We start from the raw sequence: 456609 nt of genomic DNA, 5'->3' as shown, positions 1-456609 counted from the left end.
CTGCACGCGGCGGTCCCACTCGGGCGCGCTCTCGACGATGCGCGCGAGCTCCTCGCGCAGCGGCGCGAGCGGCATCCGGTAATCGACGAACAGGAACACGGTGCCGATGATCTGCGAGCTGCTGCGCGTCCAGTTCGAGAACGGGTTTTCGATAAACCATTGCAGCGGCACGATCAGCCGGCGTTGATCCCACAACCGCACCGACACATAAGTGCCGGTAATTTCTTCGATACGCCCCCACTCGTTCTGGATCACGACGACGTCGTCGAGGCGGATCGGTTGCGACAGCGCGATCTGCAAACCGGCGATCAGATTGCCGAGCACCGGCCGCGCCGCGATACCGGCAACCAGACCAGCGACACCAGCTGACGCCAGCAGGCTTGCGCCGATCTGACGCACGTTCGGCAAGGTCATCAGCGCGCCGCCCACACCGATGAAGACGATCACGATCATCACTGAGCGCGCGAGCACGCGCGCCTGCGTATGGATGCGGCGCGCATGCAGGTTGTCGACGGTATCGAGCGGATGGGCGCGGACGATCGCTTCGCCGATCCCGGCGGCGACGCGCACCGACAGCCACGTGAGCGCAGCGATCAGCGCGATGCCGGTGACGTCGCGCACCTGTTCGATGAAGTTGAGGGTATCGGGCGCCTCGGACCAGACCCACGCGAACACGAGGTTCACGAGCGCGAACAGCGACGGTTTGTCGATGTAGCGCAGTACGACGCTCGTCAGCGGATGCGGCTGCGCGAGGCGCATCACGATCCGCGCGCCGAAGCGGTGAATGCCGATGGCCACGATCGTCACGATTGCCGTCACGATCAGCGCGCCGATCCATGTATGCAGCGGCGCGGCCGCCACACGGTAGAAGTCGTCGATAGTAGGCATAACGGGCATCTTCCTCCGGGCTCGATGAGCGGCGGCGCGCCTGCGGGACTACTGACAACCGGGGTCATCGCCCCCGACGGAAGCGATGACCCCGACACCCGGCGCACACGATGGCGCGAGAGCGTTACAACGGGTTCTTCGATGCCCGGCGGTTATCGATCAGTCACCGCTCTTGCAGGGAAACGCCTTGCCGAGTCCCAGCGAAATCGCCGTGCTCGCGTTGTAGCCTGCGGCATTCGGGTTCTCGGCGATGTACTTGCGCACCGCATCGGTCAGTTGCGCCGAGCGTGCATCCGGCGGCAGGCAGAAGTACTGGCCGACGCGCGGGCCGGTGGTGCCGCCGATCGCATCGATCGTGTTGAAAATACCGTCGGCCGCGCCTTCGATGTAGGCCGCGCAGGCGCTACGCGAAGCCACGTCCGTCTTGGTGCACAGCTTGTTGAGGTCGCCCCCCGTAAACGCGGCTGCCGAAAGCGGCAAGGCAAGCGCGCCGGCGAAAATCAAAGCCCGCAGCATGGTGTTCCTTTCCAGGGTTGTTTATCAAGCGGTCTTTTTGCCGCATCCGGACGGCGCGCCGCGCGGCGCGCCAAAGTCGTCATTCTGCACTGTTTTACGCGGCAGCAGGCCGGCTGCCGACAGCGTTACTGCTTCTGTTGTTGGGTCTGCTGCATGCGCGCCGTGAGCCCTTCGACGACGTCCGGCTCCTTGTAGGTCTTCGCGAAATCGAGCGCGGTCATGCCGATCTGGTTTTTCACCGTCAGGTCCGCGCCGTTGTCGAGCAGCAGCTTGACGGTCGACACGTGGCCGCCGCGCGCGGCCATCATCAGCGGCGTGGTGCCGTTGGGTGAGCCCGCGTCGACGTAGGCCGAGTGGTCGAGCAGCACCTTGACGATGTCGTCGTGGCCGTTCGCGGCCGCATAGTGCAGCGGCGCCCAGCCCTTCTTGTTGACCTCGGCGTCCTTCGCGATCAGCAGGTTCACGAAGTCCAGGTCGCCCATCAGCGACGCCATCATCAGCGCGTTTTCGCCGGCCTTGTCCTGAATCTCGATATCGGTCTTCGGATTGGCCAGCAGCGCGGCGGCGACCTTGTCCGATTTCTCGCGCGCGGCGATCACGAGCAGCGGCATGCCCTGATTGTCGACGCTGTTCGGATCCATGCCCTTCGCGAGCAGCTTGTTGACGCCGGACACGTCGTCGAACTTGACCGCCTTGATCAGCGAGTCGATCGGAGCCGCATGGGCGGGCAGCGCGACGAGCGCGGCGCATGCGAGCGCGGCGGCGCACGCAAGGCGGCGTGCAGGTGCCAGCGCGCGGGCGGCCGGACCAGTGCAAGCCGGTTGGAAAGCAGCGTTCGACGTCGAAAGTTGTCTCATATAGTACTTTAGGAAACGTCCCTATCCATTTGATGTTACTAAGTTTTCTAAATCAGGCATCGGCTGGCGCGGCAATCCCGAACAGCCTGAAGAAGTTTTGCGTGGTCGCGGCGGCGAGCGCCTCGTCCGGCATCTCGCGCTGCTGCGCGATGAAGCGTCCGACATAACTGACGTACGCGGGTTCATTCGATTTGCCGCGGTACGGCACCGGCGCCAGATACGGCGAGTCGGTTTCGATCAGCAAGCGGTCGAGCGGCACCCGACGCGCGACGTCCTGCACGTCGGTCGCGTTCTTGAACGTGACGATACCCGACAGCGAAATGTAAAAATTCTGCGCGAGCGCCTGCTCGGCGATGGCCCAAGGCTCGGTGAAGCAATGCATCACGCCCCCTGGCACGCCCGCGCGCTCCTCCGCCATGATGCGCAAGGTGTCTTCCGACGACGAGCGCGTGTGGATGATCAGCGGCTTGTTCGTCGCGTGCGCGGCGCGGATGTGGGTGCGAAAGCGCTCGCGCTGCCACTCCATGTCGGCGATCGAGCGGCCTTCGAGGCGGTAGTAGTCGAGCCCGGTCTCGCCGATCGCGACGACCTTCGGGTGCCCAGCCAGCTCGACCAGCTCGGCCACGCTCGGCTCGCGCATGTGCTCATGATCGGGATGCACGCCGACCGACGCATACACGTTGTCATAGCGGCTGGCGATGTCCAGCACCGACGGCAGTGTTTCGAGATCCACCGACACGCACAGCGCGTGCGAGACCGAATGGCTGCGCATGTTTTCGAGCACTTGCGGCAGACGGTCCGCGAGTCCTTCGAAGTTGATATGGCAGTGCGAATCGACAAACATGATCAGGTCCTGCGAAAAGTGGGCCGGCGCTCGGGCCGTTCCGTGCCCGAGGCCGCTTGGGACAGCTTGCTCAACTGGCGTGCGCGAGGCGCTTGCCGAGAATCACCAGATCGCGCTCGACGCCGTCCAGCACCGCGACGCGCGGCAACGTGCCCCATGCATCGAAGCCGAAGCCGCGGAACAGTCGCACGCTCGGTTCATTGTGACCGAACACGAAGCCGAGCACCGTGTCGATGCCAAGGCCGGGTGCCGCCGCGAGCGCCTCGGCCAGCAGTTGCTTGCCGAGGCCCTGGCCACGCGCGCTTTCGTCCAGATAGATGCTGACTTCGGCGGTGCGCTGATAGGCCGGACGGCCATAAAAATCGGAAAAGCTGACCCATGCGATGACGCGACCCGCCTGCTGCGGATCCTCGACGACCCACAGCGGCCGCTTCTGCGGGCCGTGCGCATGAAACCACGCATGCCGGCTCTCGACGCTGACCGGCTCGAGGTCAGCGGTGACCTGGCGCGACGCAACGGTCGAATTGTAGATGGCGACGATCGCGGGCAGATCGTCGAGCGTGGCGTCGCGGTAGGAAAGGCTCATGGTGGCTTCGCTTGAATGAAAAAAGACGGAATTCGTTACGGCCGGCTCACGCAAACAGCGAGCGATAGCCGATAAACAGTTCCTCGAACACGAGCCGCGCGTTCAACGGATGGTTCTCGACGGCGCGCTGACGGGTGACGGTGCGCAGAAAGCGCGCGAAAGCATTGGCGTCGGCCTGCGCGGCGCAGCGCGTGAGCGCGGCCGACGCCTGCGGGAAATATCGCGGCGAGCCTGCGGTGCGCTGTGCGAGCAGATCGTACATCCAGCGCTGCAGCCAGCCGAGCACGAGCGGCACCGGCAGCTTCTGCAGCGCCTCGCCGCACGCGAATGCGTCGCACCCGGCACCGGCCGCGAGCTGCTTGAGCGTCCAGTCGCGCAGCGTGCGGTTTTCGTCGCTGGCGAGCGCGAGCGCGGCGAGCGGCGCGCCGCCCGCTTCGGCGAGCAGCGCGGGCGCGTCTTTGACGCCTTGCGCGGTGAGCCATTGCGCGGCGGCGTCCGACGCGGGCACGCTCATCGGCCACTGACGGCAGCGGCTGATGATGGTCGGCAGCAAACGGTCGATACGCGCCGACACCATCAGGAACACGACGCCCGCGGGCGGTTCTTCGAGCGTCTTCAGTAGCGCATTGGCGGCCGCGACGTTGAGCGCCTCGGCCGGATACAGCACGACCACGCGTGCGCCACCGCGATGCGAACCGACGCCGACGAAGTCGAGTAGACCGCGAACCTGTTCGATCTTGATTTCCTTGCTCGGCGTGCGGGTCTTCTTGCCTTCGTCGCCATCGGCCTTGTCGGTTTTTTCGGCCTTGTCGTCGGCGCCGTTCGTGGCGTTCGCGGGACCGACTTCGGCAGCGAGCACCTCCGGCACGACGACGCGGTAGTCGGGATGATTGCCCTGCATGAACCAGTTGCAGGCCACGCACGCACCGCACGGCTCGCCGTTCGGCTGCGACGCCTCGCACAGAAGACCCTGCGCGAGGTGCTGCGCGAAGCGCAGCTTGCCGATGCCCGCCTGGCCATGCAGCAACAACGCGTGCGGCCAGTGGCCGCGCAGTTGCTGCAGGCGGTTCCAGTCATCGGCTTGCCACGGATAGATCATCGTTTATCTTTTTTGAATCAATAAGTTGTAAGCACTACTTCACGTGTTCTGTGAATATCGCGCACCACCATAATGAAAAATTATATTGCCTTAAAATCAAAGCATTGCAATCAATTCTTCAAGTTTCTTCTGGATTCGAGCTATGCTTTGCGAAGAGTCGATGATAGCGAATCGATGCGGCGCTTCTTCCGCGCGGCGCATGTATTCGGCGCGCGTGCGCTCGAAAAACGCCGCCGACTCGCTCTCGAAGCGATCCGGATTGCGCGCGGCGCTGCGCCGCTCGTTCGCGACGGCGGGCGGCAGATCGAACAACACCGTCAAATCCGGCTGGAAGCCGCCCTGCACCCAGCGCTCGAGCGCCTCCAGCTTGTCGCGCGGCAAGCCGCGGCCGCCGCCCTGGTACGCAAAGGTCGCGTCGGTGAATCGGTCCGACAGCACCCAGTCGCCGCGCGCGAGCGCCGGCTCGATCACCTCGGCCAGATGCTGGCGGCGCAGCGCGAACATCAGCAACGCCTCGGTTTCGAGGTCCATCTTCTGATGCAACACGATCTCGCGGATCTGCTCACCGAGCGGCGTGCCGCCCGGCTCGCGCGTCATCACCACCGCGCGGCCGCTCGGCGCGAGCTTCGCCTCGAGCCGTTCGCGGAACCAGCCCAGATGGGTGGTCTTGCCCGCGCCGTCGATGCCTTCAAACGTGATGAACTTGCCGCGCGCCATCATTGCCCTCGAATGTATTTGTCCACGGCCTTGTTGTGTTCGCCGAGGGTGTCAGAAAAGATGCTGCTGCCGTCGCCGCGCGACACGAAGTACAGCGCGCTGCTTTGCGCCGGGTTCATCGCCGCCTGCAGCGACGCGACGCCAGGCAGCGAGATCGGCGTCGGCGGCAGGCCCGTCCGGGTGTAGGTATTGTAGGGAGTGTCGGTCTGGAGATCTTTCTTCCTGATGCGGCCAGCGTAGTCGTCACCCATCCCGTAGATCACGGTCGGGTCGGTCTGCAGCGGCATGCCCGCGCGCAGACGGTTGGCGAACACCGCGGCGACGAGCGGCCGGTCGGACGGCTTGCCGGTTTCCTTTTCGATGATCGACGCCATCGTCAGCGCGTCGTACGGCGTTTTGTACGGCAGGTTCGGCGCGCGCGCGAGCCACGCCTCGTCCAGACGCACGCGCATCAGATGGTACGCGCGGCGGTAGATGTCGAGGTCGCTCGTGTCCTTGTCGAACAGATAGGTATCCGGGAAGAACAGCCCCTCGCCGTTGCCGATCGACGCCTCCGGCGCGCCGATCGCGCTCATCAGATCGGCGTCGCTCATGCCGAGCGTGTCGTGCTTCAGCGCGGGATTCGCGTCGAGTTCGGCGCGCATATGCTTGAAGGTCCAGCCCTCGATGACCGTCGCCACGTATTCGTTGACGTCGCCGCGCGCGATTTTCTGCAGCACCTCGTACGGCGTAATGCCGCTTTTAAACTCGTAGTTGCCGGATTTCAGCTCGCTTTGCAGGCCCAGTAGCCGCGTCATCGCGATGAACAGCTCGAGCTCGACCGGCACGCCGCCGCGATTGAGCTGCTGCGCGACGCTGCGCAGGCTGCTGTGCGGTTTGACGGTGACGTCGAGTTGCGCCGGGGTCAATTCGAGCGGACGGGTGGCCCAGTAATATCCGGCGGCGATGGCCGCCGCGGCCAGCACAACGACAAGTGCGCCGGCGACGAAACATTTCTTCAGGAGGGTCACGACGGGAAAGAATTAGCGTTTAGATTGCAACAGACTGATTTTTAACGGAAAAGTCTCGCACCGATCAGCTTTGGGGCTTTGCCCATTTGCAGGTTTTTAGACCCTTTCCGCCCCGTATTGTATAGATGTGGGCACGCTTTGGTCACAAGCCCTCCGCCCGCTCGCGCAGATCGCCGCCCTTGGCATCGGGATCCGCCAGCTGACCACCGAAATCGCCCTTGGCTTCGACATCGAGCCGCTCGACCTCATGCGCGGCGAGGTAGGCGTCCACAGCCGGCACAAGCGGCACAGGAAGCAATGGGCCTACCAGATCAGACCCTCACGAGCATCAAAGCCGACAGACCGGCCTCGATTCGGCGTGTGAGTGTCGGCGTTAGGTGCCAGGTGCTTTCGGCGACCGCACCATCTTTGACATCGGAATCATCCACCGCCCATTTCCCATACCGTCGCTGCCTGCTAGCCTTGCGACCGGTCTAATAGCTAATGGCGTGGAGTCGGGATGCGGTTCAGCCGGAATTTCATGGACATAAAGGAGGCGTGGGGATTCCGCATTGCCTCATGGTGGCGCGGGGTGGGTGGGCAGCTTTCGCGCGAGGAGCACGACGAATTGCAGGAGGCCTTGCAGGCCGCTCGCGATGACTTCCTGAGGTGGGCGAGACCGGAGTCGTGGACCTCGGACGCCGTGGAAATGGATAACCTGCGTAGACTGCTTGGGAGGACGAATGATGCAGGGCGTCCCCCCATCTACAGGATGAACAACCTGCAGGTTGCTCGGGCAATCTGCCGCGAGATCGAAAGGGGTAGTCTGATTTTCGTGCCTTCGCGGAAGGACGTCGAGCGCTATATCGAGGAAGAGCGGAAACGGCGCAGGTACACTGCGCGAGCGAATGACTCTCCGAGGCCGGACACACTGGCAAGCGCGGTGACGTCGCCTCAATCCGCGTCGTCAGTGCCTGCTTCTCCTGCAACGCCGCTGAACAATGCGCAGCCGTTCAACTATCAGCCCGATATGCCGGACGGCGACGCGGAGGAACTGGCGGCCAGTACGAACAAGGAAAACTATGCGGCCAGGATGCTCGGCTACGACCGGAAAACATTCGGTGACATGATTCACGCGATGAAGTACTTCTACAGGTTGCGCGGCGACGATAACGTCATTTGGCACGACGGAGGAGACGTTGAGTTCAATGGCGAGATTATCGACAACATGCACAATTGGGCTCCGTGAGGAACAAAATGAAATCTCCCTATCAATGTGCGCACGCGTCGTTTTCTATCTATCAAGACGTGGAGCCGCCCGAATTCTGGACAAACTATTTTGGCGTCGAGCCGGATACGCAGACCGTGAAAGGGCAATTTCGCGTCACGCCGTCTGGTCAGACTAGCGAGTTTCCGGCTCGTGTTGGGCTGTGGGGAATCCAAAGTAAGGAGCACATCCAGAGCGACCTTCTAAGCCCTCATCTTCGCTATCTGGTCGAGCGCTTGGCGCTGCCTCGATCGGATTTGCCGGAATTGCTCAAGCGTACCGGCGCGCAGATGCGCTTCTTCTGCTATTGGGACAACGAAGCTGGGGACCGCGTGCCCGACGTGCCGGACGATATCCGCGCCATGATGGAAGCGATGGGTGGCACGGTCGAGATTGACGAGTACCGCTAGGATCGACATCCAAACGAAAAAGCCGACCCTCGCAAGTCGGCTTTTTCATGTCGTCCATTTACTTTTCGTCCGCGGCAGCAGGGTCATCGGTCACAGCCCCGGGCGACACTGCGAACTGCGTAATCGCACGCGTCTGCGACAAGCCAGCGGCCGTCATGCCAAACCAGAAGGCCAGCGTCTGCTTCAGCTCACTAGACACGTAGTCGATCAGCGTGCCTCTCGTCAGGCTCGCCGCCGCATCTTTCAGTCAGATGCGGCAAGCCGATCCCGACGACCAGTTGGTGCAGCGCGCAGTGGGACCGGCAGTGTGCTCGCGCGGGGACGGAGGACTTCCGGTTTCACGACGTGCGCCATACTTGGGCAAGTTGGTACGTTCTCCGGCATGCCCATCTTGCGCCTGACCATCTGGTACAGCACGCCAACATGGCCACAATATGGGCGCAACCGAAGGGTGACAACGTGCAAACCTTGCTGCATAAGGCTCTCCGAAAGCCTTATTTCAGCAGGGACATGCAAAACGTGGCCGGGTTGGACTGAATATAATGACTGTTTGCCCTAGCCAAAGTCAGAATTGACTGTTCCCGGAATCCATGAACACACCGCTCGTTAGTGCACCTGGCAACGCCTCAGCTCACGCTCCCGCCGCCGCGCCCGCCGCATTGCCGGTGCTGCCGCGCCCGTCGGCCGAAGAGTTCGCCGCCGTGCTAGAACATGGCGCCTACATGCCGCTACCGCAGTTCGGCGTGATCGACACGACCGGCGACGACGCGGCGAGCTTCCTGCACGCCCAGTTGACCAACGACGTCCAGCATCTCGACGCCGCGAACGCACGCCTTGCCGGCTACTGCTCGGCCAAGGGCCGGCTGCTCGCGTCGTTCCTGTGCTGGCGCAGCGGCGACACGATCCGCCTGCTGGTGTCGAAAGACGTGCAGGCCGCGGTGCAAAAGCGCCTGTCCATGTTCGTGCTGCGCGCCAAGGCGAAGCTCGCCGATACGAGCGGCGAACTCACGGTGATCGGCCTCGCGGGCGACGTGCGCCGCGCGCTGTCCGGCGTGTTCGACGCGCTGCCCGACGGTGTGCACGTGCAGGTCGACGGCACGGCGGGCACGCTGATCCGCGTGCCGGATGCGTTGGAGCGGCTGCGCTATCTGTGGATCGGGCCGAAGGCGCAGGTCGAAGCGCTGCTGCCGTCGCTCGACGGCAAGCTCAAGCGCGTATCGCCGGCGGTGTGGGACTGGCTCGACATCCGCGCGGGCGAACCGCGCATCACGCAGCCGGTCGTCGAGCAATTCGTGCCTCAAATGGTCAACTTCGACGTGCTCGGCGCGGTCAATTTTCGCAAGGGCTGCTATCCAGGTCAGGAAGTGGTCGCGCGCAGTCAGTATCGCGGCACGATCAAACGGCGCACGTCGCTCGCCAACGTCGCGGGCGAGCTCGATACGGTCCGCCCCGGCACCGAGCTGTTCCACTCGGACGATCCGGGCCAGCCGTGCGGAATGATCGTCAACGCGGCGTCGGCGCAGGCGGGCGGCGTCGATCTGCTGGTCGAGATCAAGCTCATGGCGCTCGAGAGCGGCGGCGTGCATCTCGGCGCGGCCGACGGCCCCGCGCTGCGCTTCCTGACGCTGCCCTACGGCTTGCCGGCCGAGGTCTGATCGTCAGGCACGGTAAAAGGCGGCGCAACCGAGCGCCGTTTTTTTATTGGCTGCTTTATTCTCGTCCGATTTTTGCCGCACAAGGCGGCAGCCCCACGCTCTGAGCGGGAGACGCTCCCGATGTGCCTGATCGTATTCGACTGGCGACCTGATGCGCTCGACGGTCCGCTGTTCACGCTCGCCGCGAATCGCGACGAGTTCTTCCGCCGCACGGCCGAGCCGATCGGCTGGTGGCGCGACGCGCCGGACGTGCTGGCGGGTCGCGACCTCGTCGGCGGCGGCACGTGGCTTGGGCTGTCGCGCGACGGCCGCTTCGCCGCGCTAACCAACTACCGCGCGCCCGGCGAAATGCGCGCCGATGCGCCGACCCGCGGCACGCTCGTCAGCGACTGGCTGACCAGCGCCGCGCGCGACGCCGACGGCCATCCGCACGAGACGCCGCTCGCGTATCTGCAACACGTCGCGCAAACCGGCGACATCTATAACGGCTTCAATCTGCTGGTCGGCGACTGGACGCGTCGCGAGCTTGCCTGGTACTGCAATCGCGGCGGCGTCAACGCCAGCGGCGGCCCTGCGCTGCTCGCGCCGGGCACGCACGGCATCTCGAACGCAGTGCTCGATACCGCATGGCCGAAGCTCGTCAGAAAGCGTGCGGAGCTCGGCACCTTGCTCGCGCGCGATGCGATGCCGCCGCTCGAACGGCTGATCGATCTGATGCGCGATCCGCGCCTCGCGCGCGATGACGAATTGCCATCGACCGGCATTTCGCTGGAGCGCGAACGCGTGCTGTCAGCGGCATTCATCGAATCGCCGGATTACGGCACGCGCAGCACCACCGCTTTGCGCGTCGCCGCGTATGGCGAGGTGATCGGCGTCGCGATCGCCGAGCGCAGCGACGACAACGGCTCGCACCGGATCGTGCGACCCGGCGATTTCGAGCGCAGCTTCGCGTTCAATGTCGAGCGCGACCGGATGAGCGTGGCGTGATCGTCCGGCCACAGGCCAGCCGCTCACCGCGTCGCGAGAAGCGCCCTCACCCGATGCCGAATGCCGAGCGCAACGCGGCCGCCGCATCCGCATGCGCTTGCGCGACTTCGGGCACGAAGCCGCCCATCTTGAAGAATTCGTGGATCATGCCTGGGTAGCGCTTGAGCGTGACCGAATTGCCGAGCGCGCGCAGCTTTTCCCCATACGCATCGCCCTCGTCGCTCAACGGATCGTATTCGGCGGTCGCGATCCACGCGGGCGCGACGCCGCGAAAATCGGGCGCGCCGCGCTCGCCGTCGAGCGGCGCGAAACGCCAATCGTCGCGATCGCCGCTGTCGCGGATGTATTGCTCGAAAAACCACTGGATCGTGTCGCCCGACAGCAGGAAGCCGTCGGCGAGGCGCGAATGCGAGTCGGTCTGCTGATGGCCGGTCGTGCCCGGATAGATCAGCAATTGCAGCGCGAGCGCTATGCCGGCATCACGCGCGAGCACCGCGCAAACCGTCGCGAGCGTGCCGCCCGCGCTATCACCGCCCACCGCGAGCCGCGCTCCGTCGATGCCGAATTCGGCCGCGTGCTCGTGCAGCCAGCCTAGCGCGTCAAAAGCATCGTCGACCGCGGTCGGAAACTTGTGCTCGGGCGCGAGCCGGTAATCGACCGACAGCACCGCGCATTGGCCGTCGCGCGCGAACATCCGGCACAGCGCATCGTGCGTATCGACGCTGCCGACCGTGAAGCCGCCGCCGTGGTAGTACACGAACGCCGGCATCGGTTCGGTCCAGTTCGGCTCGACCGGGAAGTAGAGGCGCGCGCGGATCGTCGCGCCGTCGCGCGTCGGCACGCGCAGGTCTTCGACGGAGAACATCGGCGCGCTCGCGATCTCGAGAATCGGCGCGCTTTTCTCGTACGACGCGCGCGCCGCTTGCGGGCTCATCTGGTGATATTGCGGGCGTTTCGCCCGCGCGATCATGTCGAGCACCTGCTCGATCGTGGGATTCAGCGGCATGGTTTCGGCAACGTGACGCGCGTCGCGCATCGGGCGGCGCGGCTGCGCCAAAAGTGAGCAGGAGCCGGCGCACCGGCCTCGCCGGCCGCGCCGCTACTGTGCGTTCTTCACCTCGGGCTTCAGCGACATCGGATCGGACGGCTCGCGCAACTGTTCGATATCCTCGTGGCGCAGCTTCACGGTCGCTATGATGCCCGGATGCGTGATGATATAGAAACGCCGCGCGGCGATCGCCTCGAACGCGATGTCGGCGACATCGGCGGCGGTGAGCTTGCCCGACTGCACCGCGCGCTGCAACTGCTTGCCGGCGGCGATCTGCGAGCGCGTCGGCCGGCTCGCGTTGCGCAACCCGTCGGGACGCGCGCGCTCGGCATCCGCGATGCCGGTCGGCACGAAAGCCGGACACAGCAGCGAACAGCCGACCTCGCCGTCCGTGCCAGCCTGCGCGAGCTTCAGGTCGTGATAAAGCGTCTCGGTCAGCGCCACCACCGCATGCTTCGACGCGTTGTAGATGCCCATCGCCGGCGGCGCCAGCAGCCCCGCCACCGACGCCGTGTTGACGATATGCGCGGGCTCGTTCTGAGCGAGCATGATCGGCGCGAACACGCGCACGCCGTGCGCGACACCCATCACGTTGACGCCGAACACCCACGACCAGTCGTTCGCCGTGCTTTCCCACAGGAAGCCGCCGGTGCCGACGCCCGCGTTGTTGAACAGCACGTGCACCTTGCCGAACGCGGCGAGCGCTGCCTGCGCGAGCGCCTCGACCTGCGCGGCGCTCGACACGTCGGTCGGCACGCCGATCGCGTCGGCGCCGGCTTCGCGCAATGCATCGACGGTCTGCGCGAGCTGGTCGGCGTTGACGTCGGCGAGCACGAGCTTCATGCCGAGCGCCGCGCCCTTGTGCGCGAACGCGCGGCCGAAGCCGCCGCCCGCGCCGGTGATCACCGCCACCTTGCCTGCGAATTCGAACATCCTCTGACTCCCTAGCGTCATGCTCAGATCAGCTTGACCAGTTGCTTGCCGAAGTTGCGGCCCTTCAGCAAACCGATGAAGGCATCGGGCGCGGCTTCGAGCCCTTGCGCGATCGTCTCGCGATATTGCAGCTTTTTCTGCGCGACGAGCGCGCCGAGCTGCTTGAGCGCCTCGGGCCACACGTCCATATGCTCGGTGACGATAAAACCCTGCACCAGCAGCCGCTGCGTGAGCATCAGCGACGGATGCTTCAGCGGCAGCGGCTGGCCGTCATAGCCCGCGATGAAGCCGCACAACGCGATGCGCCCGAACGCGTTCATGCGCGCGAGCGTGGCGTCGAGCACCTCGCCGCCGACGTTCTCGAAGTAGCCATCGACACCATCGGGCGTGACGGCCTTCAGGTCCTTGTACAGATTGCCGGCCTTGTAGTCGACGCACGCGTCGAAGCCGAGCGTCTCAACCACATAGCGGCACTTGTCCGCGCCGCCCGCGATGCCGACCGCGCGCGCCCCCGCCGCCTTCGCGAGCTGGCCGACCACGCTGCCCACCGCGCCGCTCGCCGCGCTGACGACCACCGTCTCGCCCGCCTTCGGCGCGATGATGCGGTTCAGCCCGTACCACGCGGTGACGCCCGGCATGCCGACCGGGCCGAGATACGCCGACAGCGGCACGTGCGTGTCGTCGACCTTCTGCATGCCCGCGCCGTTCGACGTGCCGTACTCCTGCCAGCCGAACATCGCGACGACCTTGTCGCCGACCGTGAACTTCGGATTCCTCGTCTCGACGACCTCGCCGACCGTGCCGCCGATCATCACTTCGTTCAACGGCTGCGGCGCCGCGTACGACTTGCTGTCGTTCATGCGTCCGCGCATATACGGATCGAGCGACAGGTAATGGTTGCGCACCCGCACTTCGCCGTCGGCGAGCGGCGCGAGCGGCGTTTCGACGAGCTTGAAGTTATCGGGCGTGGCTTCGCCTTGCGGGCGCGAAACCAGCAGCAACTGGCGGTTGATCTGGGCCATGAGGTCGTCTCCTTGGATTAATGGGCTGACCTGCATCCGGTGGATCCAGGTCTTTCCTTGAATGGTTGAATGCGATGGGTGCTCAGTCGCTCGGACCGGGCTTCGCCGACGGATCGCTGCGCAGACGCTGTTGCGCGATGTCGCGGCCCACCGCGAGGCGGCGCATGTACTTGAAAGTGCCAAGCGCTTTCGCGACGAAGTGGCCAGCGCTATCGCGGATCTCGCCTTCGCAATAGGCCATCGTCGTCGAGCGATGCAGCACGCGGCCGGTCGCGCGCAACTCGCCGCGGCCCGGCTGCATGAAGTTGACCTTCATCTCGACGGTAACGACGCCGACGCCGTCGGCGGCGAGACTGCGCGCGGCCGTCGCGAGCGCGACGTCGGCGAGCGTCATCGTGACGCCGCCGTGCGCGACGTCCCACGTGTTCATATGATCGGGCTGCAACGGCAGTACGACTTCGCTGACGCCGTCGGCGGCCGACAACAACTGTGCGCCGAGACGCTCGACGAACGGGCTTTCGAGCAACGATGCATGGCCCGTTCTGGATGGGGTGGATGGATCGGTCATTACCTGGGTATCAGATTGGGTAGCCGACGGCGCGTGTGGAGCCTTCGGCAGGTTCGGCGAGCTTGCGCATCACGCCATTTCGTCAACTCGGTGGCTGCTCGCAACCGGAAATGATACCCGCTATCGCGTTGGCGCATGGGCCGCCATCCGTGCCGCCAGGCGCCCCAGTCTGCGCACTGCTTCGTCGGTCAGATCCAGATCCGCACTCGGACAGCTGAGCCGGATGAAGTGATCGAAACGCCCCGCGTTCGAAAACACCGTGCCCGGCATGATGCGAATACCGTCAGCCAACGCGGCATCGAAAAAAGCCGACGACGATACTTCACGCGGCAATTCGATCCAGAAAAACATCCCGCCGCGCGGCGGCGTGAAGCGCGTGCCGTCGGGAAACGATGCCGCCACTGCCGCGGCCATCCGCTCACGCTGCAGTTGCAAGCTCTCGCGCAAACGCCGCAAATGGCGCTCGTACGCGCTCGTCTCCAGGAACCCGGCGAGCACGACTTGCGACAACTGTTCGTTGTGGCGCGACTGCGCGAACTTCAGCATGCCGATGCGCCGATGCCATCGGCCGCCGTTGATCCAGCCGACGCGCATGCCAGGGGCCAGCGTCTTGTTGAACGAGGTGCACTGGATCACGGTGCCATCGGTGTCCCAGGCTTTCAGCGAGCGAAGCGGCTGCGCGGCATCGACGAGCTCGCGGTAGGGATCGTCCTCGATCAGCGCGATGCCGGCGCGCGCGCACAGTTCGACGAGGCTCGCCTTGTGCGCATCCGGCATCACGCTGCCGAGCGGGTTTTGCAGGTTCGGCACCACCACGACCGCCTTGATGTCCGGATGCGTGTCCAGCGCGAACGACAGCGCCTCGATCGCGAGGCCGGTACTCGGGCTGGTCGGAATTTCGAGCGCGCGCAGTCCGAGACTTTCGAGCGCCTGCAGCAATCCGAAGAAGCACGGCGATTCGACCGCGACCGTGTCGCCCGGCTGCGTCACCGCGCGCAACGCGAGGTTCATCGCTTCGACGCCGCCGTGCGTCATGATGATGGCGTCCGCGCCGAGCTGGCTGCCGGCCTCCAGTGCGCGCCGGGCGATGATGGCGCGCAGCGCCGGATCACCCTGATCGGGCCCGACGGCGGTCAGCAAGGTAGGCCGCCGGCGCAACGCGCGCACGGCGGCTTTTTGCAGCGCATCGGTCGGATAGAGATCGGGCGACGCGGTCGCGCCGCCGAGATTGAGCGCGTGCGGATGGCGCTGGAATTTCGACACGAGCGCCGAAATTTCCGAGTGAATGCCGACGAACTGCGCGGCGGCGCCGGGCTGCATCGCGAGATCGGGCTCGGCGGCGCGGGGCAACACAGCCGTCGGCGGCACGCGCACGAAATAGCCGGCGCGCGGCCGGGCGTCGATCAGCGCGGCGCGTTCGAGCTCGCGATAGCTCTCGGTCGCTGTCGCGAGGCTCACGCCGTGGCGCTGCATGAATGCGCGCATCGACGGCATGCGCTCGCCCGGGCGCAGCACACCGTTGCCGATCGCGCGGCGGTATTGGTCGGCCAGTTGCCGGTAAAGCGGCTGGCGCTCGGCTGGCCGGTCCGTCGAGAGATCTTGCGGTGTGAAGAGGGGTTCGCTCATGAGCCGATGGTGCGGATAGATCGCTCGCCGCGACAGATACACATCGACGTGATTCGGACCGATACAGCGTGACAAAACCCACCACTGTACCGGTTCAGATTGCCGGCCGCTGCGGCTGTTTTCATCTGGACGGACTCCCTAAGCTGTGTGACACGAAAACGGTTTAAAGGAATCGGCCATGCCTTTGCGTCCATCCCGCCATCAACCTCGCTCTTTACCCGATGCAGATCTGCATCGCCCCGCGGCGTCGCGTCTTGCCGCCGGTCAGATGGTCCTGCACGACTTGCGCGCCCGCAGTTCGATCATCGCGCTCGAAGGTGCATTGCAACTCGTCTTCCGCGATCATTCGCTCGCGTGGCTCGGCAACGACTCCCCGCTCATGTCGTTCACGTTGCAAGAAGGCGAGCGGTTTGTGACGTCGCAACGTGGCGTCGTGTCGATCCGCGCGACGCAGGGCAATCGCGCCGCGTTCATCGTGCTGCCTGCGCGCGCTGAACACAGCGCGCGCGGTTTCATTCTGCAAGCCGTTCGGCGTCTCGCTTGCGTCGTGCGCATACGGTGGCGGCGTGCCGCCTGAAACGTCACTGCGCGCGCCACGCGGCCCGTTACAATGCATGACCAACCCGCTTCGTTCGAGGTGCAGGCCATGTCATTCTTTCGCGCGCTGCTGCCAGGCAAGGTCTCAGATGTGTGGCGTCTGTTCGCCGTCGTTGTCGTTGTCACGCTGACACTCGCTGGCTGCGCGGGGATGTTCGGCGCCGACCCGTTGCGCGTCAATGTGGCGGGCATCGAGCCGATCGCTGGCCAGGGCATGGAGATGCGCTTCAACTTCAAGCTGCGCGTGCAGAATCCCAACGACTCCCCGATCAGCTTCAACGGCGTGTCGCTCGATCTCGAACTGAACGGCAAGCCGTTCGCGAGCGGAGTCAGCGACGAGAGCGGCACCGTGCCGCGCTTCGGCGAAACCGTCGTCACCGTGCCGCTGACCGTGCCGGCTTTCGCCGCGGTTCGTCAAGCCTTCGCGTTAGCCGGCGCCGCGCAGTCCGGACAGGTTCCGTACGTTCTGCGCGGCAAGCTCGCGGGTGGCATGACCGGTACCACGCGATTCACCGATCAGGGGACGCTAAGCCTGCCGTCATCGGACGCGGGCTGGCAATGACCCCGGCCCACGTCCGCTCAAACCACTTCGAACAAACCTGCCGCGCCCTGCCCGCCGCCGATGCACATCGTGACGACGACGAACCTGGCGCCGCGCCGCTTGCCTTCGATGAGCGCATGACCCGTCAGCCGCGCGCCCGAGACGCCATACGGATGGCCGACCGCGATCGCGCCGCCGTTCACGTTCAGTCGGTCGTGCGGAATGCCGAGCTTGTCCGCGCAATACAGCACCTGCACCGCGAACGCTTCGTTGAGTTCCCACAAGTCGATGTCCTCGACCTTCAGGCCGGCCTGTTTGAGCAGCTTCGGCACCGCGAACACCGGGCCGATGCCCATTTCGTCAGGCTCGCAACCGGCCACCGCGAAGCCGCGGTAAATACCAAGCGGCTGCAGCCCTTCGCGTTCCGCGACTTTCGCGTTCATCACCACGCAGGCCGATGCGCCGTCCGAGAACTGACTCGCATTGCCCGCCGTGATCACGCCGCCCGGCATCGCGGTGCGAATCTTCGACACCCCTTCGAGCGTCGTGTCGGCGCGAATGCCTTCGTCGCCGCTGACGGTCACTTCCTTCGTGAAGAGGCGGCCGCTCGCCTTGTCGGCGACGCCGGCGAGAACCGTCAGCGGCACGATCTCGTCCCTGAACTTGCCCGCTTCGAGCGCGGCCGCCGCGCGCTGCTGCGAGCGCACGCCGTACTCGTCCTGACGTTCCTTCGAGATCGAGTAGCGCTTCGCGACGTTCTCGGCGGTCTGCAGCATCGACCAGTAGATCTCCGGCTTGTGCTCGGTGAGCCAGCCTTCGGTCAGCATGTGGCGGTTCATCTCGTTCTGCACGCACGAGATCGATTCGACGCCACCCGCGACGAACACGTCGCCTTCACCGGCAATGACGCGTTGCGACGCGAGCGCGATCGTCTGCAATCCCGACGAGCAGAAACGATTCACGGTCATGCCCGGCACGCTGACCGGCAGGCCCGCGCGCAACGCGATCTGCCGCGCGATATTGCCGCCCGTCGCGCCTTCCGGATTCGCGCAACCCATGATCACGTCCTCGACGCGCGCCGGGTCGAGCTTCGCGCGCTCGACCGCGGCCTGCGTCACGTGGCCGCCGAGCGTCGCGCCGTGCGTCATGTTGAAACCGCCGCGCCACGATTTGGCGAGGCCCGTGCGGGCGGTGGATACGATTACGGCATCAGTCATGCGTTTCTCCAATTGCTATGTCGAAAGCGGCGCGCCGGCTCACTGCCGTGCGCTCAAAAGCGCATCACCGCGCCGCCTCTGTCGTTTCATGCGAGCGATGCAAGCCGAACCCGCATCGCTCAATCCGTGCGTTCGACTCAGCCGTTGAAGCCGCGCCCTTCGGCGGCCAGCTTCGAGATACTCGGCGCGAGCTTCCACGCGTCGCCGTTCGGCCGCGCCGCATAGCGGCGAATCGCGCGCTCGACGTTGTAGAGCCCGACCGTGTCGGCGTACAGCATCGGGCCGCCGCGATAGAGCGGGAAGCCGTAGCCGGTCAGATAGACCATGTCGATATCCGACGCCTTCGACGCGATGCCTTCCTCGAGAATCTTCGCGCCTTCGTTGACGAGCGCGAACACCAGACGCTCGACGATTTCCTCGTCGCTGATCTTGCGGCGCTCCGCGCTGGTTTCCTTCGAGTACTCGCCGATCATGTCGTTGACCACGCTCGACGGATACGCGGTGCGATCGCCCGCCTTGTAGTCGTACCAGCCGCCGCCGGTCTTCTGGCCGAAGCGGCCCATCTCGCACAGACGGTCGGCGACCTTCGAGTAATGCATGTCCGGGTGTTCCAGATAGCGACGCTTGCGGATCGCCCAGCCGATGTCATTACCGGCGAGGTCGCTCATGCGGAACGGACCCATCGCGAAGCCGAACTTCTCGATGGCGCGGTCGACCTGTGCGGGCAGCGCGCCCTCTTCGAGCATGAAGAGCGCCTGGCGAATGTATTGCTCGATCATGCGATTGCCGATAAAGCCGTCGCACACGCCCGACACGACCGCGGTCTTCCTGATCTTCTTCGCGAGCTTCATCACGGTGGCGAGCACGTCTTTGGCGGTCTCCTTACCGCGCACGACTTCGAGCAGCTTCATCACGTTGGCCGGGCTGAAGAAGTGCATGCCGACCACATCCTGCGGACGCTTCGTGAACGCGGCGATCCTGTCGACGTCGAGTGTCGACGTATTCGACGCGAGAATCGCACCGGGCTTCGCGACTTCGTCGAGCCGGCGGAATACCTGCTCCTTCACGCCCAGTTCTTCGAACACGGCTTCGACGATCAGGTCGGCCTGCTTCAGGTCGTCGTAGGAGAGCGTTGGGCTCAGGAGCGCGAGGCGCTGCTCCATCACCTCGGGCTTCAGCTTGCCTTTCGCGACGGACGCCTCGTAGTTCTTGCGGATCGTCGCGAGACCGCGCTCGAGCGCTTCCTGCTTCGTTTCCAGCAGCGTGACCGGAATGCCCGCGTTGATGAAGTTCATCGCGATGCCGCCACCCATCGTGCCCGCGCCGATCACGGCCACCTGAGTGATGTCGCGCACCGGCGTATCGGACGGCACATCGGGAATCTTGCTCGCCGCGCGCTCGCCGAAGAACGCGTGACGCAGCGCGCGGCTCTCCGGCGTCTGCACGAGCGCGGTGAAGCATTCGCGCTCGAATGCGAGGCCCTTGTCGAAGCCGTCGTTTACACCGGCTTCGACCGCGTCGATGCATTTATGCGGCGCCGGGAAATTCTTCGCGATTGCCGCGACGCTGTTGCGCGCGAACTGGATGAAACCAGCCGCGTTCGGATGCTCGATCTTGCGGTCGCGCACCTTCGGATGCGGACCTGCCTGCGCGCCGACCTTGCGCGCGAAAGCGAGCGCGGTGTCGGCCAACTCGGCGGCGTTCGCGACGACTTCGTCGAACAGGCCCGAATCGGCGAGCTTCTCGGAGAGCACCGGCGCGCCGGACACGATCATGTTCAGCGACGCTTCGAGACCAATCGCGCGCGGCAGACGCTGCGTGCCGCCCGCGCCTGGCAGGATGCCGAGCTTCACCTCGGGCAGCGCGATCTGCGCGCCGGCCGCCGCGACGCGGTAATGAGCACCGAGCGCAAGCTCGAGGCCACCGCCCATAGCGACGCTGTGGATTGCAGCGACGACCGGCTTCGCGCTGCCTTCGACGGCTTCAATGACCGTCGGGAGCGTCGGCTCCTGGGTCGCCTTCGGCGTATTGAATTCAGTGATGTCGGCGCCGCCCGAAAAGGCCTTGCCCGCGCCGGTCAGCACGATGGCCTTGACGGCCGGATCGTTCTGCGCGCGCTCGAGCCCTTCGACGATACCCGTTCGCGTCGACAGCCCAAGCCCGTTGACGGGAGGATTGTTCAGCGTGAGGACGGCGACGCCGTCACGAGTTGTGTAGTCCACTGCCATCTGCGTGCCTCCGTGCGATCCATGCATTGAGGCGGCGCCTGATGCGCCGCCTGTCCGGTCCGTCGAGCCTGCTCATTGTCAGGCTTTTTCAAGCGACGGCTCCGGGGTCAGCAGGCAGAATACACTAAAAAAGCACGAGCGTTCAATTTGTTGGCGAGCGGGGTTTCCCCTAGGCGGAGGGTGTCAGCGGACAGTTGCGGCTGTCTTCAAGCGCAGATGGCAGCACGTGGGCGCGGAACAGTTCGCGCAGCTTCAGCTTCTGCAGCTTGCCGGTCGCCGTGTGGGGCAGCTCGTCGACGAACACGACGTCGTCGGGAATCCACCACTTCGCGACCTTGCCTTCGTAGAACGCGAGCAGCTCGTCGCGCGTGAGCTCGTGCTCCGCGCGCTTGACGACGACGAGCAGCGGCCGCTCGGTCCACTTCGGATGCGCACACGCGATGCACGCGGCTTCCGCGACCGCCGGATGTGCGATCGCGACGTTCTCGATGTCGATCGAACTGATCCATTCGCCACCCGACTTGATCACGTCCTTCGAGCGGTCGGTGATGTGCAGGAAGCTGTCGGGGTCGATCGTCGCGACATCGCCGGTCGGGAACCAGCCATCGACGAGCGGTGACTCGTCCGTGCGGAAGTACCGGTCGATCACCCACGCTCCGCGCACGTGCAGATCGCCGAACGCAACGCCATCCCAGGGCAGCTCGCGGCCATCCTCGCCGACGATCTTCATATCGACACCATAGATCGCATGGCCCTGCTTTTCGAGCAGCTTGCGCTGCTCCGCGATGGGCCGCTGGCTCTGCTCCCACGTCAGTTTCGACAAGGTGCCAAGCGGCGACATCTCCGTCATGCCCCATGCATGGATCACCTGCACGCCGTAGTCGTCCTCCAGGATGCGCAGCATCGCGGGCGGACACGCTGAGCCGCCGATCACCGTGCGTTCGAGCGACGAAAACTTCGCGCCCGTCTCGCGCAGGTAGTTCAGCAGACCGAGCCATACGGTCGGCACGCCCGCCGAATACGTGACGCGCTCGCTTTCCATCAGTTCGTACAACGACTTGCCGTCGAGATCCTTGCCGGGAAATACGAGCTTCGCGCCGGTCAACGGGCCCGCATGAGGCAGGCCCCATGCGTTCACATGGAACATCGGCACGACGGGCAGCGCCGAGTCGTGCGCGGACAGGCTCATCGCGTCGGGCAGCGCCGCGCCGAACGCGTGCAGGACCGTCGAGCGATGCGAATACAGCGCGCCTTTCGGATTGCCGGTCGTGCCCGACGTATAGCAGAGGTAGGACGCCTGGCGCTCGTCGAGCGCCGGCCAGTCGAAGCGGCCGTCCTGCCCGTCCATCAGCGTTTCGTAGCACAGCACGGGGGGCCGGCCATCCGGCGTTTGCATGGCCGGCCGATGCGCTTCGTCGCACATTGCGATCCAGCCGCGCACGCGCGGGCACTGCGGCGCGAGCGTGTCGACGAGCGCGGCGAAGGTCGTGTCGAACAACACGTACGCGTCGTCGGCGTGATTGATGATGTACGCGATCTGCTCGGCGAAAAGCCGCGGGTTGATCGTGTGGCACACGGCGCCGAAGCCGGTGATGCCGTAATACGCTTCGAGATGCCGGTAGCCGTTCCACGCGAGCGTCCCGATCCGTTCGCCCGGTTCGACGCCGAGCGCGAGCAGCGCCTGTGCGAGCTGTTTCGCGCGCTTCTCGCAATCGCGGTACGTGTAGCGATGCAGATCGCCTTCGATGCGCCGCGACACGATCTCGGTACTGCCGAAATGCCGCGCGGCATGCGCGAGCAGCGATGACACGTTGAGCGGCACGTCCATCATCTGGCCCAGCAGCGGCGTCGTCATAAGGCGGGGTCTCCTCGGCTTGTGCTTGTGCTTGTGGGTGTCGGCGGGCATGGTCCGAGCGACGAAGGCGGCCGGCCAGCGTCGCCGCAGGCGCGGACTTACAATATCGGTTAATCCAGAGGCGCTCAACATGTCGTTTTCCCCAAGCATTGCAGGGCTATCCGCGGCTTTGACGGATCTTTCCAACACACTTGCCACTCCCCCAGCCAACGCGTTCGCGCGGCTCGGCGGCACGTTTCACACGCGCCTGCCCGCCGCGCCGCTCGACGCACCCTACCTCGTCGGTTTCTCGGCCGAAGCCGCCGCGCAGCTCGGCTTGCCTGAGGGCATCGAGCGCGAGCCGGGCTTCATCGATCTGTTCTGCGGTAACGCGACGCGCGACTGGCCGGCCGACTCGCTGCCTTATGCGTCGGTGTACTCCGGACATCAGTTCGGCGTGTGGGCCGGCCAGCTCGGCGACGGTCGCGCGCTCGTTCTTGGCGAGCTCGAACACGACGGCGAGCGCTTCGAACTGCAGCTCAAAGGCGCGGGCCGCACGCCGTATTCGCGCATGGGCGACGGCCGCGCGGTACTGCGCTCGTCGATTCGTGAATTTCTGTGTTCGGAGGCGATGCATCATCTCGGCATTCCGACCACGCGCGCGTTATGCGTGATCGGCTCCGACCAGCCGGTGCGGCGCGAGACGATCGAAACCGCCGCGGTGGTCACGCGCGTCGCGCCGAGCTTCGTGCGCTTCGGCCACTTCGAGCACTTCTATGCGAACGATCGCGTCGACGCATTGCGCGCGCTGGCCGATCACGTGATCGAGCGCTTCTATCCGCATTGCAAGGAGGCCGACGATCCGTATCTGGCACTGCTCGCCGAAGCGGTGCGCTCCAGCGCGGATCTGATGGTCGACTGGCAGGCGGTCGGTTTCTGTCACGGCGTGATGAATACCGACAACATGTCGATCCTCGGCCTGACCATCGACTACGGCCCGTTCGGCTTCATGGATGGCTTCGACGCCGGCCACATCTGCAATCACTCCGATACGCAAGGCCGTTATGCGTACCGGCTGCAGCCGCAGATCGCGTACTGGAACCTCTTCTGCCTCGCGCAGGGACTGCTGCCGCTCTTCGGCGCGCGGCACGACGAAAGCGTGCGCGCCGACAAGGCGGTCGAAGATGCGCAGCACGTGCTCGCCGGCTTCAAGGAGCGCTTCGCGCCGGCGCTCGAAAACCGCATGCGCGCGAAGCTCGGCCTCGAACAGACGCGCGAAGGCGACGACGCGCTGGTCAACCGGCTGTTCGAAGTGATGCACGCGAACCGCGCCGATTTCACGCTGACGTTCCGCAACCTTGCGCGCCTGTCGAAACACGACGCGAGCGGCGATGCGCCGGCGCGCGACCTGTTCCTCGATCTCGCCGCCTTCGACGCGTGGGCGAACGACTACCGCGCGCGGCTCGCCGAAGAGTCGCGCGACGATGCCGCGCGCGCCATTGCAATGAATCGCGTGAACCCCAAATTCGTACTTCGCAACCATCTGGCGGAAACCGCGATCCAGCGTGCAAAAGAGAAGGATTTCTCCGAAGTGGAACGGCTCGCGGCTGTGCTGCGTCGGCCATTCGACGAGCAACCCGAATACGCGGCCTATGCCGGCCTGCCGCCCGACTGGGCGAGTTCGCTGGAAGTGAGCTGTTCGTCATGACGCGTCCGCGCAGCTGAATCGCCACGACTGCCCCGCCAGAAAACACCCGACACACACCAAGACAAACCCGAGACAGGAACCCGACCATGAGCAACCCCGACGATCTCAAGCGCGACACCCCCGCCGTGCAGAAAACCGACGCCGAGTGGCGCCAGCAGCTGTCCGACATCGAATACCAGGTGACGCGTCACGCGGCGACCGAGCGCCCATTTACGGGCCGCTATAGCGATCACTGGGAACGCGGCGTCTACGACTGCGTGTGCTGCGGCACGCCGCTGTTCGAATCGGACACCAAGTTCGACGCCGGCTGCGGCTGGCCCAGCTATTTCCGGCCGATCAACGGCGAAGTGATCGCCGAGAAGACCGACCGCTCGCATGGCATGCTGCGCATCGAGGTGCAATGCAAGAACTGCGGCGCGCATCTCGGCCACGTGTTCGAGGACGGGCCGGCGCCGACCGGTCTGCGTTACTGCATCAATTCCGCTGCGTTACAATTCGAGCCCAAGTAATGCGGCGCGGCAGTGAACCTGCCCGCTTCAGGCGCTGCGACGCGTACCGCGCGCGGCGCCTTTCCTATGCGGCGGTCCCGCTCGCCAGCGGCAATCGCGCACCTTGCACGCCAACCGGGCGCCCGTCACCGTTCGACTCACTCTCCGACTTCCCGACCAGATAATGAAATTCCTGTTCGATCTGTTCCCGATCATCCTGTTCTTCGTCGCCTTCAAGATCTGGGGCATTTTCACGGCGACGGCAGTGGCGATCGTCGCCACGCTGGTGCAGATCGCGTGGGTGGCGTTCCGCCACCGCAAGGTCGACCCGATGCTGTGGGTGAGCCTCGGCGTCGTCGTGGTATTCGGCGGCGCGACGCTCGTGCTGCACAACGACACCTTCATCAAATGGAAACCGACCGTGCTGTACTGGGCGTTTTCCGTCGCGCTGATCGTCTCGCAACTCGGCTTCAACAAGAACCTGATCGAAGCGATGATGGGCAAGCAGATCACGCTGCCGCACGCGATCTGGGGCAAGCTGAACCTGATCTGGGCGGTGTTTTTCGTGCTGCTCGGCCTCCTGAACCTGTTCGTCGCGTATCACTACACGACCGATCAGTGGGTCAATTTCAAGCTGTTCGGCGCGACCGGCTGCCTGCTCGTGTTCATCGTCGGACAGAGCCTGTGGCTGTCGAAGTACCTGAAGGAGGAATGACATGAGCGACCTGTTCATGCACGCCACCACGGCCGAGCGCGCCGCGCTGATCGAAGCGCGCCTCACGGCTGCGCTCGCGCCCATCGAGTCGATCCACATCACCGACGACAGCGCGCAGCACGCGGGTCACGCAGGCGCCTCAGCCGGCGGTCATTTCAGCGTCACGATCGTGGCGGTCGCGTTTGCCGGCAAGCCCCGCGTGGCGCGGCATCGCATGGTGTATGATGCGCTGGCCGATGCCATGCAGCGCGGCATTCATGCCCTTGCCATCACGGCGTATACGCCCGAAGAATTTGCTTTGTTGCCCCGCTAGGAACCTTTCGATGACATTGAAGAAAACCCGCCTCTGGGTATTGCTGGCTGCGTTCGCGGCCGCACCTGCATTCGCACAGAACATCGCCGTCGTGAACGGTACGCCGATTCCGAAGTCGCGCGCCGATGCATTGATCGAGCAACTCGTTCACCAGGGCCAGCAGGACACGCCGCAGCTGCAGCAGGCCGTGCGCGAAGAGCTCGTGAATCGTGAAATCCTGATGCAGGAAGCGCTGCGCCGCGGTCTGCCGACCCGTCCGGACGTCAAGGCGCAAGTCGCGGTCGCGCAACAAACCGTGGTGCTGCGCGCGCTGATCGAAGACTTCGTGAAGAACAACCAGCCGACCGACGCCGAGATCACCGCGCGCTACAACGCACTCGTCAAGCAAACGGCCGGCAATGAATATCACCTGCACCATATCCTCGTCGACAACGAGCAGCAGGCGAAGGACCTGATCGCAAAGATCAAGGCCGGCGCCAGCTTCGAGGATCTGGCGAAGCAGTACTCGAAGGATCCGGGATCGGGCAAGAACGGCGGCGACCTCGACTGGTCGGACCCGAAGGCCTACGTGCCTGAATTCGCGGACGCGGCCACGCACCTGCAGAAAGGCCAGATGACCGCTACACCGGTGCATACGCAATTCGGCTGGCACATCATCCGTGTCGACGACATCCGCGCCGTCACGCCGCCGCCGCTCGAGCAAGTGCGCGCGCAGATCGTGCAGCAAATGCAGCAGGAAAAGCTGCAGGCGTTCGAAGAGAATTTGCGCAAGAACGCAAAGATTCAGTAAGACTCAGCAGGCGGATTGTTTTCGGGTAGTCCGCCTGACGCTGCTGAACTCCGAATGCAAAAAAGCCGCCTGTGGGCGGCTTTTTTATTGCTGCGAGGTTGGCGGCGACAGCGTGCTGCCGCCGCACAGAGACCGCCGCAAGCGGGCGGCCCCTCGGCCCATCAACCGAGCCAGCGGCGCGCGTTCTGGAACACGCGCAGCCACGGGCTCGCGTCGGTGCCGATCTCGCCCCAGCCCTGCGGATGCCAACTCATCTGCACCGCGCGATGCACGCGCTCGGTGTGCGGCATCAGCACCGTGAAGCGGCCGTCAGCCGTCGTGACCGACGTGATGCCCTCGGGCGAGCCGTTCGGGTTGAACGGATACTGCTCGGTCGCCTGGCCACGGTGATCGACATAGCGCATCGCGACCGCAACCTTTGACTTGTCACCCTGCTGCGAGAAGTCCGCAAAGCCTTCGCCGTGCGCGACCGCGACCGGGATGCGCGAGCCTTCCATGCCGGCGAAGAACAGAGACGGCGATGCCTGCACCTCGACGAGCGAGAAACGCGCCTCGAATTTCTCCGACTTGTTGCGCGTGAACTTCGGCCATGCTTCGGCACCGGGGATCATCGATGCGAGGCTGCTCATCATCTGGCAGCCGTTGCAGATGCCGAGTGCGAACGTGTCGTCACGACCGAAGAACGCAGCGAACATGTCGGCCAGTTGCGCATTGAAGCGGATCGTCTTCGCCCAGCCTTCGCCGGCACCCAGCGTGTCGCCGTACGAGAAGCCGCCGCACGCGACCGCGCCCGCGAAATCGGCGAGATTCGCGCGGCCCGCAAGCAGGTCGCTCATGTGCACGTCGTGCGCATCGAAGCCGGCGCGATCGAATGCATAGGCCGTCTCCAGATGCGAATTCACGCCCTGCTCGCGCAGGATCGCGACACGCGGACGCGCGCCCTTGGCGATGAACGGCACGGCGACGTCCTCAGCCGGATCGAAGCTCAGCACCGGCGTGATGCCGGGATCGGCCGCGTCGAGCAGCACTTCGTATTCGGCATCGGCGCAAGCGGGGTTGTCGCGCAGACGCGCGATGCGCCAGCTCACCTCGCTCCACGTGCGATGCAACTCGGCGCGCGGTGCTTCGTAGACCTTCTTCGCGTCGCGATAGATCTCGATCACGTCGCGCTCGTTGGTCTTGCCGATCACGTGTGAGCACGCCGACAGACCGTGCTCGCGCAGCGCAGCGAGCACCACGTCGCGATCGGCCGCGCGCACCTGCACGACGGCGCCGAGCTCTTCGTTGAAGAGCGCGCGCAGCGTGCGGTCTTCGCGACGGCCGCTGGTCTGCTTCGCCCAGTCCTTTGCGTCGCCGTAATCGGATTCGTGGTGCGCGTCGAGCACGAGCATGTCGACGTTCAGCGACACGCCCGCATGGCCCGCGAACGCCATTTCGCAAACGGTCGCCCACAGGCCGCCGTCCGAGCGGTCGTGGTACGCGAGCAGCTTGCCGTCGCGATTGAGCGCCTGGATCGCGTTGAAAAAGCGCTTCAGATCTTCCGGATCGTCGACGTCCGGCACCGTATCGCCGACCTGCTGCGTGACCTGCGCGAGGATGCTGCCGCCCAGACGATGCTTGCCGCGGCCGAGATCGATCGCGATCAGCACCGACTCGCCGACTTCGCTCGCACGGCGCAGTTGCGGCGTCAGATGGCGGCGCACGTCTTCGACCGGCGCGAATGCCGAGATGATCAGCGACACCGGCGCGACCACTTCCTTGGCGACGCCGCTTTCTTCCCAGCGCGTGCGCATCGACAGCGAGTCCTTGCCGACCGGAATGCCGATGCCGAGCGCCGGGCACAGCTCCATGCCGATCGCCTTGACCGTGTCGTAGAGCGCCGCGTCTTCGCCCGGTGCGCCGCACGCGGCCATCCAGTTGGCCGACAGCTTCAGCTTGTCGAGCGACGCGATCGGCGCCGCCGCGATGTTCGTGATCGCCTCGCCGACCGCCATGCGGCCCGACGCCGCCGCGTTGATGACGGCGAGCGGCGTGCGCTCGGACATCGTCATCGCTTCGCCGCTAAAGCCCGCGTAATCCATCGTCGTGATCGCGACGTCGGCGACCGGCACCTGCCACGGGCCGACCATCTGGTCGCGCGCGGTCGTGCCGCCGACCGAGCGGTCGCCGATCGTGATCAGGAACGACTTGCTCGCGACCGTCGGATGACGCAGCACGCTCTGCGCGACGTCTTGCAGCGCGAGGCCGGTCACGTCGACCGGTTCGAGCTTGCGTTCGACACGCTTCACGTCGCGATGCATGCGCGGCGGCTTGCCGAGCAGCACTTCCATCGGCATGTCGACCGGCTGATGCGCGGCTTCGTTCTGCTCCGAATCAATCAGCTTCAGCTGACGCTCGGCGGCGGCCGTGCCGATCACCGCGAACGGGCAGCGCTCGCGCTTGCACATCGCTTCGAACGCCGGCAGATCGGCCGGTGCGATCGCGAGCACGTAGCGCTCCTGCGCTTCGTTCGACCAGATTTCGCGCGGCGACAGGCCGCTTTCTTCGAGCTGGATTTTGCGCAATTCGAACAGCGCGCCCTTGCCCGCGCCGTCGACGACTTCCGGGAACGCGTTCGACAGACCGCCCGCGCCGACGTCGTGAATGCTGAGGATCGGGTTCTTGTCGCCGAGCTGCCAGCACGCGTTGATCACTTCCTGCGCGCGCCGCTCGATTTCCGGGTTGCCGCGCTGCACCGAGTCGAAGTCGAGCTCGGCGGTGTTGGTGCCGGTTGCCATCGAACTCGCGGCGCCGCCGCCCATGCCGATGCGCATGCCCGGGCCGCCGATCTGGATCAGCAACGAGCCCTCCGGCAGATCGTGCTTGTGCGTGTGCTGGTCGGAGATATTGCCGATGCCGCCCGCGATCATGATCGGCTTGTGATAGCCGCGCACGAGACCCGCGACGTTCTGCTCGTAGGCACGGAAATAGCCGCCGAGGTTCGGACGGCCGAATTCGTTGTTGAACGCGGCGCCGCCGAGCGGGCCGTCGATCATGATCTGCAGCGGCGACGCGATGCGGTCCGGGCGGCCGTACGCTTCGTGCTGGTCGGCTGGGTTGCGCTGCGCGAGCGGCTGGGCGGTGTCGCGTGCGTTTTCCCACGTCTCGACGGCGGCAGGCAGTTCGAGGTTCGACACGGTGAAGCCCGCCAGACCCGCCTTCGGACGTGCGCCGCGGCCGGTCGCGCCTTCATCGCGGATTTCGCCGCCCGCGCCGGTCGCGGCGCCCGGGAACGGCGAGATCGCGGTCGGGTGATTGTGCGTTTCGACCTTCATCAGCGTGTGCGTGAGCTCGACGCCGCGGCGGTACTGTTCGGGCAGTTCGCCCGCGCCGAGGTCGGCCGGCGTGCGCGGGAACCAGCGCTCGGCCATGCCGCCGACCATGATCGCCGAGTTGTCCGAATACGCGACGATCGTGCCCTGCGGGTTCAACTTCTCGGTGTTGCGGATCATGTTGAACAGCGACATGTCCTGCCTCTCGCCGTCGATCGTCCAGTCCGCGTTGAAGATCTTGTGGCGGCAGTGTTCGCTGTTGGCCTGCGCGAACATCATCAGTTCGACGTCGGTCGGGTTGCGGCCGAGCTTCGTGAATGCGTCGACCAGATAGTCGATTTCGTCGTCGGCAAGCGCGAGGCCGAGTTCTGCGTTGGCGGTTTCGAGTGCGGCGCGGCCGCTCGCGAGCACGTCGACGGTTTGCAGCGGCTTGGCCGGCAGTTCGTCGAACAGATGCAGCGCATGGTCGCGCGACGGTGCGACGCTCTCGGTCATGCGATCGTGCAGCGCCGCGGCGACGGCCGCGCGGGCTTCGTCGGACAGCGTCTTCTTGCCGCCTAGCAGGCCGCTTTTCAACGTAACCGTGTACTCGACGCCGCGCTCGATGCGGCGCACCTGGGTGAGACCGCACAGATGCGCGATGTCGGTTGCCTTGCTGGCCCACGGCGACACGGTGCCAAAGCGCGGTACGACGAGGAAGGTCTCGACGGCGCCGCGTTCCTTGCCTGCTTCGAACGGATCGCCGTAGTGCATCAGCGCCTCGACCTTCGCGCTGTCTTCAGCGGACAGTTCGGTCTGGGCGTTGACGAAGTGCAGATATTGCCCGCGCACGCCGGTGATATTCGGGTCGATGCGCGTGAGCGTGTCGAGCAGGCGGGTTTGACGGAAATCGGAAAGGGCCGAAGCGCCGGGGAAACACGAGAAGTGGGCCATGGGACTTGACGTTGCGTCGCTCAATGATGCCGGAGAGTCGCGCATGCAGGCGACGTGAGGCGGAAAGGAAGTCCGGGATTATACCCCGGGAACGGGTGTCCGACGGGCTGCGGGGTGCGTGGGCAGTAGCCCGCGCCGGGCTGCGCGAGCCGTCGCCGCGCCACCTGTCACGTCGCCGCGCGGGTACTTTGACTGCTATCATTCGCGTTTCATCAGATCGGCGCGTATGACCCGGGCAACACCCGGCAGCGCGCCGCATGTCACACCCAACGGGAACGTGCGCGAGCCGCCCGTCGGCATATCGAATCAGAGCATGGATGTCATCGTCATTGGCGGCGGGATAGCGGGCGTCGCCACCGCTTATCACCTGCGCGCGGCCGGCCACCGGGTATGCGTCGTCGAGCGTCACGCGACTGTCGCGCAAGGCGCCACGTACGGGCAAGGCGGCAACGTGCTGCCGACGCCGCTCGACGTCTGGTTCGGCCCGACCTTCATGGCGAGCCGCCACAACGCAAAAAATGGCGTAATCAGCAAGACCGGATTCAACGGCGCCGCGCGGCAGTTCGTCAAGCAGCTCGGACAATTGCAGGAACCCGAGGCGTTCGCGCGGCAGTACGGGTTGCTGCGGCCGCTGATCGAGTCTTCGCGCGACGCAATGGCCGACGTCGAAGCCCGCTTCGGTCTCGAATTCGAACAGGCGAGCGGGTTGCTGTACCTCGTGCGCGCCGCTCAAGAATGGGAGCTCAGCGCGTCCGCACTCGATCTGCTGGGCCAGTTCGAGGTGCCACATCACGTGCTGAGCCCGGCCGAATGCGCGGCGTTCGAGCATGCGGTGCCCACCGATCCGGAATTCGCCGGCGGCGTGCTGTTCGAACACGAGCGCACCGCGAACTGCCCGCTCTTCACGAAGCTCGTCAAGCAGGTGCTCGATACGCTCGGTGGCGTGCAGTTCATGCAGAACTCCGAGGTGAGCGGCATTCGTCTCGAAAGCCAGCGCGCGGCGGTCGAACTGGCGCCACGCGACAACGCACCGCGCTCGCGCGAAATCGACGTGGTCCAGGCTGACGCGGTCGTGGTCGCCGCCGGTCACGGCAGCCTCGCGCTGCTCGAGCGCGTGGGGCTCAGGCTGCCGCTGCATCCGCTGCGGTTGCATACGCTGGTCGCGCCGATCGCGCACGAGGAATGCGCGCCGCACGTCGCAATCGTCGATGCGGTCAAGCGCATCGGCATCAGCCGTATGAACCATCGGCTGCGGATCGCGGGCGGCGCGGTGCTGCAAAGCGCCAGCCAGATCGACAAGCCGCTCGGTGAAGCGCTGACCAAAGAGGCGCTCGCGCTGCTGGGCCAGGCGACGCATGACTGGATTCCCGGCGCCGCGCGCATCTCGGCGGCGCTGCCGTGGGAAGGCGTGAAGTTGCTGTCGCCCGATGGCTTGCCGGTGATCGGCAACGCGCTGCATCCGCGGCTGTTCGTCAATGTTGGGCACGGCCCGGCCGGCTGGGGTCTCGCGTGCGGCGCGGGCAAGCTCGTTGCCGAGCTGATGTCGGGACAGACGCCGACGCTGCCGCAGGACACGCTCGCAGCCTTGCGGCCGGAGCGGTTTCAGTAAGGTTTCGCGTTCTTTCTGGCGGGTCCGGCGGGCTGACAGCACGCTCCCGGCACCCCTGCGCTCCACGCGCCCCGCCCGCTGCACGCGGCGAAACAGCCGCACGCCGCGCGGCTATCGGCACTACCATAGCGATTCCCAAGTCTGCCCGCCGAGCCGCGGGCGCACCGCCAGGTTTCGCCATGACAGACGCAGACAACTCGCTGCCCATCCTTTTCGATCCGCTGACCGACTCGCCGCCGCGCGCGCTGCCGCTGCTGACGCTGACGGACTTGCGGATCGCCGAATCCCAGGCCGCCGCGGCCCTGCCCGAGCACACGCTGATGGCGCGCGCCGGCCACGCGGCCGCGCGCTGGCTGCTCCAACGAATTGCCGCAGATACGTCGGTGCCGAATTCGCAGCAGCGCGTATGGCTGATCGCCGGTCCGGGCAACAACGGCGGCGACGCGCTGGTCGTCGCGACGGAACTGCACAAGGCCGGCATTGCCGTCGCAGTCTGCATGCCGGTTGAAGTGAAGCCCGCCGACGCGCGCTGGGCGCTCGACGCCGCGCGCGCCGCGGGCGTGCCGATCGACACGGCACCGCCCGCCTCGCTCGACGGCTACGGCTGGCTCGTGGACGGCATGTTCGGCATCGGCCTCGCGCGGCCGCTCGATGGCGTGTTCGCGGCGCTCGCGCGGGAGCTGTCGCAGCGCACGCAAGTACGCCCGGCCCAAGGCGCCGTGCTCGCGCTCGATGTGCCGAGCGGGCTCGACAGCGACACTGGCGCGGTGATCGGCGGCAACGGCGCGGCGGCGGTCCACGCAACGCACACGGTCACATTCATCGGCGCAAAGCCGGGGCTTTTCACCGCGCAGGGCCGCGACCTCGCCGGCCGGGTGACGGTCGCACCGATCGGGCTCGCGGCAGGGATCAACGGCGACGGCGGCCGGGATGCCGCCACGAGCACCGGCGCCAACGTGATCCAGCTCAGCGCCCCCGATCTGTTCGGCCCCTTCATGCCTCCACGCGACTTCGCGACCAACAAGGGCACCTTCGGCAGCCTCGCGGTGGTCGGCGGCGACACCGGCATGTGCGGGGCGCCGATCCTCGCGGCGCGCGCGGCGCTCTACACGGGCGCGGGCAAGGTCCACGTCGCGCTGCTTGGCGAAGGCGCCCCGCCCTACGATCCACCGCACCCCGAACTGATGCTGCATCCCATTGACACGCTGCCGCTCCACGCGATGGACGCACTTGCGATCGGCTGCGGCATGGGGCATGGTGAACGCGCGGCGCACGTGCTGCACGACGTGCTGCAACTCGACGTGCCGAAGCTGTTCGACGCCGACGCGCTGAACCTGATCGCGAAAGATCCCGCGCTCGCTGCAGAGGTCGCCGCGCGCGGCGTGCAAGGCGATCCGTGCATCCTGACGCCGCATCCGCTCGAAGCAGCGCGTCTGCTCGGCAGCGATGCGGCGAGCGTGCAGCGCGACCGGCTCGCGGCCGCGCGCGCGCTCGCGGCGCGCTTTGCGTGCGTCGTCGTGCTGAAGGGCGTCGGCACGATCATTGCCGCGCCCGATGGCCGCCTCGCACTGAACCCGACCGGCAACGCCGCGCTCGCGACAGGCGGGACCGGCGACGTGCTCGGCGGCATCATCGGCGCGCTGCTCGCGCAGCATTTGCCGCGCTTTGAGGCTGCGCTCGCGGGCGTCTACCTGCACGGCCTCGCCGCCGATACGTTGAGCGCGCAAGGCCACGGCCCTGCGGGTCTGACGGCGGGCGAGCTGGCGCCGATGGTGCGGACCTTGTTGAACCGGCTGTTCTATCCGACGACGGTTGCCTGAGGGACGCATCGCGCGCCGCGCGTTCGCCTCGCTCGTTCACATCGATGAAACATCGCCAACTCCATCATTGCGTGCGGGCGCAAGGCACTGCTGCCCGTCACGCATCCCCGCTATACTGACTGTCTGCGCCGCATCATTCTCGGCCGCGCTTCATGCGCGCGCCTTCCTTCGTGCCCCCTGGTTAGACGGACGCTATGACCCAGAACTCGCTCCCCTCCTGGTCCTCGCTGCAGACGCATTACGACACGATTCGCGATGCGCATCTGCGCGACTGGTTCGCCCCCGAGAACGATCCCGCTCCCACGCGCGCTGAACGCTTCACGTTCGCGGGCGGCGGTCTCGCCGCTGATTTCTCGAAGCACCGCATCACCGACGAAACCTTGCAGCTGCTCGTGCAACTCGCGCGCGAAGCCGGCGTCGAGAAACGCCGCGACGCGATGTTCGCGGGCGAGGTCGTCAATCCGACCGAAGGCCGCGCCGCGTTGCACACCGCATTGCGCGCAACTGACCCTAACGCGCCCTTCTTCGCGCAAGTGCAGGCCGAGCGCAAGAAAATGGCCGCGTTCGCCGAGCAGGTCCGCAGCGGCGCGTGGACCGGCTACACCGGCAAACGGATTCGTCATGTCGTGAACATCGGCATCGGCGGCTCGGATCTCGGGCCAAAGATGGTCGTGCACGCCCTGCATCATCTCGCGACGCCGGAGATCTCGTCGCATTTCGTGTCGAACGTCGACGGCGCCGATCTGTACAACGTGATGCAGCAGATCGATCCCGAAGAAACGCTCGCGATCATCGTGTCGAAGACCTTCACGACGCTGGAAACGATGACCAACGCGCGCTCGTTGCGCGACTGGTTCATCCAGAAGGGCTGCCCCGAAAACGCGCTGGCGAAGCACTTCGTGGGTGTGTCTGCGAATCCGGTCGAAGTCGTAAAGTTCGGGATCGCGAAGGAGAACGTGTTCGAGATGTGGGACTGGGTCGGCGGCCGCTATTCGCTGTGGTCGGCAGTCGGTCTATCGATCATGCTCGCGGTCGGCCCGCAGCAGTTCAACGAACTGCTCGCCGGCGCCAACGAGATGGACCAGCATTTCCGCACCGCGCCGCTCGAAAAGAACCTGCCGGTGCTGCTCGGCATGATCGGCATCTGGTATCGCAACTTCTTCGGCTCGCAGAGCTACCTGGTCGCGCCGTACTCGCAGGCGTTGCATTTTCTGCCGTCGTATCTGCAGCAGCTCGAAATGGAGAGCAACGGTAAATCCGCGCGTCTCGACGGCGTGATGGTCGACTATGCGACTTCCGCGGTCACGTGGGGCGAACCGGGCACGAACGGCCAGCACGCGTTCTTCCAGATGCTGCACCAGGGCCCGACGATCGTGCCGATCGATTTCATCGCGGTGCTGACGCCCGAGCATCCGCTAGCGAGCCATCACCCGAAGCTGCTCGCGAACTGCTTCGCGCAAAGCGAAGCGCTGATGCTGGGTCGCACGCTTGAAGAAGCGAAGAAAGTGGCCGGCCCCGACAAACCGGAGCTCGCGCCGCACCTCACGTTCCCCGGCAACCGGCCGACCGCGACGCTGCTGCTCGACGCGCTGACCGCGCGTACGCTCGGCGCGCTGATCGCGCTTTACGAGCATAAGGTGCTGGTGCAGGCGTCGGTGTGGAGCATCAACCCGTTCGATCAGTGGGGCGTCGAGCTCGGCAAGATCCTCGGCAAGGTCGTCGAAGCTGATCTGGGTGCGCAGAGTGCCGACGTGAAGAAGCACGACTCGTCGACGTCGACGCTGATCGCACGGGCACGGGCTGCGCTGAAGCGCTGATAGGCCAGGCGGGCTACGGCCCCGACGACACGCTTGCGCTACGCGAGCGCAAGCGTCGTCAAGCGAGCCGCCCCGCTTCGATCGTGACCGTCGTATCGCAACGGCGCGCGAGTTCGATGTCGTGCGTAACGAGCACGAGCGTCGCGCCATGCGCGCGATTCATCTCGAACATCAGATCGATCACCGCATGGCCGGTGGCCGCGTCGAGACTGCCGGTAGGTTCGTCGGCGAACAGGATCGCCGGGCGCGTGACGAACGCGCGCGCGAGCGCGACGCGCTGCTGCTCGCCGCCCGACAACAGTTTCGGATAGTGACCGGTGCGCTTGCCGAGCCCGACCTCTTCGAGCAGCTCGCGCGCACGCGCGGCGGCTTCGCGGGTGCCGATGCCGCCTTGCAGCTCGAGCGGCAACGAGACGTTTTCGAGTGCGGTCAGATGCGGCATCAATTGAAACGACTGGAACACGAAACCGACCGCCCCGCTGCGCAACGCGGCGCGCCCGTCTTCGTCGAGCTCGCCGAGTTCGCGGCCGAGCAGCCGAACCGAGCCCGCGCTCGCGCTGTCCAATCCCGCGAGCAAGCCGAGCAGCGTAGACTTGCCCGACCCGGATGCACCGACGATCGCCACGCTGCTGCCCGCATCGATGGCAAGATCGATGTCGTCGAGGATCGTCAGTTCGCCCGTCGCATCCTTAACCCTCTTGCACAAGCCCCGCACTTCAATGACTGGATCAGTTCTGTTTGGCATGGTGAAGCGTAGGTTGAAAGTGCGCGCCACCATGATGGCCGCCGCGCTGGTTTTCTTACCGTTGCAGGCTCACGCTGCGAATGCGCCAGAACCCGCGAAGCCGGTAATCGTCGTGCTAGGCGACAGCATTTCCGCCGAGTACGGCCTGCCCCGCGATACGGGCTGGGTCGCGTTGATGCGTCAGCGTCTGGCCGAAGAGCGCATCGATTATAGCGTCGCCAATGCAAGCATCAGCGGCGACACAACGAGCGGCGGACGCGCGCGCCTGCCTGCGCTGATGGAACGGCTCAAGCCGAGCATCGTGATCGTCGAGCTTGGCGCCAACGACGCATTGCGCGGCGTGCCGCTCTCCACGACCGAGGACAACCTGCGCACGATCATCGAACAGGCGCAGCAGGGTCACGCGAAGGTCGTGCTCGTCGGCATGTATGTGCCGCCTAATTACGGCCCTGACTACACGCAAAAGTTCCATGGCCTGTACGGCGAGCTATCGAAGGAGTTCCATCTGCCGCTCGTGCCGTTTTTGCTCGCCGGCATCGTGGATAAGCCTGACATGTTCCAGGCCGATCAGCTCCACCCTACCCAGCAGGCACAGCCCGCGCTGCTGAACAACGTATGGCCCGCGGTCAAACCACTCCTTCGCACAAGTTCTCCGCACTGAAACACCTGCTAAACAACTTCCCTGCGGAAGTTGGGGAGAAATGAAAAAGCCCCGCATTGGCGGGGCTTTTTTGAGGCAGGCAGGTAATGCTTACGACGGCTTACTGGTCGGCCGCCTGCGCAGCGCTATCGAGCGAACCGTAGAACTTCACGCTCGAGCGCTCGCGCAGCGCCTTCAGATAGGCTTCGGCCTGCGACTGCGCGTCCACCTGCGCAATCTGCTGCTGCGCGGCGGCGAGATGCTGCGCATCGGTGGCCGCGGGCGGCACGATCTGGTTCACGCGATAGATTGCGTAGCCGTCGTCGCCGAGATCGACACCGACGTACGCCGGCAGTTTTTGCGCATCGACCTTGTAGATTGCACTCAGTGCGGCAGGCGGCACGCCTTGCGCATCATTGCGCGACACTTTCAGCGGCGACGAGAAACCCGTGATCGACCTCGACTTCTCGAACTCGGCCAGCTTCGCGATGCCGTCCTTGTGCGCGGCCTCGTTCGACTGCTCGGCGATCACCTTCTGACGCACCGCGTCTTTCACCGCCTCGAATGTGGGCACGGCAGCGGGCTTGTAGTCGCTGACGCGTGCGGCGATCAGCGTGTTGTTGCCGACGTCGATGGCCTGCGTATTGTTATGCGCCGACACCGAGTCGTTCGCGAATACGGCCGCGAGAAACTTCGGGTTGTTCAGCGGGCTGTCGGGTGCCAGCTTCGGATCCGGCTGCGGCGTGACCGTCGCGGTCTGGATCTGCAGCTTGAACTTGTCCGCGGCCGGCTGCAGGCTCTTGGCCTTTTCATAGACGATCGACGTGAAGCCTTCCGAGCTGTCGGTAAACGCCTTGGCCGCCAGTTGCGTCTTCAGCTCCCTGGCGATCTGGTCTTTGACTTCGTCGAACGACTTCGTGACCGCCGGCTTCACGTCCGTGACCTTGACGATGTGGAAACCGAAGTCGGTCTGCACGATGCCGCTGATTTCGCCCTTCTTCAGCTCGAATACCGCGTCGTCAAACGCCGGGCCGCCCGCGATCATGCCGCGGCCGAAGTAGCCGAGATCGCCCCCCTTCGGTGCGGAACCCGGATCCTGCGAGTTCTGCTGCGCGATCTGCGCGAACTGGTCCGGATGCGCCTTGACCTGCGCGAGCAACTCCTCGGCCTTCTGCTTCGCCTTGGCCTTGTCAGCCGCGCTCGCGTCCTTCGGTGCCGCGATCAGGATGTGGCTCGCGCGCACTTCGGCTTCGGTGCGGAAGTGCGCGATGTTGTCGTCGTAGTACTTCTTCTGGTCTGCGTCGGTCGGCTGCACCGAGGCGCTCAACGTGGCCTGCGACATCACCAGGTACTGGATCGTCGCGGTCGCGGGCGTCGCGAAATCGTTGCGATGCGCGTCGTAGTACGCTTGCAGTTGCGCGTCGGTCGGCTGGACCTTCGCCGCGTAGTCGTGCGGATGGAACGCGATGCCCTGCACTTCACGCTGCTGCTGGGCGAGCTCGGTGAGGTGTTGCGCGAGCGTCTTCGACGTGAACGCACTCGCTTCGATGCTCGCGGGCAGCTGTTGCATCGCGAGGTTGTAGCGCACCCGCTCGTCGTACTGATCGGGTGTCATGCCTTGCATCGCGAGCAACTGCTTGTAGCGGTCGAGGTCGATCGAACCGTCGGGATTTTTCAGCGACGAGATCACCGGATCGGACATCAGCGTGCGGCGCACCGCGTCGTCCGATGCGGTCAGATGCTGACGCTGCGTTTCGTCCGCGAGCACACGCTGCTCGATCATGCCGTCGAGCATCTGCTGACGGCGCTCCGGTGTGTCGAACGACTTCATGTCGAACTGCGCGCCGAGCATCTGACGGCCGCGATCGATCTGCTGACGCACCGCGTCGTCGTACTCGACGCGGGTGATCTTGTGACCGTTGACACTCGCGACGTTTGCGCTTTCGTCAAAGAAGCCGCGGAAGCCCTGAATACCCACGAAACCCAACCCCGGCAAAATGACGAGGATGAGCATGAACATCATCAGGCGTTGGTGATTGCGGAAAAAATCGAGCATGCGTGAGGGATGCCAAAAACAGAACGCCCGATCTTACAACAGCGGGCAACAAAAAAGGCGAACCGGAGTTCGCCTTTCGTGGATATTGGCGGAGTGGACGGGACTCGAACCCGCGACCCCCGGCGTGACAGGCCGGTATTCTAACCGACTGAACTACCACTCCTTATACTGCGCGTACTGCTGAAAACACTGTCACAGAATCTGAAACTGGTGGGTGCTGAGAGGCTCGAACTCCCGACCTACGCCTTGTAAGGGCGCCGCTCTACCAACTGAGCTAAGCACCCGTTTCGTGATTCAGTGCTTGATGTGTTTCCTATCTTGCCGCTACTTTCTCCGCGGACCGCTCAAGCATCCTGCTTCAGCAATTCCTCAAGCAGCAAGCCTATTAGTTTAGCGCATCCTTCAGCGCTTTGCCAGGCCTAAATTTAGGAACTTTCGCCGCCTTGATCTTGATTTCGGCGCCCGTGCGCGGATTGCGTCCGGTGCGCGCCGTGCGCTTGCCGACCGCGAACGTACCGAACCCGACCAACGTAACCGACCCGCCCTTCTTCAACGTGCTTTTGACACCGGCGATCACTGCATCGAGCGCACGGCCGGCCGCGGCCTTGGAAATGTCGGCTTGCTGTGCGATGTGATCGATCAATTCCGTCTTGTTCATTCCAACCCCCGTGAATGTTTATTGGCAATCGTGGCAGTGCTTTCCAGCACCTCCGCCACGCGGCCGGCGGTTACGCCAGGCCGCCCCATTAGAAGCGGCCGAAACCCTTGTGTCAAGCGGGGTTGAGCCTGATCGGCGCAGTTTTAGAGGGGCGCTTTGCATGTTGCAGCAGAAAGACTGCCGATGCGGAGCAGCGACGCGCGCGTTTTGCGCCGCCCGGAATGTGGGATTTCGTCGAAGAGCGGAACCTGCTCAGCGCATGACGAGGTCGTGCGGGCAATAAAAAACCCGCGGCCATGACCGCGGGTTCTTTGATTTAGCGAGTAACAGTGCTGCTGGAAGCTTCGGCGTCAGCGCATTCTCATGCGCTTCGAACCTCAGTGCTTGACGACCTCCGATGCAGCATCCTTGTCCGGCTCAGCCCCAACCGGCGCCGAAGGCTTCGGCTCGTCTTCCGGCAACGCTTGCGGCACCCGTTCGAGTGCAAGCTCGAGCACCTTGTCGATCCAGCGGACCGGCACGATTTCGATCGCGTTCTTCACGTTGTCCGGAATCTCGGTCAAGTCCTTGACGTTCTCTTCCGGAATCAGCACCAGCTTGATGCCGCCGCGATGCGCCGCGAGCAGCTTCTCCTTCAGGCCGCCGATCGGCAGGACTTCGCCACGCAATGTGATTTCGCCCGTCATCGCGACATCGGCGCGCACCGGAATACCGGTCAACACCGACACCAGCGCGGTCGTCATCGCGATACCGGCCGAAGGACCATCTTTCGGCGTCGCCCCTTCCGGCACGTGAATGTGAATGTCCTGCTTCTCGAACGCTTCGTCCTTGACACCAAGACGACGCGAACGCGAACGCACGACCGACCGCGCCGCCTCGACGGATTCCTTCATCACGTCGCCGAGCGAACCCGTGCGGATCACATTGCCCTTGCCCGGCATCACCGCGGCTTCGATGGTCAGCAGATCGCCGCCCACTTCCGTCCACGCGAGACCCGTAACCTGGCCTACCTGATTTTCCTTCGCGGCCAGACCGAAGTCATACTTGCGCACGCCGAGGAACGTGTCGAGATTGCTGCCGTCGACCTTCGCCGCGCCTTCCGCCTTCTTCAGCAGCAGCATCTTCACGACCTTGCGGCAGATCTTCGAAATTTCACGCTCAAGCGAACGGACGCCCGCCTCGCGCGTGTAGTAACGAATGATGTCGCGAATCGCCGTTTCCGTCACATCGACCTCGCCATCCTTGAGGCCGTTGTTCTTCTTCTGCTTGGGCAAAAGATACCGCTGCGCGATGCTGACCTTCTCGTCTTCCGTGTAACCCGACAAACGGATCACTTCCATCCGGTCGAGCAACGGCGGCGGAATGTTCAGCGAGTTCGACGTCGCCACGAACATCACGTCCGACAGATCGAAGTCGACTTCGACGTAGTGATCCGCAAACGTGTGGTTCTGTTCCGGATCGAGCACTTCGAGCAGCGCCGACGACGGATCGCCGCGGAAATCCTGACCCATCTTGTCGACTTCGTCGAGCAGGAAAAGCGGATTGCGCACGCCGACCTTAGTCAGGCTTTGCAGGATCTTGCCCGGCATCGAACCAATGTACGTACGACGGTGGCCGCGAATCTCGGCTTCGTCACGTACGCCACCCAAGGCCATGCGCACAAACTTGCGGTTCGTCGCACGTGCGATGGACTGGCCGAGCGAAGTCTTACCGACACCCGGAGGCCCAACGAGGCACAGGATCGGCGCCTTGACCTTGTCGACACGTTGCTGGACTGCGAGATACTCGAGAATGCGTTCCTTGACCTTTTCGAGACCGAAGTGGTCTTCGTCGAGCACGCGCTCCGCATTCGACAGGTCGTTGTTGACCTTGCTCTTCTTGCGCCACGGCAAGCCGATCAGCGTGTCGATGTAGTTGCGCACGACCGTCGCTTCCGCAGACATCGGCGACATCAGCTTGAGCTTCTTCAGCTCGGCGTCGGCCTTCTTCTTCGCTTCCTTCGGCATACGGGCAGCCGTGATGCGCTTCTCGAGTTCCTCGAGATCCGCACCTTCTTCCCCCTCGCCGAGTTCCTTCTGGATCGCCTTGACCTGTTCGTTCAGGTAGTACTCGCGTTGGCTCTTCTCCATCTGACGCTTTACGCGCCCTCGGATACGCTTTTCGACCTGCAGGATGTCGATCTCGGCTTCGAGTTGCGCGAGCAGATGCTCGAGCCGCTCGATCACCGGGAACATCTCGAGGATGTGCTGCTTCTGGTCGAGCTTGAGCGGCAGATGCGCCGCGATCGTATCGGCGAGACGCCCAGCCTCGTCGATCCCCGACAGCGACGTCAGGATCTCCGGCGGAATCTTCTTGTTCAGCTTCACATACTGGTCGAATTGCGACACGATCGCGCGACGCAGCGCTTCGGTTTCAGCGCTGTCGGCGTGGTCGGGTTCGAGCGGCATGACTTCGCACGAGAACTGCGTTTCCTGTTCTTCGATGGAAAGCGTCTTCGCGCGCTGCAAGCCTTCGACGAGCACCTTCACGGTACCGTCGGGCAGCTTCAGCATCTGCAGGATGTTGGCGATACACCCTACTTCGTACATGTCCTTTTCGGTCGGCTCATCTTTCGCAGCCGTTTTTTGGGCGACGAGCATGATGTGCTTGCCGCCTTCCATCGCTGCTTCGAGAGCCTTGATCGACTTCGGGCGGCCTACGAAGAGCGGAATCACCATGTGCGGGAAAACGACTACGTCGCGCAGCGGGAGCAGCGGCAGCGTAATGCGTTCCGGCGGGAGGAGTTGGGTTCCTGACATTTCATTTCCCCATGAGTGGAATCAGTTCGTTCGATAGGTGAGGCCAGCAGAAAATATTGCAAGCCTTCGCGTGTGGGAAAAGTTCAGTGACTCCGAAAGTTCAGTGACTCCATAGTGAGAACAACCAGCCTGACCACACGATAAACGAAAAAGCCGTTCACGTCGCCATGAACGGCTTTTTTGCAGAACTCGAAAGCCGATCAGTTCGAACCCGCGACCTTCGGCGCGTCTTCGTAGATCAGCAGCGGTTTGCCGTCGCCGTCGATAACGTTGTCGTCAATGATGACCTTGCTGACACCTTTCATTTGCGGCAGGTCGTACATCACATCGAGCAGCGCCTGTTCCAGAATCGAACGCAATCCCCGCGCGCCGGTCTTGCGGCGGATCGCCTTGCGTGCCACGGCCTGCAGCGCGGCCGGACGAATTTCGAGCTCGACGCGCTCCATGCTGAAGAGCTTGTGGTACTGCTTGACCAGCGCATTTTTCGGTTCGACGAGAATCTTCATCAGAGCCGCTTCGTCGAGCTTGCCGAGCGTGGCGACCACCGGCAGACGGCCGATCAGTTCCGGAATCAGGCCGAACTTGATCAGATCTTCCGGCTCGACTTCGCGCAGCACTTCGCCGGCGTCGCGGTCCTGCTTGCTCTTCACGCTCGCGCCGAAGCCGATGCCGGTCTTCTCGGTACGATCGACGATGACCTTCTCGAGGCCGTCGAAGGCACCGCCGCAGATGAACAGAATGTTCGTCGTATCAACCTGGATGAAGTCCTGGTTCGGATGCTTACGGCCACCTTGCGGCGGCACCGATGCCATCGTGCCTTCGACCAGCTTCAGGAGAGCCTGCTGAACGCCTTCGCCCGACACGTCGCGCGTGATGGACGGGTTGTCGGACTTGCGGCTGATCTTGTCGATTTCGTCGATATAGACAATGCCGCGCTGGGCCTTGTCCACCTCGTAATTGCAGTTCTGCAGCAGCTTCTGAATAATGTTCTCGACGTCTTCGCCGACATAGCCGGCTTCCGTCAGCGTGGTTGCGTCGGCAATCACGAACGGCACGTTCAGAAGGCGCGCGAGCGTCTGTGCGAGCAACGTCTTGCCTGAACCGGTCGGGCCAATCAGCAGGATGTTGCTCTTCGACAGCTCGATTTCATCCTTCTTGTCGAGATGCTTGAGGCGCTTGTAGTGGTTGTAGACCGCAACCGCGAGGATCTTCTTCGCGCGCTCCTGACCGATCACATACTGGTCGAGAATTTCGCGGATTTCCTGCGGAGTCGGCAGATCGGACTTGGACAAGCCCGCCTCGATGCCCGCGCCCGCAGCCTCGTCGCGAATGATTTCGTTGCAAAGGTCGATACATTCATCACAGATGAACACCGACGGGCCAGCAATCAGTTTCTTGACCTCATGCTGACTCTTGCCGCAGAACGAGCAATACAACAGCTTTTCGCTGTTAGAACCTTTCTTGTCCGCCATAGATGTGTGAGCCTCCGGACACCGGATTACATAATACGCCGTTTGCCCCTGCCACGCAGTTTGGGCGCGGCAGGGCTAGTTAGCAGGATAACGGCGCTTGCCGCAAACGCCCGGACGGAAGTTGGTCATTCACAACCGACCCGATGACGGTTTTGCCACAACAGTGGGCAAAACAGCGGGGCAAAACCGTACCAGATCAGGGACGCTTGTGCGCCACCTGATCGACGAGGCCGTAAGCTTGCGCGTCATCACCGGACATGAAATTGTCGCGGTCGGTGTCGCGCGCTATACGCTCGACGGGCTGACCGGTGTGGTGCGCGAGCAGATGATTCAGCCGATCCTTCAGGTACAGGATTTCACGCGCCTGGATTTCGATGTCCGATGCCTGGCCGCGCGCGCCGCCGAGCGGCTGGTGAATCATCACGCGCGAATTCGGCAGCGCGAAACGCTTGCCCTTCGCACCGGCCGCGAGCAGGAACGCGCCCATGCTTGCCGCGAGTCCCATACACAGCGTCGAGACGTCCGGCTTGATGAACTGCATCGTATCGTAGATCGCCATACCCGCCGACACCGACCCGCCCGGGCTGTTGATATAGAAATAGATGTCTTTGTCCGGATTTTCGCTTTCGAGAAACAGCATCTGCGCGACCACCAGATTGGCCGTCTGGTCGTTCACTTCGCCCACGAGGAACACGATGCGTTCTTTCAGTAGACGCGAATAAATATCATACGAGCGCTCGCCCCGGCCGCTCGTTTCCACGACGATCGGCACCAGACCGAGTGCCTGCGCTTCGAGATCCCGGGACGACTGGGAGGTCAACGTGTCCAGCATTTGGGCGCGAAAGGTCATGCAATGGATCCTTGTCTGGAAATAGTCTGAATATTAGCCGCTGGACACAGGTTGGTGCGACGAGCCCGTATTCAAGTGCAGTCTGATGTGTGCGCCGCACGACCTGATCCGGTGCGTCACACATTTTCACGGCACAAAAAAACGGCGTGCGGGCCGTCGGTCGCTCCGACAGCCGGCACGCCGTTGCAGCGACGCTTACGCCTGCGCCGTTGCGCTTGCCAGTTCTTCGAAGCTCACTTCCTTGTCCGTCACCTTGGCCTTGCTGAGGACGAAGTCGACGACGTTGGCTTCAACGACATACGCTTCCATTTCAGCAAGACGTTGCTGGTTTGAATAATACCAGCGGACGACTTCCTTCGGGTCTTCATAGCTTTTCGCGAATTCGTCGACTTCGGCGCGGATCTGCTCCGGCTTCGCCTGCAGTTCGTTCGCCTTCACGAGCTCGGCCAGCACGAGGCCCAGCTTCACGCGGCGCTCGGCCTGCTCCTTGAACATCGCGGCAGGGATCGGCGCGTCCTTGGCGTTCGGCACGCCGCGCTGCTCCAGATCCTGGCGAGCCATCGCGACGAGGCGTTCCTGATCCTGTTCGATCAGCGCGTTCGGCACGTCGAGTTCCGAGATCTTCAGCAGTGCGTCCATCACCTGATTCTTGACGATGGCTTGCGTGCGACGCTTCGCTTCACGCTCGAGGTTGTCCTTGATCTCGGCGCGCATCTTGGTCAGATCGCCGTCTTCGATGCCGAGCGACTTCGCGAATTCGCCGTTGACTTCGGGCAGATGCGGCCATTCGATCTTCTTCATCGTGATCGTGAATTGCGCCGTCTTGCCTGCCACTTCCTTGCCGTGGTAGTCGTCCGGGAACTTCAGGTCGAATTCCTTCGCTTCGCCAGCCTTCAGGCCGAGCGCGGCTTTTTCGAATTCCGGCAGCATGCGGCCTTCGCCAAGGATGAAGCCGAAGTCTTCGGCGTTACCACCCTGGAATGCTTCACCGTCGAGCTTGCCGAGGAAGTCGACCGTCACGCGATCGCCGTCTTTCGCGGCCGTGTCCGCGCCGCCGTCGCCGTGCTCGCCGGATTCACCACGAGCGTGGAAGTGCACGCGCTGCTTGCGCAGGATGTCCAGCGTGCGGTCGATTTCCGCTTCGCTGATGGTGGTCGTGGTGCGCTCGATTTCTGCCGTGGCGACGTCGCCCAGCTTCACTTCCGGGTACACCTCGAAGGTCGCGTCGAACGCGTAGCTGCCTTCAGCGGCGTCGGCCTTCGGCGCGAAGCTCGGTTGACCCGCGACACGCAGGTTTTCGGTGCGGCTGATATCGAAGAATTCCTTGCCGACCTTGTCGCTCAGCACTTCGGCTTCCACCTGGCCCGAATACTGTTGCGTCACCATCTTGAGCGGCACCTTGCCCGGGCGGAAACCCGGCATGCGCACGTTCTTCGCGAGTTGACGGATACGCGAATCCACTTCCTTCTGCACGGCATCCTTCGGCAGGGAAATCGTCACGCGGCGTTCGAGCTTGCCGAGGTTTTCAACAACGTTAGCCATGGCTTCAATCGTCCTAAAATTATTCGAGCGAATCAGTTATCTTCTCGTGCCGCCTGTCGATGTCGCTTGGCATCGGCTTGCGTCGCCGATTGCATCGACCAGGCGCCTGCGCCGCGGGCTTGCAGGCCGCTGGCAGCACGGTTGAGTCCAAAGAGCCGAATATTTTAGCAAACTATTTGCGCGCCTAACCGGGATTCGATGATTGCATCGACTTTTCCCCGCATTCCGGGGATTTTGATGGCCATTTTCGGGTGGTTTTGACACCAGCGGAGCGGTCAGCCTCTGGCGTCGTGATCCGATCCGCACCGGGCATTCCTCCGCCGTTTTTTTGTCCCGCGACGAGGGTTCGTGCAGACGCTCGCGCGCACCCGCGGCCGACGCGTCGTTGCGGCGATCCCCTATGCCGTTCGACCTATTCAGCCGACGCCCCCATGCTGCTAAGCTAACGCACTCGGTCGAGCCGCCAGCAGCCGGTCGCCCGCCGCCGGTCGCCCGCAGCCGGTCGCTTCACCCGCTTCAGCAACCGCTTACAACGACTCAAACCTCTCCGAGACACCATGCCGAATTCGTCGCCCTCGCCTGTCGTCGTCATCGCTCCCGATTCATTCAAAGGCTCGCTCAGTGCGGAACAGGTCGCGCAGGCCATCGCATCCGGCATCCTGCGCGCACGCCCCGACGCCAGCGTGCGCATCTGCCCAATGGCCGACGGCGGTGAGGGCACGCTCGACGCCATGCTCACGAGCGGCGGCGAGCGCCGCGCGCTCAGCGTGCAAGGCGCGGCCGGTCCGACACGCGAAGCGCTGACGGGCCTGCTCGCGGATGGCAGCGCAATCATCGAAACGGCGGAGATCGTCGGCATAACGGACCCGGTCGGCATGGGCGTGCCGGTCGAGGCGCGCAGCACGCGCGGCATGGGCGAGGCGATTCGCGCGCTGCTCGACGCTGGCGTGCGGCGTTTTTTCGTCGCACTCGGCGGCAGCAGCACGAACGACGGCGGCGCCGGCCTGCTCGCCGGCCTTGGCCTGCAGCTCTTCGATGCGCAAGGCAATGAGCTCGACGGCACGCCCGAGCAACTGGCGCGTATTGCACGGGTCGACGTGTCGCAGTTAGATACGCGGCTTGCCGACACGCAGTTCATCGGCATGTCGGACGTCGACAACCCGCTCACCGGCGAGCACGGAGCAACCGCGATCTTCGGCCCACAAAAAGGCGTCAAGCCCGAACAGGTCGCGTCGATCGACGCGGCGCTCGCGCGCTTCGCCGATCTGCTCGAAGCCGCGCTGGGCCGCACCGCGCGCGACAAGGCGGGCGCCGGCGCGGCGGGCGGGCTCGGCTTCGCGCTGCACATGCTCGGCGCGCAGTTCGAGCCGGGCGCGGAAACGGTTGCGCGGCAGATCGGCCTCGACGCCGCGCTTGCTGGCGCCGACTGGCTGATCACCGGCGAAGGCCGCTCCGACGTGCAGACGCTGCACGGTAAGGCGCCGTTCATCGCATGTGCGCATGCGCGGGCCGCGGGCGTGCCCGCCACGCTGCTGTCCGGCGCGGTCGATCCCGCCGCGCTGCCGCGTCTTGCCGAATACTTCAGCGGCTGCTTTTCGCCGGCGCCGGGGCCGATCACGCTCGACGTCGCAATTCGCGACGCGGCGCGCCTGCTCGCCAACGAGGCCGAGCAGCTGACGCGCCTGAAATACGGCGTGCGTTGACCCGCAAAACGGTTGCAGCAACAATCACAGCGCCACGACCGTTCCACTCATCACGGGGTGACCATGAAGGACTCCGCCAAAGCCGGGCTCGAGCAGTTCCTCACATACCGCCTGCACGTGCTGAACAAACTGGCCGAGCGCGGCATCAGCGCGCGCTACGCGGCGAAGCTCGACGTGACGCTGCCTGAAGCACGGGTGATTGCATCGGTGGGGTCGTTCGGGCCGTTCTCGATCATGGAACTGGCGCGGCATGCCAATCTCGACAAAAGCCAGGCGAGCCGCGCAGCCGAAGCCCTGATCCGGCAGGGACTCGTGCAGCGCGAAGCGAGCGCCGCGGACGGCCGCGTCGTACTGGTTTCCTTGACGCAGGAAGGCCGCGCACTCTACCGCAAGGTGATGCCGATCGCGCGCAAATGGAACGACGATTTGTTCGACTGCCTCGACGAAGAGGAAAGGGCCGCGCTCGGCGCGGCGCTCGATAAGGTGATCAGCACGATGAACGCGCGGGAGTCATAACGCACGGCGAACCCGCAGTGTTTGAAGCGCGCCGTTTCACGGCATCGGGTGGCGCGTGTCAAAATTGAGGATTGGCCAACTTGCCTTCATCCTCTTTTTCATTCAGGGACGTTTCAGTGGACATCAACAAACAGGTCGCGGCACTCACCGCGTCGGAACTCCAGACCGCCGGCGCGAGCCAGGCGACTGCGATCGCGCTCAGCGTCGTGCTGCGTCATCTTCGTTCGCCGGAGCTGGCGAAACTGTTGACGTCGGCATTTGAAAATCATCAGGCGGTGATGCTGCAAACACCGTGGCCGGACCAGATGCTGCAGGCGTTCGAATCGACGCGCCGCTTCCTCGAAGGCGCCGCGCAGGCGGAACTACCGGGATCGCAGGATGCGTCGGGAGCGCCGGACGCCTGAGAAGGCCGCCGAGCAGGACAACGGTCTTCCAGAAACCGCGCAAAAAGAAAAACCCCGTCGGTCCAAAGACTTGACGGGGTTTTTCTTGACTACCAACAAGTGGTGCGAGGGAGGGGACTCGAACCCCTACACCCTTGCGGGCGTCAGGACCTAAACCTGGTGCGTCTACCAATTTCGCCACCCTCGCAGCCGGGTACGCCGCGATGCGTCGCGCCCGATTGTCCTGTGCACTCCCAACCGCGCTAAACGCGCGTCCGAAAGCGTAAGCGCGAGATTCTAACCGATTGATCCGCGCTTGTCTGCATTCAGCGGCATCTGCGCGCGCGGCGCCGATGCTACAATTTTCGGCTCGGCGAAAAAGGCGCCGCGACGGACGCCGGCGCCCTTCTCGACTAGCCCTTCCCCACGCACCCATCCCGTGAATTTCGACGATTATTGCCAGCAAAAAGCGGCGCCCCCAGGATCGAGCACCTACTATGCGCTTCGCCAGGCGCGCGCAGCGAGTCAGCCGCTGTTGACGGCGCTCTTCGCGCTGCGTCGCGAGTTCGAGGAAACGGTCAAGGAAACGAGCGACCCCGCAGTCGGCCGCACCAAGCTCGCGTGGTGGCAAAAAGAAATCGCCGCGCTTGCCGCGGGCTCGCCGTCGCATCCGGTTTCCGAGGCGCTCGCGGCCTATCTGCCTGACGCGCAGGCCGAATATCCGGCTCTGCAGGAACTGCTCGCCGGCTTCGAGATGGATCTCGACCAGGCGCGCTATCTCGACTATCCGAACCTGCGGCGCTATGTGCGCGGCGTTGGCGGCAATTTTGCATCGCTGGTGTCACGCGCCGCGGCAACCGGATCGGCCAACGGTGCCGCGCCAGCGTCGGAGTGGGCCGCCTCGCTCGGCGAGGCCCTGATGCTCGCGCAGTTCGTCGCCGAAACCGGTAACGATGCGCGACACGGCCGCATCTACGTTCCGATCGACGAGATGCAGCGCTACAACGTCACCGCCGCCGATCTGATCAACCGCAAATACACCGACGCGTTCACCGAGCTGATGCGCTTCCAGACGCATCGCGCGCGCGCCGCGGTTCAGACCGCGCTCGCCGAGGTGCCCGCCAGCGCGCGGCGGACGCAGCGCACGCTGCTCGCGCTCGCAGCGCTCGCGTTGGCGTTGCTCGATGAAATCGAGCGCGACGGTTATCACGTGCTGCATCAGCGCATCGCGTTGACGCCGATCCGCAAGCTATGGATTGCGTGGCGCGCGAAATAGACACAGTGAGTGAAAAGGCAGCCACACTGAGTGCCTCGGCGCGCTGAGCTACGCATAAGCGCCCAAACACCCGGACGCTCAAGCCCGCAGCAACGGCAGCGGCTCGAACTGCTGCTGCAGAATCGCCGACGCGTCGAGCCCCCACCAGGGCCCGAGCACCGTCGCATAAAGCTGGCGAAAATCCACGCCGACCGGCAGGTTGCCATTCCCATCGAGTCGCGCAAGCACCGGTGGCACGCCGTACAAACCGCCCTGCACGCGACCGCCTGTGACGAAGTGCGGCGCCACCGTGCCGTGATCGGTGCCGTTGCTCTGGTTTTCGCGCGGACGGCGCCCGAACTCCGCGTACGTCATGACGAGCGTCTCGTTCCAACGGCCCAGTTCGACGAGCGCGGCGTGCATCGCGGCCATCCCTTCCGCGAACTGTTTGAGCAACGCGGCCTGCTGACCCGGCTGATTCTGATGCGTATCGAAACCGTTCAACGTTAACCGGATCACGGCCACGCCCTGCCCGCTCAACGGATGCTCTCGCGACGCGCGTCCGCCGGCGGCTGCATTCACCGTGTCCGACGCGGCCAGCACCTGCATCGCCGTTTTAATCGAGCTGCCGAACGCGCCGCCGGGAAACATCGTCTTCAACTGCGGCTGCCCTTGCCGCGGCCGCAAACGATCGGCCGCTTTCACGATGTCGTTTTCGATGTCGAGAATATGCGCAAGCGCCAGATTTCGCTCGTGCAAGGACACCGGCGTCGCGAGCCGTGAGGCCTTGACGAACTGCGCCGGATTGACGAGCGCAATCGCGCGGGCGCCGTTCGCGAGCGGCCCCATTTCGGCGCTGCCGATCACGACGCCGTCGGCCGCGAAACCGGCTGGCACCGGACGCATCGCGAACGCGCGCGTGAGCCAGCCGTCGCACAGATACTGATCGGAGCGCGACGCGGTGTCCCAGATCTCGATCGAGCGGAAATGCGACAGGTTCGGTTGCGCGTAGCTGACGCCCTGCACGATCGCGAGCTGTCGGCTGCGCCACAGCGGCATCAGCGGCTGCAACGCGGGATGCAGCGCGGTGCGCTCGTCGAGCTGCATCATTTGTTCGCGTTTGATGCCGATGTTTTTGCGCAGCGTGTAGTACGTGGGATCGGCAAACGGGATCACAGTGTTCAAACCGTCGTTGCCGCCTTTCAGCTCGATGAGGATCAGCAGGTTGTCGTAACCGCGGGTCTGCGCGATCAGCGCTTGCGATGCATTCGACGCCTCCTGCCACGGCGCCCCCATCGCGTCGTCCGCGCCGAACGCGCGAGACAGGCATAGCGACGCGCCGGCGGCCGCGCTCATCGAAAGAAAGCTGCGTCGTTTCATGCTTCACCTCGTTGTGATCAGGTCCGCGCCTGTTGTCCCGCCGCCAGCGGTCCGCCCGCTGCAATGACTGCCAATAGGTCGACTATTTCAACTGGTACGCAGGGTCCATCAGCAAGGCTTCGAGGTAAGCGCTCGCGGTCGAATCGGTGGCGATCGCATTGACCGGCGTGAACGGCAGCACCGCGTGCTGCAATTGCAATTCGGCCGACAGCCCAGGTTTCGCGGCCGGTGAGGCGTTGTAATGCGCGAGCCAAGTCACGATGTCAAAGCGAACGCCACCCCGGCCGGTGGGCGCCATGACGCGCTGCAGCGTCGGGGTCGCCTGATTCGCGGCGAGCGCTGGCCGCGCATCGCTCGCTGCGCTCTTCGCGCCGGCCGCGCCGTTCATGCGAGGCGCCTCCATGCTCTCGGTCGCGCGAAACAGCTGCTCGACGAACTGCTTGCGCGCGAGCAGCGTCGAGCTGTTGATCCACGACGCGCCGCCCGGCCATCCTTTGACGTTTGGCGGATAGAACAGGTTCTGGCCGAGCGCGCGAATCTGCGCGGCGAATGGCGCGGTGTCGTCGTAGCCGACATCGAATGCGCGCAGCGCGCCGATCACGAACTCGACCGGCGACTTCACCAGCACGCCGCGATTGTCGTCGCTCCAGAACGCATCGCTTAGAAAGAGCCCGTGGAGCACGACCTTGATGTCATAGTCGCTCGCGCGAAACCGCTTGGCGATTGGCTCGATGCGCGCAGGGTCCGGCGTGTCGGAAACGAACTCGCGCCAAAGCTTCGTCGTGACGAACGTCGCGGTCTCGGGTCGCGCGAGCAGGATATCGAGCACCTGGTCACCATCGAACGGGCCGGTTTGTCCAAGCACGGTCTTCTCGCCGTCGTCGTGCTGGTTCGCGCGCCACGCATAGGCCTGCGTGTCGGGATCGAGACTCCAGCCGGTGTATGCGCGCGCGGCCTCGGCGACGTCGCGCTGCGTATAGCGCCCCTCTCCGAGAGTGAATAGCTCCATCACCTCGCGTGCGAAATTTTCGTTGGGCTTGCCTTTGCGATTGCTCGCGCCGTCGAGGTACTGCAGCATCGCCGAATCTTTCGCAACGTCATGCAGCAGTTCACCGAAATGGCCAAGCGCGTGCTGGCGCAGCAGCCGATTCTGCCGCGCCATCAGCTGCGGATATTGGACCTTGTCCTGCCCCGACGTGAAGTGGTTGTGCCAGAACAGCGTCATGCGTTCGGTGAGCGGCGAAGGCGTGTTCAGCATCTCGCGCACCCACCATGCGCGTAATAGTTCGTAACGCTGTCCAAGGAGCTTTTGTTGCTCGCGACGTTGATCCGGCGTCCATGTGTTGCGCTCGGCGCGCGTCGGAACCGGTTCGAACACCCAGTCGGGTGGTAGCGATATGGCTTCGCTGCGCGCATTCGCGAGTGCCTTGTCGACTGCCTGAGCACGTGTGAGTCCCGCATATTGCGCGAGCTCAGTGTTATCAGGCGCGAAGCCAATGCGGGTCAGGAAAAAGCGCGCGTCGTCGATGTCGAGGAGGTTTTGCTCGCCGTCCGTGGTGACCGATGCCGCAGGTGCCGCCGACGCCACGCGATGCCCACCGTGCGCGGCACGCGTCGTGCGTGGCTGCGCGAGCGCGACCGATGAGGCGTAGCTCAACGCGGCCGTCACGCCAGCCGGCACGGCAACCCGCGGGACGCCATTCACACGTCGAAGAAGTTTCATCATCGCTGATCCGTTTTGCGTGACGTCGCGAGCCGAGGCGCTCGCATGAGCAAAATGCGCCGGTGCTGGCGACTCAACGGAACAGCGGATCAGGTAGTTGACGCTGAAGATGCAACAGGATTTTTCACGCGGCGATGCGCGCGCAAGAGACGCCGAAATGCGGAGACTACCGCTTGTACAACTCGCGCACGGCGTCTTCGATATGCTGCCGCAGCAGCCGACGCTCTTCGGGCGTCATATGCCCGTCGCGGCGACGTTGATCGAGATCAGGGGGAACTGCGGCACGCAGAATCACGTCAGAGGCAGGCTGATCGATGCTCGCCTTATGGTGGCTGGCTCTGCCGCTGCCGGAGCGGGGCGCATGGTCGCTCGCCGCTCTGTCCGCGGGCGGCTGCGCATGGGCGAGCGTTGGACCCAGTGTGCCTGCGAGCGTACCGGCTACCGCCAGTGCAATCACGCTCAGGCGCACATTTGGCCAAACCCCTCCCTTCATGTTGTTCCCTTCGTGGCGCGGCAACCGGCTACCTCAGATGCGTATACAAACCCCGGTAACAGCCGGGTGCGAGAGTTTTGTCGAGTGAAGTATCCACCGAACAGCCGCATTCAGTAAAGGAGTCTAAACGCGCATACTTTACGTCGTGCCATACCGCGGGTAAATTTTGTAACCGACTGTAACCCCAGAAATGGTGTAACCGCGCACCACTTTCTAATCGCGCTAAGATGCCGACCATGGAAACCAAAAACCCTTCGAAAATCCTCGTCGTCGACGACGATCCACGCCTGCGTGATCTTCTGCGCCGCTACCTCGGCGAGCAGGGCTTCAACGTCTATGTCGCCGAAAATGCCCCGTCAATGAACAAGCTCTGGGTGCGCGAGCGCTTCGATCTGCTGGTGCTCGATCTGATGCTGCCCGGCGAGGACGGCCTGTCGATCTGTCGGCGTCTGCGCGGCAGCAACGATCGCACGCCGATCATCATGCTGACGGCCAAGGGTGAGGATGTCGATCGCATCGTCGGCCTCGAGATGGGCGCCGACGACTATCTGCCCAAGCCGTTCAATCCGCGCGAACTGGTCGCGCGGATTCACGCGGTGCTGCGTCGGCAGTCGCCGTCGGAATTGCCGGGCGCGCCGTCCGAGACCACCGAGGTGTTCGAGTTCGGCGAGTTCGCGCTGAATCTCGCCACCCGAACGCTGACCAAGGCCGGCCAGGAAATTCCGCTCACCACGGGCGAATTCTCGGTGCTGAAAGTGTTCGCGCGTCATCCGCGGCAGCCGCTGTCGCGCGAAAAGCTGATGGAACTGGCGCGCGGCCGCGAATACGAAGTCTTCGACCGCAGCCTCGACGTGCAGATCTCGCGTCTGCGCAAGCTGATCGAACCGGATCCAGGCAGCCCCCGCTTTATTCAGACCGTCTGGGGCCTCGGCTACGTCTTCATCCCCGACGGTGCAGCCTGAGTTCGTGTTCCATTTGAGTGTCGACCAGAGGAGGCGCTTGAGTGCTTACTCTGGTCCCACGAAGAATATTCTCTGTCTTTGACTTCACATAAGAAGGGCCCATGCGGATCGACCGGCGCCTCCTGACGCTCGCGTTCGGTGGCCTTTTCTGGCGCACGTTTCTGCTGATCGCACTGTTGATCGCAGTCAGTCTCGCCGCGTGGTTCCAAAGCTTTCGCGTGATCGAGCGGGAGCCGCGCGCGCAGCGCGTGGCTCTGCAACTCGTCGCGATCGTGAAGCTCACGCGCACCGCACTCCTCTATTCCGATCCCGACCTGCGGCGCGCGCTGCTGCAGGATCTGGAGAGCAATGAAGGGGTGCGCGTGTACCCGCGTGAAGCCACCGACAAATACAAACTCCAGCCCGACGAATCGCTGAATCGACTAATCGAGCACGACATCCGCGGCCGCCTCGGCGACGACACCGTGATCGCGCAGAGCGTGAACGATATCAACGGCGTGTGGATCAGCTTCAAGATCGACGACGACGATTACTGGGTCGCACTCGACCGCGATCAGCTCGACAACGCGACCGGCCTGCAATGGGCCGGCTGGGGCGTGTTCGCGCTCGCGCTGTCGCTGTTCGGTGCGGCATTCATCACGAGTCTGGTGAACCGGCCGTTCGCGCGTCTCGCGATGGCCGCGCGCAGGGTCGGCTCGGGGCAATCGCCCGAACCGCTGCCCGAGCGCGGCATGGGCGTCGCCGCCGAAACCAATCGAAGTTTCAACCAGATGGTGCGCGACCTCGAACAGCTCGAGGCGGACCGCGCGCTGATGCTCGCGGGCATCTCGCACGATCTGCGCACGCCGCTCGCGCGGCTGCGGCTCGAAACCGAAATGAGCCCGTCCGACCAGGCCACCAAGGACGCGATGGTCGACGACATCGAGCAGATGGACATGATCATCGGCCGCTTCCTCGATTACGCGCGTCCCGTGCAGCGCGTGCCGGAACCTGTCGACCTCTCGGTGATCGCGGGCGAACTCGCCGCGCGTATGCAAAGCGAGGACAGCATGCGGCTGATCACGCGGCTCGCGCCCTCCGCGGTGATCGAGGCCGATGAAACCGACATGCGGCGGGTGGTCGGCAATCTGCTCGAGAACGCGCGCAAATACGGCGGCAGTGAAGGCGACGGTGTGCCGCACGTGATTCTCGAAACGCGCGTGTCGCATTCGCGCGTCGAACTCTCGGTGGTCGACGAAGGCCCCGGCATTCCCGAAGACCAGCTCGCGCTTGTCACACGGCCGTTCTATCGTGTGAATTCGGCGCGCACCCAGGCCAACGGCACGGGCCTCGGCATGGCGATCGTGCAGCGGCTCGTCGCGCGTTATCGCGGCGCGCTGCGTCTGCGCAACCGCTCGCCCGGACCAGGGCTCGAAGTGACGATCGAATTTCCGCTCGCGAAAGGCGCGTGAGCCGACGACGCACGGCTCGACAGGCTACCGCCATTCGAACCGTGCCGTTGTTGCGACTTCCGAAGGAGCTTTTGCATGAAAACCGTTGGCGATAAACTCGAAGCGTTCACCGTCACCGCCGCGAAGCCGGGCTTCAACGACCACGAAGAACACGGCATCTCGGCATTCGTCGAGATCACCGAGCAGTCGTTTCGCGGCAAGTGGAAAATCATCTACTTCTATCCGAAGGATTTTTCGTTGATCTGCCCGACGGAAATCGTCGATTTCGCCAGGCTCGTCAAGGAGTTCGAGGACCGCGAGGCGGTGGTGCTCGGCGGCAGCGTCGACAATGAATTCGTGAAGCTCGCGTGGCGCCGCGAAAATAAGGACCTCGACCGGCTCAACCACTACTCGTTCGGCGACGTGAAAGGCGAGCTGATCGACCAGCTCGGCGTGCGCGACAAGGAAGCGGGTGTCGCGCTGCGTGCGACCTATATCGTCGATCCGGACAACACGATCCAGCACGTGTCGGTCAACAATCTGTACGTGGGCCGTAATCCCGAAGAAGTGCTGCGCATCCTCGACGGCCTGCAAACGGAAGAGCTGTGTCCGAGCAATCGGCCGATCGGCGGCGCGACGCTGTAAGCGGCGCCGTCAATCGCCCCGGCAAAAGCCCGCTTAACTCCTGACCAGCAATACCGCGGCCTGTGCCTCGATGCCCTCGCCGCGGCCAAGGTAACCGAGCTTCTCGTTCGTCTTCGCCTTGACGTTCACGCGCTCGACCGGCAGACCGAGGTCCGCCGCGATATTCGCGCGCATCCCTTCGATATGCGGCGCGAGCTTCGGCGCCTGCGCGACCACGCTGCTATCGACGTTGCCAATTTCAAAACCCGCCGCCTTCACGCGCGCCACGCATTCGCGCAACAGCACGCGGCTGTTGGCGCCGGCGAACTTCGCGTCGGTATCGGAGAAGTGCCGGCCGATGTCGCCCAACGCGGCCGCGCCGAACAGCGCATCCGTGATCGCGTGCAGCAGCACGTCCGCGTCCGAATGGCCGAGCAGCCCGCGCTCGTACGGAATCGTCACGCCGCCGATGATCAACGCGCGACCCGGCACCAGCGCGTGCACGTCGTAGCCTTGCCCAATTCTGAAATCCATGTGCGTCCCATCCTCAAGTGCTGAAGCTCCAGGGCTTCTTTAAAGCCTTTCCAAATCTTTCCATGGCCGACGGCCAGACATCACGAACCGGGGCTGCGGCTCAGAATCGCCTCGGCCAGATCAAAATCTTCCGGATACGTCACCTTGAAGTTGCGCAGGCTGCCTTGCACGAGCTTCGGCGCGTGGCCGGACCATTCGATCGCGCTCGCCTCGTCGGTCAGATCGTGGCCGTCGGCCTGCGCGCGCAGGATTGCCTCACGCAACATGCCGATGCGGAACATCTGCGGGGTCTGTGCCTGCCACAAGCCGTCACGCGACTCGGTGCGGGCGATTCGACCATCGACCGACGCGCGGTCGATACGCTTCAACGTATCGGCAACCGGCAACGCCATGATGCCGCCGACCGCGTCGTCTTTGAGCGAACCGATCAGCGTGCGGATCAGCGCGGGCGTGATGCCTGGGCGGGCCGCGTCGTGCACGAGCACCCAGTCATCGTCATGGGCGCCGAATTCGGCGAGCGCATGCAGACCGTTGAGCACCGATGCCTGGCGCGACGCGCCGCCGACGCGCCGCACAGCAAAGCGCAGATTGCCGAAGCGACGCGCGTCGAAGTGCTGGTCGTCAGGCGCGATCACGACGAGCGTCTGGGCAAATTCGCTGCATGCGTCGAACGCGGCGAGCGAGTAATACAGCATGTCGCGACCGGCGACAGTGCGGTATTGCTTGGGCATCACGGCACCGGAGCGGCTGCCGGTGCCTGCGCATGGGATCAGGGCGAAGAGACGGGAAGTCACGAGTGCGGATGCCGCCAGGTCAAAGTAAAGGACGGATTTTATAATACGTGCTTCGCATCCACGCCCGTAGACGCGTAAACTTGGCCGTCGCGTGAGCCCCGAGCCGCTTTTTCTCCTTTATGCCAGACATCGCCGCATCCTCGCAGTCCTCCTCGCCCGTCGCGCTCGTCAAGGCCGGCCAGCGTTTCGCCTTCGACGGCACGCGCGGTTCGTCCGACGCACTGCTGATCGCCCGCTACCATCTTGCGTATCGCGAGAAGATGCCCCTGCTTGCGGTGGTCTGCGAAAGCGCGGTCGACGCGCAGCGGTTGTCGCAGGAAATCGGCTTCTTCGCTCCCGAGGCGCGCGTGCGTCTCCTGCCCGATTGGGAGACACTGCCTTACGACACGTTTTCGCCGCATCAGGACCTCGTGTCCGAGCGGCTCGCGACGCTGCACGATCTCGGCGAAGGCCGCTGCGACATCCTGCTCGTGCCGGCCACGACGGCTTTGTACCGGATGCCGCCCGCGTCGTTTCTGGCGGCCTACACGTTCTCGTTCTCGCAGGGAGAGCGGCTCGACGAAGCGAAACTGAAGGCGCAGTTGACGCTCGCCGGCTACGAGCACGTGAGCCAGGTCGTGCGTCCCGGCGAATACTGCGTGCGCGGCTCGCTGCTCGATCTGTTCCCGATGGGCTCCCCGCTGCCCTACCGGATCGACCTGTTCGACGACCAGGTCGACTCGATCCGCGCGTTCGACCCCGACACGCAGCGCAGCCTCTATCCGGTCAAGGACGTGCGTCTCCTGCCCGGCCGCGAATTCCCGTTCGACGAAGCCGCGCGCACCGCATTCCGCAGCCGCTGGCGCGAGACCTTCGAGGGCGATCCGAGCCGTGCATCGATCTACAAGGACATCGGCAACGGCGTGCCGTCGGCCGGCATCGAATACTATCTGCCGCTGTTCTTTGAGGAAACGGCCACGCTCTTCCATTACCTGCCGGACGGATCGCAACTCGCTTTCGTCGGCGATCTGGAAGCGGCGATCCGGCGCTTCACCAACGATACGAAGCAGCGCTTCAACTTCCTGTCGCACGATCGCGACCGGCCGATTCTCGAACCGCAGAAGCTGTTCCTGTCGGACCAGGATTTCTTCACGTTCGCCAAGCCCTTCGCGCGGCTCGTGCTGCCAGCGAACACCGACGGCGCCTGGTCGAGCGCGCTGCCGAACCTCGCGATCGACCGTCACGCCGACGACCCCGTCTCGGCGCTGCGCGCGTATCTCACCACGACCCCGAACCGGGTGCTGTTCGCCGCCGAATCGGCGGGCCGCCGCGAGACGCTGCTGCAACTGCTCGCCGACAACCAGCTGAAGCCCGCCTCGGCCGACAGCTTCGCCAACTGGCTCAAGACCGACGCGCATTTCTCGCTCGGCGTCGCGCCGCTCGCGAACGGCTTCGCGCTGCCGGGCGACGGCATCGCGATCATCACCGAAACCGAGCTGTACGGGCCGCTCGCGCGCCGCACGGGACGCCGCCGCCAGGAACAGGCGAGCAACGTCGATTCGATGGTGCGCGATCTGTCCGAGCTGAAGGTCGCCGATCCGGTCGTGCATTCGCAGCACGGCATCGGCCGCTACATGGGTCTCGTGACGATGGACCTCGGCGAAGGCGAAACCGAGTTCCTGCACCTCGAATACGCGGGCGACAGCAAGCTCTACGTGCCGGTCGCGCAATTGCATGTCATTTCGCGCTATAGCGGCGCTGATCCGGACAGCGCCCCGCTGCACTCGCTCGGTTCGGGCCAGTGGGAAAAGGCCAAGCGCAAGGCCGCCCAGCAGATCCGCGACACCGCTGCCGAACTGCTCAATCTGTACGCGCGCCGTGCCGCCCGCGAGGGCCACGCGTTCGCGCTCGAACCGAAGGACTATGTGAAGTTCGCCGAGAGCTTCGGCTTCGAGGAAACGCCAGACCAGGCCGCTGCGATCGCGGCCGTGATCGGCGACATGACGAGCGGCAAGCCGATGGACCGCCTCGTGTGCGGCGACGTCGGCTTCGGCAAGACCGAGGTCGCGCTGCGCGCGGCGTTCATCGCGGTGATGGGCGGCAAGCAGGTCGCGCTGCTGTCGCCGACCACGCTGCTCGCCGAACAGCACACGCAAACCTTCAGCGACCGCTTCTCCGACTGGCCGGTGCGCATCGCCGAGCTGTCGCGCTTCAAGTCGACGAAAGAAGTGAATGCGGCGATCCAGCAGATCAACGAAGGCGCGGTCGATATCGTCATCGGCACGCACAAGCTGCTGTCGTCCGACGTGCAGTTCAAGCGGCTCGGGCTCGTGATCATCGACGAGGAGCACCGTTTCGGCGTGCGTCAGAAGGAGGCGCTGAAGGCGCTGCGCGCCGAAGTCGACGTGCTGACGCTGACCGCGACCCCGATCCCGCGTACGCTCGGCATGGCGCTCGAAGGTCTGCGCGATTTCTCGGTGATCGCGACCGCGCCGCAAAAGCGCCTCGCGATCAAGACCTTCGTGCGGCGCGAGGAAGACGGCGTGATTCGCGAAGCGATGCTGCGTGAGCTGAAGCGCGGCGGCCAGGTCTACTTCCTGCACAACGAAGTCGAGACGATCGAGAATCGCCGGCAGATGCTCGAAACGCTGGTGCCCGAAGCGCGCATCGCGGTCGCGCATGGACAGATGCACGAGCGCGAGCTGGAGCGCGTGATGCGCGATTTCGTCGCCCAGCGCGCGAATGTGCTGCTGTGCACGACGATCATCGAAACCGGCATCGACGTGCCGAGCGCGAACACCATCCTGATCCATCGCTCCGACAAGTTCGGTCTCGCGCAATTGCATCAGCTGCGTGGCCGCGTCGGACGCTCGCATCACCAGGCGTATTCGTATCTGCTCGTACACGATCAGCAAGGGCTCACCAAGCAGGCGCAACGGCGGCTCGAAGCGATCCAGCAGATGGAGGAACTGGGCTCCGGCTTCTATCTGGCGATGCACGACCTCGAGATTCGCGGCACCGGCGAGGTGCTCGGCGACAAGCAGTCGGGCGAGATCCAGGAGATCGGCTTCCAGCTTTATACCGACATGCTCAACGACGCGGTGAAGGCGCTCAAGAACGGCAAGGAGCCGGACCTCACCGCGCCGCTCGCCGCGACCACCGAGATCAACCTGCACACTCCCGCGATCCTGCCGTCGGATTATTGCGGCGACGTGCAGGAGCGTCTGTCGCTGTACAAGCGCCTCGCGAACTGCGAACACAACGATTCGATCGACGGCATCCAGGAAGAGCTGATCGACCGCTTCGGCAAGCTGCCACCGCAGGCGCATGCGCTGGTGGAAACGCATCGTCTGCGGCTCGCAGCGAAGCCGCTCGGCATTTCGAAGATCGATGCGGGCGAAGCGGTGATCGGCCTGCAGTTCGTCCCGAATCCGCCGGTCGACGCGATGCGGATCATCGAAATGGTGCAGAAGCACAGGCACATCAAGCTCGCGGGTCAGGACAAGCTGCGTATCGAAACGCGCAGCCCGGATCTCGCTGTGCGCGTCGCGACTGTCAAGGAGACCTTGCGCGCACTCGGTTCGCCGAGCCGCGGCACGGCGGCCGCGCCTGCGCGCTGAGCGAAGGGTTCCATGAACTGCAGAAAACGGGGGGACGTCCCCCGTTTCTCGCATCCATGCTGCGCTGCGCCAACGCGGCATCGGCTCACGCAAGACCTTACGAAAATGCGATTTGGGATATGATCGATAGACTCGAATGCCGGAGTCATGTCATGTCTCACGTCGCTGAAACAGCGCAATCGTCGCAGTCTTCTGCCTCCCCCGCTGCTCCCGCATCTCCGGTATCTCTGCCCTGGGTCACCCGTCTCGTGTCGATGGACACGGTGAGCCGCAATCCGAATCTCGGCCTGATCGAAACCGTGCGCGACGAGTTGCGCGCGGCCGGCGTCGACGCAACGCTCACGCACGGCAAGGGCGGCCAATGGGCGAACCTGTTCGCGACGATTCCCGCGCACGATGGCGAAACGAACGGCGGCGTCGTGCTGTCGGGCCACACGGACGTCGTGCCGGTGGACGGCCAGCAATGGGACAGCGATCCGTTCAAGCCCGAGATTCGTGGCGACAAACTGTACGGCCGCGGCACCTGCGACATGAAGGGCTTCATCGGCGCGGCGCTCGCGCTCCTGCCGGACATGCAGCGCACGAAGCTCGCGAAGCCGATCCACTTCGCGCTGTCGTTCGACGAGGAAGTTGGCTGCGTCGGCGCGCCGCTTATGATCGCCGATCTGATGAAGCGCGGTGTGAAGCCGGACGGCTGCATCGTCGGCGAGCCGACCAGCATGCGCCCGATCATCGCGCACAAGGGCATCAACACGTATCAGTGCTGCGTGCGCGGCCAGGCCGCGCATTCGTCGCTGACGCCGAAGGGCTTGAACGCGATCGAGTACGCGGCGCGCCTGATCTGCTACATCCGCGACATGGCCGACCAGTTCCGCGAGCAAGGCCCGTTCGACGAACTGTACGACGTGCCGTTCAGCACCGCGCAGACCAGCACGATCACGGGCGGCAACGCGATCAACACGGTGCCGGCCGAGTGCCAGTTCCAGTTTGAATTCCGCAATCTGCCGACGCTCGATCCCGAGCAGATCTTCGCGCGCATCGACACCTACGCGCGCGAAACGCTGCTGCCGAAAATGCTGCGCGAACATCCGTCGGCCGCGATCGAGATCACGAAGATCGCCGCGGCGCCCGGCCTCGATTCGTCTGAACAGGCCGCGATCACGCAGCTCGTGCGCGCGCTGACCGCCGACCGGGAGAAGCGCAAGGTCGCGTACGGCACCGAGGCGGGCCTCTTTTCCAACGCGGGTGTGCCGAGCATCGTCTGCGGCCCCGGCGACATCCAGCAGGCGCACAAGGCGAACGAATTCGTCGAGCTCGAGCAGCTCGTCGCGTGCGAGCGCTTTTTGCGCAAGTTCATCCACAGCATGTCGGTCGAGGCCGCTTAGCGTGTTTCGTTGCAGCGGCGCGCAACCGTACTGAACCTGCGCGCCGCGCAATGGGTCTCACCGACATTGACGACTCCGGAGCGACCGCCATGTCGAGCGCCATGCCGCAGCACACGGATCACACCATCGACGGCGAGCCGATCCCCACGCTCGACGACATCGCCGCGCAGCACTTTGCGTTGACGCCGTGGGTCGCGCGCACGCCGGTGTTCGACCGGCTCGACTTCGGGTCGCTGCGCAGCACCGTCGTCAACTTCAAGTTCGAACTGCTGCAGGCGGGCGGCAGCTTCAAGACACGCGGCGCCTTCACGAACCTGCTCGCGCTCGACGATGCGCAAAAGAGCGCGGGCGTCACCTGCGTATCGGGCGGCAACCATGCGGTGGCCGTCGCCTTTGCGGCGATGCGGCTAGGCGTCAGTGCGAAAGTCGTGCTGCTCAGTGCGGCCAATCCGGCGCGCGTCGCGCTGTGCCGCGAGTACGGCGCCGACATCGTCTATGCGGAAGATCTCGCCGAAGCGTTCGAGCTGGTACGCCACATCGAGGCCGAGGAAGGCCGATATTTCGTGCATCCGTTCAACGGCTATCGCACGGTGCTCGGCTCGGCCACGCTCGGCTACGAATGGGCAACGCAAACGCCTGACCTCGAAGCGGTGATCGTGCCGATCGGCGGCGGCGGACTCGCGGCCGGGGTCTCCACGGCGCTGCGGCTCGCGAATCCGAACATGCATGTGTACGGCGTCGAACCCGAAGGCTCAGACGTGATGAGCAGGAGTTTTGCCGCCAACCATACGGTCAGAATGGGCCGTATGTACAGCATCGCCGATTCGCTGATGTCGCCGCATACCGAGCAATACAGCTATGAACTGTGCCGCCGCCATATCGATCGGCTCGTGACGGTGTCCGACGATCAGTTACGCACGGCGATGCTGATCCTGTTCGATCAGTTAAAGCTCGCGGTCGAGCCGGCCTGCGCGGCCGCTACCGCGGCGCTGCTCGGACCGCTGCGCGAGCAGCTGCAGGGCAAACGCGTGGGTGTGCTGCTGTGCGGCACCAACACCGATCCGGTCAGTTTTGCCGCGCATCTGGAGCGCGCGCGTCATGGAGAGTCGCAGTTTCCTCGTTAGCGGCGCGCAACGAATGCGTCTGTTGCATTGCGGCTAAAGCACTAGCCGATCCGCTTCAGGTTGGTATTATTCGGCTATTCATATCAGGGGAGGTGTATGTATGAGCATGATCCAGGAATTTAAAGAATTTGCCCTCAAGGGCAATGTGATGGATCTGGCGGTCGGTGTGATTATCGGCGGCGCATTTTCCACCATTGTCAATTCCGTGGTTAAAGACCTGATCATGCCGGTTGTCGGGCTCGCTACTGGCGGCCTCGATTTCTCCAATATGTTCATTCGCCTCGGCCATATTCCGGCGACTTACAAAGGCAACCCGGAATCGTATAAAGACCTGCAAACGGCGGGTGTGGCGGTGATCGGCTACGGTTCGTTCATTACCGTGCTGATCAACTTCATCATTCTCGCGTTCATCATTTTCCTGATGGTCAAATTCATCAACAATTTGCGCAAGGCGCCGGAAGCCGCCCCGGCGGAGCCGCCGCCGACCCCGGAAGACGTGCTTCTGCTGCGCGAGATCCGCGATTCGCTAAAGAACCAGCAGCGTTAAATGTCAAATGAAGCTCGGGTTCGACGACCAGAGCCAGTGAAATGAAAAGGCCTGTTGCGATTGACGTCGCAACAGGCCTTTGTGCTTTCCCGCCTCTTTTTCAGCGCCGCCGATTATCGAGCCTTACGCGCCCTTTCGCGCCTTCAATTGCGCCGCATTTTCGATCATCGTTTCGAGCTGGCCGAAATTGACAGGCTTCGTCAGATGCGACGTAAAGCCCGCGCTCAGACAACGGCGCACGTCCTCGTCGGTGCCGAAGCCGGTCAGGGCGACGGCAGGCACGTCCGAATGCTCGCGAAACGCCTTGATGAAATCGAGGCCGGTGCCATCGGGCAACCCGACATCGCTGACGACCAGATCGAAGCTCTGCAACTGCGTCGCCGCAAGCGCGTCGTCGATGCGCCCGACCACCGTCACGTCATGGCCGACGCTGCGCATCAACTGCGCCATCACGTCGGCGGTATCGATGTGGTCCTCGATCAGTAGCACCGTCAACGAGCTCGCCGGCTGCACGGTGCTCGGCACGATGACCGGCTGCGCGGCGGCCGGCGCGGCGGCGGTCGGCAGCGTGATCGTGAAGGTCGCGCCGCAATGCGGACCGGGGCTCTGCGCGGTCACGGTACCGCCGTGCACGTCGGTCAAAGCCTTCGTGATCGCGAGACCCAAGCCCAGGCCGCCGAACTGCCGCGTCATCTTCTGGTCGCCCTGCTCGAACGCATTGAACAGCTTGCCGATCTGCTCGGGCTCGATGCCGATGCCGGTGTCTTCGACCGAGATCTGCACCTGCATGCGTTCGTCGCGCGTGCGCACATAGATATGACCGCCGTCCGGCGTGAACTTCGCCGCATTGCGAATGAGGTTCCACAGCATCTGTTGCAGGCGCGCGCGATCGGCGAGCACGTAGTGTTGCGTCGCGTGCTTCCCGACGTGCACGTCCTGCTGCTTGACCTGGATTTCGCTGCGAAAGAGTTCGAGCACGCTGTCGATCACCTCGTGCACGTCGACGGTCTCCAGCGACAGCCGAAGCTTGCCGTTCGCGACGCGCGTCAGATCGAGCAGATCGTCGATCAGCCGCGCCTCCAGTTCGACGTTGCGGCGAATCATCCGCACGCTCGCGCGCGCCTGCTCGGGCAGCTCGGGGATCATCTCGAGCACGCTCGCGCCCGCGAGCACTGGCGTGAGCGGCGTGCGCAATTCGTGCGACAGCATCGCGAGAAAACGGTCCTTCGCGCGATTCGCTTCTTCGGCGGCCTGGCGCGCGGCCTGCTCGGACTCGAGCAGTCGCTCGCGCTCCTCGATCGCCTCGCGCTGCGAGTGGATGTCGGTGCAACTGCCGAACCATTTGCTGACGTTGCCGTCGGCGTCGCGCATCGCGACCACCCGCACGTCGAACCAGCGGTACTCGCCGTCGTGGCGGCGAATCCGCATCTCCTGCCGATACTCGCCGCTGCGGCTCGCGACGGCCTTCAGCCAGCTGCGGCGGATCTCCTCGCGATCGTCGGGATGCACCGCGTCGAGCCATGCGAGACCGTGCGAGCCGTGTTCGGGCAAGCCGGTGTAGTCGTGCCACTGCTTCGACAGGAAGTCGCAATCTCCGGCCGCGTCGCAGGTCAGCACGAGATGCGGCAACGCTTCGGACAGCGTCCGGTAATGCAGTTCGCGATCGCGTAGCAGCAGCGCCTCGTCGGACGCGCGTTGCAGCCGCACCTGCGACAGCACGCGCTCCACGGCCTCCGGCAGATAGTCGAGATAGTCACCGGACTTCGGCACTACGTCGGACACGCCTGAGCGCAGCGCTTCGATCACGCGCGATTCGTCGGTGAAGCCGGTCACGAGGATCGCCGGAATGCGCACGCCCTCCGCGCGCAGACGCCGGAAGAAGTCGAGCCCCGTCTCGGGTCCGCTCAGTTGATAGTCGAGCACGAGCAGATCGGGGCAGCCGCTCGCGAGGCGCTCGCGAGCCGCCTCGACGCCGGCGCAGATCGCCACCCGGCAGCCGGCGCGTTCGAGCGATTTGCGCGCGAGTCGCAAGATGCCTTCGTCGTCATCGACGACGAGCACGTACGCGACGTGCGGCGTGGACACTTCTTCGGTCATGCAGGTCTTCTCTGGGTCAGTTCGGTACTTATCTTGTCATGAACGGCTTTCGGACAGCTTCAGGGCGGCGCAAGCCGATGCCCCGGCGGCAGCTTGACCACTTGCAGGAAAAAGCCGAGCCGGCGCACGGCCTCGATGAACGCATCATATTCGACCGGCTTGCAGATATAGACGTTGCAGCCGAGCTCGTAGCAGCGCGCGATCTCGCGCGGATCGTCGGTGGTGGTCAGCACGATCACCGGCACCGCGGCGGTCTCGGGGGCTTCCTTCAGACGCCGCAACACCTCGAAGCCGTCGACGCGCGGCATCTTCAGATCGAGCAGCACGACGAAATTCGCGAGATTCTCGCGCGGCGGATACGGATGGCCGTCGGCGTCGGTCAATGGCTGCGCGGGCGCGGGGCCGAAGAAATAATCGAGCGCCTGCTGGCCGTCGCGAAAGCGCATGAAGCCGTTCGAAATGCCGGCGCGGCGCAGATTACGCTCGACGAGCGTCGCGTGGCCGTCATCGTCTTCGATCAGAACGATGCTGACCGTTTGCGCGTGATTCATAAGCTCTCCGTGCTAACGATTCGTCATTCATGCCGCTGCGAGGATGCCAGCGTCACTGCTCGTGCCGGCATGCGCCGCGCTCACAGGCGCACCGGCTGTTCGGGCAGCATCACGAAAAAGGTCGAGCCCGCGCCCTCGGCCGATTCGACCCAGACGCGCCCGCCGTGCCGCTCGACCGTGCGCCGCACCAGCGCCAGGCCGATTCCCTCGCCGCTCGCGACGTCTCCGTGCAGACGCTGGAACGCGCGAAACACCTTCGACAGATACGCGGCTGGAATACCGAGCCCATTATCGCGGACGTAATAGGTGCGCATACGGAGCGCGCGAGGCTCGCTTTCGTCGACGGGTCCGGGCTCCAGCGCGCCGACCTCGATGCGCCCGCTGCGCGCCGGATCGAGAAAATTCAGCGCATTGCCGATCAGGTTGCTGAAGATCTGCTCGACCGCCGCCGGGTCGCCCCATGCGGGCGGCAGCTCGCGCACCGTCACGCTCGCCGCGCGCTGGTCGATGGTGCCTTGCAGCGCATCGACGACCCGCGCCACCGCGCGTCCGACGCTGACCCGCTGCCACTGGTATTCGAGCCGTCCCGCGCGCGAGATGCGCAGGAGCGCGTCGATGATCGCCGCCGCGCGCGCGACCGCGGTGCGCAAATAGTGCAGCGACTCGCGCACGTCGCCGTCGAGGATCTGCGTCATGCGCCGCTGCTCATTGTCAGGCAGGCGAGCCTGCCCGATGATGCCGTCGAGCTCGTCACACGATACGTGCAGCTCCTTCGAAAACCCCTGCAGATTGACGAGCGGGGAGCGCAGATCGTGCGACACGCTGTAGATGAACATCTCGTTGTCCTGCGTTTCCTGGCGCAATTCCTCATTGACGGCAGCCAGTTCCCCCGCGCGTGCTTCGAGCTGCATCTTCAGGGTCTCCTGCTCGGCTTCGGCCTCGCGCAGTCGCGCATCGGTCTGATGCAGCACCGTGTCGAGCGCGGCGATTTCGTCGCTGCCCGACAATGGCGCCGCGAGCGGCCGACCGCTTCCGAGCCGCTCGGCGTTATCGGTCAGGACTTCGAGGCGTTGGCCGATGCCGCGCGCGAACACGAACGCGGTGACCGCCCAAATCAGCATCGAGCCGAACACGGCGGCGATCAGCGCGCGCTGCTGAAGCTCGCGCCGTTCTCCAAGCGCGGTCGACCGCTCGACGTCGAGTTGCGACGCCGCCGCGCCGAACTGGGCCAGCTCTTCGCGAAACACGGCGATCTGTTGCGGCAACGCGCCAGTTTCGAGCGCGATATAGGGGCGTAGACTGCGCCCCTCGTGCAACGCCTGCGAAATTGCGACGCTCTGCTCGCGATACGCGTCGATCGCGCGTCGCATATTGCGGACGCGCTCGGCCTGGGGCGGTGTTTCGGCGACCAGCGCATCGAGCTTCGCGAGCCGGTCGTTCAGGTCGACCCACACTGCGCGGCGGTCGATCAGCGATGCGTCGCCCGTCACCATGGCCGTGCGCACACGCGCGGCCTGACGCAGCAGCGGATCGACGATGGCCGACGACTGGTAGAGGATCTGCTTGCTGTTGTCGACCCATTGTGCGGCCTGCGCGGTCTGCTCCTGGGTATCGAAGACGACCCCGAGCAGCGCGAGCTCGACCACGCTCGGTACAGCGATCAGCAGCAGACCTTTGGTGAATAGTTTCATGGTCCCGTCAGCGCGCTCAGGCTGTGATTCAGGCTGTCACTCGAACGGCGGGGCTCGCGCACACCCGTCGCGCCCCGTGAGGCAGGCGCGGCGCGGCCAGAGCGGCCATTATCGACGTGAATTTGAGATATTTCAACGGCGCGCCAGCAAGCGCCCGCGCACACAAAATTGACTTTTTTATTAGGATGGGATGTTTTTTCGGCGCCGCCTGCGTCTATGATGGAGACAAGGTGTGCTGGGATGCGAATGCGCGCGGCGAGGCGGTTCGGCATGATTCGTGCGGGAGGCGGTGGGGCGATGCGGTAGCGTCGAATCATCGTGAATCCGGCCTTGTCGTATGCTATAAAAGATCGACGTGCGGCGCGCGAAAGCCGGGAGTGGTCGCATGAGGACGCAGCGATTCTTGCAATTCCTTTTCAGGCGAATTTTTATGTCCTTCCCGAAAAAGCGTAGACGCGCGAAGGTGGACGGCGACGAGTCGTTCCTCGCGGTTCTGCGGCATTTCAAGCCGTTCAGTCAGCTCGACACCAAGATCGCCCGCGCCCGTGCCCAGGATGAACCCGTGCTCTATGCGCACGTGCTGCCCGGACTCGACGTACTGCTATGCAGTGTGCGCGGCGCACAGCCCCCCTATCCCGCGCCTGCCGAATTGCGGCGGCGCTGTATCGAATCCATTACCAACGCGCTGGAGCAGCCGCTCGACGGTCTCGAGAACGGCGGCTACTGGTACGAGGCGGACGGCTTCGGCTTCCTCGTGTTCGCGAGCCGCGCGCGCGGCAAAATTCTGACCGAGTTCGGCGCGACGCGGATCGGTATCCGCCGCGGCGTGCGTCGCCAGGATGCGGCCGGCGATGCAACACCGCGCTCACTCAGATAGGCTGATCAGGCGCTCTGAAGTTCAGGGCTACTGACAGGTCGTCCTGTCGTCACCTGCCATCCATTCGGCAATCCCATCGTCGACGCGCCCGGGCGCGGGCGGCACGCTGATCAGCCACAGAAAGATCACACCCAGGCCGCCGCTTCGGCTCCAGCTCGACCCGTGCGCAGGCCAACCCGACGGCATCAGCTCCCCTTGTATTCCGCCGCGCTCGCCGGCGAAAGCGCAGCGGGCTTGCGATCCGGCGCGCCGTCGTGCGAGGTCGGTGCGTTAGGCTGCTTGACGCCCGGCGGCGGCGCCTTCGGCATCTGCCGGACCTGCGCGAGCAATTCCGTACACGCCAGCGGCTTGTTGTTGCTCGGCGCGAGCAGCGGGATCAGTGCCGCGAACGGATTGATCAGCCCGAGGCCGACCACCGCGCCGCCCCGCAACGCGAGCGCGGCCGCATTGACGCCGACGTGCGGATCCCTGAACGTGCCCTTCACGTACAGCGGGGAGCGCAGCGAAAGGACCCGGAAGCCCTTCGTATGCGGATGCACGCCAAGGTCCAGCGTCTCGTCACGCAGATTCACGTGACCGTCGATGTTGATCACCGCGTCGTCGGTATCAAGCGCGAACACACGCGATTCGAGCACGCCATCGGTGGCGATGAAATTGGCGGCTGCGCAATTGATCTTCACGTCGCGATTGCCGAACAGCTTTTCATACACGACGTTCGCGACGTTCAGCCCCGCCGCCTCCATCAGCAGACGGCTCACGGTGCCCTCGGTGACGAGCGCCTTCAACTCGCCGTTCGAGGTCGCCGCGAGCGCGGCGGGCGAATTGCCGGTCGCGGACAGCGACGCATCTCCGTTGATCTCACCGAGCGCGTTCTGCATCGTCTTGAAGTTCGGAAAGAGTTGCTTCAACTTCAGATGCCGCGCCGACATCGTAAAGCGCCCCTTCAGCGGCGCCGCGCCGCCATCGAGATGAATGTCCGACGCCAGCGAGCCGCCCGCGACGCCGAACTTCAGCGGCACGAGCGACAGCACGCCGTCGGTCATCTCGACGTGCGTGTACAGATCCGTGATCGGCAGATTCGAGTTCTTGATGATGCGCCGGCCGGTGAACTTGACATCGGCGTCGATCGCCTTCCAGCGGTCGGTGCGGAACTCTTCGACCGGCAGCACGCGATCACTCGGCTGACGGGTCGCGTCGCCGCGTTGCGCCTTGCTCGCATTCGAATCGGCGCCGATCACCGGCGCGAGATCCGAGAACTGCAATACGTGCGATTCGACTTCACCTTGCAGCAGTGGCCGCGGCACGCGCCCGGTATAGGTCAACGACCCGTTGAGATCGCTGCCGCCGACCCGGCCTGTAAAGTTTTCATACGTGAACACGTTGCCGCCCGACCTGAACCGACCGGTCAGATGGCCGTCGGTCGCGTACGGTGGAGTCTCGGGCAAGGTCATGCCGGTCAGCGAATACAGGCGTGCCATGCTGTTGCCCTGCAGCCAGAGACGCAGATCGAGCGCCGCGAGATGCGCCGGATCGGTAATCGTGCCGACGAATGCGATATGCAGGTCGCCGGCTTTCACGTCGGCCTGCACCGGGAACGGCCGGTTCGCGTCCTGCAGCGCGAGCACACCGCCGAGCTTACCGCTGCCGGACACAGGCGTGCGGTTGTACGTGCCTTTGACGGTCCATCCGATCGCATAGAGGGGCGTCGCGGGCGCGCCGGAAGTCGCGGCCGCGCCCGATGGTGCCGACGCTTGCGCCGCAGCCGTCGGTTCGGAAGTCGCCGTCGCCTCCGAGGCAGCCTGCGCCTCGGCCTGCGCGGCGAGCTTGCTCGCGCCCGCGCGACCGATCGCCTGGGCGGACGCGCTGCGCGAGGCGGCTTCCTGCTGCTTGAGCGCATCGCCGAGCGGAATCGGCTGCCCGAGCGTATCGACGACCATCTGAAGGTCGACCTTCTTCTGCTGATCCGACAGCGCGAGATTGCCCTTCGCGAAGCCGATATCGTGCAAATCGAGCGTCCATTCCGACGGTCCGCTCGACGACGGCAGGTTGAAGGTCCAGTTATTGCGTCCATCGGCCAGACGTTCGAGATCGACCGACGGATTCACGAGGTTGATCGCCGGAATCACGATGTCATGCGCGAGCAGCGGCAGCACCTTGACCTCGAAGTCGATTTCGTCGAGCGTCGCGAACTGTGGCTGTCTGGTCCAGTCGGGATTGCCGATCGTGATGTTGGCCGCCGAAAAGCGTGGCCAGGGCACCCAGCCGCGCCAGCCGGTTTCGCCGGCCGGATGACGCCAGCCGACCTTCAGATCGCCGTTGATCGCGAACGGCCGGCCGATCGCCTGGCTGACCTTGTCGTCGATGTAAGGCCGCGCGCGGTTCCAGTCGAAGGTCAGGATGAAGATGACGAGCGCTGCAACCAGGATGACGAGCGTCGCCAGCAGCCATGCAAAGATTTTTCCGATCCGTCGTCCGATGCTGCTCGACCCTGCCATTAAGAAACTCCGTTCGTTGTTCTACGTTGTGAATCGTGCAGCAGTTATCGTGCCTGGCGCGCGGCAATGAATCGCCGCGCCATCGCGCGATATCGTGCGTTGTCGTTTTATCATGGCGCACACTTCGCCGACAGACCAACGTCCGCATTGACGCCGTCGCTCCGGCATCGAAGAATCATGGCCGATAAAGTACCGTCGCCGCTACCCCCTCCCCACGACGATCCAACCATGACCGATGTTCCCTTCGTCCTCGCCGACGGCATCGTGAGACGCGATGCCGAGCGCGGCCAGACGCTGTTGCAGCCGACCACCTTCGCACTGCGCGCCGGCGAGCGCGTTGCGATTACCGGAGCGTCCGGCTCCGGCAAAAGCGTGTTTCTGCGCGCGCTCGCGCTGCTCGATCCGATCGATGCGGGGCGTATTCTGTGGCATGGCGCGCCAGTCGAGCGCGCGGCGATTCCGCGCTACCGGCGCAACGTGGCGTATATCCGGCAGCGGCCCGCGCTGATCGACGGCAGCGTCGAAGACAACCTGCGCTATCCGTTCGAGTTGCGCGCGTATCGCGACGTGCGCTTCGATCGCGCTCGGGCGGCCGCGCTTGCCGTACGAGCCGGCCGCAGCGAGGATTTTCTCGACAAGCGCGCAAGCGAGCTGTCAGGCGGCGAAGCGCAGATCGCCGCGCTGATCCGTGTGCTGCAACTCGCGCCCGAAGTGCTGTTGCTCGACGAACCGACCGCGTCGCTCGACCCGGCGTCGTCGCGCGCGATCGAAGCGCTCGTGCAGGCGTGGTTCGATGCCGCGCCGGGACGTCACGCGTCGATGTGGGTGTCGCACGATCTGGAGCAGGCGGTCCGCATGAGCGAACGGCATCTGACGATGCGCGCCGGCGTCCTCGGCGAAGACCTTCCCGTGCACGGCGACGCACAACACCGCGCTCCTGCCGACCTGCCTCGGGAGCCCCGCCCATGACCCTGCAGAATCTAAGCTTGTGGGACGTCGCGATCGCGACGCTGCTGATCGTCGTGAATGGTGCAGTGTCGGTCGCGCTGAAGCTCGATCTGGAGCGCAAGCTCGCATGGGCGGCGGTGCGCACCGTCGTCCAGCTACTCGCGATCGGCTATGTGCTCGGCTGGGTGTTCCGTTTCGATCGCTGGTACATCGTGCTGCCGCTGATGATCGTGATGACGCTGATCGCCGGTTTCGCCGGCGCGCAGCGCGGCAGCCGCACCTATGCCGGGCAACGCGCCGACAGCGTGCTGTCGATCTGGGTCAGCTCATGGCTCGTTGCAGCGGTGGGACTGTTCGTCGTGATCCGCATTCATCCGTGGTACGCGCCGCAATATGCGATCCCGATTCTCGGCATGATCCTCGGCAACACGCTGACCGGTGTGTCGCTTGGCATCGAGAGGATGATCGAGGAGCTGACCGCGCGGCGCGACCGCGTCGACATGGCGCTCGCTCTCGGTGCGACGCGCTGGGAGGCCGCGCAGGCGCCGGCCCGCCAGGCGGTGCGTGCGGGCATGATGCCGACGTTGAACCAGATGGCGGTGGTCGGCGTCGTGAGTCTGCCCGGCATGATGACCGGTCAGGTGCTGGCCGGACAGTCGCCATTGCAGGCGGTGCGCTATCAGATCGTCATCATGTTTCTGATCGCGGCGGCGTCGGCGCTGGGGACCGTGGGCGCGGTGCTGCTCACGTACCGGCGGCTCTTTTCGGCCGGGCACCAGTTCTTGCCGGCGCGACTGGTCGAGCGCGCGGCGCGTAAAGGATGAGGATGACGCGCTAGCGCATGCTACGGGTCGAGGACGCGGCCATCCCCCTGCCCGCTCTTCTTCAACGCTTCGCGGTGACCGCCACCTCGGTGCCGTCGCTCAGCGTCAGCGTTTTCGTCGTGCCATTGACCGGCATCGTGAAACGCACGATCTGGCTCATGCGCACATCGTTCGGACACTTGAGCGTCTTGCCGCCGCTCGTCACGGTTTTTACGCCATGCGGCGTCTGCGCCTGGAAGCTCAACTGCACGGTCGCGGTGCCGTCTTTCGACACCACCGGCGCGAAGCGGATCTGCGTCTGACGGATCATCGCGCCATTCGCGTCGACCGGCAGGGACGAATAGTCCGGGCACTCATCCGTGCCGGGCACCGGACCGCCGGGCGGCACGGTCTTCCAGGTGAAGTCGTCCGATTCGCCCGAGCGGATCGTGCGGGTTTCCTGGGAATTGCCGAACTGTTTCGACGTGACGCGAACGGTGTAGCGAATCGGACCGTCCAGCGGGGCCTGGTTGGTCACCGTGATCGGCGTGGCTGCGCGAGCAGCCGGCACGAGCGCGCAGGCGAGAGTAGCGACAACGGACACGGCGGAGAGTTTGAAGCGCAAGCTCATACTGTCACCTCGTTGTTGTGCCGCTGCGCGCTCGCGTCGGTGCGACTGCCTGTGCACTGTTCGCGCACGGCCCAGGTGAGCCCGGCTCATACCGGCTTGCCTCGCCGCAAGACACGCAACCGTTTTGGCATGCTGCGTCGTCAGTCTAACGCCAAGCGCGATGCCGCGCGTGTCCTGTCGGCTCCGGTGTTAACCCGCTTGCGGGCACGCGCTTTCTGCGCGTCGATTTCATCTCAAAACCCTGTCAGCACCAGCTTACCGAGCGCGTGCAGTTCGGCGATCCGCCGTATTGGGACCGGGAGCCGGATTGAGCGGGCGGGCGCGTAGCAATCGCGTACGCGCGCCAAGTATGCACGGTGAATTCGCGACTGAATTCAGCCATCCGGACGATCGATTACGGCGTCTCACCCAGACGTTTTTTCATTGCCGCAGTGATGCGCTGACGCGTCTTTGCATAGTCCGCCCACGGGTCGCTTTCGAGGCCGTCCACGCGCTCGCGCACGTTGCGGATGTTCCATTGATCGCCGCTCGTCGTCCTCTCGAGCTCATTCCACGCTAGCGGCACCGACACGCCGAGCCCTGGCCGCGCGCGCGCCGAGAATGCCGCCACCGTACTCGCACCGCGAGCGTTGCGCAGATAGTCGATGAAAATCTTCTTCTTGCGATTCTGCGCGCCCATCTTCGCGCTGAAGTACTGTGGCAGCGTCGCCGCCATATGCTGCGCGACCGCCTGCGAGAATTCCTTCACTTCGTCCCAACCGGCCTGCTTCGCGAGCGGCACGATCACGTGCAAGCCCTTGCCGCCGCTCGTCTTGCAGAACGACTTGAGGCCCAGTTCGTCGAGCAGCGAGCGCGTCAATTGCGCGGCCTCGATCATGCGCTCCCAGCCGAGCGACGGGTCCGGGTCGAGATCGAACACGACGCGGTCGGGCTTTTCGATGTTCGACGCAATCGCATTCCACGTATGAAATTCGACGGTGCCCATCTGCGCGGCGCCGACCAGCGCGGCGAGCGTGTCGATCGTGATCAGCGGCGGATGGCCCGGATCGAGTCCCTCATGCTGCGCGACGTGCGCGATCGCCCGCTTCTGGCTGTGCTTCTGGAAGAACAGCTCGCCGCCGATACCCTCGGGCGCGCGCACCAGAGCAACGGGCCGCTCGCGCAGATGCGGCAGCATCCATCCGGCAATGGATTCGTAGTACCGCACGAGGTCGAGCTTGCTCGCGCCGCTGCTTTTGTCGATCACGCGATCGGGATGCGAGATGCGCACTCCGGCGATTTCGCTCTGCGCGCGCTTGCTTGGCGCGCTTTTTCGCGGCGCATCGTCGGAAGCGGGTTCGGTTTGCCGTTGCACGTCGGCTCCTTGTCGGGCGGGTTCCCTGACATCAGGCGCAGCAGCAAGCGTGCCACGGGTTTAGGGGCATTATTATTCGAGGCCGCGTCAAGGCTCGAGCAGGACCGGCACCGCCGCAAACCCGCGAAACCGCACGCGCCCGCCGCGCGTCGGCTCGCCATCGAGGCGATACGCGGGGAAGCGCTGCCCGAAGCGGCCGATCGCAATCCGCGGCTCGAGCCGCGCCAGCGACAGGCCCGCGCACTGGTGAAGGGGGTCTTGTTGTGTACCGCCGCCTACGACGGCGCGGCGCACAGAACCGATACAATAGCGGGATTTTCCGCGCGTCACGCGCCTCTCTTTTCCCGCGTCACTGGTCGTCCATGAACCTCGTCATTCAAAGCGTCGCCCCCCTTTCCGCCGACCACCACAAAACGATCGTCGCGCTCTCGCGCGGCTCGCACGCCGCCGCCATCGACGCGAACGCCATTCGCATCGCCGACGCGAACGTCGCGCAACGCGCCGACGTCGAAGCGTATTGCTACACGCATCAACTCGATTACGCGTTCATCGAAGCCCGCCGGCAGTTGCGCGACTTTGGCCTCGTCGCGATGGACATGGATTCGACGCTGATCACGATCGAGTGCATCGACGAAATCGCTGATTTCTGCGGGCTGAAAGCCGAAGTCGCGGCGATCACCGAGGCTGCAATGCGCGGCGAGATCAAGGACTTCAACGAAAGCCTGACGCGTCGCGTCGCGCTGCTAAAGGGACTCGACGCCAGAGCGCTCGAGCGCGTGTACGAGGAGCGGCTGCAGTTGTCGCCGGGCGCCGAACGGATGCTCGCCGGAGCGAAACAGGCGGGCCTGAAAACGCTGCTCGTCTCGGGAGGTTTTACGTTCTTCACCGAGAAGCTGAAGGCGCGCCTCGGCCTCGATTTCACGCGTGCGAACACGCTTGAAATTGTCGACGGCAAGCTGACCGGCAATGTAATCGGGGAGATCGTCAATGCGGACGTGAAAGCGCGGACGCTGCGCGAGACCTGCGCGACGCTCGGCATCGAGCCGTCGCGCGCGATTGCGATGGGCGACGGCTCGAACGACCTGAAGATGATGGCCGCAGCAGGACTCTCGGTCGCATTCCGCGCGAAACCGGTAGTGCGCGAAGCAGCCAGCGTGTCGTTCAATTTCGTTGGACTGGACGGCTTGCTGCGGTTGTTTTGAGGCTGGGGACTTGAGGGATTCGTTATCGCGCCGGTACCACGACCGCCGCGATAGCGAACCGCGCGAATTGCGACGTTATCTGTTGAAAATGCCGGGCAGGAGCATGGCGAGCATGCCAACAGAAATCAGAATATTGAAGATCAACACGCCCTTCATGATGCGGTCGTGATTTTTGCCTATTTCCAAAGACAGGATAAATTGTTTCATAAGCTCCTCCACAAGACAGGACCAGTATAAGAGCTGCACTATCGCAAAAAGAGCTAATTCAGGTGGATGTGCAAAGCCGCGGATAGAATCGCCGCGATGCAAATCGAGAAAATCGACGTGGCTATCACCCCACGCGAGAACCTGCCGACCACGAACCCGGTCTGCCTGTCGCCGAAATCGGCACCCAAGCCTTCCTGCCACCCCTTGAGCAAGCCTGCCATCACGGCTATGGAACAGGCGAATGCCAGCCCGCAAAACCCGACAATCCCAAGTGCAAGCATCGGCGTCTCGCGACTGCCCTGCTCCAACGCCGTCACTGCCTCATAAATCGCGGCAGCGCACAGTCCAATCGCACACCAGAACAATTGCCCGTCTTTCACCGACGACGCAATCATCGCCCTGGCAACGCGCCGACCATACGCCGGCGCGACCATCGCGAGCGTAAAGATCGGCCCGGCAATCGGCACTGCGAGATTCAGCAACATCCAGAAGAAAAGATTCATCGAAGTTCCGCGCAAACCGCGACGTTGGTCGGAATAGACACCATCGTAGCGTCGCGACGCGGCATCGAATATTCGGCCAATTGGTTAGGCTTGCTTGATACAGGGAGCGACAAAAAAGCCCGCCGGGAACCCATCCCGGCGGGCTTCTCGAACCACGGGGCCAAACAGCGCCAGCGCGCGTTAAGCGAGCGTCGCCAGGCTCTGTTCGATATCCGCGCGCAGATCTGCCTCGTCCTCGAGACCAATATAGAAGCGCACCAGCGTGCCCCGGTGCGGCCACTGTGCCGCGGTGCGCATCGACCCGATGTGATACGGCATCGCGAGGCTATGTGCGCCGCCCCAGCTCCAGCCGAGCGAAAAAAGTTCGAGCGATTCGCAGAAGGTGTCGATCTGCGAATCGCTGTAACGTTCGTCGAACACGACCGAAAACAGGCCGCCCGCGCCGGTGAAATCGCGCTTGTACACGTCGTGCCCCGGGCAGTCGGCGAGCGCCGGATGCAACACCGCGGTGATTTCCGGCCGGCTCTTCAACCACGTCGCGAGCGACAGCGCCGCACGGTCGTGCTGCGCGAAACGCAGCTGCATGCTCGGCAGGCTGCGCAGGATCAGCGAGCAGTCGTCCGAAGACACGCCGATGCCCATGCGCATGCGCGCCGCCTTCAGCTTCACATGGACTTCGCGGTCGACCGTAATCGTCGCGCCCATCAGCACGTCGCCGCCGCCCGACTGGTATTTGGTCAGCGCCTGCACCGAGATGTCGACGCCGTGCTCGAACGGCCGGAACGCGAGGCCCGCGGACCACGTGTTGTCGATCGCGGTGACGACCTTGCGCGCGCGCGCCGCCGCCGTGATGGCCGGTACGTCGGGCACTTCCATCGTCACCGAGCCGGGCGCCTCGATCCAGATCAGGCGCGTGTTCGGCCGGATCAGACCGGCGATGCCCGCGCCGATCAGCGGATCGTAGTAGCGCGCCGTGATGCCGAAATCGCGCGCGAGCCAGTCGCCGAGCTCGCGGTTCGGCGAGTAGACGTTATCGGGGATCAGCACGTCGTCGCCGGCCTTTACAAGGCCGAAGTAGACGTTCGAGATCGACGACAGACCCGATGGCTGCAGCAGCGCGTGATTGCCGCCCTCGATCGCGGCGAGGCGCTGCGCGAGCGCGATCTGCGTCGGCGTCGCATGCAGGCCGTAGCGCCATTGCGCGTCGTTCTTCCAGTCGAGCGCGCGCATCGCGGCGAGATCGGGGAACACCACCGTCGACGCGCGCGTGACCGGCGTTGAGAACGATTCGAAGCCCGGCGTGATCTGGTCCTTGGCGTGCACGATGCGGGTTTGCAGACCGCGTTTGAGTTTGGATTCAGTCATGTGAAGCTCGATGAAAAACACACGGAAGCGCGACCGACACAATACCCGCGCCGCGCGATTCCGGATGCCCGGCGCGCGGATCCATCAGTCGCCGGTTTGCAGGTTGCTGACGCCGCCCACCGGATGTCCGCCGGCAGCGGGCGCCGCTGCGGGCGCCGCTGCGGGCGCCGCTGCGGGCGACGCAGCCGCGCCGTTGGCCGCATCCGGTTGCGGTGCCGGGGTTGCAGCTTTCGCCGCCGCAGCGCCGGCCGAACCGGCCGCCAGCGGCTTCAGGTTGAACTCCTGAGGGTTCGAATCGTCGACGTTCATCCGCTCGCCTTCGAGCGAGCCGTCCGCCGCGAACTTGCCGACCCAGTTGCCGGTGATATGCGTGCCGTCGTTCGATTCCTCGACTTCGAGCGTATCGCCGACGCGATCGCCGGCGATCAGGATCACCTCGCCGGTATCGGTGTACTGATACTCGCCGTGCACGCCGGACGGATCATCGGTCTTGGGGCCAAGCCGCAGCACGATCGGCCGCGTGCCGAGCGTGCCCGCATAGCGCGGAAACTTCGCGAACTCGGCGCTCGGTTTCAGCGGCAACTGGATCGGCGGCGGCGCCGCCAGTTGCGTGACCGCATCGCTTTCGGCCCATGCCTGCGGCGGCGTCCACAGTACCGTGCCGGCGCACAGCAGCGCGGCAGCGCTCGCCACCACGCCGGCGCGCCGGCGCAACTCGCGCGCTGCCGAACCCTTCGTCACTTTCGCTTCCTGCATCCTGTCCATCCTTGTTACTGGTTCCTGCTTGCTACGCATGCCGCGCGTGGCCGCCGGCCGCGATCAGAGACGCTCGAACACTGCCGCGATGCCTTGGCCGCCACCGATGCACATCGTGACGAGCGCATAGCGCCCGCCGATGCGCTGCAGTTCGTACAGCGCCTTCACGGTAATCAGCGCCCCGGTCGCGCCGATCGGATGGCCGAGTGAAATGCCCGAGCCATTCGGATTGACCTTGGCCGGATCGAAGCCGAGCTCCTTGCTGACCGCGCAGGCCTGCGCGGCGAACGCCTCGTTGGCCTCGATGACGTCGAGATCGGCAACCGTGAGACCGGCCCGCTCGAGCGCCTTGCGGCTCGCCGGCACCGGCCCGATGCCCATGTACGCCGGATCGACGCCGGCATGCGCGTAGGACACGAGCCGCGCCAACGGCTTCACGCCGCGCCGCTCGGCGACGCCGCGTTCCATCAGCACGACGGCCGCGGCGGCGTCGTTGATGCCCGACGCGTTGCCCGCCGTCACCGTGCCGTTCTCCTTCACGAACACCGGCTTGAGCTTCGAGAAGTCTTCCGCTGTTGCGTTCAGCCGCGCGTGCTCGTCCGTATCGAACACGACGTCGCCCTTCTTTGACGGAATCGTGATCGGTAGAATCTGTTCCTTGAAGTAGCCGCTCGTGATCGCGTGCGCCGCGCGGCGATGCGATTCGAGCGCGAGCGCGTCCTGCGCGTCGCGTGAGATCTCGTACTTGCGCGCGACGTTCTCGGCGGTCACGCCCATGTGGATCGACTGGAACGGATCGTTGAGCGCACCGACCATCATGTCGACGAGACGCGCGTCGCCCATGCGCTGACCGAAGCGCGCGGCAGGCATCGAGTAAGGCGCGCGGCTCATGTTTTCCGCACCGCCGCCGATCGCGATATCGGCATCGCCGAGCAGCACGCTCTGAGCCGCCGAAACGATGGCCTGCAAGCCCGAGCCGCATAGCCGGTTGACGGTCAGCGCGGGCGTATGCTGCGCGACCCCGCCGTTGATCGCCGCGACGCGGGCGAGATACATGTCCTTCGGCTCGGTGTGCACGACGTTGCCAAACACGACGTGCCCGACTTCGTCGCCCGATACGCTCGCGCGCTCGAGCACTTCGCGCACGACGCGCGCGCCGAGATCGGTCGGCGCGAAATCCTTCAGGCTGCCGCCGAACGTGCCGATTGCCGTGCGCACACCGCTTACCACCACTACGTCCCGTTGCATCGCTTGCCCCTCCTGTTGTCTCTCCAGTTTGCCTGGATGATTACGCCAGCGCGGGCCACGTTGCGCCGCGCGCGGCTCACGTGATAGCTAGCCCGCCAGCAGTCGCTCGACTGTCTCGCGCGACGGAATCGGCGCGACCGCGCCATAGCCTTGCGTCGACAGCGCTGCGGCGACGTTCGCGTAACGCGCGGCAGCAAATGGATCGTCGCCCGCGACGATGCGCGCGATAAATGCGCCGCCAAAGCAGTCGCCGGCGCCGGTCGCATCGACCGCATCGACGGCGTGGCCCGGCACGACTCGCCGCTCGTTCGGCGTGGCGATATACGAGCCATCCTTGCCGAGCTTCAGCGCGACCACGCTCGGCCCATGCGACAGCAGAAAGTCGACGATCTCGTCGCGGCCGGTCAGCCCCGTCAGTTCGGTCACGTCATCCCAGCTCGGCAGGCAGATGTCGGTCTGGCGGATCGCCTCGAGCATTACCGCGCGCGCCCGCGCAAGCGGCCACAGCTTCAGGCGCAGATTGGTGTCGAAGCTCACGCGCACGCCGTTCACGCGCGCATGCGCGATCGTCTCGAGCGCGGCGTCGCAGGCGCTCACGCTGATCGCGAGACTGATGCCCGACAGATGGACGACCTTCGCCGCCGCGAGCGCGTCGCGCGGCAGATCGGCCGGCGCATAGCGGCTCGCCGCCGAGCCCGCGCGCAGATAGTCGAACGCGTGGCCGCTCGCGCCGTGGGACACGAAATAGACGCCGGTCGATGCTTGCGGATCGATGCGCACGAACGACGTATCGACGCGCTCGCGCTCCCACAGATCGACGAGCAGGCGTCCGAAGTGATCGGCGCCGACTGCTGAGACGAAGCCGGTCTTCGCACCCTGGCGCGCGGCCGCGATGCAGAAGTTCGACGTGTCGCCGCCGAAGCCTTGCAGATAGTTAGGCTGATCCTTCGCCGACTGGTTGAATTCGATCATCGCCTCGCCGAGCGCGAGGATTTCCGGTGTTTGACCTTCATGCCGCGCAGCCGCGTTGACCGTCATCGCCTAGACCTCGCCCCACAGATCGTGGCCGTCCGCGCCGGTGATCTTCACGGACACGAAATCGCCGACCTTGTAGCGCTTCGACGCCTTGGTGGCCGGCGCGATATAGACGACGCCGTCGATCTCGGGCGCATCCGCCGCGGTGCGACCGATGCCGCCATCCGCGTTGATTTCGTCGACCAGCACCTTCAGCGTCTTGCCGACCTTCTTCGCGATGCGCTTGGCCGACACCTGCTCGGCCACTTCCATGAAGCGCGCGCGACGCTCCTCACGCACCTCGTCAGGCAACGCGCCGTCGAGTTCGTTGGCGCTCGCGCCTTCGACCGGCGAATAGGCAAAGCAGCCGACGCGATCGAGCTCCGCCTCGCGGATGAAATCGAGCAGCGTTTCGAACTGCTCTTCGGTCTCGCCCGGGAAGCCGGCGATGAACGTGCTGCGGATCGTCAGATCCGGGCAGATCTCGCGCCACGCCTTCACGCGCTCCATCACCTTCTCGGCGTTGGCCGGGCGCTTCATGCGCTTGAGCACTTCCGGATGCGCGTGCTGGAACGGCACATCGAGATACGGCAACACGTGGCCCTTGTATGGACCCTCGGCCATCATCGGAATCACTTCGTCGACGCTCGGGTACGGATACACGTAATGCAGACGCACCCATGCGCCGTATTGCGCCGCGAGTTCGCCGAGCGCGCCGACCAGATCCGTCATGCGCGTCTTGATCGGCTTGCCGTTCCAGAAACCGGTGCGGTATTTGACGTCGACGCCGTAGGCGCTCGTGTCCTGCGAAATCACGAGCAGTTCCTTCACGCCGGACTTGAACAGGTTCTCCGCTTCGAGCATGACTTCGGCGACCGGGCGCGAGACGAGATCGCCGCGCATCGACGGGATGATGCAGAACGTGCAGCGGTGATTGCAGCCCTCGGAAATCTTCAGGTACGCGTAGTGGCGCGGCGTGAGCTTGACGCCCGCAGCGGGCACCAGATCGATGAACGGATCGTGCGGCTTGGGCAGATGGTTGTGCACCGCCTGCATCACCTCGCCGACCGCGTGCGGGCCGGTCACGGCGAGCACTTTCGGATGCACTTCCTCGATCAGCCCCGTGCCGCTCGCGCTCTTCTTCGCGCCGAGGCAACCGGTGACGATCACCTTGCCGTTTTCGCTGAGTGCTTCGCCGATCGCGTCGAGGCTTTCCTGTACGGCTTCGTCGATGAAACCGCAGGTGTTGACGACAACGAGGTCCGCGCCGTCATAGGTGCCGGAAATTTCGTAGCCTTCGGCGCGCAGCTGGGTGATGATCTGCTCGGAGTCGACGAGGGCCTTGGGGCAGCCGAGGGAAACGAAGCCGACTTTGGGCGTGGCGCCCGGCGCGGCCGGAGCGTTCGAGGGGGTGGAAGACATGAGGAACCGCTTGAAGACGTTAAACCCTGAATTGTAGCGGTTCGCCACCGCTACCGCTCGTAAGTCTTTGAATTCTAGTCTTCAAACGGGGATGGGCTCGACCGGATCGGGTTGATCCAGCTCGCAATTTTCGTCGCCGAAAACGTCCTGACGCGACGGCGCCGACGCGCCCCCGGCCGCCAGCGCCTGGCCGATTACCGTAAGAATTTCGTCAGAGTCCTGCACGCGACGGATCGCCGCGTGCAGTTCGGCCGCTTGCGGCCAGGTGCGCTGCAGGTAGCTCAGCCATTTCTTGACGCGGCCATGCTCGTGGCTCAGCGTGCCGCGCGCCCGCAGCTTGTTCATGTAGCCGACGATCGAACGCAACACCCGCTGCCATTCGTCGGCCGACGGACACGGGTCCATGAGCCCGCGGATCCGCTGCGCGAGGAACGGGTCCGACACGGCGCCACGCCCGATCATCACGTCCGAGCAGCCGCTGATCGAGCGGCAGCGCTCCCAGTCCGCCACGGTCCAGACCTCGCCGTTCGCGATGACGGGCACGTCGACGGCGTCGTCGATGCGCGCGATCCACTCCCAGTGGGCAGGCGGCCGGTAGCGGTCGTCACGCGTGCGCGCATGCACGACGAGCGAGGCCGCACCACCGTCCGCGAGCGCCTGCGCGCATTCGATCGCCCGCGACGTGTCGGACACGCCGAGGCGCATTTTTGCCGTCACGGCGACATTGGCCGGCACCGCGGCGCGTACGGCCGACACGATCCGGTTCAGCAGCTGCGGGTTCGCGAGCAGCATCGCGCCGCCGCCATGCTGATTGACGACTTTGGCAGGACAGCCGAAGTTCAGGTCGATACCGTAGGGCGACAGCGTGGCCGCATGCGCGGCATTGCGCGCCATCCATGCGGGATCACTTCCGAGCAGCTGGATCACCATCGGCGTGCCGCTGGCAGTCACGCTCGCGTGCAGGATTTCGGGCGCCTCGCGCTCGTAGACACGCGTCGGCAGCAGCGAGCCTGTGATACGGATGAATTCGGACACGCAGCCGTCGAAAGCGCCCGCGCTCGTCAGCACGTCGCGCAGCACATAGTCCGCAAGCCCTTCCATCGGGGCGAGAAACAGCCGGCTCATAAGGATGTGGGTGAACGGCGGGTCAGCGGAGATTGATACGTGCAGCCGACGCTGACACGATCAGGGGGACGATCGGAAACATAGGGTGGGTCCAGCGGAAGGAAAACGGGAACGGCACAAGCAGCCCGCCATTGTAGCGCGTCGACGGCTACTCACTCACGCGAACCCGCGCCGCCAGATTGGCAACGTGGCTCAATGGAAACGATACGCAGCCGACGAGTCCCTGGCGCAGCCAGTACTCAAGTCGCGGGATCCTGCTGCAACGATGAAGGTCGGCTTCGCGTGCGCTGGCTTCCCCGAAAAAAGCCCTCGTCAACCCGAGCTGACCCCGCCGCCACTCATTGCGTCACTTCTTCTCCGGCTCCGGATTCCCCTGCGGCGTAGCCGGCGCATTGCTCGCGTTGCTCGCATTGACTGCGCCGCCCGGCGTGAACGGGAACGTGGCGAACATCGTCTTCGCCTGGTTCTGCATCTGTTCCTGCATCTGCACGAACATGTTCTTCGATTGCTCGATGTAGCTGGTCATCATGCCCTGCATCATCGGCGCCTGCATGTTCATGAACTGCGACCAGACTTCGGGGTTCATCGCCTTGCCTTCATAGAGATTCTTCGACTGGTCGGCGAGCTTCGCCTGAATGTCGATGAAGGCCTGGATGTTCTTTTCCAGATACGTACCCATCATGCCCTGCATCGCATGACCGTAGAACCGGATGATCTGCGACAGCATCGACGACGAGAACATCGGCAGGCCGCCGCTCTCCTCTTCGAGAATGATCTGCAGCAGGATCGAGCGCGTCAGGTCCTCGTTGCTTTTGGCATCGATCACCTTGAAATCTTCCTGATCGAGCACGAGTTGCTTTACATCGGTCAGCGTGATGTAGGTGCTCGTCTCGGTGTCGTAGAGCCGACGATTCGGATATTTCTTGATCAGTCGTTCGGCCGTTTTCTTTGTAGTAGTAGTCATGTAACGCCTTTAAGCTCGAGTTTAGCAAACGCGGAAACGGCGTCCGGGCTGCGCAATCGGACCATTGCCCAGCCGGGACGCCGGCGAAACGATCTGAGCCGAAGCGCACCGCCTTGCGGGCCGGCGCGCCGATGGCTCAGCCCATATGCAAGCCGCCGTTCAGCGAAAAATCAGCGCCGGTGGCAAAACCCGATTCTTCCGATGCGAGCCACGCCACGATCGAGCCGATTTCGTCCGGCTGACCGAGGCGGCGCACCGGAATCGTCGCGACGATTTTTTCCAGCACGTCCGGGCGGATCGCCTTGACCATGTCGGTACCGATGTACCCCGGCGACACGGTGTTGACCGTCACGCCCTTGGTCGCGACTTCCTGCGCGAGCGACATCGTAAAGCCGTGAATGCCGGCCTTCGCGGTCGAGTAGTTGGTCTGGCCGAACTGGCCTTTCTGGCCGTTCACCGACGAAATGTTGATCACGCGGCCAAAGCCACGCTCCACCATGCCGTCGATCACCTGCTTGGTGACGTTGAAGAGGCTGGTCAGGTTGGTGTCGATCACCGCCGTCCAGTCTTCGTGCGTCATCTTGCGGAACACGACATCGCGCGTGATACCGGCATTGTTGACCAGCACGTCGATCTCGCCGACTTCGGCTTTGACCTTGTCGAATGCGGCCTTGGTCGATTCCCAGTCGCCGACGTTGCCCTCGGAGGCGACGAAATCGTAGCCGAGTGCTTTCTGCTCGTCGAGCCACTTCGCACGGCGCGGCGAATTCGGGCCGCAGCCTGCGACCACCCTGAAGCCCTCTTTGTGCAGACGCTGGCAGATGCTGGTGCCGATGCCGCCCATGCCGCCCGTTACGTACGCAATTCGCTGTGTCATAAACCACACTCCGTTATCGTTGTCGAGGCGCCTGCCGGCGGCCTCGTGCCTCGCCTGATGCTGGTTCGCGCTGCCGCCGGGCGACCGACTGGCAATGTGCACGGCCGGCGCGCGTCACCTGTTGCCGCGCGGCCAGATGCCTCCTGCCGGCAAGAGGCCGCGCGCGAACGGTCGCGAATGCGCGCGGCCTACCCAGCGTACTTTAAATGCGCTCGACCGCGAGCGCGACACCCATACCGCCGCCGATACACAGCGACGCCAGCCCCTTCTTCGCATCGCGCTTCTGCATTTCGTGCAGTAGCGTGACCAGAATCCGGCAACCGGACGCGCCGATCGGGTGGCCGATCGCAATCGCGCCGCCGTTCACGTTGATCTTCGACGTATCCCAGCCCATCTGCTTGTGGACGGCTAGCGCCTGCGCGGCAAACGCTTCGTTGATTTCCATCAGGTCGAGGTCGGCCGGCGTCCAGCCCGCGCGCTCGAGGCAGCGGCGCGAAGCCGGCACCGGGCCCATGCCCATCACCTTCGGATCGACGCCCGCGTTCGCGTACGCCTTGATGCGCGCGAGCGGCGTGAGGCCGAGCGCTTCCGCCTTCTTCAGCGACATCACGAGTACCGCCGCCGCGCCGTCGTTCAGACCCGATGCGTTCGCCGCCGTGACCGTGCCTTCCTTCGAGAACGCCGGCTTCAGGCCCGCCAGCGATTCAGCGGTCACGCCATGTCGTACGAATTCGTCGGTAACGAAGCGCAGCGGTTCGCCCTTGCGCTGCGGAATCTCGACCGGCACGATTTCGTCATTGAAGCGCCCTGCCTTCTGCGCGGCTTCCGCCTTGTTCTGCGACAGCGCCGCGAATGCATCCTGCTGCTCGCGCGTGATGCCGTATTCCTTCGCGACGTTCTCAGCCGTCACGCCCATGTGGTACTGGTTGTAGACGTCCCACAGGCCGTCGACGATCATCGAGTCGATCAGCTTCGCGTCGCCCATGCGGAAACCGTCGCGCGAACCAGGCAGCACGTGCGGCGCGGCACTCATGTTTTCCTGGCCGCCTGCCACGACGATGTCCGCGTCACCGGCGATGATCGCGTTGGCCGCGAGCATCACGGCCTTCAGACCGGAGCCGCAAACCTTGTTGATCGTCATGCCCGGCACGGCCGACGGCAAGCCCGCCTTGATCAGCGCCTGACGCGCGGGGTTCTGACCGGAGCCCGCCGTCAGCACCTGGCCCAGGATCACTTCGCTCACCTGTTCCGGCTTCACGCCTGCCCGTTCGAGTACGGCGCGCACCGCTATCGCGCCAAGTTCAGGTGCGGCAACCTTGGCCAGCGACCCACCAAATTTGCCCACTGCAGTACGAGCGGCCGATACGATCACAACATCAGTCATTTCCATATCCTCAGGGCACCTCGGCCAACCGCACCGCAGCCCGTTACGTTAAAAATTGCGTCGCAACTTGCGTTGCTCACACGCCTTCATCAACCAGACGCTCATTCACCTGTCATACATCTATACACCGGCCGACCGCGTGCGATAGGCAACGCCAGAACGACCGTCGGACACGCGCGTCGAGCCTGTATATGAAACCTTACTCCCTTTGCCGCACGTAGCGGCCAGGCGCCGGCTCGATGACCGGGAATTCGTCGGAGCCGGGCGTGGCGCGCGGCTTCACTTTCTTGCCGCCGTACTGATCGAGCCACTCGGTCCATTCGGGCCACCAGCTGCCGGGTACTTCGGTCGCCGCGTCGAACCATTCGTCCGCGGATTCGGGCAGCGTCTTCGCATCGGTATCGAGCTTCCAGAAGTTGCGCTTTTTCTTCGCGGGCGGATTGATCACACCGGCGATATGGCCCGACGCCCCAAGCACGAACTTCAGCGGCCCGGTGAGCAGCGGTACCGACGCATACGCGGTTTGCCACGGCACGATATGGTCTTCGCGTGAACCGTAGATGAAGGTCGGCACGTCGATCTTCGACAGATCGATCGGCTCGCCGCAGGTGGTGAGCGCACCCGGCACGCGCAGCTTGTTCTCGAGATACGTGTTGCGCAGATACCAGACGTACATCGGTCCCGGCACACTGGTCGAGTCGCTATTCCAGTACAGCAGGTCGAACGGCACCGGCGTGCGGCCCTTCAGGTAATTGTCGACGACGTAGTTCCACACGAGGTCGTTCGGGCGCAGGAACGAGAACGTGTTCGCGAATTCGATGCCACGCATCAGTCCGGGCGGCGCACCGTTCTTGCCGCCGATGGTCTGCTCGCGCATCTGCACGTGCGCCTCGTCGACGAACACGTCGAGCACGCCCGTGTCGGAGAAGTCGAGCATCGCGGTGAGCAGCGTCATCGACGCGGCCGGATGTTCGCCGCGCGCCGCCGCCACCGCCAGCGCGGTGGCGAGCAACGTGCCGCCGATGCAGAAGCCCAGCGTGTTGATCTGCTCGCGGCCGCTGATTTTGCTGACGGTGTCGATCGCAGTGAGCACGCCCTCGCCGATGTAGTCGTCCCACGTCTTGTGCGCGACCGACTGATCCGCATTGCGCCACGAAATCAGGAACACCTGGTGGCCCGAATCGAGCCCGTGCGCGACGAGCGAGTTCTCGGGCTGCAGGTCGAGAATGTAGAACTTGTTGATACACGGCGGCACGATCAGGAGCGGCCGTTCGCGCACGGTCGGCGTGCGCGGCTTGTACTGGATCAGTTGCAGCAGATCGTTCTCGAACACGACAGAGCCCTCGGTGTTCGCGAGGTTCTCGCCGACCGCGAAACGCGATTCGTCGGTTTGAGAAATCTTGCCGCGCTGCATGTCGCCGAGCAGGTTCATCACGCCCTGGCGCAGGCTCTCGCCCTTGCTGTCGAGCAGCGTTTTCTGCGCTTCGGGATTCAATGCGAAGAAGTTGCTCGGCGAGGCCGCCGCGGTCCACTGCTGAACCGCGAAGCGGATGCGCTCGCGCATTTTCGGCTCGGTGTCGAGCGCGTCGACCATCTGCTGCAGATAGCGCGCGTTCAGCAGATACCATGCGGCGGTGAACGCATAGACCGGCGCCTCGCTCCAGGCGTCCGCGCTGAAGCGCCGGTCCTTGAGTGCGGGCGGCTTGATCGCCGACATGGTGGCCTGCTGGATCAGTTCCATCGCCTCGCGCGAATAGTCGGTCTGCAGCTTCTGCAAACGCTCCGGCGGAATCGCGGCGGTGGGAATGCTCAGCCCCGGCAACGACGGCAACGCGCCAACGGCCAGCTTGCTGAAATCGGGCATGCCGGGAAACGCCGGCATTTGCGGAAAGCCCGCCGCCATCTGCGCAAGGTCTGGCATCTGCGGCATTGAGGGCACCTGGAACGACGTGCCGTTGGGTGGCACGCCGAACGAACGCCATGCGTTCATCCAGGCGTCGAGAAATTGCTGCATGCCTGCGGTTGACGATGCACCGCTCATACCGGCCTGCCGCGTGTGCTCCTTCGAGGAGTCCGTGCTAGGGGAAGCTGAGGAATGAGATGCTGCCATGCCTGCTTTTGACCGGAAAGTCCTTACGGACGGGTTGAGAGGCAGGTTCGTGCGCACGTAGCGATTGCTCGCGACCTCGTCACGCCCTGTCCCAGGTACGACGTGGAGCTCGGGAGGAACATTCTTGCTCCCCATCACAAGGCATGTCAATGCTTGTTCCCGATTTTGCCGCAGTGCGATAGTTTTTTAATTATCGTTTTCCCTGTATGGCAAATCGCACTTTTGCGAGTCAAATGAATCGCGCTACGAGCAAATCAAAAAACTCCCACCGTGCATGGCATTTAAGCCTGTTTATTTGTGCGCGCCGCCACGTTGCCGGCGGCCGATTCGCGCTATCGGCGGGTATTCCGGCAGTGCAACAAAAAATAGGCGTGAAGGCCGCGGAACAGGTGTTCAACGACACCTCCGCAGTGGCGTTCGACAATCACGAACCCGCGCGTATTCACCCGAAATAAAACCACCGTTCGATTTTAAACGTATGACGAGACGCTCTCGCGCGCCCTGCCAAATTAATCGGCAATGGTTTGCGCCTGATTGTCGATCCAGATCAATGCGGCCATGCGGCCAGTTTCGCGGTCGCGTCGATAGGAATAAAACCGCTCGCGCAGCGCGACCGTGCATAGATCACCGCCGCTGACTCGCGTGAGGCCGAGCCGTTGCAGGCGCAGGCGCGCGAGCGCCGGCAGATCGGCCAGATATTTGCCGGCATTCTCCGGATGCGTGACGAATGCGTTCGAGGTCGCCTCGCGTTGCGCGCCGTCGACGCCAGTCATGAACGCGTCACGCACGTCTGGGCCGACTTCGAATGCGCTGGGCCCGATCGAAGGTCCGAGGTACGCGTGCAGTTCGCTCGCCTGCACGCCCGCCAGCGCGGCGACACGCGCGGCGGTCTGCTCGACGATGCCCGCCGCGAGCCCGCGCCAGCCCGCATGCGCGGCGCCGACCGCGCGTCCCGCTTCATCGCACAACAGCACCGGCATGCAATCAGCGACCATCACGATGCACGCGATGCCCGCGTGATCGGTGACGCTTGCGTCGGCGCGCGCCGGCGCGCCGTGCTCGCGCGCGTACGCGAGCGCGTCCTCGGCGCGCACGATACCGGCGCCGTGGATCTGTTCGAGCCAGGCGGCCTCGCGAACACCGGCGAGCGCGAGGAGCCGTGCGCGATTGCTCGCGACGGCGGCGGGGTCGTCGCCGGTTTTCATGCCCAGATTGAGACCGCCAGGCTGATCAGCGCCGTCGCGCCAGCGCCCGAACGGCGCGTCGCTGACGCCGCCGTCGCGCGTGGTGACGAGCGCACGCACGCGCGGCGACACGTTCCACGCGGGCTGCACGACATCGGCAAAACCCAGCTCCGGCAAGTTCGTGTTCATGCTTGATCGTCCTCGTCATGGTCGTCGTGATCGCCGCCTTCATCGTACGCGGCGTCGTCGAACGATGCATCGTAGTCCTCATCCTCGTCATACGCGTCGTCGAACTCGACCGTATCGTCGCGACCCAGACCGAGCGCCGCCGACAACGCCTCGATATCGGCCGGCACGTCGGCGCGCCACTGCATCGAGCGGCCGGTCTTCGGATGGATCAGCCCGAGCCGCCACGCATGCAGCGCCTGGCGCGCGAAACCGTCCGGCAGCGGCGTGACCGAGCGCTTGCCGCGCGCGCGTCCGTACACGGGGTCTCCGAGCAGCGGATGGCCGATATGCGCGCAATGGACGCGAATCTGATGCGTACGCCCCGTCTCCAGATCGCAATGAATCGCCGTGACCGGCTGGCGTTGCCAGATCGCCGAGCTCACGCGCCTGAAGTGGGTACGCGCCGGCTTGCCGGCCGCCCCCGTCACCACGGCCATGCGCGTGCGCTCGCGCGGATCGCGCCCGATCGGCGCGTCGATCGTGCCTTCATCGGGCATGTTGCCCCACACGAGCGCGAGATAGCGGCGCTTCACCGTGCGCGCCTGCAACTGGCGCACGAGGTCGGTCTGCGCCTCGAGCGTGCGCGCGACCACCATCAGCCCCGACGTTTCCTTGTCGAGCCGGTGCACGATGCCCGCGCGCGGCAGACCGGCCGCCGCCGCGCCATAGCGGTACAGCAGACCGTTCAGCACGGTGCCGCTCCAGTTGCCGGCGGCCGGATGCACGACCATGCCGGCCGGCTTGTTGATGACGACGAGCGTGTCGTCCTCGTAGACGATGTCGAGCGGTACCGGTTCGGGCGTGAAGGCGAGCTGCTCGGGCAGCAGATCGGGCTCGAGTTCGATGGTGGCTCCGAGCGGCACCGGCTGGCGGATCTTCGCCGGCTTGCCGTCGACGCGCACCCGCTCGGCCTCGATCCAGCTTTGCAGACGGCTGCGCGAGAACTCCGGGAATACCTTTGCGACCACCTTGTCGAGGCGCTCGCCGGCCAATTCGTCGGGCACGACGACGCGGCGCGGCGCTTCGTCGGCCGCGCGACCGGGCACGGCTGCCGCCGCGACCGCGGCCCCTTGCGGACTGCTTGCGGCGAGCGCGTCGCCGGCGAAATCGTCGTCGAGGGAATCGACGCCCAACGCGTCGGCGGGGTCGGCGCTTACGCTATAATCTTTGTTGCTATTCCCGGCGCCTGCGGTGCCTGGAGTATTTGAGCGGGTCATTGAGTCTGGGTCACCTGGACGTAAAGCTAGACTGGAAAATGCGAGCCTTGAACACCATCACTGAAGCGGCGATCAATTTGGCGGCCATCAAGAAGGCGGCCCGGAAAGTGGCCGGATACGTTGCGTGCGCTGCAGCCGTCGTCGCTGTTGCGGCTTGCCACGGCCTGCCGGAAAAGACCGACGAAACGGCCACGTGGGCCAACAACAAATTATATACGGAGGCGAACGACGCCCTGACCGGTGGTGACTGGGGCAAGTGCGCGAAGTATTTCGAGCTGCTCGAGGGCCGCGACCCGTTCGGCCACTTCGCCCAGCAGGCGCAGATCAACGTCGCGTACTGCAACTGGAAAGACAACGAAAACGCCGCCGCCGACCAGGCCATCGACCGCTTCATCCAGCTGCACCCGGATCACCCGGACATCGCCTACGCGTACTACCTGAAGGGCATGATCCACTTCAACGACGACCTCGGTCTGTTCGGCCGCTTCTCAGGCCAGGACATGAGCGAGCGCGATCCGAAGTCCCTGCGCGAGTCGTATGACGCGTTCAAGGTCGTGGTGGACCGCTTCCCGAACAGCAAGTACGCGCCGGACGCCGCACAGCGCATGCGCTACATCGTCAACGCGCTGGCGTCGCACGAAGTCCACGCGGCGGACTACTACTACCGCCGCGGCGCCTATGTCGCCGCGATCAACCGCGCGCAGCTCGCATTGCGCGAATACAAGAACGCGCCGGCCATCGAAGACGCGCTGCACATCATGATCCTGTCGTACGAGAAGCTGAACAACCAGCAACTCGCCGACGACACGCGTCGCGTGCTGGCCGGCACTTTCCCCGACAGCCCGTACGTCACCGGCCGCGCACGGCCCGGCACGCAGAAGTCCTGGTGGCAGTTCTGACGCCCCACTTGCCGACGGCACACTGACCGTCGTCTGAAAGCAAAAACGCCACGACCTCGGTCGTGGCGTTTTCTTTTATGCGCGCCCCGAGACTCAGTCGCGCTCGAACAGCGCAATCGATTCCACGTGCGAGGTATGCGGAAACATGTTGACGACGCCCGCACCCACCAGCCGATAGCCGGCCTCGTGCACGAGCAGGCCGGCATCGCGCGCAAGCGTGGCCGGCGCGCATGACACGTAGACGATGCGCTTCGGCAGCGGCCCGTTGCCGCTCTGCGCGATCTCGGCGAGCGCCTTCGCGATCGCGAGTGCGCCTTCGCGCGGCGGGTCGACCAGAAACTTGTCGAAGTGACCGAGCGCGCGCAGGTCGTCGGCGGTGACTTCGAACAGGTTGCGGCTCTCGAACGACGTATGCCCCGCGACGCCGTTCAGCTCCGCGTTCGCGAGCGCGCGCTGGGTCAGCACTTCGCTGCCCTCGATGCCGACCACTTCCCGCGAGATTCGCGCGAGCGGCAGCGTGAAGTTGCCGATCCCGCAGAACAGGTCGAGCACGCGGTCGGTGCGCGCCGGCGCGAGCAGGCGCAACGCGCGGCTCACCAGCACGCGATTGATGGCGTGATTGACCTGCGTGAAATCGGTCGGCTTGAACGGCATGCGGATGCCGTATTCGGGCAGCGTGTAGTCGAGCTGCACGTCGAGCGGATAAAGCGGCGTGACCGTGTCGGGACCACCCGGCTGGATCCAGAACTGCACCTTGTGCTCGTCGGCGAACTCGCGCAGCACCTGCTCGTCCTCAGCCGTCAGCGGTTCGAGGTTGCGCACGACGAGCGCCGTGACCGACGAGCCGACCGCAAGCTCCAGCTGCGGCATGCGGTCGTAGATCGACAGCTTGCGGACCATGAAGCGCAGCGGCATCAGCATCGCCGACACATGCGGCGGCAGCACCTCGCAGGTCTTCATGTCGGCGATGTAGCTGCTCTTCTTCTCGTGAAAGCCGATGCGCATGCCGCCGCGCTCCGGCAGATAGCGCACCGCGAGCCGCGCGCGATAGCGATAACCCCAGGACGGCCCGTGAATCGGCCGAAACACCGTTTCAGGGCGCAGCTTCGCCAGATGCTGCAGGTTGTCCTCGAGCACGCGCTGCTTGACCGCCACCTGCGCGCGCATGTCGAGATGCTGCATCGAGCAGCCGCCGCAAGTGTTGAAGTACGTGCATTTCGGTGTCGTGCGAATGACGCTTTCGCGGAACACCTGGACGACTTCGGCCTGCTCGAATTTCGGCTTGCTGCGATGCGTCGCGTAGCTGACGCGCTCGCCCGGCAGCGCGCCTTCGACGAACACGACCTTGCCTGGCGTTCCGTCTTCGCTCTCGATGCGGCCTACGCCGCGCGCTTCCATGTCGAGCGAAACGATTTCGATGACCGGCTCGTTGCCGGTAATGACGGGCGCCGCCGCCGGGGCGTGCGCCTTCGCATGTTTCGATGAGCGCCGCGGCGAGCGACGTTGGGGGGCAGTTCGGGACACCTGCGGACTTCCTGACAAGCTGTGGGGAAAAGGCGAGATTGTAGACGAAGCGTCGGGCTTGCCTGCGATGCGGTGCGGACCGCGCCCAGGCCCTGCTCGCGCGAGCTTACTGCTCGAACGCGGCCAGATACTCGGCCCACTGCGGCGCGGTTTCCAGCGCCAGCGCGTTCTTCACAAGATTGATTTCATCAGCATACTCCGACGGCGAAAAGCCGCCGCGCATCAGCTGGAAGCGGCAATACAGCAGGTACGTATTGACGACGTCGGTCTCGCAGTAGTTGCGGATTTCCTCGATGCGCCCTTGCTGGAACGCCTGCCACACCTGGCTGCCGTCCATGCCCATCTTGCCCGGAAAGCCGCACATTTTCGCGAGTGCGTCGAGCGGCGCGTTCGCGCGCGCCTGGTACATCGCGAGCACGTCCATCAGGTCTGTGTGACGCGCGTGGTAGCGGCTGATGTAGTTGTTCCACTTGAAGTCGCGGTCGTCCTCGCCGAGATCCCAGAACCGGTAGGCGGGAATGCCGTTGACGAGCGCGCGATAGTTGAGCACCGGCAGATCGAAACCGCCGCCGTTCCACGACACGAGCTGCGGCGTGTACTTTTCGATCACGCGATAGAACGACTGCACGAGCGTCGCCTCGCCGTCCTCGGGCGTGCCGAGCGAGCGCACGCGAAAACCGTTGTTGTCGCGGAACACGCAGGAGATCGCCGCAACCCGTTGCAGGTGATGCGGCAGAAAATCGCTGCCGGTTTTCTCGCGGCGCGCGGCGAACGCGTGCTCCGCGACTTCGGCGTCGCTCATCGACGCGGGCAGATCTTCAAGACGGCGGATGCCGGCGACATCGGGAATCGTCTCGATGTCGAAAACAAGAATCGGTGTCATTAGTTCAGAGAACGGCGTCTTTGCGGACACCGTTTGAGGCGAAGAAGCGCTTCAGTCGCACCAGCGCTTCCTGTTGGATCTGGCGCACACGCTCGCGCGTGAGGCCCATTTCGTCTGCCAGCTCCTCGAGCGTGGCGGGCTCGATATGATTCAGACCGAAGCGCCGCTCGATTACGTGGCGGTGCTTGTCCGACAAACGCGCGAGCCACGCGCGCGTCAGCGTTTCGAGCTCGCGATGCTGCACCTCGGCGTCGGGCGACTGGCTCTGGTCGTCGGACAGCAGATCAAGCAGGCTGCTCGCCGGATCGAGGTCGAGCGGTGCATCGAGCGACGCGGTGTGCTCGTTCAGCGCGAGGATGTCGGTGACTTCGTCGGTGGTCTTGCCGGTCAGGTAGGCGATGTCGTCGATGCTCGCGTCGCGCCGCTCGGCCGCCTCGCCGGAGTTCATCGAGTTCTTTTCCAGATGGCGCTTCGCGCGCAACACCTGGTTGAGCTCACGAATCACATGCACGGGTAATCGCACGGTGCGCGCCTGGTTCATGATCGCGCGCTCGATGCTCTGGCGGATCCACCACGTCGCGTAGGTCGAAAAACGGAAGCCGCGCGTCGGATCGAATTTTTCGATCGCGTGCATGAGGCCGAGGTTGCCCTCCTCGATCAGATCGAGCAGCGGCACGCCGCGATTCAGATAACCCTTGGCAATGCTGACGACCAGCCGCAGATTGCGCTCGATCATCACCTGCCGCGCTTCGAACTCGCCGGCCTTGGCAAGGCGCGAATATTTCTGCTCTTCCTCGACGGTGAGCAGCGGCTTCACGCTTATGCGGTTCAGATAATGCTGGATTGTGTCGGCCGTGAGTTCGGCCTGCAGCAGAGCGCGGAAATCGTCAGCGTCGGGCACTGCGTCGGCGGTGCCTTCGCGCGCGTCAGCGCCCTCGCTGTCGTCGAGGCCGCTCTGACGTTCGTCGAGATCGCGCTCCTCGACGACCTCCTCTTCCACTTCCGAAGCACCGCTTTCGTCGACCGCTGCGGCGGACGTGACTTCGCTGATCTTCTCAGACTCGGCTTGCGGCGGGCGGCGCTTCGATTTCGGCATGGTCGTATCGCTTATTGCGGCGGCAAATACTTCAGTGGGTCAACTGGTTTACCCTGTCGGCGAACTTCGAAATGCAACATCACGCGGTCGGAATCGCTATTGCCCATCTCTGCGATCTTCTGCCCTTTCGTTACCGCGTCCCCCTCTTTTACCATCAAAGCGCGGTTGTGTGCATACGCGGTGAGATAAGTTGCATCATGCTTGATGATAATGAGATTGCCGTAACCACGCAGCCCATTTCCGGCATAGACGACGCGACCATCCGCCGACGCTTTGACCGGGTCGCCCGCGGAGCCGCCTATATTGACGCCCTTGTTGGTCGAGTCGTTAAACGTATTGAGCAGCGGACCGCGCACCGGCCATGCGAAGGCGACGTTGCCCGTCGCGGCGCTGCCTGTGTCGGCGCTCGCCGCAGAGGGATTGGCCGGAGAAGTAGCAACCGCACCATTCGCGGGCGCGCCGTTCGTCGCCGAACCATAGAGCGGCGCCATCGCGGCACCGACCACGGCCGGCGCGTTGCTGTTCAGCGGTGCGCTTTGCACCGCGCCCGCGCTGCCGATCGGCGCGGTCGCCACGCCCGGCGTCATGGCCGCGGTATTCGCGCCCGGCGGCACAACGCGCAGCAACTGGTCGACTTCGATCTGATTCGGATTGCTCAGGTTGTTCCACGCCGAGATGTCGCGGTAGTTCTGGCCATTTTCGAGCGCAATGCGGTACAGCGTGTCGCCCGGCTTCACGCGATAGTAGCCGGGCGGCGGCGGGCCGAGCGGCACGGCCGGCTGCGCCGCGCCCTGCGTGGTGGCGAGCGTGCCCGCGCCGGAGCGGTCGACGACGGGCGCCTGGTCGAGCCGGGATGCACAGGCCGTCATCAACAGGGGCAAGGCGAGCACGCACACGCTGCGCTGGGTTACGGTCATGGGGATATTCGGGGTGGTTCTGTGCATCGCGCGCAACATACTCATCGGTGTCAAATCACTCCGGATTTTAAGGGTACAAAGAAAACGCGATCAAGCCGCGACTCGCGCCACTGCGCGGGCCCGAGGCGCTCGACCAGCGTCAGCACCTGGCTCTGTCCTTCCTGCGAGCCGACCGGCGCAACCAGACGTCCGCCGATCGCAAGCTGCTCGAGCAACGCCTGCGGCACGTCGAGCCCGGCCGCCGCAATCACGATCGCGTCGAACGGCGCCGCCGACGGCAAACCGAGCCGCCCGTCGCCGTAGTGCAGCCGGATATTCGGAATACGCAGCGGACGCAGATTCGTCTTCGCGCGTTCGGACAGCGGCTTGATGCGTTCAATCGAATAAACCTCGCGCGCGACCTGGCTCAGCACCGCCGCCTGATAGCCGCAGCCGGTGCCGATTTCGAGCACGGTGTTCAGCGCGCGCCCGGCCGCCGCGAGCTCGATCATTCGCGCGACCACCGACGGCTTCGAGATGGTCTGGTGATGGCCGATCGGCAGCGCGGCATCTTCGTACGCCTGGGCCGCGAGTCCCGGATCGACGAACATGTGGCGCGGTACCGCCGCCATCGCGTTCAGCACACGCTGATTGGTCACGCCATTGGTTCGCAGGCGTTCGACCATTCGTTCACGAACCCGTTCCGAGGTCAGCGCCAATGCGTTGTTCATCGCGCCGCTCGTTGCACCGGTAAGCGCGGCGTTCGGCGCGGGTTTCGCGGCTTGCTGCGCTGGCGATACAAGGGGCGACGGCTTCGCGCGTGCGCCATGGTGAGGCGCATGTGTCGAGGTCTTGACGGACTTGACCGACGACTTCGCCGCTTGCTTGACCGGCTGCCCCGCCAACGCACCAGCCGACGCGTTCGCAGCTGTCCTCGCGACTGGCGCGGCCTGCGGCTTCGGCGGCATCGCACCGGTCGCTGCCGTTGCCGTGCCCGACGAAGCGCCTTGCGTCTTTGCCTGGGGAATCACCTGGGGTCGCGTTGCCGGCGTAGCTTGCGCAGCCGCGGGCGTCCTTGCCTGCGCTCGCGCGGCTGCGCCGCCCTGCGTCGGTTTCGCCGATTGCTGCCGCGCATTCAACGCCGCGCTCGCCGCGAGCGCCGCTGCACGCATCTCGCCCGGGCGTCCGTCGGGCCGGCGCGGTTCGCGCACCAGGTCCTCGAGACCGAGCGGAAAACGCTTCGCGCGCTCGCCGGTCATGAAGCGCCGCTGCCTGCGCGCAGCCAGTCGCGCGCCGCGGGCAGCATTTGCGTGTAGGTCAGATCGAGCTGCAGCGGCGTGATCGACACGGCGCCGTTGGCAACCGCGTGAAAGTCCGTGCCTTCGCTCGCATCGCGTGCCTGGCCCGAGGCGCCGATCCAGTAGATCGGCTCGCCGCGCGGATTGGTTTCGCGGATCACCGGCTGCGATGGATGCCGTTTGCCGAGCCGCGTGATCTGCCAGCCGCGCAACTCGTCGTACGGGAGGTTAGGAATATTGACGTTCAGCAGCGGATGTCCCGGCAACGGCCGCTCTAGATAGTGCGCGACGATTTCGGCGGCAACGCGCGCCGCGTCTTCAAGATGCGCCCAGTCCTTGTCGACGAGCGAAAACGCGATGGCCGGCACGCCGAACATGATGCCTTCGGTGGCGGCCGCGACGGTACCGGAATACAGCGTGTCGTCGCCCATGTTCTGACCGTTGTTGATGCCCGACACGACGAGGTCCGGCTTATGGTCGAGCATGCCGGTCAGCGCGATGTGCACCGAGTCGGTCGGCGTGCCGTTCACGTAGTAGAAACCGTTCGCCGAACGCAGGACCGACAGCGGCCGCCACAGCGTCAGGGAATTCGACGCGGCACTGCAGTTCTGTTCGGGGGCCATCACGGTGACATCGGCGATCGGCTTCAGCGCTTCGTAAAGCGCGGTGAGGCCCGGCGCCAGATAACCGTCGTCGTTGCTGAGTAGGATTCGCATGCGCCGATTGTAACCGAGGAAAGATTGCACGCGAACGACATGGCCGCGTGCCGGCGTGGCAGGCACAACAGTCGTGCGAGCCCGTATTTTTCGGGCGCGCTCATGCTTGCGTCGAACGCAAAGATGCTGCTTTGCATTGAACCTGATGCCGTGCACGATCGTCGCTGGATCGGCATTGTGTGTGTTTCGTGCTGTGCAATGCAATACAGGTTGCGCGACCGGTCGCGTCCGCGTCGCAATAAACCGCACGGTCGTGCGCTTTGCTTTACACTCGAAAACGTTGCGAACCCTGAACGATATGGAGACACGATGCGCGCGATTCGCTGCAATCAGTACGGGCCGCCCGAGAGCCTGGTCGTCGACGACCTGCCGGATCTCGAAGCGCCGCCTGGCCACGTCGTGATCGACGTGAAGGCCGCTGCCGTCAATTTCCCCGACGTGCTGATCATCGAGAACAAATACCAGTTCAAGCCGCCGTTGCCGTTCACGCCGGGCTCGGAAGCCGCGGGCATCGTGCGTGCGGTGGGCGAAGGGGTCACGCAGTTCAGGCCGGGCTCGCGCGTCGCCGCGTTCACCGGCTCCGGCGGTTTCGCCGAGCAGGCGCTCGCGCCCGCCGCGGCCTGCGTACCGCTCGACGACGACGTGCCGTTCGAACTTGCGGCCGCATTCACGCTCGCGTACGGCACCTCGCATCACGCGGTGGTCGATCGCGGCGCGCTACAGCCTGGTGAGACGATGCTCGTACTCGGCGCGGCCGGCGGCGTCGGGCTCGCGGCCGTCGAAATCGGCAAGGCGCTCGGCGCGCGCGTGATCGCGGCAGCATCGAGCGATGAAAAGCTCGCGGCCTGCGTGAAGCACGGCGCGGACGCGACGATCAACTACAGCACCGAGGATCTGCGCGAGCGCATCAAGGCGCTCACCGATGGCAAGGGCCCGGACGTGATCTACGACCCGGTCGGCGGCGCCTATGCGGAGCCGGCGTTTCGCAGCATCGGCTGGCGGGGACGTTATCTCGTGGTCGGCTTTGCGAACGGCGAGATCCCGAAGCTGCCGCTGAACCTGATGTTGCTCAAGGGCGCGAGCGTCGTCGGCGTGTTCTGGGGCGACTTCGCGAAGCGTGAGCCGCAGCGCAATCACGCGGCCTTCGAGCAGATGACCGGCTGGATTCGCGAGGGCAAGCTCAAGCCCTACGTGTCCGCCCGCTATTCGCTCGACGAAACCGGCCGCGCGCTGCGCGACATGGCGGAGCGTCGCGTGATCGGCAAGGTGGTGATTACGCCGTAACGCGGCATGCAAATCGGCGCGGCGGCCGAACGCTTTTTCAGGCGCCGCGCCGCTTGCAGTCAATCCTCACAGCTTCTCCGTATCCCCCGTGCGAGGCTGCCACTTCATCAAACGGCGCTCCGCCGTCCCGACGATCGCGTCGAGGATCAGTGCAAACGCGGTCAACACCAGAATCCCCGCGAACACGGTGTTGACATCGAACGTGCCTTCGGCCTGCAGGATCAGATAGCCGACACCGCGCGCCGAGCCGAGATACTCGCCCACCACCGAGCCGACGAACGCGAGCCCCACCGACGTATGCAGGCTCGAAAACACCCAGCTCATCGCGCTCGGCAGATAGACAAAGCGCAGCAGCTGTTTGCGGTTCGCGCCGAGCATGCGCGCGTTCGCGAGCACGACAGGGCTCACTTCCTTCACGCCCTGATAGACGTTGAAGAACACGATGAAGAACACCAGCGTGACGCCGAGCGCGACCTTAGACCAGATGCCGAGTCCAAACCACACGCCGAAGATCGGCGCGAGAATCACGCGCGGCATCGAGTTCGCGGCCTTCACGTACGGATCGAATAGCGCGCTCGCGGTGGGCGCGAGCGCGAGCCAGAGGCCGACGCCGAGCCCGATCGCGGTGCCGAACACGAACGCGAGCACGGTCTCGACGAGCGTGATCCACAGATGCAGATAGATCTCGCCGCCCGTGAACCATTCCCAGATCCGCAGCAGTACTTGCTGCGGCTCGCCGAAGAAGAACGCCGCCTTGTTCGGATCGTCGAAATAGAACGGCGGCAATAGCGTCGGGCTCGTCAGCACGTACCACAGTACGAAGCACAGCGCGAGCAGCAGCCACTGCCAGATCACCAGATTCGCCCGGCTCGGGCGCAAGGTCTTCCACATGACTTGGTTTGCCTTGGACGATTGTTGAAAACGTCTTCTTTTTTAATGCGCATGCAGGGATGCGCGGCACACTTAAACAGCAGTCAGTTGCTGCTGATAACCCTTGAGCACTTCGTCGCGCAGCACACCCCAGATCTGCGCATGCAATTCGACGAAGCGTGGATGCGAGCGGATTTCGGCGACGTCGCGCGGACGCGGCAGATCAATCCGGAACTCGCCGATCGGATGCGTGGCGGGCCCGGCCGACAGCACCACCACCCGATCCGACATGGCGATCGCCTCGTCGAGATCATGCGTGATGAACAGCACCGCCTTGCGCTTCGCGGCCCATAGATCGAGCAGCTCGTTTTCCATCAGCTGGCGCGTTTGAATATCCAGCGCGGAGAACGGCTCGTCCATCAGGATGATGTCGGGGTCGAGTATCAGCGTCTGCGCCATCGCGACGCGCTTGCGCATGCCGCCCGACAGTTGATGCGGATAGCGGTCGCCGAAGCCGCCGAGACCGACACGCTTCAACCACTCTTCGGCCTTTGCGCGCGCAACCGCCGCCGGCACGCCGTGAAACGACAGGCCCGCCATCACGTTGTCGAGCGCCGAGCGCCACGGCATCAGCGCATCGGCCTGGAACATGTAGCCCGCGTGGCGATTCAGGCCATTGAGCGTTTCGCCGAATACGCTGACCCCGCCCGCCGACGGTTGCAACAGTCCGGCACCGCTGTTCAGCAGCGTGGACTTGCCGCAGCCGGTCGGCCCGACCACCGACACGAACTCGCCCGGCTCGATCCGCAGCGTCGTGTCCTTGACCGCCGTGTAGCGCTGCGCGCTGTTGTCTCGCGCAGCGAACGTGCAGGTGATGTTTTCGAGCGCCAGGGCAGCAACGGTCATCGTTCGGCTCGCTTCGCTTACGCCTTGACGGTCGTCAGCGCCTTCTTCACGAAGTCGTTGGTCCACGTCTTTGACAGATCGATCTGCGCGTTCTGGATCACCGGATCGAACGCCTTCAGCGTCTTCAGCGACGTCGCGGGACCGTCGGCAGGCATCAGACCATCGGGCGACATCGCTTCGCGCACGTGCTGCCACGCGTCGAGATAGAGCGCGCGGTCGCCGAGCAGATAGCTCTCCGGCACCGTGTTGATCAGTTCGCTGCCGCTCGCGTTCTGCAGCCACTTGAGCGCGCGCACCATCGCATTGGTTAGCGCCTGCGTGGTGTTCGGGTTCTTCGTGATGAACGACTGCGACGCGTACAGGCAGCCCGCCGGCATGTCGCCACCGAACACGGTGTGCGTATCGGCGAGCGTGCGCGTATCCGACACGGCGCGCACGTCGCCCGCGCGTTCGAGGCGCGTGACGACCGGATCGAGATTGGCGATCGCGTCGATCTGCCCGGACTGCAACGCGGCGATTGCGCCGGCGCCCGCGCCCACACCGATGAATGCGACGTCCTTCGGACTGAGCCCGGCCTTCGCGAGCACGAAGCTCGCCATGATCGACGTCGACGAACCCGGCGCGGTGACGCCGATCTTCTTGCCCTTCAGATCGGCGATCGACCTGTAGTTCGGCATCGTCTTCTTCGACACCGCGAGCACGATCTGCGGCGCGCGGCCCTGCAGCACGAATTCGCGGAACATCTGCTTTTGCGCCTGTAACAGCAGCGTGTGTTCGAACGCGCCGGAGACCACGTCCGCGCTTCCGCCGACTGCCGCCTTCAGCGCCTGCGAGCCGCCCGCGAAGTCTGAAATGTCGACTTCGAGCCCTTCGTCCTTGAAGTAGTTGCGGCGCTCGGCGATCGTCAGCGGCAGGTAGTAGAACAGGTTCTTGCCGCCGACCGCGATCGCGACCTTGGTGGTCTCGGGTTTGCCCTGCGCGAAAGCAAACGGCGTGGCCGCAAGCGATGCGCCCGCGAGCGCCGCACCGCCGGCGAGGAAGGTTCTGCGTTGCATGCTCTGCTGTCTCCAGATTTTTTGTGGTCCGGCTCTGTGACGCGCCTTTCTCGACGTATTGCCCTGCGCGCGTCAGACGATCTGTTGAGCCCGCAACCTTGCTATGCCGTCAGCATCATAACCTAGCGACTGCAGCACTTCATCGGTATGTTCACCCAGTTTCGGACCCAGCCAGCGGGTCTCGCCTGGTGTCGCCGACAGCTTCGGCGTGACCGTGGGCAGCGTGATTTCCTTGCCGTCCTGCCACTTGAACCGCTGGATCATCTGCCGCGCGATGAACTGTGGATCGGTGAACATATCGGCGACGCTGTAGATGCGGCCCACCGGCACGTCGGCCGCGTTCAGCACCGCGAGCGCTTCGTCGATCGTGCGCGTGGACAGCCATGCGGCGATCGCGGCGTCGATTTCCTGGGTGCGCGGCACGCGGCCGTCGTTATGCGCGAGCGCCGGATCGTTCGCGAGATCGTCGCGCTCGATCGCGATCATCAGACGCCTGAAGATCGGATCGCTATTGCCGCCGATCACGATGCTGCCGTCGCGGCACGGATACGTATTCGACGGCACGATGCCCGGCAGCGACGCGCCGGTGCGCTCGCGCACCATGCCATAGACGCCGTATTCGGGCACCACGCTTTCCATCATGTTGAAGACGGCCTCGTACAGCGCGACGTCGACGACCTGCCCCTTGCCGCCGTTCACCTGCTTGTGATGCAGAGCCATCAGCGCGCCGATCACGCCATGCAGCGCGGCGATCGAATCGCCGATCGAAATGCCGATGCGCGGCGGCGGCAGATCCGGATAGCCGGTGATATGGCGCAGGCCGCCCATCGACTCGGCGATCGCGCCGAAGCCTGGACGGTCGCGATACGGACCGGTCTGGCCGTAGCCAGACAGACGCACCATCACGAGGCCGGGGTTCTCGGCGGACAGCACGTCGTAACCGAGGCCGAGCTTTTCGAGCAGACCGGGCCGGAAATTCTCGACGACGATATCGGCTTCTTTCGCGAGGCGCCGCACGATCTCCTTGCCCTCGTCGGCTTTCAGATTGATCGTGACGGACTTCTTGTTGCGCGCCTGCACGGCCCACCACAGCGACGTACCGCCGACTTCCGGATACAGCTTGCGCCACTTGCGCAGCGGGTCGCCGCCTTTGGGGTCTTCGATCTTGATCACGTCGGCGCCGAATTCGCCGAGAAAACGCGCGGCGAACGGCCCGGCGATCAGCGTGCCGAGCTCCAGCACCTTGACGCCGGCGAGCGGGCCGCGTGCGTCTTGCGGCGCGGCGCTCGCGCCTGGTTCGGGGGTGGCGCTCATGAGTCTCCTTTGTTTTGCATCGTGACGCGCGCGGTCCCTGCCGCTCGCAACGACCCGTGCCTCTACGGGTATTGCGGCGGCCAGCGAAAGCCGCGTGGCTACATCGAACGACGGTCGAGCATCGCGCGCGCGATCGTACCCGCGTCGACATATTCGAGCTCGCCGCCCACCGGCACACCACGCGCGAGACGCGTCACTGAGAGTCCGCGCGACTTCAGCGTCTGCCCGAGGTAGTGCGCGGTGGCCTCGCCTTCGTTGGTGAAATTGGTGGCCAGCACGACTTCCTTGACGACGCCGTCCGATGCGCGCTTCACGAGCCGGTCGAAATGGATTTCCTTCGGGCCGATGCCGTCGAGCGGACTGAGCCGCCCCATCAGAACGAAATAGAGGCCGCGATAGGTCATCGTCTGTTCGAGCATGATCTGGTCGGCCGGCGTTTCGACGACGCACAGCAGCGACGGATCGCGCTCCTCATCGAGGCAGACCTCGCAGATCTGCGCTTCGGTAAACGTGTTGCACTTTTCGCAGTGACGCAGATGCTCGGTCGCGAACAGCAGCGAGCGACCGAGCTTTTCGGCGCCTTCGCGATCGTGCTGCATCAGGTGATACGCCATGCGTTGCGCGGACTTCGGCCCGACACCGGGCAGCGCGCGCAGCGCTTCGACGAGCGCCGACAGGGCGGAAGGTTGTTTCATGCGGATCGGCGTCGACGTGGGTGGTACCCGGTGGGCAAGTTGAAGGGACGGCGGTGCTCGAACCGGACCGCGCTTCCCCCTTTAGCCCCCTATACGGCAGCGAAGGCTTAGAACGGCAGCTTGAAGCCCGGCGGCAGCGGCAGTCCGGCGGTCATGCCGCCCATCTTTTCCTGCGCCGTTGCCTCGGCCTTGCGCACGGCGTCGTTGAACGCAGCGGCGACGAGGTCTTCGAGCATGTCCTTGTCATCGGCGAGCAGGCTCGGATCGATCGACACGCGACGCACGTCGTTCTTGCAGGTCATCGTCACCTTGACGAGACCGGCACCCGACTGCCCCTCGACTTCGATCTGCGCGAGTTGCTCCTGCATCTTCTTCATGTTTTCCTGCATCTGCTGGGCTTGCTTCATCAACCCGGCGAGTTGGCCTTTCATCATGGACGTGCTCCTTCTGGATAGCGTGGAATCTGGCATTCCGGCGTCGCGCTGCGACGACGCCGCGAACGATGGATCAGTGGGCCGGCGCCGCACCGTTCGGCGCAGCGTCCGGGGTAATCGGACGGATCGAGCCCGGCACGATGCTCGCGCCGAACTCACGAATCAACGACTGCACGAACGGATCGGTGCTGATCTCGCGCTCGGCTTCCTGCTGACGCTGAGCGCGCAGCGCGGCGTCGCGCGCGGCGGCGGTGCGGCGCGCCGGGCCGACTTCGACCTGCACCTCGACGTTCAGGCCGAGCCGCTCGACGAGCGCTGCCTTCAGTTTAGCGACCTGCGACGCTTCCGCGTATTGCGGCACCGGCACGTTCAGCATCAGGATGCTGCCTTCGAGCGCCATCAGTTCGCTGTTGAAGGCCAGCTGGTACGAGATGCCCTTCAGCGGCAGATCGACGGCGAGCGCCGGCCAGTCGCCGGTGAAACCGAGCGGATCGAGCGGCACGGCGGGCGGCAGCGGGCGCGTATCGACGACCGGTGCGGGCGCGGCGGCCTGCGCGGCCGGGCCATCCATGCGGACGTCGTCGGGGCCGCGGTCGAACACCGGTACGAAGTTGTCGTCTGGCGGAATGAAGTAGGCGTCGTCCGCGGCCGACAGCGGCATGTAATCGTCGGGCGGCATGTCGTCCCATGGTGGGAACGACGGGCTGTTCTGTTGCGCATTGCTGCTCGCGCCGCTGTTTGCGTTGCGAGTGGGCGCAGCCTGCGCCGCAGTGTCCTGCGACTCGCGGCGGGACGCGGTGGGATTCGGCACCGGCACGGCCACGCGCGGCGCGGCGGGATTCGGCGCGGCCGGCTTCGGCGTGGCGGGTGCTGCCGCGACCGTGTTTGCGCGGCCACGGTCGGACGATACTTTCATGCCGGCGTTGCGCAGCACGTCGAGTGCGGCGCTGGCACCACCGGCGCGGCGCGGTGCGGGGTCCACTGCGGCTGGTGCCGTCGCCGCCGAAGCGGGCGCCGCCCGCTCCTGCTGCGGCTCCGGTTCTGGCGACGTGGTGTGCTTCACCCGCTCGAGCGCGGCAGGTGCAGGCGCATGCGGTGCGGACACAGGTTCGGTGTCAGAGACTTCGTTCGAGACCGGCTCGATCGAGCGGGCGATGGCAACGCCCTCATTCGTGGGAGAGTCTTCCCACGGAGCCAGCGGGCGTGCGGCAGCAGCGGGCGACGCGTCTGTCGCGCGTGCGGTTTCGGCATCAAGTGATTGCGCTGCTGCCTTGACTTGAGCAGCGTCGACAGCGGGCTTCGCGATCGGCGTTGCAATTGGCGCGGCCGGTTTTGGCCCCTCGCCCTGGTCAACGCCGGAAACGTCAGCCTGTAGTCCACGGGCCGGTGCGGCGGCGGCCATCATCGTTGCGGAAGAAGGCGACAGCGCGCGCAGCGCGGCGACCGTCGCTGTACCAGAGCGCTTCGCACCGGCGCCCGCCGCACCGGTCTGCGTGCCAGCGGCTCCCGCCGCTCCACCACCGCCACCCGTCGGCGCCGGCTCGAATGCGAGCATGCGCAGCAGCGTCATCGTGAAGCCCGCGTATTCGTCGGGCGCGAGACCAAGCTCGCTTCGGCCGATCGTCGCGATCTGATAGAACAATTGCACCTGCTCGGCGCTGAGTGTCTCGGCGAAGCGGCGCAGATCGGCGGCCTCCGGCCATTCGTCGAGCACCGACGACGGCGCGAACTGCGCCCACGCGATGCGATGCAGCAGACTCGCCAGGTCCTGCAGCGCCGTTGAGAACGACAGGCTGCGCAGCGCCATCTCGTCGGCGACCGCCAGCACCGCCGCGCCCTCGCCCTGCGCGAGCGCGTCGAGCAGCCGGATCAGATAGCTTTGGTCGAGCGCGCCGAGCATCCCGCGCACTGCGTCTTCGCTGACCTGGTTCGCAGAATAGGCGATCGCCTGGTCGGTCAGCGACAACGCGTCGCGCATCGATCCGTCGGCTGCACGCGCAAGCAGGCGCAGCGCCTGCGCCTCGTGCGGCACGTTCTCTTCGCCGAGAATGCGTTCGAGATGCGACACGATATGTCCGGCCGGCATCTGCTTCAGATTGAACTGCAGACAGCGCGACAGCACGGTGACCGGAATCTTCTGCGGGTCGGTGGTCGCGAGGATGAACTTGACGTGCGACGGCGGCTCTTCGAGCGTCTTCAGCATCGCGTTGAACGCGTGGTTCGTCAGCATGTGCACTTCGTCGATCATGTAGACCTTGAAGCGCGCATCGACGGGCGCATACACCGCGCGTTCGAGCAGCGCGGCCATTTCATCGACGCCGCGATTACTCGCCGCGTCCATCTCGACATAATCGACAAAGCGCCCTTCGTCGATCTCGCGACAAGCACGGCACACGCCGCACGGCGTCGACGTCACGCCGGTCTCGCAATTGAGCGCCTTCGCGAAGATCCGCGACAGCGTGGTCTTGCCGACGCCGCGCGTACCTGTAAACAAATAGGCGTGATGCAGACGGCCGCCGTCGAGCGCATGAGTGAGCGCGCGCACCACGTGCTCCTGTCCGACGAGCGAAGCGAAATCCTTCGGCCGCCATTTGCGTGCGAGAACTTGATAGGTCATCCGGAAATTGTATCAGTAACAATGGCACGCAAAACCGATTCGGGACGACGCGCGAACGCGCGACACGGCCACGGCGAGGCTTCATTCGAACTCGGCGAACGATCAATACGGAAGCTGGAAATGATTGCGGAGAATCCGTGAAATACGGCCGCGAAGAAAAAGCAAAGGAAGGTGACGAGCCCGACCCTCGGCACTGGTGGAAAACGGCTGTGGCTGCTTCGTTCCCGACCTGACCAGGTTGACCATCCCTCCATGCGAGGAGGCCCGTCACGAAAGATTCTATCATTGCCGCGCGCATTGTGCGACTGTTAATACGAGCAAAACGCGAACGACGCGCCGGATCGGACGGCTTCGCGCCGTTTGGGTCTGCCTCATGCAGGCCTTATGCACGCCACCTCGCGCCTTCCTGGCGACCGCGACGACGCCCCCCCCCCCCGCATCCCACTTGAGTTCGCCGCGCGCGCCACCATTTACGTCGCAACGCGGTATCCATCAGCCGCAGAAACCGGCTGGCGCTCCGGCGGCGGCCCATTAGCCCCACTGCCCGAATGAGTACTATCGCCATCGGCAACGCATAGCGAATTAAGCTACACTGCCAGTTGAAAGACCCGCAAACCCGACTCTTTCCGCGTATTCCGTGAAAATCCTGGTATTTTTCAGGCGGCTTTTCGGATTTTCACAGGCACGCGCGGCAAGGTGCCGGATGCGGCAAAGCGAACGGAAATTTTCCCAGTTTTTGACGTATCGTGGCGAGCAATTCAGGCGGGCCTCGAACCGACAGAGGTATTCATCAATGAGCGAACAAATCAAGCATATTAGCGACGCATCGTTCGAACAGGACGTCGTGAAATCCGATAAACCCGTGCTGCTCGATTTCTGGGCCGAGTGGTGCGGTCCGTGCAAGATGATCGCGCCGATCCTCGACGAAGTCGCGAAGGATTACGCGGATCGCCTGCAAATCGCGAAGATCAATGTCGACGAGCATCAGTCCACGCCGGTCAAGTTCGGCGTGCGCGGCATCCCTACGCTGATCCTGTTCAAGAACGGCGCCGTCGCCGCTCAGAAGGTCGGCGCTTTGTCGAAGTCGCAACTCACCGCGTTCCTCGACGGCAATCTGTAAAAGCAACGCCGCGGCGCTCGCGGATTCATCGCGCGACGCTAGCGCTTCGGATCGGGCGTGTTGTCAGCCGGCAACACGCCACACGACAAAGATGCCACGCCGCCGCACCGGCGGAAATTGGCGTGTGCTATGCTAGAATCCACAAAACGTCGAAAAGACGTGTAAGTCTTTGAGCGTTCCGCTCACCCTCCTCCCAGATTTCATTTCGTCGCACCTTCTCCTGCGGGTTCTCCGTATGCATTTATCCGAGCTTAAGACTCTGCACGTGTCCCAATTGATCGAGATGGCCAATGGCCTCGAGATCGAAAGCGCGAACCGCCTGCGCAAGCAGGAATTGATGTTCGCCATTCTAAAAAAACGAGCCAAAGCGGGCGACACGATCTTCGGCGACGGCACCCTCGAAGTGCTGCCGGACGGTTTCGGCTTCCTGCGTTCGCCGGAAACCTCCTACCTGGCCAGCACGGATGACATCTACATCAGCCCGTCGCAAATCCGCCGCTTCAACCTGCATACGGGCGACACGATCGAAGGTGAAGTGCGCACGCCGAAAGACGGCGAGCGCTATTTCGCGCTGGTGAAGGTGGACAAGGTCAACGGCCAGCCGCCGGAGGCCTCGAAGCACAAGATCATGTTCGAAAACCTGACGCCGCTGCACCCGAACAAGGTGTTGCTGCTCGAACGTGAAATGCGCGGCGAAGAGAACGTGACGGGCCGCATCATCGACATGATCGCGCCGATCGGCAAGGGCCAGCGCGGCCTGCTCGTCGCCTCGCCGAAGTCGGGCAAGACCGTGATGCTTCAGCACATCGCGCACGCTATCAAACAGAACCATCCCGACGTCGTGCTGTTCGTGCTGCTGATCGACGAGCGTCCGGAAGAAGTGACGGAAATGCAGCGTTCGGTGGCCGGCGAAGTGATCGCGTCCACGTTCGACGAACCCGCCGCGCGTCACGTGCAGGTCGCCGAAATGGTGATCGAGAAGGCCAAGCGCCTCGTCGAAATGAAGAACGACGTCGTGATTCTGCTCGACTCGATCACGCGTCTCGCGCGCGCCTACAACACCGTCGTGCCGGCCTCGGGCAAGGTGCTGACGGGCGGTGTCGACGCCAACGCGCTGCAGCGTCCGAAGCGCTTCTTCGGCGCGGCACGCAACATCGAGGAAGGTGGATCGCTCACCATCATCGGCACGGCGCTGATCGAAACCGGCAGCCGCATGGACGACGTGATCTACGAAGAGTTCAAGGGCACCGGCAACATGGAAGTGCACCTCGAGCGCCGTCTCGCTGAGAAGCGCGTCTACCCGTCGATCAACCTCAACAAGTCGGGCACCCGCCGCGAAGAACTGCTGATCAAGCCCGAAGTGCTGCAGAAGATCTGGGTGCTGCGCAAGTTCATTCACGACATGGACGAAGTCGAGTCGATGGAATTCCTGCTCGACAAGATCCGCCAGACCAAGAGCAACTCCGAGTTCTTCGACATGATGCGTCGTGGTGGCGGCAGCTAACGCGTCACGTTTATGCTGGCCGCATTAACCGGCCATCGCACCGCATGAAAAACCGCTCGCAATTCGCGAGCGGTTTTTTTTCGTCCATCGTCCGCCCAGTCAATGCCCCTCGCAAACATATACGTGAACGTACACGTTGCAGTACAATGCCGACAACCCCACCCTTCCGTGTCACCGTCATGTCGAAGGACTCCCCCGCGCTATTGACCGTGCGCGACGCCGCCGAACGCCTCGGCGTCACGCCTCGCACGCTGAAGTACTACGAGGAACGCGGCCTCGTGTCGCCGACGCGCAGCGAAGGCCGCTATCGTCTCTACGACGAGGATGACCTGAAGCGTTTCGCACGCATCCTGCGTTTGCGCTCGCTCGGCTTCTCGCTGCACAGCATCACCGAAATGCTGAAGCGGTCGCTCGAACCGGTCGAAGGCGGTCATCGTTTTTCCACCGAATCGTTGCAGCAGATTCGCGACGCGATCGCCCAGCAGGTCGAAACGCTCGACACCCGCATCGAAGCGGTGCGCCGCGAACTGAAGGAAGCACAGACACTGCGCGCCGAACTGGCCCCCGACCTCGACTATCTGGAACGGCGCCTCGCCGGCGAAAACGCCGACCAACTTCTCGAACAGCGTCGTCAAGCGCGGGCCAAAGCGGCCGGCGCGCCTGAAAAAACCGGCGTTGCTTCGAGCCAACGTACTGGCAAATCCCGCACCGGAAAACCGGCCAAATCGTCGTGAGCAACACCTCGTCCCGCCCCGCGTGGCTCAGCGCCGACAAGCTGCGCGGCGACTTTTTCCCGTGGGTGCTCGCGGTCGTCACCGCTCTCGACTATTTCGACAACGCGATCTTCTCGTTTTTCGCCAGCTATATCGCGGGGGGCGTCAATGCTTCGCCGGATGAGCTCGTGTGGGCGTCGAGCGCCTATGCGGTCGCTGCGGTGCTCGGCATCCTGCAGCAGGAATGGTGGGTCGAGCGCTTCGGCTACCGGCGCTATGTGGCCGGCTGCATGCTGCTCTATTCGGCGGGCGCGGCAGCCGCGGCGCTCAGCGAATCGTCGATCGAACTTGCGTTCGCGCGCGGCTTTCAAGGCTACTTCATCGGCCCGATGATGGGCGCCTGCCGGATCCTGATTCAGATGAGTTTCACGCCGCGGCAGCGCCCCGCGGCCACGCGCGCATTTCTGCTGCTGATCTTGCTGGCGAGCGCGCTGGCGCCGCTCGTCGGCGGCCAGCTGGTCGCGCATTTCGACTGGCGCGCGTTGTTCGCGTGCACGGTGCCGGCCGGCGTGCTGTTCGCCGTGCTCGCGGTTCTCGCGCTGCCCGATACCGGCAACCGCCAGCCCGAAGAACGCGGTTCCGCCCATTTCTGGCCGTATCTGATCTTCGCGTTCGCGCAGGGCGCGCTGCAGATCGTGATGCAGCAGGTGCGCTTTCAGCTGTTCAGCGCGTCGCCGGGACTGATCCTGCTGACGGTGGCCGGCTGCGCCGCGCTCGGCTGGTTTGCGTATCACCAGTGGCATCACCCCGCGCCGCTCGTGCGCCTGCATGCGTTGCGCGAAAAGGTCTTTCAGGTCGGCATGGTGCTGTACATGTTCTATTACTACATGACGACGGTGTTCAGCTACCTGATCTCGCGCTTTCTCGAAGGCGGACTCGGCTATCCGATCGAGAACACCGGGCGGCTCGTCGGCGTCACGTCGCTGATTTCGGCGAGCGCGCTGTTCGTCTATCTGCGTTACGCGAAGTTGCTACCGCGCAAGAAGTGGATCATCGTGCCGGGCTTCGCGATCGCCGCGTTCGCCGCCGCGTGGATGACGCGCATGTCGCCGGACGTCGGCCAGGCGGCACTCGTCGTGCCGCTGCTGCTGCGCGGCCTGCTGTTGCTGTTCATCGTACTGCCGGTCGCGAATCTGACGTTCAGCATCTTTGCGATCGAGGAGTTCACGCACGGCTACCGGTTGAAAAACATCATCCGCCAATTGACGGTCTCGTTCGCGACCGCCTCGGTGATCATCGTCGAGCAGCATCGGCTCGCGCTGCACCAAAGTCGCCTCGCGGAGTCCGTGAATCCGTACAATCCAGTGTTCCAGAACACGCTCGCGACGCTGACCCGCGGCTTCGCCGCCGCCGGCCATGCGGCGAACGAGGCGCACGCGCTCGCGATCGCGTCGATCAGCCGGACGGTCGCGCAGCAGGCCAGTTTCCTCGCGTCGCTTGACGGCTTCTATTTTCTGATCGGCGTCGCGATATGCGGCGGCCTGTTCGCGGCGTGGCAGAATCAGATCGACTAGAGGCGGGCTCAAGCATGCTGTCGAAACTCACGAACTGGCTGGGCACGCGCCGCCGCGAGCGAGCGCTGCGCGATTACGCGATCGACGATTCCTTGTGGCAGGCGACGCTCGCCGGCCTGCCGTTTCTCACTCATCTCGAAGCGCCCGATCTCGCGCGGCTGCGCGAGTTGACGAGTCTCTTCATCGCGCAGAAGGAGTTCTCGACCGCGCACGAGCTCGAACTGACCGACGCGATGACGGTCGCCATCGCTGCGCAGGCGTGCCTGCCCGTGCTGAACCTGAGCCTCGATCTGTATCGCGGCTGGGTCGGCGTGATCGTCTATCCGGGCGAATTCGTGATCCGCAAGACCGTCGAGGACGAAGACGGTGTCGTCCATGAGATCGAACACGACGCCAGCGGCGAGGCGTGGGAAGGCGGCCCGGTCGTGCTGTCGTGGGAAGACGCGCAGATGACCGACGGCAGCGACGCGTACAACGTCGTGATTCACGAGTTCGCGCACAAGATCGATATGCTGAACGGCGAAGCGGACGGCCACCCGCCGCTGATGCGCCGCTGGCACGCGCCGCTCGATGCGCAGGCATGGGCCGACGTGTTCGATCACGCATACGATCACTTTTGCGCGAAAGTCGACGCTGTGCCCGAGCGTCGCTGGCCGCGTTTCGAGCGAGAATCGCTGATCGATCCGTATGCGGCGGACCATCCGTCGGAATTTTTCGCCGTGTGCAGCGAGGCGCTGTTCGTCAAGCCGCACGCGTTCGAGGCGGAGTGTCCGGAGCTGTACCGGCTGCTCGCGCGCTACTACCGACAGGATCCGGCGCGCGTGGGATTGACGTTCGCGCCGGCTTGAAGGGCTGAGGACGGCGTCCCTCTCGCGCACCAATAGAATCCGCTGGCAGGAAAATCGCCAAGCGACTGATTTTCTGGCATAATCGCCGTTTTTCGACCGTAGGCAAGTGGCTCGCGCCTGAAGGCAGTCCCATTCAAGGCTGCACGCGGGTTGGCTACCGCCAGATTAAAGGAAAGACCATGAAAGAAGGCATTCACCCGAATTACCGCGAAGTCCTGTTCGTCGATATGTCGATCGACTTCAAGTTCGTGACGCGCTCGACCATCCAGACTCGCGAAACCGCAGAATTCAACGGCAAGACCTATCCGCTCGCGAAGATCGAAGTCTCGTCGGAATCGCACCCGTTCTACACCGGCCAGCAAAAGATCATGGACACGGCCGGCCGCGTCGAGAAGTTCAACAAGAAGTTCGGCGCACGAGCTTCGGGCAAGGCGGCGAAGTAATACCGCAACGGTGCCGGCTTCAGGCCGGCAACGGAGCAAACGGAAAGGGCAGCGCGAGCTGCCCTTTTTTGTCGCCTGCGCTTATGCGGCTGCCGCGCTTTCGCGGCACTGTGTTACAGCTTGCCCAATCACATTGCCGGTCGTTACCGGACTGACGTCCATCGCGCGGCACGACTACAATGCCGGATGCTCGAGACGGGCCCTGCTACCCTGACCCGCCGGCCCGCTCCGGCTGCATCGCTTATCCTGACTCCACACACCGCATGAGACCTGTCGTTCGCCTCACTGCCTCTGCGACCAGTGCGTTGCCGCGCTGGCTGCTGCTGACCATCTGTTTCGTCTACGCATCGTTCGGACTCTTTGGCCGCGATCCATGGAAGAACGAGGACGCAGCCGGCTTCGGTGTCATGTGGACGATGGCGAACGGCGGCGCGCACGACTGGCTGCTGCCGAACCTCGTCGGCAAGTATCTGACCGAGGACGGCCCGCTCGGCTACTGGCTCGGCGCGAGCGCAATCCGCGTACTCGCGCCGTGGGTCGACGCCAGCAACGCGTCACGCGTGTTCACGGGCCTGCTGTTCTGCGCGGGCTGCGCGTTCGTCTGGTACGCGGCCTATCTGCTCGGCCGGCGCGCCGAAGTCCAGCCGTTCAAATATGCGTTCGGCGGCGAGCCGGAACCGCGCGACTACGGCCGCACGCTCGCCGATGGAGCGCTGCTGATCCTGCTCGCGTGCTTCGGCCTCGCCGAGCGCGGCCACGAAACCACGCCGCAACTCGTGCAGTTCGTCTGCATCGCGATGCTCGTCTACGGCCTGGTGCGCATGATCGACAAGCCGATCCAGGGGGCGCTGATCTGGGGTCTCGCGATCGGCCTCGTCACGCTTGCGAGCAGCCCGGTGCTGGTCGCCGCGCTGCTGCTCGGCACGCTCGCGATGACGCTGATCGTGCGCGAAACGCGGTCACGCTGGCTGCTGCTCGCGGGTCTGCCCGTCGCGCTCGTGCTCGCGGTGTCGTGGCCGATCATCGCGCTCGCCGCCTTCCCCGACGACGCCGTCTGGTATCTGAACCAGTGGCTGCGCGTGAGTTTGAGCTCGTTCGCGGGCCCGCCCGGCTCGGTCGCCGCCTATGCGCTGAAAAACCTGCCGCTTTTCACGTGGCCCGCCTGGCCGCTCGCGCTGTGGTCGTGGTTCAGCTGGAAGGGACTGCGCCGAGCGCCGCACGTGGCGATTCCGCTGTCGGTGATCGGGCCGCTGTTCGTGCTCGTCGTGCTGCAAAGCCACCAGTCGAACCGACTCTACATGCTGCTGTTGCCGCCGCTCGCGGTGCTCGCCGCCTTCGCGCTGCCGACGCTCAAGCGCGGCGCAATCAACGCGATCGACTGGTTCGCGCTGCTGAGCTTCACGATCCTCGGCAGCTTCGTGTGGCTCGTGTACGTGGCCAGTCTCACCGGCTTCCCGCATCCGCTCGCGCGCAACCTCTCACGGCTCGCGCCGGGCTACGTGCCGCAGTTCAAGATTCTGTCGTTCGTCTGCGCGGTCGCGGTGACGGTGTGCTGGTTCCTGCTGGTGCGCTGGCGCCTCGCGCGTCATCCAAAGGTACTGTGGCGCAGCGTCGTGCTGTCGAGCGCCGGCACCACGCTGATGTGGGTGCTGCTGATGACGCTTTGGCTGCCGGTCGTCAACTACAGCCGGACCTATCGCGACGTCGCGCAGCAGATCGCCAATCACTTGCCCGATGACTACACGTGCATCTCGCCGGTGCGCCTCGGCAATGCGCAGATCGCGACGTTCGCATATTTCGGCGACATGCATTTCTCGTTCGACCAGGACTGCGACGTGATCCTGCGTCAGGACTCGCAGGACTACGGCGACCCGAGTGCGCTGCCCGACTACATCTGGAAACTCGTGTGGGAAGGCCGCCGCGCCGCCGACCGCGACGAGCGCTTCCGCCTGTACGTGCGCATCGACCGTCCCAAGCCGCCGCCCGGCAATCACCGCAACTGGCACAAGAAGCTCAAGTGACCATGTTCGCCGACGTACGGAAAATTGCCGCGCTCGCGTGGCCCGTATTGATCGGCCAGTTGGCCATCATCGCGTTCGGGGTGATCGATACGGCGATGGTCGGTCGCTACTCGGCCGTCGATCTGGCTGCGCTTGGCCTCGGCTCGTCGATCTACGTCTCGGTCTATATCGGCCTGACCGGCATCCTGACCGCGCTGCAACCGATCGCCGCGCAACTGTACGGCGCGCGCCGTTATGGCGAGATCGGCGAAGAGGTGCGCCAGTCATGGTGGCTCGCGGCCGCGCTGACCGTGATCGGCTTTCTGATCCTGTTCTTTCCTGGGCCGCTGCTGGCGCTCTCGCGCGTGCCCGACGCGCTGCACGAGCGCACGCTCGCATATCTGCGGATTCTCGCGTTCGGTCTGCCGGCCGGCCTCGCCTTCCGGGTCTACGGTTCGGTCGCCAATGCGCTCGGCAAACCGCGGCTCGTGATGTTCCTGCAGATCGCCGCGCTGCTGCTGAAAATTCCGCTCAATACATGGTTCGTTTTCGGCGGACTCGGCGTGCCGGCGTTGGGCGGTCCGGGCTGCGCGCTCGCGAGCACGCTGCTCAACTGGGGGCTCGCGGCGCTCGGCATGCTGCTGCTCGCGCGCGTCGACGATTTCAAGGAACTCGGCATCTTCACGCACTTCTGCTGGCCGGTCTGGAAGCGCCAGGCCGCGCAACTGCGGCTTGGTATTCCGATGGGGCTGTCGTATCTGATCGAGGTCACGTCGTACACGTTCATGGCGCTTTTCATCGCGCGTTTCGGCACGACGACGCTCGCCGGGCATCAGATCGCCGGCAACATCGGCGCGGTGCTCTATATGACGCCGCTGTCGATCGGCATCGCGTCGTCGACGCTGGTCGCGCAGGCGCTCGGCGCGCACAGGCCGCAGGCGGCGCGCACGCTGTCGCGTCACGGCATCGCGATGGCGGTTGCGATCGCGTGCTGCTATGGCGCGCTCGTGATCATCCTGCGGCCGTATATCGTCGACGGTTATACGACGAACGCGCAGGTCGCGGCGAAGGCGTTGCCGCTGGTGCTGATCGTCGCCTGCTATCACCTGTTCGACGCGTTGCAGATCACGACCGCGTTCGTGCTGCGCGCCTACAAGGTCGCGGTCGTGCCAACTGTCATCTATGCGCTGGCGCTTTGGGGCGTCGGGCTCGGCGGCGGCTATGCGCTCGGCTTCGATACGACCGGCTTCACGCCGCCCTGGCTGACCGGCGCGCGCGGCTTCTGGGTCGCGAATACCGCGAGTCTCGCGATCGCCGGGGTCGGCCTGCTCGTGTACTGGCGGGTCGTGAGCCAGCGGTATTTGCGCGCGGACGCGGACTGATAGACCGTTATCGCACCACCTTGCCTGCCAAGCCCTGCCTTGATGCCTCGCCCAACATGCCTTGCCGGAGCGCATCTCCCGAATAGAGCCAACCGGACGGTTAGTTGCGTCCGGGCCCTGGCAAGACACGACCTGCAGCCGCCTTTTCTCTCCGCGCGCTGCTCAGCCCTCTCAAGCCATGCACGCGGCCTGCTCCTCCCGATCCTTGCGCTCGAAAATCTCCCGCGCCGTGAACAGCGCATTGAGCGCGGCCGGAAAGCCCGCATAAAGCGCCATCTGCATGAACACCTCGACGATCTGCTCGCGCGTGCAGCCGACGTTCAGCGCCGCCTCGATATGTACCTTCAACTGCGGCTGCGCGCAGCCGAGAGTGGCCAGCGACGCGATCGTCGCAATCTCACGCGTGCGCAGATCGAGCTGCGGCCGGCTGTAGATGTCGCCGAAGCCGAATTCAATCAGCAAGCGCCCGAATTCCGGCGCGACTGGCGCGAGCGCGGCGATTACCTGCTCGCCCGCCGAACCGTCGATTTCCCTGAGCTTGTCCCAGCCGCGTGCGTAGCGGTCGTTGTGTGCGTAGTCCATTGCGAGTCCTTGTTGGCGTGTGAGGGCGACGAGGTTTCGTCGTCCTGCCGTGCCGGATCGGGCTCAACCGTGCCGCTCGTGGCCGCCTCGTAGTAGGCGATCTTGTCTTCGATCGCGCCGAGGTTGCTCTGCAGATCAGCGATCCGCGCGAGCAGCGCAGCACGATGCGCAACCAGCAAGTCGCGGCGTGCGCGCATCGTCGGATCGCCTTGCGCGCGCAGCGCGGCGATCTGCTGCATGCCGGAAATCGACATGCCCGTTGCCTTCAGACGCATCACGAAGCGTAACCAGTCGAGATCGGCCGGCGAGTACAGCCGGTGCCCCGCCTGCGTGCGCCCGACCGGCCGGATCAGGCCGGCCTGTTCGTAGTAGCGCAGCGTGTGCGTGGACACGCCGATCATTTCGGCGACCTGACCGATGGTGAGCGCGGTTGAGTGTTTCGACATGACGGACTCAGGTTAGGACTTCGAGTGCACTCTAAGTCAAGCGTCGAACGCTGTCATGTGTCTGCGTACCCCGTTTTAATCGCAGACGATTTATGCCGGACGATATCGATCGATAAACTCACCCGTATTACCCCCGCCGGTAAAAGCTTTAAATATTGTCCGGCCTGATTTACTTGTCATCAATCGATCGGTATAAATCGACCGCTATCTCAAATCGGGCTTGCGATTTGTTCTATGCTTAAACGCAGCGCCCGCTGACAGAATGCGCCGTCCGTTCCCGGCTAACTTTTTGCCCTCGATGGAGTGCTTGCCATGCTGAAGAAGCTTTTCATGCTTTGCGTCGCTGTGGTTTTGTCGCTATCGGCCGGATTTGCCGCGGCCGTCGAAGTGAATACCGCCGATCAGGCCGCACTCGAATCGGTCAAGGGAATCGGCCCCGTCCATGCGAAAGCGATCCTCGACGAACGCGCCAAAAACGGCCCGTTCAAGAACGCCGACGATCTCGCCGCGCGTGTGAAGGGCCTCGGCCAGAAATCGGTCGAGAACCTTGAAGCGGCTGGGCTGACGATCAACGGTTCGTCGGCGCCGCCGACCGGCGCGAAGGCGTCGACGAAGCCGGGCAGCCCGGCGGGCACGAAGATGGCGCCGGCGGCTGCGGCAACCACCGCCGCGCCCGCGCCAGCTGCAACTACCGCGCCGGCCGCGGCTGCCCCTGCCTCGGCCGAGAAGATGTCGAAGTCGAAGAAGAAGGGCAAGACCGCTGCGTCCGACGCAGCAGCCGCTGCCGCTCCGGCCGCCGCGGCAGCTAGCGCACCGGCCGAGGCATCCGGCACCAAAGCTTCGAAGAAGAAAGCGAAGAAGAGCAAGGCGGCATCCGCCGCGTCCGGCGCATGATGCCGACGGAGCGGTAGCCCTTGCGTTTCACCGCGCCGCGCAACCGCGCGTCGTCGTCACCCACCCGGCCGTCTTGCACGCGCCGGCATTCAAGAGAGTCCGTCATGAGCCTACTCGACACCATCGGTTCCCTGTTTGGCAAATCGCCAGAAGGCGGCGGCCAGCAAGCGCTGATCTCAGCCGCGCTCGAATTCGTCAACAACCAGCCGGGCGGCCTGAACGGCCTGATCCAGCGCTTCCAGGAAAAGGGCCTCGGCGACGTCGTGTCGTCGTGGGTCGGCAATGGCGAAAACCAGCCGATCGCGCCCGAAGCACTGCAAAACGTGCTCGGCTCGCAGACGGTGAGCGACCTCGCCTCGAAGGCCGGCGTCCAGCCGGAACAGGTAACGGGTCTGCTGTCGCAGATCCTGCCGCACGTCGTCAACGCGGCCACGCCGAACGGCGAAGTGCCGGCCGAGGGCAAGCTGGACACGACCTCGGTGCTCGGCGCGCTCGGCGGCCTGTCGTCGCTGCTCGGCAACAAGGGCAACGCTTAAGGACGCCTCTGCTATTCGCTGGCCGCTGCGTAAGCCGCTGCTCGACGGTGACATCCCGCAAGAAAACCGGCGGGCAAAAGAAAACCGGCAACGAAGTTACCTTCGTTGCCGGTTTTTTTAACGTCGGCGGGAACGGCACGACTGCCGCCCCATCGCGTCACCCAGCGTCCGCGCTCAGTGCACGACGCGTTCGAACACCAGCTCGCCGTGGTCGACTTCGACCGGAATCACATCCTTCGGACCGAACTTGCCGGCCAGGATCAGCTTCGCGATCGGGTTCTCGATCTCCTGCTGGATCGCGCGCTTCAGCGGACGCGCACCGAACAGCGGGTCGTAGCCGACCTTGCCGATGTGCTCGAGCGCCGCATCCGACACCACCAGTTGCATATCGAGCTTCGCGAGCCGCTCGTGCAGACGCTGCAACTGGATCCGCGCGATCGACTGGATGTTCGAGCGATCGAGCGCATGGAACACGACGACGTCGTCGATCCGGTTCAGGAACTCGGGCCTGAAGTGCAGCTTCACCTCTTCCCACACCGCGTCCTTCACCGCTTCCTGCGACTCGCCGACCATCGACTGGATCACCTGCGAACCGAGGTTCGACGTCATCACGATCACCGTGTTCTTGAAGTCGACGGTGCGGCCCTGGCCATCGGTCATGCGGCCGTCGTCGAGCACCTGCAGCAACACGTTGAACACGTCCGGATGCGCCTTCTCGATTTCGTCGAGCAGAATCACGCTATACGGCTTGCGGCGCACGGCCTCGGTCAGATAACCGCCCTCCTCGTAGCCGACGTATCCCGGCGGCGCGCCGATCAGACGCGCGACGCTGTGCTTCTCCATGAACTCGCTCATGTCGATCCGGATGAGGTGCTCTTCCGAATCGAACAGGAACGCCGCCAACGCCTTGCACAGCTCGGTCTTGCCGACGCCGGTCGGTCCCAGGAACAGGAACGAGCCGTACGGACGGTTCGGGTCCGATAGACCCGCGCGCGAGCGCCGGATCGCATCGGCCACCGCGTTGATCGCCTCGTCCTGCCCGACCACGCGCTCATGCAGCTTCGACTCGATCTGCAGCAGCTTTTCGCGCTCACCCTGCATCATCCGTGACACCGGAATACCGGTGGCGCGTGACACCACCTCGGCGATTTCTTCCGCACCAACCTGTGTGCGCAGCAGACGCGGACGCTTCGGACTGTTCTGCTCCTCGGCTTCGGCGCGCGTGACCTCCTTCAGTTGCGCTTCGAGGCCCGGCAGCTTGCCGTACTGCAATTCGGCGACCTTCTCGAGCTTGCCCTCGCGCTGCAGACGCGTGATCTCCGCGCGCGTCTTCTCGATCTCTTCCTTCAATTGAGCGCTGCCCTGCACCGCCGCTTTTTCCGCGGTCCAGATTTCCTCGAGGTCCGAATATTCGCGATTGAGCCGCTCGATTTCCTCTTCGATCAGCTGCAGGCGCTTCTGCGACGCTTCGTCCTTCTCCTTCTTCACCGCTTCGCGTTCGATCTTCAACTGGATCAGACGACGGTCGAGCCGGTCCATCTCCTCGGGCTTCGAGTCGATTTCCATCTTGATCTTCGAGGCGGCTTCGTCGATCAGATCGATCGCCTTGTCCGGCAGGAAGCGGTCCGTGATGTAGCGATGCGACAGCTCCGCCGCCGCGACGATCGCCGGGTCGGTGATATCGACGCCGTGGTGCAGCTCATAACGCTCCTGCAAACCGCGCAGGATCGCGATGGTCGCCTCGACCGATGGTTCGTCCACCAGCACCTTCTGGAAGCGGCGCTCGAGCGCGGCATCCTTCTCGATGTACTTGCGGTATTCGTCGAGCGTGGTCGCGCCGACGCAATGCAGCTCGCCGCGCGAGAGCGCCGGTTTCAGCATGTTGCCCGCGTCCATCGCGCCTTCGGCCTTGCCGGCGCCGACCATCGTGTGAATTTCGTCGATGAAGACGATGGTCTGTCCCTCGTCCTTCGCGATGTCGTTGAGCACGGCCTTCAGGCGCTCCTCGAACTCGCCGCGATATTTGGCCCCCGCGAGCAGCGCGGCCATGTCGAGCGACAGCACGCGCTTGTTCTTCAGCGTTTCCGGCACTTCGCCGTTGACGATACGTTGCGCGAGCCCTTCGACGATCGCGGTCTTGCCGACGCCCGGCTCGCCGATCAGCACCGGATTGTTCTTGGTGCGGCGTTGCAGGATCTGAATGGAACGGCGGATTTCGTCGTCACGGCCGATCACGGGGTCGAGCTTGCCGGCGCGGGCGCGCTCGGTCAGATCGATCGTGTATTTCTTCAGCGCTTCGCGCTGGCTTTCGGCGTCCTGACTATGCACCTGCGAGCCGCCGCGCACCGCGGCGATCGCGGTTTCGAGCGACTTGCGCGACAGCCCGTGCTCGCGCGCGAGACGGCCGGCGTCGCCCTTATCATCAGCGGCCGCAAGCAGGAACATCTCGCTCGCGATGAACGTGTCGTTGAGCTTTTGCGCTTCCTTGTCGGCCTGGTTCAGCAGACCGGTCAGGTCGCGGCCGATCTGCACGTTGCCGTCGGTGCCCCGCACCTGCGGCAGCCGCGTGATCGCGTCGTTCAGTGCGGTTTGCAGCGGCTGCACATGCACGCCGGCGCGCGACAGCAGCGAGCGAGCGGAGCCGTCCTGCTGCGCGACGAGCGCCGCCAGCAGGTGGACCGGCTCGATGTATTGATTGTCGTGGCCAACCGCCAGACTTTGGGCGTCCGCCAGCGCTTCCTGGAATTTAGTGGTGAGTTTGTCGATTCTCATCAAGAGACCTCCAATTTCGATTACCACCAAAATGAGGCGGTTTATTGGGGTTTCAAGCGCTTTTTTGGCCTCAGTCGCAACTATTTAACATTTGAGCGCAAGAACTGCCGCGATCCTTCCCCAGTGCGGAAGCTGGCCGGGTTTTCACCCCTCGGAGCCGGCTGGATCTTCTAGTTCTTCTGGCCCAGCGCCGCCGAAGTGCCGTCCCGCGTGCCGCCCGAAGCGACTGGAATCGGCAACGGCAGCACCTGAATCGTGGGGCCGAGCCCGAGTAATGACGCCAGCGCACTTTGCGGCTGCGCGACCTCGCCGATCGTATAGCGATCGAGTTCGGCGAGAAAAGCGAGGTTCGCCGCCTGCAACGCACCACGCAGCTGGCACTGCGACGTGATCACGCAAGGCCGCTGCACGCCCTGCCGGCCCGGCAGACAGCCGACCAGTGCGAAGTCGCTCTCCGTCACACGCACCACGTCGCCGACGGTCAACGCGAGCGATTGCGCGCCAAGCCGCAGTCCGCCATTGCGGCCGCGCACGGTTTCGACCCAGCCAAGCTCGCCGAGTTGCTGCACGACCTTCATAAGATGGTTCTTCGAGATGCCGTAGGCTTGCGAAATGTCCTGAATCGTCGATAATCCGTCACCCCGCACCGCGAGGTACAGCAGCACGCGCAGCGCGTAATCCGTGTAGTCGGTCAGTCTCATAGGTCCTGGTATGGCGTGAAAGGCCGCGAGCAAGCGCCTTGAACCCGCCGATAACCGCATCGACGCAAGGGTTGCCGTGAACCAGCGCCGCGCCCTAACATGACTGGCTGGCGGCGTCGGTGTTCTAGTTGCTTTGCCAAGCTGGTTCGGATAGCAATAGTAACTTTATCCGCATCGCTTGTTGGCTCGAAAAGCGGGGGGGTTGGTTGCTTTGTTCTGTCCGCCCGCGCACAGCGGAGTCCCCCGGGCCACTCGCGTCGGGCACGGTCGCTTCTCCGACGATCGCGCCGTGACGCCGGGACCGTCGCCGCCCCGCCGCCATCGGCAACCGAATTTTTCTGGAATCCGCATGAATCCGTCTTTCCCCGCCGCGCCGCCGGTCGAGCGCGCGGCCGAACCCACCGACGCGAATATCCGCGATCTCGTCTACGGTTTTTACGATCGCGTACGCGCCGATCCGCTGCTCGGTCCGGTCTTCGACGCGAAGCTCGAAGGCCGCTGGGACGACCATCTGCCGAAGATGTGCACGTTCTGGAGCAGTCTCGTGCTCGGCGCGAAGCAGTATCGCGGTAATGTGCAGCAGGCGCATCAGCCGCTCGAAGGGGTGGAGCCGCAGCATTTCAGCCGCTGGCTGTACCTGTTCCTCGATACCGTCGAATCGCGCTACCAGCCAGCCGCCGCGGTCCGCTTCATGGAGCCGGCACTGCGGATCGCGCAGAGTCTGCAGTTGAGCCGTTTCGGGTGGGATTACAAGATTCCGCCAGAGCAGCAGGCGCTGCTCGAGCGGGTCGCGCCGAAGCGTCGGCCGCGCGATGACGACGATGACGGGCACGCGTCGCGGCCGGCTGGGGAGCCGTTTCCGGTGCCGATCATCGGACGCTCGCGGGACAAGTGAGCGTGGCCCGGCGCCGGCGGCCTGACGCACCGACGCCGCGCGCGCCGCTGCGGCCCCGCAGCCCGCGGCCCGCGGCTTACCTAGTCCGCCGTCCGGTTTCCCGACTCGATACCCCAGCGCGCGAGTGCGGCATCGTCGGTCACACGCGCGTCGACCCAGCGCTCGCCCGCATCGGTTTTCTCCTTCTTCCAGAACGGCGCCTCAGTCTTCAGGTAGTCCATCACGAACTCGCACGACGCAAACGCGTCGCCGCGATGCGCGGCCGTCGTCGCGACGAGCACGATCTGGTCGAGCGGATACAGCTTGCCGACGCGATGCACGATCAGCACCTCGATGCCGGGCCAGCGCGCACGCGCGCGCTCGACGATCGCCTCGAGCGACTTCTCGGTCATCCCGGGATAGTGCTCGAGCTCCATCGTCTCGACCACGCTGCCCTCGTTCAAGTCGCGCACGGTGCCGACGAAGCACGCGAGCGCGCCGATCCGCGGATTGCGCGCGCGCAGCGCGGCCACCTCGGTGTTGAGGTCGAAGTCTTCGGTCTGGACGCGAACGGGCATGAACGACTCCTGAGGGCTTCTATCGCCGGCGTGATGTGCGTGAGCGCGGCTCAGCCGCCAGTAACGGGCGGAAAGAACGCGACCTCGCAGCCCTCGGTGATGCGGGTGCTCGCGTCGGTCATCACGTGGTTGCAGGCCATGCGCAGCGCGCGGCCTTCGGCGAGCGTCTCGGCCCAGGTGCCGCCGCGCACGCGCAGCCACGCCCGCACGTCGCCGACGGTCGCGATGCCGTCGGGCACCTCGACGGTCTCGTCGGACGTGTTGAGCGCTTCCCGCACGCTCGCAAAGTATCGGAGTTCAATCTTCATCGGGATACCGCCGGTCTGCGCTGCAAAGCCGGCCTCAGTTCAACAGTTCGGAAAACGGCATGAAGCGCACGGTCTCGCCGGCGCTGATCGCGTGGTTCGGCGGATTGTCGATCAGGCCGTCGCCCCAGACGGTCGAAGTCAACACGGCCGAGCTCTGGTTCGGAAACAGGTCGAGTCCACCCGCCGCGTTGACACGCGCGCGCAGGAACTCGTTGCGGCGATCGGCCTTGCCCTGCGTGAAGTCCGCGCGCAGCGACAGCGCGCGCGGCGCGACCGCCTGCACGCCGGCCAGACGCAACACGAACGGCCGCACGAACAGCAGGAACGTCACGAAACTCGACACCGGATTGCCGGGCAGGCCGATGAAGAACGTTTCGGCCGCCTGATCCCCGTCTGCGCCGCGGCGCACCGCGCCGAACGCGAGCGGCTTGCCCGGCTTCATCGCGATCTGCCACATCGACAGACGCCCTTCGGCCTCTACCGCCGGCTTCACGTGATCCTCCTCACCGACCGACACGCCACCGCAAGTCAGGATCAGATCGTGCGCCTGGGCGGCTTCGCGCAGCGTCGCGCGGGTCGCGTCGAGTTGATCGGCGACGATGCCGTAGTCGGTGACTTCGCAGCCGAGCTTCTCGAGTAGCCCGCGCAGCGTAAAGCGATTCGAGTTGTAGATCGCGCCCGGTTTCAGCGGCTCGCCGGGCATCGTCAGTTCGTCGCCGGTGAAAAACACGGCGACCTTGACGCGGCGGCGCACCTCGAGCTGCGCACACCCGACCGACGCGGCAAGCCCCAACGCCTGCGGCGTGAGCCGCGTGCCGGCCGGCAGGATCACCGAGCTCGCGCGAATATCGGCGCCCTGCGCGGTGATCCACTCGCCCGCCTGCGGACGATGCACGATCGTGACTTCGTCGCCGGCCACCTCGGTCTGCTCCTGCATCACAACCGCGTCCGCCCCAGCGGGCACCGTCGCGCCGGTGAAGATGCGCGCCGCGCTGCCGGGCGCGAGCGGGCTCGGCGCATGGCCGGCCGGAATGCGTTGCGAGACCGGCAGGCGGCTGCCGTGCGCGAGATCGGCAATGCGCAGAGCGTAACCGTCCATCGCGCTCGTGTTCATTGGCGGCACGTCGAGCGGCGACGTGACGTCGGCGGCGAGCACGCGATTCAGCGCGGCGAGCGTCGGCAGCGTTTCAATACCGTCGATCGGGCGCGCGGCGTCGAGCAGGATTGCCAACGCATCGGCGGTGGCGAGCATCGGAGCGCGGGGCGTGGGTGTGGACATCGGGAGTGTCGAAGCCGCAGGTTAAAAGAATATTGTAGCGGCCGATGCCGTCAGCCTGGGTGGCCGGGCGTGATGGAGAGCATTTTGTATTTTTCGATGCATGGCCGCAGGGGTGCGGCCAGCGCTTTTCGTGGTGCGGGTGCGGGCGTCGATCAACGTGAAACGACTCGGCAACGCGCGATGCCGCGTGGGCCGTCAAGCGGCTCACGCGGCCCAGCCGCCCTTATGCGCCGGTATTCGCGACGATAAAGTCCTTCACCCGCTGCGCATCCGCGGGCACGACCTCGAAGCGCTGCGGCAGCGACTCGAGCCCCGAGAACGTCGCCGGCCGCTCCGGCTCGCGCAGCAGCGCCTCGCGGATCGTCTCGCCGAATTTGATCGGCTGCGCGGTCTCCAGCACGATCATTGGAATGCCCGGCTGCAGATGCTCGCGCGCGACCTTCATGCCGTCGGCCGTGTGCGTGTCGATCATCGTGTCGTAACGCTCGAACACGTCGCGGATCGTCTCGACGCGGGTGTCGTGGCTGCTGCTGCCCGACACGAAACCGAACTCCTTCACGCGCGCGAAGTCGCCGCTTGCCGCGAGGTCGAAACCGCCCTTCTCCTCGACGTCGCGGAACAGCTGCAGCACACGCGCCGGATCACGGCCGAGCAGGTCGTACACGAAACGCTCGAAGTTCGATGCCTTCGAGATGTCCATGCTCGGGCTGCTGGTGTGATACGTCTCGGCCGCCTTGCGCACGCGGTAGATGCCGGTGCGGAAGAACTCGTCGAGCACGTCGTTTTCGTTGGTCGCGACGACGAGCTTGTCGATCGGCAGACCCATCATGCGCGCGATATGACCCGCGCACACGTTGCCGAAGTTGCCCGACGGTACCGTGAACGACACCCGCTCGTCGTTCGACTTCGTCGCGGCAAAGTAGCCCTTGAAGTAATAGACGACCTGCGCGACGACGCGCGCCCAGTTGATCGAATTGACCGTGCCGATCTTGTACTTCGCCTTGAACGCGTGATCGTTCGATACCGCCTTCACGATGTCCTGCGCATCGTCGAACACGCCTTCCACCGCGAGATTGAAGATGTTCGGGTCTTGCAGGCTGTACATCTGCGCGGTCTGGAACGCGCTCATCTTTTTGTGCGGCGACAGCATGAACACACGGATGCCCTGCTTGCCGCGCATCGCGTATTCCGCGGCGCTGCCGGTGTCGCCCGACGTCGCGCCGAGAATGTTCAGCGTTTCGCCGTGCTTCGCGAGCGCGTACTCGAACAGGTTGCCGATCAGTTGCATCGCCATGTCCTTGAACGCGAGTGTCGGTCCGTTCGACAGTTCGAGCAGCGACAGAGGCGCGCCGTTCTCGATGCCGAGCGTCTTCAACGGCGTGATCTGCGCGGCGCTTTCGTCGTCGCGCACGTTGCAGTAGGTCGCGGCCGTGTAGGTCTTGCGCGTGAGCGCGCGCAGATCGTCGGCGGGAATGTCGTCGCAGAACTTCGACAGGATCTCGAACGCGAGATCCGCGTACGGCAGCGCGCGCCAGCGCGTGAGTTCGTCCGGCGTGACGCGCGGATATTCGGCCGGCAGGTACAGGCCGCCGTCTTTCGCGAGACCGCCGAGCAGGATGTCGGAGAAGGTATGGCGCTCGCCGGCTCCGGCGCCGCGCGTGGAGAGGTAGTTCATAGTTCGGCCTAGTTCAGCGCTTCCATGCGCAGCTTCGTGACTTGCGAGACGACGGTCTTCAGCGCCTCGATCGACTTGATCGCGGCATTGACCTGCTTTTCGACCGTGACGTGCGTGATCAGGATGATGTCGGTTTCGCCCTTGCCGTTGGAGTCGACCTGCTCCGATTCCTTCTGCAGCAGCGCGTCGATCGAGATGCCGCTGTCGGCGAGGGTGCGCGTGATGTCGGCGAGCACGCCGGTCACGTCCGCGACGCGCAAGCGCAGGTAGTAGCCGCTCGTCACTTCGTCGATCGGCAGGATCGGCGTGTTCGACAGACTGTCCGGCTGGAACGCCAGATGCGGCACACGGTGCTCGGGGTCGGCCGTGTGCAGACGCGTCACGTCGACCAGATCGGCCACCACGGCCGAAGCCGTCGGCTCCGCGCCGGCGCCCTTGCCGTAGTACAGCGTCGCGCCGACCGCGTCGCCATGCACGACGACCGCGTTCATCGCGCCTTCCACATTGGCAAGCAGGCGCTTTTCGGGAATCAATGTGGGATGCACGCGCAGCTCGATGCCCTTGTCGGTGCGGCGCGTGATGCCGAGCAGCTTGATGCGGTAGCCGAGTTCCTCGGCGTATTTGATGTCGATCGCGGCGAGCTTGCTGATGCCCTCGACGTACGCGCGGTCGAACTGCACCGGCACGCCGAACGCGATCGCGCTCATGATCGTCGCCTTGTGGGCCGCGTCGACGCCTTCGATGTCGAAGGTCGGGTCCGCTTCCGCGTAGCCAAGCTCCTGCGCGGCCTTCAGCGCGGTCGCGAAATCGAGCCCGCGGTCGCGCATCTCCGACAGGATGTAGTTCGTCGTGCCGTTGATGATGCCCGCGATGTACTGGATGCGGTTCGCCGTCAGGCCTTCGCGCAGCGCCTTGATGATCGGAATGCCGCCCGCCACCGCCGCCTCGAACGCGACCATCACGCCGTTCGCGCGCGCCGCTTCGAAAATCTCCGTGCCGTGCACCGCAAGCAGCGCCTTGTTGGCCGTGACCACGTGCTTGCCGTTTTTGATCGCGCGCAGCACGAGGTCGCGCGCAATGCCGGTGCCGCCGATCATTTCCGCGACGATCGCGATCGACGGATCGTCGACGACCGCGTTGAAGTCATCGGTCAGCGCCACGCTGGCGGCTTCGCCGCCGAGCGCCGTGGTGGCCTTGGCCGGGTTGCGCACGGCAATGCGCGCAATCTCGATGCCGCGACCCGCGCGACGTTTGATTTCTTCCTGATTGCGGCGCAGTACCGTGAAGGTGCCGCTGCCTACCGTGCCGAAGCCCAGCAGTCCAACTTTGATCGGTTCCATGCAGCGTGTGTTTCTAATAGAGGTTTGAAAAGGGGGTCGAGGCTGGCACGAGCGGCGCGCCTTACGCGCCGTATCGTACGCGAGCCCGGCTCAGGCCGTGTGACGTTTGCGGTAGCCGTCGAGGAAACGCGCGATCCGGTGGATCGAATCCGCGAGGTCGTCGACATTCGGCAGGAACACGACGCGGAAGTGATCCGGCGTCTTCCAGTTGAAGCCGGTGCCCTGCACGAGCAGCACGCGCTCTTCGAGCAGCAGGTCGAGGATGAACTGCTGGTCGTTCTGGATCGGATACACCTTCGGATCGAGGCGCGGGAACATGTACAGGGCCGCTTCAGGCTTCACGCAGCTTACGCCGGGGATCGCCGTCAGCATGTCATAAGCGAGCTCGCGCTGCTTGTAGAGGCGGCCGCCCGGCACGATCAGGTCGTTGATACTCTGATAGCCGCCGAGCGCGGTCTGGATCGCGTACTGGCCGGGCACGTTCGGGCACAGCCGCATCGACGCAAGAATGCCGAGCCCTTCCAGGTAGTCTTTCGCGAGCCGGCGGTTCTCGCCGGTCAGCCCCGAGATCGCCATCCAGCCGGCGCGATAGCCGCACGACCGGTAGCTCTTCGACAGGCTGTTGAACGTGACGGTCAGCACGTCTTCGGACAGCGACGCCATCGCGGTGTGCTTCTTGCCGTCATAGACGATCTTGTCGTAGACCTCGTCGGCGAAGATCACAAGGCCGTGCTGGCGGGCGATCTCGATCAGGCCGAGCAGCAGCTCGTCCGAATACAGCGCGCCGGTCGGGTTGTTCGGGTTGATCACGACGAGCGCGCGCGTGTTCGGTGTGATTTTTGCGCGGATGTCGTCGAGATCGGGCATCCAGCTATTCGACTCGTCGCAGATGTAGTGCACCGGCGTGCCGCCCGCGAGGCTCACGCCGGCGGTCCATAGCGGGTAATCGGGCGCCGGCAGCAGCACTTCGTCGCCGTCGTTGACGAGACCCTGCAGCGCCATCACGATCAGCTCGGACGCGCCGTTGCCGATGTAGATGTCATCGAGTTCGACGCCATACACGCCCTTTTGCTGCGTGTAGTGCATGATCGCCTTGCGCGCGGCGAACACGCCCTTCGAATCGGAGTAGCCCGACGAGTTGGGCAGGTTGAGGATCATGTCCTGAATGATCTCGTCCGGCGCCTCGAAGCCGAACGGCGCCAGATTGCCGATGTTCAGCTTGATGATGCGGTGGCCCTCTTCTTCGAGCCGCTTCGCATGTTCGAGGACCGGCCCGCGAATGTCGTAGCAGACATTCAACAACTTGTTGGATTTGAGAATCGGTTTCACGGCGGGCACTTCATCCTGGTTGATGGCTGGGGCAAACCTTGGGCAAACGGGAGCCCGGCTGACGACGCCGGGCCGCTCAGATTCACCGCTACGGGGAATTCGGACGCAGCGGCGCCGGCGACGGCGGCCAACCGCGAAATGGGGTCGAACTGTCGAACCGCCGCGGCTTTCCGGGTTCGGGCGCGGGAAAAAATCGCAGCAAAAGCGGGCGATGCCAACACAGGTAGCCGGTGGGCCACGCCGGTGCGCCCAGCGCGGCTTGTGGCGACACTTGAGCGAGGGGCGCCGCAAGGCGGCTAAAAAGCTATAATTTAGCGGATTTTGGCCGACTTCCGCAATGCACCACCCGCAACGGCAAGCCTTTTCGGCCTTCTCGTGTGTCACACGCGTCGAACCACGCGGCCTGTACGACGTGCAGCCAGGCCGGCAACACGCATGACGTCTCACGACGACTTCGGAAAACCAATTTGAAATTACATCAGGATTCCAGCGGCGCGCTGAATACCGTGACCGGCTACGGCGCCGACTACGTCGAAATCAATCTGGTGCGTCACGCGGGCAGCATTCTCGTGCTGCCGGACGCGCCGGTCATTCCCTGGCCCGTCTCGTCGTTCGAGCAGTTGAGCGCCGAGCATTTCGCGATGCTGGTCGACGCCGCGCCCGAAGTGGTCGTGTTCGGCAGCGGCGAGCGGCTGCGCTTTCCGCATCCGCGCCTGACCGCCGCGCTCACGGCGAAACGCATCGGCGTCGAAACGATGGACTTCAAGGCTGCCTGCCGTACCTACAACATTCTGATGGCCGAGGGCCGCAAGGTCGCGGCCGCATTGCTGATCGAAGCCTGAGCGCGTCGGGCGCTCCGTCGTTCCGGACCCAGCGCCGCGCCCGTGCGCACGCTGTCGATAACAAAAGGTTGAAATTCATGAACGATACGCCGTCGAGGCTACCGCTCAACCGCACCGCGATCCTGTTGCTGGTGCTGGTTCTCGCCGTGATCTGGTTCGTCCCGCTCGGCTGGCGCCATCTGCTGCCGAGCGACGAAGGCCGCTACGCTGAAATGGCGCGCGAGATGTTCCTGACCGGCGACTGGATCACGCCGCGCTACAACGCTTACAAGTATTTCGAGAAGCCGCCGCTGCAAACCTGGGCGAACGCGCTGACGTTCGCATGGTTCGGCATCGGCGAATGGCAGGCACGCCTTTACACCGCGCTGACGGGCTTCGCCGGCGTGCTGCTGATCGGCTTCACCGGCGCGCGCGTGTTCAATGCGGCGACCGGCGTGTTCGCGGCGCTCGTGCTCGCCTGCTCGCCGTACTGGAACCTGATGGGCCACTTCAACACGCTCGACATGGGCCTGTCGTTCTGGATGGCGCTCACGCTGTGCGCGCTGCTGCTCGCGCAGCGCCCCAACCTGCGGCCTTCGTGCGTGCGCGGCTGGATGTGGGTGTGCTGGGCGTCGATGGCGCTGGCCGTGCTGTCCAAGGGCCTCGTCGGGCTGATCCTGCCGGGCGCGGTGCTCGTGCTCTACACGGTGATCGCGCGCGACTGGGCGCTCTGGAAGCGCCTGCATCTGGTGAGCGGTCTGATCGTCTTTTTCGCAATCGTGACGCCGTGGTTCGTGCTCGTGCAGCAACGCAATCCGGAATTCCTGAACTTCTTCTTCATCGTCCAGCAGTTCGAGCGCTATCTGACGCCCGAGCAGAATCGCCCCGGCCCGTTCTACTACTTCGTGCCGGTGTTGCTCGTGGGCTTCCTGCCGTGGCTGTCGGTGACCGTGCAGAGCGTGCGCCACGCGTGGCGCCAGCCGCGCCAGCCGAACGGCTTCGCGCCGGTCACGCTGATGCTCACGTGGATCGTCTTCATCTTCCTGTTCTTCAGCGCCTCGCACTCGAAACTGCTGTCCTATACGCTGCCGATCGCGCCGCCGATCGCGATGCTGATCGGCATGTATCTGCCGCTCGTCACGCGCGAGCAGTGGCGTCGCCATCTGACGGGATACACGCTGTTTCTCGTGGTCGCAGCGATCGCGGCGCTATTCCTGCCGCGTTTTGGCACCGAGCGCAATCCGGCCGAGTTGTACGCCGCGTTCCGTGTGTGGGTGCTCGCCGCGCTGGCCGTCGCGTTCGTGCTCACGCTGTTCGCGCTGTGGCTGAACCGCCGCGGCCAGGGCGGCACGAGCGCCAGCGCCCGGATCGGCCTCGGCAGCCTCGCCGCGTTCGGCGCGGGGTGGGTGCTGCTCGGCACGATCGCCGGCACCGGCCACGACGTCTTCGGCCGCCTGAGCTCCGGCGCGCCGCTCGCGCCCGCGATCAAGGCCGAGCTCGCGAAACTGCCGCCCGACACGCCGTTCTACTCGGTCGGCGTGCTCGACCATACGCTGCCGTTCTACGTCGGCCACACGATGATCATGGTCGCGCACCCGGACGAGCTCGCGTTCGGCGTCTCCGTCGAGCCGCAAAAATGGGTGCCGACACTCGACGCCTGGATCGAGCGCTGGAGGGCCGATCGCTATGCCCTCGCGTTGATTCCGCCGCCGACTTACGACCGTCTGGTGAAGCAAGGCGTGCCGATGCAGGTGATCGCGCGCGACCCGCGTCGCGTGGTGGTCATGAAGCCGCTCACCGACGCGGCTCCGGCCGGCGCCTCTACGCCCGCGACAAAACCATAACCATTTCGAGAACCGGACCGTTCGATGAACCCGATTTCCCTCTTCTGCATCCTCGCCGGCGTCACGCTGAACGCCGGCGCGCAACTGTTGCTCAAAGCCGGTACGAATGCCGTTGGACACTTCGAATTCACCCGTGCGAACATCCTGCCCATCGGCTTCAAGCTGGCAACCCAGCCGCCAATCATCGGCGGGCTCGCCTGCTACGTGATCAGCGTGGCAGTTTGGATCATCGGGCTGTCGCGCGTGGATGTGTCGATCGCCTATCCGATGCTGTCGCTTGGCTACGTCGTCAATGCGGTCGCCGCGTGGTACCTGTTCGGCGAAGTGATGTCGGTGCAGAAGCTGGTCGGCATCGGCATCATCCTCGTCGGCGTGGTCGTGCTCGCGCGCAGCTAGGCCTTGCCCCGCGCAGGAACCCGGGCGGCGCAAGAGCCGCCTAAGCCTGACGTAAGGTTAGCCGCGGTAAGCTGTCCGGTTGGCTTTTTTCAGCCGCGGCCTTGGGTTTGCGCGTAGTTTGTGGTTTACTTCGCGCCCGTCGGGCCGCACCCCTTTCAATCGAGCGATGCATTCATGAGCCAGTCAAAAGTCCCGTTTTTGCCGTTTGTCAAACCCGAGATCGATGAAGAAACGATCCAGGGCGTCGCCGACGTGCTGCGCTCCGGCTGGATCACCACCGGCCCGCAGAACCAGAAGTTCGAGGCCGCGCTCTCCGAGTTCTGTGGCGGCCGTCCGGTGCGCACCTTCAATTCCGGCACCGCGACGCTCGAAATCGGCCTGCGCCTCGCCGGCGTCGGTCCCGGCGACGAAGTCATCACGACGCCGGCCACCTGGGTGTCGACCAGCAACGTGATCCTCGAAACCGGCGCGATGCCGGTATTCGCCGACATCGACCCGGTCACGCGCAACATCGATCTCGACCTGCTCGAAAAAGCGATCACGCCGCGCACCAAGGCGCTCTTGCCGGTGTACCTGTCCGGCCTCCCGGTCGACATGGACCGCCTGTACGCGATCGCCCGCGCGCACAATCTGCGCGTGATCGAAGACGCCGCGCAGGCGTTCGGCTCCAGCTGGAACGGCGAGCGCATCGGCAAACTCGGCGACATCGTGTCGTTCAGCTTCCACGCGAACAAGAACCTGACGTCGATCGAAGGCGGCGCGCTCGTGCTGAACAACGAGGAAGAAGCGGTGCTCGCCCAGAAGTACCGCCTGCAGGGCATCACGCGCACCGGCTTCGACGGCATGGACTGCGACGTGCTCGGCGGCAAATACAACCTGACCGACGTCGCCGCGCGCGTCGGCCTCGGCCAGCTGCCGCATCTCGCGCGCTTCATCGCGCAGCGCAAAAAGCTCGTGCGCGCGTACTTCGCGCAGCTCGAAGGCGGCGCGGCCGTGAAGCTCGGCGTCGGCCTGCCGTTCGCCGACTTCGAAAACAGCAACTGGCACATGTTCCAGATCACGCTGCCGCTCGAAAAACTGTCGATCGATCGCGCCGGCTTCATGGGTGAATTGAAAGAACGCGGCATCGGTTCGGGCGTGCACTACCCCGCGCTGCACCTCTTTTCCCTGTACCGCGCCCGCGGCTTCAAGGAAGGCATGTTCCCGCACGCGGAGCGCTTCGGCGCCTCCAACGTCACGCTGCCGCTCTTCACGCTGATGAACGAAAGCGATGTCGAGCGCGTGTGCCGTGCGGTCAACGAAATTTGCGAACACTACGGAAAGTAAGCGGACATGACTTATTCGGAACATCGCGCCGTCGCACCGGAAGTGTCGATCATCATTCCGGTGTACAACGAGGAAGCCGGACTGGCCGCGCTGTTCGCGCGCCTCTATCCGGCGCTCGACGCGCTCGGCACCGGTTATGAAGTGATCTTCATCAACGACGGCAGCCGCGACAAATCCGCCGCGCTGCTCGCCGAGCAGTTCCGCGTGCGCCCCGACACGACGCGCGTGATCCTGCTGAACGGCAATTACGGCCAGCACATGGCGATCCTGGCAGGCTTCGAGCAGTCGCGCGGCGACATCGTGATCACGCTCGACGCCGACCTGCAGAATCCGCCCGAGGAAATCGGCAAGCTCGTCGCGAAAATGCGCGAGGGCTTCGACTACGTCGGCACGATCCGCCGGCAGCGCCAGGACAGCCTGTGGCGCCGCAAGGCGTCGCGCGCGATGAATCAGCTGCGCGAGCGCATCACCCGCATCAAGATGACCGACCAGGGCTGCATGCTGCGCGCGTACAGCCGCCACATCATCGATACGATCAACCGCTGCGGCGAGATCAACACGTTCATTCCGGCGCTCGCCTACACGTTCGCGCAGAACCCGGTGGAAATCGAGGTCGCGCACGAAGAACGCTTCGCCGGCGAATCGAAGTACTCGCTGTACTCGCTGATCCGTCTGAATTTCGACCTCGTCACCGGCTTCTCGGTGGTGCCGCTGCAATGGTTGTCGTTCATCGGCGTGATCCTGTCGCTGGGGTCCGCGGCGCTGTTCGTCCTGCTGCTGATTCGCCGCTTCATCATCGGCGCGGAAGTGCAAGGTGTGTTCACGCTGTTTGCCATCACGTTCTTCCTGCTCGGCGTGATCATCTTCGCGCTCGGCCTGCTCGGTGAATACATCGGCCGGATCTATCAGCAGGTGCGTGCGCGGCCGCGTTACCTCGTGCAGACCATTCTCGAAGAACGCGAAGGCGCGGCCATCGCCGAAGCGCCGCGTCAGACCGTCGTGCAGGGCGTGCAGCCGGTGCCGGTCGCCGATCAGGGGCGCACTCCATGAAGCCGCGCGCCGTCGTATTCGCGTATCACAACGTCGGGGTGCGGTGCCTGCAGGTGCTGCTCGCGCGCGGTGTCGACGTGGCGCTCGTCGTCACGCACGAAGACAACCCGAGCGAGAACATCTGGTTCGGCAGTGTGGCATCGGTGGCGGCCGAGCACGGTATCGCCGTGCTCACGCCGGCCGATCCGAAGAGTCCGGAACTGCGCGCCGCGGTGAGCGCCGCGCGGCCGGACTTCATCTTCTCGTTCTACTACCGCCACATGTTGCCGCTCGACCTGCTCGCGATTGCCGCACGGGGCGCTTACAACATGCACGGTTCGCTGCTGCCGAAATACCGCGGCCGCGTGCCGACCAACTGGGCGGTGCTCAACGGCGAGAGCGAAACCGGCGCGACGCTGCACGAAATGGCCGCGAAGCCCGACGCGGGTGCGATCATTGCGCAAACTCCGGTGCCGATCCTGCCCGACGACACCGCCGCGCAGGTGTTCGACAAGGTCACCGTTGCCGCCGAGCAGACGCTCTGGCGCGTGCTGCCGGCGCTGCTCGCAGGCGAAGCGCCGCATCTGCCGAACGATCTCGCGCACGGCAGCTACTACGGCGGGCGCAAACCGGAAGACGGCCGCATCGACTGGAATCAGCCCGCGCAGCAGGTCTACAACCTGATCCGCGCGGTCGCGCCGCCGTATCCGGGCGCGTTCACGGAGGTTGGCGGCCAGCGTTTCATCGTCGCGCGCGCGCGTCTCGCGGCGCCCGGCGCGCTCCGCTCGGATTTGCCCCCGGGCCTGCACGTAAGCGATAATGCCGTTTTCGCGATCTGCGGCGACGGCCGCACCATCAATATCCACGAATTGCGGCACCAGCACGACGGCGGCGAGACCGCCGTCAGTCCGGCGGAATTCGCCCAGCTCATCCAAACTCATTCATGAAAAAAGTCCTGATTCTGGGTGTGAATGGCTTCATCGGCCATCACCTGTCCAAACGCATTCTCGAAACGACCGACTGGGAAGTGTTCGGGATGGACATGCAGACCGAACGTCTCGGCGACCTCGTCAATCATGAGCGGATGCACTTCTTCGAAGGCGACATCACGATCAACAAGGAATGGGTCGAATATCACATCAAGAAGTGCGATGTGATTCTGCCGCTCGTCGCGATCGCCACGCCCGCCACCTACGTGAAGCAGCCGCTGCGTGTGTTCGAACTCGACTTCGAGGCGAACCTGCCGATCGTGCGTTCGGCCGTCAAGTACGGCAAGCACCTCGTGTTTCCGTCGACCTCCGAGGTTTACGGCATGTGCACGGACGAGCAGTTCGATCCGGAAGAATCGCAGCTGTCATACGGACCGATCAACAAGCCGCGCTGGATCTACGCTTGCTCGAAGCAACTGATGGACCGTGTGATCTGGGGCTACGGCATGGAAGGCCTGAACTTCACGCTGTTCCGTCCGTTCAACTGGATCGGCCCGGGCCTCGACTCGATCTACACGCCGAAGGAAGGTAGCTCGCGTGTGGTCACGCAGTTCCTCGGCCACATCGTGCGCGGCGAGAACATCAGCCTCGTCGACGGCGGTGCCCAGAAGCGCGCGTTCACGGACATCGACGACGGCATCAGCGCGCTGATGAAGATCATCGAGAACAAGGACGGTGTCGCCACCGGCAAGATCTACAACATCGGCAACCCGACCAACAACTTCTCGGTGCGTGAACTCGCGCACAAGATGCTGGCACTCGCGGCCGAATTCCCCGAATACGCGGACTCGGCGAAGAAGGTGCAACTGGTCGAAACGTCGTCGGGCGCGTACTACGGCAACGGCTATCAGGACGTGCAGAACCGCGTGCCGAAGATCGACAACACGAAGCAGGAACTCAGCTGGGCCCCCACGTCGACTTTCGACGAAGCGCTGCGCAAGATTTTCGAAGCGTATCGCGGCCACGTCGCGGAAGCCCGCGCACTCGTCGAACAGCAATAAGGGCGGGGCCTTGGCTCGCATCGTCCTGAAGATCGACGTCGACACGCTGCGCGGCACTCGCGAAGGCGTGCCGAATCTCGCGCGTATTTTCGACCGCTTCAAGGCGCGCGCCACCTTCCTCTTCAGCCTCGGGCCCGACCACACCGGTTGGGCGATGCGCCGTGTGTTGCGGCCGGGCTTTCTGAAGAAGGTGTCGCGCACGTCGGTGGTCGAGCATTACGGCGTCAGGCAGCTGATGTACGGCGTGCTGCTGCCCGGTCCGGACATCGGCGCGAAGGCCGCGGCCGAGATGCGCGCGATCCACGAAGCCGGCTTCGAGTGCGGCATCCATACGTGGGATCACGTGTACTGGCAGGACAATGTGCGCGCCAAAGATCGCGCGTGGACCGTCGCACAGATGCAGCAGAGCCACGCGCGCTTCATCGACATATTCGGCGCGCCGCCTGTCACGCACGGCGCGGCGGGCTGGCAGATGAACGGCCACGCGTTCGAGCAGATCGACGCGTGGGGCATGCGCTACGCGTCCGACGGCCGCGGCCACTCGCCGTATCTGCCGGTGGTCGACGGCAAGACGCTCACGCACGTGCAGATGCCGACCACGCTGCCCACGCTCGACGAGGTGCTTGGTGTCGACGGTGTCGACACGCACAACGTTGCCGCCTGGATGCTGAAGCAGACCGAAAAAAATCCGCACGACCAGGTGTTCACGCTGCACGCGGAACTCGAAGGACAGAAGCTCGCGCCGGTGTTCGAACAACTGCTCGAAGGCTGGCGCGCGCAGGGCCACACGTTCGCGACGATGGGCGATTACTACGCCACGCTAGACCGCGACACGCTGCCATCGTACCCTGTTACGTGGGGTGAAATTCCGGGGCGCTCCGGCGAGCTGATCGTCCAGCCCTGAAGGGCCGCGGCGCGGAAGTCGTCAGAAAGCACGCGGCTTGCTGCCGGATCGGACGAACGGGCGACAGCGCGGCAACCAGCCAGAAGCCGCGCGCCGTCTGTGTCCCGAACGACAGCAACCTCGACGACAGACCGGCCGACGTCGCAACACCTGGCGACGCCGGCCCCAACAACCGGAGAACCTCGTGTCCATCGCAGTCGACCAACCCATCCCCGACTTCACCGCCGCCGCGACGGGCGGCGAGATCACGCTGTCAAAGCTGCGGGGCAAGAAGGTGGTGCTGTATTTTTATCCGAAGGACAATACGCCGGGCTGCACGACCGAAGGGCTGCAGTTCCGCGATCTGTATCCAAAGTTCAAGAAGGCCGGCGCGCAGGTAATCGGCGTGTCCCGCGACAGCCTGCGCTCGCATGACAACTTCAAGGCCAAGCTCGAACTGCCCTTCCCGCTGATTTCGGATCCGGAAGAAACGCTCTGCGCGCTGTTCACCGTCATCAAAATGAAGAAAATGTATGGCAAAGAGGTACGGGGAATCGAGCGCTCCACGTTCCTCATCGACGCTGATGGCGTGCTGCGCCAGGAGTGGCGAGGCGTGAAAGTGCCGGGCCACGTCGACGATATTCTGGAGGCTGTACAAGCGCTTTGAGGCGCGTTATATTGGGCCGCAATGAGTGACAGTCCACCCCACATTCTTCTCCGCTGCGCCAGTTCTGACGGCCACTTGACCGGATCCACCGGTGCCGTTCGGAGCGTGAGGCGCAATGAGAACATCATCGTCGAGCCGCTTGCCCCGAATGTCGGGGCGGCGGCTTTTTTAATTGCGCGCGACCGTCCGTTGATTGGGCCGCGCGCTTCCGTCAAGGAGCCTATCGAAAACCAGGCGAACCGGCATCTCTAGACCGAATGCGCGCCTCCTCGCGCAAACTGGATGCTCCATGAGGGCATCGGCAGAATGCGACGGGCGGCGCACGATATGTGACCCGATCATTTCGAGGGAAACCATGCCTTTGCCTACTCCCCCCAGCAAACTCGGCAATCTTTTGTCGGCTGACGAATACAAGGCCAAAGCCGTCACGCCCGCGCGCTCGAGCGCGAAAAAACAGGCGCGTGAAGGGGAATCCGCAGAGTCGGCCGATTACGGCCGCGCCAATGTCGCCACACCGATGGCGCACGCCGCCAACGCCGCCACCACGTTGCGGCCCGTGCCCGCCGTCGAGTCGCCTGCCGTCGCGCAACCCGCGCCGGCGCGTGGCCGCAGGACCAAACAGACGCCAGCGCTGTTGCAGCCGGTGCCGGCCACGCGCGCACAGCTCGACGCCGCTGAGGCCGACGCGCAGCCGGTGGTCGCGCGCGCGCCTGCCGCGAAGCAGCCGGCGGCCGAAACAGCCGCCGCACCTGCCGCGGCGGCTCCGGCCTCCACGCGCAAGAAACGTGGCACGAGCGCGACGCCAGCCGAGGTGCAGAAGCTGTTCGTGCTCGACACGAACGTGCTGATGCACGACCCGAGCTGCCTGTTCCGCTTCGAGGAGCACGACGTCTATCTGCCGATGATGACGTTGGAAGAGCTCGACAACCACAAGAAGGGGATGTCGGAAGTCGCGCGTAACGCGCGTCAGGTGAGCCGCACGCTCGACACGCTCGTCGCGAATGCGGGAGACATGGCCGACGGCATTCCCCTCGCGCGTCTGGGCAGCCGCGAAGCGTCCGGGCGACTGTACTTCCAGACCCGGCTGACCGCGATCGAGCCTGTTGAAGGTCTGCCCGAAGGCAAGGCCGACAACCAGATCCTCGGCGTCGTGCGCGCGTTGCAGCGCGATCGCGCGGATCGCCAGGTCGTGCTGGTGTCGAAAGACATCAACATGCGCATCAAGGCGCATGCGCTCGGCCTGCCCGCCGAAGACTACTTCAACGACCAGGTGCTCGAGGACAGCGACCTGCTGTACACGGGCATCCGCGCGCTGCCGCAGGATTTCTGGACCAGGCACGCGAAGGGCATGGAAAGCTGGCAGGACACGAAAACCGGCACCACGTACTACCGCGTGACGGGTCCGCTGTGCGCGTCGATGCTGGTCAACGAGTTCGTTTATCTGGAGCCGCAGAACGGCGAGCCCGCATTTCATGCGCTGGTGCGCGAGCTGAACGGCAAGACGGCGCTGCTGCAAACGCTGCGCGACTACGGCCACCACAAGAACAACGTGTGGGGCATCACGGCACGCAACCGCGAGCAGAACTTCGCGCTGAACCTGCTGATGAACCCGGAAATCGACTTCGTCACGCTGCTCGGCCAGGCCGGCACCGGCAAGACGCTGGTCGCGCTCGCGGCGGGCCTCGCGCAGGTGCTCGACGACAAACGCTACAACGAGATCATCGTGACGCGCGCGACGGTGCCGGTCGGCGAAGACATCGGCTTCCTGCCTGGCACTGAAGAGGAAAAGATGCAGCCGTGGATGGGTGCGTTCGACGACAACCTCGAAGTCCTGCAGAAAACCGACGACGCCGCGGGCGAATGGGGCCGCGCCGCGACCCAGGAGTTGATCCGCTCACGCCTGAAGATCAAGAGCATGAACTTCATGCGCGGCCGCACGTTCGTCGACAAGTATCTGATCATCGACGAGGCGCAAAACCTGACGCCGAAACAGATGAAGACGCTCGTCACGCGTGCGGGTCCGGGCACCAAGATCATCTGCCTCGGCAACATCGCGCAGATCGACACGCCTTACCTGACCGAGGGCAGCTCGGGCCTGACCTACGTGGTCGACCGCTTCAAGGGCTGGGCGCACAGCGGACACGTGACGCTCGCGCGCGGCGAGCGTTCGCGCCTTGCTGACTACGCGTCGGAGATTCTCTAAGCGTTCGCCGGGATTTTTCCGGCTTTTCATCGCAAGCCGCGTCCGGTTCGTTCCGGACGCGGCTTTTTTATTGCCCCGGCGTTCCACGCGGGCAACACTTAGCAAGCAAACTTCAAGTAAGTTATCAACAATTCTTGCGGCAGCCTTGTTGGACGGCTACTATCGCGACATCGTCAGTGAGTAAATGGGCATTTACCGCCCGTGCCGTCTTCATGCGCCGACTCGCCTTTTCGCTGCTGCCCGTCCTGCTGCTCGCCGCCTGTGCCGGCGCGCCGCAAAAGACGTCGCGCGGCTCCGGCGGCAGCGTCGGCGCGAACGGCGCCTATCACACGCCCCCGCCCGGCTTCCCCCACTTCGTCGATCACAGCATCGGCCGCGAGGAAATCTCGATTCAGGCGATGAGCCTCGTCGGTGTGCCATACCGCTGGGGCGGCAATACGCCCGATAGCGGCTTCGATTGCAGCGGGCTCGTGCGCTATGTGGTGCTGCGCGCCGCGTCGGTGAACCTGCCGCGCACGACCGCCGAGATGAGCGGGCGCGGCGAATCGATCGAACCGGACCAAATCGCGCCCGGCGATCTGATCTTTTTCAATACGACCGGGCGCGCGCACTCGCACGTCGGCATCTACGTGGGTAAGCTGCGCTTCGTCAACGCGCCGTCGACGGGCGGCACGGTGCGGCTCGACTATCTGACCAACCCCTACTGGGCGAAGCGCTTTGACGGCATCCGGCGGATGGCGGGACCGGACGCGACGCCAGCACCGTTCGATACGCCGAGCTATCAGGCGGCGGCCCCGCAGACGGAGCGCGGTGCGGCGGCATCGGCTTACGCGGGAGCGCCGTCAACAGCAACGGCCCAGCCGGTCTCGGGCGCGACCTCGGCGGCCGGTGCAAGCGGCGGCGCGGCCGTCGCGCAAGCCGATCAATTCGAGCCGCCGCCAGGCCTCGACACCGCGCAGTGGCAGGCGCGCTCGGCGGGCGCCGTGGCACCCACAGTGGCCCCGGTGGCTCAGCAGAGCACGTATGAAAACGGCGCTTCTTCCCCCATCCAGTCGACGCAGCCGGCGTCGATCGCCCGCGCCCTCCCGCAAACTGCACCCGACGCAATCGACGCCGCCGCCGATGCGTTCGAACCACCGCCGCCCGCGTCCATCGCGGAACGCCAGGCCCGCCAGGCGCAGCAGATCGAAGGCGGCGGCGGCGGCGTGCAGCTCATGCGCGCGTCGACGGCTTCCCACGGCATGCCCGCGCCCACACAAAGCGGCGACGACCCGATCGCCCGTTTCGCGAACGGCAACTACTGACGCCGTGATCTGCTATCGTCATCGATATTCTTTCGACGGCGGGTGACGACAATGGAACTCGGGCTCAAAAACAAAGTGGTGTTGATCACCGGCGGCAGCAAAGGCATCGGTTTTGCCTGCGCGCGCGCCTTCGCGCAGGAAGGCGCGAAGGTCGCGATCGTGTCGCGCGATCCCGCCAATCTGGCGCGTGCCTTCGAACAGCTGAAAGAGGAAGGATTCCACGTGCACCGCACGCGCGCCGACCTGCACGAGCCGCACAGCGCCGCCGATATCGTCGAAGAAGTCAGCACCGCGGTGGGCCCGATCGACGTGCTGATCAACAGCGCCGGCGCCGCGCGCCGCTACGACCCGGAAACGCTCGATGCCGATGCATTCCGCGCGACGATGGAAGCGAAGTATTTCCCTTACATCTATCCGCAGCAGGAAGTGCTGCGCCGGATGGCCGAGCGCGCGAAGGCCAACGGCGGTGCGGAGCCGGGAACGATCGTCAATATCGTCGGGATGGGCGGCAAGGTTGCGAGCGACATTCATATCGCGGGCGGCGCGGCCAACGCGGCGCTGATGCTCGCAACAGTCGGCCTCGCGCACTACTACGCGCGCTACGGTATCCGCATCAATGCGATCAACCCGGGCCCGACGCTGACCGAGCGCGTCGAGGAAGCGGTCCGGCTGGAGGCGGCGCAGCAAGGCATCGGCAACGAGGAAGCCCTCGCGCGCGGCCAGGCCAGGATGCCGCTCGGCCGCTATGCGAAGCCGGAGGAAATCGCCGACGTGGCGCTGTTCCTCGCGAGTCGCCGAGCGAGCTATGTGACGGGCGCGATCATCCCGATGGACGGTGCAAACGCGCCGCTGATCTGAACGCGTCGAGCAACGCGACGGCCGTCAGGACGACGGAATCGCGCTGCTTGAGTTGAACTGCGTAGGGAACCGATGCGATGCAACGGGCGGCGTGAAGCCGAAGCCCGCGCGTGCTGTTAAGCCAACCCCAGCAGCGCAGGCCTGCATCGCACGGTGGTTACAGGAAGTGGTGCCCCAGCCACCAGGCCCCGCCGGACAGGATCGCGGAAGCCGGAATCGTCAGAATCCACGCCCAAACGATGTTGCCGGCGACGCCCCAACGCACTGCGCTGAGCTTCTGCGTCGCGCCGACCCCAACGATCGCGCCGGTAATCGTATGCGTGGTGGAGACGGGAATGCCGAGCGCCGATGCGGTAAATAGCGTGATCGCTCCGCCCGCCTCCGCGCAGAAGCCGCCGACCGGCTTGAGCTTCGTGATTTTCTGCCCCATCGTGCGGACGATACGCCAGCCGCCGAACAGCGTGCCGAGACCCATCGACAGATAGCAGCCGCCGATCACCCACAGCGGCGGCGCGTCCGCTTTCAGCGTCGCGAAGCCTGTTGCGATCAGCAGCATCCAGATGATGCCGATCGTCTTCTGCGCGTCGTTGCCGCCATGACCGAGGCTATACAGGCCAGCGGAGATCAGCTGCAGGCGGCGAAACCGCCGGTCGACCTTGCTAGGCGGCGTGCGGAAGTACATCCACGACACCAGCAGCATGAAAAACGAGCCGAGCACGAAACCGAGCAGCGGCGAAATGAAGATGAACGCAATCGTCTTCATCAGGCCGTCCCAGTTCAGCGCCCCCCAGCCCGACTTCGCGAGCGCCGCGCCCACGAGCCCGCCAATCAGCGCGTGCGACGAGCTGGACGGAATGCCGTACACCCAGGTGATGACGTTCCAAACGATCGCGCCGACCAGCGCGCCGAAGATCACGTAGTGGTCGACGATGTCCGGGTCGATCGTGCCCTTGCCAACGGTCGAGGCCACCTTCAGGTGAAACACGAAATACGCGATGACGTTGAACGCCGCCGCGAACGCCACCGCCTGCTGCGGCTTCAGCACCCCGGTCGACACGACCGTGGCGATCGAATTCGCCGCGTCGTGAAAGCCGTTCATGAAGTCGAACACCAGCGCAATGGCGACCAGGCCGGCGACGACCCAGATAGCGAGTTGTATCGATTGCATTATGCGTTTTCCAGCACGATGCCTTCGATGATGTTCGCCACATCCTCACATTTGTCCGTGATCGTTTCGAGCAGCTCGTAGATCGCCTTCAGCTTGATCAGGACCTTGACGTCGTCTTCCTCCCGGAACAGCTTCGACATCGCTGCGCGCAGCACGCGGTCGGCTTCCGATTCGAGCCGGTCGATATCCTCGCAGGCCTTCAGGATCTGGCTCGCCTGCTTCAAGTCCGACAGCAGGCTGACCGCGAACTGCACGCGCTCGCAGGTCGCCGTGCAGATATGCGCGAGCTGGCTCGCCTCAGACGTGACCGCTTGCACGTCGTACAGCGAGATCGCAGTGGCGACGTCCTCCATCAGGTCGAGGATGTCGTCCATCGTCGTGATCAGCTTGTGGATCTCGTCGCGGTCGAGCGGCGTGATGAAGGTCTTGTGCAGCAGGTCGATGGCTTCGTGCGTGAGCTTGTCGGCCGCTTTCTCGGCCTTTTGCACGTTCTGCTTGTGGGTTTCGGCGTCCTGCAGATTGTCGATCAGGAGCTCGAGTTCGCGGCTTGCCGAGATGATGCACGTTGCGTGCGCATTGAATATTTCAAAGAACTTGCCCTCGGTGGGCATGAATCGACCGAACATTGGGATCCTGAAAATGGGTCACGTAAAGGCTGACATAAAACCGCCATATTGTACCGTTGTGTAACCAATGTCGCACTTGTGACAGCGCCGTTACAACAGCACGCGACGTTTTGCGTCACTCGCCGCCGTAGAAATTCTGCGCGCCCGCAAAGTTGTCGAACTTCGTGTATTGGCCGTGGAACGTGAGTCGAACGGGGCCGATTGGACCATTCCGCTGTTTGCCGATGATGATCTCCGCGGTGCCCTTGTCGGGGCTGTCCGGGTTGTACACTTCGTCGCGGTAGATGAACAGGATCACGTCGGCATCCTGTTCGATAGCGCCCGATTCGCGCAGGTCCGACATGATCGGCCGTTTGTTCGGCCGCTGCTCGAGACCGCGGTTCAGCTGCGACAACGCGATGACCGGCACGTCGAGTTCCTTCGCGAGGCTCTTCAGCGAACGCGAGATTTCCGAAATTTCGGTCGCACGGTTTTCGCCCGACGACGAGCCGCTCATCAGCTGCAGGTAGTCGATGATGATGAGCCCGAGCTTGCCGCACTGGCGCGACAGCCGGCGCGCGCGCGAGCGTAGTTCCATCGGGTTCAGACCGCCGGTTTCGTCGATGAAGATCTGCGCCTCGCTCATCTTCTGGACCGCGTGCGTGAGCTTCGGCCAATCCTCGTCGGTCAGGCGTCCAGTTCGCATGCGATGCTGATCGAGCCGGCCGACTGAGCCGAGCATACGCATCGTTAGCTGCGTACCCGGCATTTCCATCGAGAACACCGCGACTGGCAGTCCGTACTCGACCGCGACGTATTCGCCGACGTTCATCGAAAACGCCGTCTTACCCATCGACGGACGGCCCGCAACGATGATCAGCTCGCCGCCGTGCATGCCCGAGGTCATGCGATCCAGATCGACGAAGCCGGTCGGCGTGCCGGTCACGTCGCTCGGGTTGGCGGTGTGATAGAGCGTGTCGATGCGCTCGACCACTTGGGTGAGCAGCGGCCCGATCTCGAGAAAGCCCTGAGTGCCACGCGCGCCGTCTTCAGCGATCGAGAACACCTTCGATTCGGCTTCGTCCAGCAACTGCCGGACTTCCTTGCCTTGCGGGTTGAAGGCGTCGGCGGAGATTTCATCGGCGACCGACACGAGCCGGCGCAGCACCGCTCGGTCGCGCACGATTTCCGCATAGCGGCGGATATTGGCCGCGCTCGGCGTGTTCTGCGCGAGCGCGTTCAGGTAAGCAAGGCCGCCGACCTCTTCCGCCTTGCCCGAGGTGCCGAGTGCTTCGTAGACCGTCACCACGTCGGCCGGACGCGTAGCCGCGATCAGCTTGCCGATGTGCTCGAAGATGATGCGGTGGTCGTAGCGGTAGAAGTCGCTCTGCGCGAGGAAGTCGGCGATGCGGTCCCACGCCGCGTTGTCGAGCAGTAGGCCGCCCAGCACCGATTGCTCGGCTTCGATCGAATGCGGCGGGACTTTCAGCGACTCGAGTTGGGGATCTTTGGACGGTGCGTTCATGGGGAGGAATTATCGGGCAATCCGGCGGCGGCTGCGAGCGGAAAAAACGCAAATAAGCAGATACACGAGAGATAGTCGGGCATAAAAAAAGCAGGGGCCGGTTACCCGGCCCCTGCTCTTCACCAGCAATACGCTGGCTGATCCTGCCTGATGCTTAGACGTGCTCGCCGATCACGACCACCGTCACATCGACGAGAACGTCGGTGTGCAGCGAAACCTGAACCGGGTGCTCGCCAACCATCTTCAGCGGGCCTTCCGGCAGACGCACTTGCGCCTTTTCCACTGCGAAGCCTTGCTTGCCGAGTGCTTCGGCGATGTCAGCGTTCGTCACCGAGCCGAACAGACGGCCGTCGACGCCAGCCTTCTGATTGATCTGAACCGACTGGCCTGCCAGCTTTTCGCCTTGAGCCTGAGCGGCTGCCAGCTTTTCAGCAGCGACCTTTTCCAGTTCCGCGCGGCGCACTTCGAATTCAGCCAGGGCTTCCTTCGTTGCACGGCGAGCTTTCTTGTTCGGGATCAGGAAGTTACGTGCGTAACCGTCCTTGACCTTCACGATGTCGCCGAGGTTACCCAGATTGACGACTTTTTCCAGAAGAATGATTTGCATTCGGATACTCCTTATCGCGTCGTCGGGTTAGGCCTTGTGCTGGTCGGTGTACGGCATCAGCGCGAGGAAACGTGCGCGCTTGATAGCCGTGTCCAGCTGGCGTTGATAATGCGCCTTGGTACCCGTGAGACGTGCCGGCGTGATCTTGCCGTTCTCGCCGATGAAGTCCTTCAGCGTTTCGATGTCTTTGTAGTCGATGTACTCGACGCCAGCAGCCGTGAAACGGCAGAACTTCTTGCGCTTGAAGAGCGGGTTCTGTTGCTGACGACGCTTGTCGAATTTCTTACCAGTCGGGCGGGGCATGATTAGTCCTTTCCAATGTCCTGCAATGCTGTGATGTGAAATACCAGAGTTCGCGCGTTACGGTGCTTTTTCGCCAGAAAACCTGTGAAGAGCGTTTCGACGCCCATCTGACAGCTTTCCAGCTTACCGCTCGCTTCGCCCGCGGCGACCGCCTGCATGGTCAGTTCGACCTGACGGGCAATGCCCGCCTCGACGACTTCCGTGCGGTGGTGCAACGTGCAGCTTGCAATCGGAACGCCGGCGGGGGTGTACCGCACCGGTTCGCGTTCGACGACGCTCGCCGTAAGTTGCAGCCGGTTCATGTACCTGTGTATGCCTTCGTGTACGTGAGCGGAGCGACGCTGCGTGTCTGGCAGCTTAAATAGTGTGTCTTAAGCCTGCGCTTCGGTCGGCTGAGCGGCTGCCGACTTCTTGGCTTCTTCGCGCTGCACTTCCTTCATCATCGGCGACGGGCCGGTTTCGGCCTTCTTCAGCTTGACGATGAGGTGACGCAGAACGGCGTCGTTGAACTTGAACGCGTGTTCCAGCTCGTCGAGCGTGGTCTGGTCGCATTCGATGTTCATGCAGACGTAGTGAGCCTTGGCGAGTTTCTCGATCATGTAGGCCAGTTGGCGACGGCCCCAGTCTTCGACGCGGTGGATCTGACCACCGTGCGACGTGATCGTGCCCTTGTAACGCTCGATCATGGCGGGCACCTGCTCGCTTTGATCGGGATGCACGATAAAGACGATTTCGTAATGACGCATTACACACTCCTTGTGCTGACTTTTGGATAGAAGCCGCCCGGGCGTCGGAACCGGTGCGGCAAGTGAGAAGCCAAAGAGTTTAACCCGAATGGGGACGGGTTGCAAGGTATTCCGCCGATACGGCGCCGGAATCGGATGTGTTTTCAAGAGCTTAGGGACGGTGAGTCGCGGAAGTCGGGCCGCTTTTGTCACTCAACCCGCTTCCGTGCTCTGGCTGCCGCTTCGCAAACGCGCTCTGAGCGCCGCTTCGAGGCCGCTCAACGCATCGGGCGCGGCGTCCGAGATCGCCCACCAGGTCATACCCGCCGCGTCCCAGTGCGCGATCGAATAGCCGTCGCGACCGAGCGATGCCGGCGCGGCGCCGCCCGTCGCGGACTGCGGGAACACGTACACGTCGATCACGTGCTTGCCGTAGCGGTACACGAGCACCGCGACCCGCTGATGCGCGATGTAGTCGAGCCGGCCGCCTTGCAGCGCGAAGCCGCTCGCCGCGAGATCCTCGACCGGCGGCGAATAGTCGAGCCGGCCGTTGAACCACGGCTTGACCGTGTGACGGTCGGTCGAAATCACGTCAATGTCACGGCCAGATACCTGCGCGCGCACATGGCTTTCGATGAGTTCGTCGGTAAATGGCGTGAATTCGGCAGGGCGGTGCAGCGTCAGCGTGAGGACCGCCGCGGCCGCGCCCAACGCGATCACGAGCGCCGCGAGACCACCGCGCGCGGTCGCGCGATTCGCACCGCCCGCGGCGAGCGGCCCGCCGAATGCGGTTTGCAGTCCGCGTGAATCGCCCGAGTCACCTGAACCGCTGAAGCCTCTGAGCCACCTGTCGAGCCACGCGGGCCGCCGCAGCCCGCGACGCTGACGCTGAGGTTCGTACGTCGCCACGTCCGTCATCCCGGCGCTGGCGCTGTCGGCAGCCCCCTCCTCTGCATCTTCAGGCGCCGCCGTCGTGACCGACACCGACGTTCCTTCTTCGACCGCGCCAGGCAAGCCCGTCACGATCCGCGCCCGCAACGACTGCGGCGCGCGATGATACGGTGCCGCGCGCAGCGCGCCGCTCAGCGCGCGCAGGTTGTCGCTCGCGCGCCGGCAGCCGTCGCAGCTCTCGATATGCTGCTGGACCCGGCGCGCATCGGGCGCCGGCAGTTCGTGATCGGCGTTCGCATCGAGGAGCGGCCGAGCTTCGTTACAGTTCATCCGGCGTCTCCTGAGCGGGGTTGGCGGCAGCGCCGGGAATGTTGAGGGGCCGGCCGTCGGCAAACGCCCGGAGCTGTGTGACTGTCGCGGTGGCGGGCACACCCACCGATGATGCCGCCGGGCAGTCGCCGGAACTTCGGGCCGGCCGGGCGGAGGGCGCGCAAGCCATAGGCGGCGCGGATGCCGCTGACTGCGCAAGTCGGCCGGACTGCGCGGCCTGATCCGGCGGCGCATCCGTCGGTCCGCGCCGGCCACCCTGCCCGCCTTCGCGCCCCGCGCCAGCCGGGCCTCCTCCGCCTTGCTGCTGCGCCATCAGCACCTCCGCCAGCTTGCGTCGTCCGCGCGCGAGCCGCGACATCACCGTACCGATCGGCACATCGGCCACCACCGCGATCTCCCGATATCCCATCTCCTCCAGCTCACGCAAAATCAGCACCTCCCGATACTCGACCGGCAAACGCGCCAACGCGTCGTGCACCAGCCGTACATCCTCATCGCGGATCAGCAGGGTCTGTGGATCGTCCCCGCCGGCGCTCCAGCCGTCGAGGGTCGCGTCGTCCATCGTTTCGTCGAATTCGAGCATGTCGTGCGACGGCGCGCGCCGCCGCCATTCCGTGTACCAGGTGCGGCGTACGATCGCGAGCAGCCACGGCCGCGCGGAGTCGCCGCGAAACGTATCGAAGAAGCGGAACGCCCGCATGAACGCTTCCTGCACGACGTCCTCGGCATCGTTCGGGTTGCCGCACAGCCAGCGCGCGAGGTTATACGCGGCGTCGAGATGCGGCAGCGCCAGCTGCTGGAAGCGGCGGTTTTTCGCTGCATCGGCATCGGCGTCGGCGTTGGGCTCGCCCCGCGCGCGGGCGGCGTCTGAATCGGTCTGGACCACGTGGGTCCCTCCAAGGGCATGGCGGCTGCATCGTGCGGGTCGCTGTCGCGCGCCCCGCGTCGTGTCGTTCCTGACGTGTCTTTCATAGCGGAACTGGCCATAGGGCGAGTTTATTCCCGCCTCACGCCGATATTCGCAAAAAAGATCGCGATCGCCTGCCCGCCGCCCGCCAGCTAGTACGACGACCGGTTCCAGTAGTCGTCGCTCGCGTACACGTCTTTCAGATAGTCGATGAAATAGCGCACGCGCGCCGGCACGTAGCGCTGTTGCGGATAGACCGCGAGGATGTCGTAATCGGGCAGCGCGTATTCGTCGAGCACGGTTTCAAGCTCGCCGCGCGTGAGCTGCTGCTGGATCTCCCAGGTTGAGCGCCAGCCGAGTCCGAGCCCTTCAGAGACCCAGCGGTGCAGCAGCTCGCCGTCGTTGCAATCGAGCGAGCCGCCCACCCGCACCGTCGCCAGTTTGCCGTTGCGGCGGAAGTACCAGCCTCGGTTCTGTCCGCCTTGCAGATTGAACGCGAGGCAATTGTGGGCCGGCAGATCTTCGAGCGTCTTCGGCTTACCGTGGCGGCGGAAATAGTCGGGCGTGCCGCACACCACGCGCCGGTTCGATGCCAGCTTCACCGCGACGAAGTTCGGATCGACCGTGCCGCCGATGCGAATCGACAGGTCATAGCCCTCACGGACCAGATCGACGACCCGGTCGGTCAGATTGAACGACATCTGCAATTCGGGTTTGTCACGCAGAAATGCGGGCGCGAGCGGCGCGACGTGTTTGCGGCCGAACGCGGCCGGCGCCGACACGATCAGATGGCCGTTCACGGTGCGGCGTCCCGCGCTCAGTTCGTTTTCCGCCTGATCCCAGTCGCTGAGGAGCCCCCGGCAGCGTTCGAGAAACGCGGCACCGTCCTCGCTGACGACGAGCCGCCGCGTCGTGCGATACATCAGCTTCACGCCGAGGCGCTTTTCGAGCGCGTCGATGCGCCGTCCGAGGATCACCGGCGACACGCCCTCCTCCAGCGCCGCCGCCGCGAGACTGCCCGCATCAGCGACCCGCACGAAGGTTTCGATCTGTTTGAAACGGTCCATGCTCGTCTCCCACCTGTCTCTTGCCGGGCTGCCGCCGGCCATGCACCGGGCTTCACGCCATTCAATACTTTTTGTTTCGAAATAAGCGACCCGGACTGATCTTATCAAACCTTTGGCGCAGCCCTACAGTGTCCTCCAACCGACGTCATTCCCGACATTGAGGAGACATTCATGGCCAAAATGAGAGCCGTCGACGCCGCCGTTCTGGTGCTCGAAAAAGAAGGCATCGACACCGCGTTCGGCGTGCCGGGCGCAGCGATCAACCCGTTCTACTCGGCGATGCGCAAAGCCGGCGGCATCAGCCATGTGCTCGCGCGACATGTGGAGGGCGCGTCGCACATGGCCGAGGGCTACACCCGCGCACAGCCGGGCAACATCGGCGTGTGCATCGGCACGTCGGGCCCCGCCGGCACCGACATGATCACCGGTTTGTACTCCGCCCAGGCCGACTCGATTCCTATTCTGGCTATCACAGGCCAGGCGCCGCGCGCGCGTCTGTACAAGGAAGACTTCCAGGCCGTCGATATCGAATCGATCGCGAAGCCCGTCACCAAGTGGGCCGTGACCGTGCGCGAGCCGGCGCTCGTGCCGCGCGTGTTCCAGCAGGCGTTCCATTTGATGCGCTCGGGCCGTCCGGGGCCGGTGCTGGTCGATCTGCCGATCGACGTGCAACTCGCCGAGATCGAGTTCGATATCGACACGTACGAGCCGCTACCGGTCTACAAGCCGAAGGCAACCCGCAAGCAGATCGAAGCAGCGCTCACGCTGCTCAACGATGCCGATAAGCCGTTGATCGTGTCGGGCGGCGGCGTGCTGAACGCGGCGGCCGAAGACCTGCTCGTGAAGTTCGCCGAAACGCTCGGCGTGCCGGTGATCCCGACGCTGATGTCGTGGGGCGCGATTCCCGACGACCATCCGCTGATGGCCGGCATGGTCGGTCTGCAGACTTCGCATCGCTACGGCAACGCGACGATGCTCGCTTCCGACTTCGTGCTCGGCATCGGCAACCGCTGGGCGAACCGTCACACCGGCAGCGTCGATGTCTACACGAAGGGCCGCAAGTTCGTGCACGTCGATATCGAACCGACGCAGATCGGCCGTGTGTTCGGCCCGGATCTCGGCATCGTGTCGGACGCGAAGGCGGCGCTCGAACTGTTCGCCGAAGTCGCAAACGAATGGAAGGCCGCGGGCAAGCTGAAAGATCGCAGCGCGTGGGTCGCCGATTGCCAGCAACGCAAGCGCACGATGCTGCGCAAGACGCACTTCGACAACGTGCCGATGAAGCCGCAGCGCGTGTACGAAGAGATGAACCAGGTATTCGGCCGCGATACCTGCTACGTGAGCACGATCGGTTTGTCGCAGATCGCCGCCGCGCAATTCCTGCACGTGTACAAGGCGCGCAACTGGATCAACTGCGGCCAGGCCGGCCCGCTCGGCTGGACGATTCCGGCGGCGCTCGGTTTACGCGCGGCCGATCCGCAACGGCCGATCGTCGCGCTGTCAGGAGACTACGACTTCCAGTTCATGATCGAGGAGCTCGCGGCCGGCGCGCAATTCAAGCTGCCGTATGTGCATGTCGTCGTGAACAACTCGTACCTCGGGCTGATCCGCCAGGCGCAGCGCGCGTTCGAGATGGACTACTGCGTGCAGCTCGGCTTCGAGAACATCAATTCGCCGGAGACGAACGGCTACGGCGTCGATCACGTCGCGGTCGCCGAGGGTCTTGGCTGCAAGGCAATTCGCGTATTCAAGCCGGAAGACCTGAAGCCGGCGCTGCAAAAAGCGCAGTCGATGCTCAGTGAGTTCAACGTGCCGGTGATCGTCGAAGTGATACTCGAACGCGTAACGAACATCTCGATGGGCACCGAGATCGACGCGATCAACGAGTTCGAGGAACTCGCCGAAAAGCGCGCGGATGCGCCGACGGCAATCAGCCTGCTCGACTGAGCGTCGCGCATTCGCGGTATGCGCTGCATGCATCGCGCGCGCCATTCCCTGACCGACCTGAGAGACCTACACACCATGCCGAAATTCGCAGCGAACCTGACGATGCTGTTCAACGAAGTGCCGTTCCTCGACCGTTTCGCGGCCGCGGCCAGCGCTGGCTTTCATGCCGTCGAATTCCTGTTCCCGTATCCGTATTCGATCGCTGAATTGAGTGAACGTCTGCAACAGAACCGGCTGAAGCTGGTGCTGCACAACCTGCCGGCGGGCAACTGGGAAGCGGGCGAACGCGGTATCGCGTGTTTGCCGGATCGGGTCGCAGAGTTTCAGGAAGGCGTCGGCCGCGCGATCGAATACGCAAGCGCATTGAAGGTGCCGCAACTGAACTGCCTCGTCGGCATTCCGGGCGCAAACGTCGATGCCAACACCGCCCGCGCGACGATCGTCGACAACCTGCGCTTTGCCGCGGGCGAGCTGAAGAAGGCCGGCCTCCGGTTGCTCGTCGAGCCGTGCAACTGGTACGACATTCCGGGCTTCGCGGTGAACCGTTCGCGTGACGCACTCGACGTGATTCGCGAAGTCGGTTCGGACAATCTGTTCCTGCAATACGACATCTATCACATGCAGCGGATGGAAGGCGAACTCGCGGCGACGATCGAAAAGAACCTCGCGCAGATTGCGCATATCCAGCTCGCGGACAACCCGGGCCGGCACGAACCGGGTACCGGCGAGATCAACTATCCGTATCTGTTCGCGCTGCTCGACTCGCTCGGCTACGACGGCTACGTCGGTTGCGAATACAAGCCGCGTACGACCACCGAGGCCGGCCTCGGCTGGGTGCAAAGCGTGGCCGGTCAGGTGCGTGGCGCAGCGCATGCGGCGGCTTGAGACTCCTTCGGGTTCCTGACTGATTCCCGAAGCGCCTCAACGCACGCCCCCTATTACCCTGGAGATTCACACACATGGCAAAGATCGGCTTCATCGGGCTCGGCATCATGGGCGCGCACATGGCGCGCAACCTCATCAAGGGCGGTCACTCGCTGTTCGTGAACGGCGCGTATCCGGTGCCGGACGACATCGCGAAGAGCGCGAGCGTGGTCGCCAGTTCGACCGCGGTCGCGCAGGCCGCCGACATCGTCATCATCATGGTGCCGGACACGCCGGACGTCGCCAACGTGCTGTTTGCCGACGACGGCGTCGCCGCCGGCCTCACCAAAGGCAAGCTCGTGATCGACATGAGCTCGATCTCGCCGCTCGACACGCAGACGTTCGCGAAGAAGATCAACGCGCTCGGCGTCGACTATCTCGATGCGCCGGTTTCCGGCGGCGAAATCGGCGCGCGCGACGCGTCGCTGACGATCATGGTCGGTGGTCCGGAAAAGGCCTTTGCGCTGGCCCGGCCGCTGTTCGAGCTGATGGGTAGGAACATCTCGCTGATCGGCGACAACGGCGCGGGTCAGACCTGCAAGGTCGCGAACCAGATCATCGTCGCGCTGAATATCGAAGCGGTCGCTGAGGCGCTGCTGTTCGCATCGCGCTCGGGCGCCGATCCGGAGCGCGTGCGCCGCGCGCTGATGGGCGGCTTCGCGTCGTCGCGGATTCTCGAAGTGCATGGCGAGCGCATGACGAAGCGGACGTTCAATCCGGGCTTCCGGATCGAGCTGCATCAGAAGGACCTGAATCTCGCGCTCGATGGCGCGCGCAAGCTCGGCATCGCACTGCCGCATACGGCGAGCGCGCAGCAACTGTTCAGCGTGTGCGCGGCGAACGGCGGCAAGGCGTGGGATCACTCGGCGATGGTGCGCGCGCTCGAGATCATGGCGAATCATGAAGTCGCGCAGACGCCGGATAGCGAGGAAGCGAAGGCGGCCTGAAGTCTTCGTCTTGGGTTCAGCTCACCGGTGATTCCGTCGCTTGCCGCTTCGGCATCGGCGAGGCCACGGTGAGCGCAGGTGGGGCGCCCGTTCGTCGCCTGGCAACTCCGGTTGCTGGCGCGGCGGAACGGGCAAATCGCGCCGCTCTGGGCTGAGAGCGGCAAGTGGGGTCCGCAGCGGCACCCGGCGACGACGGGGAAGCCTTGGTCGGTCAGACGTCGTCGTTGGGTGTCCGGCTGTCGGATTCGTCAATCAATACGTATCGAACACCTTCTGCAACGCAGCCGGGGACGTATGGCCCGCCGCCAGCGCCAGCATCAACAGCACCCGCGCCTTGTACGGATTCAGCGAACCCGCGCTGACGAAACCGAGCGCGTCGTCAGCGGCCGCGCCATTGCGCATCACATGCCCCGAACCCACGCGCGACGAGCGCACCACCGCCACCCCGCGCGACGCGGCATCGGCCAGCGCCTGCTGCAAAGACTGGTGGATCGAGCCATTGCCCGTTCCCGCGACGACGATGCCGCGCACGCCCGCGGCGATGAGCGCTTCAATGGCAATGCGCGACACGCCCGCATAGCTCGTCACGATCTCCACCTGCGGCCACGCCGCATCGATCGCGAATTCGCTCGCGACCGTATGCGCGCGCACCACGCCGCGCTGGAATTCGACGCGGCCATCCTGCACCCAGCCTAGCGCCCCGATCTCGGGCGACTGGAACGCATCGACCGCATACGTGCTCGTTTTCACGACGTCGCGCGCGCTATGAATCCGGTTGTTGAACGCGACCAGCACCCCCTGCCCGCGCGCCGCCGCGTGCGCAGCGACCGTCACCGCATTCAGCAGGTTCAGCGGACCGTCGGCGGAAAGCGCCGACGCTGGACGCATCGCCGCGGTCAGTACGACCGGCTTGTCCGACTTGACGGTCAGATGCAGCAGGTAGGCGGTTTCTTCGAGGGTATCGGTGCCGTGCGTGACCACCACGCCGTCGACGTCGTCCGTCGCGAGCAGCGTGTTGATGCGTTGCGCGAGCGTAGTCCATAGCGGCATCGCCATGTCCTTGCTGTCGACGCTGGCGATCTGCTCGGGCGCGATTCGCGCGACCGTGGACAACGCCGGCACCGCCGCGAGCAGCTGATCGACGCCGACGACGCCCGCCTGATAGCCCGACGTATTGGCTGCATCCGGGGCTGAACCGGCGATCGTGCCGCCGGTCGCGAGCACCGCGATGCGCGGCAGCGTCGGCGCGGCGCGATGGCCGGGAGGAATCGGGAGAGAGGAAGTCGAGGTATTCATGGCGGCGATTGTAAGCGATGCGCCACGCCCCGCCATGCGTGGACGACCGGACGCAGGCTCGCCTCGCCTGAGCGTGCGTAACATGCTAGCGGGCTTCAATCCCATGCGGCGCAAAGCTGCACTCATCAGCACAAGTATTGACGATCGATATCGCTGGACTTTTGATACTTGATGAAACCCATGGGGCGCCCTTTTTCTACACGTCATCCTGTCCAGATTTCTCAGCGCCGCAGCGCGCAAATACCCGCCGGCGAGGATTCGGACCCGGCCTATTTCCGCCCTATCTCAAAAATATAGACTGAACCCAGTCAAAGAGATTTACCAAAGGCCACCAAGCCCCGATCCCCCCGGCGGAATCTCGCCGGTTCTCACTGTGGGCATGAGCTTGCGGAAACGTTATCGCCCCTGCTTTTGCGTCTGATATTGAACAGCGAAAAAGGGCAACGTCGATTTTCAAATAGTTCGCATAACTACGTTTCTCAAACCTTGAAAGGATTGATTTCATGAACAAGTCGTATGTCAGCGTCTGGAATGAAGCGCTTGGCTCGTGGGTAGCGGCCTCCGAGAATACGGTTGCGCGCGGCAAGCGCGGCAAGGCCAAGGTTTCTGCAGTTGTGGCAACCGCGCTGGTTTCGATCGCTGCGGTGGCATCGGGCGACGTGTTTGCGGCCGGCGCCATCAACGGAACTGGTCCGGGTATCTCGGTCGGTGTGAGCGGTGACACTGGCACCAACCTTCCAACCACCACTACAGCAGGCGACGTTGCAATCGGCCGGGGCGCGAAAGCTAGTGGCAGCACCGTTGCAGACGGCTCGGCCACGGCTGTCGGTCAAAATGCCCAGGCCATCGGCCTAGCCACTACAGCCTTGGGTGTCAACGCCTACGCCAACGGCACCAATGGTACGGCCGTGGGTGCTGCCAGCAGTGCGTTAAGCGATAACGCGACAGCCATCGGCTCCGGGAGTTACGCGGCGGCGGAGAATTCGGTTGCAGTGGGTCGTAACGCGTATGCAACTGGCGACTATGCTGTTGCATTGGGCACGTCATGGGCAACGGGTGACGGTGCCCTTGCGGCGGGACAGTTTGCCTTCGCGAACGCGGTCAATGCTGTAGCGCTGGGAGCGATGGCCAATGTGGCAGGAGCCAATTCCGTAGCGCTGGGAACGAGGGCCATTGTGGAAGGAGCCAATTCCGTAGCGCTGGGTTCGGCAAGTTTCGCGTCTGCGGACAATTCGGTAGCGCTGGGCGCGGGCTCGACCACGACGGCGAACCTGGGCGCGGCGGGTTATAACCCAGGTTCGAGCGCCCTGTCGGGCACGGCGTCGGCGGCGAATGGCGAAGTGTCGGTGGGTTCGGCTGGCAAGGAACGTCGTGTGACGAACGTGGCAGCCGGTTCGGCCGCGACGGACGCGGTGAACGTCAGCCAGTTGAAGTCGGAAGCAGCAAAGTCCAACATGATTGGTGCGAACACCGCCGAGGCGCTGGGTGGAGGCTCGACCTATAACCCGACTACGGGTGCGATCACTGCGCCGATCTATAACGTGGATGGCACGACGGTCAGCAATGTGGGTGATGCGATCACCAACATCGACATCCGTACGACGCAGAACACGGCGGCCATCGCACAGAACACGAGCGACATCACGAAGGTGCAGAATCAGCTGGCGGATGGCTCGATCGGCCTGGTGCAGCAGGACGCGACCAGCAAGGTCATCACCGTGGCCAAGGATCTGGACGGCACGACGGTGGACTTCACCGGTACTGATGGCGCGCGCACGCTCAGCGGCGTGAATGCCGGTGCGCTGTCGGCTGGCAGCACCGAAGCGGTGAACGGCTCGCAGCTGTACGCGACCAACCAGAACGTGACGGCCAACACGATGAACATCACCGGCCTGGACAGCCGCGTGACCACGGTGGACGATCGCGTCACCAGCATCGACGGCCGCGTGTACGACGTGGAAAGCTCGGTCACGAACCTGACGCAGCAACTCGATGGCGGCAGCGTCGGCCTGGTGCAGCAGGATGCGACCAGCAAGGTCATCACGGTGGCCAAGGATCTGGACGGCACGACGGTGGACTTCGCCGGTACCGATGGCGCGCGCTCGCTGAGCGGCGTGAATGCCGGTGCGCTGTCGGCTGGCAGCACCGACGCGGTGAACGGCTCGCAGCTGTACGCGACCAATCAGAACGTGGCGGACAACACGACGAACATCACCAGCCTGGACAGCCGCGTGACCACGGTGGACAACCGCGTCACCAGCATCGACGACCGCGTGATCAACGTGGAAGGCTCGGTCACGAACCTGACGCAGCAGCTGGACGACGGCAGCGTCGGTCTGGTGCAGCAGGATGCGACCAGCAAGGTCATCACGGTGGCCAAGGATCTGGACGGCACGACGGTGGATTTCACCGGTACCAATGGCGCGCGCACGCTCAGCGGCGTGAACGCCGGTGCGCTGAGCGCCACCAGCACCGACGCGGTGAACGGCTCGCAGCTGTACGCGACCAACCAGGCAATCGCGAACGCGAGTCGCTACTTCAAGGCTGGTGGCCTCGGGGATGGCACCGACGATGCGGTCGCGGGAGCCAAGTCGGTTGCGGTCGGCGCGGGCGCATCCGCCAGTTTCGGCGGCGCAGCCACGGGGAGCTGGAACAATCCTCTTCTCACGGGTAGCACCAACACGGATACAAATGGTGTTGCCATCGGAGCTAACGCTCGCGCTTCACTTGGCGGTATTGCCCTTGGCGATACGGCCGTCAGCGATAGTTACTCTGGCGTAGCGCTGGGTGCATACACCGTAGCTGGCTCGCACGGAACCGCGGTGGGCGCAGGCGCGATGGCACAGGGTTCGGATAGTTCCGCGCTGGGGTACAACGCTCTTGCCACGGGAGCAGGTGCAGTGGCAATGGGTAACTTTTCGACTGCCTCGGGCAACAGATCCGCGGCACTTGGCGCGAAGGCGGATGCACAGGGGGCGAACTCGGTGGCGCTGGGTGCGGATTCGATCGCAGACCGCGACGATGCAGTTTCGGTCGGCAACGCGACGCTCAAACGCCAAATCACGAATGTGGCGGCAGGCACGCTGTCGGCTAGCAGCACGGACGCGGTGAACGGCTCGCAGCTGTACACGACCAACCAGAACGTGACGGCCAACACGGCCAGCATTGGGGCCAACACGATGAGCATCACCGGCCTGGACAGCCGCGTGACCACGGTGGACGATCGCGTCACCAGCATCGACGGCCGCGTGAGCAACGTGGAAGTCTCGGTCACGAACCTGACGCAGCAACTGGACGGCGGCAGTGTCGGCCTGGTGCAGCAGGACACCACCACCGGAAACATCACGGTGGCCAAGGATCTGGATGGCACGACGGTGGACTTCACCGGCACTGATGGCGCGCGCACGCTCAGCGGCGTGAATGCCGGTGCGCTGTCGGCTAGCAGCACCGACGCGGTGAACGGCTCGCAGCTGTATGCGACCAACCAGAACGTGACGGCCAACACGACGAACATCACCGGCCTGGACAGCCGCGTGACCGCGGTGGACGACCGCGTCACCAGCATCGACGGCCGCGTGAGCAACGTGGAAGTCTCGGTCACGAGCCTGACGCAGCAACTGGACGGCGGCAGTGTCGGCCTGGTGCAGCAGGATGCCACCACCGGAAACATCACGGTGGCCAAGGGCCTGGACGGCACGACGGTGGACTTCGCCGGTACCGATGGCGTGCGCACGCTGAGCGGCGTGAACGCCGGTGCGCTGAGCGCCACCAGCACCGAAGCGGTCAACGGTTCGCAGCTGTACGTGACCAACCAGAGCGTGACGGCGAACACGGCGGACATCGCGACCAACACGACGAACATCACCGGCCTGGACAGCCGCGTGACCACGGTGGACAACCGCGTCACCAGCATCGACGGCCGTGTGAGCAACGTGGAAGGCTCGGTCACGAACCTGACGCAGCAACTCGACGGCGGCGTCGTGGGCCTGGTGCAGCAGGATGCGACCAGCAAGGTCATCACGGTGGCCAGGGGTCTGGACGGCACGACGGTGGACTTCACCGGTACCGATGGCGCACGCACGCTCGCCGGCGTGGCCGACGGTGCGGTTGCTGCTAGCAGCAAGGAAGCCATCAACGGCAGCCAGCTGTATGCGAACTCGGCGAGCGTGGCCGCGGGTCTGGGCGGTGGCTCGACGGTGAACGCGGACGGCACGATCTCGGCCCCGAGCTACAGCGTGGGCGGTACGACGGTGCATACCGTGGGCGACGCCGTCACCAACCTCGATGACCGGGTGACGCAGCACACCACGGACATCACGAAGCTGCAGACCCAGGTGGGCGATGTCGGGACGCAGCTGTCGGGCGTGGTGCAGTATGACCGTCACGCTGACGGCTCGGTGAACTTCGGTTCCGTGACGTTGGGCGGAAGCCTGAGCGCAGGTCCGGTGATCCTGACCAATGTGGCGAACGGCACGAGCCAGTACGACGCGGTGAACTACGGCCAGCTGTCGGCGTTGCAGGACCAGGTGACGGATCTCAACGGCCAGGTGAAGGATCTCGGTTCCCAGGTGTCGAACATCCAACCGGTCACCCCGGATGCTTCGTCGTCGGACAGCAGCAATGTCCCAGTGGCCAATGCAGCGATGCCGGGTACGGGTGTGGGCAGCACGGAGGTCGGGACAAACGCCAATGCAGCAGCGGACAACGCGGTGGCAGTGGGCGACAACGCGGCGGCGACCGGCGTCAACTCGACGGCGATCGGCACGGACTCGCAGGCAGACCATGCGAACTCGGTGGCGTTGGGTCAGGGTTCGGTGACGGATCGCGACAACTCGGTGTCGGTGGGTTCGGCGGGTAACGCACGCCAGATCACCAACGTCGCAGCGGGTACGGCGGACACGGATGCAGTCAATGTCGGTCAGATGAACAGCTCGGTCGCACAGGGCGTTCAGCAGGCCAACAACTACACGGATCAGCGTATCAACGCGACCAACCAGGCAATCAACAACGTCGCGAAGAACGCCTATGCCGGTATCGCAGCATCGATGGCAATGCCGAACATGACGCCGTCGGGTCCGGGCAAAACGATCGTCGCAGCGGGTGGCGCGACGTATAAGGGCGGCAGCGCCGCAGCAGTAGGAGCCACGTACCGCTCACGGAACAATAAGTGGCTCGTCAACGCTGCGGTGTCGGTCACGTCGACTGGCGACGCTGGCGTACGTGCTCAGGTTGGCTACGAGTTCTAACAGCCATGTCACGTAAAAAGCAGGAAATCCGTTAATCCAATAGTTGTGTAGTGGGCGTAGTGAACGAGTCTTGCCGGGAACGGCAAGACTCGTTTTTTTATGCGGTCAATAAACGACGCCCTTCCAATGAAGGACAGAAGGTCAGAAGCTAAGCGCCCGTGTGGACACATGCACTCAGACCGTGATGACAGAGAAACAAGTCCTTGGAAGCAGACTGGTGGTTGGCCGAAACCGGGCGTGTCGATTGCCCGGGCGGCCATGGATCACGACGTCAATCCGAACCAGTTGCGTCGCTGGATCTCGCGCCATCTGCAGCATATGCTGCTGGCGCCAGGAGATCCAGACCCAGTGGTAATCGATGGCGTCTCGATCGACGTCCCTGGGCCGAGAGTCAGAAGTCCAGTGAATATGAGTTCCCCACCGGCGTTCGTGCCCGTCGTTTCATCTCCAGTGCTCGTGCCATTGTCGCCGCCGGTGTCGACTTCGCCAGGATTGTCGATGGCGATCGCGCTACACGTAATCTCCTGGAGATGTACGGTATTGAGGTGTCGCCGGACTGACCGAAACTCAACATTTACCACACGCCCGACTGCCGGCTCCTGTTCCTGCAAATACACTTAACTCGCAATTTCAAGCCGGGTCGCCAATCTTGCGAACGCGGTATTGCCACACCGTCGCATCGGCTTTGTCTGCCTCGATCCGACCATCCTCAACCAATTGTTGAAGACGTGAGGCCCAAAAAGCATCACCTTTGCCATTGCGCGGGTCATGCTGCCGCATTTGCTCCATCAGTTCGCCCACGATGATTTGCGTAGGTCTCCAGTAGGTCGTGCAACGGTTCAGCAGCCAGTCATCGTAAGCATCCAGATTGCGGAACCGAAAAAATCCACCTTCATCGTATTCTCGCAACTGTTCCGGGCGTGCTGCGATCGCGTCGAATTCCTCCGCTAGACCTTGTCGCTCGGCGGAGGATAGGACAATAGAGGTCGACAGAAACTGCACCAGATCTTCTGGTGCGTGGTGAGCAACGGAATGGCAGCCACCAAACGGTGGTGCCGGCACCTCTACTTGCAACACGCGCGCTGTTGGATCCGTCAAGTATCGGCAAGCTATTCGTCGGAATACCTGATCCGATCCACCTCCGCTTGTCCAAATTATTGTTCGTTCTGGACGATCGCTTTCGATACGTTGGCGCAGTAAGTCCCATGGATTACGCTTGTCATGAGGAAAATCGTCCGGTTCTGAACCGACAGGTATCTGATTGCGAAAAATATATTGCCGAAATGCAGGTCTCAGTTCCATCGACAAGGGCCCGAGAGCGTAGTCGTCGCGGAAGCAAAATACCTCCCCCGTCAAACCAAGTGAATCTATCGCGTAGCGTAGCGCCCCAGCGGCACTGTCACCCGAGGTAAGATGAAAATCAGACATGTGGTTTCCTTTTCACATGGATCCGATTGTATGAGCGCGCGACATAGTCACTGGTTCAAGAAAAATTGCGATGTACACCTTAGCGAATATTTCGTAAAGGCTGCTGAGTTCGCTGCCAACTGTTCCAGCTGCTCCAGCCGCGAGTCTAAGCAGCCTCGCGCAACTGCGCCGCGATATCTGCCTCGTTCAGCTGCGGCGCGAACATTTCGATCAACCGATACGCGTACGCGCGCAGGAATGTCCCCTTGCGCAAGCCGACGCGCGTCGTACTCGCCTCGAACAGATGCTGCGTATCCAACGCGACGAGTTCAGTGTCGCGTTTCGGATCGTAGGCCATGGCGGCGACCACGCCGATGCCCATGCCGAGCTCGACGTAGGTCTTGATCACGTCGGCATCGATCGCGGTCAGCACGACGTCGGGCAACGCGCCCGCTTTGGCGAACGCCTGATCGATATGCGAGCGGCCCGTGAAGTCCTGGTCGTAGGTGACGATCGGGAATTCGGCGATCTCGTCGAGCGTCAGATTCGAGCGGCCGACGAGCGGATGATCCTTCGGCACGACCACAACGTGATGCCACGAATAGCACGGGAACGTGACGATGTCGGGGAAGCGGTCGAGCGCCTCGGTCGAGATGCCGATGTCCGCCTCACCGTTGATGATCATCTGCGCGATCTGCTGCGGGCTGCCCTGACGAAGCGCCAGATGCACTTTCGGGAACACCGACGTGAACTGCCGGACCACCTTCGGCAGCGCGTAGCGTGCCTGTGTATGCGTGGTCGCGACGACGAGGTGGCCGCTGTCCTGATCCGCGTACTGACGCGCGACGCGGCGCAGGTTCTCCGCATCGAGCAGCATTCGCTCGATCAGCTGATGCACCGCCTTGCCCGGCTCGGTGAGGCCCGTCAGGCGCTTGCCGCGGCGAATGAAAATATCGACGCCGAGTTCGTCCTCGAGATCCTTGATCTGCTTCGATACGCCAGACTGCGACGTGTAAAGCACGTTTGCGACTTCGGTCAGGTTCATGTTCTGACGCACGGCCTCGCGCACGAAGCGCAACTGCTGGAAATTCATCGATTTGTCTCCGGAAAAACGCGCAGCGCGCGCGGCACCGCGGTCACGCCGTCGCCGACCGCGAGTTGCAGATCGCGCCACGTTTCGCGATCGAGTTCGGCTTCGAGCAGGTTACCTTCGCGGCTCGCGAGCTCGACGCGCACCGAGCCGCCGAGCGTCACCACGCGCCGCACGTCGACGACGATGCCCTCGCGATGCCCCGCCGCCCGCGGATACAGCTGCAGATCGTGCGGCCGCACGTAACCGAACGCAGGACCGCTGAAACCAGCCGTGATTGAAACCGGCAGCGCGGCGCCATCGACGACAAAGCCTTGCGCATCGACGTTGCCGTGCAGACGGTTCGCCGCGCCGAGGAACTCGTAGACGAATGGCGTCTGCGGATGGTCGTACACATCCTGCGGGCTGCCTACCTGCTCGACATGCCCGCGATTGAGCACAACGATGCGATCGGCGACTTCGAGCGCTTCTTCCTGATCGTGCGTGACGAAGATCGTCGAGATATGCAGATCGTCGTGCAGGCGACGCAGCCAGCTGCGCAGTTCCTTGCGCACCTTCGCGTCGAGCGCGCCGAACGGCTCGTCGAGCAACAGCACCTTCGGCTCCACGGCCAATGCGCGCGCGAGCGCGATGCGCTGCCGCTGACCACCCGAGAGCTCCGACGGGTAGCGCTGCGCGAGCCAGTCGAGCTGCACGAGCTTCAGCAGCTCGTGCACTTTCTCGCGAATCACCTTCTCCGATGGACGCTCCTTGCGTGGCTTCACGCGCAGCCCGAACGCGACGTTCTCGAACACCGTCATATGACGGAACAGCGCGTAATGCTGGAACACGAAGCCTACTTCGCGCTCACGCGCGCCGACCGCCGCGACGTCCTGGCCTTGCAGCTCGACCTGGCCGCCGTCCGCGTATTCGAGACCGGCGATCACGCGCAGCAACGTCGTCTTGCCGCAGCCCGACGGCCCGAGCAGCGCGACGAGTTCGCCCGGCGGAAAGTCGAGCGACACGTTGTCGAGCGCGACGAAATCGCCGAAGCGCTTTTGCAGGTTACGAACGGTGATACCCATTTACAGCTCTCCTTGCTTGAGCGGATGTCGCTGCGACGCAGGCGTGGCGTTGACGAAAAACGAATGAGAAGCGGACTGCACACTACCGGCCTGCGAAGCACCGGACGGCACCGGCCCCGCATACGCGGGCACCTCGCGCGCGGCCGACAGCTCCGCCGACATATGACGCTCGGCCAGCAGCTTCAGCCCAAGCGTCACGAGCGCGAGCAGCGCGAGCAGCGACGCCACGGCGAACGCGGCCGAGAAGTTGTATTCGTTGTAGAGGATTTCTACATGCAGCGGCATCGTGTCGGTCTGCCCGCGAATATGGCCCGACACGACCGAGACCGCGCCGAACTCGCCCATCGCGCGCGCATTGCACAGAATCACGCCGTACAGCAGACCCCATTTCACGTTCGGCAGCGTGACACGACGGAACGTCTGCCAGCCCGACGCGCCGAGCACGCGCGCGGCTTCTTCCTCGTCGTTGCCCTGCGCCTGCATCAGCGGAATCAGTTCGCGCGCGACGAAGGGGAACGTCACGAAGATCGTCGCGAGCACGATGCCCGGCACCGCGAAGATGATCTGCACGTTGTGATCCTCGAGCCACGGGCCGAACCAGCCCTGCGCGCCGAACATCAGCACGTAGATCAGACCGGATATCACCGGCGACACCGAGAACGGCAGATCGATCAGCGTGGTCAGGAGCGCCTTGCCGCGGAATTCGAACTTCGCGATACACCACGACGCCGCGAGGCCGAACACGAGGTTCAGCGGCACCGCGATCGCCGCGGTGATCAGCGTCAGTTTGATGGCCGACAGCGCATCCGGATCGGCAAGCGCTTCGAAGTAAAAACGCAGTCCCTTGTTCAGCGCCTGATAGAACACCGCGGCGAGCGGCACGACCAGAAACAGCGCGAGAAACAGCAGCGCGAGGCCAATCAGCAGCCAGCGCACGACGCGCGGCTCGCTGACCGGATCGGGGCGACGCGCTGCGCTCGCCGGATTCGTCGGAACGCGGCTCATTGCACACCTCCACCGATGACGGCGACGTTCGTGGCCACCGGCGCCGGCCCTGCGTTGCCGCGGCTCGTGCGCCGCTGCAGATACCACTGCAACGTGTTGATCAACAGCAGCATCAGGAACGACACGACCAGCATCACGACCGCGAGGGCCGTCGCGCCCGCATAGTCGTATTGCTCGAGCTTCGTGATGATCAGCAGTGACGTGATCTCCGACTTCATCGGCACATTGCCGGCGATGAAGATCACCGAGCCGTATTCACCGAGCGCGCGCGCGAAGGCGAGCGCGAAGCCGGTCAGGAGCGCCGGGAACACAGCCGGCAGCACGACGCGGCGAAACGTGAGCCAGCGCGACGCGCCGAGGCACGCGGCCGCTTCCTCCTGCTCGCGCTCGAACTCCTCGAGCACCGGCTGCACCGTGCGCACGACGAACGGCAAGCCGATGAACGTCAGCGCGACCAGCACACCGGCCGGCGTGAACGCGATCTTGATGCCGAGCGGCGCGAGGAGCTGGCCGATCCAGCCGTTGCCCGCATACACGGCCGCGAGCGAAATGCCCGCGACCGAGGTGGGCAGCGCGAACGGCAGATCGACGACCGCATCGACGATGCGCTTGAACGGAAACGTGTAGCGCACCAGCACCCACGCGACGAGAAAGCCGAACACTGCGTTGATCAGCGCGCCGCCGAGCGCCGAGAAAAACGTCAGCCGATATGAAGCGAGCACGCGCGGCGAGGTGACCGCCCGCACGAACTGGTCCCAGTCGAGCGTCGCGGTTTTCAGAAAGGTCGCCGCCAACGGGATCAGCACCACGAGGCTCAGATAAGCCACCGTGATGCCGAGTGTCAGGCCAAAACCGGGCAATGCGCTCGGCTTGCGGAAGGTCAACGTGGTCATGCTGGATACTCGTTCATGGTTGATGCTCGCGCTGTTTTTCGTGTTGCTGAGTTGTCGTGTTGTCGTGGTACTGCGGTACTGCCGGCCACCGGCGTCCGGTTAGCCGAAAGCGCGCCGATTGGGCGCGCCCTCTTTCCTCTGCCTGAACTTCAGACGGCGGTTTTTACTGCGGCTGATAGATCGAATCGAACACGCCGCCGTCCGCGAAGTGCGTCTTCTGCGCGTTGGCCCAGCCACCGAACGAATCGTCGATCGTGTAGAGCTTCAGCTTCGGAAACTTCGCGGTCAGGTCGGCCGGAACCTTGTTAGAACGCGGACGATAGAAATTGCGTGCGGCGATCTCCTGACCCTCCTCGCTATACAGGAAGTTCAGATACGCCTCGGCAAGCTTGCGCGTGCCATGTTTGTCGACGACCTTGTCGACCACCGCGACCGGGGGCTCGGCGAGGATGCTCGCCGACGGCACGACGATCTCGAACTTGTCCGGACCAAACTCCTTCACCGACAGAAACGCCTCGTTCTCCCACGCGATCAGCACGTCGCCGATACCGCGCTGCACGAAGCTCGTGGTCGCGCCGCGCGCGCCCGAATCGAGCACGCCGGCGTTCTTGTACAGCTTGCCGACGAACTCCCTTGCCTTCTGGTCGTTGCCGCCCGGCTGATGCTCGGCGTACGCCCACGCGGCCAGATAGTTCCAGCGCGCGCCGCCCGAGGTCTTCGGATTCGGTGTCACGATCGACACGCCCGGCTTCACCAGATCGTCCCAATCCTTGATGTGCTTCGGATTGCCCTTGCGCACGAGAAACACGATCGTCGATGTGTACGGCGACGCATTGTCCGGCAGACGCTTCTGCCAGTTCCTGTCGACGAGGCCCTTGTTCGCGAGCGCGTCGATGTCGTAGGCGAGTGCGAGCGTGACGACGTCGGCCTGCAAGCCGTCGAGCACCGAGCGCGCCTGCGCGCCCGAGCCGCCGTGCGACTGTTTGAAGGTTACGGTCTCGCCCGTCTTCGCCTGCCATTGCTTGCCGAATGCCTGATTGACGTCCTGATACAGCTCGCGCGTCGGATCGTAAGAAACGTTCAGAAGCGTGGTGTCGGCGTGCGCGACGCCGCTTGCGCCCAACATGCCGAGCGTGCCCGCCGCGCCGACGGCGAGAGCCGCGATCAGTTTTCTGGTTCGAGCCGCAAGCTCCATATGGCGATCGTTCATCTCTGTTTTTCTCCGCGTGATGGTCCGCTGATGAGCGTTTGGTGTTCTTCTGCGTCGCGGTCACGTGCACATGAGCGCCAAGCCGGAGGCCAGTCTATCGAAGAGCTTTCATCATTAAAAATAATGTTTCTTCATTTTTTAATACTCAAAAGTGGTAACGACAGATGCGCCGGCCGTTCGGACGTCGAAAGTGGCGTGATGTCGCCGATCAGCGACGCCGCAGCGCCCCCTCGCGTCGAACTTAAAGTAAAGCTTGAAATGCGCCGAATACTGTATAAAAATACAGTCACCTGTTCATACATACAGTGGCCATGACAAAACTCACCGCACGACAGCAGCAGGTTTTCGATCTGATCCGCCGCGCGATCGAACGCACCGGTTTTCCGCCCACCCGCGCGGAAATTGCCGCCGAACTCGGTTTCAGCTCGGCCAATTCCGCGGAAGAGCATCTGCGCGCGCTGGCGCGCAAGGGCGTGATCGAACTCGCAGCCGGCGCGTCGCGCGGCATCCGCCTGCTGTCCGGGCAGGAGGATGCGCCGCACCAGTTCACGCTGCCGCACGCGGGCCTGATGCAGTTGTCGCTGCCGCTGATCGGCCGGGTCGCGGCGGGTAGCCCGATCCTCGCGCAGGAACATATCTCGCAGCACTACGCGTGCGACCCGGCGCTGTTCTCGAGCAAGCCCGACTACCTGCTGAAGGTGCGCGGCCTGTCGATGCGCGACGCGGGCATTCTCGACGGCGACCTGCTCGCGGTGCAAAAGCGCAGCGAAGCGAAAGACGGCCAGATCATCATTGCGCGGCTCGGCGACGACGTAACGGTCAAGCGTCTGAAGCGCCGGCCGAACGGCATCGAACTGATCGCCGAAAACCCCGATTACGACAACATCTTCGTTGAAACCGGGAGCGCGGATTTCGCACTCGAAGGAATCGCGGTCGGCCTGATCCGCCCCAGCGAGTTCTGATCTTTAGCTGCAACAGGAACGTTCGCGCCGGTTTGGTCAGCCCAAGCCGCATTTACGCCCGCATCGACGTCGTATAGCCTGGAGAGACTCATGGAACGCCTTGCCCGCTTGCTGCCTTTTCGCCAGTTCGGTCGTCTGCGCCATCTGCGCAAGCTCACGCCCTGCGCGCTCGTCGAGGCGCCCGCGGCGCGCACGCCGTCGCTGTTCGACGAGCCTGTCGAAGCTTCCGGACTGCCGTCGTCGTTGCCGGCGTTCGCACGCGTGTCGCTGAACGCGGCGCTGAACATAGCGGAGCCTGCGCGTCGCGCGCCGGTGCGGGTCTATCATGGACCGTCGCGATTGATCATGGTCGGCACGGTCGACGCCGTATGCCGTATGATCGACCGTTGCATAGCCGAAGAAGCCAACGTGCACGGCGCGGCGTTCGAAGCGTGAGCGAATTCTGAGCACGCATCCAAGGCGCATTTCGGATGTTCAGATGTTCGCGTGTTATGGGATCGTTTCGACCTCGCCGTGGTCGACGTTAGATCATCACTGACGTGGAGTCCCATTCGATGACAGTTCCGAAACGCACACAGGGCAGCGCCACCCGGCCGCTGCTGATCACGCTGATCGTGGTGATCGTGATTGCCGCGCTGGGGTTTGTTTATGCGTCACCGTATATCGCGGTGAACAATCTCAAACGCGCAGCGGATGCGCGAGATGTGCAAACGGTCAATCAGTACGTAGACTTTCCCGCGCTACGCGACAGTCTGAAACAGCAGGTGGCCGACATGCTGACACGCCGGCTCGAAGCGGACGCCGGCAACAAGATGGCCACGATCGGGGCGGTGATTGGCGTGACGCTGATCGGCCCGCTCGTCGATGCCTATGCGACACCCGACGGTGTCGCGGCGCTCCTGAACGGCATGCCGCCTCGCGGCACGCCGGGCGAGCAACCGGCCGCACCGCCAGCCGCGGGCGGCGAAGCGCCGGCCGCACCGGCCGCGGGCGCCAATCAGGCGAGTGCGCCGCCGCCCGCGCGTCAGAGCACGGCCGGCTATCGCAGTCTCAATGAATTTGTCATCACGTTCCGGCGTGGCGAAGGCAGCGCGAATTACTCGGCCATCTTCCGTCGCGAAGGCCTGGTCACGTGGAAGCTCGCGGCGATCAATCTGAACGAGTGAGGCTGACGTGATGGGCTTGCCGGGCGGCTAACCTCACGCCGCAGCCGCCTGCTGCTGCTCCTGCCCGGACGAGCATGCCACCAGAATGCTGCACGACACCCGGTCGAGCAGCGGCGTGTTGCCCGCTCCCATCCACCAGCGCGACAAACCGGTCCGGCAGCGATGGCCGACCACCACGAGGTCGACCTGCAACTCGTTGGCGAGATTGGCGATCTCGTCGATCGGATGACCGAACGCGAAATGCCCTTGCGCGTTCACGCCGCGCTCGGTCAGCCAGTTCACACCCTCCTGCAAGATCTCACGGGCCGTTTTTTCGAAGCTGCCGCAGGCGACGTCAGTCAACAGGCCCGCGCTTTGCGCGATGCTCGAACGCATGTCGACGACCGACAGCAGATGTGTTTCCGCCTTCAGGTCCAACGCCAGATCGGCGCCGCACCGCAGGGCTTTGCGGCCTTCGCGCGAGCCGTCATAGCACAACAGGATTTTCTGGTAGCTCGCCATCATTTTTCTCCGTTCGCGCGAAAGCGCGGTCTGAATCAATCATGGTGCGCCGCAATCCGGCTTGCAAGGGATGGAAAACGCCAGGTCCAAAGTCGGTGCATGCTAATCCAGTGTGCACAAGCGTTGGGCGACTGGAGACAACGTTTGCACACGAATGCCGCGCCGCAAAACCTCGCGTCCGAACGTTGCGGCGGCGCTCCAGGGGCCGTGTGGCGGCCCAGTCGCGCCACCGGCAAACAACGGCACCCGGCAGCACCACGCACCCTACGCATGACGCGTTCCCGGACACCCGTTCGCATCAGCGGCCGATACCCTAGAATGAGCGGCTTCGCAGCCCTCGCGGCCGCGCGTGCGCAATGCGTGTCGCGCAGGTATGTTGTGTGTCTTGCCCTTACGTTATGACCTCTTTCGGAGTCTTGCTCGACCTATGCCCGCCGCCCCCATCGAATTCCATCAGGTCAGGAAAAACTACGGCGAAAAAACAGTCGTCGATGGATTGTCTTTTCATGTGAACGCCGGCGAATGCTTCGGGCTGCTCGGCCCCAACGGCGCCGGCAAGACCACTACGTTGCGCATGCTGCTAGGCATCGCGGCGCCCAACGCCGGCGCGATCCGCCTATGCGGCGAGCCGATCCCGGGCCGCGCGCGCATCGCGCGCTCGCGCGTGGGCGTTGTGCCGCAGTTCGACAACCTCGATCCCGATTTCACGGTGCGTGAAAATCTGCTCGTGTTCGGCCGCTACTTCGGCCTGAGCGCCTCGCAGTGTCGCGCGGCGGTGCCGGGTCTGCTCGAATTCGCACGCCTCGAGAACAAGGCGGACGCCCGTGTGAGCGAGCTGTCGGGCGGCATGAAGCGGCGCCTCACGCTCGCGCGTGCACTGATCAACGATCCCGACGTGCTGATCATGGACGAGCCAACCACCGGTCTCGACCCGCAAGCGCGCCATCTGATCTGGGAACGGCTGCGCTCGCTGCTCGCGCGCGGCAAGACCATTCTGCTGACCACGCACTTCATGGAAGAAGCCGAACGGCTTTGTCATCGGCTGTGCGTGATCGAGGAAGGACGCAAGATTGCCGAGGGTGCGCCGCGCGCGCTGATCGAGTCCGAGATCGGCTGCGACGTGATCGAAATCTACGGTCCCGATCCGTTTGCGTTGCGCGACGAACTCGCGCCGCTCGCCGAGCGCACCGAGATCAGCGGCGAGACGCTGTTCTGTTATGTGAACGATGCGCAACCCGTGCATGCGCGGCTCAAACAGCGGGCCGATTTGCGCTATCTGCATCGGCCGGCGAATCTCGAGGATGTATTTCTGCGGCTCACCGGACGCGAGATGCAGGACTGATTACGCAACGAGGCACTTCATGGACGCACGCACTTACGAAACTCACGACGGCACGCCATCGGCACAGGAGCCGTTCGGTGCCTTCCCCGCCAACGCCATGAACTGGATCGCGGTGTGGCGCCGCAACTATCTGGTGTGGAAGAAACTCGCGATCGCGTCGATGTTCGGCAACCTCGCCGATCCGATGATCTATCTGTTCGGTCTTGGCCTCGGGCTCGGACTGATGGTCGGGCACGTCGACGGCGTGTCGTATATCTCGTTTCTGGCGGCGGGCACGGTGGCCTCGAGCGTGATGATGTCGGCGAGCTTCGAGTCGATGTATTCGGGCTTTTCACGCATGCACGTGCAGCGCACGTGGGAAGCGATCATGCATACGCCACTCACGCTCGGCGATATCGTGCTAGGCGAGGTGGTGTGGGCCGCGAGCAAATCCGTGTTGTCCGGTGTGGCGATCATGCTGGTGGCGGGCGCGCTCGGCTATGCGAATTTTCCGTCGATGCTGCTCGCGCTGCCGATCGTCGTGCTGGCCGGTCTCGCGTTCGCGAGCCTCGCGATGATCGTGACGGCGCTCGCGCCGTCGTACGACTTTTTCATGTTCTATCAGACGCTCGTGCTCACACCGATGCTGCTGCTCTCCGGCGTGTTCTTTCCGACCTCGCAACTGCCCGCGGCCGCACAGGCCGTGACCGCCGCGCTGCCACTCGCCAATGCGGTCGATCTGATGCGCCCGGCGATGCTCGGCCGGCCGATCGATCACGCCGCGCTGCATGTGAGCGTGCTGGCCGCTTATGCAATCGGTGGCTTCATTGTCTCGGCGATCCTGTTCCGGCGCCGCATGATGAAGTAAGCCCAACGCGCGGGCGCATCGTGCATGCCCCCGCGCCACACCGCGCCACGTCAGTTCTCGTCATCGTTCCACGGAATGTCGACATCGGAGATGAACGCGACCGTCGCGAACGGCCCGCCCTCGTGACGCCCGATCTTGCCATCGGCGCGCTGCCATTCGACCCGGAATACAGTGCCCGGATCGTCCGCGATCAGCCGCACCGTGCGCAATTCGTCAGGATCGGAGTCCTCGACCGGTCCGTCGAGCGAGATCAGCAGCGCCTGCGGCCACAAACCGTCGGCGGGATCGTAGATCCTGTCGCCGTCGTGAATTAGCGTAAAGGCTTCCACGCCGATGGTCGCCGATGCATCGACGATCATCTTGGCGAGCGCACGCAACAACGCGGTCGCTCTCGCCGAGTTTGCCTGACGGATCGCGAGATCGCCGCGCGTGAGCGCCTGCTCGAGTTTTGGATTGGTTTTCTGTTGCGCCATGGATGTGTTGGTCCTATCGCTCTATTGTTGTGGGCGACGCGCCGTAGGGACGACGCGCCGCGTTTCTTTTGGGGTCCACATGCCGCCGCTGGTGTGCGTTGCAGCATCGTGGGCTGCGCGGCATGTCCGCGGTTCGACTGTCATTGCTCTGCTGTTTTCCTGATCGTTGCGCGCACCATCAGAGTCGTATTCAAAGGGCCGTCGTGACCGTCCACCACAGTTTAGGTCGTGATTCGGATTCCTGGAGAACATTTGCCGCTTAGTGCGTGGTACGTGTCGCATTTCATGCATCGGTTCGCGGGCGCCGCGGCGTGCGCTTGCTGCGACTTTGGGCCGATTTCGACGCGAGCGCCCCGGCCGGCTTCACACCGGCGATCCGCGTGACCAGATGGTCGCGAAACGCCCGCACCGAAGGCGGCAACTCGCGCCCCGCCATCGTCTGCACCTGGATACTGCGCTGGCGCATCTGCGGATCGGTCAATGGAATCACGACGAAGCCGTCCTCGGCGTAGCGGTCGCGCACTGACAGCAGCCCCGTGAACATGATCGCGCCGGACTTCTGCGCATAGCGATAGATCGAACCGCTGTGGTTACAGATCAGGTCCGGCTCGAGCAGGATGCCTTCGAGCGCGCAGGTGATATCGATCAATTGACGAATCGTCGTGCCAGCCTCCGACAGCACGATCGGATAGCGGCTCACCTCGGCGAGTGACAGCTTCGCGCGCGCCGCGAGCGGATGATCGGTGCGCAGCAGCGCGAACACCGGCGCGCGTTCGGTGTGCTCGACCTTGACGCCCTTCTCCGGCGCGAGGCTGAACGACAACGCGATGTCGACGTCGCCGTCGCGCACCAGGCGGGTCGCTGCGCCCGGCGACATCACGCTCAGCGTGAATTCGATGCCAGGGTGCTTGCTGCCGAAATCCGCAATTGCCGTGGGCAGGAAGTCGACCGCGAAGCCCTCGGTGGTCGCGATCTTGATCCGGCTGCCGTGCAGGCTCGCGAGACCGCCTATCTCCTTCATCACGTGCTCGGCTTCGAGCAGACTGCGCTGCGCGTACGCGAGCAGCCGCTCACCGGCTTCGGACAAAGCCATGCCGCGCGGACGCCGCTCGAACAGCGTCACGCCGAGCTCGCTCTCGAGGCGCGCGATCTGCCGGCTGATCGCCGATACTGCGACGTGCAGCCGCCCGGACGCGTCGCTCAGCGAGCCGCTGCGCGCGACTTCAACGAAATAACGCAGTGCGATGCCGTGAAGGGAACGGGTCATCCGGGACGCCTCGATCGAATCAGTTGCAACGATGTCATGGGTTGGAGCCGTGGTTGAAGCCGTGACGCGACGCTTTGCCTTTCCAGCAATGCAAGCTTCGAAACACGATCATTGTGACAAAAATAGCGTGCTTCTAGAATCGGTCGCAATGAGATCCCGGACGGTTCGCTCGCCTGAACGCCACGCCACGCCGCGCGTCGAGCCATCGAGCGTCGCGGCCCTGCGCCCCACTCACCCATTCCCCGCCTTGGAGACATCGACATGAGCCGCAACCAGGCAATCGAGCTTGCCACCCGGCACTTCGAATCAGGCGCTTTTCTCGCCGACCTGAATCGCCGCGTCGGCTATCGCACCGAAAGCCAGGAAAGCGGTCGCGACGCGCTGCTGCGGTCTTATCTGACCGATGAAATCACGCCCGAAGCGCAACGCCTCGGCTTTGGCACGCGCATCGTCGATAACCCGGTCGAAGGCTTCGGGCCGTTCCTGATCGCCAGCCGTCACGAAGGCGATGATCTGCCGACTGTGCTGATCTACGGCCATGGCGACGTCGTGCGCGGCTACGACAGCCAGTGGCGCGCGCCGCTGACGCCCTGGGCGGTGACCGTCGAAGGGGAGCGCTGGTTCGGTCGCGGCACCGCCGACAACAAGGGCCAGCACTCGATCAACCTCGCCGCGCTCGCGAGCACGCTCGCCGCACGTGACGGCAAGCTCGGCTTCAACACGAAGCTGCTGATCGAGATGGGTGAGGAAACCGGCTCGCCGGGGCTCGACGTGATCTGCCATGCGCATCGCGACGAACTCGCCGCCGACGTGCTGATCGCCTCCGACGGTCCGCGTCTCGCCGCGCGTCGTCCGACCGTGTTTCTCGGCTCGCGCGGCGCGGTCAATTTCAGGCTGTCGCTAAACCTGCGCGAGGGCGCGCACCACTCGGGCAACTGGGGCGGCCTGCTGCGCAACCCGGCGACGGTGCTCGCCAACGCGCTCGCGAGTCTGGTCGACGCGCGCGGCGTGATCGCGGTCGAGGGCCTGCGTCCGCCGCCGATCCCCGAGGCCGTGCGCGGCGCGCTTGCCGACATCACGGTGGGCGGCGGTCCTGGCGACCCCGCCGTCGAAGACAACTGGGGCGAGCCGGGTCTTTCGGCGCCCGAGCGCGTGTTCGGCTGGAACAGCTTCGAAGTGCTGGCCTTCAAGGCGGGCAATCCGGAGAACCCGGTCAACGCGATTCCACCGTCGGCGTTCGCGGTCTGCCAGCTACGTTTCGTGGTTGGCACCGATTGGGAAAACCTCGGCAAGCATCTGCGCGCGCATCTCGATGCGCATGGCTTTCAGCTGGTCGAGATCGACGTCGAACGCGGCGCGCCAGCCACGCGTCTGGACCCGGACGATCCGTGGGTGAGGTGGGCGATCGCGTCGCTGGAACAAACCACCGGCAAGAAGACCGCGGTGCTGCCCAACCTCGGCGGCACGCTGCCGAACGAGGTATTCGCCGACACGCTCGGTCTGCCGACGATCTGGGTGCCGCATTCGTATCCGGCCTGCTCGCAGCATGCGCCCAACGAGCACCTGCTCGGACCCGTGGTGCGCGAGGGCCTGCAGATCATGGCGGGACTGTTCTGGGATCTCGGCGAGAATTCGCCGTACGCGGCGAAGCGCCAGACGGATGCGGCGAAAGCCGCGGTTTGAATCCGGACGACTGGCCTGAAGCGCCAATCCGCTCGCGACGGCCGCCCCGGCGTTCGACCGGGGCAACCGCAGCAGGCACGTCGCGATTACATCAACCTCAAGGTGCCGGATTCGGCTGCAGTTCGTGCAGCCGGTCGATTTCCGCGAGCACTTCCGGCGACAGCTTCACGTTCGCGCTGGCGATATTCTCCTTCAACTGCTCGAGCGAAGTCGCGCCAATCAGATTGCTGGTCACGAACGGTCGGCTATTGACGAACGCGAGCGCGAATTGCGCGGGCGACAGGCCGTGCCGCTTCGCGAGTTCGACGTAACGCGTGGTCGCCTGCACCGCTTGCGGCTTGCTGTAGCGCGCGAAGCGCTCGAACAGCGTGATGCGTGCGCCAGCCGGACGTGCGCCGCCTTCGTACTTGCCCGACAGCCAGCCGAACGCGAGCGGCGAATACGCGAGCAAACCGATGTTGTCGCGATGCGCATACTCGGACAGACCCGCTTCGTACGTGCGGTTCAACAGGCTGTACGGATTCTGGATGCTGACGATGCGCGGCAAGCCGAGCTTTTCGGCCGCGCGCAGAAATTGCGCGACGCCCCACGGCGTTTCGTTCGACACGCCGATATGGCGCACCTTGCCGGCCTTCACGAATTCGGCGAGCACCGTGAGCGTTTCCTCGATCGGCACCGTGTACGCGTCGTCGACCCACGGATACGACGGACGGCCGAACGTCATCGTGCTGCGATCCGGCCAGTGCAGTTGATACAGATCGACGTAGTCCGTTTGCAGACGTTTGAGGCTGTCGTTGAGCGCCTCGGTCAGGTTCTTGCGATCGAACTGGTTGCCCTCGCCGCGAATATGACGCGGATTGTGCGGCTGACGCGCGGGGCCCGCGATCTTGGTGGCGAGCACGATCTTCTCGCGCGCGCTCTTGTGCTGCGCGAGCCACGTACCGATGTAGCGCTCCGTCGAGCCTTGCGTTTCGGCGCGCGGCGGCACCGGATACATTTCGGCGGTATCGATCAGGTTCACGCCGTGATCGAGCGCGTAGTCGATCTGCGCATGCGCATCCTGCTCGGTGTTCTGCTCGCCCCACGTCATCGTGCCGAGACCAATCAGGCTAACCTGCACGTCGGAGTCGCCGAGTCTGCGGTATTCCATCTAACTTGTCCTGTTGAAGAGGTGAACGGAAAGCGCAGACGTTACCACGCCGGCGCAATAGCTGCAGCGAGGCTAGAATGCGGAGCCCATGCGTCGCATCGCGCTCCGGATGCGCGCTTCATCACGACTTCGTTGCCATGAATCACGAACACCTCGAATTGCTGGTCACGCGCGTGATGCCCTACGGGAAATATAAAGGCCGCGTGATCGCCGACCTGCCCGGCCATTATCTGAACTGGTTCGCGAGCCAGGGCTTTCCGCCCGGTGAGATCGGGCGTCTGCTCGCGTTGATGCACGAGATCGATCACAACGGCTTGAAGCCGCTGCTCGAACCGCTGCGCAAATCGAAGCGCGAGCAGCGTTGAGACGATCGTCGTGAGAGCCGCGCGAAGCCTTGCCAAGCCGGCTGAAAGTCGCGCCGCAGGCGAGCTGCAAGCAATGTAGGCCTGTCTAATTTCAGCGAGGTTTTTTTCTTGCGGATCGCGTTTGCGTGGCCTTTAATCGGCATAGGTCGTCGCGTTGTGAAACGTCGATAGTGATGCGGTTCAGTCGTCGTTCGTTGACTCGTTCCGATATGTTCCGGCGCAGTGCGATCCCCCGCCTTCGTGATCGCCTGTCCGGCCATGTCCCAATTGAACCTGTCCGCGCTGATCGAATTCTTCGGCCACGATCTGTCGCCGGTGCACGCGGTAGTCCTGTTCTTCGTGATCGGCTACCTGGTGGTCGGATTGCCTGTGCACTTTCGCCAGGGCGCGGCCTCGCGCGACATCTGGGGCACGGCCGCCGGCGTGACGATGGCCGCGCTCTACGCGATGTTCATTGCCGGCGTGTATCCGTGGCTGCATCACGTGTCGGTCGTCGCGCATTGAGCGTCGGCCGCCGCCAGTTCCGGTCCAAGACCTTCCCATAGCGGTTCGAGCAATTCCCGACGCGGCTGCCAGCGCCGCATCGAGGTTCGATACAGCGGCCGGCGCACCTGCGCCGAACTCGCGGTGCTCACACGCCGCGTCGTCTCGTGAAACGCGAGGCAGCGTTCGTCCCACTCGAGCCCGCAATGCGCGAGCAGGCGACGCACGTTCGCTTCGAAATCGTCGACCAGCCGCTCGTACTCGATCTCGATCATCACGCCGGCGGGCAGCACGCGCCGCCAGTGCGCCATCAACGCATCGTACGCGCGGTAATAGCGGCCCAGTTCGCCGAGGTCGTAGCCGAACGGCACGTCGTGAAAAACGCGCGAGAAAATCGACAGACAGGTCTGCAACGGCGAACGGCGGCTATGGATGATGCGCGCGTTCGGCAGCGCGAGATGAATGAAGCCGACGTTGATGAAGTTGAACGGATACTTGTCGGTAAAGCGTGCGACCTGTCCGTCGGATTGCGCGAACAGGCGCTGCATCCGTCGCAGATAGTCCGCGCCGAGCGCGCTCCACTGCGCCGCGCCCGCTTCCTCCAACGCCTCGACGTCGATTCGCAAAGGATCGCCTGCATCACGCCGAACGCATTGGACCAGTGCCTCGCCGAATTCGGTGCATTCGCCCGCGCCGAACACGCGCGGATGACTCGCGAGAATCTGCTCGATCAAGGTCGAGCCGGAGCGCGGCATACCGACGATAAAGATCGGTGCCGTTGACGGATCGCCGATACCGCGTGCCGCCGCGAGCGCATCCGCGTCGAACAGTTCGGGCAAGCGCCCGAACAGTCCAAGCGATTCCGCCTCGTTGTAGCGCATGCCCTCGCGGTATAGCGCATTGCCTTTAAGCAGATGATCAAACGAGGCATCGTCGCGGCCTACGCCGGACAGCGCCGCGCCATACGCGAAGTGCAGCTCGGCCTGGTCGGCACGGTCGAGCGATGCGGCGTCGCCGGCAAGCTGCTCCAGTTGCGCGAAGACGGGGTCGTCGGCAGCGAGGCGCCTGGTCTGCACGAAGTTGCGGTAGTAGAGCGGCACGCGCGGCGCGCCGTGGATCGCGCGTCGGTAGGCCTCGTGCGCTTCGTCGAAACGGCCGAGCGCCTGCAGACAGTTGCCCATGTTGTTGCTCGAACCGGCGGCGAGCGGATTCAGACGCACCGCTTCTCGATAGGCGTCGACGGCCGCCTCGAGCCGATGCAACTGCTCGAGCACCCAGCCGAGTCCGTGATGCAAATCGGGGTCATGCGGATCGCGCGCGATCGCCACGCGATAACCGGCCTCCGCTTCGGCAAAGCGGCTCAGCGCGGCAAGCGTCGCGGCGCGGCGCTCGTAATGGATGGCTTCGGCAGGCTCTAGCGCGCACGCGGATGCGAAACATCGCAGCGCGGCTTCGAGATCGCCGCGCGCGATGCAGGCGTTGCCTTCGGCGAGCCATTGCGCGGCGGTGTCCGGGAGGGGATCGGGTTTCATTGACGGCGGTGGATCGCTAGTGAGGGCCGGAAAAAGGCTGGCGCGATGGTGAGCGGCCGGCGGCTTCACAGGCGAGTAGGTTGTTTGCGTCGAGCTGAAGCGTGGATTGCCGCACAGGCACGCGCATCGCTGCGGACTCAAAGACGAATCGTCCGAGGAACTTAGCAGCCGTGCCCTTCAGTAGCGTTTCGGATCGTTAACGAAGTGTTACCGCAGCGCTGATCGGTAACGCGCGGGAAGATTGACGGGAGAATTGAGCGTCGTGGCAATGGCTCGCGTGGTCGCGTCCCCGAGCGCGTGCCGCCGCGCCCATGCGGTAACGCCCGGACACAAATACCGCTGAACTCCATTGCGTGCGGCGTTTCTGATGTTTATGTGCAGGAGAGAACCGTGAGCAGGCTCATTGCACCGATGACGTTGCTAGCGGCTGCGGCAGCGAGCTTTACCGGATGCGTCGTCGCGCCACCCGCGGAATACGGCTATCCGTATGCGCAGCCCTACTATCCTTATGCGTATGGACCGCCCTACTACGGACCGGTGTATGGCTCGGTCGGTATCTACGGCGGTTTTGGCGGCCCATGCTGCTATTACGGACATGGGTACTGGCACGGACGCGGTGGCTGGCACGGCGGTGGCTGGCACGGCGGGACCGGCGGATGGCATGGCGGGAACGGCGGATGGCATGGCGGTGCAGAGGGAGGCATGCACGGCGGCGGGAGTTCGTGGACCAGTGGTGGCGGGATGGGGGGACATGGGCATTGAGGATTGACAAACCGGCACCTGCATCATTCACGAAAGTCACATGCCTTCCACGCGCTGGGCGGTTTCAGACCTTGCGGTAAAATTACTACTTTGATTCAAGCCGCCTGCCCGTCCCATGTCTTTACCTCATACTCCCAGTCCCCGCCGCGTATCCGTCGCGCCGATGATGGACTGGACGGATCGTCATTGCCGCTCGCTGCATCGGATGATTTCGCGCCATACGTGGCTTTACACGGAAATGGTGACGACCGGCGCGCTGCTGCACGGCGACGTTCCGCGTCATCTCGCGTTTACGCCCGACGAAGCGCCGGTCGCACTGCAACTCGGCGGCAGCGAACCCGACGATCTCGCGCGCTCGGCGAAGCTCGGCGAGCAATGGGGCTACGACGAAATCAACCTGAATTGCGGCTGCCCGTCCGAGCGCGTGCAACGCGGCGCATTCGGCGCGTGTTTGATGAACGAGCCGCAACTCGTCGCCGATTGCGTGAAGGCGATGCGCGACGTCGTATCGGTGCCGGTCACGGTCAAGCACCGGATCGGCGTCGATACGGTCGAGGAATACGGCTTCGTGCGGGATTTCGTCGGCACCATTGCGGAGGCTGGTTGCGAGGTCTTTATCGTTCACGCGCGCAACGCGATCCTGAAGGGCTTGAGCCCGAAGGAAAACCGCGAGATTCCGCCGCTCAAGTACGACTACGCGTATCGGCTGAAGCGCGACTTTCCGCAACTGGAGATCATCATCAACGGCGGCATCAAGACGCTCGACGAAGTCGACGCGCACCTTCAGCACGTTGACGGCGTGATGCTCGGGCGCGAGGCCTATCACAACCCCTACGTGCTCGCCGAGGTCGACTCGCGTTTCTATGGGTCGGCTCAGGCGCCGCTCACGCGCGAGCAGGTCGAAGCGAAACTGATCGAGTATTGCGCGAACGAAATGGCGCGCGGGACCTATCTGGGCGCGATCACGCGCCATGCACTCGGCCTGTATCGCGGCGAAGCGGGTGCGCGGGGCTGGCGTCGCGTTTTGTCCGACAGCAAGCGGCTCGCGGCCCGAGACCTGACTATCTTCGACGAAGCAAGACAGCATCTGCGCGAGCCCATCGATATTTTTGAATAAAGCTTGAATAAAGGACTAGGCAAACGCAAATCTAGTCTCTATAATCTCGTTTCTTCGTCGGCGAGACATGTTTTTAAAGCAAGTCAAGCAGATGTTAGTGGTGGCTGTAGCTCAGTTGGTAGAGTCCAGGATTGTGATTCCTGTCGTCGTGGGTTCGAGTCCCATCAGCCACCCCAGAGAGAATTCAAGCAAACGGCGTTGTGAGCAATCACAACGCCGTTTTTGTTTTGCTGGCCGTCTCTGCCCCACACCATTCCCGCCCGCCCCTCCCAATATTCAAAAACCGCTTGGTCAACAGGGCCGGATCGCCCGTCTGGCTTGCCGCGCTTACATCTGAGCGATTGTTTCCCGATCGGGAATAGTAATTTCAGATTATCGGCACAAATTTTCGATAGTAGGGGTATACACTGCCTCCCATCGACGTTGCAGACACCTTGCGCATTGGCTCCTGCAACATGTTCCCGAAATGCAGTCGAAACGTTATTGGAGTCTCACCATGAAGACCAAGTTTATCGCCGCCCTGCTGGTTGCCGCTTCTGCCTCGATCGCCGCTCCCGCTTTCGCAAGCGGCTACGGTCCGGCACCGTACTATCGTCCGGCGGTTGGCGCGCCGGCTTCGCAACAAGGCCAGAATGCGCAGACCGTCGCTGCTGAACATGCCAACGCCCAATCGAATGCATACGGTGGCGTGAATAGCGTGTCGACGCAATCGGGCTCGCGCAGCGAACCCACTTCGGGTCCGCGATCGGTGTACTTCGGCCACTAAGCCACCACCAGCACCGTCAGATCCGCTGCCCGCGAGGGTAGCGAACAAACTGGGCGCCGCGCATGCAGTATCGATGCCGGCGCCTTGTTGCGTTAACGACGGCCACGGGTGGTTCGTCGCGACACGCCTACCCGCCTCTAGCTCGCCAGTCCCGCATCGATCAACTCGCGCGCCGCGCGAAAACCCGCCTCCGCGGCCGCATGCTCGGTGGACCATAAGCTATCGATGTGCACGAGCCGCCAGTCGACCACCGTCGAATCGTCGCGCAGCACCCGGAAGTGCGCCTTGACGCCGGTCAGCACCTGTTCGACCGCCACCTCGATGTCGTAGTCGCCATAGCGCTCCTGGTAGTCGCCCATGTCGACGCCCTTCGGCTCCATGCTCGCCTCCGTGGTATCGCTGATCGCGGGCAAGCGAACACGCGCGTCCGGCGGGCGCCGCGATGACCAACTACCGGCTCACGACTCACCCGCGACGCGCCGCCCCGCTCTCCAGACCGGCCGTGCGGCCGGCCGCCGATCGGCGGATCAGTCGCAATCGCCGGAAAGATACTGCCGGCCCTTGCAGTTGATTTCGACCTCACCGCTGCCCGCTTCGGCAACGAGGTCACATGCCAGTAACTCCGCCACGACGGACTGCTCGACTTTGGGCGCCGTCTGTCCGACGCCGACGTCGTTCAGACGCCGCAACGCTTCGACCGCTTCAGGACTCAGGGACTTCGACATGGCCGTCTCCGTCGGAATGCTCAATTCATCGTAGCAAGTTTCATCGGCGGATGCAGGGGTACGTGGACGATGGGCGCGGCGCTCCCATCAGGAATACCTCATCAGAGGCGCGCGATCGACACCTCGGTCGACTTCACGAGCGCGACCACCTCCGAGCCGACTTTCAGTTCGAGCTCGTCGACCGAGCGCGTCGTGATCACCGACGTGACGATGCCGAACGGCGTCTCCACATCGACTTCGGATACTACCGAGCCGCGAATGATTTCCTTCACCTTGCCTTTGAACTGATTGCGCACGTTGATAGCGGAAATGCCCATTTCAGATAACTCCACAGTAGCAGTTGATAACAGAACAGATCGATTCGTTTGAAAACTCAGACGGCCCAGCGCACGTCGGTCGGCCGCGTGAGACGGCCCGGTTCGGGCAAGCCGTACGGGTCGTAGGGCTCATACGCGCGATGCGCGAGCGTGTCGTCGTTCGGCGCGCTCTTCAGCACGCGTTGCAGCACGTGGTCTTCGAGCGCGGCGAAGCCCGCCGACGCCCGCGCGCGCGGCCGCGCGAGCGCGACCGGCTGATCGAGTGCGATGCGGCCTTCCTCGATCAGCAGAATCCGGTCGCCGAGCGCGACCGCTTCGTGCACATCGTGCGTAACGAGCAGCGCAGTGAAGCGATGTTCGCGCCACAGCCGTTCGATCAGCGTGTGCATTTCAATGCGCGTTAGCGCATCGAGCGCGCCGAGCGGCTCGTCGAGCAGCAGCAATTGCGGACGATGCACGAGCGCCCGCGCGAGCGCGACGCGCTGCCGCTGGCCGCCCGATAGTTGCGCGGGCCAGTCGTTCGCGCGTTCGAGCAGGCCGACTTCGGCGAGCACCGCGCGCGCATCGTCGCGCGCGCCACGGCTGATGCCGAGCATCACGTTCTGCAGCACGCTTTTCCACGGCAGCAGACGCGCATCCTGAAACATGATGCGGGTGTCGAGCGGACCGCCGTTCCCGGCGCGCTTTTCGAGCACGCCCGAGCTGGCATCTTCGAGACCCGCAATGAGCCGCAGCAAGGTCGACTTACCGCAGCCGCTGCGGCCGACGATCGCGACGAAGCTGCCCCGCTCGATCGACAGATCGAAGCCCGACAGCACCTCCCGCTCGCCATAGCGCTTGCCGACGTCGCGCAATTGCACCGCGTAGTCGCTCGCGGAGCGCGCGTCATTGCGCACGAGCGCGTCGGCGAATTGCAATCCGTGAGGCGCCACAGCCGCCCCCTCCCGCTCAACCTCCGACGCCTCATTCGCGTCGTGATCCGCGACCCGCGGCTGCGCGAGTTCGGCTTCGAGATCGCTGCCCGCGATGCCGCCGAACGCCGTCGATAGCGTCGTTGCACTCATGCTTTTGCTCCTCGCTGATAGGCCGGATGCCAGCGCAGCGACACGCGCTCGAGGCTCTTCGCGAGCATGTCCGCGAGTTTGCCGAGCGCCGCGTACAGCAGAATGCCGACCACCACCACATCGGTTTGCAGGAATTCGCGTGCGTTCATCGTCATGTAGCCGATGCCCGATTGCGCGGAGATGGTCTCGGCGACGATCAGCATGACCCACATCAGCCCGAACGCGAAGCGCACACCCACCAGAATCGACGGCAGCGCGCCCGGCAGAATCACGTGGCGGTACAGCGCGATGCCCTTGACGCCATAGCTGCGCGCCATCTCGATCAGGTTCGCATCGACCGAACGGATACCGTGGAACGTGTTCACGTAGACCGGGAAAAACACGCCGAGCGCGACAAGGAACACCTTCGCTTCCTCCTCGATGCCGAACCACAGGATCACGAGCGGAATCATCGCGAGCGCGGGGATGTTGCGGATCATCTGCACAGTCGAATCGAGCACGATTTCCGCGGGTTTGAAGAGACCCGTCGCGAGTCCAAGCACGAGACCGATGCCCCCGCCGATCGCGAAGCCCGACACCGCACGCCACGTGCTGACCTTCACGTCCGCCCACATTTCGCCGGACTGGATCAGCGACCAGGCGGCCTTCACGACCGCGAGCGGTTCGGGCAGCACGCGTGTCGACAGCGCGCCGCTACGCGCGGCGAATTCCCACGCGAGCAGGATCAAGATGGGCGCTAGCCACGGCAGCAGATGCGCGCCGAGGCGGCGCAGCGCGGCAGCGCGCGTCGCGGTCGCGGCCCTCGGGATTGCCCCCGCTGCCGCGCTCAAGGTAGTGTCACTCATGTTGGTTTTTCTCCTTGCCTGTCGATCGTCGAGCGAGCGCGCTCAACTCGCGCTCGCCACCTTCGGCAGATAGCTGGTGCCGACGATCTCGCCGAACGGCCCTGACAACGGCCCGTTGGCCACCTTGCTGAGTCGTCGCGGCAGCAGCGGAAACACGAGCTCGGCGAAACGATAGGATTCCTCGAGGTGGGGATAGCCCGACAGGATGAACGTCTCGATGCCGAGCGCCGCGTATTCCTTCATGCGCACGGCCACCTGCTCCGGGCTGCCGACCAGCGCGGTGCCCGCGCCGCCGCGCACGAGCCCGACGCCCGCCCAAAGGTTCGGATACACCTCGAGCTGCTCGCGCCCGCCGCGCTTGCCGCCGTGCAGCGCGGCCATGCGGCGCTGCCCGTCCGAATCCATCTTCGCGAACGAGGCCTGCGCACGCGCGACCGTGTGGTCATCGAGCTTGCTGATCAGCTTGTCGGCGGCGGCCCACGCTTCTTCCTCGGTCTCGCGCACGATCACATGCAGGCGGATGCCGAAGCGGATCTGCCGGCCGCGCGCCGCAGCGCGCGCGCGCATGTCGGCGATCTTTTTGGCGACCGCATCGGGCGGCTCGCCCCACGTCAGATAGGTGTCGATGTGCTCGGCCGCGATGTCGTGCGCAGCCGCCGACGAGCCGCCGAACCACAGCGGCGGATGCGGCTTCTGAACCGGCGGATACAGCGCCTTGCCGCCCTTCGACTGCAGATGCCTGCCGTCGAAATCGATCGCTTCGTTGCTGTGCGACGCCGCGAGCAGCTTGCGCCAGATATGCAGGAATTCGTCGGTGATTTCGTAGCGCGTGTCGTGATCGACGAACACGCCGTCACCGGCCAGCTCGGCCGCGTCGCCACCGGTCACCACGTTGATCAGCAGACGCCCGTTTGACAGTCGGTCGAACGTCGCCGCCATGCGGGCGGCGAGCCCGGGTGACGACAGTCCCGGTCGAATCGCAACGAGGAACTTCAGCCGCTGCGTCGCGGGAATCAGGCTCGACGCGACGACCCACGCGTCCTCGCACGAACGGCCAGTCGGCAGCAGCACGCCCTCGTAGCCGAGCGTATCGGCGGCGACGGCGATCTGACGGAAGTAGTCGTAATCGGCTGCGCGTGCGCCTTGGGACGTACCGAGATAGCGGCTGTCGCCGTGAGTCGGAATGAACCAGAACACATTCATGTAGTTGCTCCTGCCTGTTCTTGACGGAATGAAAACGATGCGCGCGAGCGCCGGCCGCGCGCATCGAGCCGGCAACCGGCAAGGCGCTGCGACGTGTTGAAGGATTGCAAAACGGACGGTGGACTCAGACCACCAGCGTGTGCGCGATGCGCCCGATTTAACGGATGACGGCGACACCCTCGCCGTCTGCATGAGGAAACAGTCTATGGAGCGGTCCGCGGCTTTTGAACGATTTTTTTGAGCTTAGGATTTCCGCTTTCGTGATTAGCCTGGCGCTACCGCATACGGATGTTGCGCGTTATACACGCGAGCCCGGCCGGCCCCACCCCGGTCGATATAATGGCGCTCGTTTCCAATCTCCCGGTACAGGTCTTGCGGTTCGCGTCGCCTGTACGATGCCGGTGCAATGCATGCAAAAAATTATTCTGCCGTTCATCGCCGGTTTTCTGGCTTCACTGTTCTTTCGCGAATCGACGCTGGCGCTGATGCATGCCGCCGGCATGATCGATCCCAGCGGTTTTTCGACTGCGCCGTTTTTGCCGCTCGGCCTGCCTGAGTTCATCGCGAACGCAATCTGGAGCGCGTGCTGGGCCGTGCTGATGGCCTGGCTGCTGCGCGTCGCGCCGCACCGGCACGCACCGTGGGTCCCCGCGTTCGTGTTCGGCGGCATCGTGCTGACGGCGGCGAGCGTGTTCGTGGTCGATCCACTGCGCGGCATCTGGCCGAGCGGCAACATGCTGCCGCGTCTCGCGGTCGGCTTCGCCGCGAATGCGATGTGGGGCTGGGGCGCGCTCGTATTCATGCGAGCGTTCATGGCAAGCGAGGCCGAGGAATAAGCGCGGCGCGCCTGAATTCGCGCAGTGTGTAGATTCGCGGGCGGGATAGTGGGGTAGCGCGTTCAGCCGCGCAGCGCGCGCAGCGGATGCTCGTTCGCCGGCCACGGGCTCTCGAACATCTTCTCCACATCGGCCGGGTTGACGTCCTCGACGCGCGCGAAACGCCAGCGCGGCGCGTTGTCCTTGTCGATGATGCGCGCGCGAATCCCTTCCACCGTATCGCCGAGCAGAAAGCTCGAGCGCGTCAGATCGAGATCGACGCGCAGCACGTCGGCCATCGGCCCTTCGGCGCGCGTGACCACTTCGAGCGAGACCGCCATCGATAGCGGCGAGCGTTCGCGCAGCACCGCGATCGTCTGATCGGCCCACTCCGCCGCCTCACCGCCGCGCTCGCGTTCCTGTTCGAGCGACACGAAAATCCGCGCGACGTCAGCTAACGCGAAATGCCGGTCGATCAGCGTACGCGCCTTCGCAAGCGCGCTATCCTCGGGCCGCGGCGCGACCTGATACGCGCGCGTCTCGCGCTCGATGCACGCAACCACATCCGCGTCGCGCTCGAACGGTTCGCGGCGCAACGTGTCGATCAGCGCGGGCAACGCCTCGTCGTCGATATAGGCATCGGCAAGGCCCGCGTACAACGCGTCGGCCGAGCCGATCGTCTCGCCGGTCATGGCCAGGTAACGGCCGATCGCGCCGGGCGTACGCGCGAGAAACCAGCTCGCGCCGACGTCGGGAAACAAGCCGATGCGCGTTTCGGGCATCGCCATCTGCGTCGATTGCGTGACGACGCGCAGACCGCCGGTGCGATGCGCGCCTTGCGAAATACCCATGCCGCCGCCCATCACGATGCCGGTCATCAACGCGATATACGGCTTCGGGTACGTGAAGATCGCGTGATTGAGGCGGTATTCCTCGCTGAAGAAGGTGTCGCGCGCCTGCTGGTCGCCGCGTTGCGCCGCCTCGTACAGGAAGCGGAGGTCGGCGCCCGCGCAGAATGCGCGCGCGTGCCGGCTGCGCACGATGACGGCCAGCACCTCGGGGGCCTCCCGCCACTGGTCGAGCGCCGCGTGGATCGCGCGGATCATGCCGGTCGACAGCGCATTCAGCGCTTTCGGCCGTTCCAGTTCGATGAAACCGATGCGGTTGGCTACGTGGGTCGCGATTTCGTCACTGACGGCGGGCGAGGCGGACGTGGACATGGCGAGCTGGGCCCGGCGGCACGAGATGAGGTGGAACTGAACGTTATCACGGGCCTGCCGCTTTGCGTTTGGTGGGAGGCTCGGGGGTCGGGCCTGTGGAGTCGGCCGATGCGGCCACCTCCACGGTCTGCGGTGCGCCGAGCCACGCGTCGAGGGTCACGCCGACGAGCGTGTCGAGCGGCGCGCTAGGAAACACCGGACACGTGAGATACAGCGCGACGATGCCATGCAAACTCGCCCACAACGCCTCGGCCCAGACAGCCAGTTCGATCGATGCCACCGACGCCGATAGACGCCCCGCGGCGCGCAGTTCGCCGAGCGCTTCGATCATGATGTGCAGCGCGGCGTCGCCGGGGTCCTCGTCGGCCTCGCCGACGGCGTTGCCCGGGGCGGTGGTTGAATGACCTGTCCGGGCGTTGGCGCTGAGCTCAGCCGCGTTACCGTCGTTTTTGCCAACGCCCACCGCACCACCCAGCGCCGCGCCGGTATAGCTCGGATCCTCCATGAAAATCAGCCGGTACGTTTCCGGATGCTCGACGCCGAACGCGACGTACGCGCGCCCGAGCGCCTTCAGCCGTTCGGCGGGATCGGCGATTTGCACCAGCGGCACGAAGGTCGCGAGCAACTGCGCGTAACCCTCCGCGCACAAGGCCCGCGCGATGTCGTCGCGACTCGCGAAATGCAGATACAACGTGGCGGGCGAATATTCGATCGCGTCGGCGATCTTGCGCATCGACAGCGCGGCAAAGCCCTCGCGCACGACGATGCGCCGCGCGGCATCGAGGATGCGTTCGCGCAGTGCCTGCTTCTGGCGGTTTTTTCGTTCGGCGATTCCCATGACTCGTAATTTTCAGATTGACAAACTGAAAAGTCAAATTAAACTGAACACCGTTTACTGAACGATGTTCATTAAATATTCATCTGTTAATTTCCGAAGCCACAGGGTCACGCGACGACGTCGCGCCGCCACCTCAGGGAGTCGTCATGCAAGCCACGGGAAAGGTCGGTTTATTCGGTGCCGCGGGCGCGGCTGGTCAAAGCATCGGGGCCGCGCTTGGCGCGGCGGGCCGCGACTATCGCGTGGTCGGCCGCTCACGCGAGGCACTTCAGCGGACCTTCGGTCACGACCCGCACGCGGAAATCATCACGTGGAACCCCGACGACCCCGCATCGATCCGCACCGCGGCGGCCGGCCTGCAGACCGTCGTCTACCTCGTTGGCGTGCCTTACGACCAGTTCGCGCAGCACCCGCCGTTGATGGAGAAAACGCTCGCGGGCGTGACAGCGGCGGGCGTCGAACGCTTCATTCTGGTCGGCACCGTGTATCCGTACGGCCGCGCGCGCGGCAATCCGATCAGTGAAGATCATCCGCGCGAACCGCACACGTTCAAGGGCCGCATGCGGCTTGCGCAGGAAAAGCTCGTTCTGGCCGCGCATGTCCGGAACAGTTTCGAAACGCTGGTGTTGCGACTGCCCGATTTCTACGGACCGGGCGTCGAGCGCAGCCTGCTGCACGATATCTTCGTTGGCGCCGCTACGGGCAGGCGCGCGCAGGTGCTCGGTCCCATCGATGTGCCGCACGAGTTCATCTATCTGCCGGACGTCGGTCCAGTGGTCGAACAACTCACGCGCACGCCCGAGGCGTACGGCCGCTGGTGGCACCTCGCGGGCGCCGGCACGATCACGCCGCGCGAGGTGGCACGCGAGGCATACGCGCTCGCGGGCCGCGAGCCGAAGCTGATGGTGGCCGGTAAGGGCATGCTGCGCGTGCTCGGGCTTTTCAATCCGCTGATGCGCGAACTGGTCGAGATGAACTATCTGATGACCGAGCCGGTGGTGCTCGATGATTCGGCGCTGGCAGCGTTGATCGGGCCGCTCAGGAAGACGTCATATCGGGAAGGGATCAGACGGTGCTTCGAAGCGGCGCGCGAGGTGGTGTTGGAGCGCCTGAATGAGCGGTAATGCGTTGACGATGCATGGGTGGAAAGCAGACCGAACAGCTGGACGAGCGCCCGGCCGCTCGTGCCGATGGTCTGTCGGCAGATCCGGCTAGCCAGCCATCTGCCCGGGCGGAAAGTGGCCACTCCTGAGCAGGACCGGCGCGCCGTTGCTGATCTGCAGATGCTCGCGCGCGACGGCCTCGATACGCGGCCGCCCCGCATCGAACGCGCGCAGCCAGCCTTCGAGGTCCTCGGCGTGCGCGCCGAAATGATCCTCGAGCGCTTCGACCGAGATCGCGCACGGCACCGCCTCACCGTTCACCAACGCGGAAAAGACGACGGTCAGGTTGGAGTCGCGATAAGCGGGCGCGTCTGCGGGAAAACGGATTTCCATTGTCGCCTCGTCAGAAGGTAGCAGCGAGAAGGTGGCACGCGCGCAAGGCCGCAGCGCACCGCCGATCCTCGCGGGTCCCGCTATGGTACTCGCGCCGCCGGATCACGGTCCAGCGCGCGCCGCCTTGTCGAGCGCTTCGGTCAGCCCTCAGCACGCGACTCGCCGCGATGCTCACTGCCCATCCAGCAATCGGTCTATATACTCGCGCGCCGCCTGTTCCACGAACGCGAGCGCCTCTTCTTCGCTGCCGAACCGTTGCCAATCGCCGAGTTCCAGCAGCGTTTCCATCCGATGCGGATCGTCCGGACCAAGTTCGGCGAGACTGACCGAACCGACGTAAGTACCACCCGCAGGGGCGTGCGCGTCGTCGACCGTCGAGCCCGACGCGCCCGAAGCGTTGCCCCCCGGGACGAGGCGCGCGGTGGCGCTGATGTAATAGCCGCGATAAGGGCCACTCACCCGTTCAGCCATATTCATCCTCCTCTTGCGGTTGGGAAGTTGGCGCCAGTCGCGACGACGCCATAGCGATAAGGCGCGCCGCAGCGCGATAAGTTCGGCTCGCGAGGCGAGCGCCCGCACCGCGCAGGCGTCGTATCGCACTTCTGCCGTGCGCGCCGGTCGAACCGCCACGATGGCATGTTCCGTGCTGTCGAATTCGTTCCTGTTACGACGCCATTTCGAGTCCAGCGAGCACAATATGGGAAAATATTTTCTGCAGAATCACGAACTGTCCGAGCCGGATGCGGCGAACCACTGGTTTGCGTACGCCGAAAGTCACGACATCGACATCCCGAAAGCGATCAGCATCTGGGAAGACGCGGCCACTGAAGAAGGCGTGGAAGCCCGGCGGATCGTCAGCGCGGCGGGCATCACGGTGGAAGCGCCCTGATCCGCGGCGCGCGCCGTCAACGTACGCTCCGCTGCCCTCGCCGGTGTCTCCCCGGCAAAACCCTCTATCTGAATGAAAGGACCCAACACGATGTATTTCACGACGCAACCGCGGCGCGCCGGCCGATTCCACCGCCTTCGATCCAGCGCCGCGCTTGCCCTCGTGCGTCGCGCGTCGCTGTCGGCTGCATTGCCCGCCGCCCTGCTGCTCGCCGCGGGACTGGGCGGCTGCGCGTCGTCGAACACGACCACGCTGATCAATCTGCCGAACGGCCAGACCGGCTTCGCGGTGAATTGCAGCGGTGCCGACGCAGGCTCGAGCTGGGCTTCGTGCTACGTGCAGGCGGGCAAGGCCTGCGGCGCGACCGGTTACGACATCGTGTCGAAGGATAACGACGAAGGCGGCGCCGCCGGCGGCAGCGTCACGAACGTCGTGTCGGCGAACGTGAAAAACCGCTCGATGATCGTGCGCTGCAAGTAAGCCGACCCACGTTCCGTGCGGCAATCACGGCGGCTTGCGCGGGCGCGAGCCGCGCATACGGGGGGTAAGCGCATCGCGTCAGGACTTCGCCAGTGCGAGCTTGCCGTAGTCGTGACCGAGATGCGCGCACAGCGCTTCGACTACAAGTTCATGATCGGCGCGCTGCGGCAGACCGGACACCGTGATCGAACCGATCACGCCTGCGCCTTCTACCGTCAGCGGGAACGCACCGCCGTGCGATGCGTACTCCGTGGCCGGCAGACCGTGCTTGTCGGCGAGCGTCGCGCCCGCGAGTTGCATTTTCAGACCAATCGCGTACGAGCTGCGGCGAAAGTGCGCGACGGTGTTGCCCTTGCGGCGCGCCCAGTCCACGTTGTCCGGCGTCGCGCCGTCGAGCAGGCTGAAGAACAGCGGCTGGCCGAACGTGCGCACGTCGATCGCGGCGGCAATGCCGCGCGCCTTCGCGACCTCGTGCAGATAGGCGCCGACTTGCCATGCGCGGTCGGGATCGAAACGGGGAAACACGAGGGTCTTTTCCTGAATGGCGATGACCTGCAGATCGTGAGCGATGTCCATGGGTTCAGAGCGAGTCGGAGAGTGGAAGCGCCCGCCGTCGTGAGGATCCGGCGAGCCGCGTGAAGTATCTGAATTCTAGCGCAGCGTCCATGCGCGGCTTTTCCGGGATCTGATGTCGCGCGGGCGAGCGCACAACAATGAAGGCAATCCTTACATGGCTATTGCGCTCGCTGTCGGGCTGGGCTATAATCTTTTCTTCGACGGACGCGGGGTGGAGCAGTCTGGCAGCTCGTCGGGCTCATAACCCGAAGGTCGTAGGTTCAAATCCTACCCCCGCAACCAACCGAAATCATTGAAGGGTTACAACGCATTGGCGTGTAACCCTTTTTTGTTTTTGTCGCCTCGCATACCGCCACCCGGCAAACCTCATCAACGCCGCACCGGCCTCAGACGAAAACCATGTCGGACACGGCCGCCTCTCCCGGCGTCTCAGTAATGCCCCGCCCCGGTGATAAACTCCTATCACCCTTTCTCGTCCCCTTCCCAATGAAATTCTGTTCTGTCTGCGGCCACGGCGTCAGTCTGAGCATTCCGCCGGGCGACAATCGCGAGCGCTTCGTATGCGGCAGTTGCGGCACCGTGCATTATCAGAATCCGCGTAACGTGGTCGGCACCGTTCCCGTGTGGGACGACAAGGTGCTGCTGTGCCGTCGCGCGATCGAGCCGCGCTACGGTTACTGGACGCTGCCCGCCGGCTTCATGGAAATGGGAGAGACGACGGCCGAAGCCGCCTCGCGCGAAACGCTCGAGGAAGCCGGCGCGCGCGTCGAGGTGCAGAACCTATTTTCGCTGCTGAACGTGCCGCACGTGCATCAGGTGCATCTGTTCTACATGGCGCGGCTCCTCGATCTCGACGTCGCCGCCGGCGAGGAAAGCCTTGAAGTGAAGCTCTTCGAGGAGCATGAGATTCCGTGGGACGAGATCGCATTTCCGACCGTCGGCCAGACGCTGCGCTTTTTTTTCGCCGACCGCGCGGCCGGCAGTTTCGGCCTGCATACGGGCGACATCTTCCGCTCACTGCGCGAAGGTTGAGCGGCGCGCATGGTTCCGTGGCTCGCCGCTGACGATCCGTTCCCGCCCGTCGAGCGCGCGCTCGGCGCCGCGAGCGGCGCGCCGGGTCTGCTCGCGGCAAGCAGCGACCTGCTGCCATCACGCCTCATCGACGCTTACCGGCGCGGCATCTTCCCGTGGTATTCGGACGGCCAGCCGGTGTTGTGGTGGAGCCCCGATCCGCGCATGATCCTGCGCCCTGTCGAGTTCAAGCTGTCGCCGTCGCTGCGCAAGACGCTCAAGCGCGTATTGCGCGACGACGCGTGGGAAATTCGCGTCGATCACGATTTCGCCGCCGTGATGCGCGCGTGCGCGCAAGCGCCGCGCCGCGGCCAGCGCGGCACGTGGATCACCGCCGATGTCGTCGAGGCTTATTCGTCACTGCACCGCATGGGCGATGCGCATAGCATCGAAACCTGGTTCGAGGGTAGGCGTGTCGGTGGTCTGTACGGCGTGTCGCTCGGCCGGATGTTCTTCGGCGAATCGATGTATACCGACGTCACCGACGGCTCGAAAATGGCGCTGGCCGCGCTGGTCGGCCACTTGCGACGCCACGAAGTAGAAATGATAGACTGCCAGCAGAACACGTCGCATCTGGCGTCGCTCGGCGGTCGCGAGATAGCGCGCAAGGCGTTCGTCGCGCATGTTCGCGCGTCTGTCGGCGCACCGGCGATCCCGTGGCGGTTCGACAAGACCGCCCTGCTCGAGATCGTCGCGCGCACGGCGTAGGAAGAATCAGGCCGAACCCGGGTCTGCCGCCCATCGAGTAGCGGCATCCATCGCCAGGCGTGCCGGGTTTGCAATACCAGAGACGCTTCGAGAGCTGCCAACGTGACTCACCCCAACGAGCTGCCTCTTTCCCCGCTTTCCGCGCTGCAATTTTATGCAACGGCGCCCTATCCCTGCAGTTACCTGGACGGCCGCATTGCGCGCTCGCAGGTCGCCACACCCAGTCACCTGATCAATTCGGACGTCTACACGGACCTCGTCAAGGCGGGCTTCCGGCGCTCGGGCGTGTTCACCTACCGCCCGTATTGCGACGGCTGCCGCGCGTGCGTGCCGGTGCGCGTGCCGGTCGAGCGTTTTCAGCCGAACCGCACGCAGCGGCGCGTATGGAAAAAGCACGGCGACCTGATCGCGACGGTAGCGCCGCTGCACTACGACGAGGAGCATTACGTGCTGTATATGCGCTACCAGTCGGCGCGCCACGCAGGCGGCGGCATGGATCGCGACAGCCGGGACCAGTACGAGCAGTTCCTGCTGCAAAGCCGGATCAATTCGCGGCTCGTCGAGTTTCGCGAGCCGGCGACGCAGCGGCCCGATGGGCGCCCCGACGCGCCAGGCCCGCTGCGCATGATCAGCATGATCGATATCCTCGGCGACGGCTTGTCGTCCGTGTACACGTTCTTCGAGCCGGACCTGCCGCACGCGAGCTTCGGCACTTACAACATCTACTGGCAGATCGAGCAGGCACGCAGCCTGAATCTGCCTTACGTGTATCTCGGCTACTGGATTCGCGAAAGCCCGAAAATGGCGTACAAGGCGAATTTCCGGCCGCTCGAAGGCCTGATCGAAGGGGCGTGGCGTGTGCTCGACCCGGCCAGCATCGAGCTGCCGCCGGTCGATTTCGCGATGCATGGGCGACGCGGGCCGCTCAGGCCGTAGTCGAGGCGTAGTCGTCGCCAGCAACACCCGGGCAGTCTCATCAGAGCCCAAAGCCGGTAAAATAACGGGTTCCCATTTTCCGGCCGTCCGGCTTCATCCCGTGCTCAGTTCCCTTTATCCGCTCGTTCGCGCCCAACTCTTTCGCATGGACGCGGAAGACGCTCACCATCTGACCTTGCGCATGCTCGGCGCCGCTGGCCGCACCGGCCTCGCCAGCGCACTCGCGGCGCGCGTGCCGGATTCGCCGCGCACCGTGATGGGCCTGACGTTCCGCAACCCGGTCGGACTCGCGGCGGGCCTCGACAAGGACGGCGCGTGCATCGACGGTCTGGCGGCACTCGGCTTCGGCTTCATCGAAGTGGGCACGGTGACCCCGCGCGCTCAGCCGGGCAATCCGCGCCCGCGCATGTTCCGGCTGCCGCAGGCAAACGCGGTGATCAACCGGATGGGCTTCAACAACGCCGGCGTCGACCAGTTCGTGAAGAACGTCCAGGCCGCGCGCTATCGCGGCATCCTCGGACTGAACATCGGCAAGAATGCCGACACGCCGATCGAGCGCGCCGTCGAAGACTATCTCTACTGCCTCGAACGCGTGTACCCGTTCGCGAGCTACGTGACGGTCAACATCTCGTCGCCGAATACGAAGAACCTGCGCCAGCTACAAGGCGCCGACGAACTCGACGCGCTGCTCGCCGCGCTGAAGGACAAGCAGCAACGGCTCGCCGATATGCACGGCAAGCTCGTGCCGCTCGCGCTGAAGATCGCGCCGGACCTCGACGACGAGCAGATCAAGTCGATCGCGGACACCTTGCTGCGCCACCAGTTCGAAGGCGTGATCGCAACCAACACCACGCTGTCGCGTACCGCCGTCACCGGCATGCCGCATGGCGACGAAGCCGGCGGCCTGTCGGGCAAGCCGGTGTTCGACGCCTCGAACGCGGTGATCCGCAAGCTGCGCGCCGAAGTCGGCGAGGCGGTGCCGATCATCGGCGTCGGCGGGATTTTCTCGGGCGAGGATGCGCGCGCGAAGCTCGCAGCCGGCGCGTCGCTGGTGCAGCTTTATACTGGTTTCATCTACCGCGGTCCGGCGCTCGTCGCCGAATGCGCGCAGGCGCTGCGCTAAGCATCCGCGCCGCGGGCGTATATAGACATAAACAAACGATATTTAGGTTGCGATAGTCTCGTTTGTTATGCTCTCGACCGTCAAAACGCCAGACGTACTAAGGAACACGATGAAATTTGGCCTGCTAAAGAAGCTTCTTGCCACCGCGCTGATCGGCGCGTCGCTCACCGCCGTCACCGCGCACGCGGCAGACCTGCTCGACCAGGTCAAGCAGCGCGGCACGCTGCGCATCGGTCTCGAAGGGACCTTCCCGCCGTTCAACTCGAAAGCGCCGTCAGGCGAGCTGGTCGGCTATGACGTCGACATCGCCAAGGCGGTCGCGGCGAAGCTCGGCTTGAAGCCGGAGTTTGTGACGACCGAGTGGAGCGGCATCATCGCTGGTCTGCAGGCGGGCAAGTTCGACGTGATCGTCAACCAGGTCGGCATCACCGACGCGCGCAAGCAGACGCTCGACTTCTCGCCGCCGTACACGTACTCAGCAGCGCAGCTGATTCAGCGCAAGGACGACACGCGCCAGTTCACCTCGCTCGAAGACCTCAAGGGCAAGAAACTCGGCGTCGGTCTTGGCACGAACTACATGGACATGGCGAAGGCGGTCCCCGGCATCGACGTGAAGACCTATCCGGGTGCGCCCGAGTACCTGCGCGATCTGGCCGCCGGCCGGCTCGACGCGGCGTTGAACGACCGTCTGATGCTCGCGTACCTGCTGAAGAACTCGCAGCTGCCGCTGCGCACCGGCGCGAACGTCGGCCCGGGCAACCCGTCCGGCATTCCGTTCAAAAAGGGCAACCCGCAGTTCGCAAAGGCGATCGACGACGCAATGGCCCAGCTCGAAGCGGACGGCACCTTCACGAAGATCTCGGAGAAGTGGTTCGGCATCGACGTCAGCAAACCGATCAAGTAACACGCCTGCAGTCAAACGAAGGGCGGCGTCGTGGTGCGATGCCGCCCTTCGCATTTTTGCGGCATGCAGCCCCCGCCGACGCATACCGCGCGTCGCGTATACCCCAAGCCGGATCGCACGAACCGCGCTTTGAGGCGCGCCGAAGTTTATGATGTGCGCTTTGTGCGTCAATAAGAACACCGCCCATGTCCATCACATCCCTGCTGCTCCAATCGCTGCCGGTGCTCGCACAAGGCGCCTTGCTGACGATCAAGTTCGCGATCCTGTCGATGATCTTCGGCCTGATCGGCGGCGCCGTGCTCGCGCTGATGGGCATCAGCCACAGCCGTCCGCTGAACTGGATCGCGCGTGTCTATGTGAGCGTGATGCGCGGCACCCCGCTGCTTGTGCAGATCTTCGTGATTTATTACGGTCTGCCGAGCTTCGGCATTTCGCTCGAGCCGACGCCGGCCGGCGTGATCGCGTTGTCGGCGAACGTCGCCGCGTATCTGTCGGAGAGCATGCGCGGCGCGATTCTGGGGATCCACCAGGGTCAGTGGCTTGCCTCGTACAGCCTCGGGCTGTCGCGGCGTCAGACGCTGCGCTACGTGATCGCGCCGCAGGCGCTGCGCATCGCGGTGCCGAGTCTGTCGAACAGCCTGATCAGCCTGATCAAAGACACTTCTCTCGTGTCCGTGATCACGGTGACCGAGCTGTTGCGTAGCGCGCAGGAGATCATCGCGTCGACCTATCAGCCGCTGCCGCTTTATCTTGCGGCCGCCGCCGTGTACTGGGTGCTGTGCCAGGTGCTCGAATGGGCGCAGCGCTGGTACGAGCGGCGTCTGTCGCTGCCGACGCGGCACTGAGCGCCGCGCACTCTTCTTCGTTCACGCCGGCCGCTCACTCTCCAGCGAACCTGAGCCCCAACGCCGCGCGCGCCGCGTCGGTCATCGCGATCATCTGCCGCGACGTGTCGTGCGGCATCAGCGGACTCTCCAGCCGACCCGCGCGAATCAGCTCGCAGAAGTGCGCGGTCTCGTAGTTCAAGCCGCCGCCTTCGAACGGCTCGTCGAGTTCGACGACGCGGCCGTCCGCATATCGGATCGTCGCGCGCGACGGGTTCCACCATGGTTCGTGCAGGCTCACGTGACCGCCCTTGGCCATCAGCAGCGCATCGCCCTTGCCGTGCAGGTCGAGCCCGCAGAACAGCTGCGCGATGCCGCCGCGCGCGTGCTGGCTGTTCAGACTCGCGAACGTATCGACGCCGGTCGAGCCAAGCCGGCCGAAGGTCTGCACGTCTTGTGGCGCGCCGAGCCAGTCGACCGCCAGAAACATCTCGTAGATGCCGATATCGAGCAGCGCACCGCCCGCATGCTCGAACGACAGCGACGGATGATCGGCGGCCACGCCCGGCACCGAGCAGCCCGCGCGCACGACGCCGACCTCGCCGATCGGGTCGACCTCGAGGTGCTTGCGCAACTTCCTGTAGAGCGGATAGAACGGCGGCTTCATCGCTTCCATGAAGAGCCGTTGCGACGCGCGCGCGGCCGCGAGCACGCGCTCGAGTTGCGGGCGATTGATGCACGCGGGCTTCTCGCACAGCACGTGCAGGCCGGCTTGCAGCGCGGCGATCGCATAGTCGGCGTGGCTGTCCTGTAGTGTCGCGATATAAAGTGCGTCGATGCCGCTCGCGAGCAGCGCGTCGAAACTGTCGCAGACGCTGCCGCCGAACTCGCCGGCGAACGCCTGCGCCGGCTCCGCACGACGCGACCACAGCGCGGCGAGCCGTGTGTGCGGCACGTAGGCGAGCCCCTGCGCGAAGCGGCGCGCAATCCGGCCAGTGCCGACGATCCCCCAGCGGATCTCGCGCGTCGAAGTGGTGTCGTGCCGATGGGTTGGTTGAGCGCTGGCTGCGTGCGGTGCCGCTGTCGTATCTGTCATCGTGTGTGCAAAGGTCAATGCGGTTCGGAGCAGCCGCTATTGTCGCGCATGCCGAACGCACATGCGGCGAACGCGGCCAACGCGAACCGCCCTTCGACACCTGCCCCGCCGCCCCCGCGGCCAGGCTCTGACAGATACGCTGAGCCCGCGCTTACACCCGCGCCGGCGGCTCCGCGGAAAACCGGCCGCCGATCTCCTCGGTGCCGGAGTCGATCATCGCGAACGACGCGATCTCGGCCTCCTTCGGATCGCGCCGCTCGATCGCCTCGACGACACGCTGATGCGACGCGACCCCGCTCTCCCATAGCCCGTCCCGGTCGTGCACGATCGGATTGACGGTCGACAGCGCGCCGCGAATGATCGCCGCCATCTGCTTGAAGAACTGGTTGCCGCTCGCGATCACGATGCGCGTATGGAACAGCTCGTCGGCTTCCAGATACCCCGCCTCTCCCGGACGGGTCACGCGGAACGCTTCGAACGCCTCGCGAATCGCCGCGACGTCCGCGGCGCTGCCGCGCGCGGCAGCCTGCGCCGACGCCCGCGGTTCGATCAGCATGCGAAACTCGATGATGTCACGCAGGAACATCGGATCGGGCTTCGCGCGAAAACGCCAGTTGACGACGTCCTCGTCGATCATGCGCCAATCGCTCATCGGCCGGATGCGCGTGCCGATCTTCGGCCGCACGTCGAGCATGTCACGCGCGAGCAGCATCGATAGCGCCTCGCGCATGACGGTGCGGCTCACGTCGAACTCCTTCGACAGCACGTCCTGCGGTGGCAGTATCGCGCCGTATTTTTCTTCGACGATGCCGGTGACGAGCCCGTCCATCACCTTGCTCACCAGCGAGCGATCCTTGTTAGCGTGTTCCATGGCATATCCCCGAAGCGGTGTTGTCCCCGCGTAGCCTGATGATTGAAAGGCCCCTACGTATCGTTGTTATGCAATAAGGATCGTATTCCGATACGTTGCTAGCTTCGAAACGGATGCGCCAGTTGGGATACTTCCTGACAGGGTTATCCCTCTGAAGAATTGTTTCGTTCCTGTAACGCCGCCTGTTTCGCCTGGGCCCAAGCTTGCTTGTCAGAGCGTGCCTGTATTGCGGGGTTTAATTTGTGCGCATACGCACGTTACAAGATGAAATTGTCTGACCTGCATGGACGGGGTCAGAGGCCCGCGTGCTCACTCGCACAAACAGGTCATGGGGATACGCAAGCAACTGAGGTTGGTCCGCGGCGGGCGGGGCATCACAACAGTTCGAACGTATTGACGAACGAGGCGCCGTCGCGCTCGCGGCGCCGCTGACCGAAGCGCGTCTGAGCGCCGCGCACTTGCCGCGTGAGGCCGATGAACGACACCCCGTGTTCGAGGTACGGCCCCTCCGTCTTACGAAAACCGAACTGCTCGTAGAAGCCGCGCAAGCCAAGTGGTGCGCTCACGCGCGTGGCGCGGCCCGGCCAGCGCTGGGCAACCGCATCGAGCACACGCTCGATCAGCATCTCGGCGGTACCGTCGCCGCGCCGCAGCGGGCTCGTCAGCACCTTGTCGATCATGACTTCCGGATCTTCGGAATCACCGGGTTGCACGCGCGCATAGGCGAGGACCGGCATCGGCCGCGCCATGTCCTCGACCGCGAACACATGCAACGCGTGCTCGTCGCGACCGTCCGCGTCGAGGCAGACATGCGACTGCTCGACAACGAATACCGCGCTACGCGCCCGCAGCACGACATACAACTCCCGTGCAGATAGCTGATCGAACTCCAGCGTTTTCCAGTTCATCACGCCCCCGGTAGACAGGATTTTCGGCGGAACCGGCAATGCTTGCCGTGCGCGACGGCATCTCGATCCATGACGGTCCCTCATCATGGGTGACACGGTACGTGCGCAAAAGACGGGCTTCCGTGCGCCATCGCACCGACGCTCGGGATTGACAATTCTTAAATACGAGTCAACAAAGCGCAGCCTCAGCATGCGCGTCGCGGTCGTCACGCGGCCCGAAACCTGGACACGAAAAAAACGTGTTGACGCCCTTTCGACGTTGGCACTGATCAGTAGACCATTGACCAAAGGGGAAGCATTGCATGAAGACTGCATTGAGACGCATCCTTTCCGAGTCCGCACGCATGGATGTCCCGGTGGACAGCCTTACCGACGACGCCGACCTCTATGCTGCCGGACTCTCATCGCTCGCGACCGTGCATCTGATGCTGGCCATCGAAGATGAATTCAACGTGGAAATTCCCGACCGTATGCTGACGCGGCACCTGTTCTCGAGCATCGACTCGATGGCCGCCGCGATGACGGAGTTGCAGAAGACCAAGGCGGCGGCATGAGTGCGCCGCTGCTGAATCGGGCCGCCGCGGCGGCATCCGGACATGCACTGCAGGCCATGCATTCGACGCATATGACAGGCGCCTCCGAGGAGCGTGCATGAATCCATCGCCGAGCTCAGCGCCTGCCGGCACGCAGTTGCGCGAGCACCTGCCGCACGCACTGCATCAGGGCGAGCGCGTGTGGCAGGAGACCAACCGCCATGTCGATCTGTGGATCGAGCTGCTGCACAGCTTCGGGCTCGATCCGTGCGCGGCGCTCGCGTTTACCGTCACGCAAGATTTCGAAGGCGATCAGTTCACGTACTTCAAGCTTCCACTCGAAGATCTCGACCGTCTGTACGGCACCCAGGTGCAGGAACTCGCGATCTACGACTCGCTCGAAGCGCGCGTGCTCGTGCAGACGCAGCGCGGACACACCGTGCTCGTGGAAGTGGATGGCTACTATCTGCCCGATACGCGCGCGACCACATATCGCAGCCAGCATTCGAAGACCACGATCGGCGTCGACTTCGTCGACACCGCCGCGCGCCGCATCGGCTATTTCCACAGCACCGGCTATCACCAGCTCGAGGGCGAGGACTACGACGGCGTGTTTCGCAAGTTGCCGCATTTCGCCGCGCAGGCCGACCTGCTGTTTCCGTACGTCGAGTTCGCCAAGCAGGCGCGGCCCGCGCTCGAAGGCACCGCGCTCGCGGAAGCGTCGGCGGAACTGCTATGCGCGCATCTGGAGCGGCGTCCATTGGTCAATCCGATCTCGCAATGGCGCGCCGCGTTTCCCGCGCATCTCGACACACTGTTCGATCGCGACGAGGCGTACTTCCAGCTGTACTCGTTCAATCTGATGCGGCAGCTCGGCGCGAACTTCGAGTTTCTGTCGAAGTATCTGCAGTGGCTGTTCGCGCAAGGCTTCGATATCCCGCCGACGATACCGGCCGCCGCGCAATGTATCGCGTCGGAGTCGATGGTGATGCAGTTCCGGCTCAGTCGCGCGATCGCGTGCGGCCGTCGCGATACATGCGCAGACTGCTTCGACGTGCTCGAAAGCGCTTATGAAAAGACGCTGCCGCCGCTAGCCGCACTGGTGCGCTAAAGGATTGATCTGACCAGTCGGCGCGAAGACGACGATGGGGTTGTTTCGTTAACTTTACGTTTCGTACACCCCAACAACTTCGCTGCCTGTCGCACGACACTTTCTTGCGGCGACGATGTTTCGTCTTTGCAATGGCACGATGCATATACGCTCACCGGCGTCGTGCGCGTGCCCTACGCAAAACGCTGTTGGCCGCGTAGGCACGAAGAGCCCAATTTCTATCCTCTGAAGTTACCGCTCGACGACGGTAACGTGATGTCTCAGTCCTCGGGCTCGATCGGCTTTCGTCGTATCGAAGTGGACCGCAGTACCGATGGCGGGAACTCTGCGTTAGCCAATTTCCACTACCCGAACGATGCCGCGCTCAGCGCACTGATCGAACGCGAAGCGATTCACAGAGCAGTTGCGCACGCTCGCCGCGCGCGAACGTGGCGATGTCGCGCAAACGTTTGGCAGCAAACTCCAACAGGTCTGTCTGCGTGACGGCAGCGTGAAGGTCACGTCCACGCGCGAGACGCGCATCTCGGCCAGTTCTTCGATTTCACGCATCCGTACGCCTTCGGCCCGCGCGCACGATGTCACGATTGCAACGCTATACGGTGCCGCGAGCGGCGAGATCGTTCATGTGGCGTCGCAACAAGAATTCGTTGCACCTGCATTGAAGACCCCCTTTAAAGCCGATGAAACATGTGCGGCAACCACGGTGAAGTCCGTGCGATCAATGCGTTATCCGCCATCTTCTACGGCGAGTGGTCATTCCGAACTAGCCGCATGCCTGCGAAGCGCGCCAAAGCTCGTTTCGCGCGCGCCAAACTGTCTGCTTTGTCAGCTCACTGTTGGCTTCAACGCGACTGTTACCGCGCCAAAAAAGCCTGGCGTGCGGCAGCGTACACATCGCATTTAACACTTCTGAATCATTTCTGACACTCCACGAGGAACGCTTCAAAACGTGCATGCGGCGGCAGGTTCAAAACTGAGACAGCTTCGACAGCCCCCCGGTATTTGGCCGTGAGGCCTTTAGTATCAAGGGATTCGCGGAAACCAAAAGCTTTCATGCGATGCATTCCCCGTCGGGCCGGGGTTTGCAGAATTGAAACAAAAAGCCGCTTTTTGCTTCCCAACGGACCAAGGGTTTCTTCGCTGCGCCGCATCAGGACACGTTTTCCCTAACGTTGGCACGGTCCTCGCTATTACCTCGGCGCAACAGAGTGCGACCGCACACGAGCGCAACAACAGAGGCGGCAGTGCACAGGCCTAAAACGGGGCCGATGCTGTTCATCCTAGCTGCTCGCCAGGCAGCCAGTCCCGAGGATGTGAGCATCGGATCAAAGAAACGGAGAGAGTCACGCGACGCGCGACTCTCATGCGAGGACCGATCATGTTGACACTTCAATCCGATCTGCACGGTAACCATCTGCTGGGCGCATTGCCGTCGCACGAATGGCAAGCGCTAGCTCCCCACCTCGAGCTGGTTCATCTGCGCACCGAGCAACTGCTGTGCGACTCGGGTCAACGGATCCATCACGTCTACTTCCCCACCACCGCAATCATCTCGATGCTGTCGACGATGGAAGACGGCAGTTCCGTCGAAATTGCCGCGGTCGGCCGCGAAGGGATGACCGGCGTGCCGGTCCTCACGGGCGGCGAGACCATGCCGAACCGCGTGCAGGTGCAATGCGCGGGCTTCGCCTACCGGATGAGCGCGCAGGCGCTCAAGCAGCAGTTCTCGCGCTCCGACTTTCTGCGCCGCCTGATGCTGCTGTATATGCACGCTCTTCTGACCCAGGTCGCCCAGACCGCCGCGTGCAATCGCCATCACGCGCTCAACAAGCAACTGTGCCGGTGGCTGCTCATCGAAGTGGACCGAGTGGCGTCGAACGATCTGACGGTCACGCAGCAACTGATCGCCGACATGCTCGGCGTGCGTCGTGAAGGCATCACCGAGGCGGCCGGCAAACTGCACGACGAAGGCCTGATTCATCATAGCCGCGGCCATATCAAGGTGCTCGACCGCAAGGGCCTCGAAGCACGCGCGTGCGAATGCTACGGGCTCGTGAAGCGCGAATTCGATCGTCTGCTGCCGCGACTGCGTCAAGCCGAGACCGTTGAATAAGCGGCACGCCGCTCGATGACCGGGGTTGATTTGCCCATGATCAGGACTGCTCTCCGATGTCTCGACGCGCTCTTCGTGATCGCGGGCGGCCTGCTCGCCCATTGGATGCGCTTCTCCGCGCCGATCGCGTTAGCCGATACCGAGCGCCTTCTGATTGCGTTCAACTGCGTGCTGGTCCTGCTGCTGTTTCCGGGCGTTGGGGTCTATGAGACGTGGCGCGGCAAGGCTCTCGCGCCGGTGCTCGCGCGAATCGCCGCCGCGTGGCTCGTGGTGGTCACGACCACGCTCGTGCTCGCGTTCACGCTGCATCGAATGGATGCGGTGTCGCGCCTGTGGTTCGGTTACTCAACGCTGATTTCAGGCGCGCTGATCATCGCGACCCGCTGCATCATGCACGTCGTGCTGCGCTTCGTACGCCTCCGCGGCATGAACATGCGCACCGTCGCGATCGTCGGCGCACCGGGCTTTGCGCGCACGCTGCTCGCGCATCTCGAGCATGCACCGCAGGCTGGCTTCAAACCGGTCTGCGTATTCGACACCAGCGCGGACGGCCACGACGCGTACGGCGCGCGTCTGACCTGCCTGCCCGTGCTGACCGATCTGACAGCGTTCGCGGCCAGGGTGCGCGACGAACACGTGAACGAAGTGTGGCTCGCGTTGCCGCTCTCCGAGGAACGCACGATCTACCGCTTCACGCGAACTTTCAGAAACGACTTCGTCAATCTGCGCTTCATTCCTGATGTGCGCAGTTTGTCGCTGTTCAATCACGCGATCGCCGATGTCGCCGGTCTGCCGACGCTGAATCTGAGCGCGACGCCGCTCTCCCCGCCGCAGATGTGGCCGAAGCTGATGTTCGACCGCCTGTTCGCCGCGCTCGCGCTGTTCGCGCTCGCGCCGGTGTTCGTCGTCCTCGCGATCGGCATCAAGCTCACCTCGCCGGGACCGGTGTTCTTCCGGCAGATCCGCAAAGGCGTCGACGGTCAGCCGTTCGGCATCTACAAGTTCCGCTCGATGACCGTGCATCAGGAAGCGCACGGCCAGGTCACGCAAGCGACCCGCAACGACTCGCGCGTGACGAAGCTCGGCAGCTTCATGCGCCGTACCAGTCTCGACGAGTTGCCGCAGTTTCTGAACGTGCTGCTCGGTCAGATGTCCGTGGTGGGTCCGCGTCCGCACGCGGTCGAACACGACGATCTGTACAAGGACCAGGTGTACGGCTACATGCACCGTTACCGTATCAAGCCCGGCATCACCGGCTGGGCCCAGGTCAACGGCTATCGCGGCGCGACCACCAAGGTCGAAAAGATGGAAGCCCGCGTGAAGTTCGACCTGTTCTATATCCATAACTGGTCGTTCTGGTTCGACATGAAGATCGTCTTCATCACGGTTTTCAAGGGCTTTGTCGGTCGCAACGCGTTCTGACCACGCCAGTACGCGAATCGCGTCTGGGAGTCCGGATCAAAGAAATGCCGGACCGCCTTCCGAAAGAACTCGCAGAAGCGGATCACACCTCGCACACGTCGCTGCAAATGCAAACGCCAACGCCGGCGGCCCGATCAGCCGCCGGCGTTGGCGCGAATGGAAAGCCACCGCGACGAACCACGTCGTCGACCGGTCTCGCCGCGCGAGAACGCCTCTACAGGAACTCGCTGACGTCGGTCTGAAACCGCACCGCGAGCGCTTTGGCGACCTTTTTGCTGATCGCGCGGCGCCCGGCGAGAATATCGCTGACGACTGTCGGCGATGCGATTCCGGCCAGATCCTTCTGCTTGAGCCCATGCGTGATCAGCAAATGGCGTAGCACTTCGCGCGGCTCCGCCCTCGGAACCGTCCGGTTGCGCGCTTGCCAGTGAACGACCAGTTCCCTCACGATCGCGTGCAGATCGGCGAGTGGATCGTTGTCGTTGCCGCTCAGATGATCGGACAGCGAGTTTGCGACGCGCACCATCTGCTGATAATCCTCTTCGGTGCGAATCGGCGTGATCGGCAACTGGCTCTGCAGCGAAGCCCAGGTTGCGGAGATGTCGGGAAAGGGTCCCGGAAGGCGATCGGCATTCATTTGTTTAGATTTTCCCTCGTCCAAAAGCCGCCTGCGCGTTCATCCATGACGCGCGAATGACGACTGCCTGTTGTAGTGAATCGCCGATGCACGCTGAGCTGCCGGCACGGCGAACTTCGCAGTGAGACAGTCCAGCAGACACGATAGCGAAGGTCTGCTTCAGGTCGTTATGGCCACGCGAGGCATGCTGCGCCGACGAATATCTCGCCCGTAGCGCGTGGCGCGTACCCCGATTTCATTTTTTGAAGTCCAACCTTACCTGCTTGACAAGGGCCCACCGCAACCGGCCTTGCACGCGCGGCACGTATCGCGCGATACGCACTGCCCACACAAAGCGCGAAACGCACGCGCCCACACCAACAGCCGCCCGGACGCGTTGGTCAGAACGGCTCGTTACTGCCCATTGCAAAATCACTGCATGACGACGAAAACCTTATGCTCTCCTATCTAAAACTTCTCATGACGAGAACCGCGAATGAGCCTCGCCTCAGTGCTCCCAACTGCTTTTCGGCGCTGTGTCGTCAGCCCAGCCGAATTCGCGGGTTGCGAGATCGGGTTCCGCCCACTCCACCCGATCCCCCAACTCCATCGCCGACCGACGCCGACCATCCGCCAGAATCGTGCGCATGACCTCCGCCATGAACGCGCGCCGGAACACCTGCACCGAAAACCGCTCCGCATTCGCGCGACAGGCCGCCGGCGTGATGTACGCGCTCAGCCGCTCGAAGCGATCGATTGAGTCGAGCATCGACACGACTGTCTGGCGCGCGAAGAAAACGCCGGTAGGATGCGGGTCGCCGACCGGCACCACCGTTTCGAGCGCACCGCCCTTGCCGAACGCAATGACCGGTGTGCCGCAGGCCTGCGCTTCGAGCGGCACGATGCCGAAATCTTCCTCGGCGGCAAACACCAAGGCACGCGCGCGTGCCAGATAGTCCTTAAACACGCCGAACGGCTGATAGCCGAGGATCGTCACGTTCGGTCCGGCCTTCGCGCTAACCGACGCCATCTGCGGCCCGTCGCCAATCACGATCAGCTTGCGCTGCGGCGTGGCGCTGAACGCCTCGACGATCAGATCGATGCGTTTGTGCGGCACCATCCGCGCCACGGTCAGATAGAAATCATCTTTCTCGGTGCGCAGTTTGAACTCGTTCACGTCGACAGGCGGCGGGATCACCGCGGCATCGCGCCGATACGTTTTCATCAAGCACCGCGCGACGGATTGCGAATTCGCGATCAGTCGATCGACACCGTTCGAGGACTGCGCATCCCAGCCGCGCAATAAATGCAGCATCACGCGCGCGGCCCACGACTTCAGGCCGCTCACCAGATTCGCTTCGCGCAGATACTGATGCTGTAGATCCCATGCATAACGCATCAACGAATGCACGTAACTGATGTGTGTCTGCCCGGGACAGACCACCACGCCCTTCGCGACCGCGCAAGAACTGGTTATGATCAGCTCATAGCTCGACAGATCGAACCGCTCCACAGCGAGCGGCATTAACGGCAAATAGGCGCGATAGTGAGTGCGCGCGAACGGCAAACGTTGAATGAACGACGTGGTGACCGGCTTACCGGCAATCGGCTTGCGATCTTCGAGAAAATCGACGACGCTGAAAACATCGGCGTCGGGAAAGCACTCGATGATCTGCTCGAGCACTTTCTCGGCGCCGCCGGGGGCGACGAGCCAATCGTGCACTATCGCCACTTTCATATTCCGCCCCGCCCGTCAGAAAACGCCGCATGACCTTAGAGAAGAGTGTATGTGCCGCGTTTCTGGCTGTGCGTGCGCGTGCCCACATTCGACGTGCGACAGTACGCGAATAATTCAAAGCGTCCGTTCGCCGCCGCGAACTGACGGCTTGTCCAGTCCGAACTTTTCGATCAGAGCGCGGCGCGTGCGGGTGATCAGCGACGCGCGCGTGTCGGACATCGTGCGGCAAGCATCGCCGCGGAACTGTCTGCGCGGGGTGCCAGGCATTTTCCGCCAGGTGGTCGCGAAAAGCCGCGCGCGGCTTTTCGACGTGCTGTTTTCAAATTGCGAGCAAGCTCAATAAAAAACGCGAGTGAGCCGTTGGACCGGCTCACTCGCGTCAGAGCGAACAGAAACGCAATCCGCTTAATTCTGGCCGTACGTGATGGTCTGGACGCCGGTGTCCGTGCCGAGCAGACACAGGTTCGCGCCGCGGCCCGCGAACAGGCCGACCGTCACGACGCCGGGCCACGCGTTGATTTGCGCTTCGAGCGTGCGCGGGTCGCTGATGCTCAGGCCTTTCACGTCGATGATCTCGTTACCGTTGTCGGTGATGAACGGCGCGCCCTCTTTCGTCACGCGCACGACGGGCACGCCGCCGAGCGCCGTCACGCGACGGCCAATCGCGGTGCGCGCCATCGGCACGACTTCGATCGGCAGCGGGAATTTTCCGAGCGTCTCGACGACCTTGCTCGCATCCGCAATGCAGACGAACACGTCCGACACCGACGCGACGATCTTCTCGCGCGTAAGCGCGCCGCCGCCGCCCTTGATCATTGCGCCGCTGCGATCGATTTCGTCGGCACCATCGACGTACACCGGTAGAGAATCGATTTCATTCAGGTCGAGCACCTTGAAGCCGTGCGATTGCAGACGTGCGGTGGTGGCGAGCGAACTCGACACCGCGCCGCGATAGCGGGATTTGGTGGCGGCCAGCGCGTCGATGAAGCAGTTCGCGGTGGAGCCCGTGCCGACGCCGATCACCGAGCCTTGCGGCACGTTGGCGTTCACGTAATCGGCGGCGGCCTGGCCGACCAGTTGCTTGAGTTCGTCTTGAGTCATGGAAGAGGCGGGAGAAGCGTGAAAAACCCATAGTTTACCGGAGTGGCGCGCAGAGGGCCGGCTTTGGGTGACTTTGTGCCGCGGACCTCACTGGATTGCCGGACACCACTGGACACATTGAGACACAGAAATCATCCATCGCCCATTTCATACCGCTGTGGTCGCTTGCTAGTTTTTAGGCTCGCAATACTGCAGAGGAATCTGGAATGTCGCAGGAAAACGATGGAGATGGTGTGCGCGTGGTGCTCAGCGCGCCGCAACTGGCCGCTGTACTGACGCGCGGATCGATCAGCCAGACGGAGATGCTAACCAACCGGCTATCGGGCGGCTTGCAGGTCGCCGCAGGCGTGGCGGAGATGGTCGGGGCGGCAGCGCTGTGTGTGCTGCCTGAACCGACGATGGCAAGCAAGGCTGGATGCGTGGTGTTCGGCGTGCATGGCTCGGACACGGCGGCGACCGGTCTGCGTCAGATACTGACGGGCCAGGACGCCGCCACGCTGATACAGCGGAGCGGGACGAAGCTCGCCGAGACGCTGAAAGCCCGCCCGGACCTGGCGAACCAGCTTGGCGTGTCGCTCGATATCGCCGTGCCGTTCGGACTCACCGGATCGATCAAAGCCGCGCGCGTCGCGCGGATTACGATGGGGCGAATCAGTCTGCGAGCGCATGAGGCCGAAGACGGCAGCCGGATCGGCGGGCATACGATACTGAAGCATGTTGGGAGAACTGAGGCGCAGCTGCGGGAGCGGCTGCGATTGGAGCCGAAGAGAAGAGTCGTATCGTCATTTCGGGACTTACCGGCGGCGGAATGGGCGATCTCCCGAGTGATGCATACCAATGCGTCCGTCATCAGGAATTGGGCTCGGTCGAACACGAGGTACCCTCTAGAGTTATCTCAGGATGTAGGCCAGAAAGTCGGCTATGGAGTCGATCGGGCAACGGGAGAGCTCAGATCCATGAGTACCGTTCGGGTCGTCATAAAATTTGAAAAGTACAACGGAATGCCGTATTACATTTTCACATCGTATCTACTGAAATGATCGACGAAAACTTTTACCCTCAGTTCCACGTGTTGTTTGGAGCCTATCTTAATCAGGATTCTGACCTTTGGGGTGACACTCTGGAGGAAGTCGTCTCTTGCTTCAAGAGAGACAGTTCGCCGGCACAAATTCAGGATACGCTAGCCGAAATAGACAAATTCGAGAAAGAAACGGGCAAAGACCTGGATCAGGAATTTTCGGACGCGTATGGAAACGACTTCGATCCAATTTTATGGGGATATACGACGATTACGTTTTTTGACGAACTAAAGAGAATCCTCACCACATAGCCTTCTGAAGATGAAAACCCACTAGTCATACTCACCACCCTCAAAGCAAAGCGCCCGGAACCACCACTGCGTTCCGGGCGCCAACAATCGACTAGCAACAAGGGCGACTACAAAATCTACTTCTTCACTGCCCTTTGCCGCACAGCTTCAAACAGACACACCCCGCTCGCCACGGACACATTCAAACTCTCCACGGTCCCCGCCATCGGAATGTGCATGACGACATCGCAGGTTTCACGCGTCAGACGCCGCATGCCCTCGCCTTCGGCGCCCAGCACGAGCGCCACCGGCCCGTCGAGCTCCGTATCGTAGACGCTCTTCTCCGCGTCGCCGGCCGTACCGACCACCCACACACCCGCGTCCTTAAGCTCGCGCAGCGCGCGCGCCAGATTCGTGACCGTGATGTACGGAACGGTGTCAGCGGCGCCGCTCGCGACCTTCGCGGCGGTCGCGTTCAGCCCCACCGCGCGATCGCGCGGCGCGATCACCGCGTGCGCGCCGGCCGCATCGGCGACGCGCAGGCAGGCGCCGAGATTGTGCGGATCGGTCACGCCGTCGAGCACAAGGATCAGCGGTGAACCGGTGATGCCGTCGAGCAGCTCGGCGAGGTTCTGCGCGAGCGGCAGATCGCCCGCGCGCGCGACCACACCCTGGTGGCGTTCGGTACGCGCAAGGCCCCACAGACGCGTTTCGTCGGCGGCGATCAGACGCACACCCGCGTCCTTCGCGGCCTGCAGGAACTCCGTCATACGACGGTCCTTGCGCGTCGCGTCGTAATAGACATCCTCGACCGTCGACGCATCGTGCCGAATACGCGCGGTCACTGCGTGGAAACCGTATAAAACCTTATGACGTGCCATGACTGAACAACCTTTGATTGGGCGCGCATTCAACGCGCGCCACGGTGATGAAGATGAAACCAGATACCCTTGCGCCAGTTCGCGCTGCCCTGCAAGCATCGATGCATGACGCCCATGCACGTATTCAGGCTCGCGCCATTGCGCCGCCGAACCGCCCCACACTGCCCGCGATAAAACGCGAGACCGCGCGCAACCGGCACCTGTTCACGTGCCCGTTGCGCGCGGTCCCGGCGCTGTGACGGCCTCAGCGCTTCTTGCGTGCCTGCTTCGACGCCGCCTTGGTCGCAACACCATGCTTCCTCGCCGCGCGCGCTTCCTTGACGGCCGAGCTCTGCGCGGGCGCGGCCTTCTTGCGCCGCGGACCCGGTACTGACGCGCCGCTTTCCGCCGACGGCAACGTGCGCACGCGTGCGCCGGCGCCTTCACCCTTGTCCGCCGCGATGCCGCGCGCCACGGGCGGCTTGATCGGCGTATCGCGCACGAGGCGGAAGTCGATCTTGCGCGCGTCGAGATCGACGCGGCTCACCTGCACGCGCACACGATCCGACAGCCGGTAACGAATGCCGGTGCGCTCGCCGCGCAGTTCGTTCCTGATCTCGTCGTACTGGAAGTAGTCGGAGCCGAGTTCGGTCACATGCACGAGACCTTCGATGAACAGCGAATCGAGCTGCACGAAAATGCCGAACGACGTGACGCCGTTGACCATGCCGCCATATTCCTCGCCGAGCTTGTCGCGCATGAAATAGCACTTGAGCCACGCTTCGACGTCGCGCGATGCTTCGTCCGCGCGGCGCTCGTTCGCCGAGCAATGCAGCCCGAGCTCTTCCCAGATCGCCACATTGTTCGCGCGCGCACGTGGGCCGCGCTTTTCCTCGTCGGCCTGTTGCATCGCGCGGGCGCGCGGCGACAGCGCGGTATTCAGCTCCACTCCGTGCGGCGGCTGCGGCTGATACTTGCGGCCTTGCAGGATTGCGTAGATCGCGCGATGCGTGAGCAGATCGGGATAGCGGCGAATCGGGCTCGTGAAGTGCGCGTACGCCTCGTAGGCGAGACCGAAGTGGCCGATGTTGTCGGGGCTGTAGACCGCCTGCTGCATCGAGCGCAGCAACATCGTCTGCAGCATCGACGCGTCGGGCCGGTCGCGGATCTGCGCCATCAATGCAGCGTAGTCGCTCGCGTGCGGCGAGTCGCCGCCACCGAGCGTCAAACCCATGCCGCGCAGGAACGTGCGAAGGTTCTCGAGCTTTTCCGCGCTGGGGCCCGCATGCACGCGGAACAGGCCCGGATGCTTGTGGCGCTTGAGGAAATCCGCGGCGCACACGTTCGCGGCCAGCATGCATTCCTCGATCAGCTTGTGCGCGTCGTTGCGCGTGCGCGGCACGATCTGTTCGATCTTGCCCTGCGCATTGCAGACGATGTACGTCTCAGTCGTATCGAAGTCGATCGCGCCGCGCTTCTGGCGCGCCGCGAACAGCGCCTTGTAGACGCCATACAGATTCTGCAACTGCGGCAACAACGCGGCGCGACGGGTCGCTTCCGGGCCCTTGGTGTTTTTCAGCACCGCGGCGACTTCGGTGTAGGTAAGCCGTGCGGCCGAATGCATGACGCCCGGATAGAACTGATACGCCTTCACGTCGCCGCGCCCGGTGACGATCATGTCGCACACGAGCACGCAGCGGTCGACTTGCGGATTCAGTGAGCACAGTCCGTTCGACAGCTTCTCCGGCAGCATCGGGATCACGCGGCGCGGGAAATACACCGACGTGCTGCGCTCGATCGCGTCGGTGTCGAGCCCGCTTTGCGGATGCACGTAGTGCGACACGTCCGCGATCGCGACGATCAGGCGGAAGCCGTCGCCGCGGCCGACTTTCACCGGCTCGCAATAGACAGCGTCGTCGAAGTCGCGCGCGTCCTCGCCGTCGATCGTGACGAGCGGCACGTCGCGCAGATCGACGCGATGGCGGACGTCGGCCGGGCGCACTTCGTCGGGCAGCTTCGCCGCCTCGGCGAGCGCGGCCTCGCTGAACTCGTGCGGCACGCCGTATTTGCGCACCGCGATTTCGATTTCCATGCCCGGGTCGTCGATATCGCCCAGCACTTCAACTACGCGGCCGAGCGGCTGCGAATGACGGCTCGGGAAATCGGTCAGCTCGACCACCACGACCTGGCCGACCTTCGCCTTGCGGGTGTTCTGCGTGATCAGGATGTCGTGGCCGATGCGCTTGTCTTCGGGCGCGACGATCAGCGCGCCGTTCTCGTTGAGCAGACGGCCGATCACGCGCTTGTTCGCGCGGTCCGTGACCTCGACGATGTGCCCTTCCGGCCGCCCGCGCCGGTCATAACCGACGATGCGTGCGAGCACGCGGTCGTTGTGCATGACCTTCTGCATCTCGCCGTTGGGCAGGAACAGGTCGTCCTGGCCGTCGTCGCGAACCAGGAAGCCGTAGCCGTCGCGATGGCCCTGCACGCGGCCCGCGACGAAGTTCGACGGATGGGTCAATTGATAGAGATTGCGCTGATCGAGCCGGATCTGGCCGTCGCGCTCCATGGCGCCGAGACGCTTGAAAAATCCTTCGCGCTCCTGGCGCTTGATCGACAGGGCTTCGGCGATGTCGTTCGCGGCAAGCGGCGTTTCACTCGTGCGCAGCACGCCGAGGATTTCTTCGCGGCTTGGAATCGGATACGGAAATTTGCTCAAGGGCTTGTCGATGATTTTTTCTCGTTGCATGGACGTCGGTCGACGATGTGGTCCGGCCGGGAAGGCGTTTGCGTAATGCGCGCAGTCGCGCCCGGTTGCATCTGCAGCGCGGCTGCGCTGCCTCGGTCATTGCACCTGCTGCTTCTTGCTCTACTGCGATTGCAACGGAAACTGCCGGGGTCCAGCTTGTTCAACGCCAGGTCGACGCACGTATTGCTGATCGCATCTGGACACTCGCGTCGGGACACCGGATGTGCACCGTGCCAACGAACTACTGCGAGGCATTCTAACACCCGTGTCGGGCGCCAAGCGGGCCTGTGGCGGTCGTTCGGAAGCGTGGTGCGCGGGCTCACCGCGAGGTTCGATCGGCTTTGGTGAATCGCTTGACAGGTCGGAATCGGTCGCTATAATGGCGGTCTTTGCTGTTCATCACCTGCCCAGGTGGCGAAATTGGTAGACGCACTAGGTTCAGGTCCTAGCGGTGGCAACACTGTGGAGGTTCGAGTCCTCTCTTGGGCACCAGATTCGAAAAGAGAGCCGCCTTTTGGCGGCTCTCTTTTTTTGTGTAAGACCCGGTAGTCGAGATTGCTGTTTGTGTTTCGATTTCCGGATGAGCAGGACGGTAGTTCGGAAGCGATTGCATCACATCGCTGCCCGTTCAACCGGGCGGATGAGAAAAGCAGGTTTGTTTGAAGCAGGGATTGACAAACTTAATCATCTTGCTAAAATAGCGGTCTAGCTTGAAGACGTGCCCAGGTGGCGGAATTGGTAGACGCACTAGGTTCAGGTCCTAGCGGTGGCAACACCGTGGAGGTTCGAGTCCTCTCCTGGGCACCACAAGTTGTTCCGGCGTAAGCCGAAGTAGTTCGAGAAACCCCGTAAGATCAAAGTCTTACGGGGTTTTTTGTTTTTGGCGTTCCGTTGTATACAAGCCTGCCAAAGCATCGGCTCACTGCTACAGCGCAAACAACTGCCCGAGTTGCGGCTCGCTGTCGCGTACGCCAGCAAGCCGTAATGCGTGCCAGGCCATCGCGAAGTTGCTCGATATGACGGGCTTGCCTGTGGGCGCCTCCAGTTGTGGAATCAACGCAGCGACACGCAGGCTCGTGCAGGAGACGAACACCGCGTCCGCATCGGCGTGGCGCGCCAACTGTTCGATCGCCGAGCGTATTGAAGCGGCATCGATGCGCGCAACCGCGTTATCGTCCTCGTGCTCGAACGACGCGATGCGGGTCACGGCGACACCGCGTGCTTCGATGTAGTCGCGCATGAAGTCGTTGATGGACCGGATATACGGCGTCAGCAATGCGACGCGCCGTACCTGTAGCGCGGCAAGCGCTGCGACGGCAGCCGTGATCGGCGTCGTACAGGCGATCCCGGGACGCGCCTCGCGGATGCGGGCAAACACCGCCTCCTCGCCGATCACCATCGCCGCAGACGTGCAGCCGAACGCCACTACGTCGAGCCGCTCGCCGGGCAAGAGCAACCCAACCGCGGGCGCGATGCGCGACTCGATTTCCGCTAGCCGGGCCGGTGTGATATCCGGCGAGTTCTGCAAGCGGCTTTCATAGAAGGCGACACCGTCCTGCCGGAGCAGTTGACGCCATTCGTGTTCGATCGTGTGGTCGGTTGCCAGCACGATGAGGCCAATCGCCGCGCGACTCGCGATTCCGTCGTCGAGCGTGAAATCGAGCTTCGTGTAGGCGTCGTGCTGCAGTGAGGTCGTGCTCATTTGATCGTCATCCCTGTCAGGCCCAGCTCGGGTGTGCGTCCCGCCATGATGTCGGCGAGCAGTTTTGCGGTGCCGCAAGACATCGTCCATCCCATGTGGCCGTGGCCCGTGTTCAGAAACAGATTGCGGTGGCGCGTGCGGCCGATCAGGGGGGTGCCTTCAGGCGTCATCGGACGCAGCCCGGCCCAGTAGCTCGGCTTCGTATAGTCCGCGCCGTCGGGAAACAGCTCGCGCGCCGTGCGCAGTATCGGCGCGAAGTCAGAGGGCGTGTGGCGTGTGTCATAGCCTGCAAAATCGGCCGTCGCGGTAAAGCGAAGCCGCGCGCCGAAGCGCGCCCACGCAACGAGATGGTTTTCATCCACGCCACCGATCTGCGGAGGGCGGTGCTCCCCTCCGACAGGAAAGGTTGCCGAGTAGCCCTTGACGGGATAGATGGCCAGCCGGTAACCGAGCGGGCGCGCGAGAATCGGCGAATACGAGCCGAGCGCGAGCACGTAGTCGTCGCCGGCGATCAGGCCCGCTGGCGTGCGCACACCCGTTATTGAATCGCCCGCCGCTTCGATGCGGCTGATCGGGGTGTCGAACATGAAACGTACGCCAAGCCGCTCGCAGACTTTCTGCAGTTCGCGGGTGAACTGGTACGCATCGCCGCTCTCGTCAGTCGGGCAGTAAATCGCGCCGGCAATCGTGTCGCGCGCATGCCCGAGCGCCGGCTCGCGCGCGACTGTCTGCGCGGCGTCCAGCGTTTCGAGCGGCAGGCCATTGTCGACGAGGACCGACATGTTGGAGCGGCCGCGTTCGAACGATGCTGCGTCACGATAGAGATACAGCAGGCCACGGCGGATTCCGTCGTACTGCAATTGCTCCCTTGCGCTCACCTGCTGCAGCTGATCTTGAGCGTAACGGCACAACCCGACCTTGCGCGTGGTGTTTTCGCGCGAGCGCGCCGCGGTGCAGTTGCGCAGGAATAGCGCGCACCAGGCCCACATGTGCGGATCGGCGCTCAGGCGCAGGCGCAGCGCCTGTCCTTCGACGAACAGCGATTTCAGCAGGATCTTCGGTGCGCGCGGCGAAGCCCACGTGTACGAATGCCCCGGCGCGACGAGTCCAGCGTTCGCAAAGCTGGTTTCGAGCGCAACACCTGGCCGGCGATCGAGCACGGTGACGGCGCGACCGTCCTTCGCGAGGTAGTACGCGGTAGTGACGCCCGCGATGCCGGCGCCAAGCACGATGCTCGTCATGCGCGCCCCCTGCTGTTGTTGAAAAAATATTAGTCTGTCGCCGCTTTTGCGGGGGATTTATACGCGCATACCCTATAACGGTCAGGCGTTCTTCGAGTTCTATCATTTAGAAGGCATTCTTGTGCCGGCACTGCGCGAAATCTGCACGACAGGCTCGCGCCACACGTAACGATCCGTTGTTATGTTCCGCTAACTGACCGCTGGCTTACCCGCCTCGCGGGATGGTCCGGTCGGCTTCACAGTCAGGAGCCACGAACATGAATATTCAGAACAATGGCATGCCCGACGCCGCGCGCGTTCTGCGGCGATCCCTCAGTGCCGCGGTGGTCGGACTCGCGGCATTTTCGGCGCTCGTCCCGCAGGCGGCGCGGAGCCAGACCATCAAGATCGGCGTGCCCGTGCCGCTTTCGGGCAGCAGCGCCAATGCCGGCACCGATATCGTCAACGGCGCCAAGCTGGCTGCCGCAAAAATCAATGCGGCAGGCGGCGTGCTCGGCAAGCAGATCGAACTGGTGCCCGAGGACGACGCCTGTGACGCGCAAACAGCCGTGCAGGCTGCGCAGAAACTGGTCGACGCGGGCGTCGTCGCGGTGGCTGGCGGGTACTGCTCCAGCGCTGCGCTTCCGGAGCTGACGACGTTCCATCGGGCCGGCATTCCCTATGTCCTCGATGCGTCGACCAATCCGAAGCTCACAGAAATGGGCTACGACAACGTGTTCCGCACCATTGGCCGCGACGATCAACAGGGCCCGTTCGCCGCCAGCTTCATCAAGAATTCGCTCAACGCGAAGCGCGTAGCCGTCATCGATGACAACACGACTTATTCGAAGGGCCTCGCCCAGAACACGGTCGACGCGCTCAAGAAAGATGGCGTCGACGTCGTATACGCCGACTCGATTACGCCGGGCCAGATGGACTACTCGCCGACGCTCACCAAGGTCGCGTCGCTCAAGCCTGACGTCATCTACTACACCGGCTACTTCTCGGAAGCAGGACTGATCGTCAAGGAAGCACGGCAACTGGGCCTGAAAATGACCCTCATGGGCGGCGATGCCACGAACGACCCGACGCTCATGAAAACGGCAGGCCCGGCGGCCGACGGCATGATCATCACCACCTCCCCGCTCGCGCAATTCCTGTCGGGCGCCCACGGCTACGTTGACGACTACACCAAGGCCTACGGCCAGGGCCCGGGACCGTATTCCGTTTACGAATACGATGCAGTCGCCGTCACGGCCAAGGCGATTGCCGACGCGAAATCGACCAGTCCGGCGGCGATCATCGCAGCGCTCCACAAGGTCAACGACTATCCGGGGTTGACGGGGACGATCGGGTTCAATCCGAAGGGCGACCGCAGCCGCGCGGTTTACATCACGATCATCGTGCGCAACGACCAGTTCGAGGCTTATCAGCGACAGGACGCGGCAGGCAAATGGGCGGCAATGAAGTAGGCACGGCGGCGTATCCGTTGCGGCCATGAGCACCTTTTTCCAGTTCGTCGTCGAAGGGCTGACAATCGGTTCGTTCTATGCGCTCGTGGCCCTCGGTTACACGATGGTCTACGGCATCATCCGGCTGATCAACTTTGCGCACGGCGACCTGTTCATGGTCGGCGCGTTCGTCGGATGGACGAGCCTCGCGACGCTCGCGAGCGCGCAGTTGCCGCTTGCGTTCGCACTGGCCGCTGCTTTCGTGGCGGCGGCGGTGGTGACGGGGGTGCTCGGCGTCGCCATCGCGCGTGTCGCCTATCAGCCGCTGCTGCGCGCACCGCGGCTGTCGATTCTGATTACCGCGCTGGGCATGTCGCTGGTGCTCGAAAACGCCGTGTTGCTGAGCTATGGCGCTGGCTTCAGGACCTATCCGCACCTGCTCACCCAGGCAGGGCTGAATCTGCTCGAAGTGCGGATCACGTTTGCGCAGATCGGTATCATCGTCGCCAGCTTCGTGCTGATGCTGTGTCTCTATTTCTTCGTGCACTACACGTTCCTCGGCACCGCGATGCGCGCGCTCGCCATCGATCAGGATGCGGCACGCCTGATGGGCATCAATGTCGAACGGCTCATTCAACTCACCTTCTTCATCGGCTCCGTGCTCGCTGCCGTCGCGGGCGTGATGGAGGGTCTTTTTTACACGCAGATCAACTTTTTCATGGGCTTCGTGCTCGGTCTGCGCGCGTTTACCGCGGCGGTTCTGGGCGGCATCGGCAACATTCCGGGCGCCATGGCGGGCGGCTTCCTGATCGGTCTGCTCGAAGCGTTCGGCGCAGGCTATGTGTCGTCGCAATGGACGGATGTCTTCGTGTTCGGTGTGCTGATCGCCGTGCTCGTGATCAAGCCGACGGGCCTGTTCGGCGAACGCGTCGTCGAGAGGATGTAGCCAATGCGCGCGCCGGCTTTCCTGCCGCGTTGGCCCGTGCCTGTCGTCATCGGCCTGCTGGCGGCAGCCGTCGCGCTGCCCGCGTTCGCGAGCGGCTACCTCGTCAACGTCGCGCTCACGATCATTACCTACTCGATCCTCGGCCTTGGCCTGAACATCGTCGTTGGCTATGCGGGACTGCTGGACCTGGGCTATGCGGCATTCTTCGCGATCGGCGCCTATACGACGGCACTGCTCCAGACGCTGCTGCATTTCTCGTTCTGGGCGACGCTGCCGTTCAGTCTGGCGATTGCCGGCGTGTCAGGGATCGTGATCGGCTACCCGACGCTGCGGCTGCGCAGCGACTATCTGGCGATCGTCACGCTCGGCTTCGGCGAGATCACCCGCATCATTGCGACCAATCTCGAGATCACGGGCGGACCGAATGGCATCTACGGCATTGCGAGCCCCAGTCTGTTCGGCTATGAAATCAGTTCACCGCAGGCGGTCTACGAACTGGGCATGGCGTTCTTCCTCGTCGTGCTGCTGTTCGCCATCCGGCTCGGCCAGTCGAGGCTCGGGCGCGCGTGGACCAGCATTCGCGAAGACGAAGCGGCAGCCGAGGCGGTCGGCGTCCCGACCTTGCGCGTCAAGCTGCTCGCGTACGTGATGGGTGCGCTGATCGGCGGGATCGGCGGAAGCCTGTTCGCCGCGCGCTTCGGCACCATCGATCCTACCGGTTTCACCTATCTTCAGTCCGTGACGATTCTTATCGTCGTCGTCCTCGGCGGGCGCGGCAGCATTCCCGGGGTGATTCTCGGCGCGGTTATCGTCGCCGGCGTGCCGGAGTTGCTGCGTTTTCTGAACCTCTGGCGCATCTTCGGATTTGCGGTCGCACTCGTGGCTCTGATGTTGCTGCGGCCACAGGGCTTATGGCCCGTGCGCACGAAACGCGCGATGCCGCGCACGCATCCGGCAGGCGAGCCGGCTCCACCCGCGCCGACGGTCGAGGTCCGGGAGGGCGAAACACTGCTCGAGGTTCGGGACCTGGTGTGCCGCTTCGGCGGCGTGCTGGCCATCGGCGGAATCGGCTTCGTCGTTCGCAGCGGCGAAATTCTCGCGCTCATCGGTCCAAACGGCGCGGGCAAGACGACAGTTTTCAACTGCCTGACCGGCGTGATCCGCCCGAGCGCGGGACGCATCTTCTGGTGCGGGTCTCCCCTCGGCGGCGGCGCGCCGCACCGCAACGTGCATCGCGGTATCGCCCGTACGTTTCAGGGCATTCGCCTGTTTGGACACATGAGCGCGTTCGAGAACGTACTGACGGGCATGGACCACCAGTTGCGCACGCCGCTTGTCGCCGAACTGGTGGGCATGCCGTCTGCGCATGCCGAAGCGGCCGAACACGAGTCGCAAGGCATGCGCTGGCTCGCGATGGTCGGGCTTTCCGGTCGCGCGAGCGAATACGCAGCCGATTTGCCCTACGGCGATCAGCGGCGGCTCGAAATCGCCCGCGCGCTAGCCAGCAATCCGCGCCTGCTGTTGCTGGACGAGCCAGCGGCCGGCATGAATCCGACCGAAAAGCAGGCGCTGATGGACCTGATCCGGCGCATCCGCGGGCTGGGCGTCACGGTATTGCTGATCGAACACGACATGACGCTGGTGATGGGCGTGTCGGACCGGATCATCGTGATGGATCATGGCGTGATCATCGCTGAAGGGCCGCCGGTGCAGATCCAGAGTGATCAACGGGTGATCGACGCCTATCTCGGCACAGCCGAAGAAGACGATGCGGCCGACGATGCCGCCAACGGGGAGAAGTCGCTGTGGAACTCCTAGAGGTTCGCGATCTACGCGTGAGTTACGGCAACATCGAGGCGCTGCATGGCGTCTCGCTCGATGTGCGGCCCGGCGAAATCGTGGCGTTGCTCGGCGCCAATGGCGCGGGCAAGACCACGACGCTTAGAACCATCTCGGGTCTGATCCGCTCGCGCGCCGGAAGGATCGCGCTTTCGGGGCGGCCACTGACGGGGCTGCAGGCGCATCAGATCGTCGCACTCGGCATTGGGCATGTGCCGGAGGGGCGGCGGATGTTCGGCGCGTTGAGCGTCGAAGAGAATCTGAGGCTTGGCGGTTACCTGTTGCGAAGCGACGCGGCTGCGCTCGAGAGCCGCATTGCCGTGCTCTACCAGACCTTCCCGCGGCTTCGCGAGCGTCGCGGCCAGTTGGCCGGAACGCTCAGCGGCGGCGAACAGCAGATGCTTGCGATCGCGCGTGCGTTGATGCTCAAGCCGAAACTCGTATTGCTGGATGAGCCCTCGATGGGACTCGCGCCGAAACTGGTGCGCGCGATCTTCGGCATGATCGCCGACATCTGTAGCGAAGGCACTTCGGTGCTGCTTGTCGAACAGAACGTCAGGCAGGCTCTTCGCATCGCACACCGCGCCTATGTGCTGGAAAGCGGCAGCGTGGTGCTGTCGGGCGCGGCGCGGGAACTGGCACAGGACAGCCGGGTTCGTACCGCGTATCTGGGTGGGAGTGCGTCGGCGGCGGCATGACAGGCAAGGCGCGTACGCTGACCGCTTTTTCAAGGAGCGACCTTATGTTGAACTACCCTGCCGCATATCAATCGACAAAAGGCTCCGCGCTCGATGTCGACAAAGACTTCTACAGACGAATCGCGACCGAACAGGCTAGCCGCGAGCTGATCGAGTCGATCGTTGTTCCGATCCGCTCGGGCCGGGCGTGGACTGTGCCCGCTGGCCACGTGTTCCGCATTGTGACGATCGAAGGACCGCAGGTTGCGGACCTCAACATCTGGAACCAGCACAATCCGCGCGAACGGATGTGGGCGTCGCGCACACGTCAGCTTCAGGCAGCGCATGTGAGCACGTTCGACCGGTTGTGGTCGACGCTGCCGTTCCTGCGCCCGATGGTGACGATCACCGACGACAGCCTCGCGAACTATGGTACCGACGAGCACGGGGGACGCGTGCATGATCTGCTTGGCACCCGTTGCGATCCCTACGTGAACCGCATGCTGACGGGGGAAGACTTCCATTTCCATTGCCATTCGAACCTGACGCGCGCCATTGCGCCGTATGGCCTGACCGAGTACGACGTCCACGATGTGCTGAACGTATTCCAGTGCACCGGTTTGAATCTCGAGGACAAGTACTTCATGAAAGCATGCCCCGCAAAAAAGGGCGATTATCTGGAGTTCTTCGCCGAGATCGATTTGCTGTGCGCGCTATCGACATGTCCGGGGGGCGATCTTTCGGTGCCGATGTGGGGCCCCGATGCGCGAGATCCGCTCGAAGTGTGTCGGCCGCTCGGCGTCGACGTTTATCGCATCGCGCCGCAATTGCTCGCCGGATGGTCGCAGCCACCTGTGGCGGCTTACAAAGGGCAGCATGGTATGACGTTGCAGCAGCCTGACTGGGAGTAGTTCGGAGCGTCGGCAGCGCAACGTGCTAGGCCTGCTGCAAAATCTCGATTGCACGAATCGCGTCACCTAGCGCGTCCATTGCGAGGTAGGCAACGAACTGCGTGCCGATAGCGGCAGCCGAAACGCCGCGGAGGTTGACTCCCCCCGCAGCCAACTTTTGCGCCAGCTCTGCCATGATGCCCGGCCGGTCAGAGCCCATCACACGCACCGAGTGAAGACTCGGGGTGACGTTGAACCCTACCTGCGAGGCGGCCCGGATTTCCCGGTCGTTCTGAAGCGGCGCGAGAAACACGACTGCCTTCCCGGGCGCTTCCGCAGTTCGACGGGAGACGATGAATTGCAGGTCCGCTCCGGCATCTCGCAGGACACTTAACGCTTCGCCGAGACCACCGGGCCTATCCTCGATGGTGGCCGCCCAGACATCGACACGTTCAACGAGCAGATCCATGGCGCCTCTCCCGTTTGATGAACCTCAATGAAAATCTAGTTCAGGGCTGACCGACCGGCAAGTCAACGGGCGTCGTCGCGCCAGAGTCGTCAGCAGGCAGCTCTTTGGCAGGGAATTCGTTGCTTGGCATTGCAACCGCGCTGGCCTTAAATTCGTTATGCAGCGCACGCACTGTCACGCCTGACACCCAGACCCATGAGACAAAGTCAATCGACGCGCTGCCGCGGGTAGCGCGGGACACCGCGTGTCCCGGGGCACCTGGAAGCAAGGAGGAACTGCCATGTCACGAGACAAGTCATCGCGCCGCGCTCCCGCAGAGCAACAAACGGTCGAGGTTTCCGAGGCGCAAATCGCCGTGCACTGGCCTGAAGAGGATTATTTCCTGCCGCCCGCCTCGTTCATCGGCCAGGCCAATCTGACCGACGCGGGCGTGTTCGCACGCTTCTCTCTCGACAAGATCCCCGAGTGCTTCAAGGAGTTCGCAGACCTTCTCGACTGGTACAAGTACTGGGAGACGACGTTCGACGCGAGCAATCCGCCATTCTGGCGCTGGTTCGTCGGTGGCCGGATCAATGCCTGCTACAACTGCGTGGATCGCCACCTCGCCGCTTACCGGAACAAGGCCGCGATCCATTTCGTGCCGGAGCCCGAGGACGAGACGGTCCAGCATGTCACCTACCAGGAGCTTTACGTCCGCGTAAGCGAGTTCGCGGCCATGCTACGCGACTTCTGCGGCCTGAAAGCCGGTGACCGGGTCACTCTCCATATGCCTATGGTGGCGGAGCTGCCCATCACGATGCTCGCCTGCGCCCGGCTCGGGGTGATTCACTCGCAGGTATTTAGCGGCTTCAGCGGAGCGGCGTGCGCCGACCGCATCCTCGATTCGGAGAGCCGCCTGCTGATTACGATGGACGCTTACTGGCGTGGCGGCAAGCTGACCGATCACAAGGAAAAAGCCGACACCGCATTCGCCGAAGCTGCCGGGAAGGGTCACCAGGTCGAGAAGCTTCTGATCTGGCAGCGGTATCCCGGCAAGTATTCGAGTCCGACGAAGCTGGTGGATGAACGCGATGTCATCGTCAACGACGCCCTCAAGGCGTTCCGAGGCAAGCGTGTCGAGCCCGTGCAGATGCCCGCGGAGGCACCGCTATTTCTCATGTATTCGAGCGGCACCACGGGGCGCCCCAAGGGATGCCAGCACGCCATTGGAGGCTACCTCGCCTACGTCGCCTGGACATCGAAATACATCCAGGACATCCACCCCGAGGACGTGTATTGGTGTATGGCCGACATCGGCTGGATTACCGGTCATTCATACATTGTCTATGGCCCGCTCGCGCTCGCGGCCTCGACGGTCGTGTATGAAGGCGTGCCCGTCTATCCCGATGCCGGGCGCCCCTGGCGAATTGCCGAAGATCTCGGCGTCAACATCTTCCACACCTCGCCGACCGCGATCCGGGCCCTGCGGCGCAGCGGCCCCGACGAACCCGCCAGGTACAACTATCACTTCAAGCACATGACGACCGTGGGCGAACCCATCGAGCCGGAAGTCTGGAAGTGGTATCACCAGTCTGTCGGCAAGGGTGAGGCCGTCATCGTCGATACGTGGTGGCAAACTGAAACGGGCGGGTTCCTTTGCAGCACCGTGCCGGCGTTGCACAAGATGAAGCCCGGCAGTGCCGGTCCGGGAATACCTGGCATTCATCCGGTCATTTACGACGACGAGGGTAACGAGCTTGCACGCGGCTCCGGCAAGGCCGGCAACATCTGTATTCTCAATCCATGGCCCGGTGCGTTTCAGACCATCTGGAAGGCCCCGGAGCGCTACGTGTCAACGTACTATGCCCGCTACTGCCGCGATCGCAACAGTAAGGACTGGCGCGACTGGCCCTACATGGCGGGAGACGGTGCCGTCGATGCCGCGGACGGCTACTTCCGGATTCTCGGTCGCATCGACGACGTGATCAACGTCGCCGGCCATCGCCTCGGCACCAAAGAAATCGAGTCAGCCGCCCTGCTCGTCCCCGAAGTCGTCGAAGCGGCGGTCGTGCCGGTCGCCGACGAGATCAAGGGCAAAGTGCCCGAACTGTATGTTTCGTTGAAGCCCGGCGTGCAAGCTTCGGACGATGTTGCCAGGCAGGTCGCAAATTCGGTGGTCAACCGGATCGGAGCCATCGCGAAACCGCACCGCGTGGTCATCGTTCCGGACATGCCCAAGACCCGCTCGGGCAAGATCATGCGGCGCGTGCTCGCGGCACTGTCGAACCATCAGGACCCCGGAGACGTATCCACGCTGGCCAACCCCGAGGTCGTCGACAGTCTGCGGGAGCTCGTGAAGTAATAGACGCAGGTGCCCTGAAAAGCCACTGGGGATCGTTAGTCGGTGTCGTCGCCGCCCTCCAGCCTCTGGGAAAGCAATTCCACGACTTGCCGAACTTTTTCAACATCGGCGACCGACAATCCCTTCGCCAGGCGGTTCACCCACGGCGCCTGCAAACGCATTGCAGTGTCAAACACCGTACGGCCCTTGTCAGTCAGCACGACCAGCGGAGCGCGGCGGTGATTTGGGTTGCTCTCGAATGCGACCAGCCCCTGGGTCTCGAGGTCGTTGGCGATCCGCTGGATATTCTGGCGACTCGAGCCCATCCTGCGCGCGAGCCACGAGACCGGCTCGGGAACAACGGCACTCATGACAGCACCCAACACCTGCCAACGCGCGCTCGTTAATCCGAGAGGTTCAACGAGCCGGTCGCCAGCGGTCAGCAAGTAACCGTTGAGTGCGAACAGACCAGGAATCAGGTTCGTCAATGTTTCGCCGGCAGGCGTGCGTTTGATATTCGGCATTATGGCACCCTAAAAACAATTTGACATCATGACACCAATCACCTAGATTTGGCATATTGTTGTCAACATATTACCAAATGAGATTTGTCATGACAATCTTGCGCCCGCTGGACCCCAACTTCCCCATCGACCGTCAGCTCGCCGTCGATGCCGCGCCCGTCGTGCTCGTGAATATCTTCACGCTCGATCAAGCTGATGAACAGGATTTTCTACGGACATGGCAGGACGACGCCCAATTCATGAAACAGCAACCGGGGTTCATTTCTACCCAACTGCATCGGGCCATCGGCGAAAGTGTGACCTACCTCAACTACGCGATCTGGGAATCGACTGCTCATTTCAGAGCTGCGTTCACGCATCCGGAGTTCAGATCGAAGATATCCGCCTATCCGTCAACTGCCGTTGCATCTCCACACCTGTTTCAGAAGGTCGCCGTTCCGGGCGTGTGCGTCGCTTAGCGATCGCATCGAACAGGAAGAACCCGGCCAATAGGAGTAATGTTTCGGTCAGCGACGCTACGCCGTTGGCGCTGCCGCCGCCGGACGTTTCATCTTCTTCGGGACTGGAGGTCTTCGTGTCGGCTCTATCACCCGATCTCAACAATCGAGTCGCCCTGGTGACTGGCAGTTCGCGAGGAATCGGACGCGCGATTGCCATCTCGCTTGCTTCAGCTGGCGCGGCAGTCGCCGTCAACTACCGGCAGCGAGGCGATGAAGCCGCCCAGGTCGTTGCTGAAATCGAGAGCGCCAGGGGCCGTGCGATTGCCGTGCGCGCCGACGTATCGGTTGGAGATGACGTCAAGAGAATGATCGGGGAGGTGGAAGACCGTCTCGGGGTCGTCGACGTACTCGTGAACAACGCCGGCATTGGTGCTTTCTTCGACCTCGACAATCTCACGGAAGCGGAATTCGACCGGACGCTTGCCGTCAACCTGAAGTCGGTGTTTCTGTGTACGCAGGCGGTGTTGCCAGGCATGCGCGCACGTCGCTGGGGCCGCATTGTCAACCTCTCGTCAGCCGCCGCACGGGGTGCCGGCCTGGTCGGCGTTCACTACAACGCCTCGAAGGCGGGCATCGAGGGTCTGACACGCGGGTATGCAGCGCGACTCGGGCGCGAAGGGATTACCGTCAATGCGGTGGCGCCGGGACCGATCGACACGGAAATGGCCGCGCCACTGAAGGCCGCGAACGTCGCGGAGCGGCTGCCGGTGGGTCGGCTCGGCGATGTGGACGAGGTCGCACAGGTCGTGCTGATGGTCGTCGGCAACGGGTTCGTCACGGGCCAGACGATCCCCGTCAACGGAGGCGTGAGTTTCATATGATCCTCCAGCCGCTTCGCCGTGAGAGCATCGGTGAAGCGACGTGGAATCTGGAAACTTTCCGCAACCTGCTGCCCCGATAGCCACTCAGACCGTTTTCATCAGTCCCAGTTGCGTAAGAGCAGTCACACCGTCATCGAGACCGAGCTCTTCGGCAATCTGGCCGTCCTTCAGACGCAGCACCGTGGTGCCGGTGAAGTGCATCTTGCGGCCCGTCGCCGCCGGCAGCGCTCCGGCGAGAAAGTCGCTGAAAGCCGGCCCCGTATGCGTGCCGCCGCCTTCCCATTGAGCGACGACGTAGTCACCTTCAGCGATGAGTTCCGCAACGCCCTGGAAATTGAGGTCCGGGAAAGCTGCGCGGAAATCGGTCATGTACTCCTTGATGTCTTCGCGGCCACGGCGCGGCTCGTGCAGCGAATACTTGAACAGCATGTCCGGTGCGGCGAGCTCGTCGACGATGCCGAGATCGCAATTCTCACCCCAGAGACTCGTGAACCAGCGGCCTACGATCGCCTTGTTGTCATCTTCCTTCGACATGTTCGACTCCTTCCTGATCGTGACAAACGGCGCAGCCCAATTGCTCCGCCTGGAATGAACGATAGATGCCGACGTGTCTGACTGCCCCCCGTTTCTTGCGATGAAATTCAAATGAAGCCGCTACGATCACATGTCAGTCCAGCCAGCCACGCAGCCGCGCGTGATCGAGAAACCGGTAGACGTCGGGCGCAAGTTCGGACGTGCTGAAAAGCCGTTCCAGTTCGCCGATGATTTCGTCGAGCTCGTGCTCTCCGTCGCAACGCGCGAGAATCGCGCCTGCGCTCCTATTGAGCTTCACCATCCCTTCGGGATAGAGCAGCACGTAGGCGCCCTGCGCCGCTTCCCACTGCAAGCGGAAGATGCTGCGCAGGCGCGGGCGCAGCGGCACGCCGCCGGCCGGGTCACGCGTGTTCATGGAGGCCACGCCCTTTCGAGCGCATCGAGTTGCGCCGGCGCCCAGGCCGTATCGTGCAAGGCCGGCGAAGAGTCTTGATTTTCATGGTCGTTGATCGCGTGTGCCGCCCCGGGCGCCACTCGGGCACCGCGTGCGGCACGCCGCAGCCCGCTTAGCGATTGGCGATATACATCGTGACTTCAAAGCCGAAACGCACCTCGGTGTACGACGGGATGATCCATTGCATGGCGTGTCTCCTTGATTGCGATTGGATGGAAAAACCGCACTTGATGGGCGGTCGTTCTCTTCAAAGCAAACGACATGCCGATGTCGATACGCAAGTCGCGTTTGTCTCGCGCACGAGTCTTCGCGGAGGTGCGGGTAACGACATCATCAATTTTCCGCCCGACGCAGCACGAACGCGTCGCCGCACGACGCGTTCGGGAAAGTTGCAGTGTTGAGTTTTGGAACACCGCTGCTGCGGGATGCAACACGGGTGTGACAGCACGCGGGTCAAACTGGTGTGCTGAGGAGAACGGCCCGCTTGACTCAGAAGTCGTCCACGGCACGACCCAGCTCGACGGCGGGCATCTTGCGGTAGATCATGTTGCGCGACACGCCGAGCTCGCGCGCGGCCGCCGAAACGTTGCCGCCATGTCGCGCAAGCGCAGCGGCAATCACCGAAACCGTCACGTCCTGCAGGCGCGCGCACTCCGGCACGAACGCACTGGCCGCGCTCGGCGCCTCCATCGTGCAGTTCTGCGCAATGCCGCAGCGCAGGTCATCGAAGAAGTCATCGGGCAAGTGCTCGCTCCGGATCTCGCCGTCTTCTTCGACCATCGCCGCCGCCGTGCGCAACAGGTTGCCGAGCTGCCGGAAGTTGCCCGGCCATCGACAGCGCTCGAACATCGCCATGACATCGGGCGCGACGCGAAGCGGCCGCCCTTTCGCGCAAGCGATCGATTCGCGCAGCAACATCTTCTGGATCACGACCGCCAGATCCGTACGGTCGCGCAGCCGCGGCAGACGTACCACGAGGCCATTGAGCCGGTAGTAGAGATCTTCGCGAAAGCGGTTCTGCGTGATCATCTCGCGCAGGTCACGGTGCGTCGCGCAGATGATCGCGACGTCCACCGCAATGCTCCTCGTCGAGCCGAGCGGGTTGACGATGCGTTCCTGCAGCACGCGCAGCAGCCGGACTTGCAGCGCGTACGGCATGTCGCCGATCTCGTCGAGAAACAGCGTACCGCCGTTCGCCTGCAACAGCTTGCCGATCGCGCCCTTGCGCCGTGCCCCGGTGAATGCGCCCTCCTCGTAGCCGAACAGCTCGGATTCGATCAGCGTCTCCGGAATCGATGCACAGTTGACCGCCACGAATGGCCCGGCGTGCCGCGGCGAATCGTTGTGGATCGCCTGTGCGAGCAACTCCTTGCCCGTGCCGGTCTCGCCGTTGATCAGGATCGGAATGTCCTTGCCAATCACCCTTTTGACCTTGGCAATGACGGCGGCGACCTGCGGGTCGCCCGTGTCGAGATAGCTCAGGCGCGAGAGCCCGGCGGCCGTCTGCGTCGGATCCTCGCGCGTCACCGCGCGCGCGCCGTCGCGCCCGGCGGCCGGGCGGCTGCCTTCGGCCAGCGACGCCCGCCTGAACTGCACACGCGCGCAGACGAGCGCGCCGCTGCTGACGTTGAGCATCAGGTGCGGGTCGAGGCTCACGCGCGCGCGATCGATCAGTTGCGCGCTCGTGGTCTGGAACAGCGACGAGAGCGTATGCGCGCGCAGCGCGGCGAGCGACATGCCGAGCTGGAACTGGGCACTCCGGTTAGCCGAGAGAAAGCGTCCATCACTCGTAAACGCCACGATGCCTTCCATGAGCGTGCCCAGAAACTCAGGACGACTATGGAAGGACACTTGCAGCGTTTCGTGGAAGGTGGTCGTGAAGAGATGATTCTCGATCATCTGCACCGACATCTTCGCGAGCGCCATCGTGTGCTGATGGTAGCTGCGGTAGTCACCCGTCACGTCGAGCACACCGATCGCGTCGCCATACGGATCGAGAATCGGCACGCTCGAGCAGGTCAGGAAGCGGTTTGCCGCCAGGTAGTGCTGGTCCCCATGCACGACCATCGCGCACCGCTCGGCTAGCGCCGTACCGATCGCATTGGTGCCCTGGCGGTCCTCGGCCCAGTTCGCGCCGGGCCGCAGCGCCACTTTTTCCGCGCGCGCGAGGAAGTCGTCGTCGCCGATCGAATGGAGAATCAGCCCTTCGGCATTGGTCAACACGATCATGCTCTGGGTGTTGGCGATCTGTTCGTGCAGCGTCTCCATCACCGGCATTGCGTGCGCGCATAACACCCGGTTCTGCTCGCGGTTGAGTTCGAGTCCCGCGTTCGAAAGCACTTCGTAGTCCGGACGCGCCGACGCGCACAGACCAAACGTTTCGGACCGTTCGTGCGCTTTCTGAATGGCCGGCGCGGGCGAGTCATTGGACCGTACGGCCGTCTGAGTCGCGGCCGGGTGAACGTCATCGCGCATTGTCTCCCTCCTGGAAAGCCGGGTACCTTGCCAAGCTTTTCCCTGTCCTCTTAAGCAAGCTCCGGGCCACCTGGTTTGAACGGCCGCATCCACGCAGACCGGAGAGGCTGTATTACCGCAAATTGATGCGCGCCGCGACATGCGGACTCACCCCGAGTTGCACATGGCCCGCAATCTTTCGGCCGTTCCCGGCGCGGCAGCGCTGCAACTGTCATTTTTCTCAACACCTCATCGCCCCGGTTGTACCGGGATGCAACACATGGAGCGCCGCGCGGGCAATGCCGCCAATCGCACTTTTCAGGCGCGCCGCCCGTGCGGACTCGCTCGCGCAAATGGCATGTGACTTGCAGTAACGACAGCGCAGCCGGATTGACACAGCGCAAAAAGGGCGACGCCTCTCCCGGCACTGCATCGACAAACACTCAGGAGACGACTATGAAGAACCTTGCGCCCGCCGCAGGCTGGCTGCCTGTCTATGGAGCGAGCATCGCGCTTGCGATGGCACTGAACGTGGCTCCGGTGAACGCCGCCCCGGACTATCCCGACGTGACCTACGAGCGGCTCTCGCAAGCACAGAGCGACCCGGGCTGGCTCACCTACTACCGCAGTTACAGCGGCCAGTCGCATTCACCTCTGAAGCAGATTGATGCATCGAACGTCGCCGGGCTCAAACAGGCCTGGAGCTATCAGTTCCCGGCGGATCTCAAGCAAGGCTTCGAGGCAACGCCGATCGTCAACGGCAGCTACCTTTTCGTCAGTACGCCGAAAGACAACGTCTATGCTTTCGATGCGAAAACCGGCACGCAGCTCTGGAAATACGAGCCGAGGCTCGGCGCGGAATCGTTCAAGACCGCCTGCTGCGACGTGGTGAATCGCGGCGTCGCGCTGTATGGCAAGAACGTCTACGTGGCGATGCTGAGCGGCGAAGTGGCCGCGCTCGACGCACAGAGCGGCAATCTCGTCTGGAAGAAGCAGATGTTCGAGCCGGGACTCGGCTACGCTTTCTCGCTTGCGCCGCTCGCGCTCGACGGCGCGATCGTGGTGGGTACGTCGGGCGGTGAATATGGGATTCGCGGTTATATCGCCGCCCTCAATCCCGACGACGGCTCGATTCTTTGGAAGCGCTACACGATCCCGAGTGCCGGTGAGAAAGGCAGCAACACGTGGCCCGACGGCATGCAGGAACATGGCGGCGGAGCGGCGTGGCTGACCGGCACCTACGACGCGGCGACGCAAACGCTGTACTGGGGTGTCGGCAATCCGGGGCCGTGGCTCGCCGCACTGCGTCCCGGCGACAATCTGTACTCAGATTCATTGCTCGCGCTCAATCCGAAGAACGGCGACCTGAAGTGGCACTACCAGTACACGAGTAACGACACGTGGGACTACGACGGCGTGAATACGCCGGTGCTTGCCAGCATCAGCTACAAGGGCAAGCAGTATGACGCCATCATTCACGCCGACCGCAACGGCTTCTTCCACGCGATCGACCGCAAGACCGGCAAGCTGATCTACGCCGAGCCGTTCGTCAAGGCGCTCTCGGTAACGGGCTACACCGCCGACGGCAAGCCGGTGCAGGACGCAACCCGGTTTCCCAAGGCCGGTACGACGATCAACACCTGCCCGAGCTTTCTCGGCGGCAAGAACTGGTGGTCGGTCTCTTACGATCCCGAGCGGCACATCGCGGTGGTGCCCGCGCTGCATGCGTGCATGAGCCTGTCCGGCAAGTCGGTCAGCTATATGGAGGGCCTGCCCTACCTCGGCGAAGGCTTTGAGATCCAGCCTGAACCGGGCAGCCAGGGGTATGGCGAACTTCAGGCCATCGACGTGAATACCGGCAAGAAGCTGTGGGGCCACTGGACCAAGATGCCGTGGAACGGCGGCGTCGCCACGACAGCCAGCGGCCTCGCCTTCAGCGGCTCGCTCGACGGCCATCTGTACGCGTTCGACGTGTCCACCGGCAAGGTGCTGTGGGAGAGCCCGCAACTCGCGAGCGGCATCGTCGCGCAACCTTCCGTGTTCGAAATCGACGGCAAGGAATACGTGGCCGTGCTGGCGGGCTACGGCGGGGCGAATCCGATCTGGGGCGGCCCGATGGCCGACGTCGCGAAGGACGTTCCGCGCGGCGGCACGCTCTACGTGTTCGCGCTCGATCGGGGCTGAGCAGCCGCCGCACCACCGTCTTTCGCGTCGGACTCTCGCCGTAGCATCTCTCCGCGCCCGCACGCAGCCCATGCGGGCGCGGTGTTCCCGCCATCCCAGGAACGCACCATCATGAACATTCGACTCACTCACGTTGCGCTCGCCAGCGCGCTCGTCGCCGGCGCCGCTCATGTTGCCGCAAAGTCTCCCGCGCAAGCATCCTCCAGCGTACGCGTGTGCACGCTGCCCGGCAGCCCCTCGGCTGAACTCGATAAATCCGTGGCGCGCGCCGTGTTGAGCACCGCGGGCGTCGCCGCCACATTCGCCTCGCGCGGCATCGACGACGACGGCGGCGACGACGGCATCTCCGCTCACGAACTCGCGAAATCGCTGCAGCGCAACTGCGATGTGATCGCGGGCTTTCCGCGTTCGAGCGTGGCCGACGGCTCCGACTCGCACCTGCTCTTTTCCCAGGGCTATCTGCACTCGGGCTATGTGAGCGTCACGCTGCGCGGCGCCCATGCAACCAACGCCAGCGTCGCGGCGCCGGACGGCAAGATCACCATCGCCGCCACGTGGTCGAGCCCGTCGCAGCTGATCGCGGTTCAGCAGAAGAACGCCCGGTTCGATCTGGAAGTCACCTCGGATCTGACCGTCGACGCACTCGCGAAAGGACGCGCCCAACGGGCGATCGTCTGGTACCCGGCCGTGGTGGCGTACCGGCACGCTCATCCACAGCAGCACTTCGACGTTGCCGTCGCCGATTCGCCCTATGCCGACTGGAATCTCGTGTTCGCGTCTGGGCCCGGCACACAGTTGTTGCAACAGCGCATCGACGACGCGCTCACGCGCCTGCGCAACGACGGCCGGCTCGCCGCGCTGACCCGCAAGTGGGCGCTGCCGACCAGCCACGCGACTGGCTCGGCTACCCCGGCCACGCCCGTTTCGCAGGCGAGCCTCGTGCGCAGCCCCGCGCGCTATCTTGACGGCCCGACCCAGACGTTGCCGCGCGCGGACGTATGGCACGTGAGCGGCATGCCGGCCGCGGGCGGCTTCATCAAGGTTGCGGCGGGCGCCGACACGCCCTCGTTCGATCACGATCAGGTCGCGCACGGCGAACATCTGTATGCCGATTCGTGCGCGAAATGCCACGGCGAGAAGCTCGAAGGCAACACCGCGCCATCGTTGAGCGGCCCGGCATTCGCGCCGGCGTCGAACTCGCATCTGACGATCGGCGGCATCTATCAGTACATGTCAACCAATATGCCAGCGGATCATCCCGGCAAGATGAGTGACGAGGAGTACGCCGACCTGATGGCCTTCCTGCTCTACACGAATGGCTACGACACCGGCAGCGAGAAGCTGACCGCGCAGGCCGCGCAATCGTCGAAGACGCCGCTGAACGCTGGACCGCGCCACTAGCGCATTAGTTACCACTGCTGCGCAACGCCACGCCGCTTCACGCGAACGCGGCATGGGCACCCCTTTCCTTTTCTCAGGACATCATCATGGTCTCTCACACTCGCAGACACTTCATTCTCCAGGCCGCTGGCCTGTGCGCCGCGCTCGCGAGCGCCGACGTCGCGTTCGCCTCGCCACCCCTCGTCGATGAAAACGACGCCACAGCCGGCTCACTCGGCTATCGTGCGAAGGCGAGCAGCGTCGACGCAGCTAAGTTCCCCAAATACCACGCGGGTCAGAACTGCGCGAACTGTCGTTTCTACACCGGCGCATCTGGTGACACCGCCGGACCGTGCCCGATGTTCCCGGGCAAATCCGTTTCGGCTGACGGCTGGTGCAACGTCTATGCTCCACGAGCTTGAGCGCGGGGACGCCGACGGCGGGCCATGCCCGCATCGCCGGGTGGCGCCCTTCGCCTGTGCGGTTTAGACTGCGGTGTCTTAAGCCACCGTCACGGCGAGGAGCGGCCAATGGATATCGTGCTGGCCATGAGAGTATTTGCCCGCGTGGTCGAAACGAACAGCTTCACACGCGCGGCCGAGACCCTCGACATGCCGCGCGCTCGCGTGACCGTGATCATCCAGGCCCTCGAAGCGCGCCTTAAAGCGCGGCTACTGCAGCGGACAACCCGCAGCCTCAACCTCACACCGGACGGTGCCGCCTACTACGAGCGGTGCCTGCGCGTCCTCGCCGACATCGACGACATCGAAGGCTCGTTCCTCGGCAAGCAGCGCACCCCACGCGGCAGGCTAAGGGTCGACATGCCGGGCGCGCTCGGCCGCCTCGTCGTCATGCCCGCGCTGGGCGACTTTCACGAGCGGTATCCCGAGATCGACCTGATGCTCGGTCTCGGCGACAAGCCACTCGATCTCGTCCAGGAAGGCATCGACTGCGTGGTGCGGATCGGCACCTTGCAGGACTCGTCGCTCGTGGCAAGACGTGTCGGTATCTACGAGGCCGTCACGGTCGCCAGCCCGGCGTACCTTCAGAAAGCAGGCACGCCCATGACGCTCGCCGAGCTTGCCAACCATCGCACGGTGAACTACTACTGGAGCCGCACGGGCCGCATCATGCCGCTCACGTTCGAAGCGAACGGCGAAGTGGTCGAGGTGAAGATGCGCGGCTCGCTCGCGGTCAACGACGCGGAGGCCTATCTGCGTAGCGCCATAAACGGCTTCGGCATCGTCCAGGGCGCCCGCTTCATGGCGCTGCCCTATCTGCAATCCGGCGAACTGATCGAGATTCTTTCGCCGTGGAAACCCCCACCGTTGCCCATTTCGGCCGTGTATCCCCACAACCGCCATCTGTCGTCGACCGTGAGTGCGTTCATCGACTGGATCGCCGCACTCCTGCGCAATAGCCCGTTGTTCTCGAGCACGCCCGAGGTCGACGCGCGCTGCCGCCCCACGAGCGCCGACGGCCACGATGCCGATCCGATCGACCTCGACCGGGACGAAGCGGAACCGATTGCCTAACCGGCGCCCGGCCACGAAAGAGCACGCATTGTTCTGTCCTCGCGAAACACTGATGACGTGATTGCGGGATTTATCTGCCGGGCCGCGCAGACCACAATTCGACCATTGTTCGTTTCAGCGATAACACAGTGCGCTGGACGGCATGCCTACGGTTTCAGATTTGGATCTGCTGGTCGAAGAAGCTCACATCAACGGCCATAGCCAGCCCATCACCGTGCGCAGCTTCAGGCCGCGTGCCTGGAGGCATCGGCTCGCGATCGTCCTTTCTCCCCTCATGTTATTTAGTCAGGAAAACTCATCATGAAACTCAGCGGAAATACGGTGTTGATCACCGGTGGCACTTCAGGAATCGGCCGCGGTCTCGCCGAAGCCTTCCACCAGCGCGGCAACAAGGTCATCATCGCCGGCCGCCGCAAGGCGCTGCTCGATGAGGTCGCGAAGCAGAATCCCGGCATCGATACGGTCGAGCTCGATATCGGCGACGCCGCCCAGATTCGCCAGGTCGCCGCGCAACTGATCTCTCGCTATCCGGCCTTGAACGTCGTAATCAACAACGCCGGCATCATGCCGTTCGACGACGCCGGCGGCCCGCTCGACGACGAGCAGGCCGTGCGTCTCGTCGACACGAACCTGCTCGGCCCCGTACGCGTAAGCGCCGCCTTCGTCGAGCACCTGAAGTGGCAGCCCGAGGCTCTGATCGTCAACAACAGCTCAGTGCTCGCGTACGTGCCGCTCGCGGCGACCGCGCTTTACTCGGCCACCAAGGCGGCCATTCATTCCTACACGCTGTCGCAGCGATTCGCACTGCGCGATACGAACGTTCGCGTGCTCGAAATTGCACCGCCGTGGGTCGATACGGATCTCGTTCACAAAAGCGGCGACCCGCGCGCGATGCCGCTCGATGCGTTCATCGCCGAAACGATGACACTGCTCGAAACCGCCACGACCGAGGTCATCGTCGAAGCCGCAAAGCCGATGCGCGACAACGCCGGGCCCAACGAGCACGCGTTCGTCGAGCAGTTCAACCAGTTCGTCATCGACAATCCGATTCCCGTTGAATGAGATCCGCCATGACTACGACACTTGAAGAAAAGAACACCGCGCTCGTTCTCGATGCGCTCGACACGCTGTTCAACCGGAAGGATTACGACAAAGCCGCGCAGTTCTGGTCCGAATCCTACGTTCAGCACAGCCGGCACGTACCAGCCGGACGCGATGGACTCTTCGGCCTCGTCCGTTCGGCCGGCGATTTGCGATTCGAGTACGACATGGTCGCCGCCAATGGCGACTTCGTCTGGGTGCATAGCCGCTACACCAGTTCGGCCACCCCCGCTGCCCTGATCGCCGTGGACATCCTGCGGATCGAGGATGGCAAGCTCGTCGAGCACTGGGACGTCTTGCAGGACGAACCGACGCGCGCCGAATCGGCTGGCGGCTATCCGATGTTCGGCAACACCTTCCCCGGCGAACAGTAAGGCCGGCGATATACCGCAACCGACAGGAAACAGGCAATGAGTACTTTGCTCGAAGAGGCCGTATCGGCCCACGGTGGAATCGATAACTGGAACAGGCTGCGCACCGCTTCAGCCGCGCTCGATATCGGCGGCGCCGTGTGGCCTCTCAAGGGTCGAGCCGATATGTTCCGCAACATCGCTCTGGCTGCGAGCCTGCAACGCCAGCATATGTCGATCACGTCGCCGTCAGCCGGCTGGCTCGGCACCTTCACGCCGGACGCCGTACGCATCGAATCGCTCGACGGCGACGGCGCCGAGGAACGACGCGCACCGCGAGAGGCGTACCACGGTCATGTGCAGGAAAGCCAATGGGATCGTCTGCACGCGCTGTACTTCACCGGCTACGCACTGTGGACTTACCTGTCCATCCCGTTTCTTTACACGACTCCCGGCTTCGAGACCGAAGAACTGTCGGAGTGGCACGAGAACGGCGAAGTCTGGCGGCGCCTGAAGGTCACGTTCCCCGATTCGATCGCGAGCCACAGCCGCGAGCAGATTTCCTACTTCGGTGAAGACGGACTGCTGCGCCGTCACGACTACACGGTCGACGTCATGGGCGGCGCCCCGGGCGCCAACTACGCGTCGAACTACCGCAATATGCAGGGCATCATGGTGCCGATGACACGACGCGTGTTTGCCTACGACGAAGCGGGACGAAAGGTGGAGGAGCCATTGCTCGTGACGATCGACTTTCGCAACGTCGATTTCCGCACTGAATAGGTGAATCCTTCGAACGTCGCTCGAATCTTCCGTTCAGAACATCGAATTCGCGTTGTTCGCCGTTTCCGGCACCGGCTGCAACACATCCCAGTGCTCGACGATCTTTCCGTCAGCATTGAAGCGGAAGATGTCGACTCCCGCCGTTTCCTTACCGTTCCAATCCAGATAGCGCACATGGATGAAGGCGAGGTCACCGTCGATCGCGATGCGTTTGACTTCGCACGGCACCTTGCCGACCTGTTTGATGAAGCCGCAGATGAAGTCGGTGCCGTCCGGAAACAATGGGTTGTGCTGGATATACGGACCCGCAACCAGGCCCGGTAGCAGTTCGGCCTCGCCCTTATTGAAGATGCGCGCGTAGATGGTGTCGATTGCGGCCTCAATGTGTTCTCTGTTCATGATCTAACCTTGGGGAATTGGAGCACTTGTATTGAATCCGCCCAAAGGAAGATCATCCATACCAACGCATATCCAACACATATCATTTCGTCTCATTTTGCCGTGATGATTTCATGGAAGCATTGAACGGCTGGTTGAAGGCAGTCCGCGCCGATGGCGTGGTGCTTGTGCGCACGCGCGTGGCAGGGTCGTGGGGATTCGCGGTGCAGGCTCGCGATGCCGTGGTGTTCCATTTCGCCGCGGAGGGACATGCGTACGTGCGCCGTTCCGATGCTGAAACGATGGAGTTAAAGGCGGGTGAATTGGTCGTGTTCCCGCATGGCAGTGCGCATGAAGTCGTGCACTCGAAGCGCGGCAAGACCATTGCGCTCGATGCGTTTCTGGCCAGGCATGATGGTGTCGTAGACCGTGATCCCCTGGCCACCACGCTCGTTTGCGGCGAGTTCAACCTCGATCAGCATCTGGCACTCCCCGCGCTGCGAGCGCTTCCGCAGGCCGTGTTGCTGCGCGCCGGGATGGGACCGGGTCATTCTCCACTGAGCGATACGCTGCGCATGCTACGTAACGAAGTTGAGACACCGAACTTCGGCAACCATATCGTGGTGCGGAATCTCCTTTCTTCGCTGTTCGTTTACCTGATGCGCGAATGGGCTGAGGCTGCCTCACCCGCGGGCAACGACTGGTTTTCGGCCTTGCGCTCACCGCAAATGACACGGGTCCTTGCGCGGATACACGAAGCACCCGAACGTGCCTGGACACTGGAGGAACTCGCCAGGGAAGCCAGCTTGTCGCGTGCTGCGTTCGCTCGCAATTTCTGCGCGCTGGTAGGCGAACCACCTCATCAGTACCTGACGCGGTGGCGCATGGGCATCGCTGCGCAACTGCTGGAGGAAACCGGGCTACGCCTTGGTGAAATCGCGTCGCGCGTCGGCTATGGGTCGGAATTTTCGTTCAGCCGCGCATTCAAGCTGGCACGTGGCGTCTCGCCGATCCAATACCGCCGCAAACGGCAAGGCCGCATCTCTGCCGGCTAACGCGAACCTGAATCCGCAGCGCCGATTATTGATCCACCTGAAATGATGCATTCAGCGGCACCCTCTTACTCCTTTGTGAGCCCTTCCCTACAGTAGCTGCAAGACCCACGGGACAGCGGCTCGACCACCCGGCCGACCGGCATGCTCCCTCTGCAAAGGACACGCTCATGAGTCAGGAGACGCTCTATTTCGATGACCTCAAGGTCGGCGACACCTCGATCACCGGCACGTATGAAGTCAGCGCCGCCGCGATCAGACGCTTCGCCGGCGAGTTCGATCCCCAGCCCTTCCATCTCGACGACGAAGCCGCCCGCCACTCGATGTTCGGCGGCCTCGCCGCGAGCGGCTGGCATACCGCGGCCATCACGATGCGTCTGCTCGTCAGCGAGGGCCCGAAGCTCGCCAACGGCGTGCTCGGCGCCGGCTGCGAGCTCGAATGGACGATGCCGACGCGCCCCGGCGACGTGCTGCACGTCGAAAGCGAAGTGGTGGAGCTGATCCCTTCGCGCTCGCGGCCCGATCGCGGCACGCTGGCGCTGCGCTCGAAGACGATCAATCAGCACGGCCAGATCGTGCAGGACATGACCGCCAAACTGATCGTCGCGCGCCGCCCCGCGTAACGCCGCCTATCCGACACTTCGCGACACTTCGCGACACTTCGCCGACACTTCGCAAGGACCTTCATCATGATCGTCGATCCCTCCACCCAGAACGCCGCCGCGAACTACAAGCTGCTGATCGGCTCCATCCTGCCGCGCGCGATTGCATGGGTCAGCACGCTTTCAACGGACGGCGTCGCGAACCTCGCGCCGATCTCGTTCTTCACCGCGGTAGGCCGCAAGCCGCCGATGATATCGATCTCGATGCAACCGCGCTCCGACGGCGTCACGCTGAAGGACACGTTCGTCAATATCCGCGACACCGGCGAGTTCGTCGTCAACATCGCGAACCTCGAACTCGCGGATGCGTTGCATCGCAGCGCTTTCGAGTTCCCGTCCGACGTCGACGAGTTCGAGGCGATCGGCCTTGAAAAAGCCGTGTCGCTGACGGTCCGACCGCCGCGCGTGAAGGCGGCGCCGATCGCGCTCGAATGCAAGGTCGAGCGGATCATCCCGATCGGCGACCAGCACGACCATGTGGTGTTCGGCGAAGTGCTGCGCTTCCAGATCCGCGACGACCTCTACCTCGATCGCGGCCGTATCGACACCGCCGCGCTGCAGGCGGTCGGTCGCCTTGCCGCCGAATACACGGTCGTGCAAAGCGCCTTCACGACGCCGCTCGATCCGCAGGTGCTCGCGCGCCTGCAAAACAAACGCATCGGCCGGCTCGACGACTTCGAGGACGGTTACTCGCCGATCGACGCGGGGAACTGGTCGGCCTCCGGCGCGACGCGCTGATCTTTGTTTCGAACAGACTGACAGGGAATATCCATGAATCCCACTCATCATCCGACCCAGCCCGCACTCGTGTTTATCCACGGATTCCTCGATGGTGCCGCGGTCTGGGACGACGTTACCCGGCATCTCGGCGAGCGCGCCGACGACGCGCTGCGCGTCGATCTTCCTGGAATGGGCGCGCGCGCCACCGAACCCGGCCCCTACAGCCTCGATCGCTTCGCGGCCGATATCACGACGCAGATCCGCGCGCTGTCGCGGCCGGTCGTGCTCATCGGGCACAGCATGGGCGCGCAGATCGCTGAACTCGTCGCGGTACGGCTGAACGAGCTGGTGCGCGGCCTCGTCTTGCTGACGCCCGTACCTTTGCGCGGCACTGGCCTGCCTGATGACGCGATGCGCGGTTTCCATGCGCTCGGCGGCAATCCGGCGGCACAACGTGAGTTGCGTCGCAACGTGTCGGTGAACCTCGACGACGCCCAACTCGAGCGGCTCGGCCGGCTCGGCGACCGTGTCGATGCAACCGCGACCGGCACCTTCGCCGACCTCTGGAACGAGGGCCATCCGACCGGTGCGGAACCGTCGCGATACCTCGGCCCGGTGCTGATTCTCCGCGGCGACGGTGACACCTTCGCCACCGCCGAGCTGATCTCGGTCGGCGTCACGCCGCGTTTCAAAGCGCCGGAGGTCATATCGATCGAGCGCGCCGGTCACTGGCCGCACGTCGAACAACCGGCCGCGATCGCGCGTGCCGTCGCCTCGTTTCTCGCGAACGTCGATCGAAACCAGGGTGAACTGAACACCTCCGATGTACCCGTCACGCCGCAGGGCTGGACCCGGGCATTCGGGCAAAAATCGGCCGATGCTTTCGCCGAGACGTTCTCGCCCGATGTCGTGCTCGAAGCGAGCGTGCTGGCGAAGCCGGCCGTCGGCATCGATCAGGTCAAGACCGTCATGACTACCGCGAGCCGGATCTACGAAGCGCTCTCGTTCACGCATGAAGCGCACAGCAGGCTACGCGATTACCTCGAATGGGAAGTGCAGGCCTTCGGCGGCGAACAGATGCGCGGCATTACCGTACTGACGAAGAACCCGCAAGGCAAGATCGTGCACGTGGCGATCCATCATCGTCCGCTCGGCGGCGCCCTCAAATTTTCGGCTGAACTCGGCCATCGGCTGCAGGGCCGGGTCGACGCGAGCCTCTTTTTTCGCAGCGCGTAATTCGCGCGTCCGATCACATTCCCTGGAGACTGCAATGGTGAAACGTACCGACGTCGAATTCGAAGTGGACGGCGGCGTCAAGCTGCGCGGCTGGCTCTTCGTTCCGCCCGGCGAGGGACGGCGCCCCGCGATCACGATGGCGCACGGCTACGCCGGCGTGAAGGAACACGGGCTCGAGCCGTTCGCACGCGCCTTCGCGGAAGCCGGCTTCGTCGTGCTGCTTCACGACCATCGCGGCTTCGGCGCGAGCGAAGGCACGCCGCGTCACGACATCGATCCGTGGCGTCAGATCACAGACTGGCGACGCGCTATCAGCTTCCTCGAAAGTCTCGACGTCGTCGATCCCAAGCGCATCGGCCTGTGGGGCACGAGCTACGCGGGCGGTCATGCGATCGTGCTCGGCGCGACCGACCGGCGCCTGCGCTGTGTCGTCGCTCAGGTGCCGACGATCAGCGGCTACGAACAGGGGTTGCGCCGCATTGCGCCGGAGAATGTCGCCGCGATCGAAGAAGCGTTCGCCGACGACGATCGCGCGCAATTGCGCGGCGAGCTGCCACGCCGTCAAGCGATCGTCAGTGGAGATCCTGCGGTTGCCGCGTCGTATCGCGCGAAAGACGCGATCGATTTCTATCTGCAGCCGCTGCCGCAAGGTGCCTGGGAAAACAACGTCACGATCCGCTCGACGCGTGCCGCGCGCATGTACGAGCCCGGCCATTGGATCGCACGCGTTTCGCCGACGCCGCTTCTGATGGTGGTCGCCACACGCGACGCGATCACGCTGACCGATCTCGAACTCGCCGCCTACGAACGCGCGCTGCAGCCCAAGCGGCTCGTGACGATCGAAGGCGGACACTTCGACCCGTATCTGTCGCAATTCCACGTTTCCAGCGAAGCCGCTGTCGAATGGTTCAAGCAGCACCTCGGCTAACGTCCGCTCCCACCACCAAGGACTCCTCCATGTCTCACCTGACTGTCAGTTTCGACGATGGCCTCGCGACGATCGTCATCGACCGCCCTCCGCAAAACCGCATCGACGACCAGATGATCGACGAGCTGGCCGCAGCCGTCACCGCCATCGAGCGCAGCGACGCGCGCGCGGTGCTGGTGCGCAGCGAAGGCGAAAACTTCTCGTTCGGCGGCGACATCATGACGTGGCCCGATGCGAGCGTGCGTGAACTGCGTGCGCGCTTCGACCACTACATGTCCGTGTTCAATCGCTTCGAGCATCTTCCTGTGCCGGTCATCGCCGCGGTGCAAGGGCTGTGCTTCGGCGGCGGCTTCGAACTCGCGCTGCGCGCGGACGTGCTCTTCGCGGCTGAATCGGCGACGTTTGGCCATCCCGAACAGACGCTCGGCATCGTCACGGTGCTTGGCGGCATCTACCGGGTCGCGGAGCGCGCGGGCCGCTCGCGCGCATCCGAGTGGGCGCTGACCTCGGAGAAAGTCCCCGCCGCGACGATGGAACGCTTCGGCATCGTCAATCGTGTCGTCGCCGACGCCGATCTGCTGCAGTCCGCAACCGCGTTCGCGCGCAAGCTCGCGCTCGGCCCCACTCGCGCCTACGCCGCTCACAAGGCGCTGTTGCGTGCGTGGGCGGTCGGCGGCGTAGCGGCCGCGGACGAAGCAATGTCCGACATTGCGATGCCGTTGTTCGAAACCGACGACGCCCAGCGCGGAATCCGCTCCGCCGTCGAAGCGCTGAAGGCGGGACGTCCGCGTCCGGTCATGGACTTCAACGGGCGCTAACAGTCAGCACTAACAGCGGGCGCGAGCAGCAGGCAGCGAAATTGTGCGGTCTAATGGCGTCTTCGCGATCGAACGGAGACGCCCGTCATGGACCGCATCGCAGCGATGAACGCTTTCGTCCGTGTGGTGGAAGCAGGCACGTTCACGAAGGCGGCCGAAACGCTCGACATGCCGAATGCCTCGCTGACGCGACTCATCCAGAAGCTCGAGGAAGACCTGAAGGTCCGCCTCTTGCATCGCACGACGCGCTCCGTCACGGTCACGCCGGAAGGAGCGATCTACTACGAGCGTGTCGTGCGCCTTCTTGCGGAACTCGCGGACATCGAATCGTCGACCACGCATGCGCGGATGAAACCATCGGGCAGGCTCCGCGTCGATGCGGCGACTGCAATCGGCGCGCTCGTGCTCGTGCCGGCGCTCGACGACTTCTACCGCACCTATCCCGACATCGGGATCGAACTCGAGGTCGGCAACGAGCGCGCCGACCTGATCGCCGAGGGCTTCGACTGCGCGATCCGCGCGGGCAAGGTCGACGAGCAGTTTCTGGTCGCGCGGCAGATCGGCAGTTTCGGTTTCACGACCTGCGCGACGCCAGCGTTTCTCGAGGCGCACGGCACGCCGATCTCGCCGGACCAGTTAGGCGATCTGCCGACCATCGGCATGATTCCGTCGCATGCAGGCTACCCGCCATCGTTTCCGTTTTTGTACGACGATCGGAAAGACGGTCTCCAGTTGAAGCACCGGCTCGTCGTCAACGATACAAACGCTTATCTCGCCGCGGGCCTCGCCAGTCTCGGGCTCATCCAGGCGCCGACCTACTCGGTGCGCGACGCGATTGCCGCGGGCAAACTCGTGCCGCTACTTGAAGACTGGCCGCAACCGACGATCCCGGTGCATGTGATCTACCCGCCCAACCGTTATCTGAGCGCGAAAGCGCGTGTCTTTATCGATTGGCTCGTCGAACTGTTCGAGCGCGACGAGCAACTGCGCCGGCGGTGATGCGTGGGTGACGTCTACGTCTACCCGGCGGCTTCAGCGACGTCAGCGTCGCCGATTGCGCGCCGCAGGCGTTCGATGCCCGTATCGCGCAAGCCGAGACGTTCGAGCGTCAACGTGGTTTCGTCGAAGTACGCGCGTGAGGTGCCGAGCGGCCCACGTCCCGTGCGGATCAGGTGTGCGACATGATGGATCGGACAGCCACCGATATAGCGATCGTGCGCGCGGTTGACGACGAACGTCAGCGCCCGGATGTGGCGATCGTCGACCGTCGCCGGAACCCAGCGCGCGTCGTATGCGCCGGCCAGCATCTCGCGCCGCCACAGCAATCGCAACTCGGCCTCGACCTTCGCGGCATCGATCCGGTATAGCAGGCCGTTGCACGCGCCGCCGCGGTCGAGCCCAAGCATCGCGCCGGGCTCTTCGGGCGTGCCGCGTCCGAAGATCATTCGCAGGCAGAAGCCGCGATGCCAGCCGTGCACGCGTGCAACGCTGGTCTCGACGACCTCGAGCGCCGGATTCCACATCAGCGAGCCGTAGCCGAACACGTGAAGGTCCCGCGCGGACTCGTGAGCGTCGAGCACCACCTGCAGCGTCCGTTCGAGCTCCGCGTCGCTGCGCAACTTCAGACCGGCCGGCGGGTCCGCTCGCAACGCGTGTAGCAGCGTGCCCTGCGCCAGGTGTTCGCGCGTCAGCTCGTAGCCGGAAGCGAGGTGTTTCAGATCGCGGGGCATGGGATGGATGTGGGTCGCCATGACAGAACAACTTTAGGTTGTCGAGGCTTGCCGACCAAGCAGGCGGCGAGCAATGCGTTTTTGTTGCGGCTGGAAAGGTCCATGTTGCGCGCCAAGGTTGAGCAGATTCACCAATAGATCGCTCTTTTCCATTTTTTCCAGTTCGATCTGCCCCTCGCTTGGCGCGGATCCTGTTGGATCGTGTATGCCCATGCTATATCCACGATCTCACAATTCCATTGGAGTTCGGCCTATCAGGCACAGCGAATGCTGCACCTGCATCGGATCGTCGCCAACTGTCGAGTCATCGCGGAAAAGCACGGCAGACGGCAACTCCGGCCACCCGTCCGGATCGGCCACGAAGATGGCGAGCGTTTTCATAGCGCATAGGCTTACCATAGAGAACCTGGTACACCGCTCACATTGCCGTGGCGGAACCAGGGGCGAACGCGCCGTACCGCGGCTCATTTCGGTGAGCACTCCGCAAGGGGACGGCACATGAACGTAGTGAATGGAAGGATCAGGTGAAACGATCCGAAGCGTGTTGGAATGTTCAGGCAGGCCACGCATACGCATTCGGGTGCAGGTAGCCCGGATGCAGACATCAAGACCGCACCGCCTTCGCGTGGCAGACGCCTCGCGCTTTGGGTTGCGTCGGCAAGCGTATTCGCTGTCGGGGTCATGGGTATCGTCGCGTCTGACGATCGGTTCGACGATGATCAGGCGCTCGGGATCATCGGATCGACGTCGCCAGCGCGAAACACGTCTTGGTCCGGTCATGTCGCGCTGCCATCGTCGCCTCCCCCTCGCGGAACCGCGGTTGCCAGCGCTGAGCTCGCCCCGCCTCTGTCTTCCGCTACGTCCGATCACCGCGCTGGACCTACTCCGGATTCTGCTGCGCCGCAGTCGGCTACACGAGAGCCCGATCAAGCAAGCTATGCCGCCACACAGAATCGCCGCCATTCGGCGCCACCCGTGAGAGCAATCGCGCGGCATGCGCCAGAGATCACCCGACTCACACCGCCAACGCAACAAGTGTCTTCGCCCGATCATGTCGCGAGATCATCGTTACCTCCTGCGCGGGGAACTGCAATTGGCAGTGCTGAACTCGCCCCGCCCGTGTCTTCCGCTTCGTTCGATCACCGCGGTGCTCCTTCCCGGAATTCTGCTTTACTGCGGCTGGCTCAAGGACAGCCTGCAGGCGGTCACGGCGGAGGCGGTTCGGGCGCGGGCAGTTCGGGCGCGGGCAGTTCGGGCGCGGGTGGTTCGGGCACGGGTAGTTCGGGCACGGGTAGTCCGGGCACGGGCAGTCCGGGCACGGGCAGTCCGGGCACGGGCAGTTCGGGCACGGGTAGTTCGGGCACGGGCAGTTCGGGCACGGGTAGTTCGGGCACGGGTAGTTCGGGCACGGGCAGTTCGGGCACGGGCAGTTCGGGCACGGGTAGTTCGGGCACGGGTAGTTCGGGCGCAGGTGGTTCGGGCGCAGGCGCAAGCGGTTCGGGTGCAGGCGGTCACGGCGGAGGCAGTTCGGGCGCAGGCGGTTCAGGCGCGGGCGGTTCGAGTGCAGGCAGTTCGGGCGCAGGCGGTTCGGGCGCGGGCGGTTCGGGCGCGAGCGGTTCGGGCGCGGGCGGTTCGGGCGCGGGCGGTTCGGGCGCGGGCGGTTCGGGTGCAGGCGGTTCGGGTGCAGGCGGTTCGGGTGCAGGTGGTTCGGGCGCGGGCGGTTCGGGTGCAGGCGGTCACGGCGCAGGCGGTTCGGGTGCAGGCGGTTCCGGCGCAGGCGGTTCGGGCGCAGGCGGTTCGGGCGCAGGCGGTTCGGGCGCAGGCGGTTCGGGCGCAGGCGGTTCGGGCGCAGGCGGTCACGGCGGAGGCGGTTCAGGTGGAGGCGGTCACGGCGGAGGTGGTTCGGGTGCAGGCGGTTCAAGGTAATCGGCCGCCTTGTTTTCAGCCGCCCTTTCGTGCAAGAGACGAAGGTCATGGCGGCTACCGGACGGGTAATCCCGACTGGATGGGACATGAAGCGTGAGATCCCTTGCGTTTGTCCATCTCTCTAGCGGAAGCTCCGATGGCTGTATGCAGCCGGCCGCCCCGTTCGGGGCAACACTGCGAGGCGAATGTCAGCTACCGAAGCGCATCGGCCATATGAGCGTCCATTTGCTCAGGTAGAGCAATGACGGGAACTGGCCTTCATGACCGATCTCGGCCAGGTGGGTCGCCTCGCTCCCTCTTGCCGGCAGCCCGACGATTTCCGTGTCTTCGAGCCTAACGAACGCGGCGTTAGTCCGACGAATTCCGTTTCCCTGCAATTCCACCTGGAGACGCCCTCATGCTCGTTGTAACGCAACGGTGATGTTCCATGTCGCGGATTCGAAGTATTCGGCGACGAAACCATCTGGATGAAGCACGGCCATATTGCGCCCCATGGGAGTTCGATGAAATTCATCGGGCACACCGGCGCCGAGCGCACACAACGGCCCGACGAAATCGTCGAGCGTATCGACGATCAGTGCCGATTCGATATGCCGAACTGGAGCAAGCGCGTCCTGCGTACCGGCGGGCACAATGAATGCGGCGATCACGGCAACGTCGATACCGGTCTCCGGGAAAGCGAGCCGGCGTTCGCATTGCATTTGCTGCAACATCTCGTAGAACGCGATGGTCGGCTCGAGTTGCGCCGTCTCGACGTAGCATCGATACATCGACTTCAGTATTCGCGTCGACATCACCCCTCATGGTCGATCAGCACACACTCGAGTCCCGATGCATCAGTGGCGCATCGCCATTGCGATGACGGCCTTGAAGCATTCCGACGAGCCGCTGATGTCGATCGCAACACGCATCGGCTACCTGTCGGATACGGCTTTCAGCATCGCATTCAAGCGCGCGACCGGCATCAGCCTGGGGCGCTATCGCGTCGACCAACGTCGGTAGCACGGCGAGATCATTTCAACCGGAGAAGATCGATGTCGACTCCCTGGCTGGGGCGCTGCCTCTGCGGCGCGGTGCAATACGAAGCTCGCGGCGATTCGCTCGCGCAACTGATCTGCCATTGCCGCGATTGTCAGCGTGCGTCCGGTTCCGCGGGATTGCCGGTCGTCGTGGTGAGCGCCGCGGGCTTTTCGTTCAATGGCGAAATCAGGCCTTATACGAAGATCGGCGGCAGCGGGATGCCCACGACGCGCAACTTCTGCCCTCATTGCGGCAGCCTGCTATTCGCAACACCGCATCACGCGCCGGACATCGTGACGCTCTATGCCGGCACGCTCGACGATCCTTCGCGCTTCAAACCCGAGTTCGTTCAGTTTGCGTGCGAACGTCATGAACTGGACGCCCATCAGCCGGACATTCCCCATCATCCGCGCAGAGCGCCCTGAGCGGCGGAATCAAAGATGCCGGATTTCCTCCGGCGAATTGCCCCAGTCGTTGCGCAGCCCATCCCGATAGGTCACGGGCGCATTCAGCGCTGCGTCGAGATCGAGTTCATCGATGCACATGATGTTCACGTTGATATACGGATACCCGGTGCCGTTGGGCATGTCGATGCGGTCGAATACGTGCACCCCGCACCGTTTGCAGAACGGGTGATGCGCGACCGGATTGTCACCCTGATATTCGCTCAGCGCGGCTTCATCGGAAAGCAGACGAAAGTCCTCCCGGCGAACCTGCACATGCCAGAAGCGCAGCCTGCTGCAGTAGCTGCAATTGCATTTCGACGTGCCCTTGTCGAAATCGATGCGAGCTTCGAACTTCACGAGTTGGCAATGGCAACTTCCGAGGTACGTGCGCAGCATGGGGTTCTCCGAGGTTGAGGGCCGCTGCCATTATGGACGGCACGACTTCGAGCTGCCAACGCACGAGCCGTCGCAACCGTCGCAGTAATGACGATCGCGCACCGCGCGATCCACCCGCCAGACGTTCGCCGCAACCGGCGTCGCAGTACCCGCCGAGCGCCCGTTTTCCTGCGCATGAAAGGTCGGCTCACCCGCCTTGCCACGGCGAATCACTTCATCGATGCCCTCTTCGCCGAACACCGCTTTCAGCTCGGCCACGAACGCCGCGATCTCCGGCATCGGATGCCCGACTGGCTTGCGCACTCGCATGTCCATGAACCCGTCCCCCCAAAAAAATGCCTGTTCGCTATCTCATAAAAAACATGTAGGATACTGTATATCCATACAGGTATTTTCGCAAATGACAGCCGCCCTGCCCGCACCGGAAGCCATTCACCCGTCCCTGTGGCGGGCGTCCCAGCTTGGCGCGGGCCGCGGCCGCAGCGTCGATACCGGCTATCCGGCCCTGTCGGCGGAATTGCCCGGCGGCGGCTGGCCGCTCGGCGCGCTGGTCGATCTGCTCGTGCAGCAGGCCGGCGTCGGCGAGCTGAGGTTATTGCGGCCGGCGCTCAGCGCCGTCGGCGAGCGTCCAATCGCCTTCGTGCAGCCGCCGCACACGCCGGACGGCCTCGGGCTCAACTACATCGGCCTGTCGCTGCAGCAGGTGCTGCGCATTAATGCGCCGAAAACCGCCGACGCGCTGTGGTCCGCCGAACAGATCCTGCGCGCCGGCAGTTGCGGCGCGCTGATCTTCTGGGCGCAGTACGCGCAGGCGTCGTCGCTGCGCCGTCTGCATCTGGCGGCGCAGTCGTCGGAGACGCTTTTCATCATGGTGCGGCCGCTCGCCACCGCGCAGGACGCGTCGCCCGCGCTGCTGCGGCTCGCGCTCAGGCCATCGGCCGAAGGCCTCACCATCGACATCGTGAAACGACGAGGGCCCGCTCGCGCAGAGCCCCTGTCGATTCCCCTTCAACCCACCCCCGTTCTGCTTTCCCGACATGCGCGTCTTTCTCGCCGTTCATCTGCCAAAGTTGCCGCTCGAGGTCTTCAGGCCGAAGTGGTCGCCTGAGCCCGCGCATGGCTGCGCGGTGCTGGAGAAAGACAAGGTGGTCATGGCCGACCCCACCGCGCGCTCGGCGGGCGTGCGCCCCGGCATGAAGCGCGGGGGCGTGCTGACGTTGTCACCGGAAACGGAGATGTTCGAGCGCGATAGCGGCCGCGAGGCGGCTGCCCATCGCGAGGTGGGTGTCGCGCTGATGCGCTTCTCGCCTGAAGTCGCGCTGCTCGACGAAGCGACGGTCATCGTCGAGATCGGCGCGAGTCTGCGGCTTTTCGGCGGCCTGCTCGTGCTGTGCCGCGACGCGAAGGCCATCCTCGCTGCGCTCGGCTTCACCGCGCGCATCAGTGCCGCGCCGACCGGCCAGGGCGCGTGGCTGCTCGCGAAATATGGCAACCGGCGCGTGTTGAAACTCGCATCGCTCGAACAGCGCCTGTCTGCCCTGCCGATGCTCGCCGTGCCCGAAGTCCGCCCGTTCGCCGACTGGTTCACCGGCCTAGGTTGCGAGTGCATCGCCGATCTGCGCCGCCTGCCCCGCGCCGGCTTGCAGCGCCGCTGCGGCGAACATCTGCTCGACTCGCTCGACCGCGCGTTCGGGAGCGCGCCCGAACTGTTCGACTGGCTCGAACTGCCGCCCACGTTCAGCGCGCGCATCGAGATGCCGGACCGGCTCGAACACGCGGATGGCGCGGTGTTCGGCGCGCAGCGGCTGGTCGTGCAGCTGTGCGGCTGGCTGTGCGCGAAACAGCTCGCGGTCACCGGCATTCGCCTGTCGCTCGAACACGAGCGCGGCCGCGCTGCGATCGAGCCGACCACCATCGACGTCGCGCTCGGCGAGCCGAGCTGGCGCGAAGAACATCTGATGCGACTCCTGAAGGAGCGGCTGCATCGTATCGAGCTGAGCGCGCCCGTGATTGCGTTGCGGCTCGATGCGTCGAACGTCGAGTCGGCCGCGCCCGCGTCCGACTCGCTGTTTCCCGAACCGGGCGGCTCGAAGGAGGATCACGAGCGCCTGCTCGAACTGCTGGTCGCGCGGCTCGGCGAAGAGAATGTGCTGAAGCCCGCGCCGAGCGCCGATCATCGTCCGGAGATTGCGAACCGCTGGCTGCCGGTGGCGCAGCCCATCAAGCCCGGCCCGCTGCCGCAGAATCTGCCGCGCCCGACGTGGATGCTCGACACACCCGTGCGTCTGCTGATGCGCCAGCACCGCCCGTTCTATGGCTCGCCGTTGCGCATGGTGTCGCCAGGCGAGCGCATCGAGAGCGGCTGGTTCGACGGCGAGCTCGTCACGCGCGACTACTTCGTCGCGCAGGCGGACGACCAGAGCTGCTACTGGATCTATCGCGAACGCGTGAGCAGCCGCGACGCGGAAGAAGAGCAACGCTGGTTCCTGCATGGCCTGTTCGGCTGACAGGCGCGGATGAGCGGCCATGGACACCCCCTTCACGATGCTGCCGGCGTATGCCGAGCTGTTCTGCTTTTCCAACTTCACGTTTCTGCGGGGCGCGTCGCACGCTGAAGAACTGGCCGGGCGTGCCGCGCAACTCGGCTACTCCGCGCTCGCGATCACCGACGAGTGTTCGCTCGCGGGTGTCGTGCGCGCGCATGTCGCGGCGAAGGAAGCGAAGCTGCCGTTTATCGTCGGCGCGTATTTCCGGCTCGTCAACGCCGATGGTTCACCGGCGTTCGGCCTGATCCTGCTCGCCCGCAACCGCAACGGCTACGGCAATCTGTCCGAGCTCATCACGCTTGCGCGCATGCGCGCGCCCAAGGGCGAATACCGGCTCACGCCGCAGGATCTGTCGCGGCCGGAGAAGGACTATCGCCATCTGCTCGGCATGCCCGACTGCATCGCGATTCTCGTGCCGGATTTCCCGGCCAGCGAAGACGCGCTCGACGCGCAGGTCGAATGGCTCGACGCAACGTTCACCGGCCGCGCATGGGTCGGCCTCGTGCTCCATCAACGCGCGATGGACGACATGCATCGCGGCGCGGTCGAGTTCGTCGCGCGCAGTCGTGACGTACCGGTGGTCGCGCTCGGCGAAGTCGTGATGCACGTGCGCTCGCGCAAGCCGCTGCAGGACACGATGACCGCGATCCGGGTCGGCAAACCGGTCCATGAGTGCGGTTATGAGCTCGCGCCGAACGCCGAGCAGCATCTGCGCTCGCGGTTGCGGCTCGCCAACCTGTACCCGCAAGACGCGCTGGCCGCGACGCTCGACATCACGAGCCGTTGCACGTTTTCGCTCGACGAGCTGCGCTACGAGTATCCGGACGAGCTGGTACCGGCCGGCCATACGCCGGCCTCGTATCTTCGCCAGGAGACCTACATCGGCGCGCAGCGGCGGTTTCCGGCGGGGATTCCGCATCACGTGCAGCAGCAGATCGAGCACGAACTCGAACTGATCGCGGACCTGCAGTACGAGCCGTATTTCCTGACCGTCTATGACATCGTCCGCTTCGCGCGCAGCCAGCACATTCTGTGTCAGGGGCGCGGGTCGGCGGCGAACTCGGCGGTTTGCTACTGCCTCGGCGTGACCGAAGTGGACCCCGCGCGCGGCAACATGCTGTTCGAGCGCTTCATCAGCAAGGAGCGCGGCGAGCCGCCCGATATCGACGTCGACTTCGAGCACCAGCGGCGCGAAGAAGTGATCCAGTACATCTACCGCAAGTACGGCCGCGACCGGGCGGCGATCGCGGCGGCGGTGTCGACCTATCGTCCGCGCGGGGCGCTGCGCGAAACCGGCAAGGCGCTCGGCGTCGATCCGCAGATCGTCGATGCGGTCGCGAAGTCGCATCACTGGTTCGATACCAGCCAGGGGCTGCTCGCGCGCTTCGCGGAATCCGGCCTCGATCCGGACAAGCCCCTGATTCAGGCATGGGCGAAGCTCGCCTCGCAACTGCTGAATTTTCCGCGCCACCTGTCGCAGCATTCGGGCGGCTTCGTGATCAGCCGCGGCAAGCTCACGCGGCTCGTGCCGGTGGAAAACGCGGCGATGGTGGACCGCTCGGTGATCGAGTGGGACAAGGACGATCTCGAATCATTAGGCTTACTGAAGGTCGACGTGCTCGCGCTCGGCATGCTGTCGGCGATCCGGCGCACGCTCGACCTCGTTTCGGAACAGCGCGGAGAACGCTTCGAAATGCAGGACATCCCCGCCGAGGACGAGGCGACCTACGCGATGATTTCGGCCGCCGATACAGTCGGCGTGTTCCAGATCGAATCGCGCGCGCAGATGAGCATGCTGCCGCGCATGCAGCCGCGCGAGTTCTACGACCTCGTCATCGAAGTCGCGATCGTGCGGCCGGGTCCGATTCAGGGTGGCGCCGTGCATCCGTACCTGCAGCGCCGCCAGGGCTTCGAGCCCGTGACCTATCCGAGCGACGCCTTGAAGACCGCTCTGGGCCGCACGCTCGGCGTGCCGATCTTCCAGGAGCAGGTGATGCAGGTGGCGATTCTCGCGGCCGGCTTCACGGCCGGCGAAGCCGACCAGTTGCGGCGCGCGATGGCCGCCTGGAAACGCAAGGGCGGCCTCGAAAAATACTACGACCGCATCGTGCTCGGCATGCAGGAGCGCGGCTACGACCGGGCCTTCGCGGAGGCGATCTTCGAACAGATCAAGGGCTTCGGCGAATATGGCTTCCCCGAAAGTCACGCGGCCAGTTTCGCGCTGCTCGTCTATGCGAGCAGCTGGCTCAAGTGCCACGAGCCCGAGGCCTTTCTCGCCGCGATGCTGAACAGCCAGCCGATGGGCTTCTATTCGCCGTCGCAACTGGTTCAGGATGCGCAGCGGCATGGCGTCCAGGTATTGCCGGTCGATGTGACGATCAGCGGTTGGGATTCATCGCTCGAACCCGTTGCGGGCGCGACGCGCCCTGCCGTGCGGCTCGGTCTTTCGCTGCTGCGCGGCATGAAGGACGGCGCCGCCGAACGGATCGAGAACGCGCGCGCCGTTCGTGCGTTCGCGAGCGTCAACGATCTCGCGCGCCGCGCGCAGCTCGACCGCAAGGACCTGCATGCGCTCGCGCAGGCGAATGCGTTGGCATCGCTCGCGGGAAACCGCCGCGAAGCGCTGTGGCAGTCGGTCGCCGCGGTGCCGGACAAGGATCTGCTCGCGGCCGCGGCGACTCAGGACGAAACACCCGAGCTCGGCGCACCGAGCGAAGCGAACGACATCGTGGCGGACTATCGCTCGCTCGGCCTGACGCTCAACCGCCATCCGCTGGAACTGCTCAGGCCGCAGTTGCTCGCGAACCGGCTGATGCCGGCCTCGACGCTGCGGACCTATCGCGACGGCCGCCTCGCGCGCGGCTGTGGACTGGTGACGGTCCGTCAGCGTCCCGGCACGGCCAAGGGCGTCGTGTTCGTCACGCTCGAAGACGAGACGGGCAACGTCAATGTGATCATCTGGCCGAGCCTCCTTGAAAAGCAACGCAAAGAGGCGTTGGGCGCCGCGCTGCTCGCCGTGTACGGTACATGGCAGTGTCAGGGAGAAGTACGGCACCTCGTGGCGCAGCGCCTCGTCGACATGTCTCATCTGCTGGGCGAGTTGCAGACGACGAGCAGAGACTTCTGCTGACCGGAGCGCGCAAATGCGTATCATCGGCAAAAGCGAACGGAGGCATCCATGTGCTATTCGGCTCAGATTCTGGCGGACTACCGCCGCTATGTCCGCATGTTCGGCGCGCAGATGAGCATTCATGAATTCGCGCGTCTTTTCTTCGAACGTGCGCAGGACAGTCAGGCCAGAATTCCCAAGGCGATGGAAGACGCCTTCTCGGAACCGCAGTCCGACGCGGAACGGGAAGTCTGGGCGCTAATCGAGCGCTTCAGATCGCAGCAAACGGTGAAGCTCGAACAGGAACTGTTCAAACAGCGCACCCGCTTCGCCGATGCCGAGCGCTCTCTGCAGACCAAAGTCACCAAGGCGGCCAGCGAGAGCAAGCGGATCGCGCAAGACAAGATCGAGCGCACGCTCGAGCGGCTCGAAGACCTCGGGCGAACCGATCCGAAAGCCGCCGACTCGCGCATCTTCCCGGGCTACTACGCGCCTGTGATGGTGATGGAAAACGGCCAGCGTGTCGTCAAGCCGATGCGCTATCAGTGCCGCCTTGCCGGCAAGCCCGCATCGTACGACACCCGCTATCCCGGCACGTATAACGCTCGCCGGGACAGTCTCGAAGGTTTCTGGAAAGCGCTATTCGGCCATTCGCATGGACTCGTTCTGGCCAGCGCTTTCTATGAGAACGTGTCGCGCGCGCGGATGGAAGGCCGTGAGCTGGCGCCCGGCGAGAAGGATGAAAACGTCCGCCTGGAATTCAGGCCTAACCCGCCTCACGACATGCTGGTCGCGTGCTTATGGTCCCATTGGAGCGGCAAAGGCGAGCCGGATTTATTGTCCTTCGCGGCGATCACCGACGAGCCGCCACCCGAGGTTGCCGCCGCGGGGCATGATCGCTGCATCATTCCGATCAAGCCTGAGCATATCGACGCGTGGTTGAATCCCGATCCGCGCGATCTGGGCGCACTGTACGCGATTCTCGACGATCGGGACCGGCCGTTTTACGAGCATCGGATCGCGGCGTGAATGCGCCAATGCGGCTCTGCAAACCGCTCGAGGGGCCAACGGATCATCCTTGCAATCTGCGCGCAGTAACATATTCTGCGTTATTGAATGTTCACCGGTTGACGAAGAATCCCCCGTTGTAGATAGAGGTCCGCCAACAGGCGCGACTCGGACCCCATCACTCATCGAAGCGCCTGCGCAGCGCACCCGGCACGATCCACACCCTCGGGTGCAGGCTGCAAAACCAGGAGAGGTCGGCATGGGCAATCAATCCGCGGCGGACGCTTCGCAGCAGACCGCGCTCGGCGGCGACGAACTTCGGCTGATCGATGCATGGTGGCGCGCATGCAATTATCTTTCGGTCGGCATGATCTATCTGCTGGACAATCCGCTGCTGCGCGAGCCGCTGAAAGTCGAACACGTCAAGTATCGCCTGCTCGGACACTGGGGCGCGAGCCCGGCACTATCGTTCGTCTGGGCGCATCTGAACCGCGTGATCAAACGCGACGACCTCGATGTCATTTTTATGGCAGGTCCGGGACACGGCGCACCGGGCGTGCTCGGCCCCACCTATCTCGAAGGCACCTACTCCGAGATCTATCCCGACAAGAGTGAAGATGCCGAGGGCATGCAGAAGTTCTTCAAGCAGTTCTCGTTTCCCGGCCATATCGGTTCGCATGTGACGCCGGAGACACCCGGGTCCATCCATGAGGGCGGCGAGCTTGGCTATAGCCTGTCGCACGCGTATGGCGCCGCGCTCGACAACCCCGACCTGATCGTGGCCTGCGTGGTTGGCGATGGCGAGGCTGAGACCGGGCCGCTCGCCACCGCGTGGCACTCGAACAAGTTCATCAATCCGGCCCGCGACGGCACCGTGCTGCCGATCCTGAATCTGAACGGCTACAAGATCGCCAACCCGACCGTCCTGTCGCGCATCAGCAGCAGGGAACTGGAAGCGCTCTTTGTCGGCTATGGCTACACCCCGCATTTCGTCGAAGGATCGGATCACGCGGAAATGCATCAGAAGATGGCGCACACGCTCGATACCGTGCTCGGCGAAATTCGCGAGATCCATCAGCAGGCACGCGTGAAGGGCAATCTCGAACGGCCGCTGTGGCCGATGATCGTGCTGCGCACGCCCAAGGGCTGGAGCGGACCGAAGGAGATCAACGGCCACAAGGTCGAAGGCTCATGGCGCTCGCACCAGGTGCCGTTTGCGGACGTGCGCAACAACTCCGCCAATCTCGAAGTGCTCGAGCAGTGGATGCGCAGCTACCGGCCCGACGAACTTTTCGATGCCGACGGCACGCTGATCCCCGAACTCAAGGCGCTTTCGCCCGAAGGCCAGCGGCGCATGAGCGCCAATCCGCATGCGAACGGCGGCGTATTGCGCCGCGAACTGAAGCTGCCCGACGTTCGCGCGTACGCCGTGGATGTGCACCATGCGGGCAAGGTGCTGCAGGAGAACACGCGGCCGCTCGGCGAATTTCTGCGCGACACGATGCGCTGCAATATGAACACCTTCCGCGTGTTCGGCCCGGACGAAACGGCATCGAACCGTCTCCAGTCGATCTACGAGGTCAGCAAGAAGGTGTGGATGGCCGACATGCTTCCCGAGGATGAGGACGGCGGCGAACTGTCACGCGACGGGCGCGTGATGGAGATGCTCTCGGAGCACACGCTGATGGGATGGCTCGAAGGCTATCTGCTGACGGGCCGCCACGGTTTCTTCCATACCTACGAAGCCTTTGCGCACGTCGTGGATTCGATGTTCAACCAGCACGCGAAGTGGCTCGACATCAGCAGGACTCACGTGCCTTGGCGCGCGTGGGTGTCGGCGGAAAACATTCTGCTGTCGTCGACCGTGTGGCGGCAGGATCACAATGGCTTCTCGCATCAGGACCCCGGCTTCATCGATCTCGTCACCAACAAGAGCCCCTCGGTCACCCGCGTCTACCTTCCGCCCGACGCGAACACGCTGCTGGTGGTCGCCGACCACTGCCTGCGCACCACCGACTGCATCAACGTGATCGTGGCCGACAAGCAGAAACACCTGCAATTCACCACCATCGACGAAGCCATCGTGCACTGCGCCAAAGGCATCGGCGTCTGGCCGCGCGCGAGCAACGACGCGGACGCCGAACCGGACGTGGTGATGGCCTCGTGCGGCGACGTCGCCACCCAGGAAGCGCTGGCGGCGACGGCGATCCTGCGCGAACGCCTGCCCGAACTCAAGCTGCGTTTCGTCAACGTGGTCGACCTGTTCAGGATGCAGCCGGCGAGCGAGCATCCGCACGGCTCGACCGACCGCGAGTTCGACAGCCTGTTCACGACCAGCAAGCCGGTGATCTTCAATTTCCACGGTTACCCGTGGCTGATTCACAAGCTCGCCTATCGCTTTCGCAATCACGAGAATCTGCACGTGCGGGGCTACAAGGAGAAAGGCAACATCAACACGCCGCTCGAACTGGCCATTCTCAATCAGGTGGACCGCTTCAATCTGGTGATCGACGTGCTCGACCGCGTACCGCGTTTGCAGGACAGATCGGCGCATCTCAGGGAAGACATGAGAAACGCGATCGTCAGCAACCTCAACTACGCGCATACGCACGGCACGGACCGCGCCGAGGTCGCCGACTGGGTCTGGCCGTTCTGAACGTCACGCGCAGCATGCACCGGGGAAAGCACCATGGCCGACGCTCCCACCACGACCCCGCCGCCCGGCACGGATGCGGCACGCACCGGCCTGAGCGCCACGGCGCTCCAGCGCGGCGTGCTCGACAATCTGCTGTGCCTGCGGGGCCGCTATCCGGCGATCGCCGGCCCGCATGACTGGTACATGGCGCTCGCGTACAGCGTGCGCGACCGCATGCTGGCCCGCTGGGCAGCCTCCGTGCAGACCTACGCCGCACACGATGTGCGGGTGGCCTGCTACCTTTCCGCCGAGTTCCTGATCGGCCCGCAACTCGGCAATAACCTCGTCAATCTCGGCATCGACACCAACGCGCGCGATGCGCTGCGCGCGCTCGGCGTCGAGCTCGACACCCTGCTCGCGATCGAAGAGGAACCGGGGCTCGGCAATGGCGGGCTTGGCCGGCTCGCGGCCTGCTATCTGGATTCGCTCGCGACCCTGGAAATACCGGCCGTCGGCTATGGCATTCGCTACGAGTTCGGCATCTTCGATCAGCAGATTCGTGACGGCTGGCAGGTGGAAACCACCGACAAGTGGCTGCAAAAGGGCAATCCATGGGAGATCGTGCGTCCCGAGGTCTCGTACTACGTAGGGTTCGGCGGCTACACCCACAACGAAACCGATGCACAAGGGCGCCTGTGCGTGCGCTGGACGCCTACGCGGCAAGTCAAAGGCGTGGCTTGCGACACGCCGGTGCCCGGCTATCACGTCAACACGTGCAACACCTTGCGGCTGTGGAAGAGCGAGGCGGTCGAGTCGTTCGACCTGCAAGACTTCAACGCCGGCGACTATTACGAGGCCGTCAACGAAAAGGTCATCTCCGAGACGCTGTCGAAGGTGCTCTATCCGAACGACGAGCCCGAGGCCGGCAAGCGCCTGCGTCTCGCGCAGCAATACTTCTTCGTGTCCTGCTCACTGCAGGACATGCTGCGCCTGCTCGACATCAAGGGCGAACCGGTCGGGCGCTTCGCACAGACGTTCAGCGTGCAGCTGAACGACACGCACCCGTCGATCGCCGTCGCCGAGCTGATGCGTTTGCTGGTGGACGAACGGCAGGTGCCGTGGGACGAGGCCTGGGAAATCACGCGGCACGCGCTCGCTTACACCAATCACACGCTGCTGCCCGAAGCGCTCGAGACCTGGGGGCTGCCGCTCATGCGCAACCTGCTGCCGCGCCTGCTCGAAATCATCTATGAGATCAACCGTCGTTTCGTCGAAGAGATCCGGCAACGCTATCCGGGCGATGAAGCGCGCGTCGCGCGCATGTCGCTGATCGACGAGCGCGGTGACAAGCTCGTGCGCATGGCGCACCTGGCGACGGTCGGCAGCTACGCCATCAACGGCGTGGCCGAACTGCATTCCAGGCTGCTCAGGCAGACCGTGCTGCGAGACTTCGCCGAATTGTGGCCCGAGCGTTTTCACAACGTCACGAACGGCGTCACGCCGCGCCGCTTCCTGCTGCTGTGCAATCCGGCGCTCGCGCGGCTACTCGACGAAACCGTCGGCGTTGGCTGGGAAACCGATCTCGCGCAACTGCGCAAGCTCGAAGCGTATGCCGACGACGCCGCGTTTCAGGAGCGCTGGGCTCGCGTGAAGCAGTCGAACAAGGCCGTGCTCGCTGAGCGCATCCGCAACGCGACGGGCATCGGCGTCGACACTGCCGCGCTGTTCGACGTGCAGGTCAAGCGCATCCATGAATACAAGCGACAACATCTGAACGCGCTCCTGATCGTCACACTGTACCGGCGCCTGCTGCGTAACCCGCAACTGGCGCTGACACCGCGCTGCTTCGTATTCGGCGGCAAGGCGGCGCCCGGCTATGCGATGGCCAAGCTCATCATCCGTTTGATCAACGGCATCGCCGAAGTCGTGAATAACGACCCGCTCGTGAACGGGCGGCTGAAGGTCGTGTTCTATCCGGACTTCAACGTGAAGAATGCGCACTTCATCTACCCCGCCGCCGACCTGTCCGAGCAGATTTCGACGGCCGGCAAGGAGGCATCGGGCACCGGCAACATGAAGTTCATGATGAACGGTGCGCTGACGATCGGCACGCTGGACGGGGCCAATATCGAAATCCGTGAAGAAGTCGGCGACGACAACTTCTTCCTGTTCGGCCTGACCGCCGACGAGGTGGAAAGTGTCAGGCATGCCGGTTATCACCCCGCGGACTATGTGAAGGAGAATGCGGAACTGGCCGACGTGCTGGATCTGATCGCCGACGGTCATTTCTCGCGCGGAGACCGCGAGATGTTCCGCCCACTCATCGACAATCTGATGCAGGCGGACCCGTTTCTCGTGCTGGCCGATTACGCCGCCTACGTGGCGCGTCAGGACGACGTCAGCGCCGCCTGGCAGGACACGCGGCGCTGGACCCGCATGTCGATCCTGAACACCGCGCGCTCGGGCAAGTTCTCTTCCGACCGCGCAATCGACGAATACTGCAAGAAGATCTGGAACATCCGCCCGGTGAGGATCGCCCTTGACCGATGACCCTGAAACGGGATTGAGCCGTGCTTATGCGGTTCGCCCCGGGTCGCGTTTTCCGCCAGGCGCGAGCGCGGTGCCCGGCGGCATCAATTTCTGCATCTTCTGCCGCCACGCGACGCGCGTCGAGTTGCTGCTGTATGAGGCTGCGCGCAGCCCCGAGCCGTTTCAGATCGTCACACTCGCTGCCGACAGCAATCGAACTTTCTTCTACTGGCATGTGATGGTGGAAGAGTTGCCGCTCGGCACGTACTACACGTGGCGGGTGGACGGTCCGCGCGACACGCAGTCAAGCGGCGAGCTGTTCGATCCCGACAGGGAGCTCCTCGACCCTTATGCCCGCGCGGTCAGCGACGTTCTGTGGACGCGGCCTCCACCGGGCGAGCCGAATCCCACCGGGCACGCGACGCATCGCGCGATCGTGACGGAAACCCTGCCCGTGTGCTCTACCCTTGTCTCGCGCGGGCTCGACGACGCGATCATCTACGAGCTGCATGTCGGCGGCTTCACGCGTCATGCGTCGAGCGGCGTGGAGCATCCCGGCACCTTCGCCGGCCTGATCGAGAAGATTCCGTACCTCAAGCAACTCGGCGTGACTCACGTCGAGCTGCTGCCTGTGATGGCCTTCGACGAGCAGGACGTTCCGCCCGCGGCGGCGGCACGCGGACTGACCAACTACTGGGGTTACAGCACGCATAGCTATTACAGTCCGCATCCCCGATACTGCCGCGACCCCGCGCGAGCGCCGCAGGAGTTCCGCGCGCTCACCGACGCATTGCACACCGCCGGCATCGGCGTGCTACTCGACGTCGTGTTCAACCATACCGCCGAAGCGGGCGAGACGGGACCCATCATCAACTTCAAGGGCCTCGTGAACGATATCTTCTACCACCTCGACGCGGCCGACTGGCGCCGCTATCGGGACTACACCGGCTGCGGCAACACAGTCAATTGCAACCATCCGCTGGTGACGGCGTTCATCGTTCACTGCCTCGAATACTGGGTGGTACGGATGGGCGTCGATGGTTTCCGGTTCGATCTGGCGAGTATCTTCGCGCGCGACCAGCACGGCGAGCTGATGCCCGATCCACCGCTGCCCTGGGCGATCGAGTCTTCGCGTGTGCTCTCGCATGTGCCGTTGATAGCGGAGGCGTGGGACGCCGCGGGCATGTATCAGGTCGGCGCCTTTCCCGGCATGGCGTGGGCCGAGTGGAACGGCCGCTATCGGGACGTGATTCGCCGTTTCGTGCGCGGCGACCCGGGGCTCATCGGAGAGGTCGCCACCTGCATCGCGGGCAGCTCGGACCTCTATGCGGACGACGGCAGGCTGCCCAACAACAGCATCAACTTCGTGACGTGCCACGACGGTTTCACGCTGATCGATCTCGTGAGCTACGAGTCGAAGCACAACGAAGCCAACGGCGACGAGAATCGCGACGGCAATTCCGACAACCTGTCGTGGAACTGCGGGGCCGAGGGCGAGACCGACGACGCGAAGATTCTCGCTCTGCGGCACCGCCAGGCGCGCAACGCGATGGTGCTCCTGTTTCTGAGCCAGGGCGTGCCGATGATGCTTGCCGGCGACGAGGTGCTGCGCAGCCAGCGCGGCAACAACAACGCGTATTGTCAGGACAACGCGCTTGGCTGGTTCGACTGGACACCCACGGAATCCGGCTCGGCCATGTTGCGCTTCGTGCAGGCGCTAATTGCGCTGCGCAAGCGCCACGCGAGTCTGCGCCGGCGACGTTTCCTCACCGGGCGGCCCTCGCCCGGGCAGACGAGACCGGATGTGGCATGGCACGGCGAGCGCCTGCACGAGCCGGGCTGGCACGATTCAGGCGCACGGCTTCTCGTCGTCACGCTGGGCGGCGAAGTGCCCGGCGAACCTGCGCTGCACGCCGTCTTCAACATGGACGATTGCGCGCGCACGGTCCAGCTACCCGCGCCCGACGGGCGGCACTGGCGACGTATCGTCGATACCGCGCGCGACACGCCGCATGACATCGTGCAACCTGCGCAACAGGCCGCCATCGAGAGCGAACAATGTCGCGTGGAGGCGCGCAGTGTCGTGGTTCTGGAAGAAGCGAGCTGAACCGGCACAAATAAAACGGGCCCTTGTCCTGTAATGCCGATGCTGTGGCGGATAGGCCGCACGCAGATTCGATTTACTGGCGGAAGAATCCACCTGCAACGAATCGCGAAGGGCATCATGAGAATCAGCGTATCGAGGTCGTCCGTTGTTGTCGCGATGGTTGCGGCCGTGATCCATGGCGGCGCATTCGCCAGGTCCGAAGCCTGCCATCCCACCTCGCAGAAACAGATTTCCGCGCTGTTCGATCGCTGGAACGACTCGCTGAAAACCGGCGACCCGCAGAAGGTCGTGGCGAACTATGCGCCGCACTCGATCCTGCTGCCCACCGTCTCGAACAAGCCGCGTTTGACCGCTGACGAAAAGATCGACTATTTCAAACACTTCCTCGAAAGCAAACCCGTCGGCACGATCGACTTCCGCGTCATCATGATCGAATGCAACACGGCGATCGACGCCGGTCTCTATAGCTTCAGGCTCGCGGACGGCTCGGTCGTCAAGGCGCGCTATACGTTCACCTACGCGTGGAATGGACACAAGTGGCTCATTACCAGCCATCATTCGTCGAAAATGCCGGAAGGCAATTAGCCCTCAGTCACGAATGACCTGAATCCGTCCCGCCTTGACTGCCGCTTTCAAAACCGTCCAATCCGCCTCATTCTGTTCCGCGTAAGCGAGCGCGAATTGCACGATGGCTTCGTCGAATGCATCCGACTTGCCGAGATATCCACTGAGCAACGCGGGATCGCTTGCTTTCGCCATCGAATGAGCCAGCGCGTGCGCGCAGGACACCGCGTATTCGCCGAGATCTTCGACGTCGAACGTGGTGAAGTCGAACGCGCCCTTCATGTCGCGCAATTGCCGCACATAGAAGTCATTGCCCGTGTGACGCATCTTCGACCAGCCGAGGAAAATATCGCTGGCCGACTGCAGCAGACGCTGCCCGTTCACCACCCGCTGGCCGTGATTCGGATAGCGGCTCGGCGGCAGGTACCCCTCCAGCACCGAAGCCCGCGCCTCCTTCAGTTGAAGGAACAGCGGGCACTCTCCGTCGGCCATGAAGAGCGCCTCGTAGCAACGGGTTCCCACCGACCCGATGCCGACCACGCGAATGGCGACATCCACCAGTTCATAGCGATCGAACAGGGCGCGCCTGTCGTCGGGCAGCGTCAACCGGTAGTCGGCGAAGAAGCGCCGAACCATCGCATCGTATTGCTTACTGTCGTGGTGGCTCTCCAGCGGGATGTGGTACACGAGCGGCGGTGCGTCCTTGATGCGCAGCTTGCCGTTGACAAGCTCGGTCGCGTGAGTCATCACGGAGCGCGACGACTGCTGCCTTGCTTTTTCGATGACAGCCAGTTCTTTCCTTCTTTCCTCTATCGAATCGGCGATCGCCAGCATGCTCGCCGCCTTGAACTGGCAGTACCAGACGTCGAGCGTATCCATGCCGCTGAAGTCGGCGATCCGTTGACGAAACGTCTCGCAGAGCCGGCGCACTACGGCCCGCTGGTCACGCAGCGCAAAGCCGCGTTCGCGCGCGGCAATCACGAACGATGCAGCGAGCCTGCGCACATCCCAGTCAAACGGGCCCGGCAGTGTTTCGTCGAAGTCGTTCGGTCCAAAAAGAATGCGCCGCTCAGGACTCGCGAACAGTCCGAAATTGGCCAGATGCGCGTCGCCGCCCAGTTGCACGGTCACGTCGGAATGCGGCAGTTTCGAGAGATCATGTGCCATCAGCGGCGCGGCACCCCGATAGAACGCGAACGGACTCGCAACCATCCGCCCGTAACGGATGGGGATCAGCTCCTCCACCCGGCCCACGTTGGACGCGTCGAGCAGCTCGATGGGATCGCGATCCCCGATCTTGCAGACCGCCAGATCCGCGCGCGGCGCCTTTTTGCGCGCCGCCTTGCCCTGCTCGACGCGCGCGGCCAACGAGCCACGCCCCGCAAACAGTGTGGACGGATCTTCTGGTGCCGCCAGTGTCCCGGAAGCGGCGTGATCCGTGGCGGGTTGGGCGGGCTTTGCAGCAGTGGAATCAGACATCCGTCACTCCTTTATCGATTCAAGCTCGGACCGCCTTGCATCGCTTCGCTTTGCCTCATTTCGATTTGGGGTCCGGCGCAGGTGCAGGCGCGGACGCGGGTGGCGAGAGGTTGCGTAGCGCCTCGATCGCCGCTTCGACTGTGGCAAAGATCTCGCGATGCGCGTTATTCACGCGCAGTGCCCCATACCGGTCGAGTTCGTGCCGCACGCCCTCCGGTAGCGCGACCACGGCGATACCGAGGCCGCGCTGATCAAGCTCCACACCCAACTGCAGCAAGGTTTTGCCCGCCGTGTAGTCGATATTGCTGATCTCGGTTGCGTCGATCACGATCCAGCGCAACGGAACGCTTGCCTCGTTGGCCAGTTTCAGCACTTCCGCCGTGAAGCGCCCCGTGTTCGCATAGAACAGATCCGCCTCGAACCGGTAGACGACGATGCCGGGCGCCGCAAGCAGATTCGGCTCGACGTGATGCGGGATCAGATGGCCAGCGGGGCTACGCGCCAACACGCGGGTGCGCAGGCGGTAGCTATGCCGCGCATGCGCGATCAGCGACAGCACGACGGCAGCGAGAATACCGTGCATCACATCGACGAACACGACGACACCGGCCGCGAGCAACGCAACGACGAATTCGTCCTTCTGCATGCGATAGAGTTCGACCATCCCCTTCACGTCGATCAGCTTCACGCCGATCATGAAGACGATGGCCGAGAGCACGGCGGCGGGCATCAGGCTGAGCGGCCTCGTGAGAAATAGCAGCACCAGCACCACGATCACGGCCGTGGTCAGATGGGCGAACTGGGTACGGCCTCCCGCATCATCGACGATCTCGGTCTTGGTCGGACTGCCGTTCACGACGAAGGTACCCGTCAACGCGGCCGCCGCATTCGCCGCCGCGAGTCCGATGATGTCGGCATTGTCGTCGCCCTTCTCGTTGTAGCGGTTGGCGTAGGCTCGCGCCGTCGCCGCGCTCTGCGCGATGATGACGATGAAGCACGAGGCCGCCGTCGCCAGCACCTGGTTGATCTCGTTCGCATGCAGCGGCGGCACGAACAGCGACGGAAGTCCGCCGGGCACTTCACCCGTTACCGCGATGCCACGTCCGGCGAAATTGAATACTCCGCTGGCCACGATGGAGCCGATGACGGCGATCAGCGCACCCGGTGCGCGCGGCGTGAGGCGCTTGCACCCGATGATCACGACGAGCACGGCCAGCGACAGAAGCGTGGTCGCATAGTTCGCCTCGCCGACCCGTTGAACCACGCTCACCAGTTGCATGAGGGGGCCGTGCCCCTGCTTCGCGAGCCCGATCAAGCCGGCGAGTTCACCCGCCGCGACCTGCACGCCCACCCCTGTCAGGAAGCCGATCAGTGCGCTGCGGGAAAGAAAGTCGGCCAGAAAACCGAGCCGAAAGATACGCGCAATCACCAGCATCACGGCGACCGTCAGGGCCACCGTGCTCGTAAGGGCGACGTATTCCTTGCTGCCCAATGCGACCACGGTCGTCAGCGTACCGGCGAGGATGGCGGCTGTCGCCGAGTCCGCCGCGACCACCAGTTGACGCGAGGCACCCAGAATCGCAAACGCCACCAGCGGCAACACGATCGTATAAAGACCCGTGACGGTGGGCGTGCCGGATATCTTCGTGTATCCCATCACCTCGGGAATGCCGAGTGCCGCCAGCGTGAGCCCGGCGATGATGTCGTGCGGCAGTTGAGCGGAATTGAAGGGCAAAAGCCCTTGCAGCAAGGGCATGCGATGCTGATGAGACGGCGTGGAAGCCGCTGGTTTCATCTGTCTACCTCCACTCGGGTTGTGAGCTTGCCGACGAGCGCGTTCGCAATGATCTCGTCTGCGATCACCACGTTGGATGCCCCCGCGCTCTCGAACAGCATCTTTCTTAAGGGGTTTTCGCCGGGCACCGCAATCGGGAGCGATGCATTCAGCGCATGCGCCATCAACGTGACCGCCAGATTGTTATTGCTGTCGGGGGTCGTCACGACCAGCGCTTTGGCCTTCTCCAGCCGCGCAAGCTCGAGCACGTCGTCGAAGTCGCCCGGCGAACCGAGCACGACCAGGTGGCCGCGATCGGCCGCCCGGTGGGCCTGAACCTGATCGCCCACGAGGACGAGCACAGTCTGTCCCGCGTCGTGCAGACGCTCAGCGACCAGTTCACCGAGCGCATGGAATCCCACCACCACGACATGATTGGCAAGTTGATCGAGCTTGGGTTCCATGAGCCTGTTCTCCCCATAAGCCATCACATCGTCGCTGGATAGCATGCCCGTGAGCCTCGAAACCGCGAATCCGCCGATCACCAGCGTCGCGATCATGGCCAGCAGCATGAAGACCTTTTGAGGCTGATTGAACTCGCTGAAGGCGCCGAGTGTCGTGACGAGGTTGAGCCCATTCCACAGGGCTGCAAGCATTTTGTCGGAGAACGAGGTATTGGACTGATCGAGGATGACCAGCCCCGTGACGGCGCTGCCCAGCAGCAGGACGAGAAGGCCGATCGTGTGGCGCGCGCGGCGGCGCCATTCGCGAATCCGGACGGCCCCGAGACGAGGCTCATCCACACGGAAGATCCACATGGTTACCTCGGATAATTGGTCTGATCGAGACAACAGCGAACCCAAGCCCAGACCGACACGCTCCCCCTTTTCGCGCCCGCAGTCAATACTCAAGAGTCCCGACGGCCCGGCGCCTGAACATGCGGGCACGAACGGATCGCAAGCAGATCGCAGCCAAGGCTAACCACCCGCCTCCGTCCGACGCGCAGCCTCCTGCACACCTCGCACTGCCGCAGCCACGAACAACCCCGTGAACACCAGTCCGATCAGCCCAAGGCATACGGCGTCGATCCGGCCGAATGTCGAAGTCGGCACGACATCGCCGTACCCGATCGTCAGCGCCGTGATCGCGCAGAAGTACACGGTTTCATCCATCGACGAGGGTGTCCGGTTCGCTGTCTCGACAGGCGCGCCCCAGTAGTACATGCCGAGCGTCAGCAAGACGAACAGCACAAGCAGGCCCAGCAGGATCGCTCTCAGATGCCAGAGCGTCCTCGCCATTTCCTTGAGGATCTCGCTGGCCCGAAGACGGCCAGCATCATCGTCTCTCGCATTTCCCATTGCGCGCTCCTCTTGCGATCACCGGATCGGCGTTGCGGCCATCAGTCAGGGCCCGGATGCTGCATGCCGCATCGCCTCATTCCACACGGCGGCGCTGCTCGAAAAACAGAAGCATCAAACACGCGTAGACCGTGACAGCCAGAAACAGCCCCATTCGCACCGCAAACGCGGTGTAGACGTCCTTGCCCGCGACGCTGTCCTGCACCGACTGCCCCAGCAGAATGATCATCGTCACGAGGCTGTTGAGCCAGAAGCCCGGCGAACAACGCGTCGCGTGAAGGCCGTAGAGCTTGCGTCCCACGAACAGGCCGAACAGCAGCATCCACAGAAAGAACATCCAGAGATGCACGAAGAGCCTGAGCGCGAACCAGAACGCGATGGCGAGCAGGCCGCCGAGCAGCGTCGAGCCGATCAGGTCGCGTGCGGCGCTGCGGGCCGAGGTCGTGCAGGTTTGTCTGCCGAGACTGACGGACTTCATGATGATCGGCATGTAGTTCGCCGGATCGGTCATCGCGAGCAGATAGGCCGGCATGACGACGAGCGCGGCACGCAGCGCGATATAGGCGGCCTCGTCGTCCGCCATGGCGCCCTTGACGGGCTGCTCGCGCGCGCCCGCGCGTTCGGGAAACAGCGTGTGAGCCAGGGTCGACGCCAGCACGGCCAGCAGAAGTCCCTTCGCCAGCGCGCCGACGACCGTCAAGGCCAGCTCGAAGTCGGCCGTGCCCGCGGCGGAAATCATGGTCAATCCGGCGACCAGAAACGTCGCGACGAGATTGTTACCGCCGCGCAGCCCATAACGAAACGCGAAGAACAGCATGAGGCCGATCAGCATCACGCCGGCCAACGCGTAATGACGAAGCAATGGAACGAGCAGCAGGCCGCTGCCGGTGGTCGACGCCACCACCAGCGAAAGAATCAGCCCGGCCTTCAACGACAGCGGACGGCTCTGCGTGGCCAGCAGAAAAACCGCAAATACCGGCGCGACGACGGGGATCGGGAAATCGAGCCCAAAGCTGACGACGAGAGCCAGCGCCGTTCCCGTGGCAACGCGTATCGCACGATAACCGAGGCGCTGGGTCACGGGCTGCATAGGGCTCTCAGTAGACGTAGGAAAGCCAGCTCATCAGCCGGATGAACACGTGTCCGAGCGGATTGAGCGGATTACCCTCAGTCGGAAATGCCATCACTTCGGCCTGCCCTCCCACACGCAGATCGCGCAGACGCGCGCGCTCGCTCTCGTCGAATTCGACGATCACCGGGAAACGTTGCGCGGGACGCAGCCAGTCGCGGCTATTCTGCACGGTGGGCAAACTGCCGGCCGGTGTGCTCTGGCCCACGCTCACGCCGTAGCCGATACTGCGAACCCGCCCGTCGAACACTTCGCCCGGCAACCCATCCAACCCGATCACGACACGAGTGCCGGGTTTGAGATGGCCCAGATTGTTCTCGGTCATATCGGCGCTGATCCACACATCGCGGATCGCGATCAACGTCATGACCGGGCTGCCCGCCGCCGCGTACTGCCCGACTTCCGTGCGCAGATCGGTCACGACGCCACTCGAGCGGGCTCTGATCCGTGCATTGGCGAGATCGAGTTCGGCCTTTTCCAGCGCGCCCGCGGCGCTGCGCAACTGCGCATTCTCGGCCTCGTTTCCGCCCTGCTGCTCCCGGGCGCGTTCGACTTCGGCACGCGCGCCGTCAACCTGGCTCTGGGCCTGTTCGTGCGTTGCCCGCGCGATCTCGAGGCGTCGCAGCGAGACGGTGCCCTCGTCTTCGCGATAGAGCCGCTCGAGTCGCTCGCTGTCCTGCCGTGCCTTGACCTCGTTCGCGATGGCGGCCCGCAACCCGGCAAGCGCCGAGTCGATACCGGCCGTGCTGGCACCGACCTGACGACGCGTGGTCTGGAGATCGGCACGCGCCCGGTCAGCGGCAATGCGGTAGGGCTCGCTATCGACTTCGAACAGCACGTCGCCCGCGTCGACATCCTGGTTGTTATGGACGAACACCCGGGTCACGCGTCCCGACACCTCGGCGGCAACGGGTACGACGTAGGCCTGGATTCGCGCCTGATGCGTATACGGCGTGAAACGGTCAGCGAGCAGATACCAGATCAAACTCAGCACGATCAGACCGACAACCCATTTGACCGCTCTCGCCGAAGGGTCGGCAGCTGGCGTCGACGACTTCGGCGAGGTCGCCGGCTGAGATTCTGAGGTATCGCTCATCGTGGCGCCCCTTCGGCTTGACCCGGCGTGGCGGAAGACGGCGACGTGTCGTTCAGCAGGTCGCCCCAGTCGGTGCGTTGCCGCATCTGCGCGCTCGTCGCCGCGTCGACGAGCGGCTGTTCCGTCTCCCAGCCTCCTCCTAGCGCCTTGTAAAGCGCGATCACACTGCCGACGGCGTTGCTGCGATTGACCACGTACGCGTCCTGCTGCGCGAACAGCGCACGCTGCGCATCGAGTACCCGCTGGAAGTCCGAATAGCCTTCGCGGTAGACCGTATTGGCGAGCGTGAGCGAGCGCCGCGCCGCGCCTTGCGCGTCATTCAGAATGGTGTCGCGCTGCAATGCGGCGATCAGTGCCGTGGCGGCATCATCGGCCTCGCGCGCCGCCTCGCGCACCGTGTTCTGATAAGCGACCGTCAACTCCTGCAGCCGTGCGTCCTGGACGCGCACGTTGTTCGTGATCCTGCCGTAATCGAACACGTTCCACGTCACGCTCGGGCCCGCGGCGAAAATCAGCGTGCTCGGTGCGCCCGTGAGCGAACTGGCGGTCCACGCGAGCGAGCCGAGCAACGATACGGACGGGTACAGATCCGCTTTTGCCACGCCGATGAGGGCCGACTGCGCAGCCATCTGATACTCGGCAGAGCGAACATCCGGGCGCCGCAACAGGAGATCGGCCGGCACGTCCTGCAGCACGGCGCGATCCACGAGCGGCACCACGCCCTCCTTGCCGGCCTGTACCTCGATCTCCGGCAACGGACCCGGCGGCCGCCCGATCAGCACCGACAGCGCGTGACGCGCAAGCACGATCTGGCTTTCGAGTTCGGGGATGCTGCTCAGTGTCCCCAGGTACTGCGTCTTCGCCTGCTGGAAGTCGAGTTCATCGGTTTCGCCGGCCTTGAAAAGCTTTTGAGCAATGTCGTAGCTGCGCTTTTGCAACTGGGCGTTCTCGCGAGCGATGCCTAGCCTCGCCTGCGCAACGCGCAGCGTGAAATACGTATCAGCGACCTGGGCGTGCAACAGAACCAGCGCGTCATCGCGATTGGCTTGCGCGGCGAAGAACGCGGCGTCGGCCGACTCGATCGCCCGACTGAAACGCCCCCAGAAATCCAGCTCCCAGCCGACGCTGAAGCCCGCGCCGTACTGCACGTAGGCACCCGAGCGCGGATTGAATCCATCCGAGCGTTTGCGCGCCGAAGCGAGTGCATCGGCGCTTGCCTGTTGCACCTGGGGATAGCGTCCCGCCTGCGCAATGCCGAGCTGTGCGCGTGCCTCGAGCACGCGCAGCCCGGCGATCTTCAGGTCACCGTTGTTCGCATCGGCTGCGGCGATCAGACGTTCGAGGTTCTGGTCATCGAATATCAGCCACCATTGACGCACATCAGGCTGTGAGCCCTGCTGCGTGACCTGGGCGATCGACTCGCTACTCCAGTGCTCGCTCCACGCTTCATGCCGCGGCTGAAAGTCCGGTCCGACCCGCATGCATCCGCTCAGGCAGACCGCCCCGAAGAGCACGGCGATCCCGTCCGGACGCATGAGCGGTGACACGGAGCCATCCTCGACCTTCAGGCCTGCTTCTGTTCCTGGGGCTGCTGAGGCTGCTGGGGTTGTTGCGGCTGGTCCTTCACCCAGCGCCAGAACAGCTGATAACCGACCGCGAGCATCACGGGCCCGACGAACAGCCCGATCACGCCACCCGTCACCATGCCGCCGATCGCTCCGATCAGCACGACGGGCATCGGCACCGCGACGCCGCGGCCCAGCAACAAAGGTTTGAGCACGTTATCGGAGAGGCCCGCGACGAAGACATAAACCGAGAAGATGACCGTTGCGGTGGTCACGCCTTCCGTGACGATCACGAAGACGATCACGGGAATGGTGATCAGCGTGGCCGGTAGTTGCATGATGCCGAGCAGCAGCACGGCCAGCGCGAGCAGCCCCGCGCCGGGTATCCCCATCACGACGAAGCCGATGCCGATCAGCAGCATCTGGATAAACGCGATGCCCACTACCCCCTGTGCCACTGCGCGAATCGTCGACGTGCACAAATCGGCGATCTGAGTCCCCTCCTGGGGGCCCGAGATGCGCGAGGCGATCTGCACAGCGCTCTGGTAGCCCTTCTCACCGTAAGCCATCAGGATTCCAGCCACGATCAACGCGACAAAAAATATCACCAGTGCGGCACCGAGCCCCGTCACCGCTGCAAGCAGCGCGAGGCCGACTCCCTTGAGCTGCGGGGCGAACTTTTGCGCGAGGCCGGTCAGGTCCGTCGAGGCCTGCAGCCAGAAGTCGTACACACGCTGGCCAACCACCGGCCAACTCGACACCGACTCCGCGGGAGGCGGAATGTGGAAGCCACCGCCTTTGAAAATGGCTATCGATTTCTCGATCGAATCACCTACCGCGAGACCCAACACATACGTTGGCACGAGAATCACGACAAACGCGACGAGCACGATCAGCGTAGCGATCAGACCGTCCTTGCCGCCGAACACAGGGCGCAGGAGGACCTGGAGCGGATAGAGCGTGATCGCCAGAATCACCGACCAGGCCATCAGGTCAAGAAACGGAGCGAAGATCCGGAAACAGAACACGGCCAGGATCGCAATGAGTCCGGCGCGGATCAGTACATCGAGCATCTCTCTGGACGGAGTCCGCTGGGTCGTCGGTGTGAGCAGCATAGGTTCTTCTCCCGCCAGGTCGCGTCGCGGTTCGGCGGCGACCCCGTGATAGGCCTGCAAAACGCGAAAACTCAAACCCACAGGAACTTTTTTGACGGCAATACCAAGCCCTGCCTGCAATTCCGGCATCGTCAGGAAGAAAGTCGCGCTGGTTTTATTGTCAATAAAACCCGACTTTTCACTACTATTGAACCCGATCCTGAAATATTCAATTGGACTTTGGTCTCATAGCCTCGCGCCGCCCAAAGTTCAGCTCAGCGACGACAACCATGCAGCGCACCGTGAGATTGATGAGCCTCGTTGCTGCCCTTTTGGCCTTGGTGCCTGCCGCGCCCGTCCTCGCCGCCGATGTCGGCTTTGAGGAGGTCGACATACCGAACGGCGCCGAGCCGCCGCTGACTGCCGGAATCTGGTATCCGACCACTGCGCCGGCAGCGCCGCGCACTCTGGGCAATGTCACGCAGACCGTCGCGCCGGACGCCCCGATCGTTGGCCAACACCTGCCGCTGGTGGTGTTGTCGCACGGTGGCGCAGGCTGGTATGGCGGCCATTACGACACGGCTCTCGCTCTCGCTCGTGCGGGCTTCGTCGCGGCGGCGGTCAGTCACGCCGGCGACACTTTCGATGACCAGAGCCGCGTGCTGGAACTCTGGCGCCGTCCCGCCCAGCTTCATCGGCTGGTGGACTACATGCTCGACGCCTGGCGTGGGCACGAACAGCTCGATGCGGACCGCGTCGGCGCATTTGGCTTTTCCAACGGCGGCTTCACCGCGCTCGTGGCCGCGGGCGGCATCCCGGATCTGTCGACCATCGCCCCGTTTTGCGAGGCGCATCCCGATCATGATCTGTGCGAGGCCTTGCGGCATGCGGATGTCGACGTTGATTTCGGCGCGCATGTTCCCGCCGGCGCATGGGTCCACGATTCGCGCATCAAGGCCGTCGTCATCGCCGCGCCTTCGTTCGGATTTGCGTTCGGTCGCGCGGGGCTGAGCGGCGTTCGCGCGCCCGTGCAGCTCTGGAGCGCCGCCGAAGATCGTCATCAGCCGCATCCCTGGTACGATGAGCCGGTACGGGACGACTTGCCCCATGCTCCCACCTGGCACGTCGTTGCTAACGCAGGCCACTACGACTTCCTGCCGCCCTGCGACGCGCGTCTTGCGCGGATGCGGCCGGAGATCTGCGACAGCAAGCCGGGTTTCGACCGGGCCGCGTTCCATGAGCGATTCAACGCCGCTGTGGTGCAGTTTTTCGAGGCCATGCTGCGGCGGCAATGACGTTACTCAAAGACCGCGCATTTACCCGAATTCGTCGTGTTGCGGCAGCTGGTCAGTGATGGAATACCACGGTGCCTTTGAACCCACAAAAATATGGGCAGTGGGACGCATGGTGGGTGCGTCCGTGAGTGTTCCCAGCGTGACATGAACGTATTGCCCTTGACGAACCACCGAGAACATCAGGCTTCCGCATATTTTGCAGCGCACATCGTGCTCCGCCCGTTCATCGCCGAAAATCAACAGGCGGTCTTCGCCCTGAGTGATACGCAGCTTGTCGCGCTCGATGCCCGCGAATGGTTTGAACGCCGAGCCCGTCGCGCGCCGACAGTTTGAACAGTGGCAGTTCAACGCATAGACGAACTCGTCTTTCACCGAGTAATGGACAGCACCGCAAAGGCATCGGCCGGCAAGCAATGGTTTCATGGCAGGCTATGAATAGAAAGGCACATCGCAGATTGACAAGTCAGCGCCTGAAAATGACCTGTGCCGTGCCGACCTCGATCGGAGAGGACGTGTGCTGGTGGACAATCTTCCACCCATCGGCCTGCTGCCTCAGCGTCATGGTCAGGCGATTGTCCATCGAGCGCAGTTCCAGGCCGTCGGCATCGACGGCTTTGTAAGTCGCGAAGGCGTGAACCACGGCGAGGTCCGCGGCCACGATCGTTCGCGCATCGCTGAAATTCACGATCACACGTTCTTTACCCAGCGAGCCGAACCAGCCCTCGGCCACTGCCCGCCATGATGAGATGCCATTGTGCGACCATGCCCCCCACATGTCGAAGATCACCGCGTCCCGGTCGTATAGCGCGACGAACGAGTCCACGTTTTTTGCCCATACCGCGGCTGTGTAGTCTTCCAGGACTTGCAGGATCGGATTGTCGGGTTTGTTCACAGCGTGTTCTCCTGAGTCGGGTTGTGATGGCGGCCAGAACCGGCGCAAAACAGCGAGTCCGAAGTTCCTGACCGATTGTCCTACCAGGCAACGACGATCGACGAACCTCAGAATCGACACCTGAGCGACGAAAGACTTCGATTCGATAGCGCGCCGCCCGCTGCGCCTACTACTGGGCGGTCTGCTGGCGCTGATACTCGTTGTGCTTCATCTGCATGTAGTCGGCGCGGCTGACCTCATGCAATTGCCGCGGATACTGCTCGGTCGCATCGAACCAGTCAGCGAAGCGTTTGTCGACGCGGGCGTTGGGCGGGCTGGACAGCGCACCAAGATAAGCATCGATGGCGAGGTAGTAGCGCATGGTATTGCGTTCCACCAGACCTCGCACGCCGCCGATGTATTGCGTCTCGCCCGTCGATGGATCGGGCGTTGAGGAGAAGCCGACCTTGTCGCTGCCGATCGTCGCCAGATAGGTTTTCATGGCAAACCGTCCCGCCGTGCCGTAACCGTAGGCGTAAGTCAGATGGATAAAGGTGCGGCTATCGCCCACGGGTATCGCTTCCAGCGCGATACGATAGTCTTTCGTGCTCAGCGGACCCGTCGCGGCGCTGAGCTCGACGCGAAAATAATCCGGGGTGCTCGCGACCGGGAGAAAGTTGAATTGCACCCGGTAGGACGACGAAAGTGATTCCTCGGTTTTCTTGCCGATGTTCACGGCGAGAACCGTACCATTGGCGCCAGTCGAGGCATGACAGTATTTGGTGTTCAGATGCAGGATCAGCACGTCGCACCAGTTGGCCGGGCCCTGAACCGGGTCGCTGAGCGCGCCGCTGACCAGCGCGAAAGAATAATTGACCACACCGTAAATATCGCCCTTGAGTGCCGACGGCAACTCCTGCGATTCGAGGTACAAGGGTCGCTGAAACTGGTTGTGCGCAAGTTGCTGCGTCAGACTCTGATATTTGTCGCGCAGGCGAGCCGCGCTGTCGTCCGTTTGCGCGAAGGTGCTCTGGCACAAGAAGCAGAACACCGTCGTCATCATGATTTTCCACCACCGCCGGGTCCGCTGCTCGCCGGCCAGGGATCTGGCAAGCCTGCTCATGGTCCGCCTCCTACTTTGGCTCAGGTTGCGGCGCACCGGATAGGGATCGGATCGTGGCGCCCCTGTTGCTTTCGCATTCTTGCAGGCGGCGGCGTGGCTTGTACATCCGTAATCGCCGCTGACGGCAATTATCGGCGGGCCCTCTCTGGCGGGAACGGTGTTTCGATTACTTCTTCGCGAGATAACGATCGACTTCGCCAGCGGCCTTCGAGAAGTCAAATGCACCGATGGCGTCTTTCAGACCGGCATAAAAAACGTCCGCGGCCACGTCCTGGCTTGCACCGGTGCCGGTCCGCGTTGAATACCGAAACGTATCCGAACGTACACCCGTCCCCAACCTGGTCAAACTGACAGCCACCCATGCGATGGGCATTCCGGAAAGAACCGTGGCGTCACCCTCAACATCCAGAGCCAACCCACGTTTATTCAGGAACTCGCATGCTTCATCGGAGATTGGGTAGCCGCCGTGCTGCCTGACGATTTCACGGACGCTTTCTGTGTCTGAAGTTTTGAACTTACATGCCTGGCTCGAAGAGGCTGCGAGCAGAAGTGCCAGGAATAGTATTTTTTTCATTTTTTCTCATCCAGGGTTGGATTCGTGTGAAGCGTTCACTGAATCAATTACGGCCATCGAACGCCGATCTTTAGTCGATGCGGCGTTGTCCGTGACTATCCGACGACTAGTCCGCCATGACCGCGATAACCTCGAATGGCTGATGGGCGCCATGGACATCGGAGATATAAAAACCGCGCCCGTTGGCTTGGGCCACGCTAAGGCCCAAATGCTGAAGGACTGGGCCCAGCTCTACGACCGAATCGTTGCCGAGGCCGGTCCAGCACGTGGGATCGCCGCCTGGTCGATCAATCGCGACGTTGAAACTGATTTCATCGACGTTCTCGGGCGTCCCGGTTACCAGGAAGCGTATCGCGCCATATTCTCCTCCCGGCGGGTCCAGAAACCGGTCGTTGCTGGCTCGTGCATGTTGCGCTTCGGACCAGTTTTTGCCGTCCCAGACACCCTCGGGCAGCGGGCCGTCGTGGGTGGGCCAGCTCGCCAGAATGTTGGTCGGGGGCGTCTGGCCGCCTGCGTATAGATAGCTGCCCCAGCTACCGCCGCTTTTCATAAACATCTGGATCGTGTAGGGGTCGGCTCCGCCTGGGGTCGCCACATCGCTCAGGGCCGAACCGTTGTGATCGACCATGGTTCCGTCCATGCTGGACTGGTTGCGAAGGTTGCGCAGGTACGCCGCCTTGCCCGCGCCTGCCAACGCCTGAGAGCCGCTGCCCATCTGATCCGCAGTTGCCTCGGGATTTTTCAGACCGGAATAGACTTCACCGCCCGAGGCGATCCAGTTAACCACGCTTCCTAGCGTTGCCGGATCGAACAGGGAAGCCGGGTAGTAACCCATCCAGACGTCCTCGGCACTGACCCACCAGTTCAATTCCCCGGTGCCGGGGTCGGCATAAAGCTGAAACTTCATTTGCAGGTCGTATTGCGGACCGTCGAATGCGCTGATGCTGGTGATCGCGATACCAGGGTGAACAGTGCGGCCTGTGGTACTGGGACCGCTGTATTGCACCCATCCTTTATGGAGCGCGTTATAGCCGCCAATATAGTCGCCGTCTTTCGTATACGTGTTGGTCGTGTAGTAAGTGAAGACGTGTGGGAGCGTGTCGCCGTTGAGGTGCCTGTCAACGGTCCAGCCGCCCTCAAGGGATTGAAGCGCCTTGTCGCTGCTATTCTGCAGCCAGACCTGAAGGATGGAGTGGTCTTCGCCGCGACCGCCGGCGGGGACGTTGATGGTCGGATCCCAAACATTGAAATAACCGTCCCAACCGTAAAACGTCCCTGACTGGCCCGAGGTATTGTGGAAATAGCCGGCAGGGGTAGGATCGGCGGGCGCTTCACTGCTGCGCCCGCGATTCACTCGCAATCCTCCACGTTTGGTCAGGTAATCCGTCAGCGCGACGGTACGATCCAGACGCGAAAGATCCGGTCGCACGATTGGAACGGTGCCGGATGGACCGCGCTCCACGGATGGATCGTCGAGTTCGAAAACGACCGGTCTTATACGACGCAAGGACTCATCGACACGCGCCTCTGGGGCCGGCGGCGGTGTAGCGGTCTTGCCGCCAGGGGCCTGACTCTCGATCGGCACCCAATCCAGCACCATTCCGCTCGGCGTACGGGTGGTCTTCACGATGTGAAGCGCGCTCTGCCGTTCAGTGAGCCACCGAACGAGTTCCGGGTTCAAAAGATCCTGTTTCGCTGACATCGATGATGTCTCCCATGACTGGTTCAGCCACGAAGGACGCTACTGTGGCTAGAGATTGAACGAGAACCAGTCCCGGCGATTTAAAAACGGTCCGTCGAACCGGGATGAAACGCACCCATCAATCTTCAGAGGCTGCGCGCATTGAACTGCTTCGTGCGAGTGTTAAGGAGTTCTTCAGGTTTCAAAGCTACCATTGCGCGCGTCTCACGATTGCTCAGGAACGCTCTCTTGTCCCCACTCACGAACGACGTCACTCACGACAACTGGTCCAGATGGATTCTCAGCCTGCGTCATGGCGACGATCGCGCTCATCAGGACAACGTCCGCGCCGATATCACGAGGTACGCGGACCGTGTCCTGGATTTCGTTCACCTTCGTCCGGGAATGACGTTGGCCGATATCGGCACTGGTGATGGTCTCGTCGGGTTTCGGGCGATCGAACGAGGTGGCGTCTCGATCCGGGTGCTGATGACAGATATTTCGGCGCCGTTGCTCCGGCACACGCAAGAGACGGCCCGGACTCTGGGTGTGAGCGGGCAATGTGCGTATTTGCACTGCTCCGCCGAGAATCTGGAAGGTATTGCCGACGAAGCTGCCGATGCGGCCGTGATGCGCGCGGTTCTGGCGTACGTGCAAGACAAGCCCGCGGCCATGCGTGAGCTTTACCGCATACTCAGACCGGGCGGCCGCTTCGCCATCGCGGAGCCCATTCTGCGCGACGAAGCGCTCGAGGTTTGCATGCTCAAGCGGTTGATCGACACACGCGCGATCCAGACCGATGACCCGTTCTTTCCCCTGCTGCTCCGATGCCGGGCAGCACAATTCCCCGACACCGAAGAAAAGGCGCGCTCGCTGCCCATGACGAACTACGGTGAGCGCGACCTTGTCCGGTTCGCCATCGACGCGGGATTCACTGACATTCATCTGGAATTGCACATCGATGTGCAAACCGAGGAGTGTCTGCCCTGGGAAACGTTTCTTCGGACTTCACCTCACCCATTGGCACCCACCCTCGAAGAAATCTTCGAGACGCAATTTACGCGTGAGGAGCGAGGCTTCCTGGAAGGTCGAATGCGGGCGATTTTCGAAAGCGGGAAACAGCTCGGCGCAACGCGCATCGCGTACCTGACGGCGAAAAGGCCGTAGATCCCGGATGGCTGCGCGCGCCGCGCTCAACTGTCTTGCGTGGCGATATCGACCGCGGCCCGCAAATCTTCCGGATGAACCATCAATTCGCGGACCTCGCGCAGCGTCGCGTACTGGTCGAGCACCGCCCGCCAGCGCGGCGATTCGAGCAACTGACGCCACACCGGTTCGAGGTCCGCGCAATCGGCGTCGCGCCCGTCCGCCAGCGCGCCCGCGAATTCGAGGCTGGCGTGGGCCGACAGCAGCTGCATCCGGCTCGCGGGACTCAGCACGCGCGGCGCCGCTTCGACGGGGGCGTCGCAGCAATAGAGTACGGTCCTGCGCAGATCAGGCCCGTCAACTGTCAGCGCGGCAAGCGACGCGCCGCGCAGCCGCACCGCCCCCTGCTGCGTGCGAAACGAATAGACGGTGTGCGGGTCCGCGTGCGCCAGCAGCGTCAGTCCGCGCACGAGCCGCGGCAGATCGGTGGTGGCCGCGTCCACCGATGCCTTCGCTTCGACGAGCAGGCACACGTCCCACGTCGCCGCGTCGGCCGGGGGCTTCGCCTGGCTCAACAGCACCACATCCCATTCGGTTTTCGCGCGCTCGTGGCTCGCCGGTATCGCGGCAGGCACGCGCATCGAGTTCACGACACGGTAAGTCGCGAACTCACCCTGCGCGTCGTTCAGCCGCCGCGCAAGTGCGCCGAGCGCACCGGTGGCCGATGCTTCGACCGCGGCGCCGCGCTGCTTCGAGCTCAAACCTCGCGCGACGGCAATCGAGCTTCCTGGGCGCGGCCCCTGGCGATCCCACAGCGACTGGTAGTGACGCACGCGCTCGTCGCACGTGAGCGCGTCGAGACGCCGCAAGCGATGCAAAGCGTCACTCTCCAGCAATTGCGCAAGGCCGCGTTGCAGTACCTCTTCGTGCGCGATGCGCGGTGTTTCAAGGCAACGTTGCACGGCTTCGGCGAGCGCGGGCCACGCTTCGGCGAACGCGAGCGCGTGCAGCCGCGCCAACGCATCGCGTTGCGGACCGGGTAGCAGCCGCTCCTGTTTGGCCGGATGAGCGATCGCATTGACGGCCGCGTGAATCAGCCGGCGATCCACACCCGCGTGCGCGGCCAGCGACGCGTACTCGCGCACCACGGCGTTGCGATGCCGCAGCAGCATCGCCTGAAACACCGGGTCGCCGGCTTCCTCGCGCATCGCGTCCCGAATCATGCGTGCGAGCGTCTCGATGAAGAGCCGCCGGTTCGCTGCGTCCGGCGCTTCACCACGCGCGCTCGCCTCGCGAGCCTGCTCGATCGCGAGCGCGAGCACGGTGGCGGGACTCGCCTGCTTTGTCGACGCACACACGGTCGCGAGCGCCGGCAGGCGATAACGACGCGCGACAGCGTCGAGCTTCTCGTCGAGCAACGAAGGCGATGGCTTCACGGACATAGCGATGTGTCGATACGTTGGCGAAGTAACTGTACCTGAACGTTCGGTGCGGCGCGCGGCGCGCCTGCCGGTCTACGAGTCATCGTAGGGTGCGCGGCGCGGCTGAAGCGCAGTCGTCCAGCCAAAACGTCATTGCCATCAACTCGATCAAAAATTCTTTGTCGAGTCCCGATCAACATTACAAAAAACAAACGCGAATCGATCCCACAATTACATTTGACCGACATTAAGTATGCATGGCGGATTCAGCACGAAATTTGCGCTCGGGATTAACACCGATAAGCGCGGCTTCAATCACGCAGCCGCTTAACGCTCGGCGTACACTCGCCGGGAAACACCTGCCGTGAAGCGCAAAGGGCAATGGAGCGGCCCGTCGTCAAACGCGGGCTTCTGGAGATCTGGAGACTCAGGAGAACGATCCATGAGCTGGACCCGGGAACAAAGAAACGTCACGATCGCCGCCTATCTGGGCTGGACCCTCGACGCATTCGATTTCTTCCTGATGGTGTTCGTATTGAAAGATATCGCGCAGGAATTCAATACGGACATTCCGTCGGTCGCGGTCGCGATCATGTTGACCTTGATGATGCGTCCGCTCGGCGCATTGATTTTCGGCTGGCTCGCCGACAAATACGGCCGCCGTCCGACGCTCATGCTCAACATCGCGTGCTTCTCGCTGCTCGAACTGTTGTCCGGTCTGTCGCCGAACCTGACGACGCTGCTGGTGCTGCGCGCGCTGTTCGGTATCGCGATGGGCGGCGAATGGGGTGTCGGCGGCGCGCTGACCATGGAAACCGTGCCGCCGAAGTCGCGCGGTATCGTTTCGGGTCTCCTGCAGGCCGGTTATCCGAGTGGCTACCTGCTCGCGTCGATCGTGTTCGGCCTGTTCTATCAATACATCGGCTGGCGCGGCATGTTCTTCGTCGGCGTGCTGCCCGCGCTGCTCGTGCTCTACATTCGCGCGCACGTGCCGGAGTCGCCGGCGTTCCAGACGCTCGAAAAGAAGGTGCGTCCTGGTCTCGTCGCAACGCTCAAGCAGAACATCGGCCTGTCGATCTACGCGATCATCCTGATGACCGCGTTCAACTTCTTCTCGCACGGCTCGCAGGATCTGTATCCGACCTTCCTGCGCGTGCAGCATCAATTCGACGCGCACACGGTGTCGTTGGTCACGATCACGCTGAACATCGGCGCGATCTGCGGGGGGCTCTTTTTCGGCTGGACGTCGGAGAAGATCGGCCGTAAGCGCGCGATCTTCATCGCCGCGCTGATCGCTCTGCCGGTGCTGCCGCTGTGGGCTTTCTCGAGCACGCCGATGCTGCTCGCGCTCGGTGCGTTCCTGATGCAGATCTCGGTGCAAGGGGCATGGGGCGTGATTCCGGTGCACCTGAACGAAATCTCGCCCGATGAAATTCGCGCGACCTTCCCCGGTCTCGTCTATCAGCTCGGCAATCTGATCGCGTCGGTCAACGGTCCGCTGCAGGCGAAACTCGCCGAACTGCACAACAACGACTACGCGCTCGTGATGGCGGTCGTGATCGGCATCGTCGCGATCGTGATCTGCGCGCTGATTCCGTTCAGTCGCGAGCGCCGCGGCATCGACATGACGCAGTCCGCGCGTGAAGTCGTCGGGGCAGGCTCGACGGGCAGCGCGGTCGGAGGACAAGTTTAGGAGCGTCAGGCACAAGCCAGATCACCTCGCAAGGCGATACGAGGCCGTTCCGATCCGTTCGGAACGGCTTTTTTTATCGTCCGCGCGACATGACGCGCCGCACGCTTCGCCACCGCGCTCCTGCCGAATAAACTGTCGACTCGGTACCGCAAACCGTACCAGCGTCACGCAACTCAAGGCACACTGACGCACGTCCGGCGCCTCTCCAGACCAAAGAGGCTAGCTGCGGTGCGTCCAGCGGAGCAACCGATAACATGAACGACTCCTATCTGAAGTTCGTCAACTCGCCGTTCGGCGGGCGTCTCGCGCGCTCGCTCGGCCTGCCGAAGCCCGAGGTGCTGCGGCGCTATCGCGCGGATCGCCCCGAGTTCGAAGGTCTGATCGCGATCGGCGCGGGCCGCGAGCCCCGGCTGCTCGATGCGCTCGCGAGTCTCGTCGCGAGCGTCGGCATGACGAGCGTCGCGCACGAAAGCGCCGGGCTCTGGGTGGCGCTCGCCCATCGCCACGGCCTGATGACCGGCCGCTTCGAGCCGGCCGAAGCCGGCTCGCCGGGCAAGCTCGCCGCGCTGCTGTTCGACGCGAGCGGCATCGACGACAGCAGCCTGCTCGAACCGCTCTACGGCTTTTTCCACGATACGCTGCGCTCGCTCGGCAAGTGCGGGCGCATCGTTGTGCTCGGCCGGCCGCCCGAAGCCTGCTCGAACCCGCGTCAGTGGACCGCCCAGCGCGCGCTCGAAGGGCTCGTGCGCTCGCTCGGCAAGGAGGCGCGGCGCGGCATCCCCGCGAATCTCGTGTACGTCGCGGAGGGCTCCGAAGGTGGCATCGAGGCGACGCTGCGCTTTTTCCTGTCGCCGCGCTCGGCCTATGTGTCGGGGCAGGTGGTGCGCATCGCCGCCAACGGCGCGATCCCCCGCCCCGCGCCCGCATTCGGCTGGCGCCAGCCGCTCGCCGGACGGCGCGCGCTCGTCACGGGCGCCGCGCGCGGCATCGGCGCGGCGATCGCGAGCGTGCTCGCGGCCGAGGGCGCGCACGTGATCGGCCTCGACATTCCGTCCGCGCGCGACGCGCTCGACGCGACGATGCGTCAGCTGAACGGCAGCGCGCTCGCGTTCGACATCGCCGCGCCCGAAGCGGCTGCGCAGATCGCCGCCGCGCTCGACGAACTCGGCGTCGACATCGTCGTGCACAACGCCGGCATCACGAAGGACAAGACCATAGCGAAGATGACCGACAGCGCGTGGCAAAGCGTGATCGACATCAACCTGAGCGCACAGGAGCGCATCGACGACGCGCTGCTCGCGGGCGGCATCCTGCGCGACGGCGGGCGCATCGTCGCGGTGTCGTCGATCAGCGGCATCGCGGGCAATCCCGGCCAGACCAATTACGCGACCTCGAAGGCTGGCGTGATCGGCCGCGTACAGAGCATGGCGCCGCACCTGCGCGAACGCGGCATCACCATCAACGCGGTCGCGCCCGGCTTCATCGAAACGCAGATGACCGCGAAAATTCCGCTCGCGATCCGCGAGGCCGGCCGCCGCATGAACTCGATGAGCCAGGGCGGGCAGCCCGTCGACGTCGCGCAGACCATCGCGTGGCTCGCGCATCCGGGCTCGGCGGGCGTGACGGGCCAGGTCGTGCGCGTGTGCGGTCAAAGCCTGATTGGCGCCTGAACGGGAGCAACAGCATGGGCGAACCGGGTGATCCGTTCGGCAGCCGTCAGCATGCGAGCGCACCGCGCGGCGACGGCGCGCGGCCGAAAACCATCGTCATCGAAACGCTGCCCGCACCGGCAAAGCTGTATGGGCGTGCGCTGACGGGCATCGCCAAGCGCGGACGCGACTCGCGGCTGCCGGCGCTGCGGCTCGTACGGCCCGCCGTTGCGCTCGAGCCCGGACCGGTGTGGCGCTATGCGCGCGTGTGCGGCTTCATTCCCGAGCACGGCGTGCCGCTCACTTATCCGCATCTGCTTGCGTTTCCGCTCCATCTGCTGATGCTGACCGACCCGGCGTTTCCGTGGCCCGCGCTCGGCCTCGTGCATCTGGCCAATCACGTGCGGCTGCGGCGGCCGCTCGCGTACAAGGACCTGCTGCGCATCGAGGTCGAATTCGGCGCGCTGCTGCGTCACGCCAAGGGTCAGGCGTTCGTCGTGCATACGCGTATCTATCGGCGCGGCGAGGCGGTGTGGGACGGCGACAGCATCTATCTGAAGCGCGCGGTGCCGGCGCTCGGCCATCCGCTCGAAGCGCTGACGCTCGGCCCCGATGCGCTGCAACGGATCGCGCGCTGGCAGCTCGCGCCGCAAGTGGGCCGCGACTACGCGAGCGTGTCGGGCGACTACAACCCGATCCACATGAGTGCGTTGTCGGCGAAAGCGTTCGGTTTTCCGCGTGCGATCGCGCATGGCATGTGGACGCTCGCGCGCGCCGCGTCGTCATTGCAGCCTCCCAAGCCGCTTGCCGAAGCGACGCTCAGCGCCGAGTTCAAGGTGCCGATGCTGCTGCCGGGCGAAGCGTCGCTGTGGAGCGCATCACCGTCGCTGATCGAGCGCGATATCGAGGTGCGCGATATCGCTGGGGAAAAGCCCCATTTGCGCGGGCGCATGCAGTGGCGGCTGCTGTGAGCCGCGAGCACACTGTAGCCGGGTAATCCGGCAACAACCCAAGGAGCCGAGCATGTCCCACCCGCAACCCGCCGTGCGCCGCGTCGCCATCGTCGGGGGCAACCGGATTCCGTTTGCCCGCTCGAACACCGCGTATGCAACCGCATCGAATCAGGACATGCTGACCTTCACGCTGCAAGGCTTGATCGATCGCTACGACCTGCACGGCGTGCGTCTCGGCGAAGTCGCGGCGGGCGCGGTCATCAAGCATTCGCGCGATTTCAACCTGACGCGCGAGTCCGTGCTGTCCACCACGCTCGCGAAGGAGACGCCCGCCTACGACGTGCAGCAGGCCTGCGGCACCGGCCTCGAAGCGGTGATCCTCGTCGCCAACAAGATCGCGCTCGGGCAGATCGACGCGGGCATCGCGGGCGGCGTCGATACCACGTCCGACGCGCCGATCGGCGTCAACGAGCGCATGCGCAAGATCCTGCTCGAAGCGAATCGCGGCAAAAGCACCGGTCAACGGATCAGCGCCCTCAGCAGGCTGCGGCCCGGCATGTTCTTCAAGCCGCTGCTGCCGCGCAACGTCGAGCCGCGCACGGGGCTATCGATGGGCGAGCATTGCGAACTGATGGCCAAGCGCTGGAACATCTCGCGCGAGGCGCAGGACGTGCTCGCCTACGAGAGTCACCGCAAGCTCGCCGACGCGTACACGCGCGGCTTCGTCAACGATCTGATGACGCCGTACAAAGGCCTCGCGCGCGACAATAACCTGCGCGCCGACCTGTCGCTCGAAAAGCTCTCGAATCTGAAGCCGGTGTTCGACCGCGACGCCGGCACGCTGACCGCCGGCAATTCGACGCCGCTCACCGACGGCGCGTCCGCGGTGCTGCTCGCGAGCGAAGCGTGGGCAGCCGCGCGCGGCTTGCCGGTGCTTGCGTATCTGAGCTGGTCGGAAACGGCGGCCGTCGACTTTTTCGACAGGAAGGAAGGCCTCCTGATGGCGCCCGCCTATGCGGTACCGCGCATGCTCGCGCGCGCGGGCCTCGCCTTGCAGGACTTCGATCTCTTTGAAATCCACGAAGCGTTCGCGGCCCAGCTTTTGTGCACGCTCGCGGCATGGCAGGATGACGAATATTGCCGCACGCAGCTCGGCCTCACCGGCGCGCTCGGCGCGATCGATCGCGCCAGGCTCAACGTGAACGGCGGCTCGCTCGCGACCGGCCATCCGTTTGCGGCGACGGGCGGGCGCATCGTCGCCGCGCTCGCGAAGATGCTCTCGCAACTCGACAAACCGGCCGGCAGCGCGCGCGGGCTGATCTCGATCTGCGCGGCGGGCGGCCAGGGGGTGGTCGCGATTCTGGAGCGCTAGCGCGACGCCGGATACCAACATTTCAGGAGACAACCGATGATCCAGCCCACCCAGGCCCCGCCGCAAATGCACGCGCCGAACACCGACGGCATCTGGTACGCGTCCTACCCGCACGACGTGCCGCGCGATATCGACGTCACGCAATACGAGTCGATCGGCCAGTTCTTCGACGAATGCACCGCGCAGTTCCGCGAGCGCGTCGCCTACGTGAGCGTCGGCGCGAAACTGACGTACGGCGAGCTGGGCCGTAAGGCGAGCGCGTTTGCCGCGTACCTGCAAAGCATCGGCGTGCAGCCGGGCGAGCGCGTCGCGATCATGCTGCCGAACACGTTCCAGTATCCAGTCGCGCTGTTCGGCGCGATCAAGGCGGGCGCCGTGGTCGTCAACGTGAATCCGCTCTACACGGTGCGCGAACTCGCGCATCAGCTGAAAGACAGCGGCGCCCAGACGATCATCGTGTTCGAGAACTTCGCGAAGACGCTCGAAGATGCATTGCCGCGTACCAAGGTGCGCAACGTGATCGTGACCGGCCTCGGCGATCTGCTCGCCGACGGCCTGAATCCGAAGGGGCGCCTGCTCAATTTCATGTTGCGTCACGTCAAGAAGTTGGTGCCCGCCTACAAGCTGCCGCAGGCGGTGTCGCTGCTGAAAGCGCTATCAAGCGGTTATTCGCGGCCGCTCACGCCGGTGAACGCGACCCATGAAGACATCGCGTTCCTGCAATACACGGGCGGCACCACGGGCATCGCGAAAGGCGCAATGCTCACGCACCGGAACATCATCGCCAATCTGTTGCAGGCGAAGGCGTGGGCCGCGGGACAGCTGTCCGGCGAAGGCGAAACGGTGCTCACTCCCCTGCCGCTTTATCACATCTACTCGTTGACCCTGAACGCGCTGATCTTCATGGGGCTCGGCGGGCGCAACATTCTGATCGCGAATCCGCGCGACATGAAGCGCGTGATGATGATCATCCGTCACGAGAAATTCACCGGCATGACCGCGGTCAACACGCTCTATAACGCGTTCCTCGACAACGAGGAATTCTGCCGGCGTGACTTCTCCGACCTGAAGCTCGCGATGGCGGGCGGCATGGCGACGCAGAAAGCCGTCGCCGAGCGCTTCAAGGCGGTGACGGGCAAGCCGATCGTCGAAGGCTACGGGCTCACCGAGTGCTCGCCGATCGTATCGATGAATCCTGTCGATCTGTCCAATCTGCGCGACTTCGAAGGCTCGATCGGCCTGCCCGCGCCATCCACGCAGGTGCGCTTCAGAAAGGACGACGGCAGTTGGGCCAATATCGGCGAAGCGGGCGAATTGTGCGTGAAGGGTCCGCAGGTCATGAAAGGCTATTGGAACCGTCCCGAGGAAACCGCGAAGGTCATCGACGACGACGGCTGGCTCGCGACCGGCGATATCGGCGTGATGGATTCGCGCGGCTTTATCCGGCTGATCGATCGCAAGAAGGACATGATCATCGTGTCGGGCTTCAACGTGTATCCGAATGAAATCGAGGACGTGATCGCCGCGCATCCGGATGTGCGCGAAGTCGCGGCGATCGGCGTGCCCGACCCCACGCAGGGCGAGCGTGTGAAGGTCTTCATCGTGCGGCGCGCGCCGACGCTCACCGCCGAGCAGGTGATCGCGTACTGCCGCAAGAATCTGACCGGCTATAAGGTGCCGAAGCTCGTCGAGTTCCGCGACGAGCTGCCGCAAACCAACGTCGGCAAAATTCTGCGCCGCGCGTTGCGCGACGAGGAACTCGCGAAGCAGAAGTCTGCCTGACGGGAATAAGCGCTGCTTCAGAGCGTTATTACTTTGTTGCGTTGCCTTTGCCTCGCCGGGTTGCATGAGCGGCCGAGTCACTTTCTGGAGAGATTCATGAAGCAGCGCATGTCCGCCCGTTCGCACCGCCTGCGACAACGCTTACCGACGAGTGCACTGCTCGTCGCGCTCGCCCTGCTTTCGGTACCCGCGGCCTACGCACAGAACGACGATCCCCCTCCTCCACCCGACGCCGCAAGCGCCGTCAAGCCGCCGGTCACGCCGGCCGCTCAGGTCGGCAAGCTGAGGCTCGACCAGCAGGTCAAATGGCTGCGGGCCGCGCAGCAAAGCGGCCTGCTCGAAAAGCTCGACGACGCGCAACTGGTCGCAGTGTTCCAGTCGCTCGATCCGCTCGCGCTGCCGCGCTATATCAAGGAAGGGCCGCACGGCTACCCGTCGTACGAGTTCGTGATGTCGCGCTCCGAACGCATTCACGGCCAGTGGCCCGACGAGCCCGATCACATGCTGGTGCGCGTCGCGCACGACCCGCTGCGAATCTACGCAAAGTGGCTGCCCGACGGCGCGCACGCGGGACAGGAAATCATCTACGACGAGTCGACGCGCGGCGACGAAATGCTCGGCCACCTCGGCGGCATCATGAACGTGATGCCGTTGTGGACGTCGCTGACCGGTGCGCTCGCGCGCTCGCAATCGAATCACAACGTGCGCGATCTCGGCATCGAGTACATCGCCGATCAATATCTGAGCGAAGGCAGGAAATACAGCGAAGCCGGCCTGCCGCGTTCGACGCAGATCGCCGTGAAGACGATCGACGGCGTGCGCGTCGTCGCGTTCACGTTCGAAACGCCGGTCGGCCAACCCCAGTTCTACGCGAAGAAGGAAACGCTCGGGCTCGATCTACGGCATCCGTTCTTTCGCAGCGTCGAGTCTTATGACAACGACGGCAAGATATTCGAGCGGATCGTGTTCGAGAAGATCACGCCGGCGACGTTCGATGATGCGACGTTCGATCCGGAGAACAAGGACTATAAGTTCTAGCCGCGCGTGCGGCGCGGCGTCAGCGCGAAGGCCACGTACACGGGCCTTGCATGCGGTCCCTCGCGCGCTTCGTGACGATGCTCGACGAAGCGTCCCGTGCGAAGTGCGAGGTGTTGCAGGACGAAGTAATCAGACGCGCGCGTGAAGCCGATCAGCGAGGGCGTCGCGGGTGGGATTTTGCCGGCGTCGAGCAGCGGCGCGAGTGTGCTGAACCAGAGCACGCCGGCATCGTCGCCGGTTTCGAAGGTCGGCAAGCGAAGATGCGCGGCATAGCGCGCGAACGACGCGCCGCATTCGAGCGTCGAGTCGACGATCGCGAACGTGCGCGTGGCATCAGCGCACGCGGCGGCTTGCGCGAGCCACGGCCATGCGCCGCCCGCGGCCGTCGAGAGCCACGCGCCGGTGACGAGGAAAGTGCGTCGATCCATTGGCGTGCACGTCCAGTTCAGTTTTCCGTGCGAGTTGGCACGCGTCGTTCACGTGTACCCTCGCCGGTCACGCCACGCCGCCGGCCAGATCCCCTGCTTGCCCGGCGCGAGAATGCCGTTCGGGTCGAGCGCATCCTTCAGCGTTTCCGCGAAGCGCAGCGACGCGCCATCGTTGAAGCTGTATTGCGCGGCCGCAAAATCCATGTACGCGAGATGCGCGCGATATTCGCCATAGCCGGCCGCGCGGGCATCGCTCATCAGCGAGCGCAGCAGCGCGCCGGCCTGCTCGACCTGGTTCGCGTCGCCGCGATCGAAAATCGCCGCGAAGATGTGATGCAGATGCCGCGCGCCCACGGTGAAGCCGCCGTAGTAGTCGAAACCATATTCCGCGGCGCGCGCTTTCACCATCGTGTACTGGCGCATCGCGTCGCGCCCGGTCGCCGGACAGATCGGCGAAAAGTCGACGTGCGCGCCCGCGCCGCCACGCCAGTCGAGCATGCGAAACGCGGTCATCGCCGGAATGCCGGCCATGTTGCGGTCGCCGCCGCCTGTGGGCTGTGCATCGCCCGCATAACGCGCCGCCGCTAGCCGCGCCTGCGGCACGCGCGCGAAGGCGTGCTCGATCAGCGCATAGCGCGCGTCGATCAGCTCGGGCGTGCCGTACAGAGCGAAATGCAGGTTCCAGCGCCCGACGCCGAGCTTGTCGAGCATGGCCTGCACAGCGGCCTCGGGCATCGCGCCCGCGCCGTCGTACCACTGCTGGCGCGCCGACAGGCTCGCCGCGCGCCGCAAGCCGCCCTCGATCACCGCATGATTGCGGATCGTGCCGTCAAGGCGCAGTGGCCGCAGAATCTCGACGATCGCCTCCAGATCCGCCTCGCGACGAAACTGGATTTCGCCGAGCAGATAGGAAGCCGGCGCCGGCATCAGCCACACGCCGAGCTTCGTGACGACGCCGTAGTTCGACTGCATGAACATCGCATCGAACGAGGGTCCATAGCCCGGCTGATACAGCTGCCACGCGGTGCCGATCTCGATGCCGCCCATGCCGGTGCGCAGCACGTCGCCGTTGGCGAGCACCACCTCCATCCCGCATTGCGCGGCCGCGTGATCTCCGTAGTCGGTATAGCCGAAGCCGCGCTCGAGCGTGTTGCCGACCACGCTGCCCCAGCCGGCCGCGGGCGGATCGACCCAGAGCTTGCAGCCCTTGTCGCGCAGATGCGCGTACAGGTCGAAATAGCTGACGCCGGGTTCGACGAGCGCATAGGCAAGCGTTTCATTCACTTCGAGGATGCGGTTCATGCGCTGCAAGTCGAGCACGACCGAACCGGTCAGACGCGGCGCCGCGCCGCCGTACGCAAAGTTGCGCCCGGTCGACACGGTCCATAGCGGAATCCGGTACTGGTTGGCGATGCGCAGCACCGCGCGGATTTCATCGACTGACGCGGGCAGCAGCGCGGCGCTCGCGGCAAATGCGCCGGGCTCGCCGGGCGCGAACGGATCGAGATAGGCGGAGAGGCCGGCGTCGGAGTTCACCACGTGCGGGTCGCCGACTATCGCGCGCCAGCCGGCGAGCGCGCGATCGAACTGCGCGGCGGACAGGTTGGGCGGCAGCGTCTGGGGCAAGAGGTCTCCTTGTCGGGCAACCGGCGGGCACGGGCGCGATCAGCGATTCGCGCGCTGGCGCCCGCTACTGCTGCCACGTCTCGGGCTTACCACCGAGCTCGTTACACACGTCGATCGCGATCTCGCGCAGCTTGCCTTCCGCGATCGCGCCGGACAGTGCGTAGCCCATGCCGTCGCTGATCCAGTAGAAGGTGCGGCGCTCGCCATCGCGAAGCAGACGGAACGCGGTTTCGTCGCGCGCAATGCCGGTCACGTACAGCGTCAGACGCGCACCGGCCTGGTTCTCGTACATGAACTGCGCTGCCGGCCCCGCCTCGCCCGGCAACAGCCGGCCGCCTACCAGCGAATAACCATACTCCTGCAGCGACGGCACTGACAGCGGACGGTTCAGCCGCTTCGATAGCCACGTGATCAGATGCGCCTCTTCGCTCGCGGCGACTTCGACCGGATGACGCCGCTCCGGCGAGTACACCGCGTACGCGATGTCCGCGCGCTGCGCCCAGCCGGCCGGCTGGGCGCCGAAGCCGCTCCACGCGCCGCCGGTCAGGCGCGGCGCAAGCGGACCGAGCGCCAGCGCGAGCCCGGCGCCGGCCGCGAGCCAGCAGGCGGCGAGACCCGCGCGCTGCCACCACGGCCGCGTACGACGCACGATGATGAAGGGCGGCTCCTCCGCCGCCGCGGCCGGGCTGCCTGCGTGATGTCGCCCGCCGGGTTCAGCGTCCTGCTGCTGATCGTGCGCCTGCTGCCCTGCTTGCGCTTGTCCCGCATCGCCGCTCGGCACGCCGCACAGCGCGCGCAGCGCCGCCTTCTGCGCGCGCCACGCGGCGACGCGGGCGGCAGCCTGCGGATGCTGGCCAAGCTGCGTTTCGATCGCGGCGCGCTGATCATCCGGCAATTCGCCATCGACATAGGCCGACAGCACGCGCAGATCGAGCTCGTCGGGAAGGCCGGAATCCAGATCGTCGTTGTTCATTATCGGTTTCTCACCACTTTCAGCGGCGCGACTTTATGCGCCGCCTGCGGCGCACCGGGCTGCGGCCCGTGCACCGGCCCCTGCGGCTCCTCGCACAGCAACGCGCGCATATGCTCGCGCGCCCGCGACAGCCGCGACATCACGGTGCCGACCGGCACCCCCAGCGCGCTCGATGCCTCCTGGTACGACAGCTCCTCGACGCACACCAGCAGCAGCACCTCACGCTGCTCGTGCGGCAGGCAGTACAGCGCGCGCTGCACGTCGCGCAGCACCAGACCGTCGACCTCGCCATGCGGCGCCTCGAGATTGCGCCACGGCGCGCTTTCGTCGTCGACCGCGATCTCGCGGCGGCCGCGCAACTGATCAATGTACAGATGCCGCAGGATCGTCAGCAGCCACGCGCGCAGGTTGCTGTTCGGCCGGAACGCCGACCAGTGCGCAAGCGCACGCTCCGCCGTATCCTGCACGAGATCGTCGGCCCAGGCGCGGTCGCCCGTCAGTGCGCGCGCATAACGGCGCAACTGCGGCAACCACGCGATCACTTCTGCTTCGAATGTCACCCGGTGTGCCAGGCCCGTTCGCGGCGTTAGTAGCCGCCGCCGCTGCTACTGCTGTTGCTGCTCGAGCCCGACGCCGCGGTGTCGGTATCGGCGGCGTGCGCGAGCGAGCCGCACGCGAGCGCGAGCAGGACGAAGAGCGCTGACAGAATACGGGATGCTTTCATGGTGAACCTCCTGGCGGTTGCCCGGCGCGCGATCCACCGACCGGCGCGGCGGGCGGCAGGCCGCCGAATGCGGTGCTGCCATACTGAGCTTAACGCCGCGAGCGCGCGGTTTATTCCACGGCCGTCGCGGTGCTCCTTTCGCCGGGCTTTTTTTCGCGGCGCTTCGAGGCCGGCCGTTTCCGTGGCCGTGCAATGCTCTACTATGTTCTTCCTTTTCCGCCAACCATGCCGGCAATGCCTGGAGAGGCAGGAAGAAGCCGCCATTGATCAGCAGATTCGTAACTCAACGTTACAGCGCCGCGTTATCAGATGCTTATGCGCTCACAAGTAGTTATAGTGGACGAAGTTCGTCCCGTCGACGTGCTCTGCCCCCGCCTGGAGTAGAAGGGGTAAAATCGCGGCGAACCACCGTTTATCTAACCTGAATTATCCATGGCCTCCGCAGAATCGCATCCGCAAAACGACTTCATGAACGCCGCGCGCAAGGAACGCAAGCGCGTCGAAATCTATCTGGTCAACGGCATCCGCCTGACCGGATGCATCGAGTCGTTCGATCAGTACCTGGTGATGCTGCGCACGCCGGTTGGCCTGCAGGGCATCTACAAGCGCGCGATCTCCACGATCCAGCTCGACACCGGCACGCGGCCGGCGCCGCGCACGGGGGGCAGAACGTCGCACGGCGAGCACGGCGCGCGCGGCCCGCATGGTTCGCGCGAACATCGTGAGCCGCGTGAAGCGCGTGAATCGTACGGCGCGCCGTCGCCGGAGCGGGCACCGGGCGAGCGCGGCAGTGGCAACTCCGAAGGCCCGGTGGTCGTCACGCGGCGTCGGCGTCTGTTCGGCACCGGCGGCGAAGGCGGCAATCACGGCGGTGGCAGCCCCGGCGGCAATCAGGAATAAATACGCAGAAGCGGTAACGGCCGCGCCTCGCTGCTCCGTGGGCGGACCTAGGCGCCGCAGAACTTTCTCCGGTTGCATCAGCTGCCGCTCAGTCAGCTCGACTCTCCCCTTGACCGCCAGAACGCGGCGGCGCCAGTAGTCGGCGTCGAGCAGGTGCAGCGCCGGTCGCTGCCTCGCCCAATCCAGGTCTTCCAATTCGGCTTCCACGACGTGGGCTGCGTGCACACGACGCGCCTACGCCATTCAACCGACCTTCGCCGATTGCCGCGATGGGCTATGCTGAATGATTGACCTGCTACTGATGGAGTTCGACATGACCAGCAAAAGCCAGCACGCCTCCCAGCCTGCGCGCACGCGCCGGACGTCGTCGACGTCTTCTGCCGAGACGCGGCTCGACGAAGCGCTGATGGAGAGCTTCCCCGCCAGTGATCCGATCGCGGTCGACGTGACGAAGCCGTCTCACGAGCGGATGCGCAAAACTCACGCGGATACGCGCAAGCGGCATTGAAGTCGAGTCATCCTGGCGCGCGCGACGGCCGCGGGCGCACGATGTTCTCGTGGCTCGCAAAGAAATGCGGGGGAAATGCCGAAGAGCCCGGCGGCGCAAGTGCGATGCACCGGTTAGCGGTGTGCAAAAAGCACCAAACGACCCGTTCGGCGCTTTTTGCAAGCGGCGGGAATGGCAAAAGCCGGGCGACGCATCGGTTGCCGTGCCGTCCCGTCCATCCACGAAGGCTCACTCCGCTGCGTTCAGTGCAACGGCAATCCGCTATCGAGCTGACGCTGCAGGTCGCGAACCTGACGCTGGGCAACGCGCAACTGATCCTGCGCGGCAGCCTTCTGCTGTGCCAGTTCGGTTGCCTCAGCACGCTTCTGCTCCTGCTGGCTCGCAACGATGCTCTGCTGCTGTCGCGCGATGTCGAGGTCGGCCTGCAGCCGGCTCGCGCGATCCTGCGACAGCGCGACCAGGCGCTGTGTGAACGCCTTCTGCGCTTCGAGTTGCGTACGACGGATCTCGACGTCCGACAGCTGCACCGTCTGCCGCACGAAATCCTTGTAGATGAGCTCGGCGCGCGCGGCGTCCTGAGTCTTGATCACGCGCCAGAAGTTCTTTTGCTGGAACAGCGCGACGTAGTAGGTCATCTCCTTGCCGTAGAACATCATGCTCGCGCCATACGTGCCGTTATACGTGGTGCGCAGTTCGCTGAGTTCCGAGCCGTGGATCATCTGCTGCAATTCCGCAACATTGCCGGTGGCGGATTGCCGGTTTTCGTCCGGCGTCAGTGCAGTGGTCTCAGCCTGGCCGGCCTGCGAGGTGTCGGGCAACGCCGTCGTCGTGCCCGGCTGGGACACGACTGGACTGCTTGCGCCACTGTTCTCCAAGGCCTGTGCGTTCGCGCCCTGAAGAGCCCCCAATGCGATGCATGCGGCCAGAGCAATCTCTCGTAGCTTTGACTTTCGGTCCATGTATTACCTGCTGAACAGATTTTGTTTTAGGTAGAAGCTGGCCATTATTACTCACTTTCGCGGGTTTCGGGCTCTCCATCAAAAAATTGGTATTTGGGCGTTTCTGCCCCGGAACGAGCACAAGCGCAATCCCGTCCCGCCCGCGCGGCAGCGGGAGGCAATCCGCTCGATTCGCTGCCGCGATGCGCGCTACTACGGTCTCGATCTGTCCGTCGCGAAAGCGCTCGGCGATGCGCCGGAGGAAAACGCATCGCGCAGTCCGCGCATCAACGCGACGCTCCCCCACCAGCCTAATTGACACACCTTGGAAGTGACTCGTGCTGTTTAGAAGCTCCACTATCAGACGGCAGGGGCACTTTCGCGTATTCTCCGCTGTCGATGCGAACGGCACGCCGCTGGCATCGTCTCGCATCGCGAAGGCCGCTACCGCACATCGGAGCGAGATGCTCATAACGCCGCGCGACCAAGATCGCGCTGTATCACAACAAGGAGGAAGGCAATGACCCAATTCACTCAACGTGCTCGCGCGCTCGCGCTGCGCACCGCCCGTCACGCAGCACTCGCCGGCGCTCTGCTCGCCAGCGCCATAACCGCGATGGCACAGACCGAAACCCCGGTCGGCACGTGGCAAACGATCGACGATCAGACGGGCCAGCCGAAGGCGCTCGTGCAGATCACGCAGGACGGCACCGGCGAGCTGAACGGCAAGGTCATCAAGGGACTTGGCGCAAACAACCAGCCGGATCGCCGCTGCACACAATGCACCGACGCGCGCAAGGATCAACCGATTCTCGGCATGACCATCATCAACAGCATGAAGAAGGACGGCGACGCGTGGGATCATGGCCAGATTCTCGACCCTGAAAACGGGAAGGTCTACAAGTGCCAGATGCATCTCGAAGACGGCGGCAACAAGCTCGTGGTACGCGGCTACATTGGCGTTGCGCTGCTCGGCCGCTCGCAGACGTGGATCCGGCAGCAGTGAGATTCGATGCGCGGCGCATATGTAGCGCCCGTTGCTAGAGTAAGTGCAGCATAAAAAAACGGCCGGCGATCACGAATCGCACGGCCGTTTCAATTGTGGCCAGCTGTTTGCAATGGTCATGCGGCCTGTTTCAACGATGCAGCGCAAACAAATGGCGACGCGGGCACCGGCGCGGCCGATGCCGGGTTGCAAACGACGGGCGGAACACGGAACGCCGCGGGCTCGACCACACCGCGCTTGTGCGGCGCGTTAGCGTGCGTGCGCATACGCGCTTCCATCAATTTGCAGAGATCTTCGCTCGCGGCGCCGAGCAGTTGCTCCGTGACGGGCTTGAGCACGCCCGATTCGTACCACGACTTGAAGCGGCGATGACAGGTCTGATACGACGGATAGCGCCGCGGCATTGCGGACCACGTCGAGCCGCTATACATGACCCACAGCACGCCGTTGAGCACCGAGCGGGTATTGGCAAGCGGGCGGCCACGCAGTTCGGTACGTGGCCGGAGTTCGGGCAGCAGTGGCGCAACGCGCTGCCATTCTTCATCGGTGATATCGCGATATGGGTTCATGCTTCCTCCTTTGTCAGAACAACGACAAAAGATAGCCAGTCACCCGTACGCCGAATATAAGACCACTCCGATTCCTAAAAATGCGTCGTTCGCCCTGGTCAGAATGGCGGCATCTGCGAACGCGCGCTCGTCGCGACTCAGGTCAGCGACGTATCGACGATCCGGCGCGGCGTATCGAGATACTCCTTCGACTGCATCTCGACGATGCGCGACACCGTCCGCGAAAATTCGTTGGCCATCGGACCGTCGACGTACAGTTGCTCGGGCGGCACCGCGGCCGACATCAGCAGCTTGACCTTGTGGTCGTAGAACACGTCGATCAGCCATGTGAAGCGGCGCGCTTCCGACGCCATACGCACCGACATCTGCGGCACGTCCGACAGGATCACCGCGTGAAAGCGGCTCGCGAGTTCGAGATAATCGTTCTGCGAGCGCGGACCACCGCACAGCGTCGCGAAGTCGAACCAGACGACGCCGTCCGCGCGGCGCAGCGCCTTCAGCTCGCGCTTCTCAATATGCAGCAGCGGGCTTTCGTCGGGCACCGCGGCGAGGCGCGCGAAGGCGTCGCGCAGCGCCTTGCCGGCGGCGGCGTCCAGCGGCGTGTGATAGACCTCCACCTGCGCGAGTGTGCGCTGCCGGTAGTCGATACCCGCGTCGACGTTGATCACGTCGAGCTTCTGCTTGATCAGCTCGATCGCGGGCAGCATGCGGTCGCGATGCAGGCCGTCCGGGTACAGCGTGTCAGGATCGTAGTTGGACGTCATCACGAACTGCACGCCATTCTCGAATAGCTTGTCGAGCAGGCGGTACAGGATCATCGCGTCGGCGATATCCGAGACATGGAATTCGTCGAAGCAGATCAGCCGATAGCGCTTCGCGATGCGGCGCGCGAGTTCGTCGAGCGGATCGGCCCGGCCTTTGAGTTCTTCGAGCTCGCGATGCACTTCACGCATGAACTCGTGGAAATGGAGACGCGTTTTGCGATTCAACGGCACAATCGTGTAGAAGCTGTCCATCAGGAAGCTCTTGCCGCGGCCCACGCCGCCCCACATGTATACGCCGCGCGGCAGATCCGGGCGAATGATCAACTTCTTGAACGCGTTCGAGCGGCGCGACTTGTATTCGACCCACTCTTCATAGCACCGCTGCAGGCGGTCGACCGCCGCGCGTTGCGCCGGATCGGATTGATAACCGCGCGTCTGCAGTTCTTTTTCGTAGTATTCGGTGACGTTCATCGTGTTGCTGCAAAAAGAAAGGCGGGAGGGAGTGAACCCCGCCCGCCTTCGGTGATGCCAAGGTTGCGTTTCGGTCAGGCGTGCGCGCTTACATGTTCAGCGCGCGCTTGTCGACGGCGAGTGCCGCTTCGCGCATGACTTCCGACAGCGACGGATGCGGATGGCAAATACGGCCGATGTCTTCCGACGCCGCCTTGAACTCCATCGCCACCACGGCTTCCGCGATCAGGTCCGATGCGTTCGCCGAGATGATGTGCACGCCCAGCAGTTCGTCGGTCTTCGCGTCGGCGATCATCTTGACGAAGCCATCCGCCTTGTTGATGCCGAGCGCGCGGCCGTTCGCCATGAACGGGAACTGGCCCGTCTTGATCTCGCGGCCCTCGGCCTTCAGCTGCTGCTCGGTCTTGCCGACCCATGCGATTTCCGGCTCGGTGTAGATCACCCACGGAACGCAGTTGTAGTCGATGTGCGGCTTCTGGCCGTCGATCACTTCCGCGACCATCACGCCTTCGTCTTCAGCCTTGTGCGCGAGCATCGGGCCGCGCACCACGTCGCCGATCGCGTACACGTTCGGCACAGCCGTCGCGCAGTGGTCGTCCACGTCGATGAAGCCGCGCTCGTTGGCCTTCAGGCCGATCGATTCGAGGCCCAGATTGTCGGTGTTCGGCACACGGCCGACCGACACGATCAGGCGGTCGGCTTCGAGCGTCTGAGCTTTGCCGTCCTTGTCCGTGTAGGCGATCGTCACGCCGTTTTCGCTCGTCTTCACTTCGCCGACATTCACGCCGACGTGGACGTCGAGACCCTGCTTCTTGAACTGCTTGGCCGCTTCCTTCGACAGCGCCTGGTCAGCCGCGCCGAGGAATTCCGGCAGCGCTTCGAGCACGGTCACGTCCGCGCCGAGGCGGCGCCACACCGAGCCAAGTTCCAGACCGATCACGCCCGCGCCGATCACGGCGAGCTTCTTCGGTGCCGTGTCGAAGCTCAATGCGCCTTCGTTGTCGGCGATCAGCTTGTTGTCGACCGGAATGCCCGGCAGATGACGCGCCTTCGAACCCGTTGCGATGATCACGTTCTTCGCCGTGACGACTTCGGTCTCGCCTTCGCCGCTCACTTCGATCTGCACGCCGGCGTCGGTCTTGCCGGTGAACTTGCCGTGGCCCTTGAGCCACGTGATCTTGTTCTTGCGGAACAGGAATTCGATGCCCTTGGTCATCTTCTCGACGATGCCGTCCTTGCGGGCCATCATCTTCGAGAGATCGACCTTCACGTTGTCGACCGAGATACCGTGGTCGGCGAGGTGATGCGATGCGTTTTCAAACTCTTCCGACGACGCGAGCAGTGCCTTCGACGGAATGCAGCCGACGTTCAGGCAGGTGCCGCCGAGCTTCAGCGCGCCGGCCGGGTTCTTCCATTTTTCGATACATGCGACGGTCTTGCCGAGCTGCGCTGCGCGGATGGCGGCGATATAACCGCCAGGGCCTGCGCCGATCACGACGACGTCAAATTCTTTGGACATGACAATCCCTTTGATGGCGGAACGGCGCCGGGCCACCTGACGTGGCGCGCGCCGTTCCTGTACTGCGGAATGCTAAAGACGTGCTACGGATGACCCCGGCCCGCGCAAACGCGGGCCGGGGTCAGTGGAACGTACGCTTACAGGTCGAGCAGCAGGCGCGCCGGATCTTCCAGCGCATCCTTCATCGCGACCAGCGACAGCACCGCTTCGCGGCCGTCGATGATACGGTGGTCGTAGGACAGCGCGAGGTAGTTCATCGGGCGGATCACGATCTGACCGTTTTCGACCACAGCGCGTTCCTTCGTGGCGTGCACGCCGAGAATCGCGGACTGCGGCGGGTTGATGATCGGGGTCGACAGCATCGAGCCGAACACACCACCGTTCGAGATCGAGAACGTACCGCCGGTCATTTCTTCGATCGACAGCTTGCCGTCCTTCGCCTTCTGACCGAATTCGGCGATCTTCTTCTCGATGTCGGCGAGGCTCAGCTGATCTGCATTGCGCAGGATCGGCACCACCAGACCACGCGGCGAGCCGACAGCGATACCGATGTCGAAGTAGCCGTGATAGACGATGTCGTTACCGTCGATCGACGCGTTCACGAGCGGGAACTTCTTCAGCGCGTGAACAGCCGCCTTCACGAAGAACGACATGAAGCCGAGCTTAACGCCGTGTTCCTTTTCGAACTTGTCCTTGTACTTGTTGCGCAGATCCATGACCGGCGCCATGTTCACTTCGTTGAACGTGGTGAGGATGGCGTTGGTTTGCTGCGACTCGAGCAGACGCTCGGCGATACGCGCACGCAGACGCGACATCGGCACGCGCTGTTCCGGACGGTCCTTCAGCCACTGGTCGGCCGATGCCGGTGCCTTGACGTCCGGCAGCGACGGCTTCGCAGCCTTTGGAGCGGCAGCCGGAGCCGGCGCAGCCTTGGCAGCCGGAGCGCCTGCGGCGAGCACGTCGCCCTTCGTGATGCGGCCGTCGCGGCCCGTGCCGGCGACGTCGCCAGCAGCCAGGCCCTTCTCGGCCATCAGCTTGCCGGCGGCCGGCGAAGCAGCGGTGTTCGAGCCCGTTGCGACAGCGGCCTGAGCAGCCGGCGCGGGAGCCGCAGCCGGTGCGGCGACCGGAGCCGGCTTCACTTCGGCTTCAACAACCGCGGCGCCTGCGGTGCCTTCGGTGTCGATCTTCGCGATGACCTGATCAGCCGTGACCGTATCGCCGTCGTTCGAGATGACTTGCGCGAGCACGCCTGCTGCCGGTGCCGGCACTTCAAGCACGACCTTGTCGGTCTCGATTTCGATGAGGATTTCGTCCTGAGCGACAGCCTCGCCGGGCTTCTTCTTCCACTGCAGCATGGTCGCTTCCGAGACCGACTCGGACAGCTGGGGAACCTTGACTTCAACAATAGCCATTATGAGTATCCTGAATACGTATCGGGTGACGGCGCTTGAGCACGACCGCCTGCGAACCGTGAGCGCCGCGCCTGAACCTCATGAGAAACGTTCAGCGCGGCGCGGGAAAACGCATTGCGCTTTCCCGGCCCGTCTGTTTCTTTATTTAGCGATCGACGCGCTCTTGAGGCGGCCGAAAGCGCCTTCGACCAGCGCCTTCTGCTGCTCGTAGTGCTTCGCGTAGTAGCCGACTGCAGGCGAAGCCGAAGCCGGACGGCCGCTGTACGCCAGCTTCTGCCCTTCCTTCATGCCTTCCTTCAGATGGTGCTCGATGTAGAACCACGGGCCCTGATTCTGCGGCTCGTCCTGCACCCACACCACTTCGGTTGCGTTGTCGTACTTCTTCATTTCCGCTTCGAACTGCTTGTGCGCGAACGGATAGAGTTGTTCGATACGGATGATCGCGACGTCGTTCGCCTTCGCTTCACGGCGATGTGCGACCAGGTCGTAGTACACGCGACCCGAGCAGGCGATCACGCGCTTGACCTTCTTCGCGTCGATGGTTTCGTCCACTTCGCCGATGACCGGCTGGAACGAACCCTTCGCGAGTTCCGACAGATCCGAGACGGCTTCCTTGTGGCGCAGCAGCGACTTCGGCGTGAAGACGATGAGCGGCTTGCGGAACAGGCGGATCATCTGGCGACGCAGCAGGTGGAAGACCTGCGCCGGCGTGGTCGGCTGAACGACCTGCATGTTGTGGTCTGCGCACAGTTGCAGGAAACGCTCGATACGCGCCGACGAGTGCTCCGGACCCTGGCCTTCGTAGCCGTGCGGCAGCAGCATGGTCAGGCCCGACACGCGGCCCCACTTCACTTCGCCCGACGAGATGAACTGGTCGATCACGACCTGCGCGCCGTTCACGAAGTCGCCGAACTGCGCTTCCCACGCGACGAACGTGTTCGGTTCAGCGGTCGAGTAGCCGTATTCGAAGCCGAGCACCGCTTCTTCCGACAGCACCGAGTCGATCACCGTGAACTTCGCCTGACCTTCGGCGATGTTCTGCAGCGGCACGTACGTGCCGTCGTTCCAGCGTTCACGGTTCTGGTCGTGCAGCACCGCGTGACGATGCGTGAACGTGCCGCGGCCCGAATCCTGACCGGTCAGGCGCACGGCATAGCCGGATGCGACCAGCGATGCGAACGCGAGGTGCTCGCCCATGCCCCAGTCGAGCTTTGCTTCGCCGCGGCCCATTGCGCGACGGTCGTTGATCACGCGCTCGACGAGCGGGTGAACCTTGAAGTTTTCCGGAATCGTGGTGACGCGCTCGGCGAGGCGCTTCAGTTCCGCGAGCGGCACGGCCGTGTCGGCTGCATCGGTCCACTTGCGGTTCAGGAACGGCACCCAGTCCACCGCGTACTTGCTCTTGTAGTTCGAGAGCACCGGGTCGATCGTGTGATGGCCTTCGTCCATCGCCTTGCGATACGCCTTGACGAATTCGTCGCCTTCCGTGGCGCTGATCACGCCCTGCTGCACGAGCTTTTCAGCGTACAGCGCACGCGTGCCCGGGTGCTTGGCGATCGTCTTGTACATCAGCGGCTGCGTGACCGCCGGGGTGTCCTGCTCGTTGTGGCCCAGCTTGCGGAAGCAGACGATGTCGACGACGACGTCCTTGTGGAACTGCATGCGGAAGTCGATCGCCATCTGGATGGCCAGGACGACCGCTTCGGGATCGTCACCGTTCACGTGCAGAACCGGCGCTTCGATCATCTTGACGACGTCCGAGCAGTACAACGTGGAGCGCGAATCGCGCGGGTCCGACGTCGTGAAGCCGATCTGGTTGTTGATGACGATGTGCAGCGTGCCGTGCGTGCCGTAACCGCGCGTTTGCGCGAGGTTCAGCGTTTCCATCACGACGCCCTGGCCGGCGAAAGCCGCGTCACCGTGGATCTGCACCGGCAGCACCTGGAGGCCGTCTTCGTCGCCGCGGCGGTCCATACGAGCCTTCGCCGAACCCTCGACCACCGGGTTGACGATTTCGAGGTGCGACGGGTTGAACGCGAGCGACAGGTGAACCGGGCCGCCTTCCGTCGCGACGTCCGACGAGAAGCCCTTGTGGTACTTGACGTCGCCAGCCGGCAGATCGTCGACGTGCTTGCCTTCGAATTCGGCGAACAGGTCAGCCGGCATCTTGCCGAGCGTGTTGACCAGCACGTTCAGACGGCCGCGGTGAGCCATCGCGATGACGATTTCCTGGACGCCGCGCAAACCGCCGTGACGCACGACTTCGTCCATCGCCGCGATGAAGCTCTCGCCGCCTTCGAGCGAGAAGCGCTTCTGGCCGACGTACTTGGTGTGCAGGAAACGCTCGAGGCCTTCGGCGGCCGTCAGGCGATTCAGGATGTGCTTCTTCTTGTCGTTGCTGAAGCTCGGCGTCGAACGGATCGATTCGAGGCGTTCCTTCCACCAGCGCTTCTGTTCCGGATCGCTGATGTACATGTACTCGGCGCCGATCGTGCCACAGTACGTGTCGCGCAGCGCCTTGACGATCTCGCGCAGCGTCGCGCGCTCGAACCCGAAGTACAGATTCGTTGCGCTGAACTCCTGGTCCATGTCGGCTTCGGTGAAGTCGTAGAACGCGGGTTCAAGTTCGGGGATCGCGGGACGTTCGCGGCGCTTCAGAGGATCGAGATTGGCCCATTGCGAGCCGAGGAAGCGATATGCGCCGATGAGGGACTGGACGTAAACCTGTTTGCGGGCGGTGGCGAGATCTTCGCCGCCGGCCGTTGCGCGCGGCAGGAAGGCATTGGCCTTGGCGCGCTGGGCAAACGATTCGACGATCGGGCCGTGGGCCACGTCGTTGGCGTTGCTGCCGTCCGATGCGGGCACGTTCTGCAACGCATCGAAATAGCTGCGCCAGGTCTCGGGCACTGACGCCGGATTATCGAGATACGCTTCGTACATTTCTTCAACGTACGGAGCATTGCCGCCGAACAGATAAGAGTTCGACTGGAATTGCTTCATCATTTTTACGCTCACCTTTCTTCGAGCTTCTCGAGAAATAGCGGGTTACAGAACCTTCCGCGACACGGCCTGACCGTTTAGCGGATTGCGCGAATCAAGTCTTGCTTGGAAGGACCTAAAACTTTGCACCCGGGAGCATAGCACAGAACGAATAGCCCAGATAGCGAACCGCGTAGGCGCAAATGCCTGTAACGGCGGGCGTTTCAAGGGTGGTCAGGTACCTCTTCAAGGTGCGCAACAGTGTTCTGTGGGAAATGGCGGCGAACAGCGCGACAGGTCGCGACACGTGGGCCGCCGCGGCGAGTAACGGGCGTGATGCGGCGCCGCAAAGTTTGATGCATCAAAAACGACGAAGCCACCCGAAGGTGGCTTGCGTTTCCTGCTATCCGGACAGGTTGAGTCCTGCTTACTCGCCGGCAACCTTGTTGCGGCTCGCGCTGCGGCGCTCGTGTTCCTTCAGGTAGCGCTTGCGCAGACGGATCGACTTCGGCGTGACTTCGACGAGCTCGTCGTCGTCGATGAACTCGACCGCGTATTCGAGCGACAGTTGAACCGGCGGCACGAGACGCACGGCTTCATCGGTGCCCGACGCGCGCACGTTCGTGAGCTGCTTGCCCTTGATCGGGTTCACGACGAGGTCGTTGTCGCGGCTGTGAATGCCGATGATCATGCCTTCATACAGCGCCTCGCCCGGCGATACGAACATGCGGCCGCGATCCTGCAGCTTCCACAGAGCGTACGCGACGGCCGCGCCGTCGTCCTGCGAAATCAGCACGCCGTTGCGACGCTCACCGACCGCGCCGTCCTTGACCGGCTGGTACGAATCGAACGTGTGGCTCATCAGACCCGTGCCGCGCGTGAGCGTGAGGAATTCCGACTGGAAGCCGATCAGACCACGCGCCGAAATGCGGTACTCGAGACGCGTGCGACCACGGCCGTCCGACGCCATGTCGAGCATTTCGCCCTTGCGGCGGCCGAGCTCTTCCATCACGCCACCCTGGTGCGTGTCTTCCATGTCGACCGTCAGGTTTTCGTAGGGCTCGTGCTTTACGCCGTCGACTTCCTGCATCACCACGCGCGGACGCGACACGGCCAGCTCGTAGCCTTCGCGGCGCATGTTTTCGACCAGAATAGTCAGGTGCAGCTCGCCGCGGCCCGCCACTTCGAACGTGGTTTCGTCGCCGGTGTCGCGCACGCGCAGCGCGACGTTGTGGTTCAGTTCCTTCATCAGGCGATCGCGAATCTGGCGGCTCGTGACGAACTTGCCTTCACGGCCCGCGAGCGGCGACGAATTGACGAGGAAGTTCATCGTCAGCGTGGGTTCGTCGACGGTGATCATCGGCAGCGCTTCCGGCTGTTCCGGCGAGCAGATCGTCACACCGATGCCGACTTCCTCGATACCATTGATCAGCACGATGTCGCCGGCTTCTGCCGAGTCGACCTGCACGCGATCGAGGCCCTCGAACGACAGCACCTGGTTGATCTTGCGATTGAGGATTTCGCCGTCCGGACCCGAGCGCACCGCGACGGCCATGCCCGGCTTGATGCGGCCGCGCGTGATCCGGCCAATGCCGATACGGCCGACGTACGACGAGTAGTCGAGCGACGTGATCTGCAACTGCAGCGGACCTTCCGGATCGGCCGGGCGAACCGGCACGTGCTCGAGAATCGCTTCGAACAGGGGACGCATGTTGCCGTCGCGCACTTCCGGCGTGAGACCGGCATAACCGTTCAGGCCCGATGCATAGACGATCGGGAAGTCGAGCTGCTCTTCGTTCGCGCCGAGCTTGTCGAACAGGTCGAAGGTCTGGTTGATCACCCAGTCGATCCGCGCGCCCGGACGGTCGACCTTATTGATCACCACGATCGGCTTCAGACCGAGCGCGAGCGCCTTCTTCGTGACGAAGCGGGTTTGCGGCATCGGGCCTTCGACCGCGTCGACGAGCAGCAGCACCGAATCGACCATCGACAGCACGCGCTCCACTTCCCCGCCGAAGTCGGCGTGTCCCGGCGTGTCGACGATGTTGATGTGCGTGCCTTCGTACTCAACCGCGCAGTTCTTCGACAGGATCGTGATGCCGCGCTCTTTTTCGATGTCGTTCGAGTCCATCACGCGCTCAGCGATCTGCTGGTTCTCGCGGAACGTGGCGGTCTGACGGAGGAGCTGGTCGACGAGCGTGGTCTTGCCGTGGTCGACGTGAGCAATGATGGCGATGTTGCGTAGGGCGCGGGTCATAGGAAACCTGAAGACGGTTGAGTGCGCCGCTTGCTTATGCTGCTGGTTGAGGAGATAAACCACGACAACAAGCCCAAAGCGCACTTTTGGGAACCCAAAATTATAGCACGCGCGGATGATCCTTTCTGGTATTCCCCGATAGACCATCCAATCTTCGCACCGCCGAGGCGAGGGTGACGGGCAAATGTCCGCCTCGCCGCGCCCTACGCCAATCCGTACCCGCTTGCTGCTTGAGCGCAAAAAATCCTTGCCTAAGCTGTAATAACGCTTGTCGTGTCAATCAACAGCCCGCTATACTGATGCATAGTCAACCATTGCATTCGCACGAGAATCATGACGGAGCCGTCCAACGAACCCACGCCGGACCTCAGCGAGTATCAACTCGGCGAAAGTGTCGGCTATCTCATCTCGCGCGTGAGATCGACGCTGTCGAACCTGGTCACGCAACGCAGCATGGCTGAACTCGGCATCACCAGCCAGCAAGGCAGCATCCTGTTCATGGTGGCGAGCGGCAAATGCCTGCTCGCGGCCGAGCTGGCGCGTGAATACGGCATCGACGCAAGCGCCGTCACGCGCCTGATCGACCGGCTCGAAAAGCGCGGCCTGCTCACGCGGGTGCGCAGCAACGAAGACCGGCGCGTCGTGCGGCTCGCATTGACACCGGAAGGCCATGCGATCGCGGCCCGCATGCCGGGCATTTTCACTGGCGTGCTCGATAGCCTGCTGAACGGGTTCACCCCCGAAGAAGTGGGCTTCCTGAAGAGCATGCTACGCCGTGTGCTCATCAATTCCGGCGAACAGACGGGCCTTACCCGCGACGCCGCAAGCCATCTCGACAGCAAATCGTAAAAAATTGCTTGCTGCGTCCACCATTACATTCCACTCAAAGAGTCGAGCGATGAAATCCCTTTCCCTGTCCGCGCCCGCGCTGTCGAGCCGGGCCGCTGTCGCCGCCGCGGCGACAGCGCTCGCCCTCACGGGGTGCGCGAACTACTTCGGTGTCAAAAGCGACAAGCAGATCGCGTCGCCGACGCAGTACGAGTCGACGCAGAGCCTGCCCAACGAGGGCGGTCAATGGCCATCGCTCGACTGGGCCAACCAGTTCGGCGACCCGCAACTGCCGAAGCTGATCGCGGAAGCGCTCGACGGCAACCCGTCGATCGCACAGGCACAGGCGCGGCTCGCGAAGGCTTCGTCGTATATCGAAAGCTCGCGCGCGGCGCTGTTCCCGAAGGTCAACGCGAGCTATTCGTGGACCCGCGAGCTGTTCTCGGCGAACGCCCTCTACCCGCCTCCGTACGGTGGCACCTGGTATAGCGAGAACAACGTGCTCGCGAGCGCGTCGTGGGATCTCGACCTGTGGGGCAAGAACCGTCAGCGCCTCGGCCAGGCCGTGTCGCAACAGAAGGCCGCCGAGGCCGACATGCAGCAGGCGCGCGTGACGCTCGCCGCGTCGGTCGCGAGCACCTACAACCAGCTCGCGCAGCTGTATGCGTTCCGCGACATCGCCGCGCGCGAAATCGCCAACCGCCAGGACGTCGGCCGCATCACGAATGACCGCGTGAGGGCCGGCCTCGACACCAACGTCGAGAAGCAGACCGCCGCCGGTAACGTCGCGACGAGCCAGTCGAACCTGACCGACCTCGACGGCCAGATCACCGTCGTGCGCTACCAGTTGGGCGCGCTGCTCGGCAAGGGCCCGGACCGGGGCCTGCAGATCGACAAACCGGTGTTGACCGGCGGCAACGTGGTCGCGCTGCCGGACAACATCCCGGCCGACCTCGTGGCGCGCCGCGCGGACATCGTCACCGCGCGCTGGCAGGTCGAAGCCGCGATGCACGACGTGAAGGAAGCGAAGGCCGAGTTCTACCCGGACGTGAACCTCGCGGCCGGCTTCGGTTTCGACGCGTTCGGCTGGGGCCGTTTTCTGACCGCGTCGAGCCGTCAGATCCAGTTCGGGCCGGCGATCCATCTGCCGATCTTCGACGCCGGCGCGTTGCGCGCTCAGTTGAAGGGCCGCTACGCGGACTTCGACCTCGACGTCGCGAACTACAACCAGACGCTGATCAACGCGCTGCAGGACGTGTCGACTCAAGTGTCGTCGATCCGTTCGATCGACCGCCAGCAGGGCGACGCTCAGCGCGCGCTCGATGCGTCGAGCCAGGCGTATCAGCTCGCCGTGATCCGCTACAAGGCTGGCCTGTCGCCGCAGCTGCAGGTGCTGACCGCCGACGAAAACCGGCTGGCCGCCGAGCAGACGGTCACGGGTCTGCAGATGCGCCGCCGCGATCTGCAGATCGGTCTGATCAAGGCGCTGGGCGGAGGCTTCGACGCGACGCAGACTGGTCTCGTGGTGCCGACCGACGCGCCCGCATCGGCCAACGCCGCGAATCAAGCCACGAGCACAGCCGCGAACTGAGCGAGCCCGTCTGCGCCAACGAACACGCATACGCACGAACACCTGAATAAACGACGACGTTTAAAAGAGCCCGGAGCAAATCAATGAGCACCCCCCAGCAGCCCGCTACTCCACCGCAAGCGGCGACCAACGGCAAACGCAAGCGCATGATGACGCTGCTCGTCATCGTGATCCTGATCGCGGCCGCCGCCTACGGTCTCTACTACTTCCTCGACGCACGCTTCCATGAAGATACCGACGACGCCTACGTGAGCGGCAACGTCGTGCAGATCACGCCGCAGGTCACGGGCACCGTGATTGCGGTCAACGCGGACGACACCCAGGTCGTGAAGGCCGGCGACCCGCTCGTCGTGCTCGACCCGGCCGACGCGCGCGTTGCGCTCCAACAGGCCGAGGCGAATCTCGCTCAGGTGGTGCGCCAGGTGCGTGGCCTGTTTGCCGACGACAGCCAGTACGAAGCGCAGGTCGCGGCGCGCCAGGCTGATCTGTCGCGCGCCCAGGACGACCTGAAGCGCCGTCTGACGGTCGCGCAGACCGGCGCGGTATCGCAGGAAGAAATCTCGCACGCACGCGACTCCGTGAAGTCCGCGCAGGCCGCGCTCGACGCCGCCAAACAGCAGCTCGCGGCAAACCGCGCGCTGACCGCGAACACCACGATCGCCGATCACCCGAACGTGCAGGCGGCCGCCGCAAAGCTGCGCGACGCCTACCTGAACCACGCTCGCAACACGCTGCCCGCGCCGGTCACTGGCTATGTCGCGAAGCGCTCGGTGCAGGTCGGCCAGCGCGTGTCGCCGGGCACGCCTCTGATGGCGATCGTGCCGCTGCATGACGTGTGGGTCGACGCGAACTTCAAGGAAGTGCAGCTGAAGCACATGCGTATCGGCCAGCCGGTCGAACTGACGGCTGACGTGTATGGCTCATCGGTGCCGTTTCACGGCAAGGTGGTCGGCTTCTCGGCCGGCACGGGTTCGGCGTTCTCGCTGCTGCCCGCGCAGAACGCGACCGGTAACTGGATCAAGGTCGTGCAGCGTCTGCCGGTGCGTATTTCGCTCGATCCGCAGGAACTCGAGAAGCACCCGCTGCGTATCGGTCTGTCGATGCAGGCTGACGTCAACATCAAGGACGGCACCGGCGGCCAGCTTGGCCAGGCACCGACCACGACTTACCAGACCAACGTCTTCGACAAATACGGCGCGGAAGCTGACGCGGAAATCGCACGCATCATCTCGGAAAATGCCGGCCCGAACGTGAACGGCGGCTCGCAGAAGCCGACGGCGCAGAACGGCGCGGCCGCGAAGCCGGCGGCCAAAAAGAGCTAAGGCTCAGCCCGACGATTCATAGAAGGCTCTTTTAATGGCTCAGGCTCAGGCGCAAGTCCCTCACCCGCCGCTCGAGGGCGCGCAACTGGTAATCGGCACTATCGCGGTGTCGCTCGCCGTGTTCATGAACGTGCTCGACACGTCGATCGCGAACGTGTCGATCCCGTCGATTTCCGGCGACCTCGGCGTGTCGTCCGACCAGGGCACGTGGGTGATCACATCGTTTGCGGTGGCCAACGCAATCTCGGTGCCGCTGACTGGCTGGCTTACCGACCGCATCGGCCAGGTGCGTCTGTTCATGGCGTCGATCGTGCTGTTCGTGCTGTCGTCGTGGATGTGCGGGCTCTCGCCGAACCTGCCGTTCCTGCTTGCGTCACGCGTGCTGCAAGGCGCGGTGGCCGGCCCGATGATCCCGCTGTCGCAGACGCTGCTGCTCGCAAGCTATCCGCGCGCGAAGGCACCGATGGCGCTATCGATGTGGGCAATGACCACGCTGATCGCGCCGGTTGCCGGTCCGATTCTTGGCGGCTGGATTTCCGACAACATCTCCTGGCCGTGGATTTTCTACGTCAACATTCCGGTCGGGGCGATGGCGGCCGTCGCCACGTGGACAATCTTTCGCAACCGCGATTCGGTCATCAGGAAGGCACCGATCGACGGCGTCGGCCTCGGTCTTCTGATCGTCTGGGTCGGCTCGCTGCAAGTCATGCTCGACAAGGGCAAGGATCTCGACTGGTTCTCGTCGACCACGATCGTTGTGCTCGCGCTCGTCGCGGTGCTCGCGCTCGCGTTCTTTATCGTCTGGGAGCTGACGGCCGAGCATCCGGTGGTCGACCTGTCGCTGTTCACGCGGCGCAACTTCACCGGCGGCACGATCGCGCTATCGATCGGCTATGGGCTTTACTTCGGCAACCTCGTGCTGCTGCCGCTGTGGCTGCAGACCGATATCGGCTACACCGCGACCGAAGCCGGACTCGTAATGGCGCCCGTCGGTCTGTTCGCGATCCTGCTGTCGCCGCTCACCGGCAAGATCCTGCCGCGAACCGATCCGCGCTACATCGCGACCCTGTCGTTCCTGATTTTCGCGCTGTGTTTCTGGATGCGCTCGCGTTACACGACGGGCGTCGATACGTACTCGTTGATGCTGCCCACGCTGATCCAGGGCATCGGCATGGCCGGCTTCTTCATTCCGCTCGTGTCGATTACGCTGTCGGGCTTGCCGGGCCATCGGATCCCGGCCGCGTCGGGGCTGTCGAACTTCGTGCGGATCATGTGCGGCGGTATCGGCACGTCGATCTTCCAAACTGCGTGGGATCACCGCACGATCATGCATCACGCGCAACTGACCGAGCAGGCGAACGCTTACAACCCGGCATTTGGCCAGTCGATTCAACAGATGGGCGCGGCGGGCCTGAATCAGCAGCAGACCTATGGTCTCTTCAACACCATGGTCACGCAGCAAGCCGCGCAGCTCGGCGTGAACGATCTGTTCTTCATTTCGGCCGGTATTTTTGTCGCGCTGATCGCGCTCATCTGGATCACGCGACCGGAACGCGCAGGTGGCGATGCGGGAGCGGCGGCGGCCGCGGCGCATTGAGCCCGTAGGTTGTGCTATTGCGCTAGTTCGACACTGCATCGTAGACGGCATGTAAAAAGCGGGATCGCTATCGGGCGATCCCGCTTTTTTATTGTCCGCATGCGACTGACAAAACTGCGCGTCTAGTTCTCCGTCGTCACGACCAGACGTTCGGGTGCAAGCACGCCTTCGGCTGGCCTCGCGACACCGAGAAGCCGCCCTTGCGCCGAGTACACCCTCACGCGCGGCGCATTCAAGGCATCGGCGGCAATCGTCAACGACGACAGCTTCAGCCGCTGTCCGTGGAGGAAGCGGCGCGTGTCGTCGTCGTTGAGACAGACCTGCGGGAACGTCGATAGCAACGCGTCGACCGGTTGCAGCCATGCGTCGCGTTCGGCCGGGGCCGCGTCGGACAACGCGTCGAGCGTGACCGAATGCTCGAGGGTCAGCGCGCCGACGCCCGTGCGCCGGAGCGCGACCAGATGCGCACCGCAGCCAAGCGCCTCGCCGATATCCTCAGCGAGTGTGCGCACATAGGTGCCCTTGCTGCACGTCACGCGAAACTTCACTTCCGGCAGCGCGCAGGCGATCAGCTCAAGCGCGTGAATCGTCACCTGCCGCCCTTCCCGTTCGACCGTCTGGCCGGCGCGCGCGTACTCGTACAGGGGCTTGCCGTCGCGCTTGAGCGCCGAGTACATCGGCGGAATCTGAACGATCTCGCCGATCAAGCGTGGCAAGGCCGCCCGCACCGCCGCTTCGTCGCAATTGACCGCTCGAATGTCGAGCGCCTCGCCTTCGGCGTCGCCAGTGGTCGTGCGTATGCCGAGGCGCATCGTAGCCTCGTAGGTCTTGTCGGCTTCGAGCAGGTCTTGCGAAAACTTGGTGGCCTCGCCAAAGCACAGTGGCAACAGGCCGGTTGCGAGCGGGTCGAGCGTGCCGGTGTGGCCCGCCTTTTTCGCCAGATAGAGACGTTTCGCGCGGACCAGCGCGTCATTGCTCGACAGGCCGAGCGGCTTGTCGAGCAACAGCACGCCGTCGAGCGCGCGACGCGGCACGCGGGGGCGTTGAGGTGCGGTCATGTCGAGTGAGGCAGAACGTTCGGGAAATACGAAAATCGGCGCCGCGCGCTACATCGAGCACCGCGGCGTAGCAGTCGCTCAGTCGTCCTTCGCGCGCGTGGAATTTGCCTCGTCGATCAGACGCGACATTTCGACAGCGCGCTCGATCGTCTTGTCGTAGTGGAAATGCAGCGTCGGCACCGTATGGATATGCAGGCGCTTGAACAGCAGATTGCGCAAATGGCCGGCCGCATGCGTCAGTGCTTCAAGCGTCTGCTGCGGGTCGCCCGTCAGCGTCGTGAAGTAGACCTTCGCGTGCGCGTAGTCGGGCGTCAGCTCGACGCTCTGAAACGTGACGATGCCGATGCGCGGATCCTTGACCTCGCGCAGCAGCTCAGCCAGGTCGCGCTGGATCTGATCGGCGATCTGGACGTTGCGATTGGGAGAAGTACGTTTTTTAGACATGGTGTTGTGTGCTCCGCGATGACGGATGCAAAAAATGGTTCGCGCGAGCCGTGTTTGTTATCCATTCGATACGACGGCGTCGCGCGTCGCCGCAGCCTGTGAGCGGCCCGTCGATGCGATGGTCTCGCGCTTTGGGCCCATTCACGATGAACGCGGCAACGAAGCCGGCAACAAACTCGACGTAGCGGGCTCAAAAACAACGGGCGGAGCGGGCGTCAAGCCCGTTCCGCCCGTTGTGCCGTGCCGCGTGAATTACAGCGTACGCGCGACTTCGGTGACCTCGAAAACTTCGAACTGATCGCCTTCGACGATATCGTTGAAGTTCTTGATCGACATACCGCACTCGAAGCCCTGACGGACTTCCTTCACGTCGTCCTTGAAGCGCTTGAGCGAATCGAGCTCGCCCGTGAAGATGACGACGTTGTTGCGCAACACGCGCACCGACGACGAGCGCTTGACGAAACCGTCCGTAACCATACAGCCGGCCACGGAGCCGACCTTCGGCACCTTGAAGACCTGGCGCACTTCGACCGTGCCCGTCACGACTTCGCGCTTCTCCGGCGCCAGCATGCCCGACATCGCCGCCTTCACGTCATCCACTGCGTCGTAGATGATGTTGTAGTAGCGGATATCGACGCCATTGGCTTCCGCGAGCTTGCGAGCCTGCGCATCCGCGCGGGTGTTGAAGCCGATGATGACTGCCTTCGACGCCGTCGCGAGGTTGACGTCCGACTCGCTGATGCCGCCAACCGCGCCGTGCACGATCTGCACGCGCACTTCGTCAGTGGAAAGCTTCTGCAGAGATTGCACCAGCGCTTCCTGCGAACCCTGCACGTCGGCCTTGACGATGAGCGGCATGTACTGCACTTCGCCTTCGCCCATCTGTTCGAGCATGGTCTCGAGCTTCGCGGCCTGCTGCTTCGCGAGCTTGACGTCGCGGAACTTGCCCTGACGGAACAGAGCAACTTCACGCGCCTTGCGCTCGTCCGGCATCACGATCACTTCTTCGCCCGCCTGCGGCACTTCCGACAGACCCTGGATTTCGACCGGGATCGACGGACCAGCGGACTTGGTCGGCTTGCCGGTTTCGTCGAGCATTGCACGCACGCGACCATAGGCGCTGCCTGCCAGCACGACGTCCCCGCGGTTCAGCGTACCCGACTGGACGAGGATCGTTGCGACCGGACCCTTACCCTTGTCGAGCTTCGCTTCGATCACGAGACCCTTGGCCGGCGATTCGACCGGTGCCTTCAGTTCAAGCACTTCGGCCTGCAGCAGCACGTTTTCGAGCAGATCGTCGATGCCCGCGCCAGTCTTCGCCGACACCGGCACGAATGGCGAGTCGCCACCGTACTCTTCCGGCACGACGCCTTCGGCGACGAGTTCCTGCTTCACGCGCTCCGGATTCGCATCAGGCTTGTCGATCTTGTTGATCGCGACGACGAGCGGCACGCCGCCGGCCTTCGCGTGGGAGATCGCTTCCTTCGTCTGCGGCATCACGCCGTCGTCGGCGGCAACCACCAGAATGACGATGTCGGTCGCCTTCGCACCGCGGGCACGCATTGCCGTAAAGGCTTCGTGACCCGGCGTATCGAGGAACGTGATCACGCCGCGCGGCGTTTCGACGTGGTAAGCGCCGATATGCTGCGTAATGCCGCCCGCTTCGCCCGCGGCAACCTTCGCACGACGGACATAGTCGAGCAACGAGGTCTTGCCGTGGTCGACGTGGCCCATCACCGTGACGACCGGCGGACGAGGCAGCGCTTCGGCATCGGTCGCTTCGCCTTCGACCAGCATTGCTTCCGGATCGTCCAGCTTCGCCGCAACCGCACGATGACCCAGTTCCTCGACGATGATCATCGCCGTTTCCTGGTCCAGCATCTGGTTGATCGTGACCATCTGGCCAAGCTTCATCATCACCTTGATGACTTCCGACGCCTTCACCGCCATCTTGTGCGCGAGATCCGCGACCGTGATGGTTTCCGGCACGTGTACTTCACGCACGATCGGCTCGGTCGGCGCCTGGAACGTAGTGGCCTGTTCCTGATGCTTGCCGCGGCCCTTCGGACCGCCGCGCCAGCCGCGGTCGACACCGCCGCTCGAGTCGCCGCGCGTCTTGATGCCGCGGCGCTTCGCTGCGTCGTCCTGCCAGCCGCTCTTACCGCCGGCCGGCTTCTTCTTGTCGCCCGCAGACGGTGCGCTCGCGGGTGCCGGCGCCGCGGCAGTTGCCGGCTTCCTGGCTGCCGGGCGCGCCGGCGCTTCGCCAGCCGGACGCGCCGGCTTGTGCAGCGTACCCTTGGCTTCGGCTGCCTTGGCCGGCTCGGCGGGCTTCGGCGCAGGTTCCGGCGCCTTCACCTGCGCCTTGCGCGGCGTGTTCATCATTTCGCGAATCGCGCGCGCTTCGGCTTCGGCCGCCGCGCGGCGCTTGGCGATTTCTTCCTGTTCGGCACGCGCCTTTTCAGCGGCGACACGCGCGGCGTCTTCCGCTTTCTTCGCGGCTTCGCGTTGCGCAGCGCGTTCCGCGGCTGCACGCTCGTCGTCCTGCTCGCTTGCCTTCGCGGCAGTCGGTGCAGCGGCTTGAGCCGCCTGCTGGGCCTTCTCGCGAGCCACCGCCTCGGCCGCAGCCGCCGCGCGCTTCTTCGCCTCATCTTCCGCGCGCTGACGTTCGGCTTCCGCAGCCTGCTCGCGCGCCTGACGCTCGGCCTCTTCGCGCTCGAGCTGTTCCTGGCGCGCCTTCAGCTCCTGCGCCTGCTTTTCGAGCAGCTCCGCTTCGTGACGTGCTTCTTCCTCACGACGCTGCAACTCGAGGTCTTCGGCGTCCGCGTTTTCGGCCACATGATTCGATGCATCCCCGCCTTCCGCGACGGCCTCATCGCGGCGGACGAACGTGCGCTTCTTGCGCACCTCGACCTGAATGGTGCGAGCTTTGCCCGTCGCATCGGATTGCTTGATTTCCGACGTATGCCGTTTCGTCAGCGTGATCTTGCGCTTGTCCGCATCAGTCGAGCCGTGGGACTTGCGCAAGTGGTCGAGCAGACGCGCCTTGTCCGCCTCGGACAGGTTGTCGTCTTCGCTCGCTTTTGTGACGCCCGCCGCCTGCAGCTGCTCGAGCAGCACGCCTGCAGGCATTTTTAGTTCCGCGGCAAATTGGGCTACGTTGTTACTCGCCATTCATTCCTCTTAATGCAAGGACCGATTCCTTGCGGTTAGCATCGTGTCATGCGGCCTAACGGCCGCGTCAATTTAGTGCGCCATGGTCATTTCTCACTGGAACCAGTGTTCACGTGCTTTCATGATCAACGCCTTAGCGGCATCCTCTTGCATACCGGTCATCTCGACCAGTTCATCCACGGCCAGTTCGGCGAGTTCGTCCCGCGTCTGGACCTGGTGTTCAGCCAGCTTTGCGAGCAGGTCGGCGTCCATGCCGTCCAGGCTCTTCAGGTCGAGTGCCACATTCTCGACCTTTTCTTCGTTCGCGATTGCCAACGTCAACAGCGCGTCGCGCGATCGGTTGCGCAGTTCGTGAACGGTATCTTCGTCGAATGCCTCGATTTCGAGCATTTCGTTGAGCGGCACATAAGCGATCTCTTCGAGGCTCGTGAAGCCTTCGTCGATCAGGATGTCGGCGACTTCCTCGTCCACATCGAGACGCGCCATGAACAGGTCGCGCAGGACGCCGCGCTCCTGATTCTGCTTCTGCGCAGATTCGTCCGGCGTCATGATGTTGATTTGCCAGCCGGTGAGCTCGCTGGCAAGACGCACGTTCTGGCCGCTGCGGCCGATCGCGACCGCAAGTTCGTTCTCGTCGACGACGACGTCCATCGAATGCTTTTCTTCATCGACGACGATCGACTGCACGGCTGCCGGCGCGAGCGCGCCGATCACGAACTGGGCGGGGTCTTCCGACCATAGCACGATGTCGACGTTTTCGCCACCGAGCTCGTTGCGCACGGCCTGCACGCGCGAGCCGCGGATACCGACGCAGGTGCCGATCGGATCGATGCGCTTGTCATAAGCGACCACACCGATCTTCGCACGCACACCCGGATCTCGAGCCGCCGCCTTGATCTCGAGCAGGCCCTGCTCGATTTCCGGCACTTCCATCTCGAACAGCTTCATCAGGAATTCCGGCGCGGTACGCGACAGCTCGATCTGCGGACCACGGGCAGTGCGATCGACCTTCGCAATATAGGCACGCACGCGGTCGCCCACGCGCAGGTTTTCCTTCGGGATCAGCTGGTCGCGGCGCAGGAGCGCTTCGACACGGCCCGATTCGACGATGAAGTTGCCCTTGTCGAGGCGCTTCACCGAGCCGGTCATGATGTGTTCGCCGCGTTCGAGGAAGTCGTTCAGGATCTGCTCGCGCTCGGCGTCACGCACCTTTTGCAGGATCACCTGCTTGGCGGCCTGCGCACCGATACGGCCGAATTCGATCGACGGCACCGGCTCCTCGATGTACTCGTCGAGCTGGATAGTCGGCTGTTGCTCGCGCGCCTCGAACAGCAGGATTTCCTGATCCGGCTCCTGCAAACCAGCTTCGTCCGGTACCACCTTCCAGCGGCGAAACGTTTCGTGCTCGCCGCTTTCACGGTCGATGTGGACGCGGATATCCGCATCTTCTTCGAAGAGTTTCTTGGAGGCCGAAGCGAGAGCCGCTTCGAGCGCGGCAAATACCACGTCCTTATCGACATTCTTCTCGCGTGCCAGCGCATCCACCAGCATCAACACTTCGCGACTCATTGTTTGCGGCTCCTAAAGTCAACTTTCGGAACAAGGCGCGCCTTGTCCATGTCCGCGAGCGTGAAATCGAGCATCGCGGCGCCTTCTTTTCCTTCAAATTCCAGACCGATCGTCTCGCCCTGCGGAGCATGCAAGATACCCCGGTACGATTTCCGACCGTCCAATGGCTTTTTCAGTGTGATAACCGCTTCGCTGCCCGCGAAGCGTTCAAAATCCGCCAGTTTTTTCAGCGGGCGGTCGAGACCGGGCGACGACACTTCGAGCCGCTCGTAATCGATATTTTCGACCGTCAGAACGTGCTGGAGCTGACGCGTGACTTTCTCGCAGTCTTCGATCGCGATGCCGGCCGGCTGGTCGATATAGATACACAACATGCCGCGCCCGGTGCGCTCGAGATCGACGAGCTCGTAGCCGAGTCCCACGACCGTGGTTTCAATCAGTTCCGTCAGTTGCACAGTGCCCTCTTAGATGTTCGCGCAGCGAGCCTCGCCTCTTCTGCAAACAACCAATGCGGGCCGCGCGCCTAGCCGGCGCACGTTAGTGCGAACCCGAGATGCCGAACCACGAAGAACTGAGCGGCAAAAAAAAATGGGCTGAACGCCCATCATCTTATTGCCGGTGGTCGCACCTGAGCCGCACATGAAATCGTACGCCCAGCGACTTCGCGATTGTAGCCATTTTTCGGCCCAAACGCAATCCGCAGAACGCCGGGCGTCGCGTATTTCCACTTGATTTCATGGGAATCTTTCGACTATGTGGCGACGAATCCGGGCTTTTGCGAGGTCGCCCGAGCGGTCCGGAAAGGGACCTGGAAGGGCTGCGCCAACTTTTTTCGTCGAAGCGCTCGCTTTATGTCCTGGCCGTCGTATCGCACGGCGTTTGAAGCCTCAGGAAACCGCCGGAATGCGCCGAACACCCGGCCGCAAAAATCGCTGAAAACGATAAACGGCCAGCCCCGCAAACGCCCGGGATTGATGCCTCGCGATTGCTGGACGAGCCGTCTGAAGCATCCGGCAGCCATGCGGCCAAGCGACCTTCACGAAAGGGTGGCCCCTCAACGGCCATCCCTCAAGCGCCGCTTTGCGCCCCGCTTACCGGCCGCGTGAGCGTCCGCGCGGCGCGCCGCCGCCACGATTTGCGCCGCCCGGACCCGCGTTGCCACCAGCACGGTTCGCGTTACCGCCCCGATTGCCGCCTGGCGCGCGATTGCCGCCGCCACTGCCCGGCGCCTGGCCGGCACGCTTGCCACCGGTACGCGCACGATTGCCGTTGGGCGATGGCGCGCGATTGCCGTCAACGTCCCGGCCGCGCTGGCCACCGGCGCCCCGATTGGCCGCGCCGGCACCGAAACCCGCGCCCGCGCCAAAGCCACCGGCCGCCGCGCCACGGCGACCCTGTCCACGGGGCTGCTGTTCGAAGCGGCTGTGCGACATCAACACCGGCTCGCGGTTGATGAAGCCCATCGACGTCTGCATCGGATCCGGCTGACGACGCTCCGGCGCCGCATTACGACTGCCGCGCTCCTCGGTCGGCGCCTTCAGGCCGACCGATGCCATCAGCGCGCGCACCTGATTGTCCTCGAGCTCTTCCCAGCGGCCGCGTTTCAGGCCCTTGGGCAGCGAAATCGAGCCGTGGCGCGTGCGAATCAGCCGGCTGACCATCAGGCCGGCCGCCTCGAACATGCGGCGCACTTCGCGATTCCGCCCCTCGGCGAGCGCGACGTGGTACCAGTGATTGGTGCCTTCGCCACCGCCGTCGCGGATGCGCAGGAAATTCGCCGGGCCGTCCTCGAGTTCGACGCCGTGCAGCAGCTTCTGACGCATGCCCTCGGCGAGTTCGCCGACGACGCGCACCGCGTACTCACGCTCGACGCTATAGCGCGGATGCATGAAGCGGTTCGCGAGATCGCCCGACGTGGTCAGCATCAGCAGACCCTCTGTGTTGAAGTCGAGACGGCCGACCGCGACCCACTTGGCGGTCTTCATCGGCGGCAGCTTGTCGAACACCGACGGACGGCCTTCCGGGTCCGCGTGGCTGACGATTTCGCCGGTCGGTTTGTGGTACAGAAGCACGCGCGGCGGCTTGCTGGCGAGCTTGCGCTTGACCGGCTTGCCGTTGATGCGGACCTGGTCGGTCGGCATGATGCGCTGGCCGATGTGCGCCGGCTCGCCGTTCACCGACACGCGGCCGGCGATGATCAGCTCCTCCATATCGCGGCGCGAGCCCATGCCCGCTTCGGCGAGCACCTTGTGCAGCTTCGGCGCGTCGTCGTCGGGCGAGAGCACGCGTTTCGGGCCTGCGGGCTTGCCGCGGCGCAGCATCGGCGCGCGCACGCCACCAGTCGCGCTGTTGTCGGCATCGAACGCCGGCGACGTCACGTACGAGAACAGATCATCCTGAGCCGAATCCGTGGCCGCAGCCGCATCGGCGCCGCGACGGTTGTGGCGCTGGCCCTCGCGTTGCCCCTCTCGCTGGCCTTCGCGCGGCTGACGTTCACGCTGGCCTTCGCGCGACGCGCCCTCGCGCTTCGCTCCGCCGGCGTTGCGTCGACCGCCCTGCTTGGCGCCCGCATCCTTGCGCGGCGTGCGCACCGGCGCGACGACCTCGCCATCCGGCGGCGCCTCGGAGACTACCGGCGCGCCCTCTGCGGGCGCGCCCTCAACTGCCTTCGTCTTCGCGCCGGCGCGCCGTCGCGCGATCAGGCTGCGCGGCCCGCGACGCAGACCGCGGCGCGGACGCTCTTCGCCGTCTGCTTCCGCGCCGTGAGCCGGGCGCTCGCCTTCGCCTGCCGACGCTTGCGTGGTGCGTTCGTCGGTCCGCGCCGACGGCACGGCGCGCTCGGATTCGGACGAATCGGTGTCGTGGGTATGTGTCAAAACAACCTCAAAATGTCAGGTCGCGCGCGCCCATTGCGGGCGCGGCAAAAAAAAGTTCGGTTACGTCAGGCGCTGCGCGACTCGGTTTCGTCGTCGGTCAGAAAGCCTGCGTCCTGCGCGGCATCGCGGCGATCCTCGGGATCGTCGTGCGCCGCCTCGATCGGGTTCGGCCCGGTGGCGTGCTCCGTATTGCGAACTACGCCCGAGTCTTGCGCGGGTGTTTCCGGATCGGTCTGGGCGACCGGATCGTGATGCTGTGCCAAGCCGGTAACGCCGGTCCGCGCTGCCGGTTCGGGCTCTTGTTGCGTGTCGTACGGCGCGCCCGACGCATTTGTCGTGCCGGCCTGCCCGGCCGCTTCGGCATGGGCCTCCGGCTCGGACGTCGACCCGGCTACGGTCTCGTGCCGCTGCGCTTCGAATCCCGACGCGGCGTACTGCGCCGCGTCGGCTTGCGCCGCTTCCAGCGAAGCCGGCTCGCCAGCCTCACTCGCCGAGTTCTGCTCTGCCGGCTGCACGCTTTGCGCATCGCCCTCAGCAAACTCGATCGCGTGCTGACCCAGCAGATCCGCGTTCAGTTGCGCAGACGGATCGGCAAGCGGCGGCAGCTCGTCGAGCGCGGTCAGGCCGAGGTCGTCGAGGAACTGGCGCGTGGTCGCATACAGCGCAGGACGTCCCGGCACGTCGCGATGACCGATCACCTCGATCCAGCCGCGGTCCTCGAGTTGCTTGACGACCTGCGTATTCACCGTCACACCGCGAATTTCTTCGATATCGCCCCGTGTCACCGGTTGCCGATAGGCAATGATCGCGAGCGTTTCGAGCACCGCGCGCGAATACTTCGGCGGTTTTTCCGGATGCAACCGATCCAGATACGAACGCATCGCGGGCTTGCTTTGAAACCGCCAGCCCGACGCCAGCCCGACCAGCTCCACACCGCGCCCAGACCAGTCCCGCTTCAGGTCTTCGAGCAAAGTCCGAACAGTGTCTGCCGACACGCCGTCGGCAAAGAGCTTGCGCAAATCGCCGAGCTTTAACGGCTCCTGCGCGCAGATCAAGGCAGTCTCGAGGACGATCTTCGCCTCTTGGGTATTCATGCAGCTAGGTCAGACCCTGTGGTCAAAGAACCGGATCAAACAGACGATGTGGAACTGAAGACGCGCTCGCCCGATTCTGATCGGTCATATTGATGGGAGCACGCACCGGGGGGCGGCGAACAGACTTATCGAGCCAGACCCAGCCGGACGGAGCAGCGATATTCCTGAAAGGAATCGCGTGACTGAGCGCCATATTACGCAAAAACAACCGGGGCGTAAAGCTGCTATCCCCCGTGCATCTACTGCCGCGGCGCCGACCGGTGCGCCCGCGAGCGCCCCGGCTAAGCCGCCAGAAAGAAAATCTCATGATGGGTGACTATTTGCCGCTCGCGGCTCGCAAGACGAGGCGCGGCGCAGTGAGCGCGCCAGGTCGGGGATCAGGCGCCGGCGTGGTCCGCCAGAAACTGCGTCAAGCGCTCGACGCCCGCATCGAGCCGCGCCGTATCGCACGCATAGCACCAGCGCACGAACCCCTCACCCTGCGGCCCGAACGCGCTGCCCGGCGCCACGCCGAGCCCGACTTCGCGCACCATCGCCTTGCACAAATCGAGGCTGCGCGTCGAGCCCGGCATCGAAAAGAACAGATACATCGCGCCCAGCGGCGCCTTCACATCGACGCCCGGCACCGCCGACAGCGCGCGCACCAGATGATCGCGCGACGTCCTCAAGTTGCGCACCAGCTCCTGCGTAAAGCCCTCGCCCTGCTCGAGCGCCGCGATGCCCGCCTGCTGCACGAACGCCGGCGCGCACGAGGTGTTGTACTCGACCAGCTTCGCCAGGTCGTCCATCAATGCGGTCGGCGCGACGATCCAGCCGAGCCGCCATCCGGTCATCAGCCAGGCTTTCGAAAACGAATTCACGCAGATCACGCGTTCGTCGCGCGCCGCGAGGTCGAGAAACGACGGCGCGGTCCGCGCGCCTGCCGCCTCGGCGGCGCCGTCGCCGGGATAGTAGAGCCGCTCGTAGACTTCGTCCGCGACGATCCAGATCCCGTGACGCCGGCAGTGTTCCAGCACGGTGCGCTGGTCGTCGCGATTCATCACCCAGCCGGTCGGATTGTTCGGCGAGTTGATCATCAGCATCTTCGTGTCGGGTGTCAGCGCAGCCAGCAATTGCCCGACGTCGAGCTGCCAGCCGTGTTCGCCGTATCCGAGCGCGACGGTTTCGACGTGCGCGCCGAGAATCTTCGGAATCTCGACCAGATTCGGCCACAGCGGCGTAACCGCGACCACCCGATCGCCGGCGCCGACCACCAGCTGCGCGGCGAGCATCAGCGCGTTGACGCCTGCGCTCGTCACCGCGACATGCTCGGGCGACGTCGCACCGTGCAACGCGCTGACGTAGCCGGCGAGTGCCGCGCGCAACGGCGCGATGCCCAGGTTGTGCGTGTAGAAAGTAGCGCCGGCGGCAAGCGCGGCGCTCGCGGCGTCGCGGATGAACGCGGGTGTCACGCGGTCGGACTCGCCGAACCAGAACGGCAGCACGTCGTCGACGCCGAAACCGGCGTTCGCGACTTCACGGATTTGCGATGGACGCAGCGCGCGCACGGCGTCGCGCGCATTCGGGATGGAGGGCACGGACAGGTCCAATTCGCTCATCGAGGCTTCCGGGGATGAAGGACAAGAGGCTCGGGGCGCAACCGCGAAGGCGGGCGCAATGAAGTCGGTAGTTTAGCGCGACGGGTAGCCGGGCAGCGGCGAAGCGGGCTGCAGGTGCGAGGCCGGCCTTGCAGTGCGCCAACCCGGCGGACAGACATGCCGCGCGCCGATTGCGCCAGTTAATTCAGCTCCTCTGCCCGCCCCGGCAATTGCCGGATCAGATTCCATACCGCCTCGGCCGCGGGCGACAGCGACCGGTCGCGCCGCCGCACCAGCTCGACGAGCCGCTCGGCGCGCGGCACCAGAGGACGCGCAACCAGCGACGCCCCCGCCGGCAACGGCAGCGCGAGCCACGGCAGCACGCTGATCCCGACACCCGCCTCGACCAGCCCGAACACGGTCGCCGAATGACCGAGTTCCTGCACCACGGTGGCGCTCACGCCCTGCGCCTGCATCGCGGCGTCGATGAGCGGGCGGCTGCCCGACGCGTAATCGAGCATCACGAGTTGCTCGCCGTCGAGGTCCTTCCACGTGACCTGCTTGCGCGCGGCGAGAGGATGATCATCGCGCGACACGACGCAGAACGAGTCGGTCATCAGCGTTTCGCTGAGCAGATCGTCGTCGGAGAACGGGCCGATGATCACGCCGAAGTCCACCTCGCCTGATTTCACCTTGCGCACCACGTCGCTCTGCACGTCGTCGCGCAGACCGAGCGTCACATAAGGAAACTGCTGCCCGCAAGACGCGACGACGCGCGGCATCAGGCGGCACGCGACGGTCGGGCTCGCCGCGACCACCACGCGTCCCCTGCGCTGCTCGCCAATCTCCCGGATCTCGCGCAACGCATCGTCGAGGTCCGACAGCAGCCGCGAAACGCTCGACACGAGGTTGCCGCCGACATCGGTCAGTTGCACCTCGCGCGTCGTGCGATCGATGAGCTTCAGGCCGATCTCGCTTTCGAGCTCGCGCACGCAGCGGCTGACCGCCGACTGCGTGAGGCCGATTTCGTCACCGGCCCGGCTGAAGCTCTGCAGGCGCGCCACTTCGATGAAAACCCTGAGCTGTCGCAGCGTCACATTCATTTACTCACCTCATCAATAGGGCATTTTGATGCGCATTGTATGGCCAAATCCACGCGGCATAACACCTTCCGCAGCGCTCGCTGCAACGCAGCAAAAAGGCGCGCACGCACGCTGGTCGGGCCTCCCTGCACAAGATTGGTGATTGTCCCGATTTCGGAGAAGGGTTTTTTGGATTCTTATACGCCCCTGGTTGGCGCCCGCGCGGGCCCGCCGCCACGGGGCTTTCGGGCGATTGGAATCAAATTGGCACACTTCGTGCGACGAGAGACGCACAGGGTCGGCGCCATGGTTTCCGACTACCAAGGTAATCCGTGGCAAGCCCGTCCCCTTTGGCACTCGCCTATCGAGTGCATGAAGAGTGCGCGGCGCGGGGCAGCGCACCGGGGTTAGCTTCGCTGAGGTGAAACATGATGCTGTTCGACGATTTGAGAGATAACGAGTGGGCGCTGGTCGAGGCTTTGTTCTGTGCCGAGCCGGCGCGCAGCGAACGGCGCGGTCGACCGCGCGTGGAAGCGCGGTCGGTGGTCAACGCCGTGCTTTGGGTGCTCTCGACGGGCGAAGGCTGGTCCAAGCTGCCGGGCCGCTACCCGTCGCCGCCGACCTGCCGCCGGCGCTTCGACGAGTGGCAGGCCGATGGCACGCTCGCTGAAATCGTGAAGCGGCTTGGCACGAGCGGCCGCGAGATTTCGCTGCGCGGCCGGATCGGCGCAACGGCCGCGAAACCGCCGGCACCGCCGAGCCGCGACCGTCTGCGCGGCGCGTTCTGGACCAATCCGGAATCGTGGCGCGCGCCGGTCAAGATGGCCTGACGCGAAACTACGTTGTCACCGGGCACCTGCGGGCGCCCGGTTTTTTATCCAGCCGACTTTTCTTCGGTTGCGTGCGCGCCCACGACCCGCTCCCCTTTGGCGCTCTTCGCGAGACGCTTCTTCCCCCTGCTTTCGCGCGCCCGTCTGTTTCGGCGGTCCTTGCGCATGACCGCTACAGCGTTCAACCCGCGCTGCCTCAGACTCCCAACCCGACAGATAGCTCCGGGTGAAACATCCATTTACTATTAATTACAGCGTGCTTTCGCACCCCGGCATACCTTAATACCTATGCAAACAGGCTTTGAGTCGACGGACTTGAGGTCGAGGGGGATTTCGGAATGAAACCAATGTCACTGCTGTTGTGCGGCATTGTGATTTCATCGATGGCCGCGCCGGCATTCGCTCAACAACGCCCGCAGGGGTGGAACTGGCGCCCGGACCGTCCGGCGACGCTGGAAGCGTGGCAGCAAAGCGAGGCGCGCAACCGCGACTTCACGCCGCCGGCGCCGCGTGGCGACTTGCGCGGCGACATCGCCAGCAACGTGCGGGCACGGCCTGATGCGCCGCGCGAAGATCAGCGACGGCGTTGATGTCCCGGGGCCACCCGAACAGCGCGACGTGCGAGGCTGTGCACGGTCTCTTGCATTGCGCATACAGGATCGGGGAACCACCGGGCGCGTCGCCAGTCTGACTCAACGCCATTAGCACAGCGTGGCAGTAGTAATTCCGGTATGCCCGTATCTTCGCGATACGGGCTTTTTTTTCGCCCGCGAGACGTTAATAGTGTGGAAGATGCGCAAGAGCAACAGCCGGCGCGAACCGCGCTGCCGCTTCGTCGACGGAAAAGGCGAGATTCGCCTCCGGACGCGCACGGCGACCGGTCGGCGGAAGGGGACGCCCGCCAAGGGGTTGACGAGCCCGGGCGGACAGTGATTCGGAAAAGCGATGAACTCTGAGCTAAGACCTGACCTCGGCCGTCGCGGCGGACCGCGGTTCGGCCGCGCCGAGAACATAATCGTTCATGCGTTGCGCTGTCCACGTAAGCAGACGCTCGTCGTGCTCGAGCCGCGCAAATTCCGCTCTGCCACGTTCGGTGAGCACCGCAATGTCGACGGGGGCGTGAAAGCCCGGCGCCGGCGCGACCGTTCGCTGCCGAACGGTGTCCATCAGCCCCAGCGTGCGAAGATATTGGAAGACACCCGGCCTTCTGGCCCAAGGAACCTGACGATATTGCGCTCGCCGCAGCGCTTCAAGTACCGCTTCGTTGGAATACGTGGTCATCTCACTTCTTTCTTAAAGTGCAGCTATGACACATTCATGCCCACGCGTCACTGCGCCACCGGCGACGCACGTAGCACCCGCCCCTGGTCAGAAGCTCGCCGCCTGTTTGGCGGCGGATTTCCGCCAGATGCTGCCTGGTCTCGTTTTCGGAACCCCCGTCAGAACGGCATGTTAGCGTTCTCTCCACGAACCGGCGATGCGACCGCCGAGGCGCGATGGCAAGCCCGTAGATTTGTCCCGAAAGACATACGTTACCCCATTTAAATTGATTCTATTCACTTTATTAGCGCTTTTTTTTGCAGCAATCGTGCTTTGGAAACGCGCGCGCCGACCGCTCATCGTCTGCATGATCGCGCTGTTCTGGCTGCTCGCAACCGGCTGGCTGACCGCGCCCCTGCTCGATCTGGCGCAGCCGCAACGACAGAGCGCCACGACCGCCACCTTCGCGCCGCGCACCGCGATCATCCTGCTCGGCGGCGGCACGGTCTACAACCACGACCACGTGCTGGTGCCCCCGCGCGACGTGCTCTCGCGCATCGAGGTCAGCGCGCGGAACTACGCGGCATGCAAGCGCACGGCCAACACATGCCAGGTCATCGTCAGCGGCGGCAATCCGCAGCGGCATAGCGCAACCGAAGCCGACACCTACCTGCCCTATCTGCTGCGACAGCAAGTGCCGCGCTCGGACATCGTGCTCGAGAACCGCAGCCGCACTACCTACGAAAACGCGCGCAACGTCTCAGCCATTGTCGGCCAGTCACATTACGACAAGTTGATACTCGTCACGTCCGCGTACCACATGCCGCGTGCGCTGCTCGACTTTCAGTGCTTCGGCGTCGAGCCGCAGCCGCAGATTTCGAGCGCGCGGTACGTACGGCTCGGCATGTTGCCGCACCTCGATAACCTCAAGGCCGCGGAAATCGCGCTGCATGAGTTGGCCGGCCTTGCGCAATTTCATCTGTATCGCGCGATCGGCTGGTACTGACGAACGACGACGGCCATTCGCCCTCGTGTGTTGAGCACATCGCGAGTTATTCAACGATGTGAACCGTTTTCCGGGTCCAGCCGAATGCATCCGGACACCCCGGCGCAGCGAGGCTGCGCGCATCGTATAAGCTGTTCGGATGGCAGTCGGAGTGCGCGAATTACAAGATGTAACAATTGTTTAGCGCAGTTACAAAGCAATCGGCTGGATCAGAGTTAGCTCGATAGAATGCATTGTCTTTCCCACTGGACAGGCAATTCTCGGGTCCACCACCACTCTACGGAGGTAACGATGAAGAAAGTGTCCCTGGCGATCCTGGTTTCCCTCTGTGCCGCAGCCGGTGCGGCTTACGCGCAGGACAGCGGCATCATGACGAGCACCGATCCGGCTAAGGCGGCAGACGTCGAGCAGCGTGCGCAAGAATTGCAAAACCGCGAGCAGTCGATGGGAACCGCACCCGCCGCGCCGGCCAAGCATCACAAGATGGCTCCGCATCATCCCAAGAAGGGTGCGGAATCTTCGGGTACCTGAGCGACTTCGAGGATCTCGCCTCGCGGCCGCGCCGTGAAGGTGAAAAAGCCGAAGCTGGCAGCGCCGGTTTCGGCTTTTTTATTTCTGTGATTCGATCGATGCTGACGCGGCTGTCCGCACGCGCATCGGCGTGACGAGGCCGCCGGCGCGCCGCTTTCGGTATGCTAAAGTCGCGCACCCACCGGCAAGCCGCCGGCATCCCCTAACCCGTGCGCACCTTGGTGCGGAGGACAGCATGAGCAACATCCAGCTTGATATCGAATGGACCGAAGCAGCATCCCGCAAGATTGAAAAACTGATGCCGCGTGGCGGTCAGGAAGCGTACCTCGCGCTGCCGCCCGTCGAATGCCTGCCGATGGAAGGCGACGTGCTGTTTCTCGGCCCGGCTGGCAAACAGCAGCCGTTCATCGTCGCGGAGCGCCAGTATCACCATGACGGCGACGCCGACTGGACCATCATCCTGATTCTCGATGTCCCGCAAGCGACCCACTGATCGTTGACGGCGCGCGAGGCGCGGGCCGCGGCACCTGCTCACCGCGTCCGCGCGCCCCTGACGCCCGCGCCGGAACTCAGGCGATCTTCGACACGACGCGAATCTCCGCGTGCTCGATCCAATCCGCGGCCGCCTTCTTATAAGCCTGGATATGCGCGGATTTCGCATGCGCCGCGAGCGCGTCCTGGCTTTCCCAACGTTCGACGAACACGAACCGGCGCGGCTCCTGCACGTCGCGGTGCAGGTCGTACTGCAGCACGCCCTCTTCATTGCGCGTCGGCCCGACGATGCCTTCGAGCGCCTCGCGCAACTGCTCCTCATGCCCCGGCTTCGCCACCGAAATTGCGACCACCGCGATTTCCGCCATGCCTGATCTCCTTTTTGCGAAAAGCAGCAGCATAACCCGTCGATCGCTGAACCCGCCGCCAGGTGCGCCGGCCAGCATGGCGACGCACGAATCTCGCCCCTGCCCGCCATGCCGCAGCAACGTCATATCGGACCGAAACCCGCAGAGCCAGGCCGTGCCGAGCCCCGGGGCGAACGACCACGCCAGCGCCCCGCGCCGGCACTAACCTGTGAGCACCTTCGACGCCTGGAGTTTGGCGGGCGACCACTGAGCGCCCTGCTACCCTCGGCGTGGTACTGGAACTGATTGCGATTGATAATCGGTTTCGCGCGTGGCAAGCGCGCGAAACGCTCCGGCGAACTCCTCGCAATGCATTGCCGCACGGCCGCAGGCGGCCGGTTTGCGGACAATTTTCGCGGCCGTAAGTTTGTGACGGCCCGCACATTGTTGTGCGCTGCAAACTGCTAGACTCGTTTTGACCAATTCGCCGGAGTCAAGCGTAGCTGGTACCACCCTCCGTGCTCGCCAGACGTATTCGTCTCGTCCGGTCGACGCTTCGAGTGTGCGAGCGCTGCGCAACGAATGGGTTTGCATGCCCCTTCCCCCCTTGCCGCAAGAATCCCATGCAAGCTCTCATGCCCGCTTCTATGCCATCCGTCAGCGAATTGACCGTAAGCGGCGTGCTCCCGCACCTGGTTCGCGGCGAGTCGGGGTGGACCGCGACCTGGCGCGCGTTGACATTGCACAGCGTGTTCCAGCCGGTGCTGTCGGTCACGCATCAGTGCGTGGTCGGCTATGAGGGCCTGTTGCGCGCATTCGATCCGGTCGGCCTGCCCGTCTCGCCCGAGGTGCTGTTCTCCGGTACGCGCTCCGCGGCTGAAGCGCGCGAGCTAGACCGCATTGCGCGTTGCCTGCATGTCGCGAATTTCATGGAGCAAGGCATCAGCACCGGGTGGCTGTTTCTCAACACTCGCCCGCAGGTGTTCGAAACCGGCTGGCCGCAGCGCACGTTCATCGACGAGTTGTCCGCACATTTCGGGCTGCCGCAGGAGCGCATCGTCATCGAAGTGCTCGAGCAGCCCGCCGACGATGAATCCGCCGTCGCCAGCATGCTCGCCTCCTCGCAACCGCGCGACTTCCTGATCGCGATCGACGACTTCGGCACCGGCTTTTCGAACTTCGACCGCGTGTGGCGCTTCCGCCCGGACATCGTCAAGCTTGACCGTTCGCTGGTCGCGCGCGCCGGCAGGCGCGAGGGCGACGAATCGATGATCAGCCATCTGATCGCGATGCTGCATCAGTCGGGCACGCTGGTGCTCGCCGAAGGCGTCGAGACCGATGAAGAGCTGATGATCCTCATGCAGGCCGATGTCGATTTCGTTCAGGGCTTCTTGCTCGGTCAGCCGAAGAGCAGCGTGCAGGCTGCCTGTACGAAGGTGCCGGCGCTTGTCGCGTCAATCTGGGGCAAGTTCGCCGAGTACGAGCGCGCGCACGCCGGCCACCAGCCGCTCGGTTTCGAGGGCTTCGCGGAAGCGGTGCTCGCCGCCGCCGACACCTACAAGGCAACCGGCGACCTCGAACAGGCTGGGCAAAAGATCTGGCATCTGCGCGAAGCCCGCCGCGTGTTTCTCACCGACGGCCACGGCGAGCAGACCCAGCCTTCGGTGACGGCGGCATCGGTGCCCCCTCCGCCGAAGCGGCTCGCGCCGCTCTATACGGAGACGCGCGCCAACTGGTCGCGTCGCGCGTATTTCCGGCACGCGCTCGCGGCGCCGGGCCGCGTCGCGATGATGGGACCGCACTACTCGCTCGCCGATGTTCAGGACTGCTACACCGCGGCGATCGCGTTCGAGCGCGACGGCACTCACGTGCTGTGCGTCGATTTCGTGCCTGAGGCATCGTCCCCGGATGCGCGCAACGGTCGACGCGACGCCAGGCGTTAACGGCTAATCGCCCGCTGCGCGTGACGCGCGTGGCCCGCGCCGCTACTCGTGCACGCGGCCGCGCCCCGACTTGAGCTCGCCACGTTTCGACTTGCTGTCTAGCCGCCTCAGGTTCGCCGCGCGTGTCGGGCGTGTCGCGACCCGCGGCTTGCGCGTCACGCTGACGCTTTCGATCAGCTCATCGAGCCGCGCGAGCGCCGCCGCACGGTTCATCTCCTGGGTCCGATGCTCCTGCGCCTTGATGATCACGACGCCGTCGCGCGTGAGCCGGTGGTCGGATAGCGCGAGCAGACGCATCTTCAGCACTTCCGGCAGCGACGAAGCGCGGACGTCGAAACGCAGATGGATCGCACTCGACACCTTGTTGACGTTCTGACCACCCGCCCCCTGCGCGCGCACGGCGGTCAATTCGATTTCGTTCGGCGGGATCGAGTAGCGGGATGTCATCGGTGGCAGGGAAGGAAGATGCGTCAGTGTACAAGCGCTCGGCACGCGATGCCCGATGCGTCCGGTGCCGTGCCCGGCGTCACCGGCTCGCGGACACTACGAAAAAAAACCATTTGCGTCGGCGCGGCTGGTTCCTCGATACTGCTTCTTTCGCTTACGGCGTAAATTCGTATGAAAATCCGTCCGGGCTTCGTGCTCGAACTGGCCGTCAACTTTCTGCTGCCGTGGCTTGCCTACCGGCTCGCGTTGCCGCGCGTCGGCGAGACCGGTGCGCTGATCGCATCCGCCGTGCCGCCGCTCGTGTGGAGCGCGATCGAACTGGCGCGCTTTCGGCGCGTCGATGCGCTCAGCGTGATGGTCGTCGCGGGCATCGTGCTGTCGGTCGCGGCAATGGCGCTCGGGGGCAGTCCGCGCATGCTGCTGTTGCGCGAGTCGCTCGTGTCCGGCGCGGTCGGCGTCGTGTTCCTGCTGTCGCTGCCGATGCGTCGTCCGCTGATCTTCTACCTCGCACGCGCGACGGTCGCGCGCGAAATGGAAGGCGGCGCCGCGCACTTCGAGGCGCTGTGGCGCGAACGCCCCGGCCTCGCCACCGCGATGCGCACGATGACGCTCGTGTGGGGCCTCGGCCTGACCGCCGAAACCGCGCTGCGCGCGTGGATGGCGCTGACGTGGCCGATCGAACGCTTCCTCGTCGTGTCGCCCTTTATCGGCTACGGCATTTACGCGGGCCTCGCGTTGTGGACGCTGTGGTACCGCAAGACGATGCGCGGCCGCGTCGAGGCTATCGAGCGGACGAGCGGGATGGCCGGTTAAGCGCCGCGCGCGCGATCCGGCTCGATAAGCCCACCACCCCGGCTGTTCCGACTGTTGTCCCGCGATCAACGCGATGCATCCGCAATCCGTGCTGCCAGCCCCGAATCACGCTGCGTCGGCGTCGCGATTGCCTGCGCGAGCACGGCCCGCGCGCCGATCACCTCGACACATACGCGCGCGCGAGTGATCGCCGTGTACACGAGCTCACGCGAGAGCACCCGGCTAAACGCCGACGGCAGCACCAGCACCGCGTGCTCGAATTCCGAACCTTGCGACTTGTGGACCGTCAGCGCGAACGCGGTGTCGTGCGGCGGCAGCGCGGCCGGCGACACCGCGCGCACACCGCCGTCGCCGGTACGGAAGTACACGCGCAGCGCGCCACCCGCGCCCGGCAGCGCAATGCCGATGTCGCCGTTGAACAGACCCAGCGCGTAATCGTTGCGCGTGACCATCACCGGACGTCCGGCAAACCACTGCGCGCCGACCGCGAGCGTGACGCCCGCGGTGCGCCGCACCTGAGCCGCCATCGCCGCATTGACCTGATCGACGCCGCGAGATCCGAGCCGCGTTGCGCACAGGATGCGGAAGCGGTTGAGCGCGTCGAAGAGCGGCAATGGATCGGGCGTATCGGTGGCGAGCGCCGCGGCAAGTGCGTCGGCATACGGCGCGAAGCCGGCGGCGAGTCGCGCGATGGTGCGCTCGGCCAGAGCCGTGTGCGTGTCCTCGTGCAGCGCCGCGGCGCAGACGTCGGTCGGGTCAATCCGCAATACGTCGAGCGCCGCGCTCGGCGAGCCGTTGCGAATCGCGACCGACAAACGACCGATCGGCGACTCGAGGCCGAAACGATAGTTGCGCTCGAGCCAGACGACGCAGTCGGCGAGCGGGTTGCGTTCGGTCGCCGATTCGAATGTGTCCGGCGACGCGCTTGGCAAAGCCCGCGCGAGCCGCGCCTCGTCGATGCCGAGCGCCTGCGCGACCCGCCGCAATCCGCTCGGGCTCAGCACCGGCCGCGCGCTGAGTTCGGCGAACACCGCGCCCGCCTCGACCGCGGCGAGCTGATCCTTGTCGCCTAGCATCACGAGTCGCGTCTGCGGCGCGATCGCGTCGAGCAGATGCGTGGCCATCGCGACGTCGATCATCGACGCCTCGTCGATCACGACGACGTCGTAAGGCAACGGATTCTCGCGATGATGCCGAAAGCGCCCGCCCGGCCCCGACCCCAGCAAGCGATGCAGCGTGTACGAAGTCTGCGGCAAACGCGCGGCGAGCTCGGGCGGCAGGTCACCCGCGCGCGCGAGCAACGCTTCCTGCATCCGCTGCGCCGCCTTGCCGGTGGGCGCTGCGAGCGCGATGCGCAGATCGGCGCGCGCATCGAGCAGACACGCGAGCACGCCGACCACGGTCGTGGTCTTGCCGGTCCCCGGCCCGCCGCTGACGATCGTCAGCCGCCCCGACAGCGCCATCACGGCCGCGACGCGTTGCCAGTCGACGTCGTCGTCTTTCGGCGGGCCGAAGTAGCGCAGCAGGCGCTCACGCAATGCGGCGGGGTCGGTATCGACGTCGGCCTTCGCGATGTGCGCTTCGCCCGTCGCATGCGCGACCAATGCTTGCGCCAGACGCCGCTCGTAGTCGTAGTAGCGCGCGAGATAAAGCCGCCCCTCGCCGTCGATCACGAGCGGCCGCAACGCCGCCGCGCCCGCTGCGCCGTCGCTTGCCATGCCGCTCGCGAGCAGCGCCGCGCGCACCTCGGCGCTCGACGCGTCGAAGCGGCGCGCGAGCGTCGCAAGCGGCACGCACACGTGGCCTTCGGCCGTCGCGCGGCTCGCGGCGAACGCGCCGCGAGCGGCCCACTTCACCACCTCGGTCGATGCGCCACCGCGCCGCGCAAGCATGCCGATACGGCGCGCGAACCCTTCGGCGAGCGCAATGCTGAAATCGGCCGGGGCGGGCAGATTGACGCCGATGTCTTCGAGCCCGAGCGGCGCGGCCGGGCGCGCATCGAGCGTGCCGGGCGTGCTCATGCGCCGCCTCCGATCATCGCCGCGTCGAGCAGCGCCACGAGTTCGAACGGCGCGCGTCGCCTATGCACGCCGGCTGAACCGTCGGCGTCACGCCAATCGGGTCGCACGCCGCGCACGAACAGATAGAGATAGCCGCCGATGTGCGTGTCGTACGCATAGTCGCGCACGCGCGTCTTCAGGTAGCGATGCAGCGCGACCGTATAGAGCAGCGCCTGCAGGTGATACGCGTGACTCGCCATCGCCGCTTCGAGCGGCTCGGCCGCGTAGTCGGCGGCGGTGTCGCCGAGATGGTTCGATTTCCAGTCGACGATCCAGAAGCGTCCGTCGTGCTCGACGATCATGTCGATAAATCCTTTGACGTACCCGCGCAGCGCGCCGGGCTCCAGCGCGACGTCGGGATAACCGTATTCGATCAGCAGCTCACGCAGCGCCGGAAAATCGAGCGACGGCGCCGCGAACAGAAACTCGAGTTCGTTCAGGCGCCGACGCGGATCGAGCCGCGCGAGCGTCATCCCCGGCACGAGTTCGGTCGAAACGACGTCGGCGATCAGCCGATGCATCATCGCGGGCAAACGCGCGGCGAGCTCGGGCTCGGCTGGCGCCGGACGCTCGCGCAGCGCGCCGCGGATCGCATCGGGCCACGTGCGAGCGTCGGTGAAATCAGCAAGCTCGAACATGCGATGCAGGCACTCGCCGGCCGCGGCGCCGCGTGGGAACGCGAGGATGTCGTCGTCGGCATGCGCCGGGGCGTTCGCCACGGCGACCGGTGCAAGCACCGGCGCGGACTCGGGCGCATCCGCGATTTCATCGTGATCGGGCCGCACGTCTTCCTGCGGCGCGTGACCATGCGCCTCCCCGCTCCTGCCGCCTGCCGCGATCAAGCCGCTGAAACTCGCCATACGCCACTGATCGCGCAACGGCCGCCGATTCGTGCGCGCGTACAGATTCGCACCCTGATCCTGCAGACTTTCGAGCGGCACGCGGCGCGTCACTTCGGGCAGCGCCTGCAGCGTGACCGGTCCGCCCGCGAGCGCGTGCCAGCTTGCCGCCAGGGCGGCTTCGTCGGGCGGCTCGGCGAGCCACGCGTCGAACGTGTGGCCGCTGCCGCCCACGAGCCAGTTCAGCACGCTGCGGCGCGACTCCTTCGTCGAGCGCGAGGACAGGTACGTGCCCGCGACGAGGTAGCAGCGATACACCGCCCGCGTGAGCGCCACATAGACGAGCCGCGCACGTTCCGCCGCCTGCTCGCGCACCGCGTAACGCGACGCGCGCTCGGCTTCCTCTTCGTCGCAACCGTAGTGCAGCACCGCCTCGCCGCTGTCGTCGTGATACTCGCGCGCATCGGGCAAGCCCGATGACGGCGGCTCGCGCAAACCACCATCGTTCAGAAACGGACAGAACACGACCGCATATTCGAGCCCCTTCGACTTATGGACCGTGACGATCTGCACGAGATTGCGATCCGACTCGAGCCGTAGCTGTGCCTCTTCGCCGCCGCCCTGCTCGCGCTGCGCGGCGAGCCAACGCAAGGTCGGCGCGATGCCGGGCTGGGTGGCCGCGCGCGCCTGCACGAGCTCGGAGAGATGGTTCACGTTGGTCAGCCGGCGCTCGCCCTCCGCTCCCGCGACGAGCCGCTGCGCGACGCGCAGCTCGCGCATCAGCGTGCGCCACATCACCGCGAAGCCGCGTTCGTGCCACAGCATCCGGTAGCGCGAAAAACGTTCGACCCAGCCCATCGCGTCCGCAGGGTCGAGCGCTTGCGTCGACTCGTCGACGGCTGCTGGCGCATCGGCGACCTGCGTGAGACGCCACAGCGCGGCGGCGTCGAGCCCGAGCCAGTCGGTGGCGAGCGCGGCGCGCAGACGCCGTAGATCGCCGGGCGTGTCGATGGCGGCCAGCACGCGCTCGATCTGCTCCGCATCCAGCGTCGCGAACACCGACGCCTGCGCCAGCTCCACGCTGCCGACGCCCCACGCCGCGAGCACGCGTTTGACGAGGCTGCCCTGCTTGTGGGTCTGCACGAGCACGGCGATATCGCCGGGTGCGAGCGGTTTGTCGCCGATCATCACCACGCCTTCACGCGCACCGCGCAACAGCCGCACGATCTCGGCCGCGCAAGCTTCGCTCGCGGCGCGCTGCGCGTCGCGTTTGCTTAGCGCGGCCTCGCCTTGCGGCAACGTCCAGATGCGGAAATCGCCGCCGCTCGCGTCGGGATCGGCAAACGGCGCGCGGCGGCGCTCGCCCGCGCGCACCGGCTGATAGTCGAGCCCGTCGAGCACGAACGCCTGCGGATTCGCTTCGAAGATCCGATTGCACGCGTCGACGATCGGCGCCGTCGAGCGCTGGTTGACCGCGAGCGTGTAGCACGCGGACGCCGACTCGCGCGCCGCGAGGTACGTGTGCAGATCCGCCGCGCGGAAACTGTAGATCGCCTGCTTCGGATCGCCGACCAGGAACAACGGTCCGGCCGGCGCGAAGATGCGGCTGAAGATCGCGAATTGCAGCGGATCGGTGTCCTGGAACTCGTCGATCAGCGCGGCCGGATAGCGGCTGCGCAACGCATCGGCGAGCCACGAATGCGCGGCGAGCGCGCGATACAGATTGGCGAGCAGATCGTCGAACGACACGACGCGGCGCGTGCGCTTGCGCGCCACCAACTCGGCCGGTGCGTAGTCGAGCCAGGTCCGCACGAGCGCGAGCCAGCGCGCGCGCTGCGCGGCTTCGGCGGCAACCACTGCCACAGCCAGCGCTTCGGCATGCTCGAAGAACGGATGAGCGGGCGGCTCGAACTTGACCTTGGTCGCCTTCTTCAACGCCGACGCCGTCAGCTTCAATGCGGCGCGCGGCGGTGGCGCATGGCAGTCGCCCTGCGCGAAGTAGTCGCTCCACGCGGCGATCGCGGCGCTCACGTGATCGGGCTTGTGCGTGGTCTTGCTCAGACGCTCCTGCGCCTCGGCGAGCAGCGCGATGATCGCGTCTCGTTCGGCTTGCCAGATCGCGCACGCGTCATCGAAGCCGGCCTGCGGATCGGCGCTTGCGCCGTCCGCCTCGACACTGCCCCAGCGCAATTGCGCAAGCGGCTTTTTCAGGCGCCGAGCCAACTGCTCGTCGAGCGATGCGGGGCTGGCGCGCCTGGCCACCAGCCACGCGGCGAACGCCGGATGCGCATGCGCGACCGGCTCGACCTGCTCGCGCCAGAAGTCGGCGGCGAGTTCGAAACGCAGTGATGCGTCGTCGGCTTCCATCTCGAACGCGAACGGCATCGCCGCCGCGAACGGCGCTTCCTGCAACGCGCGCTGACAGAACGCATGGATCGTGTGGATCGCGGCCTGATCGAACGTGCGCAGCGCGCGGCGCACCACCTTCAACGCAGCGTCGCGCTCGATGCCGTTCTCCGGCGCGAGCGTCGTCTCGAACAGCCGGCGGATGAACGGATCGCCGCCGTCGTCGTCCATCTCGATCGCGCGATGCAGCTCCGCGAGACGGCCGCGAATGCGTTCGTGGAGCTCCGCGGTCGCCGCCTTCGTGAACGTGACGACAAGAATCTGATCCGCGTTCAGGTTCTTTTCGAGCAGCAGCCGCACATACAGCGCGCAGATGTTCCACGTCTTGCCGGTGCCCGCCGATGCTTCGATCTGGTTCACGCCGTCGAGCGGACACGCGAACACGTCGAGCTCGTCGGCGACGAGACTGTGATGGCGCAGCGCGTCGCTCATGAGGCGCTCCGCAGGTGCTGGATCAACGGCTTGAAGACGATCGCAGCGAGGCTGCCGAACGGTTCGTCGAGCGTGAGCTGCGTGCCACGCAGCGCGATGCGCAATGCGGGGTCGTCGGATTCGCCGCGCACGCGGTCGTTGATCCACACGCCTTGCGCCGCCGATTCGCTCTCGCTGACCCTCGCCCATGCGCTCTTCGGGAAGAAGCGCAACGGCAGCCGGCGGCCGGCATTGAAAAGCGCCAGCAACGGCGCGAGCTCCTCGAGCGGAGCCGCGACCGGCGCGAGCTCGAAGCTCTCGCCGCTGCCGTGCCACACGGTGCGACGCGGACCATCCGGCCGCGCCGCGCAATAGACCAGATGCGCGAGCCACGCGGACAGATAGTCGCGCGCGCTAGCTTTGGCATATCGAAAGATCACTTGTCCTGTTCCGGTCAGCAGGTTCAACGTGCCGCGCAATTGCAACGGCGTTTCGGCGGACTCGCGCAGCAGCGCGTCGTAGTCGCCGAACAGGGTGACGGTGCTATCGGTGCCCTCGCCGCCCTGCGGCCAGCGCGGCGCGACATCGAGCACGAACGGCAGGCGCTCGACGCCGGTGGCCACTTCGCGCCGCACGCTCGACGCCAACTGCCGCAGCGCGGACAGCTCGCGCGCGCGCCATACCGCGCCGGTCGCGCCGCCGGGCAGCTCGGGGCTTGCCTCGGCGACGCGCTGCACGCGGCTGAACATCACGTCGTCTTCGGTGTCGGCGTCGAGCAGTACCGGCAGCAGGCGCTCGGCAAGCGCGTCGCGGCCCGCGTAGTCGAGATCGAACGGCTCGGTGTCGAGCAACTCGCCCTGCGCATCCGACAACGCGATACCGAGCCGGTCGCGCAGCAGCGCGCGCGCCGGATGACGCCAGAAGCGCACGAAGTCGTCGAACCCGACCTCGTGCGTGTCTTCCTGCGGCAGTGGTTGATCGAAGAACGGCGCGGCCGCGGGATGCTGTGGCTCGGCGAGCAGCGTGGCCAGCTCGGCGCGATCGGCGTCGTACGTGAACAGGTCGGGCTTCGCCGAAAAATAGTCCGACGCGAACGCCTGCAACGGATGCTCGACGATGAACGCACGCCGTGCGCTGTCGATCTCGGCCGGACTCGCGTCCTCACCCGCCGACACCCGCGCGAGATGATCGAGCAGTTCGTCGACGAGCGCAGCCGGCGGCAGCGGCGCGTTGTCGCGAATGCTGCGGCCCGTGTAAGCGATGAAGAGTTGCTCGCGTGCGGCGAGCAGCAGATCGAGGAACAGATTGCGCTCGTCGTCGCGGCGCTGACGGTCGCCCGCCTTGCCGAACGCGGCCATCAGGTCGAATTCGTCGGCGCGCGCGAGCGACGGCAGCACACCGTCGTCCATGCCCAGCAGACAGACGACGCGAAATGGCAAGCCGCGCAGACTCGTCAGCGAAGAAAACGTCACGCTGCCCCACGGCACACCGCCGCGCGCGGGGTCATCGAGCGCTTCTTTGAGCGCGGTGCGCACCACCGAAGCGGGCAGCAACACATCCTGCGCGCCGGCCTGCATCGCGGCGCTCATTGCGTCGAGCGCGTCGCGCACCGCCGCGAGCGAATCGGCGAAGTCGACCCCGCCGTCGAAGCACTGCGCGAGCGTTTCGAGCAGCAGTTGCGACCAGTCGGCCGGCGTGCGCTCGATCGCACAGTTCGCCGCGAAGCTGTCGATATCGTCGACGAAACGCGACAGGCGGCCGAGCAATTCGGCGTCCGAACCATCCGCGCCTTCGACCGGCAGCCACGCATCGACCGGCTCGCCGCCGGCCGGCATCGCATAGCCGAGGTAGAGGCGCGTCAGCGCATCGGCGAACGTATGACGCGCGACCGGCACGTGCTCGCCAACCGGTTCGAGCGGCGTGAGCCCGCGCCGCGCGCCGGCCGCCGCGAGCCATTCCTGCGCGGCTTCGAGCGAATTCGCATCGATCCCGTAACGCACCGCGACCGCATCGACGCGCAGCCATTCGATCAGATCCGGGGCGCCGACGCTGCGCTCGGGCAGCGCGAGCCAGTCGAGCAACAGACGCGCGACCGGATTCGCCTGCGACGGCGGCAAGCCGGTTATCCGGTACGGAATGCGGCGCGTATCACCGGCGGGCGTGGTGCCGAACACCGCGTCGATCAGCGGGCCGGCCGCAGCGAGATCGGACACGGCGACCAGCACGTCGGACGGTTGCAGATCGTCGAACTCGTCGAACCAGCCGAGCAGGCGATCGTGCAGCACTTCGAGCTGTCGCGACAGACTATGGCAGACGTGTACCTCGATGCCGCGCTCGAGCGGCGGCTCATCGGCATCGGCTTCGTCGCGCAGCTCGACGATGCCGTTCTGCACGGCGGCGAGCCAGCTCGGCTCGGGGTTTCCGGTGAAGTCACCGGTCTCGGCCGAGGCGGCGCTCTCGGTCAGCTCGTGCAGCATATGCAGCTGCGCCTGAGTCTGACGGCCCCATTCGGCCAGCAGCGGATGACCGACTTCCTGATAGTCGAGCTGCCCCGCCGCGTCGAGCGCCTGCACGCGCCCTTCGCTGACCACGTCGAACCAGAACTCGCGGCATGGGTTCATCACGTACAGACGCACGTCGATCCAGCGCGACAACGCTCGCAGCAACGCGATATGCAGCGGCGGCATGGTCGGCAGCGCGAACACGCTGACCGCCTCGGGCCATTGCGCGTTCGAAATTGCTTCGAGATCGAGCGCGCCGATTTCATCGAGGAACCTATACGCGGGCGGCAGTGCGGCCGCGGACGTTTGCGCATGACCGCTGGCTTGCGCGAGTTCCGCGAGCACCGCGCGCCACAGCGCCGCCTGCCAGCGCTCGTCCTCGCGCGCCGCGTCGCTTGCGCCGGCGAGACGCGGACCGGTGTCATCCGCCGCGCCACTCGCGAAGATCGAGCCGCCCTTCTGCCATTGCAGCAGCCATTCGGGGCGATAGGTCAGATAGTGATCGAGCACGGTCGCGACGCGCCGGGCGAGTTCGTAGCGCATCGACGCGTCGGCCGCGTCGAGATAGCTGCGCAGACGCGGCGATGCGTTCCACGGCAGCGCTTCGTCTGCGTCGCCCAGCAGCCGGTAACAGCGCCACACGAGCCGGTCAGGCGCGAACGGCGAATGCTTCGGCACCTCGATCACGCCGCCGATCTGCGCCCACAGCCATTGCGCGAGATAACAAAAGCTCACGTTCGCGCAGATGCCCTGGCGAGCGGCGATATCGAGCTCGAGTCGCCGGCGCACGGCCGCGCTCGGCACGATCACGGGCCGCGCGGTCCACGGGTCGGATGGCGCTTGCGCGAGGTCGTCGAGCAGCGCGCCGACCAGCGTTTCGTAGCGGTTCGAGTAGAAAAGCTGAAGCATGGATTCCCGATGACACGTGGCACGCGGATGGCCTGCGAGCTACGCGCGCGGGCCACGGCAGACATTGAAGCGACAGCATAACAAACCCACCCACCAGGGCATAACCTGGCCGAATGGGCGAGGTCAGAACGCGCGCAAAATCAGTTAGACTCGACGGCAGTTTCGCGCTGTCTTTCCAATTGCGGTTCCCTCGGTGAATGGATTCAGGTAGTCGATGCGCTATTCGGTCGAAATAAGAAAATTCCTTTATAGCCAGTATTTCTATGGCGGCCTGCGCATCGCGGTCGGTGTGTCGTTACCGGCCATCCTGTGCCTGATCGTGTTCCACGATCGTGAGCTCGGCTTCACGATCGCGACCGGCGCGCTCGGCGCCTGCGTCGTCGACATGCCGGGCCCGCTCAAGTACAAGCACAACGAGATGCTGGCCTGCACGGTGATCGGCTTTCTGTCCGCGCTCGCCACTGGCCTCGCCACCGTCAATCCGATCGCGCTGTGGTGCACGGTCGTGCCGCTCACGTTCGTGCTGTCGCTGATCGTCGTGTACGGCAACCGCTGGCCGCAGATCAGCTTCGCGACGCTGTTCATGATGGTCATGACGCTCGAGGAGCACTTCACGCCGATGCAGGCACTCGTGAACGCGTCGTGGATTCTGCTCGGCGGGCTCTGGTACACGTACTGGTCGACCTTCGTGAGCCGCTGGATGATGCATCGGATCGAGCAGCAGGCACTCGCCGAAAGCGTGTTCGCGTGCGCCGACTATCTGCTCGCGCGCGCCGCATTCTACGATCTCGACAACGATCTCGACGAGTGCTACCGCAATCTCGTCGACAAGCAGATCTCCGCGGTCGAGCGCCAGGACGCGGCCCGCGACATCGTGCTGCGCAATCTGCCCAAGTTCAAGCGCGGCAAGCTCGAACCACACCGCGCGATGCTGTACAACCTGTTCATCAATACCGTCGATCTGCACGAGTTGTTCGTCGGCGCGCAAACCGATTACACGCTCGTGCGCAGCACGTTCGGCGGCTCCGATCTGCTGGTGTTCTACCGCGACCTGATCCGCAAGGCGGCCGAAGATCTCGAGGAGATCGGCCTCGCGGTGCTGCAGAATCAGGCGCCGCGCAAACGCGTGAACGTGAAGGCGGAATTGCGCGCGATCGAGTATGAAATCGAGCTGATGCGCAAGCAGGAACTGCCGACGCAGAACCCGGAGGCGTATTCGGCGGTGTCGTCAAATTTTCGCCGCATCTGGAGCGCCACGCGGCTAATCGACAGGATGCGCCGAAGCCTCACGACCGAGCCGAGCCCGACCGAAACCGAACTGCGCATTGACCAGGCGCTGACCCGCTTCGTGTCGAGCCGGCGCGTGCCGTTCGGGCAGATCTTCTCGAATCTGACGATGGCCTCGCCGAGCTTTCGCCACGCGTTGCGCGTGACGATCGCGGTCGCCGTCGGCTTCTGGCTCGGCCGCCTGTTGCCGCTCACGAACGCATACTGGATCGTGATGACCACCGTGATCATCCTGAAGCCAGGCTACTCGCTGACCAAGCAGCGCAACGGGCAGCGGATCATCGGCACGCTGATCGGCTGCGCGGCGAGCATCGCGCTGATCATCTTCGTGAAGGAGCCGCACATCCTGATGGTCGTGATGTTCGCGTCGATGGTGATGAGCTACAGCCTGCTGCTGTTCAACTACGCGGCGAGTGTCGTGTTCACGTCGTCGTATGTGCTGCTGCTGTTCCATCTGCTCGCGCCGGGCAGCCTGCGCATCATCGGCGAGCGCGCGATCGACACTGTGGTCGGCTGCGCGATCGCCATCGCGGCGAGCCACCTGTTCCCGTACTGGGAGTACCGCTTGATGGGCAAGCTCGTGAACAACATGATCAGCGCGACGCGGCAGTACCTCGAGGCGAGCTGGTGGTGGAGCGGCAAGCCGGCCGCGGCGGTGGTCGCGACCGTGACCGAAGCGGGCGCGCGCGCGCCGGCGGCGGCGATGGCGGATCCGGCGATCGGCTTTGGCGGCCCGGCACTCGCTGTCGCTGGAGCCAAAGCTGAAGGGGGTAGCGGCGTCGGCACGCTCGGCGCCGGGCGGACCACCGCGGCGGCGACCGCTCTCGACCGCGATTACCGCTATCGGCTCGCGCGCAAGAATGTCCACGTCGCGTTCGCGAATCTTGGCCAGGCGTTCCAGCGGATGATGCTCGAACCGAAGTCCGCTCAGAAGTTCGTGCCGGAGTTGAACGGTCTGCTGGTGCGCGGCCACGTGCTCGCGTCGCAGATCACCGCAGCCGCGCCGCTGTTGCGCACCTCCGCGCAACAGCAGCAACAGGTGGAAGACGTTTCGCTACAGCCGCTGCAGCGCGCTTTGAGCCTCGTGCGCGACAACCTGAGCGCCGCCGAAGCCGGCACCGCGTTGCCCGCCGAGCAAAGCGAGCAGATCAAACTGATGAATCGCGAACTCGATGCGATGGTCGTCAAAACGGAGAATTCGCCGGACTATACGGCCGATGCGGTGCACGACACGAAGCTACTCGCGCATCAATGCAAGCAGATGCTCGCGGCGTCCGCGCAGATTCGCAAGGACGCGAGCATGATCCGGCTGCCGGAGGAGTGAAGAAGGAAACGCGCTGCCGTTATTGCGCGGCGCCGCTCGCCGGCTTGATCGCATTGGTCGCCACGGCAGCTTCCGAGGTCGCTGAAGGCGCCTGCGCGTCCTGGCTGTCGAACTCGTGCTTTTCACGGATCGCGTTGTAGAACAGCGTGGCGATCACCAGCAGGATCGCCACCACGAAAAAGACGGCGATGCCAAAGGTCGGGTTCTTCTTGCGCGGCGGTCTGGTCATGAAGCGGCTCGGTTCGCGAAGCGGTCGCGGATGGGTCGGAAAGGCGGCATTCTACGCCCATCCAATCTCCGCGACGATCAGGTCACCGCCGAAGAGCGCACCGGCAATGCCGTCGAATACTTGATCTGCTCCATCGCAAAGCTCGAACTCACGTCGTATAGCGGCACGGCCGTGATCAACTGCTTGTAGATGCGGTCGTAGTCGTCGATATCGGAGACCACCACGCGCAGCAGATAGTCGGTCTCGCCGCTCATCCGGTAGACCTCGACCACTTCCGGAATATCGCGCACCGCCTGCGTGAACGCGCTGGCCCACGCCTCCGTGTGCTGATTGGTGCGCACCGCCACGAACACCGTCGTCCCGACGCCTAGCTTGCGCGCATCGCACAGCGCCACCTGCGCGCGAATCACGCCCGCCTCCTTCAGGCGCTGCAGCCGCTTCCAGCAAGGCGTTTGCGACAGATTCACGCGCTGCGCGAGTTCGGCGATCGGCATCGTAGCGTCAGCCTGCAACAGTTCGAGCAGCTTCCGATCGATGATATCCATGCCCATACCACCACCCCCTATAGGAATTTATTCTACTTTTCTGACGGTCGAGGGAATTATATGGAAACTCTTTCTCCGGTCAAACGGGTATAAATAACGACACCGAAATCAGCCGACAAGCAGCGGACACGCTGCATCAAAACCATGATCGACGAGCTTCGCGCCACCGCTTTCGAGCGTCTTCCCGACTACCTGATGTCGATCCCGGACCCGGCTCGACCTGAAGCCGCCGCGTCGCCGACGCACACACCCGGCGACATCGGACGCACGCCGCTCGAGCGCCTGTGCGATACGCTCGACGCGATGTTCGAAGCCTGCTCGACATTCCCGGAACCATCGCATTCGACGTTCTTCGCGCGCACCATGCGGCTCGCGCTCGCCGAGGCGGCCGCCGACCCGGCGCTGCTCGCGCCGGCGCAACGCGAAGGTTCGGCCGACACCTATCGCCGCCATCTGCTGTTCGCCGATCCACGCGGCCGTTACGCGATTGCCGCGCTGGTCTGGCAGCCGGGCCAGGCGAGCCCCGTGCACGCGCATCACACGTGGTGCGGTTACACGGTGGTCGACGGCAAGCTGAGCGAAACGATTTTCGAATGGGACGACGCGCAGCAATGCGCGAGCGCCCTGCGCGTAGAGGCACGAAATCGTGGCGCGGTGTCGTTCGTGCGCAGCGGCCGCGGTGCGATTCATCGGCTCGGCAACTGCAGCAATGCGCCGGCCCTGTCGTTGCATATCTATGGTGTCGAAGGCGCGCGGATCGGCACGCATGTGAACGACATCGTGCGCGGGGCGGACGCGGCGGAGCTGGTTTGACAGTTCGATGTCACGTCGTGAAGTGATCGCGCGACTACGCCATCGCGCAAACACACTCCCGACTCAACGCTTCCCGCCCCCGTCACCCGCCGTCGGAATCTGCGGTGCCACCGGCTCGCTCTGTCCGGTGGCCGGCGGCGCCGGACGCGGTTCGTGCGACACGTCACGCGCGGGCGCAAACGGCACCTGCGCCGATGCGCGCGCCGCCGGGCCAACGCCACGCGCTTCATACCCGGCTTCGCGCGGATACTCGTGTACTACCTCGCGGGCTCTCTCGCGCGCGGCTTCATGCGCCCTTTCATGGGCTTTTTCGTGTCCCCGCTCGGGTGCCGCGCCCTGAGCTTTGTCGTGCGCGCCGAACCCGGTCATCTCATCGTCGCGCAATGGCTCGCCCTCACTATCCTTCGACGACGTGTAGAGCCGCATCTGCGCGACCGGAATCTCGATCCCCGCCTCGTCCATCTTGCGCTTGAGCCGCAGGTTGAAAGCGCGCGCGACACTCCATTGCTGCAGCGGGCGCGTCTTGATCTGCCCTTTGACGACCATCCAGTTCGGATCGAAGCGGTCGAGGCCCCACACCTCGATCGGCCCCAGCATCTCGCGCCGGTAACGGAAATCGGCCATCAGCTCGGCGCCGACTTCGCGGATCAGCTGCGTGATCTCGTCGACATCGGTCGAGAACGACATGCGCACCTCGAACACCGCATACGCGAAATCGCGCGACAGGTTCTTCACGATCTTGATCTGCGAGAACGGAATCGCGTGGATCGCGCCCTGCCCGTCGCGCAGCCGCACGGTGCGGATCGACAGGTGCTCGACCGTGCCCGCGTGCCCGCCATCGACGTCGATCCAGTCGCCGACCGAAATCGTGTCCTCGATGATGATGAACAGGCCCGTGATCAGGTCCGTCACCAGCGACTGCGCGCCGAAACCGATCGCCAGACCAATCACGCCCGCGCCCGCGAGCAGAGGCGTCACGTTGATGCCGAGGTTGGCGGCGGTGACGATGCCGCCGATCGTCATGATCGTGACCAGCAACACGTTGCGCACCAGCGGCAGCATGGTGCGCGCGCGCGTGCTCGGGCTGCGCCCCTTGTTGCGCGGGCCGCCCGGATTGAGCGACTCGGTGATCGCGGTGTCGACCAGAATCCACAGCAGCCACGCGATGAACAGGGTCGCGACGATCGCCGACATCGCATGCGCGATGCCGCGCGCCGCGACGTTTTTCTCGATCACAGCGGCCAGCGACACGTCCCACAGACGCGCCGCGAATTCGAAGAAAAACAGCCAGATGAACAGCGTCAGCAGCGTGCCGCAAAAGCGCAGCAGCCGCGTCAGGTACGGCGAGCGGCGCCGCGCGCGGGCGCTGCGCGGCCGCGTCATGCGCAGCACGATCGCCGACAGGAAAAACGCCAGCACCAGCAGCAGCGCCGTGACGACCGAGATCTGCAGCACGTCTTCACTGGAGCCGGAGCCGCCTAGCGTCGCGACCACCGACGCGGCCGCGAGCACCAGCACCGGCAGGTGCCACAGCGAGCTGAGCACGTCGAACGCATCGGTCGCGGCCTTGTGGTCGTTGCGCTGCTCGTACGGCCGGTTGCGGATCAGGTGCGCGACCGGCCGGCGGAACGCGAGCGCGAAATAGCCGGCGAGCACGGCGGCCGTCATGTTGGCCCCGGTCGAAATCAGCGCGGCGAGATTCGTGCCGAGCTGATGCGCGACGTCGTAATTGACGGCCGCGTCGCCGAGCGCGCCGCACACGCCGATCACGAACAGCACGCGGCGCGCGTGATCGATCAGCAGACGCACCGCGACGCGCCGATGGCCCGAGCCGAACAGCGAAAACATGATCAGACAGATCGCGGAAAATACCGCGCCCGCGACGATCGCATATGCGACCACGAGACCGAGCGTGCGGCCTAGCGCATCGGGCATCGCGCGTACGAACAGCAGCGCCGCGATGAACGCGATGATCCATGGACCCACGCGGCGCAGCGCGAAGATCACCAGCTCGAGCGTGGTGGGGTTGGGCCGCAGCACCAGCTCGATCCCGAAGCGCCGGTACAGCCGGTGCTGCAGATAGATCAGCGCGCCGGCGCAGGCGCCCCAGCCGGCCAGCATCGCCACCATCGACAACAGGATCCTGCCGGGGCCCTCGCGTCCGTGGCCCGCGACGATCGTGTATAGCTCGTTGCCGGCCGCGGTCACGCGCCCGCTCCAGTAGCGCAACGGCGTGCGGCCTTGATTCACGTCGGATTCGAACGACGCGATACCCGACGCGATCGCGCCGAGCAGGCCCGGGCTCGGTTGCGCGGGCGCGGCTGGGCCGACAGTTTGCGCGGCGCTTTGCGACACGTCGCGCAGCTTTTTCAACTGGGTGACGAGCGCGGTGCGCTGATGGTCGTTCTCGAGCGTGGCGATCACGCTGTCGAGCGAGCGCGCGAGCTCCGCCTGGCTCGCTGGCGACGGCGCCGACGCCGCCTCGGCCGCCGAGGCACCCGATGCCGCGGACGCGGGCGTCGTGTTCACCGTCGCGCTGTTGATCAGGCTCTGCAACGCCGGGATCACCGGCGTGCCGCCGCCGACCGCGGGGCCCGCAGCTTGCGCGGTGCGCGGCAGCGCGCCGATGCACAGGATCAGCGCGGCGCACAGCAGCGCCGCAAACCAACCGCTCGCGCTCGCGCGCGGGCGGGCGTCGCCGCTGGAAGGGGTGCGAGCGGTGGGGCTGGAGGAGAGATGGAAGGCGGTGCGACTCGCCGGCTGCTGTCCGCCGCCGGACGGCGCAGCCCCGGACTCGCGCCGCGACGGGCATGACTGCATGGCAATCCGGAAGAAAACGGGAGACGCCAGTGTAGCCGCAGTTTTGCCCGGCGCGCCCGAACATGCGTAACCGAATGTTAGTACGCTTGCGCGGCCGGCGAATCCGGTACGCCAGACGTCAGTACGCGACCGTCGCGATCTGGCGGATGAAGCGGCCCTGCTCCAGCTCGTCGACGAACGCGATCGCGTAGTCTTCGGCCGAAACGCGGCTATTGCCGTCCGCGTCCGCGATCAGCGTGTTCGCGCCCGTGCGGAACTTGCCGGTGCGCTGGCCCGGCGCGATCAGCGCGGCCGGCGCGAAGAACGTCCAGTCGAGATCGGCGACGCCACGGTAGTAGTCGAACGCGTCGCGATGTGCAAGCGCGATGCCCTTGTAGGCGTCCGGAAAACCGTCGGTATCGACCAGTTGCTTGCCCGGCGCGACTTCGAGTGAACCCGCGCCGCCTACCACGACCACGCGTTTCAGCCCCGCCGCACGCGCACCTTCGACGAGCGCGCGCGTGGCTTTCGTCAGCGTCGCGAGATCGCCTTGCGGCGGTGCATAGGCGCTCGCGACCACATCCTGACCGCGCAGCGCCTCGGCAACACTCGCGGCGTCGAGCAAATCGGCCTTCGACGCCTGCAGATTCGCGACGCCGGCCGGCACGCGCGCCGGATCGCGCACGAGCGCCGTCACCTGATGCCCGCGACGCGCCGCTTCCGCTGCGATCCGCGAACCGACCATACCGGTCGCGCCAAACAAAGCGATCTTCAGTTGCTTGCTCATTTCGACACACTCCTCAGGTTGTCTTATATGTAATCATCACAGTTACATATAACGGGAAAAAAAGCGGGGCGCTCACCCCGTTCATTGATCTGGTACGCACGCGACGAAACGCTCAAGCACGGCGCTTGCGCTCGCGCTGCTTCTCCGAGCGCACGACATCAGCCGTCGCGTCGGCGAGCGTGCGCCCGACAAGCGTCGCTTCCATGGCCTGCTGCGCTTCGTCGATGATTCCGCGCAGCACGCCCTGGATGTTGCGCCCCACCATGCACGCGGGATTCGGCTCCTCGCGATGCAACGCGAACAACTGCGCGTCTTCCACCGCGCGATAGATGTCGAGGAGCGTGATCTGCTCGGGCCGCCGCGCGAGCAATGCGCCTCCACCGGCACCCATCTGCGACGTGGTGAGCCCGGCGTCGGAGAGCATGGCCAGAAGCCGGCGGATCAGCGCGGGATTCGTATTCACGCTGCCCGCAATCATCTCCGACGACAACGGCACGCCGCCCTGTAATGACAGCAGCGCGAGCACATGCACGGCAAAGGCAAACCGGCTACTCGTGTTCACAGCGAATCCGTCCCGCAACGACAATGTGTAACCATAGTAATTACATTTATTCGGGACGTCAATCCGCAAACCACGAACGGAACCCCGCGCAGGTCATTTGTCCATCTGCTTTTGCGCGTCGGGGGAATCGGGCGACACGGTCGATGAAGCCGACGTGCCCGCATTCTGCGCCGACCACGCCTGCAGCTTGCGCCCCGCCGTTTCGAGGCCCTGGCCCGTAATCGACGCGGCCTTGCCGAGCTGCGCGCTGGCCGCGCTCGCCGCGTTCTGCAGATTGGCCTGCGCGCTCGACGCGAGTGCAGACGGGTCGATCCTGATCGACGGCGCGGAGGCCGACTCGAGGTTCTGCTGTGCGGTATCCCTGGTCGCGTCGACCTGCTGGCCGACGTAGCTCGCGGCCTGATCGAGCTTCTGACCGGCAACCTGCGCGGCGTCGTTGAGCTTGCCCGCAACCTGGCCGGCCGACGCGTCGTTCTTCTGGCACGCGGCCAGCGCGCCGAACACGAGGACCACGACCGCCGCGCGGCGCAATAACGATGAGGAAAGGGATGAAATCATGATCAGGAAGGAGCCGCGCCGGGCGGCTCGCGCATGCGAAGAGGCGCCCATGATACCGCCGTTGCGGCGCGCGCCTGCTCAGAGCGCGACGGGTCTTGATCGGTTGCAGAGCGGGCCTACCGCGTGCTGATTCCTCGCACGGCATCGATCGAAGGCGCGGGCGACCCACTGCCTGCGCCCAGACCGGAACCCACCACGCCTTGCGCGCTCCCGCGCGCGCCGAGCGCGGCCTGTGCAGCGCTCGCCTCGGCGAGCGCAGGCGCGCCAGCCGCCGCCGGCTCCGAGCCCGCCGCGCCCGCCTCCGGCAACGACAGATAGAACGTCGTGCTTACCCCTTCCTTCGATTCCGCCCACACGCGGCCGCCGTGCCGCTCGACCATCCGCCGCACGAGCGCGAGGCCGATACCCTCGCCGGCCGCCGCATTGCCGTGCAGGCGCTGGAACGCGGTGAACAGGCGCGGCAGCGCGATGGCCGGAATGCCCAGGCCGTTGTCGCGCACGTAGAAGATCCTCAGCGAATGCACGCCCGGCGGCGCGGGCGTCGTGCCGATTTCGATGCGACCTTCGCGCGCCGGGTCCAGATAATTGAGCGCATTGCCGACGAGGTTCGCGAAGATCTGTTCGAGCGCGGTCGGGTCGCCCCATACCGCGGGCAGTTCGCCGACCGTCACGCGCGCGCGCCGCGCGCGAATCGAGCCCTGCATCGCATCGACGACGCGCTGCACGATGTCGCGCACATCGACCTTCTGACGCCGGTACTCGACACGCCCGACGCGCGACAGCCGCAGCAGCGCGTCGATGATGTGCGAAGCGCGCAGCACAGCGGTCTGCAGATAATGCAGCGCCTCGCCGATGTCCTCGTCGACGATCCGCTCGATACGCTCGCGCGTGCTCATCGCAAGCGACGAGTTGCGCACCGCGTCGCGCAACTCGTCGCACGCGCGAATCAGCTCTTTCGAAAAGCCCTGCAGGTTCACGAGCGGCGCGCGCAGGTCGTGCGACACGCTATAGATGAACATTTCGTTTTCCTGCGTTTGCTGACGCAGCGTTTCGTTGATCCGCGCGAGCTCGGCGGTGCGGCGCTCGAGGTCCGCGTGAAAGCGCGCCTCGATGCGCTCGGCTTCGAGCAGACGGCGGCTCGTCTCGTGCAAGGTCAGGTCGAGCCGCGCGATTTCATCGTGGCCCGCGCCGATCGGCGCGAGCGGCTCGTTGCCGGCGAGCCGCCCCGCGTTGTCGGACAGGAGCGCGAGACGGCCGCGCACGCCGCGCGTGAACATCCAGATAGCGAGCGCGACGAACAGCAGCGAGCCCAACGCGGCCGCGACGATCAGCGTCTGCTGCCGCGCGCGCGCGGCGGCGACCGTATTCGAACGCGCCGTGTCGAGGCGGCGCTCCTCGGTCTGGAACGCGGTGACCTCCAAACGGAAACGATCGAGCACGTCGGCCTGGGCGAGATCGCGGAAGCGCACGACAATCTCGTCGCGCCGCCCGGCGTGCAGCATGTCCTGGATCCGGTCCGACCACTGGCGGTACGCCTGCACCGCCTGGCGCACCTGGACCACGCGCTCGACTTGCGCGGGGTTGTCGGCGACGAGTTCTGCCAGTTCATCGATGCGCCGGTCGACATCCACCCACACGGCGACCGGCGTCGTGAAGCGGGTGTCGTTGGCGAGCACCGCCCCGCGCAGCGCAACCGATTCGGACAGCACCGGGTCGAGAATCCCGGTGGTCTGGCGCAGCACCTCCTCGCTATCCATCGCCCAGCGTTCGGCCAATGTCGCGTCGGCCTGTGCCTTCACGAGGCCGGAGAGCAGCGCGAGTTCGAAGACGGCCGGGATCGCGATCAGCAACAGGCCTTTAGTGGTCAGTCTCATGCGTGCGCATCTGGAGGAGTTGGCCGACGGATCAAGCGCGGGGTCGGCACATTATGTCGGCGTTTGTGCGCGAAGACAAAGAGGGGCACAAACCGGTCCATGCAGCGTCATGCGTTCGCCGGCCTCGCGCCAGAAATGGGCACCGGCGCGACCGGCAAGCATCTCAATGCGACAGGATTCCGAATAACACTGTAATTGAAATCGAATATTTCGCCCTTGTCTGGGTCATGCGGACCAAGAACATCGATTTATGCACTTTTCTTGTGCTTTGCCTCTCTTCGACGGTGCATGGCGCGATGGCGCCGCGCATCGCTCCAGCCGCTCGAAATCCCATCCCGGTGCCAGATTGCACCGCATCGACGCGACCCGCACAACTTTGGCCCGCTTCTTGCTCCCATATCGCACTTTTTTGGCGAAAGCGGGACATATCAATGGAAAGTCTGAAATACGGGGCCGACACGGAGTTTCTTCTGATCGGCGCCGCCATGGTGCTGGCGATGCACGCGGGGTTCGCATTCCTTGAGCTCGGCACCGTGCGCAAGAAGAATCAGGTCAATGCGCTGGTCAAGATTCTGGTGGACTTCGCGGTCTCGACGATCGCGTATTTCTTCATCGGCTACACGATCGCGTACGGCGTGCAGTTTTTCGGCAACGCCGCGTCGCTCGCCGAGCACAACGGCTATGGCCTCGTGCGCTTCTTCTTCCTGCTGACGTTCGCCGCCGCGATCCCCGCGATCGTGTCGGGCGGCATCGCCGAGCGCTCGAAATTCAATCCGCAGCTGTTCGCGACGTTCGTGCTGGTCGGGTTCGTCTATCCGTTCTTCGAAGGCATCGCGTGGAATCAGCGCTTCGGCATCCAGGACTGGCTCACGCATGCTTTCGGCGCGCCGTTCCATGATTTCGCGGGCTCGGTGGTCGTCCACGCGTTCGGAGGCTGGGTCGCGCTGCCGGCCGTGCTGCTGCTTGGCGCGCGCAACGGCCGCTATCACCGCGACGGCGGCGTCGCCGCGCACCCGCCATCGAATATTCCGTTTCTCGCGCTCGGCGCATGGGTGCTCACGGTCGGCTGGTTCGGCTTCAACGTGATGAGCGCGCAGACGCTCGACAAGATCAGCGGCCTCGTCGCGGTCAACTCGCTGATGGCGATGGTCGGCGGCACGCTGACCGCGTGGCTCGCGGGCCGCAACGACCCGGGCTTCACGTACAACGGTCCGCTCGCGGGACTCGTGGCCGTGTGCGCGGGCTCGGATCTGATGCATCCGATCGGCGCGCTGGTCACGGGCGGCATCGCCGGCGTGCTGTTCGTCTACATGTTCACCTGTGTGCAGAACCGCTGGCGCATCGACGACGTGCTCGGCGTGTGGCCGCTGCACGGCCTGTGCGGCGCATGGGGCGGCATCGCGGCCGGCATCTTCTGCATGCACGCGCTCGGTGGGCTGGGCGGCGTGTCGTTCGGCTCGCAGGTCATTGGCACGCTCGGCGGCATCGTCGTGGCGGGGCTCGGTGGCACGATCGTGTACGGCGTGATCCGCATGACGGTCGGTCTGCGGCTCGACCAGGAAGAGGAGTACAACGGCGCCGATCTGTCGATTCACAAGATTTCGGCGACCGCGGAGTAAGAAGCGGCGACCTGCGAGGAAAACGGGAGAGGCGCGGATCACGCGCCTGTCCCCAAATGTGCGCGCCGATGTTAGACTCCGCCGCTGGAGATGGCATTCTCCAATAACCGCCCTCGGGGCTGATGATGCCTGCTACGCCCGGTTATGCGGACGCGGCATCAACTCGCCCGCATCAACCGGTTTGTCGACATTCCGGTTTCGATCCTCTTCCATGTATTGGTCTTTTCTCGCGGTCGCGATTGGCGGCGCACTCGGCTCGCTGTTCCGCTGGTTCCTCGGCTTTCGCCTGAACGCAATCTTTAGCGACCTGCCGCTCGGCACGCTCGCCGCCAACGTGATCGCGGGCTACATCATCGGCGTGGCGGTCGCGGGCTTCGCGCGCGTGCCCCAGCTCGCGCCGGAATGGCGGCTGTTCGTCATCACCGGTTTGATGGGCGGCCTCTCGACGTTCTCGACGTTCTCCGCGGAGGTCGTGCAGCGCCTACAGGACGGCCGGTTCGGCTGGGCGGCCGGCGAAGTGGCAATTCACGTGAGCGCGTCGCTGATCATGACGATTCTCGGCATCGCGACGGTTTCATTGCTGGCGCGCTGAAAAAACGTCCACGAAATTATTTTAAGAAAGCCGTCGCCACAAATCCGCAAGCAAAGTCGTTGAGTTTTTATTGCGGCGATAATAAAAAAAAGGCGTCACGTTGCCGTGACGCCTTAAAAGTTCTAGCCATTCCGAGGGCCGTGCTAGAACCTGAGAGACGGTACTCAAAAGCCGCGCCGCCCATTGAATGAGCGATCGGTCCTGGATTCTGGGAATTTCCGCTCGCGTGCACCAAAATGCAGCCTGCGGAAGCGACTTTCGAAATGAGGTTCCATTTTTTATGGTTATGCTGATTAAGTCAAGCAAAACATGGGTTAGCGGCCGTCAATCGGAAAATTATTCCGATACAATGAGTTCTCTAAAACATATATAAAAATTCGTGCCCCGGTTTGGAGATGTCCGCGCCTGCGACAAGCAACCGTCAACAGGTTGCCGAACGAACAATTTGAAATACAGTTCCAAAAAACCGCATGAACCGATCCACGCCTAACCCGACCGAAACCGCCAAGGTCCAATCCAGCAAGGACAAGGACGGCCCGAGCGACGAAGTCACCGCGCTCGCGCGCGGCCTGACCGTGCTGCGCGCCGTCGCCGCCGCACACGCACCCCTCAGCAATCGCGATCTGACCGAGTTGACCGGCATCCCGAAGCCCACCGTGTCGCGCATCACCGCAACGCTCGTAGGCACCGGTTTTCTGGTGCGGCTGCCCGACAGCGAGCGCTTCGTGTTGACCTCGTCCGTGCTCGAACTGAGCAACGGCTTTCTGCGCAATTTCGACATTCGCTCCCGCGCCCGCCCCTTCCTGATCGAACTCGCTGAACGCACTGCGTTGTCGGTGCATCTCGCGGTACGTGACCGCTACGACATGGTCGTGATCGACACGATCCGGCCGCGTTCCGCGGTGCTCGTGTCGCGGCTCGAAGTCGGCTCGCGCATGAGCTTGACGCGCACCGCCGTCGGCCGGGCGTACCTCGCGTCGCTCGCGCAGCCCGAGCGCGACCGGCTGCTCGCCGGCCTGCAGACGGCCGAAGGCGACGATTGGGGCTATCTCGGCAGCCGTCTCGAAAGCGCGATCCAGGACACGCTCGAGCGCGGCTTCGCGATCGCCACCGGCGAGTGGTACGACGGCCTGAACGCGATCGCGCTGGGCTTCGTCGGGCCGTCGGGCGAGCGCTACGCCGTCAATTGCGGCGGCTCGGCCGACCAATGTCCGCGCGACTGGCTGATCTCGCGCGCAGCGCCCGCGCTACTCGAATGCATCGACAAGATCGTGCTGGAGATCGGCGGCACGCCGGGGCGCCGACTCGACGAATAAGATCTCGCCCGCAACGGGGGCCAAACGGGCGCCCCGTGCTGGCGCCCTGCTCTCGCCCGGCAATCCGCTGACATCCTGTAACCTTCGTAATCAAACGAAAAAATACGCGGGTGGACTGTTACGGACGCAGCAACGTACGATCACGCATCCCGTCGCGGGAACGCGTGCGCGGCGAGTCGTGAGCGCCGTCGAAAACGGCCCAGCCCATCTGTGATGATTCCGCATTGCGTTAACATCTCTGTCCCGCGCCTCGGGTAGCATCGCCCTGAACTTTCGCGGCGCTCGCTGCCACAACCGCCTGACATGCCGCCCATGTGCCGCGGCGCCGCACTTCGAATCGCGGCGTCTACATGAACGGCACACATCACCAAGCCAGCCACCTGACCGAACCGATGGACGAACAACAAAAGCACCCGGAAACCCAACGCCCCGTCGCGTCTCAACCGTCCGCGAGCGGCACGCAATCGAGCGCGCCCGGCACGGTGAAACGCCACCGTGGCCGCACCATTGCGCTGATCGTCGCGGTGCTGGTCGTGCTCGGCGTCGTGCTGTGGCGCTGGCATCCCTGGGGCGGCCCGGGCGCCGGTGCGAGCGCGCCCGGTGCCGCGAGCGGTGCGCGCGCTGGCCGCTTCGGCCGCGGCGGTCCGAACGCGATGCTTGACATGCCGCAGCCGGTGCACGTCGCCACCGCGACGCAGGGCGAGATGCCGGTCGTGCTGACCGCGCTCGGCACGGTCACGCCGCTCGCCACCGTCACCGTGCTGCCGCAGCTGAGCGGCGTGCTGCAGGACGTCTATTTCAAGGAAGGCCAGATGGTCAGGAAGGGCGACGTGCTGGCCCAGATCGACCCGCGCCCGTATGAGATTTCGCTGCGCAACGCCGAGGGCACGCTGGTGCGCGACGAGGCACTGCTCGCCACCGCGCGTCTCGATCTGAAGCGCTATCAGACGCTGCTCGCCCAGGACTCGATCGCGAGTCAGCAGGTTGACACGCAGGCGTCGCTGGTGCGGCAATACGAAGGCACGGTGAAGGCCGACCAGGCGAACGTCGACAGCTTCAAGCTCGACCTCATCTACGCGCGCATCACCGCGCCGGTGTCGGGACGCGTCGGTCTGCGTCAGGTCGATCCGGGCAACTACGTGACCTCGGGCCTCACCAACGGCATCGTCGTGATTACGCAGCTCGATCCGATCAGCGTGGTCTTCACGACGTCCGAAGACAACCTGCAGCAGATCATCCAGCACACGCGCAACGGCGAGCAGCTCTCGGCGACCGCGTACGACCGCAGCAACACCCATCCGCTCGAAGTCGGGTCGCTGAAGACGATGGACAATCAGATCGACACGACCACCGGCACGATCAGGCTGCGCGCGATCTTCGAAAACAAGGACAACGGGCTGTTCCCGAACCAGTTCGTCAACACGCGCCTGCTCGTCGATACGATCAAGGACGCGGTCATCGTGCCGACCTCAGCGGTGCTCAACGGCTCGATGGGTGCGTTCGTGTACGTCGTGAAGCCCGACAACACGGTCACCGTGCGCCCGGTCAAGACCGGCCCGGTCGACGGCGAGCGCACCAGCATCCAGTCGGGCCTCGCGGTCGGCGAGCGCGTCGTGACCGACGGTTCGGACCGTCTGCGCGAAGGCGCGAAGATCACGATTCCGGCCGAGCGGCCCCGTGGCGCATCCGACGCGCAGGGCGCCAGCGCCCCGGCGGCCGCCTCGGGCGCACACGCACGTCACGGCCGGCACGCTTCGCAAGCGTCGCAATAAAGTAAAGGCTCGGCACTTACCGCATGAATCCATCCCGCGCTTTTATTCTGCGTCCCGTCGGCACCGCGCTGCTGATGGCGGCGATCATGCTGGTCGGCCTCGTCGCGCTGCGCTTTCTGCCGCTGTCCGCGCTGCCCGAGGTCGACTATCCGACGATCCAGGTGCAGACCTTCTATCCGGGCGCGAGCCCGGAGGTGATGACGTCGTCCGTGACGGCTCCGCTCGAGCGGCAGTTCGGGCAGATGCCGTCGCTGAACCAGATGTCGTCGCAAAGCTCGGCGGGCTCGTCGATCATCACGCTGCAATTCAGCCTCGACCTGCCGCTCGATATCGCCGAGCAGGAAGTCCAGGCGGCGATCAACGCGGCGGGCAACCTGCTGCCGTCCGACCTGCCCGCGCCGCCGATCTACGCGAAGGTCAACCCGGCCGACGCGCCGATCATGACGCTCGCGATCACGTCGAAGACGCTGCCGCTCACGCAGGTGCAGGACCTCGCCGATACGCGGCTCGCGCAGAAGATTTCGCAGGTCGCGGGCGTGGGTCTCGTGAGCCTGTCGGGCGGCCAGCGCCCGGCGATCCGCATTCAGGCGAACCCGCGCGCGCTCGCCGCGTACGGCCTGAATCTCGACGACCTGCGCACCACGATCTCGAACCTCAACGTCAACACGCCGAAAGGCAATTTCGACGGCCCGACGCGCAACTACACGATCAACTCGAACGACCAGTTGACCGACGCCGACGAGTACAAGAGCGCCGTCGTCGCATACAAGAACGGCCGCCCGGTGATGCTGACTGACGTCGCGAGCATCGTGCCGGGACCGGAAAACACGAAGCTTGGCGCGTGGGTCGACAACACGCCCGCGATCATCCTGAACGTGCAGCGCCAGCCGGGCGCGAACGTGATCCAGGTGGTCGACAGCATCAAGGCGCTGCTGCCGCAGCTTCAGCAGTCGCTGCCCGCCGCGCTCGACGTGCAGGTCGTCACCGACCGCACCACCACGATCCGCGCGTCGGTGCGCGACGTGCAGTTCGAACTGGCGATGTCGGTCGTGCTGGTCGTGCTCGTGATGTACCTGTTCCTCGCCAACGTCTACGCGACGATCATCCCGAGCCTGTCGGTGCCGCTATCGCTGATCGGCACGCTTGCCGTGATGTACCTGTGCGGTTTCTCGCTCGATAACCTGTCGCTGATGGCGCTGACCATCGCCACCGGCTTCGTCGTCGACGACGCGATCGTGATGATCGAGAACATCGCGCGCTACGTCGAGGAAGGCGACACGGCGCTCGAAGCCGCGTTGAAGGGCTCGAAGCAGATCGGCTTCACGATCATTTCGCTGACGGTCTCGCTGATCGCGGTGCTGATCCCGCTGCTGTTCATGGGCGACGTGGTCGGCCGCCTGTTCCACGAATTCGCGATCACGCTCGCGGTCACGATCGTCATTTCGGCGGTCGTGTCGCTGACGCTCGTGCCGATGATGTGCGCGAAGCTTCTGCGCCACACGCCGCCGCCTGAAAGCCACCGCTTCGAGGCGAAGGCACACCAATTCATCGACTGGGTGATCGCACGCTACGCGGTCGCGCTCACGTGGGTGCTGAACCGCCAGCGCTCCACGCTGGTGGTCGCGGTGCTCACGCTGGTGCTGACCGGCCTGCTCTACGTGTTCGTGCCGAAGGGCTTCTTCCCGGTGCAGGACACCGGCGTGATCCAGGCGATCACGCAGATGCCGCAGTCCGTGTCGTTCGCGGCGATGGCCGAGCGTCAGCAGGCGCTCGCCCAGCAGATCCTGAAGAACCCGGACGTCGAAAGCCTGACCTCGTTCATCGGCGTGGACGGCAGCAACATCACGCTGAACAGCGGCCGCATGCTGATCAACCTGAAGCCGCGCGACGACCGCAGCAACACCGCGAGCGACGTGATCCGCCAGTTGCAGAAGGACGTCGCGCACATTCCGGGCGCGTCGCTGTACATGCAGCCGGTGCAGGACCTGACGATCGATTCGACCGTGAGCCCGACGCAGTACCAGTTCATGCTGACCGATCCGAACATCAGCGAATTCACGACATGGGTGCCGAAGCTGGTCGACCGGCTCAAGCAGTCGCCAGAACTTGCGGACGTGGCCACCGATCTGCAGGACAACGGCCGCTCGGTGTTCATCGAGATCGACCGCGCGACCGCCGCGCGCTTCGGCATCACGCCGGCCACCATCGACAGCGCGCTGTACGACGCGTTCGGCCAGCGCATCATTTCGACGATCTTCACGCAGTCGAACCAGTACCGCGTCATTCTCGAAGCGCAGCCGACGATGCAGCGCTACACCGAGTCGCTGAACTCGATCTACCTGCCCTCTTCCACGTCGTCGGGCGGCCAGGTGCCGCTGTCGTCGATCGCGAAGTTCATCGAGCGGCCCGCGCCGCTGCTCGTCACGCACCTGAGCCAGTTCCCGGCCACCACGGTGTCGTTCAACCTCGCGCCGGGTTCGTCGCTCGGCGCGGCCGTACAGGCGATCCAGCAGGCCGAGAAGGACGTCGGTCTGCCCGCGTCGTTCCAGACGCGCTTCCAGGGCGCGGCGCTCGCATTCCAGGCGTCGCTCGCGAACGAGCTGTTCCTGATCCTCGCGGCGATCGTCACGATGTACATCGTGCTCGGCGTGCTGTATGAGAGCTTCATCCATCCGATCACGATTCTGTCGACGCTGCCGTCGGCCGGCGTCGGCGCGCTGCTCGCGCTGCTGATCACCGGCCACGATCTCGACATCATCGGCATCATCGGCATCGTGCTGCTGATCGGTATCGTGAAGAAGAACGCGATCATGATGATCGACTTCGCGCTCTACGCTGAACGCGAGGAAGGCAAGCCGCCGCGCGAGGCGATCTACCAGGCGTGTCTGCTGCGCTTCAGGCCGATCCTGATGACCACGCTCGCCGCGCTGCTCGGGGCGCTGCCGCTGATGCTCGGCACCGGCGCGGGCTCGGAGCTGCGCCGTCCGCTCGGTATCGCGATCGCCGGCGGTCTGATCGTGAGCCAGTTGCTGACGCTGTTCACGACGCCGGTGATTTACCTCGCGTTCGATTCGCTCGGCCGCCGGCTGCGCGAGCGCTTTCACCGCGGCGATTCGTCCGGTAGCGCCACGCCGCCCGCCGCCGATGCAGGGAACTAGGCGATGAACCTGTCGCGTCCGTTTATTTCCCGCCCGGTCGCCACGACGCTGCTGGCGATCGGCATCGCGCTGTCAGGTATCTTCGCGTTCACGAAGCTGCCGGTCGCGCCGCTGCCGCAGGTCGACTTCCCGACCATCTCGGTTCAGGCGACGCTGCCGGGCGGCAGCCCGGAGACCGTCGCGACGAGCGTCGCGAGCCCGCTGGAACGGCATCTGGGCTCGATTGCCGACGTGACCGAGATGACGTCGCAAAGCTCGGTCGGCTCGACGCGCATTACGCTGCAGTTCGGCCTGAACCGCGACATCGACGGCGCCGCGCGCGACGTGCAGGCGGCGATCAACGCGGCGCGCGCCGACCTGCCCTCGAGCCTGCGCAGCAACCCGACCTACCACAAGGTCAACCCGGCCGACGCGCCGATCCTGATTCTCGCGCTGACTTCGAGCACGCTCACGGCCGGCCAGCTCTACGATTCGGCCGCCACGGTGCTGCAGCAATCGCTGTCGCAGGTGCAGGGGGTCGGCGAAGTGGACGTGAGCGGGTCGGCGAATCCGGCCGTGCGCGTCGAACTGCTGCCGCATGCGCTGTCGCATTACGGCATCGGCCTCGAGGACGTGCGCGCGGCGCTCGCCTCGGCCAACGCGAACAGTCCGAAAGGTTCGATCGAGTTCGGCGAGAATCGCGTGCAGCTGTACACGAACGACCAGGCGAGCAAGGCGTCACAGTACAAGGATCTCGTGATCGCCTATCGCAACGGCGCGCCGGTGAAACTCTCCGACATGGGCGAGGTCGTCGATTCGGTAGAAGACCTGCGCAACCTCGGCCTCTTCAACGGCAAGCACTCGGTGCTCGTGATCCTGTACCGGCAGCCGGGCGCGAACATCATCGAAACCGTCGACCGAGTGAAGGCGATGCTGCCGCAACTGCACGCGTCGCTGCCCGCCGACGTCGATATCGAGCCGACCTCGGACCGCTCCACGACCATTCGCGCGTCGCTGAAGGACACCGAGCGCACGCTCGTGATCGCGGTCGCGCTGGTCGTGATGGTCGTGTTCCTGTTCCTGCGCAACTGGCGCGCTACATTGATTCCGAGCGTGGCCGTACCGCTCTCGATCATCGGCACGTTCGGCGCGATGTACCTGATGGGGTTCTCGATCGACAATCTGTCGCTGATGGCGCTGACCATCGCGACCGGCTTCGTCGTCGACGACGCGATCGTCGTGCTCGAAAACATCTCGCGGCACATCGAAGACGGCGTGCCTCGCATGAAGGCTGCGTTCCTCGGCGCGCGCGAGGTCGGCTTCACGGTGATGTCGATCAGCATCTCGCTCGTCGCCGTGTTCCTGCCGATCCTGCTGATGGGCGGCATCGTCGGGCGGCTGTTCCGTGAGTTCGCGCTGACGCTGTCGCTCGCGATCGCGGTGTCGTTGGTCGTATCGCTGACCCTTACACCGATGATGTGCTCGCGCCTGTTGCGCGAGCCGCACGAAAAGGTCGAGGAAGGCCGCTTCGGCCGCTGGCTCGAACGCGGCTTCGCATCGATGCAGCACGGCTACGAGCGCACGCTCGGCTGGGCGCTGCGTCATCCGCTGTTGATCCTCATCGTTCTGTTTCTGACCATCGCGCTGAACGTCGCGCTCTATGTGATCGTGCCGAAGGGCTTCTTCCCGCAGCAGGACACCGGGCGCCTGATCGGCGGCATCCAGGCCGACCAGTCCACGTCGTTCCAGGCGATGAAGGGCAAGTTCTCCGAGATGATGGCGATCGTCGGCAAGAACCCGGCAGTCGACAGCGTGGTCGGCTTCACGGGCGGCCGGCAGACCAACTCGGGCTTCATGTTCGTGTCGCTGAAGCCGAAGAGCGAGCGCAAGCTGTCCGCCGACCAGGTGATCCAGCAGCTGCGTGCGCCGCTCGGCGACGTGGCCGGCGCGCGCACCTTCCTGCAGGCGGTGCAGGATATCCGCGTCGGCGGCCGGCAATCGAACGCGCAGTATCAGTTCACGCTGCTCGCCGATTCGACGCCCGATCTGTACAAGTGGGGGCCGAAGCTCACCGAGGCGCTGCAGGCCCGCAAGGAGCTCGCGGACGTGAACTCCGACCAGCAGCAAGGCGGCCTCGAAGCGATGGTGACGATCGACCGCGCAACCGCATCCCGCCTCGGCATCAAGCCCGCACAGATCGACAACACGCTGTACGACGCGTTCGGCCAGCGCCAGGTGTCGACTATCTACAACCCGCAGAATCAGTATCACGTCGTAATGGAAGTCGCGCCGCAATACTGGCAGAGCCCGGAGATGCTCAAGCAGATTTTCGTCAGCACCTCGGGGGGCAGCGCGAGCGGCGCGCAAACCACCAATGCGCCGGCCGGCACCGTGACGGCCAAAGCGGCGAGCGGCGGCACCGCGGCTACCACCACATCGAGCGCGGCCGCCATCGCGGCCGACTCCGCGCGCAATCAGGCGATCAACTCGATCGCGGCGAGCGGCAAGGCGAGCGCGTCGTCGGGTGCGGCGGTGTCGATCGCGAAGGAAACGATGGTGCCGCTGTCGGCGATCGCGAGCTTCGGGCCGGGCACCACGCCGCTGTCGGTCAATCATCAGAGCCAGTTCGTCGCGTCGACGATCTCGTTCAATCTGCCGCCGGGCGTGTCGCTGTCCACCGCCACCCGGGCGATCTACGACACGATGGCCGAGATCGGCATGCCGGCGACGATCCACGGCAGCTTCCAGGGCACCGCACAGGCGTTCCAGCAATCGATGTCGGATCAGCCGATCCTGATCCTCGCCGCGCTCGCGGCGGTGTATATCGTGCTCGGCATCCTGTACGAGAGCTACATCCACCCGCTGACTATCCTCTCGACGCTGCCGTCCGCCGGGGTCGGCGCGCTGCTCGCGCTGCTGCTGTTCAAGACCGAATTCAGCATCATCGCTCTGATCGGCGTGATTCTTCTGATCGGCATCGTCAAGAAGAACGCGATCTTGATGGTGGACTTCGCGATCGAGGCGTCGCGCCAGGGGATGTCGTCGCGCGACGCGATCCACCAGGCCTGTCTGCTGCGCTTCCGCCCGATCATGATGACCACGTTCGCCGCGCTGCTTGGCGCGCTGCCGCTCGCGTTCGGCAGCGGCGAAGGCGCGGAGATGCGCGCGCCGCTCGGTATTTCGATCGTCGGCGGCCTGATCGTCAGCCAGATGCTGACGCTCTATACGACGCCGGTCGTCTATCTGTATATGGATCGCATCCGCGTGCGCTGGGAAGCGAGAAAGGCACGCCGCGCCGGTGGCGCGGCGCCGACGTCGTCATGATGGAAGCAAGGTGGCGCTCAAAGCTTCTGCTCGATGGCCAGCGAGAAAATCCGCTGCCATCGGCGCGCCGCTCGCTCGTTCGACATCGGCACGAGCCACTCGCCGTGCCGTGCGTCCTTGACCTTTAGCGCGAGCCGCGACTGTGCGGCGCGGCCCTGTGCTTCGGCGCCGAGCAGATCCGCGAAGACATACGCGCCCTGCTCATCGCCGACGCGAATCTCGCAGAGCCGCTTGGCCGCCGCGAGGCGCACCGAACCCCAACTGCCCTTCAGCTCGTGCGTCCAGTCGCCGTCGCGCACGTTCGGCGCGACTTCGCGACGCCGCTGCCGCCAGTACGCGAGCGCACCGGCGACCAGCAACGCAGCCAGCACGGCCACGCTCTCCGCCACCGCCAGCCCGAAAGCGGCCTGCAGCCCATCAAAGGCGCGCACCGCACCGAACCCCAGCGCGATCAGCGCAATCAACGCAACGAGAATCGGCATCGCAATCTCATCCGATAAGAGGTTCTAGTCTGGCGCGAGCGAGACGCGATGCCGCGCGCGCGGCCCCTCACTGCCCCTTATGCACGGCCGCCCATTCCTTGAGCGCGTTCAGCGTGTTCTCGACATGCTTGTCCGGCGACAGGCTCGTGTACTCGTAGATGATCTTGCCGTCGGGCGAGATCACGTACGACACGCGATTCGCCATGCCGGCCTTCAGCGGCATGCCCGCGTCGTACGCGCTGATCACCTTCGCGTCGGCATCGGCCGCGACCGGGAATTTGCTGCGGCATTCGCTGACCGAAAACTTCGTCAGCGTATCGATGTTGTCGTGCGACACGCCGATCACCGACGCGCCGTACTTCTTGTACTGGTCGACCGCATCGGCGAACTCGTGCGCCTCGATCGTGCAGCCCTTCGTGAACGCGGCCGGATAGAAGTACAGCACGACCGGCCCCTTCTTCAGTTCGTCAGCCAGCGAATACGTGTAGGTCTTGCCGCCGAGCGAGACCTCGGCGGTAAACGTCGGCGCCGTGTCGCCGGGCTTCAGTGTTGCCGAAGCAAGCGGCGAATGCAGCGCGAATCCGAACGCCATCACGGCGGTCAGTGCCGCCGCTATGTGTTTTGTCTTCATCTGCTTCTCCATGCGTGAGCGCACGCGTTTGATCCGGTCCATCAAAGACAGCTTCGACCGGCTTCACAACGGCCGTCGCTGAACCGTCTATTGGACCACGGATGCGCACGCAACGTCAGCGCGCCGCGCGGACCACAAGCGAATCGAAAGCATGCGGCGCGCGAGTTCCGTGCATCAACCGACGGGCTCGGCCACATGCGCGCCGAACCAGGCCGCCGCCGACAGGTTCAGCTCCGACAGCACGTCGGGCGTCAGCACCGGGAAACCCGCCGCCGCCGCGACCGGCGCGGCGTCGCCGCCCTCGCCCGCGACCTCTGCGATCAGCAGCAGCGCGCCCAGTTCGCCCTTGCGCGCGACGATCGCCTCGCGGATCTGCGGCGCGAGGCCGAGCTTTTCGAGCACCGCGTCGGGCGTGCTGTCGAGCACGATGTGCACCAGCGAAAAGATGCCGGTCATAAACGCGGCGTCGGCGAATTCGCCGTCGGCCGGCCGCAGCCAGTTCGCGGCGAGCTCCATGAAGCGCGAGCGCGTCGCGGCCAGTTGCACGAGCGGATCGGCGCGCCACGGCAGGTCGCCGGTGTCCGCGTAGAGAAGCAGTTGCGCCCAGCGCGCGATCTGCCGCGTGCCGGTCGCGATGATCGCCTCGCGCAGCGACGCGATGTTGCGCCCAAGACCGAACGCGCTCGAATTGACGAGCCGCAGCAGTTGCACGACCACGCTCGGATTCAACTTCAGCTCCGCCTCGAGCTCGACGATGCCGGCGTCGCGCGACAGCAGCGCGAGCAGCCGCAACAGGCCCGGGCGCAGCGAGCGGTTGCGCGGCGTGGCCAAGACCTGCGGCTGCGCGAAGAAGTAGCCCTGGAACAGATCGAAGCCGAGCTCGTGGGCGAGCGCGAAGTCCTCACGCGTCTCGATCTTCTCGGCGAGCAGCGTCTTGCCGTGGCCGCGCACCATCGCCGCGAGCTTCGCGACCGTGCGGGGCGGCGTCTGCAGGAAGTCGACCTTGACGATGTCGGCGTAGGGCAGCATCGCGTTCAGCTCGTCGGACAGCTCGTGCACGTCGTCGAGCGCGATTTGGAAGCCGGCGCGGCGCAGTTCGCCGAGACGGCGCGCGAGCGACGCGTCATAGCGCACGGTTTCGAGGATTTCGAGCACGAAGCGCTCGGGCGGCATCAGATGGACGATGTCGCTAAAGAGCAGCGCGCGATCGATATTGACGAAGCCGCGATGCTGGCCGAGCACGGCCGGCACGCCGATTCCGCCGATCGTGCGCGCGACCACCTGCGCGGTGGCCTGCGCGTCGTCGTTGATTTCGGCGTAGTTGTACCTGCCCGCGCGAAACAGCAGCTCATACGCATGGAGCGCGCCGTCGCGATCGAGAATCGGCTGGCGGCCGACGTAGACGTACTGCGCAGCAACGTCCGGCTGCGCGTGCCAGGGGGAGCCGGCCAACTGGCCGGCGAAAGCATCACGCACCTCGACGTCCCGCAAGGCGGGGCGAAGGGGTCTGGCGGACCTGGCGACGGGGCGTTCGAATATGGATCATCGTTGCAAGGTTTGGAAAGGCTAGGCTGCGCGACGTCATGACCGTCGCGAAACTATGGACATTCGCCGGATTAACGGCCTCGAAGCGCCGTCACTTTAACCGATACGCCCCGGCCACGACACTCGGCTTCTCCTTACCAGATGTTTTTCTCATCTGGCCGCTAAAGATTTTCCTGCACGGGTCGTTATCTCGTTCTGATGGGGCGGCCTGCTACCTGCCGGCCGCCCCGGCCAACGGACAAGCAGCCCCGCCCGCGGACGAACCCAGGTTGCCAGCGACAGACATGGAAGCGAACACGATCACCGCGCCCCGCCGGGGCTCCTTGCGCACGGTCTTCGACCGGATGCGGGCGTTCGGCCGTCGCGACGACGACAACCGGCCGAGCAGCGCGAACCGCCCGCCCCCACTGGAACAGGTGGTCGGCGCCGTCGACCTGCTCGCCCACGTCGACGATGCGTTGCACTTCATCTACGTGTCCGACGCGAGCCTGCGCTTCATCGGCTATCACCGCGAGTACCTGAAGACCGCGACGCTGCACGATCTGGTCGCGCCCGCCGACGTGCCGCGCCTCGACGCGCTACTCAAGCAGGCAGCGGCCTCGGGCAACGTCGAGAAAGCGACGCTCGGGCTCGTCAAGTCGCTGACCTATCCGATTACGGTCGAGCTGCGCGTCGTGCGCAGCAGCCACGACGGCGTCGACGGCTACGCGGTCGCCGGCTTCGACGTGTCGTCGTGGCGCGCTACCGAAGAGCGCCTGACCCAGGCGTTGCATCTGGACCGGCTGACCAGCCTGCCGAACCAGGCGGCTCTGCTGCACGCCCTGCTCGACGAGCAGCAGAAGGCCGACGCGCATGGCACGCCGGTCGCGCTGCTGCTGCTCGATCTCGACGACTACCAGCGAGTGAACCGCGCGCTCGGCTACGACGCCGGCGACGAAATGCTGCGCGACACGTCGCGGCGCCTGCTGAACATGACGAGCCCGAACGAAACGATCGCACGCGTCGCAAGCGACGAGTTCGCGATCCTCGTGAAGCCGGCCGCGAGCCGCACCGATGCGGCGGCCGCCGCCGAAGCGCTGGCGCGGCGTCTGTTGACCGCGATCCAGCAGCCGTACGTGTTCAAGGGTCAGCAGGTGCACCTGTCGGCGAGCATCGGCATCGCGCTGTACCCGGACGTACGCCATGCGAACGACACCGCCGGGCAGGACGCGCACCTGTTGCGCTGGGCCGACCACGCGCTGTCGCAGGCGAAGGCCGCGGGCGGCAACACGTTCGCGTTCTACGTGCCCGACGACAACCCGGCCGACGCCGAGCGCCTGAAGCTCGAGGCTGACCTCTACGACGGCGTGCGCAACGGCGAATTCTCGCTACACTTCCAGCCGATCACGAGCAGCCGCACGCGGGGCGTGGTCGGTGTCGAGGCCCTGATCCGCTGGGCGCATCCGGTGCACGGCCTCGTGCCGCCGTCGATGTTCATTCCGCTCGCCGAGTCGATCGGGCTCATCAACTTCCTCGGCAACTGGGTGCTGAAGATCGCGTGCATGCAGCTGATCCAGTGGGACGCGAAGGGCATCCCCCTGCAGTACGTGGCCGTCAACGTATCGCCGCAACAGTTCCGCGATCCGCGCTTCAAGGATTCGGTGCGCGAGGCGATCGAGCTGACCGGCATCGATCCGCGCCGCGTCGTCTTCGAGATCACCGAGAGTCTGCTGATGCACGACCCGGCGCACGCGAAGGCGTTGCTCGAAGACCTGACCGCGATGGGCATCCGCTTCGCCGTCGACGACTTCGGCACCGGCTATTCGAGCCTTGCGTACCTGCAGCGTTTTCCCCTGGCGAAGCTGAAGATCGACCGGAGTTTCGTCGAGAATCTGCTAACCTCGCGAAACGATCAGGCAATCGTTAGCGCTGTCGTCGGCCTTGCGCAGACGCTCGATCTCGAACTGGTTGCCGAGGGCGTCGAAACGGAAGCGCAACGCGCGCTGCTCACCGAGATGGGCTGCGATCACATTCAGGGCTGGCTCGTCTGCAAGGCGCTGCCGTCCGAAGAACTCGCGCAGCGTTTCGAAATGCGCGAGCTTGAGTTGCACAGCGCGTAACGGGCGATGCAGACGCGACGCCCACGCAGCGGAACAAGCCGGCTCACGACCGGCACGGCATTCACTGGAACACGTATGGCTTTTGCGGGACTCACATGGTAAAGGCGGCAGTGCTCGACCGGCTCTGGACGCGAATGAGCGAGCGCGGCGATTTTCCGATGCTGTCGCAATCGCTGCGCAGCACCATGGCGGCGGTCAACAACGACGACCTGGACTTCACCGGCCTCGTGCAGGTGGTACTGTCGGATTTCGCGCTCACGCAGAAGGTGCTGCGGCTCGCGAACTCGGCGATGTACATGGCGTTCGGCGGCAACATCACGACCGTGTCGCGCGCGTTGATGGTGCTTGGCATGGACGCGGTCGGCCATCTGGTCGTCGGTCTGAAGATCGTCGATCACTTTCATCACAGCGCGCCGCGCCGCATCGACGCGAAACTCGAGCTGAACCGCACGCTGCTGTCGGGCTGCGTCGCCCGCAAGCTGACCGAGCGCGGCGACCTGCGCGCCGGCGAGGAAGCGGTGGTCTGCACGCTGATGCGGCAGATCGGCAAGCTGCTCGTCGTGTTCTATCTCGACGCCGAATGGGACCAGATTCGCCGCCATATCGAAGGCGGTGCGCTCGAAACCGACGCGTGCGTGCTCGTGCTCGGCGTCACGTTCGATGAAATCGGCGCCGAAGCCGCAGTGCGCTGGCGCCTGCCCGACACGATCCGCTCGGGCATGGGCGAGTTCGATCCGCAGGACGTGACGCAACCGCGCCAGGTACAGTGGCTGCGCGCGATCACCAATTACTCGACCGCGGTCGCGGACGTGCTCACGCAGCAGAACATGCCCGACTGGGAACGCGAGGCACGCATCGGCGAGCTTGCGCAGCAGTACAGCGGCGCGTTGAACACGGACCCCGACGTGCTGCTGCAGATGAGCGTCGCGCTGGCGCGCGAGGAAGGCGGCGACGGCGTGATGGCGGAAATCTCCGAGCTGCGCGCGAATGCCGATGCGATCGCGCGCGAAGCGCTCACGCCCGAAGCACGCATCGCGGTCGGCGTGAATGACCTGCGCGACCTGCCCGAGGGCAGCCCGCTCGCACCGGCGCTCGCGATGGCCGCGGAGACCGTGCTCGCGGGCCTCGGCTTCGCGCGCGTCGTGGTGTTCATCAAGCACAGCAACGGCACCTTCAGGGCGCGTCTCGGCCTCGGGCCGAAGATCGACGCGGCGCTGCCGCGGCTCACGTTCAACACCGCGTTCGAGCCCGACGTGTTTCATCTCGCGATCGCGAACTCGGTGGGCATCTTTATAGAGAATGCGCGCGATCCGAAGATGGTCGCGCGGCTGCCCGAGTGGTTCCGCCGCGCGTTCGACGACGCGCGTGCGTTCGTGCTGTTGCCGGTCCTCGACGAAACCGATCAGACCGTCGCGCTCATGTACGGCGACTGGTCGCATACGCAGGAGGCGCGCCGCATCTCACAGAAGGAGATGAGCGTGCTCAACGAAATGGCGCAGGAGTTAGGACGTTTTTTCGGCCAGGGGCAGATGCGGGAAATGGAGACGACGTGAAGACCTGGCGTGATCGTTGATCACCCTGCTTCACCCCCGTCCTTTCCGTGTTTGCCCGAAAACGATTGCGTTGATAACGCGCGGGACATCGAGCTTCAGGTTCGCGACGTTCCCGAACCGCTCAGTCCTCGATCCGCTCCAGCCCTTGCGCGCTGCGATCCGCGACACCGGCCCATGCGCCGGCCGCGAGGCCCATCCGCGCGACCTCTTCCACGGTCAATGGCGCAACACGCTCGCAGAGTGTCGCGATGCGCTCCCATGCGCCGCATTCGAGCGCTTCGACCGCGCTCAGCAGCACACCCAGCGTGCCCTCGCGATGCACGATCGCGGCCTGGATCGGTCGCGACAGCGTCAGGATGTTCAGCGTTTTTTCGAGCGAGCCGCCGAACACCGCATCGACGAACGAAAACACACCGGTCAGAAATGCCGCGTCGGCTTCATCGCGGCCCGCCTCGGGCATGCGCTCGATCGCAAGCTCCATGAAGCGCGCGCGCGCGGCCGCGAGTTGCAGCAGCGGATCGTCCTCGATCGCGACCTTGCGGCCGTCGGCGTAGAGCAGCAGTTGCGTCCAGCGCGCGATGCGGTCGGTGCCGGTCGCGTTGATCGCGTCGCGCAACGTCGTCACCTTGTGACCGACCGCGAGGCCGCTCGAATTCGCGAGCTTCATCAGATGCATGACGAGCAGCGGGTTCAGCTTCAGCTCGGCTTCGAGCTGCGCGACCGTCGGGTCGCCCGCGAGCAGTTGCAACAGATTGAGAAGCGCGTGGCGCGGCGCGCTGACACGGCGCGTCGCCGAGCTTTGGGCACGCGCGAAGTAATACCCCTGGAAGCGGTCGAAGCCGAGCTCATGCGCCGTTTCAAAGTCGGCCTGCGCATCGACACCCGATGCGAGCAGTAGCTTGCCCGCCGATTTCAGCACGCTCGCGAGCTTCGGCAGCAGCGCGCGCGGCGCGCGCGTGACGTCGACCTTGACGACTTCGGCGTACGGCAGCAGCTTCGCGAATGTCTCGTCGGGCTGCGTGACGTCGTCGAGCGCGAAGCGGTAGCGGCGGCCATGCAGATACACGATACGCGCGATCAACGCGTCGTCGACTTCGAGCGATGAAGGCAGTTCGAGCATGAAGCGCTCGGCTGGCAGTCTCAGGATCGCATCGTCGAGCAGCAGATCGCGGCTCACATCGACGTAGGCCGGATGGCCTGTCAGCGCGCCGAGCACGTCGCCCCGCACGAGGCCGCGAACGATCGCGCGCACGACGCGTTCCGCCGGCGTTGGCGCGCGGCCTGGCAAGGTATCGGCTTGCGATGCCGTGTGGTCCGCGTCGGCGAGCGGCAGCTCAGGCGCACGCACCTTGATCTCGTAGCCGCACAGCATGCCGTCCCGATTCAGAATGGGCTGCCGCGCAAAGCTGGCGACGAGCGACGCGTCGTCGGTCGTGCCGCTGTGGCTCAGAGTCTCGATTGCGATGGTGGTCATTCCAGTCCCCTGCTCAGCGCCGCTGGCGCCTGGCCGCTATGTTCTGTTTTTCGCTGCACGTCGGCGCATTTCCGTGACGGTGAAAGGTCCGTCGCGTGCGCAATGTGCCTCGCGATTTTATCGCAGCGCCATCAGGCGCGAGCAGCTTACGGGGCAATATCTTGAAATAATTGTCGAGCGTTGGCGACAGGCGCACAAAGCAGAACGGCCGCATAAGCGGCCGTTCTGTCAGTCGATCACCGTTTTACTTCAGGACGACTTTCACGTCGAAGTACTTCGCGGCGAGGCGGTCGATCGTGCCATCCGCCTTCAGCTCCTTCAACGCGCCGTTCAGTGCATCCTTGAGCGCCTTGTCGTTCTTGCGCACGCCGTAGCCGACACCCGCGCCGAGCAGCTTCTCATCGCTGACGGCCGGACCGGCGAACTCGAAGCCCGCGCCCTGCGGCTTCTTCAGAAAGCCCTTCGATGCCGCTTCGGCATCCTGGAACGACGCATCGAGACGGCCCGACGTGAGGTCCGCGTAGACCTGGTCCTGCGTCTGATACGAGACGACGTCGACACCAGCCGGCGCCCAGCGCGCCTTCGCATACGTCTCCTGGATCGTGCCCTGCAGCACGCCGACGTGCTTGCCCTTCAGCGACGCGGCCGTCGGCTGCAGACCGCTGCCCTTCTTCGCGATCATCTGATTCGGGATCGTGTAGATCGGATCGGTGAAGTCGATCGCCTGGCGACGCTGGTCGGTGATCGTCATGTCCGAGTTGATCGCGCTGAACTTGCGCGCTTCGAGCGCCGGGATCAGGCCGTCGAACGAGTTTTCGACCCACACGCATTTTGCCTTCAGCTTCGCGCACACGGCATTGCCGACGTCGATGTCGAAGCCCTGCAGTTCGCCAGCCGGCGACTTCGATTCGAACGGCGCATACGACGCCTCGACGCCGAAGCGCACTTCCTTGATCTCAGCCGCCGACGCGGTGCCTGCCGTCAGCGCTGCCGTCGCGAACAGCGCGAGCGCGGCCATGTTGGGCCAATTCATCTTCATTACGGGTGTTCCTCTGCGGTGTTGACTAAAACGGAGCCGGATCGGCACGCACAGGCGGCTTACGCCCGTCGCGCTTCGGACTCGCGCGGCCGGCGTAATCGGTAGGTGCGACAGCCGCGGCGCCCGCGATTGTACACGCAGCCTGTCTAGACAAGATTGGACAGCGTTTCGGCCGTGGTATCGACGACAAGGAGACCCGCTCGCAGGCCGGGCTTGACCGTCGGGTTCGGAAACACGATGCGCTCTTCATCGCGCCGCACGGTGTACTGATAGTCGCCGTCGCGCGCGAGCAAGGTGCCCCTGGCGAGCGGCGTGAAGTTCGGCACGTCGGATGCGAGCAGCAACTCGAATGCGTCGCTTTGCTTGGTGAGCTGATCGACGACCGTGAAGACGCGCGGCAGAGTGGCTTCACCGTCGGCTGGCGCGTTGATTCGCGAGCCCACCCGCGTGCCGGCCAGCAGCGCGCGCACCGCGAGATCCGCGCCCTCGAAGCGCGTCAGGTCGTTCTCACCGAACGGCCGCACCTTGCCGAGTTCGAGCGTGCACGCATCGGCGCCGCAGGCTTGCGCGGTGAAGTGGGAATACGTGTTGCCCTTCGTCGTGTGCAGCAGCACCGCGCTGATGCGCGCGTCGCCGAGCCATTCGAACATCGCGCGCGAAAAGGGTTTGCCGGTATGCGGCAGCAGCGCGAAGCGCTCGAACACCGACGCGCGGATCGCCGTATGCATGTCAATATGCCAGCGCGCACCGGGCGCCTCGGACGAGTGCGCGAAAAAGCGCGTGGCGGCCCGTTCGAGCGCGGCCGCGCGCGGCGCCTCGTGACTGTGCGGCAGTTGCAGATGACGACCGCTGAACAGCCGGTTCAGATCGTCGTCACGATAGCGGCCGCCGTCGCGCATCGCATCGATGTTGCCGAAAATCACGAGCAGCCGGCACGCGAGCGCGGCGCGGCCCTGCGCGATATCGGCAACGATGCGCGACAACAGTTCGATCGGTGCGGTTTCGTCGCCATGCACGCCAGCCGAGACGAGCACGCTGCGGGGGTTCGCGTGCTCGTGCGCGGGCTCGATGACCAGCACACCGTCGTCCTGCCAGGTCCAGCGCACGCCATTCGCGCACGTGCCTTGCGCTTCATGCGCGGCAGGCTGCGAACCCGCCAGAGTGAAGGCGAGAAAATCGTCGAGCATCGCGCTCGGGGCCGGCATCGCGTGCTCAGCGCTGGAAGTCATACAGCGAGCCCAGAGCGAGGATTTGCGTCAGCTCATCGAGCGCGGTACGCGATTCGACCAGCAGCTGCGGATCGCTCAGGTCAGTCGGCGCGAGACGATCGCGGTAGTGTTTTTCGATCCATGCATCAAGACGGCCGAACAGTGCATCGTTGATCCACACACCCGACGCGACCGCCGCTCGCTCGGCATCATCGAGCACGACGCGCAGACGCAGGCATGCGGGGCCCCCGCCGTTCTTCATGCTCTCGCGCAGATCGAACACGAGCACCTCGTCGATCGGACCGCTGTGCGAAGTCAGCTCATCCAGATACGCGGCCACGCGCGGATTTTCGCGGCACTCCTGCGGCACCACCAGCACCTGCTTGCCGTCCGGGCGCGTCAGCAGCTGGCTGTTGAACAGATACGACGACACCGCATCGGCGACGCTGACCTGCGCGTCGGGCACTTCGATCACGTTGAAGTCCGAGTGCAGGCTCGCGAGCTTCGAGCGCAGCTCGTCGTACACCGCGCTCTGCTCGACGAACGCGAGCTGATGGCAGAACAGCGTGTTGCGATTGCCGACCGCGATCACGTCGTTATGGAACACGCCCGCGTCGATCACTTCCGGATTCTGCTGCGCGTACACGGTCGCCGCTTCCTGCAAGCCATGACGATGCGCGACCGCGCGGCTCGCCTCGAACGTCTGGCGCGCCGGATAGCGCTTCGGTTCCGGCCCGCGACGATACTCGCTGCGGCCATACACGAAGAATTCGACACCGCGCGCCTTGTATTGCGCACAAAAGCGCGTGTGATTCGCCGCGCCCTCGTCGCCGAGCGCGGGCGTGCCGGGCAGCGCTTCGTGCACGACGAAGCGGTCGGTGTCGCTGAACATCGCGCGCAGCGTGCGGCGCGTCGACTCATGCTCGATCGCGCGATGCAGCTTGCTGCACAGATTGGCTGGCGTGAAATGCACGCGGCCGTCGTGCGTATCCGCGGACGGGCTCACGGTCGCCGCGTTTGCAGTCCACATCGCCGAGGCCGAACTCGCGGCCGCGAGCAACTCGGGCGCATTCTTCGCGACACGCGCGATCACCGAAGCGTCGTCGCCGGAAAAACCGAGCTCGCGCAACAGGCGCATCGACGGACGTTCCTGCGGCGGCAGCACGCCCTGATGAAACCCGAGGTCGGCAAGCTGCTTCATCTTGCGCAGACCCTGGCGCGCGGCGGCCTTCGGATTCGCGACCGACTTCTCGTTGTTCTGCGACGCGACGTTGCCGAACGACAGGCCCGCGTAGTTGTGAGTCGGGCCGACCAGGCCGTCGAAATTGGCTTCAGTGGCTTGCAGCATCGTCGATCCTCAGAATTGAAGGCCCGGCGAGACGCTCGCGGGCATGTTCAGTTGCGCGCTTTCGACGGAGGCCATCGGGTACGCACAGTAGTCGGCCGCATAGTACGCGCTCGGCCGATGATTGCCCGAGCGGCCCGGGCCGCCGAACGGCGCGCCCGAGGAAGCGCCATTGGTCGGCCGGTTCCAGTTGACGATGCCCGCGCGAATGGTGCGCTGGAAATGCGTCCAAAGCGCTTCGTCGTCGGCCAGCAGTCCCGCCGAGAGACCGAACTCCGTATCGTTCGCCTGTTCGAGCGCGTCGTCGAAGCTGCGGTAGCGGATGATCTGCGCGAGCGGGCCGAAGTGCTCCTCGTCGGGCAAGTCCTTCACGTCGGTCACATCGAGAATCGCGGGCGTGACGAAGCCGAGCTGCGGATCGCGCTGCTCCATCTTCAGCAGCGCCTTCGCGCCGCTCGCGAGCAGACGCTCCTGCGCGCTCATCAGACGCGAGGCCGCGCGCGCCGACACCACGGCGCCCATGAACGGCTGCGGATCGGCGTTGTATTCGCCGACGCCGATGCGCGCGGTCACTTCCGTCAGGCGCGCGAGGAAACGCTCGCCGAACGCATCGTCGGGCACGAAGATGCGACGCGCGCACGTGCAACGCTGCCCCGCCGACAGAAACGCCGATTGAATGGTGTGGTGCACGGCGGCGTCGAGGTCCGCGACCGGGGCGATCACGAGCGGATTGTTGCCGCCCATCTCGAGCGCGAGCACGATCTCCGGCCGGCCACCGAACTGTTTGTGCAGCAATGTTCCGGTGTCCGAACTGCCGGTGAAAAACAAACCGTCGATCTGCCGGTGATTCGCGAGGGCGATGCCGGTGTCCTTCTCGCCCTGCACGAGATTCAGCACGCCGGCGGGCAGCCCCGCATCGCGCCAGATCTGCACCGTGAGCGCCGCCACGCCAGGCGCGAGTTCGGACGGCTTGAACACGACCGCGTTACCGGCGATCAGCGCGGGCACGATATGTCCGTTCGGCAGATGACCCGGGAAGTTGTACGGCCCGAACACCGCGACCACGCCATGCGGACGGTGCCGCAGCACCGCGGTGCCGTCGGCCATCGCCGAGCGCTTTTCGCCGGTGCGTTCGTTGTAGGACTGGATCGAGATTTCAACCTTTGCGGCCATCGACGTCGCTTCGGTGCGCGCTTCCCACAGCGGCTTGCCGGTCTCGCGGCCGATCGCTTCGGCGAGCGCTTCCTTGCGCTCGGTCACGAGCGCGGCGAAGCGACGCGCCACCGCGCAGCGCTCGTCGAGCGTCAGCGCCGACCATGTGGCGAATGCGCGGCGCGCGCTACGTACCGCGCGATCGACGTCGTCCGCCGACGCGCTGTTGCCTTGCCACACCACCGCGCCCGTGCCGGGATTGTGCGATGCGAATTCGGGTCCTGTACCGGCGGCCCATTCGCCGTCGATGAAAAGCTCGCTCATGATCATCCTTGTTTGTGTTTCAACGGCAGCACCCGCAGCGGATCGCCGGCTTTCACGTTGAGCCCGGCAGCCTCGGCGGCGCTCAGGCGGAACACGCCTTCCTGCGGCACGCCCGCCACGACACCGACACGAAAATCGCCGAGCGACGTGTTCGATACCATCGACTTCGGTCCATCCTGCGGCGCGGCTTCGGTCTCGCCAATCTCGACCGCCGCCAGCACGCTCTCACGCACCGTGCGGAGGTCGGCGATATGGCATTCAAGCACCGGACCCGCGTCGAAAATATCGACGTGATTCTCGTAGCGCAGCCCTTCGGCTTCGAGCATGCGACGCGCCGGGATCGTGTCGTTATGGGTGAGGCCGACGCAGCGCTGCGCCTCTTCCGGCAACAGCTCGAGGTAGACCGGATAGCGCGGCATCAGCTCGGCGAGAAACGCCTTGCGGCCGTGCGAGCTCAGATAGTCGGCCGCGTTGAAATCGATCTGATAAAAATGCGAGCCGACCGCGCGCCAGAACGGCGAGGTGCCCTGCTCGTCGAAATGGCCGCGCAGCTCCGCGCACAAACGCTGCGGAAAACGCTCGCGAAACTGGGCGAGAAACATGAACCGCGAACGCGACAGCAACCCGCCGACGCCGCTCGTGCGATAACGCGGGCTCAGGAACAGCGAGCACACTTCCGCATAACCGGTGAGGTCGTGCGAGATGTTCAGCGCGTGCATGCGCGTCCAGATGCCGAGATCCTGGCTCGCGTGCACGACCGTGCTCACGCGATAGTTGTAGAACGGCTGCTGCAGACCCACCGCCGTTTCGATACCGCAGACCCCGGCCACGTCGCCGGTCGCGGTGTCTTCCATCACGAAGAAATAGCCCGCCTCATGCGGCTCGGCCTTGTCTTCCATCGTGCGGCGCGCGCGTTCGACCCGCGCCGCGAGCGCATCGCGATCCGGCTTGAAGGTAGTCAGGCCCGGCCCGGTTTCCTGTGCGAGCCGCATCAGCGCATCCACATCGCTTCGTTGTACGACGCGAACGACGATCATTGCGCTTCTCCCGATTGTTTATCCTGCGGCTGATGCAGCGGCACGCAGCGCACCGCATCGCCTTCCCGTACGCCGAGCGCGGCGCGCGCCGCCTGCGACAACACGGCGCCTGACTCCTTGCCGGGCGCGAGATCGCCGAGCACGCAACGGAATTCGCGGCCGGCGCCGTTGTGCGCGATCAGGTAGGTTTCGCCGTGCGTCGCAGGCGCCTCGCGCACGACGCGCGTTTCGTTGTGCTTCACACTGACACTGCGATCCACCTGCGCGGTCAGTACCGGACCCGCGTCGAAGATGTCGACGTAGCGATCGGTCTCGAAGCCTTCCTCGATATGAATCTCGTACGCGAGCAGCGCGTTCGCGTCCGGCTCGCCGAGCACGCGCTGCGCCGCTTCGGGCAACAGCGGCACATACACGGGATACGTCGGCATCACTTCGGCGATGAACGTGCGGCTGCGGCCACCCGATTCGATTTCGATGTCGGCGAAATTGCGCCCGAAGAACTTGCGCCCCACCGCTTCCCAGAACGGCGACACGCCGTTTTCGTCGGTGACGCCGAGCAGCAGCGAGAACACCTCGGGCGTGAAGCGCTTGCGATTCGCGGCGATGTACATCATGCGTGCGCGCGACATCAATTGCGCGGCCGCGTCGCCGCGCAGCGACGGGTCGATGTAGTAGCCCGCGAGCCGGCTCTTGCCGGTCAGCTCGTGCGACATCGTCAGCGCGTGAATCTTGCGATTCACGTGCAGCTCGCGCGACGCATGAATCAGCGCGTCGTTGCGAAACACGTAGAACGGGTCCGCGTAACCGGCCGCCGCGACGATGCTCGCGGTGCCCATCAGCTTGCCGCTCGCCGAGTCTTCGAGCACGAACAGATAGAACTCCTCGCCCGGAAAATCGACTTCCGCGCGAAACGAGTCTTCCGACAACGCGACACGCGCTTCGAGCGCGCGCCGGTCGTGCGGCAGGGAATGCAGCACCGGTTGTGCGGTGCGCGCCATATGCTCGAGCGCATCGAGATCGGCGAGGCGGCCTGGACGTACGAAGAGCATCATCGTTCCTGTTGAATGTGACGCATGATCCGCTGCATCAGCGTGAGCGTGCGGGTCTGCCTGAACATCAATGCGACGCCGCCTGCGCTTTTGCGCCGACGAGTTCGCCGAACGCCTTCTCGAGACGCGCGAAGCCTTCGGCCATGTCGTCGAGCGGAATGATCAGCGACGGCACGAAGCGCAGCACGTCCGGACCCGCCATCAGCATGATCACGCCGTGCTGGCCGGCCGCGGTGACGAAGTCCTTCGCGCGGCCCCTGAAGCTGTCGCTCAGTTCGGCGCCGATCAGGAGGCCCTTGCCGCGCACTTCGGTGAAGAGCCCGAAGCGCTCGTTCAGTTTCGCGAGGTGGCCCTTCAGCGTTTCGCTGCGCGAGCGCACGCCTTCGAGTACCTTCGGGTCGCTGACGAGTTCGACCACTTTTTCGGCGATCGCCGAGCCGAGCGGATTGCCGCCGTACGTCGTGCCGTGCACGCCGACCTTGAAGTGCGCGGCGAATTCGTTGGTGGTCAGCATCGCGCCGATCGGGAAGCCGTTGCCGAGCGCCTTCGCGGTGGTCAGGATGTCCGGTGTCACGCCGGTGTCCTGGTACGCATAGAAATAGCCGCTGCGGCCCACGCCGGTTTGCACTTCGTCGAAAATCAGCAGCGCGTTGTGCTGGTCGCACGCTTCGCGCAGCGCTTTCAGGAACGCCGGATCGGCCGGGATCACGCCGCCCTCGCCCTGGATCGGCTCGACGATCACCGCGCAGGTCTGTGCGCCGATCGCCTTCTTCGCCGCCTCGATGTCGTTGTACGGCAGATGCGTGATGCCGGCCGGCACCGGGCCGAAGCCTTCGGAGTACTTCGGCTGGCCACCGACGCTGACCGTAAACAGCGTGCGGCCGTGGAACGACTGCGTGAACGAAATGATTTCGGCCTTCTGCTCACCATAACGGTCGACCGCGACGCGGCGCGCGAGTTTCAGCGCGGCCTCGTTCGCTTCGGCGCCCGAGTTGGCGAAGAACGCGCGGTCGGCGAAAGTGAGGTTTTCGAGGCGCCTCGCGAGGCGCAACACCGGCTCGTTCGTGTAGCCATTACCGATGTGCCACAGCTTGCTGCCCTGCTCATGCAGCACCTTCAGCAGTTCCGGATGCCCGTGACCGAGTGCGGTGACGGCGATGCCGCCGGCGAAGTCGATATAGTCGCGGCCTTGCGTGTCCCACACGCGCGAGCCGAGACCGCGATCCGGTACGAAGGGGGCGGGAGCAAACACCGGCACCATGACTTCGTCGAAGGTCTGGCGTGTCACAGTCAGGTCGTTCATGGCAAATCCTCTTACGGGTGACAGGTAATACAGCTAGTGTAGGAAACCGCGCGCGGCAAGTCTTGCGCATACGCGACGCTTTCTATGAGGTTCCGGGTTTTGTGTCGCGCAAGTGTCGCGTGCGTGTCAGGTTTGCTTTCAGGTAGCTTCCGGTGGGCGCCCGCGCTTCGCGTCATTCCACTTCGGGCCGCTCGATCAGCGCGGCCGGCCGCGGTTCGCTCGCGCCGCCGTGCGCGCCGGTCTGCCGGTCGATCCAGTTGCGGCGATCCTCGCGCGGCGTGACGCCGAAGCGCTCGCGATACGCATTCGAAAAGTGCGCCGCCGACGAAAACCCGCACGCGAGGCTGATCTGCACGACCGATTTGCTGGTGCGCTGCAATTGCGTGCGGGCCTTCGACAGCCGCAGCCCCAGATAGTATTTGGACGGCATCGAGCCGAGATACTGGCGAAACAGGCGCTCCAGTTGCCGCCGCGAGACGCCGACGAGGCCGGCGATTTCATCGGTGGTCAGCGGGTCCTCGATGTTCGCTTCCATCAGCAGCAACGCGTCGTTCAGGCGCGGATGACGCTCGCCCGGCGCGGTCACGAACGGAATGCGCTGACGCTCCTCGCCCGCGCGCAGTACGCCGACGCCGAGCGTATCGGCGATACGCTCGGCGAGTTCGGGCCCGTGCTCGCGGCCGATCATCGCGAGCATGAAATCGACGGTCGCCTGACCGCCCGCGCAGGTCGCGCGATCGCGATCGATTTCGAAGATCTGCTGCGTGACGATCGAGCGTTCGAATTGTTCGGAGAACTGCTGATACGTTTCCCAGTTCACGCTCACGCGATAGCCGGACAGCTGCCCCGCCATCGCGAGCCACCACACGCCGTGATGAATGCCCGTGACGAGCGGCGTGCGCTGGCCGACCCGCGCGAGGCTCGCGAGAAACAGCCGGTAGTCGGCGAACTGCTGGAACCGCTCGCTGACGATGATCAGCCAGTCGCACGCGATCGCGTCGCCGAACGCGGCATCGGCCGGCCATTGCGCGCCGCCCGACAGAGGCACCGCGCGGCCGTCCCACGAACACACCTGCACGCGATACAGCGCCCGGCCGTCGATTTCATTGGCGAGATTGAGCGCGTCGACGATCGGCCCGACGCCCGACATCGACACGGGCGGCAAGGCGACGATCGCGACCTGCGTCGTGCGAGCCGGGCTGGACGTGCGGGCCATCGGTTGCGGAGGATGTGAAGGAAGAGCTAACGAGCGAGCGGGCCGCGCGTTACTTCAGGCTGCCGGACAGGAACTGCTTCAGGCGCTCGCTGCGCGGCGCGCTGAGCACCTCGGCGGGATTGCCCTCTTCCTCGGTGCGGCCCTGATGCAGGAACATCACATGGTTCGACACGTTGCGCGCGAAACCCATTTCGTGCGTGACGACGATCATTGTGCGGCCTTCCTCGGCAAGCTTCTGCATCACTTTCAGCACTTCGCCGACGAGTTCCGGGTCGAGCGCGGACGTCGGTTCGTCGAACAGCATCACGTCCGGGTCCATCGCGAGTGCGCGCGCAATCGCGACGCGCTGCTGCTGGCCACCCGACAGATGCGACGGATACTGCTTCTCGAGACGCGGCGCGAGACCGACCTTCTCCAGATACTCGCGCGCGCGGTCCTCGGCTTCCTTGCGCTTCAGACCGAGCACATGAATCGGCGCTTCGATCACGTTCTCCAGCACGTTCATATGCGCCCATAGATTGAAGTGCTGGAACACCATCGCGAGCTTCGTGCGGATGCGCTGCAGTTGCTTGTGATCGGCGACTTCGAGATTGCCGGCGCGATCGGTTTTCGTCTTGACCGCTTCACCATCGACGATGATCTGTCCGGCGTTCGGCCGCTCGAGAAAATTGATGCAACGCAAGAAGGTGCTCTTGCCCGAGCCGCTCGCGCCGATGATGCTGATCACGTCGCCCTTGTTCGCGTTGAGCGACACGCCCTTGAGCACTTCGTTGTCGCCGTAGCGCTTGTGGATGTCCTGTACGGCGAGCTTGCAGGCTTCGGTTTGAGTGGTATGGAGCAAGATGCTCTCCCAGTGAAAAATGCGGATCAGTCTGGTGCGGACGCCGCCGTGCCGAAGCGCACGGCGCCCGATACGATATTTTCAACGCGCGCTCAATGCGTGCGCACCGCGAGATGGGCGAGCCAGCGGCGCTCGGCACGCCTGAACAGCGCGACCAGCGCGAACGACACCACGAGATAAAGCAGCGCCGCGAGCCCGAACGCGTTGAACGACTGGTAGGTCGCCGAGTTCGCGTCGCGCGCGACCTTCAGGATATCGGGCACAGTGGCCGTGAACGCGACCGTCGTCGCGTGCAGCATCAGGATCACTTCGTTACTGTACAACGGCAGCGCGCGGCGCAGCGCGGACGGTATCACAATGCGCCGGTACATCGTGAACCAGCTCATGCCGTAAGCGCGCGCCGCCTCGACTTCGCCGTGCGAGGTCGAGCGGATCGCGCCCGCGAAAATCTCGGTCGTGTACGCGCAGGTGTTCAGCGCGAATGCGAGGATCGCGCAGTGAAAACCGCTGCGAAAAAATGCGTCAAGCAGGCTGTGCGAGCGCACGAACGCGAGACTGTACACGCCGGTGTAGATCAACAGCAGTTGCACGTAGAGCGGCGTGCCGCGAAATACATAGGTGTACAAACGCACTGGCGTGGAGAGCCAGCGCTTGTTCGACACGCGCGCGACCGCGAGCGGCACCGCGCACACGAAGCCGATCGCAATCGACGCGACCAGCAGCCACAGCGTGACCGCGAGACCCGACAGGCGCTGCCCGTCCCAGAACAGGTACGCCTGCCAGAATTGATTGAGGATATCGATCATGACGCTCAGAGCTCCGCGTGTCGCACGCCGATCGAATAGCGGCGGTTCAGCCAGATCAGCGCGACGTTCGATACGGTGGTGATCGCCAGATAGATCAGCGCGGCGACGAGGATGAAGAAGAACATGTTGTAGGTGCTCTTGCCCGCGTCCTGCGCTGCCTTCACGACGTCGGCGAGACCGATGATCGAGACGAGCGCGGTGGCCTTCACGAGCACCTGCCAGTTGTTGCCGATGCCGGGCAGCGCGAAACGCATCATCTGCGGGAACAGGATGCGCGTGAACACGCGCACGCCGCTCATGCCGTATGCGCTGCCCGCTTCGAGCTGGCCGCGCGGCACCGCGAGAAACGCGCCACGGAAAGTTTCGGTGAAGTACGCGCCGTAGATGAAGCCGAGCGTCAGCACGCCGGCCACGAACGGATCGATGTCGAACTGCGGTAAATCGAGCGCGTCGGTAACATCGTTGACCGCCATCTGGATGCTGTAGAACAGCAACAGCATCAGCACCAGATCGGGCACCGAGCGGATCAGCGTCGTGTAGCCGGTCGCAATGGCCCGCAAGGGCCGGTTGAACGAGAGTTTCGCCGCCGCGCCCACGAGGCCGAGCAACACAGCGGCCGCCAGCGACAGAACGGACAGCTCGATCGTCTGGATCGTGCCGGCGAGCAGCACCGGACCAAAGCCGTATAGGAACACGCGTGTCTCCATCCAGGATTATTGAAATCGCGCGGATGGCGGCGGCTTCGTGGGCTGCGCGCTACTCCGGCATGGCGCGGAGTCTCGCAAGCGAAAATCAATTTCTCAAATGCCGGGCGGCTTGCTTGCTGCAGCGCACCATGACGCGCCGAAGCTCGTTGGAGCGCTCGTAGCGCTTGGTTTCACTAGGGTTATCGTTTTGTCAGGTGTGCCGGGCGCGCTCGGCCGTGCCGCGATTTCACAAGTTTCGGGTCGCTTTTTCGATAGGCTGCGGCGACCCGACAGCGCGTGCTCGCGCTCACGCTCACTCAAGCGCGAGCCGCGCGCGAATCGCCGGCAGCATATGCTCGACCGCCGCGCGCCCTTCCTCGATGGCCGGCGCCGCGCGGTGAAAATCGAAGATGCCCATGCCGCCGAGACGCGGCTGGATCAGGATATCGGCCGGCTCGCCGGCGAGCCGGCTGCGCGTGATGCGCACCTGCATGATGTCGATGCTTTGCGCGATCGAGCTCAACATCGACGGCACCTGCGCGCTCGGCTTCGGCGGCACGCGCACGTCGTCGGTGACGCTCGCTTCGGCTGGCGCGAGCCAGCGCGGCCACGGCTTGCCGTTGCGGCGCAGCGCGACGGGCGGCGGCGCGGTGGGATCGAGCGCGGGCGTTTCGACGACCGCGCCGCCGAAGTCGCGGCCGTTCAGGATGTCGTTGTTCAGATCGATCGCGATCACGCAGTCCGCGCGCATGCCGCGCGCGACCGACACCGGCACCGGGTTGCTGAGTCCGCCGTCGACTAGCCACACGCCGTTGTGCCACACCGGCGTGAAGATCCCGGGAATGGCAATCGACGCGCGCACCGAGTCGATCGTGCTGCCGTCCTGCAGCCAGATTTCGCGGCCCGTGTCGAGCTCGGTTGCGACCGCGGCGAATGGTATGTCCAGTTGCGCGATGGAGCGGCCATCGAATTTGTCGGCGAACAGCTGGATCACCTTGCGCCCGCCAAGCAGTCCGCCCGAGATGCGCAGATCGAGCAGCCGCACCACGGTCTGCCACGTGAGCTGCGACACCCACTCCTCCAGCCAGTCGAGATCGCCGTTCGCATAGACCGCGCCGACCAGCGCGCCGATCGACGTGCCGCACACCACGTCGGGCTTGATGCCCGCGTCCTGCAGCGCGCGAATCGCACCGATATGCGCCCAACCGCGCGCGGCGCCGCCTCCCAACACCAGCCCGATCCGGCTGTATCGACGTCGACGTATCATGCTTCCCCCGCTTTGTCGGTCCTCATTGTGGCCGGGATTTCCCTCCGGCTATCGCCCCCGTATCACGTCCGAGCGCGACGTGGTGTACACCCTCTGGTCCCGGTCGAAGTGAACGTTGAAGATGCCCTCTTCAGTCACGCCGCCTTCTCGCCACTTCCAGCTCCACACGGTCTCCGGCTTCAGCGGAAACACCGCGATCTGTCCGGGCTTGCCAAGCAGGCGCCGCACTTCGTCCTCGGTCATGCCGAGGCGGATCTTCGCGAAGTTGGCCGCGGTCAGCACCTGCGTGATCGCCTGCAGCTTGCCGTCGCGATCGATGTCGACCATGTACGTGTTCAGGCCTTGCGGGCCGCGCGGATATTCGAAGCGTTTCGAGCCGTCGGTGAAGGTGCGCGCAGTTTCGGGCTTACCCATCTGCGAGAGGATTTGCGCTTCGGTCGTGACGCCCGGCGTCATGTCCTTGAGCAGCAACGCGTCCGGTTTGATCGCGTTGAAAAAGTCCTTGAGTTTTTGCACGGCCTGATCGCTCTGCTGTTGGTCGCAGCCGGTCAGCGCGAAGCACGCTATCAGCAGCATGACACCCAGCGGTTTGAGGTTCACGTCGGTTCCTGTCCGGATGCGCGCGGGATCTGCCGCCCCAGTGCATTGCCGGTCTGTAGTGTTTGCTACAAGCATAACCGTGCGCGGAAAAAACCGCGAGCGACGCAGGCAATGCGAGTGCGGCTGCGCACGCAAGGTGTCGCGCGCAGCGCGAAAAAGTCGACTGGGAATGGGCACGCCAGAAGCAAAAAGGCGACGCTGTACACAGCGTCGCCAGCTCGGTCGATTGCGATCAACCGGAAGTGACGGCGGCCCACTGGCCGCCTTGCGCGAAGCACCGCGGACGACGCGCAGCGGTCCGCTCCAGACGAAGCGATGAGCAACCTTGGCTGCTCACCTTGCGCCATCGCCGAATGACAAACCGCTGCCGTTTATTGGCCGCCCTGGTCCCTCGATAAGCCTTCCTGATGTCATTAATCTAAACGTATTGGAGGCTTTCGACGAGAGCGCGTTTACACCGAATCGGCAGAGGATTCTCGCGGCCGCCGGCCATCCGGCCCGTCATATCACCCGAAAGCCGTGCGTGCCGTCGCGCGCGAGTTGCGCGACGAGCCCATGCTCCCACTCCAGATACGCGCTCATTTCTTCGCGTGCGTTGTCGGTACCTTCATACGGCCGTTGATAACGGTCGATGCGCGGCGACGCCATTCGCGTGCCGCCCGACTCCATCGGCAAGCCCGCGTCGATCCACGCAATCGTGCCGCCGCGCAACACCTGCACCGGCCGCCCGGTCGCCGCGGCGAGCTCCGGCGCGACGAAGCGCGCGAGCACGCTGGTGTCGCACGTGAGCACATAGCGCTTCGCGTCAGGTAGTGTGCGCAGCGCGTCAGCGAGCTGGCTGCGAATCACGAACCAGGCGCCCGGAATGTGCCGCTTCAGGTAGTTCGTGCTGCTCGTGAAGTCGAGCACCACGGTACCCGGCGACTGCAGCAGCGCGGCGAGCCCGGCCGGCTCGATCTCGTCGACGTCGGGTGGCGTGACCGCATTACGCACGGGCGGCGTCATGCCCTTCTCGGCGAAATCGGCCGCCGTGAGGCCATCGACCACGTACACCTCGACGTTCATCTGCGCGAGCCACGAGGCGGTCATGTTCGCGCGCACGCCGTCGTTGTCCGCGAGGATCACGCGCGCGCCGCGCACCGGCACGAACAGGTCGGTCTCCTGCACGAGCTGGCCACCCGGCGCACTGCGAAAACCAGGCACGTGGCCCGCCTCGTACTCCTCAGGCATGCGCACGTCGAAGCGATACACAGTGCGCACCGCTTCGTCGGCCCAGCGACGCGCTTCGTCGCGCGAGGTGCGGCGCACACGCGCACGATCGGCGACCGTGCGCGCGCCCTCGGCGGCGGCGAGTCGGGAGACGTCGTCGACCGCGCCTTCGACGCGCCGCGCGCCGCCATGCGCGAGCGGCTGACCGGCGAGCGTCCAGCCCATCGTGCCGTTGCGCAGCGCGGCGACCGGATTCGGCACACCCGCGTTGATCAGCGACTGCGCGCCGATGATGCTGCGCGTGCGTCCCGCACAATTGACGATGATGCGCGTAGCCGGATCCGGCGCGAGCTGCCGCGCGCGCAGCACCAGTTCCGCGCCCGGCACGCTGATACTGCCGGGGATGTTCATGGTCTGAAACTCGTCGAAGCGGCGCGCGTCGAGCACCACGACATCGGCGTCGCGATCGAGCAGCGCCTGCACCTGCTGCGCGGACAGCGATGGCGTATGACGCACGCTGTCGACCAGTTCGCCGAATGCCTTGCTCGGCACGTTGACGTCCCTGAACAGCTCGCCGCCCGCTTCGCGCCAGCCTTGCAGGCCGCCTTCGAGCAACGCGACATGGGTGTAGCCGAGCGCGGTCAGGCGCTCGGCCGCGCGCCTCGCGAGGCCCTCGCCGGCATCGAACACGACGATCGGCACCGCCCGCCGCGGCAGCCGCGCTGGCGCGTCGAGCTCGAGCCGCGACAGTGGCAGATTGGCGGCGAACAACGGATGACTGCGCGCGTGCGGATCTTCCTCACGCACGTCGAGGAGTGCGATCTCCTCGCGGGCGAGCAATGCGTGGCACACGTCTTGGAATGATCGGGTATGAAACTCTTTGACGACATTCATGGGATCGGGAACTCCTTCGCTTTCATTCCAGATTTCCGGTAACGGCTCGCGTCACCGTGTCGATAATTCAACCGTACTCTCGAATGCGGATCGGCGCACGGTCACTCGCTGGATTGCTTATACCCGCGCAAGGCGAATGCGAAACACCGCCGCGCGAACACGCCAGCAAGTGCAATTTCCGCGCCACGAATCATCGCCTCGCGCTCCCCACAGACCCTTCGGCCGATATGGACATCGCCGCGCCGCCAGCAGAAAAGCCGCCGCTTTGCCACAATGCCCCATCGCGCGAAAGCGCCGCCCACTGCAATCAACACACAATGATCCCCTTCTCGGTTCTCGATCTTTCACCGGTCACCGCGGGCGCCACGCCAGCGGACGCGTTCAGGAACACACTGTCACTCGCGCAGCACGCGGAAAGGTTGAACTACAAGCGCTACTGGCTCGCCGAGCATCACAATATGACTGGCATCGCGAGCGCGGCGACCTCCGTCGTGATCGGCTACGTGGCAGGCGGCACGAAGACGATTCGCGTCGGCTCCGGCGGCATCATGCTGCCGAACCATGCGCCGCTCGTGATCGCCGAACAGTTCGGCACGCTCGCGTCGCTGTATCCGGGGCGGATCGATCTCGGCCTCGGCCGCGCGCCCGGTACCGATCAGACCACCGCCCGCGCGCTGCGCCGCGATCTGCAGGCGAGCGCCGAAACCTTCCCCGACGACGTCGTCGAGCTGCAACGTTATTTCGCGGAACCGGTCGCGGGCCAGCGTATTCGCGCGGTGCCGGGCGCGGGCCTGCAGGTGCCGCTGTGGCTGCTCGGCTCGTCGCTTTACAGCGCGCAACTGGCCGCGGCGCTCGGGCTGCCGTTCGCGTTCGCGTCGCACTTCGCGCCCGATTACATGATGAGCGCGCTGCAGGTGTATCGCTCGCAGTTCCGGCCGTCCGCGACGCTAGCGAAACCCTATGCGATGGTCGGCGTCAATCTGTTCGCCGCCGACACGAACGACGAAGCCGCACGTCTTTTCACCTCGCTGCAGCAGCAGTTCATCAATCTGCGGCGCGGCACGCCGGGGCAATTGCAGCCGCCGGTCGAGCGGCTCGACGCATCGGAGATGGAGCTGAATAACGTCGCACGCGCGCTCGCCTGCACGGTGCTCGGCGATCGCGACGCGATCCGCGAAGGTCTGCAATCGATCATCGAGCAGACTGGCGCGAACGAGTTGATGCTGACCGCGCAGATTTACGATCACGAAGCGCGGCTGCGCTCGTTCGAGATCGGCGCGCAGGTGCGCGATGAATTGATGGCGGGCAAATAGGCGATTAGCGAATCGACCGGCCGGCACGGCAACGCACAAAAAGAGGGCGGCTCATGGTGAGCCGCCCTCCTCTTTTGCACCGATCTGCACCAGGCCGAACGCACCGGCCCGGCATCTCACACCAACCGCGCCCTCGGCAGACTGACGGCGATGAAAAGTCAGCGCGTCTGCCCGTCAATCTGCTGTCGTAGCCGCTTTTCCTCCTCTTGAAGCTCAGGAGTAAAGGCCTCACCAAAGTCCGCAGGCTCAAAGAAAGGCCGAATCTCGATCTCTGAATCACTCACCATCGGATTCGGGCAACGCTTGACCCATTCAATCGCTTCGTCCATCGATTGAACTTGCCAGAGCCAATACCCGGCGATCAATTCCTTGACCTCGGCAAACGGGCCGTCGACGACGGTACGGTTCTTCCCTGAAAACCTCACGCGTACGCCTGCCGAACTCGGCTTCAGCCCGTCGCCGCCTTGCATGATCCCAGCCTTCACGAGTTCTTCGTTATATTTGCCCATCGCCGCGATGAGTTCCATGCCTGGCATTTGCCCAGCCTCGGATTCGGGGGTTGCCTTGATGATGACCATTACACGCATTCGGGTTTCTCCTTTGTAGACGTTATTGTTTGGAGGCAAAGGCGCCTCCTGTGACTACGACGAATGATCGTCGGAGAAATCGACGTGCGCAAATGAAGATTTCGCGGTAAGCGGCTCAACGGCGGCTAACTGAGCGCGCCGGTCATCGACGCCGGCTTTTCACGGGCAGCCGTTCGGTGCGGATTCAGCAGTTGGTGCAATAGTTTGGGTTCATCGAAGATTTTCGGGAAAAGGCGCTTACCGACCCGATATAGATAGTCCGTTCCGCTTTCGTTGATACTTGTTGCACAGGCAGCTTGCTGCCAGCCGATTCGGCCGGCCGTAAGCTCAACGGAACCCAAAGACGTCCACCTGGAACACGCAGTTTCCAACACCTCGGGCTGTTGTCGCCTCGGCCGTGTGCGTGGTGGGACCATGGCGGTCGAAGGCCACTTTCCGTGCCCGTTGACAACGAAAGTCCCATTTTTCCGCCTCATCGCCGAGAGTCAATCCTAACGCTAGGCATTCGTGCCGCCGTCGATCGTAAGATTCGCTCCGGTGATGTACGCTGCTTCGTCGCTAGCAATAAAAGCAACAATTGACGCAATTTCATCGACCTGCCCGTATCTCTTGAGCGCGGTCATCGCCAATTGAGGGGTTGCCCAATCACCCGCCGCAGGGTTGAGATCCGTGTCGATTGGGCCAGGTTGAATATTGTTGACCGTGATACCTCGTTCGCCAACTTCTCGTGATAGGCCCTGCGTGAACATCCGTATGGCCGCCTTCGTCGCGGAATAGGGGACCAGGCCCGGAGTCACCATTCGCTCTCCCACGCACGAGCCAATATTGATGATGCGGCCGCCGGCCTTCAGATGCTTGAGGGCTGCTTGCGTTGTCAGAAACACGCCCCGAATATTAAGGTTGATGACGTGATCCAATTCCTCCAGAGTCGTCTCTTCGAAGGGTTTTGGAATCGCCGTCCCTGCATTATTGACCAGAATGTCCAGGCCATCGAATGCGGCAATCGTCTGCTGCACCGCATGGTTGATTGCTTCCGGCTTCGCTGCATCTGCCTGGATCGCAATCGCTTGTCCGCCCGCGCTTTGTATGGCTTTGACTACGTTGTCAGCCGCATCGCTGCCCTTGGAGAAAGTAATCGCCACGCGCGCGCCGTCTGCGGCCAATCTCTTGGCAATGGCAGCGCCGATGCCCCTTGACCCGCCCGTCACAAGGGCAACCTTATTACTTAGCTTAGTCATGAGAACTCCATGTTTTCGTTTAGTCGAACGGTCCGCTTCAGCTTTCTAGCTGACAAAGCGCGCTGGGCGGAGATGTCGAATCGACACCGGCTCCATTGCTTGGAACACCGCTACAAAGTAGAAACACTCAAAGTGTCACGTAAATGGAAGACATGGCCGACGAAGCGCTTGTCGTTGAAGGCATATCCAACAGACGAGGCGTTCTCGTATTGGTCGTGTTCTCCTGGCGAGGACAGACAAAGTCTCCATCGTGCTGATCTTGCAGACGCCAACCTCTTTCAAGCCACGTTATTTATAGGCGGTTGAAGGGTTGTGGACTGTCTTTCCTTACGGCGCATGTTTGGCGTCCAACATTTCTTGGTGATCAGGCAGCAATCGCCCTGATCGCCTTGCCGCAGGTGCAGCCGAGGCGCGCGGATGCGTACCGGAGCGACGGATCAACGTGCGTCCGCAAAGTGATGCGCGCCGTTATAGCGGGTTCCCGTACAAGTGCAATGCAAGAGATCAGGATATACGAGCGTTGAAATACTGATCGCCCGATACTTCCGGGAAACGACAACCGATATCGCGGCCCGCCTGTAGAAGCCGTTTCTGGCTGTATCAACCAACAAGACCGCCCACGAGCGGTTTTCTTTTGCGTGACCGCGACAACCAACCGCACCAATTAACTCAACTCGCCGGGAGTTGACGGAGTCGGCCACGGTCCAACGAATGAAGGGCAAACGAAAGAAAGAAGGAGCAGGCCATGAAACCCGAACACGAGCGGTACGAGCACGCGCCGTATTACGAGCTGGAGAAACCCGCAGAACCTGCCGGAGCCTATCGGCCCGCCCATCCCTACGCGGATATGACGAAGGAGGACGTGGAGGCCGCAATGGGCTTGTATGGCTTGTTCAACGTGCGGAAAGTGCGCGACACGCACTAGAAGTGGCTTAGGCCGCGCCAGTAAGGGGAACGACATGAAAGCCGCCATCTACATCGTGACACTCTTTCCCGTGCTTGTGATCGTTGCGATGAACATCCGTCAGGCGTGGGCTCGCCACGCGCTTATCGGGCACGCCAAAGGAACTTGACATGCACACGACGAAAGCCGACTTTTCGCAGCCCTTACGACCGGAGCCGAGGGACGCAAATGCGCGCCGCTTGACGATGCAATGAGGCGAGTGCTCGAAGCGGGCGTAATCGACGGCGAGGAACACGCCAGGTTTTACGACGACCTGTAAGGGGTTAATCATGTTCGCACCTATCGAGGCACGCCTTGCCTTGGCCGAAAAAGCCGCTCGCGCTGCCCTACTGTGGAAATACCGCGCGGATGTAGTGGTGATGCGGCGCGGCAACCCGGAGGCACTGGCGGAATTCCGCGCCGCGCACGCCGCATGGCGCGAAGCGGAGCGTGAGCTTAAGGCCGCCGAAGCCGACTTCGAAGCCGTACGCTAGAGGTGACGCCGTCCACGTCTTCTAAGCTGCGCCGCCTAACCCGACCACGAATGCAAGGCCTGTGAAAACGAAGCCCACCGCGCATACACCGCTCCAGTCCGCCCACGCCCACATCGCGCCTGACAACACCGCGCCGAGTGCTCCGCCTACAAAAAACACGCCGACGAATAACCCGTTCAGTCTGCCGCGCGCTGCCGGATTGATCAGGTTGATCGCGCGGCGGCCCAGCGTCTGATCGGTGACGACGCCGGCGTCGAGCGCAGCGACTCCGGCCGCCAGCATCGCGATAGCCAGCCGCGGATGCGCGCTCGCTGAAAACCCGCCCCATCCGGCGCCCGCGACACCGATTACGACGAGCGCAAGGAGCATCGTCACGTGCCCGACAAACAATGTTCGCCGGCCCGAGCCGCGATCGCCCGCGCGTCCCGCGAGCGGCGTGACGATCGCGCCCGCTGCGCCGGTCAGCGCGAACAGCGCAATGCCGTTCATTCCGAAACTGAACGGCGGCTGTACAAGCCGCAGCCCGATAGCGGTCCAGAATGCGCTGAACGCGCCCATCACCAGCGCGGCCGAGGCGGCACTGCGTTGCAGCACGCGTTCGTCGCGCAGCAGCGTCCAGAGGGAGCGCAGTAACGTCGAATAGCGTGTCGAAACTGACGGGACGCGCGCCGGCAACTGCACGCGAATCACGACGGCAAGCAGAGCGTCGATCCCCGCGGCAAGTCCATAGAACGCGCGCCAGCCGATCGTTCCGGCGATCAGACTGGCGGCAGGTCGCGACAACACGATGCCAAGCATCACGCCGCTCATCACATTGCCGACTGCGCGTCCGCGGTGACTATCCGGCGCCATCGACGCAGCCATCGGCACCAGCATCTGAATCACGCTCGATGCCGCACCGGCAGCGAATAACGCGGCCAGGAACACGCCGCGTGAACCGGTGAACATCGCGATTGCGAGGACGACGGCGCAGCACACCAGCATGCTCACGATCAGGCGGCGGTTTTCCAGCAGATCGCAAAGCGGCACGAGGAGTACCAGACCGGCCGCATAACCGAACTGCGGCAGCATCGCCGTCAATCCCGCGAACTGCGGCGCAAGATGCAGACTGCGGCTGATCGCGCCGGTCAGCGGTTGCGCGGCAAACAGGTTCATCACGATCAGGCCGACTGCGATCGCGAAGAAGGCAGTGAGCAGCGGCGTGAGGGTAGGCGCGTCAGGGCATTCGGCGCAAACGGCTGCAGTTGTGTTGGCGCGCGTTTGGGCAGAGGGATTCATCGAAATGGGCTCAGAAGACTGAATACGACCCATCGTAGCCACACGCCAAATATGCGACAATTGAAATATACGTATAGTAATTATGCGAGTTTGCTTTGAACACACGTGATCTCGAGGCGTTCGTTGCAGTCGTCGAGGGCGGCTCCATGGTGCGCGCCGCGGAACGTCTTCATCTGACGCAGCCCGGTCTGACGCGGCGTGTACAGAACCTCGAAACAACGCTTGGCGCTGAACTGCTCGATCGCCAGAGCAAACCGCTCAAGCCGACCGCCACGGGCAACGAGGTCTATGCCCTCGCCCGCTCAGTGTTGAGCGCGGTCGACGATCTCCTCTCGGTGGCCTCACCCGACAGCGATCCGTGCGGCGAGCTGAGAATGGGCATGCCGCCGTTTCTGGCTGACGTGGCGCTGGAAAAGCCGGTCGACCATTTACGCAGCGCGTTTCCGCGGCTCACCTTGCGCGTCACGGCTGGCTGGTCGCCAAGCCTCGTTCAAAGCGTTGAACGGGGGGCGCTGGATGCATCGGTGGTACTGATGCCTTCGAACTTCATACCACCCGACACGTTGCGCGCGACCGCCCTCGCGTTCCAGCCCACCGTGATCGTCGCACCGCGGTCGCTAGGCCTGCCCGACACGCCAGTCACGCTTGCCGATCTGGCCAGATACGTGTGGGTACTCAACCAGAACGGCTGCGGGATGCGCTCGACGTTGAGCCGAGCATTGGACGCGGCCGGCTTACCGTTTAACGTCGCGGTCGAAGCATTTGGTTCGGAGCTGCAACTATCGCTGGTGTCGCGCGGTCTGGGCCTCGGTGTCGCTACGCCCGACATACTGGAGCGTTCAGCTTATCGCGACGCGCTGCAGGTGATCGACGCCGTCGATTTCCGCACTGGTGCCGAGGTGTGGTTCGTGCACGGCTCGCTGCCGGGCCGGCTGATGCGGCCAGTCGAACTGCTGCGTAATTCGTTGACCGCGGTGCTTGCTGAAAGCGGCCTTGCGACGTACGGCAACAAAGGGACGTCTAAATTCCAGGGGTCAGGCTGAAACTTACGCCCTCTCGCTTCTCCCTCAGAAAGTCGATTAGCGCCCGCAGCTTCGCGGGCATCTGCGCGCGTCCCGCCGTATAAAGGTAGAAGCCCGGAAACGAAGGACACCACATTTGAAGCACCGGCACGAGCCGCCCTTCGTCCAGTTGCGCACGCACGTAATCGTCGATCACATGCAGCAAGCCGACGCCCCGTTCCGCGGCCTGCACCATCGTTCTCAGGTCGTTGGTGACCAGACGGCCTTGCGTGATCACGTCGAACACGCGCTGGGGCTCGTCCGGTCGCACGAACTCCCATCGATACACCCCGCCCGTCGCGAAGCGGTAATGCAGGCAGTCGTGCGCCACGAGGTCATCAGGCGTCGCAGGCGGAGGATGGCGCGCGAAGTAATCCGGCGACCCGACGACCGCAAGCCTTATCGGCCCGCCCAGCGCCACCGCGACCATCCCGGGCGCAAGACTCTCGCCCAGCCGGATGCCCGCATCGAACCCTTCACTCACCAGATCGGCGAAGCCGTCGTCGAGCGCGAGTTCCAGCCGGATCTGCGGATAGCGCTGCAAGAACTCACTGACATGCGGCATCACCAGCAACTCGCTCGCGATGCGCGACAGGTTGATGCGCAACGTACCCGCCGGCAGGCCGCGCGTTTCGTCCAGCGCATCGAAAGCAGCGTCGATCTCGGCAAGCGCCGGTTGCACACGCGCAAGGAATTGCGCACCGGCTTCGGTCAGGACGACGCGACGCGTCGTCCGATTGAAGAGGCGCACGCCTAGTCGCACCTCGAGCGCGCGCACGCTCTGCGAAAGAGCCGATGTCGACATGCCCGCGGCCCTCGCGGCGCGCGTGAAGCTGCCGTGTCGTGCGACCGCCGCGACGGCCAACAGCGCAGGCAAGCAGGATGCGTCCATAGCGCCTCCGTTGTGAAGCGTTGCTTCACAGTGCTTTCAGGTGAAGCCGATTTTTCCACAAAAAGAACTGGCGCACGATGAAGCCATCGCTCGCCCACCTCCAAAGGAGACAGCCATGACGCTCGACCACTACACCCTGCTCGGCCGCTCCGGCCTGCGCGTGAGCCCGATCTCGCTCGGCACGATGACGTTCGGCACCGAATGGGGTTGGGGCGCCGACGAAGCGGCCGCGCGGCAGCTTTTCGACCTGTACGTCGACGCAGGCGGCAACTTCATCGACACGGCCGACCTCTACACCGAAGGCACGAGCGAACAATGGGTCGGCCGGTTCACGGCGGCGCGTGGACTGCGCGAGCGGCTCGTGATCGCGACGAAATACTCGTACAACGCGCAGCCGGGCAACCCGAACGCGGGCGGCAACCATCGCAAGAACCTGCTGCGCGCGCTCGAAGGCTCGCTCAGGCGGCTCGGCACCGATTACATCGACCTCTACTACCTGCACACATGGGACCGTATGACGCCCGCTGACGAAGTGATGCGCGCGATGGATGACGCCGTGCGCGCGGGCAAGATCCGCTACGTCGGGCTTTCCGACGTGCCCGCGTGGTATGCCGGTCGCGCGCAGACGCTCGCGGACTGGCGCGGCTTCGAACCGGTCGCGGCGATGCAGGTGGAGTACTCGATGATCGAGCGCAACGTGGAACACGAGTTCGCCGACCTCGCGACGAGCCTCGGGATGGGGCTCGTGGCGTGGAGCCCGCTCGGCATGGGTGTGCTGTCGGGCAAATACCGTCCGTCACAGGGCGCACAACGTCCGACCGACGTCACGGGCAGCGGCCGCCTGCAGACCGTCGGCGACAAGCCGCCGCCCGGATTCGACAAGCTTTCGGCGCGCAACTTCGCGATCGTCGCGGAGTTGGAGGCGGTCGCACGCCTTGCGAACCGGCCGATGGCCCAGGTGGCGCTGAACTGGCTGTATCAGAAACGCGGAGTCGCGAGCATCATCGTGGGCGCGACGAAGGCGGCGCAACTCGAGGAGTCGCTCGGAGCCCTCGATTTCACGCTGGCGCCCGAACTGGTTGACCGGCTCGACGCGGCCTCCGAGCCGCCCCACCCTTTCCCGTACTACATGTTCGCGGACGCTCATCAAGCGCGCATTCATGGACAAGTCGACGTGGCCGCGCAACCAGCGAACCATGCTCGCTCGCAGCGCGTGCCGGCGCCGCAGCCGACGGCGACGTAGCGATACGGAGCGTAACGGCAAGATCCCTCGCGGAACGATGAATCGGGTCGAAGGGCCGAGGCCGCCCCCTATCGCGCCATTCGACCGGGTGACCAGCGGATTATTCTGGAGTCGAGCGGGAATATTTGAAGCACAGCGGTCGTTTAGCCTGCGGCGATTTCTCGCCAGTCAGACTAGGAGGGAAGCTATGTCTCAGATATCGTGGGGTCTCAAAGCGGCGGCCGTGACTGTCCTCGCCGCCAGTTTCACAATCGGGCATGCCGTTGCAGACGATGCTTACGTCGTCAAACCACTCGTGTCCAACGTGGCGGGCGCTGCCCCGAAAGTCGACGGGGTATTGCAGAACGCCTGGGGTATTGCCTTTAGTCCGGCAGGAAGTCCATTCTGGATCAACGACAATGCCACGGGCTGCTCCACGCTGTATGACGGCGAGGGGACAAAGGTGCCGCTGCAGGTCTCCATCCCGCTACCAGGCAACGTCATACCGGCCGGCGCGTGTCGTCCCGTCTATCCTAACAATCCACCGAATCCCACGCCCGCGGCGCCAACCGGGATCGTATGGAATCCTTCATCGGCCTTTCTCGTGCCAGGTACCAAGATCCCAGCCATATTCATCTTCGCCACCGAAGACGGCACGATGTCCGCCTGGGCTGGCGGGTTGACTCCGCCGAACAACGCCGTGATGGCGGTCGATAACTCGTCCAATCCCTCCGCCGTTAACGGGGCCGTCTACAAGGGGTTAGTCTTCGGAGTGAATGCGAAAGGAGGATTCCTGTTTGCGACGAACTTCCGCTCGGGTCAGATCGATGTATTTGGGCCGAACGGTTCGAACGGCCTGTTTATGCCCGCGAGGACGGATGGTGGCTTCGTCGACCCGAACATCCCGGCCGGCTACGCGCCGTTTGGTATCGCGAACATCGATGGAGACCTTTTCGTCACCTATGCGAAGCAGGACGATAAGAAGCACGACGACGTTGCAGGCCGCGGTCATGGATTCGTCGATGTATTCGATACCGACGGACACCTGCTGCGCCGCTTTGCGAGCCAGGGACCGCTCGACTCGCCGTGGGGCATCACGCGCGCATCGTTTGCGTTCGGGCGCTTCAGCGGCAAGATCCTGATTGGCAATTTCGGCAATGGCCGAATCAATGTCTTTGACAATGACGGCAGGTTCGTCGATCAACTGGAGAATGAGTCCGGCAATCCACTTGCTATCGACGGCCTGTGGACTCTGACACTTGGTGGCGGCCGCAATTCGAGTCCGGACACGCTGTACTTCTCGGCAGGTCCTAACAAGGAGACAAACGGGCTCTTCGGCATCATCGCTCCAGTAAGCGACTCGAAGGCGCGAGCGTCGGATCAGAACGGGCAATAGCAGCTAGCACGCGCCTGCCTGGGCAACTTCAGAATCACGACATTGCTGACCATTGACAATGCCGATTCGAGTTCGATCCGCAGGCCCCCACCGCAGCCGGTCGCGGAACTCGCTGGACGCGGCCGACTCTTCTGGGTGAGAGCGCACTCGTAGGTGTTTCGAAGGTCGCTTTCGGGGCACAGCGGTTCCCCATGTGATTCGTCGGCACCGCCGCCAGCCCATCGAGCAGAGCCCTATGAAACGCGTCTGCGTCCTAACCTGCCGGGACGTCTGGCATCGTGACGACGATCTTGCCTTTGGCACGTCCCGATTCGAGCTTGGCCATGGCGTCGGCGATGTGCTCAAACGAATACACGCCGTCGATAACCACCTTGAGTGTCTTGGCGTCAACAAGGCGGCCAAGTTCGGATAGGTCAGCGCCGCTCGGATGCATGAAAAGAAAGCGGTAGCGCGCTCCGTACTGGCCCGCGCAGCGTCTCAGCGAAAAGCTTGCAATCCAGAACAGCGCCTGCAACCCTGGACCGCGTCCCAGGTCTTTCGACGCTGAACCCGGTTCAGGTATTCCCGCGACAGAAACGACGGTGGCGCCCGGCCGGACAATGCCGAATGCCTGTTTGAGTGTGTCGCCGCCTAGCAGGTCGAATGCACCGTCGAATCCCGAGAGAACCGATGCGGGCTGCTCCCGCGTGTAGTCGATGACGAGGTCGGCGCCAAGCCGTCGAACGAGTGCTTCTCCACGCGGCGACGCGGTCGTTGCAACCTGGGCACCGAGGTGCCTGGCAAGCTGTATGGCGAAAGTGCCTACGCCGCCAGCGCCTGCGGAGATGAATATCCGCTGTCCTTTCGAGACATGCAATTCATCGCGCAGCGCCTGCAGCGCGGTGAGCCCGGCAACCGGAATCGCCGCGGCAGTTGCAAAGTCGATGCTCGCGGGTATCACGGCCGCGTGGTCTTCCTCGACGATTGCGAACTGGGCGAACGCGCCCATTCTGGCCCTGGCAACGCATGCGAACACGCGGTCGCCGACGCGAAACCGACGCACCTGGTCGCCACACGCAATGACCTTCCCTGACAGCTCGTTACCGAGTACAACGGGTAGCCGGTAACGCTGTACAACTCGCAGGCCACCCCTGCGCGTCTTGAAGTCCACAGGGTTCAGGCCCGCGGCGCGAACACCGACGAGAAGTTGCCGTGAAGCGGGAGTGGGCACGGGAACATCTTCCAGACTCGCGCACTCTGGGCCACCGTACGCCTTTAATACGAAAGCGCGCATTCGGCGACCCACAATGTTCAACGATGTCATTGGAATGTATGGATTGCGGGTCGCTCTGCGGCAGATGGCAGAAGCTCCCTCACGCGCCGCTGCCGTACGGCCGGGTGATCACTTCGAGGTAGTGGCCGTCAGGATCGCGAAAATAGACGCCGCGCCCGCCATCGTTGTGGTTGATCTCGCCCGGGCGGCTACCCCTCGGATCGGCCCAGAATTCCAGTCCGCGATCCTTGATGCGGGTGAAGACGGCATCGAAATCCGCTTCGCTGATCAGGAAGGCGTAGTGCTGCGGCTGGATCTTGGCCTCAACTTCGGCAAAGTCGAGCGAGACGCCGTTGTCCAGCTCGACGACGTCGAAGTGGCCGAAGCGAGTCGGCGCGGGCCGGCCCAGCATTTCTGCCAGAAACCTGGAGGAGGCGCTCTGGTTCGAGCACCAGACAATGGTGTGATTGAGTTGGGCGACCATAACGTGGGCTCCGACGACCTGGGAATCGATCGATTTGAGTGTACGTCGCCTTTAGGCCGACTACAGCCTGTCCGCAAGTGGTCTCCCTCGAAATCCGCGAAGGGCCAGGAAGCTTCTTCGCGGATTTGGGGGAAAGGCGCATGCCGACCCGGAGCGGGCATTGAGGTCGATACAGGACAACGTCCGCTTTGGAACTGATCGCGAACATTCGGCGGAGTTGCAGGCGTGCGCGTTGCCGTCAACTATGACGCCAAACCTTCACCGACGAAATCACGAGAATTGCAGCGAGCACCGGTAGTAGCACGGCGCTGGAGTGCTGCCTGATCAGACGCTATGCAGATGCCATGTCCATCCCAGGGATTGTTGGATACGTTTCCTAATCACAGGGTATCCGCGCAGCGAGCGCAGAATCTCTGAAGCGCCACCGGAACCGAGTTTTTGGCTGATTTTTTTGCCGTGCGACCTAAGCTGATAAAACTGGGCGAGGGTCGAATCCATGCATATCAGACGAGTCGCGACCTTGAACTTCCGTGGACGATCCGTCGCGGCCCGTTTGGGGAGGAAAAGACGATGCAATGGTTTGATGCGTTAAGGTCCGCCTTGCTGGCGCTGCCGTCCCTAGCAAAGCTCGCGATATTAACGGTAGTTGTTGTCGGCGCTCCCACGCTTGCACGGCGTCTCAGAATTCCAGAACTCATTGTGCTGCTCATTTTCGGGGTCCTTCTAGGACCTTACGGGTTCGATGTCTTCGCGCGGAACCATCCGGTTGCGCAGTTCTTCGCGGACCTCGGGGTGCTGATGCTGATGTTCACGGCCGGGCTTGAAATCGACATCGATCTGTTTCGGCGAACACGGACTCGGTCGATCGCATTCGGAATAGTTACTACCATGATGCCGCAAGTGATCGGCACCGCATTGGGTCTGGCGTTCGGCTATCCAATTGTTCCCGCTATCGTCATCGGCTCGCTGCTCGCATCGCACACCTTGATCAGTTTGCCGATCGTCACGCGCCTTGGCGCCGTGGGGCTGGAACCGGTCGTCGTCACGATCGGCGCCACTCTCGTATCGGACATGCTGTCCCTAATCGTGTTTGCAATTTGCGTGTCAATCTACACGACCGGCTTCTCGCCATCTGGCCTCGCCGTGCAAATTGCTGAGGTCGCCATTTTCGTGCCACTGATCCTGTTCGGCGGCAGCCGTGTGGGCGCTTGGGGCCTGAGCAAGCTGCGCGACAACGAGCAAGGCTATTTCATCACAATGCTTGGCATCATGGCGGTGGCTGGCATGCTCTCAAATCTGATCCAACTGCCAGGCATTGTCGGCGCCTTTCTGGCCGGATTGTCAGTCAATGCGGCGGTCGGCAAACACTCCGCGAAGGAGAAGCTGGAATTCGTTGGCAAGACCCTGTTCATCCCGGTCTTCTTCATTGTTACCGGCTTCCTGATCGCACCCATCGCATTCGAGCATGCTGTCTGGACGCACTTTTGGCTGGTTGCAGGCCTCATCGGTTCCCTGATCTTGGGAAAGGGAATCGCTGCGCTTCTCGCGGGGCGTGCATTTGGCTACTCACGTCAGGCGAAGCTGGAGATGGTGGCGCTGACGTTACCGCAGGTTGCGGCCACGCTTGCGGCCTCGTAGGTCGGCTATAAAACGTTCAATGCAGCCGGAATACGGTTGCTGGACGCGAAGATGCTAAACGCAGTGCTGGTGTTGCTGGTTGTTACTTCGATCCTTGGACCGCTCCTGACGGAGCGGTTCACCCCCAGACTGGTCAAGGACGAAGCGCCAACAAAGGCCCCGGACGGGGCAACGCCTGAGCCAGAATGATTGAAAGAGGCTGCAAAGGGGACCGTCACGGCGGCGCAAATTCGTGCGATCGGCCGTAGTCGGCTTTCCGAGCCCAATGACCGTATGCAGAGCGGAGCCGACGTCTGAGTGTCCGACCGAACGTACCGGCGAATGACGCTTCGTGGCCGACCGCGGACATCGACTTGCCTATCTACCAAGGAGGTCAGGCTTTAGTTGCCCGTACCGCCTAGGCGGAGCCGAAGTACGTTCACCAGGGCGTTGCAGGTGCGCAGCAGCCATGCGAGCTGCTCGGCATCTCGGGCAGCCCCATCTTTCTTCGCTTCGAGCTGAACGCCGAGGAGTCCCGCTACCCGCTCCGCATCCTGTCCTTCGTTGACTTTGAATCGAATCGGCTGGCCGACTTCCTGTTCTAGCGCAGCCTGGTCCTCAATGAGCGCTTGCAACGCTTCCCGCCCGTCCGCGCCCAGGAACTTGACGAAGAGGCCCGCCGTCTTCGGCTGCTCCCGGTAGGCGACCAGCCCTTGCACGGGGCCCGGTAGATCCATTCGGACGAAGTTGTTCCCGCCGTGTCGCGGTGGCGTTTGGTCGGGGTGGTCGAACTTCACCTGCTCAATGAATTTGTCCCAGAACGCGCGATTCAGAAGCTTTGATGCGCTAACGGCCTTCGTTTGAGCCGTGGACTCCTGCGCCGGTGCCACTTCGTCAAGCGAAGTTGTGCGCTCAAGCGGCGCGCCGTCGGGGCGCACGAGCACCTCGCGTTGCACGACTTCGGTGTGCAACGGGACGGTCGGCATGAGAAGCGTGCGCCCAACCGCATCGCGATACGTGCGGATTTCGACGAGCGCGAGTTGAGACAGCACACCGCCCTGCGCGGCGAGCAACCGGCGCAACGACTGCAAGTCGCTACGAATGCCGTCGCCTGCGATGGCGCAAAGGAAGTCACCGCGCTCGAGCGACCGATTCACAGAGTCGACGAACGCTCCCTCGTCGAGTTCGGGATGCACGGCTTTGACCGCGGCGAATATGGGATTTTCGCCAGCCAGGCCACGGGCCCTCTTGAGACGCGCTTCCAGGTCGGAATACGTCCACTCGGAAAGCAACGATGCATATTCGAACAACTGCGCAATGACCTCGCGGCGAGCTTCGGGGTTGCGCCACAACTTGCATTCGACGAGCACGAGTCGGCCGGTAGCGGAAACGCCCAGGATGTCCAGGAAGACGCTCGACGAGCCATAACGCAGTGGAAGCTCGCGGCAGAGCGGCACGAAGCTCTCGCCGTGGCCGAACATCTCGGTCATGGGTAGCAGCGGAGGTAGCTCAAAAATCCGCTCTTGCAGCCAGCGTTCGTTGTGACCGTTCCCGGCGGTCAGCGCAACCGGCTGAAAGGCTGCGGGCGAGTCGAAGGTCTGCTCGTCGTAAAGGTAACTGGTCATGCGCGGGTCTCGTGGTTCTAAACCGGCCCTGCGTCCAGGTATGCGCGGGCGGTTGTTATAGACGCCGCCGATTGTACGGCTCCGCAGTGACGCCTTGTTGCGCATCGCGCCAGTGCCCGAATTCGAGTTCGTTTGTGGATTTGGTGGGCACCCTGTAGTGCTTGCGCTGAAAGTGAATGACGTTGGTCGCTCTTCGACCCGCTCCTGCCGTTCGGCCCGGCTTCACCACAAGGGCCGCTTCCAATGTAAATCGGCCATGCAGGCGGCCAGATCGCGGGCAGGCTCGGCTCAATTAGCAACCGGACTGTTCCACTAGCCAGTCAATTAACGCTCGCACTTTCGGCGGCAGGAGCCGGTTCGGCGGATACAGCAGCCAGACAGGTCCACTGTAGGCGCGTGGCTCGAACAGCCATTCGGGCAGTACCTGTACCAGCCTGCCGGCACGGAGATCGTCCCCTACGGCAAACTCCGGCAGGCTTGCCACGCCCCAATCCTCCAGCGCGGCCTCACGCCGTGCACTCACATCGTTCGCTATATAGCGGCCTCTGACTTCAATGGTCTGTGTGTGGTTGCCTTGCCGGAAAGTCCACCGGTTGTCGTCTGGAGTATCTCCGAGATAGAGACAATCATGCTGTGCAAGATCGTTTGGAACGACGGGCGTGCCTCGTGCACGCAGATAGCCTGGCGAGGCGCACGGCACCCATCGCACAGTGCCGAGTTGTCTCGCCGCGAGGCCTTGCGGCGGTGTCGGCGTGGGCCGCACAACAAGATCGACGTGATCGCGGATCGGATCGATATCCCGGTCGTCGAATACGACCTGTACCGCAACTTCCTGGTAGGTACGCAAGAAGCCTGGAATCTTCGGGTGAATCAGGCTTTTCGCAAGCGAAATCGGAGCGCTGATGCTGACCCGGCCGCGCGGTTGCGACGTCAGCTGGCTTGCCGCATCGACGGCTCCGGACGCCGCGTCCATCATGTCCCGGCAGTGGCGATGGACCTGCATGCCGGACTCCGTCAGCCGGATGCGTCGGGTCGAGCGTTCGAACAGTCGCGTGCCCAGTGCCCGTTCGAGCCGCTGCACTTGCCTGCTGATCGTCGAAGGTGTGGTGCCAAGCTGACGGGCTGCCGATGAGAAGTTACCGGCCTCGACCACCTGCGCGAAGGTGGCGAGATCCGGCAACAACGGGAGAAGTTCGGTCGGTGTCATGGTCGTAGCAGGGCTATTTGTGCGCTGAACGCACAAAACATATTCTCGTTGACCGGATTATCGCCTTCAACGCATCGTCGGACAATGAGGGCCTTTCCGTTATGGGAGGTTCGTCATGCGCGTCCGGTCCAGCACATCTGCCGATTTGTTACTCCTTGTTGTGGCTTTCATCTGGGGAACGAGCTATGCCGTCGTGAAAAGCGCATTGCTCGTCTATCCGGTGTTGGGACTTCTCGCATTGCGCTTCGGCCTCACGTTCGTGCTGCTGTCTCCATCCCTGTGGTCGATGCGCGGATTGTCGCGTTCTCAGTGGGTTAGGATCGTCGGCGCCGGGTGCGTACTGTTCGGAATTTTTCTGGCTGAAACGTTCGGCGTGCGGATAACGAGCGCGTCGAATGCCGCGTTTCTGATCAGTCTGTGCGTTGTGATGACGCCGCTGGTCGAATGGGCATGGCTCAGACGCACGCCGCGCGGCGTCGAATGGGTGGCAGCTGGACTTTCCCTGCTGGGCGCTTTTCTGCTCGGGGGCGGCCGATTCCATTTCACGCCCGGCGATGGGCTGGTGGTGCTTGCCGCACTGTTACGCGCGATCAACGTGTGCGCAACGAAGCGCGTCATGCAGGTCAACACCGTTTCTCCACTAGCGATGACGGCCGTGCAATCCGGCGTTGTGGCGTTCGGTTGCGCCTTGCTCGCTCTGACCGTCGCGAGATCGGAATGGCAGCCCTTGCCTGCATTCGCCGGGTACGAGCGGTTTTGGATGATCGTCATTTATCTGGTCGTGGGCTGCACGTTGTTCGCATTCTTCGTGCAGAACTACGCGGTCAGTCGTAGCACTCCAACACGCGTCGCGCTGCTGATGGGCAGCGAGCCCGTCTTTGGCGCCTTGTTTGCGAGCGTATGGCTTGGGGAAAGGGTGTCTGTGCTTGCGTCAATCGGTGGTGGCTTGATCGTCCTTGCATCCCTGCTGGCATCGATTAAAGGCAAGGATCGGCGCGATCGCGATATCGTCCCGGATTTTGAAGAGCCGAAGCGGTTAGCCATCTGATGGTCGAGCGCCGAGAAAGTTGGGCTTTAATGCTTCGAAAGTAGCGTTGGATGCAGAAGAAATCGAGAGATCCGTCGAAGGTCAGTTGGCGAACACTGAGCGGCAGTTCGAGCGTCCGCGTGCGTTCGCCAGCGGTTGTCGGAAATGGCCGACGACAGCCTGTCCGAAGCAGACCCTGATCAATCTCTGATTGCAGTGAATATGCATAAGAGATAAATCGACCCGCCAGAGACGTAAAACCCGCCACTATCCGTGAACCGCTTTGAGCAGTACGAGATGCGATGCGCGATTCTCTTCCAGGATTGATGCGAACACTTACAAACCGTTACAATTCTGAAACAAACTGGTAGAATCGTGAGGGATCGCCCGGGGTTGGTCGGTCGCCGCAGCACCATAATATTCTTCGAATAAAAGGATAAAACTAATGTCAGTCGGCTTTACGAAAAGCGTCTTTGCTGGTTTGTTCAGTGCTTGCTTATTGGTTGCGTGTGGCGGCGGAGGCGGCGGTACTTCGGCGTCAAATTCAAGCTCCAATTCAAATTCCGCTGCTACAGGCGTTATTACCACCACTAACGCTCAGGATGCTGTGGCATATGCGTATTCCGGGGTGCAGGACTTAGGTACTCAAAGCAGTACCGGAGCATCGCTGGCAGCCGGTGTGTCGATAGAGACCCCAACTGCTGGCCTGATCTCAGCCTCGCTTTCGCAGCTTTATAAAGGCCTTGGTGTACAGCCGGTCAATAACCTCGTAGCCGGTGTAACGACTGGGAGCTCAGCTTCATGTGCAAGTGGAGGGACAATTTCGGTATCCGTTACCGAAGCGACTCCGGGGATAGTCAGCAACGGCGATAGTATGACGATTACCGCCACTAATTGCTCGGAAAATGGCGAGGTAATAAATGGCCAGCTCGCATATGGATTTAGCAACATCTCCGGCACGATTGGTTCCAGCACGGCATGGAGTGCCACACTCACCCTTAACTACACCAATCTGACATTGCAAAGCGGTGGCGTCACTATCGGTGCCAACGGTGATATGTCACTGGGCTACAACCAAACTGATTCTCAAGACGCCACTGCTGTTGTGAGCGGATCGTCACTCCAGATGAACCTGACGCAGAGCGGTGGAACCGTCATTAGCCGTACGCTGACGGCCTATAGCTTTAACGGTTCAATCAGTGGCAGCACTAACACATCCAGTGCAAACTTTACGTTGACCGGCAGTTCGCCCGCGCTTGGTAGCGTCAACTACACCGTGAAGACCACCACGGCGTTCCAGGCTGTTAGCGGAGCGAACCCGTCGGTTGGATCGATGACGGTAACTGCAGCAAATAACAGCACTGCCACGCTTACCGCAATTGACAGCACCAATGTCAGAATCGATATCGATAGCAATGGCGATGGGGTCATTGATCAAACAATCAATACTACCTGGGCGGATTTGAACAGCCGAATCTAAGCAAAGGGTAATTATTAATGGGCGCGTTTACGCGCCCATTTTTTATTGGTTTCCGTCGGATAAACACATATTCTTTGCACTCCATGCGGCAATTTGTCTTATTTATCGTTTTGATCACCGGATTAGTTACTGGCAAATCAGCCTATGCACAGTGGGAATTTTACGGTGCAGGGGGAGTTCGGTACGCAACCACGGAAGAAATCGACACCAACGGAAAACCGCTAGTAAAGGAGCACGGCTTCCTTCCCGGCCTTGAATTCAAGGCTAATTATCGACGCGGAGACTGGCTTGTCACCCTGGGCGGTGAAATTTACGGAGGCAATCTTGTCTATGACGGTCAAACTCAAAGCGGAACAACGTTTTCTACGGACACGAGAACCAGACAGTTTCGCATGACGACCGAGGTGGGGCGATATGTTTCCGATGCAGTGCTACTCCTTGCGGGTACTGAATGGGACTATTGGAAGCGGGATATTCTGGGGCGAGGCACTACACTGGGGATGGAGGAAGAATACAACTCCTGGCGTTTTCTGGCTGGAGCGCAAACACGTGTTTTGCAGGCATCATGGTCAGATATCTATCTGACAGGCTTGCTCGTCGTGTCTTCCCCCGAGCATCTCGAAGTGAACTTCGATAATCAGGTATTTGACCAGGCCAATCTGTCGACTAAAGCTGCAATCGGCGCACGGTTTGCACTCGAAGTGCGGCCAAAAGCATATTCCAATGTAAGCGTCGAGAGTGATTTCGAATGGATGCGGATTGGTCGCAGTGGTGATGCGATATTGAGTAAAGGCGGCTCTCCAGTCGGGACTGTAGCGCAGCCTGAACATGTACGTAAAGCGATTGGTATAAAAATAAAATATCGCTTTTAACTTATTCACGATTCAGGTGCGAATGCGAGCATGTTGAATCTATGCCGCAAGTGAATGTCGCGTTGTTACCGACTACGACGCAGGAGTACGGTGACGGGACAGAAAGCCGTTAGAACGCTCAACGATTCGCCGGCACCGCCGCCAGCCCATCGAGCAGAGCCTTGTGAAACGCGTCCGGGTCCTGCATCTGCGGCGCGTGTCCGAGCTCAGGGAATTCGACGAGCGTCGCATGCGGAATCGCCTTCGCGGCCGCCCTACCCAGCTCCGGGTAATGGCCGAGCTTCGCGCGCACCTCGGGCGGCGCCGCATCCTTGCCGATCGCGGCGATGTCCTTCTGACCGATGAGCAGCAGCGTCGGCATGCCGAGCTGCCCCAGCTCATAAAAAACGGGCTGCGTGTAAATCATGTCGTACAGCAGCGCTGAATTCCACGCGACGATCTGCTTGCCCGGCCCGCGATACATGCCCGCGAGCATCTGCACCCACGGTTCGTAATCGGCGCGCCATTGCCCCGCGTAATAGGTCGCCTGTTCGTAGCGGCGGATGCCGTCGGCGGTTGTCTTCAGCTCCCGCTGGTACCACTGGTCGACCGACAGCGACGGCACGCCCTTCGCCTTCCAGTCCTCGAGTCCGATCGGGTTCACGAGCACGAGTTGCTGCGTTTCGTGCGGATACATCAGCGCATAGCGGATGGCGAGCATACCGCCCGTCGAGTGGCCGACCACCGTGACGTCGCTCACGCCGAGCGACTCGAGCAGCGCATGCGTATTGCGCGCGAGCTGCTGGAAGCTGTACTGGTAATGCTCGGGCTTGCTCGATTTGCAAAAGCCGATCTGATCCGGTGCGATCACCCGATAGCCGGCGTCACTCAACCGGCGAATCGTCGTGTCCCACGTCGCCGCGCAGAAATTCTTGCCGTGCAGCAACACCACGGTCCTGCCGTTCGCATTCGCCGGCTTCACGTCCATGTAGGCCATCTGCAAAGGCACGCCCTGCGACGTGAAGTCGAAGCGTCCGACCGGTGCCGGATAGTTGAAGCCCTGCAGCTCGGGACCGTAGGCCGGGCCGGGGTCGGCGAGCGTAGACGCGGACGCGGCGCTCGCGGCAACCGGGCTCGCCTCGCTCACCGGCGTGGCGGCCACCGCGACGGACGCCGCGCACAGCACGGCACCCGCGCAGACACTCGACAGGGCATGCAGGAATGGGCGGTGAAGTTTCATCGCTAGGTTCTGGAAAAAACGCAACAGGGAACGGACGACGCTCGGAGCGCACGATTCTACGACGCGCCGCCGAATTCTGGCGCCGGTTGCGCATGACGGGGCACGGCGCGTGGCTGCGGCGTTGTGGCATGCATATTGCCGCTAATTGGATTGCGCAACGTCCGGCAGTGACCTCGTGCTCTATGTGCTGCGCCGCACCGATCATTGCGCGCTAACAGCCGATCGTTCGAGGAGGGTCCGCCACGCGGCCCGCTCAATAAACACTATTCGCTCGCGTCGAATCGGTGCTAGAACTGACTGACGGGTCCGCCAAAAAACACGCCGCGAAAAAGCGGCGACGCGGCACGACTGCCAGGCAGCACGAATCATCAGCGCAGAGCCAGCGACCAGATCATCCGGGGGTATACCAATCGAGCAACCATCTTGCATGGGACCGGAGCAAGCACGGAGGCGCTGACTCCGGTCAAAAGGAGACAACCATGAGTACTCCGGCACGGCTGAACGACTTGCAGCGCACCACCCTCGCGATCGTCCTCGCAGGCGGCCGCGGCACCCGGCTCGGGCCGCTCACCAACAAGCGCGTGAAGCCGGCGGTGCACTTCGGCGGCAAATACCGGATCATCGACTTCGCGCTGTCCAACTGCCTGAACTCCGGCATCCGCCGCATCGCGGTGGTCACGCAGTACAAGGCGCATTCGCTGCTGCGTCATTTGCAGCGCGGCTGGAGCTTCCTGCGCGGCGAGATGGGCGAGTTCATCGACCTGTGGCCCGCGCAGCAGCGCGTCGAAGGCGCGCACTGGTATCGCGGCACCGCCGACGCGGTGTTCCAGAACCTCGACATCATCCGCTCGATCCGCCCGAAGTACGTGGTCGTGCTCGCGGGCGACCACATCTACAAGATGGACTACACGCGCATGATCGCCGATCACGCGGACAGCGGCGCCGACTGCACGGTCGGCTGCATCGAGGTGCCGCGCATGGACGCGGTCGCGTTCGGCGTGATGGCAGTGGACGAAAACCGCCGCGTGACCGGCTTCGTCGAGAAGCCGGCCGACCCTCCCGCCATGCCCGGCCGCCCGGACACGGCGCTCGCGAGCATGGGCATCTACGTGTTCAACGCCGACTACCTGTACACGCTGCTCGAAGAGAACATCGCCGCGCTCGAGACCGATCACGACTTCGGCAAGGACATCCTGCCGCGCGTCGTCACACAAGGCGTCGCGATCGCGCATCCTTTCAGCATGTCGTGCGTATCGTCGGACCCGAGCGTCGAACCGTACTGGCGCGACGTCGGCACTATCGACGCGTACTGGGCGGCGAACCTCGACCTCGCCTCGACGATCCCGACGCTCGACCTCTACGACGAGACATGGCCGATCTGGACGTACCAGGAGCAGTTGCCGCCCGCGAAGTTCGTGCGCGACATGAAGGGGCTGCAGGGCTCGGGCAACAATCTGATCGTCTGCGGCGGCTGCGTGATCTCGGGCTCGCAGATTTCGCGCTCGGTGTTGTCGTCGAACGTGAAAGTGAGTTCGTTCTGTAACATCAATGAGGCAGTCTTGTTGCCGCAGGTCATGGTCGGTGCGAGCTGCCGCCTGCAGAAGGTGGTAATCGACCGTGGCTGCACGATTCCCGAAGGCACGGTGATCGGCGAAGACCCGGCGCGCGACGCCGAGCGCTTCTATCGCACCGACGAAGGCGTCGTGCTGGTCACTCAGGAGGCGTTGCGCAAGCCGCAGACGTAGCGCTGGCCCGCCATGTGTCCGTGCCGGCGGCGCAGAGCCGCCGGCAACGCTTCGCTAGAGCTAGAACAACCCTGCCATCCCGACCGAGACCCGGCCTATGACGATTCGCGCCCTGCACGTCGCAAGCGAGCTGTATCCCCTCCTCAAAACGGGCGGTCTCGCCGACGTCGCGGGCGCGCTGCCGTCCGCGCTGATCGAGCTCGGCGCCGACGTGCGGGTGCTGCTGCCGGGTTTTCCGGCGGTGCTCGCCGGCCTCGGCGATCTGCAAACGGTCGCGCAACCGGGAAGCCGTTTCGGCACGCCGAACGTGACGCTCGAGCGCGGCACGCTGCCGACGAACGGCCTCACCGTCTATGTGATCCGCGCCGCGTCGCTGTACGACCGGCCCGGCAACCCGTATCTGAACGATGCGCACGTGCCGTACGGCGACAACGCGCAGCGTTTCGCGCTGCTCGGCTGGGTCGCCGCGCAACTCGCGCAGCAGCTGGACCCCACATGGTCGCCGCAGATCGTCCATGCGCACGACTGGCACGCGGGGCTCGCGCCCGCCTATCTGAAGGCCGCCGAACGCGAGCACGGCCGCGCGCCGGCGCGCAGCGTGTTCACGATCCACAACCTCGCGTACCAGGGGATTTTTCCCGCGCATCAGTTCGGCGTGCTTGGCCTGCCGCACGATTTCTTCAACATGCGCGGTGTCGAATTCTATGGACAGCTGTCGTTCCTGAAGGCCGGGCTCTACTACAGCGACCGCATCACGACCGTCAGCCCGAACTATGCGCGCGAAATCCAGACGCTCGCGCACGGCGGCGGGCTCGATGGGCTGCTGCGCCATCGCGCGCACGATCTGAGCGGGATACTCAACGGTGTCGACTATACGGTGTGGAATCCCGCCAGCGACCCGCTGCTCGCAACGCACTACAGCGCCTCACGGCTGGCCGGCAAGCTCGCCTGCAAGGAAGCGCTGCAAAAGCGCTTCGGCCTCGCGCAGAAAAGCGACGCGCTGCTGTTCGGCGTCGTCAGCCGGCTCACCGAACAGAAGGGCCTCGATCTGCTGCTCGGCGCGGTGCCCGAGATCATCAAACGCGGCGGCCAGCTGGTCGTGTTCGGCACCGGCGATCCGGCGCTCGAGACCGGCCTCAGGATGGTCGCGCAGGCGCATCCGGAATCGGTCGCGGTCGAGCTCGGCTTCGACGAAGCGCTCGCGCACACGATCATCGCCGGCAGCGACGTGGTTGCGGTGCCGTCGCGCTTCGAGCCGTGCGGGCTCACGCAGCTCTATGCGCTCGCCTACGGGTCGCTGCCGCTCGTGCACTGCGTCGGCGGTCTCGCGGATACGGTCGCCGACGCATCGCTCGAAAACCTGGCCGACGATCTCGCGACCGGCTTCGTGTTCGAACGCTTCGATCCGAAGGGACTCGCCGCGGCGATCCGGCGCGCCTTCGCGCTCTACGGGCGCCACACCGAATGGAAGGCCACGCAGCGGCGCGCGATGCACGAGGACTTCGGCTGGGGCGCGTCGGCCGAACGCTATCTGGCCTTGTATCGCGAGCTGGTCTGAAGCATCGGCTGCGCGCGAAACTGTCAGGTTTCGTTAATCTCCGCACGCATTTGATGGTTCGGCGCAACAACACGGGGCCGGATCAACTCGCGGCGGTCAATCTCCTGTATTGTTGGCTGACTTGCCGGCGATGCAGTTTGTGCGTTTTTCCTGCACCATCTGTATCAGGCATGTCTGTCGCACGGCGCCCGGGCCATCGTCCCGCCCGTGCGAGCCCTCTCTTCCCGCTTTGTTGATCGCGCTGGACCGGTCGCGCGAGCCTTACCATGACGAAAAACGTTCTGAGCATTCAGTCCCATGTCGTGTTCGGTCACGCCGGCAACAGCGCGGCCGAGTTTCCGATGCGCCGGCTGGGCATCAACGTGTGGCCGCTCAACACCGTGCAGTTCTCGAATCACACGCAATACGGGCACTGGAGCGGCAGCGCGATCGACGCCTCGCAGATGGAAGAACTCGTCGAGGGCATCGGCGCGATCGGCATGCTGCCGCGCTGCGACGCGGTGCTCTCCGGCTATCTCGGCACGACCGAACAGGCGCAGGCGGTGATCGAAATCGTCAGGGCGGTGAAGGGCGCCAATCCGCGCGCCTGGTACTTCTGCGATCCGGTGATGGGCGCCGCGGGCGGCTGCAAGGTCGAGCCCGGCATCCAGGAATTCCTGGTGCGCGAGATGCCGCGGGTCGCCGACGCGATCGCGCCGAATCACATCGAATTGCAGCGCCTCGTCGGCCGCGAGATCGAGACGCTCGAGGAAGCGGTGGCCGCGTGCCGCGAGGTGATCGCGCGCGGACCGAAGCTCGTGCTCGTCAAGCATCTGCTCGATCGCAACAGTCTCGCCGACCGCTTCAACATGCTGGTCGTCACCGAGCGCGAAGCATGGATGGGACAGCGCCCGCTCTATCCGTTCGCGCGTCAGCCGGTCGGCGTCGGCGATCTGACGAGCGCGGTATTCGTCGCGCGCACGCTGCTCGGCGATTCGATCCGCTCTGCCTTCGAGCACACGCTCGCCGCCGTGAACGCGGTCGTGAAGGCGACCTGGCTGGCCGGACGCTATGAACTCGAACTCGTGGCGACGCAGAACGAAATCGCGCAGCCGCGCGAGTGGTTCGACGCGTGGGTCGCGGAGACGGCTTAGTGCACGCCGCTCGTCGATGAGCGCCCTTGCCGGCGCCGCGCCAGCCGCCGTCCTATAATGCGTGCCGCGTGGATACGGGCTTGCGCCCGCGCTCCACGGTATTTTTCAGCATCCGGCATTCAGCAGACGAGGCATCGATGGACGGTCATATCCGCAGCGAGCGGGAAGAATTTTTTGAACAGTTGTGCATGAGCGTCGACGCGGACGAAGCGCACGAACAGGAAGCGATCGAGTTCTTCGAGAACCAGTTCGACCAGCCCGACTTCGATCCCGCGCAATGGCTCGATATCGCGCTCTACTACTCGCCGGCGGTTGCGCGCGGCATCGTCGACATGGTGACGGCTGATGACAAGGCGCGCAGCAACATCGCCGAAATCATCGCCGACAATCTCGACATCTCGTACGGCGAGGACGAGTGCCAGCAGTTCGCCGAGACGATCGAATTCGCACTGAACAACGGCGTGCCGGTCGATCTCGACGTGGTGCTCGACGGCTGCCAGCGCGCGCTCGACGATCTCGACACGTGGGCCGACGAAGACACCAAGGCGCCGCTCCTGCGTCTGCGTGAAGAACTGCTGCGCCAGCAGGGCGAGCGCTAGACGAAAGGCTCGCCCCTCCCCCGCAACACCGCAACACCGGCCGGCGCGCTCGCGCCGGTTTCTTAAGCATATGCGGCAATCGGCAGCCCTCGCGAACCTTCGCACGGCAAGCCAGGTTGTCTCCCGCACACACGCTTTAAGGGCACCTCGCGCCCATGTCGCGGCCTGTGCCGAAATGCTCATCCAAAACGCCACGAATTGCCAAGACGGCGGCAATTTGGCTTTCTATATTTCCGCCAGATTGACCGCGCGAACACGCTGCGCTTTGCTGTTTTGCCGCTTTCATCACAACCGTCGATGCAAGGAGAGACCATGAGTCTTCGCAACACGCTGACACCCTTGGGCCTGCTCGTGGGCGCGATGTTCGCCGTCGCGCCTGCCGCCAGTTTCGCCGACGACCTGCCGGTCAAGATCGGTTTCGCCGCGCCGCTGACGGGCGCCAACGCCGGCTACGGCAAGGATCTGGAAAACGGCGTGCGGGTAGCGATCGACGAAGCCAACGCGCAGAAGATCAAGATCGGCGACAAGGTCGCGCACTTCGAGATCGTCTCGCAGGACGATCAGGCCGACCCGCGCGTCGGCGTGCAGGCCGCGCAGAAGCTGGTCGATTCGGGCGTCGCGGTGGTCGTCGGGCACTTCAACTCGGGCACGACGATTCCGGCCTCGCAGGTCTACGAGCAGGCCGGCATTCCGGTGCTCGACCCCGCCGCGACGAACCCGATCATCACGGGCCGCGGCTTCGCGAACACCTTCATGGTGATTTCTACCGACGCGCAGAACGCCGGCAACGCGGGCGTCTATGCGGTCGACGTCACGAAGGCGAAGCGTATCGCGATCATCGACGATCGAACCGCGTTCGGCCAGGGCGAGGCCGACGAGTTCGAGAAGGCCGTGAAGGCGCACGGCGGCACGATCGTCGCGCGCGACTACACCGACAACCATGCGGTCGACTTCAGCACGCAGATCACCAAGTTCAAGGGCGCCAATGCGGACCTCGTGTTCTTCGCCGGCCTCGACAGCCAGGCCGCGGGCTTCGCGCGGCGCATGAAGCAGCTCGGCCTGAACGCACAGCTGGTCGGCGGCGGCGGCGTGATGGACGAGGACTTCATCAAGCTCGCGGGCGAAGCGTCCGACGGCGCGATGGCCTGGGAATACGGCCGTCCTCTCGCGCAACTGCCGGGCGGCAAGGACTTCAACGCGAAGTTCAAGAAGCGTTTCGGCGCGGACGTGCTGTCGTACGCGCCGTTCGGCTATGACGGCGCGTGGGTCGCGATTAGGGCGATGCAGCAGGCGAAATCCGACTCGCCGAACGAGTACCGTCCCGTGCTGAAGTCGATCGATTACGACGGCGTGACCGGCAAGATCTCGTTCGACAGCACCGGCGCGTTGAAGAGCGGCGCCTCGACGCTGTATCAGGTGAAGAACGGCGCGTGGGTGCCGATCGTAACGAAGAGCGGCACGTAAGCGCGACGCCCGATCAAGATAGCGGCCCTGCCCGGCTTCCGGCCGATGCGGGGCCGGCTTCTACCTCACGCTCGCCGATCTGACGACCACCTCGGCATCCAGATCGCGCTCGATGCGCACGAGGTCGTCGTGAATCACCGCGAATTCGTTTGCGGTACACATCTGATGCCCGAACGCGGCGCGCAGGTGCCGGCTGACCTGCAAGGTGCGTGTCTGCGGATCGAAGACGTAGCGCGACGCAAACGAGAGCAGCGGGTCCTCAACCATGCTGTCGGCAGGCAGGTCCGTCACGCGCGCAAAGCGCGGCAAGTTCATTTCCAGGGTTTCATCGAACTCCCCGCCGATGCAGGTCCACGGCTGCGTTCTGACGGGCTCCGCCAGCCACGCCTCGACCTGCGAGTTCATGCCGCCGGCGAGGCTCGTCAGCGCCGGCACCGCGGTCGTGCCATCCGGCCAGATCAGGTGCGGCACGCTGCCCTCCATCGAGGCGGCGAACGGTCCGGTGGTCGCCGTGACGTCTTCGGTCTGTAGCTGCGCGGTGCCGTGCAGGCCCGTTTGCAGCAGACGGCTCGCGGCAAGCTGCTGCGCGCCCTGGCGCGTCGAGCGCCGGAACCTGTTGCGCTCCAGCTCCGCCGGAAAGCCCGCATCCTCGACGCGGTACGCGTAGTGCGCGGTGCCGTTCTCGTCGATGTCGATCTGCACGCGCGCGTTGCGTTCGCGCCGTTGCGTGGCCGGCGTGCTGGCGAGCACGCCGTCGTCGACGAGCAGCACCGGCCGGTCCATCACGCTGCCCGGCAGATAGCCGAACTCGGTGCCGCCCGCCGACGTGTCCGCGAATTGCGCCAGTTCAGGAATCCAGATGATCGCGTGATTGATCGCGCTCGCGCCGTAGCCGGGCACCTCGGGCAGCGTGTAGTACGGGCCGAGATTGAGCAGCACGGGTTCGCTGCGAATACCGGCCGCCGCGAGCAGCGCGCCGTATAGCGCGACGTGGTCCTTGCAGTCGCCATAGCGGTTGCGCAGGATGTCGGCAGCCTTGTGCGGAATCGCCGCCGTCTCGCCGAGAAACAGCGCGACGTAGCGGATGTTCAGCCGCATCCAGTCGTAGAGCGCGCGGGCTTTGTCGCGAGGATCGGTGAGACCTGCCGTCAGTTGCCGCGCCAGCGCGACGATCGCGGGATCGTCGCGGGTCGCGTCGTTGTCGGCGGGACCGCGATAGCGCGCGGCGAAGCTCGCGAAGTCCGGCACCGTCGAGACCATCAGGCGGTCGCCCCAGTTCGCATAGCCGACCGCGCCCGCTTCGAGCCGCGCATACGGGCCGTGCTGATAGTCGAACTCGTAGCGGGTGCGGCCGTTCCCGGTAACGGGCGGCAGCGCGACGTAGCCGCGCGCGTCCGCATAGAGCGGCACGTCGGCGGGCAGATCGAAGATCAGACGCTGCTCGTCGACCGGATCGAGCGACGGTTCGACCAGATACGCGAAGGTGCCCGCCTGCAGCGCCTTCGCGCGCGTCTTGCGAAACGCGAGATGCACGCGCGAGCCGGTCTGAACGCTGGGGAAGATCACGGTGCGCAGCACGCCGTCCTCGAAGCTCGGCGCGCCGGCCGAGCGCGGCTCATCTACGTCGCGGATCGCCTCGGGGCCGACGGCATGCGTGGTGCCGTCGGGGTCGATGGTTTCGGCGGCCAGCAGTTGCACCTGCTCGATATCCTTGTTGAACCACACGTAGCGTTGCGCGATATCGTCGATGCCGCTGGCCGTGTCCGCGCGCATCACGGTGTCGTCGTGTTCTTCGATCGAACCGTCTTTCTGGATCACGAACAGGTGGACGTCGCGCTCGATCGTCGAAGGGGCGCGCTCGTCGGCGGCGCAGCAAAGGGGAAAGGCGATGGCGCTTGCGGCGCATAGCGCGGCAAGCAACGCGGCGCAGCGCGCGCGTCGCACGAGCCCGCTCCCTACGATCGACGTGCGCGCCAACGTGACGACAATGTTCCCCAAGATCGACCTCGGCCAGGTTCGTGTCGTTGTTGTAGCACGGCGCCCTCACTCGCTGTCGTCGAGCTGGCTCAGCAGCGCCTGCAGTTTCTCCACGTGCCTGAGCAGCATGTGCCGATGCTTGTCGATCTGTTCGAGCCGGCCCGCGAGATCGGCCTGAATGCGGTCGTCGAGCTCGGCCGCGGCCATCACCTCCTCGACCTTCGCGCGCATCGACGCGAGTTCCACCGGCGCATGCAGCAGATGCTGCTCGAAGCGCCGCACTTCCTGCGTCGCGAGATTGCGCACCTTGCGAAAATGCGCATGACGGCGGTGCGCTTCGACATCGAGCGGTTGTTCCTCGATGCGCCGCGCGGGCTGCGGTTGCAAAAAAATCGGCTCGGGCCGCAGCACCGTCTTCTTGCGCACCGGATGCGCGGTGCCGCGAAAGCGCGCGAGCGGCTGCTCGTTGTCGATCGCCTCGCGCGCATTCGGCGGGATGTCGTGACCGGTGTGCAGCACGTTCATCCACCCGCCCGGCAAGCCGGTAACGGCCTCGACGCCGCGCACGAATTCCTCGCTGAACTCGCGCTGCCCGGACAGCATCAGCTTCAGATAGCTCGCGGAAAACGTCATCATGCGCGCGAGCCGGGTCGCGGCGCCGACCTCGCTGGTCAGCAACACCAGGTTCGCGCGCCAGACTGGCAGCAGCAATTCGTCGGAATCTTCCATCGCTGGGTCTTCCATCTTTTTGCCTGATGAATCGATGACCGCGTCGCGCATGTCATCGTTTTGAAAGAGTAGTCGCCTCCCGGTGTTGCGTGCAATGCCACTGTGCCGGCCGGCAGTGCCGTATGGCACTGCTGACGAAGTTACACGAGGCAGACCGTCCGCACCGGCCATTTCAGCGCAAAGTGCGTTAAAACAGGGCGTACGACACACTGCATGTTGCATTGACACACGTATTCGCGCGCCGTTCCTACCCTTGGCCGCACGATATGGCATGCTTACGCGCCCTTGCGGCACGCGTGGTGCTGCATTGGTTGCTCCACAACATTGACTTAAGGGTTTTGTAATGAAGAAAATCGTTCTCGCCATTGCCGCAGCCGTCGCAACCCTGAGCGCGATCGCTCCCGCTCAAGCTGGTGAGCACCATCACGAGTGCCACAAGGTGCGCGTTCATCATCATTGGGAAAAGCGCTGCCACTAATGGCGGTGAAACCGCGTCCAATGGGCGCGGTGCACATCAAAAAGCCCCGTTTTCGCGGGGCTTTTTTTCATGGCGCGCCGCGTCGTGAAACAGCCGGCGCACGATACGCCGCGCGCGCCTGACGCTCAAACCATTCCATATGATCGCGCCAGCATGCAATCACGGACACATGCTGTTACACCTTCGCTTCGACGCGCGCGAGAGCCGTCGTCAGCAGTGCTTCGAGCAGCGGCGTGACCTTCGCGGCGAGATTTTCATCGTACGCATAAGGCAGTTGCTCTTCCATGTAGGTGATCTGCGACAGTTCGAGTTGCACCGCATGCACGCCCTGCGCGGGCTGCCCATACTGCCGCGTGATATAGCCGCCCTTGAAGCGGCCATTCGCGACCGCCGTATAGCCGCCGTGGCGCTCGACCAGCGCGGCAAGTTCGTCGGCCATGCCGGGCGCCGCGCTCGCCCCGTTCGAGGTGCCGAAGTTGAAATCCGGCAGACGTCCGTCGAAAAACCGCGGCACGCGCGAGCGGATCGAATGCGCTTCCCACAGCAGCACCTTGCCGTGCTTCGCCTTCAGCGCCGCGAGCTCGCCGGTGAGCGCGTCGTGATACGGCTTCCAGTAGAGGTCGCGACGGCGCGCGATTTCGGCGTCGTCGGGCAGATGGCCGTCGAGATAGAGCGGCTCCTTGTCGAACGTATCGACCGGCAGCAGACCCGTCGTGTCCTGTCCCGGGTACAGGTTGGCACCGTCGGGCGGGCGGTTCAGGTCGATCACGTAGCGCGCGTAAGTCGGTGCCAGGATCGACGCGCCGAGGCGTTTCGCGAACGCATACAGGCGATCGAGATGCCAGTCGCAATCGTCGGTGCGTTGCGCGACCGGCGTCATCGTCGCGGCGATGTCGGCGGGGATTTGCGTGCCCAGGTGCGGAATCGAGATCAGAAGCGGCAAGCTTCCCTGATGCAGCGAGAAAACCGGCGTGAGGTTCGAAGCAGTCATGTCAGTCGGCAATCAGTGGGATCGGAGAATCGGTTCGGCGGGTCATGGCCGTTATTTGAGCAGTTCCGCGAGCGCCGCGCGATAGCGCGCATACGCGCCCTCTTCGTCGCGATGCCTGCGATCGTCGACGACCTTGACGCCGCCCGCATAGACGTCGCGGATCGGCGTGTCGCCGTGCTCGCAGAATACGACGCCCGACAGCCACGCCTGCGTCGCGTGCCCGGCGATGCTCGAATGATCGGCGTCGAGCACGAGCCAGTCCGCGCGATGGCCCGGCCTCAACGCACCGACCGCGCGACCGGTCGCGCGCGCGCCGCCGTCGAGCGCGGCCGCGTACAGACGATCCGCGACATGCGTGGCTTGCGCCGACGCCAGCACATTGCGCTGCCGGCGCGTCAGACGCTGGCCGTATTCGAGCAGCCGCAACTCGGCACGCCAGTCGACACCGATATGGCTGTCCGAGCCGACGCCAATGCGGCCGTGCGCGTCGAGATAGTCGTGCGCGGGGAAAATGCCGTCGCCGAGATTGGCCTCGGTGGTGAGACACAAACCCGCGACCGCGCCGCTCTTCGCGAGCGCGAGCGTTTCGTTCGGATCGACATGGGTCGCGTGCACGAGACACCAGCGGCCGTCCACATCGAAACGATCGAGCAGCCATTGCACTGGCCGCGCGCCTTCGGTTTCGATGCATGCGTCGACTTCGGCGGTCTGTTCGGCAATATGAATATGCACGGGCGCGCTGGCGTCGATGCCGCCAAGCAACGCGCGCAGCGACACCTCCGATACCGCGCGCAATGAATGCGGCGCCACCCCGTAACGAAGCGCGGCGCTTTCGGGGCGCGCCGCGCGCAGCGTACCGAGCAGATCGAGCAGGCTCTCCGGCGTATTGATGAAACGCCGCTGATCGTCTCGCGGCGGTTGAGAGCCGAAGCCGCTGTACTGATACAGCACCGGCAGCATCGTGATGCCGATGCCGCTCGCCGATGCCGCATCCACCACGCGTTGTGCAAGCTCGGCCTGATTCGCGTAGCGACGGCCGTCCTGCATGTGATGCACGTAGTGAAACTCGCACACCGACGTATAACCGGCCTTCAGCATTTCGATGTAGAGCCACTGCGCGACGCTCGCGAGACCTTCCGGCGTGATGCGCGCGGCGAAGCGATACATCAGGTCACGCCATGACCAGAAGTTATCCGTGGCGTTGGCGCGATATTCGGTCAGCCCCGCCATCGCACGCTGAAACGCGTGCGAGTGAAGGTTCGGCATGCCAGGCATCAACGGGCCCGCCGCTTTCGGCACACCTGCCGGCGCTTCGGGTTGATCGGGCGTGACCGCGCTCAGCGTACCGTGAGCGTTCCATTCGAGCAGCACGTTGCGGCGCCAGCCTTCGGGCAGATACGCGTCAGCCGCGAACAACGATTGATTGGACTGTGTCATCTCTCAGGTTCTGGTTCAGGTCACACTCGACTCGCGCCGCGTATGAACGGTTTCGCCCGCGCGCACGACGCGCGCGCACAGCGGCCGGCCAATCCAGTAGGCAAGCTCGGCCAGCGAATCCACCGACCACACCGCGAAATCGGCCGCGCGACCGACTTGCAGCGTGCCGTGCCGATCGTTCTTGCCGAGCGCGCGCGCCGCATGCGCGGTCACCCCTTGCAGCACCTCGGGCACGGTCATGCGAAACAGCGTGCTCGCCATGTTCATCATCAACAGCAACGAAGTCGCCGGCGACGTACCCGGGTTGCTGTCGGTCGAAATCGCGATCGGTACCTCGTAGCGCCGCAGCAGTTCGAGCGGCGGCAACTGCGTCTCGCGGATGAAGTAGTACGCGCCCGGCAGCAGCACGGCGACGGTGCCCGCTTCTTTCATCGCGGCGACCCCGGCTTCGTCGAGAAACTCGAGATGATCCGCCGACAGCGCGCGATGGCGCGCCGCGAGTGCCGTGCCGCCACCGTTCGACAACTGCTCGGCGTGCATCTTGACCGGCAGCTGGTAGCGCGCGGCCACGTTGAAAACACGCTCGCTTTGCTCCAGCGAAAAACCGATGCGCTCGCAGAACACGTCGACCGCGTCGACGAGACCTTCGTCCGCGAGCGCGGGCAGCATCGTGTTGCAGACTTCGTCGATATACGCGTCCGCGCGGCCCGCGAATTCAGGCGGCAGCGCGTGCGCGCCGAGAAACGTCGTATAGACCGTGACCGGGTAGCGCTCGCCGAGTTGACGCGCGACGCGCAGCATCTTGCGCTCGCTCGCGAGGTCGAGGCCGTAGCCGGATTTGATTTCGATCGCCGTCACGCCTTCGGCGAGCAGCGGTTCGAGCCGGGCGGCCGCTTGCCGCAACAGCGACGCTTCGTCCGCCGCGCGCGTCGCGCGCACCGTCGACACGATACCGCCGCCCTGTCGGGCGATTGCTTCGTAGCTGACGCCCGCGAGGCGCTGTGCGAATTCGTCCGCGCGCTGGCCGCCATACACGAGGTGCGTATGACAATCGATCAGCCCCGGCGTCACCCACGCGCCGCGCAGGTCTTCGCGCGGCCATGCGGCGTATTGCGTGGGGAGTTCGGTCGCCGCGCCGAGCCACGCGATGCGGCCGTCTTCGACCGCGATCGCGGCATCGGCAAGGGTGTCGTGAGGATCGCCCTGCGCACACAGGTTCAGGTGATGCCAGACAGTTTGCTTCATCGCGTGTAGTGAATCGTGATGGCGAGCACCTCGCCGTCGCCCGCTAGCGTGCAGGCAAGCGCGTTCGGCCCGTCGATGCGCAGCGTGTCGCCGGTGTCGAGCCGCACCACCTGCGCGTGCTCAGCGGCCAGCGCGAGCGTGACCGCACCGCTCGCGCAAAACAGCAGCACCACGTCGCCGTCGAGTGCGCGCGGCGCATCCCGCTCGTCGCCGGTGCGCCACACGTCCATCTCGCCCCGCGCCACGTCGCGCCGAACCATCAGGTTGAAGTCGCGCGTCGCGCCGGCGACAAGCCGCGCGTCGATGCGGGTCTCGCCGCTAAAGCGCGCGATATCGAGCGGCTGCCGCAACGCATGCGTCGCGACCACGCCCGTGTCGCCGATCTCATCGAGCAGCATACCCGCGCCTGAGAGCAACACGAGCGTCCGGTCGACGCCGTCGAAGCGCGAGAACGGCCCGGCCTGCGCGACATCGGCGACGCTCACGCGCCACAGGAAGTCGCTGCCCGCCGCGCCCTGCCCGCCGCTCGGCGGCGGAAACGCGGCCACCTCGCGCGTGAGCCCGCCGCCGTTTTTCCACGGCGTCGCCACGAGGTCGGCGCCGCGAATCAGCGTGACGCTTGCCATGCCGCCCGCGTCGTTGGCAACGCGCACGATCAGCGGCCCAGCATCGGCAGGTTGAGGCCGGCCTCGCGCGCCGTTTGCTGCGCGAGTTCATAGCCCGCGTCCGCGTGACGCATCACGCCGGTCGCCGGGTCGTTCAGCAGTACGCGGCCGAGTCGCTGGTGCGCAGCGTCCGTGCCGTCCGCGACGATCACGACGCCCGCGTGCTGCGAGAAGCCCATGCCGACGCCACCGCCGTGATGCAGCGACACCCACGAAGCTCCGCCTGCCGTGTTCAGCAGCGCGTTGAGCAGCGGCCAGTCGCTGACCGCATCCGAGCCATCCTTCATCGATTCGGTTTCGCGGTTCGGGCTCGCGACCGAACCGGTGTCGAGGTGGTCGCGGCCGATCACGATCGGTGCCTTCAGCTCGCCGTTTTTGACCATTTCGTTGAACGCCTGGCCGAGGCGATAACGATCCTTCACGCCGACCCAGCAGATCCGCGCCGGCAGACCCTGGAACGCGATGCGCTCGCGCGCCATGTCGAGCCAGTTATGCAGATGCGGATCGTCGGGAATCAGTTCCTTGACCTTCGCATCGGTCTTGTAGATGTCCTCAGGATCGCCCGACAGCGCGACCCAGCGGAACGGGCCCTTGCCTTCGCAGAACAGCGGACGGATGTACGCCGGCACGAAGCCCGGGAAATCGAACGCATTTTCCACGCCCATTTCGAGCGCCATCTGACGGATGTTGTTGCCGTAGTCGAGCGTCGCCGCGCCGCGTTCCTGCAGCGTCAGCATCGCCTGGACCTGTCTCGCCATCGACTGTTTGGCCGGCGTGACGATGCTTTCCGGTGCGGTCTTCATACGCTCGCGCCAGTCCTCGACCGTCCAGCCTTGCGGCAGGTAGCCGTGAATCGGATCGTGCGCGCTCGTCTGGTCGGTCACGCAGTCCGGCGTGATGCCGCGCGCGACGCACTCGGCGAACACGTCGGCGGCATTGCCGAGCAGACCGACCGACACCGGCTTGCCGCTGTGCTTCGCTTCTTCGATCATGGCAAGCGCTTCATCGAGCGTCTTCGCTTTCCTGTCGACGTAGCGCGTCTTCAGACGGAAGTCGATGCGCGTCTCGTCGCATTCGACCGCGATCATCGAGAAGCCGGCCATCGTCGCCGCGAGCGGCTGTGCGCCGCCCATGCCGCCGAGACCGCCGGTCAGGATCCAGCGGCCTTGCGGGTCGCCGTTGAAGTGCTGGTTCGCGACCGCGAAGAAGGTCTCGTAGGTGCCTTGCACGATGCCCTGGCTGCCGATGTAGATCCAGCTGCCCGCGGTCATCTGGCCGTACATCATCAGGCCCTTGCGATCGAGTTCATGGAAGTGTTCCCACGTCGCCCAGTGCGGCACGAGGTTCGAGTTCGCGAGCAGCACGCGCGGCGCGTCCGCGTGCGTGCGGAACACGCCGACCGGCTTGCCCGATTGAATCAGCAGCGTTTCGTCTTCGTTCAGGTCCTTCAGCGACGCGAGGATCTGGTCGAAGCAATCCCAGTTGCGCGCCGCGCGGCCAATGCCGCCGTACACGACTAGCGCGTGCGGGTGCTCGGCCACTTCGGGGTCCAGATTGTTCTGGATCATCCGGTACGCGGCTTCAGCGATCCAGGTCTTGCAGGTCTTGTCCGCGCCGTGCGGTGCGCGGATCGTACGACTCGGATCAAGACGCGGATCGACAGGTTTCGGATTGTTCATGGTGTCCCTCGGGATGCGTAAAGAGGTTCGATAAAGATTCAATGAAGACGAAAAACGAATTCAGAAATGCCCAGTGAAGCGGTAACGGGTGCCCGGATGCCAAAGATTCGCGATCGAGGCCACCTGGCCTTGCGACCACGTGCGCCGGTGCAGCACGAGACACGGCTCGCGTTCACTCATCCTCAGCAGTTCGCGCGTGATCTCGTCGGCCTCAAGCGCCTCGATGCGGTACTCGACGCGCTGCAACGGTGCGACGCGCACGAGGTACTGGTTCGGCGTCGTGACCGTGAAATCCTGCAACGCGTATTCGGGCGCGACGGCCGGATTGACCCAACGTTCCTCGAGCTGCACGGGCTCGTCGTTTTCGTAATGCAGCAGGCGCGAATGAAATACGGGGCTGCCCGCGCTCACCTGCATCTCTTCGGCGAGCGTCGCATCGGCGATGCTCGCGCCGATGTTCAGCACCCTGGCCAGATAGCGATGACCGCGCGCGACGATTTCATCGGAGATGCTGCGGATCGCGACCAGCGTCGATTCGTACTTGGGACGGGCGACGAAGGTGCCCGAGCCCTGTACGCGTGTGAGCACCTGTTCCGAGGTCAGCTCGCGCAACGCGCGGTTGACCGTCATGCGCGCGACGTTGAACTCGCGCGCAAGCTCGTTTTCGGAGGGGACCTGGTCGCCTTCGGCCCACTCCCCCGCATGAATGCGCGCGAGGATGAAGTCCTTGATGCCCTGATATGCCGGTGCGTTCATGGGTGTGATCCGCGTTCCCGACGACTCATTGTTCCGAGGCGAACGAGAACGGGCTCAGCTTCGCGACCGAGCCGGCCTGCACGAGCTTCGTGACGGCCGCAATGTCCGGCGCGAAGTAGTGATCGAGCTCGTAGTGCGGCACGTCCTTGCGCACGAGGTCCATCACTTTCTGCAGGCTCGGGCTGGTCTTGTGCGGCGCGCGCAGATCGACGCCCTGGGCGGCGGCGAGCAGTTCGATCGAGAGGATGTTCGCGGTGTTCTCGGCGATATCGCCGAGCTTGCGCGCGGCGAACGTCGCCATCGACACGTGATCCTCCTGGTTCGCCGAAGTGGGCAGCGAATCGACCGAGGCCGGATGCGCGAGCGTCTTGTTCTCCGACGCGAGCGCGGCCGCCGTCACGTGCGCGATCATGAAGCCGGAGTTCACGCCGCCATCCCTGACGAGGAACGGCGGCAGGCCCGACAGCGTCGCGTCGATCAGCAGCGCGATGCGGCGTTCCGCGAGCGCGCCGATTTCCGCAGCGGCGAGCGCGAGGTTGTCGGCCGCGAACGCGACCGGCTCGGCGTGGAAGTTGCCGCCCGACAGCACTTCGCCGGTGTCCGGGAAAATCAGCGGATTGTCGGAGACCGCGTTCGCTTCCACCAGCAGCGTTTGGGCGGCCTGACGCATCTGGTCGAGACAGGCGCCCATCACCTGCGGCTGGCAGCGCAGGCTGTACGGGTCCTGCACCTTGTCGCAGTCGGCGTGCGACACGTTGATCGCCGAGCCTTGCAGCAGCGAGCGATAAGCCGCCGCCGCGTCGATCTGGCCTTGATGGCCGCGCAGTTCATGGATGCGCGCGTCGAACGGCTTGACCGAACCCATCGCCGCATCGACCGACAGCGCGCCGGCGACGAGCGCCGTGCGATAGAGGTCTTCGATTGCGAACATGTTGTAGAGCGCGAGCGCGGCCGACGCCTGCGTGCCGTTCAGCAGCGCCAGACCTTCCTTCGCCTGCAGCGTGAGCGGCTTCAGGCCGACGAGCGCAAGGCCTTCGGTGGCCGGCATGCGCTCGCCCTTCGCGAACACTTCGCCGACGCCGAGCAGGATCGCCGACATATGCGCGAGCGGCGCGAGATCCCCCGATGCGCCGACCGAGCCCTTGACTGGAATCACGGGCAGCACGTCGGCGTTGAACATTGCGATCAGCGCTTCCATCACTTCGCGGCGGATGCCCGAGTGGCCGCGGCCGAGGCTCGACAGCTTCAGCGCCATCAGGAGACGCACGACCGGGCGCGACATCGGCTCGCCGACGCCGACCGCGTGCGACAGCACCAGATTGCGCTGCAGCAGTTCGAGCTGATCGCGCGGGATGTGCGTGCTGGCGAGGCGGCCGAAGCCGGTATTGATGCCGTAGGCCGGCTCGCCCCTGGCGGTGATGTCGGCGACGGCCTGCGCGCACGCGTCGATGGCCGCGTGGCTGGCGGGATCGAGTTGAAGGGTGACCTGTTCACGCGCGATCTGGCGCAATTGCGGGAGGGTCAGGTAGCCGGGCTTCAGAATCATGGTTGTCGTCCTGTCTATACAAGTTCAACTAAGTCTAGCTGGCGAGTCTTGTATATACAACTTATTTTTCAAGATATCGTGCCTGGGGATTTCCATGATTTGCCGCGTCGTTTTGGCTGGAGATCCCGAGGCAGGCTCGCGGACAGGAAGTGGCGGGGTTGGGACGCCCGAGTCGGCGTGGCCACCGTGGTTTAGCCCGGACTTGTATATACACCTTCGCGGTGCGGACATGATGGAGCCGCCAGGCAGCCAGCCGTAAGCTGTGTAAGCGCGGCCGTCGCAAATTCGTAAGCTCATTTCGATAAAATCGCGCGGATTCGACGGCGCGATTCGCACCGTCGCACCTGAGCCCGGATTCGACAGATGCCCTTCGCGCTGGACTTCTACTGGCTGACCAACTTTCTGGCGATCCTGTTCGTCATCGCGTGCCTATACGACACGCGCTACGACGAATACGGCGTATTGACGCTCGCCGCCGCGGCGATGGGCCTCATCGTGATGGCGATCGAGGTATTTCTCAAACCCGCCTTCGATATGGCGCTGTAGCGCGTTCGACACGCCTCACCATTTCACACCGTGTACGATCCGCACGCCGGGCAAGCCCCGCGCGCGTGGTCGTCGTAGCGGTCGTGATGCCTGACCCAGTCGGTCAGATTACTTTGCTCGTTGCGCCCTTTCGGCGTGATATCCAGATGCGCGTACGTGTTCAGGAAGCGCTCGTCGCCGCGCCCATAGCATGAGTAGGTGTGGTACACGTCGCCGCTTTCGTCCTTGTAGAACACGCTGTGACCGTGCTGCTCGTCGATGCCGACGTCCTGCTCGCTGAAGTTGTAGAACGCCTTTTTACTCGCCAGATCCTCGGGCGTGAACGACACGTGGTAGTCGAAATTGAAATCGCTGCCGCTCGACGACACCCACGGAAAGCTCCATCCCATGCGCCGTTTGAACGCGTCGATCTTCGCGAGCGGCGCATGCGACACCGTCACGTAGCTGACGTCGTGATGGACGAGGTGCGTGAGAATGCCGCTCATATGGTCCGACAGGAACGAGCAGCCAACGCACCCCTCCTCCCAGTCCGGGCCCATCATGAAGTGATAGACGATCAGCTGACTGCGGCCATCGAACAGCTCCGCGAGCGTCTTAGGGCCCTCCGGTGTATCGAACGTATAAAGCTTCTCGACCTTGACCCACGGCAATTCGCGACGCTTGCGCGCGAGTTCGTCGCCGGCGCGCATATGCGCTTTTTCCTCGGCGAGCAGCGCGCGGCTCGCGGCGAGCCACTCTTCCTGACTGCCGATGCGATGTTGGGGTTCCATCTGCGTCTCCTTTCCTGCTGAAGCAGGGCTTGACCATAAGGTTTTTAGAAACGCTGACGCCAAAGTCAAGGACCCGCGACGAAATTCAGATCGCCCATCCGCCGAGATAAAACCCGGCCAGCACCACCGCGATCGCCACGGTGCCGACGTTGAGCTTGCGATACTCGCCGCTGACGACGCGCCCGATCACGAGCGTCGCGAAGCCGAGCATGATGCCGGTCACGATGTTCGCGGTGAGCACGATGAACACCGCGCACACGAGCCCCGCCATCGCGTCGACCATGTCGTCCATATGCAGCTTGCTCACGTTCGACAGCATCAGCAGCCCTACGTACATCAGCGCGGGCGCGGTCGCGTACGTTGGCACCAGCGCGGCGAGCGGCGAGAGGAACATCACGACGAAAAACAGCAGACCGACGACCGCCGCCGCCATCCCCGTCTTCGCGCCCGCCGCGACGCCGACCGTCGACTCGATATACGCGGCCGCCGGCGCGCCGCCGAGCAGGCCCGAGAAGATCGAGCTCAGCGAATCGGCGGTCAATGCCCGGCCGCCGTTGATGATGCGGCCGTTCTCGTCGAGCTGCCCCGCCTGGCCCGCGACCGCGCGGATCGTGCCGGTCGCGTCGAATACGGCGGTCATCACCAGCGCGAGCACGCTCGGCAGCACCGCCATCGACAGCGCGCCCCGCACGTCCATCGCACCGATCAGCGACGCATGACCCGGCGCGCTCAACGACGGCACCGCGAACACGCCATGAAACGCGACGGCCGGATCGATCGCAAGCCCGAGCGCCGAGATCGCGACGATCACGATCAGGATCGAGCCCGGCACGCGCCGCCGCACGAGCCCGAATATCGCAGCCAGTCCGGCGACCGACAGCAGCGCCGGCAACGCGGTGATATGCCCGAGCGACACCGGCAGACCGGCGCCCGGATTCTTGACGACGAGCCCGACGTCGTTCGCGGCGATCAGCAGCAGGAACAGACCGATGCCGATCCCGGTGCCGTGCGCGATGCCGGCCGGCAGATTGCGCAGAATCCACGAGCGCACGCCGGTCACGGAGATCGCGGTAAACACGACGCCCATCAGGAACACGGCGCCGAGCGCGACCGTCGGATGCAGGCCTTTGCCTAGCACGAGGCCGAACGCGGTGAACGCAGTCAGCGAGATCGCGCAGCCGATCGCGATCGGCAGACGCGCCCACACGCCCATCAGCAACGAGCCGAACGCGGTGGTCAAACAGACGGCGACAAACACCGCGCTGGTGTCGAAGCCCGCCTTGCCGAACATGCCCGGCACGACGAACACGGAATAGACCATCGCCAGAAAGGTCGTCACGCCCGCGACGATCTCCTGACGTTGTGTGCTGCCGCGCGCGGAGATGTCGAAGTAGCGATCGAGAAAGCCCTGACCGCGGGATGATCCGGTGTCGAAGGATTCGCTCGCGACGTCGGAATTCGCGAGGGCTTGGGGTTCCATCATGATGAGTGCCTCCTTTATCAGCATGCTGAAACGGCCGCTACAGCGACCGTCATCAGGTTCGTCTCGTGGCTGTGTTGGTGTGGGTAGCGCTTTTCTGAGTCGGAATGTAGGTGAAGACAACTATGTGTCCAATCGCATGAATGGCATGCCGGACATGTCGCGCGACTTATAACTTTTGCGCGACGGTCGCTCGGGCGAGCGCGCCGCGCGTATACACCTACGCCATTCGGCTGGCCGTGAAACGCGCCGAACCGGTATCGGCGGCGACGCTGCTGGCACGCGGCGTGCAGCGCGATGCCGCCTGACAACCGGCAAAACAGCCCGCGAAAGCCGGCCCCGCGCGGCAGCGCGGGTTAAACTCTGGGCCGTGCCCCATCCAACCGCGGCGGCTCATCACACCCGTCCGCACCAGCCCGTGGAGTTTTTCCTGATGACTGGCGGTTTTCCGCGCCCCGCCCGGCGCCTGCCGATTGTCCCGCCTGGACCGCGCGGACCATTTGGTCCGCTCGATTCGCCTGATTCGCCCGATCCGTTTCGTCTGTTGCGCTTGCTGTGCGCCGTGGCCGCGCTGCTCGCGCTCGCCGCGCTGTCTGGTTGCAGCACGCTGCTGTGGGGTACGCAGCAGGCGCCGATCGTCGAGGCGACGGTGATGCCCGTCGAGCCGGCGAGCGCGCCGCTCGCCGCTTCGGCGCCCGAGCCGGCCGAGACCGAGGCGAACGAGGGGCCCGAGCAGCAGAAGAAACCGAAGAAACCGGTCGTGAAGCCGCACAAGGTCGAACCGCCGCCGCCCGTCGTCGCACCAGCCCCGCCGCCGCCCCCGCCCCCGCCGCCGCTGATCGTGCTGCGCACGATCGAGCGCAGCGACGCGCGCACGCTGCTCGACAGCCAGGTGCAGAAGCCCGACGGCAAGGTGGTCGGCCGAGCGATCGACATGACCACCGACGCGGCCGGCAAGCCGCGCGAGATGGTCGTCAATCTGCAGGGCTTCCTCGGCGTCGGCGACCGCAAGGTGAACTTCTCGTGGGGTACGTTCCACTTCACGCCGACCGCGAAGGGCGCGCCGATCACGCTGAGCGCGAGCGCCGTGCCGAGCGGCGCGAACAAATCGAACGCGCTGGAACTGGCGCTGCTCGATGCGACCGTCGAGCGCGCGAACGGCGCGAAGGTGGGTCGCGTGGTCGACGTGCTGATCGATGCCAACGCGCAGCCACAGGCGATCGTGCTCGACGTGAGCGGCATGGTCAGCACCGACCGGCGCACGATCGCCGCGAACTGGTCGGCGCTGCGCTTCGTCACGCGCGACAAGGAGCTGCATCCGCAGATCGATCTGAGCGACGCGCAGATCAACGCGACGCCGCCCTACGCGAGCGACAAGCCGATCCGCGCGGTCTCGCCGGCGCCGCCTGCCGCACCCGCGGCGCCCGCCGCGAGCGCCGCGCCGGCGGCCTCGGCGCCGCCGACGGCGTCGACGGCGATTTCGGTTTCCAACGCCCGGGCGGTCCGATGACGGTCCGCACTGTAGTCACGGCGCGAAGTCTGCGCGCGCTCGATTGGCTCAACTTCTTCGTCGCCAACGTGCAGACTGGCTTCGGGCCGTTCATCGCGTCGTACCTCGCGTCGCACAAATGGACCCAGGGCGAGATCGGCATGGTGCTGTCGGTCGGCACGATCAGCGCGATGGTGAGCCAGGTGCCGGGCGGCGCAGCGGTCGACGCGTTGCGCAACAAGAAGGCCGCGGCCGCGTGGGCGATCGGCGCGATCATCCTGAGCGCGATGCTGCTCGCGATCAGCCCGACCGTGCTGCCGGTGATCGCCGCCGAGGTGTTCCACGGCTTCGCGAGCTGCATGCTGACGCCGGCGCTCGCCGCGATTTCGTTCGCACTGGTGGGTCGCGCGAATCTCGGCGACCGGCTCGGGCGCAATGCGCGCTGGGCGTCGATCGGCAGCGCGGTGGCGGCCGGTCTGATGGGCCTGTTCGGCGAGTACTACACGCCGCGCGCGGTGTTCTTTCTGACCGCGGGCCTCGCGGTTCCCGCGCTGATCGCGCTCGCGATGATCCAGCGCACCGACACGATCGAGCTGCCGCAAGCGGCGCCCAGCCCCGAGCAACTCGAACGGCGCGAAAGCCTGCGCGCGCTGCTGCGCGACCGGCGCATGCTGCTGTTCGCCGCGTGCATCGTGCTGTTCCATCTGTCGAACGCGGCGATGCTGAACCTTGCCGCCGGCGAAGTGACGGCCGGCATGGGTGACAACGTGCAGCTCGTGATCGCGGCGTGCATCATCGTGCCGCAGGCGATCGTGGCGATCATGTCGCCGTGGGTCGGACGCTCGGCCGAACGCTGGGGCCGCCGGCCGATCCTGCTGCTCGGCTTCTCGGCACTGCCGATCCGCGCGCTGCTGTTCGCGGGCATCAGCAGTCCTTATCTGCTCGTGCCGGTGCAGATGCTCGACGGTTTGAGCGCCGCGGTGTTCGGTGTGATGCTACCGCTGATCGCGGCCGACGTCGCCGGCGACAAGGGCCGCTACAACCTGTGTATCGGCCTGTTCGGGCTCGCGGCCGGCATCGGCGCGACGCTGAGCACGACGGCGGCGGGCTTCGTCGCCGATCATTTCGGCAATGCCGTGAGCTTCTTCTGTCTCGCGGCGGCCGGTGCGCTCGCGGTGCTGCTGGTGTGGGCGGCGATGCCCGAGACGCGCGACGCGGCGGCGGCCAGCAACGGCAAAGGGGATGGAGCGGCCGTGACCGGTCGCGGAAAGTCGGCGGCAAGGTGAGTCGTATGGGGGACGCGCGGCGTTCGCTTTTAACGCCGCGGTGCAATCGATAAGCGCTGGCGTCGAGCAACGGCATCGCTACAGGTCGTGTTATTTGACCCTGGGCCTCACGACCGGCTGAACGCCGACGCGCTCGATAACCCGCCGGATGCTCGCGAGAAGCCCATCCTCCACGAAGCGCGGGTCGCTTTCAAACCGGACGGCGACGCGCTCGTATGCATTGCGCAGACGGTCCATGGCGGACTTGCATTCGTCATCGCGCAAACCCAGGCGGCGGCCGTACTCCACGAGGACCTGAGGGATGGGAAACACCGTGGACTTATTGAGCTTGAGCGCCAACTTGCCGTCGAGCTCCGGATAGATGTCGGTACAGACGACGTCGAACACGGGCGCGAGGCGGCGCGGCCCGGTCGGGTCCTCGTAGAGGATGCCGATATTCTTCATGTGCGCATCGCCATCGCGCAATAGACACGACAAGGCGACCCGCTCAAAGAGGCGAACACTCTGCTGATAGTCAGAGCCCGTGAAGATGTCGACGGCCTTCGCAATCATCTCGTAGCTGCCCTCGTACTTCGACTTGCCGGTGAGCACGCCCATGTCCTCGAAGCCCAACGGTGAGCCGTCCGGGTGCCGGTCAAAGCGCGCCATCACAAAGAGCTTGCCATCATCGGAAAGCCAGAACTGGGGAACCTCCAGCCCCGCCTCCTGTGCGACGGACATGCAGAAGAACTCGTTGCGCGCGATGCCCGGAAAGTCGTCGCCCTCAGCCTTCACGATTACCGAATTGAGGGGCAGCGCGGCGTGCTCGTCGAGCGCGCGCGGGCCTTCTTGCACGATCGGCACCACGGTTTTGGGCTGGACACCCGAAATACCAGAGCCGAGCGCATACTGGTCGACGAGGCGCGCAAAGAGTTTGCCGGATGGGGAGGACAGGAGCTCCTCGAGGTGTTCGCCGTCGTGCTCCGGCACGCGCTCCCCCGGCACGGAGTACGTCAGCCGCCCAATCTGGTTACGACCAGCAAGGAAGAGCAGGAACAGGTCGCTTGGCGTGCCCAGGCGTGCAAGCCGGTCCTCAATGATGTGCCGCAGATAACCTTCGGGGCGGTTCATCGCGAAGACACCCATCAGGTCGCCTCTGGCATAGCTTTCCCGGCGCACCGGCATTGTCAGCGACACCGCCGCGGCGTCGGACACCTGTCCGTAATTGAAGGAGTAGCGGCTCTCCTTGGCCAGCAGGCCGCTCGTCCCTTGGGGCGTGTGCACCTCAAGGGTGCGGATCTTCCCAAACAGCCGCTCGATGTCCAATGTCTTGCCGTCGCTCATCAGTCATCGTCCTTGAAGATGATGTCGAGCTCGTCCAGCACCACGGTGTCGCGCGGGCGCAGAACCAGCTCATAGCCAAGCGCGCTAACGAGGCGGCACCACTCCTGGATGCCCACGTTCTCGGCGCCTTCGGCATTGGTGATCGTGCGGCGCGCGATGCCCGCGCGCTCGGCGAGCGCCTGCTGGGTCACCTTACGCTCACGCCGGGTAGCCCGCAGGCTGGCCGCGAGACGCTCAACGTTGGTGATCGGAGAAGGAGAAGTCTTTTTGCGCATCATGCTGCTCATTATAGTTCAAATCAGCAATTTTGCGCACCATAATGCTCATTTCTGCGGGCGAGCTGTCGACCCGAATCTGCGCTGATTTTGAGCACTATCTTGCGCACGACGCTGCATTTTGCATAGATTGCGCACGATCATGCGCAATAGCGACATGGAGGCGCCGACGCCGTGCCAAAGATGGGGATTGATGGACCGGGACGCTCAGCGGGGCGGAGAATGGCCGCCAACCCGTTCCCCGTGGGCAACACGGACGGTGGCAGAAAACGTATTCGGGATGATCCCGGACGGTCGGAGTGAAAGCGCAGGCTCGCGGGAGGCGATCAATTGGCCCCTGGTGGCAGCACTGCGTCCCACGACCGGACGCGACGGCCGTCGTGGGCCTGTAATTCATGGAAAAGGCATAAGTCGACCCAGTTCTGCCCTGCGGTTCGCCGCGCATCCAGGGCAGCTTCCAGGGTACAACGGGCATTCGCTTATTCACGCAGCACGGTCAAATCGGGCATTCCACCCGAGCCGGCCATTTGACTTCCTGGGACATCCAATGGGCTATAAGAGACCATACCGCCGCGACAATGCAGGCCAACCCGCCCCACGATTGTCACGCGCGTCACAAAAGGAGCGCTTCAGCCGATCGCGCTGGAACATTGAGCGAGGCAACTTTGCAGAAGCCATCCCAATGCCCGTCGGGGTCTAGAAGGCGCTTTTTATAACGCCCCCATCGGCTCGCAACGCAGCTCCCGTCGTGGCCGACGAAAGCGGACTGGCGATATAGGCCACAAGGGACGCAATTTCCTGCGGCGAACCAAATCGCTTGATGAGCGATGTGGGACGTACTTTCTCGAAGAATTCCTTTTCGAACGCTTCAAACGATTTGCCGTCGGCCTTAGCAAGGGTCTCTACGAATTCGCCAACCCCTCGCGATTTCGTCGGCCCCGGCAGGACGCTATTAACCGTAATTCCCGTGCCGGCAACGGCTTCGGCTAGCCCGCGCGAGACCGCGAGCTGCGCGGTTTTCGTCATCCCATAGTGGATCATTTCGGCTGGAATCTGCGCCCCGCTTTCGCTCGAAATGAAAATAATGCGCCCCCAGTTTGCCTGCCTCATCGCAGGGAGATACAGGCGAGCAAGGCGTACTCCACTCAGGACGTTGACGTCGAAGAAACGCTGCCAGTCCGCGTCAGGGATCTCCTCAAACGGCTTGGGCTCGAAGATGCCGAGGTTATTGACCAGAATTTCGACGCCCGGATAGCGTCGCACGAGCTCTTCAGCTGCGGCGGCCGTACTCAGATCGCCCGCAAATCCATACACATCGCCGCCGGTATCCGCTTTCAGCTGCATAACTACGTCATTCACAGATGACTGGGAGCGGCCGTTGACGACTACACGAGCTCCCTCCTGCGTCAATGTGCTGGCGATAGCCAGGCCGATACCGGCCGTGCTTCCGCTGACCAGCGCGAGTTTTCCTTTCAGATGGAGGTCCATGCGTGGTTTCCTTTTCCGTGGACGAAGTAGAGATGACGTGATCCAGTCTTGAACAACTGGATTCCTTCGCCCGGATCATGTCAGTGGCCTTCGACTGCGAAGAGGATATCGGCGAAGCCAGGGACCGATTTCTCGCGATTCCAGTCGCGCTGCAATTCGCAGATGAGTTGAACCCACGACGTCGGCTTGCCGCCCGCCTGAATCACTCTTTGCAGGCCCGCCTGATGCGCCTCGAGCGAGGTTCCTCCAACACAATCGACAACAGGATAGACCTCAAAGCCTTCGTGCATTGCGTCGAGTGCGGGTTGCACCAGGCACACCTCTGTCCAGAGGGCGGCCATGATGAGCTTCTTGCGTTGCGTGGCCTTGACCGCCCGGTTGAAATCCTCGTCTTCCCACGCATTGATCGAGGTGCGATCGAACGGCTCGATATCTGTCAGCACGTCGGTGATCTGATGAATCGTGGGTTGGTTCCGGCCGGTTTTCACATTCACCGACGTCAGCACCACCGGCAGCTCATACAGCTTCGCGATCCGGGCCAGCGCGACGATATTGGCGACCAGTTCGCGCTTGGGCCTGGAGGCAATGGAAGACACCTGAACGGGCTGAAAATCGATGATCAGGACCGCCGAGTTTTGCGGCGTGATCAGATGGTCGTCTACGGCGTCGCGCGGCCTGGCAAAAGAACTCATCATGCTCTCCTGTTGGCGTGAAAAAACATCTTCGGCAGTCACTCGCAATGCGGCGATGGTCGGTCTATGAAGGTGCGAATGGCGGCAACGGTTTGCTCCGGCTGTTCTTCCATCAGCCAGTGCCCGGAATCGGCTATCACCACTTGATTTACGTTGTCGGCGGCGAAACGCATGATGTAAGCCATGGTCCCGCCCAGCGAGTGGCCACCGCCTATGGCCAGCACCGGCATTTGCAGACGTCCACGCGAGACCGATAACCGGTTGTCCGTCACGTCCTGGTCAAAGGCGGCAAATTGCAGAAAGCCCGCGTGCATGCGACCTGGCTGGGCATAGAGAGACGCATAATGGCGCCGCGACGCTTCGGGAAAATGCGCCGGATCGGCTGCGAAGTCATTCCAGAACCGGTCGAGGTAGATACGCTCACGCCCCGCAACCAGCCGCTCCATATCGGGGCCACCAAAGCGGAAATGCCAGAGCAGCGGACTCTTGAGGATGTCGTCCCAGGGGCCCACACCGGGAACCGGTGCATCCATCATGATGAGGCGGCTGGTACGGTCTGGGTGCGCTTCAGCGAATGCAAAAGCAACCATATTGCCGATGTCGTGACCGACCACCACCGCTTGTTGCACCTTGAGTGCATCCATCACGCCCGCCACATCTTCGGCTTCATTCTTCTTGGTGAAGCCCTCCGTAGCGACCGCAGACAATCCCATACCACGCAAATCCGGGGCGATCACGGTGTGGTCACGCATCAATTCCGCCGCCAGTGGCGCCCACATGTCACCCGTGTCGGCGTAGCCGTGCAACAACACAACAGCCGGGCCACTGCCGCCCACGCGAACGTGAATGGTCGTGCCGTTCGACACGATCTCCTCAGTGCGAAATCCACCCGGAAAGGTCGTCTGGTCCGCCAATGTCGCCTTGCTGAGCCCCATCAAGGCGACAAGAAGCACAAATGCTCGTTTCATCGCGATCGTCCGTTTGTCGAGTGATTGCATGAGAGCATCGGCAAAGCACGGGCGTCTTGATTGATATGCGCGTTTTTTGGCCAATATGTGCGTTTTGACCCTTTCCCATCGCGTTCCGTGTGCCAGCATCAGGAACGTGAAAATTTCAATGGCGAAATTCGCTGATTTATTGAGTTACAGATGATCGCGATCTGTTCAACTGGCTGCAGGATTCGTCAGGCCAGATTGGGGACTTCTCAATGAGGAGCAAGGCATGCAGTCGGATCTCAGCTACAGCCGCAACTTCGTCGAGCTATTCAAGGCGGACTCGGTGTCGCAACTGACCACCAAGGGCCCAAAAACGTCACGCCTGCTGGTGTCGCGCTTGCGCCGGGATACGCCCGGGCACGGACTTGTGACGCCGCCCCAATGTGATGCCGTCTTTTCGGTAATGCTTCAATTGCGCGAGCAAAAGCAAAGAGAGCTTTTCCTTGACGGCAGGTGCATCCATCGTGGCGCCTATCTGGCGCGAACAACCAGCGTGGTCAATCACCTTGAACTGCCGTGTGCGAATTTGATCAGCCCGTTCGACAACCTCATGTTCACGGTCCCGCAAACCGCGCTGAACGAGATTGCCGATGAATCCGGCGTGGCGCGCATCGATCACCTCTATTGCCGGCCAGGCGGGCTGCTGGACGAGACGATATGGCACCTTGGAAGTTCACTTCTCCCTGCGCTGGAGCGGCCACACGAAGTGAGTTCGATGTATGCCGAACACGTCATGCTTGCTGCCTACACCTATTTCGCGCAGCGGTTCGGCGGTATGCGCATGCCAAAAGAGCGACTGGGAATGCTTGCCCCCTGGCAGCTCCGGCGTGCTACGGAAGCGATGACGTCGCAGATCGACGCCGACCTGTCGCTGAAAACGCTTGCCTCCGAGAGCGGACTGTCAGTCAGCTATTTTATTCGTGCATTTAAGGCAAGCACCGGGGACCCGCCGCATCGTTGGATGTTGCGCCATCGCGTCGAACGTTCGAAAGCACTTCTCAGCCGCACCGAGGCTTCCCTCGCCGAAGTCGCAGTCAGTTGCGGGTTTGCGGACCAGAGCCATTTCACCCGCGTATTCAAATCGTTCGTGGGAGTTAGTCCCGCCGCATGGAAGCGCAGCATTCGAAGCTGAATATGCGCATATGCGAGTTAAATACAGGCCGTCAATCCATGACTCACAAGTTATCAGCCATCGCTGATCTGATGCTTCGTACAACCAAGGTATCTGGATAACCCGGATCGAGTGCGTCCGCGCCACCCGCTTGCCCTTCCCCCGGTACTGATCGGCCACGCACGATCAGTACACAAATCGAGGGTTATCACGGGTGCGACACCACTCAAGACTGAGCCGCCAGCGCCGATATATGTACCAGATAGTTAATTTTCTGAGGCTCCCGCATGAAGTTGTCCACGAAATTACTGGTGCTCGTCGTCGCCGCGCTGCTCGGCGTCGCACTGCTCGCCGCCATGGCGCTGCAAACGCTGCGTGGTGCCTTGATCGACAGCCGTCGTGAAGAGATCGTCATTCTTCTGACGAAGGCCGAACATCTGGTCAATTCATACCGGGAGTTGCAGGCGCGCGGAACGCTCACGCGGGATCAGGCTCAGCAACAGGCAAAAACCGCGCTGGCAGAGCTCAACGCGAATACGAAAAGTTACTACTGGGTTACGACCTCCGACGGCATCAACCTCGTTCATCCGAACGCGAAGTTCATCGGCACCAAAGCCAAAGGCAACCGCACGACCGACGGTCTGACCGATAGCGAAGCCTACCGCGCCGGAATGGCGCAGTCGCATTTCGCGCTCGTCGACGTGCTGGTCAAGCGCAGCCCCGATGCAGATGCGGAGCCGAAACTCCAGGGCGTGGTCTCCATTCCGGACTGGGATTGGTGGATCGGCACGGGCTTCTTCTACGACGATATTCACGCGGCCTTCACCCGGCTCGCGATGGTGCTGGGCGCCATCACGCTCGTCATCGCCGCGATCCTTACGACCATCGCGTGGGCCGTGCTGCGCAGCGTCCGGCGCACGCTGGGTGGCGAGCCGGCGCATGCGACGCACCTGACGACCCGGATCGCCACTGGCGATCTGGACGTCGAGGTCGATGCGGCAAAAGCCGCGCCGGGCAGCCTGCTCGCGGCGCTCGGCGAAATGAAGGCGCGTCTGACCGCGACGATCGCCGAAATCCAGACCGCGACCAACTCGATCGTCGTCGGCGCCGGTGAGATCGCGCAAGGCAACCTGGACCTCTCGCAACGCACGGAGGAACAAGCCGCCTCGATACAGGAGACGGCCGCCAGCATGGAACAGATTACGGCGACGGTAAAACAGAATGCCGAGAATGCACGTCAGGCCAACGGCCTCGTGACCACCGCAAAGGAGGCGACCGAGCTTGGCGGTGCAGCCGTGCATGAAGTCGTCGAGACGATGCGGGAAATTTCGCAACAGTCTGTGCGGATCGCTGACATCACCACCGTGATCGAAAGCATCGCTTTTCAGACCAATATCCTCGCGCTCAACGCAGCCGTCGAAGCGGCCCGGGCGGGCGAAGAAGGTCGTGGGTTCGCAGTCGTCGCCTCCGAGGTCCGCTCGCTTGCCCAGCGCAGCGCCGCGGCAGCAAAAGATATCAAGGGGCTGATCGAGGTATCGGTAGAAAAGGTCGGCAGCGGTAGCCGGCTCGTCGAGGCTGCGGGTGGGCGCATGACGGAGATCGTCCAATCGATAGGCCGGGTTGCGGACATCATGGGCGAGATCTCCGCCGCCTCCGACGAGCAAAGTACTGGCATCGAACAGATCAGCAAAGCCGTCACGCAAATGGATGAAGTCACCCAGCAGAACGCTGCGCTCGTGGAGCAGGCCGCCGCTGCCGCGTCATCACTTGATGAACAGGCGGCACGTTTGAGGTCGGCCGTATCGGTGTTCCGGCTTGCCAGTTAACCTTCCAATCCAATCAGGAAGTCAATCCAGAAACTCGCCCGCGCGCTTTCTGAGCATCGCGCTGAAATCGTCGAGCCAGCCGATCGACAGCCGCCAGCTCTGCCAGTACAGATCGACGTCGATATGCCTGCCCGGCGCGATCTCGACCAGTTCGCCGCGCTCCAGATGCCCGGCGATCATCCGCTCGGGGCACATGCCCCAGCCGAGGCTCATCACGCACGCGCGCAGAAAACCGGCGACATGCGGAATCCAGTGCAGCGGCGGATCGAGCTCCGCGCGCGTGATGCGTCGCATGAAGCGCTTTTGCAGCTGATCCTTCGGGTTGAAGTCGACGCACGGCGTGCGCCGCAGGCTGTCGCGCGTGACGCCGTCGGCGAAATAGCGCGCGCGAAACGCGGGCGAGCAGACCGCGAGGTAACGCATGCGGCCGAGGCGCGTCGAGCGGCAGCCCTGTACCGGTTCGGCCTGCGTCGTGATCGCGCCCTGCACGCTGCCGTCGCGAATGCGCTGCGCGGTGTAGTCCTGGTCGTCGATCACGAGGTCGAGCAGCATCTCGCGTTCGACGCAGAACGGCGCGACCGCGTCGATGAACCAGGTGCCGACGCTGTCGTCGTTGACGGCGACGCGCAGTGCCGGCCACGGCTCGACGAGCGCGCCGGGTAATGTCGGCAGCCGGCCGTTCAGCTCCGCTTCGAGCAGTTGCACGCGCTCGGTATGGCGGCACAGCAGCGCGCCCGAGGTGGTCGCGACGCACGGCTGGCCGCGCTTCACGAGCACGCTGCCGACGCGCTCCTCGAGCAGCTTGACCCGCTGCGATACAGCAGACGGCGTGATATTGAGTTCGCTCGCGGCACGGTCGAACGAGCCGTGGCGCACCACGGCGGCCAGCGCGTCGAGCAAGGCGTAGTCGAGCATTAGCGTTCCTTAATCTGCATTAAGTAAATTAGCTTCTCTTATGAGACGTGTACCCGCAGACTAGCGCTGTTGCTTTGCCCCGTCTATCCCCCGTGCTTCCATTTTCCGGACCGTTTATGAACTGGTTGTCTTTCTCCCACGGCGCGGCGCTGTGCGCGTCGCTGATCGTGACGATCGGCGCGCAGAACGCATTCGTGCTGCGGCAGGGCATCATGCGCTCGCACGTCGGCAAGATCGTGCTGTTGTGCACGTTGTCGGATTTCATTCTGATCGGCGCGGGCGTCGGCGGCGCCGCGGTGCTGATGGAGCGCTACCCGAACTTCGTGCACGGTATGCTCTACGTCGGTCTCGCGTATCTCGCCTGGTTCGGTGTCAGCGCGCTGCGCCGCGCGGTGCGGCCGGGACACGCGGTGCTCGATGCTTCGAGCGGCGCATCCGCCGATGCAGCACCGCCCGCGCAACGCGCGCTGCCGATCGTGCTGATGACGCTCGCGTTCACCTGGCTCAATCCGCACGTCTATCTGGATACGTTCCTGCTGATCGGCACGGCCGGCGCGCGCGAGCCGGAAGGCGCACGGGTCGCCTTCGCGCTCGGCGCGATGACGGTCAGCGCGGTCTGGTTCGTCGCACTCGGCTATGGCGCGCGCATGCTCGCGCCGCTGTTTCGCCGCGCGAGCGCGTGGCGGGTGCTCGATGGCGCCATCGGCAGCATGGTGTTGCTGCTGGCGGTCACCCAGTTGCGCTGAAAGTTCGCCGCGGGCCTTATTTCACGCCCGCTTCTTGCGGCGTACGTTGCGCAGCGTGGGTATCGGCCTCGTCGTGCGGCACGAGGTTCATCAGCCGCGCGAGCACCGGCCACTTCAGCAGCGACTGCTGGTAGGCCTCCTGCGCCTGAGCATCGAAATAGCGGCGTGGCTCGACTTCCGGCAAACGCAGCGCGAGTCCGCTGATGTCGTCGACGGGCCAGCCGCCGCGCGCGGCGTTTTTCACAGCGTTCCAGTCGTTCATTTGCCGTCCACCCACACGCCGTCCGGCGTCTTCACCACATAGCCTGACGCGGTCTTCATCGTCACCGTCCCCTCGTTTTCGCCGACCATCTGCGTTTGCGGCAAATTCGCCGCGTACTGCGACAAGCTCACGCCGGGCTTGAACGGACTATTCGACACGAGATTCGACAGCAACTGCGCGACCGCGAGGAAGCTCGACAGATTGTCGATCACCGTAGTCGGTCCGTGACTGCCCTGGAAACCGACGACGCGCACGCCGACCGGCCCATGCACGATGCCCGGCGTCGGAATCTCGCGCAGGCCCGCCACCTGATTCGTGTCGCCGCGCAGCGCGGCGCCGTGCTCGGGCACCATCACAATCACCGCGCGCCGCCCCGACGATGCGATCAGATCGGCGAAGCGGTCGAAGTCGCTCATCAGCTTGTTCACGCGCAGCGGATACGAATCGATACTCGACAGGTTGCTGTTCGGCAACCGGTTACCGTCATGCAGGCTGATCGTGTTGTAGTACAGCGCGACCGGCCCCGCGATGCTCGCGCGCTGCGCGTACCACGCGGCGAGCGCCTCATAGTCGTCGCGGATCGGCGAGCCGTCGAACGCATGCATCGCGACCGGCACGCTCGTGTTCGGAATCAGCGGCACGTTCGGTACGCCGGCGTTGTCGTGGATCAGTTGCAGGAAGTTGTCGAAGTGGCCGTCGTGGTTCAGCATCGTCTGCGGCGTGTAGCCGGCCTGCGCGAGATCGGCGAGCAGATAGCACTGCGGCGGCGCGCCCTTATAGAGGTCCGCGTGCGCCTGCTGGCCGCAACTCGCGCGCAGCACGCGAATCGCGGCCGGCCCGCTATAGCTCGCCGCGGTGCTGAAGTTCGTGAATAGATAGTCGAAGTGGGAAAGCAGCGGATGATTGCGCGCCTTCGCGACATCGAGGTCGTCCCATGACAGCGAGCAGATGTGCAGCACGATCACGTCGAACTGGCTGTTCGGATCGGCGGCGAGATGGCCGAAGCTCACCTGCCGTTGCGACTCCTGGGTGCGGAACGCCGCGAGCGTCGCGTTATGGTCGAGCGGCTGCGCAGCGAGCGCGTTGCTGGCTGTATTCGCTCCGGCATTCGCCGCTGCGTTCGTCGACGCGGCGCGCAGTTGCGCGAGCACCACCCCGCCCTCGTGCCACAGCGGAATCGCGACCAGTGCGATCAGCACGAAGGTCGCGACGCGCACCCAGCGATTCACGATCAGGTAGCCGACGAGCGCGCCCAGCGCGGCAAGCAGCAGCATCGGCGGCAGAAAGCGCTGTGCGAGTTCAAGCCAGTAGCCGAGGCTGAACGTGGTCAGATTGCCGAACTCCTCGGTCAGACGGGAGAACGGCGGCACGTTCGCCTCGTGGTACATCAGCGGCACGCCGAGCGCGAGGCCGAGCAGATTGCGCACGATGCGCAGCGCGCGCCGGCGCAGCGTCGAACTCACGACGAGCGCGAGCGCAAAGCCTAGATTCGCGAGCCACAGCGGCTGCAGATGGCCGCCCGCGTACAGGTAGAGCTTCAGGATGAAGTACAGGTTCCACAAAGTCATGAACGGGTTCTCTCATTGGCCGGTTACCTGCGCCGGCGACATCAATAACGGGTACGGTCGAGCGCAAGCAGCGTCTGGCAGGCACGCGCGACGCCGCCCCACAGCCGCGAATAGCCTTCGACGCCCATCGCGAGCACTTCCTTCAAACCACGCAGCGGGGCGTCCTCGGTCGTTTGCGCATCCCAGTCGAGCCACGCGTCGGCGCGGCCGAACGTGCATTGCACGAGCTGCCGTTCCTGTTCGAGCGTGAGGCCGTCGAAGCGCACGCCGAGGTGCCGTCCGATGCAGCGGCTCACGTACACCGGAAAATGGAACTGGCGATCGCCGCGGCTCAGGCACACGCCGAGGCTGTCGCCGGGCGCGAGATTCAAGCCCGGATCGACGTCCAGGCCGAGGCCACCGGTCGAGTAGTCGCTGGTCGTGCAGGCGAGCGTCGTGCCGTCCGCGAGCAGCAGCGTCGCCGCCGCGCGCATCGTAATCCGATGCGTGACGCGCACCTGCTTCGCCTCGCGCGCGACGCTCGCGGCCGCGCCGAGCATCACGAGGTTGTAGAGCGTCCAGAACACGTTCATCAGGATCGTCGGCGTTTCGTCGCCGTGCCCGAACATGAGCCGGTACACGCCGGTGGCGAGTGCAGCCGCGTTCAGCGCCAGCAGCACCAGATACGGTTTCGACGTCGACCAGTCGAAGTAGCCTTCGTCGACGCGCCCGCCCTTGTCGGTCACGTTGAACGCGCCGTGCTTCGGGCTGAAGAACGCGATCGTGGTCGGCAGTGCGATGTACCACGCGAGCACCGACTCGTAGACCTCGGCCCAGAACGAATGGCGGAACTTGCCCTGCATCCGCGAGTTCGCGATGTTCGCGAGCACGATGTACGGCAGCACGAATCCCGCGATCGTCGTCGCCGGTGCGTTGAAGAAGTACATCTGGAAGAACAGGTACGCCATCGGCATCGTCAGGAAGATGAGCCGCGGCACGCCGTAGAAGAAATGCAGCATCGCATTGCCGTAGCACAGCCGCTGAAAAAAGCCCAAGCCGCGGCCGACGAACGGATTGTCGATGCGAAAAATCTGCGCCATGCCGCGCGCCCAGCGCGTGCGCTGCTGGATGTGGCTCGCGAGGCTTTCGGTCGCGAGCCCGGCGGCCTGCACGGTCGGCAGATAAGCGGTCGTGTAGCCGCGCCGGTGCAGCTTCAGCGCCGTGTGCGCGTCCTCGGTGACCGTCTCCACCGCGATGCCGCCCACTTCTTCGAGCGGCGCGCGTTTGAGGATCGCGCACGAGCCGCAGAAGAACGACGCGTTCCACAGATCGTTGCCGGACTGTACGAGCCCGTAGAACAGATTGCCCTCGTTCGGCACGCGGCGGAACGTGCCGAGATTGCGCTCGAACGGGTCCGGCGAAAAGAAGTGATGCGGCGTCTGCACCATCGCGCAGCGCGCGTCGTGCAGGAAGGTGCCCATCGTCGTTTGCAGGAACGAGCGTGTCGCCACGTGATCGCAATCGAAGATCGCGACGTACTCGCCTTGCGTGCTGGCGAGCGCGCTATTGATGTTGCCGGCTTTCGCGTGACGGTTGTCGTCGCGCGTCAGATAGCCGATCCCGCATGCCTCGGCGAACGCCCTGAATTCCTCGCGCCGGCCATCGTCGAGCAGGTACACGCGCAGCCGGTCGGCCGGCCAGTCGATGCCTTGCGCGGCAAACACGGCCGGCCGCACGACGGCCAACGGCTCGTTGTAGGTCGGAATATAGATGTCGACACTCGGCCAGCTCGACGTATCAGCAGGCAGACTCGCGACCGCGCGCTTCAGCGGCCACGCGGTCTGCACGAAGCCGAGCAGCAGGATCACCCACGTATAGGCTTCCGCGCCGAACAGCAGATAGCCGAGAATCGCCTCGCCCGGCGTCTGGAACGACAGCGTCTGCGTGACGCGCCACCAGACGTAGCGCACCATCGCGAGCAGCGCCAGGGTCGTCAGGATCAGCACCGGCATGCGGCCAGGAAAGCGCCGCACGATCAGCGCGACGATCACCAGTACTGCGAAGAATTCGAGCTGACCATCGGGTTGCAGCGGCGACGTACCGATCAGCGCCCACAAACCGGCACCCGCGACAACCACGAGCGGCAGCAGCCAGCGGATATGGCCGACGCGCTGCGTCGCGGCTTCGAGCCACATGCCCCAGCGCTGCCACGGCAAGCTCGCCAGCAGCGCGTCGATGCGCTCGCGCACGCGCCGTCCGAGCAACCATAGCGGCACGAGCCAGCGGTCGAACCAGGCGGCCAGCGCCCGCATTTTCGCCGCCGCGCTGCTTACCGGCGAACGCGGCGCGCGCACGAACGCGCGCCACAGCCATGCGCGCGCCCGATGCGGTTCGAGCACACCCCACTGCAGCGCGAAATGCAGCACGGCCGCGCGAATCCAACGGCGCGGATAATCGGGCTTGCCCGGCGCGGGCGGCTGGAAAAACAGCCGCACGAACCAGTCGAGCGGCGTGCGGTTCGCGGGCACGCCGAGCTCGCGCGCGAGCCAGTCGAGTACACGTTCGCGCGCCGAACGCGGTGCGCGCGCGCTCATGACACGTCGTCCCGCCGGTCAGGTGCCGCGGAGCCCCCGGTGAGCCACGCATCGAGCCAATTCGCGAGCCCCTGCAGATCGTGCGATGTCTGCGAATGCGGGGCGTCGTCGAACAGCCACGTGCCGCGCGCAAACGACTCGGGCAACGCGCCATCGAGATGCACGCGTTGCGCCAGCGGCAGGTTATCGCCGAGCGCCGCGCCGAGCATCGCGAGCACGTCGCGCTGCATGTCGCGCGCGGGGTTCAGCCGGTTCACGATGATGCGCAGATGCGCGCAGGCGTCGCGCAACGCGGCGAGCCGCGCGACCAGCGTCGCGCAGGCGGCAGGTTCGGGCGGCGTCACGCCCAGCGCGAGATCCGCGCAACGCAGCGCGTGCTCGGCCTGCTGCGACGGATAGCGCGCGGTGTCGATCAACACGACGCCGTCGCGCGGCAGATCGAGCTCGGCGAGCGCGTCGGCGAGCCAGCGCGGCTCGCCGGCGAGGCGTGCGTCGCACTGCGCGCTTTGCAAGGTCGACACGGCGCCGTACGGCACGAACAGCACGCCGTCGGCGTTGCGCCACGTGCACGCGTGCCACGCGGTGTCCGCATCGAGCAGCGCCTGCGACAGACCGGTCGCCGCGAGTCCGTCGATGCCGAGCTGCGCGCCGAGCATGTTCTGCGGATCGAAGTCGAGTGCGACGACCGGGCGGCCACGGCGCGCGAGCAATACCGCGAGCGCAGCGGTGAGCGTCGTGCGGCCCGTGCCGCCCGCGGTGGAAACGATCGCGATCGTTTTCATGGCGCCTCCCCGTCTTGCGTCGTGTCGAGCGCGGGCAGCAAACGCGCGCGCAGCGCGACCGGCTCGATGTCACACGGCACCGCGTCGCGCGGATCGAAGCCGCGCATGGCCGCGAGACCGCGTCGCGCGCCGACGCGCTGCCAGACGATCCACACCGGCAGCGCGACGACCACGCCGGCGACGAAGCACATCAGAACCAGTTCGATCATTCGATGCTCCTCGCGCGTACCGGCATCGCGCTGGGTTCCGCGCGACGGCGCGGCGGCGTGGGGTGGTAAGAGGTGCGCTCCGAAGCCGGTCGCTTCGTTGCGGATGATCCGGTTTGCCAGCCCGTTCCGATGGCTGGCGCGGCCGCGCTGGCGCCCGCCACGCTGTCGGCTTCGAGTTCGGCACGTGCATGACTCAACGCCGCCTCCACCTGCGCCAGTTGCACGGCGGCCACGTGCGCCGCTTCGCGCGCGGACGCCGCGAACATATCGCTGTAGTCGGCGATCCGCGTGCGCCGGTTGGTCGCGTCCAGCGCGTCGAGTTCGGCGCCGATGCTCTGCTCGGCCAGATGCACGCGCGTGTCGGCGATCCGTTCGACCGGTACATCGACGATCCGCGCCAGCGCGGCATCCGCGTCGGCGAGCCGGCATGCGAACAGGAATACGTACAGATGCGACGCGTCGACGGTCAGCACGTCGCCCGCGCGACGCGGCACGCAGTGCTTCAGAACATCGACGTGCGCGCATTGCGGCAACAGCGTCAGCTTCACGAGCACATGCGGCAACTGCAGCACCGCGCTGCGTTCGAGCACGAGGCGCACCCGCTCGCAAAACGCGCCGGCCGGCAGATAGCCGCGCACGTCGTCGCTGAGCGCGGCGCTCAAGGCGCTGCGATAGTCGGCGGCGACCGGCCGGGTATGGAGCTGCCCCTGCAACGACTGCAGCAGCGACTGCATCCGCGAGAACGGCAGGTCGCGTCCGAGCACGAGGTTCGCGCCGAGCGTGAGCACGAGCAGCTCGTATTGATGCCGCAGTACTTCCCCCCGCTCGACGACGACGATCTTCAGCGCACCCCCCGCCTGGCGACGCAGCGCATGAATCGTCGAGCACAACGCGTCGAGCTGCGCGCCGCCCGCGTAATCGAGCACCACGGTCGCGGCTCGCGCATGGGCGCACGCGCTCAGCACCGCAGCCTGATCAGCGCACACTTCCCAATGCGGCGGCAGCCACGCCTCGTGACCACGCACCACCGCGCGGCTCACGACCACACGCTGTTCGTCGCGCGCGAGCAGGCGATCGCCGCTCGCGACGCTGCCGGCCGGCGTGTCGGGCGCGACGCTCAGGCGGCCGCTATCGGTAAAGCGTAACGAGCGGACTTCGCTGGTCACGAGCGTGCGATCCGCGCGCCAGAAGTCGGCATGCCACAGCAGCTCGCCGTGCGTGCGCTCCATGCGCGCGACGCCCGCGCACGCCGCATGGAACGCGTTGCGGCGCGGCGCATCGACGCCGCCATCGGCCGCGCGGCGCGCGTCAGGCGAATCGCCGCCAGTGCCATCGACGCTGAGCAGCAGCACCAGCGTGACGCGCCGCGCCGCGCACCAGTTCGCGAGCGTGCGGCCTTCGTGCGCGAGCGCGGCGGCGTCGTGCCAGTTGAACCAGCGCTCCGCACCTTCGACGAAATACAGCGAGCGCGCCCGAAACCCGAAGCGCTTCAGCGCGCGCAGACCGCCGAACAGTTTGCCGAGCGGCGCGGCGCCGTCGGCCTGCTGCTCGAGCACCTGCGCGCCGCTGACGGCTGGCATCGCCAGCACGTTCAGTTTGCGTGGCCAGCCCGCGGCCGGCGCGTCGGCGCTAAAGCCCAGCTCGCGCAACCGTCGCGCGACGTCCGCGCGTTCGCGCGCGAGCACGACCGTCACGTCACGCGTACTCGCGGCGCGCGCGCTTTCCCAAATCAGCCCGTCGGCGCCCGCCGTGCGTGACTCCGCGTAAATCGCGTACAGCTTGCCTGCTTCGAGCGCGGCCCATTCGTCGGGCAATGCGTCGATCGCGAGACGGCCGACCTGCTGTGCGCGCCGCTGCGCAGCCGTGCGGCCGAACGTGCGCAACCAGCGACGCATGAAGGCGCGCACGGGCGGTTGGGTTGGATTCGAAGCGGTGTTCACGTCTGCTGTCCCCGATCTCTTTGCATCGCCGTTCAATAGCTCGAATAAAGCCGTACCGGCTGCGGCGACAGACGGTTGTCCTGCCTGCGCGCATCGAACGTGTAGCGCAGATAGACGAGTGCGGCACTCGGCGCGTAGTCGTGCGAACGATCGATGCTGAGCTGCGCGCCCAGCACCAGATGCGAATCGACACGATACTCGGCGATGCCCGCAAGCCCATACGAAATCGCGACGCCGCGCGTCGAGCTGCCCGCGTTGACGAGACTGCCGAGCCCCGGCGCCACACCGAGCCCGGCGGGCAGACCGTTCGGGTAGTACGGCGAATTCTTCTCGTACGAGTTCGACACGCCGACGCTCGCGCTCAGATCCCACTTCAGCGCGCCGCGCCGGCCGGCCCATTCGAGCGGCACGCCGAGCGACAGATAGCGCTGCGGGCTGTAGTAGCCGCCCTGTCCGAACGAATAGAACCGCAGGTTGTTCGTGTAGCGCCACGCGTTGCCAATGAGGCCGGTGCTCACCAGCGTATTGGCGCGCCGATAGACCGGCATCGTGAAGCCGGTGCGCAGCGTGAGCGCCTGATTGGCGGCGACGTTGCGCCCGGTGAGCTCGCCCGCGCCGAGATCGGCGAACAGGTTCGTCGCGCCGAGATCGAACGACGCATGCAGGTCGATGCCGTCACGGCGCACGCCGCCCCATACGGTGCCGCTCACCGGATCGTGCATGCCGGCATAGGACAGCTGGCTACCTGTTTCCGGACGGCGCGAGGCGCTGACCGAAAAGCTCCCTGGTCCCGCGTCGAAGTGATAGCGCAAGCCGCCGACGAGGTACGACACGGGGAAGCCGAGCGGCGTCGTGCCGAAGTCGAAGCGCCACGCGCCGGACGTGTAGCCCGCGCCGAGCGCGACGCCGGTGCTCGGCTGATGCAGATACGGCAAGCGCGCGGCCAACGTGGCGAGTTGCTGCGGCGAAAAGCCGAGCGCCGTCCCGAGCTGGTCGGCTGCGGCGAAGGTGCCGAACGTATTGCGCGTGGACGCGTTGGCGTCGCTGACGTCGAGCGTGCCCGCATCGAGACGCACGGTGTCCACGTGCGCAAAGAAATGGCCGTCGTAGCGATACGGCATTTGCACGTACACCGGCACCTGCCAGGCGCGCAGCTGCGAGATGCCGGCGTCGCCGGATTTATACGCGGGCAGCCAGCCGGTCTCGATCGACGGATTGCGGCGCTGCTCGAGATCGTCGAGCGCGGCCTGCGCAGGCGTGCCGCCGGGCCCCGCGCTCACGCCCGACGCGCGCTCCTGTGCGAGCGACAAACGGTAGAGCGAGGCGGCATCCTCGTACTGCCCGAGGTCTGCGGCAATGCGGCCGCTTTGCACCGTCACGTCCGGCCGCGCCGGATACGCGATGCGCAGTGCCGCCGTGATCTGCTGCGCGTCGCGCGCTTCGTTCAACGCGGCGAGGCGGCGCGCGGCGGACAGCCGCGTGTCGATGTCGTCGGGCGCGGCGCCGTCGAGCACGTCGTGCACGAGGCGCAGCGCGGCGCCGCGCTGGCCGCTCTGCTCCAGCACGCGCGCAAGCGCCAGCTGCGCGTCCGCATCGTTGGGTTGCGCGGAAAGGAGCGGCGCCAGTGTGGCCCGCGCGGCCGCGTAGCGGCCCTGCACACGCTCCAGATCGGCGAGTTCGAGCACGTAGCGTTTGTCGTGCCGACCGGCCGTGCTCACCGTCGAGAGTCGCTGCCGGGCCGCTTCGTAATCCTGCTGATCGATCGCTTCGTCGGTCTGCCGTATCGCGACGCGCAGCGCCTGATCTTCCAGGCGCGCGCGTTGCGCGGCGTTCATCGTCAGTTGCGGATCGTCACGCAGTTGCTGAAGCCATGCGGACAGATCTGCGTCGCGTCGCGCGCTGCCGAGCAGATCGCCGTAGCGCAGCCGCACGTCCGCGTCGGCCTCATGCGGATGCGCGTCGATCCAGTCGCGCAGCAGCGAGAGACCGCGCCCCGTGTCGCCCGCCTCGATCCACTGCGCGCCGACCGAGGCGAGCAGATTCGGATCGCCGCCGGCCAAGGCACGCGCCTCGTCGAGCAGATGGGCCGCGCTTGCGCGGTCGTCGCGCGCGAAGGCAGCGCGCGCGTCGGCGAGGCGCTGCTGCGTCTGCAGGCTGCGATCGAGCGCGCGCATGCCATCGGTACGGTCGTGCTCCGGGATCAGCGCGAGCGCCGCCTGGGCGCCGCTCAGGTCATCGAGCGAATTGCGGTAGAGCGCGCTCGCGTAGCGCATTTCGGGTGATGGTGCGCGCGCGAGACCTTCGTCCATCACGTTGCGGCCGAGTTGCGGCAAGCCGAGATCGCGATACAGACGCGCGAGCGCGAAACGCGTCCACGGTGCGTCGGGCTCGCTGCGCAGGGCCGCTTCGTAGCGTTGCGCGGCGGGCCCGCGCTCGCCGTCGGCGAACAACTGGTCCGCCTGTTTGGCGAGCAGATCGCCGCGCAGGCGAGCGAGGCTCCGGCGATCGTCGACGGTGGTGAAACGGCTTTGCAACGCGTCGATCAACGGCTCGACCCGGGCCGCGCGGCCGG

General features: G+C 64.4%; 404 protein-coding genes, 7 tRNA genes, 1 other RNA gene, 4 pseudogenes and 1 riboswitch (2 of these 417 running past the window's edge). Of the genes and pseudogenes, 179 read left to right on the top strand and 237 right to left on the bottom strand.

Features of this window, described 5'->3' with window-relative positions:
• The 9 genes from L0U81_RS07525 to L0U81_RS33515 form a co-directional block, all read right to left on the bottom strand.
• Positions 1-888 carry the 5' portion of a mechanosensitive ion channel family protein gene (locus L0U81_RS07525; protein WP_233801329.1) on the bottom strand. Its footprint begins 336 nt before the window's first position, so the window shows 888 of its 1224 coding nt (coding positions 1-888); the start codon lies at positions 886-888; the stop codon falls past the left edge of the window.
• A 159-nt stretch (positions 889-1047) separates the two neighbouring features.
• On the bottom strand, positions 1048-1404 hold the full coding sequence (locus tag L0U81_RS07520; RefSeq protein ID WP_233801327.1) for a Rap1a/Tai family immunity protein: 357 nt from the start codon (positions 1402-1404) through the stop codon (positions 1048-1050).
• A 125-nt stretch (positions 1405-1529) separates the two neighbouring features.
• The gene (locus L0U81_RS07515) at positions 1530-2261 is read right to left on the bottom strand and encodes an ankyrin repeat domain-containing protein (RefSeq protein WP_233801325.1); all 732 of its coding nucleotides are present in this window, start codon (positions 2259-2261) and stop codon (positions 1530-1532) included.
• Positions 2262-2313: 52 nt separating this feature from the next.
• Positions 2314-3105, bottom strand: coding sequence for a TatD family hydrolase (locus tag L0U81_RS07510; RefSeq protein WP_233801323.1), 792 nt, complete (start codon positions 3103-3105; stop codon positions 2314-2316).
• A gap of 70 nt (positions 3106-3175) precedes the next feature.
• Entirely contained in the window at positions 3176-3691 is a 516-nt protein-coding gene (locus L0U81_RS07505; protein ID WP_233801321.1) for a GNAT family N-acetyltransferase, read from the bottom strand.
• A gap of 46 nt (positions 3692-3737) precedes the next feature.
• Positions 3738-4790 carry a DNA polymerase III subunit delta' gene (locus tag L0U81_RS07500; protein ID WP_233801319.1) on the bottom strand — a complete coding sequence of 351 codons (1053 nt, stop codon included), beginning with the start codon at positions 4788-4790 and terminating at the stop codon, positions 3738-3740.
• A 96-nt stretch (positions 4791-4886) separates the two neighbouring features.
• Positions 4887-5507: a dTMP kinase gene (tmk, locus tag L0U81_RS07495; protein ID WP_233804254.1), complete on the bottom strand. Its 621-nt coding sequence runs from the start codon at positions 5505-5507 to the stop codon at positions 4887-4889.
• Complete coding sequence (gene mltG, locus L0U81_RS07490) at positions 5507-6517, bottom strand: endolytic transglycosylase MltG (RefSeq protein WP_233801317.1); 1011 nt, start codon at positions 6515-6517, stop codon at positions 5507-5509. The genes tmk and mltG overlap by 1 nt, the downstream gene beginning before the upstream one ends.
• A 142-nt stretch (positions 6518-6659) precedes the next feature.
• The gene (locus L0U81_RS33515; protein ID WP_267956605.1) at positions 6660-6788 is read right to left on the bottom strand and encodes a hypothetical protein; all 129 of its coding nucleotides are present in this window, start codon (positions 6786-6788) and stop codon (positions 6660-6662) included.
• Between the two features lie 228 nt (positions 6789-7016).
• Here L0U81_RS33515 and L0U81_RS07485 point away from each other — a divergent pair, with 228 nt between their 5' ends.
• From L0U81_RS07485 to L0U81_RS07465, 4 genes are all read left to right on the top strand, one after another.
• Positions 7017-7745: a hypothetical protein gene (locus tag L0U81_RS07485; protein WP_233801315.1), complete on the top strand. Its 729-nt coding sequence runs from the start codon at positions 7017-7019 to the stop codon at positions 7743-7745.
• Positions 7746-7753: 8 nt separating this feature from the next.
• Positions 7754-8173 (top strand): DUF4279 domain-containing protein, encoded by a 420-nt coding sequence (locus L0U81_RS07480; protein ID WP_233801313.1) that lies wholly within the window; start codon positions 7754-7756, stop codon positions 8171-8173.
• Positions 8174-8763: 590 nt separating this feature from the next.
• Positions 8764-9828 (top strand): CAF17-like 4Fe-4S cluster assembly/insertion protein YgfZ, encoded by a 1065-nt coding sequence (gene ygfZ, locus L0U81_RS07470; protein WP_233801310.1) that lies wholly within the window; start codon positions 8764-8766, stop codon positions 9826-9828.
• Between the two features lie 120 nt (positions 9829-9948).
• On the top strand, positions 9949-10815 hold the full coding sequence (locus L0U81_RS07465) for an NRDE family protein (protein ID WP_233801308.1): 867 nt from the start codon (positions 9949-9951) through the stop codon (positions 10813-10815).
• A 46-nt stretch (positions 10816-10861) separates the two neighbouring features.
• On the opposite strand, the gene L0U81_RS07460 is transcribed toward L0U81_RS07465, so the two are convergent.
• The 5 genes from L0U81_RS07460 to L0U81_RS07440 all read right to left on the bottom strand — a co-directional run bounded on the left by L0U81_RS07460 (position 10862) and on the right by L0U81_RS07440 (position 16012).
• Positions 10862-11821, bottom strand: a complete 960-nt coding sequence (locus L0U81_RS07460; protein ID WP_233801306.1) for an alpha/beta hydrolase — start codon at positions 11819-11821, stop codon at positions 10862-10864.
• A 93-nt stretch (positions 11822-11914) separates the two neighbouring features.
• Complete coding sequence (locus L0U81_RS07455; RefSeq protein ID WP_233801304.1) at positions 11915-12796, bottom strand: SDR family oxidoreductase; 882 nt, start codon at positions 12794-12796, stop codon at positions 11915-11917.
• Between the two features lie 23 nt (positions 12797-12819).
• Complete coding sequence (locus L0U81_RS07450) at positions 12820-13818, bottom strand: NADP-dependent oxidoreductase (RefSeq protein WP_233801302.1); 999 nt, start codon at positions 13816-13818, stop codon at positions 12820-12822.
• Between the two features lie 82 nt (positions 13819-13900).
• A complete protein-coding gene (locus tag L0U81_RS07445) occupies positions 13901-14386 on the bottom strand; it encodes a PaaI family thioesterase (RefSeq protein ID WP_233801299.1) in 486 nt (161 codons plus the stop codon).
• Between the two features lie 120 nt (positions 14387-14506).
• The gene (locus L0U81_RS07440) at positions 14507-16012 is read right to left on the bottom strand and encodes an aminotransferase-like domain-containing protein (RefSeq protein WP_233801297.1); all 1506 of its coding nucleotides are present in this window, start codon (positions 16010-16012) and stop codon (positions 14507-14509) included.
• A gap of 178 nt (positions 16013-16190) precedes the next feature.
• Here L0U81_RS07440 and L0U81_RS07435 point away from each other — a divergent pair, with 178 nt between their 5' ends.
• Together L0U81_RS07435 and L0U81_RS07430 are read left to right on the top strand one after the other, a co-directional pair.
• Positions 16191-16589 carry a hypothetical protein gene (locus tag L0U81_RS07435; protein ID WP_233801295.1) on the top strand — a complete coding sequence of 133 codons (399 nt, stop codon included), beginning with the start codon at positions 16191-16193 and terminating at the stop codon, positions 16587-16589.
• A 69-nt stretch (positions 16590-16658) separates the two neighbouring features.
• Positions 16659-17171 (top strand): LEA type 2 family protein, encoded by a 513-nt coding sequence (locus L0U81_RS07430; RefSeq protein ID WP_233801293.1) that lies wholly within the window; start codon positions 16659-16661, stop codon positions 17169-17171.
• Between the two features lie 17 nt (positions 17172-17188).
• Here the strand turns inward: L0U81_RS07430 and L0U81_RS07425 are convergent, their stop codons facing one another.
• The 3 genes from L0U81_RS07425 to L0U81_RS07415 form a co-directional block, all read right to left on the bottom strand.
• On the bottom strand, positions 17189-18367 hold the full coding sequence (locus tag L0U81_RS07425) for an acetyl-CoA C-acyltransferase (protein WP_233801291.1): 1179 nt from the start codon (positions 18365-18367) through the stop codon (positions 17189-17191).
• A gap of 137 nt (positions 18368-18504) precedes the next feature.
• Positions 18505-20595 carry a 3-hydroxyacyl-CoA dehydrogenase NAD-binding domain-containing protein gene (locus L0U81_RS07420; protein WP_233801289.1) on the bottom strand — a complete coding sequence of 697 codons (2091 nt, stop codon included), beginning with the start codon at positions 20593-20595 and terminating at the stop codon, positions 18505-18507.
• A gap of 169 nt (positions 20596-20764) precedes the next feature.
• Positions 20765-22450: a 3-(methylthio)propionyl-CoA ligase gene (locus tag L0U81_RS07415; RefSeq protein ID WP_233801287.1), complete on the bottom strand. Its 1686-nt coding sequence runs from the start codon at positions 22448-22450 to the stop codon at positions 20765-20767.
• A gap of 130 nt (positions 22451-22580) precedes the next feature.
• Here L0U81_RS07415 and L0U81_RS07410 point away from each other — a divergent pair, with 130 nt between their 5' ends.
• The 5 genes from L0U81_RS07410 to L0U81_RS07390 all read left to right on the top strand — a co-directional run bounded on the left by L0U81_RS07410 (position 22581) and on the right by L0U81_RS07390 (position 26443).
• On the top strand, positions 22581-24137 hold the full coding sequence (locus L0U81_RS07410; protein ID WP_233801285.1) for a protein adenylyltransferase SelO: 1557 nt from the start codon (positions 22581-22583) through the stop codon (positions 24135-24137).
• 86 nt (positions 24138-24223) lie between these two features.
• The gene (gene msrB, locus L0U81_RS07405) at positions 24224-24646 is read left to right on the top strand and encodes a peptide-methionine (R)-S-oxide reductase MsrB (RefSeq protein WP_233801283.1); all 423 of its coding nucleotides are present in this window, start codon (positions 24224-24226) and stop codon (positions 24644-24646) included.
• Between the two features lie 163 nt (positions 24647-24809).
• Entirely contained in the window at positions 24810-25340 is a 531-nt protein-coding gene (locus tag L0U81_RS07400) for a septation protein A (protein ID WP_233801281.1), read from the top strand.
• A 1-nt stretch (position 25341) separates the two neighbouring features.
• Positions 25342-25653, top strand: coding sequence for a BolA family protein (locus L0U81_RS07395; protein WP_233801279.1), 312 nt, complete (start codon positions 25342-25344; stop codon positions 25651-25653).
• A gap of 10 nt (positions 25654-25663) precedes the next feature.
• On the top strand, positions 25664-26443 hold the full coding sequence (locus tag L0U81_RS07390; protein ID WP_233801277.1) for a peptidylprolyl isomerase: 780 nt from the start codon (positions 25664-25666) through the stop codon (positions 26441-26443).
• A 161-nt stretch (positions 26444-26604) separates the two neighbouring features.
• On the opposite strand, the gene purL is transcribed toward L0U81_RS07390, so the two are convergent.
• A complete protein-coding gene (purL, locus tag L0U81_RS07385; RefSeq protein WP_233801275.1) occupies positions 26605-30687 on the bottom strand; it encodes a phosphoribosylformylglycinamidine synthase in 4083 nt (1360 codons plus the stop codon).
• Between the two features lie 313 nt (positions 30688-31000).
• Between purL and L0U81_RS07380 the strand changes: the two genes are divergently transcribed.
• The 3 genes from L0U81_RS07380 to pgi all read left to right on the top strand — a co-directional run bounded on the left by L0U81_RS07380 (position 31001) and on the right by pgi (position 35933).
• A complete protein-coding gene (locus L0U81_RS07380; protein ID WP_233801273.1) occupies positions 31001-32296 on the top strand; it encodes an FAD-dependent oxidoreductase in 1296 nt (431 codons plus the stop codon).
• A 179-nt stretch (positions 32297-32475) separates the two neighbouring features.
• Positions 32476-34116 (top strand): NAD(P)H-hydrate dehydratase, encoded by a 1641-nt coding sequence (locus L0U81_RS07375; RefSeq protein ID WP_233801271.1) that lies wholly within the window; start codon positions 32476-32478, stop codon positions 34114-34116.
• A gap of 194 nt (positions 34117-34310) precedes the next feature.
• Complete coding sequence (gene pgi, locus L0U81_RS07370; RefSeq protein ID WP_233801269.1) at positions 34311-35933, top strand: glucose-6-phosphate isomerase; 1623 nt, start codon at positions 34311-34313, stop codon at positions 35931-35933.
• Between the two features lie 58 nt (positions 35934-35991).
• Here pgi and L0U81_RS07365 read toward each other — a convergent pair whose 3' ends face one another.
• Positions 35992-36678 carry an ABC transporter ATP-binding protein gene (locus L0U81_RS07365; RefSeq protein ID WP_233801267.1) on the bottom strand — a complete coding sequence of 229 codons (687 nt, stop codon included), beginning with the start codon at positions 36676-36678 and terminating at the stop codon, positions 35992-35994.
• Between L0U81_RS07365 and L0U81_RS07360 the strand changes: the two genes are divergently transcribed.
• Complete coding sequence (locus L0U81_RS07360) at positions 36677-37339, top strand: arylesterase (RefSeq protein ID WP_442793392.1); 663 nt, start codon at positions 36677-36679, stop codon at positions 37337-37339. The two genes, L0U81_RS07365 and L0U81_RS07360, sit on opposite strands and share 2 nt — an antisense overlap.
• Before the next feature lie 100 nt (positions 37340-37439).
• On the opposite strand, the gene L0U81_RS07355 is transcribed toward L0U81_RS07360, so the two are convergent.
• The 8 genes from L0U81_RS07355 to tig form a co-directional block, all read right to left on the bottom strand.
• Positions 37440-39374 carry a SurA N-terminal domain-containing protein gene (locus tag L0U81_RS07355; RefSeq protein ID WP_233801265.1) on the bottom strand — a complete coding sequence of 645 codons (1935 nt, stop codon included), beginning with the start codon at positions 39372-39374 and terminating at the stop codon, positions 37440-37442.
• 86 nt (positions 39375-39460) lie between these two features.
• Positions 39461-39537 (bottom strand) — tRNA-Asp (locus L0U81_RS07350).
• Between the two features lie 45 nt (positions 39538-39582).
• Positions 39583-39658 (bottom strand) — tRNA-Val (locus tag L0U81_RS07345).
• Positions 39659-39759: 101 nt separating this feature from the next.
• Complete coding sequence (locus L0U81_RS07340) at positions 39760-40032, bottom strand: HU family DNA-binding protein (RefSeq protein ID WP_233801263.1); 273 nt, start codon at positions 40030-40032, stop codon at positions 39760-39762.
• Between the two features lie 377 nt (positions 40033-40409).
• Complete coding sequence (gene lon / locus L0U81_RS07335; RefSeq protein WP_233801261.1) at positions 40410-42830, bottom strand: endopeptidase La; 2421 nt, start codon at positions 42828-42830, stop codon at positions 40410-40412.
• Between the two features lie 200 nt (positions 42831-43030).
• The gene (gene clpX, locus L0U81_RS07330) at positions 43031-44302 is read right to left on the bottom strand and encodes an ATP-dependent Clp protease ATP-binding subunit ClpX (protein ID WP_013089402.1); all 1272 of its coding nucleotides are present in this window, start codon (positions 44300-44302) and stop codon (positions 43031-43033) included.
• Positions 44303-44498: 196 nt separating this feature from the next.
• Positions 44499-45152, bottom strand: a complete 654-nt coding sequence (clpP, locus tag L0U81_RS07325) for an ATP-dependent Clp endopeptidase proteolytic subunit ClpP (protein ID WP_013089401.1) — start codon at positions 45150-45152, stop codon at positions 44499-44501.
• Positions 45153-45347: 195 nt separating this feature from the next.
• Positions 45348-46694, bottom strand: a complete 1347-nt coding sequence (tig, locus tag L0U81_RS07320) for a trigger factor (RefSeq protein WP_233801259.1) — start codon at positions 46692-46694, stop codon at positions 45348-45350.
• Positions 46695-47251: 557 nt separating this feature from the next.
• Between tig and L0U81_RS07315 the strand changes: the two genes are divergently transcribed.
• The 3 genes from L0U81_RS07315 (at position 47252) to L0U81_RS07305 (ending at position 49317) form a co-directional block, all read left to right on the top strand.
• Positions 47252-48397: a glycerate kinase gene (locus tag L0U81_RS07315; RefSeq protein WP_233801257.1), complete on the top strand. Its 1146-nt coding sequence runs from the start codon at positions 47252-47254 to the stop codon at positions 48395-48397.
• 63 nt (positions 48398-48460) lie between these two features.
• Positions 48461-48913, top strand: a complete 453-nt coding sequence (locus L0U81_RS07310; RefSeq protein WP_233801255.1) for a MarR family winged helix-turn-helix transcriptional regulator — start codon at positions 48461-48463, stop codon at positions 48911-48913.
• A 116-nt stretch (positions 48914-49029) separates the two neighbouring features.
• Positions 49030-49317 carry a hypothetical protein gene (locus tag L0U81_RS07305; protein WP_233801253.1) on the top strand — a complete coding sequence of 96 codons (288 nt, stop codon included), beginning with the start codon at positions 49030-49032 and terminating at the stop codon, positions 49315-49317.
• Positions 49318-49417: 100 nt separating this feature from the next.
• Here the strand turns inward: L0U81_RS07305 and L0U81_RS07300 are convergent.
• Positions 49418-49504: transfer RNA gene (locus L0U81_RS07300), tRNA-Leu, on the bottom strand.
• A gap of 231 nt (positions 49505-49735) precedes the next feature.
• Between L0U81_RS07300 and L0U81_RS07295 the strand changes: the two genes are divergently transcribed.
• The gene (locus L0U81_RS07295; RefSeq protein WP_233801251.1) at positions 49736-50572 is read left to right on the top strand and encodes a squalene/phytoene synthase family protein; all 837 of its coding nucleotides are present in this window, start codon (positions 49736-49738) and stop codon (positions 50570-50572) included.
• 78 nt (positions 50573-50650) lie between these two features.
• Here L0U81_RS07295 and L0U81_RS07290 read toward each other — a convergent pair whose 3' ends face one another.
• The 3 genes from L0U81_RS07290 to L0U81_RS07280 all read right to left on the bottom strand — a co-directional run bounded on the left by L0U81_RS07290 (position 50651) and on the right by L0U81_RS07280 (position 54147).
• Positions 50651-51931 (bottom strand): DUF1501 domain-containing protein, encoded by a 1281-nt coding sequence (locus L0U81_RS07290; protein ID WP_233801249.1) that lies wholly within the window; start codon positions 51929-51931, stop codon positions 50651-50653.
• An 82-nt stretch (positions 51932-52013) separates the two neighbouring features.
• The gene (locus tag L0U81_RS07285) at positions 52014-53657 is read right to left on the bottom strand and encodes a DUF1800 domain-containing protein (protein WP_233801247.1); all 1644 of its coding nucleotides are present in this window, start codon (positions 53655-53657) and stop codon (positions 52014-52016) included.
• 163 nt (positions 53658-53820) lie between these two features.
• Positions 53821-54147 (bottom strand): hypothetical protein, encoded by a 327-nt coding sequence (locus tag L0U81_RS07280; RefSeq protein ID WP_233801245.1) that lies wholly within the window; start codon positions 54145-54147, stop codon positions 53821-53823.
• 227 nt (positions 54148-54374) lie between these two features.
• Here L0U81_RS07280 and ompR point away from each other — a divergent pair, with 227 nt between their 5' ends.
• From ompR to L0U81_RS07265, 3 genes are all read left to right on the top strand, one after another.
• Positions 54375-55109: an osmolarity response regulator transcription factor OmpR gene (gene ompR / locus L0U81_RS07275; RefSeq protein WP_006048917.1), complete on the top strand. Its 735-nt coding sequence runs from the start codon at positions 54375-54377 to the stop codon at positions 55107-55109.
• Between the two features lie 101 nt (positions 55110-55210).
• A complete protein-coding gene (locus tag L0U81_RS07270) occupies positions 55211-56560 on the top strand; it encodes an ATP-binding protein (protein WP_233801243.1) in 1350 nt (449 codons plus the stop codon).
• A 75-nt stretch (positions 56561-56635) separates the two neighbouring features.
• A complete protein-coding gene (locus tag L0U81_RS07265; protein ID WP_233801241.1) occupies positions 56636-57184 on the top strand; it encodes a peroxiredoxin in 549 nt (182 codons plus the stop codon).
• 33 nt (positions 57185-57217) lie between these two features.
• Here L0U81_RS07265 and ispF read toward each other — a convergent pair whose 3' ends face one another.
• Together ispF and ispD are read right to left on the bottom strand one after the other, a co-directional pair.
• Positions 57218-57697 (bottom strand): 2-C-methyl-D-erythritol 2,4-cyclodiphosphate synthase, encoded by a 480-nt coding sequence (gene ispF / locus L0U81_RS07260; protein ID WP_233801239.1) that lies wholly within the window; start codon positions 57695-57697, stop codon positions 57218-57220.
• 80 nt (positions 57698-57777) lie between these two features.
• Entirely contained in the window at positions 57778-58491 is a 714-nt protein-coding gene (ispD, locus tag L0U81_RS07255) for a 2-C-methyl-D-erythritol 4-phosphate cytidylyltransferase (RefSeq protein ID WP_233801236.1), read from the bottom strand.
• A 119-nt stretch (positions 58492-58610) separates the two neighbouring features.
• Here ispD and mfd point away from each other — a divergent pair, with 119 nt between their 5' ends.
• The 4 genes from mfd (at position 58611) to mscL (ending at position 65146) form a co-directional block, all read left to right on the top strand.
• Positions 58611-62090 carry a transcription-repair coupling factor gene (gene mfd / locus L0U81_RS07250; RefSeq protein ID WP_233801235.1) on the top strand — a complete coding sequence of 1160 codons (3480 nt, stop codon included), beginning with the start codon at positions 58611-58613 and terminating at the stop codon, positions 62088-62090.
• Between the two features lie 152 nt (positions 62091-62242).
• The gene (gene argE / locus L0U81_RS07245; RefSeq protein ID WP_233801233.1) at positions 62243-63475 is read left to right on the top strand and encodes an acetylornithine deacetylase; all 1233 of its coding nucleotides are present in this window, start codon (positions 62243-62245) and stop codon (positions 63473-63475) included.
• Positions 63476-63564: 89 nt separating this feature from the next.
• Positions 63565-64599 (top strand): threonine/serine dehydratase, encoded by a 1035-nt coding sequence (locus tag L0U81_RS07240; protein ID WP_233801231.1) that lies wholly within the window; start codon positions 63565-63567, stop codon positions 64597-64599.
• A gap of 100 nt (positions 64600-64699) precedes the next feature.
• Positions 64700-65146 carry a large conductance mechanosensitive channel protein MscL gene (gene mscL, locus L0U81_RS07235; RefSeq protein WP_233801229.1) on the top strand — a complete coding sequence of 149 codons (447 nt, stop codon included), beginning with the start codon at positions 64700-64702 and terminating at the stop codon, positions 65144-65146.
• 123 nt (positions 65147-65269) lie between these two features.
• On the opposite strand, the gene L0U81_RS07230 is transcribed toward mscL, so the two are convergent.
• The 3 genes from L0U81_RS07230 to L0U81_RS07220 form a co-directional block, all read right to left on the bottom strand.
• A complete protein-coding gene (locus L0U81_RS07230) occupies positions 65270-67243 on the bottom strand; it encodes a hybrid sensor histidine kinase/response regulator (RefSeq protein WP_233801227.1) in 1974 nt (657 codons plus the stop codon).
• A 59-nt stretch (positions 67244-67302) separates the two neighbouring features.
• Positions 67303-67794 (bottom strand): response regulator, encoded by a 492-nt coding sequence (locus tag L0U81_RS07225; RefSeq protein ID WP_233801225.1) that lies wholly within the window; start codon positions 67792-67794, stop codon positions 67303-67305.
• An 80-nt stretch (positions 67795-67874) separates the two neighbouring features.
• Complete coding sequence (locus L0U81_RS07220; RefSeq protein WP_233801223.1) at positions 67875-69485, bottom strand: sensor histidine kinase; 1611 nt, start codon at positions 69483-69485, stop codon at positions 67875-67877.
• A gap of 385 nt (positions 69486-69870) precedes the next feature.
• Between L0U81_RS07220 and L0U81_RS07215 the strand changes: the two genes are divergently transcribed.
• Positions 69871-70362 carry a hypothetical protein gene (locus L0U81_RS07215; RefSeq protein WP_233801220.1) on the top strand — a complete coding sequence of 164 codons (492 nt, stop codon included), beginning with the start codon at positions 69871-69873 and terminating at the stop codon, positions 70360-70362.
• 185 nt (positions 70363-70547) lie between these two features.
• Here the strand turns inward: L0U81_RS07215 and L0U81_RS07210 are convergent, their stop codons facing one another.
• On the bottom strand, positions 70548-72857 hold the full coding sequence (locus tag L0U81_RS07210; RefSeq protein ID WP_233801218.1) for an AsmA family protein: 2310 nt from the start codon (positions 72855-72857) through the stop codon (positions 70548-70550).
• A 228-nt stretch (positions 72858-73085) separates the two neighbouring features.
• On the opposite strand from L0U81_RS07210, the gene L0U81_RS07205 reads away from it, so the two are divergent.
• Both L0U81_RS07205 and L0U81_RS07200 read left to right on the top strand, forming a co-directional pair.
• Positions 73086-73826: an ABC transporter ATP-binding protein gene (locus tag L0U81_RS07205; RefSeq protein WP_233801216.1), complete on the top strand. Its 741-nt coding sequence runs from the start codon at positions 73086-73088 to the stop codon at positions 73824-73826.
• Positions 73823-74629: an ABC transporter permease gene (locus L0U81_RS07200; RefSeq protein WP_233801214.1), complete on the top strand. Its 807-nt coding sequence runs from the start codon at positions 73823-73825 to the stop codon at positions 74627-74629. Before L0U81_RS07205 ends, L0U81_RS07200 begins: the two co-directional genes overlap by 4 nt.
• Before the next feature lie 61 nt (positions 74630-74690).
• On the opposite strand, the gene L0U81_RS07195 is transcribed toward L0U81_RS07200, so the two are convergent.
• From L0U81_RS07195 to L0U81_RS07185, 3 genes and pseudogenes are all read right to left on the bottom strand, one after another.
• Complete coding sequence (locus tag L0U81_RS07195) at positions 74691-75239, bottom strand: DUF6013 family protein (RefSeq protein ID WP_233801212.1); 549 nt, start codon at positions 75237-75239, stop codon at positions 74691-74693.
• Positions 75240-75633: 394 nt separating this feature from the next.
• Positions 75634-76623 (bottom strand): annotated as a pseudogene (gene ligD, locus L0U81_RS07190) (DNA ligase D); the annotation flags it as partial.
• Between the two features lie 57 nt (positions 76624-76680).
• Positions 76681-76845, bottom strand: a pseudogene (locus L0U81_RS07185) (cytochrome P450); the annotation flags it as partial.
• 110 nt (positions 76846-76955) lie between these two features.
• On the opposite strand from L0U81_RS07185, the gene serB reads away from it, so the two are divergent.
• Positions 76956-77795, top strand: coding sequence for a phosphoserine phosphatase SerB (gene serB / locus L0U81_RS07180; RefSeq protein WP_233801210.1), 840 nt, complete (start codon positions 76956-76958; stop codon positions 77793-77795).
• 75 nt (positions 77796-77870) lie between these two features.
• On the opposite strand, the gene L0U81_RS33510 is transcribed toward serB, so the two are convergent.
• From L0U81_RS33510 to phaC, 12 genes are all read right to left on the bottom strand, one after another.
• A complete protein-coding gene (locus L0U81_RS33510; protein ID WP_267956602.1) occupies positions 77871-78002 on the bottom strand; it encodes a hypothetical protein in 132 nt (43 codons plus the stop codon).
• Between the two features lie 53 nt (positions 78003-78055).
• A complete protein-coding gene (locus L0U81_RS07175) occupies positions 78056-78505 on the bottom strand; it encodes a hypothetical protein (RefSeq protein WP_233801208.1) in 450 nt (149 codons plus the stop codon).
• Between the two features lie 180 nt (positions 78506-78685).
• Positions 78686-79870: a cystathionine beta-lyase gene (locus tag L0U81_RS07170; protein ID WP_233801206.1), complete on the bottom strand. Its 1185-nt coding sequence runs from the start codon at positions 79868-79870 to the stop codon at positions 78686-78688.
• 84 nt (positions 79871-79954) lie between these two features.
• Complete coding sequence (locus L0U81_RS07165; RefSeq protein WP_233801204.1) at positions 79955-80626, bottom strand: hypothetical protein; 672 nt, start codon at positions 80624-80626, stop codon at positions 79955-79957.
• A gap of 63 nt (positions 80627-80689) precedes the next feature.
• On the bottom strand, positions 80690-81874 hold the full coding sequence (bktB, locus tag L0U81_RS07160; RefSeq protein ID WP_233801202.1) for a beta-ketothiolase BktB: 1185 nt from the start codon (positions 81872-81874) through the stop codon (positions 80690-80692).
• Positions 81875-81961: 87 nt separating this feature from the next.
• A complete protein-coding gene (locus L0U81_RS07155) occupies positions 81962-82912 on the bottom strand; it encodes a sugar kinase (protein ID WP_233801200.1) in 951 nt (316 codons plus the stop codon).
• A 3-nt stretch (positions 82913-82915) separates the two neighbouring features.
• On the bottom strand, positions 82916-84310 hold the full coding sequence (gene rimO, locus L0U81_RS07150; RefSeq protein WP_233801198.1) for a 30S ribosomal protein S12 methylthiotransferase RimO: 1395 nt from the start codon (positions 84308-84310) through the stop codon (positions 82916-82918).
• Positions 84311-84391: 81 nt separating this feature from the next.
• Positions 84392-85435 (bottom strand): tRNA dihydrouridine synthase, encoded by a 1044-nt coding sequence (locus L0U81_RS07145; protein ID WP_233801196.1) that lies wholly within the window; start codon positions 85433-85435, stop codon positions 84392-84394.
• Positions 85436-85781: 346 nt separating this feature from the next.
• Positions 85782-86399 (bottom strand): polyhydroxyalkanoate synthesis repressor PhaR, encoded by a 618-nt coding sequence (gene phaR / locus L0U81_RS07140; protein WP_018432058.1) that lies wholly within the window; start codon positions 86397-86399, stop codon positions 85782-85784.
• Between the two features lie 136 nt (positions 86400-86535).
• Complete coding sequence (locus L0U81_RS07135) at positions 86536-87276, bottom strand: 3-ketoacyl-ACP reductase (RefSeq protein ID WP_233801194.1); 741 nt, start codon at positions 87274-87276, stop codon at positions 86536-86538.
• A 202-nt stretch (positions 87277-87478) separates the two neighbouring features.
• Positions 87479-88660: an acetyl-CoA C-acetyltransferase gene (locus L0U81_RS07130; protein WP_233801192.1), complete on the bottom strand. Its 1182-nt coding sequence runs from the start codon at positions 88658-88660 to the stop codon at positions 87479-87481.
• A 199-nt stretch (positions 88661-88859) separates the two neighbouring features.
• Positions 88860-90674: a class I poly(R)-hydroxyalkanoic acid synthase gene (gene phaC / locus L0U81_RS07125; protein ID WP_233801190.1), complete on the bottom strand. Its 1815-nt coding sequence runs from the start codon at positions 90672-90674 to the stop codon at positions 88860-88862.
• 329 nt (positions 90675-91003) lie between these two features.
• Here phaC and L0U81_RS07120 point away from each other — a divergent pair, with 329 nt between their 5' ends.
• A complete protein-coding gene (locus L0U81_RS07120; protein ID WP_233801188.1) occupies positions 91004-91225 on the top strand; it encodes a hypothetical protein in 222 nt (73 codons plus the stop codon).
• 54 nt (positions 91226-91279) lie between these two features.
• Here L0U81_RS07120 and pgeF read toward each other — a convergent pair whose 3' ends face one another.
• Positions 91280-92143 (bottom strand): peptidoglycan editing factor PgeF, encoded by an 864-nt coding sequence (pgeF, locus tag L0U81_RS07115; RefSeq protein ID WP_233801186.1) that lies wholly within the window; start codon positions 92141-92143, stop codon positions 91280-91282.
• A complete protein-coding gene (locus L0U81_RS07110) occupies positions 92140-93399 on the bottom strand; it encodes an RluA family pseudouridine synthase (RefSeq protein ID WP_233801184.1) in 1260 nt (419 codons plus the stop codon). Before L0U81_RS07110 ends, pgeF begins: the two co-directional genes overlap by 4 nt.
• 38 nt (positions 93400-93437) lie before the next feature.
• Between L0U81_RS07110 and L0U81_RS07105 the strand changes: the two genes are divergently transcribed.
• A complete protein-coding gene (locus L0U81_RS07105) occupies positions 93438-94298 on the top strand; it encodes an outer membrane protein assembly factor BamD (RefSeq protein ID WP_233801182.1) in 861 nt (286 codons plus the stop codon).
• Between the two features lie 93 nt (positions 94299-94391).
• Here L0U81_RS07105 and rlmD read toward each other — a convergent pair whose 3' ends face one another.
• The 6 genes from rlmD to surE form a co-directional block, all read right to left on the bottom strand.
• Positions 94392-95822, bottom strand: a complete 1431-nt coding sequence (gene rlmD, locus L0U81_RS07100; RefSeq protein WP_233801180.1) for a 23S rRNA (uracil(1939)-C(5))-methyltransferase RlmD — start codon at positions 95820-95822, stop codon at positions 94392-94394.
• Between the two features lie 106 nt (positions 95823-95928).
• Positions 95929-96705 (bottom strand): 3'-5' exonuclease, encoded by a 777-nt coding sequence (locus tag L0U81_RS07095; RefSeq protein WP_062129378.1) that lies wholly within the window; start codon positions 96703-96705, stop codon positions 95929-95931.
• 4 nt (positions 96706-96709) lie between these two features.
• Positions 96710-97801, bottom strand: a complete 1092-nt coding sequence (gene rpoS, locus L0U81_RS07090; RefSeq protein WP_233801178.1) for an RNA polymerase sigma factor RpoS — start codon at positions 97799-97801, stop codon at positions 96710-96712.
• Between the two features lie 11 nt (positions 97802-97812).
• On the bottom strand, positions 97813-98763 hold the full coding sequence (locus tag L0U81_RS07085; RefSeq protein WP_233801176.1) for a peptidoglycan DD-metalloendopeptidase family protein: 951 nt from the start codon (positions 98761-98763) through the stop codon (positions 97813-97815).
• Between the two features lie 5 nt (positions 98764-98768).
• On the bottom strand, positions 98769-99956 hold the full coding sequence (locus tag L0U81_RS07080; protein WP_233801174.1) for a protein-L-isoaspartate(D-aspartate) O-methyltransferase: 1188 nt from the start codon (positions 99954-99956) through the stop codon (positions 98769-98771).
• Positions 99953-100711 carry a 5'/3'-nucleotidase SurE gene (surE, locus tag L0U81_RS07075; protein WP_233801172.1) on the bottom strand — a complete coding sequence of 253 codons (759 nt, stop codon included), beginning with the start codon at positions 100709-100711 and terminating at the stop codon, positions 99953-99955. Before surE ends, L0U81_RS07080 begins: the two co-directional genes overlap by 4 nt.
• 309 nt (positions 100712-101020) lie before the next feature.
• Between surE and L0U81_RS07070 the strand changes: the two genes are divergently transcribed.
• The gene (locus L0U81_RS07070) at positions 101021-101995 is read left to right on the top strand and encodes an NADPH:quinone oxidoreductase family protein (protein ID WP_233801170.1); all 975 of its coding nucleotides are present in this window, start codon (positions 101021-101023) and stop codon (positions 101993-101995) included.
• A 66-nt stretch (positions 101996-102061) separates the two neighbouring features.
• Here the strand turns inward: L0U81_RS07070 and L0U81_RS07065 are convergent, their stop codons facing one another.
• The 8 genes from L0U81_RS07065 to ffs form a co-directional block, all read right to left on the bottom strand.
• Positions 102062-102886 carry an ABC transporter permease gene (locus L0U81_RS07065; protein WP_233801168.1) on the bottom strand — a complete coding sequence of 275 codons (825 nt, stop codon included), beginning with the start codon at positions 102884-102886 and terminating at the stop codon, positions 102062-102064.
• Positions 102887-102958: 72 nt separating this feature from the next.
• Positions 102959-103771, bottom strand: coding sequence for an ABC transporter ATP-binding protein (locus L0U81_RS07060; RefSeq protein ID WP_233801166.1), 813 nt, complete (start codon positions 103769-103771; stop codon positions 102959-102961).
• Between the two features lie 17 nt (positions 103772-103788).
• The gene (locus tag L0U81_RS07055) at positions 103789-104826 is read right to left on the bottom strand and encodes an ABC transporter substrate-binding protein (protein WP_233801165.1); all 1038 of its coding nucleotides are present in this window, start codon (positions 104824-104826) and stop codon (positions 103789-103791) included.
• A gap of 72 nt (positions 104827-104898) precedes the next feature.
• Positions 104899-106140: a CaiB/BaiF CoA transferase family protein gene (locus L0U81_RS07050; protein WP_233801163.1), complete on the bottom strand. Its 1242-nt coding sequence runs from the start codon at positions 106138-106140 to the stop codon at positions 104899-104901.
• A gap of 98 nt (positions 106141-106238) precedes the next feature.
• A complete protein-coding gene (gene recR / locus L0U81_RS07045; protein ID WP_233801161.1) occupies positions 106239-106835 on the bottom strand; it encodes a recombination mediator RecR in 597 nt (198 codons plus the stop codon).
• Between the two features lie 107 nt (positions 106836-106942).
• A complete protein-coding gene (locus L0U81_RS07040; RefSeq protein ID WP_008923976.1) occupies positions 106943-107269 on the bottom strand; it encodes a YbaB/EbfC family nucleoid-associated protein in 327 nt (108 codons plus the stop codon).
• A gap of 73 nt (positions 107270-107342) precedes the next feature.
• Complete coding sequence (locus L0U81_RS07035) at positions 107343-109886, bottom strand: DNA polymerase III subunit gamma/tau (protein WP_233801159.1); 2544 nt, start codon at positions 109884-109886, stop codon at positions 107343-107345.
• 170 nt (positions 109887-110056) lie between these two features.
• An RNA gene (gene ffs / locus L0U81_RS07030) (signal recognition particle sRNA small type) lies at positions 110057-110155 on the bottom strand.
• Positions 110156-110679: 524 nt separating this feature from the next.
• On the opposite strand from ffs, the gene trxA reads away from it, so the two are divergent.
• The 8 genes from trxA to L0U81_RS06990 all read left to right on the top strand — a co-directional run bounded on the left by trxA (position 110680) and on the right by L0U81_RS06990 (position 119470).
• Positions 110680-111006 (top strand): thioredoxin TrxA, encoded by a 327-nt coding sequence (gene trxA, locus L0U81_RS07025; protein ID WP_006048864.1) that lies wholly within the window; start codon positions 110680-110682, stop codon positions 111004-111006.
• Positions 111007-111241: 235 nt separating this feature from the next.
• Positions 111242-112510: a transcription termination factor Rho gene (gene rho, locus L0U81_RS07020; RefSeq protein ID WP_008921615.1), complete on the top strand. Its 1269-nt coding sequence runs from the start codon at positions 111242-111244 to the stop codon at positions 112508-112510.
• A gap of 179 nt (positions 112511-112689) precedes the next feature.
• Positions 112690-113244, top strand: a complete 555-nt coding sequence (locus tag L0U81_RS07015) for a MerR family transcriptional regulator (protein WP_233801157.1) — start codon at positions 112690-112692, stop codon at positions 113242-113244.
• Positions 113241-114797 (top strand): MFS transporter, encoded by a 1557-nt coding sequence (locus tag L0U81_RS07010; RefSeq protein ID WP_233801155.1) that lies wholly within the window; start codon positions 113241-113243, stop codon positions 114795-114797. Before L0U81_RS07015 ends, L0U81_RS07010 begins: the two co-directional genes overlap by 4 nt.
• A gap of 14 nt (positions 114798-114811) precedes the next feature.
• Entirely contained in the window at positions 114812-115645 is an 834-nt protein-coding gene (locus tag L0U81_RS07005) for a zinc-dependent peptidase (protein WP_233801153.1), read from the top strand.
• A 179-nt stretch (positions 115646-115824) separates the two neighbouring features.
• Positions 115825-116088, top strand: coding sequence for a type B 50S ribosomal protein L31 (locus L0U81_RS07000; RefSeq protein WP_233801151.1), 264 nt, complete (start codon positions 115825-115827; stop codon positions 116086-116088).
• A gap of 263 nt (positions 116089-116351) precedes the next feature.
• The gene (locus L0U81_RS06995) at positions 116352-118109 is read left to right on the top strand and encodes an ArnT family glycosyltransferase (RefSeq protein WP_233801149.1); all 1758 of its coding nucleotides are present in this window, start codon (positions 116352-116354) and stop codon (positions 118107-118109) included.
• A 2-nt stretch (positions 118110-118111) separates the two neighbouring features.
• Entirely contained in the window at positions 118112-119470 is a 1359-nt protein-coding gene (locus L0U81_RS06990) for an MATE family efflux transporter (protein WP_233801147.1), read from the top strand.
• Positions 119471-119641: 171 nt separating this feature from the next.
• Here L0U81_RS06990 and L0U81_RS06985 read toward each other — a convergent pair whose 3' ends face one another.
• Both L0U81_RS06985 and L0U81_RS06980 read right to left on the bottom strand, forming a co-directional pair.
• Entirely contained in the window at positions 119642-120052 is a 411-nt protein-coding gene (locus tag L0U81_RS06985; RefSeq protein ID WP_233801145.1) for a carboxymuconolactone decarboxylase family protein, read from the bottom strand.
• Complete coding sequence (locus tag L0U81_RS06980) at positions 119971-120498, bottom strand: MerR family transcriptional regulator (RefSeq protein ID WP_233801143.1); 528 nt, start codon at positions 120496-120498, stop codon at positions 119971-119973. The genes L0U81_RS06985 and L0U81_RS06980 overlap by 82 nt, the downstream gene beginning before the upstream one ends.
• 312 nt (positions 120499-120810) lie before the next feature.
• Here L0U81_RS06980 and L0U81_RS06975 point away from each other — a divergent pair, with 312 nt between their 5' ends.
• Positions 120811-121392, top strand: coding sequence for a ComEA family DNA-binding protein (locus L0U81_RS06975; protein WP_233801141.1), 582 nt, complete (start codon positions 120811-120813; stop codon positions 121390-121392).
• Between the two features lie 20 nt (positions 121393-121412).
• Positions 121413-121928 (top strand): YidB family protein, encoded by a 516-nt coding sequence (locus tag L0U81_RS06970; RefSeq protein WP_442793391.1) that lies wholly within the window; start codon positions 121413-121415, stop codon positions 121926-121928.
• A gap of 174 nt (positions 121929-122102) precedes the next feature.
• Here the strand turns inward: L0U81_RS06970 and clpB are convergent, their stop codons facing one another.
• Together clpB and L0U81_RS06960 are read right to left on the bottom strand one after the other, a co-directional pair.
• The gene (gene clpB / locus L0U81_RS06965; protein WP_233801137.1) at positions 122103-124700 is read right to left on the bottom strand and encodes an ATP-dependent chaperone ClpB; all 2598 of its coding nucleotides are present in this window, start codon (positions 124698-124700) and stop codon (positions 122103-122105) included.
• Between the two features lie 170 nt (positions 124701-124870).
• Complete coding sequence (locus tag L0U81_RS06960; RefSeq protein ID WP_233801135.1) at positions 124871-125401, bottom strand: Rrf2 family transcriptional regulator; 531 nt, start codon at positions 125399-125401, stop codon at positions 124871-124873.
• A 349-nt stretch (positions 125402-125750) separates the two neighbouring features.
• Between L0U81_RS06960 and L0U81_RS06955 the strand changes: the two genes are divergently transcribed.
• Positions 125751-126296 (top strand): group III truncated hemoglobin, encoded by a 546-nt coding sequence (locus L0U81_RS06955; protein ID WP_233801133.1) that lies wholly within the window; start codon positions 125751-125753, stop codon positions 126294-126296.
• A gap of 80 nt (positions 126297-126376) precedes the next feature.
• On the opposite strand, the gene L0U81_RS06950 is transcribed toward L0U81_RS06955, so the two are convergent.
• The 6 genes from L0U81_RS06950 to L0U81_RS06925 form a co-directional block, all read right to left on the bottom strand.
• Complete coding sequence (locus L0U81_RS06950) at positions 126377-126853, bottom strand: molybdenum cofactor biosynthesis protein MoaE (protein ID WP_233801131.1); 477 nt, start codon at positions 126851-126853, stop codon at positions 126377-126379.
• Positions 126854-126903: 50 nt separating this feature from the next.
• Positions 126904-127161, bottom strand: a complete 258-nt coding sequence (moaD, locus tag L0U81_RS06945; RefSeq protein ID WP_233801129.1) for a molybdopterin converting factor subunit 1 — start codon at positions 127159-127161, stop codon at positions 126904-126906.
• A 34-nt stretch (positions 127162-127195) separates the two neighbouring features.
• Complete coding sequence (locus L0U81_RS06940; RefSeq protein ID WP_442793417.1) at positions 127196-128413, bottom strand: molybdopterin molybdotransferase MoeA; 1218 nt, start codon at positions 128411-128413, stop codon at positions 127196-127198.
• A gap of 250 nt (positions 128414-128663) precedes the next feature.
• Positions 128664-130115 (bottom strand): threonine synthase, encoded by a 1452-nt coding sequence (gene thrC / locus L0U81_RS06935; RefSeq protein ID WP_233801125.1) that lies wholly within the window; start codon positions 130113-130115, stop codon positions 128664-128666.
• An 8-nt stretch (positions 130116-130123) separates the two neighbouring features.
• Complete coding sequence (locus L0U81_RS06930) at positions 130124-131455, bottom strand: homoserine dehydrogenase (protein WP_233801123.1); 1332 nt, start codon at positions 131453-131455, stop codon at positions 130124-130126.
• A 90-nt stretch (positions 131456-131545) separates the two neighbouring features.
• A complete protein-coding gene (locus L0U81_RS06925) occupies positions 131546-132793 on the bottom strand; it encodes a pyridoxal phosphate-dependent aminotransferase (RefSeq protein ID WP_326489814.1) in 1248 nt (415 codons plus the stop codon).
• A gap of 458 nt (positions 132794-133251) precedes the next feature.
• Here L0U81_RS06925 and L0U81_RS06920 point away from each other — a divergent pair, with 458 nt between their 5' ends.
• The 12 genes from L0U81_RS06920 to L0U81_RS06865 all read left to right on the top strand — a co-directional run bounded on the left by L0U81_RS06920 (position 133252) and on the right by L0U81_RS06865 (position 146105).
• Complete coding sequence (locus tag L0U81_RS06920; protein WP_090804589.1) at positions 133252-133626, top strand: Mth938-like domain-containing protein; 375 nt, start codon at positions 133252-133254, stop codon at positions 133624-133626.
• Between the two features lie 77 nt (positions 133627-133703).
• The gene (locus tag L0U81_RS06915) at positions 133704-135449 is read left to right on the top strand and encodes an ArnT family glycosyltransferase (protein ID WP_233801119.1); all 1746 of its coding nucleotides are present in this window, start codon (positions 133704-133706) and stop codon (positions 135447-135449) included.
• Positions 135450-135473: 24 nt separating this feature from the next.
• A complete protein-coding gene (locus L0U81_RS06910; RefSeq protein WP_233801117.1) occupies positions 135474-135845 on the top strand; it encodes an SMR family transporter in 372 nt (123 codons plus the stop codon).
• Positions 135846-136019: 174 nt separating this feature from the next.
• Positions 136020-137171 carry a DegT/DnrJ/EryC1/StrS family aminotransferase gene (locus L0U81_RS06905; protein ID WP_233801115.1) on the top strand — a complete coding sequence of 384 codons (1152 nt, stop codon included), beginning with the start codon at positions 136020-136022 and terminating at the stop codon, positions 137169-137171.
• Between the two features lie 6 nt (positions 137172-137177).
• Complete coding sequence (locus L0U81_RS06900; RefSeq protein ID WP_233801114.1) at positions 137178-138221, top strand: glycosyltransferase; 1044 nt, start codon at positions 137178-137180, stop codon at positions 138219-138221.
• A complete protein-coding gene (locus L0U81_RS06895; protein ID WP_233801112.1) occupies positions 138218-139147 on the top strand; it encodes a formyltransferase in 930 nt (309 codons plus the stop codon). The genes L0U81_RS06900 and L0U81_RS06895 overlap by 4 nt, the downstream gene beginning before the upstream one ends.
• Entirely contained in the window at positions 139144-140190 is a 1047-nt protein-coding gene (locus tag L0U81_RS06890) for a bifunctional UDP-4-keto-pentose/UDP-xylose synthase (RefSeq protein WP_233801110.1), read from the top strand. Before L0U81_RS06895 ends, L0U81_RS06890 begins: the two co-directional genes overlap by 4 nt.
• Positions 140191-140200: 10 nt before the next feature.
• Entirely contained in the window at positions 140201-141094 is an 894-nt protein-coding gene (locus L0U81_RS06885) for a polysaccharide deacetylase family protein (protein ID WP_233801108.1), read from the top strand.
• Positions 141095-141278: 184 nt separating this feature from the next.
• On the top strand, positions 141279-141740 hold the full coding sequence (locus tag L0U81_RS06880; protein WP_233801106.1) for a peroxiredoxin: 462 nt from the start codon (positions 141279-141281) through the stop codon (positions 141738-141740).
• Between the two features lie 355 nt (positions 141741-142095).
• Positions 142096-143943 carry a PhoH family protein gene (locus L0U81_RS06875; RefSeq protein WP_233801104.1) on the top strand — a complete coding sequence of 616 codons (1848 nt, stop codon included), beginning with the start codon at positions 142096-142098 and terminating at the stop codon, positions 143941-143943.
• A gap of 212 nt (positions 143944-144155) precedes the next feature.
• A complete protein-coding gene (locus tag L0U81_RS06870; protein ID WP_233801102.1) occupies positions 144156-145247 on the top strand; it encodes an NlpC/P60 family protein in 1092 nt (363 codons plus the stop codon).
• Positions 145248-145298: 51 nt separating this feature from the next.
• Positions 145299-146105 (top strand): SDR family NAD(P)-dependent oxidoreductase, encoded by an 807-nt coding sequence (locus L0U81_RS06865; RefSeq protein WP_233801100.1) that lies wholly within the window; start codon positions 145299-145301, stop codon positions 146103-146105.
• A gap of 157 nt (positions 146106-146262) precedes the next feature.
• On the opposite strand, the gene L0U81_RS06860 is transcribed toward L0U81_RS06865, so the two are convergent.
• The 10 genes from L0U81_RS06860 to L0U81_RS06815 form a co-directional block, all read right to left on the bottom strand.
• Positions 146263-147273, bottom strand: coding sequence for an inorganic phosphate transporter (locus tag L0U81_RS06860; RefSeq protein ID WP_233801098.1), 1011 nt, complete (start codon positions 147271-147273; stop codon positions 146263-146265).
• Positions 147273-147899, bottom strand: a complete 627-nt coding sequence (locus L0U81_RS06855; RefSeq protein ID WP_233801096.1) for a DUF47 domain-containing protein — start codon at positions 147897-147899, stop codon at positions 147273-147275. Before L0U81_RS06855 ends, L0U81_RS06860 begins: the two co-directional genes overlap by 1 nt.
• Before the next feature lie 115 nt (positions 147900-148014).
• Entirely contained in the window at positions 148015-149403 is a 1389-nt protein-coding gene (locus L0U81_RS06850) for a replicative DNA helicase (RefSeq protein ID WP_090804563.1), read from the bottom strand.
• A 154-nt stretch (positions 149404-149557) separates the two neighbouring features.
• Entirely contained in the window at positions 149558-150010 is a 453-nt protein-coding gene (rplI, locus tag L0U81_RS06845) for a 50S ribosomal protein L9 (RefSeq protein ID WP_233801094.1), read from the bottom strand.
• Between the two features lie 27 nt (positions 150011-150037).
• Positions 150038-150313 carry a 30S ribosomal protein S18 gene (rpsR, locus tag L0U81_RS06840; RefSeq protein WP_008922421.1) on the bottom strand — a complete coding sequence of 92 codons (276 nt, stop codon included), beginning with the start codon at positions 150311-150313 and terminating at the stop codon, positions 150038-150040.
• 2 nt (positions 150314-150315) lie between these two features.
• On the bottom strand, positions 150316-150615 hold the full coding sequence (gene priB / locus L0U81_RS06835) for a primosomal replication protein N (protein WP_233801092.1): 300 nt from the start codon (positions 150613-150615) through the stop codon (positions 150316-150318).
• A 69-nt stretch (positions 150616-150684) separates the two neighbouring features.
• Complete coding sequence (gene rpsF / locus L0U81_RS06830) at positions 150685-151059, bottom strand: 30S ribosomal protein S6 (RefSeq protein WP_008922419.1); 375 nt, start codon at positions 151057-151059, stop codon at positions 150685-150687.
• A 192-nt stretch (positions 151060-151251) separates the two neighbouring features.
• Positions 151252-152259 carry an anti-sigma factor family protein gene (locus L0U81_RS06825; protein ID WP_233801090.1) on the bottom strand — a complete coding sequence of 336 codons (1008 nt, stop codon included), beginning with the start codon at positions 152257-152259 and terminating at the stop codon, positions 151252-151254.
• Entirely contained in the window at positions 152249-153145 is an 897-nt protein-coding gene (locus tag L0U81_RS06820; RefSeq protein ID WP_233801088.1) for an RNA polymerase sigma factor, read from the bottom strand. The genes L0U81_RS06825 and L0U81_RS06820 overlap by 11 nt, the downstream gene beginning before the upstream one ends.
• 173 nt (positions 153146-153318) lie before the next feature.
• Positions 153319-154233 (bottom strand): LysR family transcriptional regulator, encoded by a 915-nt coding sequence (locus tag L0U81_RS06815; protein ID WP_233801086.1) that lies wholly within the window; start codon positions 154231-154233, stop codon positions 153319-153321.
• Positions 154234-154404: 171 nt separating this feature from the next.
• On the opposite strand from L0U81_RS06815, the gene gcl reads away from it, so the two are divergent.
• From gcl to L0U81_RS06800, 3 genes are all read left to right on the top strand, one after another.
• Positions 154405-156180 carry a glyoxylate carboligase gene (gene gcl, locus L0U81_RS06810; RefSeq protein WP_233801084.1) on the top strand — a complete coding sequence of 592 codons (1776 nt, stop codon included), beginning with the start codon at positions 154405-154407 and terminating at the stop codon, positions 156178-156180.
• Between the two features lie 75 nt (positions 156181-156255).
• Positions 156256-157065 (top strand): hydroxypyruvate isomerase, encoded by an 810-nt coding sequence (gene hyi, locus L0U81_RS06805; protein WP_233801082.1) that lies wholly within the window; start codon positions 156256-156258, stop codon positions 157063-157065.
• A gap of 74 nt (positions 157066-157139) precedes the next feature.
• A complete protein-coding gene (locus tag L0U81_RS06800; protein WP_233801080.1) occupies positions 157140-158051 on the top strand; it encodes a 2-hydroxy-3-oxopropionate reductase in 912 nt (303 codons plus the stop codon).
• A 252-nt stretch (positions 158052-158303) separates the two neighbouring features.
• Here the strand turns inward: L0U81_RS06800 and L0U81_RS06795 are convergent, their stop codons facing one another.
• The gene (locus L0U81_RS06795) at positions 158304-159347 is read right to left on the bottom strand and encodes an asparaginase (RefSeq protein WP_233801079.1); all 1044 of its coding nucleotides are present in this window, start codon (positions 159345-159347) and stop codon (positions 158304-158306) included.
• Between the two features lie 503 nt (positions 159348-159850).
• Here L0U81_RS06795 and L0U81_RS06790 point away from each other — a divergent pair.
• Together L0U81_RS06790 and L0U81_RS33800 are read left to right on the top strand one after the other, a co-directional pair.
• Positions 159851-164593: a YadA-like family protein gene (locus L0U81_RS06790; RefSeq protein WP_233801077.1), complete on the top strand. Its 4743-nt coding sequence runs from the start codon at positions 159851-159853 to the stop codon at positions 164591-164593.
• Between the two features lie 99 nt (positions 164594-164692).
• Positions 164693-165214 (top strand): transposase, encoded by a 522-nt coding sequence (locus L0U81_RS33800; protein WP_442793390.1) that lies wholly within the window; start codon positions 164693-164695, stop codon positions 165212-165214.
• A 9-nt stretch (positions 165215-165223) separates the two neighbouring features.
• Here the strand turns inward: L0U81_RS33800 and L0U81_RS06785 are convergent, their stop codons facing one another.
• From L0U81_RS06785 to L0U81_RS06760, 6 genes are all read right to left on the bottom strand, one after another.
• Complete coding sequence (locus L0U81_RS06785; protein ID WP_233801075.1) at positions 165224-166021, bottom strand: DUF3658 domain-containing protein; 798 nt, start codon at positions 166019-166021, stop codon at positions 165224-165226.
• A 145-nt stretch (positions 166022-166166) separates the two neighbouring features.
• Positions 166167-167093, bottom strand: a complete 927-nt coding sequence (locus tag L0U81_RS06780) for a CysB family HTH-type transcriptional regulator (RefSeq protein ID WP_233801073.1) — start codon at positions 167091-167093, stop codon at positions 166167-166169.
• On the bottom strand, positions 167090-168154 hold the full coding sequence (locus L0U81_RS06775) for a sulfate/molybdate ABC transporter ATP-binding protein (protein ID WP_233801071.1): 1065 nt from the start codon (positions 168152-168154) through the stop codon (positions 167090-167092). The genes L0U81_RS06780 and L0U81_RS06775 overlap by 4 nt, the downstream gene beginning before the upstream one ends.
• Entirely contained in the window at positions 168155-169159 is a 1005-nt protein-coding gene (gene cysW / locus L0U81_RS06770; RefSeq protein WP_233801069.1) for a sulfate ABC transporter permease subunit CysW, read from the bottom strand.
• Complete coding sequence (cysT, locus tag L0U81_RS06765) at positions 169156-170052, bottom strand: sulfate ABC transporter permease subunit CysT (RefSeq protein WP_233801067.1); 897 nt, start codon at positions 170050-170052, stop codon at positions 169156-169158. Before cysT ends, cysW begins: the two co-directional genes overlap by 4 nt.
• A gap of 163 nt (positions 170053-170215) precedes the next feature.
• Positions 170216-171262, bottom strand: coding sequence for a sulfate ABC transporter substrate-binding protein (locus L0U81_RS06760; protein ID WP_233801065.1), 1047 nt, complete (start codon positions 171260-171262; stop codon positions 170216-170218).
• Between the two features lie 311 nt (positions 171263-171573).
• Between L0U81_RS06760 and lexA the strand changes: the two genes are divergently transcribed.
• From lexA to L0U81_RS06745, 3 genes are all read left to right on the top strand, one after another.
• Positions 171574-172224 (top strand): transcriptional repressor LexA, encoded by a 651-nt coding sequence (gene lexA / locus L0U81_RS06755; RefSeq protein WP_008922406.1) that lies wholly within the window; start codon positions 171574-171576, stop codon positions 172222-172224.
• A gap of 90 nt (positions 172225-172314) precedes the next feature.
• Positions 172315-172659 (top strand): hypothetical protein, encoded by a 345-nt coding sequence (locus tag L0U81_RS06750; RefSeq protein WP_233801063.1) that lies wholly within the window; start codon positions 172315-172317, stop codon positions 172657-172659.
• Between the two features lie 119 nt (positions 172660-172778).
• Positions 172779-173390 (top strand): DUF2939 domain-containing protein, encoded by a 612-nt coding sequence (locus tag L0U81_RS06745; RefSeq protein WP_233801061.1) that lies wholly within the window; start codon positions 172779-172781, stop codon positions 173388-173390.
• Positions 173391-173423: 33 nt separating this feature from the next.
• On the opposite strand, the gene L0U81_RS06740 is transcribed toward L0U81_RS06745, so the two are convergent.
• The gene (locus tag L0U81_RS06740; protein ID WP_169500143.1) at positions 173424-173891 is read right to left on the bottom strand and encodes a universal stress protein; all 468 of its coding nucleotides are present in this window, start codon (positions 173889-173891) and stop codon (positions 173424-173426) included.
• A gap of 427 nt (positions 173892-174318) precedes the next feature.
• Here L0U81_RS06740 and nodI point away from each other — a divergent pair, with 427 nt between their 5' ends.
• Both nodI and L0U81_RS06730 read left to right on the top strand, forming a co-directional pair.
• The gene (nodI, locus tag L0U81_RS06735) at positions 174319-175233 is read left to right on the top strand and encodes a nodulation factor ABC transporter ATP-binding protein NodI (RefSeq protein ID WP_233801059.1); all 915 of its coding nucleotides are present in this window, start codon (positions 174319-174321) and stop codon (positions 175231-175233) included.
• Positions 175234-175252: 19 nt separating this feature from the next.
• Positions 175253-176080 carry an ABC transporter permease gene (locus L0U81_RS06730; RefSeq protein ID WP_233801057.1) on the top strand — a complete coding sequence of 276 codons (828 nt, stop codon included), beginning with the start codon at positions 175253-175255 and terminating at the stop codon, positions 176078-176080.
• Between the two features lie 50 nt (positions 176081-176130).
• Here the strand turns inward: L0U81_RS06730 and L0U81_RS06725 are convergent, their stop codons facing one another.
• Together L0U81_RS06725 and L0U81_RS06720 are read right to left on the bottom strand one after the other, a co-directional pair.
• Positions 176131-176553 carry a hypothetical protein gene (locus L0U81_RS06725; protein ID WP_233801055.1) on the bottom strand — a complete coding sequence of 141 codons (423 nt, stop codon included), beginning with the start codon at positions 176551-176553 and terminating at the stop codon, positions 176131-176133.
• Between the two features lie 283 nt (positions 176554-176836).
• Positions 176837-177820, bottom strand: a complete 984-nt coding sequence (locus tag L0U81_RS06720; protein WP_233801053.1) for a LysR family transcriptional regulator — start codon at positions 177818-177820, stop codon at positions 176837-176839.
• A 261-nt stretch (positions 177821-178081) separates the two neighbouring features.
• On the opposite strand from L0U81_RS06720, the gene L0U81_RS06715 reads away from it, so the two are divergent.
• Positions 178082-179503 carry a M20 family metallopeptidase gene (locus tag L0U81_RS06715; protein WP_233801051.1) on the top strand — a complete coding sequence of 474 codons (1422 nt, stop codon included), beginning with the start codon at positions 178082-178084 and terminating at the stop codon, positions 179501-179503.
• Between the two features lie 97 nt (positions 179504-179600).
• On the opposite strand, the gene L0U81_RS06710 is transcribed toward L0U81_RS06715, so the two are convergent.
• Entirely contained in the window at positions 179601-180653 is a 1053-nt protein-coding gene (locus tag L0U81_RS06710) for an NADP(H)-dependent aldo-keto reductase (protein WP_233801049.1), read from the bottom strand.
• Positions 180654-180790: 137 nt separating this feature from the next.
• On the opposite strand from L0U81_RS06710, the gene L0U81_RS06705 reads away from it, so the two are divergent.
• Positions 180791-181018: a DUF3820 family protein gene (locus L0U81_RS06705; RefSeq protein ID WP_233801047.1), complete on the top strand. Its 228-nt coding sequence runs from the start codon at positions 180791-180793 to the stop codon at positions 181016-181018.
• 258 nt (positions 181019-181276) lie between these two features.
• A complete protein-coding gene (locus L0U81_RS06700; RefSeq protein WP_233801045.1) occupies positions 181277-181522 on the top strand; it encodes a hypothetical protein in 246 nt (81 codons plus the stop codon).
• On the opposite strand, the gene L0U81_RS06695 is transcribed toward L0U81_RS06700, so the two are convergent.
• Positions 181498-183033, bottom strand: coding sequence for a tetratricopeptide repeat-containing sulfotransferase family protein (locus tag L0U81_RS06695; RefSeq protein WP_233801043.1), 1536 nt, complete (start codon positions 183031-183033; stop codon positions 181498-181500). The two genes, L0U81_RS06700 and L0U81_RS06695, sit on opposite strands and share 25 nt — an antisense overlap.
• Before the next feature lie 390 nt (positions 183034-183423).
• Between L0U81_RS06695 and L0U81_RS06690 the strand changes: the two genes are divergently transcribed.
• From L0U81_RS06690 to L0U81_RS06675, 4 genes are all read left to right on the top strand, one after another.
• The gene (locus L0U81_RS06690; protein WP_233801041.1) at positions 183424-183795 is read left to right on the top strand and encodes a hypothetical protein; all 372 of its coding nucleotides are present in this window, start codon (positions 183424-183426) and stop codon (positions 183793-183795) included.
• Positions 183796-183910: 115 nt separating this feature from the next.
• Positions 183911-184912 (top strand): tRNA dihydrouridine(20/20a) synthase DusA, encoded by a 1002-nt coding sequence (gene dusA / locus L0U81_RS06685; protein WP_267956599.1) that lies wholly within the window; start codon positions 183911-183913, stop codon positions 184910-184912.
• Positions 184913-185012: 100 nt separating this feature from the next.
• A tRNA-His gene (locus L0U81_RS06680) sits at positions 185013-185088 on the top strand.
• Between the two features lie 320 nt (positions 185089-185408).
• A complete protein-coding gene (locus tag L0U81_RS06675; protein WP_233801039.1) occupies positions 185409-185678 on the top strand; it encodes a hypothetical protein in 270 nt (89 codons plus the stop codon).
• A gap of 137 nt (positions 185679-185815) precedes the next feature.
• Here the strand turns inward: L0U81_RS06675 and L0U81_RS06670 are convergent, their stop codons facing one another.
• The 6 genes from L0U81_RS06670 to ssuD all read right to left on the bottom strand — a co-directional run bounded on the left by L0U81_RS06670 (position 185816) and on the right by ssuD (position 189832).
• Positions 185816-186058, bottom strand: coding sequence for a DUF6566 family protein (locus tag L0U81_RS06670; protein ID WP_233801037.1), 243 nt, complete (start codon positions 186056-186058; stop codon positions 185816-185818).
• 147 nt (positions 186059-186205) lie between these two features.
• On the bottom strand, positions 186206-186403 hold the full coding sequence (locus L0U81_RS06665; RefSeq protein ID WP_233801035.1) for a hypothetical protein: 198 nt from the start codon (positions 186401-186403) through the stop codon (positions 186206-186208).
• Between the two features lie 101 nt (positions 186404-186504).
• Positions 186505-186720 (bottom strand): TOBE domain-containing protein, encoded by a 216-nt coding sequence (locus L0U81_RS06660; RefSeq protein WP_233801033.1) that lies wholly within the window; start codon positions 186718-186720, stop codon positions 186505-186507.
• A gap of 56 nt (positions 186721-186776) precedes the next feature.
• Complete coding sequence (locus tag L0U81_RS06655; RefSeq protein ID WP_233801031.1) at positions 186777-187784, bottom strand: ATP-binding cassette domain-containing protein; 1008 nt, start codon at positions 187782-187784, stop codon at positions 186777-186779.
• Complete coding sequence (gene ssuC, locus L0U81_RS06650; RefSeq protein WP_233801029.1) at positions 187781-188629, bottom strand: aliphatic sulfonate ABC transporter permease SsuC; 849 nt, start codon at positions 188627-188629, stop codon at positions 187781-187783. The genes L0U81_RS06655 and ssuC overlap by 4 nt, the downstream gene beginning before the upstream one ends.
• 42 nt (positions 188630-188671) lie before the next feature.
• Positions 188672-189832: an FMNH2-dependent alkanesulfonate monooxygenase gene (ssuD, locus tag L0U81_RS06645; RefSeq protein ID WP_233801027.1), complete on the bottom strand. Its 1161-nt coding sequence runs from the start codon at positions 189830-189832 to the stop codon at positions 188672-188674.
• A 410-nt stretch (positions 189833-190242) separates the two neighbouring features.
• On the opposite strand from ssuD, the gene L0U81_RS06640 reads away from it, so the two are divergent.
• The gene (locus L0U81_RS06640) at positions 190243-190668 is read left to right on the top strand and encodes a hypothetical protein (RefSeq protein WP_233801025.1); all 426 of its coding nucleotides are present in this window, start codon (positions 190243-190245) and stop codon (positions 190666-190668) included.
• A 62-nt stretch (positions 190669-190730) separates the two neighbouring features.
• Here the strand turns inward: L0U81_RS06640 and L0U81_RS06635 are convergent, their stop codons facing one another.
• Both L0U81_RS06635 and L0U81_RS06630 read right to left on the bottom strand, forming a co-directional pair.
• The gene (locus L0U81_RS06635) at positions 190731-191867 is read right to left on the bottom strand and encodes an enoyl-CoA hydratase/isomerase family protein (protein WP_233801023.1); all 1137 of its coding nucleotides are present in this window, start codon (positions 191865-191867) and stop codon (positions 190731-190733) included.
• Positions 191868-191913: 46 nt separating this feature from the next.
• Complete coding sequence (locus L0U81_RS06630) at positions 191914-192705, bottom strand: TetR/AcrR family transcriptional regulator (RefSeq protein WP_233801021.1); 792 nt, start codon at positions 192703-192705, stop codon at positions 191914-191916.
• Positions 192706-192851: 146 nt separating this feature from the next.
• On the opposite strand from L0U81_RS06630, the gene L0U81_RS06625 reads away from it, so the two are divergent.
• Complete coding sequence (locus L0U81_RS06625; RefSeq protein ID WP_233801019.1) at positions 192852-193829, top strand: NAD-dependent epimerase/dehydratase family protein; 978 nt, start codon at positions 192852-192854, stop codon at positions 193827-193829.
• Between the two features lie 87 nt (positions 193830-193916).
• On the opposite strand, the gene L0U81_RS06620 is transcribed toward L0U81_RS06625, so the two are convergent.
• On the bottom strand, positions 193917-194201 hold the full coding sequence (locus tag L0U81_RS06620; protein ID WP_233801017.1) for a DUF1488 domain-containing protein: 285 nt from the start codon (positions 194199-194201) through the stop codon (positions 193917-193919).
• Between the two features lie 171 nt (positions 194202-194372).
• Positions 194373-194672 (bottom strand): hypothetical protein, encoded by a 300-nt coding sequence (locus L0U81_RS06615; protein ID WP_233801015.1) that lies wholly within the window; start codon positions 194670-194672, stop codon positions 194373-194375.
• 226 nt (positions 194673-194898) lie between these two features.
• Here L0U81_RS06615 and L0U81_RS06610 point away from each other — a divergent pair, with 226 nt between their 5' ends.
• Complete coding sequence (locus tag L0U81_RS06610) at positions 194899-195090, top strand: hypothetical protein (RefSeq protein ID WP_233801013.1); 192 nt, start codon at positions 194899-194901, stop codon at positions 195088-195090.
• Positions 195091-195180: 90 nt separating this feature from the next.
• Entirely contained in the window at positions 195181-195570 is a 390-nt protein-coding gene (locus tag L0U81_RS06605; protein ID WP_233801011.1) for a hypothetical protein, read from the top strand.
• Positions 195571-195648: 78 nt separating this feature from the next.
• Here L0U81_RS06605 and L0U81_RS06600 read toward each other — a convergent pair whose 3' ends face one another.
• On the bottom strand, positions 195649-196146 hold the full coding sequence (locus tag L0U81_RS06600; protein WP_230560511.1) for a heme-degrading domain-containing protein: 498 nt from the start codon (positions 196144-196146) through the stop codon (positions 195649-195651).
• A 205-nt stretch (positions 196147-196351) separates the two neighbouring features.
• Here L0U81_RS06600 and L0U81_RS06595 point away from each other — a divergent pair.
• From L0U81_RS06595 to L0U81_RS06565, 7 genes are all read left to right on the top strand, one after another.
• Positions 196352-196428, top strand: a tRNA-Met gene (locus tag L0U81_RS06595).
• Positions 196429-196632: 204 nt separating this feature from the next.
• The gene (locus tag L0U81_RS06590) at positions 196633-197178 is read left to right on the top strand and encodes an NUDIX hydrolase (protein ID WP_035494591.1); all 546 of its coding nucleotides are present in this window, start codon (positions 196633-196635) and stop codon (positions 197176-197178) included.
• 9 nt (positions 197179-197187) lie between these two features.
• Positions 197188-197925, top strand: coding sequence for a leucyl/phenylalanyl-tRNA--protein transferase (gene aat, locus L0U81_RS06585; protein ID WP_233801009.1), 738 nt, complete (start codon positions 197188-197190; stop codon positions 197923-197925).
• Between the two features lie 102 nt (positions 197926-198027).
• A complete protein-coding gene (locus L0U81_RS06580) occupies positions 198028-198861 on the top strand; it encodes an arginyltransferase (RefSeq protein ID WP_233801007.1) in 834 nt (277 codons plus the stop codon).
• 100 nt (positions 198862-198961) lie between these two features.
• Positions 198962-199984, top strand: a complete 1023-nt coding sequence (locus tag L0U81_RS06575) for a quinone-dependent dihydroorotate dehydrogenase (protein ID WP_326489813.1) — start codon at positions 198962-198964, stop codon at positions 199982-199984.
• Between the two features lie 109 nt (positions 199985-200093).
• A complete protein-coding gene (locus L0U81_RS06570; protein WP_233801005.1) occupies positions 200094-200888 on the top strand; it encodes a cystine ABC transporter substrate-binding protein in 795 nt (264 codons plus the stop codon).
• A gap of 185 nt (positions 200889-201073) precedes the next feature.
• Positions 201074-201733 (top strand): amino acid ABC transporter permease, encoded by a 660-nt coding sequence (locus L0U81_RS06565; RefSeq protein WP_233801003.1) that lies wholly within the window; start codon positions 201074-201076, stop codon positions 201731-201733.
• 34 nt (positions 201734-201767) lie between these two features.
• Here L0U81_RS06565 and L0U81_RS06560 read toward each other — a convergent pair whose 3' ends face one another.
• The 3 genes from L0U81_RS06560 to L0U81_RS06550 form a co-directional block, all read right to left on the bottom strand.
• A complete protein-coding gene (locus L0U81_RS06560; protein ID WP_233801001.1) occupies positions 201768-202808 on the bottom strand; it encodes a Gfo/Idh/MocA family protein in 1041 nt (346 codons plus the stop codon).
• 151 nt (positions 202809-202959) lie between these two features.
• Positions 202960-203679 carry a FadR/GntR family transcriptional regulator gene (locus L0U81_RS06555; protein WP_233800999.1) on the bottom strand — a complete coding sequence of 240 codons (720 nt, stop codon included), beginning with the start codon at positions 203677-203679 and terminating at the stop codon, positions 202960-202962.
• Positions 203680-204053: 374 nt separating this feature from the next.
• The gene (locus L0U81_RS06550; RefSeq protein ID WP_233800997.1) at positions 204054-204587 is read right to left on the bottom strand and encodes a GNAT family N-acetyltransferase; all 534 of its coding nucleotides are present in this window, start codon (positions 204585-204587) and stop codon (positions 204054-204056) included.
• Positions 204588-204889: 302 nt separating this feature from the next.
• Between L0U81_RS06550 and L0U81_RS06545 the strand changes: the two genes are divergently transcribed.
• The 3 genes from L0U81_RS06545 to L0U81_RS06535 all read left to right on the top strand — a co-directional run bounded on the left by L0U81_RS06545 (position 204890) and on the right by L0U81_RS06535 (position 207135).
• Positions 204890-205141 (top strand): acyl carrier protein, encoded by a 252-nt coding sequence (locus L0U81_RS06545; protein ID WP_233800995.1) that lies wholly within the window; start codon positions 204890-204892, stop codon positions 205139-205141.
• Positions 205142-205238: 97 nt separating this feature from the next.
• Positions 205239-206231, top strand: coding sequence for a DUF1839 family protein (locus L0U81_RS06540; RefSeq protein ID WP_233800993.1), 993 nt, complete (start codon positions 205239-205241; stop codon positions 206229-206231).
• Between the two features lie 403 nt (positions 206232-206634).
• Entirely contained in the window at positions 206635-207135 is a 501-nt protein-coding gene (locus tag L0U81_RS06535) for a hypothetical protein (RefSeq protein WP_233800991.1), read from the top strand.
• A 10-nt stretch (positions 207136-207145) separates the two neighbouring features.
• Here L0U81_RS06535 and L0U81_RS06530 read toward each other — a convergent pair whose 3' ends face one another.
• The gene (locus L0U81_RS06530; protein ID WP_233800989.1) at positions 207146-207382 is read right to left on the bottom strand and encodes a hypothetical protein; all 237 of its coding nucleotides are present in this window, start codon (positions 207380-207382) and stop codon (positions 207146-207148) included.
• Positions 207383-207609: 227 nt separating this feature from the next.
• On the opposite strand from L0U81_RS06530, the gene L0U81_RS06525 reads away from it, so the two are divergent.
• A complete protein-coding gene (locus L0U81_RS06525; RefSeq protein ID WP_233800987.1) occupies positions 207610-208344 on the top strand; it encodes a Crp/Fnr family transcriptional regulator in 735 nt (244 codons plus the stop codon).
• Positions 208345-208380: 36 nt separating this feature from the next.
• On the top strand, positions 208381-209766 hold the full coding sequence (locus tag L0U81_RS06520) for an undecaprenyl-phosphate glucose phosphotransferase (RefSeq protein WP_233800985.1): 1386 nt from the start codon (positions 208381-208383) through the stop codon (positions 209764-209766).
• A gap of 214 nt (positions 209767-209980) precedes the next feature.
• Here the strand turns inward: L0U81_RS06520 and L0U81_RS06515 are convergent, their stop codons facing one another.
• From L0U81_RS06515 to rpiA, 3 genes are all read right to left on the bottom strand, one after another.
• A complete protein-coding gene (locus L0U81_RS06515; RefSeq protein ID WP_233800982.1) occupies positions 209981-210403 on the bottom strand; it encodes a helix-turn-helix domain-containing protein in 423 nt (140 codons plus the stop codon).
• A gap of 487 nt (positions 210404-210890) precedes the next feature.
• Entirely contained in the window at positions 210891-212120 is a 1230-nt protein-coding gene (locus tag L0U81_RS06510; RefSeq protein WP_233800980.1) for a glycosyltransferase family 4 protein, read from the bottom strand.
• 405 nt (positions 212121-212525) lie between these two features.
• Positions 212526-213221: a ribose-5-phosphate isomerase RpiA gene (rpiA, locus tag L0U81_RS06505; protein ID WP_233800978.1), complete on the bottom strand. Its 696-nt coding sequence runs from the start codon at positions 213219-213221 to the stop codon at positions 212526-212528.
• 206 nt (positions 213222-213427) lie between these two features.
• On the opposite strand from rpiA, the gene L0U81_RS06500 reads away from it, so the two are divergent.
• Together L0U81_RS06500 and L0U81_RS06495 are read left to right on the top strand one after the other, a co-directional pair.
• A complete protein-coding gene (locus L0U81_RS06500; RefSeq protein WP_233800977.1) occupies positions 213428-214261 on the top strand; it encodes an RNase A-like domain-containing protein in 834 nt (277 codons plus the stop codon).
• The gene (locus L0U81_RS06495; RefSeq protein ID WP_233800976.1) at positions 214258-214551 is read left to right on the top strand and encodes a contact-dependent growth inhibition system immunity protein; all 294 of its coding nucleotides are present in this window, start codon (positions 214258-214260) and stop codon (positions 214549-214551) included. The genes L0U81_RS06500 and L0U81_RS06495 overlap by 4 nt, the downstream gene beginning before the upstream one ends.
• Before the next feature lie 116 nt (positions 214552-214667).
• On the opposite strand, the gene rlmB is transcribed toward L0U81_RS06495, so the two are convergent.
• Together rlmB and rnr are read right to left on the bottom strand one after the other, a co-directional pair.
• Positions 214668-215411 (bottom strand): 23S rRNA (guanosine(2251)-2'-O)-methyltransferase RlmB, encoded by a 744-nt coding sequence (gene rlmB / locus L0U81_RS06490; RefSeq protein ID WP_233800975.1) that lies wholly within the window; start codon positions 215409-215411, stop codon positions 214668-214670.
• A gap of 244 nt (positions 215412-215655) precedes the next feature.
• Positions 215656-218139 carry a ribonuclease R gene (gene rnr / locus L0U81_RS06485; RefSeq protein WP_233800974.1) on the bottom strand — a complete coding sequence of 828 codons (2484 nt, stop codon included), beginning with the start codon at positions 218137-218139 and terminating at the stop codon, positions 215656-215658.
• Between the two features lie 405 nt (positions 218140-218544).
• Between rnr and L0U81_RS06480 the strand changes: the two genes are divergently transcribed.
• Positions 218545-218631 (top strand) — tRNA-Leu (locus L0U81_RS06480).
• A gap of 228 nt (positions 218632-218859) precedes the next feature.
• Positions 218860-218946: transfer RNA gene (locus tag L0U81_RS06475), tRNA-Leu, on the top strand.
• Positions 218947-219064: 118 nt separating this feature from the next.
• Here the strand turns inward: L0U81_RS06475 and L0U81_RS06470 are convergent.
• Both L0U81_RS06470 and L0U81_RS06465 read right to left on the bottom strand, forming a co-directional pair.
• Positions 219065-219841: a maleate cis-trans isomerase family protein gene (locus tag L0U81_RS06470; protein WP_233800973.1), complete on the bottom strand. Its 777-nt coding sequence runs from the start codon at positions 219839-219841 to the stop codon at positions 219065-219067.
• Positions 219838-221082 (bottom strand): D-amino acid dehydrogenase, encoded by a 1245-nt coding sequence (locus L0U81_RS06465; protein WP_233800972.1) that lies wholly within the window; start codon positions 221080-221082, stop codon positions 219838-219840. Before L0U81_RS06465 ends, L0U81_RS06470 begins: the two co-directional genes overlap by 4 nt.
• A gap of 257 nt (positions 221083-221339) precedes the next feature.
• Between L0U81_RS06465 and L0U81_RS06460 the strand changes: the two genes are divergently transcribed.
• Genes L0U81_RS06460 through L0U81_RS06440 form a run of 5 tightly spaced genes read left to right on the top strand, consistent with a single transcriptional unit; the run spans position 221340 to position 226885 of the window.
• Positions 221340-222533, top strand: coding sequence for a branched-chain amino acid ABC transporter substrate-binding protein (locus L0U81_RS06460; RefSeq protein WP_233800971.1), 1194 nt, complete (start codon positions 221340-221342; stop codon positions 222531-222533).
• A 25-nt stretch (positions 222534-222558) separates the two neighbouring features.
• Positions 222559-223458, top strand: a complete 900-nt coding sequence (locus L0U81_RS06455; RefSeq protein WP_233800970.1) for a branched-chain amino acid ABC transporter permease — start codon at positions 222559-222561, stop codon at positions 223456-223458.
• A 3-nt stretch (positions 223459-223461) separates the two neighbouring features.
• Positions 223462-225276 carry a branched-chain amino acid ABC transporter ATP-binding protein/permease gene (locus tag L0U81_RS06450; RefSeq protein WP_233800969.1) on the top strand — a complete coding sequence of 605 codons (1815 nt, stop codon included), beginning with the start codon at positions 223462-223464 and terminating at the stop codon, positions 225274-225276.
• Positions 225264-225995: an ABC transporter ATP-binding protein gene (locus tag L0U81_RS06445; protein ID WP_233800967.1), complete on the top strand. Its 732-nt coding sequence runs from the start codon at positions 225264-225266 to the stop codon at positions 225993-225995. The genes L0U81_RS06450 and L0U81_RS06445 overlap by 13 nt, the downstream gene beginning before the upstream one ends.
• Before the next feature lie 44 nt (positions 225996-226039).
• Positions 226040-226885 carry an urea carboxylase-associated family protein gene (locus L0U81_RS06440; protein ID WP_233800965.1) on the top strand — a complete coding sequence of 282 codons (846 nt, stop codon included), beginning with the start codon at positions 226040-226042 and terminating at the stop codon, positions 226883-226885.
• Positions 226886-226910: 25 nt separating this feature from the next.
• Here the strand turns inward: L0U81_RS06440 and L0U81_RS06435 are convergent, their stop codons facing one another.
• Complete coding sequence (locus L0U81_RS06435) at positions 226911-227333, bottom strand: ACT domain-containing protein (RefSeq protein ID WP_233800963.1); 423 nt, start codon at positions 227331-227333, stop codon at positions 226911-226913.
• Positions 227334-227613: 280 nt separating this feature from the next.
• Here L0U81_RS06435 and acs point away from each other — a divergent pair, with 280 nt between their 5' ends.
• On the top strand, positions 227614-229674 hold the full coding sequence (gene acs / locus L0U81_RS06430) for an acetate--CoA ligase (RefSeq protein WP_233800961.1): 2061 nt from the start codon (positions 227614-227616) through the stop codon (positions 229672-229674).
• Between the two features lie 35 nt (positions 229675-229709).
• On the opposite strand, the gene L0U81_RS06425 is transcribed toward acs, so the two are convergent.
• Positions 229710-230177 carry a MarR family winged helix-turn-helix transcriptional regulator gene (locus L0U81_RS06425; RefSeq protein ID WP_233800959.1) on the bottom strand — a complete coding sequence of 156 codons (468 nt, stop codon included), beginning with the start codon at positions 230175-230177 and terminating at the stop codon, positions 229710-229712.
• An 89-nt stretch (positions 230178-230266) separates the two neighbouring features.
• On the opposite strand from L0U81_RS06425, the gene L0U81_RS06420 reads away from it, so the two are divergent.
• Positions 230267-230635 carry an antibiotic biosynthesis monooxygenase family protein gene (locus L0U81_RS06420; RefSeq protein WP_233800957.1) on the top strand — a complete coding sequence of 123 codons (369 nt, stop codon included), beginning with the start codon at positions 230267-230269 and terminating at the stop codon, positions 230633-230635.
• A gap of 116 nt (positions 230636-230751) precedes the next feature.
• Positions 230752-231498, top strand: a complete 747-nt coding sequence (locus L0U81_RS06415) for an SDR family NAD(P)-dependent oxidoreductase (RefSeq protein WP_326489827.1) — start codon at positions 230752-230754, stop codon at positions 231496-231498.
• A gap of 84 nt (positions 231499-231582) precedes the next feature.
• Here the strand turns inward: L0U81_RS06415 and L0U81_RS06410 are convergent, their stop codons facing one another.
• The 4 genes from L0U81_RS06410 to L0U81_RS06400 all read right to left on the bottom strand — a co-directional run bounded on the left by L0U81_RS06410 (position 231583) and on the right by L0U81_RS06400 (position 234961).
• On the bottom strand, positions 231583-232032 hold the full coding sequence (locus tag L0U81_RS06410) for an ester cyclase (protein WP_233800953.1): 450 nt from the start codon (positions 232030-232032) through the stop codon (positions 231583-231585).
• 133 nt (positions 232033-232165) lie between these two features.
• Complete coding sequence (gene pqqD, locus L0U81_RS06405) at positions 232166-232447, bottom strand: pyrroloquinoline quinone biosynthesis peptide chaperone PqqD (protein WP_233800951.1); 282 nt, start codon at positions 232445-232447, stop codon at positions 232166-232168.
• A 151-nt stretch (positions 232448-232598) separates the two neighbouring features.
• Positions 232599-232673, bottom strand: coding sequence for a pyrroloquinoline quinone precursor peptide PqqA (gene pqqA / locus L0U81_RS33795; protein ID WP_442793416.1), 75 nt, complete (start codon positions 232671-232673; stop codon positions 232599-232601).
• Between the two features lie 302 nt (positions 232674-232975).
• The gene (locus L0U81_RS06400) at positions 232976-234961 is read right to left on the bottom strand and encodes a sigma-54-dependent Fis family transcriptional regulator (RefSeq protein ID WP_233800949.1); all 1986 of its coding nucleotides are present in this window, start codon (positions 234959-234961) and stop codon (positions 232976-232978) included.
• Positions 234962-235396: 435 nt separating this feature from the next.
• Between L0U81_RS06400 and L0U81_RS06395 the strand changes: the two genes are divergently transcribed.
• The 7 genes from L0U81_RS06395 (at position 235397) to L0U81_RS06365 (ending at position 242273) form a co-directional block, all read left to right on the top strand.
• The gene (locus tag L0U81_RS06395) at positions 235397-237124 is read left to right on the top strand and encodes a methanol/ethanol family PQQ-dependent dehydrogenase (RefSeq protein WP_233800947.1); all 1728 of its coding nucleotides are present in this window, start codon (positions 235397-235399) and stop codon (positions 237122-237124) included.
• A gap of 111 nt (positions 237125-237235) precedes the next feature.
• Positions 237236-238525, top strand: a complete 1290-nt coding sequence (locus L0U81_RS06390) for a c-type cytochrome (RefSeq protein ID WP_233800945.1) — start codon at positions 237236-237238, stop codon at positions 238523-238525.
• Positions 238526-238611: 86 nt separating this feature from the next.
• Complete coding sequence (locus L0U81_RS06385) at positions 238612-238926, top strand: high-potential iron-sulfur protein (protein WP_233800943.1); 315 nt, start codon at positions 238612-238614, stop codon at positions 238924-238926.
• 108 nt (positions 238927-239034) lie between these two features.
• Entirely contained in the window at positions 239035-240039 is a 1005-nt protein-coding gene (locus L0U81_RS06380; protein WP_233804247.1) for a LysR family transcriptional regulator, read from the top strand.
• A 300-nt stretch (positions 240040-240339) separates the two neighbouring features.
• Positions 240340-241101 (top strand): SDR family oxidoreductase, encoded by a 762-nt coding sequence (locus L0U81_RS06375; protein ID WP_233800941.1) that lies wholly within the window; start codon positions 240340-240342, stop codon positions 241099-241101.
• A gap of 8 nt (positions 241102-241109) precedes the next feature.
• Positions 241110-241514: a nuclear transport factor 2 family protein gene (locus tag L0U81_RS06370; protein ID WP_233800940.1), complete on the top strand. Its 405-nt coding sequence runs from the start codon at positions 241110-241112 to the stop codon at positions 241512-241514.
• Between the two features lie 36 nt (positions 241515-241550).
• Positions 241551-242273: a hypothetical protein gene (locus tag L0U81_RS06365; protein WP_233800938.1), complete on the top strand. Its 723-nt coding sequence runs from the start codon at positions 241551-241553 to the stop codon at positions 242271-242273.
• Positions 242274-242306: 33 nt separating this feature from the next.
• Here the strand turns inward: L0U81_RS06365 and L0U81_RS06360 are convergent, their stop codons facing one another.
• Entirely contained in the window at positions 242307-242672 is a 366-nt protein-coding gene (locus L0U81_RS06360) for a nuclear transport factor 2 family protein (RefSeq protein ID WP_233800936.1), read from the bottom strand.
• A 113-nt stretch (positions 242673-242785) separates the two neighbouring features.
• Between L0U81_RS06360 and L0U81_RS06355 the strand changes: the two genes are divergently transcribed.
• The 7 genes from L0U81_RS06355 (at position 242786) to L0U81_RS06325 (ending at position 249066) form a co-directional block, all read left to right on the top strand.
• Positions 242786-243706 (top strand): AraC family transcriptional regulator, encoded by a 921-nt coding sequence (locus tag L0U81_RS06355; protein ID WP_267956583.1) that lies wholly within the window; start codon positions 242786-242788, stop codon positions 243704-243706.
• Between the two features lie 167 nt (positions 243707-243873).
• On the top strand, positions 243874-244326 hold the full coding sequence (locus tag L0U81_RS06350; RefSeq protein WP_233800934.1) for a MaoC family dehydratase: 453 nt from the start codon (positions 243874-243876) through the stop codon (positions 244324-244326).
• A 66-nt stretch (positions 244327-244392) separates the two neighbouring features.
• Positions 244393-245103, top strand: a complete 711-nt coding sequence (locus L0U81_RS06345; RefSeq protein ID WP_233800932.1) for a flavin reductase family protein — start codon at positions 244393-244395, stop codon at positions 245101-245103.
• A gap of 33 nt (positions 245104-245136) precedes the next feature.
• Positions 245137-246321 (top strand): alpha/beta fold hydrolase, encoded by a 1185-nt coding sequence (locus tag L0U81_RS06340; protein ID WP_233800930.1) that lies wholly within the window; start codon positions 245137-245139, stop codon positions 246319-246321.
• 34 nt (positions 246322-246355) lie between these two features.
• The gene (locus L0U81_RS06335; RefSeq protein ID WP_233800928.1) at positions 246356-247249 is read left to right on the top strand and encodes an alpha/beta hydrolase; all 894 of its coding nucleotides are present in this window, start codon (positions 246356-246358) and stop codon (positions 247247-247249) included.
• 29 nt (positions 247250-247278) lie between these two features.
• Entirely contained in the window at positions 247279-248067 is a 789-nt protein-coding gene (locus tag L0U81_RS06330; protein ID WP_233800926.1) for an enoyl-CoA hydratase/isomerase family protein, read from the top strand.
• A gap of 87 nt (positions 248068-248154) precedes the next feature.
• Positions 248155-249066 carry a LysR family transcriptional regulator gene (locus L0U81_RS06325; RefSeq protein ID WP_233800924.1) on the top strand — a complete coding sequence of 304 codons (912 nt, stop codon included), beginning with the start codon at positions 248155-248157 and terminating at the stop codon, positions 249064-249066.
• Between the two features lie 20 nt (positions 249067-249086).
• Here the strand turns inward: L0U81_RS06325 and L0U81_RS06320 are convergent, their stop codons facing one another.
• The 5 genes from L0U81_RS06320 to L0U81_RS06300 all read right to left on the bottom strand — a co-directional run bounded on the left by L0U81_RS06320 (position 249087) and on the right by L0U81_RS06300 (position 252517).
• Positions 249087-249797, bottom strand: a complete 711-nt coding sequence (locus tag L0U81_RS06320; protein WP_233800922.1) for a gamma-glutamylcyclotransferase — start codon at positions 249795-249797, stop codon at positions 249087-249089.
• 33 nt (positions 249798-249830) lie between these two features.
• Positions 249831-250010 (bottom strand): hypothetical protein, encoded by a 180-nt coding sequence (locus L0U81_RS06315; protein ID WP_233800920.1) that lies wholly within the window; start codon positions 250008-250010, stop codon positions 249831-249833.
• A 15-nt stretch (positions 250011-250025) separates the two neighbouring features.
• A complete protein-coding gene (locus L0U81_RS06310; RefSeq protein WP_233800918.1) occupies positions 250026-250178 on the bottom strand; it encodes a hypothetical protein in 153 nt (50 codons plus the stop codon).
• 824 nt (positions 250179-251002) lie between these two features.
• The gene (locus L0U81_RS06305; protein WP_233800916.1) at positions 251003-251251 is read right to left on the bottom strand and encodes a hypothetical protein; all 249 of its coding nucleotides are present in this window, start codon (positions 251249-251251) and stop codon (positions 251003-251005) included.
• A gap of 867 nt (positions 251252-252118) precedes the next feature.
• Complete coding sequence (locus L0U81_RS06300; RefSeq protein ID WP_233800914.1) at positions 252119-252517, bottom strand: glyoxalase; 399 nt, start codon at positions 252515-252517, stop codon at positions 252119-252121.
• Positions 252518-252554: 37 nt separating this feature from the next.
• Here L0U81_RS06300 and L0U81_RS06295 point away from each other — a divergent pair, with 37 nt between their 5' ends.
• The gene (locus L0U81_RS06295) at positions 252555-252725 is read left to right on the top strand and encodes a helix-turn-helix domain-containing protein (protein WP_233800912.1); all 171 of its coding nucleotides are present in this window, start codon (positions 252555-252557) and stop codon (positions 252723-252725) included.
• A gap of 32 nt (positions 252726-252757) precedes the next feature.
• Positions 252758-253168, top strand: coding sequence for a GFA family protein (locus L0U81_RS06290; RefSeq protein ID WP_233800910.1), 411 nt, complete (start codon positions 252758-252760; stop codon positions 253166-253168).
• A gap of 9 nt (positions 253169-253177) precedes the next feature.
• Here L0U81_RS06290 and L0U81_RS06285 read toward each other — a convergent pair whose 3' ends face one another.
• Both L0U81_RS06285 and L0U81_RS06280 read right to left on the bottom strand, forming a co-directional pair.
• Positions 253178-253585 carry a GFA family protein gene (locus tag L0U81_RS06285; protein ID WP_233800908.1) on the bottom strand — a complete coding sequence of 136 codons (408 nt, stop codon included), beginning with the start codon at positions 253583-253585 and terminating at the stop codon, positions 253178-253180.
• Between the two features lie 30 nt (positions 253586-253615).
• Positions 253616-253900, bottom strand: coding sequence for a hypothetical protein (locus L0U81_RS06280; RefSeq protein WP_233800906.1), 285 nt, complete (start codon positions 253898-253900; stop codon positions 253616-253618).
• An 85-nt stretch (positions 253901-253985) separates the two neighbouring features.
• Between L0U81_RS06280 and imuA the strand changes: the two genes are divergently transcribed.
• From imuA to L0U81_RS06240, 8 genes are all read left to right on the top strand, one after another.
• Positions 253986-254693 carry a translesion DNA synthesis-associated protein ImuA gene (gene imuA / locus L0U81_RS06275; RefSeq protein WP_233804244.1) on the top strand — a complete coding sequence of 236 codons (708 nt, stop codon included), beginning with the start codon at positions 253986-253988 and terminating at the stop codon, positions 254691-254693.
• Positions 254623-256092, top strand: coding sequence for a Y-family DNA polymerase (locus tag L0U81_RS06270; RefSeq protein WP_233800904.1), 1470 nt, complete (start codon positions 254623-254625; stop codon positions 256090-256092). Before imuA ends, L0U81_RS06270 begins: the two co-directional genes overlap by 71 nt.
• A gap of 19 nt (positions 256093-256111) precedes the next feature.
• Positions 256112-259261, top strand: coding sequence for an error-prone DNA polymerase (locus tag L0U81_RS06265; protein ID WP_233800902.1), 3150 nt, complete (start codon positions 256112-256114; stop codon positions 259259-259261).
• Positions 259262-259309: 48 nt separating this feature from the next.
• Positions 259310-260269 (top strand): SOS response-associated peptidase family protein, encoded by a 960-nt coding sequence (locus tag L0U81_RS06260; protein WP_233800900.1) that lies wholly within the window; start codon positions 259310-259312, stop codon positions 260267-260269.
• A 238-nt stretch (positions 260270-260507) separates the two neighbouring features.
• The gene (locus tag L0U81_RS06255) at positions 260508-262904 is read left to right on the top strand and encodes a phosphoketolase family protein (RefSeq protein ID WP_233800898.1); all 2397 of its coding nucleotides are present in this window, start codon (positions 260508-260510) and stop codon (positions 262902-262904) included.
• A gap of 33 nt (positions 262905-262937) precedes the next feature.
• Positions 262938-265433, top strand: coding sequence for a glycogen/starch/alpha-glucan phosphorylase (locus L0U81_RS06250; protein WP_233800896.1), 2496 nt, complete (start codon positions 262938-262940; stop codon positions 265431-265433).
• The gene (glgX, locus tag L0U81_RS06245; RefSeq protein WP_233800894.1) at positions 265423-267519 is read left to right on the top strand and encodes a glycogen debranching protein GlgX; all 2097 of its coding nucleotides are present in this window, start codon (positions 265423-265425) and stop codon (positions 267517-267519) included. The genes L0U81_RS06250 and glgX overlap by 11 nt, the downstream gene beginning before the upstream one ends.
• Positions 267520-267636: 117 nt before the next feature.
• The gene (locus L0U81_RS06240) at positions 267637-268104 is read left to right on the top strand and encodes a DUF4440 domain-containing protein (protein WP_233800893.1); all 468 of its coding nucleotides are present in this window, start codon (positions 267637-267639) and stop codon (positions 268102-268104) included.
• A gap of 3 nt (positions 268105-268107) precedes the next feature.
• Here L0U81_RS06240 and L0U81_RS06235 read toward each other — a convergent pair whose 3' ends face one another.
• From L0U81_RS06235 to L0U81_RS06200, 8 genes are all read right to left on the bottom strand, one after another.
• Positions 268108-269562 carry a DUF2252 domain-containing protein gene (locus L0U81_RS06235; protein ID WP_233800887.1) on the bottom strand — a complete coding sequence of 485 codons (1455 nt, stop codon included), beginning with the start codon at positions 269560-269562 and terminating at the stop codon, positions 268108-268110.
• A 55-nt stretch (positions 269563-269617) separates the two neighbouring features.
• Positions 269618-271357 (bottom strand): SulP family inorganic anion transporter, encoded by a 1740-nt coding sequence (locus L0U81_RS06230; RefSeq protein ID WP_233800885.1) that lies wholly within the window; start codon positions 271355-271357, stop codon positions 269618-269620.
• Positions 271354-272154, bottom strand: a complete 801-nt coding sequence (locus L0U81_RS06225) for an NAD(P)-binding protein (protein WP_233800883.1) — start codon at positions 272152-272154, stop codon at positions 271354-271356. The genes L0U81_RS06230 and L0U81_RS06225 overlap by 4 nt, the downstream gene beginning before the upstream one ends.
• Before the next feature lie 159 nt (positions 272155-272313).
• A complete protein-coding gene (locus L0U81_RS06220) occupies positions 272314-272694 on the bottom strand; it encodes a potassium channel family protein (protein WP_233800878.1) in 381 nt (126 codons plus the stop codon).
• Positions 272695-272770: 76 nt separating this feature from the next.
• On the bottom strand, positions 272771-273784 hold the full coding sequence (locus L0U81_RS06215; protein WP_233800877.1) for a DUF2955 domain-containing protein: 1014 nt from the start codon (positions 273782-273784) through the stop codon (positions 272771-272773).
• Between the two features lie 7 nt (positions 273785-273791).
• Positions 273792-274919, bottom strand: a complete 1128-nt coding sequence (locus L0U81_RS06210) for an HlyD family secretion protein (protein ID WP_233800874.1) — start codon at positions 274917-274919, stop codon at positions 273792-273794.
• Positions 274916-276454 carry an efflux transporter outer membrane subunit gene (locus L0U81_RS06205; RefSeq protein WP_233804242.1) on the bottom strand — a complete coding sequence of 513 codons (1539 nt, stop codon included), beginning with the start codon at positions 276452-276454 and terminating at the stop codon, positions 274916-274918. The genes L0U81_RS06210 and L0U81_RS06205 overlap by 4 nt, the downstream gene beginning before the upstream one ends.
• A gap of 29 nt (positions 276455-276483) precedes the next feature.
• Positions 276484-277599: an AI-2E family transporter gene (locus L0U81_RS06200; protein ID WP_233804241.1), complete on the bottom strand. Its 1116-nt coding sequence runs from the start codon at positions 277597-277599 to the stop codon at positions 276484-276486.
• Between the two features lie 269 nt (positions 277600-277868).
• Between L0U81_RS06200 and L0U81_RS06195 the strand changes: the two genes are divergently transcribed.
• Positions 277869-278873 carry an alpha/beta hydrolase family protein gene (locus L0U81_RS06195; RefSeq protein WP_233800873.1) on the top strand — a complete coding sequence of 335 codons (1005 nt, stop codon included), beginning with the start codon at positions 277869-277871 and terminating at the stop codon, positions 278871-278873.
• A gap of 21 nt (positions 278874-278894) precedes the next feature.
• On the opposite strand, the gene L0U81_RS06190 is transcribed toward L0U81_RS06195, so the two are convergent.
• The 5 genes from L0U81_RS06190 to L0U81_RS06170 all read right to left on the bottom strand — a co-directional run bounded on the left by L0U81_RS06190 (position 278895) and on the right by L0U81_RS06170 (position 283143).
• On the bottom strand, positions 278895-279296 hold the full coding sequence (locus L0U81_RS06190) for a GFA family protein (protein WP_233800871.1): 402 nt from the start codon (positions 279294-279296) through the stop codon (positions 278895-278897).
• Positions 279297-279336: 40 nt separating this feature from the next.
• Positions 279337-279765, bottom strand: coding sequence for a YybH family protein (locus L0U81_RS06185; protein WP_233800869.1), 429 nt, complete (start codon positions 279763-279765; stop codon positions 279337-279339).
• A gap of 169 nt (positions 279766-279934) precedes the next feature.
• Entirely contained in the window at positions 279935-280867 is a 933-nt protein-coding gene (locus tag L0U81_RS06180) for a hypothetical protein (protein WP_442793389.1), read from the bottom strand.
• Positions 280868-281033: 166 nt separating this feature from the next.
• Positions 281034-281441 carry a hypothetical protein gene (locus tag L0U81_RS06175; protein ID WP_233800867.1) on the bottom strand — a complete coding sequence of 136 codons (408 nt, stop codon included), beginning with the start codon at positions 281439-281441 and terminating at the stop codon, positions 281034-281036.
• A 106-nt stretch (positions 281442-281547) separates the two neighbouring features.
• A complete protein-coding gene (locus tag L0U81_RS06170; protein ID WP_233800865.1) occupies positions 281548-283143 on the bottom strand; it encodes a neprosin family prolyl endopeptidase in 1596 nt (531 codons plus the stop codon).
• A 228-nt stretch (positions 283144-283371) separates the two neighbouring features.
• Between L0U81_RS06170 and L0U81_RS06165 the strand changes: the two genes are divergently transcribed.
• Complete coding sequence (locus L0U81_RS06165) at positions 283372-284289, top strand: class I SAM-dependent methyltransferase (protein ID WP_233800864.1); 918 nt, start codon at positions 283372-283374, stop codon at positions 284287-284289.
• Between the two features lie 26 nt (positions 284290-284315).
• Here the strand turns inward: L0U81_RS06165 and L0U81_RS06160 are convergent, their stop codons facing one another.
• Positions 284316-285710, bottom strand: a complete 1395-nt coding sequence (locus L0U81_RS06160; RefSeq protein ID WP_233800862.1) for a 3-deoxy-D-arabino-heptulosonate 7-phosphate synthase — start codon at positions 285708-285710, stop codon at positions 284316-284318.
• A 421-nt stretch (positions 285711-286131) separates the two neighbouring features.
• Here L0U81_RS06160 and L0U81_RS06155 point away from each other — a divergent pair, with 421 nt between their 5' ends.
• The 6 genes from L0U81_RS06155 to L0U81_RS06130 all read left to right on the top strand — a co-directional run bounded on the left by L0U81_RS06155 (position 286132) and on the right by L0U81_RS06130 (position 294176).
• Positions 286132-287382 carry an MFS transporter gene (locus tag L0U81_RS06155; RefSeq protein ID WP_233800860.1) on the top strand — a complete coding sequence of 417 codons (1251 nt, stop codon included), beginning with the start codon at positions 286132-286134 and terminating at the stop codon, positions 287380-287382.
• Between the two features lie 254 nt (positions 287383-287636).
• The gene (locus tag L0U81_RS06150; RefSeq protein ID WP_233800858.1) at positions 287637-289052 is read left to right on the top strand and encodes a 3-oxoacyl-ACP reductase; all 1416 of its coding nucleotides are present in this window, start codon (positions 287637-287639) and stop codon (positions 289050-289052) included.
• A 14-nt stretch (positions 289053-289066) separates the two neighbouring features.
• Positions 289067-290002, top strand: coding sequence for a MaoC family dehydratase (locus L0U81_RS06145; RefSeq protein ID WP_233800856.1), 936 nt, complete (start codon positions 289067-289069; stop codon positions 290000-290002).
• Positions 290003-290054: 52 nt separating this feature from the next.
• Positions 290055-291356, top strand: coding sequence for an acetyl-CoA C-acetyltransferase (locus L0U81_RS06140; RefSeq protein ID WP_233800854.1), 1302 nt, complete (start codon positions 290055-290057; stop codon positions 291354-291356).
• A gap of 36 nt (positions 291357-291392) precedes the next feature.
• Complete coding sequence (locus L0U81_RS06135; RefSeq protein WP_233800852.1) at positions 291393-293138, top strand: AMP-binding protein; 1746 nt, start codon at positions 291393-291395, stop codon at positions 293136-293138.
• A 96-nt stretch (positions 293139-293234) separates the two neighbouring features.
• Positions 293235-294176 (top strand): DUF1571 domain-containing protein, encoded by a 942-nt coding sequence (locus L0U81_RS06130; protein WP_233800850.1) that lies wholly within the window; start codon positions 293235-293237, stop codon positions 294174-294176.
• Here L0U81_RS06130 and L0U81_RS06125 read toward each other — a convergent pair.
• The 5 genes from L0U81_RS06125 to L0U81_RS06105 form a co-directional block, all read right to left on the bottom strand.
• A complete protein-coding gene (locus tag L0U81_RS06125; RefSeq protein ID WP_233800848.1) occupies positions 294173-294604 on the bottom strand; it encodes a hypothetical protein in 432 nt (143 codons plus the stop codon). The two genes, L0U81_RS06130 and L0U81_RS06125, sit on opposite strands and share 4 nt — an antisense overlap.
• Before the next feature lie 48 nt (positions 294605-294652).
• Positions 294653-296230, bottom strand: coding sequence for an FAD-binding protein (locus tag L0U81_RS06120; RefSeq protein ID WP_233800846.1), 1578 nt, complete (start codon positions 296228-296230; stop codon positions 294653-294655).
• A gap of 64 nt (positions 296231-296294) precedes the next feature.
• On the bottom strand, positions 296295-297203 hold the full coding sequence (locus L0U81_RS06115; protein ID WP_233800844.1) for an anti-sigma factor family protein: 909 nt from the start codon (positions 297201-297203) through the stop codon (positions 296295-296297).
• Positions 297203-297763 carry an RNA polymerase sigma factor gene (locus L0U81_RS06110; RefSeq protein WP_233800842.1) on the bottom strand — a complete coding sequence of 187 codons (561 nt, stop codon included), beginning with the start codon at positions 297761-297763 and terminating at the stop codon, positions 297203-297205. Before L0U81_RS06110 ends, L0U81_RS06115 begins: the two co-directional genes overlap by 1 nt.
• A 26-nt stretch (positions 297764-297789) precedes the next feature.
• Positions 297790-297927 (bottom strand): hypothetical protein, encoded by a 138-nt coding sequence (locus L0U81_RS06105; protein ID WP_233800840.1) that lies wholly within the window; start codon positions 297925-297927, stop codon positions 297790-297792.
• A 432-nt stretch (positions 297928-298359) separates the two neighbouring features.
• On the opposite strand from L0U81_RS06105, the gene hfq reads away from it, so the two are divergent.
• Positions 298360-298827, top strand: a complete 468-nt coding sequence (gene hfq, locus L0U81_RS06100; protein ID WP_233800839.1) for an RNA chaperone Hfq — start codon at positions 298360-298362, stop codon at positions 298825-298827.
• Between the two features lie 33 nt (positions 298828-298860).
• Here hfq and L0U81_RS33665 read toward each other — a convergent pair.
• Positions 298861-299052, bottom strand: a pseudogene (locus L0U81_RS33665) (hypothetical protein); the annotation flags it as partial.
• A gap of 88 nt (positions 299053-299140) precedes the next feature.
• Here L0U81_RS33665 and L0U81_RS06090 point away from each other — a divergent pair.
• The gene (locus L0U81_RS06090) at positions 299141-299335 is read left to right on the top strand and encodes a hypothetical protein (RefSeq protein WP_233800837.1); all 195 of its coding nucleotides are present in this window, start codon (positions 299141-299143) and stop codon (positions 299333-299335) included.
• Between the two features lie 242 nt (positions 299336-299577).
• Here L0U81_RS06090 and L0U81_RS06085 read toward each other — a convergent pair whose 3' ends face one another.
• Positions 299578-300294, bottom strand: coding sequence for a DUF2968 domain-containing protein (locus tag L0U81_RS06085; RefSeq protein ID WP_233800835.1), 717 nt, complete (start codon positions 300292-300294; stop codon positions 299578-299580).
• Positions 300295-300793: 499 nt separating this feature from the next.
• Between L0U81_RS06085 and L0U81_RS06080 the strand changes: the two genes are divergently transcribed.
• The gene (locus L0U81_RS06080; protein ID WP_233800834.1) at positions 300794-301279 is read left to right on the top strand and encodes a DUF2147 domain-containing protein; all 486 of its coding nucleotides are present in this window, start codon (positions 300794-300796) and stop codon (positions 301277-301279) included.
• Positions 301280-301395: 116 nt separating this feature from the next.
• Here the strand turns inward: L0U81_RS06080 and L0U81_RS06075 are convergent, their stop codons facing one another.
• From L0U81_RS06075 to typA, 6 genes are all read right to left on the bottom strand, one after another.
• Positions 301396-301848: a transposase gene (locus L0U81_RS06075; RefSeq protein WP_233800832.1), complete on the bottom strand. Its 453-nt coding sequence runs from the start codon at positions 301846-301848 to the stop codon at positions 301396-301398.
• 137 nt (positions 301849-301985) lie between these two features.
• On the bottom strand, positions 301986-303083 hold the full coding sequence (gene zapE, locus L0U81_RS06070) for a cell division protein ZapE (RefSeq protein ID WP_233800830.1): 1098 nt from the start codon (positions 303081-303083) through the stop codon (positions 301986-301988).
• An 88-nt stretch (positions 303084-303171) separates the two neighbouring features.
• On the bottom strand, positions 303172-304602 hold the full coding sequence (gene lpdA, locus L0U81_RS06065) for a dihydrolipoyl dehydrogenase (RefSeq protein WP_233800828.1): 1431 nt from the start codon (positions 304600-304602) through the stop codon (positions 303172-303174).
• A gap of 137 nt (positions 304603-304739) precedes the next feature.
• Entirely contained in the window at positions 304740-306014 is a 1275-nt protein-coding gene (gene odhB / locus L0U81_RS06060; RefSeq protein WP_233800827.1) for a 2-oxoglutarate dehydrogenase complex dihydrolipoyllysine-residue succinyltransferase, read from the bottom strand.
• A 141-nt stretch (positions 306015-306155) separates the two neighbouring features.
• Positions 306156-309017 carry a 2-oxoglutarate dehydrogenase E1 component gene (locus L0U81_RS06055; RefSeq protein ID WP_233800826.1) on the bottom strand — a complete coding sequence of 954 codons (2862 nt, stop codon included), beginning with the start codon at positions 309015-309017 and terminating at the stop codon, positions 306156-306158.
• A 403-nt stretch (positions 309018-309420) separates the two neighbouring features.
• On the bottom strand, positions 309421-311250 hold the full coding sequence (typA, locus tag L0U81_RS06050; RefSeq protein WP_233800825.1) for a translational GTPase TypA: 1830 nt from the start codon (positions 311248-311250) through the stop codon (positions 309421-309423).
• A 333-nt stretch (positions 311251-311583) separates the two neighbouring features.
• Here typA and L0U81_RS06045 point away from each other — a divergent pair, with 333 nt between their 5' ends.
• The 4 genes from L0U81_RS06045 (at position 311584) to L0U81_RS06030 (ending at position 316588) form a co-directional block, all read left to right on the top strand.
• Positions 311584-312099 carry a MarR family winged helix-turn-helix transcriptional regulator gene (locus L0U81_RS06045; protein WP_233800824.1) on the top strand — a complete coding sequence of 172 codons (516 nt, stop codon included), beginning with the start codon at positions 311584-311586 and terminating at the stop codon, positions 312097-312099.
• Between the two features lie 49 nt (positions 312100-312148).
• Complete coding sequence (locus tag L0U81_RS06040; protein WP_233800823.1) at positions 312149-313669, top strand: efflux transporter outer membrane subunit; 1521 nt, start codon at positions 312149-312151, stop codon at positions 313667-313669.
• Between the two features lie 83 nt (positions 313670-313752).
• A complete protein-coding gene (locus L0U81_RS06035) occupies positions 313753-314991 on the top strand; it encodes an EmrA/EmrK family multidrug efflux transporter periplasmic adaptor subunit (protein WP_233800822.1) in 1239 nt (412 codons plus the stop codon).
• A gap of 34 nt (positions 314992-315025) precedes the next feature.
• Entirely contained in the window at positions 315026-316588 is a 1563-nt protein-coding gene (locus L0U81_RS06030; protein WP_233800821.1) for a DHA2 family efflux MFS transporter permease subunit, read from the top strand.
• A gap of 122 nt (positions 316589-316710) precedes the next feature.
• Here the strand turns inward: L0U81_RS06030 and truB are convergent, their stop codons facing one another.
• From truB to L0U81_RS05985, 9 genes are all read right to left on the bottom strand, one after another.
• Positions 316711-317646: a tRNA pseudouridine(55) synthase TruB gene (gene truB, locus L0U81_RS06025; RefSeq protein ID WP_233800820.1), complete on the bottom strand. Its 936-nt coding sequence runs from the start codon at positions 317644-317646 to the stop codon at positions 316711-316713.
• Between the two features lie 78 nt (positions 317647-317724).
• Positions 317725-318090 carry a 30S ribosome-binding factor RbfA gene (gene rbfA / locus L0U81_RS06020; protein WP_062123527.1) on the bottom strand — a complete coding sequence of 122 codons (366 nt, stop codon included), beginning with the start codon at positions 318088-318090 and terminating at the stop codon, positions 317725-317727.
• Between the two features lie 252 nt (positions 318091-318342).
• A complete protein-coding gene (gene infB / locus L0U81_RS06015) occupies positions 318343-321261 on the bottom strand; it encodes a translation initiation factor IF-2 (RefSeq protein WP_233800819.1) in 2919 nt (972 codons plus the stop codon).
• A gap of 93 nt (positions 321262-321354) precedes the next feature.
• Entirely contained in the window at positions 321355-322830 is a 1476-nt protein-coding gene (gene nusA, locus L0U81_RS06010; protein ID WP_233800818.1) for a transcription termination factor NusA, read from the bottom strand.
• Positions 322827-323285, bottom strand: coding sequence for a ribosome maturation factor RimP (gene rimP / locus L0U81_RS06005; RefSeq protein ID WP_006052964.1), 459 nt, complete (start codon positions 323283-323285; stop codon positions 322827-322829). Before rimP ends, nusA begins: the two co-directional genes overlap by 4 nt.
• A 636-nt stretch (positions 323286-323921) precedes the next feature.
• On the bottom strand, positions 323922-325706 hold the full coding sequence (gene rluB / locus L0U81_RS06000) for a 23S rRNA pseudouridine(2605) synthase RluB (RefSeq protein WP_233800817.1): 1785 nt from the start codon (positions 325704-325706) through the stop codon (positions 323922-323924).
• A 65-nt stretch (positions 325707-325771) separates the two neighbouring features.
• Entirely contained in the window at positions 325772-326800 is a 1029-nt protein-coding gene (scpB, locus tag L0U81_RS05995; protein ID WP_233800816.1) for an SMC-Scp complex subunit ScpB, read from the bottom strand.
• A gap of 377 nt (positions 326801-327177) precedes the next feature.
• A complete protein-coding gene (locus tag L0U81_RS05990; protein WP_233800814.1) occupies positions 327178-328398 on the bottom strand; it encodes a pyridoxal phosphate-dependent aminotransferase in 1221 nt (406 codons plus the stop codon).
• 179 nt (positions 328399-328577) lie between these two features.
• Positions 328578-329480: a LysR family transcriptional regulator gene (locus L0U81_RS05985; protein ID WP_233800812.1), complete on the bottom strand. Its 903-nt coding sequence runs from the start codon at positions 329478-329480 to the stop codon at positions 328578-328580.
• 410 nt (positions 329481-329890) lie between these two features.
• On the opposite strand from L0U81_RS05985, the pseudogene L0U81_RS05980 reads away from it, so the two are divergent.
• A pseudogene (locus L0U81_RS05980) lies at positions 329891-330286 on the top strand (transposase); the annotation flags it as partial.
• Between the two features lie 341 nt (positions 330287-330627).
• Positions 330628-330879: a hypothetical protein gene (locus L0U81_RS05975; RefSeq protein ID WP_233800808.1), complete on the top strand. Its 252-nt coding sequence runs from the start codon at positions 330628-330630 to the stop codon at positions 330877-330879.
• A gap of 367 nt (positions 330880-331246) precedes the next feature.
• On the opposite strand, the gene L0U81_RS05970 is transcribed toward L0U81_RS05975, so the two are convergent.
• A complete protein-coding gene (locus tag L0U81_RS05970) occupies positions 331247-331570 on the bottom strand; it encodes a hypothetical protein (protein WP_233800806.1) in 324 nt (107 codons plus the stop codon).
• A gap of 265 nt (positions 331571-331835) precedes the next feature.
• On the opposite strand from L0U81_RS05970, the gene L0U81_RS05965 reads away from it, so the two are divergent.
• The 3 genes from L0U81_RS05965 to L0U81_RS05955 all read left to right on the top strand — a co-directional run bounded on the left by L0U81_RS05965 (position 331836) and on the right by L0U81_RS05955 (position 333579).
• A complete protein-coding gene (locus tag L0U81_RS05965) occupies positions 331836-332555 on the top strand; it encodes a YdcF family protein (RefSeq protein WP_442793388.1) in 720 nt (239 codons plus the stop codon).
• A gap of 291 nt (positions 332556-332846) precedes the next feature.
• A complete protein-coding gene (locus L0U81_RS05960) occupies positions 332847-333086 on the top strand; it encodes a hypothetical protein (protein WP_233800804.1) in 240 nt (79 codons plus the stop codon).
• A gap of 235 nt (positions 333087-333321) precedes the next feature.
• Positions 333322-333579, top strand: a complete 258-nt coding sequence (locus tag L0U81_RS05955; RefSeq protein WP_008923870.1) for a hypothetical protein — start codon at positions 333322-333324, stop codon at positions 333577-333579.
• Positions 333580-333655: 76 nt separating this feature from the next.
• Here the strand turns inward: L0U81_RS05955 and L0U81_RS05950 are convergent, their stop codons facing one another.
• The gene (locus tag L0U81_RS05950) at positions 333656-333946 is read right to left on the bottom strand and encodes a putative quinol monooxygenase (protein WP_233800803.1); all 291 of its coding nucleotides are present in this window, start codon (positions 333944-333946) and stop codon (positions 333656-333658) included.
• Between the two features lie 626 nt (positions 333947-334572).
• On the opposite strand from L0U81_RS05950, the gene L0U81_RS05945 reads away from it, so the two are divergent.
• Positions 334573-335868, top strand: a complete 1296-nt coding sequence (locus L0U81_RS05945; protein ID WP_233804236.1) for an EAL domain-containing protein — start codon at positions 334573-334575, stop codon at positions 335866-335868.
• A gap of 42 nt (positions 335869-335910) precedes the next feature.
• Here L0U81_RS05945 and arfB read toward each other — a convergent pair whose 3' ends face one another.
• Complete coding sequence (gene arfB, locus L0U81_RS05940; protein WP_233800801.1) at positions 335911-336315, bottom strand: alternative ribosome rescue aminoacyl-tRNA hydrolase ArfB; 405 nt, start codon at positions 336313-336315, stop codon at positions 335911-335913.
• 171 nt (positions 336316-336486) lie between these two features.
• Here arfB and L0U81_RS05935 point away from each other — a divergent pair, with 171 nt between their 5' ends.
• On the top strand, positions 336487-337128 hold the full coding sequence (locus L0U81_RS05935; protein ID WP_233800799.1) for a VC0807 family protein: 642 nt from the start codon (positions 336487-336489) through the stop codon (positions 337126-337128).
• 65 nt (positions 337129-337193) lie between these two features.
• On the opposite strand, the gene recD is transcribed toward L0U81_RS05935, so the two are convergent.
• Genes recD through recC form a run of 3 tightly spaced genes read right to left on the bottom strand, consistent with a single transcriptional unit; the run spans position 337194 to position 346254 of the window.
• Positions 337194-339149 (bottom strand): exodeoxyribonuclease V subunit alpha, encoded by a 1956-nt coding sequence (recD, locus tag L0U81_RS05930; RefSeq protein ID WP_233800797.1) that lies wholly within the window; start codon positions 339147-339149, stop codon positions 337194-337196.
• Positions 339146-342865: an exodeoxyribonuclease V subunit beta gene (recB, locus tag L0U81_RS05925; RefSeq protein WP_233800795.1), complete on the bottom strand. Its 3720-nt coding sequence runs from the start codon at positions 342863-342865 to the stop codon at positions 339146-339148. Before recB ends, recD begins: the two co-directional genes overlap by 4 nt.
• The gene (gene recC / locus L0U81_RS05920; protein ID WP_233800793.1) at positions 342862-346254 is read right to left on the bottom strand and encodes an exodeoxyribonuclease V subunit gamma; all 3393 of its coding nucleotides are present in this window, start codon (positions 346252-346254) and stop codon (positions 342862-342864) included. The genes recB and recC overlap by 4 nt, the downstream gene beginning before the upstream one ends.
• A gap of 214 nt (positions 346255-346468) precedes the next feature.
• On the opposite strand from recC, the gene L0U81_RS05915 reads away from it, so the two are divergent.
• A complete protein-coding gene (locus L0U81_RS05915) occupies positions 346469-348865 on the top strand; it encodes an FUSC family protein (RefSeq protein ID WP_233800791.1) in 2397 nt (798 codons plus the stop codon).
• Positions 348866-348884: 19 nt separating this feature from the next.
• Here the strand turns inward: L0U81_RS05915 and L0U81_RS05910 are convergent, their stop codons facing one another.
• Positions 348885-349094, bottom strand: coding sequence for a hypothetical protein (locus L0U81_RS05910; RefSeq protein ID WP_233800789.1), 210 nt, complete (start codon positions 349092-349094; stop codon positions 348885-348887).
• A gap of 77 nt (positions 349095-349171) precedes the next feature.
• Positions 349172-349645: an Lrp/AsnC family transcriptional regulator gene (locus L0U81_RS05905; protein ID WP_233800787.1), complete on the bottom strand. Its 474-nt coding sequence runs from the start codon at positions 349643-349645 to the stop codon at positions 349172-349174.
• A 138-nt stretch (positions 349646-349783) separates the two neighbouring features.
• On the opposite strand from L0U81_RS05905, the gene L0U81_RS05900 reads away from it, so the two are divergent.
• A complete protein-coding gene (locus L0U81_RS05900; protein ID WP_233800785.1) occupies positions 349784-350452 on the top strand; it encodes a cysteine dioxygenase family protein in 669 nt (222 codons plus the stop codon).
• 63 nt (positions 350453-350515) lie between these two features.
• On the opposite strand, the gene L0U81_RS05895 is transcribed toward L0U81_RS05900, so the two are convergent.
• From L0U81_RS05895 to L0U81_RS05875, 5 genes are all read right to left on the bottom strand, one after another.
• Entirely contained in the window at positions 350516-353272 is a 2757-nt protein-coding gene (locus L0U81_RS05895) for a mechanosensitive ion channel domain-containing protein (RefSeq protein ID WP_233800783.1), read from the bottom strand.
• Between the two features lie 118 nt (positions 353273-353390).
• Complete coding sequence (locus L0U81_RS05890; RefSeq protein ID WP_233800781.1) at positions 353391-354038, bottom strand: NAD(P)-dependent oxidoreductase; 648 nt, start codon at positions 354036-354038, stop codon at positions 353391-353393.
• 112 nt (positions 354039-354150) lie between these two features.
• Positions 354151-354600, bottom strand: a complete 450-nt coding sequence (locus L0U81_RS05885; protein WP_233800780.1) for an Rrf2 family transcriptional regulator — start codon at positions 354598-354600, stop codon at positions 354151-354153.
• A gap of 93 nt (positions 354601-354693) precedes the next feature.
• Entirely contained in the window at positions 354694-355158 is a 465-nt protein-coding gene (locus L0U81_RS05880) for a hypothetical protein (RefSeq protein ID WP_233804235.1), read from the bottom strand.
• A 116-nt stretch (positions 355159-355274) separates the two neighbouring features.
• Positions 355275-357032, bottom strand: a complete 1758-nt coding sequence (locus L0U81_RS05875; protein WP_233800778.1) for a sensor histidine kinase — start codon at positions 357030-357032, stop codon at positions 355275-355277.
• A gap of 431 nt (positions 357033-357463) precedes the next feature.
• Here L0U81_RS05875 and L0U81_RS05870 point away from each other — a divergent pair, with 431 nt between their 5' ends.
• From L0U81_RS05870 to L0U81_RS05845, 6 genes are all read left to right on the top strand, one after another.
• Positions 357464-358651, top strand: a complete 1188-nt coding sequence (locus tag L0U81_RS05870) for an ammonium transporter (RefSeq protein WP_233800776.1) — start codon at positions 357464-357466, stop codon at positions 358649-358651.
• A gap of 77 nt (positions 358652-358728) precedes the next feature.
• A riboswitch (Fluoride riboswitch) is annotated at positions 358729-358790 on the top strand.
• Between the two features lie 72 nt (positions 358791-358862).
• Entirely contained in the window at positions 358863-359243 is a 381-nt protein-coding gene (gene crcB / locus L0U81_RS05865; RefSeq protein WP_233800773.1) for a fluoride efflux transporter CrcB, read from the top strand.
• Positions 359244-359713: 470 nt separating this feature from the next.
• Entirely contained in the window at positions 359714-360559 is an 846-nt protein-coding gene (locus tag L0U81_RS05860) for an IclR family transcriptional regulator (RefSeq protein WP_233800771.1), read from the top strand.
• A 392-nt stretch (positions 360560-360951) separates the two neighbouring features.
• Positions 360952-362331 carry an MdtA/MuxA family multidrug efflux RND transporter periplasmic adaptor subunit gene (locus L0U81_RS05855; RefSeq protein WP_233800769.1) on the top strand — a complete coding sequence of 460 codons (1380 nt, stop codon included), beginning with the start codon at positions 360952-360954 and terminating at the stop codon, positions 362329-362331.
• A 23-nt stretch (positions 362332-362354) separates the two neighbouring features.
• A complete protein-coding gene (locus tag L0U81_RS05850; RefSeq protein ID WP_233800767.1) occupies positions 362355-365489 on the top strand; it encodes an MdtB/MuxB family multidrug efflux RND transporter permease subunit in 3135 nt (1044 codons plus the stop codon).
• Between the two features lie 3 nt (positions 365490-365492).
• Positions 365493-368792, top strand: coding sequence for an efflux RND transporter permease subunit (locus L0U81_RS05845; RefSeq protein ID WP_233800765.1), 3300 nt, complete (start codon positions 365493-365495; stop codon positions 368790-368792).
• Positions 368793-368809: 17 nt separating this feature from the next.
• Here L0U81_RS05845 and L0U81_RS05840 read toward each other — a convergent pair whose 3' ends face one another.
• From L0U81_RS05840 to L0U81_RS05830, 3 genes are all read right to left on the bottom strand, one after another.
• Positions 368810-369274: a hypothetical protein gene (locus tag L0U81_RS05840; protein ID WP_233800763.1), complete on the bottom strand. Its 465-nt coding sequence runs from the start codon at positions 369272-369274 to the stop codon at positions 368810-368812.
• 67 nt (positions 369275-369341) lie between these two features.
• Positions 369342-369905, bottom strand: coding sequence for a peroxiredoxin (locus tag L0U81_RS05835; RefSeq protein WP_233800761.1), 564 nt, complete (start codon positions 369903-369905; stop codon positions 369342-369344).
• A 174-nt stretch (positions 369906-370079) separates the two neighbouring features.
• A complete protein-coding gene (locus tag L0U81_RS05830; RefSeq protein ID WP_442793386.1) occupies positions 370080-371381 on the bottom strand; it encodes an EAL and HDOD domain-containing protein in 1302 nt (433 codons plus the stop codon).
• A gap of 353 nt (positions 371382-371734) precedes the next feature.
• Here L0U81_RS05830 and L0U81_RS05825 point away from each other — a divergent pair, with 353 nt between their 5' ends.
• Both L0U81_RS05825 and L0U81_RS05820 read left to right on the top strand, forming a co-directional pair.
• Positions 371735-373549 carry a putative bifunctional diguanylate cyclase/phosphodiesterase gene (locus L0U81_RS05825; protein ID WP_233800760.1) on the top strand — a complete coding sequence of 605 codons (1815 nt, stop codon included), beginning with the start codon at positions 371735-371737 and terminating at the stop codon, positions 373547-373549.
• 95 nt (positions 373550-373644) lie between these two features.
• Entirely contained in the window at positions 373645-375102 is a 1458-nt protein-coding gene (locus tag L0U81_RS05820) for an HDOD domain-containing protein (RefSeq protein WP_233800758.1), read from the top strand.
• A 121-nt stretch (positions 375103-375223) separates the two neighbouring features.
• Here the strand turns inward: L0U81_RS05820 and L0U81_RS05815 are convergent, their stop codons facing one another.
• The 15 genes from L0U81_RS05815 to L0U81_RS05745 form a co-directional block, all read right to left on the bottom strand.
• Positions 375224-376576 carry an EAL and HDOD domain-containing protein gene (locus L0U81_RS05815; protein WP_233800756.1) on the bottom strand — a complete coding sequence of 451 codons (1353 nt, stop codon included), beginning with the start codon at positions 376574-376576 and terminating at the stop codon, positions 375224-375226.
• Between the two features lie 244 nt (positions 376577-376820).
• On the bottom strand, positions 376821-377615 hold the full coding sequence (locus tag L0U81_RS05810) for an ABC transporter substrate-binding protein (RefSeq protein WP_233800754.1): 795 nt from the start codon (positions 377613-377615) through the stop codon (positions 376821-376823).
• Between the two features lie 146 nt (positions 377616-377761).
• A complete protein-coding gene (gene astE, locus L0U81_RS05805) occupies positions 377762-378844 on the bottom strand; it encodes a succinylglutamate desuccinylase (RefSeq protein WP_233800752.1) in 1083 nt (360 codons plus the stop codon).
• Entirely contained in the window at positions 378828-380168 is a 1341-nt protein-coding gene (gene astB, locus L0U81_RS05800) for an N-succinylarginine dihydrolase (protein ID WP_233804231.1), read from the bottom strand. Before astB ends, astE begins: the two co-directional genes overlap by 17 nt.
• 12 nt (positions 380169-380180) lie before the next feature.
• On the bottom strand, positions 380181-381644 hold the full coding sequence (gene astD, locus L0U81_RS05795; protein WP_233800750.1) for a succinylglutamate-semialdehyde dehydrogenase: 1464 nt from the start codon (positions 381642-381644) through the stop codon (positions 380181-380183).
• A gap of 2 nt (positions 381645-381646) precedes the next feature.
• Positions 381647-382681, bottom strand: a complete 1035-nt coding sequence (gene astA / locus L0U81_RS05790; protein WP_233800748.1) for an arginine N-succinyltransferase — start codon at positions 382679-382681, stop codon at positions 381647-381649.
• On the bottom strand, positions 382678-383730 hold the full coding sequence (gene aruF, locus L0U81_RS05785) for an arginine/ornithine succinyltransferase subunit alpha (protein WP_233804230.1): 1053 nt from the start codon (positions 383728-383730) through the stop codon (positions 382678-382680). Before aruF ends, astA begins: the two co-directional genes overlap by 4 nt.
• A gap of 67 nt (positions 383731-383797) precedes the next feature.
• Positions 383798-385033 carry an aspartate aminotransferase family protein gene (locus L0U81_RS05780; RefSeq protein WP_233800746.1) on the bottom strand — a complete coding sequence of 412 codons (1236 nt, stop codon included), beginning with the start codon at positions 385031-385033 and terminating at the stop codon, positions 383798-383800.
• Between the two features lie 172 nt (positions 385034-385205).
• Entirely contained in the window at positions 385206-386249 is a 1044-nt protein-coding gene (locus tag L0U81_RS05775) for a GlxA family transcriptional regulator (protein WP_233800744.1), read from the bottom strand.
• A gap of 49 nt (positions 386250-386298) precedes the next feature.
• The gene (locus L0U81_RS05770; protein WP_184044229.1) at positions 386299-387090 is read right to left on the bottom strand and encodes an ABC transporter ATP-binding protein; all 792 of its coding nucleotides are present in this window, start codon (positions 387088-387090) and stop codon (positions 386299-386301) included.
• 92 nt (positions 387091-387182) lie between these two features.
• Positions 387183-387896, bottom strand: coding sequence for an ABC transporter permease (locus L0U81_RS05765; RefSeq protein ID WP_233800742.1), 714 nt, complete (start codon positions 387894-387896; stop codon positions 387183-387185).
• Between the two features lie 5 nt (positions 387897-387901).
• Positions 387902-388591, bottom strand: a complete 690-nt coding sequence (locus L0U81_RS05760) for an ABC transporter permease (protein ID WP_233800740.1) — start codon at positions 388589-388591, stop codon at positions 387902-387904.
• A gap of 304 nt (positions 388592-388895) precedes the next feature.
• On the bottom strand, positions 388896-389849 hold the full coding sequence (locus tag L0U81_RS05755; RefSeq protein WP_233800738.1) for a patatin-like phospholipase family protein: 954 nt from the start codon (positions 389847-389849) through the stop codon (positions 388896-388898).
• A 48-nt stretch (positions 389850-389897) separates the two neighbouring features.
• Positions 389898-390449 (bottom strand): outer membrane protein assembly factor BamE domain-containing protein, encoded by a 552-nt coding sequence (gene bamE, locus L0U81_RS05750; protein WP_233800736.1) that lies wholly within the window; start codon positions 390447-390449, stop codon positions 389898-389900.
• Between the two features lie 501 nt (positions 390450-390950).
• The gene (locus L0U81_RS05745; RefSeq protein ID WP_233800734.1) at positions 390951-392552 is read right to left on the bottom strand and encodes a rhodanese-related sulfurtransferase; all 1602 of its coding nucleotides are present in this window, start codon (positions 392550-392552) and stop codon (positions 390951-390953) included.
• 317 nt (positions 392553-392869) lie between these two features.
• On the opposite strand from L0U81_RS05745, the gene L0U81_RS05740 reads away from it, so the two are divergent.
• Positions 392870-393865, top strand: a complete 996-nt coding sequence (locus L0U81_RS05740) for an LLM class flavin-dependent oxidoreductase (protein ID WP_233800732.1) — start codon at positions 392870-392872, stop codon at positions 393863-393865.
• A 158-nt stretch (positions 393866-394023) separates the two neighbouring features.
• On the opposite strand, the gene L0U81_RS05735 is transcribed toward L0U81_RS05740, so the two are convergent.
• Positions 394024-394452, bottom strand: coding sequence for a YciI family protein (locus tag L0U81_RS05735; protein WP_233800730.1), 429 nt, complete (start codon positions 394450-394452; stop codon positions 394024-394026).
• A gap of 497 nt (positions 394453-394949) precedes the next feature.
• On the bottom strand, positions 394950-395690 hold the full coding sequence (locus tag L0U81_RS05730; RefSeq protein ID WP_233800728.1) for an SDR family NAD(P)-dependent oxidoreductase: 741 nt from the start codon (positions 395688-395690) through the stop codon (positions 394950-394952).
• 745 nt (positions 395691-396435) lie between these two features.
• Between L0U81_RS05730 and L0U81_RS05725 the strand changes: the two genes are divergently transcribed.
• Positions 396436-396615, top strand: coding sequence for a hypothetical protein (locus L0U81_RS05725; protein ID WP_233800727.1), 180 nt, complete (start codon positions 396436-396438; stop codon positions 396613-396615).
• Between the two features lie 7 nt (positions 396616-396622).
• Here L0U81_RS05725 and L0U81_RS05720 read toward each other — a convergent pair whose 3' ends face one another.
• Positions 396623-396925: a hypothetical protein gene (locus tag L0U81_RS05720; RefSeq protein WP_233800725.1), complete on the bottom strand. Its 303-nt coding sequence runs from the start codon at positions 396923-396925 to the stop codon at positions 396623-396625.
• Between L0U81_RS05720 and L0U81_RS05715 the strand changes: the two genes are divergently transcribed.
• Positions 396924-397127, top strand: a complete 204-nt coding sequence (locus L0U81_RS05715) for a hypothetical protein (RefSeq protein WP_233800723.1) — start codon at positions 396924-396926, stop codon at positions 397125-397127. The two genes, L0U81_RS05720 and L0U81_RS05715, sit on opposite strands and share 2 nt — an antisense overlap.
• Before the next feature lie 21 nt (positions 397128-397148).
• Here the strand turns inward: L0U81_RS05715 and L0U81_RS05710 are convergent, their stop codons facing one another.
• Entirely contained in the window at positions 397149-398405 is a 1257-nt protein-coding gene (locus L0U81_RS05710; protein ID WP_233800721.1) for an MFS transporter, read from the bottom strand.
• Between the two features lie 95 nt (positions 398406-398500).
• Here L0U81_RS05710 and L0U81_RS05705 point away from each other — a divergent pair, with 95 nt between their 5' ends.
• Positions 398501-399448 carry a LysR family transcriptional regulator gene (locus L0U81_RS05705; RefSeq protein WP_233800719.1) on the top strand — a complete coding sequence of 316 codons (948 nt, stop codon included), beginning with the start codon at positions 398501-398503 and terminating at the stop codon, positions 399446-399448.
• On the opposite strand, the gene L0U81_RS05700 is transcribed toward L0U81_RS05705, so the two are convergent.
• Complete coding sequence (locus L0U81_RS05700; RefSeq protein WP_233800717.1) at positions 399426-400358, bottom strand: LysR family transcriptional regulator; 933 nt, start codon at positions 400356-400358, stop codon at positions 399426-399428. The two genes, L0U81_RS05705 and L0U81_RS05700, sit on opposite strands and share 23 nt — an antisense overlap.
• A gap of 115 nt (positions 400359-400473) precedes the next feature.
• Here L0U81_RS05700 and L0U81_RS05695 point away from each other — a divergent pair, with 115 nt between their 5' ends.
• A complete protein-coding gene (locus L0U81_RS05695; RefSeq protein WP_233800715.1) occupies positions 400474-401601 on the top strand; it encodes an aldo/keto reductase in 1128 nt (375 codons plus the stop codon).
• A 187-nt stretch (positions 401602-401788) separates the two neighbouring features.
• Positions 401789-402976, top strand: a complete 1188-nt coding sequence (locus L0U81_RS05690) for a TIGR03118 family protein (RefSeq protein ID WP_233800713.1) — start codon at positions 401789-401791, stop codon at positions 402974-402976.
• A gap of 253 nt (positions 402977-403229) precedes the next feature.
• On the opposite strand, the gene L0U81_RS05685 is transcribed toward L0U81_RS05690, so the two are convergent.
• Positions 403230-404249, bottom strand: coding sequence for an NADP-dependent oxidoreductase (locus L0U81_RS05685; RefSeq protein WP_442793415.1), 1020 nt, complete (start codon positions 404247-404249; stop codon positions 403230-403232).
• Positions 404250-404328: 79 nt separating this feature from the next.
• Positions 404329-404712 carry a VOC family protein gene (locus L0U81_RS05680; RefSeq protein WP_233800709.1) on the bottom strand — a complete coding sequence of 128 codons (384 nt, stop codon included), beginning with the start codon at positions 404710-404712 and terminating at the stop codon, positions 404329-404331.
• 570 nt (positions 404713-405282) lie between these two features.
• On the opposite strand from L0U81_RS05680, the gene L0U81_RS05675 reads away from it, so the two are divergent.
• Positions 405283-406350 carry a cation:proton antiporter gene (locus L0U81_RS05675; protein ID WP_233800707.1) on the top strand — a complete coding sequence of 356 codons (1068 nt, stop codon included), beginning with the start codon at positions 405283-405285 and terminating at the stop codon, positions 406348-406350.
• Between the two features lie 380 nt (positions 406351-406730).
• On the opposite strand, the gene L0U81_RS05670 is transcribed toward L0U81_RS05675, so the two are convergent.
• Together L0U81_RS05670 and L0U81_RS05665 are read right to left on the bottom strand one after the other, a co-directional pair.
• A complete protein-coding gene (locus tag L0U81_RS05670; protein ID WP_233800706.1) occupies positions 406731-407954 on the bottom strand; it encodes a hypothetical protein in 1224 nt (407 codons plus the stop codon).
• A 292-nt stretch (positions 407955-408246) separates the two neighbouring features.
• Positions 408247-409161 carry a LysR family transcriptional regulator gene (locus L0U81_RS05665; protein ID WP_233800704.1) on the bottom strand — a complete coding sequence of 305 codons (915 nt, stop codon included), beginning with the start codon at positions 409159-409161 and terminating at the stop codon, positions 408247-408249.
• A 115-nt stretch (positions 409162-409276) separates the two neighbouring features.
• Between L0U81_RS05665 and L0U81_RS05660 the strand changes: the two genes are divergently transcribed.
• The 3 genes from L0U81_RS05660 to L0U81_RS05650 all read left to right on the top strand — a co-directional run bounded on the left by L0U81_RS05660 (position 409277) and on the right by L0U81_RS05650 (position 412540).
• Positions 409277-410209, top strand: a complete 933-nt coding sequence (locus L0U81_RS05660) for a DMT family transporter (protein ID WP_233800702.1) — start codon at positions 409277-409279, stop codon at positions 410207-410209.
• A gap of 424 nt (positions 410210-410633) precedes the next feature.
• Positions 410634-411668 carry a hypothetical protein gene (locus L0U81_RS05655; RefSeq protein WP_233800700.1) on the top strand — a complete coding sequence of 345 codons (1035 nt, stop codon included), beginning with the start codon at positions 410634-410636 and terminating at the stop codon, positions 411666-411668.
• 17 nt (positions 411669-411685) lie between these two features.
• Positions 411686-412540, top strand: a complete 855-nt coding sequence (locus L0U81_RS05650; protein WP_233800698.1) for a hypothetical protein — start codon at positions 411686-411688, stop codon at positions 412538-412540.
• A 118-nt stretch (positions 412541-412658) separates the two neighbouring features.
• Here L0U81_RS05650 and L0U81_RS05645 read toward each other — a convergent pair whose 3' ends face one another.
• A complete protein-coding gene (locus L0U81_RS05645; RefSeq protein WP_233800696.1) occupies positions 412659-413759 on the bottom strand; it encodes an alpha/beta fold hydrolase in 1101 nt (366 codons plus the stop codon).
• A gap of 479 nt (positions 413760-414238) precedes the next feature.
• On the opposite strand from L0U81_RS05645, the gene glgC reads away from it, so the two are divergent.
• The 5 genes from glgC (at position 414239) to L0U81_RS05620 (ending at position 420258) form a co-directional block, all read left to right on the top strand.
• Complete coding sequence (gene glgC, locus L0U81_RS05640) at positions 414239-415504, top strand: glucose-1-phosphate adenylyltransferase (protein ID WP_233800694.1); 1266 nt, start codon at positions 414239-414241, stop codon at positions 415502-415504.
• Positions 415505-415601: 97 nt separating this feature from the next.
• Positions 415602-417062 carry a glycogen synthase GlgA gene (gene glgA, locus L0U81_RS05635; RefSeq protein WP_233800692.1) on the top strand — a complete coding sequence of 487 codons (1461 nt, stop codon included), beginning with the start codon at positions 415602-415604 and terminating at the stop codon, positions 417060-417062.
• 266 nt (positions 417063-417328) lie between these two features.
• Complete coding sequence (pdxY, locus tag L0U81_RS05630; RefSeq protein ID WP_233800690.1) at positions 417329-418195, top strand: pyridoxal kinase PdxY; 867 nt, start codon at positions 417329-417331, stop codon at positions 418193-418195.
• 137 nt (positions 418196-418332) lie between these two features.
• Positions 418333-418794 carry a hypothetical protein gene (locus L0U81_RS05625; RefSeq protein ID WP_233800688.1) on the top strand — a complete coding sequence of 154 codons (462 nt, stop codon included), beginning with the start codon at positions 418333-418335 and terminating at the stop codon, positions 418792-418794.
• A 312-nt stretch (positions 418795-419106) separates the two neighbouring features.
• Entirely contained in the window at positions 419107-420258 is a 1152-nt protein-coding gene (locus L0U81_RS05620; protein WP_233800686.1) for a branched-chain amino acid ABC transporter substrate-binding protein, read from the top strand.
• Positions 420259-420318: 60 nt separating this feature from the next.
• Here L0U81_RS05620 and L0U81_RS05615 read toward each other — a convergent pair whose 3' ends face one another.
• Positions 420319-422256: a DUF3857 domain-containing transglutaminase family protein gene (locus tag L0U81_RS05615; RefSeq protein ID WP_233800684.1), complete on the bottom strand. Its 1938-nt coding sequence runs from the start codon at positions 422254-422256 to the stop codon at positions 420319-420321.
• A 45-nt stretch (positions 422257-422301) separates the two neighbouring features.
• Positions 422302-422964, bottom strand: coding sequence for a hypothetical protein (locus L0U81_RS05610; RefSeq protein ID WP_233800682.1), 663 nt, complete (start codon positions 422962-422964; stop codon positions 422302-422304).
• A gap of 343 nt (positions 422965-423307) precedes the next feature.
• On the opposite strand from L0U81_RS05610, the gene L0U81_RS33505 reads away from it, so the two are divergent.
• Positions 423308-423442 (top strand): hypothetical protein, encoded by a 135-nt coding sequence (locus L0U81_RS33505; RefSeq protein WP_267956530.1) that lies wholly within the window; start codon positions 423308-423310, stop codon positions 423440-423442.
• A 175-nt stretch (positions 423443-423617) separates the two neighbouring features.
• On the opposite strand, the gene hutG is transcribed toward L0U81_RS33505, so the two are convergent.
• The 7 genes from hutG to hutH are packed head-to-tail and all read right to left on the bottom strand — an operon-like array spanning position 423618 to position 431761.
• The gene (gene hutG, locus L0U81_RS05605) at positions 423618-424433 is read right to left on the bottom strand and encodes an N-formylglutamate deformylase (protein ID WP_233800680.1); all 816 of its coding nucleotides are present in this window, start codon (positions 424431-424433) and stop codon (positions 423618-423620) included.
• A gap of 51 nt (positions 424434-424484) precedes the next feature.
• Positions 424485-425870, bottom strand: coding sequence for a formimidoylglutamate deiminase (locus L0U81_RS05600; protein ID WP_233800678.1), 1386 nt, complete (start codon positions 425868-425870; stop codon positions 424485-424487).
• Between the two features lie 15 nt (positions 425871-425885).
• Complete coding sequence (hutI, locus tag L0U81_RS05595) at positions 425886-427115, bottom strand: imidazolonepropionase (RefSeq protein ID WP_233800676.1); 1230 nt, start codon at positions 427113-427115, stop codon at positions 425886-425888.
• Positions 427112-427741 carry a HutD/Ves family protein gene (locus L0U81_RS05590; protein ID WP_233804228.1) on the bottom strand — a complete coding sequence of 210 codons (630 nt, stop codon included), beginning with the start codon at positions 427739-427741 and terminating at the stop codon, positions 427112-427114. The genes hutI and L0U81_RS05590 overlap by 4 nt, the downstream gene beginning before the upstream one ends.
• 29 nt (positions 427742-427770) lie before the next feature.
• Entirely contained in the window at positions 427771-429459 is a 1689-nt protein-coding gene (hutU, locus tag L0U81_RS05585; RefSeq protein ID WP_233800674.1) for a urocanate hydratase, read from the bottom strand.
• A gap of 60 nt (positions 429460-429519) precedes the next feature.
• Entirely contained in the window at positions 429520-430215 is a 696-nt protein-coding gene (gene hutC, locus L0U81_RS05580; protein WP_233800672.1) for a histidine utilization repressor, read from the bottom strand.
• Positions 430216-430240: 25 nt separating this feature from the next.
• The gene (hutH, locus tag L0U81_RS05575) at positions 430241-431761 is read right to left on the bottom strand and encodes a histidine ammonia-lyase (protein ID WP_233800670.1); all 1521 of its coding nucleotides are present in this window, start codon (positions 431759-431761) and stop codon (positions 430241-430243) included.
• Positions 431762-432124: 363 nt separating this feature from the next.
• On the opposite strand from hutH, the gene L0U81_RS05570 reads away from it, so the two are divergent.
• On the top strand, positions 432125-432307 hold the full coding sequence (locus L0U81_RS05570) for a hypothetical protein (protein ID WP_233800668.1): 183 nt from the start codon (positions 432125-432127) through the stop codon (positions 432305-432307).
• 23 nt (positions 432308-432330) lie between these two features.
• Here L0U81_RS05570 and L0U81_RS05565 read toward each other — a convergent pair whose 3' ends face one another.
• The gene (locus L0U81_RS05565) at positions 432331-433077 is read right to left on the bottom strand and encodes a DUF899 domain-containing protein (RefSeq protein WP_233800666.1); all 747 of its coding nucleotides are present in this window, start codon (positions 433075-433077) and stop codon (positions 432331-432333) included.
• A gap of 85 nt (positions 433078-433162) precedes the next feature.
• The gene (locus L0U81_RS05560) at positions 433163-434560 is read right to left on the bottom strand and encodes an NCS2 family permease (protein ID WP_233800664.1); all 1398 of its coding nucleotides are present in this window, start codon (positions 434558-434560) and stop codon (positions 433163-433165) included.
• 430 nt (positions 434561-434990) lie between these two features.
• Between L0U81_RS05560 and L0U81_RS05555 the strand changes: the two genes are divergently transcribed.
• On the top strand, positions 434991-436067 hold the full coding sequence (locus L0U81_RS05555; protein ID WP_233800662.1) for a PRC-barrel domain containing protein: 1077 nt from the start codon (positions 434991-434993) through the stop codon (positions 436065-436067).
• On the top strand, positions 436064-437332 hold the full coding sequence (locus tag L0U81_RS05550; RefSeq protein ID WP_233800660.1) for an MFS transporter: 1269 nt from the start codon (positions 436064-436066) through the stop codon (positions 437330-437332). Before L0U81_RS05555 ends, L0U81_RS05550 begins: the two co-directional genes overlap by 4 nt.
• A gap of 90 nt (positions 437333-437422) precedes the next feature.
• Here L0U81_RS05550 and L0U81_RS05545 read toward each other — a convergent pair whose 3' ends face one another.
• The 5 genes from L0U81_RS05545 to L0U81_RS05525 all read right to left on the bottom strand — a co-directional run bounded on the left by L0U81_RS05545 (position 437423) and on the right by L0U81_RS05525 (position 442078).
• Positions 437423-438655 (bottom strand): type II toxin-antitoxin system HipA family toxin, encoded by a 1233-nt coding sequence (locus L0U81_RS05545; protein ID WP_233800658.1) that lies wholly within the window; start codon positions 438653-438655, stop codon positions 437423-437425.
• Complete coding sequence (locus L0U81_RS05540; RefSeq protein ID WP_233800656.1) at positions 438655-438942, bottom strand: helix-turn-helix transcriptional regulator; 288 nt, start codon at positions 438940-438942, stop codon at positions 438655-438657. The genes L0U81_RS05545 and L0U81_RS05540 overlap by 1 nt, the downstream gene beginning before the upstream one ends.
• A 684-nt stretch (positions 438943-439626) precedes the next feature.
• Positions 439627-440418, bottom strand: coding sequence for an SDR family NAD(P)-dependent oxidoreductase (locus L0U81_RS05535; RefSeq protein WP_233800654.1), 792 nt, complete (start codon positions 440416-440418; stop codon positions 439627-439629).
• Positions 440419-440498: 80 nt separating this feature from the next.
• Positions 440499-441110 (bottom strand): hydrolase, encoded by a 612-nt coding sequence (locus tag L0U81_RS05530; RefSeq protein WP_233804226.1) that lies wholly within the window; start codon positions 441108-441110, stop codon positions 440499-440501.
• Between the two features lie 38 nt (positions 441111-441148).
• On the bottom strand, positions 441149-442078 hold the full coding sequence (locus L0U81_RS05525; RefSeq protein WP_442793414.1) for an alpha/beta fold hydrolase: 930 nt from the start codon (positions 442076-442078) through the stop codon (positions 441149-441151).
• A gap of 253 nt (positions 442079-442331) precedes the next feature.
• On the opposite strand from L0U81_RS05525, the gene L0U81_RS05520 reads away from it, so the two are divergent.
• Entirely contained in the window at positions 442332-443237 is a 906-nt protein-coding gene (locus L0U81_RS05520; protein WP_233800650.1) for an AraC family transcriptional regulator, read from the top strand.
• Positions 443238-443503: 266 nt separating this feature from the next.
• Entirely contained in the window at positions 443504-445042 is a 1539-nt protein-coding gene (locus L0U81_RS05515) for a methyl-accepting chemotaxis protein (protein WP_233800648.1), read from the top strand.
• 21 nt (positions 445043-445063) lie between these two features.
• On the opposite strand, the gene L0U81_RS05510 is transcribed toward L0U81_RS05515, so the two are convergent.
• Positions 445064-445957: a LysR family transcriptional regulator ArgP gene (locus L0U81_RS05510; RefSeq protein WP_233800646.1), complete on the bottom strand. Its 894-nt coding sequence runs from the start codon at positions 445955-445957 to the stop codon at positions 445064-445066.
• 116 nt (positions 445958-446073) lie between these two features.
• On the opposite strand from L0U81_RS05510, the gene L0U81_RS05505 reads away from it, so the two are divergent.
• Positions 446074-446703 carry a LysE/ArgO family amino acid transporter gene (locus L0U81_RS05505; RefSeq protein ID WP_233800644.1) on the top strand — a complete coding sequence of 210 codons (630 nt, stop codon included), beginning with the start codon at positions 446074-446076 and terminating at the stop codon, positions 446701-446703.
• A gap of 16 nt (positions 446704-446719) precedes the next feature.
• Here the strand turns inward: L0U81_RS05505 and L0U81_RS05500 are convergent, their stop codons facing one another.
• The 7 genes in view from L0U81_RS05500 to L0U81_RS05470 are tightly spaced (at most 41 nt apart) and all read right to left on the bottom strand, a layout consistent with a single transcriptional unit that may run on beyond the window.
• Positions 446720-446965, bottom strand: a complete 246-nt coding sequence (locus L0U81_RS05500) for a hypothetical protein (protein WP_233800642.1) — start codon at positions 446963-446965, stop codon at positions 446720-446722.
• Positions 446962-448533 (bottom strand): cellulose biosynthesis protein BcsG, encoded by a 1572-nt coding sequence (bcsG, locus tag L0U81_RS05495; protein ID WP_233800640.1) that lies wholly within the window; start codon positions 448531-448533, stop codon positions 446962-446964. The genes L0U81_RS05500 and bcsG overlap by 4 nt, the downstream gene beginning before the upstream one ends.
• Positions 448534-448574: 41 nt before the next feature.
• Positions 448575-451106: a UDP-forming cellulose synthase catalytic subunit gene (bcsA, locus tag L0U81_RS05490; protein WP_233800638.1), complete on the bottom strand. Its 2532-nt coding sequence runs from the start codon at positions 451104-451106 to the stop codon at positions 448575-448577.
• Positions 451103-451888, bottom strand: a complete 786-nt coding sequence (bcsQ, locus tag L0U81_RS05485) for a cellulose biosynthesis protein BcsQ (RefSeq protein ID WP_233800636.1) — start codon at positions 451886-451888, stop codon at positions 451103-451105. The genes bcsA and bcsQ overlap by 4 nt, the downstream gene beginning before the upstream one ends.
• Positions 451885-452097, bottom strand: coding sequence for a hypothetical protein (locus L0U81_RS05480; protein ID WP_233800634.1), 213 nt, complete (start codon positions 452095-452097; stop codon positions 451885-451887). The genes bcsQ and L0U81_RS05480 overlap by 4 nt, the downstream gene beginning before the upstream one ends.
• Positions 452094-454037 carry a cellulose biosynthesis protein BcsE gene (bcsE, locus tag L0U81_RS05475; protein ID WP_442793385.1) on the bottom strand — a complete coding sequence of 648 codons (1944 nt, stop codon included), beginning with the start codon at positions 454035-454037 and terminating at the stop codon, positions 452094-452096. Before bcsE ends, L0U81_RS05480 begins: the two co-directional genes overlap by 4 nt.
• 32 nt (positions 454038-454069) lie before the next feature.
• Positions 454070-456609, bottom strand: the 3' portion of a protein-coding gene (locus L0U81_RS05470; protein ID WP_267956918.1) for a cellulose synthase subunit BcsC-related outer membrane protein. 1339 nt of this gene lie beyond the right edge of the window; the window shows 2540 of its 3879 coding nt (coding positions 1340-3879); the start codon falls outside the window, past its right edge; the stop codon is at positions 454070-454072.

Origin of the sequence: Paraburkholderia sp. HP33-1, assembly GCF_021390595.1 — a bacterium.
In the GTDB taxonomy this organism is placed as follows: Bacteria; Pseudomonadota; Gammaproteobacteria; order Burkholderiales; family Burkholderiaceae; genus Paraburkholderia.
Note: the sequence above shows the minus strand (reverse complement) of the source record. Positions and strands in the feature narration are given on the sequence as shown.

Bases quoted from the DNA above. Each gene is read 5' to 3' on its own strand.
- L0U81_RS05600 (WP_233800678.1), bottom strand. From the start codon at position 425,870: ATGACACAGTCCAATCAATCGTTGTTCGCGGCTGACGCGTATCTGCCC.
- L0U81_RS06250 (WP_233800896.1), top strand. From the start codon at position 262,938: ATGGCCGACGCTCCCACCACGACCCCGCCGCCCGGCACGGATGCGGCA.
- L0U81_RS05855 (WP_233800769.1), top strand. From the start codon at position 360,952: ATGGACGAACAACAAAAGCACCCGGAAACCCAACGCCCCGTCGCGTCT.
- infB (WP_233800819.1), bottom strand. From the start codon at position 321,261: ATGGCGAGTAACAACGTAGCCCAATTTGCCGCGGAACTAAAAATGCCT.
- L0U81_RS06080 (WP_233800834.1), top strand. From the start codon at position 300,794: ATGACCCAATTCACTCAACGTGCTCGCGCGCTCGCGCTGCGCACCGCC.
- gcl (WP_233801084.1), top strand. From the start codon at position 154,405: ATGGCCAAAATGAGAGCCGTCGACGCCGCCGTTCTGGTGCTCGAAAAA.
- recC (WP_233800793.1), bottom strand. From the start codon at position 346,254: ATGCTTCAGCTTTTCTACTCGAACCGCTACGAAACGCTGGTCGGCGCG.
- L0U81_RS07135 (WP_233801194.1), bottom strand. From the start codon at position 87,276: ATGACACAGCGAATTGCGTACGTAACGGGCGGCATGGGCGGCATCGGC.
- L0U81_RS06450 (WP_233800969.1), top strand. From the start codon at position 223,462: ATGCGCGCGCCGGCTTTCCTGCCGCGTTGGCCCGTGCCTGTCGTCATC.
- L0U81_RS07480 (WP_233801313.1), top strand. From the start codon at position 7,754: ATGAAATCTCCCTATCAATGTGCGCACGCGTCGTTTTCTATCTATCAA.
- cysW (WP_233801069.1), bottom strand. From the start codon at position 169,159: ATGAGCCGCGTTCCGACGAATCCGGCGAGCGCAGCGCGTCGCCCCGAT.
- L0U81_RS05905 (WP_233800787.1), bottom strand. From the start codon at position 349,645: ATGGGCATGGATATCATCGATCGGAAGCTGCTCGAACTGTTGCAGGCT.
- L0U81_RS07375 (WP_233801271.1), top strand. From the start codon at position 32,476: ATGACAGACGCAGACAACTCGCTGCCCATCCTTTTCGATCCGCTGACC.
- L0U81_RS06155 (WP_233800860.1), top strand. From the start codon at position 286,132: ATGAGCTGGACCCGGGAACAAAGAAACGTCACGATCGCCGCCTATCTG.
- hutU (WP_233800674.1), bottom strand. From the start codon at position 429,459: ATGAACAATCCGAAACCTGTCGATCCGCGTCTTGATCCGAGTCGTACG.
- L0U81_RS06515 (WP_233800982.1), bottom strand. From the start codon at position 210,403: ATGAATGCCGATCGCCTTCCGGGACCCTTTCCCGACATCTCCGCAACC.
- L0U81_RS06895 (WP_233801112.1), top strand. From the start codon at position 138,218: ATGAAGCCGCGCGCCGTCGTATTCGCGTATCACAACGTCGGGGTGCGG.
- L0U81_RS06160 (WP_233800862.1), bottom strand. From the start codon at position 285,710: ATGTCCGTGAAGCCATCGCCTTCGTTGCTCGACGAGAAGCTCGACGCT.
- L0U81_RS06900 (WP_233801114.1), top strand. From the start codon at position 137,178: ATGACTTATTCGGAACATCGCGCCGTCGCACCGGAAGTGTCGATCATC.
- L0U81_RS06825 (WP_233801090.1), bottom strand. From the start codon at position 152,259: ATGAACTGTAACGAAGCTCGGCCGCTCCTCGATGCGAACGCCGATCAC.
- ispF (WP_233801239.1), bottom strand. From the start codon at position 57,697: ATGGATTTCAGAATTGGGCAAGGCTACGACGTGCACGCGCTGGTGCCG.
- L0U81_RS05625 (WP_233800688.1), top strand. From the start codon at position 418,333: ATGGACGGTCATATCCGCAGCGAGCGGGAAGAATTTTTTGAACAGTTG.
- L0U81_RS06230 (WP_233800885.1), bottom strand. From the start codon at position 271,357: ATGAAACCAGCGGCTTCCACGCCGTCTCATCAGCATCGCATGCCCTTG.
- L0U81_RS06875 (WP_233801104.1), top strand. From the start codon at position 142,096: ATGCCTTTGCCTACTCCCCCCAGCAAACTCGGCAATCTTTTGTCGGCT.
- L0U81_RS07240 (WP_233801231.1), top strand. From the start codon at position 63,565: ATGTCGAGCGCCATGCCGCAGCACACGGATCACACCATCGACGGCGAG.
- L0U81_RS05845 (WP_233800765.1), top strand. From the start codon at position 365,493: ATGAACCTGTCGCGTCCGTTTATTTCCCGCCCGGTCGCCACGACGCTG.
- L0U81_RS06375 (WP_233800941.1), top strand. From the start codon at position 240,340: ATGAAACTCAGCGGAAATACGGTGTTGATCACCGGTGGCACTTCAGGA.
- L0U81_RS06365 (WP_233800938.1), top strand. From the start codon at position 241,551: ATGAGTACTTTGCTCGAAGAGGCCGTATCGGCCCACGGTGGAATCGAT.
- L0U81_RS06710 (WP_233801049.1), bottom strand. From the start codon at position 180,653: ATGGAATACCGCAGACTCGGCGACTCCGACGTGCAGGTTAGCCTGATT.
- tmk (WP_233804254.1), bottom strand. From the start codon at position 5,507: ATGGCGCGCGGCAAGTTCATCACGTTTGAAGGCATCGACGGCGCGGGC.
- L0U81_RS05590 (WP_233804228.1), bottom strand. From the start codon at position 427,741: ATGGCAAGCGTCACGCTGATTCGCGGCGCCGACCTCGTGGCGACGCCG.
- serB (WP_233801210.1), top strand. From the start codon at position 76,956: ATGAACCTCGTCATTCAAAGCGTCGCCCCCCTTTCCGCCGACCACCAC.
- L0U81_RS06745 (WP_233801061.1), top strand. From the start codon at position 172,779: ATGACAGTTCCGAAACGCACACAGGGCAGCGCCACCCGGCCGCTGCTG.
- L0U81_RS07095 (WP_062129378.1), bottom strand. From the start codon at position 96,705: ATGACACCGATTCTTGTTTTCGACATCGAGACGATTCCCGATGTCGCC.
- L0U81_RS06785 (WP_233801075.1), bottom strand. From the start codon at position 166,021: ATGTCTGATTTTCATCTTACCTCGGGTGACAGTGCCGCTGGGGCGCTA.
- L0U81_RS07085 (WP_233801176.1), bottom strand. From the start codon at position 98,763: ATGAGTATGTTGCGCGCGATGCACAGAACCACCCCGAATATCCCCATG.
- L0U81_RS07280 (WP_233801245.1), bottom strand. From the start codon at position 54,147: ATGAAGGGAGGGGTTTGGCCAAATGTGCGCCTGAGCGTGATTGCACTG.
- L0U81_RS07390 (WP_233801277.1), top strand. From the start codon at position 25,664: ATGACATTGAAGAAAACCCGCCTCTGGGTATTGCTGGCTGCGTTCGCG.
- L0U81_RS06715 (WP_233801051.1), top strand. From the start codon at position 178,082: ATGAGCCGCAACCAGGCAATCGAGCTTGCCACCCGGCACTTCGAATCA.
- L0U81_RS06950 (WP_233801131.1), bottom strand. From the start codon at position 126,853: ATGCCCGTTCGCGTCCAGACCGAAGACTTCGACCTCAACACCGAGGTG.
- aruF (WP_233804230.1), bottom strand. From the start codon at position 383,730: ATGCTCTTCGTACGTCCAGGCCGCCTCGCCGATCTCGATGCGCTCGAG.
- L0U81_RS06750 (WP_233801063.1), top strand. From the start codon at position 172,315: ATGGAACGCCTTGCCCGCTTGCTGCCTTTTCGCCAGTTCGGTCGTCTG.
- ygfZ (WP_233801310.1), top strand. From the start codon at position 8,764: ATGAACACACCGCTCGTTAGTGCACCTGGCAACGCCTCAGCTCACGCT.
- L0U81_RS06425 (WP_233800959.1), bottom strand. From the start codon at position 230,177: ATGCCGAATATCAAACGCACGCCTGCCGGCGAAACATTGACGAACCTG.
- L0U81_RS05550 (WP_233800660.1), top strand. From the start codon at position 436,064: ATGACGGTCCGCACTGTAGTCACGGCGCGAAGTCTGCGCGCGCTCGAT.
- L0U81_RS07365 (WP_233801267.1), bottom strand. From the start codon at position 36,678: ATGCCAAACAGAACTGATCCAGTCATTGAAGTGCGGGGCTTGTGCAAG.
- L0U81_RS05935 (WP_233800799.1), top strand. From the start codon at position 336,487: ATGAAAATCCGTCCGGGCTTCGTGCTCGAACTGGCCGTCAACTTTCTG.
- L0U81_RS06590 (WP_035494591.1), top strand. From the start codon at position 196,633: ATGAAATTCTGTTCTGTCTGCGGCCACGGCGTCAGTCTGAGCATTCCG.
- L0U81_RS06130 (WP_233800850.1), top strand. From the start codon at position 293,235: ATGAAGCAGCGCATGTCCGCCCGTTCGCACCGCCTGCGACAACGCTTA.
- L0U81_RS06740 (WP_169500143.1), bottom strand. From the start codon at position 173,891: ATGGCGAGCTACCAGAAAATCCTGTTGTGCTATGACGGCTCGCGCGAA.
- L0U81_RS05680 (WP_233800709.1), bottom strand. From the start codon at position 404,712: ATGGTCGCCCAACTCAATCACACCATTGTCTGGTGCTCGAACCAGAGC.
- L0U81_RS07455 (WP_233801304.1), bottom strand. From the start codon at position 12,796: ATGTTCGAATTCGCAGGCAAGGTGGCGGTGATCACCGGCGCGGGCGGC.
- L0U81_RS05970 (WP_233800806.1), bottom strand. From the start codon at position 331,570: ATGACCACGTATTCCAACGAAGCGGTACTTGAAGCGCTGCGGCGAGCG.
- mscL (WP_233801229.1), top strand. From the start codon at position 64,700: ATGAGCATGATCCAGGAATTTAAAGAATTTGCCCTCAAGGGCAATGTG.
- L0U81_RS06775 (WP_233801071.1), bottom strand. From the start codon at position 168,154: ATGGGTATCACCGTTCGTAACCTGCAAAAGCGCTTCGGCGATTTCGTC.
- purL (WP_233801275.1), bottom strand. From the start codon at position 30,687: ATGGCCCACTTCTCGTGTTTCCCCGGCGCTTCGGCCCTTTCCGATTTC.
- L0U81_RS05990 (WP_233800814.1), bottom strand. From the start codon at position 328,398: ATGAGCGAATTGGACCTGTCCGTGCCCTCCATCCCGAATGCGCGCGAC.
- L0U81_RS06990 (WP_233801147.1), top strand. From the start codon at position 118,112: ATGTTCGCCGACGTACGGAAAATTGCCGCGCTCGCGTGGCCCGTATTG.
- L0U81_RS06300 (WP_233800914.1), bottom strand. From the start codon at position 252,517: ATGTCGACGCGAATACTGAAGTCGATGTATCGATGCTACGTCGAGACG.
- L0U81_RS07460 (WP_233801306.1), bottom strand. From the start codon at position 11,821: ATGCCGCTGAATCCCACGATCGAGCAGGTGCTCGACATGATCGCGCGG.
- L0U81_RS06675 (WP_233801039.1), top strand. From the start codon at position 185,409: ATGAAGACCAAGTTTATCGCCGCCCTGCTGGTTGCCGCTTCTGCCTCG.
- nusA (WP_233800818.1), bottom strand. From the start codon at position 322,830: ATGAGTCGCGAAGTGTTGATGCTGGTGGATGCGCTGGCACGCGAGAAG.
- L0U81_RS06440 (WP_233800965.1), top strand. From the start codon at position 226,040: ATGTTGAACTACCCTGCCGCATATCAATCGACAAAAGGCTCCGCGCTC.
- L0U81_RS07105 (WP_233801182.1), top strand. From the start codon at position 93,438: ATGCGAGCCTTGAACACCATCACTGAAGCGGCGATCAATTTGGCGGCC.
- L0U81_RS07400 (WP_233801281.1), top strand. From the start codon at position 24,810: ATGAAATTCCTGTTCGATCTGTTCCCGATCATCCTGTTCTTCGTCGCC.
- L0U81_RS05835 (WP_233800761.1), bottom strand. From the start codon at position 369,905: ATGAAGACAAAACACATAGCGGCGGCACTGACCGCCGTGATGGCGTTC.
- L0U81_RS05655 (WP_233800700.1), top strand. From the start codon at position 410,634: ATGTCAGTCGGCTTTACGAAAAGCGTCTTTGCTGGTTTGTTCAGTGCT.
- L0U81_RS05690 (WP_233800713.1), top strand. From the start codon at position 401,789: ATGTCTCAGATATCGTGGGGTCTCAAAGCGGCGGCCGTGACTGTCCTC.
- L0U81_RS06730 (WP_233801057.1), top strand. From the start codon at position 175,253: ATGGACGCACGCACTTACGAAACTCACGACGGCACGCCATCGGCACAG.
- priB (WP_233801092.1), bottom strand. From the start codon at position 150,615: ATGAACCGGCTGCAACTTACGGCGAGCGTCGTCGAACGCGAACCGGTG.
- L0U81_RS06210 (WP_233800874.1), bottom strand. From the start codon at position 274,919: ATGAGCGATACCTCAGAATCTCAGCCGGCGACCTCGCCGAAGTCGTCG.
- L0U81_RS05915 (WP_233800791.1), top strand. From the start codon at position 346,469: ATGCGCTATTCGGTCGAAATAAGAAAATTCCTTTATAGCCAGTATTTC.
- L0U81_RS07285 (WP_233801247.1), bottom strand. From the start codon at position 53,657: ATGATGAAACTTCTTCGACGTGTGAATGGCGTCCCGCGGGTTGCCGTG.
- recB (WP_233800795.1), bottom strand. From the start codon at position 342,865: ATGAGCGACGCGCTGCGCCATCACAGTCTCGTCGCCGACGAGCTCGAC.
- L0U81_RS06510 (WP_233800980.1), bottom strand. From the start codon at position 212,120: ATGAAAGTGGCGATAGTGCACGATTGGCTCGTCGCCCCCGGCGGCGCC.
- L0U81_RS05745 (WP_233800734.1), bottom strand. From the start codon at position 392,552: ATGAATGTCGTCAAAGAGTTTCATACCCGATCATTCCAAGACGTGTGC.
- L0U81_RS05810 (WP_233800754.1), bottom strand. From the start codon at position 377,615: ATGAAGATGAATTGGCCCAACATGGCCGCGCTCGCGCTGTTCGCGACG.
- L0U81_RS06570 (WP_233801005.1), top strand. From the start codon at position 200,094: ATGAAATTTGGCCTGCTAAAGAAGCTTCTTGCCACCGCGCTGATCGGC.
- L0U81_RS05725 (WP_233800727.1), top strand. From the start codon at position 396,436: ATGAAACCCGAACACGAGCGGTACGAGCACGCGCCGTATTACGAGCTG.
- L0U81_RS06620 (WP_233801017.1), bottom strand. From the start codon at position 194,201: ATGGAAATCCGTTTTCCCGCAGACGCGCCCGCTTATCGCGACTCCAAC.
- L0U81_RS06325 (WP_233800924.1), top strand. From the start codon at position 248,155: ATGGACCGCATCGCAGCGATGAACGCTTTCGTCCGTGTGGTGGAAGCA.
- argE (WP_233801233.1), top strand. From the start codon at position 62,243: ATGTCTCACGTCGCTGAAACAGCGCAATCGTCGCAGTCTTCTGCCTCC.
- L0U81_RS07415 (WP_233801287.1), bottom strand. From the start codon at position 22,450: ATGACGACGCCGCTGCTGGGCCAGATGATGGACGTGCCGCTCAACGTG.
- L0U81_RS05945 (WP_233804236.1), top strand. From the start codon at position 334,573: ATGCCATCCGTCAGCGAATTGACCGTAAGCGGCGTGCTCCCGCACCTG.
- L0U81_RS06565 (WP_233801003.1), top strand. From the start codon at position 201,074: ATGTCCATCACATCCCTGCTGCTCCAATCGCTGCCGGTGCTCGCACAA.
- L0U81_RS06290 (WP_233800910.1), top strand. From the start codon at position 252,758: ATGTCGACTCCCTGGCTGGGGCGCTGCCTCTGCGGCGCGGTGCAATAC.
- L0U81_RS07340 (WP_233801263.1), bottom strand. From the start codon at position 40,032: ATGAACAAGACGGAATTGATCGATCACATCGCACAGCAAGCCGACATT.
- L0U81_RS05660 (WP_233800702.1), top strand. From the start codon at position 409,277: ATGCGCGTCCGGTCCAGCACATCTGCCGATTTGTTACTCCTTGTTGTG.
- L0U81_RS07175 (WP_233801208.1), bottom strand. From the start codon at position 78,505: ATGAATCTTTTCTTCTGGATGTTGCTGAATCTCGCAGTGCCGATTGCC.
- L0U81_RS07380 (WP_233801273.1), top strand. From the start codon at position 31,001: ATGGATGTCATCGTCATTGGCGGCGGGATAGCGGGCGTCGCCACCGCT.
- L0U81_RS05565 (WP_233800666.1), bottom strand. From the start codon at position 433,077: ATGGAACCCCAACATCGCATCGGCAGTCAGGAAGAGTGGCTCGCCGCG.
- L0U81_RS05710 (WP_233800721.1), bottom strand. From the start codon at position 398,405: ATGAATCCCTCTGCCCAAACGCGCGCCAACACAACTGCAGCCGTTTGC.
- L0U81_RS05860 (WP_233800771.1), top strand. From the start codon at position 359,714: ATGAACCGATCCACGCCTAACCCGACCGAAACCGCCAAGGTCCAATCC.
- L0U81_RS06960 (WP_233801135.1), bottom strand. From the start codon at position 125,401: ATGAGACTGACCGACTACACGGATTACGCGCTGCGCGTGCTGCTGTAC.
- L0U81_RS06280 (WP_233800906.1), bottom strand. From the start codon at position 253,900: ATGGACATGCGAGTGCGCAAGCCAGTCGGGCATCCGATGCCGGAGATC.
- dusA (WP_267956599.1), top strand. From the start codon at position 183,911: ATGTCTTTACCTCATACTCCCAGTCCCCGCCGCGTATCCGTCGCGCCG.
- L0U81_RS05700 (WP_233800717.1), bottom strand. From the start codon at position 400,358: ATGGACGCATCCTGCTTGCCTGCGCTGTTGGCCGTCGCGGCGGTCGCA.
- L0U81_RS07220 (WP_233801223.1), bottom strand. From the start codon at position 69,485: ATGAAACTATTCACCAAAGGTCTGCTGCTGATCGCTGTACCGAGCGTG.
- L0U81_RS05950 (WP_233800803.1), bottom strand. From the start codon at position 333,946: ATGGCGGAAATCGCGGTGGTCGCAATTTCGGTGGCGAAGCCGGGGCAT.
- hfq (WP_233800839.1), top strand. From the start codon at position 298,360: ATGGCCTCCGCAGAATCGCATCCGCAAAACGACTTCATGAACGCCGCG.
- moaD (WP_233801129.1), bottom strand. From the start codon at position 127,161: ATGAAGATTGAACTCCGATACTTTGCGAGCGTGCGGGAAGCGCTCAAC.
- L0U81_RS05755 (WP_233800738.1), bottom strand. From the start codon at position 389,849: ATGATACGTCGACGTCGATACAGCCGGATCGGGCTGGTGTTGGGAGGC.
- L0U81_RS06265 (WP_233800902.1), top strand. From the start codon at position 256,112: ATGGACACCCCCTTCACGATGCTGCCGGCGTATGCCGAGCTGTTCTGC.
- L0U81_RS07315 (WP_233801257.1), top strand. From the start codon at position 47,252: ATGCCGAATTCGTCGCCCTCGCCTGTCGTCGTCATCGCTCCCGATTCA.
- L0U81_RS05530 (WP_233804226.1), bottom strand. From the start codon at position 441,110: ATGAGTTCTTTTGCCAGGCCGCGCGACGCCGTAGACGACCATCTGATC.
- L0U81_RS05510 (WP_233800646.1), bottom strand. From the start codon at position 445,957: ATGCTCGACTACGCCTTGCTCGACGCGCTGGCCGCCGTGGTGCGCCAC.
- lexA (WP_008922406.1), top strand. From the start codon at position 171,574: ATGACAAAACTCACCGCACGACAGCAGCAGGTTTTCGATCTGATCCGC.
- L0U81_RS06870 (WP_233801102.1), top strand. From the start codon at position 144,156: ATGCGCCGACTCGCCTTTTCGCTGCTGCCCGTCCTGCTGCTCGCCGCC.
- L0U81_RS06335 (WP_233800928.1), top strand. From the start codon at position 246,356: ATGGTGAAACGTACCGACGTCGAATTCGAAGTGGACGGCGGCGTCAAG.
- L0U81_RS07290 (WP_233801249.1), bottom strand. From the start codon at position 51,931: ATGAAACGACGCAGCTTTCTTTCGATGAGCGCGGCCGCCGGCGCGTCG.
- L0U81_RS06260 (WP_233800900.1), top strand. From the start codon at position 259,310: ATGTGCTATTCGGCTCAGATTCTGGCGGACTACCGCCGCTATGTCCGC.
- L0U81_RS05895 (WP_233800783.1), bottom strand. From the start codon at position 353,272: ATGCAGTCATGCCCGTCGCGGCGCGAGTCCGGGGCTGCGCCGTCCGGC.
- L0U81_RS07230 (WP_233801227.1), bottom strand. From the start codon at position 67,243: ATGACCGAAGAAGTGTCCACGCCGCACGTCGCGTACGTGCTCGTCGTC.
- L0U81_RS06865 (WP_233801100.1), top strand. From the start codon at position 145,299: ATGGAACTCGGGCTCAAAAACAAAGTGGTGTTGATCACCGGCGGCAGC.
- imuA (WP_233804244.1), top strand. From the start codon at position 253,986: ATGACAGCCGCCCTGCCCGCACCGGAAGCCATTCACCCGTCCCTGTGG.
- L0U81_RS06760 (WP_233801065.1), bottom strand. From the start codon at position 171,262: ATGAACGATCGCCATATGGAGCTTGCGGCTCGAACCAGAAAACTGATC.
- clpX (WP_013089402.1), bottom strand. From the start codon at position 44,302: ATGGCGGACAAGAAAGGTTCTAACAGCGAAAAGCTGTTGTATTGCTCG.
- L0U81_RS07005 (WP_233801153.1), top strand. From the start codon at position 114,812: ATGCTGTCGAAACTCACGAACTGGCTGGGCACGCGCCGCCGCGAGCGA.
- L0U81_RS06495 (WP_233800976.1), top strand. From the start codon at position 214,258: ATGATCGACGAAAACTTTTACCCTCAGTTCCACGTGTTGTTTGGAGCC.
- L0U81_RS05720 (WP_233800725.1), bottom strand. From the start codon at position 396,925: ATGATTAACCCCTTACAGGTCGTCGTAAAACCTGGCGTGTTCCTCGCC.
- aat (WP_233801009.1), top strand. From the start codon at position 197,188: ATGGTTCCGTGGCTCGCCGCTGACGATCCGTTCCCGCCCGTCGAGCGC.
- L0U81_RS05910 (WP_233800789.1), bottom strand. From the start codon at position 349,094: ATGACCAGACCGCCGCGCAAGAAGAACCCGACCTTTGGCATCGCCGTC.
- L0U81_RS07155 (WP_233801200.1), bottom strand. From the start codon at position 82,912: ATGACGGTCAACGCGGCTGCGCGGCATGAAGGTCAAACACCGGAAATC.
- L0U81_RS06910 (WP_233801117.1), top strand. From the start codon at position 135,474: ATGAACCCGATTTCCCTCTTCTGCATCCTCGCCGGCGTCACGCTGAAC.
- hyi (WP_233801082.1), top strand. From the start codon at position 156,256: ATGCCGAAATTCGCAGCGAACCTGACGATGCTGTTCAACGAAGTGCCG.
- L0U81_RS06045 (WP_233800824.1), top strand. From the start codon at position 311,584: ATGACGGAGCCGTCCAACGAACCCACGCCGGACCTCAGCGAGTATCAA.
- L0U81_RS07430 (WP_233801293.1), top strand. From the start codon at position 16,659: ATGTCATTCTTTCGCGCGCTGCTGCCAGGCAAGGTCTCAGATGTGTGG.
- L0U81_RS06030 (WP_233800821.1), top strand. From the start codon at position 315,026: ATGGCTCAGGCTCAGGCGCAAGTCCCTCACCCGCCGCTCGAGGGCGCG.
- L0U81_RS06850 (WP_090804563.1), bottom strand. From the start codon at position 149,403: ATGAACGCACCGTCCAAAGATCCCCAACTCGAGTCGCTGAAAGTCCCG.
- L0U81_RS07130 (WP_233801192.1), bottom strand. From the start codon at position 88,660: ATGACTGATGTTGTGATCGTATCGGCCGCTCGTACTGCAGTGGGCAAA.
- L0U81_RS05775 (WP_233800744.1), bottom strand. From the start codon at position 386,249: ATGGCCCGCACGTCCAGCCCGGCTCGCACGACGCAGGTCGCGATCGTC.
- L0U81_RS06235 (WP_233800887.1), bottom strand. From the start codon at position 269,562: ATGTCTGATTCCACTGCTGCAAAGCCCGCCCAACCCGCCACGGATCAC.
- L0U81_RS07110 (WP_233801184.1), bottom strand. From the start codon at position 93,399: ATGACCCGCTCAAATACTCCAGGCACCGCAGGCGCCGGGAATAGCAAC.
- hutC (WP_233800672.1), bottom strand. From the start codon at position 430,215: ATGAACGCACCGGCATATCAGGGCATCAAGGACTTCATCCTCGCGCGC.
- clpB (WP_233801137.1), bottom strand. From the start codon at position 124,700: ATGAGAATCGACAAACTCACCACTAAATTCCAGGAAGCGCTGGCGGAC.
- recD (WP_233800797.1), bottom strand. From the start codon at position 339,149: ATGAGCACGCCCGGCACGCTCGATGCGCGCCCGGCCGCGCCGCTCGGG.
- L0U81_RS06660 (WP_233801033.1), bottom strand. From the start codon at position 186,720: ATGGGCATTTCCGCTATCAACGTGCGCAATCAGTTCAAAGGCAAGGTG.
- L0U81_RS06915 (WP_233801119.1), top strand. From the start codon at position 133,704: ATGAACGATACGCCGTCGAGGCTACCGCTCAACCGCACCGCGATCCTG.
- L0U81_RS06090 (WP_233800837.1), top strand. From the start codon at position 299,141: ATGACCAGCAAAAGCCAGCACGCCTCCCAGCCTGCGCGCACGCGCCGG.
- lpdA (WP_233800828.1), bottom strand. From the start codon at position 304,602: ATGTCCAAAGAATTTGACGTCGTCGTGATCGGCGCAGGCCCTGGCGGT.
- ssuC (WP_233801029.1), bottom strand. From the start codon at position 188,629: ATGAGTGACACTACCTTGAGCGCGGCAGCGGGGGCAATCCCGAGGGCC.
- L0U81_RS07060 (WP_233801166.1), bottom strand. From the start codon at position 103,771: ATGACCGTTGCTGCCCTGGCGCTCGAAAACATCACCTGCACGTTCGCT.
- bcsQ (WP_233800636.1), bottom strand. From the start codon at position 451,888: ATGAAAACGATCGCGATCGTTTCCACCGCGGGCGGCACGGGCCGCACG.
- L0U81_RS07440 (WP_233801297.1), bottom strand. From the start codon at position 16,012: ATGAGCGAACCCCTCTTCACACCGCAAGATCTCTCGACGGACCGGCCA.
- L0U81_RS06550 (WP_233800997.1), bottom strand. From the start codon at position 204,587: ATGAACTGGAAAACGCTGGAGTTCGATCAGCTATCTGCACGGGAGTTG.
- bcsG (WP_233800640.1), bottom strand. From the start codon at position 448,533: ATGACTTTGTGGAACCTGTACTTCATCCTGAAGCTCTACCTGTACGCG.
- L0U81_RS07515 (WP_233801325.1), bottom strand. From the start codon at position 2,261: ATGAGACAACTTTCGACGTCGAACGCTGCTTTCCAACCGGCTTGCACT.
- L0U81_RS06410 (WP_233800953.1), bottom strand. From the start codon at position 232,032: ATGTCGAAGGAAGATGACAACAAGGCGATCGTAGGCCGCTGGTTCACG.
- L0U81_RS06380 (WP_233804247.1), top strand. From the start codon at position 239,035: ATGGATATCGTGCTGGCCATGAGAGTATTTGCCCGCGTGGTCGAAACG.
- astA (WP_233800748.1), bottom strand. From the start codon at position 382,681: ATGATCGTCGTTCGCGTCGTACAACGAAGCGATGTGGATGCGCTGATG.
- phaR (WP_018432058.1), bottom strand. From the start codon at position 86,399: ATGACTACTACTACAAAGAAAACGGCCGAACGACTGATCAAGAAATAT.
- L0U81_RS06040 (WP_233800823.1), top strand. From the start codon at position 312,149: ATGAAATCCCTTTCCCTGTCCGCGCCCGCGCTGTCGAGCCGGGCCGCT.
- rbfA (WP_062123527.1), bottom strand. From the start codon at position 318,090: ATGTCTAAAAAACGTACTTCTCCCAATCGCAACGTCCAGATCGCCGAT.
- L0U81_RS05975 (WP_233800808.1), top strand. From the start codon at position 330,628: ATGAAACCAATGTCACTGCTGTTGTGCGGCATTGTGATTTCATCGATG.
- msrB (WP_233801283.1), top strand. From the start codon at position 24,224: ATGAGCAACCCCGACGATCTCAAGCGCGACACCCCCGCCGTGCAGAAA.
- clpP (WP_013089401.1), bottom strand. From the start codon at position 45,152: ATGACCTTTCGCGCCCAAATGCTGGACACGTTGACCTCCCAGTCGTCC.
- ssuD (WP_233801027.1), bottom strand. From the start codon at position 189,832: ATGAATGTGTTCTGGTTCATTCCGACTCACGGCGACAGCCGCTATCTC.
- L0U81_RS06940 (WP_442793417.1), bottom strand. From the start codon at position 128,413: ATGCTCGCCACCGCCGATGCGTTGGCAATCCTGCTCGACGCCGCGCGC.
- L0U81_RS05670 (WP_233800706.1), bottom strand. From the start codon at position 407,954: ATGACCAGTTACCTTTACGACGAGCAGACCTTCGACTCGCCCGCAGCC.
- L0U81_RS05610 (WP_233800682.1), bottom strand. From the start codon at position 422,964: ATGGAAGATTCCGACGAATTGCTGCTGCCAGTCTGGCGCGCGAACCTG.
- L0U81_RS07200 (WP_233801214.1), top strand. From the start codon at position 73,823: ATGACCCTGCAGAATCTAAGCTTGTGGGACGTCGCGATCGCGACGCTG.
- trxA (WP_006048864.1), top strand. From the start codon at position 110,680: ATGAGCGAACAAATCAAGCATATTAGCGACGCATCGTTCGAACAGGAC.
- L0U81_RS06115 (WP_233800844.1), bottom strand. From the start codon at position 297,203: ATGAACAACGACGATCTGGATTCCGGCCTTCCCGACGAGCTCGATCTG.
- L0U81_RS06640 (WP_233801025.1), top strand. From the start codon at position 190,243: ATGCAAAAAATTATTCTGCCGTTCATCGCCGGTTTTCTGGCTTCACTG.
- L0U81_RS05535 (WP_233800654.1), bottom strand. From the start codon at position 440,418: ATGGACCTCCATCTGAAAGGAAAACTCGCGCTGGTCAGCGGAAGCACG.
- rpsF (WP_008922419.1), bottom strand. From the start codon at position 151,059: ATGCGTCATTACGAAATCGTCTTTATCGTGCATCCCGATCAAAGCGAG.
- L0U81_RS07500 (WP_233801319.1), bottom strand. From the start codon at position 4,790: ATGATCTATCCGTGGCAAGCCGATGACTGGAACCGCCTGCAGCAACTG.
- L0U81_RS07205 (WP_233801216.1), top strand. From the start codon at position 73,086: ATGACCGATGTTCCCTTCGTCCTCGCCGACGGCATCGTGAGACGCGAT.
- L0U81_RS05870 (WP_233800776.1), top strand. From the start codon at position 357,464: ATGGAAAGTCTGAAATACGGGGCCGACACGGAGTTTCTTCTGATCGGC.
- L0U81_RS06600 (WP_230560511.1), bottom strand. From the start codon at position 196,146: ATGGACATCGCTCACGATCTGCAGGTCATCGCCATTCAGGAAAAGACC.
- L0U81_RS05525 (WP_442793414.1), bottom strand. From the start codon at position 442,078: ATGAAACGAGCATTTGTGCTTCTTGTCGCCTTGATGGGGCTCAGCAAG.
- L0U81_RS05960 (WP_233800804.1), top strand. From the start codon at position 332,847: ATGAAGAAAGTGTCCCTGGCGATCCTGGTTTCCCTCTGTGCCGCAGCC.
- phaC (WP_233801190.1), bottom strand. From the start codon at position 90,674: ATGCAGCAATTTCTCGACGCCTGGATGAACGCATGGCGTTCGTTCGGC.
- L0U81_RS07435 (WP_233801295.1), top strand. From the start codon at position 16,191: ATGCCTTTGCGTCCATCCCGCCATCAACCTCGCTCTTTACCCGATGCA.
- rpsR (WP_008922421.1), bottom strand. From the start codon at position 150,313: ATGCCCCGCCCGACTGGTAAGAAATTCGACAAGCGTCGTCAGCAACAG.
- L0U81_RS06390 (WP_233800945.1), top strand. From the start codon at position 237,236: ATGAACATTCGACTCACTCACGTTGCGCTCGCCAGCGCGCTCGTCGCC.
- L0U81_RS06215 (WP_233800877.1), bottom strand. From the start codon at position 273,784: ATGCAGCCCGTGACCCAGCGCCTCGGTTATCGTGCGATACGCGTTGCC.
- L0U81_RS06150 (WP_233800858.1), top strand. From the start codon at position 287,637: ATGAACGACTCCTATCTGAAGTTCGTCAACTCGCCGTTCGGCGGGCGT.
- L0U81_RS07425 (WP_233801291.1), bottom strand. From the start codon at position 18,367: ATGACTGATGCCGTAATCGTATCCACCGCCCGCACGGGCCTCGCCAAA.
- L0U81_RS07410 (WP_233801285.1), top strand. From the start codon at position 22,581: ATGTCGTTTTCCCCAAGCATTGCAGGGCTATCCGCGGCTTTGACGGAT.
- L0U81_RS06800 (WP_233801080.1), top strand. From the start codon at position 157,140: ATGGCAAAGATCGGCTTCATCGGGCTCGGCATCATGGGCGCGCACATG.
- L0U81_RS06340 (WP_233800930.1), top strand. From the start codon at position 245,137: ATGAATCCCACTCATCATCCGACCCAGCCCGCACTCGTGTTTATCCAC.
- L0U81_RS05520 (WP_233800650.1), top strand. From the start codon at position 442,332: ATGCAGTCGGATCTCAGCTACAGCCGCAACTTCGTCGAGCTATTCAAG.
- L0U81_RS07505 (WP_233801321.1), bottom strand. From the start codon at position 3,691: ATGAGCCTTTCCTACCGCGACGCCACGCTCGACGATCTGCCCGCGATC.
- L0U81_RS07055 (WP_233801165.1), bottom strand. From the start codon at position 104,826: ATGCAACGCAGAACCTTCCTCGCCGGCGGTGCGGCGCTCGCGGGCGCA.
- L0U81_RS06055 (WP_233800826.1), bottom strand. From the start codon at position 309,017: ATGATGAAGCAATTCCAGTCGAACTCTTATCTGTTCGGCGGCAATGCT.
- L0U81_RS06555 (WP_233800999.1), bottom strand. From the start codon at position 203,679: ATGGAACACGCTAACAAGGATCGCTCGCTGGTGAGCAAGGTGATGGAC.
- L0U81_RS06370 (WP_233800940.1), top strand. From the start codon at position 241,110: ATGACTACGACACTTGAAGAAAAGAACACCGCGCTCGTTCTCGATGCG.
- L0U81_RS06170 (WP_233800865.1), bottom strand. From the start codon at position 283,143: ATGTCAGCGAAACAGGATCTTTTGAACCCGGAACTCGTTCGGTGGCTC.
- L0U81_RS06240 (WP_233800893.1), top strand. From the start codon at position 267,637: ATGAGAATCAGCGTATCGAGGTCGTCCGTTGTTGTCGCGATGGTTGCG.
- L0U81_RS05735 (WP_233800730.1), bottom strand. From the start codon at position 394,452: ATGCGTGTAATGGTCATCATCAAGGCAACCCCCGAATCCGAGGCTGGG.
- L0U81_RS07120 (WP_233801188.1), top strand. From the start codon at position 91,004: ATGAATCGCGCTACGAGCAAATCAAAAAACTCCCACCGTGCATGGCAT.
- L0U81_RS07520 (WP_233801327.1), bottom strand. From the start codon at position 1,404: ATGCTGCGGGCTTTGATTTTCGCCGGCGCGCTTGCCTTGCCGCTTTCG.
- L0U81_RS06085 (WP_233800835.1), bottom strand. From the start codon at position 300,294: ATGGACCGAAAGTCAAAGCTACGAGAGATTGCTCTGGCCGCATGCATC.
- L0U81_RS06605 (WP_233801011.1), top strand. From the start codon at position 195,181: ATGTATTTCACGACGCAACCGCGGCGCGCCGGCCGATTCCACCGCCTT.
- lon (WP_233801261.1), bottom strand. From the start codon at position 42,830: ATGTCAGGAACCCAACTCCTCCCGCCGGAACGCATTACGCTGCCGCTG.
- L0U81_RS06625 (WP_233801019.1), top strand. From the start codon at position 192,852: ATGCAAGCCACGGGAAAGGTCGGTTTATTCGGTGCCGCGGGCGCGGCT.
- bktB (WP_233801202.1), bottom strand. From the start codon at position 81,874: ATGCAACGGGACGTAGTGGTGGTAAGCGGTGTGCGCACGGCAATCGGC.
- pdxY (WP_233800690.1), top strand. From the start codon at position 417,329: ATGACGAAAAACGTTCTGAGCATTCAGTCCCATGTCGTGTTCGGTCAC.
- pgi (WP_233801269.1), top strand. From the start codon at position 34,311: ATGACCCAGAACTCGCTCCCCTCCTGGTCCTCGCTGCAGACGCATTAC.
- L0U81_RS05560 (WP_233800664.1), bottom strand. From the start codon at position 434,560: ATGATGGAACCCCAAGCCCTCGCGAATTCCGACGTCGCGAGCGAATCC.
- L0U81_RS07000 (WP_233801151.1), top strand. From the start codon at position 115,825: ATGAAAGAAGGCATTCACCCGAATTACCGCGAAGTCCTGTTCGTCGAT.
- L0U81_RS06655 (WP_233801031.1), bottom strand. From the start codon at position 187,784: ATGAGTGCAACGACGCTATCGACGGCGTTCGGCGGCATCGCGGGCAGC.
- mfd (WP_233801235.1), top strand. From the start codon at position 58,611: ATGCCAGACATCGCCGCATCCTCGCAGTCCTCCTCGCCCGTCGCGCTC.
- L0U81_RS07170 (WP_233801206.1), bottom strand. From the start codon at position 79,870: ATGACTGAATCCAAACTCAAACGCGGTCTGCAAACCCGCATCGTGCAC.
- rnr (WP_233800974.1), bottom strand. From the start codon at position 218,139: ATGCAACGAGAAAAAATCATCGACAAGCCCTTGAGCAAATTTCCGTAT.
- L0U81_RS05890 (WP_233800781.1), bottom strand. From the start codon at position 354,038: ATGAGCAAGCAACTGAAGATCGCTTTGTTTGGCGCGACCGGTATGGTC.
- hutI (WP_233800676.1), bottom strand. From the start codon at position 427,115: ATGAAGCAAACTGTCTGGCATCACCTGAACCTGTGTGCGCAGGGCGAT.
- L0U81_RS06955 (WP_233801133.1), top strand. From the start codon at position 125,751: ATGAATCCGTCTTTCCCCGCCGCGCCGCCGGTCGAGCGCGCGGCCGAA.
- L0U81_RS07225 (WP_233801225.1), bottom strand. From the start codon at position 67,794: ATGAATCACGCGCAAACGGTCAGCATCGTTCTGATCGAAGACGATGAC.
- acs (WP_233800961.1), top strand. From the start codon at position 227,614: ATGTCACGAGACAAGTCATCGCGCCGCGCTCCCGCAGAGCAACAAACG.
- L0U81_RS06105 (WP_233800840.1), bottom strand. From the start codon at position 297,927: ATGAAAGCATCCCGTATTCTGTCAGCGCTCTTCGTCCTGCTCGCGCTC.
- L0U81_RS06610 (WP_233801013.1), top strand. From the start codon at position 194,899: ATGGGAAAATATTTTCTGCAGAATCACGAACTGTCCGAGCCGGATGCG.
- L0U81_RS06140 (WP_233800854.1), top strand. From the start codon at position 290,055: ATGTCCCACCCGCAACCCGCCGTGCGCCGCGTCGCCATCGTCGGGGGC.
- L0U81_RS06795 (WP_233801079.1), bottom strand. From the start codon at position 159,347: ATGAATACCTCGACTTCCTCTCTCCCGATTCCTCCCGGCCATCGCGCC.
- L0U81_RS33510 (WP_267956602.1), bottom strand. From the start codon at position 78,002: ATGAAACAATTTATCCTGTCTTTGGAAATAGGCAAAAATCACGACCGC.
- L0U81_RS06860 (WP_233801098.1), bottom strand. From the start codon at position 147,273: ATGCAATCGATACAACTCGCTATCTGGGTCGTCGCCGGCCTGGTCGCC.
- L0U81_RS06200 (WP_233804241.1), bottom strand. From the start codon at position 277,599: ATGCTGCTCACACCGACGACCCAGCGGACTCCGTCCAGAGAGATGCTC.
- L0U81_RS06355 (WP_267956583.1), top strand. From the start codon at position 242,786: ATGGAAGCATTGAACGGCTGGTTGAAGGCAGTCCGCGCCGATGGCGTG.
- L0U81_RS05545 (WP_233800658.1), bottom strand. From the start codon at position 438,655: ATGAGCGACGGCAAGACATTGGACATCGAGCGGCTGTTTGGGAAGATC.
- astD (WP_233800750.1), bottom strand. From the start codon at position 381,644: ATGAGCGAGCTTTTCATCGACGGCGAATGGGCCGCCGGTACAGGACCC.
- L0U81_RS06560 (WP_233801001.1), bottom strand. From the start codon at position 202,808: ATGACAGATACGACAGCGGCACCGCACGCAGCCAGCGCTCAACCAACC.
- L0U81_RS06525 (WP_233800987.1), top strand. From the start codon at position 207,610: ATGTTGACACTTCAATCCGATCTGCACGGTAACCATCTGCTGGGCGCA.
- L0U81_RS06530 (WP_233800989.1), bottom strand. From the start codon at position 207,382: ATGCGGCGCAGCGAAGAAACCCTTGGTCCGTTGGGAAGCAAAAAGCGG.
- L0U81_RS06780 (WP_233801073.1), bottom strand. From the start codon at position 167,093: ATGAATTTCCAGCAGTTGCGCTTCGTGCGCGAGGCCGTGCGTCAGAAC.
- L0U81_RS07035 (WP_233801159.1), bottom strand. From the start codon at position 109,886: ATGACCTATCAAGTTCTCGCACGCAAATGGCGGCCGAAGGATTTCGCT.
- L0U81_RS07165 (WP_233801204.1), bottom strand. From the start codon at position 80,626: ATGCAGGAAGCGAAAGTGACGAAGGGTTCGGCAGCGCGCGAGTTGCGC.
- L0U81_RS06665 (WP_233801035.1), bottom strand. From the start codon at position 186,403: ATGTCGAAGTCCCTGAGTCCTGAAGCGGTCGAAGCGTTGCGGCGTCTG.
- L0U81_RS06980 (WP_233801143.1), bottom strand. From the start codon at position 120,498: ATGTCGAAACACTCAACCGCGCTCACCATCGGTCAGGTCGCCGAAATG.
- rlmB (WP_233800975.1), bottom strand. From the start codon at position 215,411: ATGGCACGTCATAAGGTTTTATACGGTTTCCACGCAGTGACCGCGCGT.
- L0U81_RS07395 (WP_233801279.1), top strand. From the start codon at position 25,342: ATGAGCGACCTGTTCATGCACGCCACCACGGCCGAGCGCGCCGCGCTG.
- L0U81_RS07450 (WP_233801302.1), bottom strand. From the start codon at position 13,818: ATGGCCCAGATCAACCGCCAGTTGCTGCTGGTTTCGCGCCCGCAAGGC.
- crcB (WP_233800773.1), top strand. From the start codon at position 358,863: ATGTATTGGTCTTTTCTCGCGGTCGCGATTGGCGGCGCACTCGGCTCG.
- odhB (WP_233800827.1), bottom strand. From the start codon at position 306,014: ATGGCTATTGTTGAAGTCAAGGTTCCCCAGCTGTCCGAGTCGGTCTCG.
- L0U81_RS05480 (WP_233800634.1), bottom strand. From the start codon at position 452,097: ATGATCGAACTGGTTCTGATGTGCTTCGTCGCCGGCGTGGTCGTCGCG.
- L0U81_RS05840 (WP_233800763.1), bottom strand. From the start codon at position 369,274: ATGCCGATTCTCGTTGCGTTGATTGCGCTGATCGCGCTGGGGTTCGGT.
- L0U81_RS07270 (WP_233801243.1), top strand. From the start codon at position 55,211: ATGCGGATCGACCGGCGCCTCCTGACGCTCGCGTTCGGTGGCCTTTTC.
- L0U81_RS05500 (WP_233800642.1), bottom strand. From the start codon at position 446,965: ATGAACGACTGGAACGCTGTGAAAAACGCCGCGCGCGGCGGCTGGCCC.
- L0U81_RS06360 (WP_233800936.1), bottom strand. From the start codon at position 242,672: ATGAACAGAGAACACATTGAGGCCGCAATCGACACCATCTACGCGCGC.
- L0U81_RS33800 (WP_442793390.1), top strand. From the start codon at position 164,693: ATGCGGTCAATAAACGACGCCCTTCCAATGAAGGACAGAAGGTCAGAA.
- L0U81_RS07485 (WP_233801315.1), top strand. From the start codon at position 7,017: ATGCGGTTCAGCCGGAATTTCATGGACATAAAGGAGGCGTGGGGATTC.
- L0U81_RS05985 (WP_233800812.1), bottom strand. From the start codon at position 329,480: ATGAATGTGACGCTGCGACAGCTCAGGGTTTTCATCGAAGTGGCGCGC.
- L0U81_RS05820 (WP_233800758.1), top strand. From the start codon at position 373,645: ATGGTAAAGGCGGCAGTGCTCGACCGGCTCTGGACGCGAATGAGCGAG.
- L0U81_RS06465 (WP_233800972.1), bottom strand. From the start codon at position 221,082: ATGACGAGCATCGTGCTTGGCGCCGGCATCGCGGGCGTCACTACCGCG.
- L0U81_RS06855 (WP_233801096.1), bottom strand. From the start codon at position 147,899: ATGTTCGGTCGATTCATGCCCACCGAGGGCAAGTTCTTTGAAATATTC.
- L0U81_RS06700 (WP_233801045.1), top strand. From the start codon at position 181,277: ATGTCCCAATTGAACCTGTCCGCGCTGATCGAATTCTTCGGCCACGAT.
- L0U81_RS06890 (WP_233801110.1), top strand. From the start codon at position 139,144: ATGAAAAAAGTCCTGATTCTGGGTGTGAATGGCTTCATCGGCCATCAC.
- L0U81_RS06035 (WP_233800822.1), top strand. From the start codon at position 313,753: ATGAGCACCCCCCAGCAGCCCGCTACTCCACCGCAAGCGGCGACCAAC.
- L0U81_RS07080 (WP_233801174.1), bottom strand. From the start codon at position 99,956: ATGACCGGCGAGCGCGCGAAGCGTTTTCCGCTCGGTCTCGAGGACCTG.
- L0U81_RS06470 (WP_233800973.1), bottom strand. From the start codon at position 219,841: ATGAGCACGACCTCACTGCAGCACGACGCCTACACGAAGCTCGATTTC.
- L0U81_RS05555 (WP_233800662.1), top strand. From the start codon at position 434,991: ATGACTGGCGGTTTTCCGCGCCCCGCCCGGCGCCTGCCGATTGTCCCG.
- L0U81_RS05825 (WP_233800760.1), top strand. From the start codon at position 371,735: ATGGAAGCGAACACGATCACCGCGCCCCGCCGGGGCTCCTTGCGCACG.
- L0U81_RS06320 (WP_233800922.1), bottom strand. From the start codon at position 249,797: ATGCCCCGCGATCTGAAACACCTCGCTTCCGGCTACGAGCTGACGCGC.
- L0U81_RS05740 (WP_233800732.1), top strand. From the start codon at position 392,870: ATGATCCCCTTCTCGGTTCTCGATCTTTCACCGGTCACCGCGGGCGCC.
- L0U81_RS07065 (WP_233801168.1), bottom strand. From the start codon at position 102,886: ATGTGGAAGACCTTGCGCCCGAGCCGGGCGAATCTGGTGATCTGGCAG.
- L0U81_RS06395 (WP_233800947.1), top strand. From the start codon at position 235,397: ATGAAGAACCTTGCGCCCGCCGCAGGCTGGCTGCCTGTCTATGGAGCG.
- L0U81_RS05955 (WP_008923870.1), top strand. From the start codon at position 333,322: ATGAGCAACATCCAGCTTGATATCGAATGGACCGAAGCAGCATCCCGC.
- rplI (WP_233801094.1), bottom strand. From the start codon at position 150,010: ATGCAAATCATTCTTCTGGAAAAAGTCGTCAATCTGGGTAACCTCGGC.
- astE (WP_233800752.1), bottom strand. From the start codon at position 378,844: ATGACTTCCAGCGCTGAGCACGCGATGCCGGCCCCGAGCGCGATGCTC.
- L0U81_RS06540 (WP_233800993.1), top strand. From the start codon at position 205,239: ATGAATCCATCGCCGAGCTCAGCGCCTGCCGGCACGCAGTTGCGCGAG.
- L0U81_RS06420 (WP_233800957.1), top strand. From the start codon at position 230,267: ATGACAATCTTGCGCCCGCTGGACCCCAACTTCCCCATCGACCGTCAG.
- L0U81_RS07445 (WP_233801299.1), bottom strand. From the start codon at position 14,386: ATGACCGATCCATCCACCCCATCCAGAACGGGCCATGCATCGTTGCTC.
- glgC (WP_233800694.1), top strand. From the start codon at position 414,239: ATGAGTACTCCGGCACGGCTGAACGACTTGCAGCGCACCACCCTCGCG.
- thrC (WP_233801125.1), bottom strand. From the start codon at position 130,115: ATGAACTACCTCTCCACGCGCGGCGCCGGAGCCGGCGAGCGCCATACC.
- L0U81_RS06630 (WP_233801021.1), bottom strand. From the start codon at position 192,705: ATGGGAATCGCCGAACGAAAAAACCGCCAGAAGCAGGCACTGCGCGAA.
- hutG (WP_233800680.1), bottom strand. From the start codon at position 424,433: ATGACTGCTTCGAACCTCACGCCGGTTTTCTCGCTGCATCAGGGAAGC.
- L0U81_RS07420 (WP_233801289.1), bottom strand. From the start codon at position 20,595: ATGGCAGTGGACTACACAACTCGTGACGGCGTCGCCGTCCTCACGCTG.
- L0U81_RS06985 (WP_233801145.1), bottom strand. From the start codon at position 120,052: ATGGACTACGCACACAACGACCGCTACGCACGCGGCTGGGACAAGCTC.
- L0U81_RS06255 (WP_233800898.1), top strand. From the start codon at position 260,508: ATGGGCAATCAATCCGCGGCGGACGCTTCGCAGCAGACCGCGCTCGGC.
- L0U81_RS06285 (WP_233800908.1), bottom strand. From the start codon at position 253,585: ATGCTGCGCACGTACCTCGGAAGTTGCCATTGCCAACTCGTGAAGTTC.
- L0U81_RS07310 (WP_233801255.1), top strand. From the start codon at position 48,461: ATGAAGGACTCCGCCAAAGCCGGGCTCGAGCAGTTCCTCACATACCGC.
- L0U81_RS05715 (WP_233800723.1), top strand. From the start codon at position 396,924: ATGTTCGCACCTATCGAGGCACGCCTTGCCTTGGCCGAAAAAGCCGCT.
- L0U81_RS06195 (WP_233800873.1), top strand. From the start codon at position 277,869: ATGCAGCGCACCGTGAGATTGATGAGCCTCGTTGCTGCCCTTTTGGCC.
- rpoS (WP_233801178.1), bottom strand. From the start codon at position 97,801: ATGCCGAAATCGAAGCGCCGCCCGCCGCAAGCCGAGTCTGAGAAGATC.
- L0U81_RS07510 (WP_233801323.1), bottom strand. From the start codon at position 3,105: ATGTTTGTCGATTCGCACTGCCATATCAACTTCGAAGGACTCGCGGAC.
- L0U81_RS06295 (WP_233800912.1), top strand. From the start codon at position 252,555: ATGCATCAGTGGCGCATCGCCATTGCGATGACGGCCTTGAAGCATTCC.
- L0U81_RS07145 (WP_233801196.1), bottom strand. From the start codon at position 85,435: ATGAGCCGGCTGTTTCTCGCCCCGATGGAAGGGCTTGCGGACTATGTG.
- L0U81_RS06225 (WP_233800883.1), bottom strand. From the start codon at position 272,154: ATGTGGATCTTCCGTGTGGATGAGCCTCGTCTCGGGGCCGTCCGGATT.
- L0U81_RS05780 (WP_233800746.1), bottom strand. From the start codon at position 385,033: ATGAACGACCTGACTGTGACACGCCAGACCTTCGACGAAGTCATGGTG.
- L0U81_RS05650 (WP_233800698.1), top strand. From the start codon at position 411,686: ATGGGCGCGTTTACGCGCCCATTTTTTATTGGTTTCCGTCGGATAAAC.
- L0U81_RS05765 (WP_233800742.1), bottom strand. From the start codon at position 387,896: ATGATCGATATCCTCAATCAATTCTGGCAGGCGTACCTGTTCTGGGAC.
- L0U81_RS06545 (WP_233800995.1), top strand. From the start codon at position 204,890: ATGAAGACTGCATTGAGACGCATCCTTTCCGAGTCCGCACGCATGGAT.
- L0U81_RS07050 (WP_233801163.1), bottom strand. From the start codon at position 106,140: ATGAGCGCCACCCCCGAACCAGGCGCGAGCGCCGCGCCGCAAGACGCA.
- L0U81_RS07015 (WP_233801157.1), top strand. From the start codon at position 112,690: ATGTCGAAGGACTCCCCCGCGCTATTGACCGTGCGCGACGCCGCCGAA.
- bcsA (WP_233800638.1), bottom strand. From the start codon at position 451,106: ATGAGCGCGCGCGCACCGCGTTCGGCGCGCGAACGTGTACTCGACTGG.
- L0U81_RS06145 (WP_233800856.1), top strand. From the start codon at position 289,067: ATGGGCGAACCGGGTGATCCGTTCGGCAGCCGTCAGCATGCGAGCGCA.
- rpiA (WP_233800978.1), bottom strand. From the start codon at position 213,221: ATGACTCAAGACGAACTCAAGCAACTGGTCGGCCAGGCCGCCGCCGAT.
- L0U81_RS07465 (WP_233801308.1), top strand. From the start codon at position 9,949: ATGTGCCTGATCGTATTCGACTGGCGACCTGATGCGCTCGACGGTCCG.
- L0U81_RS06905 (WP_233801115.1), top strand. From the start codon at position 136,020: ATGAGCCAGTCAAAAGTCCCGTTTTTGCCGTTTGTCAAACCCGAGATC.
- L0U81_RS05570 (WP_233800668.1), top strand. From the start codon at position 432,125: ATGCCCTTCGCGCTGGACTTCTACTGGCTGACCAACTTTCTGGCGATC.
- L0U81_RS05850 (WP_233800767.1), top strand. From the start codon at position 362,355: ATGAATCCATCCCGCGCTTTTATTCTGCGTCCCGTCGGCACCGCGCTG.
- L0U81_RS07360 (WP_442793392.1), top strand. From the start codon at position 36,677: ATGGTGAAGCGTAGGTTGAAAGTGCGCGCCACCATGATGGCCGCCGCG.
- L0U81_RS07210 (WP_233801218.1), bottom strand. From the start codon at position 72,857: ATGGCAGGGTCGAGCAGCATCGGACGACGGATCGGAAAAATCTTTGCA.
- L0U81_RS05695 (WP_233800715.1), top strand. From the start codon at position 400,474: ATGACGCTCGACCACTACACCCTGCTCGGCCGCTCCGGCCTGCGCGTG.
- rimO (WP_233801198.1), bottom strand. From the start codon at position 84,310: ATGTCTTCCACCCCCTCGAACGCTCCGGCCGCGCCGGGCGCCACGCCC.
- L0U81_RS07040 (WP_008923976.1), bottom strand. From the start codon at position 107,269: ATGATGAAAGGCCAACTCGCCGGGTTGATGAAGCAAGCCCAGCAGATG.
- L0U81_RS06345 (WP_233800932.1), top strand. From the start codon at position 244,393: ATGATCGTCGATCCCTCCACCCAGAACGCCGCCGCGAACTACAAGCTG.
- L0U81_RS07215 (WP_233801220.1), top strand. From the start codon at position 69,871: ATGAGGACGCAGCGATTCTTGCAATTCCTTTTCAGGCGAATTTTTATG.
- L0U81_RS07195 (WP_233801212.1), bottom strand. From the start codon at position 75,239: ATGAGCTTGCGCTTCAAACTCTCCGCCGTGTCCGTTGTCGCTACTCTC.
- zapE (WP_233800830.1), bottom strand. From the start codon at position 303,083: ATGAACGTCACCGAATACTACGAAAAAGAACTGCAGACGCGCGGTTAT.
- arfB (WP_233800801.1), bottom strand. From the start codon at position 336,315: ATGACATCCCGCTACTCGATCCCGCCGAACGAAATCGAATTGACCGCC.
- cysT (WP_233801067.1), bottom strand. From the start codon at position 170,052: ATGACCACGTTGACCTTCCGCAAGCCGAGCGCATTGCCCGGTTTTGGC.
- L0U81_RS06330 (WP_233800926.1), top strand. From the start codon at position 247,279: ATGTCTCACCTGACTGTCAGTTTCGACGATGGCCTCGCGACGATCGTC.
- L0U81_RS06350 (WP_233800934.1), top strand. From the start codon at position 243,874: ATGAGTCAGGAGACGCTCTATTTCGATGACCTCAAGGTCGGCGACACC.
- L0U81_RS05620 (WP_233800686.1), top strand. From the start codon at position 419,107: ATGAGTCTTCGCAACACGCTGACACCCTTGGGCCTGCTCGTGGGCGCG.
- L0U81_RS06500 (WP_233800977.1), top strand. From the start codon at position 213,428: ATGTCGCAGGAAAACGATGGAGATGGTGTGCGCGTGGTGCTCAGCGCG.
- L0U81_RS05645 (WP_233800696.1), bottom strand. From the start codon at position 413,759: ATGAAACTTCACCGCCCATTCCTGCATGCCCTGTCGAGTGTCTGCGCG.
- ompR (WP_006048917.1), top strand. From the start codon at position 54,375: ATGCCGACCATGGAAACCAAAAACCCTTCGAAAATCCTCGTCGTCGAC.
- scpB (WP_233800816.1), bottom strand. From the start codon at position 326,800: ATGAATACCCAAGAGGCGAAGATCGTCCTCGAGACTGCCTTGATCTGC.
- L0U81_RS06705 (WP_233801047.1), top strand. From the start codon at position 180,791: ATGAATCACGAACACCTCGAATTGCTGGTCACGCGCGTGATGCCCTAC.
- L0U81_RS05675 (WP_233800707.1), top strand. From the start codon at position 405,283: ATGCAATGGTTTGATGCGTTAAGGTCCGCCTTGCTGGCGCTGCCGTCC.
- L0U81_RS06615 (WP_233801015.1), bottom strand. From the start codon at position 194,672: ATGGCTGAACGGGTGAGTGGCCCTTATCGCGGCTATTACATCAGCGCC.
- L0U81_RS06695 (WP_233801043.1), bottom strand. From the start codon at position 183,033: ATGAAACCCGATCCCCTCCCGGACACCGCCGCGCAATGGCTCGCCGAA.
- L0U81_RS07070 (WP_233801170.1), top strand. From the start codon at position 101,021: ATGCGCGCGATTCGCTGCAATCAGTACGGGCCGCCCGAGAGCCTGGTC.
- L0U81_RS06075 (WP_233800832.1), bottom strand. From the start codon at position 301,848: ATGAACCCATATCGCGATATCACCGATGAAGAATGGCAGCGCGTTGCG.
- L0U81_RS05505 (WP_233800644.1), top strand. From the start codon at position 446,074: ATGAACTGGTTGTCTTTCTCCCACGGCGCGGCGCTGTGCGCGTCGCTG.
- L0U81_RS06975 (WP_233801141.1), top strand. From the start codon at position 120,811: ATGCTGAAGAAGCTTTTCATGCTTTGCGTCGCTGTGGTTTTGTCGCTA.
- recR (WP_233801161.1), bottom strand. From the start codon at position 106,835: ATGAAACAACCTTCCGCCCTGTCGGCGCTCGTCGAAGCGCTGCGCGCG.
- L0U81_RS05880 (WP_233804235.1), bottom strand. From the start codon at position 355,158: ATGATTTCATCCCTTTCCTCATCGTTATTGCGCCGCGCGGCGGTCGTG.
- pgeF (WP_233801186.1), bottom strand. From the start codon at position 92,143: ATGAACACGAACTTGCCGGAGCTGGGTTTTGCCGATGTCGTGCAGCCC.
- L0U81_RS06725 (WP_233801055.1), bottom strand. From the start codon at position 176,553: ATGGCGCAACAGAAAACCAATCCAAAACTCGAGCAGGCGCTCACGCGC.
- L0U81_RS07355 (WP_233801265.1), bottom strand. From the start codon at position 39,374: ATGCTCGATTTTTTCCGCAATCACCAACGCCTGATGATGTTCATGCTC.
- surE (WP_233801172.1), bottom strand. From the start codon at position 100,711: ATGCGAATCCTACTCAGCAACGACGACGGTTATCTGGCGCCGGGCCTC.
- rho (WP_008921615.1), top strand. From the start codon at position 111,242: ATGCATTTATCCGAGCTTAAGACTCTGCACGTGTCCCAATTGATCGAG.
- typA (WP_233800825.1), bottom strand. From the start codon at position 311,250: ATGACCCGCGCCCTACGCAACATCGCCATCATTGCTCACGTCGACCAC.
- L0U81_RS06520 (WP_233800985.1), top strand. From the start codon at position 208,381: ATGATCAGGACTGCTCTCCGATGTCTCGACGCGCTCTTCGTGATCGCG.
- L0U81_RS05665 (WP_233800704.1), bottom strand. From the start codon at position 409,161: ATGACACCGACCGAACTTCTCCCGTTGTTGCCGGATCTCGCCACCTTC.
- L0U81_RS06435 (WP_233800963.1), bottom strand. From the start codon at position 227,333: ATGGATCTGCTCGTTGAACGTGTCGATGTCTGGGCGGCCACCATCGAG.
- L0U81_RS06315 (WP_233800920.1), bottom strand. From the start codon at position 250,010: ATGGGCATACACGATCCAACAGGATCCGCGCCAAGCGAGGGGCAGATC.
- hutH (WP_233800670.1), bottom strand. From the start codon at position 431,761: ATGATTCTGAAGCCCGGCTACCTGACCCTCCCGCAATTGCGCCAGATC.
- L0U81_RS05875 (WP_233800778.1), bottom strand. From the start codon at position 357,032: ATGAGACTGACCACTAAAGGCCTGTTGCTGATCGCGATCCCGGCCGTC.
- L0U81_RS06815 (WP_233801086.1), bottom strand. From the start codon at position 154,233: ATGGACCGTTTCAAACAGATCGAAACCTTCGTGCGGGTCGCTGATGCG.
- L0U81_RS06270 (WP_233800904.1), top strand. From the start codon at position 254,623: ATGCGCGTCTTTCTCGCCGTTCATCTGCCAAAGTTGCCGCTCGAGGTC.
- tig (WP_233801259.1), bottom strand. From the start codon at position 46,694: ATGGCTAACGTTGTTGAAAACCTCGGCAAGCTCGAACGCCGCGTGACG.
- L0U81_RS05540 (WP_233800656.1), bottom strand. From the start codon at position 438,942: ATGAGCAGCATGATGCGCAAAAAGACTTCTCCTTCTCCGATCACCAAC.
- L0U81_RS06175 (WP_233800867.1), bottom strand. From the start codon at position 281,441: ATGAAAAAAATACTATTCCTGGCACTTCTGCTCGCAGCCTCTTCGAGC.
- truB (WP_233800820.1), bottom strand. From the start codon at position 317,646: ATGACCGCACCTCAACGCCCCCGCGTGCCGCGTCGCGCGCTCGACGGC.
- L0U81_RS06190 (WP_233800871.1), bottom strand. From the start codon at position 279,296: ATGAAACCATTGCTTGCCGGCCGATGCCTTTGCGGTGCTGTCCATTAC.
- L0U81_RS06220 (WP_233800878.1), bottom strand. From the start codon at position 272,694: ATGGGAAATGCGAGAGACGATGATGCTGGCCGTCTTCGGGCCAGCGAG.
- L0U81_RS33505 (WP_267956530.1), top strand. From the start codon at position 423,308: ATGAAGAAAATCGTTCTCGCCATTGCCGCAGCCGTCGCAACCCTGAGC.
- L0U81_RS06455 (WP_233800970.1), top strand. From the start codon at position 222,559: ATGAGCACCTTTTTCCAGTTCGTCGTCGAAGGGCTGACAATCGGTTCG.
- glgA (WP_233800692.1), top strand. From the start codon at position 415,602: ATGACGATTCGCGCCCTGCACGTCGCAAGCGAGCTGTATCCCCTCCTC.
- nodI (WP_233801059.1), top strand. From the start codon at position 174,319: ATGCCCGCCGCCCCCATCGAATTCCATCAGGTCAGGAAAAACTACGGC.
- L0U81_RS06310 (WP_233800918.1), bottom strand. From the start codon at position 250,178: ATGAAAACGCTCGCCATCTTCGTGGCCGATCCGGACGGGTGGCCGGAG.
- L0U81_RS06135 (WP_233800852.1), top strand. From the start codon at position 291,393: ATGATCCAGCCCACCCAGGCCCCGCCGCAAATGCACGCGCCGAACACC.
- L0U81_RS05900 (WP_233800785.1), top strand. From the start codon at position 349,784: ATGATCGACGAGCTTCGCGCCACCGCTTTCGAGCGTCTTCCCGACTAC.
- L0U81_RS06670 (WP_233801037.1), bottom strand. From the start codon at position 186,058: ATGGAGCCGAAGGGCGTCGACATGGGCGACTACCAGGAGCGCTATGGC.
- L0U81_RS06995 (WP_233801149.1), top strand. From the start codon at position 116,352: ATGAGACCTGTCGTTCGCCTCACTGCCTCTGCGACCAGTGCGTTGCCG.
- L0U81_RS05685 (WP_442793415.1), bottom strand. From the start codon at position 404,249: ATGCGCGCTTTCGTATTAAAGGCGTACGGTGGCCCAGAGTGCGCGAGT.
- L0U81_RS06790 (WP_233801077.1), top strand. From the start codon at position 159,851: ATGAACAAGTCGTATGTCAGCGTCTGGAATGAAGCGCTTGGCTCGTGG.
- L0U81_RS06930 (WP_233801123.1), bottom strand. From the start codon at position 131,455: ATGGAACCGATCAAAGTTGGACTGCTGGGCTTCGGCACGGTAGGCAGC.
- L0U81_RS06635 (WP_233801023.1), bottom strand. From the start codon at position 191,867: ATGTCCACGTCCGCCTCGCCCGCCGTCAGTGACGAAATCGCGACCCAC.
- L0U81_RS05515 (WP_233800648.1), top strand. From the start codon at position 443,504: ATGAAGTTGTCCACGAAATTACTGGTGCTCGTCGTCGCCGCGCTGCTC.
- L0U81_RS06720 (WP_233801053.1), bottom strand. From the start codon at position 177,820: ATGACCCGTTCCCTTCACGGCATCGCACTGCGTTATTTCGTTGAAGTC.
- L0U81_RS06385 (WP_233800943.1), top strand. From the start codon at position 238,612: ATGGTCTCTCACACTCGCAGACACTTCATTCTCCAGGCCGCTGGCCTG.
- L0U81_RS06205 (WP_233804242.1), bottom strand. From the start codon at position 276,454: ATGCGTCCGGACGGGATCGCCGTGCTCTTCGGGGCGGTCTGCCTGAGC.
- L0U81_RS05815 (WP_233800756.1), bottom strand. From the start codon at position 376,576: ATGACCACCATCGCAATCGAGACTCTGAGCCACAGCGGCACGACCGAC.
- L0U81_RS06180 (WP_442793389.1), bottom strand. From the start codon at position 280,867: ATGAGCAGGCTTGCCAGATCCCTGGCCGGCGAGCAGCGGACCCGGCGG.
- L0U81_RS06125 (WP_233800848.1), bottom strand. From the start codon at position 294,604: ATGGATCGACGCACTTTCCTCGTCACCGGCGCGTGGCTCTCGACGGCC.
- pqqD (WP_233800951.1), bottom strand. From the start codon at position 232,447: ATGAACACGCGTGACCCGGCCGGCGGCGTGCCGCTGCGCCCGCGCCTG.
- L0U81_RS07265 (WP_233801241.1), top strand. From the start codon at position 56,636: ATGAAAACCGTTGGCGATAAACTCGAAGCGTTCACCGTCACCGCCGCG.
- L0U81_RS06460 (WP_233800971.1), top strand. From the start codon at position 221,340: ATGAATATTCAGAACAATGGCATGCCCGACGCCGCGCGCGTTCTGCGG.
- L0U81_RS06400 (WP_233800949.1), bottom strand. From the start codon at position 234,961: ATGCGCGATGACGTTCACCCGGCCGCGACTCAGACGGCCGTACGGTCC.
- L0U81_RS05730 (WP_233800728.1), bottom strand. From the start codon at position 395,690: ATGACTAAGCTAAGTAATAAGGTTGCCCTTGTGACGGGCGGGTCAAGG.